At 66.6% G+C, this 447502-nt stretch carries 440 protein-coding genes, 5 tRNA genes, 4 pseudogenes and 1 other annotated feature (2 of these 450 only partly in view); of the genes and pseudogenes, 257 read left to right on the top strand and 192 right to left on the bottom strand.

Annotated elements, in window-relative coordinates; genetic code table 11:
• A protein-coding gene (tldD, locus tag C6Y53_RS03080) for a metalloprotease TldD (protein WP_106471080.1) crosses the window boundary here: on the bottom strand, positions 1-151 show its start. Its footprint begins 1271 nt before the window's first position; only the first 151 of its 1422 coding nucleotides appear in the window; it begins with the start codon at positions 149-151; the stop codon falls past the left edge of the window.
• Between the two features lie 194 nt (positions 152-345).
• Here tldD and coxB point away from each other — a divergent pair, with 194 nt between their 5' ends.
• The 12 genes from coxB to C6Y53_RS03025 all read left to right on the top strand — a co-directional run bounded on the left by coxB (position 346) and on the right by C6Y53_RS03025 (position 11066).
• Positions 346-1197: a cytochrome c oxidase subunit II gene (gene coxB, locus C6Y53_RS03075; protein WP_106471079.1), complete on the top strand. Its 852-nt coding sequence runs from the start codon at positions 346-348 to the stop codon at positions 1195-1197.
• A 102-nt stretch (positions 1198-1299) separates the two neighbouring features.
• Complete coding sequence (gene cyoE / locus C6Y53_RS03070) at positions 1300-2244, top strand: heme o synthase (protein ID WP_106473936.1); 945 nt, start codon at positions 1300-1302, stop codon at positions 2242-2244.
• The gene (locus C6Y53_RS20920) at positions 2241-2405 is read left to right on the top strand and encodes a hypothetical protein (RefSeq protein ID WP_211299447.1); all 165 of its coding nucleotides are present in this window, start codon (positions 2241-2243) and stop codon (positions 2403-2405) included. Before cyoE ends, C6Y53_RS20920 begins: the two co-directional genes overlap by 4 nt.
• Entirely contained in the window at positions 2405-2974 is a 570-nt protein-coding gene (locus tag C6Y53_RS03065; RefSeq protein ID WP_106471078.1) for a cytochrome c oxidase assembly protein, read from the top strand. The genes C6Y53_RS20920 and C6Y53_RS03065 overlap by 1 nt, the downstream gene beginning before the upstream one ends.
• Before the next feature lie 25 nt (positions 2975-2999).
• Entirely contained in the window at positions 3000-3815 is an 816-nt protein-coding gene (locus C6Y53_RS03060; RefSeq protein WP_106471077.1) for a cytochrome c oxidase subunit 3, read from the top strand.
• A 110-nt stretch (positions 3816-3925) separates the two neighbouring features.
• Positions 3926-4600: an SURF1 family protein gene (locus tag C6Y53_RS03055; protein ID WP_106471076.1), complete on the top strand. Its 675-nt coding sequence runs from the start codon at positions 3926-3928 to the stop codon at positions 4598-4600.
• Positions 4597-5985, top strand: a complete 1389-nt coding sequence (gene thrC, locus C6Y53_RS03050; RefSeq protein ID WP_106471075.1) for a threonine synthase — start codon at positions 4597-4599, stop codon at positions 5983-5985. The genes C6Y53_RS03055 and thrC overlap by 4 nt, the downstream gene beginning before the upstream one ends.
• Complete coding sequence (locus C6Y53_RS03045; RefSeq protein ID WP_106471074.1) at positions 5982-7244, top strand: M16 family metallopeptidase; 1263 nt, start codon at positions 5982-5984, stop codon at positions 7242-7244. Before thrC ends, C6Y53_RS03045 begins: the two co-directional genes overlap by 4 nt.
• The gene (locus tag C6Y53_RS03040) at positions 7244-7828 is read left to right on the top strand and encodes a GNAT family N-acetyltransferase (protein ID WP_106471073.1); all 585 of its coding nucleotides are present in this window, start codon (positions 7244-7246) and stop codon (positions 7826-7828) included. The genes C6Y53_RS03045 and C6Y53_RS03040 overlap by 1 nt, the downstream gene beginning before the upstream one ends.
• 94 nt (positions 7829-7922) lie before the next feature.
• The gene (locus tag C6Y53_RS03035; RefSeq protein ID WP_342212772.1) at positions 7923-8744 is read left to right on the top strand and encodes an SDR family oxidoreductase; all 822 of its coding nucleotides are present in this window, start codon (positions 7923-7925) and stop codon (positions 8742-8744) included.
• 49 nt (positions 8745-8793) lie between these two features.
• On the top strand, positions 8794-9609 hold the full coding sequence (locus C6Y53_RS03030) for an MBL fold metallo-hydrolase (RefSeq protein WP_425300355.1): 816 nt from the start codon (positions 8794-8796) through the stop codon (positions 9607-9609).
• 41 nt (positions 9610-9650) lie between these two features.
• On the top strand, positions 9651-11066 hold the full coding sequence (locus tag C6Y53_RS03025; RefSeq protein WP_106473934.1) for an FAD-binding oxidoreductase: 1416 nt from the start codon (positions 9651-9653) through the stop codon (positions 11064-11066).
• 4 nt (positions 11067-11070) lie between these two features.
• On the opposite strand, the gene C6Y53_RS03020 is transcribed toward C6Y53_RS03025, so the two are convergent.
• Positions 11071-11610, bottom strand: a complete 540-nt coding sequence (locus C6Y53_RS03020; RefSeq protein WP_106473933.1) for an adenine phosphoribosyltransferase — start codon at positions 11608-11610, stop codon at positions 11071-11073.
• Positions 11611-12076: 466 nt separating this feature from the next.
• Here C6Y53_RS03020 and C6Y53_RS03015 point away from each other — a divergent pair, with 466 nt between their 5' ends.
• Positions 12077-12835 carry a hypothetical protein gene (locus C6Y53_RS03015; RefSeq protein ID WP_149615448.1) on the top strand — a complete coding sequence of 253 codons (759 nt, stop codon included), beginning with the start codon at positions 12077-12079 and terminating at the stop codon, positions 12833-12835.
• 38 nt (positions 12836-12873) lie between these two features.
• On the opposite strand, the gene C6Y53_RS03010 is transcribed toward C6Y53_RS03015, so the two are convergent.
• Together C6Y53_RS03010 and C6Y53_RS03005 are read right to left on the bottom strand one after the other, a co-directional pair.
• Positions 12874-13746, bottom strand: coding sequence for an S-methyl-5'-thioadenosine phosphorylase (locus C6Y53_RS03010; RefSeq protein ID WP_106471070.1), 873 nt, complete (start codon positions 13744-13746; stop codon positions 12874-12876).
• Between the two features lie 65 nt (positions 13747-13811).
• Positions 13812-14216 (bottom strand): helix-turn-helix domain-containing protein, encoded by a 405-nt coding sequence (locus C6Y53_RS03005; RefSeq protein WP_106471069.1) that lies wholly within the window; start codon positions 14214-14216, stop codon positions 13812-13814.
• Between the two features lie 31 nt (positions 14217-14247).
• Here C6Y53_RS03005 and C6Y53_RS03000 point away from each other — a divergent pair, with 31 nt between their 5' ends.
• Both C6Y53_RS03000 and C6Y53_RS02995 read left to right on the top strand, forming a co-directional pair.
• Positions 14248-14796: a DUF2938 family protein gene (locus C6Y53_RS03000; RefSeq protein ID WP_244614928.1), complete on the top strand. Its 549-nt coding sequence runs from the start codon at positions 14248-14250 to the stop codon at positions 14794-14796.
• 110 nt (positions 14797-14906) lie between these two features.
• Entirely contained in the window at positions 14907-16535 is a 1629-nt protein-coding gene (locus tag C6Y53_RS02995) for a SulP family inorganic anion transporter (RefSeq protein WP_106471068.1), read from the top strand.
• Between the two features lie 103 nt (positions 16536-16638).
• On the opposite strand, the gene C6Y53_RS02990 is transcribed toward C6Y53_RS02995, so the two are convergent.
• Positions 16639-17277 carry a CatB-related O-acetyltransferase gene (locus tag C6Y53_RS02990; RefSeq protein WP_106471067.1) on the bottom strand — a complete coding sequence of 213 codons (639 nt, stop codon included), beginning with the start codon at positions 17275-17277 and terminating at the stop codon, positions 16639-16641.
• Positions 17277-17882, bottom strand: a complete 606-nt coding sequence (locus C6Y53_RS02985; RefSeq protein ID WP_106471066.1) for a flavin reductase family protein — start codon at positions 17880-17882, stop codon at positions 17277-17279. The genes C6Y53_RS02990 and C6Y53_RS02985 overlap by 1 nt, the downstream gene beginning before the upstream one ends.
• 76 nt (positions 17883-17958) lie before the next feature.
• On the opposite strand from C6Y53_RS02985, the gene C6Y53_RS02980 reads away from it, so the two are divergent.
• The 7 genes from C6Y53_RS02980 to ptsP all read left to right on the top strand — a co-directional run bounded on the left by C6Y53_RS02980 (position 17959) and on the right by ptsP (position 24675).
• Entirely contained in the window at positions 17959-18456 is a 498-nt protein-coding gene (locus C6Y53_RS02980; protein ID WP_106473931.1) for a GNAT family N-acetyltransferase, read from the top strand.
• 31 nt (positions 18457-18487) lie between these two features.
• Entirely contained in the window at positions 18488-19246 is a 759-nt protein-coding gene (locus tag C6Y53_RS02975) for an EcsC family protein (RefSeq protein ID WP_106471065.1), read from the top strand.
• A gap of 111 nt (positions 19247-19357) precedes the next feature.
• The gene (locus C6Y53_RS02970; RefSeq protein WP_106471064.1) at positions 19358-19819 is read left to right on the top strand and encodes an NUDIX hydrolase; all 462 of its coding nucleotides are present in this window, start codon (positions 19358-19360) and stop codon (positions 19817-19819) included.
• Between the two features lie 67 nt (positions 19820-19886).
• Positions 19887-20348 carry a DUF1178 family protein gene (locus C6Y53_RS02965; RefSeq protein ID WP_106471063.1) on the top strand — a complete coding sequence of 154 codons (462 nt, stop codon included), beginning with the start codon at positions 19887-19889 and terminating at the stop codon, positions 20346-20348.
• Positions 20345-21004: an SDR family NAD(P)-dependent oxidoreductase gene (locus C6Y53_RS02960; RefSeq protein WP_106471062.1), complete on the top strand. Its 660-nt coding sequence runs from the start codon at positions 20345-20347 to the stop codon at positions 21002-21004. Before C6Y53_RS02965 ends, C6Y53_RS02960 begins: the two co-directional genes overlap by 4 nt.
• 139 nt (positions 21005-21143) lie before the next feature.
• Complete coding sequence (locus C6Y53_RS02955) at positions 21144-22382, top strand: aspartate kinase (RefSeq protein WP_106471061.1); 1239 nt, start codon at positions 21144-21146, stop codon at positions 22380-22382.
• A 49-nt stretch (positions 22383-22431) separates the two neighbouring features.
• Positions 22432-24675 (top strand): phosphoenolpyruvate--protein phosphotransferase, encoded by a 2244-nt coding sequence (ptsP, locus tag C6Y53_RS02950; protein ID WP_106471060.1) that lies wholly within the window; start codon positions 22432-22434, stop codon positions 24673-24675.
• Between the two features lie 26 nt (positions 24676-24701).
• On the opposite strand, the gene C6Y53_RS02945 is transcribed toward ptsP, so the two are convergent.
• Positions 24702-25391: a histidine utilization transcriptional repressor HutC gene (locus C6Y53_RS02945; RefSeq protein WP_106471059.1), complete on the bottom strand. Its 690-nt coding sequence runs from the start codon at positions 25389-25391 to the stop codon at positions 24702-24704.
• Positions 25391-26746, bottom strand: coding sequence for a formimidoylglutamate deiminase (locus tag C6Y53_RS02940; RefSeq protein WP_106471058.1), 1356 nt, complete (start codon positions 26744-26746; stop codon positions 25391-25393). Before C6Y53_RS02940 ends, C6Y53_RS02945 begins: the two co-directional genes overlap by 1 nt.
• Positions 26747-26863: 117 nt before the next feature.
• On the opposite strand from C6Y53_RS02940, the gene hutI reads away from it, so the two are divergent.
• From hutI to C6Y53_RS02880, 11 genes are all read left to right on the top strand, one after another.
• Positions 26864-28021 (top strand): imidazolonepropionase, encoded by a 1158-nt coding sequence (hutI, locus tag C6Y53_RS02935; protein WP_106471057.1) that lies wholly within the window; start codon positions 26864-26866, stop codon positions 28019-28021.
• Positions 28018-29523 carry a histidine ammonia-lyase gene (gene hutH, locus C6Y53_RS02930; protein WP_106471056.1) on the top strand — a complete coding sequence of 502 codons (1506 nt, stop codon included), beginning with the start codon at positions 28018-28020 and terminating at the stop codon, positions 29521-29523. The genes hutI and hutH overlap by 4 nt, the downstream gene beginning before the upstream one ends.
• Positions 29520-30323, top strand: coding sequence for an N-formylglutamate deformylase (hutG, locus tag C6Y53_RS02925; protein WP_106471055.1), 804 nt, complete (start codon positions 29520-29522; stop codon positions 30321-30323). Before hutH ends, hutG begins: the two co-directional genes overlap by 4 nt.
• Positions 30320-31999 (top strand): urocanate hydratase, encoded by a 1680-nt coding sequence (gene hutU / locus C6Y53_RS02920; protein ID WP_106471054.1) that lies wholly within the window; start codon positions 30320-30322, stop codon positions 31997-31999. The genes hutG and hutU overlap by 4 nt, the downstream gene beginning before the upstream one ends.
• Before the next feature lie 167 nt (positions 32000-32166).
• Positions 32167-35094 (top strand): NAD(P)-binding protein, encoded by a 2928-nt coding sequence (locus C6Y53_RS02915; RefSeq protein WP_106471053.1) that lies wholly within the window; start codon positions 32167-32169, stop codon positions 35092-35094.
• Positions 35095-35128: 34 nt separating this feature from the next.
• On the top strand, positions 35129-38173 hold the full coding sequence (locus tag C6Y53_RS02910) for an ATP-binding protein (RefSeq protein ID WP_106471052.1): 3045 nt from the start codon (positions 35129-35131) through the stop codon (positions 38171-38173).
• 123 nt (positions 38174-38296) lie between these two features.
• Complete coding sequence (locus tag C6Y53_RS02905; protein ID WP_106471051.1) at positions 38297-39442, top strand: DUF819 family protein; 1146 nt, start codon at positions 38297-38299, stop codon at positions 39440-39442.
• A gap of 3 nt (positions 39443-39445) precedes the next feature.
• A complete protein-coding gene (locus C6Y53_RS02900) occupies positions 39446-40870 on the top strand; it encodes a pyridoxal phosphate-dependent decarboxylase family protein (protein WP_106471050.1) in 1425 nt (474 codons plus the stop codon).
• 145 nt (positions 40871-41015) lie between these two features.
• Entirely contained in the window at positions 41016-41831 is an 816-nt protein-coding gene (locus C6Y53_RS02895; RefSeq protein WP_106471049.1) for an alpha/beta fold hydrolase, read from the top strand.
• Between the two features lie 349 nt (positions 41832-42180).
• Positions 42181-43257 carry a ribosome small subunit-dependent GTPase A gene (gene rsgA / locus C6Y53_RS02890; RefSeq protein WP_106471048.1) on the top strand — a complete coding sequence of 359 codons (1077 nt, stop codon included), beginning with the start codon at positions 42181-42183 and terminating at the stop codon, positions 43255-43257.
• Positions 43258-44087: 830 nt separating this feature from the next.
• On the top strand, positions 44088-44573 hold the full coding sequence (locus tag C6Y53_RS02880) for a hypothetical protein (protein WP_149615447.1): 486 nt from the start codon (positions 44088-44090) through the stop codon (positions 44571-44573).
• A gap of 469 nt (positions 44574-45042) precedes the next feature.
• Here C6Y53_RS02880 and C6Y53_RS02875 read toward each other — a convergent pair whose 3' ends face one another.
• The 7 genes from C6Y53_RS02875 to C6Y53_RS02845 all read right to left on the bottom strand — a co-directional run bounded on the left by C6Y53_RS02875 (position 45043) and on the right by C6Y53_RS02845 (position 53601).
• The gene (locus tag C6Y53_RS02875) at positions 45043-45903 is read right to left on the bottom strand and encodes an ABC transporter permease (RefSeq protein WP_106471046.1); all 861 of its coding nucleotides are present in this window, start codon (positions 45901-45903) and stop codon (positions 45043-45045) included.
• A gap of 4 nt (positions 45904-45907) precedes the next feature.
• Positions 45908-46774 (bottom strand): ABC transporter permease, encoded by an 867-nt coding sequence (locus C6Y53_RS02870; RefSeq protein WP_106473930.1) that lies wholly within the window; start codon positions 46772-46774, stop codon positions 45908-45910.
• A complete protein-coding gene (locus C6Y53_RS02865; RefSeq protein WP_106471045.1) occupies positions 46774-47847 on the bottom strand; it encodes an ABC transporter ATP-binding protein in 1074 nt (357 codons plus the stop codon). The genes C6Y53_RS02870 and C6Y53_RS02865 overlap by 1 nt, the downstream gene beginning before the upstream one ends.
• A 69-nt stretch (positions 47848-47916) precedes the next feature.
• A complete protein-coding gene (locus C6Y53_RS02860; RefSeq protein ID WP_106471044.1) occupies positions 47917-48984 on the bottom strand; it encodes an extracellular solute-binding protein in 1068 nt (355 codons plus the stop codon).
• 172 nt (positions 48985-49156) lie between these two features.
• Entirely contained in the window at positions 49157-50452 is a 1296-nt protein-coding gene (locus C6Y53_RS02855) for an NAD(P)/FAD-dependent oxidoreductase (RefSeq protein ID WP_106471043.1), read from the bottom strand.
• Positions 50453-50456: 4 nt separating this feature from the next.
• A complete protein-coding gene (locus tag C6Y53_RS02850) occupies positions 50457-51584 on the bottom strand; it encodes a mandelate racemase/muconate lactonizing enzyme family protein (protein ID WP_106471042.1) in 1128 nt (375 codons plus the stop codon).
• A gap of 391 nt (positions 51585-51975) precedes the next feature.
• Positions 51976-53601, bottom strand: coding sequence for a GMC family oxidoreductase (locus C6Y53_RS02845; RefSeq protein WP_106473929.1), 1626 nt, complete (start codon positions 53599-53601; stop codon positions 51976-51978).
• A gap of 152 nt (positions 53602-53753) precedes the next feature.
• Here C6Y53_RS02845 and C6Y53_RS02840 point away from each other — a divergent pair, with 152 nt between their 5' ends.
• A complete protein-coding gene (locus C6Y53_RS02840; RefSeq protein ID WP_106473928.1) occupies positions 53754-56165 on the top strand; it encodes an ATP-dependent helicase in 2412 nt (803 codons plus the stop codon).
• 282 nt (positions 56166-56447) lie between these two features.
• On the opposite strand, the gene C6Y53_RS02835 is transcribed toward C6Y53_RS02840, so the two are convergent.
• Complete coding sequence (locus C6Y53_RS02835; protein ID WP_106471041.1) at positions 56448-56666, bottom strand: DUF1127 domain-containing protein; 219 nt, start codon at positions 56664-56666, stop codon at positions 56448-56450.
• Between the two features lie 794 nt (positions 56667-57460).
• Here C6Y53_RS02835 and mraZ point away from each other — a divergent pair.
• From mraZ to murD, 8 genes are all read left to right on the top strand, one after another.
• Positions 57461-57964, top strand: coding sequence for a division/cell wall cluster transcriptional repressor MraZ (gene mraZ / locus C6Y53_RS02830; RefSeq protein WP_106471040.1), 504 nt, complete (start codon positions 57461-57463; stop codon positions 57962-57964).
• A gap of 4 nt (positions 57965-57968) precedes the next feature.
• Positions 57969-58964 (top strand): 16S rRNA (cytosine(1402)-N(4))-methyltransferase RsmH, encoded by a 996-nt coding sequence (rsmH, locus tag C6Y53_RS02825; RefSeq protein WP_106471039.1) that lies wholly within the window; start codon positions 57969-57971, stop codon positions 58962-58964.
• Positions 58961-59359, top strand: a complete 399-nt coding sequence (gene ftsL, locus C6Y53_RS02820) for a cell division protein FtsL (RefSeq protein WP_106471038.1) — start codon at positions 58961-58963, stop codon at positions 59357-59359. The genes rsmH and ftsL overlap by 4 nt, the downstream gene beginning before the upstream one ends.
• Positions 59356-61143: a peptidoglycan D,D-transpeptidase FtsI family protein gene (locus tag C6Y53_RS02815; RefSeq protein WP_106471037.1), complete on the top strand. Its 1788-nt coding sequence runs from the start codon at positions 59356-59358 to the stop codon at positions 61141-61143. The genes ftsL and C6Y53_RS02815 overlap by 4 nt, the downstream gene beginning before the upstream one ends.
• Before the next feature lie 30 nt (positions 61144-61173).
• Positions 61174-62667 carry a UDP-N-acetylmuramoyl-L-alanyl-D-glutamate--2,6-diaminopimelate ligase gene (locus C6Y53_RS02810; protein ID WP_425300346.1) on the top strand — a complete coding sequence of 498 codons (1494 nt, stop codon included), beginning with the start codon at positions 61174-61176 and terminating at the stop codon, positions 62665-62667.
• The gene (locus tag C6Y53_RS02805; protein ID WP_106471035.1) at positions 62664-64088 is read left to right on the top strand and encodes a UDP-N-acetylmuramoyl-tripeptide--D-alanyl-D-alanine ligase; all 1425 of its coding nucleotides are present in this window, start codon (positions 62664-62666) and stop codon (positions 64086-64088) included. Before C6Y53_RS02810 ends, C6Y53_RS02805 begins: the two co-directional genes overlap by 4 nt.
• A gap of 15 nt (positions 64089-64103) precedes the next feature.
• Positions 64104-65186: a phospho-N-acetylmuramoyl-pentapeptide-transferase gene (gene mraY / locus C6Y53_RS02800; protein ID WP_106471034.1), complete on the top strand. Its 1083-nt coding sequence runs from the start codon at positions 64104-64106 to the stop codon at positions 65184-65186.
• A gap of 90 nt (positions 65187-65276) precedes the next feature.
• A complete protein-coding gene (murD, locus tag C6Y53_RS02795; protein WP_106471033.1) occupies positions 65277-66677 on the top strand; it encodes a UDP-N-acetylmuramoyl-L-alanine--D-glutamate ligase in 1401 nt (466 codons plus the stop codon).
• Positions 66678-66745: 68 nt separating this feature from the next.
• Here the strand turns inward: murD and C6Y53_RS02790 are convergent, their stop codons facing one another.
• On the bottom strand, positions 66746-67927 hold the full coding sequence (locus C6Y53_RS02790) for a BaiN/RdsA family NAD(P)/FAD-dependent oxidoreductase (protein WP_106473927.1): 1182 nt from the start codon (positions 67925-67927) through the stop codon (positions 66746-66748).
• Between the two features lie 155 nt (positions 67928-68082).
• Between C6Y53_RS02790 and ftsW the strand changes: the two genes are divergently transcribed.
• The 13 genes from ftsW (at position 68083) to C6Y53_RS02725 (ending at position 83795) form a co-directional block, all read left to right on the top strand.
• Entirely contained in the window at positions 68083-69249 is a 1167-nt protein-coding gene (gene ftsW / locus C6Y53_RS02785) for a putative lipid II flippase FtsW (protein ID WP_106471032.1), read from the top strand.
• Positions 69246-70340, top strand: coding sequence for a UDP-N-acetylglucosamine--N-acetylmuramyl-(pentapeptide) pyrophosphoryl-undecaprenol N-acetylglucosamine transferase (locus C6Y53_RS02780; protein WP_106471031.1), 1095 nt, complete (start codon positions 69246-69248; stop codon positions 70338-70340). The genes ftsW and C6Y53_RS02780 overlap by 4 nt, the downstream gene beginning before the upstream one ends.
• A 22-nt stretch (positions 70341-70362) precedes the next feature.
• Positions 70363-71766: a UDP-N-acetylmuramate--L-alanine ligase gene (gene murC / locus C6Y53_RS02775; protein WP_106473926.1), complete on the top strand. Its 1404-nt coding sequence runs from the start codon at positions 70363-70365 to the stop codon at positions 71764-71766.
• A gap of 97 nt (positions 71767-71863) precedes the next feature.
• Positions 71864-72160, top strand: coding sequence for a hypothetical protein (locus tag C6Y53_RS02770; RefSeq protein WP_106471030.1), 297 nt, complete (start codon positions 71864-71866; stop codon positions 72158-72160).
• Positions 72157-73083, top strand: coding sequence for a UDP-N-acetylmuramate dehydrogenase (gene murB / locus C6Y53_RS02765; protein ID WP_106471029.1), 927 nt, complete (start codon positions 72157-72159; stop codon positions 73081-73083). Before C6Y53_RS02770 ends, murB begins: the two co-directional genes overlap by 4 nt.
• 140 nt (positions 73084-73223) lie before the next feature.
• Positions 73224-74102 carry a D-alanine--D-alanine ligase gene (locus C6Y53_RS02760; protein ID WP_425300345.1) on the top strand — a complete coding sequence of 293 codons (879 nt, stop codon included), beginning with the start codon at positions 73224-73226 and terminating at the stop codon, positions 74100-74102.
• Entirely contained in the window at positions 74090-74971 is an 882-nt protein-coding gene (locus C6Y53_RS02755; RefSeq protein WP_106471027.1) for a cell division protein FtsQ/DivIB, read from the top strand. Before C6Y53_RS02760 ends, C6Y53_RS02755 begins: the two co-directional genes overlap by 13 nt.
• Before the next feature lie 9 nt (positions 74972-74980).
• The gene (gene ftsA, locus C6Y53_RS02750) at positions 74981-76315 is read left to right on the top strand and encodes a cell division protein FtsA (protein WP_106471026.1); all 1335 of its coding nucleotides are present in this window, start codon (positions 74981-74983) and stop codon (positions 76313-76315) included.
• A 185-nt stretch (positions 76316-76500) separates the two neighbouring features.
• Positions 76501-78144, top strand: coding sequence for a cell division protein FtsZ (gene ftsZ, locus C6Y53_RS02745; protein ID WP_106471025.1), 1644 nt, complete (start codon positions 76501-76503; stop codon positions 78142-78144).
• Positions 78145-78352: 208 nt separating this feature from the next.
• On the top strand, positions 78353-79273 hold the full coding sequence (gene lpxC / locus C6Y53_RS02740) for a UDP-3-O-acyl-N-acetylglucosamine deacetylase (protein ID WP_106471024.1): 921 nt from the start codon (positions 78353-78355) through the stop codon (positions 79271-79273).
• Between the two features lie 182 nt (positions 79274-79455).
• Positions 79456-80319, top strand: coding sequence for an outer membrane protein assembly factor BamD (locus tag C6Y53_RS02735; RefSeq protein ID WP_106471023.1), 864 nt, complete (start codon positions 79456-79458; stop codon positions 80317-80319).
• Between the two features lie 39 nt (positions 80320-80358).
• Positions 80359-82008, top strand: coding sequence for a DNA repair protein RecN (gene recN / locus C6Y53_RS02730; protein WP_106471022.1), 1650 nt, complete (start codon positions 80359-80361; stop codon positions 82006-82008).
• Positions 82009-82109: 101 nt separating this feature from the next.
• A complete protein-coding gene (locus C6Y53_RS02725) occupies positions 82110-83795 on the top strand; it encodes a chloride channel protein (RefSeq protein WP_106471021.1) in 1686 nt (561 codons plus the stop codon).
• Between the two features lie 12 nt (positions 83796-83807).
• Here C6Y53_RS02725 and C6Y53_RS02720 read toward each other — a convergent pair whose 3' ends face one another.
• The 8 genes from C6Y53_RS02720 to lgt form a co-directional block, all read right to left on the bottom strand.
• On the bottom strand, positions 83808-84155 hold the full coding sequence (locus tag C6Y53_RS02720; RefSeq protein ID WP_106473925.1) for a DUF427 domain-containing protein: 348 nt from the start codon (positions 84153-84155) through the stop codon (positions 83808-83810).
• A 43-nt stretch (positions 84156-84198) separates the two neighbouring features.
• Positions 84199-85989, bottom strand: a complete 1791-nt coding sequence (locus C6Y53_RS02715) for an aminopeptidase P family protein (protein ID WP_106473924.1) — start codon at positions 85987-85989, stop codon at positions 84199-84201.
• Positions 85990-86039: 50 nt separating this feature from the next.
• Entirely contained in the window at positions 86040-87908 is a 1869-nt protein-coding gene (gene cobT, locus C6Y53_RS02710) for a cobaltochelatase subunit CobT (RefSeq protein WP_106471020.1), read from the bottom strand.
• Positions 87905-88411: a hypothetical protein gene (locus C6Y53_RS02705; RefSeq protein WP_149615446.1), complete on the bottom strand. Its 507-nt coding sequence runs from the start codon at positions 88409-88411 to the stop codon at positions 87905-87907. The genes cobT (C6Y53_RS02710) and C6Y53_RS02705 overlap by 4 nt, the downstream gene beginning before the upstream one ends.
• Positions 88411-89397: a cobaltochelatase subunit CobS gene (gene cobS, locus C6Y53_RS02700; protein WP_106471019.1), complete on the bottom strand. Its 987-nt coding sequence runs from the start codon at positions 89395-89397 to the stop codon at positions 88411-88413. Before cobS ends, C6Y53_RS02705 begins: the two co-directional genes overlap by 1 nt.
• Before the next feature lie 109 nt (positions 89398-89506).
• Positions 89507-90262, bottom strand: a complete 756-nt coding sequence (gene pgeF, locus C6Y53_RS02695) for a peptidoglycan editing factor PgeF (RefSeq protein WP_106471018.1) — start codon at positions 90260-90262, stop codon at positions 89507-89509.
• Complete coding sequence (locus C6Y53_RS02690) at positions 90259-91338, bottom strand: class I SAM-dependent methyltransferase (protein WP_106471017.1); 1080 nt, start codon at positions 91336-91338, stop codon at positions 90259-90261. Before C6Y53_RS02690 ends, pgeF begins: the two co-directional genes overlap by 4 nt.
• The gene (lgt, locus tag C6Y53_RS02685) at positions 91335-92237 is read right to left on the bottom strand and encodes a prolipoprotein diacylglyceryl transferase (protein WP_106471016.1); all 903 of its coding nucleotides are present in this window, start codon (positions 92235-92237) and stop codon (positions 91335-91337) included. The genes C6Y53_RS02690 and lgt overlap by 4 nt, the downstream gene beginning before the upstream one ends.
• A gap of 122 nt (positions 92238-92359) precedes the next feature.
• On the opposite strand from lgt, the gene C6Y53_RS02680 reads away from it, so the two are divergent.
• From C6Y53_RS02680 to C6Y53_RS02660, 5 genes are all read left to right on the top strand, one after another.
• Positions 92360-92614: an accessory factor UbiK family protein gene (locus C6Y53_RS02680; RefSeq protein WP_106471015.1), complete on the top strand. Its 255-nt coding sequence runs from the start codon at positions 92360-92362 to the stop codon at positions 92612-92614.
• A 258-nt stretch (positions 92615-92872) separates the two neighbouring features.
• On the top strand, positions 92873-93373 hold the full coding sequence (locus C6Y53_RS02675) for a type III secretion system chaperone family protein (RefSeq protein ID WP_106471014.1): 501 nt from the start codon (positions 92873-92875) through the stop codon (positions 93371-93373).
• Between the two features lie 35 nt (positions 93374-93408).
• On the top strand, positions 93409-94224 hold the full coding sequence (gene proC, locus C6Y53_RS02670; RefSeq protein ID WP_106471013.1) for a pyrroline-5-carboxylate reductase: 816 nt from the start codon (positions 93409-93411) through the stop codon (positions 94222-94224).
• Entirely contained in the window at positions 94217-94567 is a 351-nt protein-coding gene (locus C6Y53_RS02665; RefSeq protein ID WP_106471012.1) for a tRNA-binding protein, read from the top strand. Before proC ends, C6Y53_RS02665 begins: the two co-directional genes overlap by 8 nt.
• Positions 94568-94590: 23 nt before the next feature.
• Positions 94591-95517, top strand: a complete 927-nt coding sequence (locus tag C6Y53_RS02660) for a 2-hydroxyacid dehydrogenase (RefSeq protein WP_106471011.1) — start codon at positions 94591-94593, stop codon at positions 95515-95517.
• 9 nt (positions 95518-95526) lie between these two features.
• Here C6Y53_RS02660 and C6Y53_RS02655 read toward each other — a convergent pair whose 3' ends face one another.
• A complete protein-coding gene (locus C6Y53_RS02655; protein ID WP_106471010.1) occupies positions 95527-96123 on the bottom strand; it encodes a thymidine kinase in 597 nt (198 codons plus the stop codon).
• A 327-nt stretch (positions 96124-96450) separates the two neighbouring features.
• On the opposite strand from C6Y53_RS02655, the gene C6Y53_RS02650 reads away from it, so the two are divergent.
• A complete protein-coding gene (locus C6Y53_RS02650) occupies positions 96451-96909 on the top strand; it encodes a hypothetical protein (RefSeq protein ID WP_106471009.1) in 459 nt (152 codons plus the stop codon).
• Between the two features lie 25 nt (positions 96910-96934).
• Here the strand turns inward: C6Y53_RS02650 and C6Y53_RS02645 are convergent, their stop codons facing one another.
• Positions 96935-98062: a beta-ketoacyl-ACP synthase III gene (locus C6Y53_RS02645; RefSeq protein WP_106471008.1), complete on the bottom strand. Its 1128-nt coding sequence runs from the start codon at positions 98060-98062 to the stop codon at positions 96935-96937.
• Positions 98063-98184: 122 nt separating this feature from the next.
• Between C6Y53_RS02645 and C6Y53_RS02640 the strand changes: the two genes are divergently transcribed.
• Positions 98185-98427, top strand: a complete 243-nt coding sequence (locus C6Y53_RS02640; RefSeq protein WP_106471007.1) for a CDGSH iron-sulfur domain-containing protein — start codon at positions 98185-98187, stop codon at positions 98425-98427.
• Here the strand turns inward: C6Y53_RS02640 and C6Y53_RS02635 are convergent.
• The 6 genes from C6Y53_RS02635 to C6Y53_RS02610 form a co-directional block, all read right to left on the bottom strand.
• Complete coding sequence (locus C6Y53_RS02635) at positions 98424-98774, bottom strand: YigZ family protein (protein WP_106471006.1); 351 nt, start codon at positions 98772-98774, stop codon at positions 98424-98426. The two genes, C6Y53_RS02640 and C6Y53_RS02635, sit on opposite strands and share 4 nt — an antisense overlap.
• 42 nt (positions 98775-98816) lie before the next feature.
• Positions 98817-99080, bottom strand: coding sequence for a DUF6455 family protein (locus C6Y53_RS02630; RefSeq protein WP_106471005.1), 264 nt, complete (start codon positions 99078-99080; stop codon positions 98817-98819).
• Positions 99081-99090: 10 nt separating this feature from the next.
• On the bottom strand, positions 99091-99357 hold the full coding sequence (locus tag C6Y53_RS02625; RefSeq protein WP_106471004.1) for a DUF6455 family protein: 267 nt from the start codon (positions 99355-99357) through the stop codon (positions 99091-99093).
• 61 nt (positions 99358-99418) lie between these two features.
• A complete protein-coding gene (locus tag C6Y53_RS02620) occupies positions 99419-101173 on the bottom strand; it encodes a Mur ligase family protein (protein ID WP_106471003.1) in 1755 nt (584 codons plus the stop codon).
• Positions 101174-101188: 15 nt separating this feature from the next.
• Positions 101189-103987 (bottom strand): cyanophycin synthetase, encoded by a 2799-nt coding sequence (gene cphA, locus C6Y53_RS02615; protein ID WP_106471002.1) that lies wholly within the window; start codon positions 103985-103987, stop codon positions 101189-101191.
• Between the two features lie 31 nt (positions 103988-104018).
• Positions 104019-104825 carry a cyanophycinase gene (locus C6Y53_RS02610; RefSeq protein WP_244614926.1) on the bottom strand — a complete coding sequence of 269 codons (807 nt, stop codon included), beginning with the start codon at positions 104823-104825 and terminating at the stop codon, positions 104019-104021.
• Between the two features lie 226 nt (positions 104826-105051).
• Here C6Y53_RS02610 and C6Y53_RS02605 point away from each other — a divergent pair, with 226 nt between their 5' ends.
• Positions 105052-105333, top strand: coding sequence for a hypothetical protein (locus C6Y53_RS02605; RefSeq protein ID WP_106471000.1), 282 nt, complete (start codon positions 105052-105054; stop codon positions 105331-105333).
• Here C6Y53_RS02605 and C6Y53_RS02600 read toward each other — a convergent pair.
• Positions 105309-105596 carry a DUF167 domain-containing protein gene (locus tag C6Y53_RS02600; RefSeq protein ID WP_106470999.1) on the bottom strand — a complete coding sequence of 96 codons (288 nt, stop codon included), beginning with the start codon at positions 105594-105596 and terminating at the stop codon, positions 105309-105311. The two genes, C6Y53_RS02605 and C6Y53_RS02600, sit on opposite strands and share 25 nt — an antisense overlap.
• 90 nt (positions 105597-105686) lie before the next feature.
• On the opposite strand from C6Y53_RS02600, the gene C6Y53_RS02595 reads away from it, so the two are divergent.
• A complete protein-coding gene (locus tag C6Y53_RS02595) occupies positions 105687-106790 on the top strand; it encodes a class II histone deacetylase (RefSeq protein ID WP_106473923.1) in 1104 nt (367 codons plus the stop codon).
• 54 nt (positions 106791-106844) lie between these two features.
• Here the strand turns inward: C6Y53_RS02595 and C6Y53_RS02590 are convergent, their stop codons facing one another.
• Positions 106845-107075, bottom strand: a complete 231-nt coding sequence (locus C6Y53_RS02590; RefSeq protein ID WP_106470998.1) for a hypothetical protein — start codon at positions 107073-107075, stop codon at positions 106845-106847.
• 148 nt (positions 107076-107223) lie between these two features.
• On the opposite strand from C6Y53_RS02590, the gene C6Y53_RS02585 reads away from it, so the two are divergent.
• Complete coding sequence (locus C6Y53_RS02585; RefSeq protein WP_106470997.1) at positions 107224-107802, top strand: nitroreductase family protein; 579 nt, start codon at positions 107224-107226, stop codon at positions 107800-107802.
• Entirely contained in the window at positions 107799-108500 is a 702-nt protein-coding gene (locus tag C6Y53_RS02580) for an EI24 domain-containing protein (protein ID WP_106470996.1), read from the top strand. Before C6Y53_RS02585 ends, C6Y53_RS02580 begins: the two co-directional genes overlap by 4 nt.
• A 61-nt stretch (positions 108501-108561) precedes the next feature.
• On the opposite strand, the gene C6Y53_RS02575 is transcribed toward C6Y53_RS02580, so the two are convergent.
• Together C6Y53_RS02575 and mce are read right to left on the bottom strand one after the other, a co-directional pair.
• Complete coding sequence (locus C6Y53_RS02575) at positions 108562-108843, bottom strand: DUF1467 family protein (protein ID WP_106470995.1); 282 nt, start codon at positions 108841-108843, stop codon at positions 108562-108564.
• 10 nt (positions 108844-108853) lie between these two features.
• Positions 108854-109258, bottom strand: coding sequence for a methylmalonyl-CoA epimerase (gene mce, locus C6Y53_RS02570; RefSeq protein ID WP_106470994.1), 405 nt, complete (start codon positions 109256-109258; stop codon positions 108854-108856).
• 173 nt (positions 109259-109431) lie between these two features.
• Here mce and C6Y53_RS02565 point away from each other — a divergent pair, with 173 nt between their 5' ends.
• Positions 109432-110151 (top strand): response regulator, encoded by a 720-nt coding sequence (locus C6Y53_RS02565; RefSeq protein WP_106470993.1) that lies wholly within the window; start codon positions 109432-109434, stop codon positions 110149-110151.
• A gap of 248 nt (positions 110152-110399) precedes the next feature.
• Here the strand turns inward: C6Y53_RS02565 and C6Y53_RS02560 are convergent, their stop codons facing one another.
• Both C6Y53_RS02560 and aspS read right to left on the bottom strand, forming a co-directional pair.
• Positions 110400-111119 carry a GNAT family N-acetyltransferase gene (locus C6Y53_RS02560; RefSeq protein WP_106470992.1) on the bottom strand — a complete coding sequence of 240 codons (720 nt, stop codon included), beginning with the start codon at positions 111117-111119 and terminating at the stop codon, positions 110400-110402.
• A 202-nt stretch (positions 111120-111321) separates the two neighbouring features.
• A complete protein-coding gene (gene aspS, locus C6Y53_RS02550) occupies positions 111322-113097 on the bottom strand; it encodes an aspartate--tRNA ligase (protein WP_106473922.1) in 1776 nt (591 codons plus the stop codon).
• Positions 113098-113297: 200 nt separating this feature from the next.
• Here aspS and carB point away from each other — a divergent pair, with 200 nt between their 5' ends.
• From carB to lon, 3 genes are all read left to right on the top strand, one after another.
• Positions 113298-116639: a carbamoyl-phosphate synthase large subunit gene (carB, locus tag C6Y53_RS02545; RefSeq protein ID WP_106470991.1), complete on the top strand. Its 3342-nt coding sequence runs from the start codon at positions 113298-113300 to the stop codon at positions 116637-116639.
• 89 nt (positions 116640-116728) lie between these two features.
• Complete coding sequence (gene tgt, locus C6Y53_RS02540; RefSeq protein WP_106470990.1) at positions 116729-117859, top strand: tRNA guanosine(34) transglycosylase Tgt; 1131 nt, start codon at positions 116729-116731, stop codon at positions 117857-117859.
• Between the two features lie 267 nt (positions 117860-118126).
• Complete coding sequence (lon, locus tag C6Y53_RS02535; RefSeq protein ID WP_106470989.1) at positions 118127-120541, top strand: endopeptidase La; 2415 nt, start codon at positions 118127-118129, stop codon at positions 120539-120541.
• An 85-nt stretch (positions 120542-120626) separates the two neighbouring features.
• Here lon and C6Y53_RS02530 read toward each other — a convergent pair whose 3' ends face one another.
• Entirely contained in the window at positions 120627-121391 is a 765-nt protein-coding gene (locus C6Y53_RS02530) for a hypothetical protein (RefSeq protein ID WP_106470988.1), read from the bottom strand.
• 105 nt (positions 121392-121496) lie between these two features.
• Between C6Y53_RS02530 and C6Y53_RS02525 the strand changes: the two genes are divergently transcribed.
• A tRNA-Val gene (locus C6Y53_RS02525) sits at positions 121497-121571 on the top strand.
• A 46-nt stretch (positions 121572-121617) separates the two neighbouring features.
• On the opposite strand, the gene cueR is transcribed toward C6Y53_RS02525, so the two are convergent.
• From cueR to C6Y53_RS02500, 5 genes are all read right to left on the bottom strand, one after another.
• Positions 121618-122025: a Cu(I)-responsive transcriptional regulator gene (gene cueR, locus C6Y53_RS02520; RefSeq protein WP_106470987.1), complete on the bottom strand. Its 408-nt coding sequence runs from the start codon at positions 122023-122025 to the stop codon at positions 121618-121620.
• A 10-nt stretch (positions 122026-122035) separates the two neighbouring features.
• Positions 122036-124561 (bottom strand): heavy metal translocating P-type ATPase, encoded by a 2526-nt coding sequence (locus C6Y53_RS02515; protein WP_106473921.1) that lies wholly within the window; start codon positions 124559-124561, stop codon positions 122036-122038.
• A 133-nt stretch (positions 124562-124694) separates the two neighbouring features.
• On the bottom strand, positions 124695-127664 hold the full coding sequence (locus tag C6Y53_RS02510) for a hypothetical protein (protein ID WP_106470986.1): 2970 nt from the start codon (positions 127662-127664) through the stop codon (positions 124695-124697).
• A 23-nt stretch (positions 127665-127687) separates the two neighbouring features.
• Positions 127688-130180, bottom strand: a complete 2493-nt coding sequence (locus tag C6Y53_RS02505) for a hypothetical protein (protein ID WP_106470985.1) — start codon at positions 130178-130180, stop codon at positions 127688-127690.
• 36 nt (positions 130181-130216) lie between these two features.
• Positions 130217-131518, bottom strand: a complete 1302-nt coding sequence (locus tag C6Y53_RS02500) for a hypothetical protein (RefSeq protein WP_106470984.1) — start codon at positions 131516-131518, stop codon at positions 130217-130219.
• Positions 131519-131782: 264 nt separating this feature from the next.
• Here C6Y53_RS02500 and C6Y53_RS02495 point away from each other — a divergent pair, with 264 nt between their 5' ends.
• Both C6Y53_RS02495 and C6Y53_RS02490 read left to right on the top strand, forming a co-directional pair.
• Positions 131783-132436 (top strand): protein-L-isoaspartate O-methyltransferase family protein, encoded by a 654-nt coding sequence (locus C6Y53_RS02495; RefSeq protein WP_106470983.1) that lies wholly within the window; start codon positions 131783-131785, stop codon positions 132434-132436.
• A gap of 86 nt (positions 132437-132522) precedes the next feature.
• Positions 132523-133938 carry a TolC family outer membrane protein gene (locus C6Y53_RS02490; protein WP_106470982.1) on the top strand — a complete coding sequence of 472 codons (1416 nt, stop codon included), beginning with the start codon at positions 132523-132525 and terminating at the stop codon, positions 133936-133938.
• A gap of 4 nt (positions 133939-133942) precedes the next feature.
• Here C6Y53_RS02490 and C6Y53_RS02485 read toward each other — a convergent pair whose 3' ends face one another.
• Positions 133943-135400 (bottom strand): cobyric acid synthase, encoded by a 1458-nt coding sequence (locus tag C6Y53_RS02485; protein WP_106470981.1) that lies wholly within the window; start codon positions 135398-135400, stop codon positions 133943-133945.
• 75 nt (positions 135401-135475) lie between these two features.
• The gene (locus C6Y53_RS02480; RefSeq protein WP_106470980.1) at positions 135476-135805 is read right to left on the bottom strand and encodes a DUF6280 family protein; all 330 of its coding nucleotides are present in this window, start codon (positions 135803-135805) and stop codon (positions 135476-135478) included.
• Positions 135806-136024: 219 nt separating this feature from the next.
• Between C6Y53_RS02480 and efp the strand changes: the two genes are divergently transcribed.
• Positions 136025-136588, top strand: a complete 564-nt coding sequence (gene efp, locus C6Y53_RS02475; protein ID WP_106470979.1) for an elongation factor P — start codon at positions 136025-136027, stop codon at positions 136586-136588.
• A gap of 79 nt (positions 136589-136667) precedes the next feature.
• Positions 136668-138605, top strand: a complete 1938-nt coding sequence (locus tag C6Y53_RS02470; RefSeq protein ID WP_106470978.1) for an acyl CoA:acetate/3-ketoacid CoA transferase — start codon at positions 136668-136670, stop codon at positions 138603-138605.
• An 8-nt stretch (positions 138606-138613) separates the two neighbouring features.
• On the opposite strand, the gene C6Y53_RS02465 is transcribed toward C6Y53_RS02470, so the two are convergent.
• Both C6Y53_RS02465 and ygfZ read right to left on the bottom strand, forming a co-directional pair.
• Positions 138614-139549: an ABC transporter transmembrane domain-containing protein gene (locus C6Y53_RS02465; protein ID WP_106470977.1), complete on the bottom strand. Its 936-nt coding sequence runs from the start codon at positions 139547-139549 to the stop codon at positions 138614-138616.
• Between the two features lie 7 nt (positions 139550-139556).
• Positions 139557-140309, bottom strand: coding sequence for a CAF17-like 4Fe-4S cluster assembly/insertion protein YgfZ (gene ygfZ / locus C6Y53_RS02460; protein ID WP_106470976.1), 753 nt, complete (start codon positions 140307-140309; stop codon positions 139557-139559).
• 93 nt (positions 140310-140402) lie between these two features.
• On the opposite strand from ygfZ, the gene C6Y53_RS02455 reads away from it, so the two are divergent.
• On the top strand, positions 140403-141065 hold the full coding sequence (locus C6Y53_RS02455; RefSeq protein WP_342212771.1) for a glycosyltransferase: 663 nt from the start codon (positions 140403-140405) through the stop codon (positions 141063-141065).
• Between the two features lie 2 nt (positions 141066-141067).
• Here C6Y53_RS02455 and C6Y53_RS02450 read toward each other — a convergent pair whose 3' ends face one another.
• Positions 141068-142924: an ABC transporter ATP-binding protein gene (locus tag C6Y53_RS02450; RefSeq protein WP_106470974.1), complete on the bottom strand. Its 1857-nt coding sequence runs from the start codon at positions 142922-142924 to the stop codon at positions 141068-141070.
• A gap of 245 nt (positions 142925-143169) precedes the next feature.
• Here C6Y53_RS02450 and C6Y53_RS02445 point away from each other — a divergent pair, with 245 nt between their 5' ends.
• Complete coding sequence (locus C6Y53_RS02445) at positions 143170-144378, top strand: pyridoxal-phosphate-dependent aminotransferase family protein (protein WP_106473920.1); 1209 nt, start codon at positions 143170-143172, stop codon at positions 144376-144378.
• A 6-nt stretch (positions 144379-144384) separates the two neighbouring features.
• Here the strand turns inward: C6Y53_RS02445 and C6Y53_RS02440 are convergent, their stop codons facing one another.
• Positions 144385-145503 (bottom strand): pyridoxal phosphate-dependent aminotransferase, encoded by a 1119-nt coding sequence (locus tag C6Y53_RS02440; RefSeq protein WP_106470973.1) that lies wholly within the window; start codon positions 145501-145503, stop codon positions 144385-144387.
• A gap of 44 nt (positions 145504-145547) precedes the next feature.
• Complete coding sequence (locus C6Y53_RS02435) at positions 145548-145943, bottom strand: YbaN family protein (RefSeq protein WP_106470972.1); 396 nt, start codon at positions 145941-145943, stop codon at positions 145548-145550.
• Positions 145944-146112: 169 nt separating this feature from the next.
• Between C6Y53_RS02435 and C6Y53_RS02430 the strand changes: the two genes are divergently transcribed.
• A complete protein-coding gene (locus tag C6Y53_RS02430; protein WP_106470971.1) occupies positions 146113-146895 on the top strand; it encodes a crotonase/enoyl-CoA hydratase family protein in 783 nt (260 codons plus the stop codon).
• Between the two features lie 3 nt (positions 146896-146898).
• On the opposite strand, the gene C6Y53_RS02425 is transcribed toward C6Y53_RS02430, so the two are convergent.
• Both C6Y53_RS02425 and C6Y53_RS02420 read right to left on the bottom strand, forming a co-directional pair.
• Positions 146899-147231: a DnaJ family domain-containing protein gene (locus C6Y53_RS02425; protein WP_106470970.1), complete on the bottom strand. Its 333-nt coding sequence runs from the start codon at positions 147229-147231 to the stop codon at positions 146899-146901.
• 60 nt (positions 147232-147291) lie between these two features.
• Positions 147292-150390, bottom strand: coding sequence for a valine--tRNA ligase (locus C6Y53_RS02420; protein WP_106470969.1), 3099 nt, complete (start codon positions 150388-150390; stop codon positions 147292-147294).
• Positions 150391-150586: 196 nt separating this feature from the next.
• On the opposite strand from C6Y53_RS02420, the gene C6Y53_RS02415 reads away from it, so the two are divergent.
• Together C6Y53_RS02415 and C6Y53_RS02410 are read left to right on the top strand one after the other, a co-directional pair.
• Complete coding sequence (locus C6Y53_RS02415) at positions 150587-152887, top strand: xanthine dehydrogenase family protein molybdopterin-binding subunit (protein WP_106470968.1); 2301 nt, start codon at positions 150587-150589, stop codon at positions 152885-152887.
• On the top strand, positions 152862-153959 hold the full coding sequence (locus C6Y53_RS02410; protein ID WP_106470967.1) for a DUF2235 domain-containing protein: 1098 nt from the start codon (positions 152862-152864) through the stop codon (positions 153957-153959). The genes C6Y53_RS02415 and C6Y53_RS02410 overlap by 26 nt, the downstream gene beginning before the upstream one ends.
• Here the strand turns inward: C6Y53_RS02410 and C6Y53_RS02405 are convergent.
• Together C6Y53_RS02405 and metF are read right to left on the bottom strand one after the other, a co-directional pair.
• On the bottom strand, positions 153937-154434 hold the full coding sequence (locus C6Y53_RS02405) for a PaaI family thioesterase (RefSeq protein ID WP_425300344.1): 498 nt from the start codon (positions 154432-154434) through the stop codon (positions 153937-153939). The genes C6Y53_RS02410 and C6Y53_RS02405 overlap by 23 nt on opposite strands.
• Before the next feature lie 56 nt (positions 154435-154490).
• Positions 154491-155360: a methylenetetrahydrofolate reductase [NAD(P)H] gene (metF, locus tag C6Y53_RS02400; RefSeq protein WP_106470966.1), complete on the bottom strand. Its 870-nt coding sequence runs from the start codon at positions 155358-155360 to the stop codon at positions 154491-154493.
• A gap of 92 nt (positions 155361-155452) precedes the next feature.
• On the opposite strand from metF, the gene C6Y53_RS02395 reads away from it, so the two are divergent.
• Positions 155453-156358, top strand: coding sequence for a LysR family transcriptional regulator (locus tag C6Y53_RS02395; RefSeq protein WP_106470965.1), 906 nt, complete (start codon positions 155453-155455; stop codon positions 156356-156358).
• 17 nt (positions 156359-156375) lie between these two features.
• On the opposite strand, the gene C6Y53_RS02390 is transcribed toward C6Y53_RS02395, so the two are convergent.
• A complete protein-coding gene (locus tag C6Y53_RS02390; protein WP_106470964.1) occupies positions 156376-157026 on the bottom strand; it encodes a GntR family transcriptional regulator in 651 nt (216 codons plus the stop codon).
• 43 nt (positions 157027-157069) lie between these two features.
• Positions 157070-157750 (bottom strand): M48 family metallopeptidase, encoded by a 681-nt coding sequence (locus C6Y53_RS02385; RefSeq protein WP_106473918.1) that lies wholly within the window; start codon positions 157748-157750, stop codon positions 157070-157072.
• A 98-nt stretch (positions 157751-157848) separates the two neighbouring features.
• Between C6Y53_RS02385 and C6Y53_RS02380 the strand changes: the two genes are divergently transcribed.
• The gene (locus tag C6Y53_RS02380; RefSeq protein WP_106470963.1) at positions 157849-158172 is read left to right on the top strand and encodes a TIGR02300 family protein; all 324 of its coding nucleotides are present in this window, start codon (positions 157849-157851) and stop codon (positions 158170-158172) included.
• 73 nt (positions 158173-158245) lie between these two features.
• Positions 158246-158321 (top strand) — tRNA-Ala (locus C6Y53_RS02375).
• A gap of 526 nt (positions 158322-158847) precedes the next feature.
• Here C6Y53_RS02375 and C6Y53_RS02370 read toward each other — a convergent pair.
• The 3 genes from C6Y53_RS02370 to C6Y53_RS02360 are packed head-to-tail and all read right to left on the bottom strand — an operon-like array spanning position 158848 to position 160801.
• Positions 158848-160161 (bottom strand): hypothetical protein, encoded by a 1314-nt coding sequence (locus C6Y53_RS02370; protein ID WP_106470962.1) that lies wholly within the window; start codon positions 160159-160161, stop codon positions 158848-158850.
• Entirely contained in the window at positions 160128-160397 is a 270-nt protein-coding gene (locus tag C6Y53_RS02365) for a hypothetical protein (RefSeq protein WP_149615445.1), read from the bottom strand. The genes C6Y53_RS02370 and C6Y53_RS02365 overlap by 34 nt, the downstream gene beginning before the upstream one ends.
• Entirely contained in the window at positions 160394-160801 is a 408-nt protein-coding gene (locus C6Y53_RS02360; RefSeq protein WP_106470960.1) for a site-specific DNA-methyltransferase, read from the bottom strand. Before C6Y53_RS02360 ends, C6Y53_RS02365 begins: the two co-directional genes overlap by 4 nt.
• A 477-nt stretch (positions 160802-161278) precedes the next feature.
• Here C6Y53_RS02360 and C6Y53_RS21140 point away from each other — a divergent pair.
• Positions 161279-161734: pseudogene (locus C6Y53_RS21140) on the top strand (IS3 family transposase); the annotation flags it as partial.
• Between the two features lie 269 nt (positions 161735-162003).
• Positions 162004-162492, top strand: coding sequence for a YdeI/OmpD-associated family protein (locus tag C6Y53_RS02350; protein WP_342212770.1), 489 nt, complete (start codon positions 162004-162006; stop codon positions 162490-162492).
• 41 nt (positions 162493-162533) lie between these two features.
• On the opposite strand, the gene C6Y53_RS02345 is transcribed toward C6Y53_RS02350, so the two are convergent.
• Genes C6Y53_RS02345 through C6Y53_RS02330 form a run of 4 tightly spaced genes read right to left on the bottom strand, consistent with a single transcriptional unit; the run spans position 162534 to position 164555 of the window.
• On the bottom strand, positions 162534-162899 hold the full coding sequence (locus tag C6Y53_RS02345; RefSeq protein WP_106470958.1) for a DUF1428 domain-containing protein: 366 nt from the start codon (positions 162897-162899) through the stop codon (positions 162534-162536).
• Between the two features lie 50 nt (positions 162900-162949).
• A complete protein-coding gene (locus C6Y53_RS02340; RefSeq protein WP_106470957.1) occupies positions 162950-163372 on the bottom strand; it encodes a VOC family protein in 423 nt (140 codons plus the stop codon).
• An 18-nt stretch (positions 163373-163390) separates the two neighbouring features.
• A complete protein-coding gene (locus C6Y53_RS02335) occupies positions 163391-163879 on the bottom strand; it encodes an SRPBCC family protein (RefSeq protein WP_106470956.1) in 489 nt (162 codons plus the stop codon).
• On the bottom strand, positions 163872-164555 hold the full coding sequence (locus C6Y53_RS02330; protein WP_106470955.1) for a TetR/AcrR family transcriptional regulator: 684 nt from the start codon (positions 164553-164555) through the stop codon (positions 163872-163874). The genes C6Y53_RS02335 and C6Y53_RS02330 overlap by 8 nt, the downstream gene beginning before the upstream one ends.
• A gap of 466 nt (positions 164556-165021) precedes the next feature.
• On the opposite strand from C6Y53_RS02330, the gene C6Y53_RS02325 reads away from it, so the two are divergent.
• The gene (locus tag C6Y53_RS02325) at positions 165022-166557 is read left to right on the top strand and encodes an arylsulfatase (protein ID WP_244614989.1); all 1536 of its coding nucleotides are present in this window, start codon (positions 165022-165024) and stop codon (positions 166555-166557) included.
• Between the two features lie 143 nt (positions 166558-166700).
• Here C6Y53_RS02325 and C6Y53_RS02320 read toward each other — a convergent pair whose 3' ends face one another.
• The 7 genes from C6Y53_RS02320 to C6Y53_RS02290 all read right to left on the bottom strand — a co-directional run bounded on the left by C6Y53_RS02320 (position 166701) and on the right by C6Y53_RS02290 (position 174404).
• Entirely contained in the window at positions 166701-167876 is a 1176-nt protein-coding gene (locus C6Y53_RS02320) for a glycoside hydrolase family protein (protein WP_211299445.1), read from the bottom strand.
• Positions 167873-169006, bottom strand: a complete 1134-nt coding sequence (locus C6Y53_RS02315; protein WP_106470953.1) for an amidohydrolase/deacetylase family metallohydrolase — start codon at positions 169004-169006, stop codon at positions 167873-167875. Before C6Y53_RS02315 ends, C6Y53_RS02320 begins: the two co-directional genes overlap by 4 nt.
• Before the next feature lie 13 nt (positions 169007-169019).
• Positions 169020-170450, bottom strand: coding sequence for an amidase (locus C6Y53_RS02310; RefSeq protein ID WP_106470952.1), 1431 nt, complete (start codon positions 170448-170450; stop codon positions 169020-169022).
• A 4-nt stretch (positions 170451-170454) separates the two neighbouring features.
• Entirely contained in the window at positions 170455-171537 is a 1083-nt protein-coding gene (locus C6Y53_RS02305; RefSeq protein WP_106470951.1) for a Gfo/Idh/MocA family protein, read from the bottom strand.
• A 62-nt stretch (positions 171538-171599) separates the two neighbouring features.
• Positions 171600-172745 (bottom strand): ABC transporter substrate-binding protein, encoded by a 1146-nt coding sequence (locus C6Y53_RS02300; RefSeq protein ID WP_106470950.1) that lies wholly within the window; start codon positions 172743-172745, stop codon positions 171600-171602.
• Between the two features lie 47 nt (positions 172746-172792).
• The gene (locus C6Y53_RS02295) at positions 172793-173614 is read right to left on the bottom strand and encodes an ABC transporter permease (RefSeq protein ID WP_106470949.1); all 822 of its coding nucleotides are present in this window, start codon (positions 173612-173614) and stop codon (positions 172793-172795) included.
• A gap of 4 nt (positions 173615-173618) precedes the next feature.
• Complete coding sequence (locus tag C6Y53_RS02290) at positions 173619-174404, bottom strand: ABC transporter ATP-binding protein (protein ID WP_106470948.1); 786 nt, start codon at positions 174402-174404, stop codon at positions 173619-173621.
• Positions 174405-174607: 203 nt separating this feature from the next.
• Between C6Y53_RS02290 and C6Y53_RS02285 the strand changes: the two genes are divergently transcribed.
• The gene (locus C6Y53_RS02285; RefSeq protein ID WP_106470947.1) at positions 174608-175531 is read left to right on the top strand and encodes a MurR/RpiR family transcriptional regulator; all 924 of its coding nucleotides are present in this window, start codon (positions 174608-174610) and stop codon (positions 175529-175531) included.
• A gap of 4 nt (positions 175532-175535) precedes the next feature.
• Positions 175536-177323 (top strand): NAD(P)-binding domain-containing protein, encoded by a 1788-nt coding sequence (locus C6Y53_RS02280; RefSeq protein WP_106470946.1) that lies wholly within the window; start codon positions 175536-175538, stop codon positions 177321-177323.
• On the opposite strand, the gene C6Y53_RS02275 is transcribed toward C6Y53_RS02280, so the two are convergent.
• A complete protein-coding gene (locus C6Y53_RS02275) occupies positions 177308-177673 on the bottom strand; it encodes a RidA family protein (RefSeq protein WP_106473916.1) in 366 nt (121 codons plus the stop codon). The two genes, C6Y53_RS02280 and C6Y53_RS02275, sit on opposite strands and share 16 nt — an antisense overlap.
• Positions 177674-177733: 60 nt before the next feature.
• Here C6Y53_RS02275 and C6Y53_RS02270 point away from each other — a divergent pair, with 60 nt between their 5' ends.
• The 7 genes from C6Y53_RS02270 to C6Y53_RS02240 all read left to right on the top strand — a co-directional run bounded on the left by C6Y53_RS02270 (position 177734) and on the right by C6Y53_RS02240 (position 186219).
• Positions 177734-178498 carry an SDR family NAD(P)-dependent oxidoreductase gene (locus tag C6Y53_RS02270; protein WP_106470945.1) on the top strand — a complete coding sequence of 255 codons (765 nt, stop codon included), beginning with the start codon at positions 177734-177736 and terminating at the stop codon, positions 178496-178498.
• 3 nt (positions 178499-178501) lie between these two features.
• Complete coding sequence (locus C6Y53_RS02265) at positions 178502-179563, top strand: D-TA family PLP-dependent enzyme (protein ID WP_106470944.1); 1062 nt, start codon at positions 178502-178504, stop codon at positions 179561-179563.
• A 240-nt stretch (positions 179564-179803) separates the two neighbouring features.
• Positions 179804-181954 (top strand): FAD-dependent oxidoreductase, encoded by a 2151-nt coding sequence (locus C6Y53_RS02260; protein ID WP_106473914.1) that lies wholly within the window; start codon positions 179804-179806, stop codon positions 181952-181954.
• Complete coding sequence (locus tag C6Y53_RS02255; RefSeq protein ID WP_106473915.1) at positions 181951-182598, top strand: CDP-alcohol phosphatidyltransferase family protein; 648 nt, start codon at positions 181951-181953, stop codon at positions 182596-182598. The genes C6Y53_RS02260 and C6Y53_RS02255 overlap by 4 nt, the downstream gene beginning before the upstream one ends.
• Positions 182599-182656: 58 nt before the next feature.
• Positions 182657-183847 carry an ABC transporter substrate-binding protein gene (locus tag C6Y53_RS02250; protein ID WP_106470943.1) on the top strand — a complete coding sequence of 397 codons (1191 nt, stop codon included), beginning with the start codon at positions 182657-182659 and terminating at the stop codon, positions 183845-183847.
• 6 nt (positions 183848-183853) lie between these two features.
• Positions 183854-185554, top strand: coding sequence for an ABC transporter permease (locus tag C6Y53_RS02245; RefSeq protein WP_149615443.1), 1701 nt, complete (start codon positions 183854-183856; stop codon positions 185552-185554).
• On the top strand, positions 185551-186219 hold the full coding sequence (locus C6Y53_RS02240) for an ATP-binding cassette domain-containing protein (protein WP_106470941.1): 669 nt from the start codon (positions 185551-185553) through the stop codon (positions 186217-186219). The genes C6Y53_RS02245 and C6Y53_RS02240 overlap by 4 nt, the downstream gene beginning before the upstream one ends.
• A 99-nt stretch (positions 186220-186318) precedes the next feature.
• Here C6Y53_RS02240 and C6Y53_RS02235 read toward each other — a convergent pair whose 3' ends face one another.
• From C6Y53_RS02235 to C6Y53_RS02170, 14 genes are all read right to left on the bottom strand, one after another.
• A complete protein-coding gene (locus C6Y53_RS02235; RefSeq protein ID WP_106470940.1) occupies positions 186319-187416 on the bottom strand; it encodes a tyrosine-type recombinase/integrase in 1098 nt (365 codons plus the stop codon).
• A 2-nt stretch (positions 187417-187418) separates the two neighbouring features.
• Positions 187419-187625 (bottom strand): helix-turn-helix transcriptional regulator, encoded by a 207-nt coding sequence (locus C6Y53_RS02230; RefSeq protein WP_211299443.1) that lies wholly within the window; start codon positions 187623-187625, stop codon positions 187419-187421.
• Between the two features lie 32 nt (positions 187626-187657).
• Positions 187658-187897 (bottom strand): hypothetical protein, encoded by a 240-nt coding sequence (locus tag C6Y53_RS02225; RefSeq protein WP_106470939.1) that lies wholly within the window; start codon positions 187895-187897, stop codon positions 187658-187660.
• The gene (locus tag C6Y53_RS02220; RefSeq protein ID WP_106470938.1) at positions 187894-188130 is read right to left on the bottom strand and encodes a hypothetical protein; all 237 of its coding nucleotides are present in this window, start codon (positions 188128-188130) and stop codon (positions 187894-187896) included. Before C6Y53_RS02220 ends, C6Y53_RS02225 begins: the two co-directional genes overlap by 4 nt.
• A gap of 318 nt (positions 188131-188448) precedes the next feature.
• The gene (locus tag C6Y53_RS20910; protein WP_211299442.1) at positions 188449-188793 is read right to left on the bottom strand and encodes a hypothetical protein; all 345 of its coding nucleotides are present in this window, start codon (positions 188791-188793) and stop codon (positions 188449-188451) included.
• Positions 188793-190847 carry a DNA cytosine methyltransferase gene (locus tag C6Y53_RS02210; protein ID WP_106470937.1) on the bottom strand — a complete coding sequence of 685 codons (2055 nt, stop codon included), beginning with the start codon at positions 190845-190847 and terminating at the stop codon, positions 188793-188795. Before C6Y53_RS02210 ends, C6Y53_RS20910 begins: the two co-directional genes overlap by 1 nt.
• Entirely contained in the window at positions 190840-191109 is a 270-nt protein-coding gene (locus C6Y53_RS02205; protein WP_106470936.1) for a hypothetical protein, read from the bottom strand. Before C6Y53_RS02205 ends, C6Y53_RS02210 begins: the two co-directional genes overlap by 8 nt.
• Complete coding sequence (locus C6Y53_RS02200) at positions 191106-191402, bottom strand: hypothetical protein (RefSeq protein ID WP_106470935.1); 297 nt, start codon at positions 191400-191402, stop codon at positions 191106-191108. Before C6Y53_RS02200 ends, C6Y53_RS02205 begins: the two co-directional genes overlap by 4 nt.
• An 81-nt stretch (positions 191403-191483) precedes the next feature.
• Positions 191484-191750 carry a hypothetical protein gene (locus C6Y53_RS02195; RefSeq protein ID WP_106470934.1) on the bottom strand — a complete coding sequence of 89 codons (267 nt, stop codon included), beginning with the start codon at positions 191748-191750 and terminating at the stop codon, positions 191484-191486.
• Positions 191747-192040, bottom strand: coding sequence for a hypothetical protein (locus tag C6Y53_RS02190; RefSeq protein WP_106470933.1), 294 nt, complete (start codon positions 192038-192040; stop codon positions 191747-191749). Before C6Y53_RS02190 ends, C6Y53_RS02195 begins: the two co-directional genes overlap by 4 nt.
• A complete protein-coding gene (locus C6Y53_RS02185) occupies positions 192037-192252 on the bottom strand; it encodes a hypothetical protein (protein WP_106470932.1) in 216 nt (71 codons plus the stop codon). Before C6Y53_RS02185 ends, C6Y53_RS02190 begins: the two co-directional genes overlap by 4 nt.
• On the bottom strand, positions 192252-192623 hold the full coding sequence (locus C6Y53_RS02180; RefSeq protein WP_149615442.1) for a hypothetical protein: 372 nt from the start codon (positions 192621-192623) through the stop codon (positions 192252-192254). Before C6Y53_RS02180 ends, C6Y53_RS02185 begins: the two co-directional genes overlap by 1 nt.
• Positions 192624-192749: 126 nt before the next feature.
• Entirely contained in the window at positions 192750-193196 is a 447-nt protein-coding gene (locus tag C6Y53_RS02175; RefSeq protein ID WP_106470930.1) for a hypothetical protein, read from the bottom strand.
• 451 nt (positions 193197-193647) lie between these two features.
• Positions 193648-194535 (bottom strand): tellurite resistance TerB family protein, encoded by an 888-nt coding sequence (locus C6Y53_RS02170; protein ID WP_149615441.1) that lies wholly within the window; start codon positions 194533-194535, stop codon positions 193648-193650.
• A 154-nt stretch (positions 194536-194689) separates the two neighbouring features.
• Between C6Y53_RS02170 and C6Y53_RS02165 the strand changes: the two genes are divergently transcribed.
• From C6Y53_RS02165 to C6Y53_RS02070, 20 genes are all read left to right on the top strand, one after another.
• A complete protein-coding gene (locus C6Y53_RS02165) occupies positions 194690-195139 on the top strand; it encodes a hypothetical protein (protein WP_106470928.1) in 450 nt (149 codons plus the stop codon).
• Positions 195136-195489 carry a hypothetical protein gene (locus tag C6Y53_RS02160; RefSeq protein ID WP_106470927.1) on the top strand — a complete coding sequence of 118 codons (354 nt, stop codon included), beginning with the start codon at positions 195136-195138 and terminating at the stop codon, positions 195487-195489. The genes C6Y53_RS02165 and C6Y53_RS02160 overlap by 4 nt, the downstream gene beginning before the upstream one ends.
• Before the next feature lie 129 nt (positions 195490-195618).
• A complete protein-coding gene (locus C6Y53_RS02155; RefSeq protein ID WP_106470926.1) occupies positions 195619-195840 on the top strand; it encodes a hypothetical protein in 222 nt (73 codons plus the stop codon).
• On the top strand, positions 195833-196069 hold the full coding sequence (locus C6Y53_RS02150; RefSeq protein WP_106470925.1) for a hypothetical protein: 237 nt from the start codon (positions 195833-195835) through the stop codon (positions 196067-196069). Before C6Y53_RS02155 ends, C6Y53_RS02150 begins: the two co-directional genes overlap by 8 nt.
• Before the next feature lie 252 nt (positions 196070-196321).
• Positions 196322-197404, top strand: coding sequence for a ParB/Srx family N-terminal domain-containing protein (locus C6Y53_RS02145; protein WP_106470924.1), 1083 nt, complete (start codon positions 196322-196324; stop codon positions 197402-197404).
• Positions 197401-197616, top strand: coding sequence for a hypothetical protein (locus C6Y53_RS02140; RefSeq protein ID WP_149615440.1), 216 nt, complete (start codon positions 197401-197403; stop codon positions 197614-197616). The genes C6Y53_RS02145 and C6Y53_RS02140 overlap by 4 nt, the downstream gene beginning before the upstream one ends.
• Positions 197616-198023, top strand: a complete 408-nt coding sequence (locus tag C6Y53_RS02135) for a hypothetical protein (RefSeq protein ID WP_106470923.1) — start codon at positions 197616-197618, stop codon at positions 198021-198023. The genes C6Y53_RS02140 and C6Y53_RS02135 overlap by 1 nt, the downstream gene beginning before the upstream one ends.
• Positions 198020-199738: a DNA primase family protein gene (locus tag C6Y53_RS02130; RefSeq protein ID WP_106470922.1), complete on the top strand. Its 1719-nt coding sequence runs from the start codon at positions 198020-198022 to the stop codon at positions 199736-199738. Before C6Y53_RS02135 ends, C6Y53_RS02130 begins: the two co-directional genes overlap by 4 nt.
• A gap of 427 nt (positions 199739-200165) precedes the next feature.
• On the top strand, positions 200166-200969 hold the full coding sequence (locus tag C6Y53_RS02125) for a hypothetical protein (RefSeq protein WP_106470921.1): 804 nt from the start codon (positions 200166-200168) through the stop codon (positions 200967-200969).
• Between the two features lie 115 nt (positions 200970-201084).
• Positions 201085-201930, top strand: a complete 846-nt coding sequence (locus tag C6Y53_RS20905) for an ATP-binding protein (RefSeq protein WP_211299441.1) — start codon at positions 201085-201087, stop codon at positions 201928-201930.
• Between the two features lie 77 nt (positions 201931-202007).
• The gene (locus C6Y53_RS02115; protein WP_244614925.1) at positions 202008-202490 is read left to right on the top strand and encodes a hypothetical protein; all 483 of its coding nucleotides are present in this window, start codon (positions 202008-202010) and stop codon (positions 202488-202490) included.
• A gap of 40 nt (positions 202491-202530) precedes the next feature.
• Positions 202531-204198 carry a terminase large subunit gene (locus tag C6Y53_RS02110; protein WP_342212769.1) on the top strand — a complete coding sequence of 556 codons (1668 nt, stop codon included), beginning with the start codon at positions 202531-202533 and terminating at the stop codon, positions 204196-204198.
• Positions 204195-205406: a phage portal protein gene (locus C6Y53_RS02105; protein WP_244614924.1), complete on the top strand. Its 1212-nt coding sequence runs from the start codon at positions 204195-204197 to the stop codon at positions 205404-205406. The genes C6Y53_RS02110 and C6Y53_RS02105 overlap by 4 nt, the downstream gene beginning before the upstream one ends.
• Positions 205390-206064 (top strand): HK97 family phage prohead protease, encoded by a 675-nt coding sequence (locus tag C6Y53_RS02100; RefSeq protein WP_106470919.1) that lies wholly within the window; start codon positions 205390-205392, stop codon positions 206062-206064. Before C6Y53_RS02105 ends, C6Y53_RS02100 begins: the two co-directional genes overlap by 17 nt.
• Before the next feature lie 33 nt (positions 206065-206097).
• The gene (locus tag C6Y53_RS02095; protein ID WP_106470918.1) at positions 206098-207297 is read left to right on the top strand and encodes a phage major capsid protein; all 1200 of its coding nucleotides are present in this window, start codon (positions 206098-206100) and stop codon (positions 207295-207297) included.
• A gap of 59 nt (positions 207298-207356) precedes the next feature.
• Positions 207357-207539 carry a hypothetical protein gene (locus tag C6Y53_RS02090; protein ID WP_106473909.1) on the top strand — a complete coding sequence of 61 codons (183 nt, stop codon included), beginning with the start codon at positions 207357-207359 and terminating at the stop codon, positions 207537-207539.
• Between the two features lie 4 nt (positions 207540-207543).
• A complete protein-coding gene (locus C6Y53_RS02085; RefSeq protein WP_106470917.1) occupies positions 207544-208119 on the top strand; it encodes a head-tail connector protein in 576 nt (191 codons plus the stop codon).
• On the top strand, positions 208116-208451 hold the full coding sequence (locus C6Y53_RS02080) for a phage head completion protein (RefSeq protein WP_106470916.1): 336 nt from the start codon (positions 208116-208118) through the stop codon (positions 208449-208451). The genes C6Y53_RS02085 and C6Y53_RS02080 overlap by 4 nt, the downstream gene beginning before the upstream one ends.
• On the top strand, positions 208448-208852 hold the full coding sequence (locus C6Y53_RS02075) for a DUF3168 domain-containing protein (RefSeq protein ID WP_106470915.1): 405 nt from the start codon (positions 208448-208450) through the stop codon (positions 208850-208852). Before C6Y53_RS02080 ends, C6Y53_RS02075 begins: the two co-directional genes overlap by 4 nt.
• Complete coding sequence (locus C6Y53_RS02070; RefSeq protein WP_106470914.1) at positions 208852-209256, top strand: HK97-gp10 family putative phage morphogenesis protein; 405 nt, start codon at positions 208852-208854, stop codon at positions 209254-209256. Before C6Y53_RS02075 ends, C6Y53_RS02070 begins: the two co-directional genes overlap by 1 nt.
• On the opposite strand, the gene C6Y53_RS02065 is transcribed toward C6Y53_RS02070, so the two are convergent.
• On the bottom strand, positions 209253-209591 hold the full coding sequence (locus tag C6Y53_RS02065) for a hypothetical protein (RefSeq protein WP_106470913.1): 339 nt from the start codon (positions 209589-209591) through the stop codon (positions 209253-209255). The genes C6Y53_RS02070 and C6Y53_RS02065 overlap by 4 nt on opposite strands.
• Positions 209592-209602: 11 nt before the next feature.
• Here C6Y53_RS02065 and C6Y53_RS02060 point away from each other — a divergent pair, with 11 nt between their 5' ends.
• From C6Y53_RS02060 to C6Y53_RS01965, 19 genes are all read left to right on the top strand, one after another.
• A complete protein-coding gene (locus C6Y53_RS02060) occupies positions 209603-209767 on the top strand; it encodes a M55 family metallopeptidase (RefSeq protein WP_149615439.1) in 165 nt (54 codons plus the stop codon).
• Between the two features lie 2 nt (positions 209768-209769).
• Positions 209770-210216, top strand: coding sequence for a hypothetical protein (locus C6Y53_RS02055; RefSeq protein WP_106470912.1), 447 nt, complete (start codon positions 209770-209772; stop codon positions 210214-210216).
• Positions 210216-210746: a gene transfer agent family protein gene (locus C6Y53_RS02050; RefSeq protein WP_106470911.1), complete on the top strand. Its 531-nt coding sequence runs from the start codon at positions 210216-210218 to the stop codon at positions 210744-210746. The genes C6Y53_RS02055 and C6Y53_RS02050 overlap by 1 nt, the downstream gene beginning before the upstream one ends.
• The gene (locus C6Y53_RS21380; RefSeq protein WP_211299440.1) at positions 210746-212617 is read left to right on the top strand and encodes a phage tail tape measure protein; all 1872 of its coding nucleotides are present in this window, start codon (positions 210746-210748) and stop codon (positions 212615-212617) included. Before C6Y53_RS02050 ends, C6Y53_RS21380 begins: the two co-directional genes overlap by 1 nt.
• 35 nt (positions 212618-212652) lie before the next feature.
• The gene (locus C6Y53_RS02040; RefSeq protein ID WP_149615438.1) at positions 212653-213249 is read left to right on the top strand and encodes a hypothetical protein; all 597 of its coding nucleotides are present in this window, start codon (positions 212653-212655) and stop codon (positions 213247-213249) included.
• Between the two features lies 1 nt (position 213250).
• The gene (locus tag C6Y53_RS02035) at positions 213251-213925 is read left to right on the top strand and encodes a hypothetical protein (RefSeq protein ID WP_106470909.1); all 675 of its coding nucleotides are present in this window, start codon (positions 213251-213253) and stop codon (positions 213923-213925) included.
• A 4-nt stretch (positions 213926-213929) separates the two neighbouring features.
• Entirely contained in the window at positions 213930-214346 is a 417-nt protein-coding gene (locus tag C6Y53_RS02030; RefSeq protein ID WP_106470908.1) for a DUF6950 family protein, read from the top strand.
• Positions 214347-214693: 347 nt separating this feature from the next.
• Entirely contained in the window at positions 214694-217528 is a 2835-nt protein-coding gene (locus C6Y53_RS02025) for a phage tail protein (RefSeq protein WP_211299439.1), read from the top strand.
• A 62-nt stretch (positions 217529-217590) separates the two neighbouring features.
• Complete coding sequence (locus tag C6Y53_RS02020; RefSeq protein ID WP_149615437.1) at positions 217591-218262, top strand: hypothetical protein; 672 nt, start codon at positions 217591-217593, stop codon at positions 218260-218262.
• Positions 218263-218380: 118 nt separating this feature from the next.
• A complete protein-coding gene (locus tag C6Y53_RS02015; protein WP_106470905.1) occupies positions 218381-218770 on the top strand; it encodes a hypothetical protein in 390 nt (129 codons plus the stop codon).
• A complete protein-coding gene (locus C6Y53_RS02010) occupies positions 218767-219255 on the top strand; it encodes a hypothetical protein (protein WP_106470904.1) in 489 nt (162 codons plus the stop codon). Before C6Y53_RS02015 ends, C6Y53_RS02010 begins: the two co-directional genes overlap by 4 nt.
• Before the next feature lie 208 nt (positions 219256-219463).
• Positions 219464-221059, top strand: a complete 1596-nt coding sequence (locus C6Y53_RS02005) for a hypothetical protein (protein ID WP_149615436.1) — start codon at positions 219464-219466, stop codon at positions 221057-221059.
• Positions 221060-221090: 31 nt separating this feature from the next.
• Positions 221091-221411 carry a hypothetical protein gene (locus C6Y53_RS02000; protein WP_106470902.1) on the top strand — a complete coding sequence of 107 codons (321 nt, stop codon included), beginning with the start codon at positions 221091-221093 and terminating at the stop codon, positions 221409-221411.
• 80 nt (positions 221412-221491) lie between these two features.
• A complete protein-coding gene (locus C6Y53_RS01995; protein WP_149615435.1) occupies positions 221492-222103 on the top strand; it encodes a hypothetical protein in 612 nt (203 codons plus the stop codon).
• Positions 222100-222729 (top strand): lysozyme family protein, encoded by a 630-nt coding sequence (locus C6Y53_RS01990; RefSeq protein WP_211299438.1) that lies wholly within the window; start codon positions 222100-222102, stop codon positions 222727-222729. The genes C6Y53_RS01995 and C6Y53_RS01990 overlap by 4 nt, the downstream gene beginning before the upstream one ends.
• Positions 222730-222806: 77 nt before the next feature.
• Positions 222807-223055, top strand: coding sequence for a hypothetical protein (locus tag C6Y53_RS01985; protein ID WP_106470900.1), 249 nt, complete (start codon positions 222807-222809; stop codon positions 223053-223055).
• Positions 223052-223330, top strand: coding sequence for a DUF5658 family protein (locus C6Y53_RS01980; protein WP_106470899.1), 279 nt, complete (start codon positions 223052-223054; stop codon positions 223328-223330). The genes C6Y53_RS01985 and C6Y53_RS01980 overlap by 4 nt, the downstream gene beginning before the upstream one ends.
• Positions 223327-223542: a hypothetical protein gene (locus C6Y53_RS01975; RefSeq protein ID WP_149615434.1), complete on the top strand. Its 216-nt coding sequence runs from the start codon at positions 223327-223329 to the stop codon at positions 223540-223542. The genes C6Y53_RS01980 and C6Y53_RS01975 overlap by 4 nt, the downstream gene beginning before the upstream one ends.
• Positions 223543-223677: 135 nt before the next feature.
• A complete protein-coding gene (locus C6Y53_RS01965) occupies positions 223678-223986 on the top strand; it encodes a hypothetical protein (protein ID WP_106470897.1) in 309 nt (102 codons plus the stop codon).
• Positions 223987-224606: 620 nt separating this feature from the next.
• On the opposite strand, the gene C6Y53_RS01960 is transcribed toward C6Y53_RS01965, so the two are convergent.
• The 5 genes from C6Y53_RS01960 to C6Y53_RS01940 form a co-directional block, all read right to left on the bottom strand.
• On the bottom strand, positions 224607-224957 hold the full coding sequence (locus C6Y53_RS01960; RefSeq protein ID WP_149615433.1) for a hypothetical protein: 351 nt from the start codon (positions 224955-224957) through the stop codon (positions 224607-224609).
• 305 nt (positions 224958-225262) lie between these two features.
• Positions 225263-225514, bottom strand: coding sequence for a hypothetical protein (locus tag C6Y53_RS01955; RefSeq protein ID WP_106470896.1), 252 nt, complete (start codon positions 225512-225514; stop codon positions 225263-225265).
• 32 nt (positions 225515-225546) lie between these two features.
• Entirely contained in the window at positions 225547-226218 is a 672-nt protein-coding gene (locus tag C6Y53_RS01950) for an SOS response-associated peptidase (protein WP_106470895.1), read from the bottom strand.
• A 1-nt stretch (position 226219) separates the two neighbouring features.
• Positions 226220-226486, bottom strand: a complete 267-nt coding sequence (locus C6Y53_RS01945; RefSeq protein ID WP_106470894.1) for a hypothetical protein — start codon at positions 226484-226486, stop codon at positions 226220-226222.
• 264 nt (positions 226487-226750) lie between these two features.
• Positions 226751-226827: transfer RNA gene (locus C6Y53_RS01940), tRNA-Ile, on the bottom strand.
• Between the two features lie 105 nt (positions 226828-226932).
• On the opposite strand from C6Y53_RS01940, the gene purM reads away from it, so the two are divergent.
• The 3 genes from purM to rnd all read left to right on the top strand — a co-directional run bounded on the left by purM (position 226933) and on the right by rnd (position 229864).
• On the top strand, positions 226933-227979 hold the full coding sequence (purM, locus tag C6Y53_RS01935) for a phosphoribosylformylglycinamidine cyclo-ligase (RefSeq protein WP_106470893.1): 1047 nt from the start codon (positions 226933-226935) through the stop codon (positions 227977-227979).
• Entirely contained in the window at positions 227976-228572 is a 597-nt protein-coding gene (gene purN / locus C6Y53_RS01930) for a phosphoribosylglycinamide formyltransferase (protein WP_106470892.1), read from the top strand. Before purM ends, purN begins: the two co-directional genes overlap by 4 nt.
• Before the next feature lie 134 nt (positions 228573-228706).
• Positions 228707-229864 (top strand): ribonuclease D, encoded by a 1158-nt coding sequence (gene rnd / locus C6Y53_RS01925; protein ID WP_106470891.1) that lies wholly within the window; start codon positions 228707-228709, stop codon positions 229862-229864.
• 38 nt (positions 229865-229902) lie between these two features.
• On the opposite strand, the gene C6Y53_RS01920 is transcribed toward rnd, so the two are convergent.
• Entirely contained in the window at positions 229903-230421 is a 519-nt protein-coding gene (locus tag C6Y53_RS01920) for a hypothetical protein (RefSeq protein WP_106470890.1), read from the bottom strand.
• Between the two features lie 130 nt (positions 230422-230551).
• Here C6Y53_RS01920 and C6Y53_RS01915 point away from each other — a divergent pair, with 130 nt between their 5' ends.
• Positions 230552-230962, top strand: a complete 411-nt coding sequence (locus tag C6Y53_RS01915; protein ID WP_106470889.1) for a SufE family protein — start codon at positions 230552-230554, stop codon at positions 230960-230962.
• Between the two features lie 39 nt (positions 230963-231001).
• Here the strand turns inward: C6Y53_RS01915 and C6Y53_RS01910 are convergent, their stop codons facing one another.
• Both C6Y53_RS01910 and C6Y53_RS01905 read right to left on the bottom strand, forming a co-directional pair.
• The gene (locus C6Y53_RS01910; protein WP_106470888.1) at positions 231002-231649 is read right to left on the bottom strand and encodes a DUF1638 domain-containing protein; all 648 of its coding nucleotides are present in this window, start codon (positions 231647-231649) and stop codon (positions 231002-231004) included.
• A 79-nt stretch (positions 231650-231728) separates the two neighbouring features.
• Positions 231729-232427, bottom strand: a complete 699-nt coding sequence (locus C6Y53_RS01905) for a corrinoid protein (RefSeq protein ID WP_106470887.1) — start codon at positions 232425-232427, stop codon at positions 231729-231731.
• Positions 232428-232621: 194 nt separating this feature from the next.
• Between C6Y53_RS01905 and C6Y53_RS01900 the strand changes: the two genes are divergently transcribed.
• Positions 232622-233719 (top strand): PA0069 family radical SAM protein, encoded by a 1098-nt coding sequence (locus C6Y53_RS01900; protein ID WP_244614923.1) that lies wholly within the window; start codon positions 232622-232624, stop codon positions 233717-233719.
• 19 nt (positions 233720-233738) lie between these two features.
• Positions 233739-234338, top strand: coding sequence for an SAM-dependent methyltransferase (locus C6Y53_RS01895; protein WP_106470886.1), 600 nt, complete (start codon positions 233739-233741; stop codon positions 234336-234338).
• Between the two features lie 13 nt (positions 234339-234351).
• Here C6Y53_RS01895 and bmt read toward each other — a convergent pair whose 3' ends face one another.
• Positions 234352-235365 (bottom strand): betaine--homocysteine S-methyltransferase, encoded by a 1014-nt coding sequence (bmt, locus tag C6Y53_RS01890; protein ID WP_106470885.1) that lies wholly within the window; start codon positions 235363-235365, stop codon positions 234352-234354.
• Positions 235366-235499: 134 nt separating this feature from the next.
• Positions 235500-235817 (bottom strand): DUF1476 domain-containing protein, encoded by a 318-nt coding sequence (locus C6Y53_RS01885; protein WP_106470884.1) that lies wholly within the window; start codon positions 235815-235817, stop codon positions 235500-235502.
• A gap of 157 nt (positions 235818-235974) precedes the next feature.
• On the opposite strand from C6Y53_RS01885, the gene purC reads away from it, so the two are divergent.
• The 6 genes from purC to C6Y53_RS01855 all read left to right on the top strand — a co-directional run bounded on the left by purC (position 235975) and on the right by C6Y53_RS01855 (position 244475).
• On the top strand, positions 235975-236733 hold the full coding sequence (purC, locus tag C6Y53_RS01880) for a phosphoribosylaminoimidazolesuccinocarboxamide synthase (RefSeq protein WP_106470883.1): 759 nt from the start codon (positions 235975-235977) through the stop codon (positions 236731-236733).
• 78 nt (positions 236734-236811) lie between these two features.
• Positions 236812-237042 carry a phosphoribosylformylglycinamidine synthase subunit PurS gene (purS, locus tag C6Y53_RS01875; RefSeq protein ID WP_106470882.1) on the top strand — a complete coding sequence of 77 codons (231 nt, stop codon included), beginning with the start codon at positions 236812-236814 and terminating at the stop codon, positions 237040-237042.
• 151 nt (positions 237043-237193) lie between these two features.
• Positions 237194-237862: a phosphoribosylformylglycinamidine synthase subunit PurQ gene (gene purQ / locus C6Y53_RS01870; RefSeq protein ID WP_106470881.1), complete on the top strand. Its 669-nt coding sequence runs from the start codon at positions 237194-237196 to the stop codon at positions 237860-237862.
• 93 nt (positions 237863-237955) lie between these two features.
• Complete coding sequence (locus C6Y53_RS01865; RefSeq protein ID WP_425300354.1) at positions 237956-239671, top strand: sensor histidine kinase; 1716 nt, start codon at positions 237956-237958, stop codon at positions 239669-239671.
• 72 nt (positions 239672-239743) lie between these two features.
• Positions 239744-241081 carry a sigma-54-dependent transcriptional regulator gene (locus C6Y53_RS01860; protein WP_106473907.1) on the top strand — a complete coding sequence of 446 codons (1338 nt, stop codon included), beginning with the start codon at positions 239744-239746 and terminating at the stop codon, positions 241079-241081.
• Between the two features lie 511 nt (positions 241082-241592).
• The gene (locus tag C6Y53_RS01855) at positions 241593-244475 is read left to right on the top strand and encodes an Rne/Rng family ribonuclease (RefSeq protein WP_106470879.1); all 2883 of its coding nucleotides are present in this window, start codon (positions 241593-241595) and stop codon (positions 244473-244475) included.
• A 52-nt stretch (positions 244476-244527) separates the two neighbouring features.
• Here the strand turns inward: C6Y53_RS01855 and C6Y53_RS01850 are convergent, their stop codons facing one another.
• Entirely contained in the window at positions 244528-244761 is a 234-nt protein-coding gene (locus C6Y53_RS01850; RefSeq protein WP_106473906.1) for a sulfurtransferase TusA family protein, read from the bottom strand.
• Positions 244762-244853: 92 nt separating this feature from the next.
• Between C6Y53_RS01850 and C6Y53_RS01845 the strand changes: the two genes are divergently transcribed.
• From C6Y53_RS01845 to trpB, 10 genes are all read left to right on the top strand, one after another.
• The gene (locus C6Y53_RS01845) at positions 244854-245606 is read left to right on the top strand and encodes a cytochrome c biogenesis CcdA family protein (RefSeq protein ID WP_106473905.1); all 753 of its coding nucleotides are present in this window, start codon (positions 244854-244856) and stop codon (positions 245604-245606) included.
• A gap of 56 nt (positions 245607-245662) precedes the next feature.
• Positions 245663-246937 (top strand): hypothetical protein, encoded by a 1275-nt coding sequence (locus C6Y53_RS01840; protein WP_106470878.1) that lies wholly within the window; start codon positions 245663-245665, stop codon positions 246935-246937.
• Positions 246934-248289, top strand: coding sequence for a cytochrome P450 (locus C6Y53_RS01835; RefSeq protein ID WP_106470877.1), 1356 nt, complete (start codon positions 246934-246936; stop codon positions 248287-248289). Before C6Y53_RS01840 ends, C6Y53_RS01835 begins: the two co-directional genes overlap by 4 nt.
• 69 nt (positions 248290-248358) lie before the next feature.
• Complete coding sequence (locus C6Y53_RS01830; RefSeq protein WP_106470876.1) at positions 248359-249249, top strand: fructose bisphosphate aldolase; 891 nt, start codon at positions 248359-248361, stop codon at positions 249247-249249.
• A gap of 220 nt (positions 249250-249469) precedes the next feature.
• Entirely contained in the window at positions 249470-249694 is a 225-nt protein-coding gene (locus C6Y53_RS01825) for a hypothetical protein (RefSeq protein WP_106470875.1), read from the top strand.
• Positions 249695-249929: 235 nt separating this feature from the next.
• The gene (gene rpsA / locus C6Y53_RS01820; protein WP_106470874.1) at positions 249930-251609 is read left to right on the top strand and encodes a 30S ribosomal protein S1; all 1680 of its coding nucleotides are present in this window, start codon (positions 249930-249932) and stop codon (positions 251607-251609) included.
• Positions 251610-251880: 271 nt separating this feature from the next.
• The gene (gene ihfB, locus C6Y53_RS01815; protein WP_106470873.1) at positions 251881-252162 is read left to right on the top strand and encodes an integration host factor subunit beta; all 282 of its coding nucleotides are present in this window, start codon (positions 251881-251883) and stop codon (positions 252160-252162) included.
• A 4-nt stretch (positions 252163-252166) separates the two neighbouring features.
• Positions 252167-252517 (top strand): lipopolysaccharide assembly protein LapA domain-containing protein, encoded by a 351-nt coding sequence (locus tag C6Y53_RS01810; protein WP_106470872.1) that lies wholly within the window; start codon positions 252167-252169, stop codon positions 252515-252517.
• A 4-nt stretch (positions 252518-252521) separates the two neighbouring features.
• Positions 252522-253166, top strand: coding sequence for a phosphoribosylanthranilate isomerase (locus C6Y53_RS01805; RefSeq protein WP_106470871.1), 645 nt, complete (start codon positions 252522-252524; stop codon positions 253164-253166).
• Between the two features lie 105 nt (positions 253167-253271).
• Positions 253272-254504 carry a tryptophan synthase subunit beta gene (gene trpB / locus C6Y53_RS01800; RefSeq protein ID WP_106470870.1) on the top strand — a complete coding sequence of 411 codons (1233 nt, stop codon included), beginning with the start codon at positions 253272-253274 and terminating at the stop codon, positions 254502-254504.
• 167 nt (positions 254505-254671) lie between these two features.
• On the opposite strand, the gene C6Y53_RS01795 is transcribed toward trpB, so the two are convergent.
• The 8 genes from C6Y53_RS01795 to C6Y53_RS01760 form a co-directional block, all read right to left on the bottom strand.
• Positions 254672-255046 carry a DUF2237 family protein gene (locus tag C6Y53_RS01795; protein WP_106470869.1) on the bottom strand — a complete coding sequence of 125 codons (375 nt, stop codon included), beginning with the start codon at positions 255044-255046 and terminating at the stop codon, positions 254672-254674.
• A complete protein-coding gene (locus tag C6Y53_RS01790; protein ID WP_106470868.1) occupies positions 255033-256094 on the bottom strand; it encodes a DUF2332 domain-containing protein in 1062 nt (353 codons plus the stop codon). Before C6Y53_RS01790 ends, C6Y53_RS01795 begins: the two co-directional genes overlap by 14 nt.
• Before the next feature lie 35 nt (positions 256095-256129).
• Complete coding sequence (locus tag C6Y53_RS01785) at positions 256130-257293, bottom strand: serine hydrolase domain-containing protein (RefSeq protein ID WP_106470867.1); 1164 nt, start codon at positions 257291-257293, stop codon at positions 256130-256132.
• A gap of 88 nt (positions 257294-257381) precedes the next feature.
• Positions 257382-258092, bottom strand: coding sequence for an aminoacyl-tRNA hydrolase (pth, locus tag C6Y53_RS01780; protein ID WP_106473904.1), 711 nt, complete (start codon positions 258090-258092; stop codon positions 257382-257384).
• Positions 258093-258214: 122 nt separating this feature from the next.
• The gene (locus tag C6Y53_RS01775; protein WP_106470866.1) at positions 258215-258862 is read right to left on the bottom strand and encodes a 50S ribosomal protein L25/general stress protein Ctc; all 648 of its coding nucleotides are present in this window, start codon (positions 258860-258862) and stop codon (positions 258215-258217) included.
• A gap of 97 nt (positions 258863-258959) precedes the next feature.
• Positions 258960-259589 (bottom strand): hypothetical protein, encoded by a 630-nt coding sequence (locus tag C6Y53_RS01770; protein ID WP_106470865.1) that lies wholly within the window; start codon positions 259587-259589, stop codon positions 258960-258962.
• A gap of 23 nt (positions 259590-259612) precedes the next feature.
• A complete protein-coding gene (locus C6Y53_RS01765; RefSeq protein WP_106470864.1) occupies positions 259613-260779 on the bottom strand; it encodes an alpha-hydroxy acid oxidase in 1167 nt (388 codons plus the stop codon).
• Between the two features lie 131 nt (positions 260780-260910).
• Positions 260911-262230, bottom strand: a complete 1320-nt coding sequence (locus C6Y53_RS01760; RefSeq protein WP_106470863.1) for an ATP-binding protein — start codon at positions 262228-262230, stop codon at positions 260911-260913.
• 40 nt (positions 262231-262270) lie between these two features.
• Between C6Y53_RS01760 and C6Y53_RS01755 the strand changes: the two genes are divergently transcribed.
• Both C6Y53_RS01755 and C6Y53_RS01750 read left to right on the top strand, forming a co-directional pair.
• On the top strand, positions 262271-263188 hold the full coding sequence (locus C6Y53_RS01755; RefSeq protein WP_106470862.1) for an MBL fold metallo-hydrolase: 918 nt from the start codon (positions 262271-262273) through the stop codon (positions 263186-263188).
• Between the two features lie 76 nt (positions 263189-263264).
• Positions 263265-263339, top strand: a tRNA-Asn gene (locus tag C6Y53_RS01750).
• Between the two features lie 187 nt (positions 263340-263526).
• On the opposite strand, the gene C6Y53_RS01745 is transcribed toward C6Y53_RS01750, so the two are convergent.
• Positions 263527-264225, bottom strand: a complete 699-nt coding sequence (locus C6Y53_RS01745; protein WP_149615432.1) for a hypothetical protein — start codon at positions 264223-264225, stop codon at positions 263527-263529.
• A gap of 88 nt (positions 264226-264313) precedes the next feature.
• On the opposite strand from C6Y53_RS01745, the gene C6Y53_RS01740 reads away from it, so the two are divergent.
• The gene (locus tag C6Y53_RS01740) at positions 264314-264535 is read left to right on the top strand and encodes a helix-turn-helix domain-containing protein (protein WP_211299509.1); all 222 of its coding nucleotides are present in this window, start codon (positions 264314-264316) and stop codon (positions 264533-264535) included.
• 105 nt (positions 264536-264640) lie between these two features.
• Here C6Y53_RS01740 and C6Y53_RS01735 read toward each other — a convergent pair whose 3' ends face one another.
• The 6 genes from C6Y53_RS01735 to C6Y53_RS01710 all read right to left on the bottom strand — a co-directional run bounded on the left by C6Y53_RS01735 (position 264641) and on the right by C6Y53_RS01710 (position 269972).
• Entirely contained in the window at positions 264641-264862 is a 222-nt protein-coding gene (locus tag C6Y53_RS01735) for a hypothetical protein (protein WP_149615431.1), read from the bottom strand.
• The gene (locus C6Y53_RS01730) at positions 264855-265712 is read right to left on the bottom strand and encodes a hypothetical protein (protein ID WP_149615430.1); all 858 of its coding nucleotides are present in this window, start codon (positions 265710-265712) and stop codon (positions 264855-264857) included. The genes C6Y53_RS01735 and C6Y53_RS01730 overlap by 8 nt, the downstream gene beginning before the upstream one ends.
• Before the next feature lie 155 nt (positions 265713-265867).
• Positions 265868-266230: a hypothetical protein gene (locus C6Y53_RS01725; RefSeq protein ID WP_211299437.1), complete on the bottom strand. Its 363-nt coding sequence runs from the start codon at positions 266228-266230 to the stop codon at positions 265868-265870.
• A gap of 255 nt (positions 266231-266485) precedes the next feature.
• The gene (locus C6Y53_RS01720; RefSeq protein ID WP_211299436.1) at positions 266486-267730 is read right to left on the bottom strand and encodes a phage major capsid protein; all 1245 of its coding nucleotides are present in this window, start codon (positions 267728-267730) and stop codon (positions 266486-266488) included.
• Positions 267731-267992: 262 nt separating this feature from the next.
• Positions 267993-268499 (bottom strand): hypothetical protein, encoded by a 507-nt coding sequence (locus tag C6Y53_RS01715; RefSeq protein WP_106470856.1) that lies wholly within the window; start codon positions 268497-268499, stop codon positions 267993-267995.
• Positions 268500-268740: 241 nt separating this feature from the next.
• Positions 268741-269972 (bottom strand): IS3 family transposase gene (locus tag C6Y53_RS01710; protein WP_106470855.1). Its coding sequence is split into 2 segments (ribosomal slippage): positions 268741-269675 and positions 269675-269972, totalling 1233 coding nucleotides; the frame shifts between segments, so codons are not numbered across the junction.
• Positions 269566-269682: a sequence feature (AL1L pseudoknot), on the bottom strand. It overlaps the preceding gene by 117 nt.
• Positions 269973-270325: 353 nt before the next feature.
• On the opposite strand from C6Y53_RS01710, the gene C6Y53_RS01705 reads away from it, so the two are divergent.
• The 3 genes and pseudogenes from C6Y53_RS01705 to C6Y53_RS01695 form a co-directional block, all read left to right on the top strand.
• Positions 270326-270472: a transposase gene (locus tag C6Y53_RS01705; RefSeq protein ID WP_149615428.1), complete on the top strand. Its 147-nt coding sequence runs from the start codon at positions 270326-270328 to the stop codon at positions 270470-270472.
• 280 nt (positions 270473-270752) lie between these two features.
• Positions 270753-271511: pseudogene (locus C6Y53_RS01700) on the top strand (helix-turn-helix domain-containing protein); the annotation flags it as partial.
• Positions 271512-271699: 188 nt separating this feature from the next.
• Positions 271700-272182 (top strand): annotated as a pseudogene (locus C6Y53_RS01695) (integrase core domain-containing protein); the annotation flags it as partial.
• 367 nt (positions 272183-272549) lie between these two features.
• Here C6Y53_RS01695 and parE read toward each other — a convergent pair.
• From parE to C6Y53_RS01680, 3 genes are all read right to left on the bottom strand, one after another.
• On the bottom strand, positions 272550-274505 hold the full coding sequence (gene parE / locus C6Y53_RS01690; protein WP_106470854.1) for a DNA topoisomerase IV subunit B: 1956 nt from the start codon (positions 274503-274505) through the stop codon (positions 272550-272552).
• A gap of 166 nt (positions 274506-274671) precedes the next feature.
• A complete protein-coding gene (locus tag C6Y53_RS01685) occupies positions 274672-275283 on the bottom strand; it encodes a glutathione S-transferase family protein (RefSeq protein WP_106470853.1) in 612 nt (203 codons plus the stop codon).
• On the bottom strand, positions 275280-276173 hold the full coding sequence (locus C6Y53_RS01680) for an alpha/beta fold hydrolase (RefSeq protein ID WP_106470852.1): 894 nt from the start codon (positions 276171-276173) through the stop codon (positions 275280-275282). Before C6Y53_RS01680 ends, C6Y53_RS01685 begins: the two co-directional genes overlap by 4 nt.
• Before the next feature lie 131 nt (positions 276174-276304).
• Between C6Y53_RS01680 and ppk2 the strand changes: the two genes are divergently transcribed.
• Together ppk2 and C6Y53_RS01670 are read left to right on the top strand one after the other, a co-directional pair.
• Positions 276305-277234 carry a polyphosphate kinase 2 gene (ppk2, locus tag C6Y53_RS01675; protein WP_106470851.1) on the top strand — a complete coding sequence of 310 codons (930 nt, stop codon included), beginning with the start codon at positions 276305-276307 and terminating at the stop codon, positions 277232-277234.
• A 167-nt stretch (positions 277235-277401) separates the two neighbouring features.
• A complete protein-coding gene (locus C6Y53_RS01670; protein WP_244614922.1) occupies positions 277402-278784 on the top strand; it encodes an MATE family efflux transporter in 1383 nt (460 codons plus the stop codon).
• A 26-nt stretch (positions 278785-278810) separates the two neighbouring features.
• Here the strand turns inward: C6Y53_RS01670 and C6Y53_RS01665 are convergent, their stop codons facing one another.
• Positions 278811-279221, bottom strand: coding sequence for a hypothetical protein (locus C6Y53_RS01665; protein ID WP_106470849.1), 411 nt, complete (start codon positions 279219-279221; stop codon positions 278811-278813).
• Between the two features lie 7 nt (positions 279222-279228).
• The gene (locus tag C6Y53_RS01660; RefSeq protein ID WP_106470848.1) at positions 279229-280431 is read right to left on the bottom strand and encodes a pyridoxal phosphate-dependent aminotransferase; all 1203 of its coding nucleotides are present in this window, start codon (positions 280429-280431) and stop codon (positions 279229-279231) included.
• Between the two features lie 106 nt (positions 280432-280537).
• On the opposite strand from C6Y53_RS01660, the gene C6Y53_RS01655 reads away from it, so the two are divergent.
• From C6Y53_RS01655 to C6Y53_RS01645, 3 genes are all read left to right on the top strand, one after another.
• The gene (locus C6Y53_RS01655) at positions 280538-280939 is read left to right on the top strand and encodes a helix-turn-helix domain-containing protein (protein WP_106470847.1); all 402 of its coding nucleotides are present in this window, start codon (positions 280538-280540) and stop codon (positions 280937-280939) included.
• Entirely contained in the window at positions 280936-281202 is a 267-nt protein-coding gene (locus C6Y53_RS01650) for a succinate dehydrogenase assembly factor 2 (RefSeq protein ID WP_244614921.1), read from the top strand. Before C6Y53_RS01655 ends, C6Y53_RS01650 begins: the two co-directional genes overlap by 4 nt.
• Positions 281203-281265: 63 nt before the next feature.
• Positions 281266-281757 carry a MarR family winged helix-turn-helix transcriptional regulator gene (locus tag C6Y53_RS01645; RefSeq protein ID WP_106473902.1) on the top strand — a complete coding sequence of 164 codons (492 nt, stop codon included), beginning with the start codon at positions 281266-281268 and terminating at the stop codon, positions 281755-281757.
• Here C6Y53_RS01645 and C6Y53_RS01640 read toward each other — a convergent pair.
• Positions 281754-282461: a DUF1194 domain-containing protein gene (locus C6Y53_RS01640; protein WP_425300353.1), complete on the bottom strand. Its 708-nt coding sequence runs from the start codon at positions 282459-282461 to the stop codon at positions 281754-281756. The two genes, C6Y53_RS01645 and C6Y53_RS01640, sit on opposite strands and share 4 nt — an antisense overlap.
• 14 nt (positions 282462-282475) lie before the next feature.
• Positions 282476-282904, bottom strand: coding sequence for a VOC family protein (locus C6Y53_RS01635; RefSeq protein WP_106473900.1), 429 nt, complete (start codon positions 282902-282904; stop codon positions 282476-282478).
• A 175-nt stretch (positions 282905-283079) separates the two neighbouring features.
• Here C6Y53_RS01635 and thyX point away from each other — a divergent pair, with 175 nt between their 5' ends.
• Positions 283080-283988 carry an FAD-dependent thymidylate synthase gene (gene thyX, locus C6Y53_RS01630; protein WP_106473899.1) on the top strand — a complete coding sequence of 303 codons (909 nt, stop codon included), beginning with the start codon at positions 283080-283082 and terminating at the stop codon, positions 283986-283988.
• Between the two features lie 63 nt (positions 283989-284051).
• Here thyX and C6Y53_RS01625 read toward each other — a convergent pair whose 3' ends face one another.
• Complete coding sequence (locus C6Y53_RS01625) at positions 284052-284258, bottom strand: cold-shock protein (RefSeq protein WP_106470846.1); 207 nt, start codon at positions 284256-284258, stop codon at positions 284052-284054.
• A gap of 239 nt (positions 284259-284497) precedes the next feature.
• Between C6Y53_RS01625 and C6Y53_RS01620 the strand changes: the two genes are divergently transcribed.
• Positions 284498-284815 (top strand): ArsC/Spx/MgsR family protein, encoded by a 318-nt coding sequence (locus tag C6Y53_RS01620; protein ID WP_106470845.1) that lies wholly within the window; start codon positions 284498-284500, stop codon positions 284813-284815.
• A gap of 9 nt (positions 284816-284824) precedes the next feature.
• Here C6Y53_RS01620 and guaD read toward each other — a convergent pair whose 3' ends face one another.
• Positions 284825-286138 carry a guanine deaminase gene (guaD, locus tag C6Y53_RS01615; RefSeq protein ID WP_106470844.1) on the bottom strand — a complete coding sequence of 438 codons (1314 nt, stop codon included), beginning with the start codon at positions 286136-286138 and terminating at the stop codon, positions 284825-284827.
• 130 nt (positions 286139-286268) lie between these two features.
• On the opposite strand from guaD, the gene mgtE reads away from it, so the two are divergent.
• Together mgtE and C6Y53_RS01605 are read left to right on the top strand one after the other, a co-directional pair.
• The gene (gene mgtE, locus C6Y53_RS01610; protein WP_106470843.1) at positions 286269-287663 is read left to right on the top strand and encodes a magnesium transporter; all 1395 of its coding nucleotides are present in this window, start codon (positions 286269-286271) and stop codon (positions 287661-287663) included.
• Entirely contained in the window at positions 287660-288214 is a 555-nt protein-coding gene (locus tag C6Y53_RS01605; RefSeq protein WP_106470842.1) for a 5-formyltetrahydrofolate cyclo-ligase, read from the top strand. Before mgtE ends, C6Y53_RS01605 begins: the two co-directional genes overlap by 4 nt.
• Positions 288215-288245: 31 nt before the next feature.
• On the opposite strand, the gene C6Y53_RS01600 is transcribed toward C6Y53_RS01605, so the two are convergent.
• On the bottom strand, positions 288246-288470 hold the full coding sequence (locus tag C6Y53_RS01600; protein WP_106470841.1) for a putative hemolysin: 225 nt from the start codon (positions 288468-288470) through the stop codon (positions 288246-288248).
• Positions 288471-288580: 110 nt separating this feature from the next.
• On the opposite strand from C6Y53_RS01600, the gene C6Y53_RS01595 reads away from it, so the two are divergent.
• From C6Y53_RS01595 to C6Y53_RS01580, 4 genes are all read left to right on the top strand, one after another.
• Entirely contained in the window at positions 288581-289393 is an 813-nt protein-coding gene (locus C6Y53_RS01595; RefSeq protein WP_106470840.1) for a TIGR00282 family metallophosphoesterase, read from the top strand.
• Positions 289390-290313 carry a DMT family transporter gene (locus tag C6Y53_RS01590; RefSeq protein WP_106470839.1) on the top strand — a complete coding sequence of 308 codons (924 nt, stop codon included), beginning with the start codon at positions 289390-289392 and terminating at the stop codon, positions 290311-290313. Before C6Y53_RS01595 ends, C6Y53_RS01590 begins: the two co-directional genes overlap by 4 nt.
• Before the next feature lie 43 nt (positions 290314-290356).
• Positions 290357-292135 carry an SLC13 family permease gene (locus tag C6Y53_RS01585; protein ID WP_106470838.1) on the top strand — a complete coding sequence of 593 codons (1779 nt, stop codon included), beginning with the start codon at positions 290357-290359 and terminating at the stop codon, positions 292133-292135.
• A 64-nt stretch (positions 292136-292199) separates the two neighbouring features.
• On the top strand, positions 292200-292979 hold the full coding sequence (locus C6Y53_RS01580; protein WP_106470837.1) for a YbaY family lipoprotein: 780 nt from the start codon (positions 292200-292202) through the stop codon (positions 292977-292979).
• Between the two features lie 7 nt (positions 292980-292986).
• Here C6Y53_RS01580 and C6Y53_RS01575 read toward each other — a convergent pair whose 3' ends face one another.
• The 3 genes from C6Y53_RS01575 to C6Y53_RS01565 all read right to left on the bottom strand — a co-directional run bounded on the left by C6Y53_RS01575 (position 292987) and on the right by C6Y53_RS01565 (position 297314).
• Positions 292987-294645: an FAD-binding dehydrogenase gene (locus C6Y53_RS01575; protein WP_106470836.1), complete on the bottom strand. Its 1659-nt coding sequence runs from the start codon at positions 294643-294645 to the stop codon at positions 292987-292989.
• A gap of 101 nt (positions 294646-294746) precedes the next feature.
• Positions 294747-295481: a glutamine amidotransferase gene (locus C6Y53_RS01570; protein WP_106470835.1), complete on the bottom strand. Its 735-nt coding sequence runs from the start codon at positions 295479-295481 to the stop codon at positions 294747-294749.
• A gap of 60 nt (positions 295482-295541) precedes the next feature.
• On the bottom strand, positions 295542-297314 hold the full coding sequence (locus C6Y53_RS01565; protein WP_106470834.1) for an SLC13 family permease: 1773 nt from the start codon (positions 297312-297314) through the stop codon (positions 295542-295544).
• 89 nt (positions 297315-297403) lie between these two features.
• On the opposite strand from C6Y53_RS01565, the gene C6Y53_RS01560 reads away from it, so the two are divergent.
• Positions 297404-298144: a YebC/PmpR family DNA-binding transcriptional regulator gene (locus C6Y53_RS01560; RefSeq protein WP_106470833.1), complete on the top strand. Its 741-nt coding sequence runs from the start codon at positions 297404-297406 to the stop codon at positions 298142-298144.
• 54 nt (positions 298145-298198) lie between these two features.
• On the opposite strand, the gene C6Y53_RS01555 is transcribed toward C6Y53_RS01560, so the two are convergent.
• Entirely contained in the window at positions 298199-298891 is a 693-nt protein-coding gene (locus C6Y53_RS01555; protein ID WP_106470832.1) for a nitroreductase family protein, read from the bottom strand.
• Between the two features lie 98 nt (positions 298892-298989).
• Complete coding sequence (locus tag C6Y53_RS01550; RefSeq protein WP_106470831.1) at positions 298990-299868, bottom strand: LysR family transcriptional regulator ArgP; 879 nt, start codon at positions 299866-299868, stop codon at positions 298990-298992.
• 88 nt (positions 299869-299956) lie between these two features.
• Here C6Y53_RS01550 and C6Y53_RS01545 point away from each other — a divergent pair, with 88 nt between their 5' ends.
• The 9 genes from C6Y53_RS01545 (at position 299957) to C6Y53_RS01505 (ending at position 308596) form a co-directional block, all read left to right on the top strand.
• Positions 299957-300556 carry a LysE/ArgO family amino acid transporter gene (locus C6Y53_RS01545; RefSeq protein ID WP_106470830.1) on the top strand — a complete coding sequence of 200 codons (600 nt, stop codon included), beginning with the start codon at positions 299957-299959 and terminating at the stop codon, positions 300554-300556.
• Between the two features lie 39 nt (positions 300557-300595).
• Entirely contained in the window at positions 300596-301510 is a 915-nt protein-coding gene (locus C6Y53_RS01540) for a DMT family transporter (RefSeq protein WP_244614919.1), read from the top strand.
• Between the two features lie 104 nt (positions 301511-301614).
• Positions 301615-302184, top strand: a complete 570-nt coding sequence (gene betI / locus C6Y53_RS01535; protein ID WP_106473897.1) for a choline-binding transcriptional repressor BetI — start codon at positions 301615-301617, stop codon at positions 302182-302184.
• A 26-nt stretch (positions 302185-302210) separates the two neighbouring features.
• A complete protein-coding gene (betC, locus tag C6Y53_RS01530) occupies positions 302211-303743 on the top strand; it encodes a choline-sulfatase (protein ID WP_244614988.1) in 1533 nt (510 codons plus the stop codon).
• Complete coding sequence (gene betB / locus C6Y53_RS01525) at positions 303740-305197, top strand: betaine-aldehyde dehydrogenase (protein WP_106470828.1); 1458 nt, start codon at positions 303740-303742, stop codon at positions 305195-305197. The genes betC and betB overlap by 4 nt, the downstream gene beginning before the upstream one ends.
• Positions 305197-305856: a glutathione S-transferase family protein gene (locus tag C6Y53_RS01520; protein ID WP_106470827.1), complete on the top strand. Its 660-nt coding sequence runs from the start codon at positions 305197-305199 to the stop codon at positions 305854-305856. Before betB ends, C6Y53_RS01520 begins: the two co-directional genes overlap by 1 nt.
• The gene (gene betA, locus C6Y53_RS01515; RefSeq protein ID WP_106470826.1) at positions 305856-307514 is read left to right on the top strand and encodes a choline dehydrogenase; all 1659 of its coding nucleotides are present in this window, start codon (positions 305856-305858) and stop codon (positions 307512-307514) included. The genes C6Y53_RS01520 and betA overlap by 1 nt, the downstream gene beginning before the upstream one ends.
• 66 nt (positions 307515-307580) lie before the next feature.
• Entirely contained in the window at positions 307581-308264 is a 684-nt protein-coding gene (locus C6Y53_RS01510; protein WP_106470825.1) for a thermonuclease family protein, read from the top strand.
• Between the two features lie 92 nt (positions 308265-308356).
• On the top strand, positions 308357-308596 hold the full coding sequence (locus C6Y53_RS01505; protein ID WP_106470824.1) for an HP1242/YdcH family protein: 240 nt from the start codon (positions 308357-308359) through the stop codon (positions 308594-308596).
• 102 nt (positions 308597-308698) lie between these two features.
• Here the strand turns inward: C6Y53_RS01505 and C6Y53_RS01500 are convergent, their stop codons facing one another.
• Complete coding sequence (locus tag C6Y53_RS01500; protein WP_106470823.1) at positions 308699-310102, bottom strand: helix-turn-helix domain-containing protein; 1404 nt, start codon at positions 310100-310102, stop codon at positions 308699-308701.
• Positions 310103-310201: 99 nt separating this feature from the next.
• On the bottom strand, positions 310202-311416 hold the full coding sequence (locus C6Y53_RS01495; RefSeq protein ID WP_106470822.1) for a multidrug effflux MFS transporter: 1215 nt from the start codon (positions 311414-311416) through the stop codon (positions 310202-310204).
• A 183-nt stretch (positions 311417-311599) separates the two neighbouring features.
• Between C6Y53_RS01495 and C6Y53_RS01490 the strand changes: the two genes are divergently transcribed.
• The 6 genes from C6Y53_RS01490 to C6Y53_RS20895 all read left to right on the top strand — a co-directional run bounded on the left by C6Y53_RS01490 (position 311600) and on the right by C6Y53_RS20895 (position 317651).
• On the top strand, positions 311600-313132 hold the full coding sequence (locus tag C6Y53_RS01490) for an acyl-CoA carboxylase subunit beta (protein ID WP_106470821.1): 1533 nt from the start codon (positions 311600-311602) through the stop codon (positions 313130-313132).
• 72 nt (positions 313133-313204) lie between these two features.
• On the top strand, positions 313205-313639 hold the full coding sequence (locus C6Y53_RS01485) for a DUF6497 family protein (RefSeq protein ID WP_244614917.1): 435 nt from the start codon (positions 313205-313207) through the stop codon (positions 313637-313639).
• A gap of 20 nt (positions 313640-313659) precedes the next feature.
• Positions 313660-314028 (top strand): hypothetical protein, encoded by a 369-nt coding sequence (locus C6Y53_RS01480; protein WP_106473895.1) that lies wholly within the window; start codon positions 313660-313662, stop codon positions 314026-314028.
• 343 nt (positions 314029-314371) lie between these two features.
• Positions 314372-314593: a hypothetical protein gene (locus tag C6Y53_RS01475; protein WP_106473894.1), complete on the top strand. Its 222-nt coding sequence runs from the start codon at positions 314372-314374 to the stop codon at positions 314591-314593.
• A gap of 120 nt (positions 314594-314713) precedes the next feature.
• A complete protein-coding gene (locus C6Y53_RS01470) occupies positions 314714-316759 on the top strand; it encodes an acetyl-CoA carboxylase biotin carboxylase subunit (protein ID WP_106470820.1) in 2046 nt (681 codons plus the stop codon).
• Between the two features lie 10 nt (positions 316760-316769).
• On the top strand, positions 316770-317651 hold the full coding sequence (locus tag C6Y53_RS20895; RefSeq protein ID WP_106470819.1) for a hypothetical protein: 882 nt from the start codon (positions 316770-316772) through the stop codon (positions 317649-317651).
• 189 nt (positions 317652-317840) lie between these two features.
• Here the strand turns inward: C6Y53_RS20895 and C6Y53_RS01460 are convergent, their stop codons facing one another.
• Complete coding sequence (locus C6Y53_RS01460; RefSeq protein ID WP_106470818.1) at positions 317841-318284, bottom strand: DUF4174 domain-containing protein; 444 nt, start codon at positions 318282-318284, stop codon at positions 317841-317843.
• 113 nt (positions 318285-318397) lie between these two features.
• On the opposite strand from C6Y53_RS01460, the gene scpA reads away from it, so the two are divergent.
• The 6 genes from scpA to C6Y53_RS01430 all read left to right on the top strand — a co-directional run bounded on the left by scpA (position 318398) and on the right by C6Y53_RS01430 (position 323884).
• Positions 318398-320524 (top strand): methylmalonyl-CoA mutase, encoded by a 2127-nt coding sequence (gene scpA, locus C6Y53_RS01455; RefSeq protein WP_106470817.1) that lies wholly within the window; start codon positions 318398-318400, stop codon positions 320522-320524.
• Positions 320525-320610: 86 nt separating this feature from the next.
• Positions 320611-321219 (top strand): VOC family protein, encoded by a 609-nt coding sequence (locus tag C6Y53_RS01450; RefSeq protein WP_106470816.1) that lies wholly within the window; start codon positions 320611-320613, stop codon positions 321217-321219.
• Complete coding sequence (locus C6Y53_RS01445; protein ID WP_106470815.1) at positions 321216-321740, top strand: GNAT family N-acetyltransferase; 525 nt, start codon at positions 321216-321218, stop codon at positions 321738-321740. Before C6Y53_RS01450 ends, C6Y53_RS01445 begins: the two co-directional genes overlap by 4 nt.
• 9 nt (positions 321741-321749) lie before the next feature.
• Positions 321750-322430 (top strand): molecular chaperone DjiA, encoded by a 681-nt coding sequence (locus C6Y53_RS01440; RefSeq protein WP_106470814.1) that lies wholly within the window; start codon positions 321750-321752, stop codon positions 322428-322430.
• Positions 322431-323447 (top strand): endonuclease/exonuclease/phosphatase family protein, encoded by a 1017-nt coding sequence (locus tag C6Y53_RS01435; protein ID WP_106470813.1) that lies wholly within the window; start codon positions 322431-322433, stop codon positions 323445-323447.
• A gap of 38 nt (positions 323448-323485) precedes the next feature.
• The gene (locus C6Y53_RS01430; protein WP_106473893.1) at positions 323486-323884 is read left to right on the top strand and encodes a hypothetical protein; all 399 of its coding nucleotides are present in this window, start codon (positions 323486-323488) and stop codon (positions 323882-323884) included.
• A 15-nt stretch (positions 323885-323899) separates the two neighbouring features.
• On the opposite strand, the gene C6Y53_RS01425 is transcribed toward C6Y53_RS01430, so the two are convergent.
• From C6Y53_RS01425 to C6Y53_RS01405, 5 genes are all read right to left on the bottom strand, one after another.
• Entirely contained in the window at positions 323900-325444 is a 1545-nt protein-coding gene (locus C6Y53_RS01425; protein WP_106470812.1) for a Ppx/GppA family phosphatase, read from the bottom strand.
• A 50-nt stretch (positions 325445-325494) separates the two neighbouring features.
• Entirely contained in the window at positions 325495-327681 is a 2187-nt protein-coding gene (locus C6Y53_RS01420; protein ID WP_106470811.1) for an RNA degradosome polyphosphate kinase, read from the bottom strand.
• A gap of 41 nt (positions 327682-327722) precedes the next feature.
• On the bottom strand, positions 327723-328397 hold the full coding sequence (locus C6Y53_RS01415) for a P-loop NTPase family protein (RefSeq protein ID WP_106473892.1): 675 nt from the start codon (positions 328395-328397) through the stop codon (positions 327723-327725).
• A gap of 10 nt (positions 328398-328407) precedes the next feature.
• A complete protein-coding gene (locus tag C6Y53_RS01410; protein ID WP_106470810.1) occupies positions 328408-329484 on the bottom strand; it encodes an AI-2E family transporter in 1077 nt (358 codons plus the stop codon).
• Between the two features lie 81 nt (positions 329485-329565).
• Positions 329566-331449: an SLC13 family permease gene (locus C6Y53_RS01405; protein ID WP_106470809.1), complete on the bottom strand. Its 1884-nt coding sequence runs from the start codon at positions 331447-331449 to the stop codon at positions 329566-329568.
• A gap of 191 nt (positions 331450-331640) precedes the next feature.
• On the opposite strand from C6Y53_RS01405, the gene proS reads away from it, so the two are divergent.
• The 3 genes from proS (at position 331641) to C6Y53_RS01390 (ending at position 335086) form a co-directional block, all read left to right on the top strand.
• Positions 331641-332990, top strand: coding sequence for a proline--tRNA ligase (gene proS / locus C6Y53_RS01400; RefSeq protein WP_106470808.1), 1350 nt, complete (start codon positions 331641-331643; stop codon positions 332988-332990).
• 133 nt (positions 332991-333123) lie between these two features.
• Positions 333124-334410 (top strand): lipoprotein-releasing ABC transporter permease subunit, encoded by a 1287-nt coding sequence (locus C6Y53_RS01395; protein WP_106470807.1) that lies wholly within the window; start codon positions 333124-333126, stop codon positions 334408-334410.
• Positions 334403-335086, top strand: a complete 684-nt coding sequence (locus C6Y53_RS01390; protein WP_106470806.1) for an ABC transporter ATP-binding protein — start codon at positions 334403-334405, stop codon at positions 335084-335086. Before C6Y53_RS01395 ends, C6Y53_RS01390 begins: the two co-directional genes overlap by 8 nt.
• 25 nt (positions 335087-335111) lie before the next feature.
• Here the strand turns inward: C6Y53_RS01390 and C6Y53_RS01385 are convergent, their stop codons facing one another.
• Both C6Y53_RS01385 and secG read right to left on the bottom strand, forming a co-directional pair.
• A complete protein-coding gene (locus C6Y53_RS01385) occupies positions 335112-336755 on the bottom strand; it encodes a CTP synthase (protein ID WP_106470805.1) in 1644 nt (547 codons plus the stop codon).
• Positions 336756-336917: 162 nt separating this feature from the next.
• Positions 336918-337286 (bottom strand): preprotein translocase subunit SecG, encoded by a 369-nt coding sequence (gene secG, locus C6Y53_RS01380; RefSeq protein ID WP_106470804.1) that lies wholly within the window; start codon positions 337284-337286, stop codon positions 336918-336920.
• A gap of 113 nt (positions 337287-337399) precedes the next feature.
• Between secG and nthA the strand changes: the two genes are divergently transcribed.
• From nthA to C6Y53_RS01335, 9 genes and pseudogenes are all read left to right on the top strand, one after another.
• Positions 337400-338020, top strand: coding sequence for a nitrile hydratase subunit alpha (gene nthA, locus C6Y53_RS01375; protein ID WP_106470803.1), 621 nt, complete (start codon positions 337400-337402; stop codon positions 338018-338020).
• Complete coding sequence (gene nthB, locus C6Y53_RS01370; RefSeq protein WP_106470802.1) at positions 338017-338694, top strand: nitrile hydratase subunit beta; 678 nt, start codon at positions 338017-338019, stop codon at positions 338692-338694. The genes nthA and nthB overlap by 4 nt, the downstream gene beginning before the upstream one ends.
• Positions 338691-339038, top strand: a complete 348-nt coding sequence (locus C6Y53_RS01365; protein WP_106470801.1) for a nitrile hydratase accessory protein — start codon at positions 338691-338693, stop codon at positions 339036-339038. The genes nthB and C6Y53_RS01365 overlap by 4 nt, the downstream gene beginning before the upstream one ends.
• A 134-nt stretch (positions 339039-339172) precedes the next feature.
• Positions 339173-340345, top strand: coding sequence for a substrate-binding domain-containing protein (locus C6Y53_RS01360; protein ID WP_106470800.1), 1173 nt, complete (start codon positions 339173-339175; stop codon positions 340343-340345).
• Positions 340346-340415: 70 nt separating this feature from the next.
• Positions 340416-341179, top strand: a pseudogene (locus tag C6Y53_RS01355) (ABC transporter ATP-binding protein).
• Positions 341172-341894, top strand: coding sequence for an ABC transporter ATP-binding protein (locus tag C6Y53_RS01350; protein WP_106470799.1), 723 nt, complete (start codon positions 341172-341174; stop codon positions 341892-341894). The pseudogene C6Y53_RS01355 and the gene C6Y53_RS01350 overlap by 8 nt, the downstream one beginning before the upstream one ends.
• A gap of 1 nt (position 341895) precedes the next feature.
• Positions 341896-342927, top strand: a complete 1032-nt coding sequence (locus C6Y53_RS01345) for a branched-chain amino acid ABC transporter permease (RefSeq protein WP_106470798.1) — start codon at positions 341896-341898, stop codon at positions 342925-342927.
• Position 342928: 1 nt separating this feature from the next.
• Positions 342929-343981 (top strand): branched-chain amino acid ABC transporter permease, encoded by a 1053-nt coding sequence (locus tag C6Y53_RS01340; protein ID WP_106470797.1) that lies wholly within the window; start codon positions 342929-342931, stop codon positions 343979-343981.
• A 24-nt stretch (positions 343982-344005) separates the two neighbouring features.
• Entirely contained in the window at positions 344006-344779 is a 774-nt protein-coding gene (locus C6Y53_RS01335; RefSeq protein ID WP_244614916.1) for an alpha/beta fold hydrolase, read from the top strand.
• Positions 344780-344801: 22 nt separating this feature from the next.
• On the opposite strand, the gene C6Y53_RS01330 is transcribed toward C6Y53_RS01335, so the two are convergent.
• From C6Y53_RS01330 to C6Y53_RS01300, 7 genes are all read right to left on the bottom strand, one after another.
• Positions 344802-345158 (bottom strand): hotdog family protein, encoded by a 357-nt coding sequence (locus C6Y53_RS01330; RefSeq protein WP_244614915.1) that lies wholly within the window; start codon positions 345156-345158, stop codon positions 344802-344804.
• Complete coding sequence (locus C6Y53_RS01325; protein WP_106470795.1) at positions 345158-345517, bottom strand: MaoC/PaaZ C-terminal domain-containing protein; 360 nt, start codon at positions 345515-345517, stop codon at positions 345158-345160. The genes C6Y53_RS01330 and C6Y53_RS01325 overlap by 1 nt, the downstream gene beginning before the upstream one ends.
• On the bottom strand, positions 345504-346994 hold the full coding sequence (locus C6Y53_RS01320) for an AMP-binding protein (protein WP_106470794.1): 1491 nt from the start codon (positions 346992-346994) through the stop codon (positions 345504-345506). Before C6Y53_RS01320 ends, C6Y53_RS01325 begins: the two co-directional genes overlap by 14 nt.
• A complete protein-coding gene (locus C6Y53_RS01315; RefSeq protein ID WP_106470793.1) occupies positions 346987-347769 on the bottom strand; it encodes an enoyl-CoA hydratase/isomerase family protein in 783 nt (260 codons plus the stop codon). The genes C6Y53_RS01320 and C6Y53_RS01315 overlap by 8 nt, the downstream gene beginning before the upstream one ends.
• Positions 347766-348356 carry a TetR/AcrR family transcriptional regulator gene (locus tag C6Y53_RS01310; protein WP_106470792.1) on the bottom strand — a complete coding sequence of 197 codons (591 nt, stop codon included), beginning with the start codon at positions 348354-348356 and terminating at the stop codon, positions 347766-347768. The genes C6Y53_RS01315 and C6Y53_RS01310 overlap by 4 nt, the downstream gene beginning before the upstream one ends.
• 101 nt (positions 348357-348457) lie before the next feature.
• Positions 348458-350122, bottom strand: a complete 1665-nt coding sequence (locus C6Y53_RS01305; protein WP_106470791.1) for a tetratricopeptide repeat protein — start codon at positions 350120-350122, stop codon at positions 348458-348460.
• Between the two features lie 60 nt (positions 350123-350182).
• On the bottom strand, positions 350183-351391 hold the full coding sequence (locus tag C6Y53_RS01300) for an MFS transporter (protein ID WP_106470790.1): 1209 nt from the start codon (positions 351389-351391) through the stop codon (positions 350183-350185).
• A gap of 137 nt (positions 351392-351528) precedes the next feature.
• On the opposite strand from C6Y53_RS01300, the gene C6Y53_RS01295 reads away from it, so the two are divergent.
• A complete protein-coding gene (locus C6Y53_RS01295) occupies positions 351529-351837 on the top strand; it encodes a hypothetical protein (RefSeq protein ID WP_106470789.1) in 309 nt (102 codons plus the stop codon).
• A 27-nt stretch (positions 351838-351864) separates the two neighbouring features.
• Here the strand turns inward: C6Y53_RS01295 and C6Y53_RS01290 are convergent, their stop codons facing one another.
• The 3 genes from C6Y53_RS01290 to C6Y53_RS01280 are packed head-to-tail and all read right to left on the bottom strand — an operon-like array spanning position 351865 to position 354381.
• Positions 351865-352221 (bottom strand): potassium channel family protein, encoded by a 357-nt coding sequence (locus C6Y53_RS01290; RefSeq protein WP_106470788.1) that lies wholly within the window; start codon positions 352219-352221, stop codon positions 351865-351867.
• On the bottom strand, positions 352221-352865 hold the full coding sequence (locus C6Y53_RS01285) for a DsbA family oxidoreductase (RefSeq protein WP_106470787.1): 645 nt from the start codon (positions 352863-352865) through the stop codon (positions 352221-352223). Before C6Y53_RS01285 ends, C6Y53_RS01290 begins: the two co-directional genes overlap by 1 nt.
• Positions 352858-354381, bottom strand: a complete 1524-nt coding sequence (locus C6Y53_RS01280) for a class I adenylate-forming enzyme family protein (protein WP_106470786.1) — start codon at positions 354379-354381, stop codon at positions 352858-352860. Before C6Y53_RS01280 ends, C6Y53_RS01285 begins: the two co-directional genes overlap by 8 nt.
• 64 nt (positions 354382-354445) lie before the next feature.
• On the opposite strand from C6Y53_RS01280, the gene C6Y53_RS01275 reads away from it, so the two are divergent.
• Positions 354446-355069, top strand: coding sequence for a helix-turn-helix domain-containing protein (locus C6Y53_RS01275; protein ID WP_106470785.1), 624 nt, complete (start codon positions 354446-354448; stop codon positions 355067-355069).
• Between the two features lie 103 nt (positions 355070-355172).
• Here C6Y53_RS01275 and C6Y53_RS01270 read toward each other — a convergent pair whose 3' ends face one another.
• Positions 355173-356888, bottom strand: a complete 1716-nt coding sequence (locus C6Y53_RS01270; protein WP_106470784.1) for an extracellular solute-binding protein — start codon at positions 356886-356888, stop codon at positions 355173-355175.
• Between the two features lie 438 nt (positions 356889-357326).
• Between C6Y53_RS01270 and C6Y53_RS01265 the strand changes: the two genes are divergently transcribed.
• Positions 357327-358100, top strand: coding sequence for a 3-hydroxybutyrate dehydrogenase (locus C6Y53_RS01265; RefSeq protein ID WP_106470783.1), 774 nt, complete (start codon positions 357327-357329; stop codon positions 358098-358100).
• A 108-nt stretch (positions 358101-358208) separates the two neighbouring features.
• The gene (locus tag C6Y53_RS01260) at positions 358209-359234 is read left to right on the top strand and encodes a patatin-like phospholipase family protein (protein ID WP_106473890.1); all 1026 of its coding nucleotides are present in this window, start codon (positions 358209-358211) and stop codon (positions 359232-359234) included.
• Between the two features lie 29 nt (positions 359235-359263).
• Here the strand turns inward: C6Y53_RS01260 and C6Y53_RS01255 are convergent, their stop codons facing one another.
• The 4 genes from C6Y53_RS01255 to C6Y53_RS01240 form a co-directional block, all read right to left on the bottom strand.
• Positions 359264-359944, bottom strand: a complete 681-nt coding sequence (locus tag C6Y53_RS01255; protein ID WP_106470782.1) for a DUF502 domain-containing protein — start codon at positions 359942-359944, stop codon at positions 359264-359266.
• 90 nt (positions 359945-360034) lie between these two features.
• On the bottom strand, positions 360035-360946 hold the full coding sequence (locus C6Y53_RS01250; RefSeq protein ID WP_106470781.1) for a pseudouridine-5'-phosphate glycosidase: 912 nt from the start codon (positions 360944-360946) through the stop codon (positions 360035-360037).
• Entirely contained in the window at positions 360943-361839 is an 897-nt protein-coding gene (locus C6Y53_RS01245) for a PfkB family carbohydrate kinase (protein ID WP_106470780.1), read from the bottom strand. Before C6Y53_RS01245 ends, C6Y53_RS01250 begins: the two co-directional genes overlap by 4 nt.
• A gap of 100 nt (positions 361840-361939) precedes the next feature.
• Positions 361940-362560: a thiamine phosphate synthase gene (locus tag C6Y53_RS01240; RefSeq protein ID WP_106470779.1), complete on the bottom strand. Its 621-nt coding sequence runs from the start codon at positions 362558-362560 to the stop codon at positions 361940-361942.
• Positions 362561-362685: 125 nt separating this feature from the next.
• On the opposite strand from C6Y53_RS01240, the gene C6Y53_RS01235 reads away from it, so the two are divergent.
• From C6Y53_RS01235 to C6Y53_RS01225, 3 genes are read left to right on the top strand one after another with little or no spacing between them, the layout of a single operon-like run.
• Entirely contained in the window at positions 362686-363429 is a 744-nt protein-coding gene (locus tag C6Y53_RS01235) for an RNA methyltransferase (protein WP_106473889.1), read from the top strand.
• A 51-nt stretch (positions 363430-363480) separates the two neighbouring features.
• The gene (gene ctaA / locus C6Y53_RS01230; RefSeq protein ID WP_106470778.1) at positions 363481-364629 is read left to right on the top strand and encodes a heme A synthase; all 1149 of its coding nucleotides are present in this window, start codon (positions 363481-363483) and stop codon (positions 364627-364629) included.
• Between the two features lie 6 nt (positions 364630-364635).
• Positions 364636-366108 (top strand): carboxypeptidase M32, encoded by a 1473-nt coding sequence (locus C6Y53_RS01225; RefSeq protein ID WP_106470777.1) that lies wholly within the window; start codon positions 364636-364638, stop codon positions 366106-366108.
• 84 nt (positions 366109-366192) lie between these two features.
• Here C6Y53_RS01225 and gyrA read toward each other — a convergent pair whose 3' ends face one another.
• Positions 366193-368958: a DNA gyrase subunit A gene (gene gyrA, locus C6Y53_RS01220; protein ID WP_106470776.1), complete on the bottom strand. Its 2766-nt coding sequence runs from the start codon at positions 368956-368958 to the stop codon at positions 366193-366195.
• A 198-nt stretch (positions 368959-369156) separates the two neighbouring features.
• Between gyrA and C6Y53_RS01215 the strand changes: the two genes are divergently transcribed.
• From C6Y53_RS01215 to C6Y53_RS01190, 6 genes are all read left to right on the top strand, one after another.
• Positions 369157-369426, top strand: coding sequence for an usg protein (locus C6Y53_RS01215; RefSeq protein ID WP_106473888.1), 270 nt, complete (start codon positions 369157-369159; stop codon positions 369424-369426).
• Between the two features lie 137 nt (positions 369427-369563).
• Positions 369564-369854 carry a hypothetical protein gene (locus C6Y53_RS01210; protein ID WP_106470775.1) on the top strand — a complete coding sequence of 97 codons (291 nt, stop codon included), beginning with the start codon at positions 369564-369566 and terminating at the stop codon, positions 369852-369854.
• 143 nt (positions 369855-369997) lie between these two features.
• Positions 369998-371449 (top strand): glucose-6-phosphate dehydrogenase, encoded by a 1452-nt coding sequence (gene zwf, locus C6Y53_RS01205; protein WP_106470774.1) that lies wholly within the window; start codon positions 369998-370000, stop codon positions 371447-371449.
• Positions 371446-372117: a 6-phosphogluconolactonase gene (pgl, locus tag C6Y53_RS01200; protein ID WP_106470773.1), complete on the top strand. Its 672-nt coding sequence runs from the start codon at positions 371446-371448 to the stop codon at positions 372115-372117. The genes zwf and pgl overlap by 4 nt, the downstream gene beginning before the upstream one ends.
• A gap of 14 nt (positions 372118-372131) precedes the next feature.
• Positions 372132-373751, top strand: coding sequence for a glucose-6-phosphate isomerase (pgi, locus tag C6Y53_RS01195; protein WP_106470772.1), 1620 nt, complete (start codon positions 372132-372134; stop codon positions 373749-373751).
• 113 nt (positions 373752-373864) lie between these two features.
• On the top strand, positions 373865-375484 hold the full coding sequence (locus C6Y53_RS01190; protein ID WP_106470771.1) for a long-chain-fatty-acid--CoA ligase: 1620 nt from the start codon (positions 373865-373867) through the stop codon (positions 375482-375484).
• Positions 375485-375517: 33 nt separating this feature from the next.
• Here C6Y53_RS01190 and typA read toward each other — a convergent pair whose 3' ends face one another.
• Both typA and mepK read right to left on the bottom strand, forming a co-directional pair.
• Positions 375518-377341, bottom strand: a complete 1824-nt coding sequence (gene typA, locus C6Y53_RS01185) for a translational GTPase TypA (protein WP_106470770.1) — start codon at positions 377339-377341, stop codon at positions 375518-375520.
• Positions 377342-377481: 140 nt separating this feature from the next.
• Positions 377482-378051: a peptidoglycan L,D-endopeptidase MepK gene (gene mepK, locus C6Y53_RS01180; protein ID WP_106470769.1), complete on the bottom strand. Its 570-nt coding sequence runs from the start codon at positions 378049-378051 to the stop codon at positions 377482-377484.
• A 96-nt stretch (positions 378052-378147) separates the two neighbouring features.
• Between mepK and C6Y53_RS20890 the strand changes: the two genes are divergently transcribed.
• The 5 genes from C6Y53_RS20890 to C6Y53_RS01160 all read left to right on the top strand — a co-directional run bounded on the left by C6Y53_RS20890 (position 378148) and on the right by C6Y53_RS01160 (position 382676).
• Positions 378148-378297 carry a hypothetical protein gene (locus C6Y53_RS20890; protein WP_211299435.1) on the top strand — a complete coding sequence of 50 codons (150 nt, stop codon included), beginning with the start codon at positions 378148-378150 and terminating at the stop codon, positions 378295-378297.
• Between the two features lie 144 nt (positions 378298-378441).
• Complete coding sequence (locus C6Y53_RS01175) at positions 378442-380025, top strand: L,D-transpeptidase family protein (protein ID WP_342212768.1); 1584 nt, start codon at positions 378442-378444, stop codon at positions 380023-380025.
• Between the two features lie 38 nt (positions 380026-380063).
• A complete protein-coding gene (gene lpxD, locus C6Y53_RS01170; protein ID WP_106470768.1) occupies positions 380064-381161 on the top strand; it encodes a UDP-3-O-(3-hydroxymyristoyl)glucosamine N-acyltransferase in 1098 nt (365 codons plus the stop codon).
• 33 nt (positions 381162-381194) lie between these two features.
• Positions 381195-381452 carry an acyl carrier protein gene (locus C6Y53_RS01165; RefSeq protein WP_106470767.1) on the top strand — a complete coding sequence of 86 codons (258 nt, stop codon included), beginning with the start codon at positions 381195-381197 and terminating at the stop codon, positions 381450-381452.
• 15 nt (positions 381453-381467) lie between these two features.
• Positions 381468-382676 carry a beta-ketoacyl-[acyl-carrier-protein] synthase family protein gene (locus C6Y53_RS01160; protein ID WP_106470766.1) on the top strand — a complete coding sequence of 403 codons (1209 nt, stop codon included), beginning with the start codon at positions 381468-381470 and terminating at the stop codon, positions 382674-382676.
• Positions 382677-382745: 69 nt separating this feature from the next.
• Here C6Y53_RS01160 and C6Y53_RS01155 read toward each other — a convergent pair whose 3' ends face one another.
• Positions 382746-383420, bottom strand: coding sequence for an invasion associated locus B family protein (locus C6Y53_RS01155; RefSeq protein WP_106470765.1), 675 nt, complete (start codon positions 383418-383420; stop codon positions 382746-382748).
• Positions 383421-383884: 464 nt separating this feature from the next.
• Between C6Y53_RS01155 and C6Y53_RS01150 the strand changes: the two genes are divergently transcribed.
• Positions 383885-385426, top strand: coding sequence for a helicase HerA-like domain-containing protein (locus C6Y53_RS01150; RefSeq protein WP_106470764.1), 1542 nt, complete (start codon positions 383885-383887; stop codon positions 385424-385426).
• A gap of 184 nt (positions 385427-385610) precedes the next feature.
• Positions 385611-385946, top strand: coding sequence for a GYD domain-containing protein (locus C6Y53_RS01145; RefSeq protein WP_106470763.1), 336 nt, complete (start codon positions 385611-385613; stop codon positions 385944-385946).
• 49 nt (positions 385947-385995) lie between these two features.
• Here the strand turns inward: C6Y53_RS01145 and C6Y53_RS01140 are convergent, their stop codons facing one another.
• The 5 genes from C6Y53_RS01140 to C6Y53_RS01120 form a co-directional block, all read right to left on the bottom strand.
• The gene (locus C6Y53_RS01140) at positions 385996-387297 is read right to left on the bottom strand and encodes a branched-chain amino acid ABC transporter permease (protein ID WP_106470762.1); all 1302 of its coding nucleotides are present in this window, start codon (positions 387295-387297) and stop codon (positions 385996-385998) included.
• Positions 387294-388304 (bottom strand): branched-chain amino acid ABC transporter permease, encoded by a 1011-nt coding sequence (locus tag C6Y53_RS01135; protein ID WP_106470761.1) that lies wholly within the window; start codon positions 388302-388304, stop codon positions 387294-387296. The genes C6Y53_RS01140 and C6Y53_RS01135 overlap by 4 nt, the downstream gene beginning before the upstream one ends.
• Before the next feature lie 3 nt (positions 388305-388307).
• A complete protein-coding gene (locus tag C6Y53_RS01130; RefSeq protein WP_106470760.1) occupies positions 388308-389135 on the bottom strand; it encodes an ABC transporter ATP-binding protein in 828 nt (275 codons plus the stop codon).
• Between the two features lie 96 nt (positions 389136-389231).
• Positions 389232-390014 (bottom strand): ABC transporter ATP-binding protein, encoded by a 783-nt coding sequence (locus tag C6Y53_RS01125; RefSeq protein ID WP_106470759.1) that lies wholly within the window; start codon positions 390012-390014, stop codon positions 389232-389234.
• A 114-nt stretch (positions 390015-390128) separates the two neighbouring features.
• Complete coding sequence (locus tag C6Y53_RS01120; RefSeq protein ID WP_106470758.1) at positions 390129-391316, bottom strand: ABC transporter substrate-binding protein; 1188 nt, start codon at positions 391314-391316, stop codon at positions 390129-390131.
• Positions 391317-391527: 211 nt separating this feature from the next.
• Between C6Y53_RS01120 and C6Y53_RS01115 the strand changes: the two genes are divergently transcribed.
• Positions 391528-392619 carry a PQQ-dependent sugar dehydrogenase gene (locus C6Y53_RS01115; protein WP_106473886.1) on the top strand — a complete coding sequence of 364 codons (1092 nt, stop codon included), beginning with the start codon at positions 391528-391530 and terminating at the stop codon, positions 392617-392619.
• A 6-nt stretch (positions 392620-392625) separates the two neighbouring features.
• On the opposite strand, the gene C6Y53_RS01110 is transcribed toward C6Y53_RS01115, so the two are convergent.
• Positions 392626-393630 carry a GlxA family transcriptional regulator gene (locus C6Y53_RS01110; RefSeq protein WP_106470757.1) on the bottom strand — a complete coding sequence of 335 codons (1005 nt, stop codon included), beginning with the start codon at positions 393628-393630 and terminating at the stop codon, positions 392626-392628.
• Positions 393631-393796: 166 nt separating this feature from the next.
• Between C6Y53_RS01110 and C6Y53_RS01105 the strand changes: the two genes are divergently transcribed.
• The gene (locus C6Y53_RS01105) at positions 393797-395173 is read left to right on the top strand and encodes a class II 3-deoxy-7-phosphoheptulonate synthase (protein WP_106470756.1); all 1377 of its coding nucleotides are present in this window, start codon (positions 393797-393799) and stop codon (positions 395171-395173) included.
• Positions 395174-395216: 43 nt separating this feature from the next.
• On the opposite strand, the gene C6Y53_RS01100 is transcribed toward C6Y53_RS01105, so the two are convergent.
• The gene (locus C6Y53_RS01100; RefSeq protein ID WP_106470755.1) at positions 395217-395897 is read right to left on the bottom strand and encodes a PAS domain-containing protein; all 681 of its coding nucleotides are present in this window, start codon (positions 395895-395897) and stop codon (positions 395217-395219) included.
• 247 nt (positions 395898-396144) lie between these two features.
• Here C6Y53_RS01100 and C6Y53_RS01095 point away from each other — a divergent pair, with 247 nt between their 5' ends.
• From C6Y53_RS01095 to C6Y53_RS01075, 5 genes are read left to right on the top strand one after another with little or no spacing between them, the layout of a single operon-like run.
• On the top strand, positions 396145-397023 hold the full coding sequence (locus C6Y53_RS01095; RefSeq protein WP_244614914.1) for a YicC/YloC family endoribonuclease: 879 nt from the start codon (positions 396145-396147) through the stop codon (positions 397021-397023).
• Between the two features lie 9 nt (positions 397024-397032).
• Positions 397033-397674 carry a guanylate kinase gene (gene gmk, locus C6Y53_RS01090; protein ID WP_106470753.1) on the top strand — a complete coding sequence of 214 codons (642 nt, stop codon included), beginning with the start codon at positions 397033-397035 and terminating at the stop codon, positions 397672-397674.
• A complete protein-coding gene (locus C6Y53_RS01085; RefSeq protein ID WP_106470752.1) occupies positions 397671-398192 on the top strand; it encodes a gamma carbonic anhydrase family protein in 522 nt (173 codons plus the stop codon). The genes gmk and C6Y53_RS01085 overlap by 4 nt, the downstream gene beginning before the upstream one ends.
• Positions 398192-399373, top strand: coding sequence for a trans-sulfuration enzyme family protein (locus tag C6Y53_RS01080; protein ID WP_106470751.1), 1182 nt, complete (start codon positions 398192-398194; stop codon positions 399371-399373). Before C6Y53_RS01085 ends, C6Y53_RS01080 begins: the two co-directional genes overlap by 1 nt.
• On the top strand, positions 399370-400395 hold the full coding sequence (locus C6Y53_RS01075; RefSeq protein ID WP_106470750.1) for a sensor histidine kinase: 1026 nt from the start codon (positions 399370-399372) through the stop codon (positions 400393-400395). The genes C6Y53_RS01080 and C6Y53_RS01075 overlap by 4 nt, the downstream gene beginning before the upstream one ends.
• On the opposite strand, the gene C6Y53_RS01070 is transcribed toward C6Y53_RS01075, so the two are convergent.
• Complete coding sequence (locus C6Y53_RS01070; RefSeq protein WP_106470749.1) at positions 400392-401306, bottom strand: LysR family transcriptional regulator; 915 nt, start codon at positions 401304-401306, stop codon at positions 400392-400394. The two genes, C6Y53_RS01075 and C6Y53_RS01070, sit on opposite strands and share 4 nt — an antisense overlap.
• Before the next feature lie 108 nt (positions 401307-401414).
• On the opposite strand from C6Y53_RS01070, the gene C6Y53_RS01065 reads away from it, so the two are divergent.
• Both C6Y53_RS01065 and C6Y53_RS01060 read left to right on the top strand, forming a co-directional pair.
• Positions 401415-402650 (top strand): acyl-CoA dehydrogenase, encoded by a 1236-nt coding sequence (locus C6Y53_RS01065; RefSeq protein ID WP_106470748.1) that lies wholly within the window; start codon positions 401415-401417, stop codon positions 402648-402650.
• A gap of 166 nt (positions 402651-402816) precedes the next feature.
• Positions 402817-402893, top strand: a tRNA-His gene (locus C6Y53_RS01060).
• 215 nt (positions 402894-403108) lie between these two features.
• Here C6Y53_RS01060 and C6Y53_RS01055 read toward each other — a convergent pair.
• Positions 403109-403423: a DUF6476 family protein gene (locus C6Y53_RS01055; protein WP_106470747.1), complete on the bottom strand. Its 315-nt coding sequence runs from the start codon at positions 403421-403423 to the stop codon at positions 403109-403111.
• Between C6Y53_RS01055 and C6Y53_RS01050 the strand changes: the two genes are divergently transcribed.
• From C6Y53_RS01050 to C6Y53_RS01040, 3 genes are all read left to right on the top strand, one after another.
• Positions 403422-404456 (top strand): pseudouridine synthase, encoded by a 1035-nt coding sequence (locus C6Y53_RS01050; protein WP_106470746.1) that lies wholly within the window; start codon positions 403422-403424, stop codon positions 404454-404456. The two genes, C6Y53_RS01055 and C6Y53_RS01050, sit on opposite strands and share 2 nt — an antisense overlap.
• A 151-nt stretch (positions 404457-404607) precedes the next feature.
• Entirely contained in the window at positions 404608-405504 is an 897-nt protein-coding gene (gene rpoH, locus C6Y53_RS01045) for an RNA polymerase sigma factor RpoH (protein ID WP_106470745.1), read from the top strand.
• Positions 405505-405518: 14 nt separating this feature from the next.
• Positions 405519-406454 (top strand): capsular polysaccharide export protein, LipB/KpsS family, encoded by a 936-nt coding sequence (locus C6Y53_RS01040; RefSeq protein ID WP_106470744.1) that lies wholly within the window; start codon positions 405519-405521, stop codon positions 406452-406454.
• Here the strand turns inward: C6Y53_RS01040 and C6Y53_RS01035 are convergent.
• Together C6Y53_RS01035 and C6Y53_RS01030 are read right to left on the bottom strand one after the other, a co-directional pair.
• The gene (locus tag C6Y53_RS01035; protein WP_106470743.1) at positions 406430-407542 is read right to left on the bottom strand and encodes a THUMP domain-containing class I SAM-dependent RNA methyltransferase; all 1113 of its coding nucleotides are present in this window, start codon (positions 407540-407542) and stop codon (positions 406430-406432) included. The two genes, C6Y53_RS01040 and C6Y53_RS01035, sit on opposite strands and share 25 nt — an antisense overlap.
• A gap of 41 nt (positions 407543-407583) precedes the next feature.
• Positions 407584-408762: a dipeptidase gene (locus C6Y53_RS01030; protein WP_106470742.1), complete on the bottom strand. Its 1179-nt coding sequence runs from the start codon at positions 408760-408762 to the stop codon at positions 407584-407586.
• 126 nt (positions 408763-408888) lie between these two features.
• On the opposite strand from C6Y53_RS01030, the gene C6Y53_RS01025 reads away from it, so the two are divergent.
• Positions 408889-409158, top strand: coding sequence for a DksA/TraR family C4-type zinc finger protein (locus C6Y53_RS01025; RefSeq protein ID WP_106473885.1), 270 nt, complete (start codon positions 408889-408891; stop codon positions 409156-409158).
• A gap of 7 nt (positions 409159-409165) precedes the next feature.
• Here C6Y53_RS01025 and C6Y53_RS01020 read toward each other — a convergent pair whose 3' ends face one another.
• The 6 genes from C6Y53_RS01020 to C6Y53_RS00995 all read right to left on the bottom strand — a co-directional run bounded on the left by C6Y53_RS01020 (position 409166) and on the right by C6Y53_RS00995 (position 413976).
• Positions 409166-409987 (bottom strand): class I SAM-dependent methyltransferase, encoded by an 822-nt coding sequence (locus tag C6Y53_RS01020; protein ID WP_106470741.1) that lies wholly within the window; start codon positions 409985-409987, stop codon positions 409166-409168.
• Positions 409988-410103: 116 nt separating this feature from the next.
• Positions 410104-410355, bottom strand: a complete 252-nt coding sequence (locus C6Y53_RS01015; RefSeq protein ID WP_244614913.1) for a hypothetical protein — start codon at positions 410353-410355, stop codon at positions 410104-410106.
• Positions 410348-410827 (bottom strand): GNAT family N-acetyltransferase, encoded by a 480-nt coding sequence (locus C6Y53_RS01010; protein ID WP_106470739.1) that lies wholly within the window; start codon positions 410825-410827, stop codon positions 410348-410350. Before C6Y53_RS01010 ends, C6Y53_RS01015 begins: the two co-directional genes overlap by 8 nt.
• Positions 410824-412644: a M3 family oligoendopeptidase gene (locus C6Y53_RS01005; protein ID WP_106473884.1), complete on the bottom strand. Its 1821-nt coding sequence runs from the start codon at positions 412642-412644 to the stop codon at positions 410824-410826. Before C6Y53_RS01005 ends, C6Y53_RS01010 begins: the two co-directional genes overlap by 4 nt.
• A gap of 67 nt (positions 412645-412711) precedes the next feature.
• Positions 412712-413683 carry an alpha/beta fold hydrolase gene (locus C6Y53_RS01000; protein ID WP_106470738.1) on the bottom strand — a complete coding sequence of 324 codons (972 nt, stop codon included), beginning with the start codon at positions 413681-413683 and terminating at the stop codon, positions 412712-412714.
• Between the two features lie 2 nt (positions 413684-413685).
• On the bottom strand, positions 413686-413976 hold the full coding sequence (locus tag C6Y53_RS00995; RefSeq protein WP_106473883.1) for an SCP2 sterol-binding domain-containing protein: 291 nt from the start codon (positions 413974-413976) through the stop codon (positions 413686-413688).
• A gap of 70 nt (positions 413977-414046) precedes the next feature.
• Here C6Y53_RS00995 and C6Y53_RS00990 point away from each other — a divergent pair, with 70 nt between their 5' ends.
• From C6Y53_RS00990 to C6Y53_RS00970, 5 genes are all read left to right on the top strand, one after another.
• Complete coding sequence (locus C6Y53_RS00990) at positions 414047-414628, top strand: hypothetical protein (RefSeq protein ID WP_106470737.1); 582 nt, start codon at positions 414047-414049, stop codon at positions 414626-414628.
• Positions 414629-414661: 33 nt separating this feature from the next.
• A complete protein-coding gene (locus C6Y53_RS00985) occupies positions 414662-417511 on the top strand; it encodes a helicase-related protein (RefSeq protein ID WP_425300343.1) in 2850 nt (949 codons plus the stop codon).
• Between the two features lie 4 nt (positions 417512-417515).
• Positions 417516-417893 (top strand): RNA-binding S4 domain-containing protein, encoded by a 378-nt coding sequence (locus C6Y53_RS00980; RefSeq protein WP_106470736.1) that lies wholly within the window; start codon positions 417516-417518, stop codon positions 417891-417893.
• A gap of 71 nt (positions 417894-417964) precedes the next feature.
• Positions 417965-418303, top strand: coding sequence for a ferredoxin FdxA (gene fdxA, locus C6Y53_RS00975; protein ID WP_106470735.1), 339 nt, complete (start codon positions 417965-417967; stop codon positions 418301-418303).
• A gap of 266 nt (positions 418304-418569) precedes the next feature.
• Complete coding sequence (locus C6Y53_RS00970) at positions 418570-419079, top strand: CarD family transcriptional regulator (RefSeq protein WP_106470734.1); 510 nt, start codon at positions 418570-418572, stop codon at positions 419077-419079.
• Positions 419080-419150: 71 nt separating this feature from the next.
• Here the strand turns inward: C6Y53_RS00970 and C6Y53_RS00965 are convergent, their stop codons facing one another.
• Positions 419151-419918, bottom strand: a complete 768-nt coding sequence (locus C6Y53_RS00965; protein ID WP_106470733.1) for an adenosylcobinamide-GDP ribazoletransferase — start codon at positions 419916-419918, stop codon at positions 419151-419153.
• Positions 419919-419997: 79 nt separating this feature from the next.
• Between C6Y53_RS00965 and cobT (C6Y53_RS00960) the strand changes: the two genes are divergently transcribed.
• Positions 419998-421014, top strand: a complete 1017-nt coding sequence (gene cobT / locus C6Y53_RS00960; protein ID WP_106470732.1) for a nicotinate-nucleotide--dimethylbenzimidazole phosphoribosyltransferase — start codon at positions 419998-420000, stop codon at positions 421012-421014.
• A 61-nt stretch (positions 421015-421075) separates the two neighbouring features.
• On the opposite strand, the gene C6Y53_RS00955 is transcribed toward cobT (C6Y53_RS00960), so the two are convergent.
• A complete protein-coding gene (locus tag C6Y53_RS00955; protein ID WP_106470731.1) occupies positions 421076-422950 on the bottom strand; it encodes a monovalent cation:proton antiporter-2 (CPA2) family protein in 1875 nt (624 codons plus the stop codon).
• Positions 422951-422968: 18 nt separating this feature from the next.
• Positions 422969-423424, bottom strand: a complete 456-nt coding sequence (locus tag C6Y53_RS00950) for an Lrp/AsnC family transcriptional regulator (protein ID WP_106470730.1) — start codon at positions 423422-423424, stop codon at positions 422969-422971.
• Positions 423425-423570: 146 nt separating this feature from the next.
• On the opposite strand from C6Y53_RS00950, the gene hppD reads away from it, so the two are divergent.
• Positions 423571-424668, top strand: a complete 1098-nt coding sequence (gene hppD / locus C6Y53_RS00945; protein ID WP_106470729.1) for a 4-hydroxyphenylpyruvate dioxygenase — start codon at positions 423571-423573, stop codon at positions 424666-424668.
• 118 nt (positions 424669-424786) lie between these two features.
• Here hppD and C6Y53_RS00940 read toward each other — a convergent pair whose 3' ends face one another.
• On the bottom strand, positions 424787-427078 hold the full coding sequence (locus C6Y53_RS00940) for a hypothetical protein (protein ID WP_106470728.1): 2292 nt from the start codon (positions 427076-427078) through the stop codon (positions 424787-424789).
• Positions 427079-427249: 171 nt separating this feature from the next.
• Between C6Y53_RS00940 and C6Y53_RS00935 the strand changes: the two genes are divergently transcribed.
• Positions 427250-427963 carry an SIMPL domain-containing protein gene (locus C6Y53_RS00935; protein ID WP_244614912.1) on the top strand — a complete coding sequence of 238 codons (714 nt, stop codon included), beginning with the start codon at positions 427250-427252 and terminating at the stop codon, positions 427961-427963.
• 59 nt (positions 427964-428022) lie between these two features.
• On the opposite strand, the gene C6Y53_RS00930 is transcribed toward C6Y53_RS00935, so the two are convergent.
• The 3 genes from C6Y53_RS00930 to C6Y53_RS00920 form a co-directional block, all read right to left on the bottom strand.
• Complete coding sequence (locus C6Y53_RS00930) at positions 428023-429315, bottom strand: O-acetylhomoserine aminocarboxypropyltransferase/cysteine synthase family protein (RefSeq protein WP_106470727.1); 1293 nt, start codon at positions 429313-429315, stop codon at positions 428023-428025.
• Between the two features lie 89 nt (positions 429316-429404).
• On the bottom strand, positions 429405-430409 hold the full coding sequence (locus C6Y53_RS00925; protein ID WP_106470726.1) for a hypothetical protein: 1005 nt from the start codon (positions 430407-430409) through the stop codon (positions 429405-429407).
• Between the two features lie 141 nt (positions 430410-430550).
• Positions 430551-431165: a TetR family transcriptional regulator C-terminal domain-containing protein gene (locus C6Y53_RS00920; protein ID WP_106470725.1), complete on the bottom strand. Its 615-nt coding sequence runs from the start codon at positions 431163-431165 to the stop codon at positions 430551-430553.
• A gap of 177 nt (positions 431166-431342) precedes the next feature.
• Here C6Y53_RS00920 and C6Y53_RS00915 point away from each other — a divergent pair, with 177 nt between their 5' ends.
• The 6 genes from C6Y53_RS00915 to C6Y53_RS00890 all read left to right on the top strand — a co-directional run bounded on the left by C6Y53_RS00915 (position 431343) and on the right by C6Y53_RS00890 (position 437929).
• On the top strand, positions 431343-432593 hold the full coding sequence (locus C6Y53_RS00915; RefSeq protein ID WP_106470724.1) for a Zn-dependent hydrolase: 1251 nt from the start codon (positions 431343-431345) through the stop codon (positions 432591-432593).
• Positions 432594-432691: 98 nt separating this feature from the next.
• Complete coding sequence (gene hydA / locus C6Y53_RS00910; protein WP_106470723.1) at positions 432692-434146, top strand: dihydropyrimidinase; 1455 nt, start codon at positions 432692-432694, stop codon at positions 434144-434146.
• Between the two features lie 80 nt (positions 434147-434226).
• Positions 434227-435009 carry an ABC transporter ATP-binding protein gene (locus C6Y53_RS00905; RefSeq protein WP_106470722.1) on the top strand — a complete coding sequence of 261 codons (783 nt, stop codon included), beginning with the start codon at positions 434227-434229 and terminating at the stop codon, positions 435007-435009.
• 27 nt (positions 435010-435036) lie between these two features.
• The gene (locus C6Y53_RS00900; RefSeq protein WP_106470721.1) at positions 435037-435954 is read left to right on the top strand and encodes an ABC transporter permease; all 918 of its coding nucleotides are present in this window, start codon (positions 435037-435039) and stop codon (positions 435952-435954) included.
• 91 nt (positions 435955-436045) lie between these two features.
• The gene (locus C6Y53_RS00895; protein WP_106470720.1) at positions 436046-436891 is read left to right on the top strand and encodes an ABC transporter permease; all 846 of its coding nucleotides are present in this window, start codon (positions 436046-436048) and stop codon (positions 436889-436891) included.
• Positions 436892-436942: 51 nt separating this feature from the next.
• Entirely contained in the window at positions 436943-437929 is a 987-nt protein-coding gene (locus tag C6Y53_RS00890; protein WP_106470719.1) for an ABC transporter substrate-binding protein, read from the top strand.
• Between the two features lie 69 nt (positions 437930-437998).
• On the opposite strand, the gene C6Y53_RS21345 is transcribed toward C6Y53_RS00890, so the two are convergent.
• The 10 genes from C6Y53_RS21345 to C6Y53_RS00850 all read right to left on the bottom strand — a co-directional run bounded on the left by C6Y53_RS21345 (position 437999) and on the right by C6Y53_RS00850 (position 446526).
• Positions 437999-438124, bottom strand: a complete 126-nt coding sequence (locus C6Y53_RS21345) for a hypothetical protein (RefSeq protein ID WP_280178364.1) — start codon at positions 438122-438124, stop codon at positions 437999-438001.
• A 3-nt stretch (positions 438125-438127) separates the two neighbouring features.
• Positions 438128-439405, bottom strand: a complete 1278-nt coding sequence (locus C6Y53_RS00885) for a c-type cytochrome (protein ID WP_106470718.1) — start codon at positions 439403-439405, stop codon at positions 438128-438130.
• Positions 439406-439407: 2 nt separating this feature from the next.
• A complete protein-coding gene (locus tag C6Y53_RS00880; protein WP_211299433.1) occupies positions 439408-440610 on the bottom strand; it encodes a formate dehydrogenase subunit gamma in 1203 nt (400 codons plus the stop codon).
• Complete coding sequence (locus tag C6Y53_RS20885; RefSeq protein WP_211299432.1) at positions 440610-440780, bottom strand: hypothetical protein; 171 nt, start codon at positions 440778-440780, stop codon at positions 440610-440612. Before C6Y53_RS20885 ends, C6Y53_RS00880 begins: the two co-directional genes overlap by 1 nt.
• Positions 440781-440845: 65 nt before the next feature.
• Positions 440846-441439 carry a formate dehydrogenase FDH3 subunit beta gene (gene fdh3B / locus C6Y53_RS00875; protein WP_106470716.1) on the bottom strand — a complete coding sequence of 198 codons (594 nt, stop codon included), beginning with the start codon at positions 441437-441439 and terminating at the stop codon, positions 440846-440848.
• A 12-nt stretch (positions 441440-441451) separates the two neighbouring features.
• Complete coding sequence (locus C6Y53_RS00870) at positions 441452-444346, bottom strand: formate dehydrogenase subunit alpha (protein ID WP_106470715.1); 2895 nt, start codon at positions 444344-444346, stop codon at positions 441452-441454.
• Positions 444347-444484: 138 nt separating this feature from the next.
• Positions 444485-444673, bottom strand: coding sequence for a ubiquinol-cytochrome c reductase iron-sulfur subunit N-terminal domain-containing protein (locus C6Y53_RS00865; protein WP_106473880.1), 189 nt, complete (start codon positions 444671-444673; stop codon positions 444485-444487).
• Positions 444674-444756: 83 nt separating this feature from the next.
• Positions 444757-445368, bottom strand: a complete 612-nt coding sequence (locus C6Y53_RS00860) for a TorD/DmsD family molecular chaperone (RefSeq protein WP_106470714.1) — start codon at positions 445366-445368, stop codon at positions 444757-444759.
• Between the two features lies 1 nt (position 445369).
• Positions 445370-445996: a DUF3306 domain-containing protein gene (locus C6Y53_RS00855; protein ID WP_106470713.1), complete on the bottom strand. Its 627-nt coding sequence runs from the start codon at positions 445994-445996 to the stop codon at positions 445370-445372.
• Positions 445993-446526: a DUF3305 domain-containing protein gene (locus C6Y53_RS00850; protein ID WP_106470712.1), complete on the bottom strand. Its 534-nt coding sequence runs from the start codon at positions 446524-446526 to the stop codon at positions 445993-445995. Before C6Y53_RS00850 ends, C6Y53_RS00855 begins: the two co-directional genes overlap by 4 nt.
• A gap of 229 nt (positions 446527-446755) precedes the next feature.
• Here C6Y53_RS00850 and C6Y53_RS00845 point away from each other — a divergent pair, with 229 nt between their 5' ends.
• Positions 446756-447502 carry the 5' end (the start) of a 4Fe-4S binding protein gene (locus C6Y53_RS00845; RefSeq protein WP_106470711.1) on the top strand. 1221 nt of this gene lie beyond the right edge of the window, so the window shows 747 of its 1968 coding nt (coding positions 1-747); the start codon lies at positions 446756-446758; the stop codon falls past the right edge of the window.

Here is a 447502-nt window from a genome sequence, read left to right as displayed (position 1 = left end):
GTCGCCCGTCATCGAAGACCAGCGCCTCGGACCGGCTGCGCTCGGCAAAGATCTCGCCATCGTCGGCGCCGTCGGTGGCCGTGCGCAGAACCGACAGCGCCTCGTCCATCGGAAGCGCTGTTTCAAAAGGCCGAAAGGGTGTTTCCTGCATGCCGGGAGCCTCCGAAAAGTTGATCTAAATCAAAAAAAGCGGCGATGTGACGCTATCATGTCTCTTTATCTGCCGGTCGGAATATGATTTCTAGCGGCGACGATGACAACCGGGGGGCCAGTGTGATTGTTTGCGCCCGCGCCCTGAGAGTCGGGAACCAGACAGCACACGCGATCTAACGATCAGGATACGACATGAAGAATGCACTGACCCTTTCCGGGCTTCTTGCCGCCCTTTCCGCTCTGCCGGCAGCGGCGCAGGAAGGTCTTGAATCCATTGGCAAACCCGTGGATGGCGCGATGGGGTTCCAGCCCGCCGCCACCGAACTTGCCCGTGATCTGCACTTTCTCGACAACCTGATCCTGATCATCATCACCGCGATCTGCGTTTTCGTGACCGCGCTGCTGCTGTTCGTGATCATGCGCTTCAACCGGCGCACCAACCCGAATCCCGCATCCTTCACTCATAATTCGCCGCTCGAGGTGGCGTGGACGGTGATTCCGATCGTGATCCTGGTGTTCATCGGGGCGTTCTCGCTGCCGGTGCTGTTCAAGCAGCAGGAAATCCCCGAGGGCGACATCACCATCAAGGTGACCGGCTACCAGTGGTACTGGGGCTATGAATATGTGGACGAAGGGTTCGGGTTCGAGAGCTTCAAGCTCGAAAAGGAAGAACTGGCCGAGCACGGGTATTCCGAGGATGAATACCTGCTGGCGACCGATACCGCCGTGGTGATCCCGGTGGGCAAGACCGTCGTGATGCAGGTCACCGGGGCCGACGTGATCCATTCGTGGACCATCCCCGCCTTCGGCGTGAAACAGGACGCGGTTCCGGGCCGGCTGGCCGAACTGTGGTTCGCCGCCGAAAAGGAAGGCACCTATTTCGGCCAGTGTTCGGAACTCTGCGGCAAGGATCACGCCTATATGCCGATCACCGTCAAGGTGGTGAGCGAAGAGGCCTATGCCGAATGGCTCGCGCAGGCGAAGGAAGAATATGCCGGCCTCTCCGGCGACCGGACCGCGCCGTTCCGCGTGGCGATGAACTGAGCCGGGGCTGACCCGGACCGGGGCGGCGGGACCTGATCCCCGCCGGCCTCAGCAAGAACCATGTGGCGCGCCCGGCGCGTCCGACGCAGTGACAGAACGACCATGACCGACGCCAGCATCAACGCAAGCACCGCACGCCAGGGCGAGGCCGAATTCGGCGACTTCTTTGCCCTGCTCAAACCGCGGGTGATGTCGCTGGTGGTGTTCACCGCGCTGGTCGGGCTGCTGGCCGCGCCGGTGCCGGTGCATCCGCTGATCGGGTTCAGCGCGATCCTGTTTATCGCGCTGGGCGGCGGCGCCTCGGGCGCGCTGAACATGTGGTGGGACGCAGATATCGACCGGGTGATGAAACGCACCCGCAACCGCCCGATCCCGGCCGGCCGGGTCGAACCGGGCGAGGCGCTGGGCTTCGGACTGGCGCTGGCGGTGCTGGCGGTCACGATGCTGGCGCTGGCGACCAATATCGCCGCCGGGGCGATGCTGGGCTTCACCATCTTCTTCTATGTGGTCATCTACTCGATGTGGCTGAAGCGCACGACGCCGCAGAACATCGTCATCGGCGGTGCCGCCGGAGCCTTTCCGCCGGTGGTCGGCTGGCTGGCCGCGACCGGCAGCATGGCGGTCGAGCCGTGGCTGATGTTCGCGCTGGTGTTCATGTGGACCCCGCCGCATTTCTGGGCGCTGGCGCTGTTCATGCGCTCGGACTATGACGATGCGGGCGTGCCGATGCTCACCGTCACTCATGGCCGCCGCGCCACCCGCACCCATATCCTGGTCTACACGGTGCTGCTGGCGGTGCTGTCGCTGGCCACCGCGTTCACCGCGATCGGCGGGCCGGTCTACCTGGCGGTGTCGCTGGTGATGAACGCGCTGTTCCTGCGCGGCGCGCTGCGCATCCGCGGCCGCGACGAAACCATGGCCGAGGCGGACAGCTTTGCGGTGGAACGCCGGTTCTTCCGCCTGTCGCTGCTCTATCTGTTCCTGCATTTCGGCGCGATCCTGGCCGAAACGCTGTTGGCGCCCTGGGGGCTGGGAGGCTGGGGATGAGCTTTGATCGCACCACCCACGAACTTCATCACCGCCGCCGCAGCCGCAATATCGGGCTGGGGCTGGCGCTGGCCGCCTTCATCGCGCTGGTGTTCGGGCTGACCGTGGTCAAGGTGACCTCGGGCGATTTCGAACTGCCCAAGGCCGAGGAGCTGAACTGATGCAGGCGCAGCAGAAAACCGCGATCCGGCTGGTGGGCGTCGTGCTGGTCATGGGCGCGCTGGCCTGGGCATCGGTGCCGTTCTACGACTGGTTCTGCCGCGTCACCGGCTTTGGCGGCACCCCCGGCACCGCCGAGGCCGGCTCGGACGAGGTGCTCGACCGCATCGTCAAGATCCGCTTCGACGCGAGCAAGGAACGCGATTTCCCCTGGGAATTCAAACCGGTCGAGCGCGAGATGGAACTGCGGATCGGCGAAACCGGCCTGGCCTTCTACGAGGCGCACAACCCGACCGACCGGCCCATCGCCGGGGCGGCCAGCTACAATGTCTTTCCCTACGAGGCCGGCGGCTATTTCACCAAGATCGCCTGTTTCTGTTTCGAACAGCAGATCCTGCAGCCGGGCGAGACGGTGCAGATGCCGGTCACCTTCTATGTCGATCCCGAGATTGTGGACGACATCGACGCCAAGCATGTAAAGCGCATCACGCTTTCCTACACGTTTCACGAAATCGACCTGCCCGAAGGCGACGACGCCCTTGACAGCGCGGCAGGCACCAACATGAACTGATGCCCGAGAGGTGAGGGACACTTAAATGGCACATGTAAAGAACCACGATTACCACATTCTGCACCCCTCGGTCTGGCCGCTGCTCGGAGCCGTGGCCGGGTTCACCATGCTGGTGGGTGCGGTGCTGTGGATGCACGGGATCACCGCCTATGTCTTCGGCGCCGGGCTGCTGGCCGTGCTCTACACGATGTTCGGCTGGTGGTCGGACGTGATCAAGGAAAGTCACGAAGGCGACCACACCCCGGTGGTGCGGATCGGCCTGCGCTACGGCTTCATCCTGTTCATCATGTCCGAGGTGATGTTCTTCTTCGCGTGGTTCTGGTCCTTCTTCAAACATGCCATCTATCCGATGGAAACCTATGTGGGCAGCACCTATGTGCCGCCGAATATCCATGCCATCGACGCGTTCCACCTGCCGCTGATCAACACGCTGGTCCTGCTGCTGTCGGGCTGCGCCGTCACCTGGGCGCACCATGCGCTGGTGCATGAAAACAACCGCCGGGACCTGATCACCGGGCTGGCCGTCGGCATCGTGCTGGGGATCGCGTTCACCGTGCTCCAGGCCTATGAATACGGCGAATTGCTGCTGCACGAGGGCTGGGAATTCGGCGGCGACCGGTTCTTCTCGAACTTCTTCATGGCAACCGGGTTCCACGGGTTCCACGTCATCATCGGGACCATCTTCCTGATCGTCTGCCTGCTGCGCGCGATCAAGGGCGATTTCACCCCCGAGAAACATATCGGTTTCGAGGCCGCCGCCTGGTACTGGCACTTTGTCGACGTGGTGTGGCTGTTCCTGTTCTTCGCCGTCTATATCTGGGGCAGCGCGGTCCTGCTCTGACCCGCTTTCCCGCGTCCTTCGCGGTTGCATTTCCGCGCCGGGACGGGCAACAAGCCGGGCGCGTGGGGGAGACCCCGCGCGCCCCTGTCTTTCCAAGGGACATCACCGCGATGCGCCGGGTTGCCTTTCTGCTGATCTTCGGGCTTGCCGGCACCGCGCTGCTGGTGGGGCTGGGTGTCTGGCAGGTGCAGCGGCTGAACTGGAAGGCCGCGATCCTGGCCGAGATCGACAGCCGCATCTCTGGCCCCGCCATTGCGCTGCCCGCCGATCCCGACCCCGCGCGCGACCGGTATCTCGGCGTCGAGGTGACCGGTGAGATCCTTCCGGGCGAGGTGCTGGTGCTGGTGTCGCGCAAGCAGATCGGCGCCGGCTATCGCGTGATCGCGCCGTTCCTGACCGGCGATGGCCGGCGGATCCTGCTGGATCGCGGGTTCATCCGGGCGGCCGATCGCGATGCGCCGCGCGATACCGGGCCGGTCACCGTGACCGGCAATCTCGACTGGCCGCGGGAAATCGACCGGTTCACCCCCGCGCCCGATCTCGACGGGGGCGTCTGGTTCGCCCGCGACGTGCCCGCGATGGCGCAGGCCCTGGGCACCGACCCGGTTCTGCTGGTGGCGCGGACCGGCACCGGGCCGGACCCGATGCCGGTGGACAGCAGCGGCATTCCCAACGATCACCTGAACTACGCGATCACATGGTTTTCGCTGGCCGCGATCTGGGCGGCGATGACCGGCTATTTCCTGTGGCGCAACCGCGCCCGAACCGAAGGCGACCGCACATGAAATACATATCCACCCGTGGCAACGCGCCCGAACTGGGTTTCGAAGACACGATGCTGACCGGGCTGGCACGCGATGGCGGGCTCTATGTCCCGGCCGGGATCCCGCAGATGGGTCGGGACGACATCGCGGCGCTGGCGGGGCTGAGCTACGAGGACACAGCGTTCCGGGTGATGCGGCCGTTCGTGGGCGACAGCTTCTCCGACGCGGAGTTCCGCGACCTGATCGAACGCGCCTATGCCGGGTTCGACCATGCCGCCCGCGCCCCGCTGAAACAGCTGGCGCCGGGGCATTTCCTGCTCGAACTGTTCCACGGGCCGACGCTGGCGTTCAAGGATTTCGCCATGCAGCTGATCGGCCAGCTGTTCCAGCACGCGCTGGCGCGGCGCGGCGAACGGGTCACCATCGTCGGCGCCACCTCGGGCGATACCGGCTCGGCCGCGATCGAGGCGTTCCGCGGCCTGCCCAACGTGGATGTGTTCATCCTGTTCCCCCATGGCCGGGTGTCCGAGGTGCAGCGCCGGCAGATGACCACGCCCGCCGATGCCAATGTGCATGCGCTGGCGCTCGACGGCGATTTCGACGATTGCCAGGCGCGGCTCAAGGACATGTTCAACGATTTTGCCTTTCGCGACGCGGTGAAACTGGCCGGGGTGAACTCGATCAACTGGGCGCGGGTGCTGGCGCAGGTGGTCTATTACTTCTCGTCCGCGGTATCGCTCGGTGCGCCGGACCGGCCGGTCGGCTTCACCGTGCCCACCGGGAATTTCGGCGACGTCTTCGCGGGCTACATCGCCCGGCGCATGGGCCTGCCGGTCGACCGGCTGGTGGTGGCCACGAATCAGAACGATATCCTGCACCGCTGCCTGAACGGGCAGGGCTATTTCAAGGGCGAGACCCGGCCGTCGATCAGCCCGTCGATGGACATCCAGGTCAGTTCGAATTTCGAACGCGCGCTGTTTTACGCCCATGACGGCGACGGGCGCGCGGTGGCCGCACTGATGGACGAACTGGCATCGGGCGGTTTCACCGTCAGCCAGGGCGCGCTGGAAACCCTGCGCGAGCAGTTCGGCTCGGGCCGCGCGTCCGAGGCGGAAACCCTGGCGACCATCGCCGCCACGCTGGAGAACAGCGGCGAACTGATCTGCCCGCATACCGCCGTCGGCGTGAAGGTGGCCGAGGAAATGCGCGATCCGCCGGTGCCGATGATCACCCTGGCCACCGCGCATCCGGCCAAGTTCCCGGCCGCGGTCGAAGAGGCCAGCGGCGTGTTTCCGCCTCTTCCCCCGCGTATGTCGGACCTGTATGAGAGGTCGGAACGGGTGACCCGGATCGCCAACGATCTGGGCGACCTGCAGGATTTCATCAGGGGGCATGTAGGCGCGTGAGCGTTCAGCAGAGCGAACTTTCCAACGGTGTGCGCATCGTTTCCGAACACATGCCGGGGCTGCAATCGGCGGCGCTCGGCATCTGGGTGACGGCCGGCGGGCGGCACGAACGGGTCGAACAGAACGGCATCGCCCATTTCCTCGAACACATGGCGTTCAAGGGCACCGCCACCCGCAGCGCGCTGCAGATCGCCGAGGCGATCGAGGATGTGGGCGGCTATATCAACGCCTATACCTCGCGCGAGGTGACCGCCTATTATGCCCGCGTGCTGGCCGGTGACGTGCCGCTGGCGCTGGACGTGATTTCGGATATCGTGCTGAACCCGGTCTTCGATCCGCGCGAGATCGAGGTCGAGCGCGGGGTGATCCTGCAGGAGATCGGCCAGGCCCATGATACGCCCGACGACGTGATCTTTGACTGGTTGCAGGAGGAAAGCTATCGCGACCAGCCGCTGGGGCGCACCATCCTGGGGCCGTCCGAACGGGTCCGCGCCTTTTCGCGCGAGGATCTTTCGGGCTTTGTGGGCGAACATTACGGGCCGGACCAGATGATCCTGTCGGCGGCAGGCGCGGTCGATCACGACGCGCTGGTCGCCATGGCCGAACGGCTGTTCGGGCATCTGCGGCCGCGCCCGGCGCTGGTGCCGGACGTGGCGCAGTTCATCGGCGGCGAGGCGCGGCACGAGAAGGCGCTGGAGCAGGCCCATTTCGCGCTGGCGCTGGAGGGACCGGCCTATCGCGACGACGCGATCTATACCGCCCAGGTCTATTCCGGCGTGCTGGGCGGCGGTATGTCCAGCCGCCTGTTCCAGGAGATCCGGGAAACCCGGGGGCTCTGCTACACGATCTTTGCCCAGACCGGGGCCTATGCCGATACCGGCACGCTGACCATCTATGCGGGCACCTCGGGCGAGCAGGTGGCGGAACTGGCCGCGGTGACCATCGACGAGATGAAGCGCGCCGCCGGCGATCTGACCGGGGCCGAGGTGGCGCGGGCGCGGGCGCAGATGAAGGCGGGGCTGCTGATGGGGCTGGAAAGCCCGTCGAACCGGGCCGAGCGGCTGGCGCGTCTGGTGCAGATCTGGGGCCGGGTGCCGCCGATCGAGGATACGATCGCGCGGATCGACGCGGTCGATATGCGCGCGGTGCGGGCCTTTGCCGAACATGTCGCGGTCTCGGCCCCGGCGGCGCTGGCGCTCTATGGTCCGGTCGCGGCCGCCCCGGCGCTGGCCGATCTGCAAGCCCGCCGCGCCGCCTGATGCTGCTGAACCGGCGCAAGCTGCGGATCGAAACCGAACGGCTGACGCTGCGGCCGCCCAACCATTCGGATTTCCGCGACTGGGCGGCGCTGCGGCTGGAGAGCCGCGATTTCCTGACCCCGTGGGAGCCGAGCTGGGCCGACGATCACCTGAGCCGCAAGAGCTTTACCAACCGGGTCTACTGGGCGCAGAGATCGGTGGCGGGCGGGACCGCGGTGCCGCTGTTCCTGTTTCGCCGCGATGACGGGGTGCTGGTCGGGGCGATCACGCTGGACAATATCCGGCGCGGGCCCGCGCAGGCGGGAACGCTGGGATACTGGACCGGCGCCGCCCATGCCCGGCGCGGATACATGCGCGAGGCGATCGGCGCGGTGGTGCATCATGCCTTTGCACGGCTCGACCTGAGCCGGCTGGAGGCGGCCTGCCTGCCCGAGAATGCCGCCTCGCGCGGGCTGCTGGAGCGGTCCGGGTTCAAATACGAGGGCGTCGCGCAATCCTATCTGCAGATCGACGGGCGCTGGCGGACCCATGTGCTCTATGCCGCGCTGCGCAGCGACCGGCGCGGGCGCACCGAGGCCGGGTAGCCCGCCGGCGCCCGCTCATCCGCCCTGACGGGCGACTTCGCTTTGGATCGGCGCCCATCCGGCCTATGCTGGGGCCGACAGCGGAGGAGTGCAGATGGAACTGGATTTCAGCGACCGCACGGTGATCGTCATTGGCGGCACCAGCGGGATCAATCGCGGCATTGCCGAGACATTCGCCGCCGAGGGGGCCCGCGTGGCGGTGGCCAGCCGCAGCCGCGACAAGGTCGACGATACCGTTGCCGCGCTCGGGCAGGCCGGGGCGTCGCGGGCGCTGGGGGCCGCGTTCGACGTGCGCGATGCCGGTGCGGTGCAGGCCGGGCTGGCGGGGTTCCATGCCGAGCTGGGCGATTTCGATGTGCTGGTATCCGGCGCGGCGGGCAATTTTCCGGCCCTGGCCGCCGAGATGTCGGTGAACGCGTTCCGCACCGTGATCGAGATCGACCTGATGGGCACGGTCCATGTGATGAAGGCGGCCTATCCCTTTCTCGCCCGTCCCGGCGCCAGCGTGGTGAACATCTCGGCGCCGCAGGCGTTTCAGCCCGCCGAAGGCCAGGCCCATGTCTGCGCCGCCAAGGCCGGGATCGACCAGATCACCCGGACGCTGGCGCTGGAATGGGGCCCCGAGGGCATTCGGGTGAACTCGGTCGTGCCGGGGTTCATCGCCGGCACCGAGGGGGCGAAACGGCTGGCGCCCACCGAACGGGCCGAGCGGGATTTCTCCCGTTCGATCCCGCTGGGGCATTTCGGGCAGACGCGCGACATCGGCCATGCCTGCCTGTTCCTGTCCTCGCCGCTGGGCAGCTATGTCACCGGCAACGTGCTGATGGTGGATGGTGGGTTGTGCCAGCGCGGGTCCGGGCAGTTGGGGCTGATGCTGGGCGAGATGCTGCGCGGGGCGGCCCGGGCGACGGGCTGAGCCAGTGCGGCGGATGCGGGGATCGGTGCTGGTCGCAATACAGGTCGCGATCCTGTTCACGGTGCTGACCCTGAGAGCCGCCGTGCCGTCGCAGGCGCAGGACCGGCGGCCGAGCCATTGCATCGCCATCGCGGATGCCATGCCGGGCGGGGCGGTCCTGCATCGCGCGGCATGGAACGATCCGGTGCCGGAGCAGATGGTGCGGCTGCACCACATCGCCCATGCGTCCTTTCTGATCCGCACGCCGGGCGGGTTGAACGTGGTCACCGATTTCACCGGCTTCACCGGGAGCGCGGCGATGATCCCCGACGTGGTGACGATGAACCACGCCCATGAAACCCACTGGACCGCCCATCCCGATCCGGCGATCCCGCATGTGCTGCCCGGCTGGGGCGCGTTCGGCGAGGGCATCGACCATCATCTCGACCTGGGCGAGGTCCTGGTGCGCAACGTGCCCACCGATATCCGGTCGCCCGGTGGCGGGGGCGAAGCCAATGGCAATTCGATCTTCATCTTCGAGGTGGCCGGTCTGTGCATCGGTCATCTGGGCCACCTGCACCACATGCCCAGCGACGCACAGTTCGCGGCGATCGGACGGCTCGACGTGGTGATGGCGCCGGTGGATGGCGGCCTGACCCTGCCGCTGCCGGAGATGATCGCGGTGCTCAGGCGGCTGAGATCCTCGGTCGTCATCCCGATGCACTGGTTTTCCGGCACCGGCCTGCGCGGGTTCCTCGCCGGCATGGCGGATGATTTCGAGATCGACATCCGCGATGCGCCGTCTTTCGAGGTCTCGCTGCGGACCCTGCCATCCCGGCCCACGGTGGTGGTGCTGCGCCCGGCCTTTCTGAACGGCGATGAATGAGCCGCTTGCCCCGGATGCGCCGGCGGGGCAAGAGTGGCGCCATGATGCTGAACCCCGCCGACGACACCTTTGCCGCCACCCTGCGCGATCTGCTGCCGGGCGACCTGTTCCGCGCGCCCGAGCCGCGCCATCTCGAAGAGCCGCGGTCCCGGTTCACCGGCCAATGCGGCGTGCTGGCCTGTCCGCGCGACGCGGGGCAGGTGGCGGCGCTGGTGCGCGCGGCGGCGCAGGCGCGGGTGCCGGTGGTGCCGCTGGGCGGCGGCACCGGGCTGGTGGGCGGGCAGGTGATGCCCGACGGCCCGGCGCCGCTGGTGATCTCGCTGGAGAGGATGACCGCGATCCGCGCCGTCCATCCGCGCGAAAACGTGGCCGTGGTCGAGGCGGGCGCGGTGCTGGCCGACGTGCAGGCGGCGGCGCGCGAGGCCGGCCGGCTGTTCCCGCTGTCGCTGGCCGCCGAAGGGTCGTGCCGGATCGGCGGCAACCTGTCCACCAATGCGGGCGGGGTGAACGTGCTGCGCTATGGCAACGCGCGCGAGCTGTGCCTGGGGATCGAGGCGGTGCTGCCCGATGGCAGCCTGTGGAACGGGCTGACCCGGCTGCGCAAGGACAATACCGGCTATGACCTGCGCGACCTGCTGATCGGCGCCGAGGGCACGCTGGGCGTCATCACCGCCGCGGCGCTGAAACTGGCGCCGCTGCCGGCGGAAACCGGGACCGCGCTGATCGTGGTGCCATCGCCCGAGGCGGCGCTCGACCTGCTGGCGCTGGCCCGCGACCGGCTGGGCGGCGAGATCAGCGCGTTCGAACTGATCTCGGGGGTGGGGCTGGATTTCCTGGCCGAGCACCTGCCGCGGGTGCGCCAGCCGCTCGCCCCGCGACCGGGCTGGTCGGTGCTGATCGAACTGGGCATGGCGGCCGGGCGCGATCCGCAGGCGGCGCTGGAAAACCTGTTCGCGGCGGCGATGGAGGCCGGGCTGGCCAGCGACGGGGTGATTGCCCAGTCGCAGGCGCAGCGCGAGGAGCTGTGGACCCTGCGCGAACACCTGCCCGAAGGCAACCGGCTGGTCGGCGCGGTGTCGAGCCATGACATTTCCCTGCCGCTGGGCGAGATCCCCGGGTTCATCGCCCGCGCCGGCGACGCGGTGGCGGCGCTGGGCGATTTCCGGGTCAACTGCTTTGGCCACCTGGGCGACGGCAACCTGCATTACAACGTGTTCCCGCCGAAAGGCGGCAACCGCGCCGATCATGCCGGACAGGCCGGGGCGGTGCAGCGGGCGGTGCATGACCTCGTGCATGACTGCGGCGGGTCGTTCTCGGCCGAACACGGGGTGGGACGGATCAAGGTCGGCGAACTGGAACGCTACGGCGATCCGGCGCGGCTGGCGGCAATGCGCGCGATCAAGGCCGCGCTCGACCCCGCGGGCATCATGAACCCGGGCGCGGTGCTGCGCGCCTGACGGGCTACATCCCCTCGAAGTCACACAAGGCATGCACGTCCATGCCGAGGTCTTCCAGCACCTTGCGGCCGCCCAGTTCGGGCAGGTCGATGATGAAGGCGCAGGAGACGATCTCGCCGCCCAGCCGTTCGATCAGCCGGATCCCCGCCGCGGCGGTGCCGCCGGTGGCCAGCAGGTCGTCGACCAGCAGGATCTTTTCGCCCGGGGCGATGGCGTCGTCGTGGATCTCGACGATCGCCTCGCCATATTCCAGCTTGTAGTCCTGGCTGATCGTGGTGCCGGGCAGCTTGCCCTTCTTGCGGATCGGGACGAAGCCGACGCTGAGCTGGTGTGCGATGGCCCCGCCGAGGATGAACCCGCGCGCCTCCAGCCCGACCACCTTGTCGATACGCATCCCCGCATAGGGGTGCAGCATCTGGTCGATCGCCATGCGGAACCCGCGCGGATCGGCAAACAGCGTGGTCACGTCGCGGAACATGATCCCCTCATGCGGGAAATCGACGATGGTGCGGATATAGTCCCTGACGGTGGTTCCCTGGCGCATGTCGGTGATTTCCTCGCTGTGGTCAGTTGCGGTTTGGAGCAACCGGAGGCCCACGGCAAGGTGCGATTGCAACTCGCGCCGTCATTCGCGGCCGGCGCGGGTGGCCGGTGACAGGCGCGGTGACAGGCGAGGTGACACGCGAAAGGAGAGGCGGTTCTTGAAAACTCGCGCGAATTGACTAATATTAACGGTATTGAGCAGAAATTTATTTAGTCAGACGCGGCCCGGACGGGTGCCCAGAATTGCATGAGCAACATTCCCGACGCTGGCCGGTCTGTCGTCAGTTATTCTGGTTGGGAGGCTCATCATGCCTGCAAAAACTCTGGTTTTGACATCGTTCCTGTTGATGCTTGCGGGGCAGATCGCCGCGCAGACATTGCAACCTCCACAGCCGTTGCCGCCGATCCAGTGCCCCAGCACGCATTACCCGTGCGGCAACAGCTGCTGTTCGCGCTAGGAGGGGCAGATGAAAAGCAAGCTATTGTATCTGGCCGGCGGCTGCGCGTTCGTGCTGGCATCCGCTTTGGTCTATCGAACCGCCACCGCGATCACCCAGAATGACGTTCTGGCCAATCTCGGCCTGGGCTCGGGGGTGCTGGAACTCGGCGTGCGCGCCGGCGATGTCTACAGCATTTCGCCCGATGGCACCCGCAGCGAACGGATCTGCGGGCTGAAACTGGATGATCGTTTCGTCAACGAGGTGAATGTCGACGCGATCTACGCCAATTCGATGCGCGAACTGATGCCCGATTTCCTCGGCTTCCTGGCCGGTGGGGCATCGCTGCAGGATGCCCGGTCGCTGGTCGAGGTCATGAAGACCGACGAGGGCAAGCAGACCGCCCAGCTGCGGCTGGTGGGGCTGATGACCCAGATCCGCAAGGATACCGAACGGGCCGACACCCCGGAGTTCTGCGAATGCGAGATGGCTCGCCACCTGAACCGGCGGCACCGGGTCTGCTCGGTGCGCAGTTCGCTGATCCCGGAATCCAATCCCGAACTGAGCGCGTTCAATTTCGCGACCTTTTCCAACATGATACCGGAAGCGGTGTTCGAGCGTTGCGGGCTGGAAAAGAGCGAAGCGGCAAGGCAGATCGAGACGCAGACCTGTCCCTCCGATACCGGGGTGCCCTGGGACGTGGCGCTGCGCCGCGCTCTCGGCGTTGTCGAGCCGCGCGACATGGTCGATCAGGCCGGCCAACCGCCGGCGGCGGATGTCGGCAGCTGAGGTTCCGGTCGGAATTGATCCTGTGACCGGGGCGGGTGTTACAGCACCCGCCCCGCCACCGCGTCCAGTCGGGCCATCACCTGCGCGTCGCGGGCGCCGGGCGCGGTGAGGATCGCATGGTCCAGCGCCCGGTCGCAGCCATGCGGGCAGGGCGCGCGGTCGGTGCCCAGCAGCGCGGGCAGCCGCGCCACCAGCCCCCGGCCCTTGTCGGCATTGCCGGTCAGGGTGGCGACGATCTGGGTGATGTCCACCGCGCCGTGATCGGGGTGCCAGCTGTCGTAATCGGTGATCATCGCCACGGTGGCATAGCAGAGCTCGGCCTCGCGGGCGAGCTTGGCCTCGGGCATCGCGGTCATGCCGATCACATCCGCGCCCCAGGCTTCGCGATACATCCGCGATTCCGCCAGGGTCGAGAATTGCGGCCCTTCCATCGCCAAATAGGTGCCGCCGCGATGCACGGGGATGCCGGCGTCGCGCGCGGCGTTCTCGCAGGCATCGCCCAGCCGCGGGCAGGTCGGGTGCGCCATGCTCACATGCGCCACGCAGCCGGGGCCGAAGAAGCTGGCCGCGCGGCCCACGGTGCGGTCGATGAACTGATCCACGATGACGAAATCCCCCGGCGCCATCGCCTCGCGGAACGATCCGCAGGCCGAGACGCTGATCACGTCGGTCACGCCCAGCCGTTTCAGCGCGTCGATATTGGCGCGGTAGGGCACCGAGCCCGGCGCATGAACGTGGCCGCGCCCGTGCCGGGGCAGGAACGCCATCCCGACACCCTCCAGCCTGCCGGTCAGGATATGGTCCGAGGGCGCGCCCCAGGGGGTCTCGACCTGCTGCCACGCCGCGTCTTCCAGCCCGTCGATATCGTAGATGCCCGATCCGCCGATGATGGCGATTCTGGTCTGTGTCATCGCTGCCTCCTTGGTCCGCTTCGCGTGACCGGTTGTGCGGGCGGCGGCGGGATTTGGCAAGGCGGTCAGCGGGATTTGGCGCGGTTCAGCGCCTGGTCCATCATCCGGCGGAAGGTCGGGCATCGGGAATGTTGCGGCGCCGGGCATTCGGCCACATGGCGCAGGGCGCGCGACAGCACCCGCAATTCGCGGATGCGCCGGTCAACCGCGTCGGCCCGGTCGTGCAGCCGCGCGCGGTCGATCTCGAACCCGGCGCCGCGACCGAGGAACTGGCCGATCTCGTCCAGCGAAAACCCGGCCATCCGGCCCATGGCGATCAGCGCCAGCCGGTCCAGCACCGCGGCATCATATTGCCGCCGCAGCCCCTTGCGACCATCGGGGGCGATCAGCCCCAGTGTTTCGTAATAGCGCAGGGTGGCGGGCGTCGTGCCGCTGCGCCGGGCGATCTCGCCGATATCCAGAGATTTCATGTTGACCTCAAGCTGGCTTCAAGTGGCAGACATGACCGCGCAACGGCAATCGGTCAAGAAAGGACAGCATATGGGCTGGAGCGCGGAAGTTGTGGCAAGGACGGTCGCCACCGGGATCGGGGCGACAATGGTGATGGACGTGGCGGGCCTGTTGCGGGCCAGGCTGTTCGGTGTGCCGGGACTGGACTGGGGGCTGGTCGGACGCTGGGCCGCGGGGATCGCCCGCGGGCGGTTCCTGTTGCCGCCGGGGCAGGTGGCGCGGGCCACGACGCCGTCCGAGCGGCTGGCCGGCTGGGGGCTGCATTACTCGGTGGGGATCGTGCTGGCCGCCGGGCTGACCCTGCTATGCGGCCCGGCATGGCTGATCTCTCCGCCCTTGCTTCCGGTGCTGGGCTACGGGACCGCGACCGTGGTGCTGCCGTTTTTCATCCTGCAGCCGGGGTTGGGGCTGGGGGTCGCCGCGCGCAAGGTGCCGACCCCCTGGCTGGCGCGGCGGCGCTCGGTGGTGACACATGCGATCTTCGGCTGCGGGCTGTACCTGTCGGCGCGGGCCGGGGCCCTGTTGCAGCTCCTGCCGTGACGCGGCGGCGAATATCGCCGTCCGGCAGGCCACCCCTTGTTCTTTTGGGCCAGACCGGCTAGGCGCGGCGCAGATCAGCCCGCAGATCAGCCCCAAGCCACAGGTGACCCATGCCCCGAGCCATTCTGGCCTCGTTTGCCAATCGCGTTTCTCCGCCCAATCTGAGCCTCATGCAGGACGAGGAATGGTCGGTCGCGCGCGTCCGCATCGAATTGCTGTCGGGGCTGACCGTGGCGCTGGCGCTGGTGCCCGAGGCGGTGGCCTTTGCCTTCGTCGCCGGGGTGCATCCGCTGGTGGGGCTCTACGCGGCGTTCCTGGTCGGGCTGATCACCGCGCTGATCGGCGGGCGGCCGGGGATGATCTCGGGGGCGACCGGCGCGCTGGCGGTGGTGATGGTGGCGCTGGTGGCGCAGCACGGGGTCGAATACCTGTTCGCCACGGTGGTGCTGATGGGGATCCTGCAGGTCGTTACCGGGGCGCTGCGCTGGGGCAAGTTCATCCGGCTGGTGCCGCATCCGGTGATGCTGGGATTCGTCAACGGGCTGGCCATCGTGATCTTCCTGGCGCAGCTGGGTCAGTTCAAGGTGCCCGGCAGCATGGAAAGCACCGGCCACGGGATGACCGGCGGCGACTGGCTGACCGGCGCGCCGCTGGTGCTGATGCTGGGGCTGGTGGCGCTGACCATGGCGGTGATCTGGCTGATGCCGCGGATCACCCGTGCAATACCCGCGCCGCTGGCCGGGATCGCGGTGGTGGCGGCGCTGGTGCTGGCGCTGGGGCTCGACGTGCCGCGGGTCGGCGACATGGCCTCGATCGAGGGCGGGCTGCCGCCGTTCCACCTGCCTGGGGTGCCGCTGACCTTCGAGACGCTGCGGATCATCCTGCCCTACGCGGTGATCCTGGCCGCGATCGGACTGATCGAGAGCCTGCTGACCCTGAACCTGGTGGGCGAGATCACCGGCAAGCGCGGCGGCGCCAGCCAGGAATGCATCGCCCAGGGCGTGGCCAACACGGTGACCGGGTTCTTTGGCGGCATGGGCGGCTGCGCGATGATCGGCCAGTCGATGATCAACGTGAAATCAGGCGGCCGCACGCGGCTGGCCGGGGTGGCCGCGGCGCTGTTCCTGCTGGCCTTCATCCTGTGGGCGGCGCCGCTGATCGAGCAGATCCCGCTGGCGGCGCTGGTCGGCGTGATGTTCATGGTGGTGATCGGCACCTTTGCCTGGAATTCGCTGACCATCCTGCGCCGGGTGCCGCTGACGGACGCTTTCGTGATCGTGCTGGTCACCGTGGTCACGGTGATGGAGGATCTCGCGGTGGCGGTGGTCGTCGGCGTGATCGTCTCGGCGCTGGCCTATGCCTGGAACAACGCGCGGCGCATCCATGCCGAAACCGGCGTCGACAGCACCGGGGCCCGGGTCTACCGCATTCGCGGGCCGCTCTTCTTCGGCTCGACGGAGGGGTTCGCCGAGCTGTTCGATCCGGCCGGCGATCCGGCCCGCGTGGTGGTGGATTTCGCCGAAAGCCGGGTGGTGGACCAGTCCGCCCTGCAGGCGATCGAGGCGCTGGCGCTGAAATATGAACGCGCGGGCAAGCAGGTGCAGCTGCGCCACCTGTCGCGCGATTGCCATCGCCTGCTGACCCGCGCCGGGCACCTGGTGGTGGATAGCGACGACGATCCGGACTATGCGCTGGCGGTGGATTACTCGGTGCGCACCGGCATCCTCGGCGCGCACTGAAGGCGCCCCGAACTCACCGGGCGAACCGGTCGCGCGGGGGGCGGGCGGCGGACCGGGGCTCTGCCCCGGACCCCGGGATATTTCCGGCAAGAGGAAGCGGCGGTCAGGGTGCCAGGCGGGCCAGCGCCCCGATGTCGCCCGACAGCAGCGCGGGTTCGGCCTCGGCGATGCGGTCGGCGGGCCAGTGCCACCAGCACAGCCGTTGCAGGGTTGCGATCTGCGCCGGGTCGAAACGGTGGCGGATGACACGGGCCGGGTTGCCGGTGGCGATCGCATAGGGCGGGATCGTGCCGCGCACCACGCTGCCGGCGCCGATGATCGCGCCGTCGCCGATCCGGGCGCCGGGCAGGACCAGGGCGCCATGGCCGATCCAGACATCATGGCCGATCACGGTATCGCGGGTGTCGGGCTGATGGCCGCGCATGCCCTCGGGGTCGAAGACCGGGAACGGGAAGCTGCTGATCCCGGCGAAGTCGTGGTTCGCCGAGGCGGTGATGAACCGCACCCCGTGCGCGATCTGGCAGAATCGGCCGAGCCGCAGCGTTTCGCGGGAAAACGGGAACAGGTAGGGGGCCAGCCGGGCGGCCCAGTCCCGCGGCGGGTCGAAATCCGAGGCATAGCTGTAGGCACCGGCGACGAAGCGGGGGTGGTCGATCACCTGCGCGAGGAACACCGTGCCCTCATGGGCGCTGCCGTCGGGCAGGGTGATCGGGTAGCGGCGGTTCGGGTCGGGCAGGGGCATCAGTCGTCCGGGCGGATCAGTTCGAACAGGTCGGTGACGCGGGCATAGTCGCGATAGCCGAGCCGGGCCAGCGGCTGGAAGGCGGTGACATCGAACCGCCCGTCCCGCAGGCAGTCGTCGCGCAGATGGATGCCGGTGACCTGGCCGAACACCGCGTGGTTGGACCGGCCGGGCAGGGTGACGATCCGGGTCAGCCGGCATTCCAGCGCCGCGGGCGCGCCTGCGATACGCGCGCAGTCGATGGTGGTGCAGGGCCGTTTGTCCAGCCCGGCGGCGGCAAATTCGTCCTCGCCGCGGGCCAGGGCGGCCGAGCTGGCATTCATCGCGTCACGGGCGGCGTATTCGACGATGTTGACGCAGAACACGCCGGTCTCGGCGATATTGGCCACGCTGTCCTTGGTGTTGTCGCGGTCGGGCTTGGCGCTGGTCGAGGCGAACATCACCTGCGGCGGGGCATAGGCGACCGCGTTGAAGAAGGAATAGGGCGCCAGGTTGTCGCTGCCATCGCCGTCGCGGCTCGAGATCCAGCCGATCGGGCGCGGCGAGACGATGGCGCCGAACGGGTTGTGGGGCAGGCCGTGGCCGTCTTCGGGGCGGTAGAACATCGGGTACTCCGGTCGTTTGCCGAAGCCATAGCGCCGTGCTAGGGCAGAGGCCAGCAACAAGATGCGGGCAGGGCAGGTGATCGGGCTGAGGCCGGAACGGCAGGCGGATTGGTGGGAGGTCGAGGCGCTGTTCGACCTGTGCTTTGCGCCCGGGCGCGAGGCGCTGTCATCCTACCGGCTGCGCGACGGGATCGCGCCGCTGGCCGCGCTGTCGCGGGTGGCGCGCGACGAACAGGATATCCTCGCCGGGGCGATCCGGTTCTGGCCGGTGCGGGTATCGGGGCGGGCGGCGCTGCTGCTGGGGCCGGTGGCGGTGCATCCGACCCACCAGGGCGAAGGCCTGGGCGGCGCGCTGATCCGTGACGCGCTGGCGGCGGCGGGCGAGGCCGGCTGGGACCGGGTGCTGCTGGTGGGCGACGCGCCCTATTACGGTCGCTTCGGCTTTGCCCGGCTGGACGGGGTCGAGATGCCGCCGCCCACCAACCCCGACCGGGTGCTGGGCCACGCGCTGCGCCCCGGCGCATGGGACGGGCTGCGCGGGCGGGTGATGCGCTGGGACAGTGGCAGGACTTGAAAATCCGACCGGACCCGCCGATCTGAAGGGGATGGAGATCCTGACGGCAGCCCCGCTGACACCGGCCCAGGTCGAGGCCGAACTGGACAAGCTGGCCGCGCGCTATCGCGCTGCGGGCGGGCTGGGTATCCGGTTGCTGAACCTGCTCGGCGGGCAGGCCGAGACCCTGCTGGACAGGCTGCCGGCGCCGGTGCGGGCGGGGCTGGACGGGGCCACCGCGCAGGGGCTGGAGCTGGCGCTGTACGCGGCGGCGCGGTCGCGCACGGCCCTGCCCGACCGGCGGCCCTGGCTGAACACGGCGGCGGCGACCGCGATGGGCGCGGCGGGCGGGTTCGCGGGCTGGTCGAGCACGCTGGTCGAACTGCCCGCCACCATCACCGTGCTGCTGCGCGCGATCCAGGGCGTCGCCGCCGAACACGGGTTCGACCCCGGGGTCGAGAACGTGCGGTTCGACTGCATCCGCGTCTTTTCCGCCGCCGGGCCGCTGCATTCGGATGACGGTGCCGATACCGGGTTCCTGTCGTTGCGGCTGACCCTGTCGGGCGGCGCGATGCACAGGCTGATCGCATCGGTCGCGCCCCGGCTGGCCACGGTGCTGGGGCAGAAGCTGGCGGCACAGACCGTTCCGGTGCTGGGCGCGGTGACCGGCGCGGGCGTCAACTATGTCTATGCGCAATATTACCGCGAGATCGCCCATGTGCATTTCGGCCTGCGCCGGCTGGCGGTCGAGGCCGGAATACCCGAGCCGCTGTTGACGCAGCGGTTGCAGAAGCGCATGCTGCGGCCCTGATGACGAGGAAATATGGTGTTTTGTGCAAGATTTGGTTGAAATTGACGGAATTGCCGCAAAATATAGGCGCATGAGGGAAGGTGTAAGACGATCAGGCGGCAGGTGCGTCGGATGTTGATCAAGCAACTGCCGTTAAAGCTCCGGTCCGGCGGCAAGCGTGACGTGCGCAGCCAGTTTGCCGCGCTGTGCTACAGGATGAAGCGCGGCAAGATCGAGATCCTGCTGATCACGTCGCGCGGCTCGAAACGGTGGATCGTCCCCAAGGGCTGGCCGATGGACGGGCTGACCCCGGCGGATTCGGCGGCCCGCGAGGCCTGGGAGGAAGCGGGCGTGATCGGCAAGCCGAACCACCATTGCATCGGGCTCTATTCCTATGAAAAGCTGTTCGACGACAGCGGTTTTCCCTGCGTCGCGATGATCTACCCGGTCAAGGTCAGGTCCTTGGCCTCGCGGTTTCCCGAACAGGGCCAGCGCCGGCGCAAGTGGTTCTCGCGCAAGAAGGCGGCCGCGCGGGTGAAGGAACCCGAACTGGCGCGGATCATCCGCGACTTTGATCCGCGGTTGCTGAACTGACCGGGTCAACCCTTGATCTCGGGATGTTCCGGCGTATCTATTTGCCAGATGGAATTGCGGGTGTGACATGATCCAGTACACGCTGAAATGCGCCGGCGGGCACGCGTTCGACAGCTGGTTTCAATCGGCGGATGCCTATGAAAAGCTGCATGCCGCGGGCATGGTGGCCTGCGCGGTCTGCGGCGGCGCCGACGTGACCAAGGCGATCATGGCGCCGCGCGTGTCGGCCGCGCGCAGTCGCGCAGACAGCGCGCCCGCGACATCCGCGCCCGCGACATCGGGGCAGGGGGCGCTGACGGCACCGGCCAGCCCGGCCGAGCAGGCCATCCGCCTGCTGCGCGAAAAGATCGAATCCAGTTCCGAATATGTCGGCATGAGCTTTGCCGACGAGGCCCGCGCCATCCATGAAGGCAGCGCGCCCGAACGCGCGATCCACGGCGAGGCCAAGCCCGCCGAGGCGCGCCGGCTGATCGAGGAGGGCGTGCCGGTGGCGCCGCTGCCGTTCCTGCCGCACCGGAAATCCAACTGACACGCGCGGTCGTCACCGGCGCCAATCGCGGCATCGGCCTGGCGCTGGCCGACCATCTGCGGCACGCGGGCCACGCGGTGACCGGGACCGCCCGCGACGGCAGCGCCGACGCGGTGCTCGACGTGACCGATCCGCGATCGGTGGCCGGTTTCGCCGCCGGGCTCGGCGGGTGCGCGGTCGACCTGCTGGTCTGCAATGCCGGGATCTATGCCGACAAGAGGCAGGGGCTGGATGACGGCTATCCGGCGCCGATGTGGGCCGAGGGGTTTGCCGTCAATGTCACCGGCGTGTTCCTGACCATCCAGGCGCTGCTGCCGAACCTGCGAAAGGCGGCCGCGGTGGGGGGCGGCGCGCGGATCGCGGTGATCTCGTCGCAGATGGCGTCGCAGGCCACCGCGCCGGGCGGCAGCTATATCTACCGCGCCTCCAAGGCGGCGGTGCTGAACCTCGGCCGCAATCTCGCCGCCGATCTCGCCCCCGAGGGCATCGCCGTCGGCATCTATCATCCCGGCTGGGTGCGCACCGACATGGGCGGCGGCGGCGCCGACATCGACGCCGATGAGGCCGCGGCGGGGCTGGCGGCGCGTTTCGCGGCCCTGACCGTCGAAACCACCGGCTGCTTTGAAACCTGGGACGGGCGCGCGCACCCGCTCTGAGCCCGGTTCCGCCGGATCCCGGTTTGTCCGCTTGCCGTTGCCCACTTGCCGTTGTCTACTTGCCCTTATGCCCCCCCTCGCCTATGAGGCGTCAACCCTGGGACTGGACCCCGGCAATCGGCGCAGGAGACCGCGGCAGATGCCCATTCTGGTGATGAAATTCGGCGGCACCTCGGTGGCCAATCTCGATCGCATCCGGCGCGTGGCCAAGCGTATCGGGGTCGAGGTGGCCAAGGGCTATGACGTGATCGTCATCGTGTCGGCGATGTCGGGCAAGACCAATGAACTGGTCGGCTGGGTCGATGAAATCTCGCCGCTCTACGATGCCCGCGAATATGACGCGGTGGTGTCGTCGGGCGAAAACGTGACCGCCGGCCTGATGGCGCTGACCCTGCAGGAAATGGACGTGCCGGCGCGGTCCTGGCAGGGCTGGCAGGTGCCCGTGCGCACCACATCGGCCCATTCGGCGGCCCGGATCGAGGAAATCCCGACCGACAACATCCGGGCCAAGTTCGCCGAGGGCATGAAGGTGGCCGTGGTCGCCGGGTTCCAGGGCATCAGCCCCGAGGGCCGGATCACCACGCTGGGGCGCGGCGGATCGGATACCACGGCCGTCGCCTTTGCCGCCGCCTTCGGCGCCGAGCGTTGCGACATCTACACCGATGTGGACGGGGTCTATACCACCGATCCGCGGATTTCGCCCAAGGCCCGGAAACTGGAACGGATCGCGTTCGAGGAAATGCTGGAACTGGCCAGCCTCGGCGCCAAGGTGCTGCAGACCCGCTCGGTCGAGCTGGCGATGCGCAACAAGGTCAAGCTGCGGGTGCTCAGCAGTTTCGAGGAACAATCCGACGAGGCCGGCACGCTGGTCTGCGACGAGGAGGAAATCATGGAAAGCAATATCGTTTCCGGTGTCGCCTACAGCCGCGACGAGGCAAAGATGACGCTGGTGTCGGTCGCCGACCGTCCGGGGATCGCGTCGATCATTTTCGGGGCGCTGTCGGATGCGGGCGTCAATGTCGACATGATCGTGCAGAACATCTCGGAAGAGGGTCGCACCGACATGACCTTCTCGCTGCCCACCGACCAGGTGAAGCGGGCCGAGAAGGCGCTGGCCGAAACCCACGAGGCCGGCAACCTGAACTACCGCGAACTGCTGACCGATCTCGACGTGGCCAAGGTCTCGGTGGTCGGGATCGGCATGCGCAGCCAGTCCGGCGTCGCGGCCCGGATGTTCCGGGTGCTGTGCGACGAGGGCATCAACATCAAGGTCATTACAACTTCCGAGATAAAGATTTCCGTCCTGATCGACCGGAAATACATGGAACTTGCGGTGCAGGCCCTGCATGATGCGTTCGAACTGGACAAACTGACCTGAGCGGAGGGTCCTGCCTGGGGCGGTCCGCGGAGGAAAACGAACGGGGCAGATGGCCGATAGCATCGAAACCGAAAGCCGCAAGCTGCTGGGGCGTCTGCGCGACGCCATGGCCAGCGAGATCGCGGGCCAGGCGCGGCTGGACCTGATCACCCATCTGATCGCCGATTCGATGGGGACCGAGGTGTGCTCGATCTACCTGTTCCGCGATGAGGACACGCTTGAACTCTGCGCCACCCAGGGCCTGAAACCCGAAGCCGTGCACCAAACCCGGATGCGCATGGGCGAGGGGCTGGTGGGCCGCGTCGCCCGCAGCGGGTCGGTGGTGAACACGCCCAACGCGCCGGCGGAAAAGGGGTTCAGCTACAAGGCCGAAACCGGCGAGGAACGGTATTCCTCGTTCCTCGGCGTGCCGGTGCAGCGGCTGGGCGAAAAGCTGGGCGTGCTGGTGGTGCAGTCCCGCGCTGCGCGCGAATTTTCCGCCGACGAGGTCTATGCGCTGGAAGTGGTAGCGATGGTGCTGGCCGAAATGACCGAACTGGGCGCCTTTGTCGGTGAAGGCGCGGCGCTGTCGCCGCTGCACCAGCAATCGGTGATGATACGCGGCGGCACCGCCCAGGAGGGCGCGGCGGACGGCCATGTCTGGCTGCATGAACCGCGGGTCGTGGTCACCAATCCGATCGCCGACGACCCGCACCGCGAACAGGAACGGCTGCATGAGGCGGTCGAGGAACTGCGCGTCGGCGTGGACCGGATGCTGGAAATGTCGCGCACCGGCGACAAGGAACAGCTGCAGGTGCTCGAAGCCTACCGCATGTTCGCCAATTCCCGCGGCTGGATGCGCCGGATGGAAGAGGACATCGCCCGCGGCCTGTCCGCCGAGGCGGCGGTGGAAAAGGAACAGTCGCAGGCGCGGGCGCGGATGGCGCAGGTGCAGGATGCCTATCTGCGCGAACGGCTGGCCGATCTCGACGACCTGTCCAACCGGCTGCTGCGCATCCTGACCGGGCAGGGCGGCAACTCGGCCGCGGAACTGCCCGCCGACCCGATCCTGGTGGCGCGCAATATCGGCCCCGGCGACCTGCTGGAATACGGCCGGTCGCTGCGCGGGATCGTGCTCGAGGAAGGCTCCGTCGGCAGCCACGCGACGATCGTGGCCCGTGCGCTGGCGATCCCGCTGGTGATCCATGCCCAGCGGATCACCAACGAGGCGCTGAACGGCGACCACATCATGGTCGACGGCGACCAGGGCATCGTGCATCTGCGCCCCGACGATACCGTCGTGACCGCCTTCCGCGACAAGATCGCGATGCAGGCACAGGCGCAGGAACGCTATGCCTCGATCCGGGACAAGCCCGCGATCACCCGCGATGGGGTGCGGATCGGGATGCATATGAACGCGGGGCTGATGGCGGACCTGCCGTCGCTGCGCAGCTCGGGCGCCGAGGGCGTCGGGCTGTTCCGCACCGAACTGCAGTTCCTGGTCCGCAACCAGATGCCCAAGCGCACCGAGCTGGCCGACATCTACGCGCGGGTGCTGGACGCGGCGGGCTCCAAACGCGTGGTGTTCCGCACCCTCGATATCGGCTCCGACAAGGTGCTGCCCTACATGAAGCCGACGGACGAGCCGAACCCGGCGCTGGGCTGGCGGGCGATCCGGGTCGGGCTGGACAAGCCCGGCGTGATGCGGATGCAGCTTCAGGCGATGATCCGCGCCGCGGCGGGCCGGCCGCTGACCATCATGTTCCCCTTCGTCGCCCAGTTCGAGGAATACCGCGCCGCCCGCGCCGAGGTGGACAAGACCATCGCCCGCGAGGAACGGCTGGGCCACAAGCTGCCCGAGACGCTGGAAATCGGCGCGATGCTGGAAACCCCGTCGCTGGCCTTTGCCCCCCGGCGGTTCTTTGAAGAGGTCGGGTTCCTGTCCATCGGCGGCAACGATCTGAAACAGTTCTTCTTTGCCGCCGACCGCGAAAACGAACGGGTCCGGCGGCGCTATGACACGCTCAATGTCAGCTTTCTGAACCTGATCGAACGGATCGTCGACCGCTGCGCCGAAACCGGCACGCCGCTGTCCTTCTGCGGCGAAGACGCGGGCCGCCCGATCGAGGCGCTCTGCCTCGCGGCGATCGGGCTGCGCTCGCTGTCGATGCGCCCGGCCTCGATCGGCCCGGTCAAGAGCCTGCTGATGCGGTCGGACCTGGCGGCCCTGCGCGCGGTGATCGACGAGGCCCGCGAACGCGGCGACCAGTCGGTGCGCCCGGCGGTGATGGAGCATTTGCGCGCACAGGGCTGACAGGGCCGACGGGACTGACGGGGGGCTCAGATCTCCAGTTTCAGGCTATGGCCGGGCGCGTGGCTGAGCCGCATAAACGTGACCGGCGCCGATGGCCCGAACGTGTGCCGTTCCAGCACCAGCACCGGCGCGCCGGGGGCGCAGCCGAGCAGGTCCGCCAGCTCGGGTTCCGCAGTCTCTGCCGCGTATTCCAGCGTGCCATGCGAAAACGGCGCGTGGCGCACCAGCCATTCATTGGCGCTGATCCGGTCGAGCGGCGCGCTGTCGAACCCCGGCGCACCGGACAGGTTCACCCAGCGGTCTTCGACCGCGAACGGCCGCTCATCGGCGCGCCAGAGCGTGCGCACCTGTATCATCTCGGCATCGGCGGCCAGCCCCAGCGCGGCGGTGACCGCGGCCGGGGCCGGGCCGGGCGCGGTGCCGAGCAGCCGGTGCGCGGCGGCGTGGCCGCCGGCTTCGATCTCCTGCCGGATCAGCGGGATCGCCAGGCGGGCCCGGCGCTGCGGAGCCGCCGCGACGCGGGTGCCGGCGCGACGGCGGCGTTCCAGCCAGCCATCCTCGGCCAGCGCCTGCAGGGCCCGGTTCACGGTGGCCCGGGCAACGCCGAATTCCCCGGCCAGTTCGGCTTCGTTCGGGATCTGCGACCCGGGCGGCCAGCGGCGGGTCTGGATCCGCCGCAGCACCTCGTCGCGGATGTCCTGCCAGCCGCCCGCCATCACAGCACCTGCGCCAGCCGGGCCATGCAGGCGGCGTAATCGGCGCGGATGCGATCCCGGTGCAGATGCCGCCCGTCGCGGACCATGTGCCGCCCCGCCGCCCAGACATCGCGCACCAGCCGGTCTCCGGCGGCAAAGATCCAGGTATCCAGCGCCGCGTCCCCGCCGCGGCCGATCAGGTCGGCATCGCCGCCGTCGATCGCCAGCAGGTCGGCCCATTGCCCGACCGCGATCCCGCCGCGCCCGCGCCCCGCCGCCCGGGCGCCTCCGGCCACGATCCCGTCGAACAGCCGCCGCCCGGTCGACCCGCCGGGAGGCGCCAGCACCGCACGGGCGCGGTCGCGCAGGCGCTGGGAATATTCCAGCAGCCGCAACTCCCCGGTCAGCGATATGCGGATGTTGCTGTCCGACCCGACCGAGATCGCGCCATCCGCGCCCAGCCAGCCCGCGCCGTCGAAAATGCCGTCGCCCAGATTGGCCTCGGTGATCGGGCACAGCCCCGCCACCGCGCCGGTCGCCGCCAGCGCGCCGGTTTCCGCCGCGGTCATCTGGGTGCAGTGGATCAGGCACCAGCGCGGATCGGGCGGACAGTTGTCCAGCAGCCATGTCACCGGGCGGGCGCCATGGGCGGCCTCGATTTCCTCGACCTCGGCGACCTGTTCCGCGATATGCATATGCACCGGGCCGCCGGCCCCCGCCACGAGCTCCGACAGCGCCGCCGGGGTCACCGCCCGCAGCGAATGCGGCGCCACCCCGATCACGGCGTCGCCCGGCAGCCGGTCCAGCGCCCGTCCCGCGCCCGCCATCAGCGCGGCGAACCCGTCGCGGTCGCAGCCGAACCGCCGTTGTCCCGGCCCCAGCGCGCGCCCGTCGACGCCGCCCTGTTCGTAGAATACCGGCAGCAGCGTCAGCCCGATCCCGGTGGTTTCCGCCGCCGCGCAGATCCGCGCCGCCATCTCGGCGGGATCGTCATAGGCGCCACCGTCAGGCCGGTGGTGCAGGTAGTGGAATTCGCCGACCGTGGCAAAGCCGGCCTCCAGCATCTCCATCTGCACCAGCGCGGCGATGCTCTGGGCGTCATCCGGGGTCAGCTGGTCAAGGAACCGGTACATCCATTTCCGCCAGGTCCAGAAACTGTCCTGCCCGGAGCCGCCGCGCCGTTCGGTCAGCCCCGCCATCGCCCGCTGGAACGCGTGCGAATGCACGTTGGCCGGGGCGGGCAGCAACATGTCCACGCCGATATCGGCCCGCGCCGGGTCCAGCCCGGCGATCCGCCCGTCGGCGCCGATGGTGACGGTCACGTCGCGCGCCCAACCCTCCGGCAGCAGCGCCTGTTTCGCATAAAGAACGGTCATGCCCGAACGGCCCCCTTGACGACTCAAATATGTCTAGACATAACCACATTAACGCTGGGGCAAGAGGGGTCAACAGCAGTGACGAACCGGGTGTTCACCAATTCCAGGATTGCGACCATGCCGCCCGGCGGCGGCATCGGGCTGATCGACGGCGCGCTGGCGCTGTCGGGCGACCGCATCGCCTGGGTTGGCACGGGGGATCTGCCGCGCGACTACGCGAACTGGCCCGCCGAGGACCTGGGCGGCCGGCTGGTGACACCCGCGCCGATCGACTGCCACACCCATCTCGTGTTCGGCGGCAACCGCGCGCGCGAATTCGAGATGCGGCTCGAAGGCGCCAGCTACGAGGACATCGCCCGCGCCGGTGGCGGCATCCTGTCCACGGTTTCGGCCACCCGCGCGCTGACGGCCGAGGCGCTGGCGCAGGCGGCGCTGCCCCGGCTGGATGCGCTGATCGCCGAAGGGGTGGCGACCGTCGAGATCAAATCCGGCTACGGGCTGGACCGTGACACCGAACTGAACATGCTGCGCGCCGCCCGGGCGCTGGGCCGGATGCGCCCGGTGCGCGTGGTCACGTCCTTCCTGGGCGCCCACGCGGTGCCGCCCGACTATGCCGGCCGCGCCGCTGACTACCTGTCCGAAATCTGTTTCCCGACCCTGCGGGCCGCCCATGACGAGGGGCTGGTGGACGCGGTGGACGGGTTCTGCGAGGGCATCGCCTTCAGCCCCGACCAGATCGCGCGGGTGTTCGCGGTGGCCGCCGAGCTCGGCCTGCCGGTAAAGCTCCATGCCGAACAGCTGTCCAATACCGGCGGCACGGCGCTGGCGGCGCGGGCCGGGGCCCTGTCGGCGGATCACCTGGAACACGCCACGGCCGCCGACGCCGCCGCGCTGGCCGCGGCGGGCACCGTCGCGGTACTGCTGCCCGGGGCGTTCTACACGCTGCGCGAAACCCGGCTGCCGCCGGTCGCCGCCTTTCGCGAGGCCGGCGTGGCGATAGCGCTGGCGACCGACTGCAATCCGGGTTCGTCGCCGCTGGCATCGATCCTGCTGGTGATGAACATGGGCTGCACGCTGTTCCGCCTGACCCCGGCCGAGGCGCTGGCGGGCGTCACGCGCCACGCCGCCGCCGCGCTGGGGCTGACCGATTGCGGCGCCATCGCGCCGGGGCTGCGGGCCGATCTCGCGGTGTGGGATGTCGGAGAGCCGGCGGAACTGGCCTACCGGGTGGGCTTCAACCCGCTGCATCGGCGGATATTCGGAGGACGGGGATGATCGTGATACCGGGACAGGTCACGCTGGCGCAGCTCGCGGAAATCTGGCGCGACGGGGTGCCGGTGCGGCTGGACGACAGCGCGCGCGACCCGATCGAGGCGGCGGCGGCGCTGGTGGCGCGCGCCGCCGGGGGCAACGAGGCCGTCTATGGCGTCAATACCGGGTTCGGCAAGCTCGCCAGCCGCAAGATCGCCGCGCAAGACACGGAAAAGCTGCAGGAAAACCTGATCCTGTCCCATTGCTGCGGGGTCGGTGACCCGCTGTCCGAACCGCTGACCCGGTTGATGATGGCGCTCAAGCTGCTGTCGCTGGGGCGCGGGGCGTCGGGGGTGCGCTGGGCGGTCTGCGAGCTGATCGCCGACATGCTGGATCGCTGCGTGGTGCCGGTGGTGCCGCATCAGGGATCGGTCGGTGCCTCGGGCGACCTGGCGCCGCTGGCGCATATGGCGGCGGTGTTGATCGGCGCGGGCGAGGCGCTGCATGACGGCCAGCGGCTGCCCGGCACCGAGGCGCTGGCACGGGCCGGGCTGGCCCCGCTGGTGCTGGGCCCGAAAGAGGGGCTGGCGCTGATCAACGGCACCCAGTTTTCCACCGCCTGTGCGCTGGCCGGGCTGTTCGGCGCCCTGCGCGCGGTCGACAATTCCATCGTCATCGCGGCGATGTCGACCGATGCGATCATGGGCTCGACCGCGCCGCTGCTGGCCGGCATCCACGAATTGCGCGGCCACGCGGGCCAGATCGAGGTGGCGGCGCGGATGCGCGATCTGATCGAGGGCAGCGAGATCCGCGAAAGCCATCGCGACGGCGACAGCCGGGTGCAGGACCCGTATTGCATCCGCTGCCAGCCGCAGGTGGCGGGGGCGGCGCTGGACATCCTGCGCATGGCCGGGCGCACGCTGGAAACCGAGGCCAACGCGGTGACCGACAACCCGCTGGTGCTGGTGGGCGAGGGCCGGATCGTCTCGGGCGGCAATTTCCACGCCGAGCCGGTGGGCTTTGCCGCCGATCAGATCGCGCTGGCGCTGGCCGAGATCGGGGCGATTTCCCAGCGCCGGGTGGCGCTGATGGTGGACCCGACCCTGAGCCACGACCTGCCGCCCTTCCTGACCCCGGACCCGGGGCTGAACTCGGGCTACATGATTGCCGAGGTGACCACCGCCGCGCTGATGAGCGAGAACAAGCATCTCGCCAATCCCTGCGTGACCGACAGCACCCCCACCAGCGCCAACCAGGAGGATCATGTGAGCATGGCCGCCCATGGTGCGTTCCGGCTGGCGCGGATGGTCGGCAATCTCGCGGTGATCCAGGGCGTCGAGGCCATGTGCGCCGCGCAGGGGATCGAGGCGCGGGCGCCGCTGGCCACCTCGCCGGCGCTGGCCCGCGCCATCGCGCGGCTGCGCGCCGACGTGCCGCCGCTGGGCGCCGACCGCTATCTCGCGCCCGACCTGGAGGCCGCCGCGTCGCTGGTGCGCGGTGGCGCGCTGGTGGAGGCCGCCGCATGATCGAGGTGACCGAAGGCACCGGGCCGCTGATCCTGGGGCTGCCCCATACCGGCACCGACCTGCCGGACGGGATCGCCGGGGATCTGAACGACACCGGCCGGGCGCTGGCCGATACCGACTGGCATATCCACCGGCTCTATGCCGGGCTGCGCGGTGACGTGACCTCGGTGCGCACCCGCGTGCATCGCTATGTCATCGACGTGAACCGGGCGCCTGACGGCGCCAGCCTCTATCCGGGGCAGAACACCACCGGCCTGTGCCCGCTGACCGATTTCGACGGGCAGGCGATCTACCGGCCCGGCCGCGAACCGGGCGCCGATGACATCGCCCGCCGCGCCGCCGCCTATCACGCGCCCTATCACGCGGCGCTGGCCGGCCAGATCGCGCGGGTGCAAGCGGCCCACGGCTTCGCGATCCTCTATGACTGCCATTCGATCCGGTCGCATATCCCGTTCCTGTTCGACGGCATCCTGCCCGATTTCAACATCGGCACCGATGGCGGGCGCAGTTGCGCCGCCGCCGTGGCGCGAACCGTCGAGGACATCTGCGCCGCGGCCACGGGCTACAGCCATGTGCTGAACGGCCGGTTCCGGGGCGGCTGGACCACGCGCCATTACGGCGATCCTTCCGCCGGCGTTCACGCGATCCAGATGGAACTGGCGCAATCCACCTACATGACCGAGGCCCCGCCCTGGGGCTGGAACGCGGCGCGGGCCGACCGCCTGCGCGACCAGCTTGGCCGCATCCTCGACGCCCTTGCCGAACTGCCTGACCTGGCCCGAACCGGAGGACCGACATGACCGACCCCCGTCACAACCTGCGCGACATCTACCCGCCCACCGGCCCCGAGATCATCGCCAAAAGCTGGCAGACCGAGGCCGCGATGCGGATGCTGATGAACAACCTGCATCCCGACGTGGCCGAGAACCCCCATGAACTGGTGGTCTATGGCGGTATCGGCCGCGCCGCGCGGACCTGGCAGGATTTCGACCGCATCGTCGCCGCGCTGCGCGATCTCGACGGCGACGAAACCCTGCTGGTGCAATCGGGCAAGCCGGTCGGCATCTTCCGCACCCATGCCGACGCGCCGCGCGTGCTGATCGCCAACTCGAACCTGGTGCCGCACTGGGCAACCTGGGACCATTTCAACGAACTCGACCGCAAGGGGCTGGCCATGTATGGCCAGATGACCGCCGGATCGTGGATCTATATCGGCACCCAGGGCATCGTGCAGGGGACCTATGAAACCTTCGCCGAGGCCGGGCGCCAGCATTACGGCGGCGACCTGACCGGCAAATGGATCCTGACCGGGGGGCTGGGCGGCATGGGCGGGGCGCAGCCGCTGGCGGCGGTGTTCGCCGGGGCCTGCTGCCTCGCGGTCGAATGCAACCCCGACAGCATCGATTTCCGCCTGCGCACGAAATACCTGGACGAAAAGACCGACAGCCTCGACGAGGCGCTGGCGATGATCGACCGCTGGACCGCCGCCGGCGAGGCGAAATCGGTCGGCCTGCTGGGCAACGCCGCCGACGTGTTCCCCGAACTGGTGCGGCGCATGAACGCGGGCGGCCCGCGCCCCGATATCGTGACCGACCAGACCAGCGCCCATGACCCGGTCAACGGCTACCTGCCGCAGGGCTGGAGCATCGCGCAATGGAAGGCCGGGCGCGAAAGCGACCCCAAGGCGGTCGAAAAGGCCGCCCGCGCCAGCATGAAGACCCATGTGGCGGCGATGGTCGATTTCTGGAACGCGGGCGTGCCGACGCTGGACTATGGCAACAACATCCGCCAGGTCGCGCTCGAGGAAGGGTTCGAAAACGCCTTCGCCTTCCCCGGTTTCGTGCCCGCCTATATCCGCCCGCTGTTCTGCCGCGGCGTGGGGCCGTTCCGCTGGTGCGCGCTGTCGGGCGATCCCGAGGACATCTATCGCACCGACGCGAAGATGAAGGAACTGTTCCCCGACGACGCGCATCTGCACCAATGGCTGGACATGGCCCGCGACCGCATCGCGTTCCAGGGCCTGCCGGCGCGGATCTGCTGGATCGGGCTGGGCGACCGGCACAAGGCCGGGCTGGCCTTCAACGACATGGTGCGCAGCGGCGAACTCAAGGCCCCGGTGGTGATCGGGCGCGACCATCTCGACAGCGGGTCGGTCGCCTCGCCCAACCGCGAAACCGAGGCGATGAAGGACGGCAGCGACGCGGTCAGCGACTGGCCGCTCCTGAACGCGCTGCTGAACACCGCCTCGGGCGCCACATGGGTCAGCCTGCATCACGGCGGCGGCGTCGGCATGGGGTTCTCGCAGCATTCCGGCATGGTGATCTGCTGCGACGGCACCGCCGAGGCGGACGCGCGGCTGGCGCGGGTGCTGTGGAACGACCCCGCCACCGGGGTGATGCGCCACGCCGACGCGGGCTATGAGATCGCCCGCGACTGCGCCCGCGAACATGGGCTGCGGCTGCCCGGGATCCTGTAGCCGCGCGGCCGCCAGACCCGGTTTCCAGACCCCGTTGCCAGATGGCGCGGATAAACCTAAAGTGGAAATCGCGCCGGGAATTCGGGGGGATTCCGGCCGTTTCACATGGTGTTGGGTAACGTTGATTTATCCCCTTTTTTCAAAGGCGATTTTCCGGGACCTGACATATGACCAAGACAAAGGTGGCGATCATCGGCGGAGGTGTCGGCGCAATTACGGCCGCCTATGCCATCGCCAGCGACGAGGCCCTCCGCGACAGGTATGACCTGACCGTCTATCAGCTCGGATGGCGGCTGGGGGGCAAGGGGGCGAGCGGCCGGCAGGCGGACCAAGGCGAACGTATCCTCGAACACGGGCTGCATGTCTGGGCGGGGTTCTACGAAAACGCCTTTCGGCTGCTGACCGACTGCTACGACCGCCTGAACCGGATGGGGCTGCGCGACAGGGACGCGCCGCTGGGCACCATCGGCGCCGCGTTCAAACCGCTGTCGCATGTCCTGCTGGCCGAACATGTGGAACTGGACGGCAAGCCGGCGGAATGGCGTCCCTGGCTGGTCGACCTGCCCTCGAACGACATGGTGCCGGGCACGGCGACCTCGGCGCCCGGTCCGTTCGCGATGTTCCTGCGGATGCTGTCGATCCTCAAGACCTTCTACGAGGACGGGGAATTCGGGCGGCTGGCGCGGGCGCATATGGGGGGCGATTTCGACCGGCTGCACGCCGCGCATGGCCGGCTGCACGACCATGCCCACGGGATGCCGCTGCTGCCGTCGAACCATAGCGCCCACGCGTCGAGCCTGCTGGTCGACCTGATCGAGGAGGCGCAGAAGGCCGTGGCCGGGTTGCAGACCCCCCGGCACCTGGAAAACGACGCCGCGCGGCGGACGCTCTACCTGGCCGACCTGTCGCTGGCCTATGCGCGCGGCATGGCCGCGACCGAGGTCTTCGCGCGCGGCTATGACGTGCTGGACCAGTGGGAGTTTACCGAGTTCCTGCGCCGCCACGGCGCCGGCGAACGGGCGCTGAACTCGGTGCTGCTGCGCGGCTGCTATGATTTCATCTTCGGCTACAGCGCCGGGCTGGGCCTGCATGGCGATTGCGGCGCCGGCACCGCGATCCGCGCGATGTCGCGGCTGATCCTCAGCTATCGCGGCGCCATCTTCCATGAAATGCAGGCCGGGATGGGCGACACCATATTTGCCCCCTATTACCAGGCGCTCAGGGCGCTGGGGGTCCGGTTCCGGTTCTTCAACGCCGCGCGCAGGCTGCGGCTGGACGACAGCGGCACCCGGATCGCGGCCATCGACATGGTCGAACAGGCCGAACTGGCCGGCGACGACTATGACCCGCTGCACGAGGTGCGCGGGCTGCCCTGCTGGCCGTCCGAACCCCGTTGGGACCAGTTGAAGCACGGCGCGAAGTTGCGCCGGGATGGCATTGATTTCGAATACGAAAAAAATCCCCCGACCGGTCGCGGATACACGCTGCGGGCGGGCAAGGATTTCGACCAGGTGATCCTCGGCGCGTCGCTGGGGTCGCTGCCCTACATGACCGGCGAACTGGCAAAGGCGTCGCAGCGCTGGTCCCGGATGCTGTCGGGTGTGCGCACCGTGGGCACCTGTGCCGCGCAGTTCTGGCTGCGCGAGGCCGAGGACCCGCTGGGCTGGCGGGCGCTGGTCGAGAAATGCAACGCGGGTGTCACCGAACCGGACGGGCCGCTGCGCACCATCATCACCGGTTTCGGCGAACCGCTCGATACCTGGGCCGACATGTCCCACCTGCTGGCCCGCGAAGACTGGGGCGACAAGGGGCCAAAGGCCATCGCCTATTTCTGTTCGCCCGCGCCCGATGGGCTCGATCTCGACAGCTTCAGGGCGCGGGTGCGGAAATGGGCCAATGACGATCTGACCCAGCTCTGGACCGGGGCCGAGGAAACCGGGCATCGCGGGTTCGACGACGCCCTGCTCTACAAGAAACCGCGGGCAAAGGGCAGCAGCTTCGACAACCAGTATTTCCGGGTCAATCTCTACGGGTCGGAACGCTATGTGCTGTCGGTGACGGGCAGCCTCTATCACCGGCTCGCCCCGGCCGAGAGCGGGTTCGACCGGCTCACGCTGGCCGGTGACTGGACCCGCTGCGGGCTGAATGCCGGCTGCGTCGAGGCGGCGACCATGTCGGGGATCGCCGCCGCGCAGGCGGTGACAGGCAAGCCGATGGTGAATATCGGCGCCGACGATATCGACATCGACGACAGCCTGCAGGAACAGGCCATGTATGACGCGGCCAACGTGTCGAACGCATCCTGGCCGCTGTCGGGGTTCTACGCGCGCGGGCAGATGAACGGCTGGTTCTTCTTCTACCAGATGCCGCGCGCCGAGGTGCAGGCGCTGCTGCCCGCGGGCGTGCACCTGGCGCAGACCGACCTGGCCGCGCCGGGGATGCACCCGGTGGGCATCTCGCTGTGCCGCTACCACGCGGTGCGCGGCAGTTTCGTGCCCGATTTCATGGCCATGCCGCCCTATGGCGAAGCCAGCTTTGCGATCCCCTTCGTCCGCCATGACGCCACCGGTCGGGCCAAGCTGCTCTATCCGCGCCGGCTCTATGTGGACAGCCGCCCCGCGATCGCCGCGGGCAGGGTATTCTATGCAATGGACAAGGTGTTCGCCGGGACGCAGGTGGACGACCGGTCGTTCCGGACCACCGATGGCGCCGGCCGGACCTTCATCGACGCGCAGTTCACCCAGCACGAGGACCCGCAGCCGCTGTCGCATCACCCGGCCTTCGGCACGGTCAGCGACCTGCTGGACCTGCCCTTCGTGACCACGGGCAAGCGCGGCAGCCTGTTCAACGTGTTCGACATGCAGTTGGACCACGCCTGGGCGGCGCCGGTTTCGGGCCGGGTCACCGTGACCGACACCCGGCCGGGCGGGTTCCCGATGGCCGAGCTCGACCTGGTGCCGTTGCGGCCACAGCACCCGCACGGGCTTCCCGGCGCGGTGCGGATATGGTGTAACTGGTCGATGACCAACCCGCTGGACAGCGCCCGCGTGCGCAGGGCGGCAATGGCGCAGAGCTGGCTGCGGCGCACATATTGACCGGGATGAAACCGGCGAGGAAACGGGGAACGGAATGAGCACCTGCCCGGCCTGTGGGGCCGAAGCCACCGAGGGAGCGCGGTTCTGCAGCGCCTGCGGCCTCGCGCTGGGGAAACGGGAAGAACCGGTTCCCGGCGCCGGGGTGGCGTTCAAGCGCATCCTGACGCTGATCTTCGTCGACCTGGTTGGTTCGACCGAACTGGCCGCCGCCGATGCGCTCGAGGATTACGACGCCACGCTGACCCGCTATCACGCGATCTGTTCGGACACGATCCGCAGCCATGGCGGATCGACGCTGGCGTTGCAGGGCGATGGCGTCCTGGCCTGTTTCGGCCTCTCCGACGATGGTGAAAACGCGGCACTCTCCGCCGTGGCCGCGGCCCGTGCGATGGTGGTGGCGATCCCCGCCGCGCTGCCGGGCGTAAACGCGCGGGTCGGTATCCATTCCGGCACCGTGCTGTGCCGGATGCAGGCGGATGGCGGGCTGTTGCCGAACATCTCGGGGCTCGATGTCAACATCACCTCGCGGATCCAGAACCAGGCCAGCCCGGGCGGGGTGGTGCTCAGCCGCGAGACGCTGGATTTCGTGTCGCGCATCGCGACGGTTCCGGCCTCCGATATCGGCGAGGTGCGGCTCAAGGGCGTGCCGGTGCCGATGCGGCTCTACGAGCTGGAGGAGGGCGAGCTGCAAGCGCCCGAAGACGCGGTGCAGACGCTATACGAGCGGGCGGAAACCGTGGCCCTGCTGACCGGCGCAACGCCGGTGCCCGACGGCTTGTCGCCGAACGTGACGATGATGATCGGCCCGGCGGGCATCGGCAAATCGGCGGTGCTGGGTGAAATCTCGCGCCGGCTGGGCAACACCCACCGGCTGATCGACCTGTCGTCGCGGCTGAACCTGCGGCACACGCCGCTCTACCCGGTGGCGGAATGGCTGGCGCGGGCGCTGGGCTATGCGCGGTTCCCGCTGGACCCGGATGCCGACCGGGCCGAGTTCGCCGCCCGGCTGCGCACGCTGGTGCCCGGACTGGGCGACATGCAGGAAGAGATCGCCGCCGACCTGATGGGGCTGGCTGCCGCGCAGGCGGTGCAGCTGCGCTATGCCGCGCCGCAGCTACGGGCGCTGCGGATCGGCACGATGGCCGACCTGGTGGCGCATCTGATGGCGGCAGAGCCGGTGCTGCTGAGTTTCGACGACTACCACTGGGTCGACGAGGACAGCCATGCCTTTGTCGGCAAGCTGCTGGAACGCGGCGTTCCCGAACGCGCGCGGGTGGTGCTGACCGCGCGCCCCGGTAGCGACCTCGGCGCCTTCGCCACCACCCACGGGCTTCATGTCATCCGGCTCGAGGCGCTGAGCGTGGACGCGGTGCGCGAGATGCTGGCGGGGCTGGGCAGCGACGGGATGGACGCGGCCGAGGCGGACCGTGTCACCGTCATGGCCGAGGGCAACCCGCTGTTCCTGCGCACGCTGCTGAACCTCTATCGCCGCAGGGGCGAGGACACGGCCGGCCGCGCCCTGCCGCCGACGATCGAGGCCACCTTCCAGGGCTTCGTCAATTCCTTCGGGCCGCTGCGCGACCTGGTGCTGCGCGCCGCCGTGATCGGGCGCGGGTTCACCGCCGAGGAACTGTCGTGGATCGCCGGGCGCGGGGACGGCCTGGATCATGACCAGACGCATGACCTGGCCCATGATTTGGGCGAGCTGGCGGGCGCCGGGGTGATCGAACCGACCGCGGGCGGGGGTTGGCAGTTCAGCCATATCCTGTTGCAGGAAGCCGCCTATAACATGATCCCCGGCAGCCAACGGCGCGGGCTGCATGGGCAGGTGGCCGCGGCGCTGACCGAAAACGACCCGCAGCGGGTGGCCGCGGTGCCCGAGATCGTGGCCGATCACGCGATTGCCTCGGAAGATCCCGGGATCATCGCCGGCAGCTGCGTGCAGGCCGGGGCGAGCTTCCTGCAGCGCGCCGGGTTCGACCGGTCGATCCACTATCTCGACGCGGCGCTGGCGGCGCTGGGACAGCTCGGCCCGGCGGCCGAGGGCGCGCGGCTGACCGCGCTCAGCCTGCTGGCGGCGGCGCGGGTGCAGCGGCTGGGCTTTGCCCATCCCGACACGGTCGAAAGCTACCGGCTGCTCGAGGCGGAGGCGGGCGAACGCGGCGCCGGCGGGCCCGAGCATATCATGGCGCTCTACGGGCTGTTCGCGCACCGGATGATGTCCGGCGACGTGCGCCGCTCGGCCGAGATCGTCGACGAAATGCTGCGGGTCGCCGATCCCGCGGACCCGCAGCAGCAGGTGCTTTGCCTCGTCAACGTGAGCGCGCAGGCGCTCTATTCCGGGCGGCTGGACGACAAGCTGGCCGCGACCGCCGAGCTCGAGAAGATCTATGACACGGCGCAGCACGGCACCTTGTTCCTGTCGGTCGGGGCCGATCCGCTGGTCGCGGTCAAGACCGGCGATGCCAATGTCCACGGGCTGCGCGGCGATGTCGAAACGGTGCGGCGCCTGACCCGCGAATCGCTGGCCCATGTGGACCGCATCGGCGCGATCCTGCAACGGCCCTGGGTCAAGATCTTCAACGGATCGGCGATGGCCGCAGCCGGACAGATGGACGAGGCGCTGGACATGGTCGTCGAGGGCACCGAGATCGCCGACCAGCAGGGCGCGGCCTTCTGGTCGCTGAACGGGCGGATCTGGCAGGAGGTGCTGGGATTCTACGCCCGCCGCCCCGATGCCGGCGGCGAACCGCTGGCGGCGCTGGTCGAACAATGCAGCGCCATCGGCATCGGGCTGAACCGGCCGTTCTTCAGATGTATCGACGCGGCGTCGCGGTTCCGTCGCGGCGGCGGCGAAGAGGCCCTGGCGATGATGCAGGACGCCACCCGCGAACTGGCCCGGTCGGGCCAGCGCCAATGGGCGCCCGAGGCGTGGCGGCTGCGGGCCTGGGTCCATTGGAAGATGGGCGATCCGGTGCGCGCGCGCCGCTGCCTGGGGCTGGCGCTGGACCTGGCCCGGTTCTCGGGCGCGACCATGTTCGAACGGCGTATCCTGGCCCAGATCGACGCCACCGGCTGAGCCCGGCCCGGCGCGGGGCCACCTCTCATGTTGATTGTTTTCCGCGAAACCTCTTTTCTGCCAGAATGAAGGATCAGCGCCGCCGGCCCGGTCACGGGGTCGCGGCGCGGGGCAGGGGGAAGAATGCAGGATATCGGTCTAGCGGCGCTTTTCGTGGTCGCCCCGGCGGGGCTGTTGTGGCTGTGCCGGCATTCGGCGCTGGCCCGCAGGGCGGGGCCGATCGTGCTGTGCTATGCGGCGGGGCTGGTGCTGGGCCTTTCCGGGCTGTTGCCCGAGACGGCGGCGGGCCTCCGCACCACCGTGACCGAGGCGGCGCTGGGGCTGGCCTTGCCGCTGCTGCTGTTCTCGGTCGATCTGCGCGCCTGGGGGCAGGTGGCCGGGCGGGCGATGGTGTCGATGGCGCTGGCGGTGGCGGCGGTGGTCTGCGTGTCCTGCCTGCTGTTTGCCGCATTTGCCGCGCGCGGGGTTGCGCGGCCCGAACAGCTCTCGGCGATGGCGATCGGCATGTATACCGGCGGCATCGCCAATCTGGGCGCGATCAAGCTGGCGCTGGGCATCCCGGATGCGCGCTACCTGCTGTTTGCCACCGTGGACACCGCGGTGGGGGCGGTCTACCTGATGTTCGTGCTGACCGTCGGCCCGCGCCTCTTTGCCCGGCTGCTGCCCGCGTTCGAGGCGGACCGGGGCGCCGGAACGGTCGGGGTGCAGCCCGGAGACACCTATGCCGATCTGCTGACCCGCGCGGCATTGCCCGGCGTCGGGCTGGCGCTGGGCGCGGCCGCGCTCTGCGTCGCGCTGGCCGTGGCGCTGGCGCCGCTCGTCCGCCTCGCCGGGGCGCAGATCATGGTGATCGTGCTGCTGACCAGCCTGGGCCTGGCCGGGTCGCTCTGGCGGAGGCTGCGCGACAACCGCGCCGCGCCACGGCTGGGCATGTATCTGATCTATGTCTTTACCTTCGCGGTGGCGGCCTCGCTCGACCCGGCGGCGCTGGCGGGCATGGACCTGTCGGTGCTGGTCTTCGTGCTGGTCGCCACCTTCGGCAGCCTCGCCCTGCATGCCGTGCTGTGCCGCGTGGTCAGAGTTGACCGCGACACGTTCCTGATTACATCGGTTGCCGCGATCATGTCGCCCGCTTTCGTGCCGATGGCGGCGCGCGCGCTGGGCAATCCCGGCGTGCTGATGTCGGGAATGGCCACGGGGATCCTGGGCTTTGCGCTGGGCAATTACCTGGCGATCACGGTCGCGCTGATCCTGGGTTCGGGAGGTTAGGACATGACCCATGCAAGACTGCCCGATCAGGGCCGCGACGCCGCCGCGATCCTGGACGAGCTGGACGGGTTCGCGGCGGAGGATCCCGCCTATCGCGACGGGCGGATCTGGAGCCTTGTCTATCACCTCGACGACGCCCATGACGATTTCGCCCATGCGGCCTATCGCCGGTATTCCTCGGCCAACGGGTTGAACCCGGCGGCCTTTCGCAGCCTCAAGCGAATGGAAACCGATATCGTGTCGATGGCCGCCGGGATCCTGCGCGGCGGGCCGGACACCTGCGGCGTGTTGACCGCGGGCGGCACCGAAAGCTGCCTGCTGGCGGTCAAGACCTATCGCGACATGGCCCGCAAGACCCGCCGGGTCAGCCGGCCCAACATGGTGATCCCCGCCACCGCGCATGTGGCCTGGTTCAAGGCCGCCGAGTATTTCGGGGTGAAGCCCCGGCTGCTGCCGATGACCGCCGGTCACGCCACCGACATCGTGAAACTGGCGCGCCGGATCGACCGCAACACGGTGATGGTGCTGGGCTCGGCACCCGAGTATCCCCATGGCACCATCGACCCGATCGCGGAGATGGCCGGGATCGCCGCGGCCAAGGGCGTGCCGGTGCATGTGGATGCCTGCGTGGGCGGGTTCATCCTGCCCTTCATGGAGATGAACGGCGCCGATCTGCCCGACTGGGATTTCCGGGTGCCCGGCGTGACCTCGATCTCGGCGGACCTGCACAAATACGGCTACGCCGCCAAGGGGGCGTCGCTGATCCTCTATCGCGACCTCGATCTGCTGAAACACCAGATGTTCGTCCACCAGGACTGGCCCGGCGGCGTGTTCGCGTCGCCGGCGCTGCTGGGCACCCGGCCCGGCGGGGCCTATGCCGCCGCTTGGGCGGTGATGCAGAAGATGGGGACCGATGGCTATCGCGACCTGGCGCGGCGCACCTCCGAGGCGGTCGAGGCGCTGAAGGCGGGCATCGCGGCGACCGGCGGGCTGGCGGTGATCGGCAACCCGCAGGGGCCGCTGCTGGCCTACCGCTCGACCGATCCCGACCTGAACATCTTTGCCGTCGCCGACCGGCTCGAGGCGCGGGGCTGGAGCGTGAACCGGGTGCAGAACCCGGACGGCATCCACGCGATGGTGACGGCACGGCACCGCGAGGTGACCGGCGCCTATCTGGCCGACCTGGCGCAGGCGGTGGCCGAGGTCCGCGCCGACCCGGCGCTGGCCGACAGCGGCAGCGCCGCCGCCTACGGGATGATGGCGCATGTGCCGCTGCGCGGGATGGTCAAATCGCGGGTGCTCGACATCTTTGCCGAGATGTATCGCGCGGGCGGCGGCGGCGGGGTCGACCTGCACGCGGGCGGCGAACCGGGGCTGATCGACCGCATCGCCACGCGTTATGTCCGCTGGAAATCGCGACGCGGCTGACGGCCGCGAGGTTCCGCCGGGGCCAACCCGGCCCGCTGCGGCCACCCGGCGGAGGTTTCGCGCCCCGGCGCGCGCTTTGCGACGAAACCGTGCGCCCCGGCGGTGTTCGTGCTATCATCGTTTTCGCCTGGCGAGCGGGGACCACATGCCCAGCCTCAACATCAACGGTGCGCGCATCCATTACGAAGACACGGGCGGCGACGGCGACCCTGTCGTCTTCTCGCATGGTCTCCTGTTCAGCGGGGCCATGTTCGAGGCGCAGGTCGCCCATTTCCAGGACCGTTTTCGGTGCATCACGTTCGATCACAGGGGGCAGGGCCAGAGCGGCGTCACCGAGGCAGGGTATGACATCGAGACCCTGACCGAGGATGCCGCCGCCCTGATCGCGGCGCTCGACGCCGCGCCCTGCCATTTTGTCGGCCTCAGCATGGGCGGTTTTGTCGGCATGAGGCTGGCGGCGCTCAGGCCGGACCTGCTGAAGTCCCTGACATTGCTCGAAACCAGCGCCGAACCGGAAGATCCCCAGAATGCGCCGAAATACCGGGTTCTCAACATCGTGGCGCGCTGGGTCGGATTGTGGGCCGTAACCGGCCGGGTGATGCCGATCATGTTCGGGCGCACGTTTCTCGCCGATCCCGACCGCGCCGGGGAACGACGGCGGTGGAGCGCGGCCATCGCGGGCAATGACCGGATCGGGATCACGCGCGCGGTCAGCGGGGTGATCGGGCGACCGGGCTGCGTCGATCTGCTCGGCAGGATACGGCTGCCCGTGGGCATAGGCGTCGGCGATGAGGATGTTGCAACCGTTCCCGAGAAATCCGAACGCCTGCATCGCGACATCGACGCGTCCGAACTGGTCCTGTTCAGCGGGGCCGGTCATTCCGCGTCGATAGAGACGCCCGACCAGGTGAACGAATTGATCGAACGCACCATCCGGCGCGCCGGAACGCCGACGGGGTGAACCGGGACGCCGACGGCTGGCCCGCCGAAAGGCCCTGCGAGGGTCCCCACCCGGATCGGTGTTGCGCCGTGATTGCCGGGCTTCAGCCGGGGGCCTCGACGGATGCACGATCCGCGCCTGACGGCCCGCAGCCGCAAAATCTTGTAAAGGTCCGGTCGGGTTGCTATCTGCGGATCACGGCAATGGAGATTTCATGTCCCGGTAATGTGGGGAGGCAGAGCGCCCTCCCGGAGCAAGACTGAACAGACCCGAACATCCGTCACGAACGGGTGAGCGATGTCTTGCAATCAAATTCTGCACAAAATTGCCCGGGCACATGCCCGCGGCCGGACCATGAAAGTTCACGACAATGACACGGGACTATTCCCAATTCTTCCCGCCCGCGGGCGGTGGCAAGACGGCTGAACGCACCCGATCCAAACTGGACACGCTCGGGTGGCAGCCATATTTCGCGCAACAGGTCGACATGGACGACCTGATCGCGACCCCGCCTGCGCGCGTCGTCGAAGTCCATCGCAACGGATTGCACGTTGTCGGCGATGGCATCGACAGGCTGATCCCGCCGGGACCGGAGGCCACGGTCGGCGATTGGCTGCTGCTCGATCCGGACCAGCCCGCCGCCAGCCGAACCCTTCATCGCAAGAGCCTGTTCAAACGGCGCGCGCCCGGAACCGACCGCAGGCTGCAACTGATCGCCGCCAATGTGGATACGGTCTTCATCGTCACCTCCTGCAACCGGGATTTCAACGTGGCGAGGCTCGAACGCTATGTGGCGCTGGCCTTTGACGCAGAGGTCACGCCGGTGGTCCTGCTGACCAAGGCGGATCTCTGCGACGACACCGACCCCTACCTGCAGGCGGCGTCGGCCATCTCGCGGCGGCTGGTTGCGCTTGCGCTTAACGCGCTCGGCCCGGAACCGCGGGTGAAACTGAAACCCTGGTGCGGGCCGGGCCAGACGATTGCGTTCCTGGGGTCATCGGGCGTCGGCAAGTCGTCGCTGGTGAACGCGTTGATGGATGACCAGGCGGTGGGAACCGGCGCGATCCGAGAAGATGACGCAAAGGGGCGGCACACCACCACGCGGCGGCAGCTGCATTTTCTGCCGAACGGCTGTGCGGTCCTCGACACCCCCGGCATGCGGGAGCTTCAACTCGCCGATGCGCAGGACGGCATCGCCGACCTGTTCGACGATATCTCGGCATTGGCCGGGCAATGCCGGTTCGGCGATTGCGCCCATGACACCGAACCCGGCTGCGCGATCAAGGGCGCGCTGGAACGGGGGGCGATCACGCCCGAGCGCCTGGCCCGGTGGAACAAGCTGGTGGCGGAAGAACGCTTCAACTCGGCCTCGCTGACCGAGCGGAAATCGGGTGAGAAAGCCCTGCAGAGAACGATCCGGGCGATCCAGAAGACCAACAGGAAGTAGCGCGATGATCCGGAAATACAGTGCAAAGCACACCGCCGCGCCGCCTGTTTCGAGCCCGACCAGGACATTCGGGTTCCGGCCGCCTGGACGCTTCACGCTTCACCCGGCGTCGATCATGGCATGATCGGGCCAGCAGATGACGCGCATACGGCTCGGGGAGCGGCATGTATCTTCGAACGCAACGAATTCAGGGACGTGAGGCCGGACAGCTCAGTGCGCCTGAAGGGGGGTCAACTTGATGCGACAACCTCGCCCGGGTCGATAACCCGGGTGGGTTCGATTGGCGAGGAGACCGGAAAGGCGCTTCCGGCAATCTTCGCGCTGACAGGTGACAGTTTTCGGTTCGACGCGGCAGATGAAGGTCAGCCGCGACCGGCACGGTTCAAGACCGTCGCCGGGCTTACCATGCGAGCGTTCAGGCGCGTCAACTGAGCGATGGTCGCCCGGTCCGCCGAGCCGCCGCGTCCATGCCGGGCAGCGCACCGGGGCTGATCGACCGGATCGCCAAGCGCTATGCGCGCTGGAAGTCACGGCGGGGGTGGCGAATAGAACTTTCTATCGAGGCCAAATCAGACCCATGCCGGCCGCGCGGCGGCCCCCTGTTTCGAGCCCTTTGGGACCGATGCTGCGCAGGCAACAAATGTCGGCTGTCCATGCCCCAAAGCCGAACCTGAATCCTGCGTCCGAGCAAATAAAGGTTGTCACCATCCGCAACATAGCGCAATCGGACAAGAGCCGCGCCTCTCAGTCATGCCGCGCTAGCCATAGCTTCTGGTTGAAGTTTTGGGCAAAGTGCTGTCTGATAGGTTCAACACAAAGAGAGTTGCCAGATGTCTGTAATCAAAGCATCTTTTCGCGGCCTTGTGGGTGTATTGTTCGGTGTAGGATCGGCAATTGCGCTGACACCTGCTTTCGCAGCCTTCACTACTGATCAGGACACCATTACACCAGTTATCATGATGTCCCTTGTTCTACTCTGCGGCGTTCTTTGTTTCTTTGCGCCAACTATTCGCAGAGCGTTTGGCCGTGGTTTTCTCATGTTAGGAGCTTCAGTTTTTGCGCTTCCAATTTCTGCCTTCCTACTGTCTGGTCGCGCTGCTTCTGAAGTAGTCAGCACCGCTGAAGAAGGATCAGAAGCCTTTGCTGCGGTGGGTGCAGGGCTTGCAGGTGTTGCAGTCACGGGGTTGGCAACATTCGTCGGTGTCATAATCGGCGCAATCCTTCTACTCATTGGTCTGATACTCAGCCTTGGCGGGCGTCGGGAAGTAATAATCGTAGAGAGGGACAATCGTCGTGAACCAACAATTCAAAAGTAACTTTCTGATACGCTTGATCAGGTCATCGCCCGCGAGAATTGCTTTCCCGATCTGTGTTCTTTTCGGGTCGCCAGTGCTTGCCGACCCTGTATCAATCCACGATTACCTTGAGTCTATGGATCGAACAGAAGTGAGTTTTTCGGGGCGAATTAAATACGATAGCAGCGAAGATAACTTCACGTTCTATGACGAAAATCGCGACCCGTTTGGTGTCACCGTCGATGCTGGTAGAGACGCTCGTGAACAGATTGAGACTAGGTGCGACAACCCCAGCTTCATGGTGTCTTACTCTGATCTTTGCACGATATCTGGAAGTGGTTCAGTCGAAATCAGGGGATCGCAAATTTACATCAGCATAGAAGCTGTCAATCAACTCAGCAAATAATCGAGGCTAGCCTGCGCCAAAGACAGCTTTGTCCGCCGATCTGCCGCGTCCATGCCGCGCGGCGAATGGCGGCTTCGGGCCGGGTCAGGTTTCGCCCTTGTCGCGTTGCACCAGAACGCTGGCCAGCGCCAGCAGTCCCGAAGCGATCATCAGGAACACCGACACCGCGTTCAGCACCGGGGTCGAGCCGACCTTGACCATGCGGTCATACATGGTGATCGTCAGCGGCGCATCCGATCCCACCAGCATCAGCGTGGTGTTGAAATTCTCGAACGACACCAGGAACGCGACCACGAAGGCGGAAAACAGTGCCGGGAAAAGGAAGGGCAGGGTGACCGTGGCCAGCACGCGCAGCCGGCTCGCGCCCAGGTTCAGCGCCGCCTCTTCAAGGGCGACGTCGAATTTCTGCAGCCGCGCCGCGATCACCAGCGAGGTGATGGTGGTCAGGAACGAAAACTGCCCCAGCACGATCAGCGGGATGCCGGGCCGCAGCGCCTTGATGTTGATGCCGGTGGCCGTGTCGATGCCGTTGGCGATCATGCTGGCGAAAACGAGGATCGAGATGCCGAGGATCACGCCGGGGATCACCAGCGGGATCACCATCAGGATGTAGAGCACGTTCTTGAACGGGAACTCGCGCCGCTCGAACAGGAACGCGTTGCAGGTGCCCGCCGCCACCGCCAGCGCCGACACGATCAGCCCGATATAGAGCGAATTGCCCAGCCCCCGCAGCAGCCGGTCGTCATGGAACATGCCCAGTTTCGGTTCGGTGTCGTTGAAGAACCAGTCCAGCGTGAACCCCTGCCAGGGCAGCGCCGGAAACAGGCTGTCGTTGAAGGCGAAGATGCCGGCCGCCAGCAGCGGCGCCACGAGGTAGAGAAAGAAGATCACCACATAGGCGCGGTAGGCAAAGCTGAGGAACGGCGTGCGGGTGGCGCGGGTCATCGGCTCACTCCTTGGCAACCGTCGTGGCCAGGCTCTGCCCGGTCAGTTTCAGCCCCAGCCACACCACCAGCGAGGTAAAGCCCAGCAGAAGCACCCCGAAGGTGGCCCCGGCCTCCCAGTTGTAGCGGGTGATGAACTGGCTGTAGATCTGTTCGGTGAACCAGCTGGAATTCTTGCCGCCCAGCAGGATCGGGGTCAGGTAGCTGCCGGCCGCCAGCATGAAGGTGATGATGCAGCCGGCGACGATCCCCGGCATCGCGTAGGGCAGGATGATGCGGCGGAACACGGTGAACCGGCTGCCGCCGAGATTGTAGCCGGCCTCGAGCATCGCGTCGTCCATGCCGTCGAGCGTCGACACCAGCGGCACGATCATGAACAGGACGACGGTATAGACCAGCCCGATCACCACGGTGACATCGTTGTAGAGCAGTTCGACCGGTTCGCCGATCAGGCCCGTCCCTTGCAGCAGTCCCGAAACCAGCCCGGTTTCGCGCAGCAGCACGATCCAGCCGAAGGCGCGCACCAGGTCACTGACCCAGAGCGGCACGAGGCAGAGCAGGAACAGCGCCGCCTTCGACCGCGCCCGGGCGATCTTGGCGATGTAATAGGCGATCGGAAACCCGATCAGCAGCGCCAGGATGGTGACGAGGATCGACATCCACGCGGTGCGCAAGAGCGTGTTCCAATAGATCGGTTCGCCGAGGAAATCGAGATAGTTGCCCAGCCCGAACGTGTATTCCCCCGGCCCGACCTTCTCGCGCAGCGAGACATAGCCGATGCCGATCTGCGGCAGCACGATCAGCAGGCCGATCCACAGCGCAAAGGGTGCCATCAGCAGAAAGAGCGACAGCCTGGCCGCGTCCGACCGCATCACGCCGCCCGCCCGGCGAAACACAGGGCCCGGTCGCGCTGCCAGTTGATCTGGACGGCGTCGCCCTGGGTCACGCCGCTCATCCCGGCCTGGTCCGCGACCTCGACCAGGTCGCCGGCCTGGCTGCGCACCAGCACCCGGCTGTTGGCGCCGTTGAACAGCAGGCTGTCCACCTTGCCGGCCATGGTGCAGCCCGGTTCGCCGGCGCCGATGGCGATGGCCTCGGGGCGCACGAACACCTCGACCGCCGCGCCTTCGGACAGCCCCGCCGCCCCGGCCCGCGCCAGCACGCCGCCGCCCTGGTCGAGCGCCACCTTGACCTCGTCGCCCGCCACCCGGACCACCGTGCCCTGCCAGCGGTTGGTGTCGCCCACGAACCCGGCGACAAAGCCCGAGACCGGGGTTTCGTAGAGGTCGCGGGGCGGGCCGATCTGTTCGAACCGCCCGGCATTCATCACCGCCACGTTGTCGGACATCACCAGCGCCTCGGACTGGTCATGGGTGATATAGAGGAACGTGGTCTCGAACTGGTGCTGCAGCAGTTTCAGTTCGATCTTCATGTGTTCGCGCAGTTTCAGGTCGAGCGCGCCCAGCGGTTCGTCGAGCAGCAGCACATCCGGTTCCAGCACCATGCAGCGCGCGATCGCGATGCGCTGTTTCTGCCCGCCCGACAGCTGGCTGACCTGTTTCTCCTCGACACCGGGCAGGCCGACCCGGTCCAGCACCGCGCGCACGCGCTCGGTGATCTCGGAGCGGCCGTCACCCCGGCAGCGCAGCCCATAGGCGATGTTCTCGCCCACGTTCATCATCGGGAACAGGGCCAGGTGCTGGAACACCATCTTCACGTTGCGCCGGTTCGGCGCGAGGTTCAGCACGGACTGGCCCTTGATGCTGATATCGCCCGCGTCCGGGTCCTCGAACCCGGCGATCATGCGCATCAGCGTGGTCTTGCCGCAGCCCGAGGGGCCGAGGATCGAAAAGAAGGAGCCCGAGGGAACGTCGAAGCTGACATCGTTGACGGCGGTGAAGCTGCCGAACCGCTTGGTCACGGCGCTGCATTCGAGATCGAACATGGGGACGGCCTTTGAAATTCGTGGTGGACCGGGGCGGTGGCGCCCCGGTCCGGGTCGTGGAACGCGGGGTTACTGCGCGGCCTTGATCCGCTCCAGCGCGAGGCCTTCCATGTCCTCCAGCCCGGCGGGGATGTTGGCAAAGAATTTCAGGTTGGCCAGGTCGTCCTCGTCGAAGGCGGCCGCGACGGCGGCGCGCTTGTCGTCGGGCAGCAGCTCGATCCCGTTGGGCACCGCGGCGATGGCGCCGGTCGAGTTCGACATCAGGGTGACGATCTCGGGCCGCAGCACGAAGTTGATCCACTTGTAGGCCGCGTCGTCATTTTCGCCGCCGCGCGGGATCGCGAAGGTGTCGATCCAGGCCAGCGCGCCGGTTTCAGGCGGCACGAACACGATGTCGGGGTTCTCGTTGTAGATCTTGAACGCGGTCGAATCCCAGGTTTCCGACACCACCACCTCGCCCGACATCATCAGCCCCTGCAGGTCGTCGCCGCCGGTCCAGTAGGTCTTGATGTTGGCCTTGCAGGCGATCAGCTTTTCGGTCACCTGGTCCAGCATGTCCTGGTAGGCGTCCTTGTCGCCATAGAGTTCGAACGGGTTCATGCCCATGCCGAAGGCGGTGCCCAGCAGGATCGTGCGGCGCAGGCGCATCGAGGTGCGGCCCTGGTATTTCGGGTCGCACAGGTCGTTCCAGCCGGTGACATCGGGGGCCTCCTTCATGTTGGCCATGATGCCCGAGGTGCCCCATTGGTGCGGCACGGCATAGACCTCGCCGTCGATGGTGGTGTTCGCCTTGACCCCGTCGAGCAGGTTGCCGGCCATCACCGAGGTGTCGATCTGCGACAGGTCGAGCGGCTTGTAGATGTTGTATTCCTGCTGCGCCGAGAAGATGCGGTCATGGCTGGGCTGGGCCAGGTCATAGCCGGACCCGCCGGTGGCGCGCAGCTTGGCGATCATTTCCTCGTTGTTGGAAAAGGTCACCTCGACATCGATATCGGGGTTTTCGGCCTCGAACATCTCGATCACCTTGTCGGGCGCGTAGCTGCCCCAGGTCAGCAGGCGCAGCGTGTCGGCGGAGGCCGCCGATGCCACCAGCCCGAGCGCGGTGCCCGCCAGCAGCGTGGTGAAGGTCCGTGTCATGTGGTTCTCCCTTGGTTCTGACAGCACAGGCCTAGTGCCCGTTTGTGTCATTTCAAATACATACGGAAACCGCCCGCCGCACAAGCGTCAATCCGGGCCAGCCGGGGGCGGCCGCATCGAGCGGCATCGGATGGCATCGGGCCCAGTGGGGCAGGGTAGGGTCAGAGTAGAGTCAGAGTCCGAGCCGGTCGAGCAAGCGGTGCCATTCGACCGCCGCGGGCAGGAACCATGGCCGCCCGCGATAGAGCGGCCGGGTGGGAAACGGGCGCGCGCCCAGCCCGGTGCCCGCGTCCTGGCGCCCCAGCACGGCCAGCCCCGCCTTCATGCCCAGGTAGGACGCCATGCCCACGCCCGAGCCGCAATAGCCCATCGCGTGATGCACCCGGTCCCGGCTGCCCGTATGCGCCAGCGTGTCGAACGTATAGCCGACAAAGCCCATCCAGCCATGGCTGATCGGCGTCGGTTCCAGCTGCGGGAAGATCCGCAGCATCTCGGCACGCAGGCGCCGGGCGGCGCGGCGCGGGTCGGTTTCGCCCGCGCTGACCCGGCCGCCGAACAGGATCCGGCGGCGATCGGGCGAGGCGCGCCAGTAATAGACCACGCGGCGGCTGTCGGACTGGATCCGGTTGTTCGGGATCAGCTCGTCCATCAGCGAGACCGGCACCGGGTCGGTGGCGATGATGTAGCTGCCGATCGGGATCACCCGGCGCTGGTGCCAGCGCGACAGCGCGCCGGAATAGCCGTTGGTGGCCAGCACCGCGTCCCGGGCAGATATCCTGCCGCGCGTGGTGGTGACCGTGACGCCGGTTTCGTCCTCGTCCAGCGCGGTGGCGGCGGTCTGCGGCACGATGCGCACGCCCGCGGCGGTGGCGAGATCGAGCAGCCCGGCGTGATACCGGCCCGGGTCCAGCGCCGCGTGGTCGCCGAACACGACCCCGCCGCAATAGCGGTCGCTGCCGATCTCGGCGCGCTGGCCGGCGCGGTTCACCACCCGGGCGGGCTGTTCGAACCCTTCGGGCTGGGCGCGTGCCGCCGCCGCCATCGCCTCAAAGGCACGCGGGGAATGGGCGGCGTGGAACCGGCCCACTGTGGCAAAGCCGCAATCGATGCCCTCGGCGCGGATGAAGTCCTCGACATAGGCCCGCGAGGCGAACCCGTCGGCCAGGATCGCCCGCGCGGTCTGAATGCCATAGCGGCGGGCCAGCGCGGCGAGCCCCGGTTTGATCGACTGGCTGACCTGGCCGCCATTGCGGGTCGAACAGCCCTGTCCCGGCACGCCCGCGTCCAGCACCGTGACGCTGCGCCCGCCGCGTGCCGCCGTGATCGCCGCGTGCAGGCCGGTATAGCCGGACCCGATCACCACCACGTCACAGGTTTCGGGCGGGGGGCCGGGCGCGATGTCGCGCGGCGGGGTGATGTCCCACCAATAGGGGCGGTCGCTGAACCCGTCTGCGAAGATGCCCGTCATCGGCCTATCCGATCTCGCTGCACCGGTAGGACGACCGCGCCAGCCAGTCCGGGTTGACCTCGATCCCCCAGCCGGGGGCATCGGTCACCTCGGCCATGCCGTCGGTGATCGCATAGGGATCGGAGACGAACAGGTCCTGCTGCCACGGGTAGTAATCGGCGCCCTCGATGGAAAACTCGAGATACTTGCCCGCATTGGGGATCGCGCGCAGCAGGTGCATGGTGAACAGGGTGACCAGCGACAGGTTGGCGCAATGCGGCGTCACGGCCATGCCCGCCGCCTGGGCCATGCGGGCCACCTGCAGCGTGCGCGCCATGCCGCCCAGATACATCACGTCGGGCTGCACGATATCGACCGCGCGCATGTCGATCATCCATTGCCAGACCGGCAGCCAGCAATCCTGTTCGCCCCCGGTCACGTCGATGGGCAGGCCAGCCAGCGCCTCGGTCACCGCGCGGGTCTGGTCGAGCTCCCAATAGGGGCAGGGCTCTTCGAAATGGCTGATGCCGTGATCGGCCAGCATCCGGCCATAACCGATCGCCTGCTCGGGTGAATAGCAGGAATTGGCATCCGCCAGCAGCGCCACGTCGTCGCCGGCAAAAGCCCCGGCGATGGCGGGGATGATCTCTTCGGTGCGGCCGTCCCATTCGTCGCGGCCCCGGCCCACCTCGGCGCCGATGCGGAACTTGAAGGCGTCGAACCCGTGGCGGTCGCGCAGGCGGCGGAACCGGTCGGCCTCGTCCGCCGGGGTGATGTCGCGTTTCATCGACGAGGCATAGGCGCGCAGCGGCCCCGGCGTGCCGCCGAGCAGCGCGGTGACCGGCTTGCCCGCCTGTTTGCCGCGCAGGTCCCAGATCGCGGTGTCCAGCCCGCCCATCGCCCGGCAGATATACGACCCCGGGAACTTGTGCTCGCGCTCCTGGATCAGGTTCAGGTGATCGTCCAGGTCGGTGATCGCGACCCCCAGCGTCCACGGCGCGACCTGGCGGTGCAGCACCCGGGCGGTGATGTCTGAATGATAGGTGGACATCTGCCCCCACCCCTGCGCGCCGGTTTCGTCGGTGATGCGGGTGAAGCCCACGAATTCATCGGCGAAGGTCTCGATGCGGATGATCTTGAGCGGGGCGAACATGGGCGGCTCCTCGCGGTTGGTCCGGGGGCAACCTGCGATCAAAGCCGCGGGCGGGCAAGCGGAATCGTCGCCGCGCCGCGCACGGGGGGGATGAGCCGGGATCAGGGGCCGGGATCAGGGGCCGGGACATGCACGGGCGGCCGCCACCGCGCCGGGGCGCGGGACGGGCTGTCCTGCCGGGTCTCGGGGGCTGTGGGGGGCTGTCCGGGTCCGCGATCGTGATGCGGAGAAATGGCGGCGCCGCCGGGTCGGTCCCCGCCCGCCACGGCGGGGGCCAGGATGAGGATACGACGGCGCCCGGCGTCACCCGGGCCGACCGAAGGTTGCAACGCGGGCGGTTCTAGCCGCGGCGCCTCACCACCGGGTTAAGCCGCCGTGCGTTGCGCGTGGTTCAGCCGCCGGCCCGGTCCGCCAGCACCAGCGCGGCACCCTTTTCGCCGGTCATGATCGCCGGGGCGTTCAGGTTGCCCGCGGTGATGCGCGGAAACACCGAGGCGTCGATCACCCGCAGCCCGGTGACGCCGCGCAGCCGCAGCCGCGCATCGACCACCGCGCCCGGATCATCGTCGGGGCCCATCGCGCAGGTGCCGCAGGGATGGAACACCGATCCGGCGCGGGCGCGGATATCCTCGGCCAGCGCCGCGTCGCCGGTGCAGTCCGGCCCCGGCGCGATCTCGTGCAGGGTCTTGCCCGCCAGCGGTTCCGCCCGCGCGATCCGGCGCAGCATCTTCACGCCGTCGACCAGTTCGTCCAGGTCCGATTGCGCGGACAGGTAGCCCGGATGGATCACCGGCGCCGCCGCCGGGTCGGAACCGCGCAAGAGCAGGCGCCCGCGGCTGGCCGGGTGGCAATTGGACAGGCCCAGCAGGTAGCCCGGAAAGGCGTCGGGCAGGGTCAGGCGGCGCTTGCCTGGATCGGCGCGGGTATAGCTGACCGGCGAGAAATAGAGCTGCATGTTGGGGCGGTCGCGGTTCGGCGACGAGCGGAAGAACCCGCCGCCCTGGTTGACCGACAGCGACAGCGGCCCGCCGCGGGTCAGCAGGTATTGCAGCGCCAGCCGCGCCCGGCCCGCCCACGGGCGCAGCTGCCCGTTCAGCGTCGGCACGGCGGAGCGGTAGATGTAATCCATGCCCAGATGGTCCTGCAGGTTGCCGCCGACGCCGGGCAGGTCGCGCAGAACCGGGATGCCGTGATCGCGCAGATGCGCCGCCGGCCCGATGCCCGACAGCATCAGCAGCTTGGGCGAGTTCACCGCGCCCGCCGACAGGATCACCTCGCGCCGGGCCATGATCCGCAGGGTCCGGCCGCCGCGCCGGTATTCGACGCCCGCCGCGCGGGTGCCGTCGAACAGGATCCGGGTCGCCTCGGCGCCGGTGGTCACCGACAGGTTCGCCCGCCGCCGCGCCGGATGCAGATAGGCGGTGGCCGCCGAACAGCGCAGCCCGCCGCGGGTGGTGATCTGGTAGAGCCCCACGCCCTCCTGCGTCGCGCCGTTGAAATCGGGGTTGGCCGGCAGCCCCGCCGCAAGCGCCGCCGCGACGTAGTCATGGCTGAGCGGGTGCACCTTGTCGGCGATCCCCGTCACCGTGACCGGCCCGCCGGTGCCGCGCCAGCGGTCCGCGCCGGCGAGGTTGTCCTCCATCGCGCGGAAATGGGGCAGCAGGTCGTCATGGCCCCAGCCGGGATTGCCCAGGTCGCGCCAGCCGTCGAAATCCGCGGCCTGGCCGCGAATGAACACCATCGCGTTGATCGAGCTCGACCCGCCCAGGACCTTGCCGCGCGGCCAGTAACTGACCCGGCCCTGCGTGCCCGGATCCGGTTCGGTCCGGTAGCGCCAGTTGAGGCGGGGGTGGTGGAAGGCCCCGCCATAGCCGATCGGCAGCCGCACCCAGAGGCTCAGGTCGCCCGGCCCGGCCTCGAGCAGCGCCACGGTTGACCGGCCATCGGCGCTGAGCCGGTTGGCGAGCACGCAGCCCGCCGACCCGGCGCCGACGATCACATAATCGGCCTGTTGCATCGCGTCATGGCCCATGGCGGCGACTCCTCTGGCAAACCCCGCCAACCTGCGGAGCACGGGCGGCGGCCCGGCGCAAGGGGCCGCGTTTCGGGATGTGTGAACAATATGCGAACAAACTTTTCAATCCGATGCGGCGGTCCTATTGTCGCGCCATGAGCAGTTTCGACGATTCTGATGCTTTCGAGCAGGCTTCGCTGTCGGCCCGCGCCATGGCCGCGCGCGGGGTGGATTATCTGGACGATCTGAACCCGGCGCAACGGGCGGCGGTCGAGCAGCTGGACGGCCCGGTGCTGATGCTGGCGGGGGCGGGCACCGGCAAGACCAAGGCGCTGACCGTGCGCATCGTGCACCTGCTGAAGACCGGCACCGCGCGTCCCGACGAGATCCTCGCCGTCACCTTTACCAACAAGGCCGCCCGCGAGATGAAGGACCGGGTGGGCGGGATGCTGGGCCAGCCCGCCGAGGGGATGCCCTGGCTCGGCACCTTTCACGCGATCTGCGTCAAGCTGCTGCGCCGCCATGCCGAGCTGATCGGTTTCGACCGCGACGACGTGGTGATCGAGAGCGCCGATGACCGGGTTCACCTGAAATCGAACTTCACCATTCTGGACACCGACGACCAGTTGCGACTGCTGAAGCAGCTGGTGCAGGCGGCGGGGATCGACGACAAGCGCTGGCCCGCGCGGATGCTGGCCGGGATCATCGACGACTGGAAGAACCGCGCCCTGACGCCGGACAAGGTGCCGGCGGGCGACGCGGGGGCGTTCAACCACAAGGGCGTGGAGCTCTACGCGCAATACCAGCGCCGCCTGGTCGAGCTGAACGCGGTGGATTTCGGCGACCTGCTGCTGCACATGGTCTGCATCTTCCAGGCCAGTCCCGACATTCTGGAGCAATACCGGCGCTGGTTCCGCTACATCCTCGTCGATGAATACCAGGATACCAACGTGGCCCAGTATCTGTGGCTGCGGCTGCTGGCGGGCGGGCATCGCAACATCTGCTGCGTCGGCGACGACGACCAGTCGATCTATGGCTGGCGCGGGGCCGAGGTGGGCAACATCCTGCGTTTCGAAAAGGATTTCCCCGGCGCCAAGGTGGTGCGGCTGGAGCAGAATTACCGCTCGACCCCGCATATCCTCGCCGCCGCGTCGAACGTCATTCGCGGCAACGAAAACCGGCTCGGCAAGGAATTGTGGACCGAGGCGCAGGACGGCGAGAAGGTCCGCCTGATCGGGCATTGGGACGGCGAGGAGGAAGCCCGCTGGATCGGCGAGGAAATCGAGGCGATGCAGGGCGGCACGCGCCGGGCGCGGCCCTTCGGGCTGGATGAAATGGCCGTTCTCGTGCGCGCCAGCCACCAGATGCGGGCCTTCGAGGACCGGTTCCTGACCATCGGGCTGCCCTATCGCGTGATCGGCGGGCCGCGATTCTACGAGCGCATGGAGATCCGCGACGCGATGGCCTATTTCCGGGTGGTGGTGTCGCCCGAGGACGACCTGGCCTTTGAACGCATCGTCAACACGCCGAAACGCGGGCTGGGCGACAAGGCGCGGCAGACCATCCAGGCCACGGCGCGGGCGCAGGGCGTGCCGCTGCTGCGCGGCGCGGCGATCGCAGTCGAAAACGGGCTGATCAAGGGCAAGGGCGGCGCGGCGCTGCGCGATCTGGTCACGGGGCTGGCGCGCTGGGGCCGGATGGTGGGTGATGCGGGCGTCACCCATATCGAGCTGGCCGAGATCATCCTCGACGAATCCGGCTATACCGCGATGTGGCAGAACGACAAGACGCCCGAGGCGCCGGGGCGGCTGGAAAACCTCAAGGAACTGGTCAAGGCGCTGGAGGGGTTCGAGAACCTGCAGGGGTTCCTCGAGCATGTCAGCCTGATCATGGAAAACGATGCGGGCGATGCCGGTGCCAAGGTCAGCATCATGACCCTGCACGCGGCCAAGGGGCTGGAGTTTCCCGCCGTGTTCCTGCCGGGCTGGGAGGACGGGCTGTTCCCGTCCCAGCGCAGCATGGATGAAACCGGGCTGAAGGGGCTCGAGGAGGAACGGCGGCTGGCCTATGTGGGCATCACCCGCGCCGAGGAGGTCTGCACGATCTCGTTTGCCGGCAACCGCCGCGTCTATGGCCAGTGGCAATCGGCGATGCCGTCGCGGTTCATCGACGAATTGCCCGAAGACCATGTCGAGGTGCTGACGCCGCCGGGGCTTTATGGAAGCACTGGAGGGAGCATGGGCGGCAGCACGCCGGCACCGACGGTCGACAGCCGCGCGGCGCGGGCGGATGTCTACAATTCGCCGGGATGGAAGCGGATGCAGGCGCGGGCGGCCCGGCCTGGCCAGTCAACGGGACTTTCGCAGCCCCGCGAAAGCCGAACCGTCGTCATCGATGCCGAGGCGGTGTCGAGCTTTGCCCGCGGGGAGCGCGTGTTCCACCAGAAATTCGGCTATGGCGAAATCACCGGGATCGAGGGCGACAAGGTCGAGGTCGCGTTCGAGAAGGCGGGCACCAAGAAGGTTGTCGCCCGGTTCCTGTCGGCCAGCGACGATATCCCGTTCTGAACGCGGCCGGCACCGGCGGGGGCCGGGCAGGACGCAAAAATAAACGGCGGCGCCAAGGGAGGAGGGCGCCGCCGTTCGTGTTTCACCGGGGAAGGGAGGGAGGAGAATACCCCGGTGAAATATGGGGTGAAATCCGGGGTTGGACCTGTCCGCCCCGGTCCGTGGACCGGGGCGGTATCAGTGCGGCGGCATAAGGGAGGAGGAGAATCTGCCGCCGCTGTTCCGGGCTCTTCAAGGAGGGAGGAGGAGGAGGAGCCCGAAAAACCTGTTCAGTAAACCTGTTCAGTGACGCCCGTAGGTGGCCTCGAACGCGATGCTTTGCACCATCGAGCGGTTCAGGCCGAGGTCGTCGAGTTCACGCGCCGACAAGGCCGACAGTTCGGTCAGCGTGCGGCGGTACATGCGGTAGTTCTGCGCCCGGGAAACCAGCGAATGGCCGAACGCCGAGATGCGGGCCAGAACGGTGGGGCGGTGGGCGGCGAATTCTGTGGTCGATGCCATTGTCTTCATCCTTCGGATTACGTCTGCGGCCGGGTGCCGCTGTTTGCTGAGGCCTAGATAGGCCTTTGCTGCACGCGCACAACAGATGCTTGATCAATGCCGCTATGCAGCATTTGCATGGGATGACACCCGCGGTTGCACCCGGCCCGGGAACCCACGGAACCGGGCGATCCGGCGGTATGGGAATGTATGGGGGAGGACGTGGGGGAATACATGGGGGAATTCATGGGCGCGACCCGAATCCACTGTGAATCACCTCAGAAAACGCGCCAGGTTCACGGGCGTCCCGGCTCATTTGTCGGGAACTAAACGCGAACAAATGATTGGAATGCCTGGGTGTCTCTAATTTTTTGGGAATTCAGGGGAAATTTTCCAGAGATCGCGCGATCTATATATGGGCCAGATTCGCCGGGATTGGGCTGGAATGGCTACCATATGTAGGAAACAGGGGCGTTGGAATCGCGAATATGGTGGTGCGGGGCGGGGTGTCGGCCCAAGAATTCCCTTGATTTCCATGATCTCCCATGGCATCCCATATACATCCGATGAGGACGGCAGCTGGGGCAGCAAACGACCCCGACCAAAAACAAGCAGGTTTCATACAGGCTTCGGCTTCATCAGACCAAAGATCCGGCGCGCGAGCGAGCAGACATCCCCCCAGGTGGCGCGTGCGATCGGAAACCCCCGCAAGACGGGACCGGGACGGCGGGTTGATCAATGGCAGCAGATCAACCCGTCGTTTCACGTTTGAACGCAAGGCACGCGGGGGCGAGGGACGTAAAGAGGGCGCAGGGTTGGGCCGCAGGTTCAGAGGCGAAAGCCACCACAAGGTGGACAGCAAGGGCCGGGTGTCGATCCCGGCCTCGTTTCGCCGTGTGCTCGAGGCCGGCGACCCGAACTGGCAACCCGACCGCAACCCCGAACTGGTCATCGTCTACGGCGACAGCCGCCGCCAATACCTGGAATGCTACACGATGGAGGCGATCGACGAGGTCGACGACAAGATCGCCAGGATGCGCCGCGGTACGCAGCCGCGCAAGATACTGGAACGGATGTTCCATGGTCAGAGCTTTCCCACCAGCGTGGACGAAACCGGGCGGCTGGTGCTGCCGGCCAAGCTGCGCGCCAAGATCGGGCTGGAAAGCGAGGCCTTTTTCATCGCCGCCGGCGACACGTTCCAGATCTGGAAGCCGGAAACCTACGAGACCGAGGAGCTGGCCCGCACCGAGGAGTGGCTGGACAAGCTGCCCGACGGGTTCGACCCGCTGGAATTCCTCGACGCGCCGGACGAGGGCTGAGCGCATGTCCGCCGCGGCCCGATCCGACCCGCCCGCGCCGCATGTCCCCGTATTGCTGCGCCCGCTGATCGAGGCGGTGACGCCGGTGCGGGGCACCTGGCTGGATGGCACGTTCGGCGCCGGCGGCTACACGCGCGCGCTGCTGGACGCGGGGGCGGACCGGGTGATCGCGGTGGACCGCGACCCGCTGGCCTTTGAACTGGCGGCGGGCTGGGCCGATGCCCATGGCGACCGGCTGGTGATGCAGCCGGGCGTGTTTTCGCGGATGGACGATTACGGCGCCGATCTCGATGGCGTGGTGCTGGATCTCGGCGTGTCCTCGATGCAGCTGGACCGGGCCGAGCGCGGGTTTTCCTTTCTCAGGGACGGGCCGCTGGACATGCGCATGTCGGCCGAGGGGCCGACCGCGGCGGATATCGTCAACGGCGCGTCCGAATCCGATCTTGCCGATATCCTGTTCCAGTATGGCGAGGAACGCGCCAGCCGCCGGATCGCGCGGGCCATCATCCGCGCCCGTGCAGAGGCGCCGGTCGAGACCACGTTGCAGCTGGCCGCGATCGTCGAGGGCTGCCTGCCGCGGGCGAAGCCGGGGCAGTCGCATCCGGCGACCCGCAGTTTCCAGGCGCTGCGCATCGCGGTGAATGACGAATACGGCGAATTGCTGGGCGGGCTGGTGGCGGCGGAACGGGCGCTGAAACCCGGCGGGCTGCTGGCGGTGGTCAGTTTCCATTCGATCGAGGACCGGATGGTGAAACGGTTCCTCGCGGCGCGGTCGGGGCGCGGCGGCGGCACCAGCCGCCATGCGCCCGAAGCGGTGGCCGAGGCGCCGCGTTTCGAACTGGTGACGCGCCGGGGCATCGGCCCGGACGACACCGAACTGGCGGACAACCCGCGCGCGCGCTCGGCGCGGCTGCGGGTGGCGCGGCGCACCGGTGCCCCGGCGGGGCCGGTCGATCCCGGACTGCTGGGCATGCCGCGGCTGAAGGAGGAACGGCGATGAGAAACCTGGCGTTCGTGCTGGCCGCGCTGGCGGTCGTCGGGCTGGCCTTCTGGGCCTATCGCGAAAACTACGCGACGCAGAAGGTGCTGCGGGAAACCCGCGCCCTGCAGCGCGAGATCGGCATCGCGCAGGAACGGCTGGGCGTGCTGCGCGCGGAATGGGCCTATCTGAACCGCCCGGACCGGCTGCTGGCGCTGGCCGAGATCAACTTTGACCGGCTTGGCCTGCTGCCGCTGCGCCCCGACCAGTTCGGGCGCGTGGACGAGGTGCGCTATCCCCCGCCCGAGCTCGAGATCGAGAACCTCATCGACGTATCGACCATGGCCGATCCGTCCGCCGCCGGCGGGCCCGGTGAAACCGGCGAAACCCTTGTCATGGCGGAGGGCAACCCGTGATCCGAACCCCGCTGCGTCCGCTGGCGCGTATCCTGCGCGCGCGCGACCGGGGCGAAAACCCCGACGCGATCATGCGCGAGAACCTGCGCCGCCGCCATGTCGACCTGGCCGACCGTGCCCGCCGCCGCGCCGAGGGGCGGCTGCTGGTGCTGGGGATGTTCTTTTTCTGCGCCTTTGCCGCCGTGGGCGTGCGCATGGGCCATGTCGCCACCTCTGACCCGGTCGAGCCGACCACCGCCGCGTCGGGGGCGCATATCACCGCGCAGCGCAGCGATATCGTCGACCGCAAGGGCCGCGTCCTGGCCACCAATTTCGAGACCCATTCGCTCTATGCCCAGCCGCCGCAGCTGGTGGATCCGGTCGCGGCCGTCGACGGGCTGGCGGCGATCTTTCCCGATCTCGACGCCGAACGGCTGCTGCAGGATTTCACCGGCAAGCGCAAATTCGTGTGGATCAAGAAGAAGATCAGCCCGGAGCAGAAACAGGCGGTTCACGAACTGGGCGAACCGGGGCTGCTGTTCGGCCCGCGCGAGATGCGGCTCTATCCCAACGGTCACCTCGCCGCGCATGTGCTGGGCGGGGCCGGGTTCGGCAAGGAAGGCGTAAACGCCGCCGAGGTGATCGGCGTGGCCGGGGTCGAAAAGCGGTTCGACGACTACCTGCGCGACCCGGTCAACGCGAACCGTCCGTTGCAGCTGTCGATCGACCTGACCGTGCAGGCGGCGGCCGAACGGGTGCTCTATGGCGGCATGAAGCTGATGAACGCCAAGGGCGCGACCTCGATCCTGATGGATGTGCAGACCGGCGAGGTGATCTCGGTGGTGTCGCTACCCGATTTCGACCCCAACGACCGTCCGCGCCCGCCGGTGTCGGGCGATCCCTCGGACAGCCCGCTGTTCAACCGCGCAGTGCAGGGGGTCTATGAGCTCGGCTCGACCTTCAAGATCTTCACCGCCGCGCAGGCGATGGAGCTGGGGCTGGTGGGCGAACACAGCATGGTCAACACCCGCCGCCCGCTGCGCCAGTCCGGGTTCGAGATCGGCGAGTTCCGCAACAAGAGCTATGGCCCCGAACTGTCGGTGTCCAAGGTGATCGAGAAGAGCTCGAACGTGGGCACGGCGCGGATGGCGCAGATGATCGGCATCCAGCGCCAGCAGCAGTTCCTGCGCGCGCTGGGGCTGATGGAGCCGACCCCGTTCGAGATCGTCGAGGCCAGCGGCGGCCAGCCGCTGATCCCGCGCAACTGGGGGCAGCTGGAGATGATGACCATTTCCTACGGCCACGGCATGTCGGCCACGCCGATGCACCTGGCCGCGGGCTATGCAGTTATCGCCAATGGCGGGCGCTATGTGCGGCCGACCCTGCTGAAACAGGCGGGGCCGCAGAACGGCCCGCGGGTGCTGTCGCCCGAAACCGCGGCGGCGGCGCGGCGGATGCTGCGCCGGGTGGTCACGGGCGGGACCGCGAGCTTTGGCGAGGTGCCGGGCTATGACGTTGCCGGCAAGACCGGGACCGCCGACAAGCCCAAGCCGCGCGGCGGCTATTACAAGGACAAGGTGATTGCCACATTCGCCAGCATGTTCCCCGCCGAGAACCCGAAATACGTTCTCGTGGTGACGCTGGACGAGCCTTCGGAAAACTCGGGATCGCGGCCGCGCCGCACCGCCGGCTGGACCGCCGTCCCGGTGGCGGCCGAGATGATCGGACGGGTGGCGCCGCTGCTGGGCATGCGGCCGCGCATTGAACCTGTCGACCCCGAGAGTATAACCCTGAGCTCGAACTGAGCAGTGAATCGGGCAGGCGGACAGATGGACATGGCGGCACGAACCCTGGGCCAGCTGGGCCTGACCGCCCGTGGCGGGCGCGATCCGCAGATCACCGGGCTGGCGGTCGACAGCCGGCAGGTCCGCGACGGGTTCCTGTTCGCGGCGATGCCCGGCACCCGTGTCCATGGCGGCGAGTTCATCCAGTATGCCCTGCGCATGGGCGCGGCGGCGGTGCTGACCGATGCGCAGGGCGCGCGGATTGCCGCCGATGAGCTGGCGGCCTCCGGGGCGGCGCTGGTGGTGGCCGACGACCCGCGCCAGACGCTGGCCCATACCGCCGCGCTGTGGTTCGGGCGCCAGCCCGACACGGTGGTCGCGGTCACCGGCACCAACGGCAAGACCTCGGTCGCCAGTTTCCTGCGCCAGATCTGGGCCGCGCTGGGCCGCGAGGCGGTCAACCTGGGCACCACCGGGGTCGAAGGCGCCTGGAGCGCGCCGCTGGCCCATACCACGCCCGAGCCGATCACCCTGCACCGGGTGCTGGCCGAGGCGGCGCGGCATGGCATCACCCATGCGGCGATGGAGGCCTCGAGCCACGGGCTGGAACAGCGGCGGCTGGACGGGGTCCGGCTGGCGGCGGCGGGGTTCACCAATTTCACCCAGGATCACCTGGACTACCACGAGAGCTTCGACGCCTATTTCGCGGCCAAGGCCGGGCTGTTCCGCCGGGTGTTGTCCGAGGACGGCACCGCGGTGATCAATCTCGACGACGACCGCGGCGCCGAGATGCACGCCATCGCCGCCGCGCGCGGCCAGCGGGTGATCACGACCGGGCGCGGGCTGGGCGACCTGAACCTGTTGGCGCAGCGGTTCGACGGCACCGGGCAGGACCTGCGGTTTTCCTGGCAGGGCGAGCCGCGCATGGTGCGGCTGGACCTGATCGGCGGGTTTCAGGCCGCCAATGTGCTGGTGGCCTGCGGGCTGGCGATCGGCGCCGGCGAGGATCCCGAGTCGGTGTTCGCCGCCTTGCCCGAACTGACCACGGTGCGCGGCCGGATGCAGCTGGCCGCGCGGCGCGACAACGGCGCGTCGGTCTTTGTCGACTACGCCCATACGCCCGACGCGGTCCGCACCGCGCTCGGGGCGCTGCGGCCGCATGTGCTGGGCCGGCTGGTGGCGATCGTCGGCGCCGGCGGCGACCGGGACGCGGGCAAGCGCCCGCTGATGGGGCAGGCGGCGGCCGAGGCGGCCGATATCGTTTTCGTCACCGATGACAACCCGCGCAGCGAGGACCCGGCCGCGATCCGCGCGGCGGTGATGGCCGGGGCGCGGGCGGCGGCGGGCACCGACAGCATCGCCGAGGTGGGCGACCGGGCCGAGGCGATCCTGCGCGGCGTCGATGCGTTGCAGGCCGGCGATGCGCTGCTGATCTGCGGCAAGGGCCATGAAACCGGGCAGGTCGTGGGCGACGACGTGCTGCCGTTCGACGATGCCGAACAGGCCAGCGTCGCGGTGGCCGCGCTCGACGGGGGGATCGCATGAGCCTGTGGACCGCCGCCGAGGCCGCCGCCGCGACCGGCGGCCAGGCGCGGGGCGACTGGATCGCCACCGGCGTGTCCATCGACAGCCGCACATTGGCGCCGGGCGATCTGTTCGTGGCGCTGACGGCGGCGCGCGACGGGCATGATTTCGTGGCGCAGGCGCTGGAAAATGGCGCCGCCGCCGCGCTGGTCAGCCGCATCCCCGAGGATGTGCCGCCGGAGGCGCCGCTGCTGCTGGTCGGGGACGTGCAGGCCGGGCTCGAGGCGCTGGGCCGGGCCGGGCGCGACCGGAGCGGCGCCCGCGTGGTGGCGGTCACCGGCAGCGTCGGCAAGACCTCGACCAAGGAGATGCTGGCGCGGATGCTGGGTGACCAGGGCCGAACCCATGCCAGTGTGGCCAGCTACAACAACCATTGGGGCGTGCCGCTGACGCTGGCGCGGATGCCGCGCGACACCGGGTTCGCGGTGATCGAGATCGGCATGAACCACCCCGGCGAGATCGCGCCGCTGGCGCGGCAGGCGCGTCCGCATGTGGCGCTGGTCACCACGGTGGCCCCGGCCCATCTCGAGGCGTTCGCGTCGATCGAGGCGATCGCGGCGGAAAAGGCGTCCGTGTTCGAGGGGCTGGAGCCCGGCGGCGTGGCCATCGTCAATGCCGACCTGGAGACCACGCCGATCCTGCGCCGCGCCGCCGGGGCAGACGGCGCGCGGATCGAGGATTTCGGGCGGCAGGCGGCGGGGTTCCGGCTGCTCGATGTGTCGGTTCAGGGCGACGTGACCGTGGCCCGCGCCGACGCGGATGGCAATCCGCTGCTGTTCCGTATCCGCAGCCCCGGCGCGCATTTCGCGATGAACGGGCTGGGGGCGCTGGCGGCCTGCCGGGCGCTGGGCGCCGACCTGGCGCTGGCGGCGCAGAGCCTTGGCCGCTGGACCCCCTACAAGGGGCGCGGCGCGCGCGAGGTGATCGTGCTGGACGCCGCCGAGCGGACCAACCGGCTGGTGCTGATCGACGACAGCTACAATGCCAACCCGGCCTCGATGGCCGCCGCGCTCGAGGTGCTGGCGGCGGTCGAACCCGAAGGCGCCGGGCGGCGCATCGCGATCCTGGGCGACATGAAGGAGCTGGGCCCGCAGGAACTGGACCAGCACGCGGCGCTGGCCGCTCTGCCGGCGATGCAGGCGGTGGACCGGGTCGAATGCGCCGGACCGCTGATGCGGGCGCTGCATGCCGCCCTGCCGGCGGACCGGCGCGGCGACTGGGCCGCCGATGCCGCCGGGTTGCTCGAGGGGCTGGGCCGCCGGATCGGCCCCGGTGACGTGGTGCTGGTCAAGGCGTCGCTCAGCATGGGGCTGGGCGGGATCGTTGACGCGATCCGCAAAATGGGTCATGGCGGCGCATCTTTCGGGGATGGTGCGACATGAACGGGAATTGCTGACATGCTCTACTGGCTCACCGCGCTGTCCGATGGCGGCGACGTGTTCAACCTGTTCCGCTACATCACCTTCCGCGCCGGCGGGGCGTTCCTGACCGCGCTGCTGTTCGGCTTCGTCTTTGGCCGGCCGCTGATCGACGTGCTGCGCCGGACCCAGGGCAAGGGCCAGCCGATCCGCGACGATGGTCCCGAGGGGCACCTGGCCAAGGCCGGGACTCCGACCATGGGCGGGCTGCTGATCGTGGGGGCGCTGCTGACGGCGACGCTGCTCTGGGCGCGGCTCGACAACGGGTTCGTCTGGCTGGTGCTGTTCGTGACCATGAGCTTTGCGCTGATCGGTTTCGTCGACGATTACGCCAAGGTGTCGAAACAGAATACCGCCGGGGTGCCGGGCAAGCTGCGGCTGGGGCTGGGGATCCTGATCGCGCTGATCGCGGCCTGCTGGGCGGCGTATCATCATCCGGCCGACCTGCAGAACCAGCTGGCGCTGCCGGTGTTCAAGGATGCGCTGATCAACCTTGGATATTTCTACATCCCCTTCGCGATCTGCGTGATCGTGGGTGCGGCCAACGCGGTGAACCTGACCGACGGGCTCGACGGGCTGGCGATCATGCCGGTGATGATCGCGGCCGGCACGCTGGGGGTGATCGCCTATGCGGTCGGGCGGGTCGATTTCAGCCAGTATCTCGAGGTGCATTATGTGCCCGGCACCGGCGAGATCCTGATCTTTGCCGCCGCGCTGTTCGGCGGCGGGCTGGGGTTCCTGTGGTACAACGCGCCGCCGGCGGCGGTATTCATGGGCGATACCGGGTCGCTGGCGCTGGGCGGCGCGCTGGGCGCGATCGCGGTGGTGACCAAGCACGAGCTGGTGCTGGCCATCGTCGGCGGAATCTTTGTCGTCGAGGCGCTGAGCGTCATCATCCAGGTGCTGTATTTCAAGCGCACCGGGCGGCGCGTGTTCCTGATGGCGCCGATCCATCACCATTACGAGAAAAAGGGCTGGGCCGAACCGACCATCGTGATCCGGTTCTGGATCATCTCGCTGATCCTCGCCATGATCGGGCTGGCGACGCTGAAGGTGCGCTAGCACCGGGCGATGAACCGTCTTGCAACCGGCGGCCCGGCGGGGGCAGGTTGGCATGAACTGTAGATCGGGCATGAACTGAAGGACGGGCAGATGATTCCGGTGACGGGGTTCGACGGGGCGCGTGTTGGGGTGCTCGGGCTGGGACGGTCGGGGCTGACCGCGGCGCGGGCGTTGCAGGCGGGCGGGGCGGTGCCGGTGTGCTGGGATGACAACCCGGCGGCGCGCGCGGCGGCCGAGGCCGAGGGTTTCACCTGCGCCGATCCCGGTCGGGCGGGCGCCATCGACGGGCTGGCCGCGCTGATCGTGAGCCCCGGCATCCCGCATCTCTACCCCGCGCCGAACCCGGTGGTGGCGGCGGCGCTGGCGGCGGGGGTTCCGGTGGACAACGATATCGGGCTGTTTTTCCGGTCGCTGGCGACGCGGGACTGGGACCGCTACGACACCGCGCCGCGGGTGGTGGCCGTGACCGGGTCGAACGGCAAGTCGACCACCGCGGCGCTGATCCATCACCTGCTGGCCGCGGCCGGGCGCCCGGCGCAGCTGGCGGGCAATATCGGGCGCGGGGTGCTGGATATCGATCCGCCGGGCGACGGGGCGGTGGTGGTGCTGGAGCTGTCCTCGTACCAGACCGAGCTGGCCCGCGCCCTGACCCCGGATGTGGGCGTGTTCACCAACCTGTCGCCCGACCACCTGGACCGGCATGGCGGCATCGGCGGTTATTTCGCGGCCAAGCGCCGGCTGTTCGCCGAAGGCGGGCCGGACCGGGCGGTGATCGGGGTCGACGAGGATGCGGGCCGGTTCCTGGCCGGGCAGCTGGCCGAGGCGCCGTCCGACGACCGGGTGATCCGGGTGTCGTCGGGGCAGAAGCTGGGCGGGCCGGGCTGGTCGGTCTTTGCCCGCAAGGGGTTTTTGTCGGAATACCGCAAGGGCCGGCAGGTCGGTTCGATCGACCTGCGCGACATCACCGGCCTGCCGGGGGCGCATAACCACCAGAACGCCTGCGCGGCCTATGCGGCGGTGCGTGCCCTGGGGCTGGCGCCCCGGGCGATCGAGGCCGGGCTGCGCAGCTTTGGCGGCCTGCCGCATCGCAGCCAGGTCTTCGCCACCGCGGGCGGGGTCACCTATGTCAACGATTCCAAGGCCACCAACGTGGACAGCGCCGCCCGCGCGCTGGCATCCTTTCCGCGCATCCGCTGGATCTGCGGCGGGCTGGAAAAGGAGGGCGGACTGGCCGCGCTGGCAGGGGCGACGGGCGCGGTGGTCCGCGCCTATGTGATCGGCCGCGAGGCGGCGGCGTTCGCGATGCAGCTCGATGTCGAGAGCGAGGTCTGCACCACCATGGCCGCCGCCGTTGCCCGCGCCATCGAGGATGCCGGGCCGGGCGAGACGGTGCTGCTGGCCCCCGCCGCCGCGAGTTTCGACCAGTATGACAGTTTCGAGAAGCGCGGCGAGGATTTCATGGCCGAAGTGCGCCGGCGGCTGGCCGGGTAGGGGGCGCTGCCCCCGCCCGCCTGCGGCGGCCTCCCCCGGAGTTTTCCGGGCAAGATGAAGCTTGCGGGTCAGGTGCGCGCGGCGATGGCGGTGCCGGCGGCATGGGCCGATGACCAGGCCCATTGGAAATTGTAGCCGCCGAGCCAGCCGGTCACGTCCACCGCCTCGCCGATGACGAAGAGGCCGGGCATGGCGGTCGCCTCCATCGTGCGCGAGGACAGGCCGGCGGTGTCGATCCCGCCCAGCGTGACTTCGGCGGTGCGGTAGCCTTCGCTGCCCGCGGGCGTCAGCCGCCAGTTTGCGAGCCGGTCGGTCAGATCGCGCAGCGCCGCGTCGGACTGGTCGGCGAGCCGGCCCGACAGGCCCCATTCGGCGGCGAGGTGGTCGGCCAGCCGCGCCGGCAGGTGGCGGGCCAGTTCGGTGCGCAGGTCGCGGCCGCCCGCGCGCTGGCGCTGCTCGCGCAGCCGGTCGCGGACCGGCTGGCCCGCGGTCAGGTCGACGGTCACGGTCTCGCCGTCGCGCCAGTAGGATGACAGTTGCAGCACGGCGGGGCCCGACAGGCCGCGATGGGTGAACAGAAGCGCCTCGTCGAAGGCGGCGCGCGCGTTCGAGAGGCGCACCGGCAGCGAGACACCGGCCAGGGGGCGGAACCGGCCATCGGGAAAGGTGAACGGCACCAGGGCGGGCCGGGTTTCGGTCACCGCCAGCCCAAACTGCCGCGCGATGTCATGGGCCAGCCCGGTCGCGCCCATTTTCGGGATCGACTTGCCGCCCGTGGCGAGCACCAGGTCGCGGCAGGTCACGGTATGCCGGGCGCCGTCGCGGTCGAGCTCGAGCGCGAAGCCGGGTCCGGTATGGCGCAGCCCGGCGAGACGGGTCTGCAGCCAGAGTTCGGCCCCGGCGCGGGCCATCCCGGCGCGCAGCATGTCGACGATCTGGGTCGATTTGCCGTCGCAGAACAGCTGTCCCAGCGTCTTTTCGTGCCAGGCGATGCGGTGGCGGTCGACCAGCGCAATGAAATCCCACTGGGTGTAGCGGGCCAGCGCGGATTTGGCGAAATGGGGATTGGCGGAGATGAAGTTGTCGGGGCCTGCGTGGAGATTGGTGAAATTGCAGCGCCCGCCGCCGGAGATGCGGATCTTTTCGCCCGGCGCCCGCGCGTGGTCGATCACCAGGCAGCGCCCGCCCGCATGGGCCGCGCAGAACATGCCCGCCGCCCCCGCGCCCAGGATCACCGTGTCGAATGCCATGCCCGTCTCAAAGCCCATCGCAGCCGCGTGGCCCGGATTGCGCCGCGATGCAAGGGGATGTGGGACAAGAGGCTGGTGCGAAACGCCGCTTCGCGTTACTGTGGCCCCACAGACCCCGAAAACGGGGCGGGCAGAGGCAGAAACGGCGGCAGACCATGACAGAAATGGTGTATGGCGCGGTCCCTGAACGGGGCGGCGAACCGGTGATTCCCAAATGGTGGCGGACGGTCGACAAGTGGCTGATCGCCTGTGTCCTGATCCTGTTCGGGATCGGATTGCTGCTGGGGCTGGCCGCGTCGCCGCCGCTGGCCGCGCGCAACGGGTTCGCGCCGTTCCACTATGTCGAGCGGCAGGTGATTTTCGGGCTGACCGCGCTGGTCGCGATGGCGGTGACGTCGATGATGTCGCCGACGCTGGTGCGCCGGCTCGGCATCCTGGGGTTCCTGGCGGCTTTCGTCGCGCTGCTGCTGCTGCCGGTGCTGGGCACCGATTTCGGCAAGGGCGCGGTGCGCTGGTATTCGCTGGGTTTCGCCAGCGTGCAGCCGTCTGAGTTTCTCAAGCCCGGCTTCGTCGTTCTGGCCGCCTGGCTGATGTCGGCGAGCCAGCAGGTGGGCGGGCCGCCGGGGACCAGCTGGTCCTTCGTGCTGTGCGCGGCGATCGTCGGCCTGCTGGTGCTGCAGCCCGATTTCGGGCAGGCCTGCCTGGTGCTGTTCGGCTGGGGCGTGATGTATTTCGTCGCCGGGGCGCCGATCTTCCTGCTGGTGGGGATGGCGGGGATGGTGGTGATGGGCGGTGCGCTGGCCTATGCCAATTCCGAACATTTCGCCCGGCGCATCGACGGGTTCCTCAGCGCCGAGGTCGATCCGACCACGCAGTTGGGCTATGCCACCAACGCGATCCGCGAAGGCGGGCTGTTCGGTGTCGGCGTCGGCGAGGGGCAGGTGAAATGGTCGCTGCCCGATGCCCATACCGATTTCATCGTCGCCGTGGCGGCGGAGGAATACGGGCTGGTGCTGGTGCTGATCATCATCGCGCTCTATGCGCTGATCGTGGTGCGGTCGCTGCTGCGGCTGATGCGCGAGCGCGACACGTTCATCCGTCTCGCCGGCACCGGCATGGCGGCGATGTTCGGCGTGCAGGCGATGATCAACATGGGCGTTGCGGTGCGGCTGCTGCCGGCCAAGGGGATGACGCTGCCCTTTGTCAGCTATGGCGGTTCGTCGCTGATCGCCGGGGGGATCGCGCTGGGGATGCTGCTGGCCTTTACCCGCACCCGCCCGCAGGGCGATTTTGACGCGCTGCTGAACAGGCACGCGCGATGACGCAACGGCTGCTGATGCTGGCGGCGGGCGGAACCGGCGGTCACATGTTTCCGGCCCAGGCGCTGGCCGAGGCGATGCTGCGCCGGGGCTGGCGGGTGAAACTGTCGACCGATGCGCGCGGTGCGCGCTATACCGGCGGGTTCCCGCACACGACCGAGATCACCGAGATCTCCAGCGCCACCTTTGCCCGCGGCGGGCTGGTGGAAAAGGCGCTGGTCGCGCCGAGGATCGCCGCGGGCGTGCTGGGCGCGGTGACCGCGATGCGCCGCGACCGGCCCGATGCGGTGGTGGGGTTCGGCGGCTATCCGTCGATCCCGGCGCTGGCGGCGGCGACGCTGCTGGGCCTGCCCCGGATGATCCATGAACAGAACGGCGTGCTGGGCAAGGTGAACAGCCTGTTCGCGCCACGCGTGGCCCGTGTCGCCTGCGGGGTCTGGCCCACGGTGCTGCCCGAGGGCGCCGAGGGCGTGCATGTGGGCAACCCGGTGCGCAACGCGGTGCGCGACCGCGCGGGCGCCCCCTATATCCCGCCCGGCGACTATCCGATGTCGGTGCTGGTGATCGGCGGCAGCCAGGGCGCGCGGCTGCTGTCGGATATCGCGCCGGACGGGCTGGGCGCGTTGCCCGAGGCCCTGCGCGACCGGCTGCGCGTCAGCCACCAGGCCCGGCCCGAGGATATCGAAAGGGTCGAGGCGCGCTATGCCGAACTGGGGCTGGCCGCGGATGTGCAGCCGTTTTTCCAGGACGTGCCGCGGCGGATGACCGAGGCGCAGCTGGTGATCGCGCGGGCCGGTGCCTCGACCGTTGCCGAACTGACGGTGATCGGCCGGCCGTCGATCCTGGTGCCCTATGCCGCCGCCGCCGGCGACCACCAGACCGCCAATGCGCGCGGGCTGGTCGAGGCGGGCGCGGCGATCATGGTGCCGGAATCCAAGGCCGATGCCGCCACCATCACCGAACAGGCCGCGCTGGTTCTGGGACACCCCGACGGCGCGCGGCAGATGGCCCATGCGGCGCTGGCCGCCGGGCAGCCCGATGCGACCGAACATCTGGTTGCACTTGTCGAAGAACTGGCGGACAGGAGCCGCTGAACATATGGATGGAAGCCCGGTCATGAACGCAGCAACGAAACTCCCCCTCGATGTCGGCCCGATCCACTTTGTCGGGATCGGCGGGATCGGCATGTCGGGCATCGCCGAGGTGTTGTTGAACCATGGCTACGAGGTGCAGGGCTCGGACCTGAAATCCAGCAAGATCACCGAACGGCTGGCGGCGCTGGGCGCGCGTATCTTCGAGGGCCAGAGCCGCAGGAACCTGGACGGGGCAGAGGTGGTGGTGATCTCGTCGGCGATCAAGCCGGGCAACCCGGAACTGGACGGGGCGCGCGCGCGCGGCCTGCCGGTGGTGCGCCGGGCCGAGATGCTGGCCGAACTGATGCGGCTGAAATCCAACATCGCCGTGGCCGGAACCCATGGCAAGACCACCACGACGACGATGATGGCCGAACTGATGGTCGCGGGCGGGTTCGATCCCACCGTGATCAATGGCGGGATCATCCATGCCTATGGCAGCAACGCGCGGATGGGGCAGGGCGAATGGATGGTGGTCGAGGCCGATGAAAGCGACGGCACCTTCAACCGGCTGCCCGCCACGATCGCCATCGTCACCAATATCGACCCCGAGCACATGGAGCACTGGGGCGATTTCGACCGGCTGCGCAACGGGTTCTTCGATTTCGTGTCGAATATCCCGTTCTACGGGGTCGCGGTCTGCTGCACCGATCACGAAGAGGTGCAGCGGCTGGTGGGCCGGATCAGCGACCGGCGTATCGTCACCTATGGTTTCAACGCCCAGGCCGATGTGCGGGCGGTCAACCTGCGCTACGAGGGCGGCGTCGCGCATTTCGATATCGCCCTGCAGGGCGAAGGGTCGGTGATCGAGGAATGCAGCCTGCCGATGCCGGGCGACCACAACGTGTCGAACGCGCTGTCGGCGGTGGCGGTGGCGCGGCACCTCGGCATGAAACGCGCGCAGATCCGCGCGGCGCTGGCCGCCTTTGGCGGCGTCAACCGCCGCTTTACCCGCGTCGGCGAGGTCGGCGGCGTGTCGATCATCGACGATTACGCCCACCATCCGGTGGAAATCGCGGCGGTGATGAAGGCGGCGCGGCAGGCGGCGACCGGCCGGGTGATCGCGGTGCACCAGCCGCATCGCTATACCCGCCTGCACGATCTGTTCGACGATTTCTGCGCCTGTTTCAACGAGGCCGACGTGGTGGCGATCGCCGATGTCTTTGCCGCCGGCGAAGCCCCGATCGAGGGCGCCAGCCGTGACGATCTCGTTGCCGGGCTGGTCCGCCACGGCCATCGCGATGCGCGGGCGCTGTTGTCCGAGGCGGATCTCGAGGCGCTGGTGCGCGACGAGGCCCGGCCCGGCGACATGGTGGTCTGCCTCGGCGCGGGCACGATCAGCGCCTGGGCCAACGCCCTGCCGGAACGGCTGGCGCGGGCGGGCTGACCGGCCCCGGCTGCGACGATTGGCCGAAGGCGCGGGGCTGGACAGGACCGCGCGCAGGCGGCAAGACGGCGCGGATCGTCAAGAAAGGACTGCCGCAATGGAACTCGCGTCGACCCTCGCCTATCTGCCCCTTGCCGCGACCCTCGCCGGGATACTGGCCGGCCTGGCCGCGGGGCGGCTGTTCGTGCTGCGCCGGGCGCTGTGGCTGATCGCCGGCCTGTCGCTGGTGGCGCTGGTGCTGATCGTGCAGCTGGCCACGGTGACCGAAGGCCACGAGGCCGAGGCGTTCCAGCCCTTCGTGGTGCTGACCGGGGCCCTGTTTCCGGCGCTTTTCGGGGCCATTGTCGGGCTGGTCGGCGGCAATGCGCTGCGCCGCCGTGCCCTGCCCGAATGACAGCCGGGCCGGATCTGCCGCGGCCGCGCGGGCGGCTGACGCCTGACCGCGTGCTGGCCGATCTGATTTGGCTGCGCGTCGGCGGGCCGGCGGACTGGCTGTTCCAGCCCGCCGATATCGACGATCTCGCCGCGTTCCTGCGCGATCTCGACCCGGCGGTCCCGGTATTCCCGATCGGGGTCGGGTCGAACCTGATCGTGCGGGACGGTGGGTTGCGGGCGGTGGTCATCCGGCTCGGGCGCGGGTTCAATGGCATCGCGGTGGATGGCGCGCGCGTGACCGCCGGGGCGGCGGCGCTGGATGCGCATGTGGCCCGGCGCGCCGCCGATGCCGGGCGCGACCTGACCTATCTGCGCACCATTCCGGGCAGCATCGGCGGCGCGGTGCGCATGAACGCGGGCTGCTATGGCACCTATACGGCGGACGTGCTGCGCTCGGTCCGCGCGGTGACTCGGGCGGGCGAGGTGGTCACGCTGAGCGCCGCCGACCTGAACCTCCGCTACCGGCAGAGCGATATTCCCGATGGCGCGGTGATCGTCGAGGCGACCTTCGACGCGCCTGCGGGCGATCCCGGCGCGCTGCATGAGCGGATGCAGGACCAGCTGGCCCGGCGCGACGCCACCCAGCCGACCCGGGACCGCTCGGCGGGCTCGACCTTCCGCAACCCGGCGGGGTTCTCGTCGACCGGGCGGGCCGATGACGTGCATGATCTCAAGGCCTGGAAGGTGATCGACGACGCGGGGCTGCGCGGCGCGCGGCGCGGTGGCGCGCAGATGAGCGAGAAACATCCGAATTTCCTGATCAACGCCGACGGCGCGACCGCCGCCGATCTCGAAGGGCTGGGCGAGGAGGTGCGAAAAAAGGTTTACGATTCAAGCGGTATCACGTTAGAGTGGGAAATCATGCGGGTCGGCGATCCGTAGGTAATTCTCCACCGCTGAACGCACCGACAGGCAACATAACGGGCGCGGCGGTAAAACCGGACCGGGTGGCAAGCCCGGCCTAATTCGAGGCGCTTGTTGTGGGTCAGTCGGGCAGGACGATCCCCAAGGTGGCGGTGTTGATGGGCGGACCCTCGGCCGAGCGCGAGGTGTCGCTGTCGAGCGGGCGCGAATGCGCCACCGCATTGAGGGGCGAGGGATACGAGGTCGTGGAACTGGACGCCGGGGCGGACCTGGCGGAACGTCTGCGCGCCGTTGCGCCCGACGTGGTGTTCAACGCCCTGCATGGACGCTGGGGCGAAGACGGCTGCGTGCAGGGGCTGCTGGAATGGCTGCGCATCCCCTATACCCATTCCGGCGTGCTGGCCTCGGCGCTGGCGATGGACAAGGAACGGTCCAAATCCGCCTTCCGCGCCGCCGGGCTGCCCGTGGTCGACAGCCTGATCGCGTCCCGCGAGGACGTGCGCGCCCGGCATGTGATGGCGCCGCCCTATGTGGTCAAGCCGAACAACGAAGGCTCGTCGGTCGGGGTCTACCTGGTCAACGAGGCCGCCAACGGCCCGCCGCAGCTGTCGGATGCGATGCCCGACAGGGTGATGGTGGAACGGTTCGTGCCGGGGCGCGAGATGACCACCACGGTGATGGGGGGGCGGGCGCTGGCGGTGACCGACATCTATGCCGATGGCTGGTACGATTACGACGCCAAGTACAAACCCGGCGGGTCGCGCCATGTGGTGCCCGCCGAGATCCCCGCCGAGATCACCGCGCTGTGTCTCGACTATGCGCAGCGGGCGCATGAGGCGCTGGGGTGCCGGGGTGTCAGCCGGACCGATTTCCGCTGGGACGAAAGCCTTGGCGCCGACGGGCTGATCCTGCTCGAGACCAACACCCAGCCGGGCATGACGCCCACCTCGCTGGCGCCGGAACAGGCGGCGGTGACGGGCACCGGTTTCGGCGCGCTGTGCCGCTGGCTGGTGGAGGATGCCTCATGCGACCGCTAGGCCAGCCAGCGCCGCGCGATCCGGCGCCGTCCCGGCTGCATTACCGGATGCAGCGATGGATGCTGACGCCGGGTATCCGGCTGACGCTGAAACTGGGGTTGCCGCTGGCGGTGGTGGCCGGCCTGACGGTGGCGGTTCTCGCCGACAGCCAGCGCCGCGACCAGATCGTGGCCTGGTCGGATGCCAAGTGGCAGGAGTTTCGCCAGCGTCCCGAATTCATGGTCGAGTTGATGGCCATCGACGGGGCCAACCCGGCGCTGGCCGACCATATCCGCGCCAGGGTGCCGGTCAGCCTGCCGGCGTCGTCCTTCGATATCGACCTGGCGGTGATCCGGGAACTGGTGTCGGGCATGGCCCCGGTGGACAGCGCCGCCGCGCGGATCCGCCCCGGCGGCGTGTTGCAGATCGACGTGACCGAACGGGTGCCCGCGGCGGTCTGGCGCGGCCCGCAGGGGCTGGCGCTGGTCGATGCGACCGGCGTGCGTATCGCCACCATCGCCAGCCGGGCCGACCACCCCGACCTGCCGCTGATCGCGGGCCGGGGCGCGCAGGACAACGTGGCCGAGGCGCTGCGCCTGACCGATGCGGCGGCGCCGCTGGCGCACCGGCTGCGCGGGCTGGTCCGGGTCGGGCAGCGGCGCTGGGACGTGGTGCTGGACCGGGGACAGCGCATCATGCTGCCCTCCGAGCGGCCGCAGCGGGCGCTGGAACGGGTGATCGCCCTGTCCGAGGCGCAGGACATGCTGGACCGCGACGTGGCGGTGGTGGATGTGCGGCTGGCCGAACGGCCCACCCTGCGGATGAGCGAGGGTGCCGTCACGGACTGGTGGCGCATTCGCGGTGTCGAGATCGAGAAAACGGATGGGTAACGACGTAACATGACCGAGCTTTACCAGACCCAGCGGGCGATGCGGCAGATGCGCCGGGCCGCGATGCAGCGGGGCGTCATCGCCATTCTCGATATCGGCACAACCAAGATTTCCTGCCTCGTGCTGCGCTTTGACGGCGCCCGCCCGCAAAGCGACGACAACTCGATCGGGGCGCTGGCCGGGCAATCCGGGTTCCGGGTCATCGGGGCCAAGACCACCCGGTCGCGCGGCGTGCGCTTTGGCGAAATCGAGGCGATGGCCGAAACCGAAAGCGCCATCCGCACCGCGTTGCAGGGCGCCCAGAAGATGGCCGAGCAGCGGGTCGATCATGTCATCGCCTGTTTCTCGGGGGGCGAACCGCGGTCCTACGGGCTGGACGCGTCGATCGATCTCGACGGGCAGGTGATCCGCGAAGCCGAGGTGGCGCAGGTGCTGGCCTCGTGCGACGTGCCCGATTATGGCCACGGGCGCGAGGTCCTGCATGCCCAGCCGGTGAATTTCGCGCTCGACAACCGGTCGGGGCTGGGCGACCCGCGCGGCCAGCTGGGTCAGAGCCTGTCGGTCGACATGCACATGCTGACCGTGGACGCGGGCGTGGTGCAGACGCTGGCGCGCTGCATCCGCCGCTGCGACCTCGAACTGGCGGGCATCGCCTCGTCGGCCTATGTCTCGGGGATCGCGGCGCTGGTCGAGGACGAACAGGAACTGGGGGCGGCCTGCATCGACATGGGCGGCGGATCGACGGGCGTGTCGATCTTCATGAAGAAGCACATGATCTTTTCCGATTGCGTCCGCATGGGCGGCGATCATGTCACCGGCGACATTTCGATGGGCCTGAGCATTCCGCTGGTCAAGGCCGAAGAGATCAAGACCCGCCATGGCGGCGTGCACGCGACGGGCATGGACGACCGCGACCGCATCGACCTGGGCGGCGACACCGGCGACTGGGAACATGATCGCCGCTCGATCAGCCGGGCCGAGCTGATCGGCATCATGCGCCCGCGCGTCGAGGAGATCCTCGAAGAGGTGCGCGCGCGGCTGGATGCGGCCGGGTTCGAGGCCCTGCCCAGCCAGCAGATCGTTTTGACCGGTGGCGGCAGCCAGATCCCCGGCCTGGACGGGCTGGCGGCGCGGATTCTCGGGCAACGGGTGCGGCTGGGGCGTCCTCTGCGCGTGCACGGGCTGCCGCAGGCGGCGACGGGGCCGGGATTCTCGGGCGCGGTCGGCCTGGCGCTGTTTGCCGCCTATCCGCAGGACGAATGGTGGGATTTCGAGATCCCGGTGGACAGATACCCGGCGCGATCCTTCTGGCGGGCGGTGCGATGGATCCAGAACAACTGGTGACCGCAACATGTCGTTGCCGGGTCGAAATCACGCGGGTTCCGGCAGAAAGTTGCCCATATTTTGCGGTGTTTTTGCGTTTTTTTGGTGACGTTGCTGCAATGTAACAGTAGGATTGGAGCAATGGACAAGAATTCAGCCCGCCGAACGGGTGGGCCGGCAGCACATAAAACAGGCGGACCAGACAGATGACACTCAACCTCTCCATACCGGGACAGCAGGACCTCAAGCCGCGGATCACCGTGTTCGGTGTCGGCGGGGCAGGGGGCAACGCCGTCAATAACATGATCGAGAAGCAACTCGACGGGGTCGAGTTCGTGGTGGCCAATACCGACGCGCAGGCGCTGGCGCAGAGCGCGGCCGAGAGCCGGGTGCAGCTGGGCGTGAAGGTGACCGAGGGCCTGGGCGCCGGGGCCCGCGCCAGTGTCGGTGCCGCCGCCGCCGAGGAAAGCATCGAACAGATCATCGACCACCTGGCCGGGGCGCATATGTGCTTCATCACCGCCGGCATGGGCGGCGGCACCGGCACCGGCGCCGCGCCGATCATCGCGCAGGCCGCGCGCGAACTGGGCGTGCTGACCGTGGGTGTCGTCACCAAGCCGTTCCAGTTCGAGGGCGCCAAGCGGATGCGCCAGGCCGAGGACGGGGTCGACAGCCTGCAAAAGGTGGTCGATACGCTGATCATCATTCCGAACCAGAACCTGTTCCGCCTGGCGAATGAAAAGACCACCTTTACCGAAGCCTTCTCGATGGCCGATGACGTTCTCTACCAGGGCGTCAAGGGCGTGACCGACCTGATGGTGCGGCCGGGCCTGATCAACCTCGACTTTGCCGACGTGCGCGCGGTGATGGACGAGATGGGCAAGGCGATGATGGGCACCGGCGAATCCAACGGCGAAGACCGCGCCAAGGAAGCCGCCGAAAAGGCGATCGCCAACCCGCTGCTGGACGAAATCAGCCTCAAGGGCGCCAAGGGTGTTCTCATCAACATCACCGGCGGTCACGACCTGACCCTGTTCGAACTGGACGAGGCCGCGAACTGCATTCGCGAACAGGTGGACCCGGATGCCAACATCATCGTCGGCAGCACCCTGGACACCGCGATGGAAGGCGCGATGCGCGTCAGCGTCGTCGCCACCGGCATCGACGCCAGCGAGGAATTGCTGAACACCCCGGTGCCGCGCCGCCCGCTCCGGGCACCCCTGGCGACCGAAACCGCGGCATCGGAGCCGGAACAGCAGCCGGCGGCCGCAGCCCCGGCCCCCGCGCAACCCGCGGCCCATGCTGCTTCCGTCGCTCCTGCCGCACATGAAGCGGTTGCCGAGGTCGCGGCAGAGCCCGCCCCAGCGACCACCCCAGCGCCCGCCGCCAGCGAACCGGGCCTGTTCGACAAGGTGGCCGATGCCCCGGCCCCGGACGTGTTCGATCCGATGACCGCGGGCCGCGACGATGTGGTGCGCACGGCGCGCCCCGAACCGGTTCCGCAACCGGCGGCCATCGCCGATGGCGGCCATTCGGGGGTTTCCCCGGCCGTTCGGGAGCGGCTGCTTCGGGCCGTCAACAAGGTGCCGCCGGGCTATGAACCGCAGCAGGCCGCCACCGCCGGCGCGGGTCAGGCCGATGCCGTCGATGCGGCCCAGCACGGGGATCGCCAGCGGTTCGGGATCAATTCGCTGATCAACCGGATGACGGGTCACGCCGCCGATACCCCGGCCGAACGGGCACAGCCGCCCATGCGCGGCGGTGACGCTACGGCACCCGATCAGGTCCGTGGCGACGCGGATCAGGACCGTATCGAGATCCCGGCTTTCCTGCGCCGCCAGGCCAACTGAGCCAGTCACAATTGCTGTTCCAGACGGCCGCATTCTGCGGCCGTTTGTTGTTTTGGGTCAGTGTGTTACGGGGTTGTGCGCGATGTCTTGCCCGATTGTTACGGGGATGTTTCAATTGGTTGCAAAGATTGAGTTGAGCGGGGGCGATACCTCGACTACCTCGTTGGCGAGCCGGTAGCAGACCGGTCCCGTCATGCGAGGTTGCCCCGTGCAGAACACGCTCAAAGCCCCGGTTGTCTTCGAAGGTGTCGGCCTGCATGGCGGCGCGCCTGCCAGGCTGGTGCTGCGTCCGGCCGCCGCCGGTCACGGGATCTGGTTTCGCCGCACCGATATCCGCATCGGCAACGCGATGATCCCCGCGCAGTGGGATTTCGTCGAACGCTCGCCGCTCTGCACGCGGCTGATCAACGAGGCGGGCGTATCCGTGTCCACGGTCGAGCATCTCATGGCGGCGCTGGCCGGGTGCGGCGTTCACAACGCGCTGGTCGAAATCGACGGACCCGAGGTGCCGATCCTCGATGGCTCGTCGGCGCCCTTCGTGCGCGGCATCATGGAACGGGGATTGCGGCGTCTGGATGCGCCTGTCGTCGCGGTCGAGATCCTCAAGCCGGTCACGGTCGAAAAGGACGGCGCCCGGGCGACGCTGCTGCCGTCGCAGGATTTCGTGATCGAGTTCCATATCGATTTTCACGACGCGGCGATCGGCCGGCAGTCGAAATCGCTGAACATGTGCAACGGCACCTTTGCGCGCGAGCTGTGCGACAGCCGCACCTTCTGCCGCAAGGCCGATGTGGACGCGATGCATGACCAGGGGCTGGCACTGGGCGGCTCTCTGGACAACGCTGTGGTGGTCGATGGCGACGACGTGCTGTCGCCGGGCGGGTTCCGTCACGCGGATGAAGCGGTGCGCCACAAGATGCTGGATGCGCTGGGCGACCTGGCCATGGCCGGCGGGCCGATCCTGGGCCGCTATGTGGGCGAACGCGCCGGTCATTCGCTGACCAACACACTGCTGCGGGCCCTGTTCGACACGCCGGGCGCGGCGCGGCTGGTCGTGTGCGACGCGGCCACCGCCGCCCGCCTGCCCGGTGCCGGCCTGGCCTGGGCCGAGATCCCGCAGGTTGCCTGACCGGCGGTGACGATGATACCCAAGCCGAACGGCGCGGAGGCACTCCGCGCCGTTCGCGTGTCGCGGCCTTTGCGACAACGGCGCACATCACGGTCGTTAAAGCGTTTTGCACCGGAAACGAATGTGCTAGACCGGGCCGCAAACCGGGTGCAGACCCGGCGCATCTACGGGGTAAGTCGAGTATGAAGGGCGGTATAATCAACCGGTTCGGCCGCATCGCCGCGGCGCTGCTGGTCGCGAGTCTGCCGGTGTTTCTTGCCGCCTGTTCCGGCAAGAACGCCAATGTCACGCGGGAACTGAATCTCGAAACCTTCACCCCCGACCAGATCTATGAGCGCGGCGAATACGAACTGGCCCGCGGCAAGAGCGACGAGGCGGCCTATTACTTCTCGGAGGTCGAGCGGCTCTATCCCTATTCGGACTGGGCCAAGCAGTCGCTGATCATGCAGGCCTTTGCCTATCACCAGGCCACCGACTATGAAAACAGCCGCGCCGCCGCGCAGCGGTATATCGATTTCTACCCCACCGACGAAGACGCCGCCTATGCGCAATATCTGCTGGCGCTGAGCTATTACGACCAGATCGACGAGGTCGGCCGCGACCAGGGGCTGACCTTCCAGGCGCTGCAGGCGCTGCGCACGGTGATCGAGGTCTATCCCGACAGCGAATACGCCAATTCGGCGATCCTGAAATTCGATCTCGCCTATGACCATCTTGCGGGCAAGGAAATGGAGATCGGGCGCTATTACCTGCGGCGCGGCCATTTCACCGCCGCCATCAACCGGTTCCGCGTCGTGGTCGAGGATTTCCAGACCACCACCCACACCGCCGAGGCGCTGCACCGGCTGGTCGAGGCCTACATGTCGCTCGGGCTCTATGACGAAGCGCAGACGGCGGGCGCCATTCTCGGCTATAACTACCAGTCCACGGACTGGTATCAGGACAGCTACAAGCTGCTGACCTCGCGCGGGCTGAAACTGAAGGCGCGCGGCAACAACTGGCTGAGCCAGATCTACCGCCAGTCGCTCAAGGGGGAATGGCTCTAGGAGGCGGTGGGGTGAAACCCCACCCTACGGGGCAGGCGGATGCTGCGCAGGCTTGAAATTCGCGACATGCTACTGATCGACCGGCTGGACCTCGAGTTCCGGCCGGGGCTGAACGTGCTGACCGGCGAGACCGGCGCCGGCAAGTCGATCCTGCTCGATTCGCTGGGCTTCGTCCTGGGCTGGAAGGGGCGCGCCGATATCGTGCGGCGCGGCGCCGGGCGCGGCGAGGTGGTCGCGCTGTTCGAGCTGGCGCCGGATCATCCGGTGCGGGCGATACTGGACGAGGCCGGGTTGCCCGGCGGGGATGAGCTGATCCTGCGCTGCGTGAAACCGGCCGATGGGCGGCGGTCGTCCTTTGTCAATGACCGCCGCGTGTCGGGGGATGTGCTGCGGGCGCTGTCGGAGACGCTGGTGGAACTGCACGGGCAGCAGGACGATCGCGGCCTGTTGAACCCGCGCGGCCATCGGGCGCTGCTGGATGCCTTTGGCGGGCTCGACCCCGCGCGTGCGCAAACCCGCGCGGCCTGGACGGCGCAGCGCGAGGCGGCCCGCGCACGCGAAGCGGCGCAGTCCCGGCTCGACGCGCTGCGGGCCGAGGAGGAGTATCTGCGTCATGCGGTCGATGAGCTAGACCGGCTCGACCCGCAACCGGGCGAGGATGCCGGGCTGGACGGCCGCCGCCGCGCCATGCAGGCGGCCGAACGGATCCGTGACGATGTCGCCCGCGCCGCCGCGCTGCTGGGCGGCGATGGGGCCGAGGGCGCGATGAGCGAGGCGATGCGCTGGCTCGACGGGGTGACCGCCGATGCGGACGAGGCGCTGGAGGCCCCGCTGGCGGCGCTGAACCGGGCGATGATCGAACTGGGCGAGGCGCAGTCCGGGGTGGACCGGGCGCTGGACGCGATGCGGTTCGATCCCGGCGAACTGGAGACCGCCGAGGAACGGCTGTTCGCGATCCGGGCGCTGGCGCGCAAGCATGATGTCGCCCCCGACGAGCTGGGCGGGTTCGCCGATACCCTGCGCGACCGGCTGTCGGCGCTCGATGCCGGGGTGACCGGGCTGGCCGACCTGGCCGCCGCCGAGGACGCGGCGCAAGCCGCCTATGACGCGGCCGCCGGTTCGCTGAGCGCGGCACGGGCCACCGCGGCCGGCGGGCTGGATACGGCGGTCGCGGCAGAACTGGCGCCGCTGAAGCTGGACCGGGCGCAGTTCAGCACCCTGATCGCGCCGGCCGAGCCGGGGCCGGACGGGCGCGACGCGGTTGCCTTTACCGTGGCCACCAACCCCGGTGCGCCCGCCGGGCCGCTGGACCGGATCGCCTCGGGCGGCGAACTCAGCCGGTTCCTGCTGGCGCTGAAGGTCTGCCTGGCCGGGCAGGGCGGGTCGGTGACGATGATCTTTGACGAGATCGACCGCGGCGTCGGCGGGGCCACGGCGGATGCGGTCGGCCGCCGTCTGGCGGCGCTGGCGGCGGACGGGCAGGTCCTGGTGGTCACCCATTCGCCGCAGGTCGCGGCCCGCGCGGCGCATCACTGGCGCGTGGCCAAACAGGTCGAGAACGGCGACACGGTGTCGACGGTGGCCGCGCTGGGCGATGCCGGACGGGTCGACGAAATCGCCCGCATGCTGGCCGGTGACAGCATCACCGACGAGGCCCGCGCCGCCGCCCGCGCCCTGCTGGAGGGCTGACACGGCCCGTAGGCCACACCCGTGCACCCATCGCCCCGCGATCCCTTTTCCCGCCGGGGGGCAGCGCGTATGCAGGGCGGGTCATCCAGTAAGAGAGCGAGATGGCCGACCCGCTGCGCACATTCTTCGGCAACCAGATGCGGCAAGCCTCCGAGGCCTGCGGCCACGGCTGGCGGGTGCTGCGGCATCGCGGGCCGGGCAAGGTGCAGTTCTGGTTCATCGCGCTGATCATCGGCATCGCGGCGGGGTTCGCGGCGCTGGGGTTCCGGGTCGGGATCGACTGGCTGGAATCGACGCTCTACGGCACCCCCGACACCTACCGGCTGCATTCCCATGTCGAGAACCAGCCCTGGTTCCTGATCCTGACCCTGCCCATCCTCGGCGGGCTGGCGGTGGGGCTGATCCTGCACCGGTTCACGCCTGACGGGCGGGTGCGGGCGGTCGCCGACGTGATCGAGGGCGCGGCGATGAACAACGGGCGGGTGGAAACCCGCGCCGGGCTGGCCTCGGCGCTGGCATCGCTGATCACGCTGAGCTCGGGCGGGTCCTCGGGGCGCGAAGGGCCGGTGGTGCACCTGGCCGGTGTCGTTTCGACCTGGGTCTGCCGCCGGATCAATGCCGATGGCGTGACCGGGCGCGACCTGCTGGGCTGTGCCGTCGCCGCCGCCGTGTCGGCCAGTTTCAACGCGCCCATCGCCGGGGCGTTGTTCGCGCTCGAGGTGGTGCTGCGCCATTTCGCGGTGCATGCCTTTGCGCCGATCGTCATCGCCGCCGTGGCCGGGACCGTGATCACCCGGATGACCTTCGGGTCGTTGCCCGAGTTCCTGCTGACATCGCCCGGCGCCCTGCAATTCTATGTCGAACTGCCCGCCTTCCTGATCCTCGGCCTGATCTGCGGCGTGGTCGCGGCGATCCTGATGCGAGCGATTTTCCTGGCCGAGGACGTGGGCAATTACGTGCAGGACTGGATCGGCCTGCCGGGCTGGCTGCGTCCGGCCCTGGCCGGGGCGCTGCTGGGAGGGCTGGCGATCTGGTATCCGCATATCATCGGCGTCGGCTATGAAACCACCTATCTCGCGCTGGCCGGGCAGCTGCTGCTGGGGCAGGCCGTGCTGTTCGCGGTGTTCAAGACCGTGGCGGTGGCGATCACCTTCGGGGGCCGGATGGGCGGGGGCGTGTTTTCACCGTCGCTGATGGTCGGCGCGCTGACCGGGCTGGCCTTTGGCTGGATCGCCACGGGGCTGGTGCCCGACATGTCGGGATCGCAGACGCTCTATGCCTTTGCGGGCATGGGCGCGGTGGCGGCGGCGGTGCTGGGGGCGCCGATATCGACCACGCTGATCGTCTTTGAACTGACCGGGGACTGGCAGACCGGCCTGGCGGTGATGGTGGCGGTGTCGCTGTCGACCGCGCTGGCCTCGCGGCTGGTGGACCGGTCGTTCTTCCTGACCCAGCTCGAACGCAAGGGGGCCCATGTGGCGGCCGGGCCGCAGGCCTATCTGCTGGCCCTGTTCCGCGCCTCGTCGGTGATGCGGCCGCTGGACGATCCCCGGTCGCCCGACCCCGAGACCTGCGCCGCGATGATCGCCGCCGGAACCTGCGTGTCATCGGGCGCGACGCTCGAGGCGGCGCTGCCGATGTTCGAGCGCGAGGATATCGCCTTTCTGCCGGTCATACGCGAAGACACCGAAGGCGGTCCGGTCTGGTGCGGCACGCTCTTTCATGTGGATGTGCTGAAGGCGTATAACCGCGCGCTGGCCGAAACCGCGGCCGAGGAACATTCCTGACGCGCGGCGCCGTCAGAGCCGTTCGACCGTGACCGCGTCGCCGGTGCGAAACGCCAGGTGCCCGGCGATGCGGTCCACCGCCTCGTGCGGGGTGTCATAGCTCCAGGCCGCGTCCTCGATGCGGCCCGATCGCGTGACGATGGTGAAAAAACCTGCATCGCCCTTCTGCGGGCAATGGGTGGTCGTGTCGGACCGGTCGAGAAACGCCATCGCGATGTCGCCGCGCGGGAAATAGATCACCGGGGGGCGGTCGCCTTCGCTCAGTTCCAGCGCCGCGTCGCTTTCGCCCAGTACCGCGCCGCCCGTGCGCACCACCCATTTCCCGGGCGCGCGCCTGATCCTGATGTGATTGCCGGCCATCATCCGCTTCTCTCCCCCCTCAAACCGTCAGCCCCCCGGATGCTCAGATTGGCATCGTGGCGGCATCCAACCAGATTTGCGCGGGTTTGCCCACCCGCGGGCCGATCAGGTCGGCGACGTCGCGGTGATAGGCGTTCAGCCAGTCGCGTTCGGCCGCCGTCAGCAGGTCGGCGACGATCAGGCGGCGGTCGATCGGGACGAAGGTCAGCGTGCGCCAGTCCATCATCGCGCGCTCGGCATCGCCGCCGGGCAGGGGCCGGGCCTCCTGCGCCACCAGCAGGTTCTCGATGCGGATGCCAAAGGCGCCTTCGCGATAATACCCGGGCTCGTTCGACAGGATCATGCCGGGCTCCAGCGGCACATGGCTCAGGCGGCTCAGCCGCTGCGGACCCTCGTGCACGCTCAGATAGGCGCCGACGCCGTGACCCAGCCCGTGGTTGAAATCCTGACCGGCCAGCCACAGCGGCACCCGGCCCACCGCTTCGATGTCGCGCCCGGCCAGCCCGTTGGGCCAGCGCAGCCGGGACATCGCGATCATGCCCTGCAACACGCGGGTAAAGGCGGCGCGTTCCTCATCGCCCGGCGTGCCGATGGCGATGGTGCGGGTGATGTCGGTGGTCCCGTCCAGATACTGCCCGCCGCTGTCCAGCACCAGCAGATGGCCGTCTTCCAGCACGCTGTCGGTGGTCTCGGTCACGCGGTAATGGATCACCGCGCCGTTCGGCCCGGTGCCCGCGATGGTTTCAAAACTGATATCGCGCAGCGCGTTGTCGCGGCGGCGTTCGGCCTCCAGCCGCGTGACCACCTGCGTTTCGCTCACGCTGCCCGGCGGCTGCGCGTCGAGCCAGGCGAGCAGTTCGACCATCGCCGCCCCGTCGCGCAGATGCGCCGCCGCCGCCCCGGCGATCTCGGCACCGTTCTTGCGCGCCTTGGGCAGGGCGCAGGGATCGTCGCCGAAGGCGGCGCTTTCGCCCAGCCGGTCTGCGACGATCTGCGGCACCGATTGCCGGTCGATCCGCACCGGCCCCGGCAGCGTCCCGAGAAATGCGAGAAAGGCGGACGGGTCGTGGCGGGTTACCGCCGCGCCGAGATGGCCGTCCAGCCCGTCGAGCTTGGCCGCCTCCATGAACAGCGCCACCGTGCCGTCGTCATGCAGCACGGCAAAGCCGTGGGCCACCGGGTTATGCGCGATGTCCGATCCGCGCAGGTTCAGCAACCACATGATCGAATCCGGCTGGCTCAGAACGGCGGCGCGATGCCCCGCCCCGCGCAGGTCGGCGGCAAGCCGGGCGCATTTCTCCGCCGCCGCCTCGCCGGCAAACTCCAGCGGATGCGCCCGCGCCGGTGCCAATGGCGGCGCCGGCTGATCGGGCCAGATCCGGTCCACCAGGTTGGCGCAGCGCACCAGTTCGATGCCGGTGCCCGCGAGCCCGGCCGCGGCCTTGTCGATCTGCGCCACCGTATGCAGCCAGGGATCGAACCCGACCCTGCCGCCATCCGGCAACTGCCCGGCCAGCCATTCGGCGAGATCCGTTTCCGGCCAGTTCACCGGGGTGAAATCCCGCGCCACCTGGGCCTTGACCTGGGTGCGATAGCGCCCGTCCACGAACACGCCCGCCATATGGCGCAGCGCGGCACAGAACCCGGCGGACCCGGTGAACCCGGTCAGCCAGGCCAGCCGCGCATCGCGTGGCGCGACATATTCGCCCTGATGCGCATCCGCACGCGGCACCAGGAAACCGTCCAGCCCCTCCGACCCCAGCTCGGCACGCAGCGCCGCCAGCCGTGGCGGGCCCTGTTCCGGCAGGGCGGTCACTTCGAATGTCTGGAACACCGGCCCGTCCTTCATCTTGCCAAATAAACTCTCGCCGAAGGCAGGCCGGCCTAGCCGGCCTTCCTGATCCCCATCACCCGCGCCCGCGCGCGCGGATCGGAATCGAACAGCGCGGCCAACTGTTCGGTCATCGCGCCGGCCAGCTGTTCCACATCGGTGATGGTCACCGCCCGATCGTAATACCGGGTCACGTCATGGCCGATGCCGATCGCCAGCAGTTCCACCAGCTTGCGTTTCTCGACCATGGCGATCACGTCGCGCAGGTGTTTCTCGAGATAGTTCGCCGGGTTCACGCTGAGCGTGGAATCGTCGACCGGCGCGCCGTCGGAAATCACCATCAGGATCTTGCGTTGTTCGCGCCGCATCAGCATCCGCCGATGGGCCCATTCCAGCGCCTCGCCGTCGATGTTTTCCTTGAGCAGACCTTCCTTCATCATCAGGCCGAGATTGTCCCGCGACCGCCGCCAGGGCGCATCCGCCCCCTTGTAGACGATGTGGCGCAGGTCGTTGAGCCGCCCCGGCTGCTGCGGGCGGCCTTCGTTCAGCCAGGCCTCGCGCGCCTGCCCGCCCTTCCAGGCGCGGGTGGTGAACCCGAGGATCTCGACCTTGACCGAGCACCGTTCCAGCGTGCGGGCCAAAACGTCGGCGCAGATCGCGGCGATCGAGATCGGACGCCCGCGCATCGAGCCGGAATTGTCCAGCAGCAGCGTGACCACCGTGTCGCGGAACTCGGTGTCCTTCTCGACCTTGAAGCTCAGCGGCGTGGTCGGGTTGGCCACCACACGGGCCAGCCGCCCGGCATCGAGGATGCCTTCCTCGCGGTCAAACTCCCATGACCGGTTCTGCTGGGCCTGCAAACGCCGTTGCAGCTTGTTGGCCAGCCGCGACACCGCCCCCTTCAACGGCTCCAGCTGCTGGTCGAGATAGGCGCGCAGCCGTTCCAGCTCGGCCGGTTCGGCGAGATCCTCGGCGGCGACCTCTTCGTCGTGATCGGTCAGGAACACCTTGTAGTCGGGATCGGCCTCCGAGACCGGCGGCGGCGGCGGAGGCTCGAGCGGTGCCTCGCCATCGGGCATCTCGGTATCCTCGACCATGTCCTGGTCGGCCTGGTCCTCCATCGAGACCTGGGCCTGCGCCTGGTCCTGGCTGTCGTCCTGGCTCTGCTCAGGCTCGGCGTCGGCATCCTCGGGATCTTCCTGCCCGGTGCTGTCGGGATCGGGCTGTTCCTCGGCGTCGTCCTCGCCCTGGTCCTCGGCGTCGTCGTCCTGGTCGGGATCGTCGCCCAGCTGGTCGCCATAGCCCAGATCGGTGATCACCTGCCGGGCAAAGCGGGCGAAGGCGGCCTGGTCCGAGAGGTTCTCGGCGACCTGTTCCAGCGTGCCGCCGGCCTGTTCCTCAATGAAGCCGCGCCACAGCTCCAGCACGTTGCCGGCGCCGCCGGGCATGGCGCGGCCGGTGGCGAGGTGGCGGATCATGTAGCCGGCGGCCACGGGCAGCGGCGCGTCGCCCGCCCGCGTGATCCGGTCATAGCCGCGCCGGGTGGCGTCGGCGGCGATCTTGGCGTCGATGTTCCCGGCGGTGCCGGGCATGTCGCGCGCGCCCATCGCCTCGCAGCGGGCGGTTTCCATCGCCTCGTAGAGGTCGCGCGCCATGTCGCCCGGCGGGGCATAGCGGGCGTGGACGGCATCGTCGTGATACTTGTGCCGCAGCGCCAGCGCATCGGCGGTGCCACGGGCCAGCAGCACCTCTTCGCGGGTCATCCGGCGGCTGACCTGCGGCAGCCGCATCGCCTCGCCCGAGAGCCCCGACGGATCGACCGAATAGCTGACACTCAGATCGGGATCGTCGGCCATCACCTTGGTGGCCTCGGCCAGCGCCTTCTTGAACGGGTCGGCGGGGTTGTCGTTCGGCTTCTTCATTGCTTCAACCGGTAGTATTTGCGGAAAGGTGTCATCTTTTGTTTGGGCACATAGTGAGTGCGCCCAAATCCATCCTTAGCCGCAAATCGAGTAACGGACCTAAAGTCCTCGGGAGATTCTACCAAGTAAAGGTTTTTCGCCGAACCAGCCTCCAGCAACATAGGCCCCCCCGTTCCGATTGCCATGCCAACACTGTCTATAGGCCAATTGGTATAGAAACGAGGTATGCATATTTGCTTCTTGCCGTTCCGGTCTCGTTGTTCGATTTCGCCGAACACTTGGGTGATCCTGACTGGCACAAAGCCAAGATTTTGAATTTCAAGGTGATTAACGGTCTTTCCTTGGCCGCCTAATGCCATGCTCGTGCCAATGCTCATTCGCACCGGAGGTTTAGGATAGATGAATTTCGACCAGACGTTCCAGCCAAGCGAAAATAGTGAAATCGTAGCAGACCCAAGACTGACTATCAGAGCGTAGTCAGCAGTTGACCACGTCTCACTCATCACCCCAGGCTCGCGCTGGCCGCGCTTTCCGGCAGTTCCTCGTCGAAACAGCGCTGATAGAACTCGGCCACGGTCTGGCGCTCCAGCTCGTCGCATTTGTTCAGGAACGACAGCCGGAACGCGTAGCCCAGGTTGCGGAAGATCTCGGCATTCTGCGCCCAGTTGATCACCGTGCGCGGGCTCATCACCGTGGACAGGTCGCCATTCATGAAGGCGGTGCGGGTCAGGTCCGCCACGGTCACCATCTGGGCCACGGTCTTGCGGCCCTTCTCGGTGTTGTAATGCGGCGCCTTGGACAGAACGATCATCGTTTCCGCGTCATGGGACAGATAGTTCAGCGTCGCCACCAGCGACCAGCGGTCCATCTGGGCCTGGTTGATCTGCTGGGTGCCGTGATACAGCCCGGTGGTATCGCCCAGGCCAACCGTGTTGGCGGTGGCGAACAGGCGGAAATAGGGATGCGGCGTGATGATCTCGTTCTGGTCCATCAGCGTCAGCTTGCCGTCATGTTCCAGCACCCGCTGGATCACGAACATCACGTCGGCGCGGCCGGCATCGTATTCGTCGAACACGATCGCGGTCGGGTTGCGCAGCGCCCAGGGCAGGATGCCTTCGTGAAACTCGGTCACCTGCTTGCCGTCGCGCAGCTTGATCGCATCCTTGCCGATCAGGTCGATGCGGCTGATATGGCTGTCGAGGTTGACGCGCACGGTGGGCCAGTTCAGCCGCGCGGCGACCTGTTCGATATGGGTCGACTTGCCGGTGCCGTGGTAGCCCTGGATCATCACCCGGCGGTTGTGGGTGAAACCGGCCAGGATCGCCAGCGTGGTGTCGGGGTCGAACTTGTAGGTCGGGTCGAGATCGGGAACCCGCTCCGAGCGGTCGGCAAAGCCACGCACCACCATATCGCTGTCGATGCCGAACACGTCGCGGACGTGGATATCTTCGGTGGGTTTCGCGTTGATGTCCATTGCGCCGTCGGCCATGCCTGTCATCCTTCATCCGAGCCAGCCCGGCCCGCTGGCCGAAGCCCGCTCGTGATGCACCAGACGGAAACCGAGGGCAAGGGGAATGGGCGGGGCCGCGGCGATCCGCTCAGAGCCGTATGACCGAGATCAACCGCCCGTAATCGGCCTCGCCCGCATGGGTGGTGCGGCGGTAGGAATAGAACCGGTCCGCGTCGCCATAGGTGCAGTGCCGCGTCCATTCGGCCCGCCCGATCCCGGCGCGGCGCAGGCGGTGCAGGCCATAGCCGGGCAGGTCGAACAGCAGCCGGTCGCCAGTGCCGTTGGCAAAGAACCGGCTGTTATCCGCATCCTCGGCCAAGAAGTCGTCGAGAAACTCGGGGCCGACCTCGTAGGCGCGCTGGCTGATCGCGGGACCGATCACCGCCGTGGTCGTGGTGCGGCTGGCGCCGAGGGCCTCCATCGCGTCCAGCGTGGCGTCGAGCACCCCGTCCAGCGCGCCGCGCCACCCGGCATGGGCGGAGCCGACGACACCGGCCTGCGCGTCGGCGAACAGGACCGGCTGGCAATCGGCGGTCAGCACGGCCAGCGCCAGCCCCGGCCGGTCGGTCACCAGCGCATCGGCGCGGGGGGGATCGGCCAGCGGCCCGGTCACGGTCACCACATCGGCGGAATGGACCTGATGGACCGAGACCAGCGCGTCGGGCGCGACCTCCATCGCGTCGGCAACGCGGCTGCGGTTCAACGCGACCGCCTCGCGCTGGTCCGACGATCCGGGGCCACAGTTCAACCCGGCAAAGACGCCGGACGAGGCGCCGCCGCGCCGGGTGAAGAACCCGTGGCGGATCGGCGCGAGACTTTCGGAGGTGAGGATCTCAAGCGTCATGGTGCGGGCATCGGTTCCAATCCGGGCAGCGGCGCGGCCCCGTTCGGATAGAGGCCCAGCACCTTGAACAGGTTTCCCATTTCGTCGGGATGCGTCAACCGCCGATGCGCGGCGACGAGATCGTCCAGCGCCGCGCCGGCAAGCCCCTCTGCCAGCGCCTGCGCACGCGCGGTGATGCCGAGCCGTTCGAGGAAAACACCCTGCGATATCAGCGGGCTGGCGGCGCAGGCTGATGCGATTGCCGCCGCGGCCAGCGGTTCGAAATCGACATGCGCGGTCAGATCGGCGCTGCCCGGCGCATCCAGCGGATCGGTGAACCGGTGCGCACAAAGCGCCTGCAACGTGTCGCCGCGCGAGCGCCAGCCGCCGTAATCGACGATCAGAGCCGCGCCGCCATGCCCGGCGATTCGTGCGGCGATCTCGCCGGCCATGGGGGCGGCCGCGGGGCAGATCTCGACCATGTCGCCGTCGCCGGTATCGGCCAGCCGGTGCGCCAGGCCGGGCTGCGGCGCCGGGTCGGTGAGGCCGAAGACCAGCCGCCCGCCATCCAGCGCGATCCGTTTTTCACGCCAGCCGCCGCCATCGCGCAGGAACTGGCGAATCGGCAGCGCATCGAAGAATTCGTTGGCAACGAGGAACAGGGGCAGGTCGGGCAGCTGGTCCAGCCGGTCGAGCCAGCGCGGGGTGTGGTTTGACAGCCGCTCGGCCTGAATTTTGCGCAGGGTCGGCGAGGCCTCGATCAGCGTCACCTGTGCCGCCTCGGCAAAGCCCGGAACCGCGCGGGTGGCCCGCAGGATGTCGGCCATCAGCGTGCCGCGCCCCGGGCCGGGTTCGGCCAGCACGAACGGCGCCGGGCGGCCCTGGTCCAGCCATGCCTGCGCCAGCGCCAGCCCCAGCAGCTCGCCGAAGATCTGGCTGATCTCGGGCGCGGTGGTGAAATCGCCCGCCGCCCCCAGCGGGTCGCGGGTGGCGTAATAGCCGTGTTCGGGATGCAGCAGGCAGTCGGCCATGTAGTCGGCAACGGTGATCGGACCGGTTTCGCTGATCCGCGCGGCGATCAGGTCGCGCAGCGTCATGTCCGGGTCCCGCGCGCCCGCAGGATCAGCCACAGGCCCAGGGCGATCATCGGCAGGGACAGGCACTGGCCCATGGTCAGACCCCATCCATTCACATGAAAAGCGAGCCCTAACGGGTTGTCAGGCGTAACGAATTGCGCGTCCGGCTGGCGCGCGAACTCGACCATGAACCGGGCCAGCCCGTAGCCGGCGAAGAAGGTGCCGCTGACGAGGCCGGGCCGTTTCAGCGCCCCGCGCCGCCAGACCATGACCAGCAGGACGATGCCCAGCAGCAGGCCTTCGAGCGCCGCCTCGTAGAGCTGCGAGGGATGCCGGGCGCACAGGCCGGCGGTCATCTCGGCGGCCATGTTGCCGCAGGCCTGCGCCTCGGGGCCGGGAAAGATCACCCCCCAGGGCAGGGTCGTCGGGCGGCCCCAGAGCTCGGCATTGACGAAATTGGCCAGCCGCCCCAGCAGCAGGCCGGGCGGCACCGCATGGGTGACCAGATCGGCCAGGGTCAGGGCGGCGATGCCGTGCCGCCGCGCATGGATCCAGGCCGCCAGGACCACGCCCAGCAGCCCGCCGTGAAAGCTCATGCCGCCCTGCCAGACCATCAGGATCTCGGCCGGGTGCGCCAGGTAGTAGGCGGGTTGATAGAACAGCACGAAACCCAGCCGCCCGCCGAGGATCACGCCGAGGATGATCCAGGTCAGCAGGTCCTCGATCTGCGCCGCCGTCATCGGCGGGGTATCGGCCGGCCACAGGGACGGGCGCCGCAGCGCCGCCACCGCCAGCCGCCAGCCGATCAGGATGCCGACGATATAGGCCAGCGCATACCAGCGCAGCGCGAAGTCCATCCCGAACAGGCTGATCGAGAACAGTTCGGGCGACAGATCGGGGAAACGGATGGCAGCCTGCATGCGCGGCTCTTGCCCTTGCGGGCCATTCAAAGTCAACCGGCCAAAACCGACCGGCCAAAACCCACCTTGCCGACCGCGCCGCCGCCGCCCATATAGAGAACGACGCGACACGGGAGAAACACATGCAGACCCGCAACAAGATCTTCGACGACATCTCGCAGCTGATGACCAACGCGATGGGCGTGGCGCAGGGCGCGCGGGACGAGGCGGAAACCGCGATGAAATCGATGATCGACCGCTGGCTGGCCGATCGCGATCTCGTCACCCGCGATGAATTCGACGCCGTGCGGGCCATGGCGGTCAAGGCGCGCGAGGAAAACGACGCGCTGGCAGCCCGTGTCGCCGCGCTGGAAGAGGCGTTGAAAAAGTCAGGTTGAACGCCGGACGGCACCTGCCCGTATTCAGGGCAAAAACTCCGCGATTTTCCCGAACCGCGCCGATATTTCGGCGCGGTTTTCTACTTATACACAATTTATTGAGGCTCCCCCCAAAATAGGGGGTTGCCAGACATAAGCCTCGCGGCGCACCATATCTGGTATGGGACCGGGGGATCGCCCCGGCCTGTTGAGCAGGCAGCTAGCGCTTGGGGAGCTGCCATCCCGATGCGCTAAAGCTGAAACAAGCGAGGTGGCATCATGGCACTTTCCGAGCAGTACCTGGAAGACGACATTCACCCCATCGACATCGTCGAACATCTGGCCGAGAACCACGACTGGGATTTCGACCGGCTGGGCGAGGACCAGATCGCGATGGCGGTCGAAGGCCAGTGGCGGACCTATTCCCTGACGCTGGCATGGTCGGGCTATGACGAAACCCTGCGCCTTGTCTGCACGTTCGAACTGGACCCGCCGGAGGATCAGCTCCCGCGGGTCTATGAACTGATCAACCTGATCAACGACCAGTGCTGGACCGGTGCCTTCACCTATTGGAAGGACCAGAAGCTGATGGTCTGGCGCTACGGGCTCGCGCTGTCGGGCGGGCAGGTGGCCGGTCCCGATCAGATCGACCGGATGATCGCCGCCGCCGTGGGCGGGGCGGAACGCTACTACCCGGCGATCCAGCTGATGGTGTGGGGCGGCCGGAGCCCGAAAGAGGCGATGCAGGTCGCCATTGCAGAGGCTTACGGGCGCGCGTAAACCCTTGCCCTGAACCGACAGGGGGAGGGGCAATCATGGACATGTCGCGGGTCGCCGATCGCGGGCTGGTGCTGTTGGGATGCGGCAAGATGGGCTCGGCGATGCTGGCCGGCTGGCTGGAGGGCGGGTTGCCCGCCGCGTCGGTCTGGGTGATCGACCCGGCGCCGTCGGACTGGCTGCGCGCGCAGGGCGTGCACCTGAATGCGGACCTGCCTGCCCGGCCCGCCATCGTCCTGGTGGCGGTGAAGCCGCAGATGATGGGGGCGGCGTTGCCCGCGATCCGGGCGCTGGGGTCAGGCGACACGCTGTTCGTTTCGGTCGCGGCGGGCACCACCATCGCCACGTTCGAACAGGTGCTGGGCGCTGACACCCCGGTGATTCGCGCCATGCCCAACACGCCGGCCGCCATCGGGCGCGGCATCACCGCGCTGATCGGCAATGCGTGCGCGGATGCCGCCGACATGGACCTGGCCGAGACGTTGCTGTCGGCGGTCGGGCAAACCGTGCGGCTGGACAGCGAAAGCCAGATGGATGCGGTCACCGGCGTCAGCGGGTCCGGCCCGGCCTATGTGTTCCACCTGATCGAAACGCTGGCGGCGGCGGGCGCGGCGCAGGGGCTGGACCCGGACCTGGCGATGCGGCTAGCCAAGGCGACCGTGGCCGGGGCCGGGGCGCTGGCCGAGGCGGCGGACGAGGATCCCGCGCGGCTGCGGGTCAATGTCACCAGCCCCAACGGCACCACGCAGGCCGCGCTCGAGGTGCTGATGGACGACAAAACCGGGTTCCCGTCCCTGCTGAACCGCGCGGTGGCGGCGGCGACGCGGCGCAGCGAGGAACTGTCCCGTGGCTGAGATCGGGTTCGATGATTTTCTCAAGGTCGATATCCGGGTGGGCGAGGTGGTCCGCGCCGAGCCCTATCCCGAGGCGCGCAAGCCCGCGATCAAGCTGTGGATAGATTTCGGCGCGGAACTGGGCAAAAAGAAATCCTCGGCCCAGATCACGGCGCATTACGCGCCTGACGACCTGATCGGCAAACAGGTGCTGGCGGTGGTGAATTTCCCGCCGCGCCAGATCGGGCGGTTCATGTCCGAGGTGCTGGTGCTGGGGCTTCCCGACGACGGCGGCGAGATCGTGCTGATCGGCCCGGATGGCGCGGTGCCGGCGAACGTGCCGCTGGGCGGGAGGCTGCATTGACGCGGATCTGGATCACCCGGCCGATGACGGCGGCGGTCGCGGCGCGGGCGCGGGCGGAATTCGATGTCGAGATCCGCGCCGAAACCTCACCGCTGGGCCCGGACGAGCTGCGCCGCGCGTTGCGGGATTTCGACGCGGTGATGCCGACGCTGGGGGACGGGTTCACGGCCGCGGTGTTCGCCGACGTGCCGCAACCCCGCTGCGGGCTGCTCGCGAATTTCGGGGTCGGCTACAACCATATCGACGTGGCCGCGGCGCGGGCGGCCGGGGTGGCGGTGACCAACACGCCCGGCGCGGTGACCGATGCCACCGCCGATATCGCCATGACCCTGATGCTGATGACCGCCCGGCGCGCGGGCGAGGGCGAACGGCTGGTGCGCGCGGGCCGCTGGGCGGGCTGGCACCCGACGCAGATGCTGGGCTTGCACCTGACCGGCAAGACGGTGGGCATTCTCGGCATGGGGCGGATCGGCCGGGCGATCGCGCGGCGCTGCCATTTCGGGTTCGGCATGGCGGTGCGGTATGTCGCCCGCAGCGACAAGGATCTGGATTTTCCGGCCATCCGTGCCGCGGACGCCGAAGCGCTGGCCGCCGCTGTCGACGTGCTGGTGGTGGCGGTGCCGGGCGGGGCCGAGACCCACCACCTGGTGGATCGTGCCGTGCTCGCGGCCATGCGCCCCGCTGCCATTCTGGTGAATATCTCGCGCGGTGACGTGGTGGACGAGGCCGCGCTGATCGCGGCGTTGCAGACCGGCGGGATCGCCGGGGCGGGGCTCGATGTCTACGAATTCGAACCGCGGGTTCCGGCGGCGCTGATCGCGATGGAAAACGCAACCCTGCTGCCGCATCTGGGCACCGCGGCCGAAGAGGTGCGCACCGGGATGGGCATGATGGCGCTGGACAATCTGGCGGCCTTTGCGGCGGGGGGGCCGCTGCCGAACCCGGTCTAGCGGGGGCTGTCAGGCGCTGGCGGCGGGCCGGTCGCCGGTTGCTTCGCGCCAGTGCCGGCGGCAGAGCGAAACATAGGTTTCGTTGCCGCCGATCTGCACCTGGGCGCCCGAGGTGATGATGTTGCCGGCCTCGTCCTGTCGAATCACCATCGTGGCCTTGCGTCCGCATTTGCAGATCGTGCGCACCTCGCGCATCTCGTCCGCCAGCGCCAGCAGCGCGGCAGAGCCCGGAAACAGCTCGCCGCGGAAATCGACCCGCAGCCCGTAGGCCAGTACCGGCAGGTTCAGATCGTCCACCACCCGCGCCAGTTGCCAGACCTGGCCGGGTTCGAGAAACTGCGCTTCGTCCACGAACACGCAGGCGACCGGCCCCTGATCCAGCCGCCGGGAGATGCGCGCGAACAGGTCGTCGCCGGGCGCGAAGATGTCCGCCTCGGCGTCGATGCCGATGCGCGACGCGATCCGGCCCCGGCCGGCCCGCCCGTCGATGGCGGCGGTCAGCAGGTAGGTCTGCATCCCGTTTTCGCGGTAATTGTGCGATGCCTGCAACAGAACGGTCGTCTTGCCGGCATTCATCGTGGAGTAGTTGAAGAACAGCTTGGCCATGGCCCGGGTCTAGGGTCTGGCGCCGCGATGGGCAAGCTGATGCGCCAATAACGCCACCGCCGCGGATGCCACAGTCCGGAGCGAATGGCTCCTGGGGGTTGGACGGTCGTGACACCGCGGCGATGACGCCGGAGGGCCGGTTTGTGGCCGTGCGGCCACGGCTGGCCCTATTCCGTACCGGGAGAAAACAATCCGGCCACTCGTTACCGAACCTCGGTCGATTAATCGATATCATTGATATGGGCGCAAAACTGGTTAAAATCAGCGGGAAAAGAGCCGTGACTTTCCCCGAAACCGGGGCGCGGGCAGTAGAACAGGACAAGTATCATGGCCGATGTCGGGACCTACCTGAAGAAACACACGGAGGCATTGGTCAAGGACGTCGGGATCGAAGCTGCCTGCCAGATCACCGGCAAATCCAAGGCGACGCTGGGGCGGTATTACTCGGACAATGACGAACATGCCGACCGGTTCATGCCCATCGACGCCGCGGCGCGGCTCGAGGCGGTGGCGACATTCCCGCATGTGACCAGCGCGCTGGCGGACCTGAAGAACATCACGTTGTCATGGGATGACCGGTCCCCCAATGCCGAACGCGACGGCGGGGTGAACGCGGATGTGATCGCGCTCAGCCAGCGGTTCGCGATGCTGATGACCGAATATCAGCAGGCGATCGAGGACGGGATCATCACCATCAACGAGGCCAAGCGGCTGCTCAAGGAAACCGTGCTGCTGCAACAGGTGCTGATCGACATGAAACTGCACCTCGAAGAGGAATGCGTCTGACCCGGCCCGCCATCGCCGCCCGGTCTCAGTTCCGGCGGCGCACCAGCACCGAACCGACCGAGTAGCCGGCGCCGAAGGAGCAGATCAGGCCCAGGTCGCCGTCTTCGAGATCGTCGGAATGTTTCGAAAACGCGATGATCGACCCGGCGGACGAGGTGTTGGCATAATCCTGCAGGATATTGGGTTGCTCGCCCGGTTCGGGATCGCGCCCCAGCACCTTGCGGCCGATGAAATCGTTCATCGTCTTGTTGGCTTGGTGCAGCCACAGCCGTTTCAGATCGGTGTCGGCCACGCCTTCGCCGGTCATGTGATCGGCAATGTGGCGGCTGACCATCGGCAGCACTTCCTTGAACACCTTGCGGCCGTTCTGCATGAACTGCATGTCGCGGCGATCCGTCATCCCGTCGGGGCGGGACCGGCGCAGAAAGCCGTTGTTGTTGCGGATATTGTTCGAGAACTGCGTGGCGCAGCGGGTCGACAGCACTTCGAAATATGGCCCGCTGGCATCCTCGGCGCGTTCGAGCAGCACCGCCGTGGCCACGTCGCCGAAGATGAAATGGCAGTCGCGGTCGCGCCATTCCAGGTGACCCGAGCAGATCTCGGGATTGACCACCAGCGCCGACCGGATCGACCCGGCCCGGATCATGTCCACGGCGGCCTGGATGCCGAAAGTGGCCGAGGAACAGGCCACGTTCATGTCAAAGGCGAAGCCGCCCGCGCCAAGCGCGGCCTGGATCTCGATCGCGACCGCCGGATAGGCGCGTTCGAGGTTCGACGCGGCACAGATCACGGCGTCCACGTCTGCGGGGTCGCGGTCCGCCTGCGCCAGCGCCTTGCGGCAGGCATCCAGCGCCATTTCGGTCATGATGCCCGGTTCGTCATCGTCGCGCTGGCGCAGCTGGGGATACATCACCTGCGGATCCAGAACGCCGGACTTGTCCATCACATAGCGGTTCCTGATCCCGCTCGCCTTGACGATGAATTCCTCGGAGGAATAGACCATCGGTTCCATCTCGCCGGCGGCGATGGCCTCGGCGTTCTCGGCGTTCATCCGGTCGACATAGGCGTTGAAGGCCTCGACCAGTTCGGCATTGGTGACGACATGCTCAGGGGTGAAGACACCGGTGCCGGTGATCGCGACGGGATGGCTCAAGGTATGGTCCTCGGATTGTGGTGGCGGCCAAACTATCGCTGCGCCCTGTCCCCCGCAAGGCTTGCCTGCACCGGTTCGGGCGGCCACGATGGACAGGACGGCACCAGCAGGGAGGTATCCAGATGTCCGACGCACCGCAAATCGCGCAGAAGGCCCCGTATCCGGTCGAGGTTTCGGCGGGCAAGAGTTATTTCTGGTGTGCCTGCGGCCGGTCGTCCCGGCAGCCATTCTGCGACGGCAGCCACAAGGAGACGGGATTCGAACCGGTGAAATATGTGGCCGAGAAGGATGGCCGGGTGTTCTTTTGCGGTTGCAAGCAGACCGGCAACGCACCGCTCTGCGACGGCACCCACAAGGATCTCTAGCCCCGGTTGTCCAGGTAGTGGCGCACCGCGTCCTGCACGCGGCGGAACCGGTCGCCGCCCAGCTTGCGGCCGCCGAACCAGCGGGTGACCACGACGATCTCGCCCTCGAGCCCCTCGCGTTCGAGCATCCGCAGGATCACCATGCCCGCGCCGGATTCGCCGTCGTCATTCTTGAGCGGGCCCTCGGGCAGCAACACGCCCCAGCTGTTATGGGTGGCGCGGGCGAATTTTCGGGTCCGGCACAGCGTCTTGACGAACTCCACCGCCTCGTCCCGGCTGCCGACCTTGCCGCCGGAGACGGCGTATTTCGACCCGCGGTCGGTGAAAATCGCGTCAAAGACCTGCATGATCGCGGTCCTAGCACCGGCGCGGAGGGCGCGCCAGCGTGATCAGCGCAGCCGTTCCAGCGCCTCGGCGATGGCGCATCCCTGCGGCGCGCGGTTGCGGTCGCTGGCCGGATCGCCCAGCCACCGCAGGCAGATGGCGGCGCAATCGCCATCCCGGCAGGTCTTGATCATTTCGGCGTAGCTGTCGCTGTCGACGCGCCCCTGCGCCATCGCGCGGGTCGGATCGACGCCGATGATACGCGCCACCGACCGGGCAAGCCAATAGTGCCGGTCGAGCGGCTCGACCGCCGAAAACGGAATGTTCATGTCGTCCCCGTCAGATCGACAGCTTGTCCTGCAACTGCCCGAGCAGCGCGGAATTGCGGCAGAAGCCGGGGGTGGCCCCGGCGCCGTCGGCGGCGGCATCCAGCCAGTGGCGGCAGGCGGTGGGATCGGCGCAGGCGGTGCAGGACAGCACCGCGTCGGTCAGCTCCGAGACCCGCAATTCGCCGCGCATGGTCGCCTCTTCCAGATCGACACCCAGCCGGTCGGCCATGTGGTCCAGAAGCGCCGCGTGTTTCCTGAGTACAGATGGGTTTTGCATTGAGGCCTCCCTTCCATCGCCACCAGTCTATGCGGCGGGCGGGGAGGGGCCTTGATGCAGGTCAAACGGCGATTCCGCGCTGCTCCAGCAACTCGAACACGCGGGCGCGGTCGGACAGCACCAGCAGCAGCGCCAGGTCGCCGGGCCCGACCATGTCGAGGATGCGTTCGGCGCCATCGCGCGGCGATCCGGCGGTCAGCACCGCATCGGCGGCCATGCCCGCATCGAGACAGGTCCGGCGGATCAGCGCCGGCAGCTCGCCGGGGCTGCGCCCGCGCAGGTAATCCTCGATCTCGGCGGCCACCACCATATCGGGGTCCAGCGCCAGCACCCCCATGGTCAGGTCGCGGATATCGCCGTCCGAGCGGTCGCCGGCATGGCTGAGCATGGCGAAGCGGCGCTTGGCGGGGATCGCCGCCATCGTGTCGGCCATCGCCGCGATGGAATGGGGATTATGGGCGAAATCCACGAAGACCCGGGCGCCGTTCACCGCGAACTCGTTACACCGGCCCGGATTGTCGCTGGCATCGGGGCGAAAACGGGCCATGCCGGCGCGGATCGCCTCATCGCCGATCCCCAGCGCGCGCGACAGGCACAGCGCGCCGAGCGCATTGGCGATGTTGTGCCGCGCCGCGCCGCCCATCGCGATCGGGATATCGGCGACGGGCATGATGTCATGTGCGGTGGTGCCGTCAAAGAACCACAGGTTGCCGGTGTCGGCCCAGGCACAGGGCGTGCCGGCGGCGCGGGCCGCGCCGATTTTCGCCGCATCGGGCGACAGGGCGAACCACCAGGTCGTGGCGCGGGTGCGCGCGGCCTCGTCGACCACATGCGGGTCGTCGGCGTTCAGCACCAGCACCCCACCGGGGGCCAGCGCCCGGTGCACCGCGAACTTGGCCTGTGCCAGTTCGGGCACCGTGTTGACGCCATACTGGCCGAGATGGTCGGCGGCGACATTGGTGACCAGCGCCGCGCGGACATGGCGGGTGGGCAGGCCGCGCCGCAGGATGCCGCCGCGGGCCACTTCGAGAAACCCGGTTTCCAGCCGCCGGTCGCGCAGCAGCAGCCGTGCGCCGCCGGGACCGGAGTAATCGCCCCGGTCGAGAATGTCGCCGCCGACCATCACGAACTCGGTCGAGGTGAGCCCCGCCACCCGGCCCGCCGCCGTGGCAATCGCCGCGCAGAGCCGGGTGGTCGTGGTCTTGCCGTTGGTGCCGGTGATCATCGCCACCGGCACGTCATGCAGCGCCGCCCAGTCCACGTCGCCCGGCGCCGGCAGGTCGTGGACGGGCCACGTCCGCGACCCGGTGCCCTGGCCGATCGAGATGTCGTCATCGTCGCACAGGATGTCGATGCCGTGGTCCGCCGCCGCCGCGATCAGGGCGGGCAGGGGCGGGTTGGCCTCGCGCGCCATCACCCCCCGGACATCGTCCACCATCGCGGCGAAATCGCCCGGTTCCCGGTCCAGCAGGTCGGCGGCGCAGAAATGCCACGCGGTTTGCGCCGCGAAAATCGCCGAATAGAGCTGGTCCATCGGGGCCGAGAGGGCGAGGCTGACCCCGCCGTCATAACGGCGGTGGGTCAGGGTCTCGTCCTGCCATCCCAGCGCATCCAGGACCCGGCGGGCCTGTTTGTCCCACAGCGCCACGATCCGGTCTGGGTCGATGCTGCCATCATGCAGCACGTCCAGCACCGCGCCGGCCCGCGACCACAGCAGCCCCGGTCCGGTCAGCCGCCGCGCATCGTCGAGCCGCAGCGCGGGCGCATCGGGGATCGGCACGTCCAGCGCCTCTTCGATGATCTCGACAGGCTCCATCCCGGTGCCCCCGCCTCAGTCCGAGTCTTCGTCGTCGCGGGCCAGCCGCACCCCGCGATCATCGCGGATCAGCACCGGTTCGCCGCCGAACAGTTCTTCGAGATCCGGTGACGCCGGTTCCGCCGCCGGGGCGGGCGTGTCGCCCTCCGGGGCGGTTTCCTGGTGGAAATAGATGATCTGTTTCCAGCAACGCGCGCTGTTGTCGCCGAAGATCACCAGCAGATCGCCGGGCTGCGCCATTTCCAGCCCGTGATCGATGGCCTGCGGTTCGTCGGGAATGAGGGTGATCGCGTCCTCGGCCACGCCATTGGCGATCAGGTCGCGTTTCAGCATCTGCGGGATCTCGTCCTCGCCCCGGCCGCGCCGGTTGTCGTCGGCCTTGCAGATGTAATGGTCGAAATGGCCCGCCAGCGTCGCGGCGGCATCGGCCACGTCCTCGTCCCGGCGGTCGCCGGGCACCGCGACGACCACGATCCGCCGGCCCTTGACGTCGAGCCGGTCGGACAGGTCCGCCATCACCCCGAAGGCGGCGGGGTTGTGGGCATAGTCCAGGATCACCTTGAACGGGTGTTCGTCGAACACGTTCATCCGCCCCGGCGCCTGGAAGAAACTGGTGTCGAAGGTGCGCAGCCCGTGGCGGATATTGTCCAGGTCCACGCCGAAGGAATAGGCCATCGCGGCGGCGAACATGGCGTTCTGCACGTTGTGCATCGCCTTGCCCTCGAGCGCGGCGGGGATCACATGCGACCACAGCACCGGCATGTGCAGCCCGTTGTCGTAGATCGCCAGCATCTCGCCATTCATGCCCTGTTCCAGCACGATGGCCTTGCCGCCCGACTGGATATGTTCCTTGACCAGCGCGTGGCCGGGGTTGGTCGTGACATAGAAGATATGCTCGGCATCGGTGAAATCGGCCATGCGCAGGCAGTTGATGTCATCGGCATTCAGCACCGCCGTGTCGGTGGCGCTCTCGACCACGACGCGCTTGACCTCGGCCAGTTCCTCGACCGTGTCGATCCCGCGCAGGCCGAGATGGTCGGCCGAGACGTTCAGGCAGGCGGCCACGTTGGACCGGCGATAGCCCAGTCCCGACCGCACCAGCCCGCCGCGCGCGGTTTCCATCACCGCGAAATCGACCATCGGGTCGCGCAGCACGATCTGGGCCGATTTCGGCCCGGTCATGTCGCCCTTCACGCTCAGCTTGCCATCGACATAGACCCCGTCGGTCGAGGTCATGCCGACGGTCTTGCCGCTGGCCTTCATGATATGGGCCAGCATCCGCGAGGTGGTGGTCTTGCCGTTGGTTCCGGTGATCGCTGCGATCGGGATGCGGGTTTCCGACCCGACCGGGAACAGCATGTCGATCACCGCGCCGGCCACGTCGCGCGGTTCGCCCTCGGAAGGGGCGACATGCATCCTGAAGCCCGGCGCCGCGTTCACCTCGACGATGGCGCCGCCGATATCCTTGTAGGATTTCGTGATGTCGTCGATCAGGAAATCGACCCCGCCCACGTCGAGCCCGACCGCCATGATCGCGCGTTCGGCCATGTCGCGGTTGTCGGGATGCACCACGTCAGTCATGTCGATGGCGGTGCCACCGGTGGACAGGTTGGCGGTCGAGCGCAGGTAGAACACCTCGCCCTCGGGCAGCACCGTGTCCTCGGTCACGCCCGCATCCGCCATCAGCCGCTGGGCCTGGTTGTCCAGTTCCAGCTTGGTCAGCACCTTTTCATGGCCGATGCCCCGGCGGGGATCCTCGTTCACCTGGTCGATCAGCGCGGCGATCGTGCTGAGGCCGTCGCCGACCACATGGCCCGGCACCCGCTTGGCCACCGCGACCAGCTTGTTGTCGACCACCAGCATCCGGTGGTCGAACCCGGTGATGAAGCTCTCGACCAGGATCGCGCGGCTCTTGGAATGCTGTTTCGCCTCGGCGAACCCGGCCTCGACCTCGTCGTCGGAATTGAGGTTGATCGACACGCCGCGGCCATGATTGGCGTCGAGCGGCTTGACCACCACCGGGTGCCCGATGCGCTGGGCGGCGCGCACCGCCTCGCGGGCGGAATAGACCATGCGCTGCTGCGGCACCGGCAGGCCGAGATCGTTGAGCAGGTTGTGGGTGTCTTCCTTGTCGCAGGATATCTCGACCGCGATATGCTTGGTCTCGCTTGTGATCGTGGCCTGGATCCGTTTCTGGAACTTGCCGTGACCGAACTGGACCAGCGAATAGTCGTTGAGGCGAATCCAGGGGATGTCGCGATCGTCGGCCGCCTTGACCAGCGACCCGGTCGACGGGCCGAATTCCTTTTTCTGGGCGCGCAGGACAAAGCTGCGCAGCTCGTCCTCCCAGTCGAAACCGGGGTCAATCTCGTGATCGACCTGCGCCTGCAGCTCGGCGGGCAGCAGGTGCATCAGCAGGCGCAGCGCCAGCTTGCCCGCGGCCAGCCCGACGTCGCGCTGCCGGTATTCGTAGACCAGGTTGTACTGGCCCGGCTCGCCGGTGCCGCGGGTCCTTCCAAAGGTCACGTCCGACCCGGCGACATCCTGGATCTCGATCGCCACATGTTCCATCACATGGCCCAGCCAGGTGCCGTCATCCTCGCGCAACCGGCGGACGAAGCCGCCGGGTTCGCGATAGGAGCAGCCATGTTCCCGCAGGCCGGGCAGGGCGCTCAGCAGCCCGTCGATGAAGGGTTCCCCGATCTTTGCGGATGGCCAGGTCTCGAGCGGGCCGAGATCGACGACATGGCGGATCACCGGAAACCGGGCCCAGACATTCGGACCGACAAAGACATTGGTGGAAACGATCTTCATGCGGGCATACCTCCCTCCCGGGCGTTGACGATCAGCCCTCCGCTTCTGGTGGCGGATCGCCGGAGGATACCGGCAGGCTGCAGAAGGCCAGATGCTCATCGGGCGGATAGGCAACACGGGCCGTCAGGTCATAACGGCAGCCTTCGCCGAGAACGTCAAGCCGCAAGCCGAGCAGGCTGAGCGCTTCGCCGGGGCGGGCGTCCCACATCGAGGAATGGGTCAGCTGGCCCGCGTCGACGACGGTGACGCTGCCCGAGCCCACGACCTCGAACACGTTGTCGGGGCCGATGAAGGCGGCGGTGTCCTCGTCGATGCCGATGCCGATCAGGAAGGGATTGTAGGAGGTGGCCGTGAGCAGCCGGCCCAGCCGGTTGCGCTGGGTGAAATGCTGGTCGATGATCACCGCGTTGGTCAGGCCCATCCCCGGCGCGAGGGTGATGTTGCCCTCGGCGGGCGCGGCATTGGAACTGCCGCCCGCGACCATGTGTTCGGACATGATCGAGGCGCCGGCCGAGGTGCCGGCCACCGGCACGCCCGCGGCGTTGCGGCGGCGGATCTTCTGCGCCAGCAGCGTGCCGCCCAGGATCGCGGACAGCCGCAGCTGGTTGCCGCCGGTCATGAAGATGCCGCTCGCGCGGTCGATCAGATCGGCAAACTCGGGGTTGTCGCAATCGGCCCGGCGCGAGATCGGCAGGAACTCGACCTGGCCGGCGCCCAGTTCCGAGAAGATGCGGTGATAGTCGGGGCCGGTTTCCTCGAGCATCGAGGCGGTCGGGATCACGACGATGGCCGCGTCCGCGCCGCCGGACAGCTCGACGAAGCGGCGGTGGATCTGCATATCCCTTTCCCGGTCCTCACCACCGCCGATGGGGATGATGTAGCCGCGAGGTATGTCCTCGTTGCTGGTCGCTGGGCACATATGGTCACCTGGGGTCAGCTGCCGCCGAAGGCGCGGCGCGCCTCTAATGGGCAAAGATGCCCGAAAAGGCAAGGAAATGACGCGCGGGCCGGTGAGGTCTTCTGCGCCTCTTGCGTCCCCGCCGCGGCGGCGGCAGGGTGTGGGCATGTTTACCATCGAGCATGAATTCGACGCCACCGTGATCACCCTGGTGGACGAGGGCGCGGCCCCGCTGCAGGAGGACGTGGTGATCAACGGCTTTGCCGAATGTGTCACCGTCGAACAATGGGACCCGCGCACCGACCGGGTGCAGAAAGTGACGTTTTCGCCGGAGATGCTGCGCGATCTCGCGGCCGCGCTGGACCTGCCGGAAGGGGTCTACCGGTTGCGCGAGGTTGCCGACGATCAGGACGAGCGGGGCGATCAGGACGATTTGGGCGGATCGTAGCGGAAGGTCTTGGTGCGGGCGGTCTGGCCGCGGATCAGCACCAGGTGGCTGGGGGCGACGCCCATCGCGGCAGCCAGCAGCGCCGCGACCGCCGCGTTCGCCCTGCCGTTCTCGGGCGCGACGGTCACGGTCGCGCGCAGGGTCTCCGCGTCGCCGACGAGCGAGTTGCGCGCGGCTCTGGGCGTGGCGCGCAGCGTAATTTCCGCCCCCGGTATCGCGCGTCCGGTCAGGTCGGGCAGGTCTCGGGTTTTCGGTTTCGCCATCGCCGGCCATGTTGCATGGTGCGGTGGCCGGGTGCCATGGGTTTTCATGCCTCCGGCGGGGATATTTCGGGCAAGAGGAAGGGAAACGGCATGACGACCGGGTTTTTCTGGGATGAGCGGTGTTTCTGGCATGGGGGTGGCAGCTATGCCTTTACCCTGCCGGTGGGGGGGCTGGTTCAGCCGCTGGCCGCCGGCGGGCTGCCGGAAAATCCCGAGACCAAGCGGCGGCTGAAGAACCTGATGGATGTCACCGGCCTGATCGCCGAGCTGGACGCGCGCGGGGCGCCCGCGGCGGCCTGGGAGGACATGGCGCGGGTGCATCCCGAAAGCTACCTGGCCGAATTCCGGCGGTTGTCGGATGCGGGCGGCGGCGAACTGGGGCTGCGCACGCCCTTCGCGCAGGGCGGGTTCGAGATCGCCGCGCTGTCGGCGGGGCTGGCGGTCGGGGCGCTGCGGTCCGTGCTGGCGGGAGAGGTCGACACCGCCTATGCCCTGTCGCGCCCGCCGGGGCATCACTGCCTGCCGGATTTTCCCAACGGCTTCTGCCTGTTGGCCAATATCGCCATCGCCATCGAAACGGCGAAGGCGCGGGACGGCCTGGGCCGGGTCGCGGTGGTGGACTGGGACGTGCATCACGGCAATGGCACCGAGGCGATCTATTATGAGCGTGACGACGTGCTGACCGTATCGGTACACCAGGAGGGGAACTATCCGCTCGATACCGGTGGTATCGGCGACCGCGGTCGGGGTGCCGGCGCGGGGTTCAACCTCAATGTGCCGCTGCTCGCCGGGGCGGGGCATACCGCCTATCTCGCGGTGATCGACGAGATCGTGGTGCCGGCGCTGGAACGGTTCAGGCCGGAGGCGATCGTCGTGGCCTGCGGCTTTGACGCCTCGGCCATCGACCCGATGGCGCGGATGCTGGCCACCGCCGACACCTTCCGGCAGATGACGCTCCGGCTGAAGGAAGCGGCGGCGGCGCTGTGCGGCGGGCGCCTGGTTCTGGTGCATGAGGGCGGCTATTCCGAGGTCTATGTCCCGTTCTGCGGTCACGCGGCCATCGCGGCGCTGGCCGGGTCCGGGATCGAGGCGCCGGACCCGCTGGCCGAGACATTGGCGGTGCGCCAGCCCACGGCGCGATTCGATGCGTTCCTGCGGGAAGAGGTGGCGCGCATGGCCCGGGACCTGCGATGATAAGGCCGGTCGGCAGCGGCGATCTGCGTGCGGGTTTGCCGGTCGGGTAGCGGCCTAGAATTCGTCCCCGCGCGGCCCCCGGTAATAGGCCCGCCGTTCGGCGCGTTCCTGCGCGGTGCGGCCGGGTGGCGGCGCAAGGCCGGCAGGACGGCCGCCGTAATTGCCGGCAGGCGAGGCATAGAGGCCAGAATCAGAACCAGAATCCAGCCCAGATGCGGTGGGATCACAGCCGGCAAGCGCCATGAGCGCGGCCGACAGGGCGGCGGGTATCGTCAGGCGGGTCATCTCGGCTCCTTCGGCGGTGCCGGCATCATACCATGTTCGCGCGCCGCCTCGACGGCCAACAACCGGGGTCACGCATCTTTTACCCCTTGAATATTTGCGCGCCTGCGCCGAGATAGGGCAGGACTGGGATGTAAAGAGGATTAACTTCATGCCCGATCGAAACCAGGCCGCGCTCGATTTCCTGTTGTCGCGGCGGTCGCGCCCGGCCAAGACGCTGGGCCTGCCGGTCCCGGATCGGGCGGCGCTGATGCCCATCCTGACCGCCGCCGCCCGCAGCCCCGATCACGGCAAGCTGGAGCCGTGGCGGTTCATCGTGCTGAACGCGGCGGCCCTGGACCGGCTGGCCGGCGTGGTGGAGGCGCGCGGCGCGGCATTGGGAAAACCGCCCGAGGATATCGCCAAGGGGCGTCAGCAGTTCGACCTGGGCAACCTTGCCGTGGCGGTGATCGAGGTGCGGCGCGACAGCGACAAGATCCCGGCCTATGAACAGACCCTGTCGGCGGGGGCGGTCTGCTGCGCGTTGCTGAACGCCGCCCTGGCCTCGGGATGGGGGGCGAACTGGCTGTCCGGGTGGCCGGCCCATGACCGGGGGTTCTGCGCCGACGGGCTGGGGCTTGCCGCGCATGAACAGGTGGCCGGGTTCATCCATATCGGCACCGAAACCGGAGCCCCGCCCGAACGGCCGCGGCCCGATCTCGACGCGATAACCGACTGGGCCGAGGCATGATCCTGCGGGCCTTTCTCCTGGCGCTGGGGCAGTTGGGCGACCCGCGTTTTCGCAAGGTGCTGGGCCTGGGCGTGGCGCTGACGCTGGCGCTGCTGATCGCGGCCAGTGCCGGGGTAATGTATCTGATCGGCTGGCTGACCGGAGACAGCACGACGCTGCCGATCGTTGGCGAGGTGACCTGGCTGGGCGACCTGCTGAGCTGGTCCTCGCTGGTCGTGATGATGATCCTGTCGGTGTTCCTGATGGTGCCGGTCGCCTCGGCGATCACCTCGATGTTCCTCGACGAGGTGGCGCAGGCGGTCGAGGACCGGCATTACCGCGGCCTGCCGCCGGTCGATCCGGTGCCGTTCGGCGATGCTTTGCGGGATACGGTGAATTTCCTCGGCGTGCTGATCGCGGCGAACCTCGTGGCGATCCTGCTCTATGTCGTCTTTACGCCCTTCGCGATGTTCATCTTCTGGGGGCTGAACGGATTCCTGCTGGGCCGTGAATATATCATGCTGGCCGCCATGCGCCGGATCGGCCGTGACGGCGCGAAGCGGCTGCGCAGGCAATATGCGGGCAGGGTCTGGCTGGCGGGCACGCTGATGGCGATCCCGTTATCGGTGCCGCTGGTGAACCTGCTGGTTCCGATCGTCGGGGCGGCCACCTTTACCCATCTGTTCCACATGCTCAACGGGCGGTTGCGACAGTATTGAGCGCAACCGTCGGTGCGCCCGGTCCGGGTGACCCGAATTGGCGGCGGGCGCTGTCTGGCGGTCAGCTTTCGACGGTCGGGTCCATCCGGTGGAACCAGTCGATATCGCCCACGCCGAGCACGCCCGACAGGATGATCGCCACGACGATGACCCAGATCACGAACGCCACCACGGTGACGATCCTGAACTTGGCCTTCAGGTGGTGCTGCGCCGGCGCGCCCGCATGGGTGCCGGGGACGACTTCGCCCACGTCGCCCTGGGTCTTGAGCCGGATCGGCAGGGCGATGAAGAATGCCATGAACCAGATCACGACATAGAGCACGATTGCCGATACGATGGCCATGTCGGTGTCCTCAGACCTGTTCCAGTTCGACCAGGCAGCCGTTGAAATCCTTGGGATGCAGGAACAGCACCGGTTTGCCATGGGCGCCGATCCGGGGTTCGCCGCTGCCCAGCACGCGTGCCCCCGTCGCCTGCAGGTGGTCGCGCGCGGCCAGGATATCCTCGACCTCGTAGCAGACATGGTGGATGCCGCCCGCGGGGTTCTTGTCGAGAAAGCCCTGGATCGGGCTGTTCTCGCCCAGCGGGTAGAGCAGTTCGATCTTGGTGTTGGGCAGGTCGATGAAGACCACGGTGACGCCGTGATCGGGTTCGTCCTGCGGTGCGCCGACGCTGGCGCCCAGGGCATCGCGATACTGCGCCGAGGCCGCTTCGAGATCGGGGACGGCGATGGCGACGTGGTTCAGGCGGCCGATCATGGGATGCTCCTTGTGGTCGAATGGGGTGGTCGAATGGGGTTGTCGAACGGGCTGGCCGAACGGGGGGCGTCGGGCCGGGTTATGCCGCCGGGTGGGGCGGGGGGCAAGGGTGTTAACGTATCGTTAGGCATCCCCGCCTAGCCTTGGCGCGCCTGCCGAGGAGAAATTGCAAGATGGATGATTCGGACCTGTTTGCCGCGACTCACCGTCAACCGACCGCCAACCGGCCCTTGCTGGGGCTGACCGTTCTGGTGGTCGAGGACAGCCGCTACGCCTGCGAGGCGATGCGTCTTCTGTGCCTGCGATCGGGCGCGCGCATCCGCCGCGCCGATTGTCTGAAATCGGCGCGGCGGCATTTGCAGATCTACCGCCCCTCGGTGATCTTCGTCGACCTGGGCTTGCCCGACGGGTCCGGCGTGTCGCTGATCGAGGAACTGGCCTCGGCCACCCCGCGCGTGCCGGTGATCCTGGGCATGTCGGGCGACGATTTCGCGGAATCGGCGGCAATCGCGGCGGGAGCCGACGGGTTCCTAGCCAAGCCGGTGACATCGCTGGCCGTGTTCCAGAACGCGGTGCTGTCGCGCCTGCCCGAGGATCGCCGCGCCTTTGGTCCGCGTGCGGTCGAGGACGAGGTGATCTGCCCCGATCCGATTGCCTATCGGGACGACATGGCCCATGCGGCCGACGTGCTGGACGATGGGGCCGAGGGCTCGATGCTCGACTATGTCGCCCAGTTCCTGGGCGGGGTGGCGCGCAGTGCCGATGACAACGTGCTGGCCCAGGCCGCGGCCGCGCTGGCCCGCGGCCGTGCCCGCGGCGGACCCGTTGCCGACGAGGCGGCCCATATCTCCGGGCTGATCCGGGATCGGCTGCAGCAGCGACGGGCGATCTGAGATGGTGGCGACATTTCTCGCCGCGCTGGTGTCGCTGGGCGCCGTCCTGTTCGTGCAGTCGCGTCTGATCGGCCGCCCGCGGAAACAGGCGTTGCGCGACAGGCCTCGGTCCTGATCCGGGGATCGCGCGCGCGGTTGCAACACATGGGCGGCCACGGGGCGGTGGCGGGCCGGTTTTGCGGAAGGCTCGGCGGCGCCGGGATGGGCCGTGTCGCGGGACCGGGCCGTCAGCCGTTCAGGGGGTCGGGTCAGAGGGTTGGATCGGAGGCGACCCGGATCGGGGTGGTAAACGCGCCGAGGGCGCGTTTTTGCCGTCCGTCTGCGTCGAAATTCGACGGCGCCAGCCAGGCGTCATATGCGTCGCGCAACGCGGGCCATTCCTTGTCGATGGCGGCGAACCAGGCGGTGTCGCGGTTGCGCCCCTTGACCACGACCGCCTGCCGGAAGATGCCTTCATAGCTCAGGCCCAGCCGCTGGGCGGCGCGACGCGATGGCCGGTTCAGCGCGTCGCATTTCCATTCGAACCGGCGATACCCGGCCTCGAAGGCCCAGCCCATCATCAGGACGATCGCTTCGGTGGCCGCCGCCGTCTGTGCCAGCCCCGGCGCCAGGTTGATATGGCCGACCTCGATGGACCCGGCCTCGGGGGCGATGCGCAGATACGAGGCCACGCCGCCCCAGGCCCCGGTGTCGCGGTTGAAGATCGCGTAGAAGGACAGGGCGGAATCCGCCGTGACGCCGTCCACCCAGTCGCAATAGGCCTGTTCGGTCTCGAACGGGCCGTAGGGCATGTAGGTCCAGAGGCGGTCATGCCCGTCGACCGCACGAAAGAGAGCGGCGCCATGGCTGGCCGAGTTCAGCGGTTCGAGCCGCGCGTGGCGGCCTTCCAGGATATCGCCACCGGGAACCGGCGGCGGGCTCCAGCCGGGAACCGGGGCGCCAACGGGAGTGTCGGTCGGGTCCGTCATGGCGTGATCCTTTCTCATCGCAGTAATCCCGGATCGGCGCCCATGTTCAACCCCGGAAAGACCGAAGTTTCCAGCCCGGTCGCCGCGCGCATGACCCATGCGGCCCGGCCACGTACGTCGCCGGTCGGCATCAGGCCGCGGCGCTGACAGAGCGCGGCTTCGTCCAGCCCCGGTCAGCTGCCATAGACGCGCCCGCCGCGGATCACTCCTGCGGGATCACGCGCAGGCCCAGTTCCATCAACTGATCCGAGGTCGGTTCGGACGGGGCCGACATCATCAGGTCCTCGGCGCGCTGGTTCATCGGGAACATGATGACCTCGCGGATGTTGACCGTATCCGCCAGCAGCATCACGATCCGGTCGATCCCGGCGGCGCAGCCTCCGTGCGGCGGCGCGCCATACTGGAACGCATTGACCAGCCCGCCGAACCGGCGCCGCACCTCGGCCTCGTCATAGCCGGCGATCTCGAAGGCGCGGAACATGATTTCGGGAATATGGTTGCGGATCGCGCCCGACAGGATCTCGTAGCCGTTGCAGGCCAGGTCATACTGATAGCCCAGAACGTCGAGCGGATCGCCCTGCAGCGCTTCCATGCCGCCCTGCGGCATCGAGAACGGGTTGTGTTCGAAATCCACCTTGCCGGTTTCTGCGTCGCGTTCGTAGATCGGGAAATCGACGATCCAGGCAAAGGCGAAACGGTCGGTTTCGGTCAGCCCCAGTTCGTCGCCGATCACCACGCGGGCCTTGCCGGCCACGGTTTCGAAATCCGACGGCTTGCCGCCGAGGAAAAACGCCGCGTCACCGACGCCGAGACCCAGCTGCTGCCGGATTGCCTCGGTCCGTTCGGGGCCGATATTCTTGGCCAGCGGGCCGGCCGCTTCCATACCGTCCGCGCCCTCGCGCCAGAAGATATAGCCCATCCCCGGCAGGCCTTCGCCCTGGGCGAACTTGTTCATCCGGTCGCAGAACTTGCGCGAACCACCGCCGGGGGCGGGGATGGCGCGGATCTCGGTGCCGTCCTGTTCCAGAAGCTTGGCAAAAATCGCAAAGCCGCCGCCCGCGAAATGCTCGGATACGCGCTGCATCCTGATCGGGTTGCGCAGGTCGGGCTTGTCGGTGCCATACCACAGCGCCGCGTCGCGATAGCTGATCTGCGGCCAGTCGGCATCGACGGTCGCACCATCGGCGAATTCCTCGAACACGCCGCGCAACACCGGCTGGATGGTGTCGAACACATCCTGCTGGGTGACGAAGGACATTTCCATGTCGAGCTGGTAGAAATCGGTGGGCGAGCGGTCGGCGCGCGGGTCCTCGTCGCGGAAACAGGGCGCGATCTGGAAATACCTGTCGAACCCCGACACCATGATCAGCTGCTTGAACTGCTGCGGCGCCTGCGGAAGCGCGTAGAACCGGCCCGGATGCAGGCGCGACGGCACCAGGAAATCGCGCGCGCCCTCGGGCGAGGATGCGGTGATCACCGGGGTCTGGTATTCCCGGAACCCTTGGTCCCACATGCGGCGGCGCATGCTGGCGACAACGTCCGAGCGCAGGGTCATGTTGGACTGCATCGCCTCGCGGCGCAGGTCGAGGAACCGGTACCGCAGGCGGGTTTCCTCGGGGTATTCCTGGTCGCCGAACACCATCAGCGGCAGTTCGGACGCGGCACCCAGCACTTCCAGATCGCGGACATAGACCTCGATCTCGCCGGTGGGCAGCTTGGGATTGACCAGGTCGGGGTCACGCGCCTTGACTGTGCCGTCGATGCGGATGCACCATTCGGACCGGACCTTTTCGAGTTCATCAAAGGCGGCACTGTCTCCGTCGCACAGGATCTGGGTGACGCCGTAATGGTCGCGCAGGTCGATGAACAGCACACCGCCGTGGTCGCGGACCCGGTGAACCCAGCCCGACAGGCGGACGGTGGTTCCGGTATCGGCGGCGGTAAGATCGGCGCAGGTGTGGCTGCGATAGGCGTGCATCGGATCGGTCCCTTCGGGCGCGGAAAATATCGCGCCGATACACATGGACTTGGCCGGGAAGTCAAGTCTGAGCGCCGGGACGGCGCGGAACGGGGCGGGATGCCGGCGCGCACCCCCTTGCACCTTTTCCCGCCTTGCCTATAACGCGCAACAATTTGGGCGCCGGGTGGCGCCCCGCGTCCCGGATCAGGAATCAGCCCATGCCCAAAAGAACCGATATCGAATCGATCATGATCATCGGCGCGGGGCCGATCGTCATCGGGCAGGCCTGCGAGTTCGACTATTCCGGCGCCCAGGCCTGCAAGGCGCTGCGCGAAGAGGGGTACCGGGTCATCCTGGTCAACTCGAACCCGGCCACGATCATGACCGACCCCGAACTGGCCGATGCCACCTATATCGAGCCGATCACCCCCGAGGTGGTCGCCAAGATCATCGAGAAGGAACGCCCCGACGCGCTGCTGCCCACGATGGGCGGGCAGACCGGGTTGAACACGTCGCTCGCGCTCGAGGAAATGGGCGTGCTGGACAGGTTCGGCGTCGAGATGATCGGCGCCAAGCGTGATGCCATCGAGATGGCCGAGGACCGCAAGCTGTTCCGCGAGGCGATGGACCGGCTGGGGCTGGAAAACCCCCGCGCGACCATCGTGACCGCGCCGAAGGGCGACGCGGGCGAACCCGACCTGGATGCGGGGGTGCAGATCGCGCTCGACGCGCTCGAGGATATCGGCCTGCCGGCGATCATCCGCCCGGCCTTTACCCTGGGCGGCACCGGGGGCGGCGTGGCCTATAACCGCGAAGATTACATCCATTATTGCCGCACCGGCATGGATGCCAGCCCGGTCAGCCAGATCCTGGTCGACGAAAGCCTGCTGGGCTGGAAGGAATACGAGATGGAGGTCGTCCGCGACAAGGCGGACAACGCGATCATCGTCTGTTCGATCGAGAATGTCGATCCGATGGGGGTGCATACCGGCGATTCGATCACCGTCGCGCCGGCGCTGACGCTGACCGACAAGGAATACCAGATGATGCGCAACGGCTCGATCGCCGTGCTGCGCGAAATCGGGGTCGAGACCGGCGGATCGAACGTGCAATGGGCGATCAACCCCGAGGACGGGCGCATGGTGGTGATCGAGATGAACCCGCGGGTGTCCCGGTCCTCGGCGCTGGCCTCCAAGGCGACCGGTTTCCCGATTGCCAAGATCGCCGCCAAGCTGGCCGTCGGCTATACGCTGGATGAGCTGGACAACGACATCACCAAGGTCACCCCGGCCAGTTTCGAGCCTTCGATCGACTATGTCGTGACCAAGATCCCGCGCTTTGCCTTCGAGAAGTTCCCGGGCGCCGAACCGGTGCTGACCACGGCGATGAAATCGGTGGGCGAGGCGATGGCCATCGGCCGGACCATCCACGAATCGCTGCAAAAGGCGCTGGCGAGCATGGAAACCGGGCTGACCGGGTTCGACGAGATCGCGATCCCCGGTGCCGATGACCCGTCGTCGGGTCATGCCGCCATCGTCAAGGCCCTGTCGCGCCAGACCCCGGACCGGCTGCGGGTGATCGCGCAGGCGATGCGCGAGGGGCTGGCCGATGACGAGATCGGTGCCATCACCCGGTTCGACCCGTGGTTCCTGGCCCGCATCCGCGAAATCGTCGAGGCGGAACAGGATGTCGAGGCGGGCGGCCTGCCCACCGACGCCGACGGCCTGCGCATGCTCAAGATGATGGGGTTCACCGATGCGCGGCTGGCGGCGCTGACCGGGCAGGACGAGGCCGAGGTGCGCCGGGCGCGCCATGCCGCCGGTGTCACCGCCGTGTTCAAGCGGATCGACACCTGCGCGGCCGAATTCGAGGCGCAGACGCCGTATATGTATTCCACCTACGAAGTGCCGATGATGGGCGAGGTGGAATGCGAGGCGCGGCCCAGCGACCGCAGGAAGGTCGTGATCCTCGGCGGCGGTCCGAACCGGATCGGGCAGGGGATCGAATTCGACTATTGCTGCTGCCACGCCTGTTTCGCGCTGACCGACGCGGGCTATGAAACCATCATGGTCAACTGCAACCCGGAAACGGTGTCGACAGACTATGACACTTCGGACCGGCTGTATTTCGAACCGCTGACCTTTGAACATGTGATGGAAATCCTGCGCGTCGAACAGGACAACGGCACCCTGCACGGGGTGATCGTGCAGTTCGGCGGCCAGACGCCGCTGAAACTGGCCCGCGCGCTCGAGGCCGAGGGTATCCCGATCCTGGGCACCACGCCGGACGCCATCGACCTCGCCGAGGATCGCGAGCGGTTCCAGAAACTGGTCAACGACCTGGGGCTGAAACAGCCCGAAAACGCCATCGCCGCGACCGATGACGAGGCCCGCGCCCGCGCCGCCGAGCTCGGTTTCCCGCTGGTGATCCGCCCGTCCTATGTGCTGGGCGGCCGCGCCATGGAGATCGTGCGCGACATGGCCCAGCTCGAGCGCTACATCGCCGAGGCGGTGGTGGTGTCGGGTGACAGCCCGGTGCTGCTCGACCGCTATCTCGACGGCGCGGTGGAACTGGATGTGGATGCGCTCTGCGACGGGACCGACGTGCATGTGGCGGGCATCATGCAGCATATCGAGGAGGCCGGCGTGCATTCCGGCGACAGCGCCTGTTCGCTGCCGCCCTATTCGCTGTCGCGCGCGCTGATCGACGAGGTCAAGACCCAGACCAACGCGCTGGCGCGGGCGCTCAACGTGGTCGGGCTGATGAACGTGCAATTCGCGATCAAGGGCGATGATATCTACCTGATCGAGGTGAACCCGCGCGCGTCGCGCACGGTGCCGTTCGTGGCCAAGGCGACCGATTCCGCCATCGCCTCGATCGCCGCGCGGATCATGGCCGGCGAGAAACTGGCCACGTTCCCGCAGCGCGCGCCCTATGCGGACGCGGATTACGACACCACCCTGCCGCTGGCCGATCCGATGACGCTGGCCGACCCGGACATGCCGTGGTTCTCGGTCAAGGAGGCGGTGATGCCCTTTGCCCGCTTCCCCGGCGTCGACACCATCCTCGGCCCCGAAATGCGGTCGACCGGCGAGGTGATGGGCTGGGACCGGGATTTCCCGCGCGCCTTTCTCAAAGCGCAGATGGGCGCCGGCATGGTGCTGCCGTCGGCGGGGCGTGCCTTTGTCTCGATCCGCGATGCCGACAAGGGCGTGGCGATGCTCGAGGCGGCGCAGACGCTGGTCGACCTGGGCTTCGGCCTGGTCGCGACCCGTGGCACCCAGGCCTGGCTGGCCGAAAACGGCGTCGATTGCGACCGGGTCAACAAGGTCTACGAGGGCCGGCCCGACGTGGTGGACATGCTCAAGGACGGGCAGGTGCAGCTGCTGATGAACACCACCGAAGGCGCGCAGGCGGTCGAGGATTCGCGGTCGATCCGGTCGATTGCGCTGTTCGACCGCATCCCCTATTTCACCACGGCGGCCGGGGCCCATGCGGCGGTGCGCGCGATCAAGGCGCAGGCCGAGGGCGATATCGGTGTGAAGGCGCTGCAGGGCTGACCGGCCCGCAGATCGCCGGCCGGGTGTGAACGGGCGGGCGCGGGCGCCGGGGCAGGGGACAACCAGGGGACAACCAGGGGACGGGCGGCATGGCCGGGAAATTTTCGTTTCAGCTCGATGCCACCGATGGCGCCGCCCGCGCCGGCGTGATTGAAACGCCGCGCGGCCAGATCCGCACGCCGGCCTTCATGCCGGTGGGGACGGCGGCCACGGTCAAGGCGATGATGCCGGAAAGCGTGGCGCAGACCGGCGCCGACATCCTGCTGGGCAACACCTATCACCTGATGCTGCGCCCCGGCGCCGAACGGATCGACCGGCTGGGCGGGCTGCACCGGTTCATGAACTGGGACCGGCCCATCCTGACGGATTCCGGCGGTTTTCAGGTCATGTCGCTGGCCGGGCTGCGCAAGCTGACCGAGCAGGGCGTGACCTTCAAGAGCCATATCGACGGGTCCAGCCACGAGCTGACCCCGGAACGCAGCATGGAGATCCAGCGGCTGCTGGGGTCCGATATCGTGATGTGTTTCGACGAATGCCCGGCGCTGCCCGCCGACCGCGACCGCATCGCCGCCAGCATGCGCCTGTCGATGCGCTGGGCGCAGCGGTCGCGCGATGCCTTCGGGGACCGTCCGGGACATGCGCTGTTCGGCATCCAGCAGGGCGGGCTGGAGCGCGAGCTGCGCGAGGAAAGCGCCGAGGCGCTGACGCGTATCGGGTTCGACGGCTACGCGGTTGGTGGGCTCGCCGTCGGCGAGGGGCAGGAGGCCATGTTCGGCTGTCTCGATCATGCGCCGGCCATGCTGCCCGTTGACCGGCCGCGTTACCTGATGGGCGTCGGCAAGCCCGACGACATCGTCGGCGCGGTCGAACGCGGCATCGACATGATGGATTGCGTCCTGCCGTCGCGGTCGGGCCGCACCGGGCAGGTGTTCACCCGTCATGGCGTGCTGAACATCAAGAACGCGCGCCACCAGGACGATCCGCGCCCGCTGGACGAGGCCTGTGCCTGCCCGGCCTGCCGGAACTACAGCCGCGCCTATCTGCACCATGTGTTCCGCAGCCAGGAAATCATCAGCTCGATGCTGCTGACCTGGCACAACCTGCACTATTACCAGGACATCATGGCCGGCATGCGGGACGCGATCGCCGCGGGCTCGTTTGCGCAGTGGCGTGCGGCGTTCGATGCCGGGCGCGCGCAGGGGGATATCGAACCGTTATAGGTGACGCCGGGCGCCGCTCCCGCGCCTTTGGCACGGATCGCCCCGCCCGCCGTCCCGCAGGCTGTTCCGCAAGCCGTGCGCATTGCCGGAAACCGGGCAAATTGTGTGCTTGCAGCGGCGATGGGCAGCGGTCATTCTGGGCCCTGCCAATTCGATTGGTTGAATCGGGGCCGCCGACGCCCCACCTATTCCTTCTGAGAAGGGGATGACCGATGGTTGCCCGGGAAACGGGGGCCGGTGTCATTCTGCCAACAACAAGGACCGGACATGCAAGACCAACTCAACGCCTCCTACCCGGTGCTGCCGCTGCGAGATATCGTGGTGTTTCCGCACATGATCGTGCCGCTGTTCGTCGGGCGCGAGAAATCGGTGCGCGCGCTGGAAGAGGTCATGGCCGACGACAAGCAGATCCTGCTGGCCAGCCAGATCGACGCGGCCGAGGACGAACCCGAAACCGACGGCATCTACAAGGCCGGTGTCCTGGCCAACGTGCTGCAATTGCTGAAGCTTCCCGACGGCACCGTGAAAGTGCTGGTCGAGGGGCAGGCGCGCGTTCGCATCGACACGTTTCTCGACAATGACGCGTTTTTCGAGGCCCGCGCCGAGTATCTGACCGAGATGCCCGGCGACCCGGCCACGATCGAGGCGCTGCAGCGCACGGTGGCCAACGAATTCGAGCGTTACGCCAAGGTGCGCAAGAACATTCCCGACGAGGCGCTGGCCGCGGTCGGCGATGCCGACGATCCGGCGCGGCTGGCCGATCTCGTGGCCGGTCACCTGGGCATCGAAGTGGAGCAGAAACAGGACCTGCTCGAGACGCTGTCGATCAGCGAGCGGCTGGAGAAGGTCTATGGGCTGATGCAGGGCGAGATGTCGGTCCTGCAGGTCGAGAAGAAGATCAAGACCCGCGTCAAGTCGCAGATGGAGAAGACCCAGCGCGAATATTACCTGAATGAGCAGATGAAGGCCATTCAGAAGGAGCTGGGCGACGGCGAGGACGGTTCGGGCGAGATCGCCGAACTGGAAGAGAAGATCGCCGCCACCAAGCTGTCGAAGGAGGCGCTGGAAAAGGCCGAGGCCGAGCTGAAGAAGCTCAGGAACATGTCGCCGATGTCGGCCGAGGCCACGGTGGTGCGCAACTATCTGGACTGGATGCTGTCGATCCCCTGGGGCGTGAAGAGCCGGGTCAAGAAGGACCTGAACCGCGCGCAGGAGGTGCTGGACGCCGATCACTATGGCCTGGAGAAGGTCAAGGAACGGATCGTCGAATACCTGGCCGTGCAGCAGCGCAGCAAGAAGATGAAGGGGCCGATCATGTGCCTCGTCGGCCCGCCGGGCGTCGGCAAGACCTCTCTGGGCAAATCGGTGGCCAGGGCGACCGGGCGCGAATTCATCCGCATCAGCCTGGGCGGCGTGCGCGACGAATCCGAGATCCGCGGCCACCGGCGCACCTATATCGGCTCGATGCCCGGCAAGATCATCCAGGCGCTGAAGAAGGCCAAGACCACCAATCCGCTGATCCTGCTCGACGAGATCGACAAGATGGGCCAGGATTTCCGCGGCGACCCGGCGAGCGCGATGCTCGAGGTGCTGGACCCGGAACAGAACAACACGTTTGTCGACCACTATCTCGAGGTGGAATACGACCTGTCGAACGTGATGTTCCTGACCACGTCCAACAGCTACAACATGCCGGGGCCGCTGATCGACCGGATGGAGATCATCCCGCTGTCGGGCTATACCGAGGACGAAAAGCGCGAGATCGCCCGGAGCCACCTGTTGCCCAAGCAGGTGAAGAACCACGGGCTGAAGAAGGACGAGTTTTCGCTCGCCGACGATGCGCTGACCGCGATCATCCGCACCTATACCCGCGAGGCGGGGGTCCGGAACCTCGAACGCGAGATCGCCAAGATCGCGCGCAAGGCGCTGACGCGGATCGTCCGGAAGGAAGCCGGCGGCGTGTCGGTGACGGCCGAGAACCTCGACGATTTCCTCGGCGTGCCCAAGTTCCGCTATGGCCTGGCCGAGAAGGAGGACCAGATCGGCGTCGTCACCGGGCTGGCCTATACCAGCGTCGGTGGCGAATTGCTGAGCATCGAGGCGCTGCGCCTGCCGGGCAAGGGCCGGATGAAGACCACCGGCAAGCTGGGCGAGGTGATGAAGGAATCGATCGAGGCGGCGTCTTCCTATGTCCGCTCGGTCGGCCCGAAACTGGGGATCAAGCCGCCGCGCTTCGATTCCTGGGACATCCATGTGCATGTGCCCGAGGGCGCTACGCCCAAGGATGGCCCCAGCGCCGGTCTGGCGATGGTGACCTCGATCGTCTCGGTCCTGACCCAGATCCCGGTGCGCAAGGACATCGCCATGACCGGCGAGGTCACCCTGCGGGGCAACGCGCTGGCGATCGGGGGGCTGAAGGAGAAACTGCTCGCGGCGCTGCGCGGCGGCATCACCACGGTGCTGATCCCGCAGGAAAACGAAAAGGACCTTCCCGAGATCCCCGACAACGTGAAGGAAGGTCTCACGATCATTCCGGTCAGCCATGTCTCGGAAGTTCTGGAACACGCGCTGGTGCGCCAGCCCGAACCGGTGGAATGGGACGAGGCCGCCGAGGAAGAGGCCGCCGCCGCCCGCGCCGCGCTGAAGGATGGCGATGAAGGCAAGTCAGCCACAGCGCACTGATGGCACCATGCCAGAATAGAGGGGGCCGGCATCCGACGGGTGCCGGCCCCTTGCCGTTGGCGTCAGGCCCGGGTTCCGTGCATCATCAGCACATGACGATGCCGCCGTCCCAGTCCGGATAGCGGATGATGGATCCTGTCGAATAGTCAAAGGTATAGGCCTTGCTGCTGGCCTCACCCGACATGCGGAACGGGGCGCCGTCATTGTCGATCGTCGTCACCTGCGGCCCGGCCGGCGTGGTATAGTGGATGTCATAGACCCATTCGACATAATGCGACGTGGTCATCGCGTGAAACTCGACGATCTCCACCTCGTTCCGGGACACATAGAACACCTCTGTATCGGGATCGTCGAAGCCCGAGAGCATCGCCTTCGGGGCCTCGGCGTCGAAATCGACGAATGCCGTGCGCAGCGCCATTCCGCCGCAGCCGCCATCGGCGATGAACCAGCCCGCGAGCGGGTCGGCGCGTTTCAGGATCCGGGGTTCGATACGCCGGATCACCACCGGCTCGGCAAGCGAGGTGCGGAACTCGACCCGGATTGCGTGGGTGCGGGTGGCTATGTCGCTCCAGTCCCGGCTGCGGTTGCGCCAGCCGAAATTTTCCGTCTCGGCCGCGGTGATGTCCTCGGGGCGGTGTTCGGTTCCGGTGACGAGGGCCGAGGTGACCAGACCGGGGTTCATCGGCTCGCCGGTGTCGTGTTCGACATGCAGCACCAGCGGCGCGCCCTCGAACGAGGCCTGCACCCTGTCGCGCGTCTGGGTGAATATCCAGCCGCCCAGCCCGGCCAGGAAGGCGGCGGCAATGACCCAGCCCGCCCGTGCCCAAAGTGGTTTCGCATCCTCCGACATGTGATCGTGCCCCTGCTGATACCGGCCTCAGGATACCACAGCGCCCGCAAAGGGGAAAACTACCCCTTGAAGTGTTTCCCGACTGACGGTATCAGCCCGTGCGACGGGTGATTAGCTCAGTGGTAGAGCGCTTCGTTCACATCGAAGATGTCAGCAGTTCGAATCTGTTATCACCCACCATTCCTTCCCGCGTCCCGCCAATCGCCCGCGCAACATGGTTGCCGCGCTATTCGGGTTTCGGCTGCCCGGTTTCGGCGGCGAGATCGGCGAGGATCGGGCAGTCGGGCCGGTGGTCGCCTGCGCATTTGTCGACCAGATCGGTCAGGGTGCGGCGCATTTCGCGCAGCTCGTTCAGCCGGGTTTCGATATGTCCCAGATGAGTGCGGGCGATCGCCTTGACCTCGGCGCTGCTGCGGTCGCGATCTTCGTAGAGCGCCAGCAGGTTGCGGCAATCCTCGAGCGAAAACCCCAGCCGGCGTGCGCGGCCGAGAAAGGCCAGCTTGTGCATGTCGCGCGGCGCGAACACGCGATACCCGTTTTCGCCGCGCCGGGGGCTGATCAGCCCCATGTCTTCATAGTAGCGGATGGTCTTTGTGGGCAGGCCGGACAGGCGGGACACGTCACCGATATTCAATGCAATCTCCTCATGTGCCGGTGGCCGCCGCGATACCGCCCGGCGCAGGCGCGCGCGGGCCGGGATCGTCGGCCAGCGCCGGTTCGATGAACCGAAGCCGCAGGGCGTTGGTCAGCACGAACACGCTGGACAGCGCCATCGCCGCCGCGGCCAGCGGCGGTGACAGCATCAGGCCAAAGGCCGGATACAGCGCCCCGGCCGCCACCGGGACCAGCGCGATGTTGTATGCGAAGGCCCAGAACAGGTTCTGACGGATGTTCCGCATCGTGCGCTGCGACAGAAGCATGGCGTTGACCACGCCGCGCGGATCGCCGGACATCAGCACGACATCCGCCGCTTCGATGGCGATATCGGTGCCGGTTCCGATGGCGATGCCGGTATCGGCGCGGGCCAGGGCAGGGGCATCGTTGATGCCGTCGCCGACAAAGGCCACGCTGCCGAACTTGTCCCGCAACTCGGCCACCGCCGCCGCCTTGTCGCCGGGCAGAACCTCGGACAGCACGCGGTCGATCCCGGCCGATCGGGCGACCGCCCGGGCGGTGGCGTGATTGTCGCCGGTGATCATCGCCACCTGCAGCCCCATGGCGTGCAGGGCGTCGATGGCGGTCCGGGCCGCCGGTTTCAGCGGGTCGGCCACGGCGAGGATCGCCGCGAGTTGCCCGTCGACGGCGACAAAGAGGGGCGTCTTGCCCGCGCGCCCGAGGTCGTCGGCGGTTGCATCGGCCCCCCCGGCATCCACGCCTTCGCGTTTCAGGAACCGGGCCGAGCCGATCAGGACATCGTGGTTTTCCACCCGCGCGGCGGCCCCGTGGCCGGTGACCGACCGGAACCCCGTCGCCATCGGGATCGGTGCCGCATCGCGCCGTGCGGCCCGGGTGATCGCATCGGCGACAGGATGCTCGGAGCCGGCCTCGACCGCGGCGGCGAGCTGCAGGATCCGGGTTTCGTCCATGCCCCCCTGCACGATCAGGTCGGTCAGTTCGGGGCGGCCCTCGGTCAGGGTGCCGGTCTTGTCGAAGGCGACGACAGCGGTGTCGTGCAGGGTCTGCAGCGCATCGCCCTTGCGGAACAGCACCCCCAGCGATGCCGCGCGGCCGGTGCCGACCATGATCGAGGTCGGTGTCGCCAGCCCCATCGCGCAGGGACAGGCGATGATCAGCACCGCGACGCCGGCGACGAGCGCATGGGGCAGAGCCGGGGCCGGCCCGACCAGCAGCCAGATCGCCACCGTCAGCGCAGCGACTGCCAGCACCGCGGGCACGAACCACAGCGTCACCCGGTCCACCAGGTTCTGTATCGGCAGTTTCGCCCCCTGCGCCTGTTCGACCATGCGCACGATCTGCGACAGGGTGGTGTCGGTGCCGACACGGGTGGCGCGGAACCGCAGGCCGCCCGCCCCGGCCACGGTGCCGCCGGTCACCGGGTCGCCCGGTTGCTTAGCGACGGGCAGGGATTCGCCGGTGATCATGCTTTCGTCGACATGGCAGCGCCCTTCGACGACCACTCCATCGGTCGCGATGCGGTCTCCGGGGCGCGCCAGCACGATGTCCCCGACCCGGATCGCGGTGGCGTCGATCTGTTCGACCTGCCCGTCGCGCAGCACATGCGCATTTGTCGGGCGCAGCCGGATCAGGGCGCGGATCGCATCGCCGGTGCGCCCCTTGGCCCGCGCCTCGAGCCAGCGTCCCAGCAGCACCAGGACCACGATGACCGCCGCGGCCTCGAAATAGACCGCGCCTGAACTGTCGGGCAGCAGGGCCGGGGCGAACAGCACGACGGTCGAGAACAGGTAGGCCGCCGAGGTGCCGAGCGCCACCAGGCTGTTCATGTCCGCCGCGCCCCGGAACAACGCCGGAAAGCCCTTGCGGTAGAAGGCGCGGCCCGGCCCGATCAGGACCAGCGTGGTCAGCACGAACTGGATCAGCCAGCTGGTCTGGTGGCCGATGGTCCGCCCGATCCAGTGATGCAGGGCCGGGACTGCGTGGCCGCCCATTTCCAGCAGAAAGACCGGCAGCGCCAGCGCCGCCGCGATCAGGGCGCGGCGGGCGAGGTCACGGGCCTCGGCATCCCGGCGCGTGCCCGCGCCGGTGGCACCCTGCGCCGCCCCGGCCGGTTGGCGCGGCCGGAGGGGATAGCCCGCGGCCGCAGCCGCCTCGACCAGGTCCGTAACCCGCGCCTGACCTTCGGCGGTGGTCACGCGGGCGGTTTCCGTGGCCAGGTTCACCTCGGCAGACAGCACGCCGGATACCCCCGTCAGCGCCCGTTCGGCGCGGGCCACGCAAGAGGCGCAACTCAGGTTTCCGATGTCGAACTCATGCGTTTCGGTTCGGGCCGGATACCCGGCCTGCGCCATTGCCGCCGCCAGCGCGGCGCCATCGGCCGGTGACTGGAAATCGACCGATACGGTCTCGGCGGCGAGGTTGACACCCGCATGGCGCACCCCCGGCACCGCGGCCAGGGCGCGTTCCAGCCGCGCGGCGCAAGAGGCACAGGACATGCCCGAAACGGGCAGGGTAAGGGTGTGTTCGGTATTCATGGCGACCGCCCGGTTCATACGTTCGCACCCCAGATAGGGCTTCCATCTACTGGAAGGTCAAGGGGCAGTCGCATATTTTCCGGCAGGCGACGACACGCGGGACCGGCAATCGCGGTCTTCCCGGCCCGGCGGTCTATTTTTTCTTCTTCTTCTTCTCTTTCTCGTCTTTCTGTTTGGCCTGCTGCTTTTCCTGCTCGATGCGGATACGGAACCCGGCGCGGCGCACGGCATAGCCTTCGTGGGCCTCGTTCACATCGCGCCATTGCAGGATCACCTGCGCCTCGAGCGCATCCTTGTAGAGATCCATCTGCTTGTGCAGCCCGCCCTCTTCGGCCAGCGGCGTGAAGCCCTGCAGCGCCTTGCGCACCAGCGCGCCATAGGCCTTGTCGTAGTCTTCGAACCGGGTCGCCACCTGTTCGCAGGCGGCCAGCTGGTCGGCGGGCTTGGCGTCCTCCCCGGTCTTGGCGATCTCCTTGTCGGCGGCCTTGCAGGCGTCGCGGAACTTCTTTTCGCAGGTGATCAGCCGCGCCAGCGCCGCCGTCACGCCGCTGACATCGGTCTTTTGCAGCGGCGGTTCGGCGTCGGTGGTGGCGGCGAGGTAGAAACCCTGCCAGCTCTTGACCGTGACCTGCACCGGGCCGGGATGCCATTTTTCGCCATTGGGAACGGCGCGCAGCAGCACCGGGTCGTCCTTGTAGACGGTTTCGAGATACTCGACCACGAGATCGCATTTGGCACCGGCATTGGCCAGCGACTTGGCGTCGATCCCACACCGTTTCATGCCCTTCATCGCGGTGGGGTTCTTTTCGATGCAGGCGCCATAGGCCATCGCGTATTTCGACAGTGTCGGGTTGGCCCGCAGCGCGTCGCGCATGTTCTTGCGGTCCTCGGGGTCGGCCAACATCTTCTTGTATTTCGACCAGGCGCTGGCCATCGCCTTTTCTTCCATCACCGTCGAGGCGGCGCTCATGCAGGCCTCGGCCCCGTCGGCGGCGGCAGAGATCGCGACGCCCGCGGGCGCGGCCTGGCCCGCGACCTTGACGATTTCGCCGGCCAGCTTGATCGCCTTGAGCGCGACCACGATATCGGCCTCGAGATTCTGTTTCTGCTCGAGCCCGTAACGGTTGAGCATCGCGTCATACTGGGCCGACTTGGTTTTCTTGGCGTCGTCCACATTGGCCATCCAGATCAGCAGCCGGCGGGTGTGCTTGACGGCCTCGGCCAGCGCATAGATCAGCTGCACCGCGGCCACGCCGATGCCCGCGCCGGGGACGAACCCGGCCACCACGCCCATTGCGCCATTGGTGATCTGGTAGGCCATCTGGAACGCCATGTCGTGTTTCTTCTGGCGGATGATCAGCGTCTCGATCGTGTGCATTTCCTTCATGTGGTCCTGCGCGCCGATCTCGCCGTCGTCGCCCGGTTCGGCGAAACCATAGGCCAGTTCCGCCTCCAGCGCCTCGTCCGGTTCCTGCATGAAGGCCGCCAGCTGCCGGTCCTGTTCCTCGGCGGCGTCCTCTTCGAGCTTTTCCAGAGCGTCGAGGTTGAACTTGTCCTTCAGCTCCTGCTTCAGCTTGTTGGCGTCGAGAATGTCCGCGCCGAGACCCGAGGCGGTGGACAGGCCCTCGGCCCCGGTGTCGATGCCTTCGGACCGTTCGTCGTATTTCTCGTCGATCTCGTCCTGCGCTTTCTTGAGCGCGTCGCCCTTCAGCCCCTTCTCCTTGAGCGCCTTGAGCTCCTGGTCCTTCATTTCGTCGAGAATGTCCTCGCTGACGGTTTTGACATTCCCGATCAGATCCTTGGTGATGGTGTCCAGCGCTTCGTAGTAGCGGCCTTCCTTGATCGCCTTCACGACGGCAGGGGCCTGGGCGGCCTTGGCGATCACCGCGTTGATCGCCTGGCCGGTCACCTTGATCGCGGTGCCGGCGGAACCGCCCTTGGAGCCGACCGCGCCCAGCCCGCTTTCGATCGCCAGCCCGACCTCCTGGAACGCCTCGTCGACCTTGCCGTCCTTGAGCTTGTCGGCAAAACCGGCGCTGCGGCAGGCGGCGTTGATGGTCAGGTAGACCAGGTTCGCGGTGTCCTTGTCGCCGGTGGCCGTGGTCAGCACCGCCTTGAGCGCGACGTTGAAACTGTCCATCGACCCGATGAAATCGCGGTTCTGGACGATCTTGGTGCCGATCTCGCGGGTGGATTGCAGGCAGACGCGGGTGGTCTCGACGATCTTGGCCACGGCGACCAGGTCGGTTCCCAGCGCGCTGTCCTTGACATCCTTGACGCCCTCGCTGGCGGCCACCGCGTTGCCGGCCATCGAGGTGAAGGAGCTTCCGGCCTTGAGCAGATCGCCCGCGACGTTGAACCCGGCATCGACATGCAGCTTTTCCATCAGCTTGTCGGCCTTGCTCATGTTTTCCGTGTGTTCCTTCAGGCGCTTGTCATAGAATTCGTTTGCGCCCATGACCGTGCGCGCCAGTTCGGAATATTTCTGCGGGATCGCGTTTTCCGGGATGATCCCTTCGCGGTAGAGCGGTTGCCACAGGTCGTCCGACAGGCGTTTTTCGCCCATCTTCTTCTGCTCCATGAATTTCTCGTAGGTGCCCTTTTCCCGCATCTCGCGGATCTCGGTCTCGGACGGTTCCGGCCCGCCATAGATATAGACGCCATCCACCTTGGTTTCGCGCATCTTCTTGGACAGGTCCGCAACCTTCCTGATCGATTCCATCACCTTCTTGACCACCTCGGGGGGCAGCGCCTTCATGTTCGGCATGTCGTGATGGGTGTCGATTTCCTTCATCGCATCTTCGCTGGAGGACATCGACGACATCGTCAGCAGGCCCATCTTGTCCTTAGCCCATTGCCAGACATTCTGCGGCACCATGTCCACGTCATAGGACTGGCCGTCCTTGATGTCGCCGCGCAGCCCGTTGAGTTCGCTGTCGATTTCCTTTTTCAGGTCCCGCCGCATTTCCGAGGCGCGGTTCTGCGTCGCCTCGTCCTGCAGGGTCTGCCCCAGAACTTCGCCGATCCATTCGCGCTGGCGCGGCCAGTCCTTGGTCACCGGGCCGGTGAACGCTTCGTCGGGATTGGTCGTCACGTCGGTCATCTCATCTCTCCGGGGGCAGGGGGTCAGTCGACCGCGTGAATGATGTCGGTTTCAATCCGGCGCAGGGTGCGGTGCGCGCCCGACAGCAACGCCGCCTTGCCGAACGGGTTTCGCATCGCCTTCAGCAGCAGCGGGCTGGTGGTCAGGTGATCCATGTAGAGCGTCGTGACCTTCAGCACGTCCTCGCGGGCGCGGCGCAGGTCTTCGCGGCTGGCATCCTTGTTCCGGAAAACCTTGGCCGGTTTCTTGAATGCCGTGGCCTTGAAGAACTTGCCGGCCCCCAGCACCGCGTCGGCGGCCTTCTTTGCCTGCTTCTTGTCGGCGTCGCTGCCATTGGCCTCGGCCGCGTCCCGGATGCGTTTGGCCAGGTCCCCCAGCGCCACGTTCAGGCCCGCCGCCGCGCTGGACCAGTCTTCGTCGATGCGCCCGTAGTCACCGAGACCCGGCGGCACCCGCATATTGGCCAGGCTGTCCTTGCCTTCCTTGGCCATGGTCCACATGCTGGTCGCGCTGTCATAGTCCTTCTTGGCCAGGCTGCGCGCGTCCTTGGCCTGTTTGATCAGGTCCTGGTACTGGTCCTTGTAGGTCTCGCGCTGAGCCTTCGGCACTTCCTTGTCCCAGGCCTTGAGCGCGGTCTTGATCGTGTCGCGCAACTTGCCGATATCCTCTTCGCGCTGGTCGATCGCCTGCTGCCCGGTGCGGGCGTCTTGCAGCAGCTTGTCGACCATCGGTTTCTGGCGGCTGGCATGTTTGACATCGATCGCCAGGTAGGACCGGATCGTGTTCTGCAATTCCCGCATCAGCGCATCGACCTTGGCCACCGTGGTGGCCGGTTCGTCACGATAGATGTTGCGGATCTTGTCGATATCCTTGCGCAGCGATCCCTGGTAATTGCTCAGCTGGGTCGGCAGCTTGTCCTTTTCGGTGCCTTTCTTCTTTTCGTCCTTTACCTGCTGCTTGGTCAGGCTCTTCACGATGCTGCCGATCTTGGACATGTCGCTGTCGGCCTGTTTGAGGTCCTTGTCGATCTTGTCGCACCAGGTCTTCCGGGTCTCCCAGCGTTTCTTGAGACTGTCGGAATTGGTGACCAGCCGGTTCTGCAGATCGAAGAAAGCCGCCTCGGCATCGCGCGGCAGCATGTCCTCGGTGTCCCGGGTCAGGTCGTCCAGCTCGTGCTGGAACGTGTCGCATTCCTCGTCGTTCAGGCCGCCTTTCTTGACCTTGTCCAGGTTGGTCTGAAGCGCGGTGATGAACTTGGCGAACTGGTGGCCCTTCTTGTCCTTGCCGACCAGGAACTTGTCGTCCAGATACTTGCTCAGGTCCGGGTGCTTGAGGTCGGCGAGCAGTTTCAGCCCGTATTCGATTTCCGGTTCGGCGGCCTTGCACGCGTCGATGTTCTTGCCGTTGCCGACAAGGTTCTGCGCGATCTTGACCTGCCGTTCCAGGTTCTGCCGCAGTTTGTCGTTGAGCTTGGAATAGGGGCCTTTCTTGTCGGTCTGGAACTCATGCACGCCCTGTTCGAGCTGGCGCAGCTTTTCCATCACCGGCTCGGCCACCTGCCAATAGGCCTTGACGTGGCTCTTGTGTTCCCGTTCGGCGGTTTCGATGATGTCGGTCATCTCGGCCAGCGCCGTTTCGTAATTGTCGGCGGCATCGCGGTCGCATTTGGCGCGCTTGTTTTCCAGCTCAGGCGCGTCGGGATGGTCCCAGCGGGCCAGTTCGGCAATCAGCGCCAGCGCCTTGGTGTTGGTCTTCTTGTATGGGCCTTCCTGATCCCTGGCGTGCTGGTCCGCCTTTGCATATTGCAGCGCCAGCGCCATGGATTTTGATTTCGGGTTCTTCAGCAGGTTGTCCGCGCCGGTTTCCACCTTTGCCGCGGCCTGCGCGAAACTGTCGACGATCTTGTCGAGCGTCTGTTCCAGCGTCTTCGAGGCGGATTTCTCGGCCTTGGTCTTCTCTGCCAGCCCGCTCTTGTCGTCCGACGCCTCGGCCGCGGCCACCGCGCCATGGGCCTTGTCCAGCGCATCGGCCTGTCCCGCCGCCACCCCGTCGAGCGCCTTCAGGCAGGTGCCGAAGGCGGTCTTCAGAGAAGCGTGCAGGGGCGTCACCGGGTCCGGCAGGTCGATGGGTTCCTTCAGCCCCTTGGCGATCTGTTGCAGCGTGATCTTGACCGGTTTCAGCACCGCGCCGGTTTCGGTCATCTTGGCGGTGATGGCCGCGCGGGCCTCCTCCAGCCGCTGCTGGCCCGGCTGGTCATGCTCTTTGGCGCGTTTCAGCTGGGTGAGCTTTTCCGATGCTTCCAGGATCTCTTTGGCGCGTTCGACCGTCTTTTCGTCGGTCTGCTTCATGCCGGTCCGTTCCTCGACGGCCTTCATGTCGACGCCGCGGTTGGAGCCGGTGAATTCGACCTTGCTCCTGAGCCCCAGCGCCTTGGAGAATTTCCCGCTGCCGATTTCGCTTTCGCGCGACACCTTGGTCACGGATTTCTTGTCCTCGGTCTTGAGGTCGTCAGGCATCGCCGCCTCCGTTCAGAAAATGACTTGTGCCGCGGCTCAGATACCGAGCGCGCGGCCTATTTCATCGAGCTTGGCCTTGATCGGGCCGATCACCTGGGTGCTGGCGTCAAATTCGTTACCGTCAATGGCACTCAGAATGGGGTCGCTGTCGCAGAGTGATTTGAACGCGCCGACGGTTTTCGAGACCGTGGCCGCATGTTTGCGCCGGTCCTCGTCGGTTCCGGCATTCAGCAGGTCGTCCAGCTGGTCTTCCAGCGTGGCGTTGAGCCTGTTGATGGCGCTGTCGACCTTGCCGAAGGCGCTGGCCACCATGTCGCCCGTTCCGGGCGTGTCCGCATAGTAGCTGCGGATGGTCTTTTGCAGCGCGGCCACCTGCGCCGCGCTGCCCCGGCGCAGGTCGATCCATTCCAGCCGCGCCTTGCCCAGTTTCATCACCGATATGCCGCCGATATCCTGGCCGCCGGATGTCGGTTCCGGCTGTTCCTGCGGCGGCTCCGGCGGCGGGTCCTGCGTGGCGCCGCCCGACTTGATCAGCGCGGCGAGTTCCTTGGCCGCGCCGGTCGCGGCCGCGTCGTCGCCCTGGCGGATGGTCTGCAGCAATTCCGTCACCGTGTCGCGCTGGTCCGGGGCCTGGGCGAGAATGGACTTGGCCGCGGGCATCAGCGTCTTGAGCAGCCTGGCCGCCTGCGGAGAGATCCCGGCCGGTGCCGCATCCGCCGGTTTGGCCGTGCCCGCCTTGAGCGCCGGGGCCAGTTTCGCCGCCACTTTCAGCGCGGCGGCATAGTCGCCTGACCCGGCGCGGTCCAGCGCCATGGTCCAGGCCGCGCCCAGCTTGTCGGCCCCGGTGACGCCGCCGTCGACCGCCTGGGCGACCGCCGGACCCAGCTTGGCCTCGACCGCCTCCCATTTGGCTGCCAGCGGGTCGTCGGGGGTCTCGTCATCGGTCTCCGGGGGGGTGTCGTCCACATCGCTGACATCCTCGGCAGAGCCGTCATCCTCGATGAGATTGCCCTCGGCATCCAGCAGCTTGATCTTCATCGCGATCCCGGCGGAGGACAGGAACGCCTTCATCTTGCGGGCGATGCCGCTGGGGGGATCCTCGAAACAGTTGAGCGACAGGACCGTGGACTTGCACGCCATGGTGCCAAAGACCATTTTCGCGGTTTCGCCCTCACGCTTGGCCTGCTTGCCCAGCATGGCGGCGCCCTTGGTCCGGTGGGTGATCAGAACCGAGTTCTCGGGTTTCTTGCCGAGGCAGAAACCGAAGTTCAGGTCCTGCTTGCGCGCCAGCTTGAGACTCTTCTGGATCTCTGCCGCGCGTTCCTTGTCCGTGGCCACTGTGTCGCTCCTCCCCAGGTCAACGAAAGCAGTATCCCGAATCTGCAGAAAGAACTCAACTATTTGCAGAACAATTGATCGAACGCCTTTCCGGGCGCGCGAGCGGGGCGTCGGCGGGCGGTATTTGCACCCCGTGCGTCCCGGTGCCCGGCGGGAACCGGGATTCAAACGCCACAGCTGGCGATTTCGCGTGGCCGGGCCGTTGCCGGAAAGCGGGGAATGTGGCAGAACCCAACCAACAGACATGAGCAGATGAGTTGACCCATGACAGACTTCGCCATTCGCCGACGGATGATGGTCGATAACCAGATCCGGCCATCGGACGTGACCAAGTTTCCGGTGATCGAGGCGATGCTGGAGGTGCCGCGCGAACTGTTCGCACCCGATGCGATGCGCGAATCCGCCTATGCCGGGGAAAACCTGCCGCTGGATGGCGGCCGGGTGATGCTCGATCCGCGCACCCTGGCCAAGATGCTGGACGCGATCCTCCCGGACAGCGGCGAGATGGTCCTGGATGTGGGCGCGGGCTATGGCTATTCGTCGGCGGTGATCGCGCGCATGGCGCAGGTCGTCGTTGCGGTGGAACCGGATGAAACCATGGCCAGCGAGGCGCAGGAACGCCTGTCCGAGGCCGGGGCCGACAACGTGATCGTGCATCAGGGCCCATTGGCCGAGGGCGCGGCCGAACACGGCCCCTTTGACGTGATCATCGTGCAGGGCGGCATCGACCGTCTGCCCGATGCGATCGCGGCGCAGCTCAAGGATGGCGGGCGCATCGCCTGCATCTTCATGGACGGCGCGCTGGGAACGGTGCGCATCGGGCACAAGTCCGGCGGCACCCTGAACTGGCGGTTTGCATTCAACGCGGGCGCCCCGGTGCTGCCGGGGTTCGAAAAAGAAGAAGCCTTCGCCCTCTGACGGGGCGCAGGACGTTTGGGCAGAGCAGACAGGCGTGCGTACCGGAACCGATAATCCGGGCGCGGGTCAGCGATTGGAGGCAGGAAATGCGCAGGGACGAACTGGGACGACGGATCAGGGGCGCCGCCCTGGTGCTGGGCCTCGCGGTCGGCACGATACCGGCCACCGTATCGGCCGAGAATGTCGCCGACGCGATGGTGGGGGCCTACAACACCAGCGGCTTGCTGGAACAGAACCGGGCGCTGCTGCGTGCCGCGGACGAAGATGTCGCGCTGGCCGTGTCCACGCTGAGGCCGGTGATCGACTGGACCATCCGCGTGACCCGCGACCTGCGCAACGCGCGGGTCGGGCTGGCCGCGTCGAACACGCGCGACACCGATGCCTTTGCCGGGCTGACCGCCACCTGGCTGATCTACGACAACGGCGCGCGGAACATGAACATCCGGTCGGCCAAGGAAACCGTCCTGGCGACGCGGCAGACGCTGTTGTCGGTCGAACAGGCGATCCTGTTCCGCGCCGCCTCGGCCTATGTCAACGTTCTGCTGGGCGCGGAAAACGTGCGGCTGCGGGAAAACAACGTGCGGGTGCTCGAAGAGGAACGCCGCGCCGCGCAGGACCGGTTCGAGGTCGGCGAGGTGACGCGCACCGACGTGGCGCTGGCCGAATCCCGTCTCGCCGCCGCGCAGAGCAACCTCGCCGCCGCGCGGGGCCTGCTCGACAATGCGCGGGCGGAATATGAAAACGCGGTTGGCCGCAAGCCGGGCAATCTCGCCGGGCAGCCCCGGATCCCGACCATCCCGGCGACCGTCGACGCGGCGGTTGCAACCGCCGTGCGCAACCATCCCGACATCCTGTCCGCGACCCATCGGGTCGCCGCGGCGGAACTGGCGATCGAAAGCACGCGCCGCGCGCTTGGTCCGCAGGGCATTCTGAGCGCCGATGTGGGCGCCACCGAGGGCTGGGATTCGGACGACTACAACCGCAACGCGTCGGTGTCGCTGACGATGAAACAGACCATCTATCAGGGCGGCAGCAAACTGGCGACGATCCGGCGGGCGATGGCGACCCGCGATTCTGCTCGCGGCAACCTGCTGACGGTGCAGCGCGACGTGGTCCAGGGGGTGAACGACGCCTATTCGCGGTTCGAAGTGTCCCGCGCACGCCTTGCCGCCACCGCCGAACAGGTGCGGGCAGCGCAGGTCGCCTTTGACGGTATCCGCGAGGAAGCCACGCTGGGCGCCCGGACCACGCTGGATGTGCTGACCGCCGAACAGGACCTGCTGGACGCGCTGACCGCGCAGATTTCGGCCCGGTCCGAGGAATCCATCGCGAGCTACCAGTTGTTGCAGGCGCAGGGGTTGCTGACCGCGGAGCGGCTGGGGCTGGGTGTGCAGCTGTATGATCCGGTGATCTATTATCAGATCGTCAAGGACGCGCCGTCGGCCTATTCCAAGCAGGGCAAGGATCTGAACCGGGTGCTCGAGGCGCTGGGCCGGCGCTGACCGCTCAGGTCAGGGTCGGGGGCGCGGCCAGCGCCAGCAGCCGGTCCAGGTCCATGTGGGTTTCCAGATGCGCCGCCAGCGCGTCGAGGGTGGTGTCGACGCCGGCCTCATAGGCCAGGTCCGACCGCTGCCCGAGTTCGCGCAGGAGTGCCGCGCGAAACCCGTCCCGCGCGAACATCCCGTGCAGATAGCTGCCGCGCACCCGCCCGCAGGCCGATTGCGCCCCTTCCGGGCGTCCGTCGATGGTGAACCACGGCCGGTCCCGGTCCGGGCCATCGGTGCGGCCCATATGGATCTCGTAGCCTTCGACCGCCTCGCCGCCGGGCAGGGCGGAGGCTCGGACCCGAGACAGGGTCTTTTCGCCGGTCATCGCCGTCGCCACGTCGAGCAGCCCCAGCCCGTCCACGATGCCGGGGGCGCCGTCCACGCCGTCGGGGTCGGCAATCGTCCGGCCCAGCATCTGGTAGCCGCCGCAGAGCCCGATCACATGGCCGCCACGGCGCAGATGCGCCAGCAGGTCGATGTCCCACCCCTGCGCGCGGAAAAAGGCCAGGTCGGCCAGCGTGGATTTGCTGCCGGGGATCAGGACCAGATCGGCATCGCCGGGCAGGGCGCGGCCCGGCGGCACGATGTCCAGGCTGACAGCGGGTTCCGCCGCCAGCGGGTCGAGATCGTCGAAATTGGCCATGCGCGGCAACTGCGGCACCGCGATCCGGCAGGCTCCGCCCGGACGCGACGCAAGGTCCATCATGTCCTCGGCGGGCAGCCGCCAGGCACCGTCGAACCAGGGCACCACCCCCAGGCAGGGCCAGCCGGTGCGCTGGATAATGTCGTCGCGGCCCGCGTCGAACAGCGACAGGTCGCCCCGGAACCGATTTACGGCAAAGCCTACGATGCGGGCGCGGTCGGCTCTGTCCAGAACCGCCCGGGTGCCGACGATCTGCGCGATCACGCCGCCACGGTCGATATCGCCCACCAGCACAACCGGCACCTGCGCCGCGCAGGCAAAGCCCATATTGGCGATGTCGCCGGCACGCAGGTTGGTTTCCGCCGGGCTGCCCGCGCCTTCGACCAGCACCAGGTCGGCGTCGGCGCACAGCCGGGTGAAGCTCTCTGTCACCGCGCGCATCAGGCGGGGCCGGTCGCGCTGATACGCGCGGGCCTGCGCGTGGCCCAGCCGCTGGCCCTGCACCACCACCTGGGCGCCGGTTTCGGTTTCCGGTTTCAGCAGCACCGGGTTCATGTCGGAGCGCGGGTCCAGCCCGGCGGCGCGGGCCTGCAGCGCCTGGGCGCGGCCGATCTCGCCGCCATCGGCCGTCACAGCGGCGTTGTTGGACATGTTCTGCGGCTTGAACGGGACCACCCGCAGGCCGCGTTGCGCATAGGCACGCGCCAGCCCCGCGACCAGCAGCGACTTGCCGACATTGCTGCCGGTGCCCTGAACCATCAGCGCCCGCGCCATGCCGTTCTCCGTGGTGATGCGGCGAAGAAAAACGCGCCCGGACCAGGCGCGCTCATCTTCACCGGATAGGCGGGATCAGGCCGCTTCGGCCTGTTGCGCAGCCGCGGCCGCGTTGCGGCGTTCGCTTTCCTCGCGCGACAGCGCAACCGAGGTGCGCACGCCGCGCCCGACGAATTCCATCAGGCCGGTGACCACCCGTTCGTTCGGGTCGATGCCGGCACAGGTCAGGACCTCGCGGCCGTCGCGCGACCGGGCCCAGCGGGCGATCTGTTCGGGGCCGTTGCCGTATTTCTTGTCGTCGGCGATGGCGTCGTCCAGTGCGGCCAGCACGACGGCCGCGAAAAGTTTGCGGGCCCGGTTGCCTTGCTCGTTGTTGAAGGCGGTCCCGTCGATGAAGTCGTTCATATCGCTTCCTCGTTTATTCTTGCTCTTGTAATTTTCAGCGCGCCGCTCCTTATGACGGAAAGATATCGATTCGGATACAGCGCAGGCGCATAGCACCTATGCGTCCGGCGCATATCTTTCTGCGTACGCAGCACGAGATTTGGTTGTCTTGCCATGGTGGGGCGGGCCATATATAGGGCTGCGAAACTCTCCATCAAGGTCCAGAACAGGTTTGCTTTCATGCCCAAGATCAACGGTAACGAAATCCGTCCCGGCAATGTCCTGGAGCATAATGACGGCCTGTGGGCGGCGGTGAAGGTGGACCATGTGAAACCGGGCAAGGGCGGTGCCTTTGCCCAGGTCGAACTGCGCAACCTGCGCAACGGGTCAAAGCTGAACGAACGGTTCCGCAGCGCCGACAAGGTCGAACGGGTCCGGCTGGAGCAGAAGGATCAGCAATTCCTCTACGAAAGCGACGGAATGCTGGTGTTCATGGATGCGGAAACCTATGAACAGGTTGAATTGCCTGTCGAAATCCTGGGCGACCGGCGCCCGTTCCTGCAGGACGGCATGACCATCGTGGTGGAATTCTACGAAACCGAGGCGCTGAACGCGACGCTGCCGCAGAAGGTCACCTGCAAGGTGGTCGAGACCGAGCCGGTGGTCAAAGGCCAGACCGCGGCCAATTCCTTCAAGCCCGCGATCCTCGACAATGGCGTCAAGGTGATGGTGCCGCCCTTCGTCGGGCAGGACGAGATGATCGTCGTCAACACCGAAACCATGGAATATTCCGAACGCGCCTGATCCGCGCCCGCCGGGGGCTTGGCGAAACGCGGCATCGTCCCATAGGCTGGCGATGTCGACGCCGGGCCGGGGAGAAGCGATGCGCAACAAGATCATTTCGACCCGGGATGCGGTGCGGCTGATCGCGCCGGGCAATGTCATCACCACATCCGGTTTCGTCGGCATCGGCGTGCCCGACGCGCTGCTCGCGGCGCTCGAGGCCCGTTTCCTGGAAACCGGCGATCCCGGTGACCTGACTTTGCTGTTCGCGGCCGGGCAGGGCGACGGGGCGGACCGGGGGCTGAACCGGCTGGGCCACGAGGGGCTGCTGAAACGGGTCGTCGGCGGGCATTGGGGCCTGATCCCGAAGGTGGCGCAGCTGGCGACCTCCGGGCTGATCGAGGCCTACAACCTGCCGCAGGGCGTGATCAGCCATCTGTTCCGCGACATTGCCGCGGGGCGGCCGGGCACGCTCAGCCATGTGGGGCTGGGCACCTTCGTGGACCCGCGCCAGGACGGCGGCCGGATCAACGATGTCACTACCGAGGCGCTGGTGGAACTGGTCGAGATTGCCGGGCGCGAGCTGCTGTTCTATCACGGGTTTCCCATCGACGTGGCCCTGCTGCGCGGCACCACGGCCGATCCGTCGGGCAATGTCACGATGGAGCGCGAGGCGCTGCTGATCGACAACCTGGCCCAGGCGATGGCGGTGCGCAACTCGGGTGGCGTCGTGATCGTGCAGGTCGAACGGATCGCGGCAAAGGGATCGCTGAACCCCCGCGACGTGGGCCTGCCCGGCCCACTGGTCGACGCGGTGGTGGTGGCGGATCCCGACCACCACATGCAGACCTACGCGACACGGTATTCGCACCTGTTCGCGGGCCGGTTCCGCGCGCCCGAAGGCCCGGCCGACCCGCTGCCGCTGGATGCGCGCAAGATCATCGCCCGGCGGGCGGCGTTCGAACTTCCGGTGAACGGCGTGGTCAATCTCGGCATCGGGATGCCCGAGGGCGTCGCCGCCGTCGCCGCCGAGGAGGGGCTGCTGGATCACGTCACCCTGACCGCCGAACCGGGGGTGATCGGCGGTCAGCCCGCGTCGGGGCTGGATTTCGGCGCCGCGATCAACACCGATGCGATCATTCCGCAGAACGCGCAGTTCGATTTCTACGATGGCGGCGGGCTCGATCTCGCCGTGCTGGGCATGGCCGAGACCGACATGACCGGCAACGTGAACGTGTCGCGGTTCGGCACCCGGCTGGCCGGGGCCGGGGGGTTCATCAACATCAGCCAGAACGCGCGCAAGGTGGTGTTCGCCGGCACGTTCTCGGCGGGCGGGCTGAAGCTCGGACTGGACAATGGCACGCTGCGGATCGCGTCGGAGGGCCGGGCGCGGAAGTTCTGCAAACGGGTGTCACAGATCACCTTTGCCGGGGCGCGGGCCGCCGATGAGGGGCGCACGGTGCTCTATGTGACCGAACGCTGCGTGTTCGAACTGACCCCGGACGGGTTGCGGCTGGCCGAGGTCGCGCCGGGGGTCGATATCGACCGCGACATTCTCGGGCAGATGGATTTCGCGCCGATCGTCGATGCGCCCGAACCGATGGATGGCCGGCTCTTTCGCGACGAACCGATGGGGCTGGCCGGCGACCTGCTGCATCTCGATCTGGACCACCGGTTCGCGCTGGACGAAAACGGCGACCGGCTGTTCATCAATTTCGAGAAACTGCGCATCCGCAGCCGGGACGACCTGGATCGGATCGCGGCGCGGGTGGAACGGATCTGCCAGCCCCTGCAGCGCCGGGTGGACGTGATCGTCAACTATGACGGGGCGCGGGTCGAGGATGACATCGCCGACGATTACGCGGCCATGGTCAGGTCGCTCGAGGACCGGTTCTATGGCGTGGTCTCGCGCTATTCGTCCTCGGCCTTCATGCGGATGAAGCTGGGGCAGGCGCTGGAGCGGCAGACCGCCCCGCATATCTTCGAGACCGGTGAAGAGGCGCGGCAGTATCTGGAACGGCGGTCGCGCCGCGACTGAGAGTGCGTTCAGCGCGGTCCCGCCGGCGTCCCGGTGCCATGGGTGACGATCAGTTCGCGCAGCAGGTCGAACTTGACCCGCGTGGCGCTGACCTGCCGGTAGAACGCGATCAGGAAACTCGTGGGCGCCTGCAGCCGGCCCAGACCCAGCGTGGCGGCCACGACCGTGCCCACATCGGTATCGCCCTGGGTCACCAGCCAGCCGCCCAGCATCAGCACGCTGACGGTGCCGAAGCCGTTGATGGCGCTGACCACGAACTTGGTCGACAGTTTCCACATGAAGATGCGGCGGCGGGTTTCATAGATCTCGTCGAACCGGTCGAGCACATCGCGTTCGGCCTGCTCCAGCTCCGACCTGAGGATCCGGTCGGTGGCGCCGCGCAGCAGCCGGACCCGTTCCGCGATGTATCGGTTCACCTGCCGCTGGGTCATCAGCACGATCAGCACCTGCGGGACGATCATCGCCAGCGCGATCGCGCCCAGCCCCGGCTGGGTGGCGCCGATATAGCTGATCACGCTGAACAGCGTGCCGACCTGCACCACCGGGTCGGCAAAGGCGCCGCCGGTGAACTTGCCCAGCTCTTCCGCCTCGGCCGAGATCGCGGTGGTCAGCGTGCCCGCGGGCGGGCCGCTGCCGGCCGGGCGACCGATCATGTCGGTGTACAGCCGGACGCGCAGCAGGCGGATGATGTCCTCGCCCAGCTTGCCCGAGCGGTATCCCAGCTGCCATTTCAGCGTCAGCGACAACAGGATCACGCCCAGCATGCCCGCCCCCAGCAGCAGCAGCTGATCGAGCGCGAGATGGCCGTCGGTCAGTTCGTTGATGATGTTCTTCTGGAACTCCAGGGGGGCCGCCGCCAGCGCGGCAATCGCCAGGGCCAGCGCGATGAGCACCAGTTGCCGCCGCCAGCTGACCCGCCAGATGATCCGGTACATTTCGATCATGGGTCAATCATGAGCGGTCCGGGTCAAGGCGGCGCAGGGTGGCGTCGCCCGCCTTCAGGTCGCCCCGTGCCCGGTCGAATCGCAGATAGGCGATCGCCCGGCCGCCCGACCGGGTGAACAGCGTGCCGGCGGGTTTGCCGTCGGCGGTGATCGCCGTGCCCGGCGGCGCCGCGCCGTCGATGGCGACGGTGCACAATCCCTTGCGCAGCTCGGTCTTGTGCTTCATTCGCGCGGTGACCTCCTGGCCCACATAGCAGCCCTTGCGGAAATCGACACCGTTCAGCCGCTCGAACCCGGATTCGAGGATGTAGCTGTCAGGCGTCAGTTCGATCCCGGTCTCGGGGATGCAGTGGGCAACCCGGATCGCATCCCAGTCGGTGCCATCGTCGCCGGCCGGGGCGTCCGAATAGCGCCGCCAGCCCAGCGCCGGGTGGCGCGGGTCCGCCAGCGCGCCGTCAGGGGCGGGGCCGGTGCCCCGCTGCAGGTTCAGATCCGTCGGCGCGATGGTCACGTCGGCGCGCAACCGGTACATGTTCAGCCGCTTCAGCAGGTCGTCGGCCAGCGTGTCGGCCACGTCCAGCAGCACCGCCCCGTCCGCGGCGCGGCAGAGAAAGAAATCGGCGATGTATTTCCCCTGCGGCGTCAGCAGCGCCGCGTGCAGCAGCCCGTCCTTCAGCTTGCCGATATCGTTGGTGACCAGCCCTTGCAGGAAGGGATCGGTGTCGTTGCCGGTCAGTCGGAAGATGCGGCGAGAGGTCATGGGGTCGGCTCCTTGAACATGCCCTTCCGTCATATAAGCTGGCCGGTAGTCTTGAACAGAGAAAGAACCGTCCCGTTGCCTGCCGAGATTTCCGTGATCATCCCCACGCTCGATGACGAGCGTGACTTGCCGACCTGCCTGGAGGCGCTGATGGAGGGTCTGCCGGTCGGTCTGATCCGCGAACTGATCGTCACCGATGGCGGGTCGTCGGACGCGACGCGGCAGATGGCGGACGAGGCCGGCGCGCGTGTCTTGGTCGGCACGCCGTCGCGCGGCGGCCAGCTGCGCCGCGCGGGGCAGGTTGCGCGCGGGCGCTGGCTGCTGGTGCTGGATGCCACCACGGCGCCCGATCCCGGCTGGTCCGAAGCGGTGGCCGCGCATGTCGCCAACAGCCAGTCCCCCGCCTGTTTCCGGCTCGGGTTCCAGGGCCGCGGCGCCGCCGCCGCCCTGGTCGCGGGCTGGGCCAATCTGCGGACCCGCCTGTTCGGGTTGCCACTCGGCCAGCAGGGGCTGCTGGTCCGCCGGTCCGACTATGACGCGGCGGGCGGTTTCCCGGACCAGCCGCGGCTCGAGGATGTGGCGCTGGTGCAGGCGCTGAAGCGTCACGGGGCCGGGCGCCCGGTGTTGCTGGCGGTCGCGGCGCGCGCGGCGGTGCCGCCCCGCCTGCGCAAGGGCGGGCTGCGCAATCTGTGGATCCAGGCGCGATGTATGTTCGGGGCCGACCCGGAACGGCTGGCCGCGGCGGCCCGGCGCTAGGTTCAGCCGAACAGCCGCAGCCCCACCCGGCGCAGCCAGGACCCGCCCGAGGCGCTCGCATGATGCGATTGCGACCCGACCGCGGCCGCGCCCTGGGGGTCGACCAGTGTCATGCCGTCCTGGAACTGCAGCCGGTAGAGATCGGCATAGACCCCGCCACGGGCGAGCAGTTCGTCATGGGTGCCTTCATCCACGACCCGGCCGCGATCCATGACCACGATCTTGTCGGCGTTGCGGATGGTCGACAGCCGGTGCGCGATCACCAGCGTGGTGCGCCCGCCCGCCAGCGCGTCGATCGCCTGTTGCACCACCTTTTCCGATTGCGCGTCCAGCGCGCTGGTGGCTTCGTCCAGCAGCAGCACCGGGGTGTCCCGAAGCAACGCGCGCGCGATCACCACGCGCTGGCGCTGTCCGCCCGACAGGGCCGAGCCGCGCGGCCCGACCTGGGTGTCCAGCCCATCAGCCAGCTTGGGCAGGAAATCGGTGATATGGGCCGCGTCGAGAACCTCCTGCAACTGGTCGTCGCTGACATCGGCGCGGCCCAGCAGGATGTTTTCGCGCAGCGTGTCGTCGAACAGCAGCGCCTCCTGGCTGACCACCGAATAGAGGTTACGCAGCTCCGGCAGCGCCATGTCGCGCACGTCCACGCCGCCGACGCGGACCGTGCCTTCCTGCGGGTCCACCAGCCGGGTGAGCAGGTTGAAGATGGTCGATTTGCCCGCGCCCGACGCGCCCACCAGCGCCGTGGTCCGGCCGGCATCTGCATGCAGCGACAGCGCGCGCAGAACCTTTGCGTCGCCATAGCTGAGCGACACGTTGTCCAGGTCGATCGCGGGCAGCCCATTGGGGGGTGATACCGGAGTGTCGGGCGAGGTGAGCAGGATCGGGGCGTCGAACAGTTCCTTGATCCGTTCGAGCGCGGCCGCGGCCGCCTGCCAGGTGCCGCTGATCGAGGCCAGCCGCCGCATCGGGTCGAAGGCCAGGCCGATGGCGGTGAAAAACGACATGAACTGCCCGACCGTCTTTTCGCCGCCGATGATCTCGGACCCGCCGACCAGCAGCACCCCCATGAACCCGATCCCGGCCATGACGTCGATCATGCCGGTGATCGACGCGGTGCCGAACGAGGCGCGGATCTCGGAATGGACGAAGCCGTCCATGCGATCCTGGAACCGCTTGGCCTGGTATCGTTCGAGGTTGTTCAGCTTGATCGGCACGATGCCGTGAAAGATCTCGTCGAGCCGGGTCGCCAGCGCGGCGCCCAGGTCGCGGGCCGCTGCGGCCTTCTTGCGCACATATCGCTGCGCCATGCCGATGGGCAGGAACATCAGCGGCACGCCGACCAGCATCACCAGCGTCCAGCGCCAGTCCACGTTGACCGCGACGCCCAGCAGCACGACCAGCGAAATCAGGTCGCGCCCGGCCCCGGTGATCACCGCGCGCCACACGTCGTTGACCGCGTTCACATCCGACTGGGTGCGCTGGATCAGGAACCCTGGCGGGTGGACCTGGTGAAAGGCCGTGTCCTGCCGGATCAGCCGCGCCAGCAGGTCGCGGCGCAGGTCCGCGGCGGTCAGTTGCGAAATCCGCGTCAGCAGCACCTTCTGCGCCACGCCCGCGCCGCCGCGGACACAGAACAAGACCAGGAACGTCACCGCCACCCAGCCCAGCGCCTCGGCATTGCCGGCCACAAAGACCTGGTCGAACATCGGCTGCATCATGTAGCTGACCGCGCCCACCATGCTGCCTTCGAGCAGCATGAACATCAGGGCGACGCCCAGAGTGCCCATGTGACGGCGCAGATAGCCGCGCCACAGCCAGCCCAGCAGCTCGGTCGAGGATTTCGGCGGTTGGCTCATCTGGCGGAAGGCAGGGCTGTCGCGTGTGGCATGGCCGGTCCGGTGTCGCTTTTCCTTGTCGCGTCCGCGGTCGGTGGCAGGACGGTCGTTGGTTCGTGGCTGGCACAGAGCCGGGATTCGCTTCGCGCCAGTTTAGCGCCGAAAACGCCGGTGTGAAGATGCGGGCGGTGCGTCCTGCCCGCAGGGAATTGACGCCGGGTCGCGCGGCGATACTGTGGCGCCGGACAGCGAAGGAGGCCGGGCTGATGACCGTGCAGGCAATTCGGGCGAAGGGGCGCGACTATCTGGCGATCCCGGGCCCGTCGGTGATACCCGACGCGGTGTTGCAGGCCATGCATCGCCCCGCGCCCAACATCTATTCCGGCGAACTGGTCGAGATGACGCATGGGATGATACCCGACCTGAAACGGGTGGCGGGCACCCGCCACAAGGCCGCGATCTATATCAGCAACGGCCACGGCGCCTGGGAGGCCGCGCTGGCCAACACCATCGCGCCCGGTGATGCGGTGCTGGCGCCGGTGACCGGCAGTTTCGGGCATGGCTGGGCCGATGTGGCGCGGGGGCTGGGCGCCCGGGTCGAACTGCTCGATTTCGGCAAGAGCTCGGCCATCGACCCCGCGCGCGTCGAGGCGGCGCTGCGCGAGGACCGCGCCCACCGGATCAAGGCCGTGCTGGCGGTACATGTGGACACTTCCAGTTCGGTGCGCAACGACATTGCCGCCCTGCGGCGGGCGCTGGACGCCGCCGGTCACCCGGCGCTGCTGATGGCCGATTGCATCGCGTCGATGGGCTGCGACCGGTTCGAGATGGATGCCTGGGGCGTGGATGTCAGCGTCACCGCCTGCCAGAAGGGGCTGATGGTGCCGCCGGGCATCGCCTTCGTGTTTTTCAACGACCGCGCGGCGGCGGTGCGGGCGTCGCTCGACCGCGTCAGCCCCTACTGGGACTGGACGCTGCGGGCCGACCCCGAGATCTTCTACCAGCATTTCGGCGGCACCGCGCCGACCCATCACCTCTACGGGCTGCGCGTGGCGCTGGACATGATCCTCGGCGAGGGGCTGGATGCGGTCTGGGCCCGCCATGAACGGCTCGCCCGCGCGATCTGGGCCGCGTGCGAGGCCTGGGGGCGTGACGGGCCGTTGCGGCTGAACGTGGCCGACGCGGCGCAGCGGTCGCACGCGGTCACGTCGCTGCACCTGCCCTCGCCGCATGGCACGGCGCTGCGCGACTGGTGCGACGCCAACCTGGGCCTGACGCTGGGGATCGGGCTGGGCATGGCCGCCCCCGGCGATCCCGCCTGGCACGGGTTCTTCCGGTTGGGTCACATGGGGCATGTGAACGGGCAGATGATCCTCGGGCTGCTCGGCGGGGTCGAGACCGGGATGCTGGCGCTGGACATTCCCCATGGGACCGGCGCGATCGCGGCGGCGGCCGGGGTGATCGCTCGCGGCTGAGCCGGCTCAGCCCTGCGCCTGGTTGTGTGCCTGCTCCAGCGCATCGGGCAGCGCGGCGGCAAAGGCGTCGAGATCGCCGCTCCGCCCGCAGCTGATGCGGATGCAGCGATCCTGCGGTTGGGCAAAGGGCATCCGGGCAAAGATCCCGCGGTCGGCCAGCCCGGCCAGGACCGCGCGCGCGAACGCCCCGTCGCGCCCGCAGTCGATGGTCACGAAATTGGTGGCCGAGGGCAGCGCCACCAGCCCGTTGTCCCGCGCAATCGCTCCGATGCGGTCGCGGGCGGCGGCGATCTCGCCCCGCACATGGCTCAGCCAGCCGTCATCGGCCAGCGCCGCCAGCGCCCCGGCCTGGGCCACGCGGTTCACGCCGAAATGGTTGCGCACCTTGTTGAAGGCCGTCACCAGCCCCGGCGCCGCGATGCCATAGCCGACGCGTGCGCCCGCCATGCCATATGCCTTGGAGAAAGTGCGGAACCGGATCAGGCGCGGATCGTCGGCGGGCAGGTCGACGGCGGTGCCATCGGGCGCGCATTCGACATAGGCCTCGTCGAGCACCAGCAGGCAGCCGTCGGGCAGCGCCGCCATCGCCGCCACGATCTCGGCCCCGGTCCACCAGCTGCCCATCGGATTGTCCGGATTGGCGAGATAGACGAGCCGCGCATCGGTTTCCGCCGCCTTTGCAAACAGGGCCGCCGGGTTCTCGCGGTCCTCCCTGTAGGGGACCTTGTGCAGGCTGCCCCCGAAACCGGCCACATGGTAGTTGAAGGTCGGATAGGCCCCGTCCGAGGTCACCACCGCGTCGCCCGGCCCGACCGTCAGCCGCACCAGGTATCCCAGCAGGCCGTCGATGCCTTCGCCGATCACGATATTGCCGGCATCGACCCGGTGACGGGCGGCCAGCGCGTGGCGCAGGTCGTGGTTTTCCGGGTCGCCATACATCCAGCAATCGCCCGTGGCTTCCTGCATCGCGGCAATCGCGTCGGGCGACGGGCCAAAGACGTTTTCATTGGCGCCGAGACGCGCGGCAAAGGGCGCGCCGCGCCCGCGTTCCTGGGTTTCCGGCCCGACGAAGGGCACGGTGGCGGGCAGCGAGGCGGCAAGCGGGGTGTAGCGCGGCGTGGTCATGGCGGCAGATAAGCCAAAGCGCCGGTGCCCGGCAAGGCCCCGGATCAGCCGCGCGGCGTGCTGGGCCGGGACAGCACATACCATGCCGCGCCGGTCAGGCATGCCGCCTGGAATGCCAGCACCGGCCATGGCAGGCGGGCCCAGAGGGCGATGCCGGCGGCCAGCCCCATCATCGTGCAGGCGAGCCATTTGACCGGAACCGGAATGACGCCGTTGGCCTCCCAGTCGGCGATGATCGGGCCGAACACGCGATGGCGCAGCAGCCAGCCCCGCAACCGGGGCGATCCCTTGCCGAACAGGAACGCGGCCAGCAGCACGAACGGGGTGGTCGGCAGCACCGGCATCAGGATGCCGATCGCGCCCAGCAGCAGCGCCAGCCAGCCCGCGGCCACCCAGAGCGGCGCGGTGGCGCTTTGCGGTCGTGGTGTCGGATCGGTCACTGGCGGCCTGCCTTTCTGCCTGCATTCCCTAGGCTGACGCAGGGACGAAGTAAATCCCGCGCCGTAGCGCCGTGGCGCGGCTCGCGATGGTGCTTGCCCTCACGTTGCGCTGGCGCGCGGCGCCGCTTCGGGGCAGGTTATGCCCCAACGCTAGATTGGGAGATCGGACATGGCGCGCGTATCCGTCGAATACAAGGATCATATCGCGAGGGTCACCCTGACCCGGGGCGACAAGATGAACGCGCTCGACGACGCGATGGTCAAGGCGATCATCGCCGCCGGGCAGGAGGTCGCGGCTTCGGATGCCCGCGCGGTGGTGCTGTCGGGCGAGGGGCCGAGCTTCTGCGCCGGGCTCGACCTGTCGAGCTTTGCCAGTATGGGGCAGGTCGATCCGCGCGACTGGCTGATGTCGCGGTCTCATGGCGACACCAACGAGATGCAGGAACTGGTGATGGTCTGGCGCCGGGTGCCGGTGCCGGTGATCGCCGCCGTGCAGGGCGTGGCCTATGGCGGCGGGCTGCAACTGGCGCTGGGCGCCGATATCCGCATCGCGTCGCCCGATTCGAAATGGTCGGTGATGGAGATGCGATGGGGTATCGTTCCCGATCTGGGTGGCATGGTGCTGCTGCCGAAACTGGTGCGTTCGGATGTGCTGCGGATGCTGACCTATACGGCGCGGCCGATCGCGGCGGAACAGGCCGAACGCTGGGGGCTGGTCACGCAACTGGCCGATGACCCGCTGGCCGAGGCACTGGCGCTGGCCGGGGAAATCGCGGGCAAGAGCCCGTCGGCGATCCGCGCGGCCAAGCGGCTGATCGAGGTGGCCGAAACGGCGGGCCGGGCCGAGGTGCTGCAGACCGAAAGCGCCGAGCAGGTGGACCTGATCGGCAAGCCCGACCAGATGGAAGTGATCGCCGCCCAGATGCAGGGTCGCAAACCGGTTTTCAAATAGGCGTCAGCGCAGAAAGGCCCGCCGCGCATCGCGAGCCATGTTGTAACGCATTTCCAGATCGGCGATGCGCGCCATCGCCGTCTTTCGTTCGGCCGGGGCCGTGAGCGAGGCAAGCTCGTTGCGGGCGGCCTGCAACTGTTCCTTCAACGCGAATTCCTCGGGTTTTACCCCGGCCTCGGCCATGATCCGCATCCCCGCTGCCAGCCCCGGATCGACCAGCGCCGTTTCGGGGCGGTCGGGCAGGGGCGCGCCTTCGCCCTGAAGCCCCGATAGCTTGCCTTCGGCGCGGGCCTTCAGGATCTGGCGTTCGATCAGGTTGCGAAATGACCGTAGCATGATTTCAAGATAGGCCCCGCCCCTGACGAATGCCAGGGCCGGGGCGCGGGTTCGGGCAGGTCAGGCCAGTTCGGACAGCCGGGCCAGCGCTTCTTTCAGCTTGCCTTCTTCCTCTTCGCGCGCAGCGAGGTTGGCGCGGGTTTCCTCGACCACCTCGGCCGGCGCGGAGGCGGCGAATTTCGGATTGTTCAGCCGCCCGCGCAGCCCGCCCAGTTCTTTGGCCAGCTTGCCCAGCGACTTTTCCAGCCGCGCCTTTTCGGCGTCGATGTCGATGATGTCGGCCAGCGGCAACCCAAAGGTCGCGCCCTCGACAGCGACGGTGATGGTGCCCTTGGGCATAGCCGTGGCCTCGGTCAGGCTCTCGATCCGGGCCAGCCGCTGGATCAGCGCGGCGTTGCGGTCCCAGGCGGCGCGCGCGCGGTCGTCGATCCGGGTCACCAGCATCGGGATCTTCAGCCCCACCGGCACATGCATCTGCGCCCGCGCCGAGCGCACCGCCTCGATCAGCCCGATCACCCAGTTCATCTCGTGATCCGCCTCGGCGTTCAGCAGATCGGCCGGTGCATAGGCCGGCCAGTCGGCATGGACCAGCATCTTGTCGCGCTGGCCCGACAGGCCCCAGAGTTCTTCGGTGATGAAGGGCATGATCGGGTGCAGCAGGACCAGGCACTGGTCCAGGACCCATTTCATCGTCACCCGCGTTTCGGCCTGCGCCGCCGCGTCGTCGCCCTGCAGCAGTGGCTTGGCGAACTCCACATACCAGTCGCAGACCTTGCCCCAGACAAAGGCATAGAGCGCGTTGGCCGCGTCGTTGAACCGGAAGTTCTCGAGCGCCTCGTCGACATCGGCCCGCACGCGGGCGGTTTCGCCGATGATCCAGCGGTTGACCGTCTGCGACGGGTCAGGGATACCGGCGGCTTCGGCCTCGAACACGCCGTTCATCTCGGCAAAGCGCATGGCGTTCCACAGCTTGGTGCCGAAGTTGCGATACCCGGCGATACGCTGCGTGGACAGCTTGAGGTCACGGCCCATCGCCGCCATCGCGGTCAGCGTGAATCGCACCGCATCGGCGCCGAACTCGTCGATCAGGTCCAGCGGGTCCAGCACGTTGCCCAGCGACTTGGACATCTTCTTGCCCTTTTCGTCGCGCACCAGCGCATGCACATAGACGGTGTCAAAGGGCTTCTGACCGACCACCGCGTATTGCATCATCATCATCCGGGCGACCCAGAAGAAGATGATGTCGAACCCGGTGACCAGCGTATTGGTGGGGAAATATTTCCGCAGCGCCTCGGTATCCTCGGGCCAGCCCAGCGTGCCGATCGGCCACAGGCCGGACGAGAACCAGGTATCCAGCACGTCGGGGTCGCGCCAGACCGGGTAGACCAGTTTTGTCGGGTCCTGATCGAGCGCGTATTGTGCCAGGCTCTCGGCCAGCATGTGGATGGCGGCGTGCTTGTCCTCGACCTCGACGATGGCGGCGTGGTTTATCGGCACCGGCGTGTCCGCGATCTCGTCTTGGAATGCGGAACGCACGGCGTCGAAATCATGGGCGCAATGGGCCACTTCGCCGGCATGGACCATGCCGCCCGCGATCAGCAGGCGGTGCAGTTCGACCAGGTCGAGCGACCCGTCGCCCTCGTCGTCGCTGAAATCGGGGGCGGACAGATCCAGCCCGTACCAGACCGGGATCTGGTGGCCCCACCAGAGCTGGCGCGAAATGCACCAGGGCTCGATATTCTCGAGCCAGTGGAAATAGACCTTCTCGTCGCGCTCGGGCAGGATGCGGGTGTCGCCATTGCGCACCGCGTCGATGGCGGGCTGCACGATCCGCGAGGTTTCGACGAACCACTGGTCGGTCAGCATCGGTTCGATCACCACTTTCGAGCGGTCGCCGAAAGGCTGCATGATCGGCTTGTTCTCGACCAGCGGCACCGGCACGCCCTCGTCGCCCAGGACAGTGACGGCCAGCCCCTCGGCGGTGATCTGCTCGACCACGCGCTTGCGCGCCTCGAACCGGTCCAGCCCGCGCAGGTCGTCGGGAACCAGGTTGATCGCGTCGATTTCCTCGACCGACATCTCGCGCCCGGCAATGATCTCCTGCGCCAGCGCGGCGCCCTGGGCATAGGGCGCGCCATCGGTCCGCATCGCCCCGCGCGTGTCCATCAGGCGATACATCGGGATGCCGCCGCGTTTCGCCACCGCGTAGTCGTTGAAATCATGCGCGCCGGTGATCTTCACCGCGCCCGAGCCGAAATCCGGGTCGGGATACTCATCGGTGATGATCGGGATCAGGCGGCGATGCTCCTTGGGTCCGACAGGAATTTCGCAGAGTTTCCCGACAATTGGCGCGTAACGTTCATCTGACGGGTGAACCGCGACTGCGCCGTCGCCCAGCATGGTTTCGGGCCGGGTCGTGGCGATCGAGATATAGTCGCGTTCTTCCTCGAGCACGACGGTCCCGTTCTCGTCCTTTTCCACATAGGTATAGGTCTGCCCGTCGGCCAGCGGGTATTTGAAATGCCACATATGGCCCGCGACCTCGATGTTCTCGACCTCGAGATCGGAAATCGCGGTTTCGAAATGCGGGTCCCAGTTGACCAGCCGCTTGCCGCGATAGATCAGCCCCTTCTGGTGCATGTCGACAAAGACGCGGATCACCGCGTCGTGAAAATTCTGCCCGCCGGGCGTGCCTTCGGGATCGCCCGGCGCCCCGGCCATGGTAAAGGCCTCGCGGCTCCAGTCGCAGGACGCGCCCAGCCGTTCGAGTTGGCCACGGATGTTGCCGCGCGATTTCTGTTTCTGCTTCCACACCAGGTCGATGAAATCGTCGCGGCTGAAATCGGTGCGGCGCTGGTTGGTCTTCTGCAACTCGCGCTCGACGACCATCTGGGTGGCGATGCCCGCATGGTCGGTGCCCGGCTGCCAGAGGGTATCGAACCCCCGCATCCGGTGCCAGCGGATCAGGATGTCCTGAAGCGTGTTGTTGAACGCGTGGCCCATGTGCAGGTTGCCGGTCACGTTCGGCGGCGGGATCATGATGCTGTAGGTTTCGCTGCGCGAGGCATTGGCCCCGGCGGTGAAACAGCCGGCGTCTTCCCAGGCGGCATAGAGCCGGCTTTCGGCCTCGGCCGCGTCAAAGGTCTTGTCCATCGCCATTGTCGTCATGTCCCGTGAACTTGTTGCGGTCCTGCCTTAGCCAATGACGCGGGAAAGGAAAAGGCGGCGCGGCGTGGAAACAGGTCACCATCCGCCGACAGGCGGGGTTCGGGGCGGGGCGCGGGGCAACCCGGCGAAGGCTGGACATTGATCCCGTTCCGGCTAGGCTCGCCGCACATGCCATGCGGGGGATCAGATGGAGAAGTTCGGCCAGAGCCAGCCGGTACGCCGGGTCGAGGACGCGCGGTTCCTGACCGGGCAGGGGCGCTATGTGGACGATATCGCGCCCGAAGGGGCGCTCCATGCCGTGTTCCTGCGCAGTCCCGTGGCCCATGGCGAAATTGCCGGGATCGATCTTGACGATGCCCGCGCCGCCGAGGGGGTGCATCTGGTGGCGACGGTCGCGGACATGGAGGCCGCGGGCATCGACATCTCGCTCGATGCGGTGCTGGTCGACAATCGCGACGGCACCCGCGCCGCCGCGCCGCTGCGGCCGATGCTGGCCCGTGGTCGGGTGCGCTATGTCGGCGAGGCGGTGGCGGTGATCGTGGCGGATACGCTGCACCAGGCCCGTGATGCGGCCGAACTGATCGGGCTGGAGATCGATGAACTGCCCGCGCAGATGGCGCTGGAACCCGGCGAACTGCCGATCCATCCCGACCTGCAGGACAACCGGGCCTTTGACTGGGGCATGGGCGACGAGGCCGCGACCGCGGCGGCCTTTGATGCCGCGGCCCATCGGGTGGCCCTGCGGGTCGATGACAACCGCATCCATGTCTGTTCGATGGAGCCGCGCGGCTGCTATGCCGAATGGGAAAACGACCGGCTGCATGTTGCGTTCAACGGGCAGGGGGTCTGGGGCATGAAGGACCTGCTGATCCGGAAGTTCGGGCTGGCGGCCGGGCAGGTGCGCGTGACCAACCCGGATGTGGGGGGCGGATTCGGCATGAAGGGCGCGCCCTACCCCGAATATTTCGCCGTGGCCCATGCCGCGCGGGTGCTGGGACGCCCGGTGCGCTGGATGTCGGACCGGACCGAGGCGATGCTGACCGATCATGGCGGGCGCGACCTGACCACGCTGGCCGAACTGGCCTTTGACGGTGATCTGCGCATCACCGCCTACCGGGTGCGGACCCATTGCAATCTCGGCGCCTATAACAGCCCGTTCGGACAGATCATCCAGACGCTGCTGTTTTCCCGCGTGCTGACCGGGGTCTACGACGTGCAGACGTTCTGGATGCGGGCCGAGGGCTTTTACACCAACACCACGCAGGTGGATGCCTATCGCGGCGCCGGGCGGCCCGAGGCGATCTATGTGCTCGAACGGATCATGGACCGCGCCGCGCGGGACCTGGGCGTGGACCCGTGGGACCTGCGGCGGCGGAACTTCATTCCGTCCGACCGTTTTCCCTACAAGAGCGCGACCGGCGAGACCTATGACGTGGGCGATTTCGACCGTGTGCTGAGCCGCGTCGCCGACACCGCCGATGCCGCCGGTTTTGCCGCCCGGCGCGAGGCCGACGCCGCCCGCGGCCTGCTGCGCGGGCAGGGGCTGTGCTATTATATCGAGAGCATCCTGGGCGATCCGTCCGAAGGCGCGAGGGTCGAGTTTCACGAGGACGGCACGGTCAGCATCTATGTCGGCACCCAGTCGAACGGGCAGGGGCACGAAACCGTGTTCGCGCAGTTCCTGTCGGACCAGACCGGGATCCCGGCGGACCGGATCAGGGTGGTGCAGGGCGATTCGGACCTGATCGAACAGGGGGGCGGCACCGGTGGATCGCGGTCGGTCACCACCCAGACCAACGCGACGCTGGCAACAGTCGAGGTGATGGTGGCGGCGCTGGCGCCGTTTCTGGCCGACAAGATGGGGGTCGCGGCCGACGCGGTCACCTTCGACGATCAGACCTTCCGCGCGCCGGGGTCGAACCTGACGCCCACCATGCTGGAAGCCGCCGACATGGCCCGCGCCGACGGGCGCACGGATCTGCTCAGCCACCAGGCGCGGGCCACGCTGCCCGGGCGCAGCTATCCCAACGGTGCCCATCTGGCCGAGGTGGTCGTCGATCCCGAAACCGGCGCGGTCCGGGTGGACCGCTATGCGGTGGTCGACGATTTCGGCAATCTTATCAATCCGCTGCTGGCCGAAGGCCAGGTGCATGGCGGGGTGGTGCAGGGGCTGGGGCAGGCGCTCTGCGAACGGGTCGTGCATGACGGCGATGGCCAGATGCTCACGGCATCGTTCATGGACTACGCCTTGCCGCGCGCGGCCGACGTGCCCATGATCGGGTTTGCCTCTGAACCGACGCCGTCGACCGCCAACCCGATGGGAATGAAGGGCTGCGGCGAGGCCGGCACCGTGGGGTCGATGGCGGCGGTGGCGAATGCGGTGCAGGACGCGCTGTGGGATCGCGGCGTGCGGCAGGCGGACATGCCGTTCACGCCGCAACGTGTTTGGGACATGCTGAAGGATGAACCTGTCACGGCTGAAATCTAGGCTGCTCGGATGGCTCGCGCGGCCGCTGCGGTCCGAACATTCGGCCGCAACCGCGACGCGCGGGCCACGCGCCCATGTGATCATCCTCGACGGGACCATGTCGTCGCTCGAGCCGGGATATGAGACCAATGCCGGGATCACGTTCCGCCTGTGCTGCGAGGCCGGCGGCCCGGTGTCGGTGTTCTATGAGGCCGGCGTGCAGCTGACGCATTGGCGCGTCGCGCCGGATGTGTTGATGGGGCGCGGCATCAACCGTCAGATCCGCCGGGCCTACGGGTATCTCGCCTCGCGCTATCGGCCCGGCGACCGGATCTACCTGATGGGTTATTCCCGCGGCGCCTATGCGGTGCGGTCGCTGGCGGGCGTCATCGACCGGGTCGGGCTGCTGCGCGCCGAACACGCGACCGAACGCAACATCCGCACCGCCTACAGGTATTATCGCGATGCCGGGGACAATCCGCATGCCGCGACCTTTTCGCTGGCCTTCTGCCACGACGACGTGCCGATCGAGATGGTCGGCGTGTGGGATACGGTAAAGGCGCTGGGGATGCGGTTGCCGTTCCTCTGGAAACGGGCCGAGCGGGATCACGGGTTCCACAACCACGAGCTGGGCGCCGGCATCCGCAACGGGTTTCACGCGCTGGGGCTGGATGAAACCCGGCAGGTCTTTACCCCGGTGCTGTGGACCTGCCCGCCGGGCTGGCGCGGCCATATCGAACAGGTCTGGTTCCGGGGCACCCATGGCGATGTCGGCGGGCAGCTTGCGGGCTACGAATCCGCGCGGCCGCTCGCCAACATTCCGCTGGTCTGGATGCTGGAGCGCGCCGAGGACTGCGGTCTGCCACTGCCCCGGGGCTGGCGGGCGCGGTTTCATCAGGATGTCAACGCGCCCTCGGTCGGAACCTGGGGCGGATGGGGCAAGATTTTCCTGCTGCGTTCGCCGCGCCTGGTCGGTCGCGACAGCAGCGAGCGGCTGCATGAAAGCGTGTCCCCCGATCATGCGCCCGCCATTGCCGCGCCGTTGCTGAACCGGTCGCGAACGGCAGGCGTCAGCGGCGCGACATCGGCATGACGATGCAGGTGGTCGAACCGGTGGCATAGAGCCGGCCGTCATCCAGCCCCCGGATCTCGCCATGGGCGATGCCGGTGGACCGGCCGACATGATCGGTCACCCCGATTGCCGCGACATGGGTGCCGAGCGGCACGGGCCGAATGATATTCACCTTGTATTCCAGCGTCGTATAGGTCGTTCCCGCGGGGATCTTCGTCATCACCGCACAGGCCATCGCGCTGTCCAGCATGGCGCCGTACCAGCCGCCATGCACGGTGCCCGCCGGGTTTGTCACGCTGTCATCGGGTATGCCGCGGAACTCGGCGCGACCGTCCTCGACCTTGTGAATGTGAAACCCCATGAGCCGCCCGATGGCCGGGCCGGGCAATCCGCCGTCGATCATCGCCTGCAACGCCTGCAGCCCCGACAGCGACGGCGCGTCTTTCATCGCCTCATCGCCGGGGCCTTCGCCGGGTATAGTGCCGGGAACATTCATGTCGACCTCCCTGCCGTCTGCGAGAACGCTAGCGGCAGGGCGGGGTCTGGCAAGGGTTACGCTACGTTGCGCAGCTCGGCGTTCGGCGTGACGCCCAATGCGTGACACACATCGCGGGTCAGGTCGGGGCGGTTGAGCGTGTAGAAATGCAGCGTGTCCACGCCGCCGTCGATCAGGTCGCTGCACAGCTCGGTGCACACCGCCACCGACAGCAGGTCCTCGCGGTTGTCGCGCTGGGCGGTTTCGAACGCGGCCTCGAGCCAGGTCGGGATATGCGTGCCGCACCGGCGGGCAAAGTTGCGCGCGCCTTTCCAGTTCTCGATCGGCAGGATGCCCGGCGTGATCCTGGAGGCGTCGATCCCGGCCTTGTCGCAGGCATCGCGGAACCGGAAAAAGGTTTCCGCCTCGAAGAAGAACTGGGTCAGCGCCTCGGTCGCGCCGGCATCGAGCTTGGCCTTGAGCCACTCCACGTCCGCACCGGCACTGGAAGCTTCGGGATGAATGTCGGGATAGGCGCCGACGCGAATGTCGAACCGGCCCATCGCCGCCAGCGCGCCGATCAGCTCGACCGAACTGCCGAAGCCTTCGGGATGGGGGACGAACTGGCCGCTGCCCTTGGGCGGGTCACCGCGCAGGGCGACGATCTCGGTGACGCCCGCCTCGGCATAGTCGCGGGCGATGGCCAGCGTTTCCTCGCGCGAGGCGTTCACGCAGGTCAGGTGCGCGGCCACGTTCAGCCCGGACGATTTGTGCAGCGTCGCGACCGCGTCGCGGGTCAGGTCGCGGGTGGTGCCGCCAGCGCCGTAAGTGACTGAAACAAAACGGGGTCCCAGCGGTGCCAGAACCTGAACCGTATCCCAGAGGCGGAACGATGCTTCCAGCGACTGGGGGGGGAAAAACTCGAACGAAATCTTCGGCGGGGTCATATGCGGGTCCTCATCTGCACGCCACTTGTCGCATGATCGGAAACGTGAGACAATTTCATATATCTCAACAACAACATGAGCAGGGCAACAGGTTGCATATCGAGTTTCGTCATCTGCGCACGATCAAGGCCATTCACGAATGCGGCGGGCTGGCCCGCGCCGCCGAGCAGCTGCACATCACCCAGAGCGCGCTGAGCCACCAGATCAAGGGGCTCGAGGACCAGGCCGGGGTCGAGTTGTTCGTGCGCCGGTCCAAGCCGATGAAACTGTCGGCGGCGGGGCTGCGGCTGCTGCGCCTGGCCGATCAGATCCTGCCCCAGGTCGAGGCGATGCAGGCCGAGTTCTCGTCGCTGCGCGACGGGCGCACCGGGCGGATGCATATCGCGATCGAATGCCACGCCTGTTTCGAATGGCTGTTCCCGGTGCTCGAAGCGTTCCGCAAGACCTGGCCGGATGTCGATGTGGACATCCGCCCCGGCCTGGCCTTTGACGCGCTGCCGGCGCTGCAGAAGGAAGAGGTGGATCTGGTCGTTTCGTCGGACCCCGAGGATATTCCGGGCGTCGAGTTCGTCGAACTGTTTGACTATGCGCCGGTCTTCGTCGCGGCCTCGACCCATCCGCTGGCGGCGAAACCCTTTGTCGAGGCCGAGGATTTCCGGGGCGAAACCCTGATCACCTACCCGGTGGAACGGTCGCGGCTGGACGTGTTCAGCCAGCTCCTGACCCCGGCCAAGGTCGAACCCGAGGCGATCCGGCAGGTCGAACTGACCGCGGTGATCCTGCTGCTTGTCGCTTCGAACCGGGGGGTTGCCGTGCTGCCCGACTGGGTGGTGCGCGAGGTCAAGTATTCCTCGGACTATGTAACGCGCCCGCTGACCGGCAAGGGGCTGACCCGTCGGCTCTATGCGGCGGTGCGCGGCGAGGACCGCGACAAGCCCTTTGTCGCGGATCTGATCCGGCTGGCCCGGTCCGAGGCCCGGCGGCTGCAGGCGGCATAGGCCCGCCAACCGGGGCGTCAGGTTGTCAGCATCCGCAGGCCCTGGGTCACGTCCGAGCGCACCGCGATCCGCAGCCCCGGCTCGTCTCCGGCCTTGAGTGCGGCGATGATCAGGCGGTGATGCTGCGGCGGCTCGGTGCGCCGCAGCCGCCCATAAAGCGCCCGCATCGTCGGCCCCAGTTGCAGCCACACCGTTTCGGCCATCGCCAGCATCGCCGGTGCCTGCGCCCGCAGGTAGAGGGTGCGGTGAAATTCGAGATTGATGCGGATATAGGCCACCGCGTCGCGGCTGCGAATCGCCTCGGCAATCGGCGCGTTGATCGCCTGCAGCCGGTCGATCAGCGCGATATGCGCGCGGGGCAGGGCGCGGCTGGCCAGTTCGACCTCGAGCAGGGCCCGCAGCGCCGCCAGTTCCTCGATGCGCTCGTTGCTGAGCTCGGGCGTGGACACCCGGCCCGAGGAGGACAGGAACAGCGCGCCTTCGGCCACCAGCCGGCGCACCGCTTCGCGGGCGGGGGTCATGGACACGCCGTGGTCGCGCCCGATCCCGCGCAGCGTCAACGCCTGGCCCGGCGCGATCTCGCCATGCATGATGCGGGACCGCAGGGTGCGGTAAACGCGGTCATGGGCGGCGGCGGGGGTGGCTTCGGTCAGGCGCTGCGGGGTCATGCTGCGTTTGTGATCACGAATGTCCAAGTGGGTCAACCTGTCCTCAGAAACGATAGCGGTGCAGATCGTGACCATTGTCGCGCAGCCAGCGGCGCTCGGCCTCGTAAGGTCCGTAGAGCCGTGCGACCGTGGCCCAGAAGGCGGGCGAGTGGTTCATCTCGGCCAGATGCGCCACTTCATGCGCGGCCACATAGGCCAGAACCGGCGGTGGCGCCAGCGCCAGCCGCCAAGAATAGCTGAGCGCGCCAGCGGAGGAACAGGACCCCCAGCGGGACCGCGTGTCGCGCAGGGTGAGCCGCGCATAGGGCCGGCCCAGCGCGGCGGCGTAGCGGTCCGACGCCGCCACCAGCCGGTCGCGGGCCAGCTGCTTCAGGAACGCCTGAAGCCGCGCGCCGGGCCGGTCCGCCGGCACCCCGATCTGACCGGAGGCCCGCTGAACGCGGCGCCCGGTCGCCGTCACGACAAGGTGCGGCTCACCCTCGATGGGGATCACCGCGCCGGGCGCCACCTGCACCGCGTCGGGCCGGTCGGCGAGATGGCCGCGGATCCAGGCTTCCCGCGCACGGGCGAAATCCATCGCCTCTGATTCGGGCACGCCCGCCGGCAGGGTCAGCGTCACCCGCCCGTCCAGCCGCGATACCCGCAGGCTGATCCGCCGCGCGCGGCCCGACCGGCGCAGAACCAGCGGCACCGGGGGCGGGCCGGGCAGGATGTGATCGGCCATCTCGGGCTCCATTCGCCAAAGGCTTTGACAGTCCCGGCGTCCTATGGCAGTTGGCCGGAATCGTCGATTAGACTCAGCAGATATTCGAGGGGATAGCCATGCCCAAGGAAGAATGGGGCGTGAAACGTGTCTGCCCGACCACCGGCAAACGTTTCTACGACCTGAACAGGAACCCGATCGTCAGCCCCTATACGGGCGAGGCGGTCGAGATCGATACCGGCAAGAGCCGGATGATTGCCGCCGATTCCGAGGACGCGGCGACGCTCAAGGCAAAACAGGCCCAGGGCGGCGATGACGTGCTGGACGACGATGATGACAACATCGACGTCGATCTGGGCGATGACGTGCTGGATGACGATGACGACAACGACGATGTGTCGCTGGACGAGATCGCCGATGTTTCGTCCGAGGACGACGAATAAGATCATTCCCGCCGGGCCGGATTTTTTCGCTTGATCCCGCCCGGCGATGCGCCTATTCAGCGGCGCACGGTTCGGGGCCTTAGCTCAGTTGGGAGAGCGCTTGCATGGCATGCAAGAGGTCAGGGGTTCGACTCCCCTAGGCTCCACCAAAATACCTTGAAAACATTGGGTAATTTAGAGGGCGTGTGTTTCTGCCCCTAATGTGCCCCTAATATTGCGCCGATAGGGTGGGGCATTGATGAGTCCCGGGTATTCCAACCATGTGCCGGAATGTCGCACCCCTTGCCGCCACGCCCCCCCGGCCTATCCCAACGCCGGGCCGGAAATTCTTACATACCCCGCACACAAAGCGCGGCATTTCTGGACTTTCTGACACAGCAGTCAAACCAACGCGCGGCGAGGAAACTGAATGTAACGTTGCGCAGACGATATGAGGGGGCGCAGCGGATCAATCGGCGCGTAGGGGCTGGTATGTTGCTGCTATGGGTGATTCTTGCCGCGCCCCTCTGCCACTACGGTTGAGGCTTGCCCTTGAACACCTATGCGCCGGTCCCATCATCCGGTGACAGGCAAAACATTCCATATCGTGAATACGTAGTATTCCGGCGATGCCGGGGCGGCGGTGGGCAATCGGGCCTGCCGCCAACTCTCGGGCATCGTCAAAGGATGTGCCCCTTACAGCAACCCGTCGAAACTCAGTTTGAAATCCGCGTTGGTCTGCCCTGTCTCGTTGAAGAACGGCAGGCCAAGAACGGTGTAATCGCGGCCTTGGAAAATGGTTTCAAGTCTGGCTTCGGTCTTCACCTGTGCCAGGAAGTCCTGTTTCCAGTCGTCTTGAGGGCGCAGGTGATCGCCTTTGGGTTCGATGAATAGCTGCAAGATCGTGTTGGCGCTTTGGTTTTTCTTGCGCAAAAACAGAACGAAGTCGGGTTCAAAGGCGCGTCCGGTGTCGAAGTCATACAACTTTACCGCCTTCTCGTTCCGCAGCAGGTAAAAGTCGTCATACACGCTCCGCAACCGGGCTTCTTGATCGTGCAGATACTTGATGAAGTGCTTTTCCTGGTCGGTGCCAAAGCTGTCGTCATAGACGTGCCAGTCCTTGCCGCTCAGGTTAATTTGGTCCAGTCCGGGCACGTTGCTTTCGCCCCAGCTTCGCCCGGTTTCGCCTTCGATGCGAAGTTTCAGCACCTTGTCGGTGAAGCGGTCCTTGATTGGATAGGGCTTGAAATCCCTGGTGCCGACATACTCGACGCTTTCCCGTTTCACGCCGCTTTCGATCTGGTGCAGAACGTATTGCGCGATGTCCAGTTTCTGCCGCGCGGTCAGGTTGTCCAGGTCGTCGGACAAACCGCGCACGCTCACAGTGACGCCACCCAGATAGGTATCTGCGCAGACAAACTGTGCGGCGCTGCCGAGTTGCGGGAAGTAGGCACGCAGGTTGCCGAAATGGAAGAATTCGTTGGCGTCCATTGCAAAGCCCAGAATGGCCTTGCCGAATTCAGACAGCTTGAAGTCGCGGGCCACGGGGTCCGTTGCGTTTGGCGTCAATGTCAACTGGCCACCGCCAAAGGCAGAGGCTTCCGTCACCCGGCCGGTCATCAGGTTGGGATAGGCGAAGGATCCTTCGATCCTGTAGGCGTCCAGCCCTGCCACACCGTTGCGCGGGTTCTTCACCCGGTCGTTCACCCAGACATGATCCCGCTCATATAGGTCGGTTTTCTTGAAGCTGTCCTTGAGCCGCAGCCGCACCGTCCGTGCGGTTTCGTCCAGCATCCCGGTTTGGCGGAGCGCGTTGCGGATGTCCTGGACATACTTGGGGTTGTGGGAACAGTGATAATGCAGTTCTTCCAATATGCGCAGGGGCGTGTCCACGGCACTGTCATACTTGCGCTTTTCCCGCGCCGCCTCGGGCTGGTCCGGGGCCATGAACGGGAAATACCGCGCCCCGCGCCCGATCAACTGCGCTTCTGCCATCGTGGTCTTGCCCACCTTGCTGGCCTTGCCGCGCGGGTGTCATAGAGGCGCACAATGTCGAACAAGTTGAGCACGTCCCAGCCTTCGTTCAGCTTATCGACGGCAAAGATCACCCGTATCTCGTTGTCGCGGTCTTCAAGCGCGTTCAACTCGATCTGCCGGTTTTCCAAATCCTTGGGGTTGTTGACGTTCACCACCTTCTCGGCGGCAAAATCGCCCTGTAGCTCACGGGCGAAATCCGCACCGGTCATGGCGCGTTCGTCCATGATGAAGGCGAAGGCCCGCGAAAGCGTCGCATCGCCCTCAGAGGCCGCCCTGAGCGCGTCCAGGCCAGCACCACGCCCTGCGACTGGCTCAGGTAATCGCCGCGCCCATCGGTCAGGCCGATGCGGTTCTTGAAGGCTGTGTAGCTGTCGGGCAGGAAGGCCTTGTTGGACACGAAGTCCTGAAACTTCACCTTGTCGAAGACCAGCGCGCCCGCCACCTCGGTGAAGAAATGCGCCTTGATCGTGTCGGACTGCATCAGCAGTTCCAGCAGCCGCGCATCCATGTTCAACGCCGCCTCGATCACCGCATTCTTGAGGATCGCCCCATCCGAGATGAACGCCTGTTCGGCCTGCAAGAGCGCAGTCAGGTCTTCGAGTAGGTTTTGCATGTTACGGTCCCCGGAGTGTTCTTTCCTTTCGATCTCAGGGAATTCAGGGGCGTTGTCAAACCAATGGCGCTTGGGGGGCTGCGGCGGTGCTGGCGAGACAGCATCATTGATCGCGTCATTGGGCCGAGATGGTGCAGTCGCTCCGCCTGGGGCACGGTGCAGCCCGGACAGGTGTTGTCCGGGCTGCGGGTGCGCCGCGCGGCTGGGCCTGTGGGGGCCGGCCGGCGCCCGTGCGCTCTACTTGCGGGGTTTCGGGGGCTTGGGCATCCGTTGCAACGCCGCCTGAAACGCGGCGTCGCCCCGGACGGTCCGCCAGACGGCGCACAGGCTGTGGGTATCGTCCTGCGCGGGTTGGGAATAGGGGGCACATGGTGTTCGTCGTCACGCACGGGCACCAGCCACCTGCGGCCCGTGTGCATGGCTTCCCATGCCTGCCAGCCTTCGGGCAGCATGTCCGAATATCCGTGCGCCATCGCGCGCAATCCCCAGCTTGCCTCGGACCGCACCAGGCAGGATGCTGTGGATATTGAGAAAATCAAGGCAGTCCACGGCAAGAGCCGGGGCCGTTATGGTGCCCGCAAGATCTGGCACCAGCTTCGGCGCGATGAGCACGACATCGCGCGTTGCACCGTGGAAAGGCTCATGCATCTTCATGGATTGCAAGGGGTTGTGCGGGGCCAGAAGAAGACAACCATCCCCGATCCAGCGCAGCCTTGCCCTGATGACAAGGTCAACCGGCAGTTCGTGGCTGCCATGCCCGATCAGCTCTGGGTGTCGGACTTCACCTATGTGTCGACATGGGCGGGGATGGTCTATGTGGCCTTCATCATCGATGTCTTCGCCCGCAAGATCGTGGGCTGGCGCGTCTCGACCTCGATGACGACAGGCTTCGTGCTGGATGCCCTGAACCAGGCCATCTGCCAGCGATGCCCAACAGGCGGCGGGTTCCAACTCAGCCGGGCCTTGCGTCCTTTGGACTGCCGTGCGTCAGCGGTTTATACCTTTTCACACATTCTATCTTGGGTGGATGCGGCGGGAAGGATGGCGGACATCAGAGATGATCACCGACGCCAGTGAGTTCTTCACCAAGGGATGTGGCCGGTGCGACCGCTTTGCCACGCCCGACTGTTCGACCCGGCAGTGGATCGACGGCCTCGACCACCTGCGCCGCATATGTCTCGACATGGGGTTGGACGAGAGGGTTGGACGAGACGGTGAAATGGGCGCATCCCACCTACATGCATGCGGGACGCAATATCGCGCTCCTCGCGGCGTTCCGGTGCGACTTCCGGCTGAGCTTCATGAACCCGGGGCTGTTGAGTGACACCGAAGGCGTGCTGGAACCGCAAGGGCCGAACAGCCGGACGCCGGGGATGATCCGTTTTACGGAAGCGGGCCAAACGCGTGAGATGGAACCGGTTATCCGGGCCTATCTGGGACAGTTGATGGCTCATGCCGAGGCGGGTACGAAGCCACCAAAGACCCGGAGCGAAATCGAAATGCCCGACGAGCTGCGCGATGCTCTGGATGTCGATCCGGAACTGGCCGAGGCATTTCACGCGCTGACCCCGGGCCGGCAGAGAAGCTACATGTTCAACATCGGTCAGGCCAGGCGATCTGCGACCCGCCTGGCCCGTATCGAGAAGTTCCGCGAAAAGATCTTCGCGGGCAAGGGTGCGATGGAGCACTAGGCGCATACGTGTTTTCGCAGGTGCGGGCGCCGGATATCCTGCTACATGTCCACGACGGGGGAGAACCCGCCATAGATCAGCCGCTTGCCGTCGAACGGCATCGGGTTCTTTTCCGGGTTGAACCGGTCATCGGTGGCCATCAGTTCCTCCATGCGGCCCATGGCGGCGTCGCGCGTGGCCTTGTCGGGCCATTCGACCCATGAAAACACCACCGTCTCGTCAGCCTTGGCCTGAACCGCCCTGCGGAAATCGGTGTATTCACCATCGGGCACGTCATCGCCCCAGCATTCGACGACGCGCAGCGCGCCGAGTTCGCGGAACACCGTGTCGGCTTGTTCGGCATGTTCGACGAACTTCTGCTTGTTGCCGGCCGGGACCGCCATGACAAAACCATCGACATAGGACATCGTGTTTCTCCTGGTTGAAATCGGTTGCGTGGAGTGCGGGTCGGCGCGGTTCAGTTGGCGCCCTTGCCGCCCTCATAGTTCAGCATCCACGGCGTGCCGTACCGGTCTGTAAACATGGCGAATCTCTCGGCCCAGAACGTTTCGGCGGGCGGCATCTCGACCGATTGCGCACCGTTCGACAGGGCATCGTGGATGCGGTCGAACTCGGCCAGCGAACCGGGCGCGACCGACACCCTGAACCCCTGCGGCTTACTGTACATCGCGTCGGGGCTGTCGGAAGCCATCAGTGTCGCCCGTCCCAGGGTCATGCTCATGTTCATGACCATGTCATCGCCGCCCGGCATCCGGCTGTCGGGATCGGGCGCATCGGCATTGCGGAAAACGGCGCCGATCTCGCCTCCCAGCACGTCGGCATAATGGGTCATCGCCTCGAGGCAGTTCCCGTTGAAAAAGAGATAGATCATCGGTTCCATGGTGCATCGTCCTTTGGATCAGAGTGATTTTGCCAGGTCTTCGAGCTGCTCGGCGGCCCTGCCCCAACCGTCGTGAAACCCCATTTTCTCGTGCTCTTCGCGTGCGTCCGCAGTCCAGTGCATCGCGCGGGCGACATAGCGGGTGCGGCCGTCATTGGTGGCGTCGAGTGTCATTTCGGCCACCATGAAAGCGCGGTCGCCGGGACGCCAGCCGGGGCGGAACGCGTCCGTCGTGACCAGCCTTGATCGGGGCTCGATCTCCAGAAAGACACCCATCGTGTCGAAGCTCTCGCCATTGGGGCCCGTCATGGTCGACGAGAACTCGCCGCCGGGGCGAAGGTCGATCCTGACGTTGCTGGCCTGCCATGGCCGCGGGCAGAACCAGCGCTGCACGAGCTCCGGTTCGGTCCAGCAGCGCCAGACCTTGTCCACCGGCGCGTCGAGAACACGTTCGAGCGTCAGGACATGCCCGGGCTCCGTCGGATTGGTGTCGTCCTGTTTATGCATCGGAAAGCCTTCGGTTCGTGGTGCCGGGGCCGGGGCCGGGGTCGCCGGCGCGGGGGGCTGCATCGAACAGCAGCAGCACATACCGTTTCAGATGATCGACGCTGTCGCGCGCGATGGCGCGATCGCCGGTCGCCTTGGCGAGGATGAAGGCCCCCTGCAGCACCGCCTGCGTGTGGGCGGCGAGGCTGGCGGGGGTCCAGTCCGCGTCGCCGATCCCGCGCGCGGCCATGGCGGCGGCGATATCCGGTTCCAGCGTCGTGGCGTGACCGAAAATGCTGGCGGCGCAGGCATCGCGGATCGCCGGATGTGTGTCATACACCTCCTGGGTCAGGGTGCCGGCGAGGCAGGTGAACCCGGCGGGTTCCCCGTCGATGATGGATTTGCGAAACTCGATATACCCGACCAGCCGGTCGAGCGGGTCGTCATGATCGTGATAGGGCGCGTTCGCGAAGAGGGCGGATGTCGTCTCGGTCCAATGGGCGGCGGCGGCAACGCCGAGGGCCTCCTTGTTCTCGAAATGGTGGAAGAACGCGCCCTTGGTCACGCCGGCCGCACGACAGAGACCGTCGAGCGTCGTGGCCGCAAACCCCTGTGCCCTGATCACATCGCGCGCCGCCTCGAGAAGCCGCGTGCGGGCGTCGCCCCGTTCAGGATCAAGCTTGGTCGGTCTGGGCATGTATCCATAATACCAACCGGTTGGTATTTTTCAAGATGATTGTAATCCAGCACCTGCACGGGCGATTTCGCCTGAATATTATAAGTTCCAATTCAGGTGGTTATATGGAAAACCGTAACCATCGCAGACACAAGGCCAAGCGATTCTTCGCGGTCCGTTTGCTGTCGGCGATTGATTGCTGGATCGGTGTCTCAACCTATGGGGAGGTGTTAACGGTTGAAACGACTCGCCTGACTTGCGAAGTTGGCGCTACCTGAACTGACGAGGGTCAAGGCGTCGAGGCTGGAACTTATCGACAAGCAGACGGCCATCGGGCTGCCGACAATGACGTACCGATCGCCGGACATGATCGAACCGAAGTAACTCCAATAGGGGGCATTCCATGTTGAACTTCACACATTCATTGCGCCGCTCGCTGCCGGGATTGAGAAGTCTCGTCGCGGCATCGGCCGCGGTATTTCTCGCCATGCCGGCCCTGGCCCAGGACCAGGAGAAACCGAACATTCTGGTGATCTGGGGGGATGATGTCGGCCAGTCCAACATCTCTGCCTATACGATGGGCCTGATGGGGTATCGCACCCCCAATATCGACCGGATCGCCGATGAAGGCATGATCTTCACCGACTATTACGGCGAACAATCCTGCACCGCGGGACGTTCCTCCTTCATCATGGGGCAGTCGGTGTTCCGGACCGGCCTGTCCAAGGTCGGCCTGCCGGGTGCCAAGGAAGGCATGCAGGTCGAGGATCCGACCATCGCCGGGTTGCTCAAGGCCGAAGGCTACGCCACCGGCCAGTTCGGCAAGAACCATCTTGGCGACCGGGACGAACACCTGCCGACGAACCACGGTTTCGACGAGTTCTTTGGCAATCTCTATCACCTGAACGCCGAGGAAGAGCCGGAAAACGAAGACTATCCGGGCGACCTGGTCATGGAAGACGGCAAGACGTTCCGCGAGAAGTTCGGCCCCCGCGGGGTCCTGAAGACCTCGGTGGACGGCAATATCGAGGATACCGGACCGCTGACGCGCAAGCGGATGGAAACGGTCGATGACGAAACCGTTGCCGCCGCCCTTGATTTCATCGAGCGTCAGGAAGGCGAGGACAAGCCCTGGTTCGTCTGGTGGAACGGCACCCACATGCATTATCGCACCCATGTGAGCGACGAGATGCGCGCACGGGCCGACGAGATCGCCGGGCATCATGTGGACGAATACCAGGCCGGCATGATCCTGCATGACTCCCATATCGGCCAGATCCTCGACAAGATCGACGAACTGGGGATCGCCGACAACACCATCGTGTTCTATTCGACCGACAACGGCCCGCATATGAACTCGTGGCCGGATGCGGCGATGACCCCGTTCTGGGGGGAAAAAAACACCATGTGGGAAGGCGGCTGGCGAGTTCCGGCCATGGTCCGCTGGCCCGGCAACATCGAAGCGGGTTCGGTCAGCAACGAGATCGTCCATCACATGGACTGGCTGCCGACCTTCCTTGCCGCCGCGGGTAACGAGACCGTCAAGGAGGACCTTCTGGAAGGCATCACCGTGGCCGAAGTGGGCGGCGGGCGCGACTACAAGGTGCATCTCGACGGCTACAACATCCTGCCGATGCTGACCGGCGAGACCGACAAGAGCCCGCGCAAGGAGATCTTCTATTTCACCGATGACGGTGACCTGGCGGCCCTGCGCTATGACGAATGGAAGATGGTCTTCATGGAGCAGAAGGCATGGGGCACGCTGCGCGCCTGGATCGAGCCGTTCACGGTGCTTCGCGTGCCGCTGATCTTCAACCTGCGTCGCGACCCCTACGAACGCAGCTACCGGACGTCCAACACCTATTACGACTGGATGATGGACCGCGCCTACCTGCTGGTGCCGGCGCAGGCCTATGTGGCCAAGTTCCTCGAAACCTTCCGCGAGTATCCGCCACGTCAGGAGGCTGCCTCGTTCAGCCTCGACCATGTGATGGAAAAGATGACCTCGCCGATTGGCGACTGACGGCGATCTGACATCGACCTGACGCCGGTCTGACGGCAAACCAAGGTGATGCGCCCGGTCCGGACATGGACCGGGCGCATTGCATTTGGGGCCGTGCGATTGATCGCCCCGCCCGTATCCGCCCCGGCGGTGCGGTCGAACTGTCAGCCGTGCAGGGCCTGCGCGATCCAGTCGAGCCGTGACGGCGGGACGAGGCCGAGATTGTAGAAATTGATGCCATCGGCACACGGAAACGCCGCCTGCACCCGTTGCTTCAGGTCGTCGCGGCCCGATACCTCGGGATGGAACAACTGGAACCCGGCGACGATCGTCCTGTCGGGGCCGAGCGTGTCGCGCGCCGATTTCAGGGCCGGGCCGATCCGGTCGACCGCCGTGGCATAGGCGCAATGAACGACGCCATCGCAATGCGGCGCGATGGCGGGCAGGTCGATGCCGCCCCACCAGCTGCCCTCGAAATCGATCAGCAGGACCCGCGTATCCGCATGGGCCGCCTGCCGGATCTCGCCAATGAGCGATGTGACCGGTTCGGACCGCCACCCGAGATAGGCCGCGAGATCCGGCTGGTTGGCAAAGGCCCGCAGGCCGGTGCCGGGAAAGCCGGGAAAGGCCGCCTTTGGCAATTCGCGGGCAAAGGCCGCATCGAGCAGACGCCGAACCGTATCGCGTGCCGCATCGGCGGGAACACCGGCCCGCCGCGCCCGGTTCATGCAGTGGTCGCAGAAACAGACGCCCAGCAGGAACCTGTCTTCGTCCAGCAGCCCCAGCCCGTCCTTTTCGTGGTGAAACCCGTGGTCGAACCCCATGAAATCGGGGCTTTCCAGTTCGATCCGGTCCGGGCGGTAGCGGTGGCTGATCTCGGCAACGAGGCCGGTCACATAGGCCCGCGCGGCGGGGCTGGACGGGCACAGCCCGTAATATTGCGGGTCGCCATGGGCGGTGCGAACCACATGATCGGGATGCGCCATGCCCAGCCGCGTATTGTGCAGGCACACGGTCCAGCAGGACACCGCTGGCCCGCCCCGGGCCCGCCGGTCGATCAGTTGCGCCAGGTAGTCGCCCTCGGTCGAAACGATCTCGGCCTGCAGGGGCGCGATCTCGGCGTCGGTCCAGCGCGCCGGGTCGATCTCGTAATAGACGGTGCCGTCCTGCGGATACCAGATGCGGCGGCGCGGGTTGCCCGGCTGCAGGAACCGGCCGGCGTGATAGGAACTCGCCAGGCTGATCGTGTTCACGCCCTGCGCCGCGAGACGGTCCAGCGCGGCCTCCAGCCCGATATCGTGCAGATCCCACGGATAGGCCCAGACCGAGATGTCCCTCACGGCGACAGGTCCTCGTAGCGGCCGCCCAGAACCCGGCCCTCGGCAACCACCCGCCGGTTGAATGTCAGCGTTTGTCCCCTGACATCCTCGAGCTCGACCGGCTCGTCGAGGATGCGGAAGACCGACGCCTCTGCCGGGCCGCCGGGCGCCAGCATACCCAGGTCGCCGCGCCGGATCGCGCGGGCCGGCGTCAGGGTCGAGGCGCGGATCACGTCGGTCAGGGGCATGCCCAGCGCCAGCAGCTTGTTCATCGTCCGCAACAGGTGCCAGGCCGGGCCGTCGATGCACAGCACATGCACGTCCGAGGAAATCGTGTCGGGTGGGAACCCGGCCTTCATCGCGGCGCGCGCCGCATCCCAGCAGAACGCGCCCATCCCGTGGCCGATATCGAACAGGACACCCCGGTCCCGCGCCTTCAGCAGCGCGGGTTTGACCCGGCCGGCATCGTCGACCGGCGCGTTGGGTGCCGGCCGGAAACAATGGGTGAGAACATCGCCCGGACGCAGCAGGTCCACCACGTCCTCGTAGAGTGGATCCGGTTCGTCGATATGCGCCATGATCGGCAGGCCGGACTCCCCGGCAATCTCGAGCGCGAGTTGCAGCGGCCTGATGCCGTTGGCGCCGCTGGTATGGCGGCCGACACGCACCTTCAGCCCGACGATCCGGTCGGCATTCGCGGCGGCGACCTCGGCCGCTTCGCGGGTCGCCATCAGCCGCATGTCCTGGCTTTCGCCGACCATGACGGTGGGCGAAAAGGCAAAGATCCCGGCAAAGGAGATGTGGATATACCCAAGGATACGCACCTCGGCAGGTTCGATCACATGGCGCCGGAAACCCGCGAAATTGCCCGGCCCGGCGCTGCCGGCATCGACCAGCGTCGTCGCGGCGCAGCGACGGGCATAGCTGTCCGCCTCGACGCTCAGCGAGGTGCCGCCCCAATAGACATGGGTGTGCAGGTCGATCAGCCCCGGCGTGACGATGGCGCCTGATACATCGCGCGTTTCGGTTCCGGTCAGCCCGTCGCCGATGGCCGCCACGCGGTTCCCGTCGAACCCGACATCGGTGACACGGTCGAGCCCGGAGGCCGGGTCGATGACCCGTCCTCCGCTCAGAACCAGCGCGTGGGTCATGGCGCGGGCCTCCTCAGGTTGCCGACGGCGGGCGCCGGTCCGACCACGGCATCGCCTGTTCAAGCGCCGCCGACAGCGCGAGCAGCCGGGCCTCGTCGCCCATCCGGGCCACGAACTGGACCCCGGCGGGCAGGCCAGCGGCCATGCCGAGTGGCAGCGAGATCGCCGGCTGGCCCGACATGTTGAACGGCGACATGAACACGCTGTCGCTCCAGAGCGCGTTGTAGGTGTCGAGATCGGACAGGCTCATGTCGTAATAGCCGACCGGGCGCGGCGGCTGGGTCAGAACCGGCGTGATCGTTATGTCGAACCGGTCCAGATCCTGGGCCACGCCGCGACCGATCTGGCGCACCGCCTCGATCCGCCCGGCATGGTCGATCGCGGATGTATTGCGGCCCCGTTCGATGATCGCCCATGTGACCGGCTCGACCTCCTCCGGCGTGACCGGGTGCCCGACGACGGTTTCGAGAAACGCGAACATGGCCGCGGTTTCGACACAGGTCATGTCGGTATAGGTTTTCCACGCCGCCGCCGCGTCATGGCCCATCTCGTGTTCGATCACCGTGTGGCCCATCGCGCCGAGAACAGCGGCGACCTGTTCGATCAGCGCCACGATCTCGGGGTGAACCGGGTTTCCATCGGGCGACGCGGTGACGACACCGACGGTCAGCGCCGAGGGTGGCCGTGCGATGGTGTCGAGATAGGGCTGGCCCGGCATCGCGATCGCGTAGGGGTCGCCCGCCATCGCGCCGCCGATCACGTCGAGATAGGCGGCGGTGTCGCGCACGGTGCGCGAGTTGCAGAGGAAATAGGCGCCGCCGGCCCAGTAATCGGCAAAGGGGGCGAGCGTCACCCGCCCGCGCGATGGTTTCAGGCCGACCACGCCGCAGCAGGACGCGGGCACACGGATCGACCCGGCCCCGTCGCTGGCCTCGGCGATGGGGATCATGCCGGTCGCCACTGCGACGGCGGTGCCGCCGCTCGACCCGCCCGCGGTCCGCGCCGGGTCCCAGGGGTTGACGGTCGGGCCGTAGAGCACCGGCTCGGTGGTGATGCTCCAGCCGTTTTCGGGCGCGTTGGATTTGCCCAGCAGCAACAGGCCCGCCGCGCGCAGCCGGGCGCTGATGACGCTGTCCTCCTGCGCCACCTGGCCTTGCAGGAAGCGCGAGGAATTGGTCAGCGGCGCGCCTTTCCAGGACGATGCCAGTTCCTTCAGCAGGAACGGCACGCCCGCCAGCGGGCTGGCGCCGGGCGCAACCGACCCGGCCGCGTTCCGGGCGTCGACATAGAGCTTGTGGACGATGGCGTTGAGGGCCGGGTTCATGGCCTCGACCGCGCGGATGCCCGCTTCGACCAGCTCGGCCGGCGAGACCTGCCCGGCCTGCACGAGCTGCGCCAGTCCGACCGCGTCGGTGCTGCGATAGAGTTTGTCAAGGTCGGTCATCGGATCACTCGAGCTCGATGGCCCGCTCCTCTTGGATGCTCTGTTCCGCGGCGAGCACGATGCGCAGCGAATTGACGGCGGCATCCATCGACTCGTCCAGGTCCAGATCCTCGCGGATCGCACGCAGGAAAAACGCCTGTTCGCGGTCGCACAGGTCCTGGTGGTCGGGTTCGTCCTCCATCGACATCAGATCATCGGGTTTGACGAAATTCTTGTCCGGCCCGACCTCGGCATGGTGATAGCGGATCGCGTCGGTTTTCGTGTGCTTGTCGATATCGGCGCTGTCGGACAGTTCCTCGGCATCGTGGCGGGCCTCGTCATTCGGCACCAGCGATACCGACCCTTTGGGCCCGACGATATCCTTCACGAAAAAGGCGGTTTCCGACATCATCGGGCCCCAGCCCGCCTCGTACCAGCCCACCGATCCGTCATCGAAGGTGACATGCAGGTGCCCGTAATTCTGCTTGTCCGCCTCGGCCCAGAGCGCCGCGCCGATGCCATGCACCCTTACCGGTCTGGCCTCGGTCAGCTGGCACATCACGTCGACATAATGCACGCCGCAATCGACGATCGGGATCAGGCTGTCGATCAGGTTCTTGTGCCACATCCAGGCATCGCCGGACGATTGCTGGTTCAGGTTCAGCCGCATCACCAGCGGCTTGCCCAGCGTCTTGCCCAGCTCGACGAATTTAATCCAGGACGGATGCACCCGAAGGATATAGCCCAGCACCAGCTTGCGATTCTTCTCGCGGGCCTTGGCGACGACGGCCTCGGCTTCCTGGTTGGAGGTGCCGATGGGTTTTTCCATGAACACATGCGCGCCGGCGTCCATCGCCTTGATGGCATAGTCGGCATGGGTGTTCGGCCAGGTGTTGATCGAAACCGCATCGGGTTTCAGCTCGGCCAGCGCCGCCTCGTAATCCTCGAACAACGGATAGCCGGAGAGGTCCTCCGGGATCTCCCTGGACTTGATGGTGCGCGAACACAGGCCGACGATTTCGAACCCGTCCATCCGGTGATAGGCGCTGGCGTGGGATGCGCCCATGTTGCCCAGCCCGACGACGAGAATGCGTATTGGGTCGCTCATTTCCGGTTCTCCCCCCTGTGGTTGCCGGTCCGGGCGGCTCGCGGGCCGCCCGGGCGCAAGGTTCAGATCGCCTGATCGAACATCGAATTGCGGATGGCCTCGACATCCACGGCGGCGAGATCCTCGCTGACCTCGGCCCCGGCCGCATCGGCCTTGACCGCGTCAATGTCGAAATCGTTCGCCGCGGCGATCAGGTCGTTCGAGCAGACATCGGCGGCCTGGATCGGGTTCGAATTCTGGCCGATCTCGGCGGAGAGGTCGAAGAACTTCTGCCAGCTCGCCATGTCATGCCAGCCCCAGCCTTCGCGTTTGGACATGTCGCCCCGGAACACGTTCATCTGCTGGATGATCGACATCAGGCCCAGCTGCGGCCCGAGATTCGAGGCGAGGGTCGGGAACTGTTCGAACACCGCCTGCACGGCGGCGGCAGGATTGTGTTCCGCGAATTCCAGCCCCTTGGCCCAGCCGCGCAGATACTGCTCGAGAAACGCCTTGCGGTCGGGATCGTCGAGATCCCCGGCACGGACCACGAAGGTGTTGGCCGGCAGCGGCGAATTCTGGACCCCGAGCCAGTATTCGAACTCGAGCCCGGTCGAGATCCATTCGGCCCGCAGCCCTTCCCAGGACAGGGCCGCGTCGCCCTGTCCCGCGGCCAGCGCCGTCCCCCATGTCGGCCAGCCGGCCTCGACATAGTTGATGGTCGAGATGTCGACGCCCTGAGCGGCGAGCAACGGATCGACGATCGGTTGCCATGCCGCCGAGCCGAGCAGGATCGTCTTGCCCTCGATTCCCTTCAGGTCGGACGGCCCTTCGCCCTTGCGGAAGGCGAGGCTGAACGTGTCGAGCGCGCCCATGTGAAAGGCCGATTTCAGGTTCATTCCGTTTTCGATGGCAAACGAGAACACGCCGGGGCTCGGGAACCCCATGTCGGCCTGTCCGACATCGACGAATTTCACCGTCGCGGTGCCGTCCGAGGGGCCGGGCTGCATCTCGACATCGAGCCCGTCGAAATAGCCCATCTTCTTGCCGATCCAGAAAGGATAGTCGTCCAGCACTTCGAGCGTGCCGCGTGGCGAAATCCAGGTGAAGGCGCCGTCATAGGGCTCGGCCAGCCCGCGCGTCGCCCCGAGCCCCGACACGATCACACCGCCCGCGGTCACCTGAAGAAGCTGGCGCCGGGTCAGTCCCGTCTTGATCTTCCATTCCATGTTTCAGTCTCCCTGATGGTTATGCGTCTGCTGCCGGTTCGGGCGCCTCATGCCTCCCAGCTTGCCCATCTCTTGCCGATAAGAAAAAAGATGACGTAGATCAGGATGCCCAGCAGCGACAGGATCAGCACGACCCCGAAGAACTGCGGCATCTGGATCATCGACGAATAGGTCGTCAGCCGGTTGCCCAGCCCGAACCCGCCGCCGACCATTTCGGCGCCAACCGCCGTCAGCAGCCCGAAGATCGCGCCGATCATCAGGCCGACCAGGATCATCGGCAGCGCCATCGGCGCGCGCACCTTCCAGAATATCTGCAGCGTGCTGGCCCCGTAGGACCGGGCCAGGGCGATCTTCTGCGAATCGACGCGCCGGAACCCGGTGGCGGAATTGATCATGACCATGGGACCGGACGCGAGCGCGACGGCGATGATCCGCGGTTCATAGCCAAAGCCGAACCTGAGGATCAGCAACGGCACCAGCGCCAGCATCGGCGTGGTGACGAGGATCAGGATGTAGGGGGCGATGATCTTTTCGGCAAAGGGGAACTGGGTGATGACGGCGGCAAGGATCATGCCGATCCCCGCGCCGATGGCAAAGCCCGACAGCAACACCACGATCGTATGCCCCAGATGCGGCAGGATCAGCGGGAAATCGGTGACCAACGCGGTCACGATCGCCGATGGCGGCGGCAGGATGTAATGCGGCACCTCGAACACCCGCAGCGCCAGTTCCATGCCGCCGATCACGAGGAAGGCCGTGGCGATGATGGCGGCGATTTCCAGCCGCGTCTGGCCGGACCCGCCAAAGGATGACAGCGACTGGAGCCCCTTGCCCACATTCGATCCGACCACACCGGTTTCGTCGCTCATGTTCCTACTCCGCCGCCGCCGTTAGGCGGTCATCGTGCTGGCCGTAGATGTCGGCCTTGATCCTGTAGGTCAGGTCATAGACATCCTTGCCGGCCATGATTTCCATCGTGCGCGGGCGCGGGAAGGGGACCGGATAGTCATTCTTCACCCGCCCGGGCCGGGGCGTCAGGACGATCACGCGGTCCGACAGGAACAGCGCCTCTTCGATGGAATGGGTGATGAAGACGATGGTGGTGTGCGTCTCCAGCCATATCTCCTCCACCAGCCGGTTCATCTCTTCGCGCGTGAAGGCATCGAGCGCCCCGAAGGGTTCGTCCATCAGCAGCACCGAGGGGCGCAGCGACAGCGCGCGCACGATCGAGGCGCGCTGCTGCATCCCGCCGGACAATTCGCGCGGAAAGTTCTTTTCGAACCCCTTCAGCTTGACCCGTTCCAGCAGGTGGTTGATCCAGTCGCGGTCGGGTTTGAGCCCCTTGATTTCGAACGGGAACAGGATGTTGTCGATCAGGTTGCGCCAGGGCAGCAGGTTGGCATCCTGAAATACCAGGCCGATATCGGGATGCGGTTGCGTGATCGGGGAGCCGTCGAGCAGGATCTCGCCCTCGCTGAGATGATGCAGCCCGGACATCGACCACAGAAGCGTGGTCTTGCCGCAGCCTGACGGGCCGACGATGGAAACGATGGTGTTGGGCGCGATATCGAATGAGCAGCCCTGCAATGCCGCTACCGCGCCATAGTGTTTGCCGGCCGACCTGATCGAGAGTTTCGCCTGCATGGTCGCATCGCCCATGAAAGATGCCGCCCCTTTCCAACCTGTCGCGCGGATTCGCACGACTCGACTCGTTGCTGAAAAATGTGAAACTTACTTACAAACCTGTCAATAGTTTTGATCTTCACGTCGACGGGTCAATAATAGTTGGACTTTGTTGGCGCAAAGTGTGTAATAAACTTACAGAATGAACCGATACCCATACGAAAACGGGATGACGGCACATGATTGTGACGGAAGAGGCTGACGATCCCGGGGGGCGGCGTGACCGGCTTCCCGACATCATCGGCAGGATCAGGGACAGCTATGCCGATCTGCGCCCGGCCGAACAGTCGGTGGCCGATGCGGTGCTCGCCGATGTGCGCGAGGCGGTGCGCGCCAGCAATGCCGAGATCGCGTTGCGGGCGGGTGTCAGCCAGCCCACCGTGACCCGGTTCTGCCGCTCGATCGGCTGCGAGGGCGTGCGGGATTTCAAACTCCAGCTCGCCCAGTCGCTCGCGGTGGGCGAAACCTTCCTGACCTCCGAGACGCTCGAGACGCCGCCCGGGGAACTGCCGCCCTTCTGGATGTCGGTTCTGGGCGAGGCCCGCGCCGCGATCCGCGAGGTCGAGCGCCAGGTGCCGCCCGAGGACGTGCTGACCGCCGCCGGGGTCCTGGCCGCGGCCGAGCGCATCGCCACCTTCGGGGTCGGCGGGTCGTCCGCCTCGCTCGCGCTCGAGGCGCAGGTGCGGCTGTTCCGCTATGGCCTGGCGGTCGAGGTCTGCCGCGAACCCTACATGGCGCGGATGACCGCCGCGACACTGAAACCGCAGGACGTGTTCCTCGCCATTTCCGCCACCGGGCGGACGCCGGAGGTGGTCGAGGCGGTGGAAACCGCCAACCGCTATGGCGTGCGCACGATCGCCATAACCCGTCCGGGGTCTCCGCTGGCCGTGGCGGCCTCGCTCGCGCTGACGGTGCGGATCGGTGAATATCCCGACGCGCTGACGCCATCGGCGTCGCGCTTCGCCTTTCTCGCCATCCTCGACGTGATCGCCGCCGGCGCCGGCTATCAGCTCGGGCCTCGCGCGCGCGAGAACCTGAGACGCATCAAGTTCAACATCATCGATACACGGCCCGGCGAAGGGCTGGAGCCGCTGGGAGACTGACACGATGACAATGGAAGACGCGATCGACGCCTGGATCGGTCGTTTCAACGCGGCGCTGCAAGGCGGCGATGCGCAGGCCGCAGCGGGCCTGTTCGAGGAAACCGGATACTGGCGCGACCTGCTGGCATTCACCTGGAATATCAAGACGATGGAGGGGCGCGGCGACATTGCTGAGATGCTTGAGGCCTGCCTGGGCAGCGCCCGGCCACAGGGCTGGCGGCGCGACGGCCCGGCCGGGATGACCGAGGACGGGACCGCCGCCTGGATCGTGTTCGAAACCGCCGTGGCATGGGGCAGGGGGCGGGTCACCATCCGCGACGGGCTCTGCCATGTTCTGTTCACCGCTATGACCGACCTGAAGGGGCATGAGGAGCCGCTGGGCCGCAACCGCCCGATGGGGCTGGTGCACCGCGCCGGGCGCAACCGGATCACCTGGTCCGAACGCCGCGCGGAAACCGCGCGGCGGCTTGGCCACGAGGACCAGCCCGAAGTACTCATTGTCGGGGGTGGACAGGGGGGTGTCGCCCTGGCGGCGCGGCTGAAGAGCCTCGGCGTGTCCGCCCTGATCGTCGAGAAGAATCCGAGGATCGGCGACAGCTGGCGCAACCGCTATCGCAGCCTCGTGCTGCATGACCCGGTCTGGTACGACCATCTGCCCTACCTGCCGTTTCCCGAGGGCTGGCCGGTCTTCTGTCCCAAGGACAAGATCGGCGACTGGCTCGAAGCCTATGCGCTGATCTTCGAACTGGATGCCTGGACATCGTCGAGCTGCGAGGCGGCGAGCTGGGATCCCGAAACCGGGCGCTGGACCGCGCGGGTGCGGCGCGAGGGCGAGGACCTGACGCTCACCCCCCGCCAGATCGTGTTCTGCACCGGCGCCTACGGTCCGCCGCGCGAGCCGGATTTCCCGGGCCAGTCCGCGTTCCGGGGCACGGTCCTGCATTCGGCGCATTACCGGTCGGGCGCCGATCACAGCGGCAAGCGCGTGCTCGTGATCGGGGCCGGCAGCTCGGCCCATGACGTTGCGGTCGATCTGTGGGAGGCAGGGGCGGAGGTGACGATGTTCCAGCGCCGCCCGTCGATCGTCGTCCGGTCCGAGACGCTGATGAAATACGGGTTCGACATCTATTCCGAGGACGCGGTCGAGGCCGGGCTGACCACCGACCGGGCCGACATGCTGGCCGCGGCGACGCCCTATGGGCTGTTTGCCGAAAAACAGAAACGTCTCTACGACACCATCCGGCACGAGGATGCCGGATTCTATGACCGGTTGAGCGATGCGGGCTTCGCCCATGATTTCGGCGAGGACGATACCGGTCTCATGATGCGGGCCCTGCGGACCGCGTCGGGTTACTATATCGATGTCGGCGCATCGGACCTGATCGCCAACGGCGATGTCGGCGTGGTGTCGGGCGACGAAATCGAATGTCTGACGCCCGAAGGCGTGCGGTTCGTCTCGGGCCGCGAGATCGGGGTCGACCTGATCGTCGCCTGTATCGGCTACCAGTCGATGAACGAGTCCGTCGCCGGCATTGTCGACCGCGAAACCGCCGACAGGGTCGGCCCGTGCTGGGGGCTGGGGTCCGGTATCCGGGGCGATCCGGGGCCGTGGCTGGGCGAGCTGCGCAACATGTGGAAACCGACGGCGCATGAGGCGCTCTGGTTCCACGGCGGCAACCTGGCGATGTCGCGCTTCTATTCCCGCTTTGTCGCGCTCCAGCTCAAGGCCCGGCAGGAAGGTATCGAGACGCCGGTCTACGGTCGCCCCGATCCGGTTCAGACCGGTTTGTAGGCGATGGCTTCGATTTCCACCGCGATATCGATCATCAGGCGCGATTCGGCGGTCGAACGCGCGGGCGGGTTTTCGGGAAAGAACGCGGCATATGCCGTGTTGAACGCGGCAAAATCATCGCGGTCGCGCAGCCAGACCGTCGTCTTGACGACATCGGAGAGCCCGCAACCCGCCAGTTCGAGACAGGCGCGGAGATTGTCCAGAACCTGCCGGGTTTCGGCTGCAACGCCGCCGCCGACGACCTGTCCGTCGGCACCGACCGGGACCTGCCCCGAGACATATACGAAATCGCCGGCCCTGACCGCGGGCGTGAGGGGAACCTGCGAAGACCCGAAATACTGCTTGGTCATGGTCATCTCCTGTCTGGCTATGGGTGGTTATCGCGCGGCGACACATGAAAGGCCACAGATATGATCGACATGAACGGCAGCCGGGTGGTGATCACCGGCGCGGGCGGCGGCGTTGGCCGGGCGCTCTGCACGGCGTTCGGGTCCGCGGGGGCGGCGCTGGCCGGCTGCGATCTCGACCGCGACCAGGTGCCGGATGGCTGCGACGAGAGGCACGGGTTCGACCTGCGCGACGATGCGGCGGTGGCGCGGGCCGCCGGGCAGATCCTCGCGGGCGGGGTGCCCGACGTGGTGATCTCGAATGCGGGCTGGACGCGGGCCGAACTGATCGACCAGCTCGACCCCGGAGGCTATGACGATGAAATGGCCCGCAACCTCGGCGGCGCGGCCAAGCTGTGCCTCGCGCTGCTGCCCGCGATGCGGCGGGACAGGGGCGCACGCAGTTTCGTTTTCATTGCTTCGGTCAACGCGCAGGCGCATTTCGGCAATCCCGCCTATGCGGCGGCCAAGGCGGGGATGCTGGCCTGGATGCGGGCGATCGCCGCCGAGGCCGGGGCCGATGGCGTGCGGGCGAACGCGGTCGTGCCCGCCTCGATCCGGACCGCCGCCTGGGATCATCGGCTCGAGGCCGATCCGGGCATCCTGGACCGCGTCTCGCGCCTCTACCCGCTGGGCCGGTTGGTCACGCCCGAGGAGGTTGCGAATGCGGCGCTGTTTCTGGCCTCGCCGCTGGCCAGCGGCATCACCGGCGCGGCGCTGAACGTGGATGCGGGGCTGATGGCGGGCAATCTGCCTTTCGTCGACGCCCTGTCGAACCTGGAGCCCTGAGCGATGCATATCAACGAGATCGAAACCCCTGCGGTGCTGATCGACATGGACAGGGTCGAGGCGAACCTCACGCGCGCGCAGGCCTATGCCGACCGGCACGGATTGCGGCTGAGACCCCATGTCAAGACCCACAAGCTGCCCGAACTGGCGCGGCGGCAGGTGGCGCTGGGGGCCATTGGCGTCACCTGCCAGAAGCTGGGCGAGGCCGAGGCGATGGCCGATGGCGGTCTGGCCGACATCTTCCTGCCCTACAACATCCTCGGCCCGGCCAAGCTGGACCGGCTTGCGGCGCTGCATGACCGAGTCACCCTGTCCGTCACCGCCGACAACGCCGAAACCGTGGATGGCTATGCCGGGCGGTTTTCGCCGGAACATCCGCTGACGGTCCTTGTCGAATGCGATACCGGGGCGGCGCGCTGCGGTGTCCAGTCGCCGCAGGATGCCGTCGCGCTGGCCCGCCGGATCGCCGGGGCACCCGGTCTTCGCTTCGGCGGGCTGATGAGCTATCCGCCGCAGGGCCGGACAGCGGAGGTCAACGATTGGCTGGGGTCCGCGCGATCCGCGCTCGAGGCGGCCGAGTTGCCGCCCGGCACGATCTCGGCCGGCGGGACGCCCGACCTGATGCGCGCCGCCGAAATTCCGGTCGCCACCGAATACCGGCCCGGCACCTATATCTATTCCGACCGGATGCAGGTGGCCTGGGGGCATGGCGACCTGGGCGACTGCGCGTTGACGGTCAAGGCGACCGTGGTCAGCCGGCCCACCGCAGCGCGCGCGGTTCTGGATGCGGGGTCCAAGGCGCTCGCCGCCGACCCGGTGCCGCCGCCATTCGAGGGGCACGGCCATATCACCGACTATCCCGACGCGACGATCACCGCGCTGTCGGAAGAGCACGGGGTTGTCGACCTGTCGCGCTGTGACCGCCGGCCCGGCATCGGCGAAACCGTGCGCATCATCCCCAATCATGCCTGCGTGGTAACGAACCTCTTTGATACCGTCCACCTGGTCAAAGGCGACGAGGTGGTCGGCCGCCCCCGCATCACCTCGCGCGGAAAGCTGTGGTAGGGGTGGCGGCCGCATTGCGGGGACCGGAGCCCTGACAGCAGGGGCGGTTCGGGGCGGGACCGCGTCCGGATGGCCCTCGCACGGCAACGGGGCCGGGGGTGGCGGCATGGTCACGCGTGTTTGAAGACCAAAACCGGGAATTGGCGGCAAGGGATCGTGACAGGGCTGTAAATCGTTGGTTTGTTCAGGCACCGGTCGCTTGCCGACCAGCCGGTTGCGGATCGACATGAAGGACAGACCGTGAAGAAGCCCGTTCTCTTTCTGGTGCTCTCTCTGGCCGTGATCGCCGCGATCGTCGTCCTGCAGCGCCAGCCCGTCGGGGTGGAAACCGCGCGCGCCTTGGTCGCCGATCTTCAGGTCTGGCGGCAATCGCATGGCGTGCTGGTTTTTGCCGCGTTTCTCGGGGTCTATGTCGCAGTGACCGCCCTGTCCCTGCCGCTGGCGGTGTGGATGACGCTGGCCGCGGGCGCGCTGTTCGGATTCTGGCAGGGCCTGCTGCTGGTGTCGTTTGCCTCGACCATCGGCGCGACCGGAGCGTTTCTGGCCGCGCGCTACCTGTTGCGCGACTGGGTTCGCGCCCGACTGGGCGCGCGGGCGCAGGCGATCGAGGCGGGGCTGGACCGCGACGGGGCGTTCTATCTGTTCACCCTGCGGCTGATCCCGGTGGTGCCGTTCTTTGCCGTCAACCTGCTGATGGGGCTGACCCCGATCCGCACGCTGACCTTCTATCTCGTCAGCCAGGCGGGGATGCTGGCGGGGACCGCCGTCTACGTCAATGCGGGCACGCAGCTTGCGCAGATCGACAGCCTGTCGGGCATCCTGTCGCCGGTGCTGATCCTGTCCTTTGCGCTGCTGGGCCTGTTTCCGTGGATCGCCCGCAAGGTCGTGGGCGCGATCAGGCGCCGCAGGGTCTATGCCGGTCATACCCGTCCGGCCCGTTTCGACCGCAACCTGGTCGTCATCGGGGCCGGTGCCGCCGGGTTGGTGTCGGCCTATATCGCGGCGGCGGCACGGGCAAAGGTAACGCTGGTCGAGGCGCACAGGATGGGGGGCGACTGCCTGAACCATGGCTGCGTGCCGTCAAAGGCGCTGATCAAAAGCGCCGGGATCGCCCACCGGATGCGCCATGCCGACCGCTACGGGCTGGAGCCGGTGCAGCCGCGCATCCCCTTTGCACGGGTGATGGCGCGGGTGCATCGCGTGATCGCCGAGATCGAGCCGCATGACAGCGTCGAGCGCTATACCGCGCTCGGGGTCGAGGTGCTGGACGGGCACGCAACGCTGATCGATCCCTGGACCGTCGAGATCGCGATGAATGACGGGTCAACGCAGCGCCTGACCAGCCGGGCGATCGTCATCGCCGCCGGCGCCCGGCCAGTGGTGCCGCCGCTGCCGGGTCTCGACACGGTCGGCTATCTGACCTCGGACACGATGTGGGACGCGCTGCGCGACCGCGACGCGGCGCCCGGACGGCTGGTGGTGCTGGGCGGGGGGCCGGTCGGCTCGGAACTGGCGCAGAGCTTTGCGCGGCTCGGCTCGGACGTGACGCAGGTCGAGATGGCCCCGCGCCTGATGCTGCGCGAGGACGAGGAGGTCTCAGCCGTCGTTCGCGCGGCGCTCGAGGCCGACGGGGTGCGGGTGCTCACCGATCACAAGGCAGTGGCCTGCGGTGTCACGGAGGGCGAAAAATGGATCGAGCTGCATCATGACGGCGGAACCCGCCGGATCGCCTTTGACGACCTGATCGTCGCCGTCGGGCGCCGTCCGCGGCTCACCGGGTATGGGCTCGAAGACCTGGGCATCGCGACCGATCGCGTGGTCGAGACGAACGACTATCTCGAAACGCTCTATCCCAACATCCTTGCCGCCGGCGATGTCACCGGCCGCTACCAGTTCACCCACACCGCGGCGCACCAGGCGTGGTTTGCCACGGTCAATGCGCTGTTCGGCGATTTCCGGCGGTTCAGGGCGGATTACCGGGTGATCCCCTGGGCGACCTTCACCGATCCCGAAGTGGCCCGGGTCGGGTTGTCCGAAGCCGAGGCGCGCGACCAAGGCATCGCGTTCGAGGTGACGCGCTATGACATCGGCGATCTGGACCGGGCCATCACCGACGGCAGCGCCGGGGGCGTGGTCAAGGTGCTGACCGTGCCGGGCCGGGATCGCATCTTGGGCGTGACCATCGTGGGCGCCCATGCGGGCGAGCTGATCGCCGAATTCGTGCTGGCGATAAAACACGGGCTGGGGCTGAACCGGATCCTGGGCACCATCCACATCTATCCGACCCTCGCCGAGGCCAACAAGTTTGCCGCCGGGGCATGGAGGCACGCGCATGTGAACCCGCGCCTGCTTGCCTTTGCCGAGCGGTTCCATGCATGGAGGCGTGGATGATCGACGCGGCACTAATCCCCCTGCAACACCGCCTGCTTGACCCGCCTGCGCGCTGGCTCGCCGCGCGGGGCGTTTCGGCCGACCGGGTGACGGTCGTGGGGTTTCTCATCGGGGCGATGGCGCTGCCGGCGCTGGCCCTTGGGCAGTTCGCGCTGGCGCTGGTGCTGATCGGGCTCAACCGGGTGTTCGACGGGCTGGACGGGGCCGTGGCTCGGCAGACCATGCCGACCGATCGCGGGGCCTTTCTCGATGTCGCGTTCGATTTCATGTTCTACGCGCTGGTGCCGCTGGGCTTTGCGCTGGCCGATCCGACCGCCAACGCGCTGGCCGCGGCGGTGCTGATCGCGGCCTTTGTCGGCACCGGGTCGTCATTCCTGGCCTTTGCCGTGATCGCGGCGCAGCGCGGCCTGCGGCCGGAGGCCAGCCGGGCCAAGGGCATCCATTACCTCGGCGGGCTGACCGAGGGGTTCGAAACCATCGTGGCCTTTGTGCTCATGTGCCTGTTTCCCGGCAGTTTCGCGCTGCTGGCCTGTGTTTTCGCGGCGGCCTGCGCGGTCACCACGCTCGGCCGCTGGGCGTCGGGGTGGCAGGCCTTTTCGCCGGACCGGGACCGGGACCGGGACTGGCCGGGGCAGGGCCGCTGATGCCCTGCGCCGGACGATGCCAGATTTTTTCGCAATCCGATCTGCCCGGGGACGTGCCATGCGCCTTGCCTTGACCGTGGCGCTGGCCGCCACCCTGTTTTCGCCCCCCGCGCTGGCCGATGACTGGCAGGCGGTGCTGCAGGCCGCGCGCGGCCAGACCGTCTACTGGAATGCCTGGGGCGGGGATGACCGCACCAACGCCTTCATCGCCTGGGTGGGCGAACAGACCGAGCGGCGCTATGGCGTGTCCGTGCGCCAGGTCAAGCTGACCGATACCGCCGAGGCGGTCACCCGCGTGCTGTCGGAAAAGGCGGCGGGGCAGGATCGGGATGGTTCGGTCGATCTGGTCTGGATCAACGGGCCGAATTTCCTTTCGATGAAGGAACAGGGGCTGCTGGAGGGGCCGTTCGTCGCCGACCTGCCCAATGCGCGCTATCTCGACCTGGCGCCGGGATCGCCCGCTGCGGTGGATTTCACGGTGCCCGTCGACGGGATGGAGAGCCCGTGGCGACTGGCCAGGTTCGTCTTTGCCTATGACAGCGCCAGGATCGACGCGCCGCCCGCGACGATGGCCGATTTCGTCGGCTGGGCCGCCGCCTATCCGGGCCGGATCACCCATCCCGACCCGTCGAATTTCATGGGGGCGACGTTTCTGAAACAGGCGCTGGTCGAACTGGCGCCGGACCCCGCCGCGCTGCAGGTCCCGCCCACCGATGACAGCTTTGCCATCGCCACCGCGCCGCTCTGGGACTGGTACGACGCGCTGCGCCCGAACCTCTGGCGCGGCGGCACCGCCTTTCCCGAAAACCAGTCGGTGCAGCAGCAACTGATGAATGACGGCGAGATCGACATGACCCTGTCCTTCGATCCGGCCTCGACCGCGGCGGCGATCGGGCAGGGGTTGCTGCCCGACAGTGCGCGCGTATTCGTGCCCGAGGGCGGGTCCATCGGCAATGTCAGCTTCGTCGCCATCCCCTACAACGCCGCCAATCGCGACGGGGCAAAGGTGGTGGCGAATTTCCTGATCGATCCCGCCACGCAGGCCCATATGCAGAATATCGAGGTGCTGGGATCGTTCTCGGTTCTCGATCCGGCGCGGCTCGATGCCGGGGCGCGGGCGGCCTTCGGGGCGCTGCCCACCGCCCCGGCGTTGCCGACACTCGAGGATCTCGGGCCGACGTTGCCCGAACCGCATGCCGGCTGGATGACCCGCCTCGTCGAGGACTGGGCGAAACGGTACACGCGCTGAGCCGTGGTGCGTGACGGCAAAGCCCTGCGTGCCGCCGTTCTCGCGGTCCTGCTGCTGGGTCTGATCGGACCCATCGCGGCGGGGCTGGCGCAGACCGGGCGCGCCGCCTTTGGCACGATGCCGGTGCTGGGGCTGGAGCAGGTGGGGCTGGGGCCGTGGCGCGATCTCGCCGCCATTCCGGGTATCCGGACCTCGATCGGGCTGACCCTGTTCACTGGCGGGACCGCGACCCTGCTGTCGCTGCTGCTGGCGACCGGGGTCTGCGCGATGGTCCATGACCGCCTGTCGCGAAGCGCCGCGGCCCGGTGGCTGGCACCGTTTCTGGCGGCGCCCCATGCGGCGGTTGCGATCGGGCTGGCATTCGTGCTGGCCCCTTCGGGGTGGATCGCGCGGCTGGTCGCGCCGCTGCTGGGGCTCGATCGCCCGCCCGGCCTGGCCATCGTCAACGATCCCTGGGGGATCGGCCTCATCCTCGGCCTGATGATCAAGGAGGTGCCGTTCCTGTTGCTGGTGATGCTGGCGGCGCTGACGCAGGTCCCGGTGCGCCGGCACATGGTGGCGGGCCGGTCGCTGGGCTATGCGCGCGGGCCGGTCTGGATCAGGATCATCGCCCCGCAGGTCTGGCCGCTGATTCGCCTGCCGGTGATGGTGGTGCTGGCCTATGCGCTGTCGACGGTGGACATGGCGCTGATCCTGGGGCCGTCGAACCCGCCGGTGCTGGCGGTGCTGCTGACGCGCCAGTTCACCGCCGCCGACCTGGCGCAGATCCTGCCGGCATCGGCCGGGGCGCTGGTGCAGGTGGGGCTGGTCGGGGTCGCCTTTGCTGCGCTCTGGCTGTGCGAAGCGCTGGCTGGCCGGGCCGGGCTGTGGTGGCTGCGCCGGGGCGGGCGCGGCAGTGCGGCGGCCCCTCTGATGCAGGCGGCGAATGCCACCGTGCTGGTGTTGCTGGTCCTTGGCGTGCTGGCCATGATCGCGCTGGCGCTCTGGTCGGTCGCCTGGCGCTGGCCGTGGCCCGCGCCGCTGCCCGAAAGCTGGTCGGCGCGGGCCTGGACGGGCTCCGTCCGGGGCTGGAGCGCCGCGCTGCTGAACACGGCCATGCTTGCCGGGGTCACTACCGTGCTGTCGCTGATCCTGGCGATTGCCTGGCTCGAAGGCGAGGACCGCGCCGGCCTGGCGCGTGCCAGATGGGCCGAGATGCTGATCTATCTGCCGCTGCTGGTGCCGCAGATCGCCTTTCTGTTCGGGCTGAACATCCTGTTCCTGCGGCTGGGGATCAGCGGCGGGTTTTTCGCCGTGGCCTGGGCGCAATCGCTGTTCGTGTTTCCCTATGTGATGATCGCCCTGTCCGATCCGTGGCGCGCCCTCGACCCCCGCCTTGTCCGCGCGGCGGCGTCGCTGGGCGCGGGGCCCTGGCGCCGGCTGTTTGCGGTCAAGATCCCGGTGCTGATCGTGCCGGTCCTGACCGCCGCGGCGATCGGCGTGGCGGTGTCGGTGGCGCAATACCTGCCGACGCTGTTCATGGGGGCAGGCCGGGTGGCGACGCTCACCACCGAGGCGGTGACGTTGTCTTCGGGGTCCGACCGGCGGGTGACCGGCGTCTATGCGATCCTGCAGGCCGGGCTGCCCTTTGCCGCCTATGTCGCCGCCTTCGTGATCCCGGCGCTGCTGTTCAGGAACCGCGCGGCAATGAAGGGGGGCGGGGCATGAGCCTGGACCTGGTCGATGTGACGGTGCGGCCCGGCGCCGCGCCACCGCTGTTTCCCCCGCTTTGCCTTCGGATCGGGCGTGGCGAGGTGACCACCGTCATGGGGCCGTCGGGTATCGGCAAATCCACCCTGCTGGACGCGGTGGCGGGGCACCTGGCGCCGCCGTTCCGGCTGGATGGCACGTTGACGCTGAACGGAACCGACCTGCGCCGGCTCAAACCCGAGGCGCGCCGGATCGGCCTGATGTTCCAGGACGCGGTGCTGTTTCCCCATCTCTCGGTGGGCGACAACCTGGCCTTTGGGCTGGCGCGTTCGGTCCGGGGGCGCGGCGCGCGCCGGGATGCGGTCGAGGCCGTGCTCGAGCAGGCCGGGCTGGCGGGGTTCCGCGACCGCGACCCCGCCAGCCTGTCCGGCGGACAGCGGTCCCGCGCGGCGCTGATGCGCACCCTGCTGGCCGATCCCGCCGCGCTGCTTCTGGACGAGCCGTTCTCCGGCCTCGATGCCGGGCGCCGCGACGACATCAGGCGGTTCACCTTCGACCATATCCGCAGGCGCAATATCCCCGCATTGCTGGTCACCCACGATCCGCAGGATGCCGAGGCCGCGGGCGGCGCGGTGATCGCGCTGGGCGGGGCCGGCAGAACAGGCGTGGGCGGGGCGGCGTGACGGTGGTAGGCCCGGAGGGAATGGCGCCCAGGGATACGGTCGTTGATTTTACATGATTTTTGGGGGTTTCTGTCACACGCGGACTCGGCGTGTGACAGTTTACCAATCCAGATTGGCCAGTTTCGAGGCGGCTGACGCAGCCAATCTTTGCCGCTCGACACCCCGGGTGTAGATCTCTGATGTGCTGGCGTTGGCGTGCCCGTGGATCGCCATGATCTCGTACTGCGTGGCGCCGTGCAGGCTCAGCAGGTGACCCGCCGATTTGCGAATCCCATGGCTGGATCGATCGGGTAGTCCGGCTGCGATGCACCATTTCTTGAACCGGTTCCGCAGACCTTCGGCGCTTCTGTAGGGCTGGCCGTGTGCGGTCAGCAGATAGGTTGGGCCGATGACCGATTGGGACCTGATGGCTGCCAGCAGCGGCGGCAGTATCGGGATCTCGACCGGGCGCGATCCTCGTTTTGCCGGCTGCCATGACAGCCATGGTGCGCCCTCGTGGCGGATCTCGTGCCCTCTCCCGAGCTGGAACGCGTCGCCAATCCGGCAGGCTGTGAACATGAACAGGGTCAGTGTCAGATGGGCCTGCGTTCCCCGTGCATGGGTGTTGCGGTACTTCTCCAGGTCGGCCAGCGTCCACGGCGTCGCGCCGCCCATGTTGCGATAGGCGACGGACAGCCCGGCGGCGGGGTTTATGGTCACATGGCCGCGACCCTTGGCCCATAGATACATGGCCCGCAGGAATTTGAGCATGTTCCGTGCCTTGCCCGGGGTTGCAGCAAACGTATCGAGAAACCGGGCCAGCTCTGGTTGCGGAATGTTCATCGGAAGTTCGGCGTAGCTGCGGCCGTGGCTATTGACGGCGCTGCTCTTGTGGGCGACCAGCTCGGCCGCAAACGATTTGCGCTGCTTGACCGTCAATGGCGAGGCCTCGCCGCCTTCGACGAGCGATTCCAGATGTGCGATGTATGACCAGGCCAGCCATGATACTGTGCCGCGCCTGGCTGCTTCCAGCGGCGTCGGCGGCCGGGTGAACGATACGCCCTGTCGCGCGGCGTGGTAGGCTTCATGAAAATCGGGGTCGTCAGGTGTGCATGACAGGGTCAGACGCTTGCTGGCATTCCCCTTGACCCGCACGAGATAGCGAACGTTGCCAGACGGCATCACGTCCCGGATCAGGCCGGGATATTTCAGGCGCATATCTACCACTCCGGCAATTCCTCGACGGCGCCATCATAAGGCAGGGCATCGGCATATGCGTCAAGGTCGGCGCGGTCGTAGACCCGCTTGGCGCCCAGCTTGCGGCGGGGCAGGTTCAGCGTGCGCAGGGTGCTTTCCGACACGCCGATGTAATGCGCCGCCGCAGGGGCGGGCATCAGGCGTGGGGGAAAGTCGCGATGCACGGCCATGGGGCCTCCGGGTTAGGTGGGTTCAGGCAACTTCACTGCTTGGTTTCCGTTGCTTCGAGCAGCGCGGCCTCTGCGAGATCCATCACCTTGTCCAGGACCTCGTGCATCTCTTTCGGATCGCGCTGGATGATGTGACCGGCAACTGCCGCAGCCGTCATGAGTGCGACGAAGGGTTTGCGGGGGTCTGACTTGTCGAGCAGCTCGTTGGCTTGATGCGCCAGGAACAGCGCGACATCCTTGATGCCGACTTCTGCTGAACCGGTGTGCTTCATGGGGCCTCCGACATCAGCGGATCCGCGAGGGCTGCACGAATTGCCCGGAGCCTCATCTCGGTTTCTGCTGCGTGTCGCCTGTACTCGGCGAAGGCGGCGATATCTGCTTGTTTGCCCGCCATCTCGTGAAGCTGTTCATCCGAGAGCATGGCAAATTCCTCGACAAACTCGGCTGTGTCGTCTCGCATCATTTCAATCTGCCGCGCGATCTTACTGATATCGTCGTCGTTCATGGGGCACCCCGTTTCAGAGCACGATCAGGACGGCCGCGCAGGCCCAGAGCAGGGCGACCGCGACGATCAGCACCGCCCAGATGGCGGAGATATTGGGTTTTCCTCGCATGGCATCCTCCGAAATGGCGGCGGGCGGCACTGGTGACATCGAACTGGTGAAAACCCACCCGCCGGAGTTGGGCGCCTGGTTGGAGTCTTCCCGGCGCCAGGGAACAGGGTGGGCGGGCCGGGCAGAGTTCCCGGCAAATGGAGCTACAGTCAGCCCGCCCATTGCGCGGACCACCCGCGCAACTCGATGCTGATGAAGCCGGTTCGACATCATGCCCGCCCTCCCGGCGCGGCCATATCCAGATCGACGGCAGCCAGCAGCCGATTGACCGCTGACCGGCGATTCTTCTCGGCCCGCAGTTTTCCGGCGTCATTCAATGCAGGGTCGTAGATGTCCGCGACCGCGCGCAGCAACTGCGCTGTCGCCCGGGCATCCAGGTCGGCCAGCTCGCTGCACCAGATGCCGATGCCCATGGTTACAAACGACGCGCCGGTGCAGCCGAGGGACCGCGCACCGCTCTCTGTTGCCGCGTGCAGATGTGCGAGGACGATTTGTCGGATCGCCTCCTGACTGGCGGCGTCATGGCGCATGATCGGTTTTCTGGGGTCGGTCATCACGCCACCTCCCGACGTTGAAGTGCCATCGGCAGGTTCGCGGCGACGAGGGCGGCGGCGATCGGTGGGCAAACCGAGTTGCCGCAGCAGCTGACCTGCACGTTTTTCGTGAAGGGCTGGAACGACCAATCGCCGTCCCTCTCGGTCCAGACGCCTTCGATCACGTAGTCGGGCGGAAACCCCTGCGCGGTGAACAGCTCGCGCGGTGTCAGCATCCGCAGTCCGATATCGACCACCACGAAGGTCTGGCCCCCGATGGTGAGCGTCACGTAGTCGCCTCCGTCCCATGCCCCATGGGCGCGCAGGAATTCGGCCACCTGCCGCGCTCGGGCATCGTGCTCCGGGCCGAAGGGCGGGGCGGATAGGTCCGCCTGCGTATGTGCGAACCTATCCTTGACCGTGACCGTGTGCATCGGCTCGTCGGGGCGGGCCCCGTCGCCGGTGCCATAGTATTTTGCGAAGAAGGCGGCGACGGGTGTCTGGTGGCTGCCGCTGGCGGCAACGGTGCTGAGCGGGTCGCGCGGGTCGTGACCGGAATGCGCAGCCATGCGCGGCCCGCCGTTCTGCTGGGCGAGAAACGCGGCACAGGGTGCGTGCTTGGCCCCGCCGGCAACCACGGTGCCCAGAGGTGCGGCCACGTCCAGCGCGCGGGGCTGCTGGCCCTGCCGCTCGCCATAGCCGGTCTGCACCATCGTGGCGGCGATCAGGCTGTTCTGGTCTTTTTGGTTGGCGCAGATGGTGTGATGCGGGGCGGTGACCGCGCGGGTTGCGCCGCCGTGCTGGGCATAGGTCAGGACCGGGGCAATGACTGCGTGCTGCACGCCGCGCCCGGTGACCGTGCCCAACGGATCGGGCAGCGGGTATTCGCGGCGACCGCCGCTGTCGCCGTGGGCGATACTGGCAAGGTAGGGTGCGACGATGCCGAGCGGTGCGCATCCGCCGGGTTTCTTGATCCAGCTGTTCGCGGTTATCGTGGCCAGAGGGTCGCGGGCATCCTGTCCGGTCGCGCCGCCGTTGAAGCGGGTCAGGCTGGGGGCGATCAGAGACGCCGTTTGGCTGCGTGCTCGATTGCGTCCCGACGGTTCTTCAGTTGTCGCCGGACCTTCCGTTCCTCGCCGCCTTCCAACGTGTCGAACATGTCCAAGACGAGATCCTTGTAGGCATCGTTGATTTCGTTCGGATTCGCTCTCATCGGGTCCAGTGGTGCGATCTTCTCGGGCATTGGCTTCTTCTTCTCCAATCGAAACTATGAACGGGCGGTCGGCCTCGATGACATAGCGTTTCATGCCACGGGCCACGCGGGCCAGCGTGTTCGTTGCCAGCGGCCGGATCGCGCGCAGGCCGTGTTTGGCCTTGATCTCGTCGGATGTGTCAAAGATCGACGGGCAGGGGATCGACCAGTCGATGCACTCGGCGTCGGTGCGCCATGGCTTCAGTTTGCCCTTCTGCACCGCCCTGGATTTCGGGTCGCCATGCGTCGGCTTTGGCCATGTGATCGGCTGGCCGTCGCGACGGGCGATCAGGAACCAGCGCTTGCGGATCGTCGGGGCGCCATAGTCGCAGGCGCGCAGCTCGCGCGACTGGACCTTATAGCCTGCGCGGCGCAGGCGTTTCAGCCATGCCTCGTAGGTGATGCCAGAGAATTCCTTGATCGGCTTACCACCCTCGCAGATCGGACCCCAGGTCACGAATTCCTCGACATTTTCCATGTAGATCACGTCGGGTTTCACGTCCTCGGCCCATTTCACGACGACCCATGCCAGATCGCGAATATTCCGGTCCCGCACCGCGCCGCCCTTGGCCTTGGAGAAGTGCTTGCAGTCCGGGCTAGCCCACAGCAGGGCAACAGGTTTGCCACCGGTCACGCTGAGCGGGTCCACATCCCAGATGTTGCTGTCCAGATGCAGCGTATCGGGGTGGTTTGCCGTGTGCAGCGCCAGCGCCGGGGCCGAGTGATTGATGGCGATGTCCGGGCTGCGGCCCGTCGCCATCTCGATCCCGGTCGACGCACCGCCGCCACCTGCAAAGCTGTCGATGATCAGGGCATCAGTCATTTTCAGCCACCATGGTCTGCTGTGCCGTAGTTGCGATGGCGCCGAGGTGTTTCCACCAGCGCGGCGGCAGCGTGCCATTGCCGATCTTGTCCGGATCGCTGGCATCGGTTTCCCGGTCGACGCGGAAGAGTCGGCCCAGGACGGAGGATTTCGACCTGCCGAGGCGCGCGCCGATCTTTGATGCGGACAGACCCTCGTGATCACGAAGATAGAGCGCGGTCAGGATCTCGGTGTCGGACCATGGCGCCGTGTTCGGTCTCATCGGGGGGCTCCGTCGGTTGCGCTCTGCAGGTGGTCGATCGCCGTCACATCGTCGGTCAACAGGTGGCGATGCACGAGATCGAAGGGCCAGCTCTCGCCCCGGGCAGCGGCGCGGATGCGCAGGTTTTCGGCCTGATAGGCAAAGCCGAGCCATGAATAATTGATGTCGTGGGTCACGCCCTGGCCGGACAGGTGCAGGAATTCTCCGGTCACCGGGTTGCGCAACCGCAGCTTGTTGGCGGCGAGCCGGGTCTCGAAGGCGTGTTTGCGTTGGTCGACATGCTGTTGGAGCATCTGATGTCCTCGCGTTTCGTCGTCAGTGCCGCCCGCGCCGGGCAGGGGTCCGTGAGCGTGCTTTGGCGGCGCGGGCGGCTGTCAGCGCTGCCGGGCGATGCGCCCGGCCCACGCGTCGAATTCGGTACGCAGCCGGTCGAACCGGTCACGCGCGGCGGCGGTGGTGTCGAGTTCGCGGCGGCTGTCGATGCCGCAGCAGCTGCGCAGGTATTCCGCTGCCGCGCTGGCGCTGAACGCGCCAGCAGGATACCCGTTGCGCCTGGCGGCGAATGTCTGGAACTGCGGGTCGTTGCACAGGATGCCCGCCTGCTGCGCGACGGGCCTGTCGGTGAGGCGGGTGCCGGTCATGGTGCGACCCCCTGGCCATTGTAGGGGCAGTCGCGCCGGTGGTCGGTCGCGCGCATGTGCTGGCGGGCCAGCCGTTTCCAGTTGGCAATCGCCTCTTCCTCGGACGCGCCGCTGGCGGCGATGCCGTGCAGGTCCAGTTCCCATTGGTGGGTGCAGTCGCCCGCAGGCGGGGTCATCCACCCAAAGGTCTCCAGCACCTCGTTGACGACGGCATCGCGCTGGCCGGATGCGTCGAGCCGGTCGAGATTGCGCAGAAAGGCCGGCAGGCGGTCATGGATGAGGCGGTTCATGTGATCCGCCCCAGCTTCTTCCAACCACGCGTCGCATGTAGCTGGTAGCGAATGCCGTTCACCGTCTTGAACCGGGCGAGGCGTCGGTATCCCCAGCCCCGCGCACCTTTGTGGGATGCCGGGACCGCGTCGTTCGTGATCGGGTCAGATCCAAAATTGAAGACCGGATATTCGAAGCGGTCGGGCAACGGGATGAGTTTCATCAGGTCCATCACGCTGCCACCTTCATCTGTGCCAGCACATCGGCGGCGGCGGTGCGTTCGTCGGCATGGGGCGAATGGCGCAGCAGGGTCTCGCAGGCCTCGGCCAGATCGTGGGCGGAAACCGGCTCGGGTGCGCGGATGGTGCGGCGGGCGCGGTCCAGCCGCGCGGCGATGGCCTCGGACCGCAGCGCCAGCGACAGGGCAGAGGGCCGGCTGCGCGCCGTCTGCCGCCATTGCAGCAGCTCGGCGCAGATCGCCGGCAGCAATGCGGGCATGCCGTCCGCCAGTTCAACATGCGCCCCTCCGCCGGCCAGCCGGGCCAGCAGGTCGTCGCTGACGGGTGTGGGGTCGGATCGTGTATCGGGGTCGGTGCGTGTCATCGCGGCCTCCATCTGTTCGATGGAGTGGATAATGAGCATAGATGCTCAATAATAGTCAAGCAGAATTTGCAGCAATGCTCAGAATGGGGCGATCAATCCCTACGCCGTTGATTCGATAGGATTGAGCTAGTCTTCCAGGAGGTCTGCGAGTAGCTCCAGTTTCGCGCGCAGCTTGGCAAGCCCGGCCTTGTCAACCGTCGCCACGATCTGCGCCCGCGATCCCACAATGGCGATCTTGATTTCGTTGCCCCGGTCGCGGTCCGGAGTGCTCTCTTTGTCGTCGAGGAGCCGTCTTAGGGTGCGTCCGGAGTATGTGTCTGCAGCGCGCCACATGGCGGTGGGTTCATCAAAGCCTGTTGGCATGAAGTCTGCTGGGTCAATTCCCGTCGCGGCGTGGATTTTCTGGACGGTTTTCGACGACAGCCCAAACTTCCAGTCGTCTTCACGCATGGGGCGATTGATCGTGGATGCCGCGAGGCCGGTTTCGGTGGCCAGGCGGTTCATGCTCCAGTCCATCGCTTCCAGAACGTGCGAGAGATACGCCACCGTCCAATGCTTCTCGTTGTCTGTCATGGGGCGGAGCTTCGCATAAATGCGCAATCGGTAGTATGAGCATGAATGCTCTTGCTTTGTATTGAGCATTCATGCTTTAACACTCGATAAGCTATCGTTGGCGGGAAAATCCCATGAAGTTCTGTCACCAAGTCGAGCAAGTCGAAGAGCAGTTGAGAGAGGCCGGGACGAATGTGGCCGCTCTTTGCGTCGAGGCGGGTATCGCCCGATCGACGTGGCAAAGGTGGAAATCTGGCCAGACGGTGCCGAATTTCAGAACGTGGGAAGACGTAACAACGGCTTGCGCAGTTCTTTGCGCGTCCTCCGCTGGTGACGCAGGGGCGAAAGGCGAGGCCGCCGCATGATGTTTCCTCGGAGCTTACTGATACATGAGCGCCGGGGTGCCACATGTCACCATTCTGCGCGTCAGCGCCGGTCCAGCCCAGGAAGTACGGTTTCCCGTGGTGTGGCATCAGTAATTGATCTGGCGCCAGCCATTGTCGCGTTCGGCTTCGATGGCGGTCTTCAGGTCCAGAACGTCCGCCATGAGGTCTTCTTCCTCGTCGGCAAGCCGTCCGTCGGCGGCAATCACGGCGCTCAGGGCTCTTACGAACCGCGCGTAGCGATCCGGAGCGAATTTGAGCACTTGTTCGAGGTAGCCGGGCAGCGAAGATCGGGCAGGGCGCATTCTGCGGATAAGCTGCAGCAATTCGTCGAGGGTATCGATCGTCACGTCTCCGTGGTAGATCGGCGCACGCCCGCCGCGGACGAGTTCGGTCTCTGCATATTGGCAGATCACGTCCAGTTCTTCGGGGTGGAAATCTTCGTCACAGCGGGCGGCGGTCACGAGGATCGAAAGCGCCGGGCGCAGCTGGTCACGGATTTCCCGCGCGGTGACCTGGTGCCGATCCGCAGTGGACTCGGTGCTGGCTGCCGTCGGCGGTTTGGCGGGGGTCAGGTCGTCGAGGTCGACCAGCAGAACCTGCCGGAAGAACTCGTGGCACGGTGTGACCACCCCATCTTCATCGATGAAGCACTCGATGCGATCGCAGCGGAAGGTTCGCGAGGCGCGGCGTTCGTGGCAGGTCGCGGTGAGAAGCGGTGCTTTCGGCCCGCGACCAACCCTGATCATCGTGATGCGGCGGCGTGTCTGAGTGCCGGTGGCGTCTGTGTAGTCGATGACAGTGTAGATCGGCTCGAGGTCGATCACGCCGTGTTCGTTCGGGTGTTCAAGATCGTCCGAGTCGGGCGTGTCCGGCGAGGGCAGGGCGCGCGGCGGCCGGGCTGTTGTGACAGGGACTGGCGGCGCCGGCGTATGATCGTCCGGCGCTCGTTCGGCCAGCCAAGCGACTATCTTCATGATGATCTGCCTTTCTTGTCTGTTCAGCCCGCTGCAGCTGACCTGATGGGGGCGATTCCCGCAAGAGGCGAGTCCGCCGAATGCCGCCACTCTGCCGGTCTGGACCGGTCCCGCACAGGAAAAACGGTTTCCGGTCCTGATCTCGAGGCCTGCCATGCTTGATTTTCGCAAGATCGTTCGAGCGAACATGCGGTCGCTGGTCGACTGGATGGGTTGCTATGATGCCGTCGCCGAGACGTTCAATGCCCGCTGGGGCGGGGGCGCGTCCAAGGGAACGGTCAGCAAGAAGATGGCCGGGCAGCTGGACTGGACCGTGGCCGATGTGATCGCGCTGGAGGACGCCGCAGGCCGCTATCCGATCACGCGGATGCTGGCCCGGCGGTTGGAGACCCGGCCGAACGCCGGTGAGGGCAGTCTGCTGCAAGACGGGTCCAGCATCGCCAAGGAAAGCGGCGAGGCGATATCGGCGATCCTGAACGCGGAACAATCGAGCTGCGCTGACGATCTGGCGCAGGCCATCGGCGAAATCGACGAGGCGATGTTTGCCCTGAGGCAGGCCAGGGCGCGGATCGAGGATCGGATGAACAGTGAGGGTGCGGCATGACGTTGCCGCGTCGCCCGTCCCGCCGCAACCCGGCCGTGCTGAAGTATCGCGATCACCGGCGGCTGTGGCGGCTGGTCGAGGGGGGCGTGGTCGATGCGTTCCGGTGTCACCCGGATTACCTGACGCGCGCCGGGTCGCATTCGGCGGTGCAGTCGATAACCAAACGCGTGGTGGGCCAGATCGTCGGCCACGCCATTCAGGCGCGCGAGCGCGGTCGCCCGAAGGTGAGCAGGGGCGGCTCTGGCGGCCGGGCCGAGATTTCCGGCGCGGCCGATGGTGCGGGGCGCTGCACATCGCCCCGCACCCGCTTGCCCGATCTTCACGCGCTGCTGTGCGGGGTCATGTCATGACGGCGCGCGCGAACCCGGACTACTCCCGCCCCGGCATCCGCCTCCGCTCTCCCTGTGCGGTGCTGCCGGCCGGGGCCACCTGGGGCGGCGGGATCTCCTCCCCCGCCGCCCCGTCTTTGGGGGTGCGCCGTGTCTGACCACCGGGAGCCATACTGGTTCGGCCATGTCCTGTTCGAACTGACAGTTGCGCCGGAAACCGGGGCGCAGTTCGCGCTGGTTGCGGGCGAGGCCGATGAGGCCCGGCACCGCCGACCGCTGTTCACGGGGTTCATTCATGCCGGTATGGCCGCGCAGCTGCGCGCATTGGCGGACCGGGTGGAAGAGATCGAGGGGTGTGGGCGTGATGGATGATTACGAGGACCGTCCGACGATCTGTTTGGTGACAGGTACTTACTGCGTCCGGGCGTTCTGCGATGACTACGGATGCGCCAACCAAGCCGGTGTTCCGGTCGATGAGAACGACATCGCTTGCGGGTCCGAGGATATCGACGAGACGATGCCAATGCTTCCGCCGATCAAGCGAAAGCGGCGCGGAACCAAAGGGCGCCAGATGTCGCTGTCGCTGTCAGAACGGGAGTAAGGCGGTGATGGACAGCGTGGGAGAGTCGAGGTCGACAGGGATGGGTGGGTTCCGAAATCCCGGCGCAGCAACGGGCCATCAGAATCGGCAGCGCGTTCGGGCGTGGTTTCAGGCCCATCTCTGCGGCACGCAACGCGAATGCGCAGAGGCACTCGACCTGTCTGTGATGGCGGTCAATCGCCATGTCGCGGCGATCCGCGGCGAATGGCGTGAACCCGTTCGGGCTGTTGAGACATCTGAGGAGCGCATGCCATGACCCTTCGCGCCATCGACATTTCCGAACAGGACCCGGTGCAGCGGGTCGATCCCGGGCCGGCGCCGCGCATGGACTGGTTGCCGGTGGTCGAGCTGGTGGTCGATGACACCTATCAGCGGGCGCTGGCCAAATCGAACTGGCGGGTGATCCGCGAGATCGCCGCTGCCTTCAGCTGGTCGAAATTCACGCCGGTCATCGTGTCGGGACTGCCGGACGGGCGGTGGTCGGTGATCGACGGGCAGCACCGGGTTCATGCCGCCGCGCTGGCCGGGCATGACCGGGTGCCGGCGATGATCTCGCCCGCCTCGCCGGCCGAACAGGCGGCGGCCTTTGCCGCGATCAACTCGCAGCGCGTGAACATCACCATATTTCACCTGTTCAAGGCCGGGCTTGCCTCGGGCGAGGCCTGGGCGATCGATGGCGACGCGGCGGTGTCGGCGGCGGGCTGCACGCTGATGCGCTATCCGGTATCGGCCGCGACCCGCAAGGCGCGGCAGGTCTTCGTTCTGGGCGCGGTGCGCGATCACGTCCGGGCCGGCCGCCGCCGTCTGATCACGGCGGCCTTGGCGGCGATCACCTCGTCGCGGGCGGCGGATGAGGTCGATTGCTACCGGTCGAACGTGCTGGCGCCGTGGCTGGCCGAGCTGGCGGATCTGAGCGCAGTTCGCCGCCTGCCGGATGCGGACTGGTTGCGCGGGTTCGTCGAGGATGTCGGCCTGGTCGAGACCTGCAGCAATGTCGAGGCGCTGCGCGCCCGTCCCGGGCTGATGCGGGCGTCTGGCTACAAACTGGCGAGGCTGGCGTTGCGGGAAAAGCTGAAAGGGTATCCCGGGCCCCGTCCAGCGGCGCGGGTGAATGCGCCGCGCTGCGCTGCGCCGGCGGATCAAGCGGGGCGCACCACGATCAAGCGGCCCGCGCCGCCGATGGCCCCGACCCGGCATGGCGACTGGACCGAAGATCGCGACGAGCTGATCATGGCCAGCGGCGGGCGCTATTCAGAATTGGCCCGTCTGGCCGAGACCTGGGGCGTCACGCTGCAGGCAGTCCAGTCACGCTGGCACCGGGTGCGGGCGACATGAGTTTCGAGCCTGTTGGACGGATTGCCGGGCGGCTGGTCGCGCGGATGGCAGAGGGCACTGAGCGTGAGCGCAAGCTGGCGATGATCGCACGGCTGACGGCAGACGAGTTGCGCGGCTGGCTCTGGGCGCGGCGCTATGACGGCCGCGCGTGGCATGAGGGTGAGCTCGAGGCGCTGCAGCGCCGGGCGTGGGAACTGGGGGTCAAGCTGTGATGGGCCAGGCGTTGGACGATCATGTGGCCAGTGTCGAGGCGCGCGCGCATCTCGATCATGTGCTTTTGCATCTGGCCGCGGGGCTGAAAGTCGTCAGGGATGACGAAGTCGGGCCGGTTTGCGAGCTGCTCTGTGGCTGGCTGGCCGAGATCGAGGCCGGGCCGCCCGTGCTGGCGCCGTTGGAGCAGCTGCGCCAGGAGGCCGCGTTCTGGGCCGATGTGGCAACGCCGGCCGAGATCGAGACCTACGTTGCCGCCGGGCTGCGCCGCGCGACGCGGACGCAGTTTGCCGAGGCTGCGCGCAAGCGGCTGCTCGTTGCCCTGTGGGGTGCGATGTCACCGGCGGACCAGCGACGGTTCATGTTGCGCGTGGACCCTGATGGCGCGTTCCGGAGGGGGGCAGCATGAGCGGCGGCGATGATCCATTCAGCGCCCTGGGGCCTGTTCCCGACGAAGATCCGGGTGCGCCGGCTGACGATCAGGACGCATCGGCGCCGATCGCGGCCGACGAGGATGTGCGGGAACTGTTGGGGCGCGCGGCCGCGCTGCCGCTGAACGATTTCGGCAACGGGCGGCGGTTCGTGCTGCATTTCGGTCGCGACTGCATGTTCGTGCCGCGCGTCGGCTGGTTTACCTGGTCGGGACAGGTCTGGGAAAAGGACGATGACAGGCTGCGGGTTCGCCGCCAGGCGCAGCGGCTGAGCGACTTGATCCTGCGCGAAATCCCTTATCTCACGCATCGGGGCAGCAACCTGGTGACCCGGCGCAACGAATTGTCGGAGATCGCGAGATCGGACCGGACGGCGGAACAGGCCAACGAGCTGGATGCGCTGCGCAAGACAGCGGCGCGGCATCGAAGTTTTGCGAACACCACCGGAAACTCGGCCCGGATCAAGAGCGGCTATGAAGAGGCCGAGGTCGACCTGGCCGTCGCGTTCGACGATCTCGATGTCGAACCGCTCGAGGTGGCGGTGGAATCCGGCGTTCTGCGGTTCTCGGTCGAAGACATGACCGATGACGGGGCCGGCAAGGTGGCCGATATGACGCTGGTCCCCCATCATCGCGATCAGCGGATCACCAAGATGATGCCCGTGGCATATGACCCCGGTGCCCCGCATCCCCGGTTCGATGCGTTCCTCGAGCGGATCCAGCCGGACCGGGAAACACGCGAGTTCATCAAACGGTGGTTGGGTCTGTCGATGACGGGCCAGAAGAAACAGAACATCGCGTTTTTCTACGGGGGCGGGGCGAACGGCAAGTCGGTCCTGGTCGACCTGATGGCGCGGATCATGGGAAACTATGCCGCCACCGCCCGGATCGAGTCACTGACCGGGACGGCCCGGCGCGGGGGCGGCGATGCCACGCCCGACCTGATCCCGCTGATGGGCGCGCGCATGGTCCGGGCGGCCGAGCCTGACGAAGGCCAGCGCCTGCAGGAGGGGCTGGTCAAGGATCTCACCGGCGGCGAGCCCATCATGGTGCGCGCGCTGCATTCCGATTTCGTCGAGGTCCGCCCGCATTTCAAGCTGACGATCAGCGGCAACCACCGGCCCGAGATCCGGGGCACCGATGACGGTATCTGGCGCCGCGTGATGCTGGTGCCCTTCGACGTGCAGATCCCGGAATCCGAACGTGATCCGAACCTGATCGACAAGCTCTGGGAAGAGCGGTCGGGGATCCTGAACTGGCTCATCGAGGGTGCGATCGACTATCTCGAGGGCGGGTTGCAACCGCCGTCGGCGGTGACAGAGGCCACGCGTGATTATCGCGAAGAGAGCGACCCGATCGGCCAGTTCCTGATCACCTGTTGTGTGATCACCGGGGACGCGGCCGACACCATCACGTCAAAGGATCTGGGCAACGGTTTCCATCTGCACCTGATCGAGCGCGGCATGTCACCGTGGAAGCCCACCACGGTCAGCAAGCAACTGGCCTCCAAGGCGCGGCAGTGGCGCCATCCCGAGACCGGGCGCCAGTTCACCAAGAGCAAGTCCAGCATCACGCAATATGTGGGCCTGCGGTTCACCGATGCGTTCCGACGACGGTTCGAGGATGCGCCGAAGGACCATCAGGGCCGGCCGCTTGGCGGGGTTTCGGCCTCTGCTGCCCCGGACCCCGATTAGATTTTGCGGGAAGGTAGGGAAGGTGGGCGGTGATCGTGGGAGGGTAGCGGCTCGGGGGTTCGGGGGTGAAAATGACGGGGTTTCAGATGGTTATGCGGGTTCGTGGGAAGGTAGGGAAGGTAGGGAGGGTAAATCGGACCTACGCGTATGCGCGCGCGCGAGTTGTGGCTGTCGCCGTTACGGCACCTCAACGATTTCTCAAAAGATACCGAAATCACCCTCCCTACCTTCCCTACCTTCCCACAAGGCAAAGAAACCGAAATGAATACAGGGTGTTGCGAAGTGTTCGAGTTTGGGAAGGTAGCGAATTTGAAAACCGCTACCCTCCCTACCTTCCCAAAGGGAATCAACATCTAGAGCGCTGCGCCAAAGCACCGCAAAATATTGATGGCAGGTATCGGGCGATGACCGATCACAGGGGGCAGAAATGGGCAGTGAATTCAAAGGCCGCGATTTGAAGGTCGCGATCCGGGCGGCGATCGCCGGTCGGGGTCGAAACGGCGATCTGGTTGATCCGATCAGCCGGAAGTCGGTTTCGATGACCGAGGCACAGCGTGTCGGGTTTGCATTGGGTGCGATCCGGGATCGGTCGGCGGTTCCGGGCGAATGTGGTGACGCGATACCGGCGGCGCCTGCTCGGGGGCCGATGCGCCGGTTCGTTCCCCGTGAAATGGTGCCGGATGGCGAGGGTGGACATCGATCGGAGCACATGGGCTATCGTGGCCGGGATGGTGCGCGTTGCGCAGATGTGTTCGACGTGATGACCCTGCAAGCCCGCCGGGCGCAGAAGGGTGGTTCGTTCGAGCCGCCATTCACGTTCGGTCAGGTCCAGGCGGGTCGCGGATACGCGGCATTGTTCGAACGCTGCGCGGCGGCCGGTGTCGGGTGCAGTTCATTGGAAACCCTGCGGCGGGCCGCGGCGGTCGGCGGTGATCGCGAGGCGGCGATATTCGCGGATTTCGCCCGCCTGCGGGTGTTGCAGCGGCGGATAGGCGACGGGCTGGTCAAGGAGGTTCGGCGGATTCGCCCGGGTGGCCAGCCCCGGCGCGCGATCTACGCCCGTCGATTGGTTGACCTGGTCTGTGTCGCGGACATGCCGCTGGGTGCCGTTCTGCGCGAGCATGGCTGGGCCGACAAGGGGGCGGCGCGGGACGGTCTGAGGGCGGCTCTCTGCGCGGCGCTGGACAGGATGCAGGGGTATGATCTGGCGCGCCCGCAAGATGTGGGTTGACAGCTAGGTCCGCCGGATCGTAGGAATATGACATCATCGAGAAATGCGCCCGCCGGGGAAAACCCGGGTGGGCGTTTTACGTTTTCGCATGGTCAACCAGACATCCGGAGAATGAATGGCGCGGCTGAAGATCGCCCGCCCGCGCCTTGCGCCGGGTCGGGCGAGAGGGAACATGGGTGGTGCCGAGGGACGCCGGGTCTATGACCGACAGCGTGAGAGGGCAAACCCCTGGCGCGCATGGTATCGCACGAAGCAATGGAAGGCCTTGCGTCGCGAGATCCTCGATCGCGATCTGTGGACCTGCCAGCAGACGCGGGTGATGCTGTCAGGGAAACACCCGGCGCCGAACAGCCCGGTGGTCGATCACATCCTGCCTCACCGGGGCAATCCGGAACTGTTCTGGGACAGGGCGAACCTGCAGGCGGTCAGCAAGGTCTGGCATGACAGCATCAAGCAGGCGGAAGAGAAGTCGGGCCGCAAGGTGGCATCGACACATCCCGAGTGGTTGCGGCCGTCGCTGGTGCCCTTGACGATCGTGTGCGGGCCACCCGCCTCGGGCAAGTCCGGGTTGGTGCGGGCGCGGGCCGGTGTGGGTGAACTGGTCATCGACCTAGACGAGATAGCGGCGCGTCTGTCGGCGCAGGGCTTGCGGCGTTGGTCGCGGGACAAGTGGTTAGGACCGGCGCTGCGTGTCCGCAACAATCTGCTCGGGCAGTTGTCGCGGGATCCAGGCTGGCCAGCTGCGTGGCTGATCGTATCGGAGCCGAGCTCGATCAAGCGGGACTGGTGGCAAGCGAAGCTGGAGCCGGTCGAGATGCTGGTGCTGGCGGTGGCGTCTGAGGAATGCCGACGGCGCGCGAAGATCGACGGGGATCGGGATCAGGCGGTAACGTCGCAGGCCATAGCGGACTGGTGGCGGCGATACACGCCGCGACCGGGCGAAACGACCCTGAAAACATGAGCGCGAGGGGGGGTGGTCGAAACTTCAGGCCCTCCCGGCTGGAGACCGGCGCCCCCAATCATTCGGAGATTTTATTCTTGGCTGACGAAAATTCAGACGATCTGGACCTGTTTGGCGACCCTGTGCGGTTGCCGTCTGGGCGACGTGGTCGTCCTGCACATCGGTATAGCCAGAAAAACGCAAACAAAATCATGATGTTGCTTGCTCTTGGGTGGTCGGTTGAGCGGGTTGCCGCCGGGTGCCACATCAGCGTGCCGACCCTGAAGAAGTATTATTTTTCGGTACTGAAGACCCGGGCAATCCAGCGGGACAGGCTCGTGGCCTGGCAGTTCGAAAGGCTGATGGAACTGGCGGCTGCCGGGAATGTATCAGCCCTGAAGGAATTGCAGCAGATGATCGAGCGGAACGACCGGATGGCCGCGTCGGCCAGTCTGCGAGATGAGGCCGATGCGCCGCAGCCAGAGAAGCTGGGCAAGAAGGAGCAGGCGCGCCGGGCCGCCATGGAAGCAACGGAACACGGCGAGTGGGGTTCTTTGTTGTCGGGTGGTTACGATGCCTGACGGAGCCGCCGGGCATCTCGATGATGCCTGGAACACCGCGGTGCCGGATTGGGCGGATCGTATTACCAGCGGGCGATCACTGATTCCGGAATTGCCGCTGATCGCCAAGTCGGCAGACCGGGCGGTGAGCATCTTCAAGCGTCTCCGGGTGCCGGACCTGATCGGAACACCGACATATGGCGAGGTCTGCGAACCATGGGTGATTGACCTGGTCCGCGTGATCTTTGGCAGCTACGATCCGGACACGCGGCGCCGGATGATCCGGGAGTTCTTCTTGCTGGTTCCGAAGAAGAACGGAAAGTCGGCAATCGCCGCCGGGATCATCGTAACTGCCGCGATCCTGAACGAGCGCCCCATGGCCGAGCTGGTCCTGATCGCACCGACGCAGAAGATTTCGGGTATCGCGTTCAACCAGGCGCGCGGGATCATTGCCAACGATCCGACCCTGTCGGATCTGTTCCACGTCCAGGGGCACATGAAGCAGATTACGCATCGGGTGACGGGCGCCTCGATCATGATCCTGTCGGCGGACGGGGATGTGGTTACCGGTTCGAAAGCGACGTTCATCCTGATCGACGAGACGCATGTGCTGGCCTCCAAGGCCAAGGCGCCGGAGATATTCCTTGAGTTGCGTGGTGGGCTGGCATCTCGGCCGGAGGGTTTTCTGCTGCAGATCACGACGCAGTCGAAGGTCGAACCCGTCGGCCAGTTCAAGAAAGAGCTGATGAAGGCCCGGCAGGTGCGTGACGGTGCGATACGGTTGCCGGTATTGCCGATCCTCTATGAGTTCCCGCGAGAAATCGCGACCTCGGAGCGGTGGCGGGACGAGGCCACATGGGGGCTGGTCAATCCGAACCTCGAGGTCTCGGTCAGCCTCGACTATCTGCGAGACGAGATGCTGACGGCCGAACAAGACGGCCAGGAGGCTCTGGCGCTCTTTGCGTCACAACACCTGAATGTCGAAATCGGCATCGGCTTGCATTCTGCGCGCTGGATCGGGGCCGATTACTGGCCATCCTGCGCCGACCCGACGCTTGAGCTCGACGAACTGCTGGACAGGTGCGACGTTGCCGTTGTGGGGGGTGATATGGGGGGGGCCGACGACCTTGCATCCCTTGCTGTCCTCGGCAGGTGCAGGGAGACCAAGCATCGTCTTGCATGGGTGCGCGCATGGTGTGCCCGGGGTGTTCTGGAGCGGCACAAGGAAATCGCTCCGAAACTGCTCGATCTCGAGAACGCAGGCGATCTGGTGATAGATGACGATCCGGTTCAGCATGTTCGGGACATGGCGGATATCTGCGAACGGGTCCGGGATTGTGGCCTGTTCCCGGAGACTGAGGGGATCGGGCTGGACCCCTGGGGCGTGGCTGCGCTGCTCGATGAGTTACAGGCACGGGGGTTTGACCTGACGCAGATCTACGGCGTCGGGCAGGGCTACAAGCTGAACGGGGCAATCAAAGGTCTCGAGCGGCGTCTTATGGATGGCACCCAGCGTCATGGCGGTCAGCCGATCATGACGTGGTGCGTGGGCAATGCGAAGGCCGAGGCGCGCGGCAACAACGTGCTGATCACCAAGGCGCGGGCAGGGGTTTCGAAGATCGATCCGCTGATCGCGCTGTTCAATGCGACGATCCTGATGGACATGAACCCGGAGCCGCCGGGTGGGGGGATCGCATCTTATTTCGAGCACCTTGAGGCGATGGCGTGAAAATCCTGCAACGGATCAAATCGGCGCTCCTGCGTCCGCTGTCGTTGGTTGCACCCACGGGGTGGGCGCAACAGGGCGGCCCGACGGACAGTGGCGAGATGGTCAGCGAAAGTTCGGCCCTGGCGCTGTCGGCGGTCTGGGGCTGCACCAACCTGCTGGCCGGCACAATCGGGTCACTGCCGCTGTCCGTCTATCGCGAGAAGAATGGAGCCCGGTACGAAGATCGCGAACACCCGTTGTTCCGCGTCCTGCATGATCGCCCGAACTATGATCAGACGGCGGTCGATTTCCTGGAGTTCATGGCGGCATCGGTCGAGCTCTGGGGGAACTTCTACGCCGAGATCGATCGAGGATCGGCCGGCCGCGTTTCGGCGCTGACACCCGTTCGCCCCGAACAGATGGTGACCCGGCGTCTCGATACGGGGGAAATCGAGTATCGCTGGACGTACAACGGGCGACAGAAGGTGAAGCGGGACCGTGAGATCCTGCATGTGCGTGGGTTCGGAGGGTGTCCACTCGGCGGCTTGTCGACGTTGCAGGTCGGACGCAACGTGTTCGGATCGGCCCAGGCGGTCGACAGGGCCGCGGCATCGATGTTCCGGAATGGCATGCGCCCGGCTGGCGCGATGATCTTCGAATCGTACCTGACTCCGGAACAGCGCGAGATCGCGGAGACCCGATTGGTCGAAAAATACGCGGGGGCGATGAACTCGGGGCGACCGATGGTCCTGGAGGGCGGCACGAAGTGGCAGCAGTTCGCGCTGAACCCGGAAGATGCGCAGATGCTGGAGAGCCGCCGGTTCACGGTCGAGGAAATATGCCGGATGTTCGGAGTTCCGCCGCACATGGTGGGGCATACCGAAAACAGCACCAGCTGGGGGACCGGGCTGGAACAGCAGACACTGGGGTTCCAGAAGTTCACGCTGCGCCGCCGGCTACGGCGGATCGAACAGGCACTGGAGCAACAGTTGCTGGAGCCGGCCGATCGGGCTGCGGGTGTTTCGATCTCGTTCAATGTCGAGGGGCTGTTGCGCGGAGACAGCGCCGGTCGGGCGGCATTTTACCAGACGATGGTCAGCCTGGGCTTGATGACGATCAACGAGGGGCGGGCGCGTGAAAACCTGCCGCCGGTCGCTGGCGGCGACGTGCCACGGATCCAGATGCAGAACCAGCCAATCACGGAGGCAGGCAATGACAATGCAAGTTAAGAGGGCCGCTCCGGTTCTGAAGATCAAGGCGCTTGAGGAAACAGGCGATTTCGAGGGCTATGGATCGACATTCGGGGGGGAGCCGGACAGCTACGGCGACGTGATCGCGGCCGGGGCATTCACCGAAAGCCTGGCGGCGCACAAAGCGCGGGGCTCGATGCCAAAAATGTTCTGGCAGCATGACAGCGACAAGCCGATCGGCCGGTGGCTGGAGGCGGTCGAGGATGAAACCGGATTGCTGATGCGGGGGCGCCTGAACATGGGTGTGCAGCGGGGCAAGGAGGCTTATGCGCTCCTGAAAGAGGGCGACATTGACGGGCTGTCGATCGGTTACCGGATCAAGGAATATTCGGTCGACACGGAAGACGAGATCTGGACGCTGGAGAAGCTGGACCTGATCGAGGTTTCTGTCGTGTCGATCGGCGCCAACCAGAATGCCACGGTCGCGAGCGTCAAGGCGGCGCGCGCGCATCATGAACTTTCGGAAATGCTCATGGCCGGGGACCGGCTGACAGAGCGGCAATTCGAGACCTGGCTCAAGGGATTGGGCTTCTCGAATGCACAGGCGGAGCGTGCCGCGCGTCTCCACCTGAAAGGGCAGGGGGATCCTGCTGATGCGGACAAGCGTGACGCACTCATGCGGGCGCTGATGGCCTGACGGCCGGACCAATCATCAACGCAGGAGGCTCCGATGTCGGAGACGAAAACGGCCGAGCAGCTGGCCGAGGAAATCAAGGCTGCGCACAAGGAAACGATCGACAAGGTGAAAGAGATCGCCGAGGAGGCGCTGGGAAAGGCGTCTTCGAACGAGACCCTTTCCGCCGATCTCAAGGGCAAGGCCGACGAGGCGCTGATCAAGATGAACGAGCTCACCGAACAGGTGGCCAACATCGAGCAGCGGCTGTCGCGTGAACCCGGTGCGGGTGACGGCGGTGCGAAGTCGCTGGGCGAGCAGTTCACCGAGAGCGAGAGTGTCAAGGCCTGGCTGGGTGAGCAACCCACCAAGGGCAAGGTGGACATGCAGGTCAAGGCGACGTTGACCACGGTGACGACCGACACCGACGGGGCGGTGGGCGATGGTGTCGCTCCGACGCGGCTGCCGGGCATTCAGTCGATGCCACAGCGCCGCATGACGGTGCGCGATCTGCTGACGCAGGGCCGGATGGACGGCAATACGCTCGAGTATGTCAAGGAAACCGGGTTCAACAACAACGCGGCACCGGTGGCCGAGGGTGCCAAGAAACCGGAAACCGACATCAAGCTGGACCTGGTGACCACTACCGCGAAGGTCATCGCACACTGGACCAAGGTGTCGCGGCAGGCGCTCGATGACGTTTCGCAGCTGCGCAGCATGATCGATCAGCGTCTGATCTACGGGCTGGCCTATGCCGAGGAACAGCAGTTGCTGAATGGTGACGGCACCGGACAGAACCTGTCGGGTCTGATCACCAACGCCACGGCATATTCGGAGGCGTTCACCCCGACTTCGGGGACGGCGATCGACACGATGCGCCTGGCGATGCTGCAGGCAACGCTGGCGGAGTATCCGGCCACCGGCCATGTCATGAACCCGATCGACTGGGCGCGGGTCGAACTGACCAAGGACGGCGACACCCGTTACCTGATCGGGCAACCGCAGGGTATGGCGTCACCGACGCTGTGGGGGCTGCCGGTGGTGGAAACCCAGGCGATTGCCCAGGACAAGTTCCTGACCGGGGCGTTCAAGCTGGGTGCGCAGGTCTTTGACCGGTGGCAGTCGCGGGTCGAGGTCGGTTATGAGAATGACGACTTCACCAAGAACCTCGTGACGATCCTGGCTGAAGAACGGCTGGCGCTGGCGGTCTATCGGCCCGAGGCGTTCATCTACGGCGATCTCGGCTTCGTCGTCTGATCGAGAGCAGAAAATCGAGAGGGCGAGTGTTCGCCCTCTCGGTGCGAATGGAGATCATGATGATCAGGTTCAAGGTGATGCGCCGTCATATCGGTGACCGGATGTATGACGAGGGTGACGAACGCGTCGCGTCGGAGACCGAGGTCCGGCACCTGGTCGAACGGGGCGTGCTGATGAAGATGGAGCCGAAGCCGAAGAACAAGGCGGTCAGGGCAGCACCCCGCAACAAGAGGGCGGGTTGAGGGAATGCGCGCCGTACGAGTGTCGCCGCCGGCGGAGAGCCCGGTTTCGATTGGCGACTGCAAGGCACAAGGTGTGCTCGACTTCTCGGATGACGACTTTCTGGTCATGACCTATATCGAGGCCGCGACAGGGTATCTGGATGGATACACGGGCATCCTGGGCCGGTGCTTGGTTTCTCAGGACTGGCGCGTGGACTTTCCCGCTTGGGATCGTGGGTTGGTGGTCCCGTTTCACGATGCGACCGCCGTTGAGATCAGCTATGTCGATGAGAGCGGAGACACGCAGGTTCTGCCGGGCAATGAATACGAGCTCGTTCCCGGATATGGCGGTGCCATGGTTCTATGGAAGGCGGCGTTCTCAGCCCCGGCGCTGGCCGATGACACAGCATTGCCCGTCAGCGTGGTTGCGACCTGCGGCTATGGCGCCGCAGCGGCGGTGCCGCAGGCCTTGAAGCTGGCCATCATGCAACTTGCCGCGCATTGGTACGGGACACGTTCCGCGGTCACCGAGGCGTCCATGGAGAGCGTCCCAATGTCATGTGCCAGCCTGATCGCGGCACATAGGGTCACGCTGGCATGAAATCAGTTAGCCTGATCGAGGCGGTGGCCTTCGATCTTCCGACCCGAAATCCGGACGGATATGGCGGTTCCGAAAGCGGCTGGGGAGAAATCCACGCCTGCCGCGCCGAGTTCCTGTATTCACGCGGGTCCGAGGCCGTCGATGCCGCGCGGCTGCAGGGTCGGTCGATCTACAAGGTGAGGATCCGCCAGTGCGCGGATGCGCGGCAGGTGACGACGGGTTGCCGCATGCGAGACGTGAGGCGCGGTGAGGAATACCAGGTGCGCGAGGTGGACAACATTTCCGACCGATTGTTCATCTATGTGGTCGTGGAACGTGGTGTGGCAGTATGAGCGTGTCGGCGGAGCTACAGAAGGCGATCTATGACACGCTGGTCGCGGACGCTGGTGTTGCCGCTCTGATTGGCGATCGCATCTATGATGGTCGTCCCGAAACATCCGCGTTCCCGTGCATCACGTTCGGTCCGAGCGACAGCGACCCGGAGGATATGGAATGCGTCAACGCCCGCACGGAAACCGTGCAGCTTGACGTGTGGGCGCGGGACCAGGGGCGAATGCGGCCCGGCAAGGAAATCATGGACGCGGTGCGGGACGCCCTGCATCTCGCCGACCTGTCCCTGACGGTAAATGCGCTGGTCCTGATCCGTGTCGAGGGGATGCGGCTGTTCATGGATACCGATGGCGTGACTGCGCATGGTGTCATTACGGTTCAGGCGGATGTCGAGCAGGCCTGATGGTTCAGGGTCTGGACAAGCTGAACCGACGTTGGAAGGCGATCCCGAAGAACGCCCGGATCAACGTGCGCTACGCGATGGAGGAGGCGGCGAACGATATCGTCGAGGAAATGTGGTCTCGCGCACCCTATCGAACGGGCGAGGTTGCTGAATCCATCGGCTGGACCTGGGGTGACGCGCCAGCGGGGACAATGACAATCGGCAAGGTGCGCGGGCGGGAATACGGCACCATGCGCATAACGATCTACGCGGGCGGGGGAAATGCCTTTTACGCGAAGTTCCACGAGTTCGGCACGGTCAACATGCCCGCGCACCCGTTCTTCTTTCCGGTCTGGCGGGCGCGGTCGAAGCGCGTGAAGGGTCGGGTTTCGCGGGCGATCAGTCAGGCGATCAAGAAGGGTTAGGAGGCAACCCTTGCCACGTTGGCGACAAGATCTTCGCAGGCATCATCCTTCCCGACCCAAAATTCTGCGCCCGCTGCTGCATTTTTCACGATTTGCCTTTGTTCTGCGATTTGCTGTTCGGTTGCCCCCAGCGCCCTGGCTTTCGCGTATCTCGCCGTTGCCTCTTTTTGGATCGCTATGGAATCCGAGAAGCCGCCCGCCTGCTGAACGCACCTGTTTGCGGTGTATTCGAATGCGGCGGCGCGTCTGGCTTCCGACTCTGCCGGTGTTGACGGGGGCTGCGGGGCGCAGGCGGCTACCATGAGGGCCGGAACGGCAAGGAACACAAATTTCATTGGGGAACTCCATGAAAATCAAAATACTGGCTGACACTTCATATCGTGTGTCGTCGGCTATTTCACAACATTTCTCGGCAGAAAGCACGGTGAATATCCCGCGTGAAGCCGCAGAAAAGCTGATCGCCCAAGGCGTTGCCGAAGCGGTCGAGAAACCGTCTGAACAAGGAGCATAGGCATGGCGACGGGCAATCAGACCACACGGCTGGTCATCCAACTTGGGGACGGTGGAACACCGACCGAGAACTTTACCTTCACTTGCGGCGCCAGCAGTTTCGGCGTCACCCTGACCAACAACCTGGGCGAAGATGCGGCGCTGGACTGCGCGAACCCACTGGATGTTCCGGCGGCAATCGTCCGACATCTTGAAACGCAGGACACCAGCGCGACGATCAGCGGCAAGGTCACGACCGAGGCGTGGCCGACATGGCGGGAGTGGGCGGACAGCGCGACCGAGAAAAACGTCAAGATCTTTCTCGATGAGAGCGCCGCCAACAACGGCGGCCACTGGATTTTGCCCGCCTATCTGCAGCAACTGGAATTCGGCAAGGAAGCGGGCGGCAAAGTCACGTTCACCGCAACCATTTCGGGGTCCGGGCAGCGCACATGGACTGACGCCAGCTAATGGCGGAAATCGTCGAAGAATGGGCCGGGAAAGAGCGTCTTTTCCGGCTCAACTTTGGTCTGGTTCTGGACCTTGAAGAAGCGACCGGCGAGGCTATCGGTCGTATCTTCATGCGTGTTGCCGGGGGCAGCTATCGCGCGGCTGATATCTACCACACGATCCGGCTGGCCCTGATCGGCGGCGGGGCATCCATAATCGACGCAAAGCGCCTGTTGGAGGCGCATTTCGATACTCGTCCCTATGTCGAAAACGCCAGCCTGGCGGGGGCGATACTGGCCTCGCTCATGGTCGGGGTCGAGGGCAATGAGAGTGACGAACCCGCCGAGCCTGAAAAGATCAGGTTTTCCGAGGTCAGCCAGATATGCCGTGAGTTCAATCTGTCGCCGCAGGAACTGCGGGACATGCGCTACCCCGACTTCGTGAACATGGTTCGCGGCTTCAACGCGGGATCGAAGCGGCAGGCGGAACACATCACTGACGACGAGTTCATGGATATTCTGAACCGATATGAACCGGAGGCCCTGCAGTAATGGCCAGCACTGTCGAAAATGCCCTCGTCGTCCGCATGGAGGCGAGCCTCCGCAAGTTCGAACGGCAGATGGAAGCCGGACTTCGGGCGGCGGAAAGGTCTGCGAAGGGGTCGGAACGGGCATGGCAGCGAGGCGGTGAGAGAATCGCCGATAACGCCAATCAGGCGGCGACCGGGATGCAGCGCCTTGCCAATGTTTCCGGTCGCGGTCGGTTCGTGCTGCAAAACACCGCGAACCAGATCGGGGACATGGCCGTCCAGATCGGCGGCGGCACGTCCGCGATGAAGGCGATGGGCCAGCAGATGCCGCAACTGCTGGGCGGGTTCGGGGCACTTGGCGGGTCAATCGGCCTGCTGGCACCGCTGCTCGGCACGGTCGCAGCGTTGGGGTTGCCTATCGCCGCGGCGTTCCTGGCGGCTTCTGACGAGGCGACATCACTCGAAGAAACCATGTCGGATCTGAACAAGGCGATGGGCGAACTCGAAAGCATATCGCGTATTGGCTTGATGAGCATTGATGACCTGACGGAGCGATACGGGCGAAACGCCGCGGCGGTGCGGCAGCTCTACCTTGAGCTTGTGGCGGTGAATCAGCAGCAGGCGTTGAACGCGGTCCAGGCGTCCATCCTGGCGGCGGGTGAACAGCTAACTGGGTTAGAAACAGCGCTGCAGAATTTCGCGGATGCGCGGCGTGAACTTATGCAGGCGCAAGATTCCAACGCGGACGGATTCGCGGAGTTTCTGCCATCCGAAATCGCGACAATGGAGGATGCTGTTACACAGAGCCTCGGACATTTGCAGGACGAGTTCGGGCTGACATCGGCACAGGCATACGCCGTCATCGATGCGCTGAAACGGTTGCAGCAGGCGAAAGGACCGGATGAAGCAGCAGAGGCTGTTCGGAGTATATCTGCGGCCCTGTCGTCTGCGGCAGCAGAGGGGGCGCAACTGGACGGCGTATTGGCCGGGATCGCCCAGACGGCTGCGACGGCATACGCTGCATTTTCTGAAGCTATGGCGGCTGGGCGAGAAGCCGCTGCCGCCCTGTCGAACCAGAACACAGGCACCCCGCTATATGAACAGGGTGACATAAATCTTCTGCCTCCCTCTCCCACGCCTAAAGCGCCCCCAGGCCGAAAGCCTGGCCGCCGCCGTGGCGGTGGAGGCTCGAAGATCGACCCGCGAACCCGCGAGGCGCAGCGGATTTATGAGCAGACCCGCACGGCAGCGGAGAAGTATGCCGCTGAACTGGAAAATCTGAACCAGCTGCGCGAGGCCGGGTATCTGTCCGAGGACACCCACATGCGGGCGGTCCAGAAACTGGGCGACCAACTCAATGAAACCGGCAAGCTGGGCGAACAGATGGGCAAGACCATCAGCGATGCCCTGGCGGATATGGTGGTGAATTTCGACAACGCCCGCGATGCGGCGGCCAGCCTGCTGGAATCGCTGGCGCGAATGGCGCTGAACGCCGCGTTCGCGCCGGTCGGCAACTGGTTCGGCAGTCTCATTCCGAGCGCAAACGGCAACGTGATCCAGGGCGGTCGCGTGACCGCGTTCGCCAGTGGCGGGGTCGTGAACAGCCCGACGCTGTTTCCGATGCGGGGCGGCACCGGGTTGATGGGCGAGGCGGGGCCTGAGGCAATCATGCCGCTGACCCGCACGGCCAACGGCAAGCTGGGGGTGCAGGCGCAGGGCGGCGGGCATGTCATGGTCAGTCTGGCCCTGTCGGACGACCTGAACGCCCGGATCGAGAACACATCGCAGAACGTGGCCGTGAGGGTCACGCAACAGGGGATCGCGTCCTATGACCGCAACCGCCTGCCGCATTCGGTGCGGCGTATAAGCCGCGATCCGCGCAAGGTGTCCTGATGGCTCTTTCGTTCCCGATCTTGCGCTCGGCGTTCATGGACACGCTGAAGGTCACGCGCATGACGTTTGAATTGCCGGTGCCGGTTTCCATGACGCGGACGCGCGGCGGGCAGATCAATACGGCGGAAGTTGGGGCATCGCTGTGGAGCGGGTCGATCAGCCTGCTTGCGAGGGATAGGGCCGAGGCGCAGAGGCTGCGCACAATACTGACAGCCCTGCAGGTTCCGGGCAGGGCGTTCCATGTCTATGACCCCTTTTGCCGCCGCCCTCTGAACGACCCCACACCGTCCGTTCTGGGCAGCGAAACCATCACGGCCCATTCGGCCAGCTCGTTGACAGTTGGCGGTCTGCCGAACGGGTTCAAGATCGCGGCAGGGGACTATATCGCGGTTTATGACGACACGCCTGCCCATGTTAACCTCTATCAGTTCACCAGCGATGCTACGGTATCCGGCGGATCGTCCGGAGCGGTTGGGGTGCAGCCCTTCGTGCGCGGAACGCCGACCGGGAATTGCACGATGGAAAGACCGTATTGCGAAGCGGTCGTCGTGCCGGGGGAGGTCAATTTCGGGGAACACCGGCCCGGAATTACCGAAGGCATCTCGTTCCGGTTCCAGCAGACATTGAGATGATATGCGCAGTTTCTCGACGGCGATAACCAACTACCTCGCAACGGGGCAGGTGGTGGTGCGGCAGCTCATCTATTTCTGGGCGCGTGACCATGACACCAACGCGGCCGAAACCATCGGGTTCTGGAATGACGCGATTGACGGGACGGTGACAATCGACGGTTCGCCGCGCACCTATATCGGGCGCGGGGCGTTCCAGGGGACCGAGCCGATCATCGCATCACCGGGACTGGATGTTCGGACGCTACAGGCGGCGGTCGCGGTGCCATCATCTGCCGTCGAGGACATGGTGAAAGGCTATAACACCCGGTTCGCGCCGGTCGAGGTTCACCGGGTATTCCTGAACCCGGAAACCCGCGCCGCGGTAGGAAGCCCGATCCGTGATTTCAGGGGCTTTGTCGAGGGCATCGACTGGCCGGATGGGTCCGAGACGAGCGCGGCATGGGCGACGATCAGGATGGTGAGCGAGACGCGCATCCTGACCCGCAAACTGGCGGGGCGGAAATCGCACCAGACGTTCAGGGAATGGGGCGGCGATTTCTTCCGGCGCTACGGGGACGTTTCGGGATCGGTGCCGGTCTACTGGGGCGAGCAGAGGATGGATTCGCCATCCGATCCGAAGCCGAAGGGGCCGAAGAAGGTGACGCAAGAAGAGTCGCCGATGTTCAACAGCAGGTAAATGAATGACGATTGCGCCAGAGCGCCGTCCCGATTGGCGGGAGCGGCTGAGAACCTATGTCCTGTCGAACCTGTCGGTTCCGTTTCGGCCCGGCCAGCATGACTGCGCCCTGTTTGTCGCGGGTGCGGTCAGGGAAATGACCGGGCATGATTTCGGCAAAGGCTGGCGTGGCAAATATCGCAGCATCAAGGCGGGTGAGGCGCTGGCGCAAGAGCGGGGCTACGACGATCACGAGGCGATATTCTCGCGGCACCTGGACCCGGTAGAGCCATCGTTCGCGCGGGTTGGTGACGTGGCTGCTGTCGAAACCGAGGCCGGGACGGCTTTGGGCATCGTGCAGGGCGAGGCGGTCTATGTCCTGCATGTCGGCGGCATGGCCATCGTCCCGCGCGAACAGATGACGAGGGCCTATCGCGTATGAGGTTCCTGGGGTTCTTGATCGCGTTCCTGCTGGTTGCCGATGCGGCCAGCGCGGCACCGGTCGTTGCGTTCTTTTCGGCCATCGGGTCGGCCATCGGCGGGGCGCTGGCGGCCGGCACCTTCCTTGGGTTTGCGACCCGCGTTGTCCTGGGGTTTGCGATCTCGGCGCTGGCATCGGCAATCCGGGGAAAGCCGGACGCGCCCCGGCAGGCGGGGATCAAGACGGACAGCACCACGACCGGCGGCGACAATTCCGAGACGTTCATCCTCGGCAAATATGCGACCAGCGGCAACATGGTTTGCCCGCCCATGTCGCACCCGAATACGGGCGACACGCCAAACGAGTTCATGACCTATGTGGTCGATGTATCGGACGTGGCGGGGTGCGATTTTTCACGGCTGATCGTGGCCGGGGACTACATCACCGACTTTCAGGCCAGCAGCGGTGACCACGACCTGGAGGGGCTGATTGACGGCGATCCGCACGTCTATCTGACGTGGCACGATGGATCGCAGACCACGGCGGATGCCTACCTGCTGGCGAACTATGCCAGCTACCCGGAGCGCCCCTGGGCGGCGAACATGACCGGCGAGGGCATCTGCTACGCGGTCATCACGTTCAGATACAACAGGGAGATATTCAACAGCCTTCCCGGTGTTCGGCTGGAGGTCAAGGGCATCCCGCTCTATGACCCGCGCAAGGACAGCACCGCAGGCGGCAGCGGGTCGCACCGCTGGAGCAACAGGTCAACATGGGAGTTCACCGAGAACCCCGTCGTGATGGTCTACAACATTCTGCGCGGGATCGCCCTGCCGGGTGGACGGACCTGGGGCGGGCAGGTTGCGGCGGCGGATTTGCCGCTGTCCAACTGGTTCGCGGCCATGAACGAGTGCGACGAGAGCGTGAACCTGAACGGGGGCGGCTCGGAGCTGCGCTATCGGGCGGGCTATGAGGTCCACACCGCAGACGACACCCCGGCTGACGTGATCGCGGAGCTGCTGAAATCCTGTTCGGCGGATATTGTCGAGATCGGCGGCGTCTACAAGGTGCGTGTCGGTCCCCCGGCGATGCCGGTTTTTGCGTTCAGCGATGACGATGTTCTGATCGAGCAACCGGAGATGCTGAACCCGTATCCGGGTCTCGAGGAGGTCTATAACGCGATCCACGCCAGCCACCCTGACCCGCAGGCGCTGTGGGAAACACGGGATGCGCCGCCGCGATACAATTCGACGTGGGAGGAGGAGGACGGCGACCGGCAACTGGTGGCTGCGGTTGATCTGCCCACGGTGGCAAGCCGGACGCAGGTTCAGCGTCTGATGCGGGCATGGATCAAGGACGAGCGCCGGTTCCGGCGTCATGGCCTGATGCTCGGCCCGTCGGCGCTGGCCGTGGAGCCTTTGGACGTGGTTGCGTTCACCAGCCCGCGCAACGGTTACACGGGCAAGGCGTTCGAGGTTGGCGAGGCTCATTCCGACCCGCTGCAACTGACCTGCACCCTGTCCATGCGGGAGCGCGACGACACCGATTTCGATTGGACGACCGGCGATGAGCTGGCTGTCGAAACGCCGTCCGTTATCTATGTCCCGCCGGCGACACGAACGGTTCCGGGCTGGAATGTCGAGGCGGTCGCGGTCGAGGACACCAACGGCGATAACCGCCGCCCCGGTATCAAGATCAGCTGGACCGCCAGCAAGACCGGCGATGCAACCGGGATCGAATATGAAGTCAGGCCGGATGGGCGCACCACGCTGGTCTCGATGGGCATGTTCAGTGACCTGACCAAAGGGTGGGGGGTGATAACGGCGGGCATCCTGCCGAACGAGAATGTCGAGGTTCGGGGGCGTCTGGTGATGCGCAACCGGGCGCGGGACTGGACGGCGTGGACGGACGTGACCACGCTGGACATCAAGCTGAAGACCGGCACCGATTTCACGATCCTGAACGAAGACCTGCAGAACCTGGTTGACCAGACCAGTTTCGCGCAGGGGCTGACCGGCGTCGAGATAGTGAACAGCCTGCCGACGACCGGCAACTATCCGGGCCGGGTGGTATTCCTGACGACCGACAACAAACTGTATCGGCGCATATTTGCCGCGTGGACGGTCGAGGTCGATGGCGGCGACATAAAGGCCAACAGCATCCTGTCGGGGGCGATTGCCGCTGGTGCGGTCAAGACAGAGCAACTGGATTTTGGCGCGGGAACCGGGGCGAAGCTGGCGGTCGGGGACTTCCAGAATTACCTATCCGGCTCGACCGGAAACTGGGGTAACCATCCGTGGAACATGGGAGCGGGTACCGCGATCAGCACCAGCAGCCCCCACAGCCCAGGGGCTGCGCTGGCCCTGTATAACAGTCACGATACGACGACCCTGATACCGCCCATCGACGCGCTGGGGGGAGAAAAATACTATCTCGATTTTTGGGCGGTGCTGACCCAGAACCTTTCGGGAGCGACCAGCAATACGCGGGTCAGGTTGATCTGGAAGGATGATGCGGACCAGTGGACTGGTGTGCATAACATCCCCTTGAACGGACTTGTGAAAGGGACGTGGACCCGCCTTGCGGACACCTACGTTGCCCCTGCGGGGTCGGTATCGGCGACAGTTCATATCCAGAGCGACCATAACGCTGGCACAGTTTATCTGGATGACATGAGCCTGCGTCGGGTCACCGAGGGCGTCTGGATCGCTGATGGGGCCGTGAATGCGGCAAAGCTGCACAGTGGCGAGTTGATTACGAAAACCGCGCAGATCAAGAACGCGCTCGTCGATACGCTGCATATTGCGGGGCAGGCGGTCACTGTCCCGGTCTATACCAAGACATCTAGCACGGTGGATGTGACCAGCCACACGGCGTGGACCACTTGTTTGTTGCTCAATATGACGAGGGCCGGATATGCCACGGCGTTGCAGTTCACGGCGCAGGCATCCGGGCTTGGGGACACTGTTCTGGAATACCGGTTCCAGCGTGACAGCACGGTTATCGACAGCGGGTATCACGTCACCATCGGTCATACCGGCAGGCAGACCAGCGTGGCGATTTCTACGGTGGATACAAACACCGGAACCGGCGGCACGAATTACATTGTTCGGGTGAAGAAGCTGTATGGCTCGGGCAACCCGTTTGGGGCCGATGGCAGGGTCAAGCAAATGTTCCTGTCCGCGCACCAGTTCAAGAGGTGAGGGCGATGGAGATGGAGCCTTTTGCTGTCTATGACGCAACCGGGCGCATCGTGCGAACCGGCATGGCGCTTGCCGGGGATGTCGAGGCGCAGGCGCAGGCGGGCGAGGTATCTGTCGTAGGCGAGTATGACGGCGAGGAAACCTATTTCGCCGATGGTGTGGCAACAGCCCGACCGGCCTTGCCTGAAATCACAGCGACCGGGCAGGGGTGGAGTTTCGCAAGCCAGCCACCGGCAGGCATCATGGCCCGAACGGATTCCCGGCTCTATGCCGAGCCTGTCGAGATCACCGCGCAGGAAGTTCATCTGGGCGAGGCGGTCGCGCTGCGTGTGTATCTGGATGCCCCCTGGCCGTATCTCGACGCAGAGTTTGATCTGACCGGAGACGCGACATCGGAGCCGCCGGGGGCGCAGGTTATCGCGCCGACGCTGACCGCGCAGGATGCGGCCCGCAGCGACATGATACTGACGCCGCAGCAGTTGCTGACGGGTCTCGTGGCTGACGGCTGGATTACTGCGGCGGAAGGCTTGGCATGGGCCGAAGGCAATGGCTTACCCGCTGCCGCGACGACACTGATCGCGTCGATGCCGGCAAGCGAGCAATTCGCGGCGCAAGTCAGGTTGCTGCGGATGGAGACGATCCGCCGAACTGATCCGCTGGTTATTGCCCTGGCCTATGCCGAGGGCAAGACGGACACGGATATCGACACATTTTTCACGACCCATGCGGCGTGATGCAATCCCGGCCCGGTGAGACGCTGACCGCGCTTGCCGCGCTCCGCGCCGTAATCGCCGCGCTCTAATCCAAATCCAACCACCTGCGGGCGTGACCCGCTCAACATGAGGACCAATCATGGCCTATTATCACGACGACGTTTATGATCATGGGTTGCAGGCATTGCGGGATGCCACCACGCCCATCCTGCATATCTGCGACCCTGAGCCGACGACATTTGCCGAGGCGACGGCAACCTACACGCTGGGCAACAAGACCGCACCCGCGCTCACCGCGCTGGCGCCTCGCACCGGTGGCGGTCGGAAGGTGGACATCTCGACGTTCACCGATGGTTCCGTGACCGCGAACGGCACCGGGAAATTCTGGGCGCTGGTCGATGCCAACGACAACCGCCTGCTGGCTGTCGCGGATATTGCGGAACTGGAACAACAGGTTCTGACGAGCGGCAACGCGCTGGCACTGTCGAGCGTGGTCGAGCTGGGCTTTGGTCCCGCCGGGTCGCCATGACCACCCTGAGCCAGTTCCCGCGGGTCATGGATCGCTGTGTGCGGGCCGTGATCGTTGCAGCGGAGGCGCTGCGCAGGGTGCGCGATGGCACGGGCGATCTGTCCATCCGCGACCTGCACGCCATCCAGCAGGGGCTGCGGTCGTCCAAGTATCAGACCTACCAGGTGCTGACCGAGGCGGCGAAGGCGGTTCCGGCGGCCGAGGCCTACATGGCGTCCGTCAACGGTCCCGCCACGATCGCCGCGTTCCAGGCGCAGGCGGTCGTGCTGGAAACGGCGGCAGCGGCGTGGAACGCGCGGCTCGATGCGATGATTGCCACCCTGACCGGCCCGGAGGTGATCGGGCTGGTGGTGCGCAATTTCGACGGCGTCCAGACCAAGGATCTGACGTTCGCGAGCGTGATCCCTGAAACCAAGGCAGCGCCGCTGCGGGCCAGCACGGAACTGGCGGCGCTGATTGCCGAGTTCGAGGTTGTAGGCGCGTAACATGTCCGCTTCTGGTCGCAGTCTCTATTCCGCATCCGCCTCGGCCAACACCGGGCTGCGGTCGGCGTCTGCCGTTCCGGGGCTGGGGTCGGGTGCGGAATTTACCGTCTTTTTCGCGATCTACAATTCGGGGTCCAACTCGTGGCGCACAGTCTGGGCCAACCAGGACGGCGACTGCCAGATATTCCTTGTCGGCAGCGAGCTGCGGGTGCGCTACGGCAACTCGTCCAGCAGCAACGGCGCGGGGGTCACGCTCCCGGCCAATGAGTGGTGCTTTGTTGCCTGCAAAATGGGGCTCAATTTCGACGGCACCACGGATGCCGCCATCGAGATTTACCGGACGGGCGACGACTCGACCGATTCCGCGACCCGCGACACATCGTCGGTGGCGTCGTCCATCGAGAGCAACGAAATCCACTATGTGCTGGGCGACGATCCCGGCGGTTCCGGCGGACCTTCGGACGATGGTTTCGAGGCCTATCTCTACGGCTTCGCGCTGGTCGATGGGCTGTGGAGCCTGAACCAGCTTGGCTGCAACACCAGCATTGGCGAGGCCAAGAATTTCGACGCTGGGCCGGAAGCAAACCTGATCTATGCCCTGCGCGGGCAGGACGACACCAACGCGGGCAAAGACAACAGCGGCAACGGCAACGACTTTACGATTGAGAACGGCGGCGTTGTGCTGTCGGAGGTCATGTTGCCGCCGGGGGCATCGGTTCCGAGCAGCGGCGACACCGTGGCTGGCGCGTCCGTTTCTGCCGCACCGTCCATTTCCGGTGGCGCCGTAGGCCAGACCCACCGTGTTCCGGGCGCGGGTGTTTCGGCAGCCCCGGCTATCTCTGGCGGCGGACTGGCGCAGACGCACCGTGTCGGTGGGGGCGAGGCATCGGCCAGCCCGGCGCTGACCGGCGGCGCAGTCGGGCAGGTTCACAGCATCGGCGGGGCCGCTGTTGCCGCGCAGCCGGTAGTCACGGGTGGCGGTGTAGGGCAGACGCACCGCGTTGCCGGTGGCGCTACTGCCGCACAGCCTGTGGTCTCTGGCGGGGACGTTGGGCAGACGCACCGCGTTGACGGTGGCGCTGTCACGGCGCAACCCACTGCCTCTGGCGGGGCAATAGGCCAAACCCATCGGGTTGCTGGTGGCGAGGTATCCGCAGCCCCGGCTATCTCCGGTGGGGCGCTGGCCGCGACAAACTCCGTTCCCGGCGCGTCGGTATCCGCGCAGCCCGTTGCGACCGGCGGCGCGATTGGTCAGACGCACAGGGTTCCCGGTGGTGCTGTCACAGCCGCACCAGCCATATCCGGCGGGGCGCTGTCGCCAACCAATGCCGTTCCCGGTGCCGAGGTGTCGGCGCAGCCAGCCACATCCGGCGGGGCGGTCGGTCAGACGCACCGCGTTGCCGGTCGGGAAATCATCGTATCGCCAGCCATCACGGGCGGCGCGATAGGCCAGACGCATCGCGTTCCGGGCGGTTCGGTTTCCGCGCAGCCCGTGACTACGGGTGGCAGTCTCACCCCCACCATCGCGGTCGCGGGTGGTTCGGTATCGGCCCGGCCAGCGGTGTCGGGCGGGGCCGTGGGGCAGGTTCACCGGATCGGCGGCACGGATATTCTCGCCATCCCGTTCATCAGCGGCGGCGCGATTGCGCAGGTTCACCGCGTGGCGGGCGGATCGGCTACGGCAATGCCGGCCATATCCGGCGGGGCGCTCCCGTCACCGGTCCCGGCGCGGGCAGAGTTTATCGGCGGTGCCACGCAGCAGGTGTGGCTCTATCCGCACCAGAACGATGTCATCCTGTTCTAACGCGAAACATTCGGATTTCGGAAGGTAAGGTATGGTTGATTTCACGCTCAAGCGCGCCAGCACGCGGCCCATACTCATGGCAAGGCTGATGACGGGCAGCGGCGAGCCCATCGACCTGACCGGCGCGACAGTCGAGCTGCTCATGTCGCGAAACGGTGTGCTTGCGGTTGATGCGGCGTGCGTAATCGAGGACGCGCCGGCCGGTATCGTCAGCTACGAATGGACCGCCGGAAACACCATCACCCGCGGGTTCTACCTGGCCGAAATCAAGGTCACCTATTCTGATGGCGGGGTCGAGAAATTCCCGAACAACAGACATTTGAAAGTCCACATCCACGAGGATCTGGGGTGACTACGGGGCCATAGGGTTGAGGGGGGCAGGAACGATGAACCCGCGAGGCAAACATGAGATGCAGAGAGAGGTCGTATCCAATGGGTGACGCCCCATTGACCATGACCAGGCTGGCCGGTCTGGTCCGCGACGGGCTGGTGATCGGGGGTGCCGTGTCCACCATCCTGTCGGCCATCGCCATCGTGTTGTGGTCGGGGTTCTCGCCACGCCTGTGGGCGATGGTCGGCCGTGAGCTCGGCCTCGCCAACCTGGCCACGGTCGAAAACGTGACCCGGGTTCAGGACGGCCTGCAACAGCTGCGCGCGGATGTGCAGCGCATCGCGGGCGAAGATCGGGTGCTGCAGATCCTGCCCGGCCGCAGTTTCGTCCGCGAACCAGTCTATGTCGGCGACACGGCCACCGGCGTGTTCTTCATGCGGCGGACCGAGGCGGGCGCATCCTGCATCTACATTCAGGGTATCGCGGTGTTCGAGGACGAAACAGGCGCCCGGCTGTCGGGCTCGATGCTGCCGCCGCAACGCCAACTGACGACCGAAACGTCGCGCATGATCATCGAATTTGACCTGCCCGCCGCGCTGCAACCGGGCAGGATCGTGATGCACATGGAGCTGCAATACCGCTGCGCGGGCGCGGTGCGGTTCGAGCGCACCGACCCGCTGATATTCAGGCTGTTGGAGAGGGAAGAGCAATGAGCCGACAACCGTTCTATGATCACGTCGCCGGGGCGCTGTTCTACGGCAGCCTGCCGGACTGGCAGCGCAAACCTCTGGACCGGCTGCTGGACGAGGCCCTGCGCCGCGAGCGCGGCATCGAGGACACCGCCTATGCCATGGCGACCGCCTACCACGAAACGGCGCGGTTCAAATACGACCACGAGATCGGCGAGGGATCGGAGCACGATTATGGCCGACCGATCTGGCTGATCCGGGGCGTGCCGGTCGCCTATTACGGGCGCGGCATGGTGCAGCTGACCTGGCTGGCCAACTACGCCCGCATGTCGGTCCTGCTGTCGCTGGAACACGGCCGCGAGATCGACCTGGTGAACAAACCCGATCTGGCCACCGAACCGGAATACTCGGCCCTGATCATCTGGGAGGGCATGATCCGCGGCACCTTCACCGGCAAGAACCTCGCCGACTACATCAACAGCGCCGGCACCGACTATGTGAACGCCCGGCGGATCGTGAACGGCACCGACAAGGCCGAGCAAATCGCCGGATACGCCCGCGAATTTGAGGCCGGGCTGCGCCTGATCGAGGGCGGGGAGGAAAACTGCCCGTGCCCTTTGGGCAATCCGACCTGCCCGCTGGTGGCCTGACGCCGGATCCGGCGGACGGCGGCACCAATGCGGAAACCGAGGCCCCTCCGGGGTCTTTTTCTTTGGGAGACTGCACTATGAACGCACCGATTTTCTTTGCCTGGACCCGGTCCTTCTGGGCCGGCCTGATCGCGATCCTGTCGTCGCTGTCCACCATCGATCCGACCGCGCTGCGCACGGTTGTCAGCGCGCTGGCCGGCGACGAATGGGCGCATGTGGCGGTCGAGGCCGCGCCGCTGGTTGCCGCCGCCTGCACGGCACTGGTGATGCAGCAGAGGGGCGGCGCGTCCCGGCCCTACACCGTGGACCCGAGGGCACGGCGATGAACCGGGGGCTGCTGGTTGCCGTCATCGCCTTCGCCCTGGCGCAGCTCGCGGACGTGCTGACCACGATCGAGGCGCTGAAACATGCCGGAACGCGCGAGGCGAACCCGATCCTCGACTGGGCAATGAGCCTGGGCGATCTGTGGATCCTGCTGAAGCTCGCTGTCGCGGGTGGCGCCGCCTGTCTGATCCTGAACAGCCGCACCCCGCAATGGATCTGGGCTATCACGGCCGCAACCACGTTCATCGCCTGGCAGAACATGCAGGTGATCGGATGACCGGCCTGACCACCACCATCGCCGCTATCGTCGTCACGGCGCTGGTGGCGTTCATTGCCGGGTCGGTCTGGCGCAGCGGCCGCGAGGCACGAAAGCGGGCCAGACGGACGGGCAGGGCGATCCGAAATCGTGAGCAGATCAGAAGGGAGATCTCTGATGAAAACGACGAAGATCTTGTGCGCCGCCTCACTGGTCGCGATCGCAGGCTGTAGCCGCCCCGGCGATTTCTGCGAGGTGTATCTGCCGGTGCAGTTGACAGAGTCCGCGGCGCGGGAACTGGTGGCGACCGATCGTGATGCGGCCGAAATCATCGCCACGAACAATGGCGCCTACGCGGCGTGTGGATCATGAGCCGGCGCAGGTTGGTATTGCTGTCCGCCGCCACCTTGGCAGCGTCAACGGCCATGCCTGCGGCTGCGCAGAGCACGTCCTGCGAGATCCGTGAGCGCATGTTGATGAACCTGGCTCGGAACTACGGCGAGACCCGGCAAAGCATCGGCCTGGACGGTTCCGGGTCTCTGATGGAACTGTTTGCCTCGCGCGAGACCGGAACGTGGACGATCATCAAGACCCTGCCGAATGGGCTGACCTGCATGATTGGTTCCGGGGAGAGCTTCGAGACCATCGCGGAGGAGCCGGATAGCGATCCGGCGTGAGCAGGTTGTAGCGTTGCCAGATGGTCTGCTAATCATAATCGTTCCGATCACCGTGGCAGGGTGGTTCCTGCGATTCTTGCGAGGTATGTCTGTTGGTGCAACCGTTCGATTGTGCGTTTCAGGGATGTCGTTGCTCGAACGACCGTTCTAGCGCAAGGCGTGTTCATCAATCGTAAGGGTAAGTGGCGTTTGTTGTAGGTTGATAAAAAAGGGCCGATGGAATGGAACTGAAAATAGAGAACTCCGAGGGTCTCGTTCTATGGACCGGGGTCGACGACCTTGTTCAAGTTCCCTTGGATGAAGCTGAACGCGCCCAGTGCAGAGAGATCCTACTGGACGCGCTCGATCTATTGAATCAAACCATCATCAAACATTGTACTTTTTCCACGGGAGTCGAGCGGGATCGATGCGAGATACAAAGTCCACAACATCTTTCCGATTGCCTCGCAGTTTGCGATTTCTCTCGCCCATCAAGACCACCAGAGGGCACCCAAGTGCCACGGCTACGGCTCGTATCTGCTGATCAGCAGTAGAAGGGCTGTTAAGAACATGGTCCTTCATAATCGCCACCGCGAAAGTGACATTTTGCTCTCTAACGAGAGCGGCATGGAGCTGGGCCATTAGCGAAACCCTCCCAGTGCATTCTGGGCATTTGCAGAAGGATTCAGCCCGTGCCGAAGATCAGTTTCAATGCGCAAGCGCTCGGCGTGGCCAGTTACGATAAGCGCAGCGATATGGGTCATGCCAAGATGACGGGCCCGCGCATAGCCATCGTGAGATCCTATCCCAGTATTCAGTCTTTGTTCGAGGGAATGGGTTTCACCAACGTAGAGAGCTTCCCAGTTCCCCGAAGCAACTTGCCTACAGAAGATGTAGACCCCTGATACTGGGTTGAACTGCGTCCCGATGGGGTGGGTTTCGAAGGTATACGATTGCCCGCTCGTACCGCGCCAGGTGATATTCAAAGCCATGTTTGGCTCCTTCTTGATAGGAGCCGTTGACTGACTTGACTTGGCGATTCACATAGCGCTAAAAGGGCCATACGAATTCGTAAAATCACCGCCAGCCAACGGCGGGTTGCTTTAACCGTGCAGGTCTTCACCACCTGCACGGTTTTTCCTTAGCTGAGTTTCCAATCAAAGTCTAGGCGTTCACTTTTTGATCACTACCAGATCGTGTGCGGCCCCATATTTCACACTTGCCGCTGCTGCTTGATCTGCGCATCTGCCCAACGTCGTTGCACAACCATCGTTTCTCAACAGGAACCGACCGTCGCTCATTTGTTCAGCGCCGACTGCGCTCGAACCGCCTTCGCGATCTCGACCAGAACACCTAGTACCACAGCAATGAAGATCATCAGCGCCCCCTTGTCTATTGCCTCGCCTGGGTTCTGGGTGGCGAGGTAGCTACGCGCCGCCGCGCTACTGTCAGCGGCCGTTGTGGCAAGGAAGATGCCGAGTCCAAGTCTGAGGATGCCAAGCACCAGGAGCGCGTAACTGATCCATTCGCCTAATCTCACGAACATCATGTATTTCCTCTTCTCCGAAATTCTCAGTTGATTCACGACGGATCTGACTTCGCATCCTCACCCCGCTGCACGATCCGCATCTCGTCGGCCGGATAAGGGCGCAGCAGATCCAGCGCGTCGCCGGGCGAACCGTCCAGCCAGCGGTCGTAGTCGTCGGGGCGCAGGATCACCGGCATGCGGGTCGGGTGGATCGGCCGCACCAGGTCGTTGGCCGTCGTGGTGATCATCGTGTAGGTCGCGCATTCGTCCGGTCCGTCCGGTGCTTCGAATCGGGACAACTGCCACATGCCGGCGAAAGCGAACGGCGGCCGGGCCTCATCGCCCTTTAGGGCGAACCAGAAATAGGTCGCAGGTGACCGGCCCTTCGCTTCGCAGAACGATGTGGCCGGGATCAGGCAGCGCCGGTGCTGAAAGCTGTGCTTCCACAGGCCCGACGATGCCACCTTGTCGTCTCGGGCGTTGTTCCAGGCCGCCGGCTGCAGGATCTTGCCGGTCTTCTTGCTCTTGTTCGTGGTCCGAAAGCCCCATGACAGCGTCGTCAGCTCGCGCTCGCCGTCCTCAGTCAGGCGGACAACATGGCCCGGATACTTTGGCCAGATCGCCGGCAGAGGTTCGGCATTGCCGAGCTGATCGAGTTCCGGGCGCACGGCGAACATCTGCCGCATCGCCTCGCTGGCGGTGGTCGAGCTGTAGAGGTTGCACATATCAGCCGCTGTCCTTCTGCCAGAGTTCAAGACGCTCGTCGCGCCAGATCCATTTCACAACCTGCCGAACCGGGCGCCGAACCGTCAATCCCTGCAGATCCCGCGGTGACGGGATCGACCAGCTGACATCGACCTCACGCGTCCTGCATCGCGAACAGGGAAACGGCGGCTCATGCAGCTGGTGTTCCGGCCCCAGCACCTGGACGAGATCCGCGGCCCAATAGTTTACCCGTCGCCGGCAGCCGGGGCATTTGACGGTGATCAACATGCCGAGCGCAGCAGCGTCCCGAAGGAGCTGGTTGCGGTATTTGTTTCCTGATGGTCGTCCGGCGGGCATAGCGAAGAACGTAGCGAGAACGTTTGAGTCTGGAAAGACGGATCGAACTTCTTGCTGCAAGTCGATCCAAAAGCCACGTCAGCCTGCACTCGATAATCGTGTGACAGTTTGCCTGTAACCCATTGAATTCCCATAGCCGAAAATCCGGCTTCGTGTGGCGGTTTGTGTTTGATTTCATTGATGTTTTTGAAGTTATGGTAGGCCCGGAGGGACTCGAACCCCCAACCAAAGCGTTATGAGCGCTCTGCTCTAACCAATTGAGCTACAGGCCCGCCACCGGCCTTGGGTATCACGGTGCCCGTCCGCGTCAAGCCTGCCCGTTGCATGCGCGGGCGCAATCGACTAACCCGCGCCCAACCAGCGGAAAGGATCGGCCGATGACGACAGGCAGGAACGGCATCACCTATGCCGAAGCGGGCGTTGATATCGACGCGGGCAATGAACTGGTGGACCGGATCAAACCGGCCGCCAAACGCACCGGCCGTCCCGGCGTGGTGAGCGGGCTGGGCGGCTTCGGCGCGCTCTTTGACCTGAAGGCCGCCGGATATACCGACCCGGTTCTGGTCGCGGCCACCGACGGGGTCGGAACCAAGCTGCGGATCGCCATCGACACCGGCAACGTGGACGGGGTCGGCATCGACCTGGTCGCCATGTGCGTCAACGATCTCGTGTGCCAGGGTGCCGAACCGCTGTTCTTTCTCGACTATTTTGCTACCGGCAAGCTCGAAACCGAGGCGGCGGCGCGGATCATCGAGGGGATCGCCGCAGGGTGCGAGGGATCGGGATGCGCGCTGATCGGCGGCGAGACGGCCGAGATGCCGGGCATGTATCCGCCGGGCGATTTCGACCTGGCCGGGTTCGCAGTGGGCGCGATGGAGCGCGGCACGGCGCTGCCTGCCGGTGTCGCCGAGGGCGACGTGCTGCTGGGACTGGCCAGCAGCGGCGTGCATTCCAACGGCTATTCGCTGGTGCGCCGGCTGGTCGAGATGGCCGGGCTGGGCTGGGATGCGGCCAGCCCGTTCGGCGACGGCACCCTGGGCGAGGCGCTGCTGGCGCCGACACGGCTCTATGTGAAACCGGTGCTCGAGGCGATCCGGGCGGGCGGGGTTCATGCGCTGGCCCATATCACCGGGGGCGGGCTGACCGAGAACCTGCCGCGGGTGCTGCCCGAGGGGCTGGGCGCGCAGATCGATCTCGATGCCTGGGCGCTGCCGCCGGTCTTTGGCTGGATGGCCGATACCGGCGCGATTGCGCAGGGCGAGATGCTCAAGACCTTCAACTGCGGCATCGGCATGGTGCTGGCGGTCGATCCGGCCCGTGCCGACGATCTGGCGGGGCTGCTCGGCGCGACGGGTGAAACCGTGTCGCGTATCGGAACGGTGGTGCCGGGCGCGGGCGTTGCCTATGCGGGAACGCTGCGGTGAGCCACAAGCGGGTCGCGATCCTGATTTCGGGCGGCGGGTCGAACATGGTGGCGCTGGCCGACAGCATGGCTGGCGATCACCCGGCACGTCCCTGCCTGGTGCTGGCCAATGACCCCGACGCCGGCGGGCTGGACAAGGCCCGCGCCCGCGGCATCGCGGTGGCCTCGGTCGATCACCGGCCCCATGCGGGCGATCGCGCCGCGTTCGAGGCGGCGCTGATGGAACCGCTCGAGGCGGCGGCCCCCGACATCATCTGCCTGGCCGGGTTCATGCGGGTGCTGACGCCGGATTTCGTCAACCGCTGGCAGGGCCGGATGCTGAACATCCACCCGTCGCTGCTGCCGAAATACCGCGGCCTGAACACCCATGCCCGCGCGCTCGAGGCCGGGGACGGCGAACATGGCTGCACCGTTCACGAGGTCACCGCCGCGCTGGATGACGGCCCCGTCCTAGGCCAGGCGCGGGTGCCGGTCCTGCCCGGAGACAACCCGGCGGCGCTGGCCGCGCGGGTGCTGGAACAGGAACACCGCCTCTACCCGGCGGTGCTGCGGCGCTTTGCGGCAGGCGACCGCCGCCCGGTCTGGCTGCCCTGACCGGCGGATTTGCAATGGACGTGCGATGCCTGTAACCCTGTGCGGGCTGGCCCGAACCGGGAATGCCGGGGCGGGCGGTCGCCGCAGATATACGTCGCAGAAGAACGCCAAAGAACAAGGGCAAGACCACGTCGATGAAAACCCTGACGACCACACGGGAGCTGCGCGCGTTTTGCGATGCCGCGCGGGCCCATGATTACGTTACCGTCGACACCGAGTTTCTTCGCGAACGCAGCTATTATTCGAAACTCTGCCTGGTGCAGCTGGCCATGCCCGGCGAAGGCAACGACAACGCGGTGCTTGTCGATCCGCTGGCGGATGGCATCTCGCTGGACCCGTTGCACGAGCTGTTCCGCGACGAAACGGTGGTCAAGGTGTTCCACGCCGCGCGGCAGGATCTCGAGATCTTCTGGGTCGATGCGCAGGTGTTCCCGCAGCCGCTGTTCGACACCCAGGTGGCGGCGATGGTCTGCGGTTTCGGCGACCAGGTGGGGTATGAAACCCTCGTGCGCAAGATCGCGCGGCAGGGGCTGGACAAGACATCCCGGTTCACCGACTGGTCGCGCCGCCCGCTGAGCAAGGCGCAGCAGACCTATGCGCTGGCCGACGTGACCCATCTGCGCAAGATCTACGAATATCTCAGCGCCGAGCTGGACCGGACCGGCCGCGCCCATTGGGTGGCCGAGGAATTGCAGGTGCTGACCGATCCGGCGACCTATGACATCCATCCCGAGGATGCCTGGAAACGGGTCAAGACACGCAGCAACTCGCCGAAATTCCTCGCCGTCGTGCGCGAACTGGCCGGGTTCCGCGAAGCCTATGCGCAGGACCGCAACGTGCCGCGCAACCGGGTGTTCAAGGATGACGCGCTGATCGAACTGGCATCGACCAAGCCGCAATCGCCGCAGGATCTGGGTGCGTCGCGGCTGTTGCTGCGCGAGGCGCGCAAGGGCGCGATCGCCGAGGGCATCCTGGACGCGGTCCGCCGCGGGATCGACTGCCCGTCCGACCGGTTGCCCAGGCCCGACCGGTCACGGGACAAGCTGCAGGTCAACCCGGCGCTGGCCGACCTGCTGCGGGTGCTGCTGAAGGCCAAGACCGAATCCACCGGCGTGGCCCCGCGGCTGATTGCATCATCGGCCGATCTGGACGCGATCGCCGCCGGTCAGCGGGATGTGGATGCGCTCAGCGGCTGGCGGCACGAACTGTTCGGCGCTGATGCGCTGCGGCTGTGCGAGGGCCGGCTGGCGCTGGCCGCCAAGGGCGAAACCGTGCAGGTGGTCGAACTGTGATCCGGTGACAGGCGGCTGGCACGCGGCCCCGGCCGCGATCAGCGCCGCCGCGATTCCAGCGCGTTCTGCGCCGCGATGACGCGGATCGCCTTGACCCCCTGCAATTCCTGCGTGCTCAGCGAATGCGCCTCGACGATGGTGCGGGTGCGTTCGGTGCCGGTCGGCGTCGGGTCGCTGGGATAGGTCACGCGGAAGGTGAATGTGATCACCCCGTCCTCGGGCGGCAGGTCTTCGGTTTCCAGCCGCAGCCGCGCCGCATAGGCGCCGTTGCGGGAGGCGAGGCCGGTGGCATAGACGATCGCGCCGTTCGGGTCGCGTTCGATCCGCAATTCCCTGACCGCCGCGATCAACTCGGACCGGTCTTCCTTTTCGGGGCGCTGGAATATCCCCCGCCGGCCCTCGGGGATCAGCGGGTTCACGGCCTCGGGCGGGGCATCGACCGAAACCGAACGGCCCCGGCCAAACCAGTTGGACGGGTTCCATCCCGAATCGCGCCAGCCGCCACAGCCGGACAACAGGGTGCTTGCCACCAGAAGGAAGGTCAGAGGTTTCCGCATCGTGTTTCGTGCCTGCAACTTGCCTGTCCTTGGCGTAACCGATCGCGACGCGGATGAAAACCCGCAAGCCGGGTCTGGACAGCCCCGCGCGCGGGACCTAGGTGAAGGGCACCGGACGGAGTATGCAGATATGGCCAGCGCCGCCTTCGAAGCGATTGTCGAGGATTTCGAGTTTCTCGAGGACTGGGAAGACCGGTATCGCTATGTGATCGAACAGGGCCGGGCGATGGCGCCGCTCGACGATGCGCTGAAAGTGCCCGCGACCAAGGTCGATGGCTGCGCCAGCCAGGTCTGGCTGCATCCCCGGATCGAAAGCGGTGTGTTCAGTTTCGAGGGTGACAGCGATGCGATGATCGTGCGCGGGTTGATCGCGGTGCTGCGCGCGCTGTTCAACGGCCTGCCGGTCGCAGAGGTGGCGCGCGTGGATGCCCGTTCCGAAATGGCGCGGCTGGGCCTGAACGACCACCTGTCGTCGCAACGCTCCAATGGTCTGCGCGCGATGATCGAACGTATCGGCTCGGTCGCCGCCGAACAGGCCTGAGCCGGCCCGTCAGCCGCCAGCCCGTCAGCCGCCAGCCCGTCAGCCGCCAGACCGCCCCGCCCAGCCCCGCAGCGTCGTTTCCAGATCGCCATAGCCGGTCAGCCGCCGTTCGAAGGCCAGCCCGAGCCGTTCGGCGCAGATGCGTGCCTTTTCGGTCAGCGCCGGGTCGTCGGTTTGCGCCTGATAGACCAGGCGGTCGTAATTGCCGAACAGCATGTCGCGCAGCTCGGGGTGCCGGTCCAGCCCCATCGGCTTCCAGATGAAGGCGTCGAACTGGCGCACCAGGAAATCGGTCAGGTAGAGCGCGGTGAATTCGTCACGCGCGGCAAAGATGTCGTTGCCCTCGAAAAAGCTGTAGCAATGCGGCCCCGCGACCATCTCGACGCCCATCTCGTCGCAGGCGGCCTGCAGCAATCCGCCGGTGCCGCAATCGGCATAGACCACGAAAATGCGCTCATAGCGGTCGCGATGCCGGGCGACCGCCTTGCGCACCTCCTCGGTGATCCGGTCGGGATAGAGGTGAAGCTTGGCAGGCAGGCAGGTCAGATCGATATGGGTCCAGCCATTGGCCGCCTTGAGGTCGAGGATCTCGCGGGCCAGCGCCCCGCAGGCGATCAGCAGGATGCGGCCGGCCCCGGTCGGGGACAGGCCGGTTTCGGTCAGGGTGCGATCGTCGGGCGTGGTCATGGCTGCACCGGTGTTGGTCCGGACCGAGGGGGCGACCGCGGTCCGTGACGGGCGACAGCGCGCTTGGGTGAGCCGGGCCTCAGGCGCTGAGCTGGTTGTGTTTGCGGCCCACGAATTCCTTGGCGGTTTCCACCGCCACGGCGGCGTCGCGGCAATAGGCATCGGCCCCGATCGCCTTGCCGAACTCCTCGTTCAGCGGCGCGCCGCCCACCAGCACGATGTAATCCTCGCGCAGCCCCTGTTCCACCAGCGTGTCGATCACCACCTTCATGTAGGGCATGGTGGTGGTCAGCAGCGCCGACATGCCCAGGATATCGGCCTGTTCGCGTTCGAGTGCCTCGAGATAGTTTTCGACCGGGTTGTTGATGCCCAGGTCGACCACCTCGAAACCGGCGCCTTCCATCATCATCGACACGAGGTTCTTGCCGATGTCGTGGATGTCGCCCTTGACGGTGCCGATCACCATCTTGCCCACGCGCGGCGCGCCGGTTTCCGCCAGCAGCGGTTTCAGGATCGCCATGCCGCCCTTCATCGCGTTGGCGGCCAGCAGCACCTCGGGGACGAACAGGATGCCGTCGCGGAAGTCATTGCCGACGATGGTCATGCCGCCGACCAGCGCCTCGGTCAGGACCTTGTAGGGCGCCCATTTGCGGTCGAGCAGGATCTGCACTCCTTCCTCGATCTCGTCCTTGAGCCCGTCATACAGGTCGTCGAACATCTGTTCGACCAGTTCCTCGTCGTTCAGTTCCGACAGGATGATGTCATCAACTTCGGACATGGGCACTCATTCCTCACATGGCAGGGGCGGATGCCCCGGTGGCGCTCTGCTTTTCTTTCTTGCCGGAAGGTCGCCGTCGGACTGCGGTAAATGCGACATTGGCAATGCAACAACCGACCTATAGGCGACCTGCGGCGGGAATAGTAATGAGAAATTTGCAGGAAGATCATGGGCGAATTGCAAATGTTCCCCAAATGTTCCATTCTGACCCCATGCAGACACGCAAGGGGATCGAAGAATCGCGGCGCCGCGGGCGCGGGGCGACGAGCAACGCCGCCGGGCGCTACGATCTCGGCCGGGAAGAGGTCGCGGACGGCTGGGACATCCCCGAAGACAGGCCGGCCTTTCCCACCCGGGTGAGCTATGAAACCCCGCGCAGCGTGATCAGTTGGAACCGGTCGCCGGACCTGCCGTTCGACCGGTCGATCAGTCCCTATCGCGGCTGCGAACATGGCTGCATCTACTGTTTCGTGCGCCCGACACATGCGTATCTGGGGCTTTCACCGGGGCTGGATTTCGAAACCCGGCTGGTGGCGCGACCACGGGCGCCCGAGGTGTTGGAGCGCGAGCTGCGGGCCAAGACCTACCGCGTCGCGCCGATTGCGATGGGCACCAACACCGACCCCTACCAGCCGATCGACCGCGACCTGAAGATCACGCGCCGGTGCCTGCGGGTTCTGGCGGATTTCAGCCATCCGGTGGCCATCGTGACCAAGGGTGTGCTGGTCGAGCGCGACCTCGACATCCTCTCCGGCATGGCCGGGCGCGGGCTGGCGCGGGTGGGGATCTCGGTCACCACCCTGGACGCGGCGCTGGCGCGCCGTATGGAACCGCGCGCACCGTCGCCCGCCCGCAGGCTGGCGGCGATCCGGGCGCTGACACGGGCGGGCGTGCCGGTCCGGCTGATGGTGTCGCCGGTGGTGCCGGGGCTGACCGATCACGAGCTTGAGGCGATCATCGAGGCCGGCGCCCGCGCCGGGGCCGACGCGGCAAGCTGGATCATGCTGCGCCTGCCGCGCGAGGTGTCGCCGCTGTGGCAGGACTGGCTGGCCGAGCACGAACCGGGCCGCGCCGCCAAGGTGATGGCACGGCTTCGCGAGATGCATGGCGGCAAGGATTACGATGCCCGCTGGGGTCACCGGATGCGCGGGCAGGGGCCGTATGCGGACATGGTGGCGCGACGTTTCCGGGCGGCGGTGCGGCGGTTCGGGCTGGATGCGCCGACGCTGCCCCTGCGCGATGACCTGTTCAGGCCGCCCGCCCGTGCCGGCGATCAGTTGACGCTGTTCTGATCGCGGATAATCTGGGCGCATGGTCGACTGGGATGCACGATACCGCGCCGAGGGCTACCTGTTCGGCACCGAACCGGCGGTCTTTCTGCAACGCCAATCCCGGTGGCTGGCGCCGGGGTCGCGGGTGCTGTGCGTGGCAGATGGCGAAGGGCGCAATTCGGTTTTCCTCGCCGGGCAGGGCCACCGGGTGACCGCCTTCGACGCGTCGTCCGTGGCGCTGGACAAGGCGCGGATGCTCGCTCAGGCCCGTGGCGTTTCGGTGGAGTTCCGCGAGGCCGGGATCGAGGACTGGGACTGGTCGACGGGCTTCGACGCGGTGGTTGGCGTGTTCATCCAGTTTGCCGGTCCGGACCTGCGCGCGCGGCTGTTCGGCTGGATCGGGCAGGCGGTCCGGCCCGGTGGCCTGTTGCTCCTGCACGGCTACGCGCCGCGCCAGGTGGAGTATGGCACCGGCGGGCCGCCCTGCGCCGAACAGATGTATACCGGCGACCTGCTGCGCGCCGCGTTCCCGGACTGGGAGATCCTGCGGCTGGCGGATTACGATACCGAGGTATCGGAAGGGTCGGGTCACAAGGGGCGCTCGGCCCTGATCGACCTGGTGGCGCGGAAACCGGGCTGACGGCTTTCCCGGATTAGCCCCGGCGCCGCCCGCGGCGGGCGCGGGGCTGTGCGGCCTCGTCTCCGGTGCCGTCATTGATCGAGGAAAACGCACCGAGGGCGGCGGTGATCTGGTCCAGCGTGGGCCGGTCGCCGCGCGGGCGCGTGTCGAGCGCTTCGCGCATCATCGCGAGATGGTCCGGCATCGTGCCGCAGCAGCCGCCGATGATCCGGGCGCCGCAATCGCGGGCCATGGCCGCGTAATCGGCCATCAGCGCGGGCGTGCCATCGTAATGGATGTGCCCGTCCACATATTTCGGGATGCCCGCGTTGCCCTTGGCGATGATCGGCCGTTCGGTTCCCTGCGCGGCAAACCCCAGCACCGTGCGCAGCAGGTCGGCCGCGCCCGTGCCGCAATTGGCGCCGAACCCGACCGGCGGGGTGGGCAGGTCCTCGACCATCTCGGCGAGGGCGGCCGAGGTGACGCCCATCATCGTGCGTCCCGCGGTGTCAAAGCTCATCGTGCCGCACCAAGGCATGCCGGCCAGGGCAAAGGCTTCGGCGGCGGCGCGGTATTCTTCCGGTGCGCTGATGGTTTCCAGCCACAACACATCCGCGCCGCCCTCTTTCAGGGCCTCGGCCTGTTCATGGAACATCTCGACCGCCAGCGAATGGGACAGGGTGCCGACCGGCTCCATGATGTCGCCCGTGGGGCCGACCGATCCGGCAACGATGATGGTCCGGTCGGTGGTGTCGGCCACCTCGCGGCCAAGCTCGGCCCCGACGCGGTTCAGTTCGCCGACCCGGCGCTGCGCGTCATGCAGTTTCAGCCGCGACGCGTTGCCGCCGAAGGTGTTGGTCAGGAACAGGTCGCTGCCCGCATCGACCGCGCCACGGTAGAGCGCGGTGATCTTGGCCGGTTCGTCGGTGTTCCACAACTCCGGCGCATCGCCCGATTGCAGCCCCATGTTGAACAGGTTCGTCCCGGTCGCGCCATCGGCGAGCAGCACGTCATGGGTTTCGAGAAAGGCGGTAACGGCATCGGTCATGAAACGGTCCTGTCGGCAACGGCAAATGGCGCAAAGGTCAACGCCCCCGTCTGTCATGGACCGGGCGCCGAGACAATTGCGAATTTTTCAAGACGATGATGAGCCGCGGAGCAGTCCGCCGCTCAATCGGCCGCTCAGTCCGCCTCGGCCATGATCTGCGCCTTGGCTTCGGGCAGCAGCTCGACCATCTTGGCGCGGATCGCGTCCGAGGTCACATGGCCTTCGAGATCGGCGGTGATCCGGCGGACCAGTTCGTCATGCTTGACGTCGTTGACCTCGGCCACGGCCAGCGATTTCGCATAGGCCTGGGCCTCGTCGCCGTTCTTGCCCATCAGGCCGGCGGCCCACAGACCGACCAGCTTGTTCCGGCGCACGAGCGCCTTGAACTGCATTTCCTCGTCATGGGCGAACTTGGACTCGAATGCGTGTTCGCGGTCGTCGAAAGTGGTCATGGGTCATGCTCCATCGGGCAATGCTGGTGTTGACAGAGATATGCCGCCACCGGCGCGACTTCGCAAGGGGGAGCGCTTGCGACATCGTGGTCCTTGCACTAAGAGGGCGCCAACGAGACGGGACCGTTGCCCCGTCCGCTTTCCCGAAAGGCCCGACATGGCGCGTCGCAAGAAAATCTACGAAGGCAAGGCGAAGATACTCTATGAAGGTCCCGAGCCGGGCACCATCGTGCAGTATTTCAAGGACGACGCCACCGCCTTCAACGCCGAGAAGAAGGACGTGATCGACGGCAAGGGGGTCCTGAACAACCGCCTGTCCGAATATTTCATGTCCGGGCTCAACGCCGTGGGCGTGCCGACCCATTTCCTGAAACGGCTGAACATGCGCGAACAGCTGGTGCGCGCCTGCGAGATCATCCCGCTGGAGGTGATCGTGCGCAACTATGCCGCCGGGTCGCTGTCCAAGCGACTGGGGATCGAGGAAGGCACGCAACTGCCGCGCCCGATCGTCGAATATTGCTACAAGGACGATGCGCTGGGCGACCCGCTGGTGACCGAGGAACATATCGCCGCATTCGGATGGGCCAGCCAGCAGGACATGGACGACATTCTTTCGCTGGCGCTGCGGGTCAACGATTTCATGTCCGGCCTGATGCTGGGTGTCGGTATCCGGCTGGTCGATTTCAAGATCGAGGTCGGCCGTGTCTATGAGGGCGATTTCCAGCGGCTGGTCGTGGCCGATGAAATCAGCCCCGACAGCTGCCGGCTGTGGGATATCGAAACCGGCCGCAAGCTGGACAAGGACGTGTTCCGCCGCGATCTGGGCAACCTGTCCGATGCCTATTCCGAGGTTGCCCGGCGGCTGGGCGTGATGCCGAAATCGGCACCGGTGACCAAGCCGACGCTGATCAACTGACACGCGCCGACGGGTCGCGGGGATATTCGAGACAACGCGGAGCCGGGTGCGGTTCCGCCACATAGCCGGGGACGGACGATGAAGGCACGGGTGCATGTGATGCTGAAGAACGGGGTGCTCGACCCGCAGGGCGCGGCGGTGCGCCATGCGCTGGGCGCGCTGGGGTTCGACGGTGTCGAACGGGTGCGGCAGGGCAAGGTGATCGACCTCGACCTCGCCGAGGGCACGACCGAGGCGCAGGTGCGGGACATGTGCGAAAAGCTGCTCGCCAACACGGTGATCGAATCCTATTCGATCGAACTCGGCTGAGACCGCCGGCGGATCGGTCCGGGATAGTGCCCGATTTTCCGCCCGAAGTGCCGCCTGAAGTGCCAGGCGCGCGTTTTCCGGGATTGATCAGGGCCGGTTCCATGGCTATGTCGGCCGCGACCACGCAGAGCACCCGCCAGGGAGAGCGACCATGAAAGCCGCTGTCATCGTCTTTCCGGGATCCAATTGCGACCGCGACCTCGCGGTGGCATTTCGCGAGGCCGGGTTCGATGTGTCGATGGTCTGGCACAAGGACACCGCGCTGCCGCAAGGGGTGGATATCGTCGGTATTCCGGGCGGGTTTTCCTATGGCGACTACCTGCGCTGCGGCGCCATCGCGGCGCAATCGCCGATCTGCCGCGCGGTGGCGGACCATGCCGGGCGTGGCGGCTATGCCGTCGGCATCTGCAACGGGTTCCAGGTGCTGACCGAGACCGGGCTGCTGCCGGGGGCGCTGCTGCGCAATGCGGGGCTGAAATACATCTGCCGCACCGTGGGGCTCCGGGTGGAAACTGCCGCCAGCGTCTATACCGAGGGCTACACCGCCGGGCAGGTGATCGACATTCCCATCGCCCACCATGACGGCAATTATTTCGCGGATGATGAAACGGTCGCCGCCCTGCGGGGCGAGGACCGGATCGCGTTCAGCTATGCGGACAATCCCAACGGCTCGGTCGGCGACATCGCCGGCATCCTGTCGGCCAACCGGCGCGTGCTGGGGATGATGCCGCATCCCGAACGCGCCTCTGACGCGCGCCATGGCGGCACCGACGGGACGGCCATGTTCCGCGCATTGGGGACGGCGCTGGCACCGGCGTGACTTGAGCCGGGGCGAGGACGGGCATAGCCTGTAGCCATGTCAACCAAAGACAAGACCTCGCCGCTGGGCCGGATCTGGCCCCGCAACCGCCCGATGCGCTGGTCGATCCGACTGGCCGTCGGGGCGGTGCTGTCGATGGCGATCGTCACGGTCTGGGTGACCAATGATCTGCTGACCGACCGGTTCACCGCGTCGACGCGCAGCCGGGCCGAACTGCGCCTTGCGCTCTATGGCGGCAACCTCCTGAGCGAATTGCGCCGCAACGCGATCGTGCCGCAGCTGCTGGCCCGCGACCCGACGCTGATCGGGGCGCTGGATTCTTCGGATTTCAGCCGCTCGACCCAGCGCCTGATTTCCTTTGTCGAGGAAATCGGCGCGGAATCGCTGATGCTGCTGGACCTGGACGGGCGCACGGTGGCGGCGACCGACCGCAACCGGCTGGGCGCGCAGCACCGGTCCGAGCCGTATTTCGTCGATGCCCTGCGTTCGAATGCGACCATCTTTTCGGTGATCCCGCGCGAAGCGGGCGGTTACCGGTTCACCTATTCGCGACGGATCGAAAACGGGTCCAATGTGCTGGGCGTGATCGTGGTCGAGGTCGATCTGCAGAAATTCGAACGCGCCTGGGCGGGGGTGTCCGACGCGGTTCTCGTGACCGACAGCCAGGGCACGATCATCCTGGCGACGGAATCGCGCTGGCGCGGGCTGGCTGAGGCCGAGGCGATCAGGCGCGAACCCCCGCAAGGCGCCATCGACCGGGCCATCCGCGCCACCGCCGACTGGGCGACGCTGCCGGCCGAGGCCTATCTGCGCGGCGAGGCGGTGATGCGCCTGGAAAGCCGAATTCCCTTTCACGGCTGGCGGATGACTTCCTTCACCACCTACAGTTCCGTGCGCGAAAAGGTGAACGCGGTGCTGGCGATGGAAATCATGGGGTTCGCCATCCTCGCGGCGCTGGCCTTTTACGCGCTGGGCCGCAAGACCGCGTTGCGGATGGCGCTGTTCCAGCGCGAATCCGCCGAACTGCGCGAACTGAACGCGCGGCTCAAGCGCGAGATCTCGGAACGCGAACGGGTGCAGGAAACGCTGGCGGTGACCGAACAGTCGCTGGCGCAATCGTCGAAACTGGCGGCGCTGGGCGAAATGTCGGCCGCGGTCAGCCACGAACTGAACCAGCCGCTGGCGGCGATGAAGACCTATCTGGCCGGGGCCCGCCTGTTGCTGCGCCGGAACCGTCCCGACGAGGCGCTGTCGAGCTTCGGGCGCATCGACGACCTGATCGAGCGGATGGGCGCGATCACCCGGCAGCTCAAATCCTATGCCCGCAAGGGCAGCGAATCGCTGTCGGCGGTGGACATGGGCGAAGCCCTGGCGTCGTCGCTGACGATGATGGAGCCGCAGCTGCGTCACCGCCAGGTGCAGATCACCCGCATCCTGCCCGATGACCCGGTGCTGGTGATGGGCGACCGGCTGCGCATCGAACAGGTGATGGTGAACCTGCTGCGCAACGCGCTGGACGCCACCAAGACCGTGGACGATCCCGAGGTTCAGATCATCCTTGCGGCGGGCGAAACCGCGACATTGACCGTGCGCGACAACGGCGATGGCGTCGAGGATTTTGAATCTCTGTTCGAACCGTTCTACACTACCAAGCAACCCGGCGACGGCGTGGGGCTGGGTCTGGCGATCTCGTCGGGGATCGTCAGCGATCTGGGCGGGCGGCTCACCGCCCGCAACGGGGCAAATGGCGGCGCTGTCTTCGAAATGCAATTGCCGATCCTGGAAACGGGCAGCGAAGCGGCCGAATAGGCAAGGCCCGGCTCCGATGGGCCGGCAATGAAAGACCGGCGGCACGACCGGGACATGGAAAAGGAGTTGGGTATGGCTCAGGCGATGAAGATCGCGATCGTCGATGACGAACAGGACATGCGCCAGTCGATCAGCCAGTGGCTGGCCCTGTCGGGATATGACACGGAAACCTTTGCCAGCGCCGAGGAGGCGCTGAAGGTGCTCGGGCCGGATTATCCGGGCATCGTGATTTCCGACATCAAGATGCCGGGCATGGACGGGATGCAGTTTCTCAAGAAGCTGATGGGCAGCGATTCGGCGCTGCCGGTGATCATGATCACCGGCCACGGCGATGTGCCGATGGCGGTCGAGGCGATGCGCGTCGGCGCGTTCGATTTCCTCGAGAAACCGTTCAACCCCGAACGCATGTCCGAACTGGCCAAACGGGCCGCCAACGCGCGCCGGCTGGTGATGGACAACCGCGCCCTGCGCCGCGAACTCAGCGATGGCAACCAGCTGATGAAGAAGCTGATCGGCCAGAGCCCGGTGATGGAGCGGCTGCGCGAGGACATTCTCGATCTGGGTCAGGCCGACGGGCATGTGCTGATCGACGGGGAAACCGGCACCGGCAAGACGCTGGTGGCCCATGCCCTGCACGCGGTCGGCAGCCGCGCGGGCAAGAAATTCGTGCTGGTCGCCTGCGCGGCGCTCGAAGAGGACGCGCTCTCCAAGCGCCTGTTCGGCCCCATGCTGCCCGACGACAGCCGCCTTCCCGCGCTGGAAGAGGCCCGCGGCGGCACGCTGGTGCTCGAGGATGTCGAGGCGTTGTCGGACACGTTGCAGGCCCGGCTGCTGCACGAGATCAACGAACAGGGCACGCCGGCAGAGACCCGGATCATCGCCATCTCGAACCTGCAGGAGGCCGGGCGCACCTGCGAGGATGCGCTGCGCCCCGACCTGTTCTACCGGCTCGCGGCGCTGCGGATCACCGTGCCGCCGCTGCGCCAGCGCGGCGAGGACATCCTGACCCTGTTCACGCGCTTCAGCGAACAGTTCTCGGACGAATACGGCTGCGAGACGCCGCAGGTCACCGCGCAGGAGGCCGCGCAGCTGCTGCAGGCGCCCTGGCCGGGCAATGTGCGCCAGCTGATCAACATCGCCGAACGCGCGGTGCTGCAGTCGCGCCGGGGGTCGGGGTCGATCGCATCGCTGCTGATGTCGGATCACGAGGAAATGCAGCCGGTGATGACCACCGAGGGCAAGCCGCTGAAGGAATATGTCGAGGCTTTCGAACGCATGTTGATCGACAACACCATGCGCCGCCACAAGGGGTCGATTTCCAGCGTGATGGAAGAGCTCTGCCTGCCACGGCGGACCCTGAACGAAAAGATGGCCAAATACGGCCTGCAACGCTCGGACTACCTGAGCTGAGCCGGTCCCGGACCGTTCCCGGCCCGTTCACGATCCCGGAAAATCCCGGCATCGTGAACGGTTTGACCGTCCCGGATGGCGGAATGTGGCATCCGCGATGACGAATTGCCATTGTCAATGCCGCGCCGGTCACCTTATGTTGGCCGGACGGGCGGTCCGGATTTCACGCGCTGCCCGGTTTTGAGTTTCGCTGTTTCAGAACCTTGCCGGCCGGTCCTGTGCCGGAACTGAACAGACCGATTGGGTCCCGCACGGGGCCAGTGTAGCGTCCGACCCCATCCGGGGCGGGCAATGAGACGGGCAGGTGATCGCATCGGCAAATGCCGGTCCGCGCCTGTCGGAGAAGAACCGCGATGACGCGCGCGCCAGGATTGACAACCGAGCCAGGGGGCCGAAGGGCCACACCCTGCCGCGCGGCGTCCCCCATCGCCCTGACAAGACGCAACCCCAACCGCCAACGCCCGCCCGGTTCGGCCGGGCCCGCGCGATTGCGGTTGTGCACCAAGGATATATGGCAAAGAAAATGCTCATTGACGCCACTCACGCGGAAGAAACCCGCGTCGTGGTGGTGGACGGAAACAAGGTCGAGGAGTTCGATTTTGAATCCGAGAACAAGCGCCAGCTCGCTGGCAACATCTATCTCGCCAAGGTAACGCGGGTCGAACCGTCGCTGCAGGCGGCGTTCGTCGACTACGGCGGCAACCGGCACGGGTTTCTGGCATTCTCGGAAATCCACCCGGATTACTACCAGATCCCCGTCGCCGACCGCGAGGCGCTGATGGAGGAAGAGCGCGCCTATGCCGAGGCTATGAAGGCGCGCGACGAAGAAGACGCGGTCAAGCCGAAATCGTCCCGGTCGCGCCGGTCGCGGAGCAAGGCGGCGGCGATCAAATCCGATGACGCGGTGGAAACCCGCGAGATCACCGGCATGGAAACCATCGACCTGTCCGACGAGGACGGCGCCGAGGAAACCGGTGTCGCCGGGTTCGGCCAGGGCGCCGACGCGACGGTTGAAGGCTCGGATGAAGGAACGATTGCGGCCGAGGCCGGACAGTCCGATGAGGCGGCGGAGACCGCCTCCGCAGAGGATGGCGCCGACGCCACCGATGACACCGCCGAGGCGAAAGCCGGGGATGCCCCGGCTGATGATGCCCAATCCGACGATGTCCAGCCCGATGAGGCCGCGGACACGGAACAGCCGGGCGCGGGCGACGTTGTCGATGCCGCGGAAGGGGCCGAAAACGGTGCCGGCGACGGCAAGGATACCGGGCATCCGGACGCCGCCGAAAAGGACGCGAACATCGAATCCATCGCGCGGGACGACGATGCCGAGGATCTGCGCCCGCCGCGCAAGCCGCGGTCGCGCCGCTACAAGATCCAGGAGGTCATCAAGGTCCGCCAGATCCTGCTGGTGCAGGTCGTCAAGGAAGAACGCGGCAACAAGGGCGCCGCGCTGACCACCTATCTCAGCCTCGCGGGCCGCTATTGCGTTCTGATGCCCAACACCGCGCGTGGCGGCGGCATCAGCCGCAAGATCACCAACGCCGCCGACCGCAAGAAACTCAAGGAAATCGCGGGTGGTATCGACGTGCCGCAGGGCGCGGGCCTGATCATTCGCACCGCCGGGGCCAAGCGGACGAAATCCGAGATCAAGCGGGATTATGAATATCTGCAGCGGCTGTGGGAACAGATCCGCGAACTGACGCTGAAATCCATCGCGCCGGCCAAGATCTACGAAGAGGGCGACCTGATCAAACGGTCGATCCGCGATCTCTACAGCCGCGACATCGACGAGGTATTGGTCGAGGGCGAACGCGGCTATCGGTCGGCCAAGGACTTCATGAAGATGATCATGCCGTCTCACGCCAAGAACGTGAAACGCTATGAGGATGCGCTGCCGCTCTTTGCGCGGTTCCAGGTGGAAAGCTACCTGAACGCGATGTTCAACCCGACGGTGCAGCTGAAATCCGGCGGCTATATCGTGATCGGCGTGACCGAGGCGCTGGTGGCGATCGACGTGAACTCGGGGCGGGCCACCAAGGAAGGCTCGATCGAGGAAACCGCGCTCAAGACCAACCTGGAAGCCGCCGAAGAGGTCGCGCGCCAGCTGCGCCTGCGCGACCTGGCCGGTCTGATCGTGATCGACTTCATCGACATGGACGAGCGCAAGAACAACGCCGCCGTCGAGAAGCGCATGAAGGAGCGGCTGAAATCCGACCGTGCTCGCATCCAGGTCGGACGGATCTCGGGCTTTGGCCTGATGGAGATGAGCCGCCAGCGGCTGCGCCCCGGCATGCTCGAGGCGACGACGCAGGCCTGCCCGTCCTGCCACGGCACCGGGCTGATCCGGTCCGACGATTCGATGGCGCTGTCGATCCTGCGCCAGATCGAGGAAGAGGGCACCCGGCGACGGTCGCGCGAAGTGCTGGTGAAATGCCCCGTCGCCATCGCCAATTACCTGATGAACCAGAAACGCGAACATATCGCGCAGATCGAATCGCGCTATGGCCTGTCGGTGCGGATCGAAGGCGACGTGCATCTGGTCAGCCCCGAATTTTCTCTGGAGAAGTTCAAGACCGCGACCCGCGCGGTCCCGGTGGCCACCGCGCCGGTGGTGTCGGTGGATGCCACGCTGATGAGCAACGTCGATGCCGAGGCCGATGCCGAGGTTGACGAGGTGGAGGCGCCCGAAGAAACCGCCGATGGCGAAGCCAGGCCGAAACGCCGCCGCCGCCGTCGTCGTCGCCGGAAATCCGGCAATGGCGAGACCCGCGAGGACGCGGATACGGCCGACGACAACCAGGATGCGGCGGGCGAGGCGGTCGATTCGGACGATGCCGAGGCTCCCGCCGAGGCGCAGGACACGCCCGAGGCCGAAGACGCGCCCAAGCCCAAGCGCAGCCGGTCGCGGTCGCGCAGCCGCAAATCGGCCGCCGCAGATGCCGAGGTCGCCGAAGGGGATGCGGCCGCTGCGGACCCGGCAGAGGCCCCGGCCGACCCCGCGCCCGAGGCAGAGGTGGCAGCCGAGCCGGAAGCGGAGGAAAAACCGAAGCCCAAACGCCGGACCCGCAGCCGCAAGAAGAAGAGCGATGCCGGGGAAGCCGCCGGGGAACCCGAGGCCGAGGTCCAGCCGGACCCCGCGCCCGAGACGGTCGCGGATGCGCCCGAACCGGACGGGACCGACAGCGGGGCGGCGGCCGAGGTCGAAACGGCCGACACGGCTCCCGAGCCGGTCAGCGAACCCGAACCCGAGGTCGCGGCGGCCACGCCCCCCGCAGAGCCGACGGTGACCGAGGCCGAGCCCGAGGTTGAAGCGGCGGTTGCCGTGGCCGAACCCGAGCCGGAGGAAACCGCCAGGCCCAAGCGGCGCGGCTGGTGGTCGCTGGGCCGCTGACGCGGGAAAATACCGTATCGAACGGGGCGGCGCGCAGGTGCCGCCCCTTTTGTTACCCGCCCTTGCGGATCAGGTAGCTGCAAACCCCGTCACGGTCGGTCTGGCCGATCAGCACATGACCGGATTCGACGCAGAAATGCGGCACGTCGATGACCGCGGCCGGGTCGTCGGCCAGCAGCTCCAGCACCGCACCGTCGGGCAGCGCCATGAGCCGCTTGCGGGCCTTGAGAACGGGCAGGGGGCATAGCAGCCCGATGGCGTCGAGCGTGTCGGAAATCTCGGTCATGGTCATGCGATAGGCCGCTTGTTTCAGCCTGTCCACAGTGTTGTGACCTTTGGTCCCGTGACCTTGGCCGCGCGATGGCCTATGTGCGAACCATGTTCGGAATAGATATCATCGACGCGGCGCTGCTACCCGCGATGACGGTGGCGCTGGCCGCCGGGATCATCAGTTTCCTGTCACCCTGCGTGCTGCCCATCGTGCCGCCCTACCTGGCCTATATGAGCGGCGTGTCGGTGCAGGACCTGTCCGAAGGCCGGGCGGCGTCGAACCGCGCGGTCCTGCCGGCGCTGTTCTTCGTGCTGGGGCTGTCGACGGTGTTCCTGTTTCTGGGCTTCACCGCCTCGGCCATCGGCACCGTGTTCCTGCACTACCAGGGCTGGTTCAACACGGTCGCGGGGCTGCTGGTGATGGGCTTTGGCGCCCATTTCCTGGGCATCTACCGGATCGGCATCCTGGATCGCGAGGCGCGGCTGGATGCGGGCGACCGGGGCGGATCGGCGCTGGGCGCCTATGTCCTGGGGCTCGCCTTTGCCTTTGGCTGGACGCCCTGTATCGGCCCGCAACTGGGCGCGATCCTGTCGCTGGCCGCGTCCGAGGCCTCGGTGGCGCGCGGCACGATGCTGCTGGCGGTCTATGCGGCGGGCCTGGGCGTGCCGTTCCTGCTGGTCGCGGCGTTCCTGCCGCGCCTGGGCGGCGTCATGGCCTGGATGAAACGACACATGGAGCGTATCGAACGCATCATGGGGCTGCTGCTGTGGACCATCGGGCTGCTGATGCTGACCGGCGGCTTTTCCGCCTTTTCCTACTGGTTGCTCGAGAGCTTTCCGGCGCTGGCGACATTGGGCTGACCCTGCCGTTCATTTCGCTTTGCCCCGGCGGCCCGGCGTGACTAGGCTGGCCCGGCATGAGCGAGGCAACGACGCATACGGGCGGGCCGGAACGGCGAACGCGAACGGTTCGGGGGCGGCGGGTGTTCTACATTCCCGGCTACGACCCCTTTCCGCCCCGGCGTTATCGTGAACTCTACCGCAAGGAAGCCGCGGCGCAGGCGGCAATCTCGGGATACGAGATCGCGCTGAAACCGGGTATCGGCGCGGCTGACGGGTTCGGCTGGCGGGTCGCCGCCCAGATCGAGGACATGCCGGTCGAGGCCGAGGTCGAAGTCCTGGTCTGGTCCGATCTGGTTCGCGGCAGCATGTCCGCCGGTATCGCGGCGACCTTCGGGATGCTGGCGCGCACGGCATGGATCTACATCTCGACCGGCACGCTATGGCGACTGATGGGGATGCGCAAGGGGCCGGTGATCGCGGCGCTCTACCCGGTGGGCATGTTGCTGGTGCAACTGGCGGTGGCGGTGCTGGCCGGGTGGATCGCCACGCGGGCGGTGATCGGGGCGGCGGCATGGTTCGGCGGCACGCATCCGGCGACCACCGTGGCGGGGCTGGCGGCGGGGCTGGCCGTGCTGGCGGCATTGATGCGCTGGTTCAAGGCGCGCGACAACCGGCTGTTCGCCTATTACCTGATGCATGACTACGCCTATTCGGCCCGGCTGCGCGGCGCCAACCCGCCCGAGTTGGAAACCCGGCTGGCCGAGTTCGGGGACCGGATCGCCGCGGCGCTGGCCAGCGGGGCGGACGAGGTTCTGGTGGTCGGCCATTCGTCCGGGGCGCATCTGGCGGTGTCGGTGCTCGCCGATCTGATCCGCGCGGGACGGGTTCCCGCGAACGGCCCCGCGCTGGGGTTGCTCACGCTGGGTCAGGTGGTGCCGATGGTGTCGTTCCTGCCCGATGCCCACCGGCTGCGGGCCGATCTGGCCCACCTGTCCTCCAGCGACGCGCTGGCCTGGGTCGATGTGTCGGCGCCGGGCGATGGCTGTGCCTTTGCCCTGTGCGACCCGGTCGCGGTCAGCGGCGTGGAACCCGCGGGCCGGAAATGGCCGCTGGTCTTTTCGGCGGCCTTTACCCAGACCCTGTCGGACCAACGCTGGGCCGAGCTGCGCTGGCGGTTCTTCCGCCTGCATTTCCAGTATCTCTGCGCCTTCGACCGGCCGGGTGACTACGACTATTTCCGCATCACCGCCGGGCCGCTCACGCTGGGCGACCGCTATGCGGGCCGCCAGCCGTCGAAATCGCGCATCGACACCGCGATGTCGAAATACACCTCGACCAGCGCCGCATGACGATCCCGCCGAAACCGCCCGCCCGCCCGGACAAGGTGTCGCTCTGGCGCTATGTGCGGCTCTTTCGCGACGATATCCTGTCGGCGCAGCCGGCGCGGCTCTACCGCGCGTGGATGGCCGAGTTCCGCACGCCGTTCTTCCGGTCCTTCCTGCTGAACCAGCCCGATCTGGTCAGGACGGTGCTGAAGGACCGGCCCGATGACTTTCCGAAATCGGGCCGCATCGGCGAAGGGCTGCGGCCGTTGCTGGGGAACTCGGTGTTCCTGACCAATGGCGAGACCTGGAAACGCCAGCGGCGGATCATCGACCCGGCTTTCGAAGGCGGGCGGCTGCGCGAAACCTATCCGGCGATGCGGGCGGCGGCCGCGGCGGCGGTGACGCGGCTGCAGGCGCAGGCGGGCGGGGCGGTCGAGATCGAGGAGATCACCAGCCACGCGGCGGCGGATGTGATCTTTCGCACGATGTTCTCGATCCCGATCGAACACGAGGTCGCGGCGCAGGTCTTTGCCCGGTTCCGCGACTACCAGCGCAACCAGCCGATCCTGAACCTGGCCGCGTTCCTGCCGCTGCCGGCCTGGGCGCCCCGTTTCCACCGGCGCGGCACGAAACGGGCCGCGCGCGACATCCGGGCGCTGATCGAGACCCTGACCGCCGAACGCGGGGCCGCGATCCGGGCCGGGACCGCACCCGACGACCTGGTCACCAAGATCATGACCACCGCCGATCCGCAGACCGGCGAAACCTTCGACACCGCCGAGATGGTCGACCAGGTGGCGATCTTCTTTCTCGCCGGGCATGAAACCTCTGCCTCCGCCCTGGCCTGGACGCTCTACCTGATGGCGCTCTATCCCGACTGGCAGGACCGGGTGGCCGACGAGGCGGCGGCGCTGGAGGAGGAGGACGGCTTTGCCGTGATGTCCCGGCTGAAACTGTCGCGCGACGTGTTCCGCGAGGCGCTGCGGCTCTATCCGCCGGTGCCGATGATGGTGCGCACCGCCACCTGTCCCGAACGGTTCCGCGACCGCGACGTGCCGGTGGGCGCGCAGCTGGTGCTCAGCCCGTGGCATCTGCACCGGCATGAACGGCTGTGGGACAATCCCGACGGGTTCGATCCGGCGCGCTGGCAGACCGAAAACGGCAAACGCTGCATGCGCGACGCGTTCATTCCGTTTTCCGCCGGGCCGCGCGTCTGCACCGGGGCCGGGTTCGCCATGGTCGAGGGACCGCTGCTGCTGTCGAGCTTCCTGCGCCGGTTCCGGTTCGAACGGGTCGAGGGCCGCGATCCGGTGCCGGTGGCGCATCTGACCGTCCGCGCCCGCGACGGGATCTGGCTGCGGATTGTCAGTCGCTAACACGCTATCATCGCGCCGGGGCATGTTCTATTCAGGCGCCGACAGTGAATCATGAAACGAGGGTTAGGTATGGCACAGGCAGACCAGCGGGAACGGATGCGCAGCGGGACGGGTTTCATCGCGGCGCTCGACCAGTCGGGCGGCTCGACCCCCAAGGCGCTCGCGCTCTACGGGGTGGACGCGTCCGATTACGGGTCCGAGGAGGAGATGTTTGCCGAGATCCAGCGGATGCGCGCCCGGATCATAAAGTCGCCCGATTTCACGGCGGCCAAGGTGATCGGCGCGATCCTGTTCGAACGCACGCTGGGCGAGGATATCGACGGCCGCAAGGTGCCCGATTACGTCTGGAGCGAACGCGGCGTCGTGCCGTTCCTCAAGATCGACAAGGGTCTCGAGGACCAGGCCAACGGCGTTCAGCTGATGAAGCCGATGCCGGGTCTCGCCGACACGCTGGCCAGGGCCGCGGGGCAGGGCATCTTCGGCACCAAGGAACGCTCGGTCATCCACGAGGCCAATGCCGAGGGCATCGCCGCGGTCGTGGCGCAGCAATTCGACGTGGCGCGCGAGGTGCTGGCCGCCGGCCTGGTGCCGATCATCGAACCCGAGGTCAACATCCATTCCGCGACCAAGGCCGAGGCCGAAGTGATGATGAAGGCCGAGATCCTGAAACATCTCGATGCGCTGGACGATGCTGTCGAGGTGATGCTGAAACTGACCCTGCCGAGCGTGGCCAACCTGTTCGACGATCTCGCCGACCACCCCAAGGTGATGCGCGTCGTGGCCCTGTCGGGCGGGTATTCCACGCAGGAAGCCTGCGACCTGCTGGCCCGGAACGGCAAGATGATCGCGTCGTTTTCGCGGGCCTTGACCGAAGGGCTGAGCAGGCAGATGTCGGATCCCGATTTCGATGCCGCGCTGGGCCGCAACATCGACCAGATCCACCAGGCGTCGATCACATAGGGCGATCTGCCTGTCCGCACCGCTCCGGGGCCGGCATCCTTGCCGGCCCTTTTTTGATGTGCGGCACCCGAAACGCCCCGGAACTGACGGAAATCCCGGAATTTTCCCCGTATAGAATACCTGACTGCCCGGCCCGCCGCGTGGCCGCTAGCGTGGTCCCATCGGATCGGCGCGGTGCCGGGCCGGAACGATCAGGACGCAGCAGACAGGGAACGATTTCATGGACCGCTTTGTTTTCAGAACCATCGACACCGATCAGGATATGTTGAAGATCCCCGATATCGACGGCGAGAGCCAGATGGGAACCGGCGAATTCTGGATCGGTGATGGCGCGATGCCTCGGGGCATGCATGTCGATCCGGTGATCCCCGGCGGGACCGGGTTCGAGGATCCGAGTTTCGGTTTCACCGTGCCGCTCGGTTTCGACGATCCGGGGTTCGGCTGAGGCGTCAATCCGCCCGCACGGAACCGGATCGGTGCGTGCGGGCTTGCCAAATACCCTCATTCCGCCTATACGCAGCGCGTCGATGCGGGGGCTACACCCGCAACAGGGGCGCAAGGGGCAGGGTCGGTTGCAACCGACCCTTCGTTTTTTGCGTCTTTGCGGCACAACAGAAACAGAGACCCGCGGAGACAACCGCGCGGCCAGCAACATGATGTAAAAGGAAACCCTAGGCCACATGGCTCACAACGCATCCATGGAGGAATTCGAAGCCCTCCTCAATGAAAGCTTCGAAATGGACACCCCCACCGAAGGCTCCGTCGTCAAGGGCAAGGTCATCGCCATCGAGGCGGGCCAGGCCATCATCGACGTGGGCTACAAGATGGAAGGCCGTGTCGAACTCAAGGAATTCGCCAACCCCGGTGAAGCGCCGGAAATCGCGCCCGGCGACGAGGTCGAGGTCTATCTGCGCGCCGCCGAGAACGCCCGTGGCGAAGCAGTCATCAGCCGTGAAATGGCCCGCCGCGAAGAGGCATGGGACCGGCTCGAGAAGGCCTATGCCGACGACCAGCGTGTCGAAGGCGCGATCTTCGGCCGCGTCAAGGGTGGCTTCACCGTCGATCTGGGCGGCGCCGTGGCGTTCCTGCCCGGCTCTCAGGTCGATGTGCGCCCCGTGCGCGATGCCGGCCCGCTGATGGGTCTGAAACAGCCGTTCCAGATCCTCAAGATGGACCGCCGTCGTGGCAACATCGTGGTGTCGCGCCGCGCCATCCTCGAAGAATCGCGTGCCGAGCAGCGCGCCGAGGTCATCGCCCGCCTGAGCGAAGGCGACGCGGTCGACGGCGTGGTCAAGAACATCACCGAATACGGCGCCTTCGTCGATCTGGGTGGTGTGGACGGCCTGCTGCACGTCACCGACATGGCCTGGCGCCGTGTCAACCACCCCTCCGAGATCCTGTCGATCGGCGAGACCGTCAAGGTTCAGGTCATCAAGATCAACAAGGAAACCCACCGTATCAGCCTGGGCATGAAGCAGCTGCAGGAAGATCCGTGGGACCTGGTTGGCGCCAAGTATCCGCTGGCCTCGGTGCACAAGGGTCGCGTGACCAACATCACCGATTACGGTGCGTTCGTCGAACTGGAACCCGGTGTCGAAGGCCTGGTCCATGTCAGCGAAATGAGTTGGACCAAGAAGAACGTGCATCCGGGCAAGATCGTGTCGACCTCGCAGGAGGTGGACGTGATGGTGCTGGAAATCGACGGTGCCAAGCGCCGGGTCTCGCTGGGTCTGAAACAGACCATGCGCAACCCGTGGGAAGTGTTCGCCGAAACCCACCCCTCGGGGACCGTGGTCGAAGGCGAGGTCAAGAACATCACCGAGTTCGGCCTGTTCGTGGGCCTGCCGGGCGATATCGACGGCATGGTGCACCTGTCGGACCTCAGCTGGGACGAGCGCGGCGAGGATGCGATCCAGAACTACCGCAAGGGCGACATGGTCCAGGCGGTGGTGTCCGAGGTGGACACCGACAAGGAACGCATTTCGCTGTCGATCAAGGCTGTGGGCGGCGACAAGTTCGCCGAAGCCGTGGGCGGCGTGAAGCGCGGTTCGATCATCACCGTGAACGTGACCGCGATCGAAGATGGCGGCATCGAGGTGGAATACGAGGGCATGAAGTCCTTCATCCGCCGCTCGGACCTGTCGCGCGACCGTTCCGAACAGCGCCCCGAGCGGTTCTCGGTCGGTGACAAGGTCGATGTGCGCGTGACCAATGTCGACAGCAAGACCCGCCGTCTGGGCCTGTCGATCAAGGCCCGCGAGATTGCCGAGGAAAAAGAAGCCGTCGAGCAGTATGGTTCGTCGGATTCGGGTGCGTCGCTGGGTGATATCCTGGGCGCCGCCCTGAAATCGGGCGACTGATCCTCTTCCCCCTCGGGGGAGAAACCTGCGGCCCCGCGCATCTGCGCGGGGCCGTTTTTCGTTCCGAATCGGGGCAGGGCGCCGTCTCCCGCCGGCCCGTCCTGCGCGCGGTGACAGCGGCCTTGATGCCCGGGGCACGCGCCAAGGTCCGGCGAAGGGCGGATTTTCTGCGCGCTGCCGCATGGTTGCTGTTCCAGATCGTTTCGATTCTATCTATAGTTAACCGAAACCGCCAAGCCGGAGCCGCGAGCGCCTTGGGAGGGGCCAGACCATGATCCGATCGGAATTGATCCAGATTATCGCCGACGAAAACCCGCATCTCTATCAACGCGATGTGGAGCGGATTGTGAACACCGTTTTCGAGGAAATGGTGCGCGCGATGGAACGCGGGGAAAGGGTCGAACTGCGCGGATTCGGCGCGTTTTCGGTAAAGAAGCGCGACGCGCGGGTGGGACGGAACCCGCGCACCGGCGAAACCGTGCAGGTCGAGGAAAAGCATGTGCCGTTCTTCAAGTCCGGCAAGCTGCTGCGGGATCGTTTGAACGGAAGGTAACCCGATGCGATATGTTCGCTATGCCATTCTTGGGGGGCTGGGGCTGGTCCTGATCTCGGTGTCACTCGCCAATCGCGGCGCGGTGACGCTGAACCTCGTTCCCGAGGCGCTGTCCGGGCTGCTGGGCGGCAGCCATGCCATCACCCTGCCGCTCTTTGTGGTGGTGCTGGGTGGCATCGCGACCGGCGTCATCCTGGGGTTCGTCTGGGAATGGCTGCGTGAGCACAAGCATCGCCGCGAGATCGGCGCGAAGGGCCGCGAGGTTCGCCGGCTGGAGCGTGAAGTGGGGCGGCTGAAGGACGAACGGCACGGCGACAAGGACGAGGTGCTGGCAATCCTCGATTCGACCGGCTGATCCCATGCCATCCGGTATCCGGGTCAAGATCTGCGGGCTGACGCGGCCCGAGGATGTGACGGCGACGGCCGCCGCCGGGGCCGCCTATTGCGGCCTGAACTTCTTTCCCAAAAGCCCGCGCTATGTCAGCCCGGCGGTGGCCCGCGATCTCGCGCTGGCGGCCCCGGCGGGGCTGGCAAAGGTGGCGCTGGTGGTCGATGCCTCCGATGCCCAGCTCGACGAGATCGTCGACGCGGTGCCGCTCGACATGGTGCAGCTTCACGGGCAGGAAACCCCGGAGCGCGTGCGCGAGGTCCGGGCGCGATACGGATTGCCGGTGATGAAGGTGGTCGGGGTGGCGGATGCGGCGGACCTGCCGGCGCTCGACACCTATGCCAGGGTGGCCGACCAGATCCTCGTCGATACCAAGCCGCCGAAGGGCGCGGATCTTCCGGGCGGGAACGGGCTGGCCTTTGACTGGCGGCTGATCGCGGGCCGGCGCTGGCCGGTGCCCTGGATGCTCGCCGGCGGGCTGACGCCCGACAATGTCGCCGAGGCGGTGCGGCTGACGGGTGCGCGCCAGGTCGATGTGTCCTCGGGGGTGGAAGCGGCCCGCGGCGTGAAGGATGCCGGGTTGATCCGGTCCTTCGTGCAGGCCGCGCTGGCCTGAATTCCGGTGCGACCGGCGCGGCGGGCGTGCCGCCGGGTTCCCGGTGGCTTGCCCTTCCGCCGCCCGCGTCTTAGGACGATGAAACCGCAACGGGAGGCACCGACAATGGCCGACGATCTTCTCAACTCCTTCATGTCCGGCCCGGACGAAAACGGCCGGTTCGGCATCTTCGGGGGCCGTTTTGTCAGCGAAACGCTGATGCCGCTGATCCTGTCGCTGGAAGAAGAATACGAGAAGGCAAAGACCGACCCGGCCTTCTGGGCCGAGATGAACGACCTGTGGACCCATTATGTGGGCCGGCCCAGTCCGCTCTATTTCGCCGAGCGCCTGACCGAACACCTGGGCGGGGCGAAAATCTATCTGAAGCGCGACGAGTTGAACCATACCGGCGCGCACAAGATCAACAACGTGCTGGGCCAGATCATCCTGGCGCGGCGCATGGGCAAGACCCGGATCATCGCCGAAACCGGCGCCGGCCAGCACGGGGTCGCGACCGCGACCGTCTGTGCCAAGTTCGGCCTGAAATGCGTCGTCTACATGGGGGCCCATGACGTTGAACGCCAGGCGCCCAACGTGTTCCGGATGCGGCTGCTGGGGGCCGAGGTGATCCCGGTGACGAGCGGCAGAGGCACGCTCAAGGACGCGATGAACGACGCCCTGCGCGACTGGGTGACCCATGTGCGCGACACGTTCTACTGCATCGGCACGGTGGCCGGGCCGCATCCCTATCCGGCGATGGTGCGCGATTTCCAGTCGATCATCGGCAAGGAAGCCAAAGAGCAGATGCAAAAGGCCGAGGGCCGGCTGCCCGACACGATCATCGCCGCGATCGGTGGCGGGTCGAACGCGATGGGGCTGTTCTATCCCTTCCTCGACGACGACAGCGTGCGGATCATCGGTGTCGAGGCCGGGGGCAAGGGCGTGAATGACGACATGCAGCATTGCGCGTCTCTCACCGGCGGGCGACCCGGTGTGCTGCACGGCAACCGGACATATCTGCTGCAGGACGATGACGGGCAGATTCTGGAAGGCTTCTCGATCTCCGCCGGGCTGGACTATCCGGGGATCGGGCCCGAACATTCCTGGCTGCACGATGTGGGCCGCGCTGAATATGTGGCGATCACCGATGCCGAGGCACTGGAAGCCTTCCAGCTCAGCTGCACGCTCGAAGGGATCATTCCGGCGCTGGAGCCGTCGCACGCGCTCGCGCATGTGATGAAGATCGCACCGGACCTGCCGGCCGATCACCTGATCTGCATGAACATGTGCGGACGCGGCGACAAGGATATCTTCACCGTCGCCCGGGCGCTCGGTTTCGACATGGGCGACAGCGACTGACAACGCGGGTAGCAAAGGCTCCCGCCCGCCGTCCGGCATCTGAGATGCCGTTCCGCCGGTTGGGCCGGGCCGCGCGCCCTGCGGGCGCGCGGCCCGGCCCAACGCCGTAGACCGTCTTGCGACAGCAAGGCGGTTTCGGGGGCGGGAGCCCCACGCGAGATGGACGCTCAGGCGTCGATCGCGTGGCGGCGCAGCACGTCGAGGGGGACGATTTCGAGGGCGCGGATATGGGTGGCAGCGACATTCACCTTTGGCGCACAGCCTTCGTCATGGGCCTGCAGGAACCGCGCCGCGCACAGGCACCAGTGGTCCCCGGGCTTCAGCCCGGTGAAATGGAACTCGGGCCGCGCCGTGCTGAGATCGTTTCCGACATATTTCGAATAGGCGAGAAACTCGGCCGTCATCACCGCACAGACCGTGTGGCTGCCCTGGTCGGCGGCACAGGTGTTGCAATACCCGTCGCGGAAGAACCCCGTCACAGGCGTCATCGAACAGGGTTCGAGCGCACCGCCAAACACGTTCAGGCTTTCATCCGGTTCCATCGCGCCTCTCCTCCCGGTGCTCCCACCGGACCCATTCGCCGTGATATCCCGCCCGGCCGAGGTCGAGCCTCTCGTTCCCCGGCCACAATCTGAGCGTCAGCGCCGCGCCATCGTCGGTGCCGTCGCTTTCCATGGCAAACCAGGCCAGCGGTCTCCGATCATCGGCCCGTGCGCCGGTCGCTTCGATCATGGCCTGCCCGCGCGCCCGGGCATCGGCGGGGAAATACTGCCACGCGATGGTGGTATAGACCAGATGGCAGGTGCCGGACCCCGCCGCGCGCAGGCGCCGGTCCAGCCAGCCGATCGCGTCGCCCGCATCGACCGGGGCATCATGGGCCGCGATCACCGCGCGGGTGCGTGCGATCCGCGCGGGCTGGTCCGGCCAGAGATAGGCCAACAACCTCAGGGCATCGCGCGGGTTTCGCGGATCGAGCGGGCGCAGATCGACGCCGCGCCGGTCGGCGATCACCGGCTGTGCGGGAGCGGGGGCTTCCCCCGTCCAGTCCGGGCTCAGGGTGATCACGGGGTCGGCTGGCCCCAGGGTGCGGGTCCCTGCAGTCAGCGCAAACCGGTCGAAATTCAGGTTGAGCCCGCCGCTGGCCCCCAGTTCGCTGACGGTCAGCGGCAGCCCGAAACGGCGGGCCAGCAGGTGGGCGGTCGGGATCAGAACCGCGCTGCGGCCGGTTTCGTTGGTCTGCGGCGGCGATGTGATCCAGTCGATCAGGAAATCGCGATGCCGGTCGAGCGCCCCCAGGATGGCCGATACCAGCGCGTCTTCCTCGGGGTCATGCGGCGGGTAGGCGGCGGTCAGCTCCGGGTCGCGGCCCTGCAAGACCAGCGCATGCAGCCCGCCCGCGATCCGCAACGGCAACGAAGCGCCGCTGGGGCCGGGATCGCCCGGCCAGTCCGCGCAGGTCTCGTTCAACGGGCCGGTTTCCGGCCAATGCTCTGCAAGCAATGTCATCAGCCGCGCCATGAATGGCGAACCGAGCACGGCGCAGGCCCGGGCCTGCCGGTCGAAGGCCGAGATCAGCCTGTCCTGTGGCATGGTCCGGTCACCACCCATGTTGCAATCCGTTCCGATCAAAGACCGTCCGCGATCCGGCGGAACATCTCGATATTGGCGCGCGACACGCCGGGGTCGCGGAACTTGCGGTCCGCCGCGGTCGCCACGATCAGCACCCCCTGGGTTCGGTCAATATAAAGATACTGGCCATAGACGCCACGGCCAAGGACTTCCCCGGGACGCGCATCCCGCGGTATCCACCATTGATAGCCATAGCGGATCTTGCCCTCGGCGGTGGGGGCAGAGGGGGCCGTCGAGGCCGCGACCCAGCCCGCCGGCACCACCTGCCGCCCGCCATATTCGCCGTCCTGCAGGATCATCTGGCCGAACCGAGCATAGTCGCGGGTGGTGAAGTTGAGCCCGCCGAGCACGAAGGCCACGCCTTCGCCATCGGTGAGGTAATAGCCATCCTGCTCCATGCCGAGCGGCTTCAGGATCCTGTCGTCCAGCAGGTCGGTCACGCTCTGGCCGGTCGCGCCCCGGATCACCATGCCGATCACATGGGTGTCGATCGAGACATATTGCCAGGCTTCGCCCGGCGCGGCGAAACTGTCGGCAAAGCTGGCGGTGAACGCATCCAGCGTGCCGCCCAGGGCCACCTCCCGCCCCATCCGGTTGATGTCCGAACCGGCGTCCATGTAGTCCTCGTCGAACACGACACCGCTGGCCATGTTCAGGACGTTGCGGATGCTCGCGGTCTCATAGGCGCTGCCGATGAGGGCCGGCGCATAAGTCACCACCGGCTCGTCGATCGAGTCAATGGCCCCGTCCTCGAGCAGGACGCCCAGCAGGGCGGACAGGTAGCTCTTGGCGATCGACCAGGAAATCCGGCGATCCTCGGGGCCGGTGCCGAGATGGTAGGATTCGTGACGGATCGCGCCGTCCTGCAGCACCAGCAGGGATGTCACCGCGCGGTCCTCGATCCAGGCGGCGGCTTCGGCGGGCAGGGGGGCCGGGTCGCCCTGCGGCAATTCGCTGACCGGCCCGTCGCCGCGCGGCAGGGGCGCGGTCAGGAACAGTTGATCCATATGCGAGAAATTCCACACGATCTTGTCCGCGGCAAAGAGCGAGTTGACCGCCAGCAGGCGTTTGACCTCGTCACCTTTCCAAAACCAGCCCGCCGCACCGGCGAGAATCAGGACCAGCAGCAGCCGCCCCAGCCATTTTCCGAATGTTCGCATGGATTTGTCCCCTGTCCCGTTGCCGCACAATGCCCCGGTCGCGGCCGGGGCGCAAAGGCAACGTGACGGCAGGGGCTGGGGGCGGGGGTCAGCGGAAGCGGTCGGCCAGCTTCTGCAGCGGTGACCGCTCGTCAGGTTCGGGTGCGGGTTCGGGGGCGGGCGCAGGTTGCGTGGTGGTTCCGCCCGCGGCCCTGGGCGCGGTATTCCCGGCGGTGCCTGCCGAGGATCGGGGCGGCGCGGTGCGCAATGCAACGGCGTTCATGAACTTGCCGCCATCGCCCCGGGCCAGATGCGGCGCCCCGTCCGAGATGCCACGCAGCAGATCGTCGAGCCAGGTCTCGTCGGCGCGGGCAAAGTCATGCAGCACATACCCCGCCACCAGTTCCTTGCGGCCGGGATGGCCGATGCCCAGCCGCACGCGGCCATAGGCGTCGCCGATATGGGCATGCAGCGACCGCAGCCCGTTATGGCCCGCATGACCGCCGCCCTGTTTCACCCGCGCCTTGCCGGGGGCCAGATCCAATTCGTCATGCAGGACGATGACATCGTCGGGATCGAGCCTGAAGAACCGCATCGCTTCGCCGACGGACTGCCCGGACCGGTTCATGAAGGTGCCCGGTTTCAGCAGCAGCACCTTTTCCGAGCCGAGCCGGCCTTCGGACAGCTGGCCCTGGAACCGGGGCCGCCACGGGCCGAACCCGTGGTCCGCCGCGATGCGATCCACGGCCATGAAGCCGATATTGTGCCGGTTGCGCGCGTATTTCGAACCGGGATTGCCAAGGCCGACGATGAGTTTCACGGCGTTCCCCATTTGCCTGCGATTGCGCCCTTGATGCCGGAAATCGGTGCGCGATTCCAGTTGCCGGAACGAAAACGGGGCCCGCATCGGGGCCCCGCGATCCTGCAGTCAATGCCGCATGATCAGTCTTCGGTGGCTTCCACCTCGGTTTCGACCTCGGCGGCGGCATCGCCGTCATCTTCGTTGTCGGCCGAACGCAGGCCCGATGGTGCCGAGATGTTCGCGATCACGAAATCACGGTCGATGGTCGGCTTGGCGCCCGCGGGCAGATCGACCGCGGAAATGGTGACGACGTCGCCGATATCCAGCCCGGTCAGATCGACGGTGATCTTTTCCGGGATGTCGGCGGCGGTGACGACCAGTTCGACCTCGGGGCGAACGACGGTCAGAACGCCGCCACGCTTGAGACCGGGGGCCTGTTCGTCATTGATGAATTCGACCGGGATGAACAGGTTGATCTTGGTGGTCCGGCGCAGGCGCATGAAATCGACATGCGTCGGCAGGTCCTTGACCACGTCGCGCTGCACGTCGCGGCAGATCACCCGCACGTCGTCGTGACCGTCGACCTTCAGGTTGAACAGCGTGGACTTGAACCGGCCCTTCCTGAGGCGGGTCAGCAAGTCGTTGAACGGAATGGTGATCGGGAGCGGGTCGTTCTCGCCGCCGAACACGATGCCCGGAACCAGACCGGCGCGGCGCGCCTGACGAGCGGCGCCCTTGCCTGTCCCCGTCCGTTCCTGGGCGATGAGATCAGGGATCTCTCCTGCCATGGGTATTCTCCAAGATTGGGGCGGGGTTCCTCCAAGGCTGTAACCCCGCGGTGAAGGCTGCGCATATAGACCAGCTTGGCCGCGATGAAAAGGGGGATCAGGACGCCTCGCCGACAGCGGTGCGCAGATGTCCGCCAGCGTCCCGCAACCGGTCGTAGAGCGCGAATTCCCGTGCGCGCGATGCGCGCAGCCGGTCCCGTATCTCGGGCGACAGCGGCGCATCGGCGGGTGGCGATACGTTCTTGCGTTTCGGCACGATGACCTCGCCGAACCGGTCGCGCAGGAATTCCAGCAGCAGCGGCTGCGATTCATAGGCGAACAGATGCGTGACCAGCACCGCGTCGCGCGGCCCGGTGAGCATGTTCCACTGGCTGCCGATGCCTGCATGCGGGGGCGGGTCGTCGGCGATCACGTCCAGCACGAACCGGTCGAAACAGATCGCATCGGTGCTGTGGTCGTCCCGGGTCAGGCCGTCGCGGCGGCGGTAGCGATACCAGCTGCGGATCTGTTCCTCGGGGTCGCGCATCACGGCAAAGACCTCGGGGCGCAGATCGAACACATCGGCCAGAAACGGCGCGATTCGGCTGTGGAACCGGCGCGCGGTCATATGCTTGCGGTGCTTGCCAAAGATGATGTCGGCGCGTGGCCGCAGCGCCATCTCGATTGCGGTCGTGCCCGTCTTGGGCACGGCGATGAACGCGAGTTTCTGTGCCGAGAATACCAGCATGGCCCCGATCTAGCGCAACCGGGTCAGTTCTGCCAGCGGCCCTCGAAATCCTCGGGCACCAGCAGGTTGTGCCGCCCCAGCGCCTGCACCGACTGTTCGCCGCACAGCGCCATGGTCAGGTCCAGTTCGCGCTCGATCACCTCCAGCGCGGTGCGCACGCCCCGTTGCCCCATCGCGCCCAGCCCATAGACGAAGGCGCGGCCGATATAGGTGCCGGTCGCCCCCAGCGCCAGCGCCTTGAGAACGTCCTGCCCCGACCGGATGCCGCTGTCGAGATGGACCTCGATGTCGCCGCCGACCGCGTCCATGATCGACGGCAGCATCCGGATCGAGCTCAGCGCGCCATCCAGTTGCCGCCCGCCATGGTTGGACACGATGATGGCATCGGCGCCAAGTTTCGCGGCCATCTTCGCGTCTTCGGCATCAAGGATGCCCTTGAGGATCACCTTGCCGCCCCATTGTTCCATCAGCGTGCCGATCTTGCCCCAGTCCAGCGTCGGGTCGAATTGCTCGGCAGTCCATGCGCCGAGACTGGAGGCGTCCGAGATGCCTTCGACATGACCGACGATGTTTCCAAATTCCCGCCGGCTGGCGCCCAGCATCCCGATCCCCCAGGACCATTTGGTCATCAGGTTGGCAATCGTCCGGGGGGTGAGTTTCGGCGGCGCGGACAGGCCGTTCTTGAGATCCTTGTGCCGCTGGCCGAGGATCTGCAGGTCGAGCGTGATCACCAGCGCGGAACATTTCGCATCCTTGGCCCGCTGGATCAGCCGGCCCACATAATCCTCGTCCTTCATCGTGTAGAGTTGGAACCAGAAGGGTTTGCCGGTCGCCTCGGCCACGTCTTCGATCGAATTGATCGACATGGTGGACAGGGTAAAGGGCACGCCGAATTCCTCGGCGGCCCTGGCGGCCTTGATCTCGCCATCGGCGTGCTGCATCCCCGTCAGCCCCACCGGCGCCAGCGCGACCGGCATGGCCACGTCCTGTCCGATCATCCGCGACGCGGTCGTCCGCCCCGACATGTCCACCGCAACCCGCTGACGCAGCCGGATCTTGTCGAAATCTGAGCTGTTCTCGCGAAAGGTCTGTTCGGTCCAGCTGCCCGATTCCGCATAGTCGTAGAACATCCGCGGCACCCGGCGTTCATAGATGCGGCGCAGGTCCTCGATACAGGTGATCACGGGCATGGGGAGGTTCTCCGAATTTGGTAAGAATTTGTTACCAATTGTTGTGGCCCGGATCAATGCGCGTTTGTGCTGCGGGCAGAGGTCTGCCGGGCTGGGCAAGAAGGGGCGGGCTGGGCGGGAAGGGACGACGGTCAGCGGCCGATCACGATATCCGCCATCAGGCCGCCCAGCCGGTCGCTCGTGCCCAGCCGCAGCACGCCGCCATGGGCGCGCGCGATGTCCGACACGATCGCCAGACCCAGACCCACGCCGCTGCCCTTGTCCTGGTTGCGCGCGGGATCGAGGCGCGAAAACGGCCGGACCGCCTCGGCCCGGTCCTCGGCCGCGATGCCCGGCCCGTCATCCTCGACCCGGAACCGCAGGGATTTTTCGGTCAGCGTCACCGAAACCTCGGCCCGCGTGCCATAGCGCACCGCGTTGCCGATCAGGTTCTCGAGCGCCCGGCGCAGCGCCACCGGGCGCAGGTTCACGGTGCCGGTCCCCTCGACGGTCGCCAGGCTTACCGGCCGGCCCAGCCGTTGCGCGTCCTCGACCACGGACCGCGCCAGCGAGATCGGGTCGATCCGCTCGGGATCGCCTTCGGCGGCGCCACGGGCAAAATCGAGAAAGGCATCGAGCAGCGCCTGCATCTCGTCCACGTCCCTGAGCATCGGGCCGGCGTCGTCCTCGTCGATCAGCGACAGGCCGAGCCGCAGCCGGGTGAGCGGCGTGCGCAGGTCATGGCTGACCCCGGACAGCATCATGGTCCGCTGTTCGATCTGCCGTTCGATCCGGTTGCGCATGTCGAGAAAGGCGTTGCCCGCGGTGCGCACCTCGAGCGCCCCGCGCGCCGCGTAGGGGACGGAACGCCCCCGCCCGAACGCTTCCGCCGCTTCGGCCAGTTTCTTGATCGGCCGCAGCTGATTGCGCATGTAGACATAGGCGATCAGCGTCATCACCCCGCCAAAGAACAGCATGGTCACGAACAGCTGATGCGGGGCGGCGGCGGAAACCCTGCGGCGGTTGAAGCTGATCTGCACCGGTCCCAGGTCGCTGTCCACGAACAGATGCACCACCCGGTCATCGGGCTGGATCACCGCCAGAACGTCCGGCAGGTCGTTGCGCAGGGTGGCCCGGACGACCCGGCCCGAATAGTCGTACCAGCGGATCCGGTCCCGCGAAGGGATGTCGGCTCGCCGCACGAACCGCGCGTTGATATGGAGCGTGACCAGGATCGGCTGCATCGCGTCCATCGCTTCGTCGCGCGAATCCGCGGCCGCGGCGAACCCGGCGATCACGTCGAGTTCGCGCACCAGGGTGCTGGTCATCTGCGAGGTGACGTCTTCGAGGTGGCGGCGGATGAAAACCACCGAAACCGCCAGTTGCACCACAACGACCGGCAGCACGATGATCAGCGCCGCGCGGGCATAGATCCCGCGCGGCACATACTGTTTGAACCATCCGAATTGCATGGGCTAAATCTAGCTGGCCACAGGTAGGAGAAAAAGAGCGATGACCCAGCCGCCGGACGATTTCGACCCGCCTGTGGGGCAACCGGTAACACTGTCGCCGGGGCTGCGGCGGATCGTGGCGCCGAACCCGTCTCCGATGACCTATCGCGGCACCAACACCTACCTTGTCGGCGATAGGGACCTGGCGGTGATCGATCCGGGGCCGATGGCCGGGGCGCATCTCGAAGCGATCCTCTCGGCGGTGACGCCGGGGCAGCGGATCAGCCATGTCATCGTGACCCATACCCATACCGATCACTCGCCGCTGGCCCGTCCGCTGGCGGAGCGGTCCGGCACGCCGGTGCTGGCCTTTGGCGATGCCGTTGCCGGTCGCAGCGCCGTGATGGCCGATCTGGCGGCCGGTGGCATGACCGGAGGAGGCGAGGGGATCGACACGGGATTTCTGCCCGACCGGAGGCTTGCCGACGGGGACCGGATCGAAACCGGGGACTGGGCGCTGGAGGTGATCCATACCCCCGGCCATATCGGCAACCATATCGCCCTGGCCTGGGGCGAGATCTGTTTCGTGGGCGATCACGTCATGGGATGGGCCAGTTCACTGGTATCGCCCCCCGATGGCGACCTGACGGATTTCATGGCGTCCTGCCGCCGGCTGCGCGGGCGTGACTGGTCGGTGTTTCATGCGGGCCACGGCGCACCGATCACGGACCCGGCCGGCCGGCTCGACTGGCTGATCGGGCATCGCCTGTCGCGCGAAAGGTCGATCCTGAACGGGCTCGGCGAGGGGCCGGCCACGACCGGGCAACTGACCCGGCGCATCTATACCGACACACCGGAACCGCTGTTGCCGGCCGCGTCGCGCAACGTCTTTGCCCACCTGGTCGATCTCACCGTGCGCGAACGGGTCGAACCGCTCGGAGCGCTGTCACCCGAGGTCCGTTTCGGGCTCCGGCGCTGAGCTGCGAAAAGCGCGAAAATTTTGCTCCGACCCCTCTGGACGCGGCAATTCGGGGTTGCTATACGGCGCGAACCGTTCCGGCGTAGCTCAGCGGTAGAGCAGTTGACTGTTAATCAATTGGTCGTAGGTTCGATCCCTACCGCCGGAGCCAAAAGTTTCATAAAAGACAAGGGGTTGCGGCTTCCGCCGCAACCCCTTGTTTCTTTCCAAACCGGCTTGTCACCGGATTTGTCACCGCCTTTCACCCTTCACAAATTTTCGGATTTCAACCCCTACCCCTGTTTCAGTTTTGGTGTCTGTGAAAATGAAGCTGGGGCGTGGGTGTGGGCGGGAAAGGGTCATCTAGTTTTGATCACCCCCCGGCAAACCTGCTCGATTCCGGCGACCCGGTAGGCCATGTTTGCCAGCTCGACCTGGCAGTCGGTGACGTTCATGTCGCCATCGCAGTCGGCAATGATGATCTTGAACGCGAAGTCCTCGACTGACTGCGGTTCGTAGTCCGCCGCCTGCTGCTCAAGCTCCAAAATCCGGTCGAACAAGGCGGCACCCTCCGGTGTGCCATCGAGTGCGGCTGACTCGTTGTAGGTGTCCCTTGCAATCCGCCACTGATGATGCAGTTCCCGAAGTCCGAGTGATTTGGCCTCAATGGAGTCAAGTACCTGCTGCTTCTGGGCATCATCTAATTTGCGAATGATTTCGTAGAGTTTTCTTTTGGGCCCGCCAAAAGAGTGCCCTTTTCGGAACTCAGCCAGTACGCCGGAAACCATACCGCAGACCAGCCAATCCAAGCTTACGCCTTCATACAAGGCCCACCGCATTAGATCATCCGTCAACAGGATCGCATCGGGCTCATCTTCGTCATATTCTAGGTTTGGCGGCGAAACCTCGAAATTGGCGCAAAACCACTCAAGCCTGCCCTCCATTGTTGTAAGATCCGCGTCACTCTCCCGATAAAATGAATAGGTTAGTCCGGGGGCATCGACGGTGACGGGGGTCAAGCCGGTATTGTTCGCGGAATCCGCGTTGCAGTTGGTCATCTTGTCCATCCTTGATTGGGGTTCAGAACACCGTTACGATAGATGTGCGCGCCATCAATGTCAAAAAAGATCAGAACACGGTTACGATATGAACGCAACGCAATCAAAAATGGCCAGAGCAGCAACGGGGCTAGGTGTTCGCGACCTGGCGAAGCTGGCAGGGGTCTCGCCTGATACGGTTGCCCGACTCGAGAGAGGTGAGGAACTTAGACCAAGAACAGTCTTAAATATTCGCGCCGCCCTCGAAGCCGCTGGCGTTGAGTTCGTCGAGGAAAATGGCGGGGGGGCCGGGGTGCGGCTCAGAAAATGAAACCGATCCTCTACCTAGCCGCGTGCGACGTGCCGCTCAGAGCAGGGGCGAAAAATAAAACCCCGCGGAAGCGGGGTTTTACGTTGATCCTATCGATGCCCCGCATTACGCGGCTTGAACCTCGTCAAGAGAATCGATTTCACTCTCGCCCTCATCAGACCCGGCATTGATGTTCCATCCGTCCGGATCATTGGAAAGCCAGTCTTCGTCATCGATTTTGTCAATCAGCGTGTCGATGGCAGGGACAGATTCGGCGCGCTTGATGGCAGCCAGAAGCCCAGCCATCATGTCATCGCTAACGACAGGTTTGGCAGCATTATCAGCCATATGTCATGTCCTTCCCATAATAGTTGCCCCCAAGCCTAACGCCTGGATGAGCAAATTGTTCATACCCGTATCGCTCGTACTTGCTTGGGTCAACGGGGTCTTTGATCAGCACCTTTTCGCTTCCGAGAAGCCTTGCATACTCTTCCGCACAAGTCAAAATCGGCCACAGCGCTCTACCGGCTAAGTAGCTATGCCCGAAGTACCTTTCAATCCACTTAATAGTAAGATACTTTCGGCGGTTTGATGGCGCTCCCAGAGCAAGAGCAACAAGCACCTGTTTTTCATCAACTTTTTGCCAAACCGCCAAGTTGAAGTGGTCGGTGTCGTTAAGACTTTTGTAGGTCAATTGCTCCCATGTTCGTGAGAAGCCGTTGTGAGTGGCAGGGCCATAGTGCTTCCGCCACTCTTCCTCCGCGAACTTCAGTGCATCACCGGGATCAGAACCAATGATTGAACAAAGGGTCAATTTGTCCCACCTTTGGATCCCTCCGGATTTTAGTAGACGCCGATTTAGACTAGCTGCTGTTCGTTCTCGAGCTACGTTTTGTAGCGCATAGTAGTACGCCTTGCTCTCATCAGACACTGCACCGTCACCCTCACTAATGTCAGTGGTGTAATACAGAACACGGCGGCCAAAGTTTAGCAACGCCGCCCAGGAGCGGGGGGACGTGGCGAAAGCAACAGGAGCAAGAATCTCGTCCCGGCGGATGCCAAGGTCTTGGGGTGACAGCTTGTTGTCGCTCACAACATGCTGGTTGTCCGCTTGCGTCCGAACCTCACCCCGCTCTTGCGCGGCGTCGTATTCCTCGGCCAGTCGCATTTCAGCGCGGGCGCGGATTGCCACCCGCATAATGCAGGGTCGGAAAATTTGCCACCCCTTTCTCAGCGCGGAGCTCTATTCACCCGGCGCACTTTCGGCGGCCTGACGCCCTTTCGCCATTTGCCGCGCGAACTTCCGCAGACTGGCCTCCATCCGAACGACGAGTGCGCCTTTCGCCGATTGTGTCATTGGTTGCCCTCCATGAACGTCGCCCAGGGATCATCGTCGTCCGGGTCATTCGGTGCCGGTGCCACATTGGAACGCGTGACGGGTGTTGCTCCAAGACTGGATAGCTGTTGCCGATGTTCGCGCATCAGCGCCGTAGTGACGGCCTCGCCACCGACCTCGATCTGCGCCCGCGTGATGCAAGCCAACTCGATCAATGCCCGGTCAGCTTTCGCCAGCCATGGCAGCTCTTCCATGAACGTGACCCAAATCCTGCGATGGGTCGCGTCGAAGTACTCGGGCGGATTGCCCAGAGGGCCACCGCCATCGGGTTCGCTGCGGTCCCTGAACCGCTCGGGGTGTTTCCTGTCTGCCCCGGTCAACCTCGCCTTTGCCAAGGGTGTTCTGTTCCGTCCCATCTGCCTGCCTCTCAGGTTTCTAAATCGGGGATGCGTGAAGATGACCTGGGCGTCGGTCTGGGGACGGATAGGTCACAGAGATTTGACCACCCCCCCCCCGTGGGCCGGAGCCGTGACGGTATTCGCCACGCTCCGGCTGCGGGTGTTTGTGTCCACTCCACCGCCCGCTGGAAGTGGTGCGCGCAAAGAACTGCGAGCAGACGCGCACCCCATTGACCATTAGCCCTGCACCCCGGTGATGGTATGGAAGGCCGCTTCATGCTGTGCGGCGATATCGGCGCGCATGTGCGCCAACAGGCCGTACTGATAGTTGTCGGCGTAGCGTTCCTTCAGAACCTCAACGCGGATCTCGGAACGAATGCCAACCATCAGGTGAGCGAAGTTACCGAGAAAGATGGTCGATTCATCCGAGCCCGCACCGCCATCGGCCGGGATTGCCGTGGTCGTCAGCAGGGGAATATCCGCGACGGCCTTGGGTGCCATCAGGGGTTGCCCGGTGCTGTCGGTCAGGCCGGTCAGGGTGCCTTCGTCGCGCGGGTGCATGATGATTGCCGAGATCGGGCCGGCATTGGCGCTGAGAATGCCAGTGCGCGCCGCCACAAAAGGCGCATACGTGGTCAGTGCCGCATCATGCGCCGTGGTACCGATGCCGGTCATGTTCGCGATGCCTTCCGGTTCAGGAGCGGTGCCGCTGCCCAGCAGGGCAACGCGGTCCAGTTCCTTCGCCAGAGCGGTTGCGAGGATGCGCGGCAATTCGGTGTCCAGGTTAAGAGTGTCCTGGAACAGTTCCCTCGAAACCTTGGTTAACACCGCCAGCGACCTGGGAACGAGCGGCACGTTGGTGAAGGTCGGGTCGGACTCGGCAACCACCGCGTTTTCAACCCGCCATGCCGGAACTGGATCGGACGCCAGCTTGGCGATGTTGTTGTTGTCGCTGCCGAGCGGTACCGTGCGAGCACCTGCTGTGATAGCAACCGAGCTGGCGCGCAACAGGTCGATCAATTGCGCCGAGAGCATGGTCGGCACGGTATAGCCGCCCGCGCTGTCGGTGCCTTCCGCCAGGGCGCGTTTCTCGGCTTCGGACTTCGCGCCGCGCACCATCGCGCCCAGATACTGCCCAAGGGTCAGGTTGTGCTTGTCCGGCTGTTTCGCCTGCGCCCAGGTCGTCACGCGGTCTTCGGGCTTCAAGCCAAAGGCCGCATCGCGCGCATCGCCTTCGTTGCCGCTGCCGTCAACGGTTTTGTCATCGCCACGGGGGCGGCGGTGGTCGCCATCGTCAGAGCGGGCCTCTTTGGCCTCCTCGATTTGATCGTGAATGTCATCTGCCTCGGACAACGTGGCGTAGAAATCGCGCTCGATTTTCCGCGCCTCTTTCTCGGGCGTGTCATCGGTGATTTTCCGGTACAGGCCACGGGCTTCCTTCAGCTTTGCCCGATGCTGTACCCTCAATTCCTGGATATTCATTTCTTGTATCCTTCGCATTTGGGGCGCGCGTCTGAAAGCCGCCCCGCTTGATGGGGTTGTGCTTTCTCCTGCGCGTGGGGCGAAGGGTGGCCAGCCGGTGTTTCGGCGGCGTGCTCCGAACAATGTTCGGGCAAATCACACTGCACATAGGATACATGTTCTCCCAACGTTCTGTCAATTGCCGCCCGACGCAAACGCAGCTTTCTGCGCAGACGCGCGGCGCGAAAGTTCCGCCGCCGGGTGGTTTTGTTGGCTCGTGCCATCAGGCTCTTCCGCACGGCTGGCGGCGCTTCTGTTCTTCGTGCAACAGGTACTGAATCGCCTTGTCCAGTTCCGGGACCCGCTGATTTTCGTCCTTGATGACCGTGGTGGCTGTCGTCGCGACATTGCCGCGCCCGCGACGGTGGGTGTCTTCGGGTTTGTCGGGATCGAGGATTTCCAACGTCGCACCGATCTTCGCCGCCGCTTCCTTCGCCGCACGATACTTCGCAGGGTCGCGTGCCTCGGCCCTTGACAGCGTGTGGGCGGGCTTTGTCCCTTTGGGGTAATAGTTGCCGTCAGACGCACGCTCATAGCCCATGTCGGCCAGTTGCTTGTCGGTCTCGGTCTGCTGTTCGAGACGGCGTTGCAGGTCTTTCTTTTCGTCCAAGACGCGGGCATTGAAGTCGTGCAGCCCGTCGAGTTTCTTCTGCTGCGCACCCACGGTTTCGGTCAGCGACGAAACCTGCTGAATGAGAGCTTTGAGGGCGGCGGATGTATCGTCGGCCATTGCGGTGTCCTTTCATGTCACAACCAAAAACGGACACAGGCGGAGGCCCATGTCCGTTCTCTGATTGGACATGACGAGACCACCGATCCGTCACCGACAATGTATCAAGCGGCTCTTGCTGCCCCGACCGCAGAAGCAGGTGGAGCGCGTTTTGAAGGGGTGTTTTTCAGGTGGAGCCAACGCGCCCGAATTTGCTGCACTGAACCGCCCCGGGTTTCCGAGAGGCTTTTTTGTTCAAGACCTACGCGGCTTTTTCAAGGGTGTTCATCTGTTCGTAGAATGTATCCTCCACTTCCTGTGGCGGCCGGTGCCCGATGGCGCTGTGTAGCCGCTCGTTGTTATACCGGCTGACCCATTGCAGGGTCTCCCATTCGACCTGGGCCATGGATTTCCAGGGGCCGAGGAAGTTGATCACCTCGGTCTTGAACAGGCCGATGACGCTCTCGGCCAGCGCGTTGTCATAGCTGTCGCCCACGCTGCCCACCGAAGTGTCGATACCGGCATCGGCCAGGCGCTCGGTGTAGCGGATGGACAGATACTGGCTGCCGCGATCGGAGTGATGGATCAACCCGCCGCCTGTTGGGCATCGCTGGCAGATGGCCTGGTTCAGGGCATCCAGCACGAAGCCTGTCGTCATCGAGGTCGAGACGCGCCAGCCCACGATCTTGCGGGCGAAGACATCGATGATGAAGGCCACATAGACCATCCCCGCCCATGTCGACACATAGGTGAAGTCCGACACCCAGAGCTGATCGGGCATGGCAGCCACGAACTGCCGGTTGACCTTGTCATCAGGGCAAGGCTGCGCTGGATCGGGGATGGTTGTCTTCTTCTGGCCCCGCACAACCCCTTGCAATCCATGAAGATGCATGAGCCTTTCCACGGTGCAACGCGCGATGTCGTGCTCATCGCGCCGAAGCTGGTGCCAGATCTTGCGGGCACCATAACGGCCCCGGCTCTTGCCGTGGACTGCCTTGATTTTCTCAATATCCACAGCATCCTGCCTGGTGCGGTCCGAGGCAAGCTGGGGATTGCGCGCGATGGCGGCATGGCGATGGAAGGTTGCTGGGGCAATCTGCAGGACACGGCAGATCGGCTCGACCCCAAAGACCCCGCGATGCTTCTCGATGAAGGCGATCATTTGCGGAACAGGCGGTCGAGCTCCGCCTGGGCAAAATAAGCCGACGCCTTCTTCAGGATCTCGTTGGCCGTGCGCAGTTCCTTCACCTCGCGCTCCAGCGCCTTGAGGCGGGCCTTCTGCTCGCTGGTCAGCCCGTCGCGCTCGCCTGCATCGCGTGCCGCCTGGATGCACCAGGCGCGCAGTGTGTCGTGCGAGCAGCCAAGCTTCGGGGCGATCGCCCGATACGCCGCGTTGTCACTGGTGTAATCGGGCCGCCGTTCGCGGAATAGCCGGACGCCGCGCTCGCGGAACTCGGCCGTATATGCCGGCGTGCGCTTCTTCTTCGATTCCATAAGGATCATCCTCTGAGAGTTCTACTCTCTCGGAAACCCGGGGCGGTTCATCGCGCCCGCCTCGTGCTCGGTCAGAATGCCGATGATCTGTTCGTCCGTAAATCTTGTTCGCTTCATTGTCCGTCCCTTCATTGGGCCGGACTCTAATCAACGGTGGAGAAAAAATCCCGTGGCAGGTCAATGAACGGATTGGGTCCAGATCAAAATTGCGAACTCATAGCTCGTTGGACGCCCCTGGTATTCCCGATCCGGATCTTGCGGATCATTTGCCCATGCAGGTCGTTTTCAGAGGTGATTGCGAAAAATCGGACCAGTACTTAAGGTGGATCGACTGACAAGACGGACGACCCGAAATGACGAAAAGAAACCGGTATTCAGCCGAATTCAAAGCCAAGGTTGCGCTTGAGGGGATTCGTGAAGAGCTGACGCTGGCGGAGTTGTCGAGGAAGTACAGTGTTCACCCGAACATGATCGGCAACAGGAAACGGACCGCCATCTAGGACATGGCGTCTGGCTTTGAACTCGGGAAGCCGGATGATGCCCGTCAGTCAGAAGCCGAGATCGAGAAGTTGCATTCGAAGATCGGGCATCTGGTCGTGGAACGGGATTTTTTGGCCAGTACCTCGTATCAGTTGCTCGGGACGCGAGGCAAGAAATGGCGAGCGCCGCACATGCGCTGAGCGTGCGGCGACAGTGCAAGCTGCTGCGGCTGACGTGTTGAGCACACGACTTGATCTGACATTTCTGCTCTTTTAGAGCGCGATTAAGGAGTGTCGATCAATGACAGGCATTCAGGAAAAGATCATCAAGCCGAAGCTGGGGCTATTGGAATTGGCCAAGCAGCTCGGCAGCGTTTCGCAGGCCTGCAAAATGATGGGCTATTCGCGGGACAGCTTCTGCCGGTTCAGGGAATTGTATGAACAGGGAGGTGAACAGGCCCTGATGGATCTCAGCCGCCGCAAGCCGATCCTGAAGAACCGGGTGCCGGAGCATGTCGAAGAAGCGGTCATTGAACTGGCCATCGAAAACCCGGTCTTGGGCCAGAAACGGGCCTCGTGGGCGCTTCAGCAGAAGGGTATCATGGTGTCCTCGTCCGGCGTGCGGTCGATCTGGTTGCGCAACGACCTGGAAACCTTGAAGAAGCGGTTGAAGGCGCTGGAAGCCCGCGCTGCCCAAGACGGCATCCTGCTGACCGAAGACCAGATGGCGGCGCTGGAAAAAGCCAAGGCCAGAAAAGAGGCCCATGGTGAGATCGAAAGCCACCATCCCGGCTATCTCGGCTCTCAGGACACCTATTATGTTGGCACGATGAAGGGCGTTGGGCGCATTTACCAGCAGACCTTCGTTGATATCTTTGCCCGCGTGGCGATCTGCAAACTCAACACCGAGAAGACGGCGATCACGGCTGCCGATCTGCTCAACGACCGGGTGATCCCGTTCTTTGCCGAGCACAACATTGGCCTGCTGCGCATCCTGACAGATCGGGGCACCGAGCATTTCGGCAAGGTCGAGAACCATGCCTATCAGCTCTATCTGGCTGGACAAATACAACGAGCAGCGGCCGCAATCAGGAAGATACTGCTATGGCAAAACACCTAAGCAGACCTTCCGTGAAACGCTACACATCGCGGTGGAAAAGACGATCAGGGCTTCCGAGCCATCGGACAGACAGCAACCCATTCTCTGCACCGTTCGCTGAGGCGTCCGTCAGATCAAGTCTGAAGTCTTACGTATCAGATTCCTTGTCTGACGGCCGCAGGTTCCGCATCCTGTGCGTCATCGACGTCTTCAGCCGGGAATGCCTGGCCACCGTGGTCGATACATCGCTGTCCGGCCATCGCGTTGCCCGTGAACTGGACCGGATTGCCGAGATGCGTGGCGCTCCCTGCCTTGCGGTCAGCGACAACGGCACCGAGCTGACATCGAACGCAATGCTGAAATGGCAGGAGGAACACCAGGTTGAATGGCATTACATCGCGCCGGGCAAGCCGATGCAGAACGGCTTGGTCGAAAGCTTCAATGGCAGCCTGCGGGACGAATGCCACAACGAGCACCAATTCCCAACTCTGCGCCATGCCCGCCATTTGATTGCGGCATGGCGCGACGACTACAACCACCAACGCCCGCATTCGAGCCTCGACGTGCTCACACCGCGGGAGTATCACCAACGGTCAGAAGAGGACCAAACCCTGAACAGAGCTAACTTTTGACAGCGGACTCTCAGGGGAGCAGGTCAGGGCGTTCGTCAGCGACATGTGCCCACCGTGAAGCTCAAGGGGCTTTCTTGCCGTGGCACTCAGATACGCCGATGGCCGTTCCCACAGGTCCGGTTTCCAACTGAGGATCATCGTCAGATGCACCGTGATCCGGCCCGAATGTTCGGCCACCACCTGTTCGCCCTTCAGTTTTGCAGACGTCACATGCGTCTGGAACCCGGGCACATTTTGGTTGATTTCGACCTCCTCGATCCCCCCCTACGCCGAAGATTTGCAGGTACGGATCGTGGCCTATGTCAGTGTCCGACCAAAAAATGGCAGCTCAGGTCGGGTTGGCCCTCGCTCGCCCGGGGGGTGGACATCAAACATCCAATTCTTCCACGAAGCGCGCGTTTTCCTGGATGTACTGGAACCGCAATTCGGGTTTCTTGCCCATCAGGCGTTCGACCAGGTCTCCGGTTTCGCCGGGTTCGTCCTCGTCGATGGTCACCCGGATCAGTTTGCGGCTGGCCGGGTCCATGGTGGTTTCCTTCAGGTCCTTGGCGTCCATCTCGCCCAGGCCCTTGAACCGGGACACGTCGATCTTGCCCTTGCCGCCCAGTCCCTTGTCCATCCACATGTCGCGTTCGGCCTCGTCCAGCGCATAGACGCGGCGGGCGCCCTGGGTCAGGCGAAACAGCGGCGGGCAGGCCAGGTAGAGATGGCCCGCGTCGATCATCGGGCGCATCTGGGTAAAGAAGAACGTCATCAGCAGCGATGCGATATGCGCCCCGTCCACGTCGGCGTCGGTCATGATGATGACCTTGTCATAGCGCAGGTCGTCGAGGTTGAACCGCGTGCCCAGCCCGACGCCGAGCGCCTGGGACAGGTCCGAGATCTCGGCGTTCGATCCCAGTTTCGAACTGGCCGCGCCCAGCACGTTCAGGATCTTGCCGCGCAGGGGCAGCAGCGCCTGGGTCTTGCGGTCGCGGGCCATCTTGGCCGACCCTCCGGCGCTGTCGCCTTCGACGATGAACAGTTCGGTGCCTTCGCGCGCGTTCGACGAGCAATCCACCAGCTTGCCCGGCAGGCGCAGTTTCTTGGTCGCCGATTTGCGGGCGGTTTCCTTTTCCTGCCGGCGGCGCAGCCGTTCCTCGGCCCGCAGCACTAGGAAATCGAGAATGGCGCCCGCCGATTTCGTGTCGGCCGCCAGCCAGTTGTCGAAATGGTCGCGCACCGAGTTCTCCACCAGCCGCTGTGCTTCGGTGGTGGCCAGCCGGTCCTTGGTCTGGCCGACGAATTCCGGCTCGCGGATAAAGCAGGATACCAGCGCGCAGCCGCCCGTGAGCAGGTCGTCGCGGGTGATCTGGGCGGCCTTGCGGTTGTTCACCAGCTCGCCATAGGCGCGGATGCCCTTGAGGATCGCGGACCAGAACCCGGCGACATGGGTGCCGCCTTCGGGGGTGGGCACGGTGTTGCAATAGGACTGGATGAATCCGTCGCGCGACGGCGTCCAGTTGATCGCCCATTCCACCTTGCCCGAGGCGCCGAATTTCTCGCGGAAATCGACGGTTCCGGCAAACGGGGCATCGGCATAGGTGGTGGCGCCGTTCATCGTTTCGTTCAGGTAATCCGACAGCCCGCCGGGAAAGTGGAACGTGGCCTCACGCGGGGTTTCCCCGTCGTCGATGGCCGATTTCCAGCGGATCTCGACGCCCGAGAACAGGTAGGCCTTGGACCGGATCGACTTGAACAGGCGGGCGGGTTTGAACCGGTGGTGGCCGAATATCTCGGCATCGGCGTGAAAGGTCACGGTGGTGCCGCGCCGGTTGGGGGCGGCGCCGATCTGTTCCACCGGTCCCAGCGGCAGGCCACGCGAAAACCGCTGCTCATAGAGCTGCCGGTCGCGGGCGACCTGCACCACCATCGAATCCGACAGTGCGTTGACGACGCTCGCGCCGACGCCATGCAGACCGCCCGAGGTCTCATAGGCCTTGCCCGAGAACTTGCCGCCCGCATGCAGGGTGCACAGGATCACCTCGAGCGCGGATTTGCCCGGGAACTTGGGGTGCGGGTCGATCGGGATGCCGCGCCCGTTGTCGCGCACGGTCAGCGAATGGTCGTCATGCAGTTCCACCTCGATCCGGTTGGCGTGACCGGCGACCGCCTCGTCCATCGAGTTGTCGAGGATCTCGGCCACCATATGGTGCAGCGCGCGTTCATCGGTGCCGCCGATATACATGCCGGGGCGTTTGCGGACCGGTTCCAGTCCTTCGAGCACCTCGATCGACGAGGCATCGTAATCGGTCGGGGCGGTCTCTGTCAGGAGATCGTTCATGGCATCTGCTCTTGTTCTTGTGCTTTGCCCGATTATGGCAGATGCGGCCCGCCGGGGAAAGCTCCGGCCCGGTCACAGGCGCGGGATGCGTCCCGGACGGTCGGTGGGCCCACGATCGCGCCGGGGCCGCCCCCGCAATGTCACCCCCCCGTGACCGGATCTGCGCCTAGTCGCCGCCGCCACGGGTCAGGGCGCGCTGATAGGCGGGGCGGGCGCGCACCCACTCCACGAAACCGGCGAGTTTCGGGAACGCCTCGGCGCGTCCCATGCGCATCGCGATCTCGGCGGGAAAGCTGAGCATGATATCGGCGGCCGACAGGTCATCCAGAACGAAATGTCCGGATGGCCGCAGCACCGTTTCCATATAGCCGAAGTGATTGGCCAGTTCCGCCTGGATGCGCGGTTGCAGCGGTTCGCCCGCCTCGCCCAGCCGGCTGACATAGAGGTTCAGCAGGATCGGCGTCATTGCTGACCCTTCGGCGTAATGCATCAGTTCGAGATGCTGGAGATAGGCATCCGTGCCGGGGTCGGGGACCAGCTGCGCCCCGTGGCGGGCGCAGACCGCCTCGACGATGGCGCCGGATTCCGCGATCAGCTTGCCGCTCATCTCGATCAGCGGCGATTTCCCCAGCGGGTGCAGCGCGCACAGGTCGGGCGGGGCGAGCCCGGTTTCCGCGTCGCGTTCATAGCGCATGACCTCGTAGGGCAGGTCGAGTTCTTCCAGCAGCCAGAGGATGCGCAGCGACCGCGACCGGTTGAGATGGTGAACCCGGATCATTGGTCATCCTCCGCCGCGTCGATCCAGCCGAGGATCGCGTCCGCGACCGCCCGCGGATCCCGGTGGCACAGCCAGTGATCCAGCCCGGGCAGGGTGACGCGGGTGAGATCGGCGGCAAATTCCTCCAGCCCCTTGGTCGACACCGGCAGCAGCGCGGTGTCCGCATCGCCCCAGATCAGCAGGTGCGGGCAATGCACGATCAGCCGGTCGACCGGCAGATCGGGCAGCCCGGTGGCGGGTTCTCCGGGGGTGGCGACCACCAGCGGTGACGCGCGATACCAGTCGATCATCGCCCGCAGGCGCCCCGGCCGCGCCCATTCGGTCTTGTATTCGACCTGCCTGTCATCGCCGAGCCATCCCATGTCCATGCTGGCCGAGAACATCTTCCACATCTTCTCGAAATCATTTGCGGCCAGTTTGTCCTCGGACCCAGGTTCGCGCAGGGCGTGGATATATTGCGAGGCTGCGGTCTGTGCGCCGCCGGCGGCCACCGCGCGCTGGAACGGCACCGGGTGCACGCCGTTGGCGATGATCAGCCGCTCGACCAGGTCGGGACGGAACATGGCCAGCCCGTAGGCGACCGATGCCCCCCAGTCATGGCCCAGCACCGTGATCGGGCCGCCGCCCATCTGCGCAATCAGCGCCACCATGTCCCCGACCAGCGCCGAGGTGACATAGTTGCCCACGCCCTCCGGCGCCCAGCTCTGGCCATAGCCGCGCTGATCGGGCGCGATGCAATGGAAGCGTTCGGCGAGCAGCGGCGCCAGGTCGCTCCAGGCGCCGGAATATTCGGGAAAGCCGTGCAGCATCAGCAGCACCGGCAGGTCGGGCGCGCCCCAGCGCCGGATATGAAAGGGCCGGCCGTCCAGTTCGATCATCTCGCTGCGCATGGTGCCTCTCTGTCCGGAACCGCAAAACCTGAGCCTATTAGTTGCTTTTTGTTGATGCCAATCAAGTCGCGATCCCGCAAAACCTGCTAAATGCGTCCGATCACCACAGCCAGGAGCGAGGAGGGACCACCATGACCAGCGATGCGCAGCCCGTGCCGACGAACTCAGCCGAACACCCGGCCGCCGAAGCCTCGCGGACCCCCGGCGGGCCCAGCCCCGACGAGGTGCGCCGGGCCTTCGAGAGCGGGCGTTATCCATATTCGCGCAAGCTGGGGCGGCGGGCCTACGAGGCTGACAAGGCGGTGTTGCAGGCCGAGCTGCTGAAGGTGCAGCACTGGGCGCAGGAGACGGGCGAGAAATTCGTGCTGCTGTTCGAAGGCCGCGACGCGGCGGGCAAGGGCGGCACGATCAAGCGGTTCATGGAGCATCTCAATCCGCGGTCCGCGCGCGTCGTGGCGCTGAACAAGCCGACCGAAGAGGAACGCGGCCAGTGGTATTTCCAGCGCTATGTCGAGCATCTGCCGACAAATGGCGAAATGGTGTTCTATGACCGGTCCTGGTACAACCGCGCCGGTGTCGAACGGGTGATGGAGTTCTGCGCGCCGCAGGATTATCTCGAATTCATGCGCCAGACGCCCGATCTCGAACGGATGCTGGTCCGGTCGGGCATCCGCCTCTACAAATACTGGTTCTCGGTCACCCAGCGCGAACAGGTGCGCCGGTTCGACAGCCGTGCGACGGATCCGCTGAAACGGTGGAAACTGTCCCCGATCGACAAGGCCAGCCTCGACAAGTGGGACGACTACACCGAAGCCAAGGAGGCGATGTTCTTCTATACGGATACGGCGGATGCGCCGTGGACGGTGGTGAAGTCCAACGACAAGAAACGCGCCCGGCTGAACTGCATGCGGCATTTCCTGGCCTCGCTGGACTATCCCGACAAGGACCGCGGCATCGTGGGCGGACCCGATCCGCTGATCGTCGGGCAGGCCCATCATGTGATCCACAAATCGGATCATATCCTGGGCACCGCGCTGCATCCCGGCGTGCGGGTGCGCTAGCCGCGCGCGGCGCTGCCCGGCACGCCGGACATCCGCCGATCCGGGCCGGGCAGGCCGGGTCAGGGTCGCGGTTCGCTGTGCGGGGTATCCCGGTGCGGGGCTGTCGGGCGCGGGCGCGTCCGAAACGGGGTCTTGAACCGGCCGGTCGGGCCTCCTAATGCTGGCTGATGAACACAGCCGTTCCGATGACCATCCCCGGCCATGCCCGGGCGATCCTGCTGCTGGGCCTGCCGTTGATCGGCGGGCATCTGGCGCAGTTTGCCATCGGGCTGACCGACACGGTGATGCTGGGCTGGTATGGCATCGCCGAACTGGCGGCGGTCACGCTGGGGGCCAGCTATTTCTTCGTCTTCTTCATCCTGGGCTCGGGTTTCGCGCTCGCCGTGATGCCCATCGCCGCGGCGGCGGCCGCCGAAGGCGATGAACAGCGCATTCGCCGCAGCACCCGGATGGGGATGTGGCTGTCGATGATCTATGCGATGGCGGCGATGCCGGCGATGCTGTGGTCCGAGCAGATCCTGCGGATGCTGGGGCAGGATCCCGAGGTGGCCGCGCTGGCCGGTCAATACCTGCGAATCGCCGGCTGGGGGCTGTTCCCGGCGCTGCTGGTGATGGTGCTGAAGAACTACCTCGCCGGGCTCGAACGCACCCAGGCGGTGTTCTGGATCACGGTCACCGCGGCGGCGACCAACGCGTTGGCCAATTACATGCTGATCTTCGGGCATTGGGGCGCGCCCGAACTGGGCATCGTCGGGGCGGCCTGTGCCTCCATCGCCTCGCAGGCGGTGTCGCTGATCGCGGTGGTGATCTACCAGCGCCGCGCCCTGCCGCATTACAACCTGTTCCAGCGGCTCTGGCGGGTCGACCCCGAGATATTGTGGCAGGTGTTCCGGATGGGCGTGCCGATCGGGCTGACCACGGTGGCCGAGGTCAGCCTGTTTTCCGCTTCGGCGGTGCTGATGGGCTGGCTGGGCAAGGTGCCGCTCGCGGCCCACGGCATCGTCATCACCATCTCGAGCGGCACGTTCATGGTGCAGCTCGGGCTCAGCAACGTGGCGACGATCCGCGCGGGCAACGCCTATGGCCGGCGCGATCCGTTCCACATGGCCCGTGGCGGCAAGGTGGTGATCGCGCTGTCGCAGGCCTTTGCCGTGCTGACACTGGCCGCGTTCCTGATCTTTCCGGAACCGCTGATGTCGCTGTTCATGGAAACGGACAACCCGGTGCGCGACCAGATCCTCGTCATCGGGGTGCCGCTGCTGGTGGTGTCGGCGCTGTTCCAGTTCGTGGATGGCGCGCAGGCGATCGGGCTCGGCCTGCTGCGCGGGGTGCAGGATACCCGCGTGCCGATGATGATCGCGGTGCTGTCCTACTGGGGGATCGGGCTGCCCACCTCCTACATGCTGGGATTCGTGTTCGGGCTGGAGGGGATCGGTGTCTGGCTGGGCCTCTGCGCCGGGCTGGCCTGTGCGGCGGCGATGCTGATGTGGCGGTTCTGGCGCCGGGCGCTGGGGCAGGTCGAGGGCAGGGTGGCCGCGCAGCAGCCGTGACCGGTGGCGTCCCCGGGCCGGGCGGGTTATCCGCCGGCCTTCTTCGTCAGCCGGTCGGCCTTCTTGCGGACCAGCACCGTCCGCAGGTCATGCATCGCCAGCAACAGCCGGTCGGTCACCTCGTCGAGCTGGTCGTCGGTCGCCTTCGATTGCGCCCATTGGGCGGTCAGGTTCAGGTGATCCACGCTGCGGTGGATATCGTCGATGTCCCGCCGCGCCAGCAGCGCGCGGCGCTCCTCCATCCACTGGCGGATCTGGGCGAGATCGGTGTCCGACAGGGTGCGGCCGCCATGGGGCTTGATGTCGCCATTGCGGATGTTGATCACGGCGATCTGGTCCATCTCGATCCGGCGCTGCCGGTTTTCGGTATCGACACGGTAGACGAAGGCACCGTTGTCGCGCACGCGAAAGAAATAGTCGGGCAGTTCGGTGCTCATCCGGTCCTCAGGTCAGTGTGGCGCAGAAATCGGCGATCCGGGTGCAGGCCTCGCGCAGCGCGTCATCCGATGTGGCATAGCTGATCCGGAAACAGGGTGACAGGCCAAAGGCGGCGCCAAAGACCACCGCGACACCGGCCTCCTCCAGCAGCGCCGTGGCAAAGGCCTCGTCAGTGTCGATCCGGGTGCCGGCGGCGCTGCGGCGGCCGATCAGCCCGGCGATCGACGGATAGACGTAGAACGCGCCCTGCGGCACCGGGCAGGTGATCCCGTCGATGGCCGACAGCAGTTTCACGACCATGTCGCGGCGGCGGGCAAAGACCGCGTTGTTGGCGGCGATGAAATCCTGCGGGCCGGTCAGCGCCTCGAGGGCCGCCCACTGGCTGATGGTGCAGGGGTTGGACGTGCTTTGCGACTGGATCTTGCGCATCGCGGCGATCAGGTCGCGCGGCCCGCCCGCATAGCCGATCCGCCAGCCGGTCATGGCATAGGCCTTGGACACGCCGTTGCAGGTCAGTGTCCGGTCGTAAAGCCCCGGTTCCACCTGCGCGGGCGTGCAGAATTCGAACCCGTCATAGACCAGGTGTTCATACATGTCGTCGGTCATCACCCGCACCTGCGGATGGCGCATCAGCACATCGGTCAGCGCCTTCAGCTGCGCCCGGTCATAGCCTGCCCCGGTGGGGTTGCTGGGCGAATTGAAGATGAACCACTTGGTTCGGGGCGTGATCGCCGCGTCCAGTGCCTGCGCCGTCAGGCGAAACCCGGTTTCGAGCGTGGTCTCGACCGTGACCGGGGTGCCGCCCGCCAGCAGCACCATGTCCGGGTAGCTGACCCAGTAGGGGGCGGGGATGATCACCTCGTCGCCCGGATTGAGCGTTGCCATCAGCGCGTTGTAGAGGTTCTGCTTGCCGCCGGTGCCGACACTGATCTGGTCGGGGGCGTAGGCCAACCCGTTTTCGCGCGCGAACTTGGCGCAGATCGCCTGTTTCAGATCGGGCATCCCGTCAGGCGCGGTATAGCGGGTATGACCGGCCTCGATCGCGGCGATCCCGGCGCGGCGGATATTGTCCGGCGTGTCGAAATCGGGCTCGCCCGCGCTCAGCCCGATCACGTCGCGGCCGGCGGCTTTCAGCTCGGCGGCGCGGGTCGTCATCGCGATGGTCGGCGACGGTTTGACGCGCGAGAGTGTCGCGGAAAGGAAATTCATGGCCGCCCCGGTCTGTCATCTTGCCTCCACCCGTCATAGGGTGCGACCCGAAACCGATCAAGCGGCGATGCCGCCCGATGGATCCGGGAACACAGGAGAGCAGCGAATGACCCTCGAAGCGAATGACTGGTTTGGACCCGAGGCGGCCACCTTCGGCGACCGTATCGCCGGGGCCCGTGACGCCACGGGCATGACGCAGGGCCAGCTTGCGCGCCGCCTCGGGGTCAAGAAGGAAACGCTGGTCGCTTGGGAAAACGATGTCTCGGAACCGCGCGCGAACAAGCTGCAGATGCTGTCGGGGCTTCTCAACGTGTCGATCGGCTGGTTGCTGACCGGCGAGGGCGAGGGGGCGGCCGAGCCGGGCGACCAGGTGCAGGGCGCGACCGATTTCACCGGCGTGCTCGCCGAACTGCGCGAGATCCGCGCCGAGATGCGCGCCAATGCCGAACACGCGGCGCGGGTGGAAAAGAAGCTGCGCCAGTTGCTGCGCCAGCGTGAACTGACGTGACCGAGACCCGCGCCATTCGCGAGAAACGGCTGCGGATGCGGTCGATGCGCCGGGGCATCCGCGAGATGGACATGATCCTGACCGCCTTTGCCGGGGCCAACCTGCCGGATATGGACGAGGCCGCGCTCGACCTCTATGACGCGCTGCTGGGCGAGAACGATCAGGACCTGTACCAGTGGGTTACCGGGCAGGTCGCGCCGCCGGCGCGTTTCGCGCCGCTCGTGACCCGGATCGCCGGGACGTACGGGCCCGACCGGGCTTAACCACTTCTTCGGGATTTGTCGTCAATCTGCGTCATCAAGGATGACTCGGAGAGTGGCATGAAGATGGATTTGCAACTGGACCCGGCCCACCGCCGCGGGTTCATGGCCGGATATCTCGAGGCACTGGCATTGGTGGAACGGCTTCACCGGCTGTTGCTCGACGTGATCAAGGACGAATTCGAACGCGTCGGGATGCTCGAAATCAACGCGGTGCAGGCGCTGTTGCTGTTCAATATCGGCGACAACGAGGTGACGGCGGGCGAATTGAAAAGCCGCGGCTACTACCAGGGCAGCAATGTCAGCTACAACCTGAAGAAATTGGTGGAAATGGGCTACATGCACCACCAGCGCTGCGAAATCGACCGTCGGTCGGTCCGGGTCCGGCTGACGGCAAAGGGGCGCGAGGTTCGCGATGTGGTGGCCGAGCTGTTTTCGCGCCACGCGCAGGGGCTCGAGGAAAAGGGCGTGATCGGGATGGAAGGGATCGAGGACATCACCACCGCGCTGAAACGGGTCGAACGGTACTGGACCGATCAGATCCGGTATATCTACTAGGGGCGGGCGGGCAGGGCCGACAGCTGTGGCCCGCTCAGTTCGCGCAGCAGTTTGCGGCGCATGGCACGTTCGAAATCCTCGAAACCCTGCGCCACTTCGAGAAAGGCGCCGGGGCCGTGCAGGACCTCGTCGCGGTAGTAGTCGACGAGGCTCACCTCGCCCTCGAAATCGCCGGCATTGATCACCAGCCCGTTCACCGTGATCTCCTCGAAATCGAAGGCGCGGTAGGCAGAGGCGGGCGGGTAGCCGTGATTGTTGATGCCGTCCCCCGACACGTCCAGCGTCCGCAGCAGGCAGTCGGGCCCCGAGCGCAGGAGCGTGTTGCCGAAGCCAAGCGCCTCGCCGATCGCGGTGGGCAGATCGTCGCGGCTGCGGGTCGATCCGGCGATGGTTTCGGCCGCGGCGACCAGATCGGCCTCGTGGCGGATCATGCGCCAGTCCAGCAGCATCACCGGGGAACGCTTGCCGCTCCATTCATAGGCCGCCAGCGCCACCGGGCGGCCGGGTGACAGGAACGCGTGCCGGATCTCCGGGGCGATCAGCGCCGCCGCCAGCCCGCCCCGTTGCAACGCGTCCTCGCGGGCATCGACCGAGGCAGAGATATCGGTGGCCAGCACCAGCGCCAGACGGCATCCCGGCTGTTGGGCCGATGCCGGCGGCGCGGCCGCCGCCAGCCAGGCCGCGGCCAGAACCGCGCCCGGTATCGTCCGCGGGCGGTTTACCAGTGGCCGGTGTTTTCCATGCTGGCCCAGGGTTCCATCGGCGCCAGCGCGTCGCCGGCCTGCAGCAGTTCGACCGAAACATTGTCGGGCGACCGCACAAAGGCCATGTGCCCGTCGCGCGGCGGGCGGTTGATGGTCACGCCGTTGTCCATCAGGTGCTGGCATACCCCGTATATATCATCAACGCGGTAGGCGAGGTGACCGAAATGTCGGCTGTCCGAGGGCAGCCCGTCATCGCCGTCCCAGTTCCAGGTCAGTTCGACCGGGCAGTCTTCCTGTCCCGGCGGGGCCATGAACACCAGCGTGAACCGGCCGCCTTCGTGGTCGATGCGCCGGGTCTCTTCCAGCCCGAGCAGGCGAAAGAACGCCATTGTCTTGTCCAGATCGGCGACGCGCACCATGGTGTGCAGATATCTGATGGTCATGGAAACCTCCTTGTGCTGCCGCGAATTTAGCGGATGCAGCCGCCAGTTCCAGTGTTGATTGACCCGTGGCGGGCTTGCCGCGCGGCCGGGTGAAGTCAAGCGGATATAGTGGTTCACCACTGGGCGATGCCAATATATGGTTGCCGCAGATCATGTGCAGACAGAGGATTCGCCCATGCCCCTGACCCCGGAACAGCAGGCCGAGATCGAACGGCAGCGCGCCGAGCCGCAACCGACCCTGCGGGTGGTCTCCGCGGGCATGGAGCAGCATCTCTATTCCGCGCACCCGGTTCTGGATCATGGGTTTGTCCGCGTGATCGACTATATGGGCGACGACGCCGCGATCACGCAGGCGGCGCGGGTCAGCTATGGCAAGGGCACGCGGTCGGTGCAGAATGACGAAGGCCTGATCCGTTACCTGATGCGGCACTGGCATTCGACCCCGTTCGAGATGTGCGAGATCAAGCTGCATGTGAAGCTGCCGGTCTTTGTCGCGCGGCAGTGGATTCGCCATCGCACGGCCAATGTGAACGAATATTCCGCCCGGTATTCGATCCTCGACCGCGAATTCTACATCCCGACGCCCGATCATGTGGCGGCGCAATCGGCGGTGAACAACCAGGGGCGGGGCGAGGCGCTGGAGGGCGAGGAAGCGGCGCGGGTGCTCGATATCCTCAAGACCGATTCGATGCGCTGCTATGACAATTACGAGGCGATGATCTCGCAGGACGGCCAGCAGGGGCTGGCGCGTGAACTGGCGCGGATGAACCTGCCGGCGAATGTCTACACGCAATGGTACTGGAAGGTTGATCTGCACAACCTGTTCCATTTCCTGCGCCTGCGCGCGGATGCCCATGCCCAGTACGAGATTCGCGCCTACGCCGACGCGCTGTGCAGCCTCGTCGCCGACTGGGTGCCATTCGCCTACCGCGCCTTCGAGGATTATCGCCTGGGGGCTGCAACCCTGTCGGCGCAGATGGTCGATTGCCTGCGCAGAATGCTGGATGGCGAGGCCGTGACCCAGGAAAACTCGGGCATGGCGGCGCGCGAATGGCGTGAATTCGAATCGGTGCTGGGGCGCTGATCTGACGGTCCGGGAGGAACCCGCGCCAGCCGGGTGCAGGCGGGCGCGGGTGGCGTCAGGGTGTCAGAGCGCCTTGAGGTCTGATGCCATCTGGCGGCCGTCGCGACCGTCCTGCAGCTCGTAGGCCACTTTCTGGTTGTCCGCGAGCCCGGTCAGCCCCGACCGCTCGACTGCTGAAATATGCACGAACACATCCTTGCCGCCTTCGTCGGGGGCGATGAATCCATAGCCTTTGGTGGTATTGAACCATTTCACGGTGCCGGTTGGCATGTCCCGTGTCTCCTTCTGATCGCAATTCTCCCTGCCGGGGCAGGGTCTTTGAAGGACGCAGCCGCGCGACGAGACCGCCCCCTGCAATGCCAGCGGAAATCAGGCCGGTGGATACGCCCGCGGGCAGGATTGCATGGGGATGTGAAATTTCAAAGAAAGAAAAATGGGGCTGTGCCAGCGGCGACAGGCGGGTATCTGTTGGGGAAAGCCATGACACGGGACAGGACCGGGGGAGCGCTATGGAACTCTACGGGTTGATGAATTGCGATACCTGCCGCAAGGCGCTGAAGGCGTTGCCACGGGCGCGGCTGGTGGATGTCCGCGCCGAAGGCGTGCCCGAGGCGGTGATGCAGGCCGCGCGGGACCGGTTCGGGGACAGGCTGGTGAACCGGGCCTCGACGACATGGCGCAATCTCGACGATACCCAGCGTGCACGCCCGGCAGGGGAATTGCTGGCCGAACACCCGGCGCTGATGAAGCGGCCGCTGATCGTGGATGGCGACGCGATGTGGCTGGGCTGGACGGCGGAAACCAGGTCCGGCCTTGGATTGGAATAATATGACAGATCAGTGCGATATCAAGTTATGTTGATGTTTAAAGTGAGCTTTCTTCCCGCCGATCCAGACCTCGGTCACCGCGCGGTCATCGCCCATCATGATGGTGGGAAACAGCGCCTCCCAGAGATCGGCCGCGCGCTCTGAGCGTTGCGCGATGGCAGGCGTCGATGCCAGGTCGAGCACGACGAGGTCGGCTTCCATTCCCGGTGCGATGCTGCCGATCCGGTCGTCCATCCGCAAGGCCCGCGCCGAGCCGGCGGTGGCGAGCCAGATGAGCTGAGACGGGTGCAGCGGCGTTCCCCGCAGCTGTCCGATCTCATAGGCCGCGGCCATCGTCCTGAGCATCGAAAACGACGACCCGCCGCCGGTATCGGTGGCCAGCCCGATGCGCTGGCCCTCGGCGATCAGCCCCGCCATATCGAACAGGCCCGAGCCGATGAACGTGTTCGAGGTGGGGCAATGCACCAGCGCGGCGCCGGTTTCGCGCAGCCGGTCGCGCTCGCGCGGCTCCAGATGGATCGCGTGACCATAGAGCCCGTTCGCCCCCAGCAGGCCGTGGGATTCATAGGTGTCCAGATAGTCCCGCGCCGATGGATAGAGCGACTTCACCCAGGCGATTTCGTCGGTCTGTTCGCTCAGATGGGTCTGCATGAGGCATTCCGGATGCTCGGACCAGAGCGCGCCGAGCGCGGCCAGCTGATCCGGCGTCGAGGTGGGCGAGAACCGGGGTGTGATGGCATAGGATATCCGGCCTCGCCCGTGCCATGTCTCCAGCAGCGCCTTGCTGTCGTCATAGGCCGATTGGGCGCTGTCGCGCAGACCCTCGGGCGCGTTACGGTCCATGCAGGTCTTGCCGCCGACCACCCGCTGCCCGCGCCGGTGCGCCTCGGCGAAGAACGCCTCGACGCTGGCCGGGTGAATGGTGCAGAAACTGCACATGGTCGTGGTGCCGTTCGCTGTGGTCAGGTCGAGATACCGCGCGGTGATCCGCGCGGCATAGGCGGGATCGGCGAATTTCGTTTCCTCGGGAAAGGTGTAGCTGTTCAGCCAGTCGATCAGCCGTTTGCCCCAGGAGGCGATGATCGCGGTCTGCGGGTAATGCACATGGGCATCGACGAAGCCCGCGCAGATCAGCTGTTGGCCGTGGTCATGCAGGGCCGCGTCCGGATGGGCCCTGCGCAGATCCGCGCGCGATCCGACGGCCGCGATACGGCCGCCCGACAGCGCCACCGCCTCGTGCACGACGGCGGCCCCGGGGCCGGCCTGAAACGGATCGGCATCGAATGACAGGACCTGTCCGGTCAGGATTGCATCGCCTTGCATCGCTGCTCCTTATCGTTTTCGCGCGCGGGTCAGCCTGGTCGCCGCGGGCGGTTCGGTAAATTCCGGCATTCTCATTGTTTTCCTGCAACGGCTTCCTTTATCCTGCGGTCAATCGCGAAAGGGACGTCGCATGACCGAAGAAGCCGAGCAGGCCAGGGATGAAAGCCGGCACGACGACGAAGCGTATCAGTTGCCGCCGCGCACCGTAACCGCGATTCTCTATGCGGTCGATACCGGTGACCGCGACCGGCTCGAAGAACTGATGGCACCGCTGCACGCGGCCGACATCGCCGACCTGCTCGAGCAGATGAACACCCATGACCGGGCCGAACTGATCCGGCTCCATGACCGCGATTTCGACGGTGAAATCCTGTCCGAACTGGACGAGACGCTGCGCGAAGAGGTCATCGCCATGCTGCACCCGGCGGTGCTGGCCGAGGCGGTGCGCGACCTGGAAAGCGACGATGTCGTGGATCTGGTCGAGGATCTCGAGGAACCGCAGCAGGAGGCGATTCTCGACGCGCTGGAAGATGCCGACCGGGTCGCGGTGGAACGCGCACTGGCCTATCCGGAGAACTCGGCCGGCCGCCTGATGCAGCGCGAGGTGGTGATGGCCCCCGAGGACTGGACCGTGGGCCAGGCCATCGATTTCCTGCGCGCCGCGGATGATCTGCCCGAACAGTTCTATCACGTCGTTCTGGTCGACCCGCGGATGCATCCCGTCGGCAACGTGACGCTGGGCAGATTGATGAGCCACCGGCGCGAGGTGCCGTTGTCCGAACTGACCGAAGACGTGTTCGAGGTGATCCCGGTCACGCGGGACGAAGAGGACGTGGCCTATGCCTTCAACCAGTATCACCTGATCTCGGCCCCGGTGGTCGATGACGACGGGCGGCTGGTCGGCGTGATCACCATCGACGACGCCATGGCCGTTCTCGACGACGAACACGAAGAAGACATCCTGCGCATGGCCGGGGTGAGCGACGAATCGAGCCTGTCGGACACCATTTTCGCCGCCGCGCGGGGGCGTGCGACATGGTTGTCCGTGAACCTGCTGACGGCAATTCTGGCCGCGTTCGTGATCAACCTGTTCTCTGAGGAGATCGAAGCGATGGTGGCGCTGGCGGTGCTGATGCCGATCGTCGCGTCGATGGGCGGCAATGCGGGCACCCAGACCATGACCGTCACGGTGCGGGCGCTGGCCACGCGCGACCTGACCGCGCAGAACGCGCTGCGCGTGATGCGGCGCGAGATCTCGGTGGGGGCGGTGAACGGGGTGTTGTTCGGCGTTCTGATCGCGCTGGTGGCCGGGTTCTGGTTCGGCGTGCCGATGCTGGCGGCGGTGATCTGCGTGGCGATGATGTTGACCCAGGTTACCGCGGCGCTGGGCGGCTTCGCGATCCCGATGCTGCTGGACCGGGCCGGGATCGACCCCGCCCTGGCCTCAGGACCATTCGTGACCTCGGTGACGGACGTGGTCGGGTTTTTCACCTTTCTCGGGCTTGCCGGCTGGGTTCTGCTGTGACCCTGGCCGAGGACAAGGCGGCGGCGCGCAGGGCCGGGCTGGCCCGTCGCGAGGCCGCCCACGCGGCCGCAGTGCCGGGGGCGGCCGTGCGGCTGTCCGACGTGCTGGCGGGCTATCGCGGGGTGCCGCTGGCCGGATACATGCCGATCCGCACCGAGATCGACCCGCTGGCCGCCATGGCCGAGGCGGCGGCCCACGGGCCGGTCGGCGTTCCGGTGATCGCGGGCAGGGACCAGCCACTGAGGTTTTCGCGCTGGGAACCGGACGCGCCGCTGCGCGACGGGCCGTTCGGGGCGCGGGTGCCGCTGGTCGACGATTTCCTCGATCCCGAGATCCTGATCGTGCCGCTGGTGGCCTTCGATGCCGTCGGTGGCCGGCTGGGCTATGGCGGCGGGTTCTATGACCGCACGCTCGAGCGGTTGCGGCGCCGGCGCCCGACGCTGGCCATCGGCTTTGCCTATGATGCCCAACAGGCCGACGCCTTGCCGCTGGAGCCGACCGACCAGCCGCTCGACATGATCGTCACCGAAAGCCGGGTGATCGGCCGGTGACAAGTGACAGATGACAGCGGGGCCGCGCCGGTCAGCCGCCGGTCTGTTCCCGGAAATACGCCCAGGCATCCACCTCGCGACCATCGGGCAGGATGCAGATACCGGTCTGCCCATCGGTTGTGTCCCTGATCTCGTGCCGGCCCCCCTGTTCGACGCAGAAACTCGCGGCGGGGTTGGCCAGACCGGTCTGCGGGGGGTCTTCGGCGCAGGCCGCCAGGGCGACGCAACACAGGGCGGGGGCAAGGATATGGCGCATCGTGGAACTCTCCTTTTGCGGGGCCAGGGGCAGGGTTGACGGGTTGCCGGCGGTTTGCAACCGGCAATCGCGGGCTTGCCCCCGCCGGTGCCGGGGCCTACCACAGCACCATGAGATTGCTTTTTCTTGGTGACGTGATGGGGCGCGCGGGCCGCGCCGCCATCAGGGACCGGCTGCCCGGTCTGCGCGACGCGTGGCGGCTGGATTTCGTCGTGGTGAACGGCGAGAACGCGACCAGCGGCATGGGGCTGAACGTCGCCCATGCCAAGGGGCTGCTGGATGCCGGGGCCGATTGCCTGACGCTGGGCGATCATGCCTTTGACCAGCGCGACATGCTGCAGTTCATCGAAACCGAACCGCGCATCATCCGGCCGGTCAACTATGCCAAGCAGGCGCCGGGCAAGGGGTTCCGGCTGTTCGAGGCGCGCGGCGGGCGCAAGGTGCTGGTGGCGCAGGTGCTCGGCAACGTGTTCATGCGCCGGGCCTTCGACGATCCGTTTTCGGCGATCGAACCGGTGCTCAAGGCGCATCCGCTGGGCGGGATGGCCAGCGCGGCGATCGTCGATATGCATTGCGAGGCCACGTCCGAAAAGATGGCGATGGGACATTTCTGCAATGGCCGCGCCAGCCTGGTGGTCGGCACGCATACGCATGTGCCCACCGCGGATGCGCAGATCCTGTCGGGCGGCACGGCCTATCTGACCGATGCCGGCATGTGCGGATCCTACGATTCGGTGATCGGGATGGACAAGGCCGAGCCGCTGCGCCGGTTTGTCACCGGCATGGCAAGGGACCGGTTCACGCCGGCCATGGGCGAGGCGACGCTGTCGGGCATCCTCGTGGAAACCGACGACCGCAGCGGCAAGGCGCTGTCGGTGCGGATGGTGCGCGAGGGCGGATCGCTGGAACAGGCGGGGCCGTGACGCTCCGGCAGGTCGCGCTCTATTCCCTGATCCTGGTCATTGCCGGGGCAGGGTGGGGGATGACCCAGCCGTTGACCAAGATCGCGGTCAGCACCGGGCACGGGCCGTTCGGGCTGATCTTCTGGCAGATGCTGATCGGCGCGGTCGCGATGGCCGCGTTGCTGGCGTTGCGTGGCCGGCCCCTGCCGCTGCACCGGGCGGCGTTGCGGGTCTACCTGGTGATCGCGTTGATCGGCACGCTGCTGCCCAATTCCGCCGGCTACACCGCAATCGCCCATCTGCCCAGCGGGTTCATGTCGGTGCTGCTGTCGCTGGTGCCGCTCTATGCCTTTCCGATCGCGCTGCTGCTGGGGCTCGAGCGATTTGCGCCGCGTCGTCTGGCCGGGCTGCTGATCGGGCTGGCGGGCGTCGCGCTGCTGGTTCTGCCCGAGGCCAGCCTGCCCGACCGCGCCGCGCTGATCTGGGTGCCGGTCGCGCTGGTCTCGGGGCTCTGCTATGCCTGCGAGGGCAATATCGTCGCCCGCTGGGGCACCGCCGGGCTGGGACCGTCGCAGGTGTTGTGCGGCGCATCGGCGCTGGGCGCGGTGCTGATCCTGCCGGTGGCGCTGGCAACCGGGCAGTTCATTTCGCCCCTGGCCGGGTTCGGGGTGCCGGAACGCGCGCTGGTGGTTGCCGCGCTGATCCATGTGGCGGTCTATGCCGCCTATGTCTGGCTGGTGGCACATGCGGGGCCGGTCTTTGCGGTTCAGGTCAGTTACCTCGTCACCGGGTTCGGCGTGCTCTGGGCGATGCTGATGCTGGGCGAAACCTATGCGCCTTATTTCTGGGCAGCGATGGCGCTGGTGCTGGCGGGCGTGTTCCTCGTTCAGCCCCGGCGGCAGCGCGTGCTTGCCCCCGATCCCGCAATCAAACAAACTTGACCGCGCGGGTTCGCCCGTCACCGCAGAAACAACACGGGCGCATATGGACCTGATTCAGCTTTCCGACACCGCGGGCGCGATAACGGCACTGGCCATCGTGGGCGCGATGTTCGCGATGTTCGTCCGCGAACGGTACCCGGCCGAGGTCGTGGCGATCGCGGGCGTGGCGGCGATGCTGGTGCTGGGCATCCTGTCCTATGACGACGCGCTGCGGGTGTTGTCGAACCCGGCCCCCTGGACCATTGCCGCGATGTTCATCGTGATGGGCGCGCTGGTGCGGACCGGTGCGCTGGAATGGTTCACCCACCTGGCCGAAGCCCAGGCCGACACCAGCCCGGCCCGCGCCATCGGCGCGCTGATGCTGTTCGTGGTGGTGGCCTCGGCCTTTGTCAACAACACCCCGGTGGTGGTGGTGATGATCCCGGTTTTCGTCCAGCTGTCGCGCAAGCTGGGCATGTCGGCCAGCAAGTTCCTGATCCCGCTGTCCTATGCCGCGATCCTGGGCGGCTGTCTGACGCTGATCGGCACCTCGACCAACCTGCTGGTGGACGGGGTGGCGCGGTCGCGCGGGCTGGACCCGTTCACCATATTCGAGGTCACGCCGCTGGCGGTGCTGCTGGTGATCTGGGGCGGGGTCTATCTGCGCTTTGTCGCGCCCCGGCTGCTGCCCGAGCGTGACAGCATGGCGTCGCTGCTGTCGGACAAGCGGTCGATGAAGTTCTTTACCGAGGCGGTGATCCCGCCCGACAGCAACCTGATCGGGCGCGACGTGACCGGGGTGCAGCTGTTCAAGCGACCGGGAGTGCGGCTGATCGACGTGGTGCGGGGCGATGCCTCGCTGCGGCGCGATCTGGCCGGGGTGACGCTGCAGGTGGGCGACCGGGTGGTGCTGCGCACGCGGATGACCGAGCTTCTGAGCCTGCAGAACAACAAGGAACTGAAGCGGGTGGACCAGGTGTCGGCGGTCGAGACCACCACCGTCGAGGTGCTGATCACGCCGGGCTGCAAGATGGTCGGCCGGCGGATGGGCGACATCCGGCTGCGGCGGCGCTATGGGGTCTATCCGCTGGCCGTGCATCGCCGGAACCAGAATATCGGGCGGATGCTGGACGACCTGGTGGTGCGGGTGGGCGACACGCTGCTGCTCGAAGGCGCGCCGGCCGATATCCGGCGGTTGTCGGTGGATATGGACATGGTCGATGTCGGCCAGCCGTCGGACCGGGGGTTCCGCCGCAGCCACGCGCCGCTGGCGATCGCGGCGCTGGCGGGGATCGTGGTGCTGGCCGCTCTCGGCGTGGCGCCGATCCTGCTGCTGGCGGTGCTGGCAATGGCGATGATCTTCCTGACCCGCTGCATCGACGCGGACGAGGCGTTTTCCTTTGTCGATGGCCGGTTGCTGGCGCTGATCTTCGCCATGCTCGCGGTCGGGGCGGCGCTGGAAAGCTCGGGCGCGGTGGCACTGATCGTGGACACGATCGCCCCGGCGCTCAAGATGCTGCCGCCGTTCCTGATCGTCTGGGTGATCTATCTGCTGACCTCGATCCTGACCGAACTGGTGTCCAACAACGCGGTGGCGGTCGTGGTCACGCCGATCGCGATCGGGCTGGCGCAGGCGATGGGGATCGATCCGCGCCCGCTGGTCGTCGCGGTGATGGTGGCGGCCTCGGCCTCGTTCGCGACGCCGATCGGGTATCAGACCAACATGATGGTCTATGGGCCGGGCGGCTACCGGTTCACCGATTTCCTGCGCGTGGGCATCCCGCTGAGCCTGAGTGTCGGTATCCTCGCCTCGGCCTTGATCCCTTTCATATGGCCTTTGTGAAGGTGGCCTTGACGACCGTGTCCGGGTGCCCCATCTCGAACCGCAACAACGAAAGGATATCGTGATGAATCGCCGCCGGTTTTCCTCTGCCATGGCTGTCGCCGCGCTGGCGGCCGCAACGACATCGTTCGCGGGCCTGCGCCCCGCCGCGGCATCCGACGCGGCATCCGCGGACAGCGCAAAGGTGACCGGCAGCGTCACCTGGCGCGAACGGATCGCGGTGAAACCAGGCATGGTGCTGGATGTCGAACTGCTCGACACGTCGCGGGCGGATGCACCGGCGATCCGGATGGCGCAGCGGCGCTATGCGCTGGACAAGGTGCCGTTCGGGTTTTCGCTGGAAACCGACGCCGCACTGATCGAGGACAACCACCGCTATACCGTGGCCGCGCGCGTTTTCGACGGCGGACGGGTGGCGTGGCGGTCCACCTCGGCCCATGCGGTGCTGACCGGCGGCGCGCCGAACGAGGTCGAGATCCTGGTCGAGCGCATGGCCGCGCCGGCATCGGTTCTCGACGAATCGCACTGGCAGGTGGTTCAGCTGAACGGGGCGGCGGTCGAAAGCCCGAAACCGCCAACGGTGTCCTTTCTCGCCGATGGCGGGCTGGCGGTGTTCAGCGGCTGCAACCGCCATCACGGCTCTGTCGTGATCGATGGTGACGGGCTGACCGTCAACCGCAACATGGCCGGGACAAAGATGGCCTGCCTGCCGCCGCTGGACGTGCTCGAACGCGATCTGGTCGCGGCCTTGTTCGACACGGTGCGGTTCTCGCTCCGGGGCGACCGGCTGATCCTGCTGAATGCCGAGGGCGCGCCGGTTCTGGTGCTCGAACGCGCGGGGTAGGCCGGACCTAGGCCACCGCCTGCGACCGCCCGGCGTTGCGTCCCGAAAAGATGCAGCCGCCCAGGAAGGTGCCTTCCAGCGCGTTGTAGCCATGATAGCCGCCGCCGCCGAACCCGGCGGCTTCGCCGGCGGCGAACAGCCCCGGCACGACCCGGCCATCCGCGCCGATCATCCGGCTGTCGAGATCGGTCTGCAACCCGCCAAGGGTCTTGCGGGTCAGGATATGCAGCTTGACCGCGATCAGGGGCCCGTTGGCGGGGTCGAGAAACCGGTGCGGTTTGGCGGTGCGGATCAGCCTGTCGCCGCGATAGTTGCGGGCGGCGAGAATGGCCATCATCTGCGCGTCCTTGGTGAACGGGTTGTCGACCTGCGCGTCGCGCGCCTCGATCTGGGCGCGCAGCCCGGCACCGTCGAGCGGGACCTCTCCCAGCCGGTTCATGCCCTCGACCAGCTGTTCCAGCGTGTCGGCCACGACGAAATCGGCGCCATGTGTCTTGAAGGCTTCGACCGGCCCGGTCGCGTTCCGGCCCGACAGGATGCGCTGGCGGATCACCTCGCGCCAGCTGCCCGAGGTGAAATCGGGGTTCTGTTCGCTGCCCGAGAGGGCAAATTCCTTCTTGATGACCGTCTGGGTCAGCACGAACCAGCTGTAGTCATGCCCCGTGGCCATGATTTCGCGCAGCGTGCCCAGCGTGTCGAAACCGGGCAGGCAGGGCGGCGGCAGGCGCCGGCCGGTGGCATCGAACCACAGCGACGACGGCCCCGGCAGGATGCGGATACCGTGATCGGGCCAGATCGGATCCCAGTTGCGCACGCCTTCGGTGTAATGCCACATCCGGTCGCGATTGATCACATGGCCGCCGGCGGCTTCGGATATGGCGATCATGCGGCCATCGACATGGGCGGGAACACCGGCGATCATGGTTGCGGGCGGCTCGCCCAGGCGGTCGCGGGGCCAGGCCTTGCGCACGAGGTCGAAATTGCCGCCGATCCCGCCCGAGGTAACGATGACCGAAGCGGCGCGGCAGGTGAAATCGTCGGCCTTGCGGCGATTGGTTTTCTGACCGCGCGAGGCGTCATCCGCGGCAAGAACGGTGCCGGAAACGCCGGTTGCACACCCGTTTTCCATCAGGATGTCATCGACCTGGTGGCGGAACCTCATGTCGATCAGCCCGGCGGCGACATGGGCCAGCACCCGGTCGGCAAAGACCCGGACCACGCCGGGCCCGGTGCCCCAGCTGATGTGGAAGCGCGGCACCGAATTGCCATGCCCGTCGGCCCAGCCGCCGCCGCGCTCGGCCCAGCCGACCACCGGAAACCAGCGCAGCCCCATCCGGTGCAGCCAGGGGCGCATCTCGCCTGCGGCAAAGGCCACATAGGCCTCGGCCCATCTGCGCGGCCAGCCGTCTTCGGCGCGGTCGAACCCGGCGCTGCCCATCCAGTCGCGCAGGGCCAGTTCGGCGCTGTCGCGGATACCCATGCGGCGTTGCTCGGGGGTGTCGACCATGAACAGCCCGCCCAGGCTCCAGAACGCCTGGCCACCCAGAAAATGTTCGGGTTCCTGGTCCAGCAGAATCACCCGCTTGCCCCGGTCGGCCAGTTCGGCCGCCGCCGCCAGCCCGGCCAGCCCCGCGCCAACGATGATCGCATCCGCCCGATCGGTCATGTCCTGCCCTCCGCGTGACACGCTGTCGGACCAACATGACCATGTTCCGCGCCGTGCCGCAAACAGCCTGTGCCCGTTTCGTCCGGCGCGGCCGTCCGGGGTCAGCCGTAGCGGGCGGCGAACCGGCGCAGGATTTCACCCGGCACGGTGACATCGGCGGCATGGCAGATGTCGATCAGCGCCTCGGCCATCTCGGGCGGAAAATAGCCGTGGTTTTTGTAGATGCGGATACGGTTCTCGAAATCCCGCGCATCCGCCTCGGGATGGAACTGGGTGGCATAGACGTTCCGGCCATGGCGGATCATCTGGAACGGGCAGGGGGCCGAACTGACCAGATGCACGCAACCCGGCGGCAGCGCCTGCACCGCTTCCTTGTGCCCGACAAAGGCGGCCCAGCGGCCCGGAAGCCCCCGCATCAGCGGATCATCGGCCGCCGCCGTGGTGGGTATGCATTCCGATGGTCCGACCGGTTCGGAATACCGGGCCCTGGAGACATCGCCGCCCAGATGCGCGGCAAGGATGCCCAGCCCGTAGCAGCAGCCCATGAACGGATGGTCGGTCGCGGTGATCCGGGGCATCAGCCCCATGATCTGCGCCTCGATCCGCGCGTCCAGCGGTGATTTCTCCTCGGGCGGGTCGCTGACGCAGCCGGGGCCGCCACCGACGATCACGCCGGCATAATCGTCCAGCTCCAGGTCGTCGGGCAGGCATTCCTGGTCGAGCCGGATCCGCCGGGCGCGATGCTCGGGCAGGTGGGCGCGGGCCAGGATCGACGCAAACTCGCCATCGGCGGCGTCGGTTTCGGGGCGCAGCTGTAGGATCAGGAACGGTTTCATCCGGCGCGGGATAGCAAGCGCGGGGGGCCGCTGGCAAGCGGCGTCGCACCCGGCGGGGTGTCAGAGCGGCCAGAACAGCAGGATCGCCGGGATCGACACCGCAACGATCAGCGCCTCCAGCGGCAGCCCCATCCGCCAGTAATCGCCGAACCGATAGCCGCCCGGCCCCAGGATCAGGGTGTTGTTCTTGTGCCCGATGGGGGTCAGGAAGGCCGACGACGCCGCCACCGCGACCGCCATCAGGAACGGGTCGGGCGACACCCCCAGCGTCTGGGCCATCTGGATGCCCACCGGGGCGGCGACGATGGTCGTCGCGGTGTTGTTCAGCACGTCCGACAGGGTCATCGTCACCAGCATCAGCACCGTGAGCACGACCCAGGCGGGCAGGCCTGCGGTCAGCGTCACCAGCGCGCCCGCGATCAGTTCGGTGCCGCCCGAGGTCTCGAGCGCCGCGCCCAGCGGGATCATCGAGCCCAGCAGCACCACCACCGGCCATTCGACGTGATTGTAGATGTCCGCGATCGGCAGGATGCGGGCCAGCACATAGGCGATCACCACCAGCCCCAGCGCCACCGGCAGGTAGATCAGGCCAAGGCTGGCCGCCGCCACCGCGGCGGCGAACAGGCTGATGGCGGTCCAGGTCTTGTCGTCGGCGGTCACGCTCAGCCCGCGCTGGGCCAGCGGCAGGCCGCCGATCCAGTCGGTCACGTCGGCGGTGCGCCCGGTCGGGCACAGCAGCAGCAGGATATCGCCGGGATGCACCTCGGTCTTGCGCACCTGGTCGCGGATCGGGCGGCCTTCGCGGGAGATCCCCATCAGAATCGCGTTCTGCCGCCAGGCCAGCCCCAGCCCCTGCGCGGTGCGCCCGGCGATGCGCGCGCCTTCGGGCACCACGAGCTCGATCACCTCCAGCCCTTCGCCCGCCGCGGTCAGCTGCTCCTGCCGTTCGGCGTCGGAAAAGGCGAGCCCGAGCGCCGAGCGGAACTCGTCCAGGGCCGCCGGCGCGGCCTCGAGCACCAGCGTGTCGCCGGCCCGCAGCACCGCGTTGGCGGCGCGGCCGTAGCGGCGTTTGCCGTTGCGGACCAGGCCGAGGATCGCGACATCGGCGCGTTCGGCTTCGGTATCGAGCTCGGCCAGGCGCTTGCCTTCATGCGGCGTATCTTCGGGCAGGGTCAGTTCGGCGATATAGGGGGCAAAGGTAGCCTCGGGTTCCTGTGCGCCGCCCCGGTCGGGGATCAGCCGCCAGCCGATCAGCGCCACAAAGACCAGCCCGGCCAGTGCCGCGGTCGCGCCCACCGGCGCGAAATCGAACATGTGGAAGGGTTCGCCCAGCGTGTCGTGGCGGATGCTGGCGATGATGATGTTGGGGGGCGTGCCGATCAGCGTCGCCATGCCGCCCAGGATGGTGGCGAAACTCAGCGGCATCAGCGACAGGCCCGGTGCCCGGCCCGCCTTGCGCGCGGTCTGGATGTCGACCGGCATCAGCAGCGCCAGCGCGGCGACGTTGTTCATGAAAGCCGACAGCAGCGCCCCCACCGCGCCCATCAGCGCGATGTGGCGGCCCAGGCCGCGGGCGCTGTCGACCAGCGTGCGGGTGATCAGGAACACTGCGCCCGAGCGGACCAACCCCGCCGAGACGATCAGCACCAGCGCCACCACCAGGGTGGCGGGGTGGCCGAACCCCGAAAAGGCGCTCTCGGTGGGGACCACGCCGGACACGACACCCAGCATCAGCGCCGAGAATGCGACGAGGTCGTATCGAAACCGGCCCCAGAGCAGCAACGCGAACACGGCGCCGAACAAGGCGAACAGGATGATCTGGTCGGATGTCATGGCGCTACTCTAGCGTCGTGCGCCGCCTTGAACACCCCGGCTGGCCGGGTCTATATGAACGCCGTTCGAAATCAGCACGAGGAACCAACATGGCCGGCCATTCCAAATGGGCAAACATCCAGCATCGCAAGGGCCGCCAGGACGCGGCGCGGTCGAAGCTGTTTTCCAAGCTCAGCAAGGAAATCACCGTCGCGGCCAAGATGGGCGATCCCGACCCGGACAAGAACCCGCGCCTGCGGCTGGCGGTCAAGGAGGCCAAGTCGAACTCGGTCCCCAAGGACGTGATCGACCGCGCGATCAAGAAATCGCAGGCCGGTGAGGGCGACGATTACGAGGAAATCCGCTATGAGGGCTATGGCCCGAACGGGGTGGCGGTGATCGTCGAGGCGATGACCGACAACCGCAACCGCACCGCCTCGACCGTGCGGTCGACCTTTTCCAAGAACGGCGGCAACCTCGGCGAAACCGGCAGTGTCGGGTTCATGTTCGAACGCAAGGGCGAAGTGGTCTATCCGGCCGATGCGGGCGACGCGGATACCGTGTTCGAGGCGGCCATCGAAGCCGGCGCCGAGGATGTGGAAAGCGGCGAGGACGGCCACATCATCTGGTGCGGGGACACCGATCTGAACGACGTGTCGAACGCGCTGGAAACCGCGCTGGGCGAATCCGAGGCCACGCGGCTGGTGTGGAAACCCACCACCACCACCGAACTGGACCTCGATGGGATGCAGAAGCTGATGAAGCTAGTCGATGCGCTGGAAGACGATGACGACGTGCAGCGCGTCACCACCAATTTCGAAGCCTCCGACGAGGTGATGGCCCAGCTCTGACCGGGCGGGCCGCGCGGTATCCCGGATCCCGTTCAGGGGGTCCGGGTCGCGGCATCATTCCAGGAAGGTCGAAATCTCGTCCAGGGGTTTCTTGATCTTGGCCGCTGCCGGCACCTGTGCATCGTCGGCGGGATGACCCACCGCGATGATCATCGTGGGTTTCTCCGACGCGGGGCGGCCGAGCGCGGGGCCGAGGAACTTCATCGGATTGGGCGTGTGCGTCAGGGTGTTCAGCCCGGCGTGATGCAGCGCCGCCAGCAGGAACCCGGTGGCGATGCCGACGCTTTCGGGCACATAGTAGTTCTTGTAGCGGGTGCCGTCGTCGAATTCACCCCAGCGCTGCGCGAAAACGACGATCAGCCAGGGGGCGATGGTCAGGTGCGGCTTCTCGGCGGTGGTGCCGATCGGCTCCAGCGCCTTGATCCATTCGTCGCTGGCGCCGCCGGAATAGAACCGCTGTTCCTCGATCTCGGCCTCTGACCGGATCCGCGCCTTGAGCGCGGGGTCGGAAACGGCGACGAAATGCCAGGGCTGGTGATTGGCGCCCGACGGCGCCGAGCCCGCGGTGCGGATGCAATCAGCGATCACGTCGCGCGGGACCGGCCGGTCGGCATAGTCGCGGGTGGTGTGGCGGCGGCGCATCTTGTCATAGAACCCGGCGGCGGCGATGCGCATGTCGCCATCGCTCATGTTGGCGCGGTCGGGCAGCGGGATGCCCGCGTAGGACAGGTTTTCCCTGGTGAACATGAGATCCTCCTTTACAGCCGTTTACGCATCGGCAGGTGCCGCCGCAAGCGGTGGCGGGCGGGCAGGGCGATGGTGAACCGGCAGGGCCAAGGGCCGGGTCAGGGGGCGATCAGCGCCGCGCGCGCGGCGCGGCGGACGGCGCGGGTGACCCCGGTCAGCGCCGGGGCCATGATCCGGCTGACCTGCCATGTCAGCCCCACATCCAGCGGAGCATCCGGCACCAGTTCCCGCAGGGCGCCGGCATCGATATGCGGGCGGCAGAGCGGTTCGGGGTTCATGCCCCAGCCCAGCCCGGCCCGCGCGGCATCGACGAACGCATGGGTCGAGGGCAGGGAATGGCTGGGCGGTGACAGGGCCTTGCCGGTCTGCGCCTGCATCCATGTGCGCTGCAACGCGTCCTTGGCGTTGAAGGTCAGGCAGGGCGCGGCGGCAAGGCTCCGGGCATCGACGCAATCGGCGAACCAGCGCCCCGCGAAACCCGGGCTGGCGGTGGCGAGATAACGCAGCGCGCCGAGCGGGAACGCATCGCAGCCCGCGACCGGCCGCCCCGATGCGGTCACGGCGGCGCTGACCTCTCCGCGTTTCAGCCAGTCCGCGGAGTGATCCTGATCGTCGATCACCAGGTCGAACAGCATCCCCTCCGCCGCGGCCATCGCCGGGACGAACCAAGTGGCCAGGCTGTCGGCATTGACGGCGACACGCAGCCGGCCCGGTCCGCCGCCCCGGCCCAGGTCGCGAGCGAGCTGGGTTTCGAGCAGCGCGAGATCCGCCGCGTGTTTGGCCAGCCGCGCGCCTGCGGATGTCGCGATGCAGGGCGTGGTGCGCCGCACCAGCACGGTGCCGACCCGTTCTTCCAGCGCGCGGATGCGCTGGGAAATCGCGGGCGGTGTAACGGCAAGCTCGGTTGCCGCCGCATCGAAGCTGCCAAGCCTCAGAATCGCCTCCAGCGCGGCAAGCTGATGAGGGTCGAGTGACATAAGTATAGCTTAACATAGCTTAGAAACATTCAGTAGACTGAATTCGTGACATACACTAGGCAAACCGGAACGCCACACAGAGGCCATCATGAACTCTGCCTTTCTGCCCGGTTTCGCCCTCGGTTTCAGCCTGATCCTCGCCATCGGGGCGCAGAACGCCTTTGTTCTGCGCCAGGGGCTGCGCCGCGATCACGTTTTCGCGGTCTGCCTGACCTGTGCCCTGTCGGATGCGGTGCTGATCGTCGGCGGCGTGGCGGGGTTTGGCGCTCTGGCCGAGGCGGTGCCCTGGCTCGAAACGACGATGCGGTTCGGCGGTGCCGCGTTCCTGCTGGTCTATGGCGCTTTGAACCTGCGCAGCGGGTGGCGCGGCGGTGCCTCGCTGCTGGCATCGGACGATCTGCGGTCGGCGCTGGGGCCGGTGCTGCTGACGGCGCTGGCGCTGACCTGGCTCAACCCGCATGTCTATCTCGATACGCTGGTGCTGATCGGGTCGGTCTCGGCACAGTACGCCGACCGCCTGTCATTCGGGCTGGGGGCGGTGACGGCCAGCTTCACCTTTTTCTTCGGCCTGGGCTATGGCGCGCGGCTGCTGGCGCCGCTATTCGCGCATCCGCGTGCCTGGCAGGTGCTGGATACCGGCGTCGGCCTGACCATGTGGGCGATTGCCGGCAAACTACTTGTCATGTGAAGGGTTGCCTGCCTGCCCGTTTGGGTGTTGAACCGGATCATGGCCGATCTGAACGCCACCATCGCGCACCGCCCGCTCGCCGGTATCCTGTGGATGTTGGCCGCCGGGTTCTGCTTTGTGGTCATGACGGCAATCGTCAAGGCGCTGGGCACCGAGGTCCATCCGGTGCAGGCGGCCTATCTGCGCTATCTGCTGGGCCTGGTGTTCCTGCTGCCCGCGATCCCGGCGCTGAGGGGGGCGCGGCTGTCCGCGCAGCAATGGGGCTTTTTCGGCCTGCGCGGGGTGATGCATGCCGCCGGGGTGATGCTGTGGTTCTTTGCCATGACCCAGATCCCGCTCGCCGAGGTCACCGCGATGGGCTATCTCACGCCGGTCTATGTCACCATCGGCGCGGCGTTTTTCCTGGGCGAAAAGCTGGCGCTGCGCCGGATCCTGGCCATTGCCGCGGCGCTGCTGGGTGTCGTGATCATCCTGAGACCGGGCTTCCGCGAGGTCGATCCCGGCCACCTGGCGATGCTGATCACGTCTTTCGTGTTCGCCGGGTCCTATCTGCTGGTCAAGGTCGCCGCCGATGATGTGAACCCGGCGGTGGTGGTCGCAATGCTGTCGATCTGGGTGACCGTCGCGATGACGCCCTTTGCCATCGCGGTGTGGGAACCGGTGAGCCTGCATGCGCTGGGCGGTCTGGCCGTCGTGGCCTGTTTCGCCACCGCCGGCCACTACCTGATGACCCGCGCCATTCAGGCCGCGCCGCTGACCGTGACCCAGCCGGTCACCTTTCTCCAGCTGGTCTGGGCGGTGAGCCTCGGCGCGCTGGCCTTCAGCGAACCGGTGGATGGCTGGGTGATCGCCGGGGGCACGCTGATCATGGCCGCGGTCAGTTTCATCACATGGCGCGAGGCGGTGCTGAAACGCCGCGCGGTAACGCCGCCCAACATCGCGCCGAAACTCTGACCCGGGCAGAATTGCGCCGAGGGACGGGGGCGGATGCGTGTCCGGTTTTAAATTGATTGACCGATCAATAAACGACCGCTATGCCGCTGACCGGAGGTGCGCCGATGCCGAAACTGGGAATGGAACCGATCCGGCGCGAAGCGTTGGTCCAGGCCACGATCGCCGAGATCGGGGCGGCCGGGTCGCTGGATGTCACCGTCAGCCAGATCGCCCGGCGCGCCGGCATGTCGAGCGCGCTGGCCCATCACTATTTCGGCGGCAAGGACCAGATCTTTCTCGCCGCGATGCGCCGGATCCTGCTCGATTTCGGGGCCGAGGTGCGTTCGGAACTGGCCACCGCCGCCCCGCGCGGCCGGGCGGCGGCGATCATCCGGGCCTGTTTCGCGCCCTCCTGTTTCGATCCCGCCACGATCAGCGCCTGGATGAGCTTCTACGTCATGGCCCAGGCCAACGCGGAGGCGCTGCGGCTGTGGCGCATCTACCAGCGGCGGCTGCATTCGAACCTGGCCCATGCCCTGCGGCCGGGCTGCGCCGATCCGCGTGATGCGGCCCGCACGCTGGTCGCCTTGATCGATGGCCTCTATATCCGCGCCGCGCTGCACCCCTCCGAATCGCCCGATGCCGCCACCGCCCGCGCCCTGCGGGTGCTGGCCATGCTGGAAAACCGCCCGTGACCTCCGCCCCGAACATCCTGATCGTGATGGTGGACCAGCTGAACGGCACGCTGTTCCCCGACGGCCCCGCCGACTGGCTGCACACGCCCAACCTGAAACGGCTGGCGGACCGGTCGGTGCGGTTTGCCAACAGCTATACCGCCAGCCCGCTCTGCGCGCCGGGGCGGGCCGCGTTCATGTCGGGGCAATTGCCGTCCCGCAACGGCGTCTATGACAACGCGGCCGAATTCCGCAGCGACATCCCCACCTATGCCCACCACCTGCGCCGCGCCGGCTACGCCACCTGCCTGTCCGGCAAGATGCACTTTGTCGGCCCCGACCAGCTGCACGGGTTCGAACAGCGCCTGACGACCGATATCTACCCGGCCGATTTCGGCTGGACGCCGGACTACCGCAAGCCCGGCGAACGGATCGACTGGTGGTATCACAACCTGGGGTCGGTCACCGGGGCGGGCGTGGCCGAGATCACCAACCAGCTGGAATATGACGACGATGTGGCCCATCACGCGCGGGCCTGGCTCCATGACCGGGCGCGCGGCAATGACGACCGGCCCTGGTGCCTCACGGTCAGCTTCACCCACCCCCACGACCCCTATGTGGCCCGGCGCGACTACTGGGATCTCTACGCGGGGTGCGAACACCTGCTGCCAGAGGTTCCCGCCATCGCGTATGAGGATCACGACCCCCACGCGCAGCGCATCTTCGACGCCAATGACTGGCGCGGCTACGCCATATCGGACGAGGATATCGCCCGGTCCCGGCGGGCCTATTTCGCCAATATCTCCTATCTCGACACGCAGATCGGGTCGCTGCTGTCGCTGCTCGACCGGACCGGGCAGGAGGCTATCGTGCTGTTCCTGTCCGATCACGGCGACATGCTGGGCGAGCGCGGCCTGTGGTTCAAGATGAGCTTCCGCGAAGGCTCGGCGCGGGTGCCGCTGATGATCGCGGCGCCGGGCGTGGAACCGGGCCGGATCGACACCCCGGTCTCGACGCTGGACGTGGTGCCGACACTGGCGGAACTCGCGGGCCTGCACTTGGGCGATATTGCCGGTTGGGTCGATGGCCAAAGCCTGCTGCCGCTGATGCAGGGGCAGGGGCGCGACGCGCCGGTGGCGATGGAATATGCCGCCGAAGCCTCGGTCGCGCCGCTGGTCGGCCTGTGCCGCGGGCGCTGGAAATACACCGCCTGCGCTGCCGATCCCGAACAGCTGTTCGACCTGGACCGCGACCCGCGGGAACTGCACAACTGCGCGGCCGACCCGGCCCATGCCGAAACGCTCGCCGCCTTTCGCGCCGAGGCAGGCGCGCGCTGGGATCTCGACCGGTTCGATGCGCAGGTGCGGGCAAGCCAGGCCCGCCGCCTGCTGGTCTATGATGCGCTGCGCCGGGGTGGCCACTACCCGTGGGACTACCAGCCGCTGCAACGCGCCAGCGAACGCTACATGCGCAACCATCTCGACCTGAACGACCTCGAGGACAGGCAGCGGGCGCCGCGCGCTGTCCAGCCCCGTCCTCTTGCCAGAAATATCCCCGCCGGAGGCAAAAAATCCCGATGACCTACCCGACCCAGCCCAAAGCCAGCCATTTCATCGACGGCGCCTATGTCGAGGACGACACCGGCACGCCGATCGAGGTGATCTGTCCCGCCACCGGCGCGGTGATCGCCACCGTGCACGAGGCCACCCCGGCCATCGTCGACCGCGCGATCGCGTCTGCCCGCGCGGCACAGGCGGCCTGGGCGGCGATGACCGGCACCGAACGCGGGCGGATCCTGCGCCGCGCCGCCGCGATCATGCGCGACCGCAATCACGACCTGTCGGTACTGGAAACGCGCGATACCGGCAAACCCTACCAGGAAACCTCGGTGGCCGACGCCACCAGCGGCGCCGATGCGCTGGAGTATTTTGGTGGCATGGCGGCGACCCTGACCGGGCAGCATATCCCGCTGGGCGAAAACTGGGCCTATACGAGGCGCGAGCCGCTGGGGCTGTGCGTGGGGATCGGGGCCTGGAACTACCCGACCCAGATCGCCTGCTGGAAGGGCGCGCCGGCGCTGGCCTGTGGCAACGCGATGATCTTCAAACCGTCTGAAACCACGCCGCTCTGCGCCTTGAAGGTGGCCGAGATCCTGCACGAGGCCGGGCTTCCCGCCGGGCTCTACAACGTGATCCAGGGGCGCGGCGCGGTGGGGGCGTCGCTGGTCGGGGACGCGCGGGTGGACAAGGTGTCGCTGACCGGGTCGGTGCCCACCGGGCGCAAGGTCTATGCCGCCGCCGCCGCCGGCATCAAGCATGTCACCATGGAACTGGGCGGCAAGTCGCCGTTGCTGGTCTTTGACGATGCCGATCTCGACAGCGCGGTGTCCGGCGCGATCCTGGGCAATTTCTATTCCTCCGGCCAGGTCTGTTCCAACGGCACGCGGGTTTTCGTGCAGAACGGCATGCGCGAGGCGTTCCTGGCCCGGCTGGCCGAACGGCTGCGCGGCGTGGTGATCGGCGACCCGCTGGACCCGGCGGTGAATTTCGGCCCGATGGTCAGCGAGGCACAGATGAACATCGTGCTGGGCTATGTCGAACAGGGCCGGGCCGAAGGCGCGCGGCTGGTCTGCGGCGGCGGGCGCATCGACCGCCCCGGGTTCTACCTGGAACCCACGGTGTTCGCGGACGTGACCGACGACATGGTGATCGCCCGCGAGGAAATCTTCGGCCCGGTCATGGCGGTGCTGGGGTTCGACACCGAGGACGAGGCGATCGCGCGCGCCAATGCGACCGAGTTCGGCCTCGCCGCCGGGGTGTTCACCTCTGATCTGGCCCGGGCGCACCGGGTCGCGGCGGCGTTCGAGGCGGGCACCTGTTTCATCAACTCCTACAATGACGCCCCGGTCGAGGTGCCGTTCGGCGGTGCCAAGCTGTCGGGCGTGGGGCGCGAAAACGCCGCTGCCGCGATCGAGCATTATTCGCAGCTCAAATCGGTTTTCGTGCGCATGGGTGCGCTGGAGGCACCGTTCTGATGGCGGGCGGGATCACGGTTTACGGGCGCGCGACCTCGTCCAACGTGCAGGCGGTGATGTGGGGCCTGGCCGAACTGGGCCTGACGGCGGAACGGCTCGATTACGGCCATGTGCATGGCGGGCTGGACACGCCCGAGTTCCGCGCCCTGAACCCGCACGGGCTGGTGCCGGTGCTGTGCGACGGTGACCTGACGGTCTGGGAAAGCTGCGCGATCCTGCGCTATCTCGCCGCGCGCTACGGTGATGGCGGTGCCGTCTGGCCGGCGGACCCGGTTGCGTGTGCGCAGGTGGACATGTGGGCCGAATGGGCCAAGCTGTCGCTTGCCACGGCCTTTACCGGGCCGATTTTCTGGGCGCGTGTGCGCACCGCCGCGAAGGGCCGAGACGAGGCCGCGCTGCTGGCCGCGGTGGCGGCGTTCGAAGGCGAACTGGCCAGGCTGGATGCGGCGCTGACCGGCCGCGATTTCGTGGCGGGACCGGCATTCAGCCTCGCCGATATCGTTGCCGGTCACATCATGTATCGCTATTATGATATTGATATACCTAGGCAACGCCTCGAAAACGTGGCCCGCTGGTATGACCGGATTTCGGCCCGGCCCGGCTTTCGCGATCACGTCATGGTCGATTATGCCATTCTGGCCCACCCGGACGCCCGATGATGGAGGCCGATTTCGTCATCGTCGGAGCCGGGTCCGCCGGCTGTGCGCTCGCGTATCGCCTGAGCGAGGCTGGTGCCTCGGTGCTGGTGATCGAACATGGCGGCACCGATGCCGGCCCGTTCATCCAGATGCCCGCCGCGCTGAGCTATCCGATGAACATGGCACGCTACGACTGGGGGTATCGCTCGGAACCCGAACCGCACCTGAACAACCGCCGGCTGGTCTGCCCGCGCGGCAAGGTCATCGGCGGTTCGTCCTCGATCAACGGCATGGTCTATGTCCGTGGCCACGCGATGGATTTCGACCACTGGGCCGAAAGCGGGGCCGAGGGCTGGGCCTATGCCGACGTGCTGCCCTATTTCAGGCGGATGGAGCATTGGCATGACGGCGGCCATGGCGGCGATCCGCGCTGGCGCGGCACCGACGGGCCGCTGCATGTGACCCGCGGGCCGCGGGCGAACCCGCTGTTTCATGCCTTTGTCGAGGCGGGGCAACAGGCGGGATACCAGGTCACCGGCGACTATAACGGCGAGAAACAGGAAGGCTTCGGCCCGATGGAACAGACCGTCTGGAAGGGGCGGCGCTGGTCGGCGGCCAATGCCTATCTGCGCCCGGCGCTGTCCCGGCCCAACTGCGATCTGCTGCGCGGCCTGGCCACGCGCGTGGTGATCGAGGACGGGCGCGCGACCGGGGTCGAGATCACCCGCGCGGGCAGGCCCGAAATCGTGCGCGCGCGCCGCGAGGTGATCCTCGCCGCCAGTTCGATCAACTCGCCCAAGCTGCTGATGCTGTCGGGCATCGGCCCCGCCGCGCATCTGGCCGGGCACGGTATCGAGGTGCTGGCCGACAGGCCCGGCGTCGGCGGCAACCTGCAGGATCATTTGGAACTCTATATCCAGATGGCCGCCAGCCAGCCGGTCACGCTCTACAAGCACTGGAACCTCGCCAGCAAGGCGCTGATCGGGGCGCAGTGGCTGTTCACCGGCACCGGGCTGGGCGCGTCCAACCAGTTCGAAAGCGCGGCCTTCATCCGGTCGCGGGCGGGGATCGCCTATCCGGATATCCAGTATCATTTCCTGCCCATCGCGGTGCGATATGACGGCAAGGCCGCCGCCGAGGGCCACGGGTTCCAGGCCCATGTCGGGCCGATGCGATCGAAAAGCCGGGGCCGGGTGTCGCTGCGGTCCGGCCGGGCCGGGGATGCGCCGGTGATCCGCTTCAACTACATGTCCCATGACAGCGACTGGGACGAGTTCCGCACCTGTATCCGGCTGACCCGCGAGATCTTTGCCCAGCCGGCATTTGCACCCTTCGCGGGGCACGAGATCCAGCCGGGCGCGGAATTGCAGAGCGACGATGACCTCGACGGGTTCATCGCCGATCATGCCGAGAGCGCCTTTCATCCCTGCGGAACCTGCCGGATGGGCCGGGCCGACGACCCGGAGGCGGTGGTGGACCGGGCCGGCCGGGTGATCGGCATCGAGGCGTTGCGGGTGGCGGACAGTTCGATATTTCCGCGCATCACCAATGGCAACCTGAACGCGCCGTCGATCATGGTGGGTGAAAAGATCTCGGATCATGTCCTGGGCCGCGCCCCGCTGCCACGCGCGAATGACAGCCCGTGGATACATCCCCGATGGGAGACCGCCCAGCGGTAGGACCTGACCGGATTTTTCTGCACGCGTCCGATTGCGCGGGCGGCACGCGCTGCCCATATTAACCGGATGTTAAGAGTTTGTACCGCCTTCGTTCTGGCAACGATGCCCGTCGCGCACCTCGTCGCCGCTCCGGCGGTCACCGGGGTGATCGAGGTCGTCGATGCCGATACCTGGGATGTGGGCGGCGCGCGGGTGCGCCTGCACGGGATCGACGCGCCCGAGGCGGCGCAGACCTGCAGACGCGCCGACGGTTCGTCCTGGCGCTGCGGCGACTGGGCTACCCGGCAGACGCGGCTGCGGTTCCAGGGCCGCCACGCGGTGTGCACGCCGGTGGATACCGACCGCTATGGCCGGATCGTGGCGCGCTGCATGGTCGGCGGCCGGGATGCCGGGCGCGAACTGGTGGCCGAGGGCGTGGCCTTTGCCTTTCGCCGGTACTCGATGGATTACGATCTGGACGAAAAGGGCGCGGCGGTGAATGCGCGCGGGTTGCACGCCGGGCAGGTGCAGCGCCCGTCCGATTACCGCGCGGCCCGGCGCGATGCGGGGGCGGCGGCCGCGCAGCAGGTCGCGGCCGCGAATGCGGGCTGTCCGATCAAGGGCAACGTCTCGTCCAAGGGCGCGCGCATCTATCACATGCCGGGGCAACAGCATTACGACCGGACGCGCATCAACCCGGCAAAGGGGGAACGCTGGTTCTGTTCCGAAGCCGAGGCACGGGCCGCGGGCTGGCGGCGGGCGCGCCGATAAAGTTGTGGATCCGGCTCCGGTTTGACCGGAGTCAAGGAACCGGATCGCGCGGCGTGGAAATCTCGGACGAAACCGCGACATAGGAGAATCGCATGTCCCACACTCCGCACGAACTGGCCGAGGAATTCCCCGACAAGATCGACCTGATGAGCCGCCTGAAACGGGAAGACGCGCATTTCGCCCGGCTGGCCGACGAATATCATGAGATCAACCGCACGGTGCATCGCGCCGAGACGAATGTCGAGCCGATCGAGGATCTGGCCGAGGTGGAACTGCGCAAGAAACGGGCGCTGCTGAAGGACCAGATCTGGACCATGCTGTCGGACGGCTGACCCGGAACATGGCGGCATTGCGCGAGACACCGCCCGGCAAGCAGGCTGTTTGCCGGGCGGTTGCACGGTCGTGACCCGCTGGCCGTCATCGGCGCGGATGGCTCAGCCGACCCGATAGGGCAGGATGCCGCGTTCATTGGCCTCGACGGTCAGCCTGCGTTCCAGCGGCGGCACCGATCTCTGGTGACAGTCGCGCCGTTCGCAGATGCGGCAGGAAATGCCGATCGGCTCATAGGCATTGGCGTTGTCGATATCGAGATTGTCCGCATAGACCAGCGATCCGGCGTGGCGGACCTCGCAACCCAGCGCGATGGCATAGCGGCGGACGGGCGCACCCCATGATCCGCCCGGTTTCGATACGTCCCGGGCGAGGTTGACATAGCGCACGCCGTCCGGGGTTTCGGCCAGCTGGCGCAGGAACCGGCCCGGCGTCTCGAAGGCCCGATGCACGTTCCACAGCGGGCAGGCACCGCCGAACCGGGCGAATTGCAGCCGCGTGGCGGAATGGCGCTTGGTGATCGTCCCGGCCTGGTCCACGCGGGCAAAGAAGAACGGCACCCCCTTGGCGCCTGGCCGCTGCAAGGTCGACAGTCGATGGGCCACCTGTTCGATCGAGGCGCCGAATTCCAGGCTCAGCCGTTCGAGGTCGTGTCGGTGGTCCTGAGCCGCGGCGAGAAAGGCGCCGTAGGGCATCATCGCCGCGCCGGCATAATAATTCGCCAGGCCGATCTTGGCGATTGCACGGGCCTCCTCGCTCTGGAACCGGGCGAAGTCGAGCGTGGCTTCGAGCAGCGCATCCTGTCGCAGCAGCGCCACTTGCAGCAGCATCTGGAACAGCTGGGTTTCGGGCGGCACGCGGGCGGACAGCCGCAGCACCCGGCTGTCCGGATCGTAGAGCCGCAGCGGCGCCATGTCGGCGGTCTGCACCTCGATGCCGCGATCCGAGAGCTGGGCCAGCGCCGCCTGCCGCACCGGCTCGACGCCGGTCGCGGGACCACCGGCAAAACGTTCGGCGGCGCGATCCACCGCGTCGATGTAATTGTCGCAATAGTGGAAGAAATCGCGCACCTCGTCCCAGGGGCTGGCCTGGATGCGGGCATCCTCGCGCCCCAGCGCCTCGTCCAGCGATGCCAGCCGTTCATGGCTCTGCCGGTAGGACCGGTGCAGTTCGAGAAAGGCCCGCGCCAGCGCCGGGGCGTTCGAGGCGGCCAGCCGCAGATCCGCCAGCGGCGGCATCGCGTCGGCAAAGACGGGATCGGCCAGCGCCTCGCGCATGTCCGACACCATCCGTTCGCTGTCGCCGCTGGACAGTTCGGTCACGTCCATGCCGAATTCCTGCGCCAGCGCCAGCACCACGGTCGTGCTGACCGGGCGGTTGTTGTTCTCCATCTGGTTCAGGTATGGCAGGGAAACGCCCAGTTTCGCGGCGAAATCCTTCTGGGTCAGTGCCAGCCGCGTGCGCATCTCGCGCAGCTTGGCCCCGGCATAGAGCTTGCGGTTTCGCATGGCGGCCCCATCCTGTGTTTGCGGGTTTGCAACGCGGGCAGCCTAGATTTGCAAAGCGCCGCGCGCAAGATGTGCTGCGGGATGGAACTGCGGGAAGGATCAGAGGCCCAGCCTGCGCTCGCGCCGGATCACCACGATGATGGCCCAGACGCCGGCGATCCCGGTCAGCCCCATCAGAACCAGCAGTGGCAGCGCCCCGGTGGCGGGTGTCAGCAGGGCGCCCGCCAGCGCGCTGAGCGCGGCGCCGCCGCCCAGCATGATCGCCCCCGACAGCCCCGATGCGGTTCCGGCCAGATGCGGGCGCACCGACAGCGCGCCGGCGGTGGCATTGGGGATCGACATCCCGTTGCCCAAGCCCACGAGCGTCATCAGGCCGAAGAACGTATAGGGCGACCCCAGCCCGGCCAGCAGGATGGACAGGTTCAGTCCGACGCCCACGCAGTTGATCAGGCAGCCCCACAGCACCATGCGGTTGACCCCGATCCGGACCGAGAACCGTCCCGAGATCCCGTTGCCGAGGAAATACCCCACCGCGGGCGCACCGAAGAACAGGCCGAGCGTCCCGGGGTCCATGCCGAACACGGTCATGCCGACGAAAGGCGCGCCGCCGAGATAGGCAAAGAAGGTGCCCGACGACAGCGCGGAGGCCAGCGAATAGCCCCAGAACCGCGTCGACAGCAGCAGTTCCGGGTATTCGCGGAACTGCTGGCCAAGGGTCAGCCCGCTGCGATGCGCGGTTTCGCCGAAATCCGACCAGGCCAGCGCCAGCGTGGCCAGCCCAAGCAGCACCAGCAGCCAGAAATTGGCCTGCCAGCCAAAGGCCTCATCCAGCACGCCGCCGATGGCCGGGCCGATCATCGGCACCACCGCCATGCCCATGGTCACATAGCCGATCATGCTCGCGGCTTCGTTTTCCGAATACATGTCCCGGACCGCGGCGCGGCTTAGAACCATGCCCACGGCGACGGTGGTCTGCGCCATCCGGAACGCCAGGAATATGCCGGGCGTGGGGGCAAAGATGCAGCCCAGCGTCGCCAGCAGGAACAACCCGACCCCCCACAGGATCACCGGCCGCCGGCCGAGCTGGTCGGCAATCGGGCCGATCGCGACCTGCAGGATCGCATTGCTGCCCAGGTAGAGCGCGACCGACAGCTGCATGACGCGATAGTCGGTGCCGAAATACTCGGCCATGCGGGGCAGGCTGGGCAGGAACACGTTCATCGCCAGCGCCGACAGCCCCGATAGCAGGATCAGCGTGGCGACATGCGGCGGGCTGCGCCGATTGAGGAATCTTTTTTCTACAGGGCTGGGCATGGCGGGTGACTGCAATCAAGAACAACTTGGCGCCGGTGTCCACGGGTTGAGATGTTAATTAGCTAATTAGCATATTTGCTGGGCATGATTTGCAGGTATTTGCAAATATGCCAATTCCGGCTTTGGGTCGGCCGGTTCAGCCTGTATTGTCTCGCGAAACCGAACCAACGGGGATCTTCCGCCATGAAGGACATACTTGCCGAACTCGAAACCCGCCGCGAGGATGCACGGCTCGGTGGGGGTCAGCGCCGCATCGATGCCCAGCACGGCCGTGGAAAGCTCACCGCGCGGGAACGAATCGAACTGCTCCTGGACGAGGACAGTTTCGAAGAATTCGACATGTTCGTGGCCCATCGCTGCACCGATTTCGGGATGCAGGACCAGAAACCCGCCGGTGACGGCGTGGTCACGGGCTGGGGGACCATCAACGGGCGCATGGTCTATGTGTTCAGCCAGGATTTCACCGTTTTCGGCGGGTCGCTGTCCGAAACCCATGCCCAGAAGATCTGCAAGATCATGGATATGGCGGTGCAGAACGGGGCTCCGGTCATCGGCATCAACGATTCCGGCGGCGCCCGCATCCAGGAAGGCGTGGCCAGCCTCGCGGGCTATGCCGAGGTGTTCCAGCGCAACATCATGGCCTCGGGCGTGGTGCCGCAGATCTCGGTGATCATGGGCCCCTGCGCGGGCGGAGCGGTCTATTCGCCGGCGATGACCGATTTCATCTTCATGGTGAAGGACACGTCCTACATGTTCGTGACCGGCCCGGACGTGGTGAAGACGGTCACCAACGAGGTGGTCACCGCCGAGGAACTGGGCGGCGCATCGACGCATACCCGCAAGTCCAGCGTTGCCGACGGCGCGTTCGAGAACGATGTCGAGGCGCTGGCCGAAGTGCGTCGCCTGGTCGATTTCCTGCCGCTCAACAACCGCGAAAAGCCCCCGGTGCGGCCGTTCTTCGACGATCCGGACCGGCTCGAATCGAGCCTCGACACGCTGGTGCCGGAGAACCCGAACACGCCCTACGACATGAAGGAACTGATCCTGAAACTGGCGGACGAGGGCGATTTCTACGAGATCCAGGAAGACTACGCCAAGAACATCGTCACCGGGTTCATCCGGCTCGAAGGGCAGACCGTCGGTGTCGTGGCCAACCAGCCGATGGTGCTGGCCGGGTGCCTGGATATCGACAGCAGCCGCAAGGCGGCCCGGTTCGTCCGGTTCTGCGACTGTTTCGAGATCCCGATCCTCACCTTCGTCGACGTGCCCGGGTTCCTGCCCGGCACCAGCCAGGAATATGGCGGGGTGATCAAACACGGCGCCAAGCTGCTCTTTGCCTATGGCGAGGCGACGGTGCCCAAGGTCACGGTCATCACCCGCAAGGCCTATGGCGGCGCCTATGACGTGATGGCCTCGAAACACCTGCGCGGCGATTTCAACTATGCCTGGCCCACCGCCGAGATCGCGGTGATGGGGGCCAAGGGCGCGACCGAGATCATCCATCGCGCCGACCTGGGCGATGCCGACAAGATCGCGGCCCATGCGAAGGATTACGAGGATCGATTCGCGAACCCGTTCGTCGCCGCCGAGCGCGGTTTCATCGACGAGGTGATCATGCCCCATTCCACGCGCCGGCGGGTTGCGCGGGCATTTGCGTCGCTGCGCGGGAAACAGGTGACGAACCCCTGGAAGAAGCATGACAACATCCCGCTCTAGGCGGGATCCCGGCGGGCCTGTCATGCCGTGCGGCGGGTGCCGTGCGGCAACGGGAGCAGAGGAACCAAGTCGATGACACAGCGCAGGATCGCAACGCAGCTGTTGGGCGCGGCCCTGGGTCTGCTGCCGGGCATGGCCGTGGCGCAGTCCGAGGCTCAGTCTGCGGCGCAGCCCGTCGCCGTGCCGTCGGGGCAGCAGGTGACGCTGACGCAGGTTCTGATCGAGGAACAGAGCACCGGTGGGCCGCTGGCCCGGTTCCGGTTCCTCGCGCCCCGGATCGCCGAGAGCGGGGGCGACATCGCCCCAGACCAGGCTGCCGCCGACATGGATCACCTGTGCAAGGCGCTGGTGTTGCCCTATCTGGCCCAATACGCGCTGGAGCCGGACCGGGTGGTAATCTCGCTGTCGGACCGTGAGGTGCCGTTTGGCAAATCGGTGCCCGAGGCGACCCAGTTCTTCGAGGCCTACAGGCCCGGGCCGCAGGGCTGCGTGTGGGAGGAATTCTGATGGCCGGCAAACGCGCGGACATGGTCAAGCATCGCGGGTTTCCGGGCCGGCTGCCCGGCACCGATTACCAATTCACCATCCGCCGCGCCAATCCGCGCGGGGTGACGCCGCTGGTGCGCCGTGAACGCCATGCCGACCGCAAGCCGGCGGACCGCCGGGCCGATGCCGCCTTTCTGGCCGCGCTCTGGGAACATTTCGGTGCGGACCCCTTCGTGCGCGGGAACCTGGACGCCGGCCGGCTGAGCTGGCTGTTCGGCCGCGAGGTGGTTCCGGCCGAGGACCACTTTGATTCGGCCAGCTATGATTCGCTGCTCGTGATCGATTCGGCGGTGGCCCGGGTCAGCTTCCCCGAGGTGGTTGCGATCAATTATGGCGGGGAATCGGCATGATTGCGCAACCTATGGGCGAATATAGGCGGAAAGCCGCCGATGTAATAACGATTCTAAATACACGCTTGGCGCGAAACTTACCTTACGTCAACGTGGTGGGTGCGTGGGATGCGGCCATTTCCGTGTCTCCCGCAGACCACCTATTCCGTACCCTTATCCTTGTCGGGTCGGTTCGAAACTCAAGCTTCGAACCGCCCGACCTTTTTTTTCGCCGACGCATCGGACCGGATCGGCGGGCTGCCGCGCAGATTGCCGCGCCCCTGCTGTCTGGCTTTGACGCCGCCGGTGCAATGGGCAATGCCGTGGATGCAAACGTAAAAGCACCACGAAAAGGATGGGCAGGATGCAGGCAGATCGAAAATTCGCGCGGCGGCTTCTGGCCGGGCTGGCGCTGTGCGGCACACTCGCCGCCTGCGGCGAAACGGTCGGGGAACGCGCGCTCTATGGCGGCACGGCAGGCGCGGTGGGGGCGGCCGTGCTCAATGGCAACCTCGCGCTCGGCGCGGTGGGCGGCGCGGCCGCAAACATGCTCTATTGCGATCTCTATCCCGGCCGCTGTCGGTAGGATTGCCGCGCAGGGTCCCGCCTGCGCCGACATCACGATGACTTCACGCAGCGCCGCTGCGGGCCGGCCGGCCCGCAGCGGCGCCATGCGTTTGACACATATTCAGACAAAGGACGCCACATGTTCGACAAGATCCTGATCGCCAACCGGGGTGAAATCGCCTGCCGTGTCATCAAGACCGCCCGCAAGATGGGTATCGGGACGGTCGCGGTCTATTCGGACGCGGACAAGAATGCCCTGCATGTCGAGATGGCCGACGAAGCGGTACGGATCGGCCCGCCACCGGCGAACCAGTCCTATATCGTCATCGACAACGTGATGGCCGCGATCCGCGAAACCGGCGCCCAGGCGGTGCATCCCGGTTACGGGTTCCTGTCCGAGAATGCCCGCTTTGCCGAGGCGCTCGAGGCCGAAGGCGTTGCCTTTGTCGGCCCCCCCAAGGGCGCGATCGAGGCGATGGGCGACAAGATCACCTCGAAGAAGATCGCGCAGGAGGCGGGGGTCTCCACGGTGCCGGGCTATATGGGCCTGATCGAGGATGCCGACGAGGCGGTGAAGATCTCGAACGACATCGGCTATCCGGTCATGATCAAGGCCAGCGCCGGCGGCGGCGGCAAGGGCATGCGGATCGCCTGGAACGATCAGGAGGCGCGCGAGGGCTTCCAGAGCTCCAGGAACGAAGCGGCCAACAGTTTCGGCGACGACCGCATCTTCATCGAGAAATTCGTCACCCAGCCGCGCCATATCGAGATCCAGGTGCTGTGCGACAGCCACGGCAACGGCGTCTATCTGGGCGAACGCGAATGCTCGATCCAGCGCCGCAACCAGAAGGTGGTCGAAGAGGCGCCCAGCCCGTTCCTCGACCCCGAAACCCGCAGGGCGATGGGCGAACAGGCGGTCGCGCTGGCCAAGGCGGTCGGCTATGCCAGCGCCGGCACGGTCGAATTCATCGTCGACGGGAACAAGAATTTCTATTTCCTCGAAATGAACACCCGCCTGCAGGTGGAACACCCGGTGACCGAACTGATCACCGGCGTGGACCTGGTGGAACAGATGATCCGCGTGGCCGCGGGCGAGAAATTGTCGATCACGCAGGACGATGTGCAGCTGAACGGCTGGGCGATCGAGAACCGGCTCTATGCCGAGGACCCCTATCGCAACTTCCTGCCGTCGATCGGTCGGCTGAGCCGCTATCGTCCGCCGTCGGAAACCGCCGCGGGGCCGTTGCTGGACAATGGCAAATGGCAGGGCGATGCGCCCGAGGGACCGACCGCCGTGCGCAACGACACCGGCGTGTTCGAGGGCGGCGAGATCTCGATGTATTACGACCCGATGATCGCCAAGCTCTGCACCTGGGCGCCGGACCGCGCGCAGGCGATCGAGGCGATGCGGGTGGCGCTGGACGGTTTCGAACTGGAAGGGATCGGTCACAACCTGCCGTTCCTGTCGGCGGTGATGGATCATCCGAAATTCATCTCGGGCGACATGACCACGGCCTTCATCGCCGAGGAATATCCCGACGGGTTCGAAGGGGTCGAACTGGACGGGGATACCCTGCGCCGCATCGCGGCGTCGGCGGCGGCCATGTATCGCGTCGCCGAGATCCGCCGCACCCGCGTCTCGGGACGGATGGACAACCATGAACGCAAGGTCGGCAAGCACTGGGTGGTGACGCTGCAGGGCCAGGACTTTGCCGTGAAGGTCAAGGCCGACAAGAAGGGATCGACGATCCGGTTCGAGGATGGAACCCGGCTGCGCGTGACCTCGGACTGGACGCCGGGCGACAGCCTGGCCCGGCTCGACGTGGATGGCGCGCCCCTGGTGCTGAAGGTGGACAAGATCACCAGCGGCTATCGGGTGCGGTCGCGGGGGGCCGATCTCAAGGTGCATGTGCGCAGCCCGCGCCAGGCGGAACTGGCCCGGCTGATGCCCGAAAAACTGCCGCCGGACACGTCGCGGATGCTGCTCTGCCCGATGCCCGGCCTGATCGTGAAGGTCGATGTCGAGGTCGGCGACGAGGTGCAGGAAGGGCAGGCGCTCTGCACCGTCGAGGCGATGAAGATGGAAAACATCCTGCGCGCCGAGAAGAAAGGCGTGGTGGCCCGGATCAACGCGGGGGCCGGCGACAGCCTGGCGGTGGACGACGTGATCATGGAGTTCGAATAGCGGCCCGCGCATGGATCAGCGCAGCAGGATAATCGCGACGCTGGTGCTGGCGGTGCTTCTGGTGCCGCTGGCGCAGCGGCTCGCGCCCGCGGGCGGCGGCGGGATCGCCGAGGGCATGGCGGCGGTGGTGCTGGCGCTGGCGATCCATTTCATCTGGGCGGGCTCGTTGCTGGCGCGGGTGTTCGGGCGGGTGCTGATGGCCCTGGTCCCGCTGGTGGCGCTGGCGGGGCTCACCGTCTACTGGATCGCGCGGCGGGTGCCGGACGATCTGGCGTTCAAGGCCGCGCTGATCACCGGCACGGTGATCGCCACCGGCTGGGTGGCGACATGGGTGGCGACCGAATACCAGCGCGACCGGGAACGCGCCCGCACCCGGCGCGAAGTGCTCTATGCGCTGCGGTCCGAGATCTTCACCGCGTTCCAGACCCTCGATTCGATCGACTGGCTGGACAACGCGCGGCATGTTCAGGGGGCGATTGCCGATGGGGGCGACGACGAGAACACGCGCTATCACCCGTTTGTCGGCACCGAAAGCCCGCCGATTGTGTTCAAGACGGTGTCGGGGTCGATCAACCTGCTGCCCGAACCCGCGCTCGAACCGGTGCTGCGGTTCTATTCTGCGCTCAACGACCTGGCCACGCTGGGGTCGGACATGCGCAGCGACCGGTTCATCGAACTGGATACCGGGCGGCGAATCGCCGGGCATGCCCGCCTGACCGATACGCGGATCGCCACCCTGAAATGGGCGATCCAGTCGCTGATCGCCATCAACACCGCGCTGGGCATCGAACATCCCGAGCGGATCAAGCGCGACGGCAACAACGCGCAGCTGGTCATCAGGCAACGCAACGGGCGCTACGTCGTCGAAGTCGTCGCTGACGTCAGAGAGTGAAAAGGGGTCGGGATGTCAGAAATCGCCGCCAGATCCCGGATTGCCGGGGGATTTTTCGGACTGTTTCGGTTGATACGTCATATCTCGGTCCTCCCACAATCGTCGGCCGGGTGGCGGGATGCCCCCGTGCCTGATCCAAATGTAGGCGCGCAGGGCAAAGAAATCAATAACGACCCGTGGCGGCCGCGATCAGCCGTCGCCGCGCCGTTCCTCGACCTCGCGCTGGCGTTCCGGCAGCTTGTCGATGGTCCGGCTGAGTTCGCGCACCGTCCAGGGCAGCGGTTTGCGCAGCAGCACCTTGCCGTCCTTGCCGACCAGCACCAGCATGAACCCGCGCGGGCGCAGCCTGGACCGCAGCGGCGATTTCTGCGCCGGATCGGTATCGGACAGCACCACCACGTCGCGATCGAGCAGCATCGCCATGCCGTCGCGCAGATACTCGATCTGTTCGCCATAGCGCGGATCGGCGGGGCTGTCGGCAAAGACGATCACCGGCCGGTTGGTCCACAGGAAATCCGACAGCTCGGTGTCTCCCGCCGGGCGGATCATCGCCGCCGCGTCCTGCGCCTCTTCGGCGGCAAGGGTGGCAGCGGGCAGCAGGCAGGCGAGAACAAGGGCACAGAACCGTTTCATAGCATTGAATATAGACGCGCGGACAGTGATTGCGACCGCTCATTTCAACCCGCGCGACCGACCGCATGCAGGGGCCTGTTGCCCCGCGACCCCATGACCGAGAGGAACAGACCATGACGAATACCGACGATTGGCGCGCGCTGGCCGAAAAGGAACTGCGTGGCCGCCCGCTGGACGACCTGACCCACGAAACGCTGGAAGGCATCGCGGTCAAGCCGCTCTATACCGGAGCGGACACCGCCGAACTGCCGCATATGGGCAGCCTGCCGGGGATCGGCCCGTTCACGCGCGGGGTCAAGGCGACCATGTATGCGGGCCGGCCCTGGACGATCCGGCAATATGCGGGCTTTTCGACCGCCGAGGAATCCAACGCGTTCTACCGCCGCAACCTGGCCGCCGGGCAGCAGGGGGTGTCGGTGGCCTTCGACCTGGCCACGCACCGGGGCTATGACAGCGACCACCCGCGCGTGGTGGGCGATGTGGGCAAGGCCGGCGTCGCCATCGACAGCGTCGAGGACATGAAGATCCTGTTCGACGGCATTCCGCTGGACAAGGTGTCGGTGTCGATGACCATGAACGGCGCGGTGATCCCGGTCCTGGCCAGCTTCATCGTCGCGGGCGAGGAACAGGGCCATGACAAGTCGCTGCTCGCCGGCACGATCCAGAACGACATCCTCAAGGAGTTCATGGTCCGCAACACCTATATCTACCCGCCCGGGCCGAGCATGCGGATCATTTCCGACATCATCGGCTACACCTCGGAAAACATGCCGAAATTCAACTCGATCTCGATCTCGGGCTATCACATGCAGGAGGCCGGCGCGAACCTCGTGCAGGAACTGGCCTACACGCTGGCGGACGGCCGCGAATATGTGCGCGCGGCGATGAACGCGGGCATGGATGTGGACCAGTTCGCGGGCCGGCTGAGTTTCTTCTTCGCCATCGGCATGAATTTCTTCATGGAGGCCGCCAAGCTGCGCGCGGCGCGGCTGCTCTGGCACCGGATCATGACCGGTTTCGGGGCGAAATCGGAACGGTCCAAGATGCTGCGCACCCATTGCCAGACCTCCGGGGTCAGCCTGCAGGAGCAGGACCCCTACAACAACGTCGTGCGCACCGCCTATGAGGCGATGGCCGCGGCACTGGGGGGAACGCAGTCGCTGCACACGAACGCGCTGGACGAGGCGATTGCGCTGCCGACCGATTTCAGCGCCCGCATCGCGCGCAACACGCAGCTGATCCTGCAGGAGGAAACCGGCATCACCAACGTGGTCGATCCGCTGGCCGGCTCCTACTATGTCGAAAGCCTGACCCATGAACTGGCCGAGAAGGCCTGGGCGCTGATCGTGGAGGTCGAGGAGATGGGCGGCATGACCAAGGCGGTCGAAAGCGGCATGCCCAAGCTGCGCATCGAGGAAACCGCGGCGCGGCGGCAGGCGATGATCGACCGTGGCGAGGAGGTGATCGTCGGGGTCAACAAGTACCGGCTGGAAAAGGAAGACCCGATCGACATTCTCGACGTGGACAACGTGGCGGTGCGCGAGGCGCAGGTGGCCCGGCTGGAAAAGATCCGCGCCACCCGGGACGAAAGCGCCTGCGCCGCGGCGCTGGACGAACTCACGCGCCGCGCGGGCGAAGGCGGCAACATACTGGAAGCGGCGGTCGAAGCCGCGCGGGCACGGGCAACGGTCGGGGAGATCAGCATGGCAATGGAAAAGCAGTTCGGCCGGCATCGTGCCGAGGTCAAGACGCTGGCCGGTGTCTACGGCGCGGCCTATGAGGGCGACGAGGGCTTTGCCGAGATCCAGGCCGCGGTCGAGGGCTTTGCCGCCGATGAAGGCCGCCGCCCGCGGATGCTGGTGGTCAAGATGGGCCAGGACGGTCACGACCGGGGCGCCAAGGTGATCGCGACCGCCTTTGCCGATATCGGGTTCGACGTCGATGTGGGGCCGCTGTTCCAGACCCCGGAGGAGGCCGCGCAGGATGCCGTCGACAATGACGTGCATGTGGTCGGGATCTCGTCGCAGGCGGCGGGCCACAAGACGCTGGCGCCGCAGCTGGTCGAGGCGCTGAAGGCGGCCGGCGCGGAGGATATCATCGTGATCTGCGGCGGGGTGATCCCGCAGCAGGACTACGCGTTCCTGCGCGAGCACGGGGTCAAGGCAATTTTCGGGCCGGGGACCAATATCCCGCAGGCGGCGCTGGATATCCTGAAGCTGATCCGCGCGGCGCGGGCCTAGGGCGGGGGAGGGGGCTGTCTGCCCCCTCTGTCCCTGCGGGGCATTCACCCCCGAGGATATTTCCGGCAAGAGGAAGGGAACGCGCGATGCACCTGGATCATCTGGCGGTGGCCGGCGAGACGTTGGAGGCGGCGGCGGCCCATGTGGAGGCGGCGCTGGGCGTGGCGATGCAGCCGGGCGGCCGCCACGCGCGGTTCGGCACGCATAACCGGTTGCTCGGGCTGGAGGGCGGTCTCTATCTCGAGGCGATCGCGGTCGATCCCGATGCCCCGGCGCCCGGCCGGCCGCGCTGGTTCGGGCTGGACGGGTTCGCGGGGGGGCCGCGGCTGGGCAACTGGATCTGCCGGGTGGACGATCTGGAGGCGGCGCTGGCGGCGTTGCCCCTGGCCGGTGAACCGGTCGAGCTTGAGCGCGGCGATCTGCGCTGGTGCATGGCGGTGCCGCGGGGTGGTGCCCTGCCGTTCGACAACCTGTTCCCGGCGCTGATCCGGTGGCGCGGCGAACTGCACCCGGCGTCGATGCTGGCCGGGTCGGGCTGCGCCCTGAAACGGCTGGTCGTGATCCATCCCGAGGCAGGCGCGCTGCGCGATCTGCTGGAAGTGTTGGACGATCCGCGTATCGTGTTCGAGCCGGGCGATGTCCCGACCCTGGCGGCGGAGGTCGATACGCCGCACGGGGCGCGGGTGTTGCGGTGAGGGTCCGGCCGGCCCGGCGCGGCGATGCGGGGGCGGTCTGCGCGCTCTGGAACGCGGTGATCCGGGACACCATGATCACCTTTACCACGGCGGAGAAAACCGAAGCGGCCCTGGCCGGTCTGATCGCGGAACGGGCTGGCGCGTTCCTCGTGGCGGAAACCGGCGGGCGGGTCGGAGGTTTTGCCAGTTTCGGTGCGTTCCGCGCCGGGCCGGGATATGCGCGGACCGCCGAGCATACGATCATGCTGGCCCCGGAGATGCGGCGGCTGGGGATGGGGCGGGCCCTGATGGAGGCGCTGGAGCAGCGCGCGCGCCGCGCCGGGATACATGTGCTGGTCGGCGCCATCAGCAGTGAAAACGCGGGCGGCATCGCCTTTCACCGCGCGCTGGGGTTCGCGCAGGTGGGCGTGATGCCGCAGGTGGGGCGCAAGGGGGGGCGGTGGCTCGACCTTGTGCTGATGCAGAAAATTCTGCCGGTTTCGCGGGAAGATGGCGCTGACAGGGTGCATGGCGCGGGGTAGGGTGCCCCCATGTCGATCTGGACCCGGATAAGCGATGCGCTGGAGGCGCTGAGGCGTGGCGACAGCCTGACGCAGGTGTTCGAGCGCCTGCGCACGCCGCCCGAACGGTCGGTCGCCTTTGCCATCGCGGTGATCGCGCTGGGGGCCAAGATGGCCAAGGCCGACGGCCAGGTCACGCGGGACGAGGTGACGGCCTTTCGCGAGGTGTTCCATATCGCGCAGGAGGACGAGGACGGGGCCGCCAGGGTGTTCAACATGGCGCGCACGGATATCGCCGGATACGAGGATTATGCCCGGTCGATCGGGCGCATGTTCGCCGACGATCCCGACACGCTGAAGGACCTGATGGAAGGCCTGTTCCACATCGCGATGGCGGATGGGTTCTACCACCCGAACGAAAACGAGTTTCTCGCGGAGGTGGCCGAGATCTTCGGGATGCCCGGGCCGGACTTCGTGGCGCTGCGGGCGCGGTTCGTGCCCGATGCCAGCCCCGATCCCTACATGGTGCTGGGGGTGAACCCCGACACCCCGATGGACGAGATCCGGCAGGCGTGGCGGCGGCTGGTGCGCGAAACCCATCCCGACGCGATGATCGCGCGCGGGGTGCCCGAGGAGGCGGTGCGCCTGGCCGAGAAGCGGATGATCGACATCAACCGCGCTTGGGATGAAATCAGCGCCGGGACCGGATAGATGCGGCTGGCGACCTACAATGTCGAATGGTTCACCAACCTGTTCGACGACAATGACAAGCTGCTGCTGGATGACGGGTGGTCGGGGCGGCGGGACGTGACGCGGGCGGCGCAGATCGAGGCGCTGGCCAAGGTGTTCACGGCGCTCGATGCGGATGCGGTGATGGTGATCGAGGCGCCGAATACCGGCCGGCGGCGCGACACGGTCCGCGCGCTGGAAGGGTTCGCCGCCGCTTTCGATCTGCGCGTCCGGCGCACGGTGATGGGTTTTGCCAACACCACGCACCAGGAAATCGCGCTGATGTACGACCCCGATGCCCTGAGCGCATGTCACGATCCCCGCGGCGACGAGGTCGGCCGCAAGGGGAGCCGGGACGCGCCGCGATTCGACGGCACCTTTCGCATCGACCTGGATATCGACGCGCAGGAGGACCTGGTGCAGTTCTCGAAACCGCCGCTGGAGCTTGCCGTCGAGACCGCCGGCGGGTTCGGGTTCCGGTTGATCGGGGCGCATCTGAAATCCAAGGCGCCGCACGGCGCGGAGAGCCCGCAGGCGGTGATGCGCCTGTCGATCGCCAACCGGCGCAAGCAACTGGCACAGGCGATCTGGCTGCGTGGGCGGATCGACATGCACCTGGCCGAGACCACGCCGGTGATGCTGATGGGCGATCTCAATGACGGGCCAGGGCTGGACGAATACGAACACCTGTTCGGACGGTCCTCGGTCGAGATCCTGCTGGGCGGCGACATGTTCGACCCGCATGCAAAACAAGCCACCCGGCGGCGGCCGGGCGCCGCGGTTCCCTCGACCGCGCGGTTCCACCTGCGCGACCAGGGGCGATACCTGTCGGCGCTGCTCGATTACATCATGGTGTCACCCGAACTGATGGCGCGGCGACCGGCCTGGCGCATCTGGCACCCGTTCGAGGATGCCCGCTGCTGGCAGATGCCGGACCTGTGCGACGCGCTGCTGACCGCGTCGGATCATTTCCCGGTCACGCTCGATATCGATATCTGAGCTTGGTTCCGGCCCGGTCCTGCGGCTATGATCGGGCCATGAAACAGAGACTCGCCACCGCCATCGCCGTCACGCTTGCCCTGAGCGTGCCCGCTGTTGCCCAGGACCAGAGCCAGGATGACGGCGGGGGCGGGCTGATGGGCGAGGGGCTGAACATGCTCCTGGAGGGGCTGAGGAAGGAAGTCTCGCCTAAGCTGGACGCGCTGCGCAGCCTGGTCGACGATTACGGCCCGGCGATGGAGAGCTTTCTCCAGGAAATGGGGCCGGCCTTCGCGTCGATGCTGGAGGAGGTGAAGGACTGGTCGCGGTATCATCCGCCCGAGATCCTCGACAATGGCGATATCATCATCCGCCGCAAGGCGGACGCGCCGCCAGAGACCGATGAGAAACCGGGGACCCTGAGCGAAACGCCCCCGTCGGGCCAGCAGGACATCTGAGAGCGGCGGGCGCAGTCAGCGCGCAGGTTTGATCCGGACCTCCGAACCGAGCGCCGTGGCCAGCGACAGCAGCCGGGCCTGCGCCACCTCGCCGAACAGCGGCTCGGCCTCGCGTGACAGCCGCAGTTCCAGTTCCTTCTTCTTGGGGCGGAACCGCAGGGCCGCCATGTCGCCATCCGGGCGCATCCACAACATGGCGCCGAACCGCATCGCCTTGCCCAGCACCTCGGCCTGGTGGCTGTCCTTGTCCGGCAGCAGGCCGATCAGCGGGTCGAGCCGGGTGCCCTCGCGCTTGTTGCGATAGCGGTGCAGCAGCGCCAGCCCCAGGTAGACACGTTCGGAATGGCTCAGCCCGCCCAGGTTGGCCCGCGTGACATTGTCGAAACAGACCTCGGCCCGATAGTCGGGATGGGCGCGCCAGCTGACATCGTGCAGCAGGCAGGCGGCCTTGATCAGGCGCTGGCGTTCGGGCGGCGCGGACCTGAACAATGGCGTGACGAAGTGGAACAGCGTCTTGCCAAAGCCGCGCATCCGGGCGTCCTTGGCCTCGGCGAACCGGCAGGCCTCGATCAGCGGATCGCGGTCGCGCAGCCGTTGCGGCATCTGTTCGAACAGCAGGCCTTCGCGGATGCCGTAGGATGAGATCGCGATGTCGCGGGGCCGGAACTCCTGCATCAGCCGGGACAGCACCTCGCAGGCGATCGGGACAAGGTCCATCCGCGCCGGGCTGATGCCGCAGGCCTGCCGCAGCTCGTCGAGATCGCTGTCTTCGACATAGCGGATGGTCCTGCGCACCGAGCGGATCGTCATCCGGTATTCGTGCAGCACCCGCAGCGGATAGCCGCGGCGTTCCATGTCGATCCGGGCGATGGCCCGCCAGCTGCCGCCGACCAGAAACAGCCGGTCGCGCTGCGGTCCCATGGTTTCGGACAGGTCGCCGATCACCGACCTGATCCGCGCCTTGCGGCCCCGGCGCCCGCCCTTGAGCCCGCTCAGCTTCAGCGGGCCGAGATCCGAGGTGACGCGCCGGCCCACGGTGCCACCGCCGATCTCGGCCAGTTCCATCGACGCACCGCCGATGTCGCAGACCAGCCCGTAGGCCCCCGGCCAGCCGAGCAGAACGCCCTGGGCCGACAGCCGCGCCTCTTCGCCGCCGTCGATGACGTGCAGCACCAGGCCGGTTTCGGCCAGGACCTGTTCGCAGAATTCGGGCCCGTCCTCGGCATCCCGGACCGCCGCCGTCGCCACCGCCGATAGCGGCGGCATCCCCAGTTCGCGCACAATGGCCTGGAAACGCCGGATCGCCGCCAACGCGCGCGCGCGGCCCTCCGGGTTCAGCCTGCCGGTTTCCGCCAGGCCCGATCCCAGCCCGCACATGATCTTTTCGTTGTAGAAATAGGCCGGGCTGCGGGCAGCGCCGTCGAACACCACCATCCTGACCGAGTTCGAGCCGACATCGAGGACGCCGACGCGCGACAGCGCGCGCGCATCCGCGCTGTCGAACAGGGGCCGCCCGAACGGATCCCAATGGCCGTGCTGCGGTTCGTTTCGCTGGTTCATGTTTCCCCCGGCAGCGGTCGGACGCAGGATGCGCGAAGCACCTTGGCGGGTCAATTGCCCGGGCCGTCGGCGGTGTGCGTCAGCTTGGGCACATCCTTGGCGCCGGCCGATCCGCGCCCGGACAGGGACGGGTTTTCCATGAAGAACCTGTGGCAGCTGAACGTGAATTCGCCCTCGGGCAACGGGTCGCGGGCAAAGCTGCCATCGGGCGCCATCACCCAGCTCTGTGCGACATCGGCGAGGTTGGCGGCCATGATCTGGCTGACGATCTGGGCCTTTACGGTGCCGTTGGTGATCTCGACCAGCGTTTCGACCCGGCGGTTCAGGTTGCGGCCCATCCAGTCCGCCGACGAGATGAACACGCGGGCGGTCTTGGACGGCAGCCCGGCGCCGTTGCCGAAACAGACGATGCGCGAATGTTCGAGGAACCGGCCGACCACCGATTTCACCCGGATGTTGTCGGAAAGCCCCTTGATACCCGGACGCAGCCCGCAGATGCCGCGGATCACCAGCGATATCTTCACCCCGCCCTGACTGGCGCGATAGAGAGCGTCGATCACTTCGCTGTCGATCAGCGAATTCATCTTGGCCCAGATCTCGGCCGGCCGGCCGGCCTTGGCGTGGTCGATTTCGGCCTCGATCATCTGGATCAGCCGGGGCTTCAGCGTCAGCGGCGAGATGGCGAGGTTTTCGAGCTGCGCGGGCTGGGCATAGCCCGAGAGATAGTTGAACACCTTGGTGGCATCGCGCCCCAGCGCCGCATCGCAGGTAAAGAACGACAGGTCGGTATAGATGCGGGCGGTGATCGGGTGGTAGTTGCCGGTGCCGTAATGGGTATAGGTCACGAGCTGGTCGCCCTCGCGGCGCACCACGGTGGAAATCTTGGCATGGGTCTTGAGGTCGAGAAAGCCATAGACCACATGCGCCCCGGCCCGTTCCAGCCGCCGCGACTGGCGGATGTTGGCGGCCTCGTCGAACCGTGCCTTCAACTCGACCAGCGCGGTGACGGACTTGCCGTCCTCGGCGGCTTCGCACAGGGCCTCGACGATGGGGGAGCGTTTCGAGGTGCGGTAGAGCGTCTGCTTGATCGCCACCACGTCCGGGTCGCGCGCGGCCTGGGCAAGGAACCGCACCACCATGTCGAAGGTTTCATAGGGGTGGTGCAGCAGCATGTCCTTCTTGCGGATCGCGGCAAACATGTCGCCGTCATGGTCCTGCACCCGTTCCGGCACCCGTGGCGTGAAGGGCTGCCACAGCAGGTCTGGGCGCTTGTCGGTGACCAGTTCGGACAGGTCGGCCATGCCCATCATGCCGTCAAGCTCGACCACCTCGGTATCGACCACGCCCAGTTCGTGTTTCACCGTGTTCAGCAGCGCGCCCGAGGCCGAGGCCGAATGGGTCATGCGCACCACCTCGCCGCGGCGGCGGCGTTTCAGCGCCACCTCGAATTCGCGCACCAGGTCTTCGGCCTCTTCCTCGACTTCGAGATCGGAATCGCGCAGCACCCGGAACTCGAAATGCGATTTCAGCCGGTAGCCGGGAAACAGGCTCTCGATCTCTTCCAGCAGCAGCTCTTCCAGCGGCAGGAACCGCTGCTGCGCGTCGGTGCCGGGCAGGGGCATGAACCGTTCGATCTGCTGCGGAATGGGCAGCAGCGCCTGGAGCGAGCGTTTGTCCTTTTCGCGTTCGAGCTGCAACGCCAGCGAATAGCCGGTGTTGGGGATGAAGGGGAAGGGATGGGCCGGGTCGATGGCCAGCGGCGACAGCACCGGGAACACCTGTTGCAGGAACACGTCGGCCAGGTAATCCCGGTCCGCATCGTTCAGTGCCGCGCGGTTCAGCACCGAGATGCCGGTATCCTCCATCTCGGCCAGCAGGCCGGTCAGAACCCGCTGCTGCGCCTGCATCAGCCGGCCCGCGTCCTCGTGGATCAGGACCAGCTGCTCTGCCGGGGTCAGCCCGTCGGCCGCGGGCGTGATGTTGCCGGCATTGGCCAGTTCACGCAGGCCGGCGACGCGCACGGTATAGAACTCGTCGAGATTGTTGGCCGAGATCGACAGGAAACGCAGCCGCTCCAGCAGCGGCACGCGGCAGTTCTCGGCCTCTTCCAGCACGCGCCAGTTGAAGCCCAGCCAGCTGAGTTCGCGGTTGTAGAACCGCTGCGGGCCGCTGGGATCGAAATCGGGCAGTTCGGTGGCGGGGGCAAACGGGGCCTTGAGGAAATCTGATCTGGTCATGAGGGGCTTGTCGTCGATTTGTGCAACGGAATTGTCACGGTTCACGCCGCGTCGGCGTCGAGCAGCCGAACGGCCAGCGGACGCGACAGGGCTCGGGATTCGGCCAGCGCGACGCGGTCCAGCCGGTCGACGATCTCGGCGGCGGCGGCAAAGGACCGGTCCATGCGCGTGATGACATAGGGGATTACATCGGGCCTCGGCGTCACCTGCCGGTCGGCGAACAGCTTGGCCAGCACCGCCGCCAGCAGCGAATCGTCGGGCGGCTCGAGCGCGCAGTGATGGGCGGCGGACACCCGGCTCTGCAGGTCGGGCAGGCCCAGCCCCCAATGCGCGGGGGCGCCGCGGCCGGTCAGCAGCAGGGGCCGGGACGCCGCCCGCAGCAGGTTGTGCAGGTGAAACAGGGCGGTCTGGACCGCGCCGTCATCCGCGATGTCGGGCACGTCCTCGACGGCGACCGGCCCCGCGGCCAGCGCGGCGAGATCGCGGCCGGGCAGGGCGGCGGCCGGTAGGATGGTGGCGCCGCTCATCGCCGCCCAGACATGGGTCAGGTGGGTCTTGCCCGAGCCGGCGGGGCCGGACAGCGCCAGCTTGCCCTCGGGCCAGGAATTCCACAGGTCGATCATCGCGACCGCCAGCGCATTGGCCGGCGAAACGAAGAAATCGCCGCGCCCCAGCGCCGGTTTCACCGGCAGCTCAAAGCTCAGCTGTTGCGGTATCTCGCGCATTTCAGGCATCGCCGGGGCCGCCCTGGTCCGACAGGCCGCGATAGAGCCGCCCGGCAAGATACTGGTTGATGGCGAACCGGGCGATCACGCCAATCGCGGCGGCCACGGGCACCGCCACCAGCATGCCGACGAACCCGAACAGCATCCCGAAAACCGACAGCGCCAGCAGCAGCCAGACCGGGTGCAGCCCGACCGAACTGCCGACCAGCTTGGGGGTCAGGATGTTGCCCTCGACCACCTGCCCGACCATGAAGATCGCGGCCACCAGCCCGATCGACACCCAGTCGCCCCAGAACTGGAACAGGGCCAGCCCGATGGCCAGCGCGCCGCCGATCAGGGCGCCGAGATAGGGGATGAAGGTCACCAGCCCGGCAATCGCGCCGACCACGAGCCCGAAATTCAGGCCGACCAGCATCAGCGCGATGGCGTAATAGGTGCCGAGAATCAGGCAAACCGTTCCCATCCCGCGCACGAAAGCCGACAGGGTGCCGTCGATCTCGCGCGCCAGCTGCCGGATCACCGGGGCGTGGTCGCGCGGCAGCAGGTCGTCGATCCGGGCGATCATGCGATCCCAGTCGAGCAGCATGTAGACCGACACCACCGGCACGACCAGCAGCAGCACCACCACGTTGACCAGCGACAGCGCCGAGCCGAGCGCCGTCTGCAGCAGTTGCGGGCCGCGTTCGCGCACCGCGTCGCCGATACTGGCCAGGGTGGTATGGATCGTCGAATCCTCGATCAGGATGGACGGGAACCGGGCCACCAGCAGATCGCGCAGCTTGCTGGTCAGCTGCGGCAGCGTCCGGATCAGGTCGATGCCCTGCGCGATCAGCGCCGGCAGAACCAGCAGCAGCAGCAGCGCGAAGATCACCAGTGCCGACGCGGTGATCAGTGCCGTGGCGGCAGATCGCGACAGGCCCATCCGTTCCAGCCGGTCGGCGATCGGGTCGAGGAAATAGGCCATCGCGCTGCCCAGGACAAAGGGCAGCAGCACATCGCCCAGCAGCCACAGCACCAGCACGAAGGTGACGGCGGCGACGCTCCAGTATTTCAGCTGAGTTTCCACCGGCAGGGCCATGATGTTCCTCTCGTGATCCGTTCGTTCCCGTCATCGCGCATGGGCGCGCGGCTGGCAAGGGCGGGCAGCGGCGCGTGCCGGTCAGAAGACCAGATTGAGCATCGTCAGCGATACCACGAGGAACAGGATCGTCATGATCCCGCCCGAGCGCACGAAATCCATCACCTTGTAACCGGCCGGGCCCATGATCAGCGCGTTGACCTGGTGGGTCGGAATGATGAAGCTGTTCGAGGTCGAGATCGCCACCGTCAGCGCAAAGACCGCCGGGCTGGCACCCGCGGCGACGGCGATCGACACCGCCAGCGGCACCAGCAGCACCGTGGCGCCCACGTTTGACATCACCAGCGAAAACGCGGTGGCCAGAATGGCGACCCCGGCCTGCAGCGCCCAGATCGGCCAGCCGTCGAGGATCACCATGATCTGCTGCGCGATCCAGGCCGCGGCTCCGGTGTTTTGCACCGCCCTGCCCAGCGGGATCAGGCTCGCCAGCAGGAACACCGTGTTCCAGCCCACCGCCCGATACGCCTCGTCGATGGACAGCACGCGGGTCAGCAGCATCCCCACCGCGCCGGTCAGCAGGCTCAGCGACAGGCGCACGTCGGTGAACAGGATCATCGACAGCGAGATGACAAAGAACAGAAGCGCCCAGCCGACCTTTTGCGGGCGCAGCTCCTCCTGCGGGAAATCCGAGGTGACGATGACGAAATCGGGGTCGCGTTTCAGCCGGGTCAGGTTGTCCCAGCGGGTATGGGCGACCAGCATGTCACCGGCGCGGAACGGCACCAGCCCGATGGCGGTCGGCTGGTGATTCTCGGATTCGACATGGCTCAGCGTGTCCTCGCCGCGATGGATCGCCAGCAGCGACAGGCCATAGGTCTTGCGCAGCAGCAGGTCGCGGGGCGACTTGCCGATCAGCTTGCTGTCGGGGGGGATCACCACCTCGGCGATACCCGCGTTCGTGGGCGCGAATTCCTCGGCGAAAACGTCTAGCCGGGGCCGCATCTCCAGCCCGTAGCGGTCGGCGAACCGTTTCACCGCCTTGCGCCGGCCGATGATCGCCAGCCGGCAGGGGGCGGCGATCTCGGCGGTGAGGATCTGCACCATCGACACCTTGCCGCGGTAGAAGGTCGAGATGATGTAGAGGTTGTTCTCGAGGTTGATGTCGGCCAGCATCTGCCCGACCAGCGGGTTGTCGGCGGGCACTTCCACCTCGAACACTTCCGCGCTCAGCCCGTAGACCCGTTTCAGATAGGCGCGGGTGCCCTGCGCCGTGGTGCCATCGACGCGCGCCGGCGCGGCGGGCAGGACCCAGCGGCCCAGGACCAGGAAATAGACGATCCCGGTCAGGATCAGCACCGCGCCGACGGGGGTCACCGCGAAAAGCCCGAAAGGTTCGATCTTCTGTTCGTCGGGCAGGCCCTGGTTGGCCGTCATCACCAGGTCGTTGAGCAGGATCAGCGGCGACGAGCCGACCATGGTCATGGTGCCGCCCAGGATGGCGCAGAACCCCATCGGCATCAGCAGGCGCGACAACGGGATGCCCGAGCGCGACGAGATCCGACTGACTACCGGCAGGAACAGCGCCGCGGCCCCGACATTCTGCATGAAGGACGAGATCACGCCCACGGTGCCCGAGATGATCGGCACGATCCGGGTCTCGGTCGTCCCGCCATAGCGCAGGATCACCGCCGCGACCTTGTTCATGATGCCGGTCTTGTCCAGCCCGGCGCCGACGATCATCACAGCGATGATCGAGATCACGGCATTCGAGGCGAAACCGTCGAACAGGTGGGTCACGTCGGCGATGTTCTCCAGCCCCGGCAGGTAGGACAGGATGCCCACCAGCACCAGCACCAGGATTGCGGTCAGGTCGATGCGCAACAGTTCGGAAACGAACAGGAACACCGTCAGGCCAAGGAGCGCCATGACAACGCCCATTTCGTAGGTAAAGGCGATCGGCTCCATCCGCGTGTGTCCCTCCCGGCATTACGTTGGGTCAGTTAAGCCCATCCGCACCGGGTTTGTCATGGGTTTTGAAATCGCGGCGCCGCCTGCGGCCGCGGCGAACCCGCGATCCGGGTCCGCAATGCCGGATTGCCCGCGCCGGTGCTTTGCCTTAGATCAGGCCAGACCCGGAACGCCAGATAGGTAAACCCATGCGCCTGAGCCGCTATTTCCTGCCCGTCCTGAAAGAAAATCCCGCCGAGGCGCAGATCGTCAGCCACCGGCTGATGCTGCGCGCGGGCATGATCAAGCAAGCCAGCGCGGGCATCTATTCCTGGCTGCCGCTGGGCTACAAGGTGCTGCGGAACATCGAGCGCATCGTGCATGAGGAACAGATCCGCGCGGGCCATGTCCCGATGCTGATGCCGACCGTGCAATCGGCCGAGTTGTGGCGCGAGAGCGGGCGCTATGACGCCTATGGCCCCGAGATGCTGCGCATCCGCGACCGCCACGACCGCGACATGCTCTTTGGTCCAACCAACGAGGAACTGATCACCGACATATTCCGCGCCCATGTGAGCAGCTACAAGGACCTGCCGCTGACGCTCTACCACATCCAGTGGAAATTCCGCGACGAGATCCGCCCCCGGTTCGGGGTGATGCGCGGGCGCGAATTCTTCATGAAGGACGGCTACAATTTCGACCTGACCAAAGAGGATGCGCTGCACGCCTACAACCGCCACCTGGTCAGCTATATCCGCACCTATGAACGGATGGGGCTGCAGGCGATCCCGATGCGCGCCGACAGCGGGCCGATCGGGGGCGACGACACCCATGAATTCCTGGTGCTGGCCGATACCGGCGAATCCGAGGTGTTCTATGACAGCGCGGTGACCGACATCCGGCTGGGCAACCGCGAGATCAATTATGACGATGTCGGACAGTGCCGCGCGGTGATGGAGGAATTCACCGCCCTCTATGCGCGCACCGACGAAACCCATGACGAGGCGCGGTTCGTCGAACAGGTCCCGGCCGAGCGCCAGCGCCGCGCGCGCGGGATCGAGGTGGGGCAGATCTTCTATTTCGGCACCAAGTATTCCGAACCGATGGGCGCCACCGTGCAGGGCCCCGACGGCAAATCGGTGCCGGTGCATATGGGCAGCCACGGGATCGGCGTCAGCCGGCTGGTGGGCGCGATCATCGAGGCCAGCCATGACGACAATGGCATCATCTGGCCCGAGGGCGTCACGCCGTTCCATTGCGGCATCGTCAACCTCAAGCAGGGCGACGAGGCGGCGGACGCCGCCTGTGACGGGATCTATGCGGCGCTGACCGCGCTGGGGCTCGATCCGCTCTATGACGACCGCAAGGAACGCGCGGGCGGCAAGTTCGCGACCATGGACCTGATCGGCCTTCCCTGGCGGATCACGGTCGGCCCGCGCGGCCTTAAGAACGGCGTCGTCGAACTGACCAGCCGCCGCAGCGGAGAAAGCGAGGAACTGCCGCCCGAGGCCGCGGTGCAGAAGATCGCGGCCATCTACGCACCGGATACCGGGGTCTGATGCAGGGGGCTGATGCCGGAGCGGGGCGTGCATCGGGTGAAACCCGCCGGTCACGGGCGCCGATCCGGGCCGCGGGTTGACCCCGGCGCCGCTTGGCCACACCTTCCGCACCGAACCCGGAGCAGGACATCAGATGGCACGGAACACCGTCCCCTTCGCCCCCTTCGAATGGATGATCGCCTGGCGCTACCTGCGGGCGCGCCGCGCCGAGGGCGGGGTCAGCGTGATGACCTGGATCAGCCTGATCGGCATCACGCTGGCGGTCTTTGCGCTGATCGCGACATTGGCGGTGCGCTCGGGGTTCAGGGCGCAGTTCGTCGACACGATCCTGGGCGCGAACGCGCATGTGACGCTGTATCAGGCGCCGCAGGAGACCGAGACCGGCGGCATCGACCGGACGATCGCGGATTATGACGGCATGGCCGCGCGGGTGGCCGGGGTACCGGGCGTTACCCGCGCCGCGCCGCTGGTGCGGGGGCAGGTGATGATATCGGCGGGCGGGCGCAATGCCGGTGTCGAGGTGCTGGGCATCGCGCAGGCGGATATCGAAACCTTGCCCGGCATCGCCGACAGCGATGAGGCTTATGGCGATCTGTCCCGGTTCGGCGCCGGCATCGCCATCGGCGCCGGTGTGGCGCGCGAGATCGGCGTTGCGGTGGGCGACCGGGTCAAGCTGATTTCGCCCGAGGGCGTGCGCACCGCCTTTGGCACCAGCCCGCGCGTGAACGCCTACGAGGTGGTCTATGTCTTTTCCGCCGGGCGCTATGACATCGACCGCACGCGGGTCTACATGCCCTTTGCCGAGGCGCAGGGCTATTTCAACCGCGAGGGACGCGCCGACGAGATCGAGGTGATGGTGAGCGACCCGGACGCGGTGGGGGCGCTGGTGCCCGCGCTGCTGGAGGCGGCGGGGGAGCGGGCGCTGGCCTGGACCTGGCGGGATGCCTCGGGCGGGTTCCTGCGCGCGCTCGAGGTCGAGGACAACGTGATGTTCGTGATCCTGTCGATCCTGGTGCTGATCGCGACGATGAACATCGTCTCGGGCCTGATCATGCTGGTCAAGAACAAGGGCCGGGACATCGGCATCCTGCGCACCATCGGGCTGAGCGAGGGCTCGGTCATGCGGGTGTTCTTCATCTGCGGCGCCTTTACCGGGCTGGTCGGGACCGCCCTGGGCGTGGTGCTGGGCTGCCTGTTCGCGATCTATATCGACCCGATCTTTTCCTTCGTGAACTATGTCATGGGCGGCGGGGTCTGGGACCCGGCGATCCGGGGCATCTATGCGCTGCCGGCCGAGCTGCACCTGAACGACGTGCTCAAGGCGGTGGCGCTGTCGCTGGGGCTGTCCTTCGTCGTGACCATTTTCCCGGCGCGCCGGGCCGCCCGGCTGAACCCGGTGGAGGCGCTGCGCTATGAGTGAACCGGTGCTGACCCTGACCGGGATCGAAAAGAGCTATCTGCGCGGCACGCCCGGCGAGGTCCGGGTGCTGCGCGGCGCCGATCTGGTGCTGAACGCGGGCGAGGCGGTGGCGCTGGTGGCGCCGTCGGGCGCGGGGAAATCGACCTTGCTGCATATCGCCGGGCTGCTGGACATGGCCGATGCGGGGCAGGTGATGATCGCAGGGGACGACATGACCCGGCGCGGCGATCGCGGGCGCACGGCCACGCGGCGGCGCGATGTCGGGTTCATCTACCAGTTCCACCACCTGCTGCCCGAGTTTACCGCCGCCGAGAACATCGTCCTGCCACAGCTTGCCGACGGTGCATCGCGGGCGGCGGCGCAGGACCGGGCGATGGACCTGCTGGCGCGGGTCGGGGTCGCGGGACGGGCAGGTCACCGGCCTGCCGCGCTGTCGGGGGGCGAACAGCAGCGCGTCGCCTTCTGCCGCGCCCTTGCCAACCGGCCCCGGTTGCTGCTGGCCGACGAACCGACCGGCAATCTCGATCCGGCCACCTCGGACCAGGTGTTCGACGCACTGATGGAACTGGTGCGCGGCGAAGGGCTGGCGGCGCTGATCGCGACCCACAACATGGACCTGGCCGCGCGCATGGACCGTGTGCTGCGGCTGGAGGAGGGGCGGCTGGTGGCCGCGTGAGAGCGCCGCCGCGGTTGTCGCCCGGTCAGAACAGGCGCGAGCTTGCCGTGGCGGCGCGGATGAACTCGGCGAACAGCGGATGCGGGGCAAAGGGCTTGGATTTCAGTTCCGGGTGGAACTGCACGCCGATGAACCACGGGTGATCGGTCCATTCCACGATCTCGGGCAGGCGCCCGTCCGGTGACATGCCCGAGAACCGCAATCCGGCCTTTTCCAGCTTGTCGCGGTATTTCACGTCCACCTCGTAGCGGTGACGGTGGCGTTCCTCGATCGCGGTGGTGCCATAGACCCCGGCGACCTTCGACCCCTCCGCCAGCACCGCGTCATAGGCGCCCAGGCGCATGGTGCCGCCCTTGTCGTCGCCAAGGTCGCGCTTGACCGTGTAATTCCCCTGCACCCATTCCTTGAGGTGATAGACCACCGGTTCAAAGCGTTTGCGCCCGGCCTCGTGGTCGAACTCCTCCGATCCGGCATCCTTCACCCCGGCCACGTTGCGCGCCGCCTCGATCACCGCCATCTGCATGCCCAGGCAGATGCCCAGATAGGGCACGTTGCGGGTGCGGGCGAATTGCGCGGCCTTGATCTTGCCCTCGGTGCCGCGTTCGCCAAAGCCGCCGGGCACGAGGATGCCGTGGAATTTCTCCAGATGCGGGGCCGGGTCCTCGTCGTCGAAGATCTCGGCATCGACCCACTCCACCTTGACCCGGACCCGGTTGGCCATGCCGCCATGGGTCAGCGCCTCCTTGATGGATTTGTAGGCGTCTTCGAGCTGGGTGTATTTGCCGACGATGGCGACATTGACCTCGCCATCGGTGTTGTGGATGCGGTCCTTGACATCGCGCCAGACCGACAGGTCGGGTTTCGGCGCCGGCGAGATGTCAAAGGCATCCAGCACCGCCTGGTCGAGCCCCTGTTCGTGATAGGCCAGCGGCGCCTCGTAGATCGAATTCAGGTCATAGGCCGCGATCACGTTTTCCGGGCGCACGTTGCAGAACAGCCCGATCTTGGCGCGTTCCTTGTCCGGGATCGGCTGTTCGGACCGGCAGACCAGCACATCCGGCTGCAACCCGATCGACCGCAATTCCTTGACGCTGTGCTGGGTCGGCTTGGTCTTGAGCTCGCCCGAGGCGGCCAGCCAGGGCAGCAGGGTCAGGTGCATGAAGATGCACTGCCCGCGCGGGCGGTCCTGGGAGAATTGCCGGATCGCCTCGAAGAAGGGCAGGCCCTCGATATCGCCGACCGTGCCGCCGATCTCGCAGAGCATGAAATCCACCTCATCGTCGCCGATCTCGATGAAATCCTTGATTTCGTTGGTGACGTGCGGGATCACCTGGATCGTCTTGCCGAGGTAGTCGCCACGGCGTTCCTTTTCCAGCACGTTGGAATAGATGCGCCCAGAACTGACGCTGTCGGTCTTGCGGGCGGCGACGCCGGTGAACCGTTCGTAATGGCCCAGGTCCAGATCGGTTTCCGCGCCGTCATCGGTCACGAACACCTCGCCGTGTTCATAGGGCGACATGGTGCCCGGATCGACGTTCAGATAGGGGTCGAGCTTGCGCAGCCGGACCGAGAACCCGCGCGCCTGCAGCAGCGCCCCGAGCGCGGCCGAGGCCAGCCCTTTGCCCAGAGATGAAACAACCCCGCCGGTGATGAATACATATCGCGCCATTTTGTCGGCTGCCCCCGTGAGAATTCAGCGATTCAGGTGTCCGGCGGTTCGTCGAAAAACCGCAGCATCACGGGACTCCACTCTTATGGGATTCGCGTAGGCGACGCAAGACAACCGCAAGATGCTGTTGCGGTTATCCGCCCTTCTTCAAGGTGTTGATGATCAGTCGGCGCGCGGGGCGAGCGGTGCGTTGTCGCCCTGGGCCGGCGGCAGCAGGTCGTCGCCGGCCGGCAGCGCCGGTGCGCCGTTACCGTCCTCGGTCGGGGCCGACGGGGTGCCCAGGCGGTCCACCACCGAGGTTCCGCGCGCATCCTGCGCCGCCAGGATGGTCAGCGTCAGCGAGGTGATGATGAAGGCGATCGCCAGTCCCCAGGTCACCTTGCCCAGCGCGGTCGCGGCCGCGCGGCCGGACATCACGCCGCCGCCGCCGCCGCCCATGCCGAGGCCCCCGCCTTCGGACCGCTGCATCAGCACAACGGCGATCAGGCCCAGGGCCAGCAGAAGGTGGATGATGAGAACGACGTTTTCCATGATGACCCGCGGCGGTTGGCTTCAACGGGCGCTATGTATGCAAAAGCTGACAGCGGGGCAAGGGACGAAACGCGGGCTGGACAAGCGGCCGCGCCGGGACGCACACTGGGACCATGCCGCATGACCATCCGGACCACGATCATCCGCACGCGCTGCTTCCGCCCGAACCGGCGCTGCGGGTCAAGGCGCTCGAGACGATCCTGGCGGACAAGGGGCTGATCGACCCCGCGGCGCTGGACCGGATCATCGACACCTATGAAAACCGGATCGGGCCGCGCAACGGGGCGCAGGTGGTGGCCCGCGCCTGGATCGATGACGGGTTCCGCGCGGCTTTGCGCGAGGATGCCACCGCCGTGGTGGCAGAACTGGGGTTCTTCGGGCGCCAGGGTGAACATATGGTGGTGGTGGAAAACACGCCATCGACCCATAACATGGTCGTGTGCACCTTGTGTTCCTGCTACCCGTGGCCGCTGCTGGGTATCCCGCCGGCCTGGTACAAATCGGACGCCTACCGCGCCCGTGCGGTGCGTGAGCCGCGCAGGGTTCTGGCCGATTTCGGCGTGACCCTGCCCGCGGACACCGCCATCCGGGTCTGGGACAGCACCGCCGAGGTCCGCTATCTCGTCCTGCCGATGCGCCCCGAGGGCACCGGCGACTGGGACGAGGCGGCGCTGGCCGGGCTCGTCACGCGGGATTCGATGATCGGCACCGGCCTGCCAAGGGCGCCGTCGTGACCCGGGTGCATGACATGGGCGGCCGGTTCGGTGACGGCCCGGTGCGGCCCGATCCCGAGCAGGCGCCGGTCTTTGCCGCCGACTGGCACGCCCGTGCGCTGGCGGTGACGCTGGCGGCCGGGGCGCTGGGGCGCTGGACCCTCGACGAATCGCGCCATGCCCGCGAATGCCTGTCGCCCGCGGATTACACGCGGTTTTCCTATTACGAGAAATGGATCGCGGCGCTGGCCGACCTGTTGGTGGCCAAGGGGGTGCTGAGCCGCGATGACCTGACCGGCCATGGGGGTGGCGGGGCGCACCCGCTGGCCGGGCGCAGGCTGGCGGCGGAGAATGTGGCACGGACGCTCGCGCGGGGCGGTCCGGCGGACCGGGACGCGGGGCCGGGGCCGGTATTCGAGGCCGGGCAGGCGGTGCGGGCGCTGCGCCCGGCGGCGAACCGGCTGGTCGAAGGCGGGCATACGCGGCTGCCCGCCTACGCGGCCGGGGCGCAGGGATATGTGCTGCGCTGCCATGGCAATCATGTGCTGCCCGACAGCAACGCGCACGGGCTGGGCGAGGCGCCCGAGCCGCTCTATTCGGTGCGGTTCAAGGCGGCGCAGCTCTGGGCCGCGCCGGAACATCCCGATGACGAGGTGATTCTCGACCTCTGGCAAAGCTATCTGGAACCCGCATGACCGATGGCGCGCCGCCCGACCCGGTCTTTGCCGCGCCCTGGCACGCGCAGCTTTTCGCGCTGACGGTTCATCTGAATGAAACCGGCCTGTTCGCGTGGACCGACTGGGCCGCGCGGTTCGGCGCGACGCTGGCGCGGCACGGGCTGGACCGCGAACTGGATGGCGGCGACGACTATTTCAACGCCTGGCTGGAGACGCTCGAGACCCTTCTCGACGACCGGGGCGCGGCGGGGCAGGCCGAGGCCCGCACCATGCGGGCGGCGTGGGAACGCGCCTACCTGACCACGCCCCATGGCGATCCCGTGCGGCTCGGCGCCACCGCGCCCGGTGACGGGACGGCCTGACCCGGCAACCGGCACATCCTTCCTGTTCAGCCTTCCTGTCGGCGCTGCCTGTCCGGGCGCGATCACCGTGCTTGACATGAATAATGGTTCATGTTTCATGTTTGGGTGAGAGGTAAACCGGGAGGATCACTCTGATGAAACGCACTTTGTCCGTTGCCCTGACGGCGTCGCTGCTGGCGACGCCGCTTTTCGCGGAGATCAGGATCGCGCATGTCTACGGCAAGACCGGCGCGCTCGAAGCCTATGCCAAGCAATCGCATGTCGGGCTGATGCTGGGGCTGGAATATGCGACCGAAGGGACGATGGAGATCGATGGCGAACCGATCGTCGTGATCGAGAAGGATACCCAGCTGAAACCGGATATCGGCAAGGCGCTGCTGGCCGAGGCCTATGGCGACGACGATGCGCAGATCGCGGTCGGGCCGGTGTCGTCTGGCGTGGCGCTGGCGATGCTGCCGGTGGCCGAGGAATACGAACGCATTCTCGTGGTGGAGCCGGCGGTGGCCGATTCGATCACCGGCGAGAACTGGAACCGCTACATCTTCCGCACCGGCCGGAACTCGTCGCAGGATGCGATCTCGAACGCCATCGCCCTGGGGGGCGAGGGTGTCACGGTGGCCACGCTGGCGCAGGACTACGCGTTCGGGCGTGACGGCGTCGCCGCGTTCAAGGAGGCGCTGGAAGGCACCGGCGCCACCGTCGCGCATGAGGAATACGTCCCCACCGACACCACCGATTTCACCGCCGCCGCCGAGCGTATCTTCCAGGCGATGGGCGATATCGAGGGTGAAAAGAAACTGTTCATCATCTGGGCCGGTGGCGGCAGCCCGATGGGCAAGATCAACGCGATGGACCCGTCCCGGTTCGGGATCGAGATCGCGACCGGCGGCAACATCCTCGCGGCGCTGACCGCCTACAAGGAGCTGCCGGGCATGGAGGGGGCGACCTACTACTATTACGAGATCCCCAAGAACCCGGTGAATGACTGGCTGGTCGAACAGCATCTCGACCGCTTCGGCACGCCGCCCGATTTCTTCACCGCGGGAGGGATGTCGGCCGGGCTGGCCGTGGTCGAGGCCATCCGCAAGGCCGGTGGCGCCGACGATACCGACGCGCTGATCGAGGCGATGGAAGGCATGGAATGGGAAACGCCGAAAGGCACCATGCAGTTCCGCGCCGAAGACCACCAGGCGCTGCAGCCGATGTATCATTTCCGCACCGAGGTGCAGGACGGCAAGGATTACGGTGTCCCGGTTCTCGTGCGTGAACTCGCGATCGGGGACATGGACCTTCCAATCCGCAACTGAGGCGGCACAGAGGGGGCGTCCGCGCCCCCTCTCACCCGTGTCCGAATTCACGCCCAGCAGGGAGAACCCGATGACCCAGAAGCTTCTGGAAACGGATGGGCTCACGGTGCGCTTTGGCGGCCATGTGGCCGTCGATGCGGTCAGCTGCGCCTTCAGGGCCGGGGAGCTGACGGCCATCGTCGGCCCAAACGGCGCGGGCAAGACGACTTATTTCAACCTGATTTCCGGCCAGATCCCGGCCTCGACGGGGCGGGTGTCGCTGATGGGCGAGGACATCACCGGGCTGGGTGTCGCCGAACGCTGCCGCAAGGGGCTGGGCCGCGCGTTTCAGCTGACCAACCTGTTTCCGAACCTGTCGGTGCTGGAAAACGTGCGGCTGGTCATCCAGGCCCACCAGCACAAGCGGGTCAGCCTGTTCTCGATGGCCGACAGCCACGAGGAACTGACCGTGGCGGCGATGGCGGTCCTCGAACGGGTGCGGCTGGACAGGCTCAAGTACCAGACAGTCGCCGAACTCAGCCACGGCAACCAGCGCAAGCTCGAGGTGGCGCTGCTGATCGCGCTCGACCCGATGGTCTACATGTTCGACGAACCGACCGCGGGGATGAGCGTGGACGAGGCGCCGGTGGTGCTCGATCTCATTGCCGAGCTGAAGGCCGACCGGGAACGCACGATCCTGCTGGTCGAACACAAGATGGACGTGATCCGCACGCTCGCAGACCGGATCATCGTTCTGCATAACGGGGCGCTGGCCGCCGATGGCCCCCGGCCGAGGTGATGGCCTCGGACATCGTGCAGGAGGCCTATATGGGCAAGGAGCTGGAAAATGTCTGAGCCGGTTCTCAGCCTGCGCGACGTTCACACCGATATCGCGCAGTATCACATCCTGCAGGGCGTCGATCTCGATGTGCCGCGCGGGGGGGTCACCATGCTGCTGGGGCGTAACGGTGTCGGCAAGACGACGACGTTGCGCACCATCATCGGCCACTGGCAGGCCCGGGCCGGGTCGATCGCCTATGACGGGCAGGACATCACCACATGGCCGGCGGCGGCGCGCGCGCGGGCAGGGATCGGGTTCGTGCCCGAGGACATGGGCATCTTTGCCGACCTGACCGTGCAGGAAAACATGACCCTGGCCGCCGTCTCTGGACCGCTGGCCCCGGACCGGCGCGACTGGCTGTTCTCGGTCTTTCCGCCGCTGAAGACCTTCTGGAACTCCGAGGCGGGAAACCTGTCGGGGGGGCAGAAACAGATGTTGTCGATCGCACGGGCGATGGCCGAGGACCGGACGCTCTACCTGATCGACGAGCCGACCAAGGGGCTCGCGCCCGCGATCATCTCGACCATGGCCGGGGCGTTGCGCGAACTGAAGGAACAGGGCGCGTCGATCCTGCTGGTGGAACAGAATTTCTCGGTCGCAAGGGCACTGGGCGATACCGCCGCAGTGATGGAGGACGGCCGGATCGTCTGGACCGGCCCGATGCGCGAGCTGGCCGAAGACGCCGCCCTTCAGGAACGCCTGATGGGCCTGAGCATGGAGGCGCACTGACATGACCGCAGCCCCCGATCATACCCCCACCTTCGCCGAAACCACGCTGGCCGAACGGATCGGCAAGGCGGCACCGGTGCTGCTGGTTCCGGTCCTGGTGGTGCTGGGTTTCATTGCCATCGGCGCGCCGTCGTCATGGCTGACACTCACCGTCTCCGGGCTGGCGATGGGGATGATGATCTTCATCATGGCCTCCGGACTCACGCTCGTGTTCGGGCTGATGGACGTGATCAATTTCGGCCATGGCGCCTTTATCTCGGTCGGTGCGTTCGTCGGCGTCTCGGTGCTGCTGGCGCTGGGAACCTGGACCGGCGCGCCGTCGCTGCTGCTGAACGTGGCGGCGGTGCTGCTGGCGGTGATCGCCGCCATGATCGTCACCGGCGCGCTGGGATGGGGGTTCGAACGGGTCATCGTGCGGCCCGTCTACGGGGCCCATCTCAAGCAGATCCTGGTGACCGTGGGCGGGCTGATCGTCATCGAACAGCTCATCCATGTCATCTGGGGGCCGGACGAGATCTTCATCAACCGTCCCGTGATGCTGAAGGGCGCCGTCACCTTTGCCGGTGCGGCGGTCGAGAAATACCGGCTGCTGGCGGTGGTCATCGGGCTGGCCCTGTTCGTGGCCATGCGCATGGTGCTGCGGCGGACCAAGATCGGCCTGATCGTGCGGGCCGGCGTCGAGAACGGCGAGATGGTCCAGGCGCTCGGCTACCGGCTGCGGCTGGTCTTCATCGGCGTGTTCATCGCCGGTTCGGCGCTGGCCGGGCTGGGCGGCGTGATGTGGGGGCTCTACCAGGAGGTGATCACCGCCGGGATGGGCGAGGAAATGATGATCCTCGTCTTCATCGTGGTGATCATCGGCGGGCTCGGCTCGGTCGAAGGCGCGTTCATCGGCGCGCTGCTGGTGGGACTGCTGCAGAACTATGTGGCCTTTCTGGAACCGAAACTGGCGCTGGTGTCGAACATCGCGCTGATGACCGCCATCCTGCTGTGGCGGCCCCAGGGCATGATGCCCGTGGTGAAGGCGAAATAAGATGCTCGTGAACCTTCTTTCCGGCGACAAGCCGCGTTCGACCGTCCTGACCGTCCTGCTGCTGGTCATTCTCGTGGGCCTCGCGCTGGCGCCGTTCCTGTTTCCCGGCGTGCGGTCGCTCGAGACCGCGGCGCGGATCTGCATCTTCATCGTGCTGGTGGCCAGCTACGATCTGCTGCTGGGCTATGCCGGCATCGTCAGCTTTGCCCACACGATGTTCTTCGGGCTCGGGGCCTATGGCGTGGCGCTGGCCTCGACCCATATGGGGCGCGGCTATGACGCGCTGATCGCGGGCGCGGGGCTGGGCGCGGTCGCGGCGGCGGCGCTGGCGCTCCTGATCGGGCTGTTCTCGTTGCGGGTGCGGGCGATCTTCTTTGCCATGATCACGCTGGCGGTGGCCTCGGCGGTCGCGGTGCTGGTCTCGCAGTTTTCCGGCCTGACCGGCGGCGAGGACGGGCTGAACTACAAGATCCCGCGCGAACTGACCCCGGCCTTTCGGCTGGGCGAGGTCATGGGCGTCCGGATCAACGGCAAGGTGCTGAACTACTACCTGATCTTCGCCGGGTCGCTGGCGTTGTTCCTGCTGATGCTGCGGATCGTCAATTCGCCCTTTGGCCGGGTGTTGCAGGCCATCCGCGAAAACGATTTCCGGGCCGAGGCGATCGGCTACAAGGTGGTCTGGTACCGCACGCTCGCCACCTGCATCTCGGCGGCGACGGCGGCGCTGGCGGGGTCGCTGTTCGCGATCTGGCTGCGCTATGTCGGGCCGGACACGACGCTGTCCTTCGAGATCATGCTCGACATCCTGCTGATGGTCGTGATCGGCGGCATGGGCACCATGTATGGCGCGGTGATCGGGGCGACGATCTTCGTGCTGGCGCAGAACTACCTGCAGACGCTGATGGGGTCGGCCTCCGAGGCGACCTCGGCCCTGCCGCTGGTGCCGCACCTGCTCGACCCGGACCGCTGGCTGATGTGGCTGGGCATCCTGTTCATCCTGAGCGTCTATTTCTTTCCGACCGGGATCGTCGGCCGCCTGCGGGCCGGACGTTGACCGGGCGCTGACCGGACGCTGAACGTGGCATCCCCGATCCTGTTCCTGCACGGCTGGACCATGCGCGGCGCGGTCTTTGACGACCTCGCCGCCCGCATGGGGCCGGATTTCGACTGCCTCGCCCCGGACCTGCCCGGCCACGGGGCGGCGGCAGGGGCGGCGGCGGGGCGGCCCGCGACGATCGAGGCCTGTGCCGAGATGGTGGCGGCTATGCTGGACGGCTACCCGGAGAACGCGGTCACCGTCGTCGGCTGGTCGATGGGCGCGGCCGTGGCCTGGCGCTATGTCGCCGGGTTCGGCACGGCGCGCCTCCGCGGTCTCGTCACCGTGGACATGAGCCCGAAGCTCATGCCATCGCGGGACTGGCAGCACGGGTTGAAATGCCAGACCGCCGAAACCGTCGCCGCCTCGACGCGCCGGTTCGCCGAGGATTGGACGGGTGCGGCACCGGGCATTGCCCGCACCATGTTCGCGACACCCGCCGGCGCCCCCGGTTTTTCCTGCATCGATGCGCTGCGCGTCATCCTGGCGCAGGATGCGGACGACATGCGCGCCTTGTGGGGCGATCTCGTGGCGCTCGATCAGCGTGACGTGATCGCGGAGATCGACGTGCCTTACCTGGTCTGTTCCGGCGCGCAGAGCCGGGTCTATCCGGCCGCTGTCTCGGACTGGATCGCCGCGACCGCCCCACAGGCGCGGCGGCGGGTCTTTCGGCGATCCGGCCATTCGCCGCACCTGGAGGAAGCCGGGGCGTTTGCCGGCATGCTGTCGCGGTTCGTGGCGTCGCTGGACGGCTGAGGCGCCCTCAGGCGCCCTCGGCTCAGGCGCCGATATCCCGGGCCTTGACCAGCGACCGGCCCTCGCAGATCAGCGTGCCATCGGGGGCCACGCAGCGCGCCCACAGATCGACCAGGTGCTTTTCCGGGCGCAGCCGCGTGATCTCGACCGTCGCGGTGAGTTCGGCTTCGGTCGGGGCAGGGGCGTGAAACCGCAGTTCCTGCTTGAGATAGTTGGTGCCCGAGCCGGGCAGCCTGACCCCCAGCAGATAGGAAAACAGCGCCGCGATCAGCGGTTCGGGGACGTGGTCGCCGGGGGTCGCACCCGACAGGTCCGCAAAGCCCGCCAGGTCGTCGGCGGTATAGCTGCGCGATATTGTTGCTGTCTGTCCAACCTCCATCACGCGATCTCCGCTTCGCCGACCAGGACCTCAGCCCGGTCCGCCACCCGTGCCGCCCGCATCGTCACGCGCCCCGGCGCGGTTTCGGTGACCGAGAGCGCGATTTCCTCACCGGCGAAGGCCGGGTTCGGAAACATCATGGTCTGGCTGACCTGGCGGGTTCCGGGGCGGTGTTGCAGCAACAGCCCCCACAGCCTGGAATAGATCAGCATGCCGTGGCTGACCGTGCGGCCGAACGCGGTGCGCGCCGAAAACGCCGGGTCGACATGGATGGCGTTGTCGTCGCCGGATACCTCGGCAAAGGTATCGAAATCGGCCTGTGTCGGCATCCAGCGGGCGGACAGGTCAAGCATCGTCATAGGTCTTTCTGAGGTCGGGTTTGCGGATCTTTCCGGCCGCTGTGCGCGGGAAATCGTCGACCACCCGAACGGTGGCGGGCACCTTGTAGGCGGCCAGCCGCTCGCGGCACCAGCGCCGGATCGCGTCGGGGTCGGGGGCCTCGCCCGGCCGCGCGATCAGGAACGCCGCGCCGACCTCGCCCCACCTGTCGTCGGAGACGCCGATCACCGCGACCTCGAGCACGGCGGGATGCGCGTTCAGGACCCGTTCGACCTCGGCCGGATAGACGTTTTCGCCACCCGAGATATACATGTCCTTGATCCGGTCCACGACAAAGTAATACCCGTCCGCGTCCCGGCGTCCGATATCGCCGGTGGCCAGCCAGCCATCGGGGGTGAAACTCGCGGCGGTGGCCGCCGGGTTTTCATGGTATCCCGGCGTGATGCCGGGGCCGCGCAGCTGGATTTCGCCTTCGCCCGCCGCGCCGGCAGGCACGCCGCCCAGCCGGACCTCGGTCAGCATCTGCGCCTTGCCCACCGAACCGATCTTGGCGGTTGCGTGGGCGGGGTCCATCAGGAACACGGTCGGCCCGGTTTCGGTCATGCCATAGCCGTTCAGGACATGGGCGCCGCGATCGGCAAAGAACCGGATCAGCGGCTCGGGCAGGGGGGCGCCGCCGCAGCCGCAGCGGATGCCGGACCAGTCGATGCGGTCGATGTCGGGCAGGAGCGAGAACGCCTGGTAGATGGCCGGCACGCCGAAGAACTGGGTCACGGCCCCGTCGCGGATCAGCGCCAGCAGGTCATCGGCCTCGAATTTCGGCAGGATGGTCGAGGACCCGCCATTCAGGAACACCGGCAGCGTGTAGAGATTGATCCCGGCGGTATGGAACAGGGGCAGGAAGTTCACCGACCGGTCGGCGCTGGTCAGCCCGATGGCCTGGCCGATATTGACCGCGTTGACCCAGGCCATGCGCGCGGTCTGGGTGACCGCCTTGGGCAGCCCGGTGGTGCCCGAGGTGAACAGCAGGTACCAGGGCCGGTTGGCCGGGACCGCATCGTTGCGCGGCGGCCCGCCTGCCGCGATCCAGCCGCCCAGGGTGCCCTCGATGTCATGCAGCGCGGCACCGGTTTCGGAACCGACCGCCGCGGCCAGGTCGGCATGGGCCGCATCATGCAGGATCGCATGCGCCCTTACGGGGGTCAGCGTGTCGACCAGTTCCCGCGCCGTCTGCCGCCAGTTCAGCGGGCACAGGATGATACCGGTTTTCTGACAGGCCAGCAGCGTCAGGAAGAACTCGGCCCGGTTCAGGCAGAGGATCGCCAGCCGGTCGCCCTCGGTCAGGCCGGCGGCGGTCAGACCCTCGGCGATCCCGTTGGCGGCGTCGTTCACGGCGGCAAAACTCCAGTCCAGACCGGTCGACGTATCGCGGAAGGCCAGCGCACCGGGTGAGATTTCGGCCCGTTTGAAGGCCATGTCCGGAATGAGGTCAAACATGCGGGGTCTCTTGCTCTCTTCCCAGGAACCGGGCCATGCCCGCCTGGGTGGTCTCCAGCGCGATCCGCGCCCGGAAGGCCGTCGTTTCCGCCGCCAGGCGGTCGCGCAGCGCGGCACGGCGCGCGGCATCCCAGATCAGCCCCTTGGTGGTGATCGCGGCATCGAGGTTCAGTGTGTTCAGAAGGTCCAGCGCCCGTGTCTCCGGCGCGGTGTCGATTGCGGTGGCCAGCCCCATCCGATGCAGGTCATCGGCGCCGTGACGGCCATCCAGCATCAGCCATTGCTGCGCTGCCGCCGCTCCGATCCGCTCTGGCAACAGCGCGGTCCAGCCGCCATCGGGGGCAAAGCCGACCGTTGCATAATAGGGCTGGACGAAGGCATCGGGCGCCAGCACGGTGAGATCGGAGGCAAACAGCAGCCCCGCCGATCCGCCGGTGATGGCGCCGCGCGCGGCGGTGGCAAACAGCACCGGCATCGCGACCATGCGAGACACGCAGTCCTGGAGCCGGGGCACGACCTCGTCGGCATAGGCCGCGGCGGTGCCGGTCCGGGCCGCGTCGTGAAACCGCGCCACATCGCCACCGGTCGAGAAATTGCGCCCACCGGTCAGCAGCGCGACCCGTGCGCCGGAGGCCTCGAGCGCATCGAGCGCGGCATGAAGGCCCGCGAGCAGCCCCGGTTCCAGCGCGTTCGAACGCGGGGCGTCCAGCGCGATGTGAAAACACGGCGCGCCGCTGGCGAGCGGGCGGATGGCGGTGGTGACCGGCCCGGTCATGGGGCCAGCCCGTGGCAGATCATCGCATGGGCTTCGTCCACCACCCGGTCGAAATCGGGCGTGTCTTCCCACAGGACGTAGCGGTCGCCCAAAGCCTTGGCCATGCCCATCAGCGCCCAGGCCCGGACATCGGCATCGCCCTGGGCGATCTCGCCATTGGCGGCGGCCTCGCGCAGCCCGGCGGCATAGGCGTCGCCGAAATCGGAAAAATAGGCGCGATAGGCGTCGGGATCGACGAACCGGGCCTCCTCGACGATGCGATAGAGCGACGGGCGCGCCGATACGAACCGCAGGAACGCCTCGAGCCCGGCGCGTTCCGCCGACAGCCGGTCGGGCGCGCCCGCGATGGCGGCAGAGACCATGGTGCGGGTGATCCGCCCCATCTCGAGCACCAGTTCGTGGAAGATCTCTTCCTTGCTGGAGAAGTAGATGTAGAAGGTTCCCATCGCCGTTTCGGCGACGCGGGTGATCTCGGCGATGGAGGCGGTGGAAAAACCCTGTTCGCCCATGACCGCCTCGGCCGCGCTCAGGATCTTTGCGCGCCGTGCCAGTCCGCGTTTGGTTTTGGGTGCCGTGGCTTTGGTCATGCTGACATGAATAATGATTCATGTTTCAATATCAAGCAAATTCCATCGCCACCGCTGCTCGGTGAACGGGGCGGTTGCGCCGGCCCGGAGCCTGTGGCCGGTCAGGACGCTGCGCGCATCGCGGCCTGGGCGCAGCCGCAGGACGCCGCAACCGTGTCGGATCGCGCGAGGGCCAGGTCCAGGCTCTGGCGGACATGGACGATTTCGACGGTTTCCCCGCGCGCCTGCAGGCAATCATGCAGCCCCTTGAGCGACCAGACATTGCCCGGATGCACCGTGGCGCGGCTCAGCTGTCCGGCGAGGCCCAGATCGGCGCGATAGACCTCTTCAGCCTCGGCCGCGCGTCCCTGTTCCAGCAGCAGCGCCCCGAGCGCGTGGCGTGTCGGCTGCATCCATCCCCAGGGTTCGTCATAGGGCAGCGCGTCGTCGAGCTCGACCGCGCGGCGCAGATGGGCAAAGGCCAGATCGAAGTTCCGTTTCCGGTATTCGATCTCTCCCCGCAGCATTTCCGTCGCGATTTCAAGAAGGTCGCGGACGGTGTTGTTGTGAAGAAGCCGGGTTTCCGGCACCAGGTCGCGGGCCTCGTGGAACCGGATTTCCTCGGCCTCGGCCTCTTCGACCCGGCCCAGCGCCGCAAAGGCCAGCGCCCGCGCGTAATGGACGGTCGCCGTGAGCGTGCAGTATAGTTCGCGATCCTCCGGCAGTTCGAACCGGGTCAGGTCGTCCCAGCGGCCAAAGCGGATCAGGACATGCGGCTCCATCGCCATGTAGCTTTCGAAGAAATCCGCCATCGGCGGGCTTTCGATGCGCAGCATCTCGTCGGGAACGGTGTCCCTCATGCCGCGCACCGCCTCCAGCGCCGGTTCGATCTGCCCGAGAAACAGCGCCCCGTAGATGACGAAATGATAATTGTGCTGGCGATAGCCGGTGTAGATGTTGAACGCGCCTTCGCGGCGATAGTATTTCAGGTCGGCCTCGACCGCCTTGCGGTTCCAGTGCACGACGCTGTGATAATCGCCGCACTGCACGTCGATATGGGTGGGCATATGCACCAGGTGGCCGGCATCGGGCACCAGCGTCCGCAGCACATCCGCCGCCTTCAGCGCCGCCTCGGGCGTGGGCGACATTTCCATCAGGTGGACATAGAGATGCAGCAGGCCGGGATGGGACATCGCCGCCGGATCGTCGCGAAATGCGGTTTCGAGCGCCGCCCGCGCCTCCTGCGTGGCCGCGCCTTCGGCTTCGCGGCCGGTTTTCAGGTCCCACATCTGCCAGGGGGTCAGGTCCATCAGGGATTCGACATGGACCGACCTGAGGTCGAGGTGATCCGGATGGGCGGCATGGACCTCGCGCATCGCATCGGCGAAATCGCGATCCCAGGCCTCCATGTCGTCGGCCACATCGCGCTGGGGATAGCGGGCGGGCAGGGCACGGATCAGCGCCGCCTCGGCCGCCGTGCAGCCGTCGATACGCGCCAGCGCCGCCTGCGTGGCCTCATGGGCGGTGGCCAGCGCGGCGGCGCGGCCCTGATCGTCATAGAGCCGCCACGGCATGTTGTAGTTCGGCCCGGTCGCATAGGCGATGCCCCAATGGGCCATCGCGAGATCGGGATCATGTTCGAGCGCGCGCTTGAAACAGGCGATTGCCTCGTCGTGGTTGAAGCCGTAGGTCCAGATCAGCCCGCGGTCGAACCAGCGCTGCGCCTGTTCCGAGCCGGTGCTGACCGGGCAATGATGGCTGCCCAGATCATAGCCGTAGCTGTCCATGTCTCCCCCCATCCGCTGTTGCCGAACAGGGTATCCGGTTTCGCGTGCCGCGAACAGGGTTCAGGCGGTCAGCCGGGCCTCCAGCCGGCCCATGCGCAGCATCAGCACGAATGCGATGCTGCACATTGTCAGCAGCCCCAGCGCGAGCGGCAGCAGCGAGCCGTCGAACAGCAGGCCCACGGGCGCGGCGATGGCGGCCGCGCCGACGGTGGCAAACGCGCCGATCACCGAGGCTGCCATGCCGGCGATATGCCCCATCGGCTCCATCGCGATCGCGTTGAGATTGCCCAGCGTCGTCCCGGCCATGAAGAACACGGTGGCCTGCCAGCACACGAACAGCCCGAAGGCGAGCGTCTCCGGCAGGGGCAGGGCCGTCAGCACCAGCATCGCCGCCGTCAGCACGATCTGGGCCGCCAGCGACCAGGTGACCATGTGGCGCATCCCCACCCGCACCACGATGGCGGCGTTCAGGATCGAGGCGCTGCCCGAAACCAGCGCCACCGCGCCGAACCAGAAGGGAAAGCTCTCGGCGCGGTCGAAGATCACGTCATAGACGGGCTGGACCATGGTCAGCATCGTGAACAGCGTGCCCATGCACAGCATCTGCACGATGATCGACAGGCGCACGGTCGGGTGGGTGAACATCTGCCGCGCGGCATCCATCAGCAGCGGCACCCGGAACGGGCGCCGGGCGGAAACCGGCAGCGGTTCCGGCAGGCGGATCAGCATCCACGAAATCGAGATCACCGAGAACAGGACGAAGGCCAGGAAGATGCCGCGCCAGCCGGTCAGCGCGATGATGCCCGCGCCCATCATCGGCGCGAAGGCGGGGAAGATGGTAAAGATCATCATCGCGATCGACATCATCCGCGCCATGATCCGGCCGGTATAGAGGTCGCGCATGATCGCCAGCGCGACCACGCGCGGCGCGGCGGCGCCGAGGCCCTGCACCACGCGGGCGGCCAGCACCACCTCGAGCGTCGAGGACCGCCAGGCCGCCAGCGCGGCGAGAATGTAGATGACGGACCCGGCGACGATCACCGGTTTGCGCCCGAACGCGTCGGAAAGCGGGCCGGTCACGAAGGTGCCGATCCCCATGCCCAGCACGAACGAGGTCAGGATCAGCTGCGCCCGGTTCACGTCATCGGGGCTCAGCTCGGCGCCGATCTCGGGCAGCGCCGGCAGCATCGCGTCGATGGAAAAGGCGATCGTGGCGAACATCATCGCGATCAGCGCGATGAATTCGGCCCGGCCCATTGGGTTTCTCATGTCTGTCCCCGATCCGTTGCCGTGGGCGGTAACACAGTCGCTGGCAAGGTGCCAGACGCCTGTTCCGGAGAGGGGTTGATAAAGCCGACAAAAACGCTAGGGATTGCGTGGCAACCCCTGATCAAAGGAATCGGAAGATGAAGAAGATCGCAGTTCTGCTGACCCTCGGCCTGACCGCCGGCGCGGTGCAGGTATCGGCTCATGGTGACACCCATTCCGGCGGCGTGACCTACCTGGAAAACGCGCCGATGACCTATGAGCTGTTCGAAACCGCGATCGAGCATGTGGATCTTGACACCTGCCCCGGGGAGTTCGACGGCGACGCCAGTTTCTGCCGCATGACGCTGGCCAGCGACATGGCGCATATCTTCGTTTTCTCCCATGACGGCGACCAGCCGCTGCTGGCGGTAAAGACCGTGCCGGTGAATGAGGTGCTGGGCTTCTGACCCCCTCGCGCGCGGTAACGGGCCCGGCTACCCGCCGGGTGCGTCATCTTCGTTGGCGGCGCGATGACTGCGCCGTTGCTGGTTGGTCAGCCGCCGGATCAGCCACGCGGTCCGCAATTCGCGCTGCCGGATCTGGTGCTGCGCATAGTACTGGATCGCGGCGGCAAAGGTGCCCAGCCCCAGGAAGATGAAGGCGGTGGTCCCGATCTTTCCCAGCGTGGTCGCCGGGACCAGCTTGCCATAGCCCACGGTCGAGATCGTCACCACGGTGAAGAAATAGCTGTCGATCCAGCTCCAGCCCTCGACGACATGAAAGAACACCGTGCCGCCGGCAACCACGGCCAGGAGGCTGCCGAGGATGATCGCGGCACGCAGGCTGATCATCAGGAGGTTTCCCTCAGGTCCGCGATCACCTGCCGCCACAGCTCGGGCGGTTGCGCGCCGGGGACCGCGTGGCGGCCCGCGACGATGAAGGTCGGCACCGAGGTGACGCCCATCTTGCGGCTATGCGCGTCGCGGTCGCGGATGTCATCCGCATCCGCGTCGGTGGCCAGCAGCCGGACGACCGCGTCGCCATCCATGCCGATGCCGGCGGCGATACGGGCGAGCACCGCCGCGTCGCCGATATCCTGCCCGCGGGTGAAATAGGCGGCGAACAGCGCGTCCACCGCGGCGGTCTGTTTCATTTCGATCCCGGCCCAGTGGATCAGCCGATGCGCGTCGAGCGTGTTCGGCGTGCGCTGCATCGCCTCGAAATCGATCGTGAGCCCGGCCTTTTCGGCATGTTCGACCACCGGCGCATAGGCGCGCACGGCACCGTCCTTGCCGCCGAACTTGGCCTCCAGGTAGCTGCGCCGGTCCATGCCGCCAGCGGGCATGTCGGGATTGAGCTGGAACGGGTGCCACTGGATCGCAAAGGGATGATCCGGCGTGTCCGCCAGCGCCCGGTCCAGATGCGCCTTGCCGATATAGCACCAGGGGCAGATCGGGTCCGACAGGATGTCGAGGGTCACGGGGCGGTCAGTCATCGGTGTCGGGCTCGTAACAGGCGCGCAGGGACCGGCGCAGCAGCTTGCCATTGGCGCCGGTGGGCAGGGTGGGCAGATGCACATAGGCGCGCGGCTGCTTGTAGCGCGCCAGCCGCTCGGCGGCAAATTCCCGCAGCCGGGCCTCGTCGATCGGCGCGGGGCCGGTATAGAAGGCGGCGATGATGCGGGTATCCGCCTTGACCTCGATATCGGTCACGCCGGCCAGGGTGATGCCCGGATGGGTGTTCAGCACCGCCTCGACCTCGAGCGGCGACACCCGGTAGCCGCCGGCATTCATCATGTCGTCGGCCCGGCCGAGATAGCTGACCAGCCCGTCCGCCGCCATCGCCCCCTGATCGCCGGTCAGGAACCAGTCGCCCGAGAATCGCGCGGCGGTATCCCCGGGCGCACCATGATAGCCCAGCATCAGGCCGGGGTCGCTGCGGTGGACGGCGATGGTGCCCTCGGACCCCTGCGGGACAGGTTGCCCGTCTGGTCCGAGGATCGCCACGCGCCGCCCCTTTTGCGGGTATCCCAGCGCGTCGCCGCGCGACGGCCGGGCCGGGTTCGACGAGATGAAGGTCGAGCATTCCGACATGCCATAGGCCTCGAACAGCTCGCGGCCGGTGGCGTCCTGCCAGCGGTCATGCAGCGCGCGTGACAGCTTTTCGCCCGCGCAGAGGCCGTGGCGCAACTCGGGCAGGGCCGGTAATGCGACGCCGTGCAGCATCCTGCGATAGACGCCGGGGGCGGCGGCAAAGATGGTGGCGCGGTGATCGGCCAGCAGGCGCGGCAGGGCGTCGATATCGGTACCCGGTTCGGGGATCAGCGCGGTTGCGCCGATCGTCCACGGATCCATCAGGCCGGTGCCCAGCGTATAGGTCCAGTTGAATGCGCCGGCATGGCACAGCCGGTCGTCCGGGCGCAGCCCGTACCAGCCCTCGACCATCATCTGCCGGGCCCAGATCGCGCGATGGGCATGCCGCACCGCGCGCGGGCGTCCCGAGGTGCCCGAGGTATAGACCAGGTAGGCCAGCCGGTCCGGGTCGCCCATTGCCCAGTCGCAGGCGGGCAGGTCATACATCTCGCGCAGGGTTTCCTGGTCGATCACGCGCGGGTGCGGGGCGCAGGCGACCTGCCGGTCATGCAGCACCGCCGCCGGGTTCAGGTCGCGGATCATCGCGGCGCATTCGGTTTCGGTCAGTTGCGACGAGGTCGGCACCGGGACCAGCCCGGCGGCGATGGCGCCCAGATAGGCGATCGGAAACACCACCGTGTTGCCCAGCCGCAGCAGCACGATGTCGCCGGGGCGCAGCCCCGCGCGCAACAGCCCCGCGCCGGTTCCGCGCACGGCCTGTTCCAGCGCGCCATAGCTCCAGCGGTCGGTGCCGCCGGGGCCGATCACCTCGAGCGCGGTCTTGTCCGGGTCGGGCTGTCCATGACGCAGCACATGGCAGGCCAGGTTGAATGGGGCGGGGCAGGGCGGCGGCGGGCCCTGATCGAACAGGCTCAGCATGGGGGTTCGCTACCCTGCCGGGGCGGGCGTTGCAAGCGGGCCGGGGGCCGCCTATACGGTGCGCATGACCACGCGCGACCCGAAATCCCTGATCCGGCTGGCCCGCGACAATGGCGACCGCGAGGCCGCCGAGCCGCTCGACCTGGGCGCGCGCGTGCGCGAATTGCGCAAGGCACGGGACTGGACGCTGGAACAGGCCGCCAACCAGGCCGGGCTGGCGCGATCCACCTTGTCGAAGATCGAGAACGGGCAGATGTCGCCCACCTACGAGGCGCTCAAGAAGCTCGCCGTCGGCCTGCAGATCTCGGTGCCGCAACTGTTCACCCCGGCGCGGCGCGAACAGGTGAACGGGCGCATGGCGGTCACCCGGTCCGGGCAGGGCGCGGCCCATGCCACGGCGACCTATGAACATGAATTGCTGGGCGAAAGCCTGACCCGCAAGCAGATGCTGCCCTATCGCGCCCGCGTGCGCGCCCGGTCGATGGAGGAGTTCGACGGCTGGGTCCGCCATGACGGCGAAGAGTTCCTCTATGTGCTGACCGGGGTGGTCCGGCTCTATACCGAGTTCTACGAACCGGTCGAGATGCGCCGGGGCGACAGCGCCTATTATGACGCCTCGATGGGGCATAACGTGGTGTCGGTCAGCCCCGAGGACGCGACCATCCTCTGGGTCACGTCGCTGGTCTGAGGGAAATCATGCCTGCGGCACGATGCCTCCGGCGGGGATATTTATGGCAAGAGGAAGGGGCGGTGGCGCCCCTGTCGCGGGCGCAGCGACATGGGTGCGGCGGTCAGTCCTCGGACCACCACCACACATCGGGCATGTAGTCGGTGCGATCGCCGTAGATGGGCAGGCGGTCGGGATGGTGCAGCTGCCGCACATGGGCGATGCGCCCGACATCATATTGCCAGATCGGGATCACATAGCGCCCGGCCATCAGCACGCGATCGAGCGCGCGCACCGCGGCGCGGAAGGTCTCCGGGTCGTCGGTGCGCAACATCGTGTCGATCATCGCGTCCGCCGCGGGCGAGACCATGCCCATCAGGTTGCGCGAGCCGGGCTGGGTGGCGCCCTCGGCGCCCCAGTAGAGCCGCTGTTCGTTTCCCGGCGACAGCGACAGGTCCCTGCGGAACCCGGTCACATCGAAGTCATGCGCGGCCACGCGGCCGGCATATTGCGCGTTGTCGACCTTTTCGGTCGTGACCTCGATGCCCAGCCGCTCCAGCGCGCGGGCGAACAGTTCGATTACGGTCTGGTAGTCGCTTTCGCCCTGGCGCAGCAGCACGGTGAAGGTGAGCGGGGTGCCATGTTCGTTGCGGCGAATGCCGTCCGTGACCCTCCAGCCGGCCTCGTCGAGCAATGCGGCCGCGCGGCGCAGGTTGACCCTGTTGCGCGCGGTGCCGTCGCCCCGGGGCAGCGCGTATCCGGCCAGCGCGCCGGGGGGCAGGGTATCGGCGAAGGGCGCCAGCAGGTCGCGCACGCGGCCCTCGGCGGGGCCGGGGCGCATCCCCAGTTCGGAGTTCGAGAAATAGGACGCGATCCGCGGCTGGGCGCCGCCGGTCATGGTGTCGTTGATGAATTCGAAATTGAACGCCAGCAGCAGTGCCTCGCGCACGCGCCAGTCGCCGAACGGGGCGCGGCGGGTGTTCATCACGAACCCGGTCATGCCCGACGGGCGGCCATGGGGGATCTCGGTTTTCACCACGTCGCCGCGTTGAACCGCCGGAAAATCATATTGCCGCGCCCAGCGTTCGGCGTTGAACTCGCGAATGGCGGTCAGCTCGCCGGCCTTGAATGCCTCGAAGAGAACCGTGGCATCGCCGTAGAATTCGATCCGCATCTCGTCGAGGTTGTTGGTCCCGCGCCGGAACGGCAGATCCCGCCCCCAGTAGTTCGGGTTCCGACGGAAGGTGACATGGCGGCCGGCCTCGAAATCCTCGACGACATAGGGGCCGGAGCCGATCGGGATGTCATCGAGACCGGAGGCCGAGAAACGCCTGCCTTCCCATTGCTTTTTCTTGAGGATCGGGCGCATGCCCGCGATCAGCGCCAGTTCCCGGTCCGGCGTGTTGAAACTGATCCGCAAGCTGCGCGGCCCGGTCGGCTCGATCGCCGCGATCTTGGGCCATAATCCACGGTAGCGCAGGTGGCCTTCGGTCCCGAGCGTCTCGTAGGACCAGATCACGTCCTCGACCGTGACCTCGCTGCCATCGGAGAATCGGGCGCCGTCGCGCAGGGTGAACTCGACCCAGGACCGGTCGGGGGCGGTGCGAACCGATTCGGCCAGCAATCCGTAGAGGGTAAAGGGCTCGTCCCAGGACCGGCCCATCAGGCTTTCGTAGCTCCAGAACCGCATCTGCCACGGTGTGGTGCCTTTCTGCACGAAAGGGTTCAGGGAATCGAAACCGCCGGTATTGCCAAACACGACCCGGCCGCCGGTGGGGGCGTCGGGATTGGCATAGGGGAGGGACACAAAATCCGGTGGTAGTGCCGGAGACCCATACATAGCTATGCCATGCGTGGCCGAATCGGGTGAGTCCGCGGAGGCGATCCCGCCATGCACGGCCAGGACCGCGCAGGCGATCAGCGCGCGCGCGCCTGTGGAAAACGTGTGTCGCACTTCGGCAACAGTCCTGCTCTGCTCATGTTTGGTTAACCGCCAAGGTAACGGGGGATTCACGTCTTTTCAAACTTTTAGCTTGGCCCATGAAGGGAAAGAGCCTATATAGGTATCACTGCTCGATAGGTTTCTTGCCTGTATGAAACCTGCCTCAATAACTCAACGCCCGCCTCGTGCGGGCGTTTTTTTCTGCGCGTCCCGGTTGTGCGCGTCCTGGGTCTGCACCTGGCAAACACCGCAGATTCGCCCGTTTCCTTTGCAGATGCAGCATGGCAGTCTGTTTGCGGACCGATCAGCAGGTCGCAGGATACAGGAGAATCGCGCATGTCGCTTTCGGGAAAAACAGCCGTCGTCACCGGGTCGAATTCGGGTATCGGGCTTGGCATCGCCTGGGAAATGGCGCGGGCCGGGGCGAACGTGATTCTCAATTCGTTCACCGACCGGGACGAGGACCATGCGCTGGCCAGGGAGATCGCTGATCAAACCGGGGTCGAGGCGCGGTATATCCGTGCCGACATGTCCCGCGGCGACGATTGCCGCGCGCTGATCGAGCAGGCCGGGTCCTGCGACATCCTGGTGAACAATGCCGGCATCCAGCATGTCGCCCCGATCGACCAGTTCCCGGTCGAGAAATGGGATGCGATCATCGCGATCAACCTCACTTCGGCCTTTCACACCACCGCCGCCGCGCTGCCGAAGATGCGCGCGGCCGGTTGGGGTCGGGTGGTCAACATCGCCAGCGCCCACGGGCTCACGGCGTCGCCCTACAAATCGGCCTATATCGCGGCGAAACACGGCATCGTCGGCATGACCAAGACCGTCGCGCTGGAAACCGCCGAAGAGCCGATCACCGCCAATGCGATCTGCCCCGGCTATGTGCTGACCCCGCTGGTCGAGGCGCAGATCCCGGACACGATGAAGGAATACGACATGAGCCGCGATGACGTCGTGCGCAATGTCATGCTGGCCCGGCAACCGTCCAAGGAGTTCGCCACGGTCGAACAGCTTGGCGGCACCGCCGTGTTCCTGTGTTCCGATGCCGCCGCCCAGATCACAGGGACGACCATTTCGGTCGATGGCGGCTGGACCGCCCTGTGAGACCGGGAGGCCTGTCAGCCCGGATAAACAGGTGCGGGCGGGAATCAGCCCGCCCGACGGGCCGCGACCGGGCATGGCGGGAGAACAAGGGGGCGTGGTGTGACTGACATCAGGCGGATCAACCTCGCCCTTCAGGGCGGCGGCGCGCATGGCGCCTTTACCTGGGGGGTGCTCGATTACCTGCTGGAACGGGACGATATCGAGATTGCCGGTATCTCGGGCACATCGGCGGGGGCATTGAACGGCGCGGCGCTGAAGGCCGGGCTGCTGAGGGGCGGGCGCGAAGGCGCGCGCGACGAACTGGACCGGCTGTGGACGCGGATGGGGGCCGTCGAGAACCCGGTTTTCGCGGACTGGCTGCAGTTTTTCGACCTCGGGCAGATCTCGCGCGGGATGGCGCATTCGCCGGTCTTTGCGGCCGCGGATATCTGGACGCGGGTGCTGTCGCCCTACGCATCGGGGTCGCTTTATGCGCATCCGTTGCGCTCGGTCGTGGACGCGTTCGATTTCGACCGGGTCTGCGCCGATGACGGGCCGGCGCTGTTCATCTGCGCCACCCGTGTCAGGTCGGGAAAGGTGAGGATCTTCAAGGGGCGGGAGATCAGCACCGATGCGATCCTCGCCTCGGCCTGCCTGCCGACCCTGTTTCGCGCCATCGAGATCGACGATCCCGAAACCGGGCAGACCGAAGCCTATTGGGATGGCGGCTATACCGGCAATCCGGCGCTGTTCCCGCTCTTTGACAGCGCCCTTCCCGAGGATATCGTCATCGTCAACATCAACCCGCTCGAACGCGACGCCGTGCCGGTGACCGCGCAGGATATCCAGAACCGGATCAACGAGATCAGCTTCAATTCCTCGCTCCTGCGCGAACTGCGCGCGATCGCCTTTGTCCAGCGCCTGCTCGAGGACGGCACGCTGAAACGCGGCCGGATGGCGCGGGTTCTGCTGCATATGATCGCCGATGACGCGCTGATGAACGACTTGTCGGTGGCGACCAAGACGGTGCCGCATCCGGTCGTGCTCACCCGGCTGAAACGGGCCGGGCGCGCGGCGGCGGCGCGGTTTCTGGACGCGCATCGCGACGATATCGGGGCGCGCTCCAGCATCGATCTCGCCGAGATGTTCGGCTGACGCGGGTCCGGCCCGCTATCGCGGCCGGGTCATGATTTCGGCGGCTGGGTGGGATCCTTCCCGTTGGGATAGACCAGCCCCGCCGAAATCACCAGCTTGGCGGCGTCCTCGACCGTCATGTCCAGTTCGATCACGTCCTCTTCGGGAAAGAACAGCAGGAACCCCGAGGTCGGGTTGGGCGTGGTGGGCACGAAGATGCTGAGCAACCGGCCCCCGGTTTCGGCGCGGTCGGACACCTCGCCCTTGGCCGTGGTCGACACGAAACCGATCGCCCAGATCCCCCGGCGCGGATATTGCACGAGACAGGCCTTCTCGAAGCTGCGCTCAGACTGTGCGAACACGGTTTCGGCGATCTGCTTGACGCCGGAATAGACCGAGCGGACCACCGGCATCCGGTTCACCAGGCTCTCGGCAAAGGCGATCATCGACCGGCCGATCAGCCCCTTGGCGATCCAGCCGATGATCACAGTGAACAGCAGGAAGATGATGACGCCGACGCCGCGCAGGTTGATGCCGATATATTGCTCGGGGCGGATCGTTGTGGGGACCAGCGGCAGGACGAACCCGTCGATCCAGCCGGTGACGGTCCAGATCAGCCAGATCGTCAGCCCGACGGGCGCGATCACGACCAGCCCGGTCAGGAACGAGGCGCGCAGCCCGCCGAACAGGCCGGGCTTCTTGTGTGGTTGTTCGTCGAACGGGGTCGTCATCGCGGTGCTTCCCTTTGCCACCCGCTACCTAAGCACATTGGCGTGCCGCCACAATGGGGCCCGTGGAAGCGCGCGGCGATGCGGGCCCCGTCAGTGCAGGGCGGCCAGTTCGTTGGCGATCCGCGCGGCCAGGTGCGCATTGTTGCGCACAAGGGCGATATTGGCATCGAGCGACGCGCCACGGGTGCTTTCAAAGATCCGCTGCAGCAGGAAGGGCGTCACCGCCTTGCCGCGAATACCCAGCCGGTCGGCCTCGGTCTGCGCCGCCGTGATGATCGGGGCGAGGTTGGCGGCGGGGATCTCGTCGGCGGCCGGGATCGGGTTGGCGACCAGCTGCCCGCCGGGCAGGCCAAGCGCGCCGCGAACGGCGTGTGCGCGCGCGATGCTGGCCGCGTCATCCATGCGCAGCGGCGCGGCATGCACGGACTGGGCCGACCAGAAGGCGGGAAAATTGTCCTGGCCATGGGCGATTACCGGAACGCCAAGGGTTTCAAGCACTTCCAGGGTCTTTTCGATGTCGAGAATGGCCTTGGCCCCGGCCGCCACGACGGTGACGGGGGTTTGCGCCAGTTCCTGCAGGTCGGCGGAGATGTCAAAGCTCTGCTCGGCGCCGCGATGTACGCCGCCGATGCCGCCGGTGGCAAAGACGGCGATCCCGGCATGGTGCGCGGCGATCATCGTCGCGGCAACGGTGGTTGCCCCGGTCCGGCCCGTGGCCATCGCGGCGGCGAGATCGGCGCGCGACAGTTTCGCCACGCCCTTGAGCGCGCCGAGCGCGGTGAGCTCATCCGCCTCCAGCCCGATATGCAACCGACCGTCGATCACCGCGATGGTGGCGGGAACCGCCCCGGCATCGCGGACATCCTGTTCGACCCGTTCGGCGGTCTCGACATTGCGCGGATGCGGCATGCCATGGGTGATGATGGTGCTTTCCAGCGCCACGATGGGGCGGGAATTCTCTTTGGCGGCAAGAACTTCCCGCGAATATTTCATGTCGATCATGTCGGGTCTTTCCCTGATACATAGGCGGCGGCGGCCTGAACCGCGCGATCCAGCGCGGTCTGCGGGTCGGCCTGGGCGGTTTCGGCGCTGATATGTGCGGCCATGAAGGTGTCGCCGGCACCGGTGATGCGGGCGGCGCGCACCGGCGGCGGGGCGGCGGTCAGGACCTGCCCGCCGCAGGCCTTGGCGGCGGCGCGGCTGCCATCGGTGACCAGCACCCGCCTGGCGCCGTGGTCCGACAGCGCCCGCGCGGCCTCGGCGGCGGTGTCGAACGCGGTGCCGTGCAACAGGCCGGCCTCTTCGAGATTGACGTAGAGCGTGGCGCCGGGATGCGACAGCAGCGGGCGCAGCCGTTCGGCCTTGCCCGGTGACGCCGGCGCGACCCGCAGGTCGGCGGCGGCAAAGGCGGGATCCGCAGCGATGTCCTCCAGCAGCGCGACCGTCAGGTTGCCATCGAGCGCGACCAGCCCGCGATAGGGGGCCTGCGCCGTGCCCAGGCTGCCATCTGTCAGCGGCGCGAGGATCCGCCCGCCCGCCGCTTCGAGCGAATGGGCATCGGCAATGGCGGCGATCAGCCCGTTGGCGCCTTCGACGGCCATGTAGCGGTCGGTCGGCAGGCCGTGATCGCGATAGACATGATCGGTGATCATGCCCATGGCGGCACAGGCGGCCATCAGTTCGTCGCCTTCGGCATCGCGGCCGATCGCCGTCAGCAGCGCGGGGGTGAAGCCGAAGCGAACCATGGTGATCGCGATGTTCATCGCCACGCCGCCGGGCAGGCGGGTGATGCGGCCGGGCTTGTCCGCGCCGTGCTGCATGGCATCGTCGCAACGTCCGATCAGATCCCAGAGAACGGAGCCGATACACAGGATATGCGGGGCGGGCGCTGTCATATCCCGTCTTCTGCCGCCAAACCCGGACGGGTGCAAGCGGTGGCGCGGTCCGCAGCCGCCGCCGCGCCCGGCCGGTCTGCCTGTCGCGGGGGCCGCCGGATCAGCCCATTGCGGCGATCAGCAGGCCCAGAGCGGCGACGGGATCGTCCTGCGACCAGATTTCTTCGCCGACGCCGAAGAAATCGGTGAACGGCGCCAGTTCGGCCACGGTTTCGGGGCTGAGGCCGCCGGATGCGACCACGGGCAGTTCGATCATCTCGGACCACCAGCGGAACAGCTCGGGCGGCGCGGTTTCGCCCCCGTCCAGCGCCGAGGCCGCGACCGGGCCAAAGCTGACATAATCGGCCCCGGCTTCGCCGGCGGTCATGCCGTCATGCCGCGACGTGCCGCAGGCGCTGCCGACGATCGCGTCCGGTCCCAGCGTCTTGCGCGCGCCGCGCACCGACCGGGCGGCGTCGGACAGATGCACGCCATCCAGCCCCAGCCGCTCGGCCAGCAGGACGTGATCGGTGATCACCAGCGCGATGTCCCGTGCATGGGCGATTTCGCGCAGCAGATCGGCGGCCCGGGAAATGGCGTCTTCGTCACGGCTGGCGAGATCGAGCCGCAGGCACGCGACGGGATGCGCGTCGAGGACCGCGGCCAGCCGGTCGGGAAAGCCGGACAGCTCGAACACCGGGGGGGTGGAGAGATAGATCTGGGGCTGCTCGGAACTGTCCATGGGCGTGCGATCCTTTCATGGTTTCGGCGCTGTCTATCCGATTGCCCCGGCCATGCAAACCGGCGGCGGCTTGCTCATCGGCGCGGGCTTGGCTAGAGGCGGGGGTGCGGTTTTCGGAGGATGCGATGGGCGACCCCTCGTCCCAGCCGGTCTTTGTGCTGGTGCGCCCGCAGATGGGCGAGAATATCGGCGCGGCGGCGCGCGCGATGTGGAATTTCGGTCTGGACGCGATGAGCATCACCGCCCCGCGTGACGGCTGGCCGAACCCCAAAGCCGTGGCCATGGCCAGCGGCGCGGGCCGGTTGCTGGACAATGCGCGGCTGCATGACGACGTGGCCGGGGCCGTGGCGGGGTGCAGCTATGTGTTCGCCACCACCGCACGCGGCCGCGACCTGACCAAACCGGTGTTCAGCCCCGAGGCGGCGATGGCCCGGGCCGCCGGGATGATCGCGGCGGGCGAAAAGGTGGCGGTCCTGTTCGGGCCCGAACGCACCGGGCTGGAAAACGATGACGTGGCGCGCGCCAATGCCATCGTCTCGGTGCCGGTGAACCCGGATTTCGCCTCGCTCAACCTGGCGCAATGCGTGCTGCTGATGGCCTATGAATGGCGGCGCCAGGCGGTCGAGGTGACCCATGAAACCGTGCCGCTGGGCAAGGGCGACTGGGCCAGCCGGATCGAGGTGGACAAGCTGGCCGAACATTATGAGGACCGGCTCGGGCAGGCGGGGTTCTTCTTTCCGCCGGAAAAGGCCGAGGGCATGAAGCTGAACCTGCGCAACCTCTGGAGCCGGATGCGGCTGACGCGGGCGGATGTGCAGATGCTGCACGGGGTGATGCGGCAGATGGTGCGCTGGAAGGAACGGGGCTGAGACCGGCCGCGGCGGCGCGATGTGGCGGCGGGGACGGCAAGCGAGGGCAGGATGAGCAAGCGGAACATCTTTGAAGAGGTCGGCGCCGAGGCCGACACGCGACCCGCCGCGCAGCCGGGCATGATCGACCGCAAGCCGGGCGGGGGCGGCGCGCGGCGCGCGATCCGGGCCTGGCTGGTGGTGATCTTTGCGCTGGTGGTGGCGATGATCGTGGTCGGCGGGCTGACGCGGCTGACCGAGTCCGGGCTGTCGATCACCGAATGGCGCCCGGTCACCGGGGCGATCCCGCCGATGACCGAATCCGACTGGCAGGCGGAGTTCGAGAAATACCGCCAGATCGACCAGTGGCGGATCATGAACCAGTGGATGGCGCTGGACGATTTCAAGGAAATCTACTGGTGGGAATGGGGCCACCGGCAGCTGGGCCGCGCCATCGGGCTGGTCTGGGCGGCCGGTTTCCTGGTCTTTCTCGCCGCCCGCAAAATTCCGCCCGGCTGGACCGGGCGCCTGCTGCTGCCGGGTGTCCTTGGCGGGCTTCAGGGCGCGGTCGGCTGGTGGATGGTGGCCTCGGGCGTGACCGCGGGCGAAGGGACGGTGGCGGTCGCGTCATACCGGCTGGCGGTGCATCTCGGGCTGGCCTTCGTCATTCTCGGCGTGCTCGGCTGGTATGTCCTGTCGCTGGGGCGTCCCGAGCGCGACCTGATGCAGGCGCGCCGCGCGAAGGAGACGAAGCTCCATGGAATCGCGACCGGCTGGCTGCACCTGGCGTTCCTGCAGATCCTGCTGGGTGCGTTGGTCGCGGGGATCGATGCGGGGCGCGGATTTACCGACTGGCCGCTGATGGGCGGGCAGTTCCTGCCGCCCGATGCCGCGGTCCTGGACCCGTGGTGGCGGAACCTGTTTGAAAGCCCCGGTCTCGTGCAGTGGATCCACCGCATGACCGGGTATGCGCTGCTGGCCTATGGCATCCTTGCCTGGCGGCGCGGGCAGGGCAGCGCCCATCCCGCCACCCGCTCTACGTTCAGCGCCGCGATGGCGGCCTTGGCCCTGCAGGTGGTGCTGGGCGTGATCACCGTGCTCTATGCCGCGCCATGGCAGATCGCGATCCTGCACCAGGTGCTGGCGATGGGGCTGTTCATGCTGATTCTGCGGGCGCGGTTCCTGTGCGCCTATCCTGTAGCAACGTCGATCCGGGGATGACCGAACATGACCGCCTATGACGAACTGATGGCCTTTCAACATGACACCGAGGCGCTGGCCCAGATATCCGGGCGGCTCGGCTGGGACCAGGAAACGGTGATGCCGCGCGGGGCCGTGGCACAGCGGGGGCTGGAGATGGCGGCGATCGAGGCGGTGCTGCACGCGCGCCGGTCGGACCCGCGCGTGGGCGACTGGCTGGAGCGGGCGACCCCCGCCGACGCGGCGGCCGCGGCACAGCTGCGCGAGATCAGGCGCGGCTATGACCGCGCGCGGAAAGTGCCGGGCGAACTGGCCAAACGGCTGGCGCAGGTTACCTCGGAGGCTCAGGGCAAATGGGCCGCGGCCCGCGCCGCCGGCGACGTCGCGGCGTTCCTGCCGGTTCTGGACGAGGTGGTGCGCCTGAAGCGCGAGGAAGGGCAGGCGCTGGCCGCAGGCACCGGCGATGTCTATGACGCGATGCTGGAGGATTACGAGCCGGGAACCACCGGGGCGCAGATCGCGGCGATCTTCGATGCGATGCGGCCCCGGCTGGTGGCCCTGCGGGCGGCGATTCGGGACCGCCCGGCGCCGAAGGACCTGATGGGCCGTTTTGACGAGGCGGCGCAGCTGCGCCTGTCCCACGACCTGGCCCGGACATTTGGATACGACCTGTACCGGGGCCGGATCGACAAGGCGGTGCATCCGTTCAGTTCCGGCAGCGGTGCCGATGTCCGCATCACCACCCGCACCGCCGAGGACGACCCGTTCAACTGCCTCTATTCGACCATCCACGAGGTCGGCCATGCCGCATATGAACAGGGGATCGATGCCGGTTACGCGCTGACCCCGCTGGGGCGCGGCGTGTCGATGGGGGTGCATGAAAGCCAGAGCCGGATCTATGAAAACCAGATCGGGCGGGGCCGGGCCTTTACCGGGTGGCTGTTCGGGCGGATGCGCGAGGCGTTCGGCGATTTCGGCATCGATGATGCGGAGGCGTTCCATGCCGCGGTGAACAAGGTGCGTGACGGCTTCATCCGGACCGAGGCGGACGAGGTGCAGTACAACCTGCATATCATGCTGCGGTTCGACCTGGAGCGCGCGCTGATGTCGGGCGATCTGCAGGTCGGCGATCTCGAAACGGCGTGGAACGACCGTTTTGCCGCGGATTTCGGCTATGCGGTGGACCGGCCCGCCAATGGCTGCCTGCAGGATGTCCACTGGTCGGTGGGGCTGTTCGGGTATTTCCCGACCTATGCGCTGGGCAATGTCTATGCCGGTTGCCTGTGGGAGGCGATGAACGGCGCGGTGCCGGATCTGGGCGAGGGGCTGGCGCGTGGCGACGTGTCTGCGGCCACGGGCTGGCTGCGCGAGAACCTGCAGCGCCATGGCGGGCTCTACCCGCCGCGCGAGGTGATCGGGCGGGCCAGCGGGCGGGCGCCCGACGAGGCGCCCCTGCTGGCCTATCTGGAGGCGAAGTTCGGGGAAATCTACGGGCTCTGAGCGCCGCTCCTCCGCCCTTCGGGCGACGTCGCTGGTGTGGCGCGATCCCGATCGGGCGGAGGCGGGCCCGTATCAGCCCCCGTGTCAGCCCACGATCGCGGTGTCGCCTGTGTCGTCGCCAGTATCATCGGCGTCGTCCTGATCCCCCTGGTCGGCGATACGGGCGACGCTGACCACCTCGTTCCCGTCGGCGGTGTTCAGCACCCGCACTCCCCCGGCGCTGCGCGACCGGAAGGAGATGCCATCGACAGGCACGCGGATCGACTGGCCCGCCGCGGTCGCCAGCATGATCTGGTCGCCGAATTCGACCGGGAAGGAGGCGACCAGCGCGCCGCCGCGCATGGCCTTGTCCATCGCCGCCACGCCCATGCCGCCGCGTCCGCGCACCGGGTAGTCATGCGATGATGACAGCTTGCCCTGGCCGCCCGCCGTGATGGTGAGGATCAGGTTCTCGGCGGCCGACATTTCCGCGTAGCGATCCTGGTTCAGTTCGCCCGGCGGGGTGATGTCCTCGTCTTCGTTCTCGGCGTCATCCGCGAGCCCGGCCACGGCACGGCGCATCTTGAGATAGGCGGCGCGGTCTTCCGGGCTGGCTTCGAAATGCCGGATCACCGACATCGAGACGACCCGGTCGCCCCCGCTGAGCCGGATGCCGCGCACGCCGGTCGATTTCCGGCCCTTGAACACGCGCACGTCGGTGGTGGGGAAACGGATCGCGCGGCCGGAATCGGTGACCAGCATCACGTCGTCCTCCTCGGAGGCGATGCGGGCATTGACCAGTTCCACGCCCTCGGGCAGGTCCATCGCGATCTTGCCGTTGCGTTTCACGTTGGTGAAATCGCTCAGCGCGTTGCGCCGCACGTCACCGGCCGAGGTGGCGAACACGATCTGCAATTCGTCCCAGTGATCCTCGTCGCGGTCGATCGGCATGATCGCGGCGATGGAAACGCCGGTCGGGATCGGCAGGATGTTGACGATGGCCTTGCCCTTGGATGTGCGCCCCCCCTGTGGCAGGCGCCAGCATTTCAGCTTGTAGGCCATGCCGTCGGTGGTGAAGAACAGCAGCTGCGTGTGGGTGTTGGCGACGAACAGGCTGGTCACCACGTCGTCATCCTTGAGCGACCCGCCGATCATCCCCTTGCCGCCGCGTTTCTGGGCGCGGAACTCGACCAGCGCGGTGCGCTTGATATAGCCGCCGGCGGTCACCGTCACCACCATGTCCTCGCGCTCGATCAGGTCCTCGTCGTCCAGGTCCCCGGCCCAGTCGGTGATCTCGGTGCGGCGTTTTTCGGCGAACTGGTCGCGCACCTCGCGCAGCTCGTCCGCGATCAGCGCCATGATCCGGTCGCGCGAGGACAGGATGTCGAGATATTCCTTGATCCGGCCTGCCAGTTCCTCGAGCTCGTCGGTGACCTCCTTGACGCCGATCTGGGTCAGGCGCTGCAGGCGCAGTTCGAGAATGGCGCGAGCCTGAGCCTCGGACAGGTTGTAGGTCCCGTCGTCGTTCATGGTGTGGGTGGGGTCGTCGATGAGGCGGATGTAGCCGGCGATATCCGCCGCCGGCCAGCGCCGGGTCATCAGTTTCTCGCGCGCCTCGGCGGCGTCGGCCGAACTGCGGATCGTGGCCACGACCTCGTCCACGTTGGACACCGCCACGGCCAGGCCGCACAGGATATGGCTGCGTTCGCGCGCCTTGCGCAGGTCAAACGCGGTGCGCCGGGCGACCACCTCTTCGCGGAAGGTGATGAAGGCGGTGAGAAAGCCGCGCAGGGTCAGCTGCTCGGGGCGCCCGCCGTTGAGGGCCAGCATGTTGCAGCCGAACGACGTCTGCATCGGGGTGAACCGCCAGAGCTGGTTCAGCACCACGTCGGGCGTCGCGTCGCGTTTCAGTTCGATCACCACCCGCACGCCGTTGCGGTCGGATTCGTCCTGGACATGGGCCACGCCTTCGATCCGCTTCTCGCGCACCGCCTCGGCGATCTTTTCGATCATCGCGGCCTTGTTCACCTGATAGGGGATCTGGTCCACGATGATGGCATGGCGGTCCTTGCGGATCTCCTCGGTCCGGGTTTTGGCCCGGATGACGACGCTGCCGCGGCCTTCGAGATAGGCCTTGCGCGCGCCCGACCGGCCCAGCATCACGCCGCCGGTGGGGAAATCGGGGCCTTTCACATGCACCATCAGCTGTTCGCTGGTCAGGTCGGGGTCGTCGATCAGCGCCAGCGTGGCGTCGCAGACCTCGCCCAGGTTGTGGGGCGGGATGTTGGTCGCCATGCCGACGGCGATGCCGCCCGCGCCGTTGACCAGCATGTTGGGAAACCGCGCCGGCAGGACCGTGGGCTCGCGGTCCTTGCCGTCATAGTTGTCCTGGAAATCGACGGTGTCCTTTTCGATATCGGCCAGCAGCGCCGCGGCGGGTTTGTCCATCCGCACCTCGGTATAGCGCATGGCCGCCGCGTTATCGCCATCCATCGAGCCGAAATTGCCCTGGCCGTCCAGCAGCGGCAGCGACATCGAGAAATCCTGCGCCATCCGCACCAGCGCGTCGTAGATCGCGCTGTCGCCATGCGGGTGGTATTTCCCCATCACGTCGCCGACGGGGCGGGCGGATTTGCGATAGGGCTTGTCGTGGCTGTTGCCGGTTTCGTGCATGGCGTAGAGAATGCGCCGGTGCACGGGCTTCAGGCCGTCGCGCAGATCTGGGATCGCGCGCGAGACGATCACCGACATCGCATAGTCGAGATACGAGGTCCGCATCTCGGATTCGATGGACACGGTCGGACCGTCGTGATGCATCCGCACCGGCGTAGGATCTTCCGTGTTTTCAGGGGGTTCCGGCGTGTCGCTCACTTATTTTGCCCGATCTGTATGCGCCAACTATATCTTGTGGGGGCACTCTATCAGACCCGGCATATAAGGTGCAATGGCAGGCGGGCGGATCAGTTGGCAGCACGCGGGGCATTCTGCTAACATGCTGTTTTCATTGAAATGCAGGAATTTCCGGTGATCATGAGTGCCCATGAGGCAAGTATCGGTGAAAGGTGCGACATGGAAACCAGAGAAACGGAACTGCTGCTGAAGGGGTATGGGCTGACCACGGCGGAGTTCTTCTATCACATGCCCGACTATTGCCATGTGCTGAACAGCTTTGTCTGGCAGGACTATGACCTGGCGCCGGATCATCAGCGCCTGTTCGATTTCGTGGCCTTCTGGCAGCGCGAGATCGAGGGGGCGCTTCATTCCGTCCGCTTCACCCATCGCAGGCTGCTGGCCAGTGGCGAATGGCACAACCAGGTGGGCGAATTCCGCGTGCATTGACCTGAAAACACGCGGGCATCCGTCCGCGAACCCCGGATTTTGACTTGCAGTGGCAGGAGGCGTGCAGCCATGATGAAGGGTGCCGATCACGGGCCCGGTCCTGCGGCCGGCGCCGGTGAATTCTGGGGGGGAAAGAAATGATACCGAAAACCGTTATTGCGATTGCCGCGATCTGCGTTCTGACAGGCTGCGAAACCGATGCCCCGGCCACGGGTGGAACGGCCGCCGCCGGTGACATCCGTCAATTCGAGGGGGCCAAGGCCGGTCAGGCCGAGATGGCCATTCAGAACATGGGGTACCGGCTGGTTCGGAGCCAGGGGCTGACATCGTTTTGGTACAATGACGCGATTGCCGATTGCGCGCAGATCGTGACATCCGAGGGGCGCTATGCCTCGATCACTTCGGTTGATCCGGGCGTCTGCGCCTGATCTTGCCCGGCGGTTGTCCCGCCTGAGATGAACGTCAGGGACGGGCCGTGCCGGGGTGTCGAAACTGTTGTGATGTGCGGCGACCTTGGTGTATGTGAGCGCTAACATTTTCTGAATTCCCAGCAGGCAAGGGGCAGCTCAGCATGGTTTCACGCGTCATTCCGGTCGATCCGTTCGATCTCGTGATATTCGGCGGCACCGGCGATCTGGCCCGGCGCAAGATCCTGCCGGCGCTGTATCAGCGGTTCCGGGTCGGCCAGATGCCCCCGGATGCGCGACTGATCGGCGCGGCGCGATCATCCCATGATGCCGCCGACTACCGGGCCTTTGCCGAGGCCGCGATCCGCGAATTCAGCGACGCGGACCGGGGGTCTCTCGCCGCCTTTCTCGACACGCTCGATTATGTGACCGTCGATGCTTCGGGGGAAACGGGCTGGGCCGGCCTGGCCGAGCGGTTGCAGCCGGGGCGGGTGCGGGCCTTCTATTTCTCGGTCGCGCCGGGTCTGTTCGGCGATCTCGCCGAACGGGTCCGGCTGCATGGCCTGGCGGATGCCGACACCAGGATCGTGGTCGAAAAGCCCTTTGGCCGCGACCTCGGCAGCGCCCGGGCGCTGAACAAGGCGCTGGCGGCGCATTTCGACGAAAGCCAGATCTATCGCATCGACCATTACCTGGGCAAGGAAACGGTGCAGAACCTGATGGCGATCCGGTTCGGCAACATGCTGTTCGAACCGCTGTGGAACAGCCAGTATGTGGATCATATCCAGATCACCGTGGCCGAAACCGTGGGTGTGGGCGGTCGCGGCGAGTATTATGATCGCGCGGGCGCGATGCGGGACATGATGCAGAACCACCTGATGCAACTGCTGTGCCTGATCGCGATGGAACCGCCCGCCAAGTTCGATCCCGATGCGGTGCGCGACGAAAAGCTGAAGGTGATCCGCGCGCTGGATCCCGTCCCGCCGCACCATATCGTGCGCGGCCAATACGGCGCCGGCGACAGCGACAACCAGCCCTCCTATCGCGAGGCGGTGGACGATCCGCGATCCACCACCGAGAGCTATATCGCGCTCAAGGCCCATATCAGCAACTGGCGCTGGGCCGGCACCCCGTTCTATCTGCGCACCGGCAAGCGGCTGGTGGCGCGGTCGTCGGTGATCAACGTGGCGTTCAAGGATGCGCCGCATTCGATCTTTGGCGAGGAAGCCGGGCGGCATGCCAACCTGCTGACGATCCGGTTGCAGCCGAACGAGGGCATCACGCTGCGGGTCACGATCAAGGAACCGGGGCCGGGGGGGATGCGGCTGGTGGACGTGCCGCTGGACATGACCTTTGCCGAGGCGCTGGGCCCCGAGGGCGGCGACCCGCCGGATGCCTATGAACGGTTGATCATGGACGTGATCCGGGGCAATCAGACGTTGTTCATGCGCGGTGACGAAGTCGAGGCCGCCTGGGCCTGGACCGACCCGATCATCGCCGGGTGGGAGGCGCGCGGCGATGTGCCCAAGCCCTACGATTCAGGCAGCGTCGGGCCGGCCGAGGCCGATCAGCTGCTCAAACGCGACCAGAGGCAATGGCGGGGGATCAACCCATGAAGCTGATCGACTATCCCGACCGCGAGATGCTGGCCATCGACCTGGCCAACCGGCTGGCGGGCGATCTGGAAAACCACCTGCTGACGCATGAAACGGCGACGCTGGCGGTGCCGGGCGGCACCACGCCGGGGCCGGTTTTCGACGCGCTTTGCGCCGCCAGCCTCGACTGGCACCGTGTGCGGGTGCTGCCCACGGATGAACGCTGGGTGCCGCAGGACCATCCCCGTTCGAACGCCGGGCTGATCGCGTCGCGCCTGATGTGCAACCGCGCGGCCGCGGCAACCCTGCTGCCGCTTCATGCCCCGGCGGAGGACCCGGCCGATGTCCTGGCCGAGCTTGAAGCGCCGCTGATCCCGCTGCTGCCGCTGTCGGTCCTGTTGCTGGGGATGGGCACGGACATGCATACGGCCTCGCTGTTTCCGGGGGCTGACGGGCTCGACGCGGCGCTGGCCCCCGAGGCGCCCGCGCTGGCGGTGCTGAAACCCTGCGGACAGCCGGAAACGCGGGTCAGCCTGACCGCGCAGGTGCTGGACGGGGCGTTGTCGAAACACCTCGTGATCTATGGCGCCGGGAAACGCGAGGCGCTGGAACGGGCGATGAAACTGCCACCCGAAGAGGCGCCGGTGCAGGCGGTGCTGTCCGCGATCACCGTGCATTGGGCCGCATAGGGACAGGCAGGGTCATGTCCGATACCATCTGGGACACCCTCCGGGGCCAGCACGATGCGCTGAACGGGCGGCGTATCCTCGAGATGTTCGCGGCGGATCCGCGCCGGGCCGCCCGGTTCAGCGCGACCGCGGACGACATGCGGCTCGACTATTCCAAGACGCTGATCGGCGATGCCGAGCGCGCGGCGCTGGTGGCGCTTTGCGATGCCGTCGGGCTGGCGGATCGCCGCGCCGCGATGTTCGCCGGCGACCGGATCAACGAAACCGAACACCGCGCGGTGCTGCATACCGCGCTGCGCAATCCCGAAGGCGGGCCGGTGATGCTGGACGGCGCCGATGTGATGCCGGGTGTGTGTGACACGCTGGCGCGCATGGGCGCGTTCTGCGACGCGGTTCGCAACGGCACCCGCACCGGGGCGGGCGGCGCGATCACCGATGTGGTCAATATCGGTATCGGCGGGTCCGATCTCGGCCCGGCGATGGCGGTGCAGGCGCTGGCCCCCTGCCATGACGGTCCGCGCTGCCACTTCGTGTCCAATGTGGACGGCGCGCAGATCCATGACGTGCTGGACGGGCTGGATGCGACCCGCACACTGGTGATCGTGGCCTCCAAGACCTTTACCACCATCGAAACGATGACCAACGCGCGAACCGCGCGCGACTGGATGGAGGCGGGCGGCGGCGACCCGGCGCAGCAGATGGCGGCGCTGTCCTCGGCCACGGATCGCACCGCCGATTTCGGCATCGACCCGCAGGCGGTGTTCGGGTTCGAGGACTGGGTCGGCGGGCGCTATTCGGTCTGGGGGCCGATCGGGCTGAGCCTGATGCTGGCGATCGGACCCGGCGGCTTTGCCGAATTCCTGCGCGGCGGGCGGGCAATGGACACCCATTTCTGCCAGGCGCCCTGGGCCGGGAACCTGCCCGTTCTGCTGGCGCTGGTGGGGATCTGGCACCACCAGGTCTGCGGCTACCCGACCCGCGCGGTGCTGCCCTATGACCAGCGGCTTGCGCGGTTGCCGGCCTACCTGCAACAGCTCGAAATGGAATCGAACGGCAAATCGGTCGCGATGGATGGCAGCAGGCTGGCGGTGCCGTCAGGGCCGGTCGTATGGGGCGAACCGGGCACCAACGGGCAGCACGCGTTCTACCAGTTGCTCCACCAGGGAACCGGCGTCGTCCCCTGCGAATTCATGATCGCCGCGCGCGGGCACGAACCGGCGCTGGATCACCACCACCGGCTGCTGATCGCGAATTGCCTGGCCCAGTCCGAGGCATTGATGCGCGGCCGGTCGCTGGACGAGGCGCGGGACCGGATGGCGGCGGCGGGGCTGGAGGGCGCCGAACTGGAACGGCAGGCCCGGCATCGGGTGTTCGAGGGCAACCGGCCTTCGGTCACCATCGCCTATCCGCGGCTGACGCCGTTCGTGCTGGGGCAGCTCATCGTGCTCTACGAACACCGGGTGTTCGTCGAAGGCGTGATTCTGGGCATCAATTCCTTCGACCAGTGGGGCGTCGAACTGGGCAAGGAACTGGCCACATCGCTGGGTCCGGTGGTCGATGGCACCCAAAGCGCCGGGACGCGTGACGCCTCGACCGCGGCGCTGGTCGATTTCCTGCGCGCCCATCGCGGCTGACCCGCCGCGACAGCGCTTGCGCGGCCCCGGTTTCATTGGCAGTCTGCAGCCGGGAGAAACCGGGACAGAACCGGGACGCCGCCGGCGTCGACATAGAGGGGAGGACAAGTGCCATGCTGGGCCAGATGATGAGTGCGCCGCTGCTGATTTCGTCGCAGATCGAACATGCCGAAGCCTATCACGGATCGACACCGATCATATCGGTCAACACCGAAGGCGGTATCGAGCAGACCACCTGGGGGCAGGTGGCCGCAAACGCCCGCCGACTGGGCTCGGCGCTGAGCCGGCTGGGGCTGGAGCCGAACGCGCGCTGCGGCACGATCGCGTGGAACAACCGGCGGCACCTCGAGATCTATTTCGGCGTCTCGGGCGCCGGGTTTGTCTGCCACACGATCAACCCGCGCCTGTTCCCCGAACAGCTGGTCTATATCATCAACCACGCGCAGGACCGGGTGTTGTTCGTCGATGCCACCTTCCTGCCGATCGCTGTGAAGCTGCGCGAACATCTGCCCGAGCTGCGCCATGTCGTGCTGATGGGGCCGCGCAACGAAGAGGCGGCGGCGCAGTTCGACGGGCTGCTGTTCTATGACGAGCTGCTGGAAACCGGCGACCCGGCCTTCGAATGGCCGCAATTCGACGAAAACACCGCGTCGAGCCTGTGCTACACCTCCGGCACCACCGGGAACCCCAAGGGTGTGCTCTATTCGCACCGCTCCACCTTGCTGCACAGTTTCGCGGCCAACACGCCCGACTGTATCGGATTCTCGGCGTCAGACGTGGTGCTGCCGGTGGTGCCGATGTTCCACGTCAACGCCTGGGGCGCACCCTATGCCTGCGCGATGTCCGGCACGCCGCTGGTGCTGCCGGGGCCGGACCTGCATGGCGAGGCGCTGGTCAGGCTGATCGACGATTACGGGGTGACGCTGGCGATGGGCGTGCCGACGATCTGGCTGGGGCTGCTGGGCCATGCCCGCGCAGTGGGCAGCAAGCTCGAGAGCCTGAAGCGGACGGTGGTTGGCGGGTCGGCCTGTCCGCCCTCGATGATTGCCGAGTTCCGCGACAGCTACGGCGTCGAGACCCTGCATGCCTGGGGCATGACCGAGATGAGCCCGCTCGGCACCGTCAACCACCCGTTGGCCAAACATGCCAGCCTGCCGGAGGCCGACCAGCAGGCGATCCGCGAAAGCCAGGGCCGACCGCCCTTTGGCGTGGCGCTGAAGATCGTCGATGACGCGGGCAACGACCTGCCGCGCGACGGCACGTCCCAGGGCGACCTGCTGGTCAAGGGGCCGTGGGTTCTGGACAGCTATTTCCGCACCGAACAGGGAGAGGCGCTGGTCGATGGCTGGTTCCCGACCGGCGATGTGGCGACGCTCGACGAGGACGGGTTCATGACCATCCGCGACCGGTCCAAGGACATCATCAAGTCGGGCGGCGAATGGATCAGCTCGGTCGAGCTGGAAAACATCGCCATCGCCCATCCCGGGCTGGCCGATGCCGCCGTGATCGGGGTGGCGCATCCGAAATGGGACGAACGTCCGCTGCTGGTCGCGGTGGCGATGTCCGGGGAGGCCCCCGACGAGGCCGAACTGCTGGCCTATTACGACGGCAAGATCGCGTCCTGGCAGGTGCCGGACAAGGTGGTGTTCATCGACGAATTGCCGCGCAACGCGACGGGCAAGGTGCTCAAGCGCAACCTGCGGGAACAATTCGCGGATGCCCTGACCGGCTGAATTGCGGGGCGCGGGCGATGACCCGCGCCCGGCTCAGGCCGACCTGGCCTTGGCGTGACGCTTGCGTTCGTGCGGATCGAGATGGCGCTTGCGCAGCCGGATGGCGCCGGGCGTCACCTCGACCAGTTCGTCATCGTCGATATAGGCGATTGCTTCTTCGAGGCTGAACTGGATATGCGGTGTCAGGCGCACGGCATCGTCCGATCCCGAGGCGCGCACATTGGTCAGTTTCTTGCCCTTGAGCGGGTTCACCTCGAGATCGTTGTCGCGGGAATGTTCGCCGATGATCATGCCCTGGTAGACATCCGCCTGCGGGCCGATGAACATGCGCCCGCGCTCTTCGAGGTTCCACAGCGCATAGGCGACCGACTGGCCTTTTTCCATCGAGATCAGAACGCCCGCGCGGCGGCCGGGAATCGCGCCCTTGTGCGGTGCCCAGCCGTGAAACACCCGGTTCAGCACCCCGGTGCCGCGGGTATCGGTGAGAAATTCGCCGTGATAGCCGATCAGCCCGCGCGAAGGCACATGCGCGATGATCCGGGTCTTGCCCACGCCGGCGGGTTTCATCTCGACCAGTTCGCCCTTGCGGGGACCGGTGATCTTTTCGATCACCGAGCCGGTGAATTCGTCATCGACATCGATGGTGACTTCCTCGACCGGTTCGAGCGTCTGCCCGTCCTCGTCGCGCAGCAGCACCTGCGGGCGGGAAATCGACAGTTCGAAACCCTCACGGCGCATGTTCTCGATCAGCACGCCCATCTGCAATTCGCCCCGGCCCGCCACCTCGAAGGCCTCGCCGCCGGGCGTGTCGGTGACACGGATGGCGACATTCTGTTCGGCCTCTTTCAGCAGGCGGTCGCGGATCACGCGGGACTGGACCTTCTTGCCGTCGCGACCCGCCAGCGGGCTGTCATTGATGCCGAAGGTGACCGAGATGGTCGGCGGGTCGATGGGCTGGGCGGGCAGAGCCTCGGTCACCTGCGGGGCGACCAGCGAATCCGCCACCGTGGCCTTGCTCATGCCGGCCAGGGTGACGATGTCGCCGGCCTCGGCCAGGTCGATGGGTTGCTGCGACAGGCCGCGAAAGGCGAGGATCTTGGAGGCGCGGAAGGATTCGATCTGGGTGCCGTCCCGGCTCAGCGCCTTGACGGTGTCGCCGGTTTTCAGCGTGCCGCTTTCCACCCGCCCGGTCAGGATGCGGCCGATGAACGGATCGCTGCCCAGCGTGGTGGCCAGCATCCGGAACGGTTCGTCCGCATGGGCGATCTGCGCGGGGGCCGGGACATGGTCGACGATCAGGTCGAACAGGGCGGCGAGATCCTTGCGCGGGCCGTCCAGATCGGCATCGGCCCAGCCGCTGCGGCCGGAGGCGTAGAGATGCGGAAAATCGAGCTGGCCGTCATCGGCGCCGAGATTGGCGAACAGGTCGAAACATTCATCCAGCGCGCGGTCGGGTTCGGCATCGGGCTTGTCGACCTTGTTGAGCACCACGATGGGTCGCAACCCCAGCGCCAGCGCCTTGGAGGTGACGAATTTGGTTTGCGGCATCGGACCCTCGGCGGCATCCACCAGCAGGACCACGCCGTCGACCATGCTCAGGATGCGTTCGACCTCGCCGCCGAAATCGGCGTGGCCGGGCGTGTCGACGATGTTGATCCGGGTGCCGTTCCATTCGACGCTGGTCGCCTTGGCCAGAATGGTGATCCCGCGTTCGCGTTCCAGGTCGTTGCTGTCCATGGCGCGTTCGGCCACCGACTGGTTTTCGCGGAACGCACCGGACTGTTTCAGCAACTCGTCCACCAGGGTGGTCTTGCCGTGGTCGACATGGGCGATGATCGCGATGTTGCGAAGTTGCATGAATGGGTCCTTCTGCGGGCGGGATGCGGCGGCGCATAGCGCGGCGCGGCGGTCAACGCCAGCGAAAATCGAAAAAAGAAAAGGCGAGGGCGGATGACGCGCCTCGCCTCGTTTCCTGTTTGGGTGTCGGTGCTGGCCGGTCAGCCGCCCCAGGTGCGGACGGCACCGCAATCCATATGCACGAAATTCGACCGGGAATAGCGGCCGACGCCGCCCGCGCGGCAGGTGCTCGCGGCGCGCGCCATCTGGCTGACGGACCGCGAGGACAGGCGCAGATCCGCGGCCTGGCCCTTCATGTGCAGCGAGTTTTTCGCCACCCCCCGCGACCGGCGGCGCAGCATCGCGTTGGTCTGCGGGCTGCGATACCCCGACAGGAGCATATAGGGTTCATTGACATCGAGAAGATTGTGAGCGGCGGCCATGATGTCGATGGTGCGCAGATCTATCGTTTTGACCTGATCGGTGCGCCAGTCGCGCATGAACTGGTTGATTTCCTTGACGGAATCCTTGAGATACTTGCCGTCGATCCAATAGATCATGTCCAGCCGTTCGCCGGTGCGTCCGGAATACATCCGGATGCGGCGGATATCGCCGCCGCCGCGCAGATAGCCTGCCGCATTGGAGAAGGTTGGAGCTGCCGTGAGAGTTGTCGCCGCGAACGCACCCAACAGGGCGCGTCGGGTCAGACCCGAAGAGCTGTTTTCTGCCATTACACTGCGCCGTCCTGTACGCTGCTAATCCTGCCAATCACGCATTTACTGCGTTTCGTTTTAGTTGTTCCTGATGTGTAACTCGTATGCCACAGGATGATTCCTCATCCAAGTGAAGATTCGGTTTACGGCGAGGAAAGGGGAATTTTCGGCAAGATTTTGCGCAGTTCCGCCGCCCTGGTCAGTTTTCCCGCCGGCGGTGCATTCCTGCATCATTTCAGCCCGGGCTTCACCGCCTATCAATGAATTGAATGGACATTGACCCCGGTGAACAACAGGCTCGTTGGGCCGTACGCGGCCTGTTCGCCCGAATGGAAAGAAAATCAGGGACCGGTCCAGATGATATCATGTGTTCGTTTTCGTTTTGCTCTTGTTATGCATATCGCCTTGATGGCAGGTGTCGCGGCCCTGTGGGCCAATGCGGTGTCGGCATTGGATACGGCGGGTTTCGTGGCCTTCCGGCAGGCCGTCGCCGAGGCGGCCTCGACCGATGCGGATATCGCGGCATTCTATCGCGAAACCGGCTATCAGCCGGTCTGGACAGCCGGGGACGAGGCCGCCCGTGACCGGCGTGCGGCGCTGATCCAGGCCCTCGAGGGCGCGGAACATCACGGGCTGGCCCCCGCGCGCTATCGCGTGGACGCGCTGATGCAGCAGATGCGGGATGCCCGTTCGGTGCGCGATCTCGGCCTTGTCGAGGTCGCGCTGAGCACGGCCTTCCTGACCTATGCGCGTGACGTGCAGACCGGCATGCTGGTCCCGTCGCGCGTGGACAGCGGGATCGTGCGCGAGGTGCCCTATCGCGACCGCCGCGAACACCTGCAGCGCCTTGCCGCGTCGGCTGCGCCGCAGGCCTATCTGCGGGCCTTGCCGCCGGACACGCGGGAATACCGCGCGTTGCAGAAGGAAAAGCTGCGGCTGGAACGGTTGCTGGGGCAGGGCGGCTGGGGGCCTGCGGTTCCGGGGGTTCCGGGCGAGGGCGCCAAGCCCGGCTCGGACGGCCCGCAGGTGGTCGCGCTGCGCAACCGGCTGATCGCGATGGGCTATCTCCCCCGCACCTTGTCGGCCAGCTACGACGCGGCGATGCAGGCCGCGATCCGGGACTTTCAGGACGCCCACGGCCTGACCCCCGATGGCGTGGCCGGAAAGGGGACGATGTCCGAGATCAACAGGCCGATCGAGGCCCGGCTGAAATCGGTGATCGTGGCGATGGAGCGCGAGCGCTGGACCAACATGGAACGGGGCAGCCGGCATATCCTCGTCAACCAGACCGACTTTACCGCCAGGATCGTCGATGACGGGCGGGTCACCTTCGAAACCCGTTCGGTCATCGGCAAGAACACCAGCGACCGGCGCAGCCCCGAGTTTTCCGACCGGATGGAGCACATGATCATCAACCCCAGCTGGTATGTGCCCCGGTCGATCATCACCAAGGAATACCTGCCCAAGCTGCGCGCCAATCCCAACGCGCTCGCGCATATGGAGATCACCGACCGGCGCGGCCGCCGGGTGAACCGGGCCAGCGCCAATTTCGCGCAGTATTCGGCAGGATCGTTCCCCTTTGCCATGCGCCAGCCGCCGGGCAGCAGGAACGCGCTGGGCAAGGTCAAGTTCATGTTCCCGAACAAATACAACATCTACCTGCACGACACGCCGCAGAAACACCTGTTCGACCGCGAGGTGCGCGCCTTTTCCCATGGCTGTATCCGCCTGTCCGACCCGTTCGATTTTGCCTATGCGCTGCTGGCGCGGCAGAGCGACGATCCCAAGGGCGACTTCCAGCGCATCCTCAGGACCGGGCGCGAAACCAAGGTGACGCTGAAGGAACCGGTTCCGATCCATCTCATCTATCGCACCGCGGTGAGCGGTGAACGGGGCCGGATGGAGTATCGGCGGGATGTCTACGGGCGCGATGCCAGGATCTGGAAGGCGCTGAATGACGCGGGGGTGGCCCTGCGGTCGGTTCAGGGGTAAGCATCGGGCCGCAGCCACCAACGCAAAGGACCGGCCCCATGTCCCGCAGTTACCGGATCGACGAGATCGCCGCCGCCCTCGGCGCCGAAGCGGCGGGTGCGCTGGATCTCGAGGTGACCGCCGCCGCCGAACCGGGCGATGCCGGCCTGGGCGACCTGGCGCTGGCGATGTCTCCGAACTACGCCGATGCGCTTGGCGCGGGCCGGGCGCGGGCCGCGATCCTGTGGCCGGGGGCCGACTGGGAGGCGCTGGGGCTCGAGGCCGCGATCTTTGCGCCGCGTCCGCGCATGGCGATGTCCGGGCTGACGCGGATGCTGGACCCCGGCCAGGGATTTGCGCCCGGCATCCATCCCTCGGCGGTGATCGACCCGTCCGCCATTCTGGGCGGTGACGTGAGCATCGGGCCGCTGACCGTTGTCGGTGCAGGCGCGCGGATCGGCGACGGTTCGGTGATCGGGCCCCATTGCCATGTCGGCTGCGACGCGGTGCTGGGCGACGGCGCCTATCTGCGCGAGATGGTCAGCATCGGCGCCCGCGCCGAGATCGGCGCGCGGTTCATCGCGTTGCCCGGGGCCCGCGTGGGCAGCGACGGGTTTTCCTTTGTCACCCCCGAAGTGTCGGGCGCCGAAAACGCGCGCAAGTCGCTGGGCGACCAGGGCGATGCCAAGGCGCAGGCCTGGGTGCGGATCCATTCGCTGGGCAATGTGTGCATCGGCGACGATGTCGAGATCGGGGCCAACAGCACCATCGACAACGGGACCATCCGCGCCACCCGGATCGGGTCCGGCTCCAAACTCGACAATCTGGTGCATGTGGGTCACAACACTCGCGTGGGTCGCGATTGCCTGCTCTGCGGACAGGTGGGCGTGTCCGGGTCGGTCGAGATCGGCAACAGCGTGGTGCTGGGCGGGCAGACCGGCGTGGTCGACAACATCTTCATCGGTGACGGGGTGATCGCCGGCGGCGGCACCAAGATCCTGTCGAATGTGCCCGCGGGCCGCGTGGTGATGGGCTACCCGGCGGTGAAGATGGAGACCCATACCGAAATCTACAAGGCGCAGCGGCGCCTGCCGCGCCTGCTGCGTTCGGTTGCCGCGCTGCAAAAGGCTGTTTCCAAAACGGGCGCGAGCGATTAAATCAGCGCCAGTGCAGCAGACCGGGAAACCGCGATGAACATTCGAGACAAGGTGATCGCAATCATTGCCGAGCAAGCGGTCCTGACACCGTCCGACGTGAGCCTCGACAACACGCTGGAGGATCTGGGCATCGACAGTCTCGGCCTGGTCGAGAGCATCTTTGCCATCGAAGAGTCGTTCGACATCTCCATCCCGTTCAATGCCAACGAACCCGAGGCCAGCGATTTCGACATCTCGAACGTCGCCGCGATCGTCGCGGGTATCGAAAAACTCGTTTCGGAACAGGCCTGACAGGTCGGCGGGCGGATGAGGCGCGTCGTCATCACCGGGGCCGGCACGATCAACGCGCTCGGTCACTCGGTTCCCGAAACGCTCGAGGCCATGCGCCAAGGCCGCTGCGGGATCGGGCCGCTCGAGTTTCGCGACGTGGATCGGCTGGCGATCCAGATCGGCGGGCAGGTGCGGGGGTTCGAGGCCGAGGGCCGGTTCAATCGCCAGCAGATGAGCCTTTATGACCGGTTCACCCAGTTCACCCTCACCGCGGCCCGCGAGGCGATCGCGCAGGCCGGGATCGAGTTCTCGGGCGAGTTGTCGGCGCGCTCTGGCGTGGTGCTGGGCACTGCCGGCGGCGGGGTCAGCACCTGGGACGACAATTACCGGTCCGTCTATGAGGACGGCAAGAACCGCGTGCATCCCTTTGTCGTGCCCAAACTGATGAACAACGCCGCCGCGTCCCATGTGTCGATGGAATACAACCTGAAGGGTCCGGGCTTTACCGTTTCGACCGCCTGCGCGTCGTCGAACCATGCGATGGGGCAGGCCTTTCACATGGTGCGCGGCGGGCTCGCCCCGGTGATGATCACCGGCGGATCTGAATCGATGCTGTGTTTCGGCGGGGTGAAGGCGTGGGAGGGCCTGCGGGTCATGTCCCGCGATGCGTGCCGGCCGTTCTCGGCCAACCGCAACGGCATGGTGCAGGGCGAAGGGGCCGGCGTGTTCGTGTTCGAGGAGTATGAACATGCGCGCGCGCGCGGCGCCGAGATACTGTGCGAGGTGATCGGGTTCGCCATGTCATCGGATGCCGCCGATATCGTGATGCCGTCGAAACAGGGCGCAGCGCGGGCGATGTCGGGCGCGCTGGCCGATGCGCGTGTCGATGCGGCCGAGGTCGGCTATATCAATGCCCATGGCACCGGCACCGCCGCCAATGACAAGACCGAATGCGCGGCCGTGGCCGACGTGTTCGGGCCACATGCGGACAGCCTGATGATTTCCTCGACCAAGTCGATGCATGGCCATCTGATCGGAGGCACCGGCGCAGTCGAATTGCTGGCCTGCATCATGGCGCTGCGCGACGGGGTGATCGCCCCCACGATCGGTTTCGACGAACCTGACCCGGAATGCGCGCTGGACGTGGTGCCGAACGAAGCCCGCGATGCGCAGGTGGATGTGGTGCTGTCGAACGCCTTTGCCTTTGGCGGGCTGAACGCGGTGCTGGCGCTGCGAAAGGTCTGACCCGGCCCGGAACGGAAAAACCGCCGGGCAGATACCCGGCGGTTCGATCCTGTCGCGTTGGAACCGGCGTTACTGTTCGACCACGTCGACCACGTCATACCCGGCGGTAAAGCCCGACAGCGACATTTTCAGGTCGACCACCTGATCCGGGGCCTGTGCGGGCACCAGCGACACGGTGGCGGTGTTGCCCTTCTTGAAGGAATCGATGTCCTCTTGGGTCAGTCCGATCTGCGCGACGCAGCCGACCTTGTTGCAGAAGGAATAGTTGTAGCGCTTGGCAGGGTTGCTATCGACGGCAATGGTCAGCTGTGCGGGTAGCAGCGTTTCCAGCGGCACCACCACGGTCGCGGCGGCCACGGCGGGTCCGCCATTGGCGATCCGGAAGACCGACACCTCGGCGACCGCATTGTCGGTGTCATCGACCAGCAGCTGCATCAGCGAACAGGGGTCGTTTTCCTGCCCGGTGAACATGCAGGCCAGATCCCAGTCGCCGTGTTTTTCCTTGGAATAGCGGTCGCCGACCTGCGGTCCGGCGGGCTGGCCTAGGTCGAGCCCGGTCGTAGCGCCGGTTCCGTCTTGCGCGGCGCCGTTCTCGGCGGGGGCGTCCGTCGCTGCGGGGGTCTCGGTCGCCTCGGTTGCCTCGGTGGCCGCCTCGGGTTCCTCGGTCGCGGTATCCTGTGCCAGCGCCGGAACGGTCATGGCGATCAGCGCGGCGGCGGTCAGGGTCAGGGGAAGTCTCGACATGAATCTCTCTGTATCGTTGGAACTGCCTGCGCCGATCTACCACGCATCGCGGGTGCTGTCAGGACGAAATCGGCGCAGGCGGGCGCATCGGCAATGTCCGCATAGAATGTGGGCGGTGCCGAGAAAAAGGGGACCATGCGGCCCCCTTTTTGCAGTATGGTCTCTCCCCGTCGGACTGGCCGACTTAGTTATGTCGGCGACGTTACGAAAGCCGGTTGCGCCGGTCAACAGCGAAGTCGGAACGTTATGGTGAATTCACCGCGCGCCCCGACGCCGAGTGCCTGATAATGAATCATTTGCAAACCGGATGCCCAAAAAAGAGACCGTGCCACAAGGGCACGGCCAGTCCAACAGGGAGGAAGCGCCCGGGTCTGCAAGCTGCGCCGCCGGGCGGAATTATCTATGGCAGGCAAAGGTTAACTTTGTATGGTCGGCAGGGAACGATGGGTCGAAAGGGGCGTGGCATGGACGGCAAGGTGTTTCTCGGCGGGGGCGGCGAAAACTACGCGGTCGCGCAGGAGCTTGCGTTGAAATACGCGAACCGGCACGGGCTGATCGCGGGCGCTACCGGGACCGGCAAGACGATCACGCTGCAGATCCTGGCCGAGGGGCTGTCCGAGGCCGGCGTGCCGGTGTTCCTGTCCGACGTGAAGGGCGATCTGTCCGGGCTGGCCCGTCCCGGCTCTGCGACCAGAAAGCTGCATCGCCCCTTCACCGAGCGGGCCGCCAAGATCGGGCTGGACGATTTCGGCTACCGCGCCTGCCCGGTCACGTTCTGGGATCTGCTGGGGGAACAGGGGCACCCGGTCCGCACCACCGTGGCCGAGATGGGGCCGTTGCTGCTGTCGCGGCTGCTGGAGTTGACCGAGGCGCAGGAGGGAATCCTCAACATCGCTTTCCGACTGTCCGACGAAGAGGGGCTGGCATTGCTGGACCTCAAGGACCTGCAGTCGCTGCTGGTCTGGATCGGCGAGAATCGCGGCGATCTCTCGTTGCGCTACGGCAATATCTCTCCGGCCTCGATCGGCGCGATCCAGCGCCGGCTGGTGGTGCTGGAGAACCAGGGCGGGACCAGGTTGTTCGGGGAACCGGCGCTGGACCTGTCCGACCTGATGCGCCGCGATGCGGACGGGCGCGGCGTGGTCAACATCCTCGCGGCGGACCGGTTGATGGGATCGCCGGGACTCTATGCCACGTTCCTGCTGTGGCTGCTGAGCGAACTGTTCGAAACCCTGCCCGAGGTGGGCGATCCGGACAAACCCGGGCTGGTCTTCTTCTTCGACGAGGCGCATCTGCTGTTCGACGACGCCCCCAAGGCGCTGGTGGACAAGGTCGAACAGGTGGCCCGACTGATCCGGTCCAAGGGGGTCGGGGTCTGGTTCATCACCCAGAACCCCGCCGACGTGCCCGAGGACATTCTCGGCCAGCTCGGCAACCGCGTCCAGCACGCGCTGCGGGCCTTCACCGCCAGGGACCGCAAGAACCTGCGCGCGGCCGCCGAAACCTATCGCGACAACCCCGCCTTTTCCACCGAACAGGCGATCCGCGAGGTCGGCGTGGGCGAGGCGGTCACCTCGATGCTGCAGGACAAGGGCGTTCCGGGCATGGTCGAGCGCACCCTGATCCGGCCGCCATCGTCACAGGTGGGGCCGGTTACCGCCGCCGAACGCGCCGCGATCGTCGCGGCATCGGAGATGGCCGGGAAATACGATGTGGCGGTGGATCGCGAGTCGGCCCATGAGATTCTCGCCCGCCGCGCCGCCGCGGCGGCGCAGGAGGCCGCCACATCCGAGGAAAAGGCCGAGGATCTCGAACCGGTGTTTCGCGAATTCAACGCGGCGCGGCGCTATTCGGCGTCACGGGTGGGGCGGTCGACCGCCCGCTCTGTCCGTCCCCGCGATACCTTCGGTTCGGCCATGACCGAGGCGGTGATCAAGGAACTGAAGGGCACCACCGGCCGGCGCATCGTGCGCGGCATTCTGGGCGGCTTGTTCAAGGGGCGCTGATTTCGTGCTATGATGCGGCGTCCCGGTGCAATGGGGGACGCCGGGACAGGAAGGGCGGTGCCGCCGTCGCCTTGCCCGCATATCCGGGCAGATCACGCGCATGACCCATAAGGTTCAGACCTTTGCCGCTGATGGCGGCGGCGGGCCGCATGTCTTCCCCTGCATAGCAAAGGAAGTTTGAATCATGCCGTTCTACATGTTCCAGGCGCGTTACGCGCCCCATGCCCTGAAAACCATGATCGAGAACCCGCAGGACCGCGAAGCGGCGGCGCGGCCCATGATCGAGGCGGTGGGAGGCAAGCTGCATTCGCTGTTCTTCTGCATGGGCAGCGACGATGTGGTCGCCATCATCGAGGCGCCGAATGACGCGGCCATGACCGCCGGGTCGCTGGTCGTCGGCGCATCGGGGGCGTTCTCCGGTGGCTCGACGACCAAGCTCATGACGGCGGGCGAGGCGATGGAGGCGATGAAGACGGCGCAGACCGCCGCGTCCAAATACACGCCGCCGACCGGAGGCTGACCGGTCCGCCGCAAGGGACGGGCGCCGCCCTGACCGGGCGGCGCCGCGGTCATTTCTCGGGGATCAGCCCGCGCGGGCTGAACCGCAGCACCAGCAGCAGGATCAACCCCATCGTGAACAGGCGCATATGGGCCGCCGATTCGACGAGATGCTGTTTCAGCGCACCCTCGGGCAGGCCCGAGGTGATCAGCTGCATCAGCAGCAGCCCGATCGGTTCCACCTGAACCCAGAGGAACCAGATCAGCATCGCGCCCAGAACGGCGCCGAAATTGTTGCCCGATCCGCCGACGATCACCATCACCCAGATCAGGAAGGTGAACCGCAGCGGCTGGTAGGTGCCCGGCGTCAGCTGCCCGTCCAGCGTGGTCATCATCGCGCCGGCCACGCCGCAGATGGCTGAGCCCAGCACGAAGATCTGCAGGTGCCGCGCGGTCACGTCCTTGCCCATCGCCTCCGAGGCAACCTCGTTGTCGCGGATCGCGCGCATCATCCGGCCCCAGGGGCTCTTGAGCGCCATCTGCGCGCCCCAGAGCACCACCAGCAGGACCGCGAGAAACAGCAGCGAATAGCCGAGCTTTACATAAAGCGTCGAGGCGGTGACCGGATCCAGCCCGAATCCGGCGGCGCGGTCGACGAACCCTGGATCCGATTGCAGGTCTATCTCATAGGGCAGGGGGCGCGGGATGCCGACCACGTTCTTGACCCCGCGGGCGAGCCAGTCCTCGTTCTTGAGCACGGCGATGATGATCTCGGCGATGCCCAGCGTGGCGATGGCGAGGTAATCCGACCGCAACCCCAGCGCGGTCTTGCCGATCAGCCACGCGGCGCCCGCGGCCAGCAATCCGCCGACCGGCCAGGCGATCAGGACCGGCAGGCCGAGCCCGCCCAGATACCCGGTGCCGGCCGGGTTGACCTTTTCGACCGCGGCCACGGCCGGGTCGAACACGGCGCGATAGAGGAAGAACCCCGCCACCAGCACCGCGATCAGGACCACGACCCGGAGCGGACCCGGCGGCATCCGCCTGACGACGAGAACCGCGGCCACGACCGTCGCGGCGCCCAGCAGCAGCCCGACGATCACGCCGAGACCGCCCGCGGCCCAGGCTTCGGTCGTGGGCGGCATGGCCACCAGCACCGCCGCCAGCCCGCCAAGGGCGACAAACCCCATCACCCCGATGTTGAACAGCCCCGCAAAGCCCCATTGCAGGTTGACCCCGATCGCCATGATCGCCGAGATCAGCCCCATGTTCAGGATCAGCAGCGCGGTGTTCCAGCTCTGCAGGAACCCGGTGGCGAGGATCAGCGCGCCGACGAGGGCGAACAGCCCGGTATTCTTCATCATCTCGCTCATAGCGCCTTTCCCCTGAAGATGCCGGTGGGGCGGAACAGCAGGACGATCAGCAGGATCACGAAACTGACCGCGAATTTGTAATCGGTGGACAGAAGCTGCACGAGCCCGGTGGGCTCCAGCCCCGCGGGGGCAAGGTAGCCGAGCACCTTTTTCCAGGCATAGGTGATCGTCACCTCGGAAAAGGCGATGATGAACCCGCCCGCGATCGCGCCCAGCGGATTGCCCAGGCCACCGACGATGGCGCTGGCGAAGATGGGCAGCAGAAGCTGGAAATAGACAAAGGGCTTGAAGCTCTTGTCGAGGCCGTAAAGCACCCCGGCCACGGTCGCCAGCGCGGCCACGATCAGCCAGGTGATGGTGACGACCCGCTCCGGGTTGATGCCCGACAGCAGCGCCAGGTCCTCGTTGTCGGAATAGGCGCGCATCGATTTCCCGGTGCGGGTCCGGTTGAGGAACCAGAACAGCAGCGCCACGCAGACGATGGCCACGATGACGGTGATGCCCTGCGTGGTCTTCAGCGCCAGCCCTTCCTGCAGGCCGGTGATGTCCTTGAATTCGCGCGCCGAGATGATGAACCGCTCACCGTCGGCGAACCGCTGGTCGTCGGGGCCGATGATGAACCGCACCAGCCCGTTCATGATGAACATCACCCCCATCGACACGATCACGAGGATGACCGGCTTGGCCTTCTGTTCGCGGTAGAACCGGTAGACCAGCCGGTCCGTCACCAGGATCAGCGCGGCGCAGCCCAGGATGCCGAACGGCAGCGCCAGCAGCGCCGTGGGCAGCGGCCCGAAACTGACGCCGGCGGCCTGCAGCGCCCAGGTCACGAGCACCGTGACCATGGCCCCGAACGCCATCGTGTCGCCATGGGCAAAGTTGGAAAACCGCAGGATGCCATAGATCAGCGTCACTCCCAGCGCCCCCAGCGCCAGCTGGCTGCCATAGGCGATGCCCGGGATCAGCACGAAATTGGTGAGAGCGACGAGCGCATTGAGAAAATCCATGTCTCAGCCCCCCAGGAACGATTTGCGGACGTCCGGGTCGGCGAGCAGATCCTTGCCGGTGCCGCTATAGGCGTTGCGCCCCTGCACCAGCACATATCCCTTGTCGGCGATCTCGAGCGCCTGGCGGGCGTTCTGCTCCACCATCAGTATCGGGATCCCGGTCTGCGCCACTTCGATGATGCGGTCGAACAGCTCGTCCATCACGATCGGGCTGACGCCGGCGGTGGGCTCGTCCAGCATCAGCACCTTGGGTCGGGTCATCAGCGCCCGCCCCACCGCCACCTGCTGGCGTTGCCCGCCCGACAGCTCGCCCGCCGGCTGGCGGCGCTTTTCCTTCAGGATGGGAAACAGGTCATAGACCTGTGTCATGGTGTCCGAGAAATCGTCGGTGCGGATGAAGGCCCCCATCTCCAGGTTCTCCTCCACCGTCATCGAGGTGAAGATGTTCGAGGTCTGCGGCACGAACCCCATGCCCTTGACCACGCGCGCCTGCGGCGACAGCGCGGTGATGTCCTCGCCATCCAGCCGGACATGGCCGCCGCGCAGGTTCAGCATCCCGAACACGGCCTTCATCGCCGTCGACTTGCCGGCGCCGTTGGGGCCGACGATCACCGCGATTTCGCCGCGCTCGACCGCCACCGTGCAATCATGCAGGATATCGGGCCCCTTGCCATATCCGCCGGTCATGCCCTGGCCGACCAGGAACGGACCTCCGGGGGCGGGGTGGGCGTCGCCGTGATCGCGGCGCAGCGGGATCGATCCGGCGCCATGCGGGTTGACGATCGAGGCATCCTTGTTGCCGCGATCGTCCTGATAGGGGTTACCGGTCATCGCCGCCCCCCTTCCTCTTGCCGAAAATATCCCGGGGGAGCCGCACGGAACGGGCGGCGGGGGCAGAGCCCCCGAAAGCTCCAGGCCGCTGGTTTCTCATGCGCCCACCTTGTCCTTGTTCTTCAACCCGGTGCCGAGATAGGCCTCGATCACCTGTTCGTTGGCCTTGATCTCGTCCAGCGTCCCCTCGGCGAGCACCTTGCCCTCGGCCATGCAGATCACCGGGTCGCAGAGACGGCCGATGAAATCCATGTCATGCTCGATCACCACGAAGGTATAGCCGCGCTCCTGGTTCAGCCGGATGATCGCGTCGCCGATGGTGTTCAGCAGCGTCCGGTTCACACCGGCGCCCACCTCGTCGAGAAACACGATCCGGGCGTCCACCATCATCGTGCGGCCCAGTTCCAGCAGCTTCTTCTGGCCGCCGGAAATCTGCCCCGCCTTGTGATCGGCCAGATGCGCGATGGTCAGGAATTCCAGCACCTCGTCGGCCTTGGCCCGCAGCGCGCGTTCCTCGTCGGCGATGCGCTTGCGCCCGAACCAGGTGTTCCACAGCGTCTCGCCCGATTGACCGCCGGGCACCATCATCAGGTTTTCGCGGCAGGTCATCGACGCAAACTCATGCGCGATCTGGAAGGTCCGCAGCAGCCCCTTGTGGAACAGCGTATGCGGCGGCAGGCCGGTGATGTCCTGGCCGGCCATGGTCACGCGCCCGGACGTTGGTTCGAGAACGCCCGCCACGACATTGAAAAGAGTGGTCTTTCCCGCTCCGTTCGGACCGATCAGCCCGGTGATCGAGCCTTCTGCGATCGACAGCGAAGCGCCGTCCACGGCATGGAAGCCGCCAAAATGCTTGTGCAGATCCTCAACGACGATCATCGCACCTCCCCAGGGCCTGGTTGCCATTGTTGTTGTTTTGCTGGCGCGGCCTAATGTCAGAAGAACAGCCCGGACACAAGGGGCCGGGCTGTTCCGGTTTCTGGATGGGCCGGGTCAGTGATATCCGACCGTGGTCATCTTGCCGTCCTTGAACTCGATCTCGCGATAGTTCCCGGCGCTTTCACCCGGTCCGATCAGTTCCACCGCCGAGGCGCCGACGAAATCGACATCGCCCCCGTCCTTGATGATCTGCAGCGCCTTGGCCAGGTCACCCGGCAGGATCTGTTCGCCAGGTGCGTTGGCGACCTCCATGACCTTGTCCTTGTAGACCTGCGGATCGGTCGACCCGGCCGCCTGCATCGCCAGCAGGATCAGCGCCGCCGCGTCATAGCTTTCCGGCGAGAAGGCGTTGGTCGGAACAAAGCCCGCTGCCTCGCCGGCCGCGTTGAACTTGGCGCCGCCGTCGCTGTCATTGCCGGGATGCTGGCCGAACGACCCTTCGACCATGTCGCCGAAATTCTTCTCGAGGGTCTCGGACACCATGCCGTCGGGGAACACGAACGTGTCGAACGCGCCGGAATCCAGCGATCCGTTGATGATGCCAGCGCCGCCCTGGTCGACATAGCCGGCAACGACCAGCACCTCGCCGCCGGCCGAAGCCAGCGCGCCGACCTCGGCGGAATAGTCGGCCTTGCCGTCCTCATGGGCGGCGTTGATGGTCACGGTGCCGCCGGAAGCTTCGAACGCCGCCTGGAAGCTGTCGGCCAGACCCTTGCCATAGTCGTTGTTGGTGTAGGTCACCGCGACTTCCTTGATGCCGCGATTGTTCAGGATGTCCGACATCACCTGGCCCTGGCGGGCATCCGAAGGCGAGGTGCGGAAGAACAGGCCGTTATCCTCGATCGTGGTCAGCGCAGGCGAGGTCGCCGACGGGCTGATCATCACCATGCCGTTGGGCAGGGCGACGTTCTGCAGCGACGCGGTGGTTTCACCCGAACACATGCCGCCCACGATGCCGTTGACCTTGTCCGATGTGACCAGGCGTTCGGCCGAGGCCACCGCCAGGCCGGCATCGACACAGCCGGTATCGCCATTGACCGCGGTGACGGTGGATGCCCCGTCGAGGAACAGGCCCGAGGCGTTGACCTCGTCGATGGCCAGATTGGCGCCCGCGGCCATGTCGGGGGCCAGCGATTCCAGCGGCCCGGTAAAGCCCAGCAGGATGCCGATCTTGACATCTTCCGCCTGTGCGGCCCCGGCGAGCAGTGCGGTTGCGGCGGTTGCCGCCAACAGCTTTTTCATTTCATTATTCTCCCTAGCTTATAGCGTTGAACTTTTACGTTCAGGTGATGAGCCTAGGCAGCGGCGCAGGAAAAGAAAAGGGGCCGCGCGCGGCGATCTCGCGGGTTACCATGGGTTATGATCCGGTATGCCGGTTCCGTCCCGCAGCGGGCGCACGTCAGGGTTGTCGGGGTCAGGGTCAGGGGGGATGCGGGTCAGGGAGGATTATGTCATGCGGATATGGTTGCTGCTGCTGTTGTTCTGTCTGGGCGCCCCGGCGATGGCGCAACAGGTCGCCACATCGACCGGGCCGGTCAGGATCGAGCAGATGCTGGACGGGCTCGATACGCCCTGGGCGATCGCGTTTCTGCCGGGTGGCGGCTACCTGGTGACCGAACGCGGCGGCACGCTGCGCAGCGTCGTCAACGGGAAGGTCCGCAAGGTCAGGGGCGTGCCCGGTGTCCACCGGAAAGGGCAGGGCGGGTTGCTCGACGTCATGGTGCCCCGCGATTTCGCGGCCAGCCGCGAGCTGTTCCTGACCTATTCCAAACGGCAACGGGGTGGTGCGGGAACCGCGCTGGCGGTGGGACGGCTCAGCGCCGACGCGGCGCGGCTGACCGATCTGCGGGTGCTGTTCGAGGCCGCGGGCGGGTTTTCCGGTGGCCGTCATTTCGGCAGCCGGGTGATCGAGGCACCCGATGGCCGGTTGTTCCTCACGCTCGGCGAACGCGGCACGCCGACCTCGGCGCAGGATCGGGCCAATCACAACGGCAGCGTGATCCGGCTGAACCGGGACGGGTCGGTGCCGGCGGGCAACCCGTTTGTCGGACAGGCCAATATCAGGCCTGAAATCTGGTCCTGGGGCCATCGCAACCCCCAGGGCGCCGCGCTCGATGGCGCGGGGCGGCTGTGGGTGGCCGAACATGGCGCGCAGGGCGGGGACGAGATCAATCGCATCCGCCGGGGGGCCAATTACGGCTGGCCGGTCATCTCCTACGGGCGGCACTATTCCGGGGCCAGGATCGGCGAAGGCACGTCAAAACCGGGACTGGAACAGCCCGCGTTCTACTGGGACCCGTCAATCGCAGCATCGAACATGATGATCTATTCCGGCAGGCTGTGGCCCCAATGGCGCGGCGACATGTTCGTGGGGTCGCTGAAGTTTGACATGATCGCCCGCCTCGGCGGCCGGCCCCTGCGTGAAGCCGAGCGGATCGCGGCGCCCGAAACCGAACGGGTGCGCGACGTGGCCGAGGCCCCGGACGGCACGATCTGGTTCCTGTCCGAAGGCCGGGGCGCGGTCTATCGCCTCAGCCCGCGCTGAGGAGGATCATACCGACAGCCGCGCCGCGTGGCTGCCGCGTTCGCGATAGGGCGTGGTGTCGTAATGGGCCCGGTAGCATTTCGAGAAATGCGACGGTGAGGCAAAGCCGCAGGCCAGCGCCACGTTGATCACGCTCATGTCGGTCTGCATCAGCAGGTTGCGCGCCTTCTGCAGCCGCAATTCCATGTAATAGCGTTTCGGGCTGCGGTTCAGGTAGCGGCGGAACAGCCGTTCCAGCTGGCGGGTGGACATGCCGACCTCCTTGGCCAGGATCGACGGGCTGATCGGCTCTTCGATATTGGCCTCCATCATCTGGATCACCTGGCTGAGCTTCGGGTGCCGCACGCCGATCCGGGTCGGCACCGACAGCCGCTGGGTGTCCTGATCGGTGCGGATCGAGGAATAGATCAGCTGGTCGGCCACCGCGTTGGCCAGTTCCTCGCCGTGATCGTTCGCGATCAGCTTCAGCATCAGGTCGATTGACGAGGTCCCGCCCGCGGTGGTCATCCGGTTGCCGTCGATGACAAAGACCGACTTGGTCAGGTGGATGTCGTCGAACTCCTCGGCAAAGCTGTCGGCATTTTCCCAGTGGATGGTGGCGCGCTTGCCGTCGAGCAGCCCGGCCCGGGCCAGCGAATAGGCCGCGGTGCACAGCCCGCCGACCACCAGCCCCTTGCGCGATTCGCGCCGGATCCAGCCCAGCAGTTTCCGGGTCGTGGCGCGCTGCACGTCGATGCCGCCGCAGATCAGGATGGTGTCATCGCGGGAAAGCTCGTCCAGCCCCATGTCGACGCGAAAGGTCGTCCCGGCCGAACAGGACACCTCGCTGCCGTTTTCCCCGACCAGCGTCCAGATGTAGAGTTGCGTGTTGGACATGCGGTTGGCGATCCGCAGGCATTCCAGCGCGGCGGCAAAGCACAGCAGCGTGAAATCCTCGAGCAGAACGAAAACGAAGCGGCGCGGACGGTCGCCGGCGGTTTCCACCTCGATGATCTGACGTGGATCGGACATCGTCGTGTAATCCCTCACCCGAATCTGTTCCCGCGCGACGCGTATCGCAGGGTTACACACCTTGGGCAAAGCCCGTCTGCGGCGTCAAGTGTCGCAATTCCGATATGGTCATGGTGGCGGGGCTTTTGTATAGAAGCCTTTCATTCCACCCGGCGGAGGACATGCGATGAGCAAGTGGCTGAAATCCGACTGGCGCGCCCTGCCGCGCGTCCAGATGCCCGACTATTCCGATCAGGACGCGTTGCACGCGGTCGAGGCACAGCTCGCCAAGTATCCGCCGCTGGTGTTTGCCGGAGAGGCCCGCCGCCTCAAGGAACACCTGGGTGCGGCGTCGCGCGGCGAGGCGTTCCTGCTGCAGGGCGGGGACTGCGCCGAGAGCTTCGAGCAGTTCAGCGCCGATGCGATCCGCGACACTTTCAAGGTGATGCTGCAGATGGCGATGGTGCTGACCCATGGCGCCAAGGTGCCGGTGATCAAGGTGGGACGCATGGCCGGCCAGTTCGCCAAGCCGCGCAGCGCGCCGACCGAAACCGTGGATGGGGTGGAACTGCCGTCCTATCGCGGCGACATCATCAACGAACTGGCCTTCACCTCCGAGGCGCGGGTGCCCGATCCGCGCAAGATGCTGCAGGCCTATACCCAGGCGGCGGCGACCCTGAACCTGCTGCGGGCCTTTTCCACCGGCGGCTACGCGGATGTGCACCAGGTTCATGCCTGGACGCTCGGCTTTACCGAAAGCGAAAAGGCCGAAGCCTATCGCGAAGTGGCCAACCGGATCAGCGACACGCTCGATTTCATGAAGGCGGCCGGCGTCAGCAGCGACACCGCCCATTCGCTGCAATCGGTCGAATTCTACACCAGCCATGAAAGCCTGCTGCTGGAATACGAAGAGGCGCTGACGCGGCTCGATTCCACCTCGGGCAACTGGCTGGCCGGCTCCGGTCACATGATCTGGATCGGCGACCGGACACGGCAGCCGGACGGGGCGCACGTCGAATTTGCCCGCGGGGTGCTGAACCCGATCGGCCTGAAATGCGGACCGACCACCACGCCGGAGGATCTCAAGGTGCTGATGGCGCGGCTGAACCCGGACAACGAACCGGGCCGCCTGACCCTGATCGCGCGGTTCGGGGCCGGAAAGGTCGGCGAATACCTGCCGCGCCTGATCCGCACCGTCGAGGCCGAAGGCGCCAATGTCGTGTGGTCCTGCGATGCGATGCACGGCAACACGACCAAGTCCTCGACCGGATACAAGACCCGGCCGTTCGATTCGGTGCTGCGCGAGGTGCGCGAGTTCTTCGCCATCCACGCCGCCGAAGGCACGATCCCCGGCGGGGTTCATTTCGAGATGACCGGCCAGGATGTCACGGAATGCACCGGCGGTGTCCGCGCGGTGAGCGAAGAGGACCTGTCGGACCGTTACCACACCGCCTGCGATCCGCGCCTGAATGCCAGCCAGTCGCTCGAACTGGCGTTCCTCGTGGCCGAGGAATTGTCCGAGTTCCGCAAGAACCGCGAGAATGGCAGCCGCGCCGCGGGCTGAGCACCGGACCGCGCCGCCCGCACCGGGCGGCGCCGCTTCTTCGCTACTTGACGAGCCGCAGATGCGGTCCGCTGTCGCCGGGTGCGGCGGCGTCGAACTGCCGTTCCTCCTCGGCGAACCCGTGCAGCGGGGGGGCGACCGGGGTTGCGCGCCGGGTCATTGCCGCCTCGGGGCCGACCGTGCGCAGCGAACAGGCCACGATATCGAACCGCTGCGGGCTGCGGGCCTCGTCGCCCTCGGCCACCAGCACGCCAAGCGCGCGGTTGATCTGGCCCACATCGTTGCGCAGCGGCAGGATCAGCAGCCGCGCTTCGACCGCCGGGCCGTGTTCCCCGGTCAGCGTCACCTCGGCAATCGACGGACCGTCGAACACCTGTTCCAGGACCGCACCGATCTGGCCCCGGGATTTCGGCGTGAAAAAGGCGGTCAGCGGCATGCCGCGAACTTCCATGCCGGCCAGCCCGGTCAGGTGCTGCCCGGCGAGCCGGAACCGCGCGATCCCCGGCGCGATCCGTTCGAGGATGCAGGCATATTCCAGCAGCCCGTCCAGCCCGCGCGGATCGATGCGTGACCTCAGCGGGATCTCGTCGGCCTCGCGCAAGGCGGCCCAATAGGCTTCGGCCTGACGGATCGGCGTCAGCCCGCGCCCGCTGCGAAAACGGTTGAGCGAAACGACCTCGCCATCCGAGGCGTGGTTCAATGCGTCGCGATCGAGAATGCTCATCTCGGGTGCCCCTTTCGGTTACTCGTAAAAATACACACAGCTCTGAAGCTGCCCGGGAACCAGGACTTAGGACTAGCTTCAGATTGATTACCCAAGCGTTAACATGACACGATTCCCGGCCAAATTGGACCATTTCCGCAAGCATTGGTTAATCATCGGCGGGCCGGATCGCTGCGGGCTTGCCTTCGGGGGGCTTGGCATTAGGTGGCGGCAGCCGGGGAAGGATCACAAACGCATGATCAGATCGATGACAGGGTTTGCGTCGGCCAAGGGGGAACGCGGCGTTCACCGCTGGGTCTGGGAACTGCGCAGCGTCAACGGCAAGGGGCTGGATATCCGCCTGCGTGTCCCCGACTGGCTGGAGGGGCTCGAACCGGCGCTGCGGGCGGAGCTGACGAAATCCGTCGCTCGCGGCAATGTCGGCCTGACGCTGAAACTGACCCGCGAAGACGAAGCCGCATCGGTCGCGCTGAACGAACCGGCGATGGCGGTGGCGCTCGATGCGCTGGCGCGGTGCGAGGCGGAAGCAAAGGCCCGCGGGCTGGACCTGGCGCCGACCAGCGCGGGGCAGGTGCTGGCGCTGCGCGGGATGCTGGACGGCGATGGCGGCGGGGACGATCCCGCGCCGCTGGTTGCGCAGATGAAGGATGAATTCGCGCCGCTGGTTGCCGCCTTCGTCGACATGCGCGAAACCGAAGGCGCGGCGCTGGCGGGCGTTCTGACCGGGCAGCTGGACCAGATCTCTGATCTGGCCGAGACCGCGGCGGCGCTGGCCGAAGCCCGCAAGGACGCGATGGCCGGCACCCTGCGCGGCAACCTGGCGCGGGTGCTGGAAAATGCCGACGGGGTCGACGAGGCCCGCGTCGCTCAGGAACTGGCGCTGATCGCGGTCAAGGCCGACGTGACCGAGGAAATAGACCGCCTGCGCGCCCATGTGGCCGCCGCCCGCGACCTGATCGCCAAGGGCAGCCCGGTCGGTCGCAAGCTGGATTTCCTGATGCAGGAGTTCAATCGCGAAGCCAACACGCTGTGTTCGAAATCGCAGTCGACGGAACTCACCGCCGCGGGGCTGGAACTCAAGACGGTGATCGACCAGATGCGTGAACAGGTTCAGAACGTCGAGTAGGGGGCAGACATGGGCGACAGGCGCGGGCTTCTCATCATCCTTTCGTCACCGTCGGGCGCGGGCAAATCCACCCTGGCGCGGCGTCTGCGCGACTGGGATGACAGTATCGCCTTCTCGGTCAGCGCCACCACCCGCGCGCCCCGTCCGGGCGAGGTGGACGGGCGCGAATATCATTTCCTGTCCGAACCCGCGTTCAAGGCACAGGTCGCCGCCGGCGACATGCTGGAACATGCCCATGTGTTCGGCAATTTCTACGGCTCGCCGCGCGGGCCGGTGCAACAGGCGATCGAGACCGGGCGCGACGTGCTGTTCGATATCGACTGGCAGGGCGCGCAGCAGATCTCGAATTCGATCCTGGCCCCGCATGTGCTGTCGATCTTCCTGCTGCCCCCCTCGATCGGCGAACTGCGCCGGCGGCTCGAGAGCCGGGGCCAGGACGATGCCGCGACCATCGCCCGGCGGATGCAGAAAAGCTGGGACGAGATCAGCCATTGGGATGCCTATGATTACGTTCTGGTCAATGACGATCTCGACGCCACCGAGGACCGACTGAAGACCATCGTTACCGCCACCCGCCTGCGCCGCATCCAGCAACCGGACCTGACCGATCATGTGCGCGCGTTGCAGGCCGAATTCGAGGACCGGACATGACCCTTTACGCACTTGATGACATCCGCCCGCAACTGGATCCCGACACCTGGGCGGCTCCCGACGCCAACGTGATCGGGAAGGTGGTGCTCGAGGCCGGTGCCAGCGTCTGGTTTGGCAGCACGCTGCGCGGCGACACCGAAGAAATCCGCATCGGCGAAGGCTCGAACGTGCAGGAAAACTGCGTGATGCACACCGATATGGGGTTTCCGCTGACCGTCGGGCGAAACTGCACCATCGGGCACAAGGTGATGCTGCATGGCTGCACCATCGGGGACAATTCGCTGATCGGCATGGGGGCCACGGTTCTGAACGGGGCGCGGATCGGGAACAACTGCCTGATCGGCGCGGGCGCGCTGATCACCGAGGGCAAGGAGATCCCGGACGGGTCGTTGGTCATGGGCGCGCCGGGCAAGGTGGTGCGCCAGTTGGACGAGGCCGCGATCAGGATGCTCGAACTGAGCGCCCTCCATTACCAGGACAACATGCGCAGGTTCCGCGACGGACTGAAGGCGCTGTGATGCGGAACGCGCGCGGCACGATCATCCGCCCCGACCCGCTGCCCGACAGCGCCAGCCGCCCTGTCGTCACGCCGCTGAGCCCGTCGGTCGTCTATGCCAGCGACACGCCGGACATGCTGGATGCGCAATATGAAGGCCGGCTGCAGGGCTATACCTATGCCCGCGAAGGGCACCCGAATGCCGATGTGGTCGCAGCGCGGCTCGACGCCATGGAGGGCGCCACGGGCGGGGTGGTGACCGGGTCGGGCATGGCCGCGGTCGCGGCGGTGTTGATGGGATTGCCCAAGGCGGGCGATCATGTGATCGGCGGCAACCAGCTCTACGGCCGGTCGATGCGGCTGATGGCCGAAGACCTGCCCCGGTTCGGCGTCGCCACCACGCTGGCCGACCCCGGCGACGTGGCGGCGGTTCGCGCGGCCCTGCGCCCGGAAACGCGGCTGCTGCTGGTCGAGGTGGTGTCGAACCCGTCCCTGCGCGTCGCCGATATCGACGGGCTGGCCGCGCTCTGCCGCGAGGCCGGGGTGCTGCTGGCGGTCGACAACACCTTTACCACGCCGCGCGGGATCCGGCCGTTCGATCACGGGGCCGATATCGTGATCCATTCGCTGACCAAGCTGCTGGCCGGGCATTCCGATGCCACCCTGGGCTATGCGGTCGCGCGCGAACCGGCGCTGACCGAACGGATCCGCGCATTCGCGGTCACCGCCGGGCTGACGCCCAGCCCGTTCGATTGCTGGCTGGCGGAACGGGGCATGCTCAGTTTCGAGTTGCGCCATGACCGGGCGCAGGCCACCGCGGCCGTGCTGGCCGACCATCTGGCCGGGGTGGCGGGGGTGAAACGGGTGCTCTATCCGATGCGCGCCGATCATCCCGACCATGCCCGCGCCGCCGCATTGCTGGCCGGGCGGGGCGGCAACATGGTGAGTTTCGAACTGGATAGCGGGCGGGCGGCGGCCAACGCCTTTGCCCGCGCCGCCGAAGGCCTGAGCTTTGCGCCGACGCTGGGCGATGTGGGGACAACGATTTCGCATCCCGCGTCCTCGTCCCACCGGGCGCTGAGTGACGCCGACCGCGTAACGCTGGGCCTGTCCGAGGGGTTCTTTCGCATCTCGGTCGGGCTGGAGGATCCCGATGCGCTCTGCGGGGTCTTTTCGCGGGCGATCGAGACCGCGACGGCATGACGAACCCGCCCGGACTGGTCAGTATCTCGGCAATTCCGTTCCCGGCGGTCCTGATCGGTCCCGAGGCCAAGATCGCCGCCGCCAACCCCGAGGCGATCAATCTCCTGGGGGCCGGGCTCGTCGGGCGCCATTTCGCCCTGGTGATGCGGCAGCCGGATATCGGGGCCGGGATCGAAAACGCGCTGCGCCACAACCGGCGCCAGCGGATCCGCCAACGGATCGGCGCCCCCGACAGTTCGCTGCTCTACGATGTCGAGATCCGCCCGGATGGCGACGGCGTGCTGGTCTGTTTCCAGGATATGACCGCGCCGGAACAGGCCGAGCGGATGCGCCGCGATTTTGTCGCCAATGTCAGCCATGAACTGCGTTCGCCGCTGACGGCGCTGACCGGGTTCATCGACACCCTGCGCGGCCCGGCGCGCGACGATGTCGCCGCGCGCGAACGGTTTCTGGGGATCATGGCGGACGAGGCGGCGCGGATGAACCGGCTGGTCGGCGACCTGCTGTCGCTCAGCCGGGTCGAGGAACATGAGCGCGTGCGCCCGCGTGGCCGGGTGGATCTGACGGGCCTGCTGACGACGACGCTGAACGCCCTGCGCCCGACGGCGGAAAAGAACGGGGTCACGCTGTCGCTGCAGGCGCCCGACGATCCTGTCGACGCGCCCGGAGACGCGGATCAACTGCGCCAGGTGTTCAACAACCTGGTGGAAAACGCGGTGAAATACGGCGGCGCGGGCGGCACGGTCGACCTCCGCCTGTCGGTGTCGGACCATGACGGGGCGGTGCAGGGGCCGGCGGTCAGGGTGCAGGTCGTCGATCACGGCGCCGGCATCCCGGCGCATCACCTGCCGCGGCTGACCGAACGGTTCTATCGCGCCGACAGCCATCGTTCGCGTGAACTGGGCGGCACCGGGCTGGGGCTGGCCATCGTCAAGCATATCATCAACCGCCATCGCGGCCGCCTGCGGATCGAGAGCGAGGTCGGGCGCGGGTCGGTGTTCACGGTGATTTTACCGCGTTAGCGCGGCAGCGGGTCTTCGGGTTCGGTCCGCGTCGCCAGCCAGTCGCGAAACCGGGCCAGCGCCGGATCGGCGGACCGGGTGGCGGGCCAGACGAGGTAATAGGCGCCGCGCGCTTCGGTCGCGACCGGATGCAGCGCGACCAGCCGGCCGGTGGCCAGTTCGCGTTCGACCAGGAAATCGGGCATCAGCGCCACCCCGAGCCCATGCAGCGCCGCCTGGGTGATGGTTGCGAATTGGTCATACATCGTTCCGGGCAGGGGGGTGGGGTGGTCCACCTCCTGTTCGGCAAACCACTCGGCCCAGGCGCCGGGGCGGGTCTGGATGTGCAAGAGCGGCAGGTCCAGCAGGTCGCCGGGGGCGGGCGGTGCGGCATCTCCGGCAATCAGACCGGGCGCGCAGACCGGGATCAGGCGTTCGCGCCGCAGCAGCAAATGTCCGGTGCCGGGCCAGTCCGGCTCACCGAAATGTATAGCTGCATCAAAAGGTTCCGCGTCGAAGTTGAACGGGCGCAGCCGGGTGGACATGTTGATCGTCACCTGCGGGTGGCGGCGCGCGAAATCGGGCAGGCGCGGCACCAGCCAATGCATGCCGAAGGTGGGCAGGATGGCCAGCTGCAGCGTGCCGCCCGCCGGATCCACCTGCAACCGCAGCGACGCCTGCGCGATCCGGTTCAGGGCGTGGCGGATCTCGGCGGCATAGGCCTGTGCCGCGGGGGTCAGCGACAGCCGTTTGTGGTCGCGGCGGATCAGGCCCGACCCCAACTGCTTTTCCAAGGCCTGCAACTGGCGGCTGATCGCGCTCTGGGTCAGCGACAGTTCGTTGGCGACGGCCGATGCGCTGCCGAGCCGGTCGAGCGCTTCGAGTGCGCGCAACGAGGCAATGGAGGGGAGCAGGCGGCGGGGCGTGTTCATGTATGAGTTTTCATCATGTTTTGCTGCAAATGTCTCGCTGTTTCTTGCGGCGGGATGGGATTACCCTGCCGCCGGAGTGACAAACCGCCAATTCCGAGGAGCCCCGCCATGAATGTTGCCGCCGCCGCATCGAAACCCGCGCTGAAAGCCAAGGACGCGCCCGATCTGGGAGCCTTCGACTGGGCCGACCCGCTGCGCCTCGATGATCAGCTGACCGAGGACGAACGCATGATCGCCGCCAGCGCCCGCGCCTATGCGCAGGAAAAGCTGCAGCCGCGCGTGACCGCCGCCTTTGCGGACGAACATACCGACCCCGAGATCTTTCGCGAGATGGGCGAGATGGGGTTGCTCGGCATCACCGTGCCCGAGGAATATGGCGGCCTGGGGGCCGGCTATGTGTCCTACGGGCTGGTGGCACGCGAGGTCGAACGGGTCGATTCCGGCTACCGGTCGATGATGTCGGTGCAGAGTTCGCTGGTGATGTATCCGATCTATGCCTATGGCTCGGAAGAGCAGCGGAAGAAATACCTGCCCAAGCTGGCCAGCGGCGAATGGATCGGGTGTTTCGGCCTGACCGAACCGGATGCGGGCAGCGATCCCGCCGGCATGAAGACCCGCGCCGAAAAGACCGATGGCGGCTATCGGATCACCGGGACCAAGATGTGGATCTCGAACGCGCCGATCGCCGACGTGTTCGTGGTCTGGGCCAAGTCCGACGCCCATGACGGGCGGATCCGGGGCTTTGTGCTCGACAAGGGGCTGAAGGGCCTGAGCGCGCCCAAGATCGAGAACAAGGCGTCGCTGCGCGCCTCGATCACCGGTGAAATCGTGCTGGACGGTGTCGAGGTCGGCGAGGACGCCCTGCTGCCCCATGTGCAGGGGCTGAAAGGTCCGTTCGGGTGCCTGAACCGGGCCCGCTATGGCATCAGCTGGGGCGTGATCGGCGCCGCGGAATGCTGCTGGCACGCGGCGCGGCAATACGGGCTGGACCGGCAGCAGTTCAACCGGCCGCTGGCGCAGACCCAGCTGTTCCAGAAGAAACTGGCGGACATGCAGACCGAGATCGCGCTGGGGCTACAGGCATCGCTGCGGGTGGGACGCCTGATGGACGAAGCCGCCGCCGCGCCCGAGATGATCTCGATCATCAAGCGCAACAATTGCGGCAAGGCGCTGGATATCGCGCGGATGGCGCGTGACATGCATGGCGGCAACGGCATCAGCCTCGAATTCCAGGTGATCCGTCACATGGTGAACCTGGAAACCGTGAATACCTATGAAGGTACCCACGACGTGCACGCGCTGATTCTGGGGCGGGCGCAGACCGGGTTGCAGGCGTTTTTCTGAACCCACTGGCGGGGCGCCGGGTCATCGGCCCGGCGCCCCCAACCCCGTGCCGGCCGCCGTCGATCAGCCGTGGCCGCGTATCAGGAAAATCAGCGCGTGGCACCGGCTCCAAATTCGCGCAAGCCACTTGCATCCGGTGACCGGGTTGGCTACATCGCCCCTCAGTGCCGCCTTAGCTCAGTTGGTTAGAGCGCTGGATTGTGGATCCAGAGGTCCCCTGTTCAAGCCAGGGAGGCGGTACCATCCCGATCAGGCACGATGCAGGCCGGTTCTGGCGGAACGCGCCAAGCGTACTGCGCGTGGTGTCATGGCTGAAACCGTTGCCAGCAGCGTGACCCGGTCGGTCATCGCGGTGGCGGCCTTGTCACAAGAAGAATTGCCTGGATCTGCTCCACCGTGACCTCCGGGCCGTGTCCCGGGTTTGCCGCACCCCGGCGGTTTCCGCGGAGCCGCGCCGGTCAGTCCCCGGTCACGATGCGGATTTCCTGTCTTTGGCTGCCGCTCGCGCGGTCGAAGATCAGGATCCGGTCATCTGCGGTCACCACCGCGTACCAGTCGCCGCCGGTGGTAAAGGCGGTGGCCCGGGTGCCGTCGGGCAGGGCGATATGGTCGGGCAGGGGCAGGGCCGGGTTGTTCTCGCCCGAGAAACGGATGACAAGCAGGCCGATTATCACTAGAAGCCCGCCAATCATCACGGCAGTCAGCACCGTGACCAGCCGGCGCAGAAAACGCAGGTTGGCCGGTTCCTGCATCGGTTCCGAAGGATCGTCCATGGCCACCCGCCAGATCACATTCCAGATCGCGGCCAATCCGCCGCCCCGGCTTGATAAGGCGCTTTCGCGCGATGTGCCAGAGGCCGCGGCCCTGTCGCGCACCCGTCTGGCACGGCTGATCGCCGCCGGCGCGGTCACGGTGGATGGTGCGGTGGCGGGTGACGCCAAGGCCCGCGTTGCCGAGGGCGCGCAAGTGTCGATCACGGTCGAAGCCGCCGAAGACAGCCATATCGGCGCCGAGGCCATACCGCTCGATATCCTCCATGAGGATGACGACCTGATCGTGGTGGACAAGCCCGCCGGCATGGTGGTGCATCCGGCGCCGGGCACGCCCTCGGGCACGCTGGTCAACGCGCTGCTGCATCATTGCGGCGATGCGCTGTCGGGGGTGGGCGGGGTCAAGCGGCCCGGCATCGTGCACCGGATCGACAAGGATACATCGGGCCTGCTGGTGGTGGCAAAATCCGATGCCGCCCATCACGGGCTGGCCGCCCAGTTCGAGGCGCACAGCGCCGAGCGGCGTTACCTGGCGGTCTGCCACGGGGTGCCCGACGCGGGCGATCCGCGCCTGCGCGGCGTGCGCGGGGCCGGTTTCGAGCCCGGCAACGTGCTCAAACTCACCACCCGGCTGGCCCGGCACCGCACCGACCGGCAGAAGCAGCAGGTGGTGTTTGCCGGCGGCCGCCACGCGGTGACCCGCGTGCGCGTGCTGGAACGGTTCGGCCTGCCCGCGGTGGCCGCGCTGGTCGAATGCCGGCTGGAAACCGGGCGCACCCACCAGATCCGGGTGCATATGGCCCATGCGGGTCACGGCCTGGTGGGCGACCCGGTCTATGGCGGGCGGCGCAAACCGGCGGCGCGCGCGCTGTCACCGGTGGCGATGGAGGCACTGCTCGGCTTTCCGCGCCAAGCCCTGCACGCCGCCGTTCTGGGGTTCTCCCATCCGGTCACCGGGGCGCCGCTGCGGTTCGAAACACCGCCGCCCGGCGACATGGCCGCGTTAATCACGACCCTGCGCCCTGCGGGATCTTAACCGGGCGGTTACATCCGTCGCACATAGACGTGAGCAGGGGTTACAGGGCGCGGTCCGCGCTCTATAGTTGATCTCCGCCCTTGAAAGGGGCGAAAGACTGACCCATATTGTATGTTAAAGATATTAACTTCGAACAAGGGACGGACGCAGGATGTCGAGCTACGCAAATCTTCCGGCCCCCACACCACAGGGTGGGCTGAACCGCTACATGCAGGAAATCCGCAAGTTTCCGCTTCTGGAACCGGAAGAGGAATACATGCTGGCCAAGCGCTGGGTCGAGGAACAGGATACCGAGGCCGCGCACAAGATGGTCACCAGCCACCTGCGGCTCGCCGCTAAGATCGCGATGGGCTATCGCGGCTACGGGCTGCCGCAGGCCGAGGTGATCTCGGAGGCGAATGTGGGCCTGATGCAGGCGGTCAAGCGTTTCGATCCCGAAAAGGGGTTCCGCCTGGCGACCTATGCCATGTGGTGGATCCGCGCGTCGATCCAGGAATACATCCTGCGGTCGTGGTCGCTGGTGAAACTGGGGACGACCAGCGCACAGAAGAAACTGTTTTTCAACCTGCGCAAGGCCAAGGCCCGTATCGGGGCGCTCGAAGAGGGCGACCTGCGGCCCGAAAACGTCAAGCGGATCGCCAATGACCTGGGCGTGTCCGAGGACGAGGTCGTCAACATGAACCGCCGCCTGTCGGGGGGCGACGCGTCGCTGAACGCGACGGTCGGGACCGATGGCGACAGCACCATGCAGTGGCAGGACTGGCTCGAAGACGAGGATGCCGACCAGGCCGGCGACTACGAAGAGCGCGACGAGCTCGAGGCGCGGCGGGAATTGCTGGGCCTGTCGCTCGAGGTTCTGAACGACCGGGAAAAGGAAATCCTGACCCAGCGGCGGTTGTCGGAAACGCCGGTGACGCTCGAGGAACTGTCGGGACAGTTCGGCGTCAGCCGCGAACGGATTCGCCAGATCGAGGTGCGCGCCTTCGAGAAGCTGCAAAAGAAGATGCGCGATCTCGCCCGCGAACGCGGCATGTTGAACAACCGCTGACGGCCAGCGCCGCCATGCAGCGCGTCGTTCTGCATCTGCCCCGGTCATGGCTGGGGCCGTTCGGCAGCGGGGTGCTGCCGTTCTATGAACGGCTGGAACAGGGGCTGCGGCGGCTCGGCCACCCGGTCGAGCGGCTGGCGCTGAACCGGGACCGGGTGCTGGAGACGGTCGCGGCCGATGACGCGCTGCATATCGTCAACCACGGGCGGTTCCGGCATCCACGCCTGCTGAATGCCGGGATCGCCTATGTCTATCCGTTCTGGAACCTCGATCCGCAGGGCATCCGGGCATTTTCCTCGATTGCCGGGCAGCGGTTCGATCCGTCCTCTGTCGATGCGCAGGCGGCGCGGCCGTTCTTTCGCCGCCTGAAACAGCGTCTCGTGGGCGGGCGCGGCTCGCGCTACGAACAGCCTCGGCACCACGAGGACCTGCCGCCGGCCGCCGCCGCGGTGTTCCTGCAATCCGAAGCGCACCGGGTGGTGGGCGAAACCTGCTATCTGGATCGCTGGCAGATGCTGGAAACGGTTCTGGCCAGTTGCGACGCCCCGGTGATCGTGAAGCCGCATCCCCGCGACGGGTCTCAGGAAACCCGCGCCGGGCTGCGCGATCTTGCCACCCGGTTTCCGCATCTCCGCCTGTCCGGGGGAAACATCCACGACATCATCGCCGCCGCCGACCGGGTGGTGACGATCAACTCGGCCGTCGGGATCGAGGCCTGTCTGCACCGGAAACCGGTGATCCTGTGCGGCCAGGCCGATTTCCACCATGTCGCCCAGACCGCGCGCACGCCGGACGACCTGGCCGGGTTTCTCACCCGGCCGCCGCGCAAACGGGCCTATGACAAGTTCATCTACTGGTATTTCGGTCTGAACTGCCTCAGCACCACGCAGGAGGATCTTGCCGAGCGGGCGCTGGACCGGTTCGCTCAGGCCAGCGGATCGGTGCGGTAGAGCCGGACCTTCAGCCCGCCATGCGGAACCGGTGGACCGGGTGGCAGAAAGGGCAGGCCGGTCGCCTTGGCCAGCCCGCCCTCGTTGGTGACGATGCCGACGCGCCAGCCGCCGAACCGGTCCCGCAGCACCTTGCCCAGACTGCCATGCAGCGCAAAGAGCAGCTTGCGGTTGCCGATCCGCCCGCCATAGGGCGGGTTGACGATCACCAGTCCCGGCGGACCCTCGGGCGGTGACAGGTCGCTGACCGGCTGCACCGCGAAACGGGTGATTTCGGACACGCCGGCCCGGTCGGCATTGGCGCGGCTGTTGGTGATCGCGCCGGCATCGCGGTCATAGCCGTGAAACCGCAGCGCTGTCGCAGCCGACGGGGCGGCGGCGCGCATCGCCTGCCATGCCCGGTCATCGAAGCTCGCCAGGTGTTCAAAGGCAAAGCTGCGCGTCCGGCCCGGCGCCAGACCGGCGGCGATCTCGGCGGCCTCGATCGTGAAGGTGCCCGAGCCGCACATCGGGTCCAGCACCGGGAACCGGCCGTCATAGCCGCATTGCCGCAGGAACAGCGCGGCGAGGGTTTCGCGCATCGGCGCCTTGCCGACGGCGACCTTGTGGCCACGTTTGTGCAGGGATGCGCCGGTGCTGTCGATGGAGAAGGTGCAGAGGTCGTCCTCGATCCGCACCTTGAGGCACAGCGCCGCCTGGCTGTCGACCGGCGCGCCCAGTTCTTCGGCGATCGCCCGTTCGACCCGCTGGGCCGCCGCGCCGGCGTGATAGATGCGCGACTTGCGGCAGGTGGCTTCGACCCGCAGCGGCACATCCGGGCGCAGCACCGCGCCCCAGTCGAACTTCCGCGCCCTCTTGTCCAGTTGCGCCAGGTGCATCGCGCGGAACCCGCCCAGCCGCACCAGCACGCGGGTGGCGCCGCGCAGCATCAGGTTGGCACGCCAGACCGCGGCCCAGTCGCCACGGATGGAAACCCCGCCCGGCAGCGCCCGCGCATCGGCAAAGCCGAGGCTGCGCGCCTCGTCGCACAGCACCGGTTCGAGGCCCGGCTGCACCACCAGGAAGATGTCGAGATCGCGATCGGTCATGCGCGGTGCTTACCGGCAAAGCGCGGCGGATGCGACCCGGATCAGCCCAGCCGCTCGCGCAGGACGCGGATCATGTTCTCGCCCATGACCTTGCGGATCTGTGCCTCGGTCAGCCCCGCATCCATCAGCGCCTGCGTCAGCGCCGCCAGTTCGGAGGTGTCGAACGCGGTTTCGACCGAGCCGTCGTAATCCGAGCCGAGCGATACATGGTCTTCGCCCACCGCTTCGATGGCCGCGACGATCATGAGGGCCACGTTGGCGGGCGTGGGGATGTCGCAGACCACGTCGGCCCAGTATCCCATGCCGATCACGCCGCCGGTGGCCGCGATCTGCCGCATCAGATCGTCGGGATAGTTGCGTTTGACAGGGCAGTGGCCATGCAGGCCGGAATGGCTGACGATCAGCGGAATGTCGGTCATCTCGAGGACCTCGCGCGCCACCTGCGGGCTGGAATGCGCCAGGTCGATCACCACCGGCCGGCTGGCCAGTTCCGCCACCACCTCGCGGCCGAAATCGGTCAGGCCCTTGTCGCCGATCCCGTGCAGCGACCCGCCCAGTTCGTTGTCAAAGAAATGCTGAAGCCCGAACACGCGATGCCCGGCATCGAAGATCGGGTCGAGATTGGCGATGTCGCCCTCGAGCGGATGCGCGCCCTCGATACCGAGTATGCCGCCGGTGATCGCCTTGCCCTCGGCCCGGGCGGCCAGCACCGCGTCCAGATCGGCGCGGTCGCGGATGATCTTCAGCTGTCCGTCAGACCGGGCCTCGACCTCGTGCAGCTTTTCCGCCTGATAGATCGCGCGTTCGCGCAGGCTGGTCCAGCTGCGCAATGGCCAGCGCTGAGAGACGGCGAGAAGCGTAATGTTGTCAAAGGCATCCGAGGTGTTGCTGTCATAGTTCTGCCCGGCGGGAGACTTGGTGACGGCGGTAAAGACCTGGACCGCGACATTGCCCTCGATCAGCCGGGGCACGTCGACCTGGCCGCGCGTGCCGCGCTTTGACAGATCGCGGCTCCACAGCAGCGGGTCGGCATGCCAGTCGCCGACGATCAGCGTTTCGTGCAGCGCGGCGGCCTGGTCCGAAACCGGCCAGGGATCATGTTCGATCACGGTGTTGGAGGTATCCTCGACATAAGGCGGCAACACGATGAAAAACACCACCGCGCCCGCGATCAGGGCCAGCAGCAGGATCCGTCCCAGCCATTTTCCGAATTTTCGCATCGCGTGTCTCCTCCCGACATTCCTGTCCAAACGCATAACCCGGTGTTTCAATTGTTCAAAGGCTGACGTGGCGGCTCTTGGCGCGGCGGCGCACCATGACTATGTTTGTCGCGAGGAGACATGCGGATGGCCAGCGGATGGGCGCGCGATGGCGCGGTAAGTGAACAGATCGAGGCGTCGATCAGCGACGAACTCGCGCGGATGAAGGCCCGGCGCATGCCGGTCGGCGACAGCCTGACCCATTGCGCCGATTGCGAGGAACCGATCCCCGAGGCGCGGCGCCGGGCGATCCCGGGCGTGAAGCTCTGCATCGATTGTCAGCAGGACCGCGACAGGGTCCGCACGATGCGCGGCGGCATCAACCGGCGCGGCAGCAAGGACAGCCAGCTGAAATGAACGCCGCCTAATCGGGTTTTCGCGCAACTGCCATCAGGGCAGGAACCGGGATTTTCAGCCCGTCGCCGGTATCGAAGGCCTGAACCCTCTCCACGATCGCCGCCCGGATCGCATCGCGCGCGGCATCTTCCTGATGCGCCATCATCATCGTGGTGCGCACCATGCCGTGTTCGATCATGTCCAGCACCGCTTCGGGTCGGTCGGGTCGCCAGGTAATCGGCAGCACCTGCGTCTCGATATCCATGAACCCCTGTGCTGCAAGGCTACGGTGGGTTTCGTCGGGTTTGCCGAACCGGGGCAGGGGCGGGGCAGGCGGCAGCGGCAGATCCAGCGTGCCGAAATCCTGTATCGCCTCCATCATCACCGATACCAGCCCTGCGGCTTCCTCGGGACCCTGCCAGGCGGTGACGATGTAGCGCCCGCCGTGGCGCAGTACCCGAAATGCCTCGGCGATGGCGTTGTCGGGATCGTGAAAATGCAGCAGCCCGAAACAACAGCTCACGAGATCGAAACGCGCGTTTTCATAGGGCAGATCCTCGGCATCGCCCTGATCGAAATCCTGTTCCGGGTGCTGCGCGAGGGCAACGCGGATCATTTCGCCCGCGAAATCGAGCCCGGAGGCGTGCGCCCCGCGCTCGGCCAGAAGAGCAACCAGATGACCCGGACCGCAGCAGATATCGAGCGTATCCAGCCCCGACAGATCGGACCCGGCGGCGTCTAGCACGAACGGAAAGGCCTGCGACGATATCTGGCCGAACCAGTCGTCGTAATGGGCGGCGCGATTCTGCCAGCCCTCGTGTTCCAGATCCTTGAATGTCGGTCCGGCCATTCCGGCCCCCTTTCCGATCTGGCGATCTTAGCACGAACGACGTCGTGACGCGATCTGCATCGCCAAAGCCATATGTTCGGGGATCTGCGTGGCAGAGGCCAGCGACAGGCGGGCGGCTATTTCTGATCAGGCTTGCCCGGTGGCTGCGCGCGCCGGCGCCACCAGCGGCGGAACAGTTGCACATCCATCGCCGCGACCATCACCCCCAGCGGGATCATCCAGAACCCGAGGATCGGCAGGAACCCCAGGACCCCGCCGGCGATCAGCAGCAGGCCCACGAAAATACGCAATCCCCTGGGCACGTTGCGGCGGATGCGGGCGCGCAGCGGGCGCAGCTTGTCGCGGGCCTTGGTCCAGAGTTCATTCACCGGCCCGCAGCCCCAGTCGCATGACATGTTGCGGACCCGCATCCCCGTGTGGCCAGATTTCGCCGGTATCTTCGAAACCCGTGGCGCGGTAGACCGAGAGCGCGGCCGGGTTGGCCATGTTCACGGTCAGCATCACCGACGCGAAATCGGGATAGCGGTCGGCGAGGTAGTGGCGCAGTGCGGACATGGCGGCCTTGCCGACGCCCTTTCCCTGCATCGCCGCGTCGATGATCACGGCACGCAGGCCCAGATCGCGAGGTCCTGCAAACGGGTATGAACTGCCATAGGCGCGGTCGATCTTGAAGATGCCGACCGGGGTTTCATCCTTGCGGATCTCGTGCAGGTCGAACCGTTCCGGCGGTTCGGCCAGCGCCTCTGCCACGGTTCCCGCGAAACGCAACTGGTCGGGCCGGGCCGCGATACGGGCGACCCGGTCGGTATCCTTGCGGTCCAGCGGCGCGAGGGTGATCACCCCTCCATCGCCTCCAGTTCGTCGATCAGCCCGGAAATCATCGACAGCCCCTTGTCCCAGAAGGCCGGGTCGCTGGCATCGAGCCCGAAGGGCGCCAGCAGCTCCTTGTGGTGTTTCGACCCGCCCGCCCTGAGCATGTCGAAATACTTGTCCTCGAACCCCGCGCCGCCTTCGGCATAGACGGCGTAGAGCGCATTCACCAGCCCGTCGCCAAAGGCATAGGCATAGACGTAGAACGGGGAATGGATGAAATGCGGGATGTAGGACCAGAAGGTTTCATACCCGTCCATGAAATCGAAGGCGGGGCCAAGGCTCTCGGCCTGCACGCTCATCCACAGCGCGTTGAGGTCGTCGGGGGTCAGTTCGCCGCCCCGGCGCGCCTCGTGCAGCTTGCATTCGAAATCGTAGAACGCGATCTGGCGCACCACGGTGTTGATCATGTCCTCGACCTTGCCGGCCAGCAGCACCTTGCGGCTCTCGGCAGTGGTGGCCCCGTCGAGCATCTTGCGGAAGGTCAGCATCTCGCCAAAGACCGAGGCGGTTTCGGCCAGGGTCAGCGGTGTCGATGACAGCAATTCGCCCTGGTCGGCGGCCAGCACCTGATGCACGCCATGGCCCAGCTCATGGGCCAGCGTCATCACGTCGCGCGGCTTGCCCAGGTAGTTGAGCATCACATAGGGGTGGACATCGGTCACGGTGGGGTGGGCGAACGCACCGGGTGCCTTGCCGGGCTTGACGCCCGCGTCGATCCAGCCGCGCGCAAAGAACGGGGCGGCCAGTTCGCCCATGCGCGGGTCAAAGGCGTCATAGGCCTCCATCACCATGCGCTGCGCGTCGTCCCAGCCAATCACGCGGCTGTCTTCCATCGGCAGCGGTGCGTTGCGGTCCCAGACCTGCATCCGGTCCAGCCCCAGCCATTTCCGCTTGAGCTCGTAATAGCGGTGCGACAGGCGGGGATAGGCGGCGACGACCGCCTCGCGCAGCGCCTCGACCACTTCGGGTTCGACGTCGTTGGACAGGTGCCGGCCGGTCTGCGCGGTCGGCATCCCGCGCCAGCGGTCGATGATTTCCTTTTCCTTGGCCTGCGTGTTGTGGACGCGGGCAAAGGTCTTGATGTTGGCCTGGAACACGCGGGCCAGTTCGCGGGCGGCAGCCTCGCGCGTGTCGCGGTCCTGCTCGGTCAGCAGGTTCAGCGTGCCCTCGATGTTGCGGGTTTCGCCGCCGACCTCGAATTCCAGCCCGGCGATGGTCTCGTCAAAGAGCTTTTCCCACGCGTCGCCGACGATGCCGAGATCGTGCAGGAATTTTTCCAGCTCGTCCGACAGCTGGTAGGGTTTCATCGCGCGGATCCGCCGGAACACGGGGGCATAGCGGGCCAGGTCCGCATCCGCCGCCAGCAGCGCGTCGAGCCGATCGTCGTCGATGCGGTTCAGTTCGAGCGTGAAGAACACCAGCGGCGTGGTGAAATTGGTCACCTTTTCCTGGCAGTCGGACAGGAACTTGGCCCGCGCCGCGTCGGTGGTCTGCTGGTAGTAGCGCAGCCCGGCAAAGGACATGATCCGCCCGGCCACCGCGCTGATCCTTTCGTTGCGGTGCACGCAGTCCAGCAGGGCCGCGGCGTCGAGCCCGTCGAGCCGGCCTTCGTAATCGGCCGCAAAGGCGGCGCATTCGGTTTCAAGCCATTCGAGATCGCGTGCCAGTTCGGGCGCGTCCTCGGCGGAGTAGAGATCGCTCAGGTCCCATTCGGGCAGGTTGCCCAGCCCTTCGGTTCCGGGGGTGGCATTGGCGTCACGAAGGGGGAAGGGTCGGGGGATCATGCTGGCCTCGCTCGTTGCTTCGGCCCACATCTATGGGTGCCGGAGAGCGGGCGCAAGCGACAGCGGCTCAGGCGCTGCGGGCGGTATCGACCGGGTGTTCGCTGTTCAGGAAATGGGCGGTCAGCCGCGCGAAGACCCCGGCCCGGATTGCCGGCGCCTCCATCATCACCTCGTGTTGGGAACCGGGGACGATCACCAGTTCGGCGCCGGGCCAGGACGCGACCCGTGCCCGCACGCGGTCGCAGTCGATGATGCGTTCGTTTTCGCCCAGAAATGTCAGGCTGGGCAGGTTCGGAGCCGGGCGGCGATGCAGGTCGCGGATTTCCGCCAGCGCCTCGCGCAGCCAGATCAGGCTGGGCCCGCCCAGTGCCAGGTCGGGATGCGCGTCCAGCTGGCGCTGCATCATCGCGAACATGTCGCGATCCGTAGTCAGGGTATTGTCGTGGAAGGGCCGGGCCTGGACATAGGAATCGGGCAGCGTGCCCGGCGGTAGGCGCAGGCCCTGGCCGAACCGGGGCGCAAGGCTCGCCAGTGCACGGCCCAGCGGGCGCACCAGCGGCGACATGTAGATGCCCCACATCGGGCCCGTGAAGGCGCAGGACCGGAACGGGGCGCCGTCCATCGCCGCCCGCAGCCCGATCGCACCGCCCATGGAATGGCCCAGCAGGTGCCAGGGCCGGGGCAGGTCGAGCCTCCGCGCCAGATCCAGCGCCACCTCGACGTCTTTCTGGTAATCGGTGAAGCGGTCCACATGGCCCAGGCGCCGGTCGTCGGCCAGCCGGTCGGCGATGCCCTGGCCGCGCCAGTCGATCGCCATCGTCGCCAGCCCGGCGGCGGCGAATTCACCCGCCGCCTGGCCGTATTTCTCGATATACTCGGTGCGGCCCGGAAACAGCAGGACGGTGCCGCGATCGGCACCTTCGGGGCGCCAGTGACCGGCCCGGATCCGAACGCCGTCGGATGTCGTCAGCCAATGGGCCGAACCGCCGGCCGGCCCGCCATCGACGTCATCGAAGAAGGGGGCCGCAACCGGCGTCATGGTCAGGCCAGAACCGAAGCCAGTTTCATCGCCAGCCCCATGTCGCCGTCGATGGTCAGCTTGCCCGACATGAAGGCGCCGGTCGGGTTCAGGTCCCCGGTAAAGATCGAATGGAAGGTGTCGGCATCCGCGGTCATGGTCACGTCGGCCTCTTCGTCGCCGATCCGCGCGCCGTTGTCGTCGAGCATGATCGCGCCGACCCCGTCGATGGCGAATTTGGCGCTGCCGCCGAGATCCGCGCCCGCTGCCTTGCTGCCGAGTTCGGCAACCGCCTGTTCCAGTATGTCGCTCATGTCCATCCTCGCTGATACGTGACGCACGCCCTCTGGTATCGGGGCGGCGCCTTGCTACAATGATTGCGTTATGAGCGTTGCACACTCCGATCTCAAACCTATCGTTGCGGCAATCGTCGCCATAGTCATGTTTTCCATACCCTTGCAGGGCGGCCTGTCGGCGCAGCAGGGCCCGTCCGGCGATCAGGCCGCATTGCTGGCTGAACTGGCCGGCGCGGATGCGGCCGCGGCGGCGCGGATCGAACGGCAGTTGCAGGCCTTGTGGGACCAGAGCGGCTCGGCCGCGATGGACCTGCTGCTGAAACGCGGCCGCGACGCGCTGGAAGCCGATGACACCGCCAGCGCGATCGAGCACCTGACCGCGCTGACCGACCACGCGCCCGGATTTGCCGAGGGCTGGCATACCCGTGCCTCGGCCTATTTCGAAGCCGGCCTGATCGGCCCCGCGCTGGCCGACCTGGAACGCGCGCTGGCGCTGAACCCGTCCAACTACGACGCCATCTATGGTCTTGGCGCGGTGTTCGAGTATCTGGGCGACACGGAGAGCGCCTGGGAGGCCTATTCGCGCGCGCGGGCTATACATCCCCATCACGAAGACGTAGCAGAGGCACTTGAACGGCTGCGGCCGCAGGTGAAGGGCAAGACGCTCTAGGCGGCGTCTTGCAGCACAGGGCAGGAGGCGGAATTGGCTGCTTCGCGCATCGTGGCCGTGCTGGGTCCGACCAATACCGGCAAGACGCATTATGCGATCGAACGGATGCTGGGTCATCGCACCGGGATGATCGGGCTGCCGCTGCGCCTGCTGGCGCGCGAGGTCTATGACCGGATCGTGGGCGCGCGCGGACCATCGGTGGTCGCGCTGGTCACCGGCGAGGAACGGATCGTGCCGCCGCGGGCGCAATACTGGGTCTGCACGGTCGAGGCGATGCCCGAGGGCATGGGGTGCGATTTCCTCGCGGTCGATGAAATCCAGCTCTGCGCCGATCCCGAACGCGGCCATGTCTTTACCGACCGGCTGTTGCGGGCGCGCGGCACCCACGAAACCCTGTTCATGGGGTCGGACACGATGCGCGGGCCGATCGCGGCCCTCGTGCCCGAGGCCCGGTTCATGCGCCGGGAACGGATGTCGCAGCTGGTCTATACCGGCGCGAGGAAGATCAGCCGGATGCCCGCCCGGTCGGCCATCGTCGGGTTCTCGGTGGAAAACGTCTATGCCATCGCGGAACTGATCCGCCGCCAGAAGGGCGGCGCGGCCGTGGTCATGGGCGCGCTGAGCCCGCGCACCCGCAACGCGCAGGTGGCGATGTATCAGGCGGGCGAGGTGGATCACCTCGTCGCGACCGATGCCATCGGCATGGGGCTCAACCTCGATATCGACCATGTGGCCTTTTCCGGCCTGTCGAAATTCGACGGGCGCCGGATGCGGCCGCTGATGCCGAACGAACTGGCGCAGATCGCCGGGCGGGCCGGGCGCGGCATGTCGAACGGCACCTTCGGCGTGACCGGCGAGGCGCGGCCGCTGGATGACGGCGTGGCGCAGGCGATCATGGAACACCGGTTTACGCCGCTGCAGCGCCTCAACTGGCGCAACGCGGCCCTGCGGTTCGGGTCGGTCGATGCGTTGATCGCCTCGCTCGAAACCGCGCCCGGCGAGGAAACGCTCATCCGCGCCCGCGAGGCCGACGACCTGAGGGCGCTCAAGACGCTGGTGCAGCAGGACAGGGTGCGTGACCGGGCCATCGACGGGCCGTCGGTGCGGCTGTTGTGGGATGTGTGCAGGGTGCCCGATTTCCGCGGGCTGGGGGCGGGCGACCACGCGGCGCTGCTGGAGCGGCTCTACGATCACCTGCACGACCGCGGCGAGGTGCCGGATGACTGGCTGGCGCGCCAGATCCGCCGTATCGACCGCACCGATGGCGACATCGACGCGCTCAGCCGGCGGCTCGCGTTCATCCGGACCTGGACCTATGTGGCACAACGGCGCGGCTGGACAAGGGACGAAACCCATTGGCGCGGCGAAACCCGCGCTGTAGAAGACAGGCTGTCGGATGCGCTGCACGCGGCGCTGACGCAGAGATTCGTGGACCGGCGCACATCCGTGCTGTTGCGCCGGCTCAAACAGAAGGAGGCCCTCTTGGCCGAAGTGAACGATCAGGGTGACGTGACCGTCGAAGGACAATTCGTCGGGCGTCTCGAAGGCTTCCGGTTCAGTGCGGACAAATCCGCCGATGGGGCCGAGGCCAAGGCGGTCAAATCCGCCGCGCTCCAGGCGCTGGCGCCGCAGTTCCATCTGCGTGCCGACCGGTTCTACAACGCGCCCGATACCGAGATCGACTTTACCGATCAGGGCGGGTTGATGTGGGGCGAACATGCGGTGGGAAAGCTGTCGCCCGGCCAGGAGCCGCTGAAACCCCGGATCGAGGTCTTCGTCGACGACGTGGCCGGTGCCGAGGTGGCGCAGAAGGTCGAGCGGAGGTTGCAGCATTTCATCGACCGCAAGGTCGCCGCGCTGTTCGAGCCGCTGCTGAACCTGCAACGGGACGAAACGCTGCAGGGGGCGGTGCGGGGCTTTGCCTACCGCATGGTCGAGGGTTTCGGCATCCTGCCCCGGTCGCAGGTGGCCGACGAGGTCAAGGCGCTCGACCAGGAGGCACGCGGGGCATTGCGCAAGCACGGGCTGCGGTTCGGACAGTTCACCGTCTTCATGCCGGCGCTGCTGAAACCGGCGCCGACCCGGTTGCGGCTGCTGCTGTGGTCGCTGGCCGAGGGGTTGCAGGATTTCCCCGAATCGCCACCGCCGGGCCTGGTTACGGTGCCGGCGATCAAGGATGCGCCCGCCGGATATTTTGCCATGAGCGGCTATCGCGCGGCGGGCGAACGGGCGATCCGCATCGACATGCTGGAACGGCTCGCCGATCTGCTGCGGGCCGAGGACAGCCGCGCCGGGTTTGAGGCCAACCCCGACATGCTGTCGATCACCGGCATGACGCTGGACCAGTTCGCCGACCTGATGCAGGGGCTGGGCTACAAGGCCGAACGGGGCGAGCGCGACAAGGTCAAAGCGCCGCAACCGGCCGCCGACCCCGCGCCGGAGACGCCCGCCGAAGCCGAAACACCCGCCGAGACTGTAGCCTCGCCCGAAATGGCCGCTGATGCTCCGGTTGTCGCGCCCGGGGACCCGGTGGCGGAACCCGAAGCCGCGCCTGACGAGCCTGCCGGGGCCGCCGCAGATGCACCGACTGAGGCGACCGAACCGACGGAGCCGGAACGCGAGGTCTTTTATGCCTTCACCTGGGGCCGCGCTCGGCAGCAGGGCCGTGGCCCGCGCCGGGACCAGCGGCAGGTGGACAAGGGAAAACCCCGCGATGGCAAACCCCGCGATGGCAAACGCGGCAAACCGGGCGGGCGCAAACCCGACCGGCCCCAGCCCAAGGGGGGCAAGACCTATTCCGCGAAACCACCGAGGAAACAGGATGTGATCGATCCCGACAACCCCTTTGCCGCTGCGCTGATGGGGTTGAAGGACGGCAAGTAACCCGTTGGAAGGCAGCGCACAAAAACGGCTGCGCATCGACAAGTGGCTGTGGCAGGCGCGGTTCTTCAAGACCCGCAGCCTGGCCGCGAAACAGGTCGGAGCGGGCCATGTGCGCGTGAATGGCAACCGGGTGTCGAAACCGGCCCATGCGGTCGGGCCCGGTGACGTTCTCACCTTTGCCCAGGCGCGGCGCGTGCGTGTCGTGCGCATCGAGGCGCTGGGTGACAGGCGCGGTCCGGCCCCGGAGGCGCAAACGCTGTACACGGATCTCGCCGGGGACCGGGACGATCCTCCTGCCAACCCGTCCTACGAGGGAAAGGGGCGTCCCACCGGTCGCGAGCGCAGGAAGTTCGATCTTTCCCGCAGGACGATGCCGGATTGACGGGTTGACGGGTTGAAGTAGCGCCCTGCCTGAATTAGCTAGGCGCCAAGAGGTGAAAGGGACAACAGCCCATGACCTATATCGTCAACGACAACTGCATCGCCTGCAAATATACCGACTGTGTCGAGGTGTGCCCCGTGGATTGTTTCTACGAGGGCGAGAACATGCTGGTGATTCACCCGGATGAATGCATCGATTGCGGTGTGTGCGAACCGGAATGCCCCGCCGATGCGATCCGCCCGGACACCGAGCCGGACATGGAGCAGTGGGTCGAGTTCAACCGCAAATATGCGGAACAATGGCCGGTCATCGTCACCAAGAAGGACCCGCTGCCCGAGGCCGAGGAACGCGACGGCGAGGCCGGCAAGCTCGACAAGTATTTCTCGGAGGCACCGGGCGAGGGCGGCTAGGCGATTCGCTGCGCCGCCGCATCCGCGTGCCCGGCCAAGTGGCCGACATGACACGGAATTCGCCGATCTGACCTTGCGTCATCTTTCGGGAGGCGTGATTTTGTGCTATATTCACAAATCGAGAAGTGTCACGACCGGACCTGTCCCCAGCGGGCATTCGCATGGGGCGGGGTCTATTTGCGTCTGTAGCCGGTGGCCGGGTCGAAACCCGCCGCCGCGCCAAGTGGACTGACGCCCAGACCCGCCGGCCAAAGAGGAAGACCTGAATGACGAAGACGAAGAAACCCGAGTTCCGTCCGAATGACTATGTCGTCTATCCCGCGCACGGTGTCGGGCAGATCATATCCATCGAGGAGCAGGAAGTCGCCGGGTTCACGCTCGAGCTGTTCGTGATTTCCTTTGAAAAGGACAAGATGACGCTGCGGGTGCCGACCAACAAGGCAACCGAGATCGGGATGCGGTCGCTCAGTTCGCCGGATGTGATCAACCAGGCCATGACCACCCTGAAGGGCAAGGCCCGGGTCAAGCGGGCGATGTGGTCGCGCCGGGCGCAGGAATACGAACAGAAGATCAACTCGGGCGATCTGATCTCGATCGCCGAGGTGGTCCGCGACCTGCACCGCACCGACGATCAGCGCGAACAGAGCTATTCCGAACGCCAGCTCTACGAGGCGGCGCTGGAGCGGCTGACCCGGGAGGTCGCGGCCGTGTCCGGCGGTGATGAAATCGCCGCCGCGCGGCAGGTGGACGAAGTGCTGATGTCGCGCGCCGCCTGACCGGTTTCAGGTTCAGGTATCGGGCCACGCCGTTCCGGCGTGGCCTTTTTCTTGCCCGGTTCGGACAAGGCTCATGCAAGAACCGATAATGTCAGCAGCGCGGCGATTTCCGACATCTGCTGCGCCGCGCCCAGGACATCCCCGGTCTGGCCGCCGATCTTGATCCGGGCGAGCCAGCCGGTCGCGCCGATGGCCATTGCGGCGGACAGGGCTACGGCAAGCGCATCCGGTCCCGATGCGGCACTGGCCAGCCCCAGCCCCAGCGCCACGGCCAGCGCCGCCACCGGCCAGCGGGGCGTGCCGAACCCACGGGACAGGCCGCCGGGACGGGCGGGCGGCAGGGCGATCATCAGGATCGGCAGCCCGGCGCGGGACAAGACGGCGGCCGCGATGACCGCTCCGATCCCGGCCAGCGGCAACAGCGCCGCCAGCGCCGCCCAACGCAATCCGAGCGACAGGATCAGGGCCAGCGTTCCGAATGTGCCGATCCGGCTGTCGGCCATGATCTCGAGCCGCCGCGCGATGCTCCAGCCCCCCCAGAACCCGTCCGCGCAATCAGCCAGGCCGTCTTCGTGCATGGCGCCGGTCAACAGGATCTGCGCCGCCAGCAGCAGCCCGGCGGCCACCATCGCGGACAGGCCGGCCGACAATGCGCCCCAGCCCAGCACCCCGGCCGGGAGCGCTACCGCCAGCCCCGCCACGGGAAAGGCCCAGGCCGCGCGCGCCTGGGCCTGAAAGGCCGCGTCGGGCAGCCCTGGCAGCGGCAGCCGGGTCAGCAACACCAGCGCCAGCGCCAGGTCGCGCGCCGCATCCCGCACATGAACGGTGGTTTTTCCCATGGCCCCTTTTCCCTGCGGGCTTGTCGCTGCGGTTGATGTGGTTAAACACCTCGCAGCGCCAATTCGCAACGAGGCTCCGATGCTGCCTGATTTCACCACGCCCGATGATTTTCGCGCCCTGCTGGCCGCAGCCCCGTCACCCGATGGGGCGGCAACCGAGGCGGCGCGCAGCCGCAATGGCCAACTGACCAAACCCCCGGGCGCATTGGGGCGGCTGGAGGATCTGGCGATCTGGTATGCGGGCTGGCGCGACGACCCGCGCCCGTCGATTATGGCGCCGCAGGTGATCGTTTTCGCGGGCAATCATGGTGTCGCGGCGCGGGGTGTTTCGGCCTTTCCGGCAGAGGTCACCGTGCAGATGGTCGCGAATTTCCGGGCCGGTGGCGCGGCGATCAACCAGCTTGCCGGGGCTGCGGGCGCGCGCATGGATGTTCATGCGCTCGATCTGGACCGGCCCACGGCGGATTTCACCCGCGGTCCGGCGATGGATGAGCGCGACCTGATGGTGGCCTTGCGGACCGGGTGGAAGGCGGTCGATTCGCAGGCGGATCTGCTGGTCGTGGGCGAAATGGGCATCGCCAACACCACCGCGGCGGCGGCGATCTGTCTTGCGCTGTTTGGCGGCGAGGCGGCGGACTGGACCGGGCGCGGCACCGGCGTCGATGATGACGGGTTGCTGCAAAAGCGCAGCGTCGTGGCGGACGCCGTCGAACGGCACGGGGCACACACGGACGGTCTGGCGGTGCTGGCCCGGCTGGGCGGCCGCGAGATCGCGGCCATGGCGGGGGCCATCGCCGCGGCCCGGCAGTTGCGCATCCCGGTTCTGCTCGACGGGTTCATATGCTGCGCGGCGGCGGCTTGCCTGCAGGCGCTCGATGCCCGCGCGCTCGATCATTGTCTGGCCGGCCACCAGAGCGCCGAATCGGCCCATGCGGAGCTGCTGCGCCACCTGGGCAAGGAGCCGTTGTTGTCGCTGGGATTGCGGCTGGGCGAGGGGTCGGGCGGTGCGCTGGCGATCAACATCCTCAAAGCCGCGGTTGCCTGCCATTCCGGCATGGCCACCTTTGCCGAGGCCGGGGTCGCCGGAGACGACTAGAACACCCGCGTGCCCGTGATGCCGGTCAGGCCGGATTTAGGGCCGGTTTTAGGGCCCGATTTCAGGCCCGCTTGCGGCTTTCTTCCTCGACCCGACTGAGCATCTGGGCCTCGAGTTCCTTCTGCAACTCGCGCGACCGTTCGACATAGGCGGCGTTCTGTTCGGTGGGGATTGCGGGGTCCCATAGTTCGGCCAGCTGTTTCAGGGCATCGCGGTCATGGGCATAGAAGGTCTGTTCGGCAACTGCGGCCTCGTATTCGGACAATCCCATGTTTTCCAGCACATAGCGGCCGGCGCGCAGCGAGCTGTCGAACATCTCGCGCACGATGTCATCGGCGCCCGCGCGGTACAGCTCGAACACATGGTGGCGGTCGGTCGCGCGGGCGATGATATGCAGGTCGGGGCGCTGCCGGCGGGCATAGGCCACCAGCCGGGTGACCGAGGCGGGGTCGTCCATCGCCGCCACCAGCACCCGCGCCTTGCCCAGCCCGGCCGCCCTGAGCAGTTCCGGGCGGGTGGGGTCGCCGAGGAAGCCCTTGTACCCGAACCGCCGCATCAGCTGGATCATCTTCATGTCGGTGTCCAGCACGATGGTCTTGATCCCGCTGGCCTGTGCCAGACGGTTCACGATCTGCCCGAACCGGCCGATGCCTGCGATGATCACCGGCCCCTGGTCGTCGATCTCGTCGGGCGTGTGCGCGGAGCTGCGATCGTGCATCCGCCGCGAGATCTGGTCGTAGAGGATGAACAGCAGCGGCGTGATGAGCATCGACAGCGCGATGATCTGGACCAGCTTTTCCGACACGTCGGGCGGCACGACGTTCTGCTGCACCGAAAAGGTCAGCAGCACAAAGCCGAATTCGCCCGACTGCGCGAGGCTGAGCGCGAACAGCCAGCGGTCGCGCCCCTTGAGCCCGAAGGCCCGGCCGAGCAGGTAGAGGATCGTGCCCTTGGCCACGATGATCAGCAGCGCCAGCCCGATCAGGTCGGCCCAATCGGCGAGGAACCCGGCCAGGTCGATACCGGCGCCCACGGTGATGAAGAACAACCCCAGCAGCAGCCCCTTGAACGGGTTCAGGTCGCTCTCAAGTTCGTGGCGGAATTCGCTGTTGGCCAGCACGACACCGGCGAGAAAGGCGCCGAGCGCGGGCGAAAGGCCGACGAGCGTCATCAGAAAGGAGATCCCGACCACGATCACCAGCGCCAGCGCGGTATACATCTCGCGCAGGCCGGTGGCGTGAATGAACCGGAACAGCGGCCGGGCCAGGTAGACCCCCGCCAGCACCACCGAGGCCACGGCCCCCAGCGTGACCAGCGTCACCGCCCAGCCCGGCAGCCCAGCGATCAGCGAATAGGACGCATGGGCCGCCGTTTCGTGATCCAGGTTGCGGCTGATCGATCCGTCGTCGACGATCCGCGCCACCGGCAGGGCCAGCAAGGGCAGGAAGGCCAGGATCGGGATCACCGCGATGTCCTGCGTCAACAGCACCGAGAACGCGGATCGCCCGCCGCCGGTTCGCATCAGCCCCTTTTCCGACAGCGTCTGCAGCACGATGGCGGTCGATGACAGCGACAGCGCCAGCCCGATGGCGAGCGCCACCGTCCAGGGCTGGCCGGTGGCCATCGCCGCGCCCATCAGCGCAAGGGTGCTGACGATGATCTGCAACCCGCCCAGGCCGACCAGCCGGTGCCGCATGTCCCACAAGGCGCGCGGGTCCAGTTCCAGGCCGATCAGGAACAGCATCATGACCACGCCGAACTCGGCAATGTGCTGCAGCCCCTCGACATCGCCGACAAGCCCCAGCACGCCCGGCCCGATCAGCAGCCCCGCCGCGAGATAGCCCAGCACCGACCCAAGCCCGAGCCGCGCCGCGAGCGGAACCGCGATCACGGTCGCCCCCAGGTAGATCGTGGCCTGGTAGAGGAAACTTTCCATCCAACGTCCCTTTTCGTTTCAGGTCGGCAGCGGTGCGTCGCGCTTGAGCTGGTCCATCACGATCTGGCTTTGTACGCGGGCCACCGCCGGATGCGGCAGCAGGACCTCGTGCAACAGGCGGTTCAATGCCGGCAGGTCGGTGCAATAGATCCGCAGCAGGTAATCGGCCTCTCCGGTCATGGTCCAGGCACTGGTGATCTCGGGGCGGGTGCGCACCAGCCGGGCAAAGCTGGCCGAGTGATCCGGGCCATGCGTGGCCAGCGCCACCTGCACGAAACCCTGCACCTGCAGGCCCAGCCGCACCGGGTCGAGCCGCGCGGCATAGCCTTCGATATAGCCTTCGGCCTCGAGCCGTTGCCGCCGCCGCCCGGCCTGGCTGGGCGACAGGTTCAGCATCTCGCCCAACTGCTGCGAGGTCAGATGCGCGTCCTTTTGCAGGGCGGCGAGGAGGCGGGTGTCGGTATGGTCGAGCATGTGCGGGGATTCTTCGCTTTCCCCCAGGATAGTGCATGAACCGCGCATACCCAACATGGCTCATGCGTAAATTTGCGCAGATTCCGCGTAGGAAATTGCCTATTTTGCGCTCAACATTAGATCGATCAACCCGAGGAGAAGCCACAATGGGTCCGTTTCCGCATAACGCGCCTAAATCCGTCATCAGCGATGACAACCCCGCCGGGACCGATGGCTTCGAATTCGTCGAGTTCGCCCATCCCGAGCCGCAGGAACTGCGCGAGCTGTTCGCGCGCATGGGCTATGACCTGGTGGGCCGCCACAAGGACAAGCCGCTGGTCGAGCTGTGGCAGCAGGGCGACATCACCTACATCCTGAACGCCGACCCCGAGAGCTTTGCCGCGAGATTCGTGGATGAACACGGGCCCTGCGCCCCGTCGATGGGCTGGCGCGTGGTGAATGCACAGCACGCGTTCGACCATGCGGTCAAGCTCGGCGCCGAACCCTATGAGGGCGCCGACAAGACCATGGATGTGCCCGCGATCAAGGGCATCGGCGGCAGCCTGATCTATTTCATCGACCAGTATTACGAAACCTCGCCCTATAACGGGGAATTCGAGTGGCTGAAACAGTCCAAGCCGCGCGGCGACGGGTTCTATTACCTCGACCACCTGACCCATAACGTGTTCCAGGGCAATATGGACAAATGGTTCCGCTTCTACGGCGACCTGTTCAATTTCCGCGAAATCCGGTTCTTCGACATCCAGGGCAAATATACCGGGCTGTTCAGCCGGGCGCTGACCTCGCCCTGTGGCCGGATCCGGATCCCGATCAACGAAGATCGCGGTGAGACCGGGCAGATCGTGTCCTATCTGAAGAAATACAAGGGCGAGGGCATCCAGCATATCGCGGTGGGCACCGAGGATATCTATGGGTCGACCGATGCGATTGCCGACAAGGGTCTGAAATTCATGCCCGGACCGAACGACGCCTATTATGACATGTCGTTCGACCGCGTCAAAGGTCACGACGAACCGGTGGACCGGATGAAGAAACACGGCATCCTGATCGACGGCGAAGGCGTGGTCGATGGCGGCGAGACCCGGATCCTGTTGCAGATATTCTCGAAAACCGTGATCGGCCCGATCTTCTTTGAATTCATCCAGCGCAAGGGCGATGACGGTTTCGGCGAAGGCAATTTCAAGGCGCTGTTCGAATCGATCGAACGCGAACAGATCGAAACCGGCGAAATCACCGCCGCCTGATCACCGGTTCGAAACAGGGGGAGGGGGCCTTTGTGGCCCCAAAGGGAAAAGCGCCGTGGCCATCCGGGCCGTGGCGCTTTTTCTGTTCCGCCGGGCGATGGCCATGTGATGGGCCGGGTCAGCTGCGCGGCATCTTCAGCGTCAGCGTGCGGTTGCCTTTCTGGTAACGCAATTCGCTGTTGCCGATGGCGACCACCTTGCCACCGTCTATCCGGTCGCCAACCTTGACCTTGGAATAGCGGCCCGATGGCAGGCGGATCAGTGCCCGCCGTTTCGACGGCGTTCCATAGACGCCGATCAGGTTCACCCGCTTGAGATTGATGGCGTTGTTCAGGGTCGCCTGGCGCGCCACCGATGCGGGTGAGGGGGCGCTGGGTTTCACCGTGCGCGGGGCAAAGGTGGCCACGTTGTCGCCGTCCCGGCCGCCGGAGGGCGGTGACGATGCGCCCGAGGCACCAGAATTCTGCGCCGGTTTCGCGGCCGCCGTCGACGCCGGGCTGGCGGCCGATGCCGACACTGACGGCGAGGCCCGGCGCACGAGGGCTTCGAAGTTGCGCGGCCGCGCATCGGGCCGCAGGGACGCGACCACCGCCTGCGCGGTCGGCGTTTCGTCCTTTTCCTCGACGACCTGCTTTTCGGTGATCGGGCGTGCCCTTGGGCGAAGGCCCGCGAGTTCCTCGACCGAATGCCCGCCGAGCCGGCCGCGCTCGTTCAGCTCTGCCAGGTTGGATGGCCGGTTCCTGGGGCGCAGCCCGGCCAGTCGTTCCTGGCGTAGTTCCTCTTCGGTCTTGGGCGGCTCGGCGTCGTCGGTCTCGTCGCCGGGGGCCCGTTGCGGTGCGCTAGGCGGCACCACGGGCGGCTTGCCCAGATAGACCGTCACCCCATCGGGCGTCAGCGTGCCGTCGGCGGTCGGCGTGACCAGTCCGCGGTCGTCGAACTCGACGACGAGACCGGGTATGGCCGGGGTCCCGGCCGCGTCCGGCGCGGTATCCGCGTTTTCGGCCGGCTGGGCGGCCAGCGCCACCGCATCCTGCGACAGGTCCGCGGGATCTATGGACACCACATAGATGTCCTCATCCGGGCCCTGTGGCGCCGAGGGGGCCGCCGGGGTGACAGCATGGATACCGGCCGCTTCCAGCGTCGCGGTATCAAGCTCGGCTATGTCGGGCTGTTGCGCGTCGGTCTCGAGCGTCTCGGGCAGGGACGCCGCGACATCAAACGGCTCCTGCTCGAGGATCTCCGGGGCGGGCATGGCGGCGATCTGATCGGGGGTGACCCCGCCGCTGCCGGCGGTTGGCGGATCGGGTTCGGCGGCCAGTTCGGTTTCGTCCGGCGCCGCGTTGAACAGGCCCGACAGCGGGCTGGACGGGCTGACCGCCGCCCAGGCGGCAACCGCAACCAGGAAAATCAGCAGCAGCACGGTCAGGGCGATGCCGAGGTAGCGGGGCTTGCCGCCGATCCGTTGTTCGGCGCGTTCGCCGAACAGGGTCATCCGCTCGGTTTCGTCCTCGGGCGGGGTCACCGGCAGCGGTGGCGCGGCCACGACCTTGGGAGCAGGCGGCGGGGCGACCGGCTCGGGAGCCACGGTGTCAATGTCCTGCGAATGGTCCCAAGCGGTTTCGTCAGCGGGTTCGGGGCGCGGTTCGGTCTGCGGCTCGGGTTCGGACCGGATCGCGGGGGCCGGGGTGGTTTCCGGATCGGGGTCCGGGGGCGGCTCGGTCCCGCCGGCATGCGCTGGCGGGTCATGCGGGGCCGGCCCGTCGGGACCGGCGGTCAGCGTAAGGCGCGGCCCGTCCGTTGCGGGGGGCTCCTCGGGTGCAAAGCGGTGTTGGGGCGTCCTGCGGCTGACGAACTGCGCCACCTCGTCGGTGTCGTGTTCATCGCGATGCGACGCGTCATCCCGGCCCGTGCCGGTCCCGTCAACCGGCGCCGGGGCGGCGTTCAGGTCAAACACCACCTCACCCGGATAATCGTCCGGATCGGGGATCGCCAGATAGTCGCGGGGGTTGAAGCCGTGCTGGTCGGCAAAGATCCGGGCCTCTTCCAGCGTTTCGCGCGCCACCGCCGCGATATGGGTGACGCCGTCCCGGGATGCGGTGTCTATCACCAGTTCCTCGACCGCGTAGGGTGTCGCCCCGTCCAGCGCCTTTCGCGCGAATTGCTGCCGCGCGTCATCGTCCAGCGGCCCGGAATCGAGCGCCATGTAGCGGATCTGGGAATTGGGGATCAGCACTCTCGTTGCGATCCCGCCCGGCGAAATCCCGCAGGCGCGTTCGCGCAGGCGGGCCAGCGCGTCGATCAGGTCGGGCGCATCCGGCGCAACACTGCCAAGAGATTCCCGGCCCTCCGCCGAGTCATGCAGCAGTTCTATGCCCCCGATGGACAGAGAAAGCGTGAATCCCGGTTTCATTCCGTGGTTTACCAGCGTTTCCTAAACAACACCCAAAGCGCAGCCGCGCCGTCGCCATGGGCAATCCTAGTGCAGGAGCCCGCCGAGGAAAAGCCATACACGGCCTTGTGGGTTGTGGCCCGGGATCGTCTGCGGTCATTGTGCGGAAAAGCAGGTCAGGAGAGACGAGCGATGACGAATTTCATGCGGGTTGCCATGCTGACGGCGGTCCTGGCGGTTCCGGCGCTGCCCTCGGTGGCGGACGATGCGGCAGCGGGTCGCGAACCGGGACGGATCAGCGTGACCGGCGAGGGTCTGGTCGCGGCCGAACCGGACATGGCGACGATCACGCTGGGGGTCACGAACGAACATCGCGAGGCGCAAAAGGCGATGGCCGCGACCTCCGAGGCGGTGCAGCGCATTCTCGACCGGATGGCGGCGATGGGCATCGAACCGCGCGACATGCAGACCCGGAACCTGTCGCTGTTGCCGCGCTGGTCAGACCGCAGCAGCGGCGGACGGTCCCAGATCACCGGGTTCGAGGCGTCGAACATGGTCATGGTCCGCGTGCGCGATCTGTCCGCGCTGGGTGGCATACTCGACGCGGTGATCACCGATGGCGCCAACAATTTCGACGGGTTGCAGTTTTCCGTGCAGGATCCCGCGCCGCTGGTGAGCGAAGCCCGCAAACAGGCGGTCGCCGACGCGATGGCACGGGCCGGAGAACTGGCCGAGGCCGCCGGGGTGGAACTGGGGCCGCTGATCGAGATGTCGGAACACGGTGTCGCGCGGCCGCGGGGCATGGCGATGGAGATGGCCGCCGCGCGGGCCGATTCCGTGCCGGTTGCCGCGGGCGAGGTGTCGCTTCAGGCCAATGTGTCGATGGTGTTCGCGATCGCGGACTAGCCGCGCGCCCGCTCATGCAATGCGGACGGGGCCGGCGTCCGGCCCCGCCGCTGCCCGGATCAGGCGGTGGCGGCCGCCAGGGCCTGGTCCAGATCGGCGATCAGGTCGTCGGCATCCTCGATCCCGACCGACACCCGCACCACGTTGGGACCGGCGCCCGCGGCCTCCTGCTGTTCGGCGCTCAGCTGCCGATGGGTGGTCGAGGCAGAGTGGATGACCAGCGACCGGGTGTCGCCCAGATTGGCCACATGGCTGAAAATCTCCAGCGCGTTCACGAGCTTGACGCAGGCGTCGTAGCCGCCCTTGACCGCGAAGGTGAACAGCGCGCCCGCGCCCCGGGGATATTGCGTCCTGACGCGGTCGGCATAGGGCGACGAGGCAAGCCCGGCATAGGTGACATAATCCACCCGGTCGTCGGCTTCGAGCCAGTTGGCCACCTTGATCGCGTTCTCGACATGGCGCTGCATCCGAAGCGACAGCGTCTCGATCCCCATCAGCGTGTAATGGGCCGCCTGCGGGTTCATGGTCATGCCCAGATCGCGCAGACCGATGGCGATGCCGTGGAAGGTATAGGCCAGCGGGCCGAAGGTTTCGTGGAATTTCAACCCGTGATAGGCGGGTTCGGGGTCGCTGAGCGAGGGGAACTTGCCCTGTGCGGACCAGTCGAACCGGCCCGAATCGACGATGGCGCCGCCGGTAACGGTGCCGTTGCCGGTGAGATACTTGGTGGTCGAATGGACCACCAGCGTGGCGCCCAGTTCGATCGGCCGGCACAGGTAGGGCGTGGCGCTGGTATTGTCGACGATCAACGGGATGCCGGCGGCATCGGTCAGGTCGGCCAGCGCGCGAATATCGGTCACATAGCCGCCCGGGTTGGCGATGGATTCGCAGAACACCGCGCGGGTGTTGTCGTCGATGGCATCGCGAACCGCGTCCAGATCGTCGGTATCGACGAATTTCGCGCTCCAGCCGAACCGTTTGATTGTCTGGCTGAACTGGGTGACGGTCCCGCCATAGAGCCGGGTCGACGCAACCACGTTGCAGCCGGGGCCCATCAGCGGGAACAGCGCCATGATCTGCGCCGCATGGCCCGAGGAACAGCAGACGGCGCCCGCGCCGCCTTCGAGCGTGGCGATGCGTTCCTGCAGAACCGCGACGGTCGGGTTGGTCAGGCGGGAATAGATATAGCCCACCTCCTGCAGGTTGAAGAGCGCCGCGGCGTGGTCGGCATCGCGAAAGACATAGGCCGTGGTCTGGTAGATCGGCGTCTGCCGCGCGCCGGTCGCGGGGTCGGGGCGGCTGCCGGCGTGGATCTGCAGCGTATCGAAGCCGTAGCTGGGGCTGTCGGTCATGTTCAGAAGTCCCTTTCTGTGGGTTCCGGTCCTGATTTGCCGGCACTCTAGGGGAAGCACGCGGCGAAGAACAACCGCCAAAGACGCGCTCAGCGCATCCAGAACCCGGCGGCCCTGATCCGGTTGCGGATCACCCGTTCCTGCGGTGGCAGATGGTCACGGTCGAACAGCGCCCGCACCTTGTGGCCGCGCCGCTGGTACACCATGCGTTTGATCGGGTCGTGGCGTTTGAGCTGTTTTTTCAGCCAGTTCGGCGCGGTGACGGTTTCCAGCACCTCCACGACCTTGTCCGATTCCCGCGCATAGAGCAGCGGGAAATGCCGGTAGTGGCAGCTCACCTCGCCGTCCAGCAGCCCCGCGGGCAGGGCGTCGCGCCTGCCTCCGAGCGCATGGATCACCAGCGGCAGCGCCACCTGGTCGAGCCACGGGTCGAGCGACTGCCCGGTCAGTTCCACCGGCGGGTCGTCGCGGATGGCGCGCGCATAGTCCAGGAACCGTTCCCCGAACAGGCGCGGGCAGCGATGAAAGAACCAGCCGGCGTTGAAATAGAGATACCGCTGCCAGCGGGTCGCGGGCAGGCCGGGCGCGAGGCTGCTGTCGAAATCGAGCCCGAATCGGTCGTAGAGCGATTTCCAGATCGCCGCATATCCCGGACCATAGAGTGTCGGTTGCGGCCAGGTGCCGCTGCGCCGAAGCGAGGCGCCGGGGCGGTCGAAATCGAACGGCACCCCGCCCAGGTCGCCGCAGATCAGCGTGTCGCTGTCGAAGAACACGAAGGGTTCGCCGGCGGGCATGGCCAGCAGGGCCTCGATCTTGTTGCCCTGCGGATAGCTCTGTCCGAACACGGTGTTGTCGAATGGCAGGATCTCGGCCCGCAGCCGGTCGAGGGCGGCCAGGATCTCGCCGTCGCGCAGCGTGGGGTTGTTGTCCCACAAGGGGCCGGGATTGGGCGTTGCCACGAACAGCCGCCCGTCAAAGCCCGGCGCGCTATGGCGCAGCGACGCGGCGAACAGCAGCGCCTCGAATTGCAGCCGGCCGGGCTGGGCGACGATCAGGATGTTGAACGACGGGCGGGGCGCCTGGTTGCTTGCCATACTCGATCATGCCGGTGATTTGGGAACGCCGTGGCGCACCGGGAAACTGCCTCTGACGCCGGACTATAGGACCTGCGCGGCGATCCGGAAACCCCGTCCGAATCCAGCATTGCGGCGGTGTCCAGGAGCCGGGCAGGGCGATCACCCCGGCGGCTGCAGCAGGCGGCGGTAAAGTGTTTCCAGAAACTCCGGCGCGGCGGCGAACGGGTCTTCGCGGTCGAGAACCGCCCGCACCTGCACGTCGAAATCCGCGTAATGCTGGGTCAGTGACCAGATCGAGAAGATCAGGTGATGGGGATGCACCCGGGCGATCCGGCCCTGATCCATCCAGGTCTGGATCAGGGCGGCCTTGTCGGCCACCAGCAGGCGCAGATCGGTGGACAGCGCCTCCAGGATGCGCGGGGCGCCCTGGACGATCTCATGGGCGAACAGGCGGCTTTCGCGCGGCAGATCCCGGCTCATCTGCAGCTTGCGATGCATATAGGCGAGAATCTCGTCCAGCGGTTCGCCCGTCGGATCCAGCGCCCGCAGCGGATCGAGCCAGGTATCCAGCAGGCCCGAGAGCAGCGCCGTGTGGATCGCTTCCTTGGAGCCGAAATAGTAGAGCAGGTTGGGCTTGGACAGCCCGGCGGCGCGGGCGATCTGATCCACCGTTGCGCCGCTGTAGCCATGGGCCGCGAACACGTCCAGCGCGGCATCGAGTATGGTCGCGCGATTGCGGGCCTGGATGCGCGTGGCGGGGCGGTACTGGGTCATCGGGCCGGTGTCCTTCTCCGATTTCCTGACCGGTTTCCTGACCTGGCGGGACGAATCGCCGCATTGCGGTTCTTGACTGGTCTCATTCCCGTGATAGCGTTGCTTTGACCTTTTGGTCAAATCAGACGGGACCGGCGAGGAAACGGCCCGCAGCCACGACAGCGGAGAGAGGGCGACATGGCGGCACCGGCACAGAACCTGAGGGTCAACGGAGACAGGCTCTGGGACAGCCTGATGGAAATGGCCAGGATCGGCCCCGGCGTGGCGGGCGGCAACAACCGCCAGACCGTCACCGACGAGGACGCCGCGGGCCGCGCGTTGTTCCAGAGCTGGTGCGAGGCCGCGGGCTGCACGATGGGGCTCGACCAGATGGGCAACATGTTCGCGCGGCGCGAAGGCAGCGACCCCGACGCCCTGCCGGTCTATGTCGGCTCGCATCTGGATACGCAGCCGACGGGCGGCAAGTATGACGGGGTGCTGGGCGTTCTGGGCGGGCTGGAGATCATCCGCACGCTGAACGATCTGGGCATCAGGACCAGGCATCCGATCGTGGTGACCAACTGGACCAACGAGGAAGGCACGCGGTTCGCGCCCGCGATGCTGGCCTCGGGCGTGTTCGCGGGGGTGCATACGCAGGACTGGGCCTATGACCGCGAAGATGCCGAGGGCCTGAAATTCGGCGACGAGCTCGCCCGGATCGGCTGGCGCGGCGACGAGGAGGTCGGCGCACGCCGGATGCGCGCCTTTTTCGAACTGCATATCGAACAGGGCCCGATTCTCGAGGCCGAGGGCAAGGATATCGGCGTGGTCACCCACGGGCAGGGGCTGAGCTGGACCCAGGTGACCATCACCGGCAAGGACAGCCACACCGGCTCGACCCCGATGCCGATGCGCCGCAACGCGGGCCTGGGCATGGCCCGGGTGCTGGAGAAGGTGGACGAGATCGCGCTGTCCCACGCGCCGCATGCGGTCGGGGCGGCGGGGCATGTCGATGTTTATCCCAATTCGCGCAACGTGATCCCGGGCCGGGTCGTGTTCACCGTCGATTTCCGGTCGCCGGATCTGGCGGTGATCGAGGACATGGAGGCGCGCCTGCGCAGCGAGGGCCAGAAGATCGCCGGTGACATGGGGTTGACCATCGCCTTCGAGAAGGTCGGCGGTTTCGACCCGGTGCAGTTCGATGACGGATGCGTGGCCGCCGTGCGCGGCGCGGCGGAACGGCTGGGCTATTCGCATCGCGACATCATCTCGGGTGCCGGCCACGATGCCTGCTGGATCAACCGCGTGGCGCCCACCGCGATGGTGATGTGCCCCTGCGTGGACGGTCTGAGCCACAACGAGGCCGAGGAGATCAGCAAGGACTGGGCCGCCGCAGGGGCGGACGTGTTGTTTCACGCGGTCGTGGAGACGGCGGAGATCGTGGAGTAGGGGGCGCTGCCCCCGTCGCCCGTGCGGGCGACTCCCCCGGGATATTTTCAGCAAGAGAAAGAGGGCGCGAAGCCACGCCATCGACAGGGAGAAGAGACATGAGCACAGTCATCAGGAATGGAACCATCGTCACCGCCGATCTGAGCTACAAGGCGGATGTGCTGGTCGAGAACGGCGTGATTGCCGAGATCGGCAAGGGGCCGGCGGGCGATACCGAACTGGACGCGACCGGGTGTTTCGTGATGCCGGGCGGGATCGACCCGCATACGCATCTGGAGATGCCCTTCATGGGCACCTATTCGACCGACGATTTCGAATCCGGCACCCGCGCGGCGCTGGCCGGCGGCACCACCATGGTCGTGGATTTCGCGCTGCCGAGCCCCGACCAGGGGCTGCTGGACGCGTTGCAGATGTGGGACAACAAGTCCACCCGCGCCAATTGCGACTATTCCTTTCACATGGCGATCACCTGGTGGGGCGAACGGGTGTTCAACGAGATGGAAACCGTGGTGCGCGAGCGCGGCATCAACACCTTCAAGCATTTCATGGCCTACAAGGGCGCGCTGATGGTGAATGACGACGAGATGTATGCCAGTTTCCAGCGCCTGGCCGAACTGGGCGGGATCGCGCTGGTTCATGCCGAAAACGGCGATGTGGTGGCCGAGCTGTCGGCAAAGCTGCTGGCCGAGGGCAATACCGGCCCAGAGGCCCATGCCTATTCGCGCCCGCCGCAGGTCGAGGGCGAGGCCACCAACCGCGCGATCATGATCGCCGACATGGCGGGGGTGCCGCTCTATGTCGTGCACACCTCCTGCGAAGAGAGCCACGAGGCGATCCGGCGCGCGCGGATGCAGGGCAAGCGGGTCTGGGGCGAGCCGCTGATCCAGCACCTGACGCTGGATGAGAGCGAGTATCTCAACCCCGACTGGGACCATGCCGCGCGGCGGGTGATGAGCCCGCCCTTCCGCAACAAGAAGCACCAGGACAGCCTGTGGGCCGGGTTGCAATCCGGGTCGCTGTCGGTGGTCGCCACCGATCATTGCGCGTTTACGACCGACCAGAAACGCTATGGCGTGGGCGATTTCACCAAGATCCCCAATGGCACCGGCGGGCTGGAGGACCGGATGCCGATGCTCTGGTCGCAAGGGGTGAATACCGGCCGCCTGACGCCGAACGAATTCGTTGCCGTAACTTCAACGAACATCGCCAAGATATTGAATTGTTACCCGAAAAAGGGTGCGGTTCTGGTCGGTGCGGATGCCGATCTGGTGGTCTGGGACCCGGAGAAGGAAAAGACCATCTCTGCCGCGACGCAGCAGAGCGCGATCGACTACAACGTGTTCGAGGGCCAGAAAGTGAAGGGCCTGCCGCGCTTTACCCTGACCCGTGGCCATGTCGCGGTGCATGATGGCGAGATGCGCACGCAGGAAGGTCATGGCAAGTTCGTGGCCCGCGATGCCAACGGGCCGGTCAACCGGGCGCTGTCGAGCTGGAAGGAACTGACCGCGCCGCGCCCGGTGCAGCGCAGCGGCATTCCGGCGACGGGTGTCTGAGGGGTGGCCGGGAACGCAGCGGCAACGGTTCGGCCGGGTGGCCAGACGCGGCGGCCAGTATCGGGAAACGGGCCTGGGACATGAGTGAGCAAATCGTGATCGAGGCGTCGGATCTCGACCTGACATTCCAGACGGCGGACGGGCCGGTTCATGCGCTCAAGGGGGTGAACCTGACCATCGACCGGGGCGATTTCGTCAGCTTCATCGGCCCGTCGGGATGTGGCAAGACCACCTTTCTGCGCTGCATCGCCGCGCTGGAGGCGCCGACGGGTGGCGATCTGCGGGTCAACGGCATGACGCCGGACGAGGCGCGCCGGGCACGCGCCTATGGCTATGTGTTCCAGGCCGCGGGTCTTTATCCGTGGCGGACCATCGCGCGCAACATCAAGCTGCCGCTGGAGATCATGGGGTATTCCAGGGCCGACCAGGAAGAGCGCGTCCGAAACGTGCTGCAGCTGGTCGATCTGGAAGGGTTCGGCGGGAAATACCCCTGGCAGTTGTCGGGCGGCATGCAGCAGCGCGCCAGTATCGCGCGGGCGCTGGCCTTTGACGCGGATATCCTGCTGATGGACGAACCGTTCGGCGCGCTGGACGAGATCGTGCGCGACCATCTGAACGAACAGCTGTTGCAGCTTTGGGCGCGGACGAACAAGACCATCGGGTTCGTCACCCATTCGATCCCGGAGGCGGTCTATCTCAGCACCCGGATCGTGGTGATGAGCCCGCGCCCGGGCCGGATCACCGACGTGATCGAAAGCCCGCTGCCCCGGGAACGGCCGCTGGATATTCGCGACACGCCGGAATTCATCGAGGTGGCGCACCGGGTGCGCGAGGGGTTGAGGGCCGGCCATGATGACGGCTGACGCCATTCCCGCTGCCGCGAGGCGGCCATGAAGTCGTTTCTGGCCGTTCTCACCGTCGTCGCCGCGATCATGGCGGTCTGGTATGTCGCCTGCGTTCCGATGAACATTCACGGCGTGCTGGTCGAGGCCGAACGCGGCGGGGCGGACGTGGTCCCAGCCACGGCCAGGGAGCGCCGGGACATCGGCGCCGTGGCCCTGGTGACGCGCAACGGGTTCGCGATCCCGGCCACATGGGCGCAGGACCGGCCGCGCCTGCCCGCCCCGCATCAGGTCGCGATCGAGCTCTGGGATACGACGCTGAACAAGAAGATCACCTCGAAGCGCAGCCTGGTCTATCACGGCTGGGTGACGTTGAGCGCCACCATGCTGGGGTTCGTCATCGGCACGGTGCTGGGTATCCTGCTGGCGGTGGGCATCGTGCACAGCCGGGTGATGGACATGTCGGTGATGCCCTGGGCGATCGTCAGCCAGACCATCCCGATCATCGCGCTGGCACCGATGATCATCGTGGTGCTGTATTCGGTGGGCGTCCAGGGCATTCTGCCCAAGGCGGTGATCTCGGCCTACCTGTCCTTTTTCCCGGTCGTGGTGGGGATGGTGAAAGGGCTGCGCAGCCCGGACGGGATGCAGTTGGACCTGCTGCGCACCTACAATGCGAGCCGGACGCAAGGGTTCTGGAAGCTGCGGCTGCCGTCCTCGATCCCCTACCTGTTCGCCTCGCTCAAGATCGGCATCGCCGCGTCACTGGTGGGCGCCATCGTGGGGGAACTGCCCACCGGCGCCGTGGCCGGGCTGGGCGCACGGTTGCTGGCCGGCAGCTATTACGGGCAGACGGTCCAGATCTGGGCGGCATTGTTCGCCGCCGCGATCCTGGCCGCGCTGCTGGTCGGGCTGCTGGGGCTGATGGAGCGGGTGGTCCTGCGGCGGATGGGGGTGGCGTCATGAGGCGGGGCGCGGACCGGGGGCTCTGCCCCCGCCGCCCGTGCGGGCGGCTCCCCCGGAGTTTTTCGGGCAAGATGAAGAGGGGGGACGGGGCATGATGCTGGTTCTCTTCGCGATCCTGCTCTGGCTGTCGGGGTGGTGGATCAACACCCGGCTGGCCGAAGGGCCGCAGGCGAATTCGCGGGCGGTCCGGCTCGCGGTGCCGCTGATCTTCGGGCTGACCGTGCTGGCGGTCTGGGAATTGCTGGTGCGCGGGCTGAACGTGCCGCTGGTGATCCTGCCCGCGCCCTCGCTGATCGCGGTGCGGTTCGCCCAGTCCACCGGGCTCTTGTGGCAGGATTTCATGCAGACCTTCGTCAAGGGGGCGCTGTCGGGTTATGTGCTGGGCTGCGGCGCGGCCTTCCTGACCGCGATCCTGGTCGATCGCAGCGATTTCCTGCGCCGGGGGCTGTTGCCGGTGGGCAATTTCGTCGCCGCGCTGCCGATCGTCGGCACCGCGCCCATCCTGGTGATGTGGTTCGGGTTCGACTGGGAAAGCAAGGCGGCGGTGGTGGTGGTTATGGTGTTCTTTCCGATGCTGGTGAACACGGTGGCCGGCCTGTCCGAGACGACGCAGATGCAGCGCGACCTGATGGAGACCTATGCCGCGTCCTACTGGCAGGGGTTCTTCAAGCTGCGGCTGCCGGCCGCGATGCCGTTCATCTTCAACGGGCTGAAGATCTCGACCACCCTGGCGCTGATCGGGGCCATCGTCGCGGAATTTTTCGGCTCGCCGACCATGGGCATGGGGTTTCGCATCTCCACCTCGGTCGGCCAGCTTGCGCTCGACATGGTTTGGGCCGAGATTGTGGTGGCGGCGCTGGCCGGGACGCTGTTCTACGGCGCCGTTGCCCTGCTGGAGCGCGTGGCGACCTTCTGGCACCCGTCGCAGAGAGGATAATCCGAGAACCCGGGCCGACCGGGCGAAACCTACCATCAAGGAGTTGAACAGATGAACAAGACGATATGCGGTACGGCACTGGCGCTGGTGATGGCGGCCATGCCCGCCTGGGCGGCCGACGAGGTCAAGCTGCAGCTGAAATGGGTCACCCAGGCCCAGTTCGGCGGCTATTATGTGGCCCTGGACCAGGGGTTCTACGAGGAAGAGGGGCTGGACGTGACCATCCTGCCCGGCGGGCCCGATATCGCGCCCCCGCAGGTGATCGCCGGTGGCGGCGCCGACGTGGTGGTCGAATGGATGCCCGCCGCGCTGGCCGCGCGCGAGAAGGGGCTGCCGCTGGTCAACATCGCGCAGCCGTTCAAGAGCTCGGGCATGATGCTGACCTGTTGGGCGGATGTCGGGATCGAAGCGCCCGAGGATTTCCCGGGCCATACGCTGGGGGTCTGGTTCTCGGGCAACGAGTTCCCGTTCCTGAGCTGGATGAACACGCTGGGCATTCCGACCGAGGGCGGCGAGGACGGTGTGACGGTGCTCAAGCAGGGCTTCAACGTCGACCCGCTGCTGCAGCGCCAGGCCGACTGCATATCCACGATGACCTATAACGAGTTCGGCCAGGTGCTGGATTCGGGCGTGACCGAGGACGAGCTGATCACCTTCAAATACGAGGATCAGGGTGTGGCGACGCTGGAAGACGGGCTTTATGTGCTCGAAAGCAATCTCGAGGACAAGGCGTTCCGGGACAGGATGGTCCGGTTCGTGCGCGCCTCGATGAAGGGCTGGAAATGGGCCGAGGAGAACCCCGCGGACGCCGCGGGCATCGTGCTGGACAATGACGCGACAGGGGCCCAGACCGAGGCGCACCAGGTGCGGATGATGGGCGAGATCGCCAAGTTGACGGCCGGTTCCAACGGGGCGCTCGATCCGGCGGATTACGAACGCACGGTGCAGACATTGCTGGCCGGCGGTTCCGATCCGGTCATCACCAAGGCACCGGAAGGCGCCTGGACCCATGTGATTTCGGATGCGGCCCTGAACTGACCTCGGGTTCCGGTTCGATCACGGCGCGGCCCCTGCGGGGCCGCGTTTTTCGTGGCGCGGGTTGCGCGATCAGTCCAGGCGCACCGCGTCGCCGCTGCCGCGTTCGGCGGCCGAAAACCCGGCCTGGTCCAGGGCATGGGGCGCGGCGATCGTGATCAGGATCATCGTGGCCAGGGCGATCAACATGGCTTTCATGGCTCAGTCTCCTGTCGCGGTGGCGCGGCGCAGATAGGCGATCAGGTCGGCCCGGTCGGCCGGGTCGGTGATGCGCTGCATCGGCATCTTGGTGCCGGGAATATAGTGGTCGGGGCCGAGGTCGAACAGGGCGTCTATGCTCTCGGCGTCCCAGACGATCTGCGAGCCGTCGAGCGCCTCGGAATAGGCATAATCGCCGACGGTTCCCGCCGGCCGCCCGAACAGCCCGGCCAGCGTCGGCCCGGCCCGGCGCGCGCTGTCGCCGCTCAGGGTATGGCAGATCGAGCATTTGCGCGCGAATTGCCGTTCGCCGTTGTCCATCTCTTCGGACGGTTTGAGGAAGCTGTGGTCCTGCCGCCCCATCGGGTCGTGATCGGCCAGCGTCGCCACCGGCCAGCTATACATGGCGCTGTCGAGCCCGCCGGCGTGGATGTTTTCGCCATCGGCGGAAAAGGCCAGTGCCCAGACCGGGCCGCGCAGGGTCGCGCGGACATCCTTTTCGATCTGCCAGGCGATGGTGTCGATCACCATGATGTAGCCCTGGCCATCGCCCACCGCCAGCCGCGTGCCGTCCGGGCTGCGGGCCAGCGCCAGGATCGGCCGCCGGTCGAGGGTGAAATCGGCGATGGCCGCGCCCGTTCGCGGTTCGATCACGCGGGTGACACCGTCCACGGCGCCATAGGCGAGCCATCCGGCGGCTTCGTCCAGCACGATTTTATTGATGCCGAACCCGTGCCGCAGGACCGTCTGGATTTCCTCGCCGCGCCCGGTGTCCCACAGGCGCAGGGTACCGTCCGCGCCCGCCGACCACAGGTGTTTGCCATCCCCGGAAAACGCGACCGCGTTCACGCCGGCGTCATGGCCCTGCAACAGCCTGCCTTCGCCGCCATCCATCGGCCAGATCCCGATGCTGCCGTCCCAGCTGGCGGACGCGACCAGTCCCGATGCCGCCGCCAGCCCCGCCACCTTGCCCTTGTGCCGGCCGATCACCCGGCCGGGCGAGGTCCACATGCGGACGGTGAAATCGTCCCCGCCCGAGATCACCGCGTCCCCGGCGAAGATGACCGTGTTCACCGCCGCCTCGTGACCGTCGAGCCAATGCGGGACGGTTTCGTCCCACAGCGCCACGGCATTGTCGAAACTGGCGGTGGCGATCCGGTCCTGCGGCGATACCGCGATGGCCATCACCGGGCCGCCATGGCCCTTGAGCGAAAAGAAATCCCCCGCGCAGAGCGGCACGGGCGCCATGATGGACAGGATCAGGGTCAGCGCCGCGCGCATCGTCACTCGGCCGGCGTGGCGGTTGTCCGCCCGGCCTCCTTCGCCCTGACCTCGTCGACCCAGAGGCTGTGATGTTCGCGGGCCCATTGCTCGTCGACCTCGCCGGTGCCTATCGCATCGAAGGCGCCCTCCATCCCGATCGACCCGAGGTAGATATGGGCGAAGATCATCGCCATGAACACGAAGGCGACGATGGTGTGCCAGAGCTGCGCGAACTGCATTTCCTCATGCGGGGCGAGCTGTCGGGGCAGGGGATCGGCACCCACCAGCCCCGGCAGGCCGAGGTCGTTGATCACCGCAAAGGTCTTGGCGAACATCGGCAGCTGGAACGGGAACAGCAGCGAAAGGCCGGACAGGCTGATCGAGATGCCGAGGACGACACAGCCCCAGAAGATCAGCTTCTGACCCGCGTTGAACTTGCGCGCCGGGGGGTGAACGCCACTGGAAAACAACCCGCCGCCCCTGGCCAGCCACACCAGATCGTGGCGGTTGGGAAGGTTGTGCAATGTCCAGTTCACGATCACGATCACGAGCCCCAGCATGAAGGCCCAGGCGATGTTGTTGTGAACCCATTTGCCGGCCAGCGCGATGGAGGCATAGGCGTCCTTGCCGATCAGCGGGATCAGCGCCATCCGCCCGAACAGGGTGATCAGGCCGGTCAGGCCGAGGATCAGGAAACTGCCCGCGAACAGCCAGTGGCCGAACCGTTCGAACCCGGAAAACCGCAGGATCGTTTGCCCGGTCCTGGGGCCGTCGATCCTGATCTTGCCGCGCAGCAGGTAGAACAAGGCCAGCGCGACCAGCGTGCCGCCCAGCAGCCAGGCGCCGTAGGTGGCGAGCGGCCCGCGTCGGAACTGCAGCCACCACATGCCGCCGTCCTGGATGATCACGCCCGCCGCCGGGCTGCGCGACGAGACGGTGACATCGGCGCTGCCATAGCGCAGGGCGCGATACATGTCCGCATCCGAGGCGCCGCCGAGCGTGCCCAGCTGCGACCGGATATCGGCCCCGTGATCGGCGCCGGTATTGGTGCGGCGATAGCTGTCATCCACCTTTTCACCGCGCTGTCGGGCCATGATGTCCTCGAGCGTGGTGGCACCGCCGGTGGCGGCGCGATCAGCGGCCCCGGCCGTGGCGGGCTGATCCTGTGCGATGGCCGTTCCGGCCCAGACGGTGACGATCAGAAGCGCAATCAGGTGACGCATCACTGTTCCTTTCGCGGTGCTCGGCGGTCGAAGCCGCCAATCCCGCCATGAATTTTCGCGCCCCGCTCCTCCAGCGCCGCCGCGATCGTTTCCGGCATCGAAGCGTCGAAGGCGGCGGTCCGTGCGTCCCGGGTCTGCAGTCGCAGCATCCAGCAGATGTCATCCGCCATCGCGTCGCTCCGATGAAGGCACCGTTCCGGCCCGAAGGCCGGAACGGGGTCAGGCAATGGCGGGCTCAGCCGCCTTTCTGGTCATAGGCGGTGCCCCAGCCCCAGGCGCCCGAGCCGAACCCGCGCGCCACGACGCGTTCGCGGTAGATCGCCGACACCACGTCGCCGTCACCGGCCAGCAGCGCCTTGGTCGAACACATCTCGGCGCAGATGGGCAGCTTGCCCTCGGCGATCCGGTTGCGCCCGTATTTGGCAAATTCGGCGGTCGAGTTGTTTTCTTCGGGTCCGCCCGCGCAGAAGGTGCATTTGTCCATCTTGCCGCGCGATCCGAAATTGCCGGCCTGCGGATATTGCGGCGCGCCGAACGGGCACGCGTAGAAGCAATAGCCGCAGCCGATGCAGAGATCCTTGGAATGCAACACCACGCCGTCCTCGGTCTGGTAGAAGCAATCCACCGGGCAGACCGCCATGCAGGGCGCGTCGGAACAATGCATGCAGGCCACCGAGATCGAGCGTTCGCCCGGTTTGCCGTCATTGATCGTCACCACCCGTCGTCGGTTGATGCCCCAGGGAACCTCGTGCTCGTTCTTGCACGCGGTGACGCAGGCGTTGCATTCGATGCAGCGTTCGGCGTCGCAGAGAAATTTTGCTCTGGCCATGTCTGATCCTCCTTACGCTGCCGTGATCTTGCACAGGGTACACTTGGTTTCCTGCATCTGCGTCACGGAATCATAACCATAGGTCTGCGCGGTGTTCGAGCTTTCGCCCAGCACATAGGGGTCGGCCCCGGCGGGGTATTTCTCCCGCAGGTCCTTGCCCTCGAAATGGCCGCCGAAATGGAACGGCATGAAGGCCACGCCGGCACCCACCCGTTCGGTCACCATCGCCATCACCTTGACCTTGGCGCCCTCGGCACCCTCGACCCAGACCTGCGCCCCGTCGCGCACGCCCAGATCGTTGGCGTCACGCGGGTTGATCTCGACGAACATGTCCTGCTGCAACTCGGCCAGCCAGGGGTTCGACCGGGTCTCCTCGCCGCCGCCCTCGTATTCGACCAGGCGCCCCGATGTCAGGATGATCGGGTAATCCTTGGAGAAATCGTTCTTCTGGATCGAGGCATACATGGTCGGCAGGCGATAGAACTTGCGGTCCTCGTAGGTCGGATAATCCGCCACAAGGTCGCGCCGCGGCGTATAGAGCGGTTCGCGATGCAGCGGCACCGGGTCCGGGAAGGTCCACACCACCGTGCGCGCCTTGGCATTGCCGAACGGCGCGCAGCCATGCGCGATGGCGACCCGCTGGATCCCGCCCGAAAGGTCGGTCTTCCAGTTGGTCTTGGGGCCGGCCACGGCGTCGATCGTGGCGCGTTCCTCGTCGGTCAGGTCGCCGTCCCAGCCCAGGTCCATCAACATCTGCATGGTGAACTCTGGATATCCGTCCTGGATCTCGGAGCCGGGGTTGTAGACCCCTTCGGCCAGCAGGTTGTCACCATCGCGTTCGACGCCGAACCGGGCGCGGAAGCACAGCCCGCCCTCGGCCACCGGCAGCGACATGTCATAGAGCCGATGGGTGCCGGGATGGCCCATCTCCGCCGTTCCCCAGCAGGGCCAGGGCAACCCGTAGGTATCGCCATCGGCCGGTCCCCCCACCGCGCGCAGCGTGGTGCGGTCAAAGGTGTGCTGGTTGGCCATGTGCAGTTTCAGCCGTTCCGGGCTCTGCCCGGTATAGCCGACGGTCCACATGCCGCGGTTGAATTCGCGGGTGATGTCCTCGACGTTGGGTTCGGTTTCGCTGTCCATGGCGATGTTGCGGAACAGGCGCTCCTCGAAACCGAATTTCTTCGAGAACAGATAGATGATCTCGTGATCGGGTTTCGATTCGAACAGCGGCGCCACCACCCGGTCGCGCCATTGCAGCGACCGGTTGGACGCGGTGACCGAGCCGCGGGTTTCGAACTGGGTGCAGGCCGGCAGCAGGTAGACGCCGTCGGTGCGGTCATGCAGGACCGCCGACACGGTGGGGTAGGGGTCCACCACCACCAGCATGTCCAGCTTTTCCATCGCGGCCTTCATTTCCTTGCCGCGTGTCTGGCTGTTGGGCGCATGTCCCCACAGCACCATCGCCCGGACCTTGTTGGGCTGGTCCATGTTCTCGGCGTCTTCCAGCACGCCATCGATCCAGCGCGACACCGGGATGCCGGTCAGGGTCTGCAGGGATTTTTCCTTGCCGTCCTTGTCGGTGATGCTGTCGAACTGGCCGGCCAGCCATTCCGGGTCTTCTTCCCAGACCCGCGCCCAGTGGTCCCAGGCGCCCTGGGTCAGGCCGTAATAGCCCGGCAGGGTATGCGACAGGACCCCGAGATCGGTGGCGCCCTGCACGTTGTCATGGCCGCGGAAGATGTTGGCGCCGCCGCCGGCGACACCGATGTTCCCCAGCGCCAGCTGCAGCACGCAATAGGCGCGGGTGTTGTTGTTGCCGTTCGTGTGCTGGGTGCCGCCCATGCACCAGATCAGCGTGCCGGGGCGGTTGTTGGCCAGGGTCCGCGCCACCCGGCGCAGCTGCGAGCCGGGCACGCCGGTCACGCGTTCGACCTCGTCGGGGTTCCACCTGGCGACCTCGGTGCGGATCTGGTCCATGCCCCAGACCCGGGTGCGGATGAACTCCTTGTCCTCCCAGCTGTTTTCAAAGATGTGCCACAGGATTCCCCAGATCAGCGCCACGTCGGTGCCGGGCCGGAACCGCACATATTCGTCCGCATGGGCCGCGGTTCGGGTGAACCGGGGGTCGCAGACGATCAGCGGCGCGTTGTTCTGTTCCTTGGCGCGCAGCAGGTGCAGCAGCGATACCGGGTGTGCCTCGGCCGGGTTCGACCCGATCAGGAACATCGCCCGGCTGTTGTGGATGTCGTTGTAGGAATTGGTCATGGCGCCGTAGCCCCATGTATTCGCAACCCCGGCAACGGTGGTGGAATGGCAGATCCGCGCCTGGTGGTCCACGTTGTTGCTGCCCCAGTAGGCGGCGAACTTGCGGAACAGGTAGGATTGTTCGTTGTTATGCTTGGCGCTGCCCAGCCAATAGACGCTGTCGGGGCCGCTTTCCTCGCGGATCGACAGCATCTGGTCGCCGATCTCGGCAATCGCCTCGTCCCAGCTGATCCGTTTCCATTCGCCGCCTTCCTTTTTCATCGGATACTTGAGGCGGCGTTCGCCATGGGCATGTTCGCGCACCGATGCGCCCTTGGCGCAATGGGCCCCGAGGTTGAACGGGCTGTCCCAGCCGGGTTCCTGGCCCGTCCAGACCCCGTTCTGCACCTCGGCGATCACGGTGCAGCCCACCGAGCAATGGGTGCAGACGGATTTGACGGTGTTCACGGCCGTGTCGGCGGCGTTCTGGGCGTTGGCCTTCGTTACCGTGCCGCCGGTGGCGGCAATGGCGGTCAGCCCGCCGATGGCAAGTCCCGAGCCGCGCAGGAAGGCGCGGCGATCGACGGATTTCTCGGCGATCTCTGACAGGATCGAAGTCCGCTGGGGGCGTCGCGCAACCCCGTTGGTCTTTTTCCTAAGCATTTTCAGTTTCTCCTTGCTGCCGCGATAGCGGCTGGCTGGGTCTCGAACACGAACCGGCATCAGGGCGTCACGCAACCGTCTGCCGGGTCTTGACCTCGTCCGGGCGGGCCGGGCGCTGTCGCGTCTCGGGGCGGGCGATCAGAATCGCGCGCTGTCCAGATAGGCGCGGTTATGCGCCGTATCCTGGATGCGGGTTTCGTCCACCGGGGCCTCAGCGGCGCCGGCGTCGGTTGCCAATGCCGCGGCCGCGGCGGCCGCGGGGGCGGCGCTGCCCGCCAGTTTCAGGAAATCGCGCCGCGTGGCGCCGTCTTCCCCTGTCTTCGTCATCGGTTCGTCTCCTTTCGCCAGTGTCGTCGTTTTCATCGTCTTCGTCGTTTTCGCCTTCGTCGTGCCGTTCCGGTCAGGGCGGATCATTCCGCCAGCATGGCAAAGCCGTTTTTCTCGATCTCCATGAACACCCGCCCGGCAGTGCCGACCGAGGCATAGAGCACCGAGTTTTCCGCCGCTTCGAGATCGGCAAAGAAATGCCCCGCCCAGGGCGCGATGTGGCGGTTCCAGAACATCCGCTGATCGGCGAGCGGGGCAGGGGCGCCGAACCGGCCGACGATCATGCCCGCCATCATCTCCATCAGCGACGCGATGTTGTCCTCGGGCTCATAGACATTGGGCGCGCGCGTGATGCCGCGCGCGGCCATGTCGCTGCGCAGCTGCGCCAGCGGCTTTTCGTTCAGGAAACCGGTCAGGTAATAGCTCGCATAGGGCAGCAATTCACCCCGGCCCAGCCCGATGAACAGCGCGTTGAATTCCCGTTCCGCCGCCGGTGGCGTCGTTACCCGTGCCACCCGGGCCAGCGCCTGCATCGCCCGGCCCAGGTCGCTGTCGTCGCCCGCCAGCCCGGCGGTCATGTCGAGCGTGCCCCGGTCGGGCGGCGCGGCCAGCAGCAGGCCGAGGAAGTTGTAGAAATCCGCGCGCAGCCGATCCTCGTCGGCAATCTCGATGTCGCGCTGGCGGGCTTCGGTCATGTCAGGCCTCGTCGTGGAAGGTGAACCGCATCCGGCGCGGGGCCGTCAGCGGGAACTCGTCGGTCTCGGCGGGCGCGTCGGCTCGTGCTGTTTCAGGCAGGGGGGGCGGCAGGGGTTCTGTCGCGGGGGCCGCCGCCGCCGGGTCGGCCGGTGCGTCCGGCATTTCCCCGTCGGCGATCGGCGCGGCGTCAGCTGGATCGGGCGGCGGGGTGTCGTCCTGCCGGTCCATGTCCTGCAACCGGGCCAGCATCCCCTTGCCGACCTGATAGGCGCTTTGCAGGTCGTCGATCACGGTGGCGGCGTCGGTGTAATCCTCGCCATAATCCACCAGCCCGTCGACATTCGCCAGCACCGGGTTCAGCCGCCACAACCGGCGCAGCGCACGGCGGCGCAGCCGGTGGGGCACGGCGCGGGCCATGAATCCCGACACGTCGTCGCCGGGCTGCAACGTATCGGGGTCGGGCAGGTCGAGCTCGGCGAGGAGTTCATCGTCGCTGCGCGCAGCCTGCCGTGCCTGTTCAGCGTCCAGCGCGTGTTGCTCTTGCGCATGGGCCTCCGCCGCCGTCTCGGCCGCGACCGCCGCCCGCCGCCGGGTCCAGAAATCGGTTTCTTCCCTGCGCCCGGTCATTGCGTCTGCCGCCTTTGTGCCGGGCGCGGGGCGCGATAGACATCCGCGGCCTGCCGGATGCGCGCGTCGCCGATCCCGTCCTCGTGCAGGTCCACGCGGGCGCGGTCGCGGCGGCGCTTGATGAATTTCTCGTCCTGGTGATGGGCGTGCGCATAATCCCGCACCCAGGCGATCAGCCCGGCGGGCATCGGAACCTTTTCGACCACGTCCTCGCCGTTGTCGTCGTAATCCTGGGCCTCGTAGGGTGAGGCGGTCGCCAGCAGCACCCCGGGCGCCTCATTGCCCTCGTTGCGCAGCACCACATAGATCGACGGATCCCGGTCGGACAGGTTGACGAGATACGCCTCGGCATCCGCCGCCCAGAGCGTCAGCGTCACCGTGGCGGCATGGTGTTCGATGGTGTCGCCCTCGCGGCGCAGTTCGGTGCCCGTGGCGGGGCCGGCGCCGGGCAGCACCGCGACAGGCCGCCAGATCCAGCGCACCCAACGGGTCACGCCCGGCGATCTGCGGACGACGATGCCCAGCGGCATGTCGACATGTTCGGATGCAGTCCCCGCCAATTTTCCTCCCCTTGCGGGTGGTTTAGCCGCCTCCCGCGCCCGCAGTATGGGACAGATCCGTGTTTCCGCCAAGCCCTACGTCGGTATCGGCAGGATCAGGCCGGGGCGCGGGCCTGCGGGTGGCGGCGCCGCGCGGGCTTTACCTGCCGTGACACACTGCATAGGCTGGCCGCTGGAATGACGCTTCGGGGAGGAGGCGATGACCGGAACGGCACCCGGAACACTGATTCTGTGCAACTGCCTGGGCAGCCAGGCCCCCGATGCCGAGGCCATCGCGCGGGGTGCCGGTGTCTCGTGTTCGCGGATGCACAGGTCGCTCTGCACGGATCAGGCAGGGCTTGCCGCCGAGGCGATCCGCGCCGGCGGCGCCATGATCGCCTGCGGCCAGGAAACGGCCTTTTTCGAGGCGCTGGCAGAGGAAACCGGGGGCGAGCCGCCGGTGTTCGTGGATCTGCGCGACCGCGCGGGCTGGTCCGACGAGGGCGGGCAGGCGGGGCCGAAAATGGCCGCGCTGGTTGCCGACGCGATGCTGCCCGCGCCGCCGACCCGGTTGATGGATGTCACCTCCGAGGGCACCTGCCTGATCGCCGGGCCCGGTGACGTGGTGCTGCCGCTGGCCGAACAGCTGGCACCGCTGCTGGCGGTGACGGCGCTGGTTACCGATGGCGCGGACCTGCCCGACAGCCGCGCGTTCGACGCGCTGCGGGGGCGGCTGCGGCGCGTGACCGGCGCTTTGGGCGGGTTCGACATCATCCTCGATGGGCTGCAGCAGGTCATTCCCGGCGGGCGCGGCGCGTTTTCGCTGACCGATCCGAAGGATGGCGGCCACAGCGCCTGCGACATCGTGATCGACCTGACCGGCGGGGTGTCCATGGTGCCGGCGCCGGACAAGCGCGAAGGCTACCTGCGGGGCGACCCGCGCGATCCGCTGGCGGCGGCGCGGCTG

The organism is Pukyongiella litopenaei (assembly GCF_003008555.2).
GTDB lineage: Bacteria > Pseudomonadota > Alphaproteobacteria > Rhodobacterales > Rhodobacteraceae > Pukyongiella > Pukyongiella litopenaei.
The sequence above is the reverse complement of the archived record's forward strand: the minus strand, read 5'-3'. Positions and strand labels throughout refer to the sequence as shown.

Excerpts from the sequence above, each read along its gene's own strand:
- ftsW (WP_106471032.1), top strand. The coding sequence starts at position 68,083 with ATGACAGAAATGGTGTATGGCGCGGTCCCTGAACGGGGCGGCGAACCG.
- C6Y53_RS02515 (WP_106473921.1), bottom strand. The coding sequence starts at position 124,561 with ATGAATACCGAACACACCCTTACCCTGCCCGTTTCGGGCATGTCCTGT.
- C6Y53_RS00925 (WP_106470726.1), bottom strand. The coding sequence starts at position 430,409 with ATGGCAAGCAACCAGGCGCCCCGCCCGTCGTTCAACATCCTGATCGTC.
- C6Y53_RS02250 (WP_106470943.1), top strand. The coding sequence starts at position 182,657 with ATGCGCCTTGCCTTGACCGTGGCGCTGGCCGCCACCCTGTTTTCGCCC.
- C6Y53_RS02840 (WP_106473928.1), top strand. The coding sequence starts at position 53,754 with ATGAGCAGTTTCGACGATTCTGATGCTTTCGAGCAGGCTTCGCTGTCG.
- C6Y53_RS01155 (WP_106470765.1), bottom strand. The coding sequence starts at position 383,420 with ATGTCGAGACTTCCCCTGACCCTGACCGCCGCCGCGCTGATCGCCATG.
- metF (WP_106470966.1), bottom strand. The coding sequence starts at position 155,360 with ATGACCCCGCCGAAGATTTCGTTCGAGTTTTTCCCCCCCCAGTCGCTG.
- C6Y53_RS01730 (WP_149615430.1), bottom strand. The coding sequence starts at position 265,712 with ATGCGGGTGGCAATCCGCGCCCGCGCTGAAATGCGACTGGCCGAGGAA.
- C6Y53_RS01430 (WP_106473893.1), top strand. The coding sequence starts at position 323,486 with ATGAAACAGAGACTCGCCACCGCCATCGCCGTCACGCTTGCCCTGAGC.
- C6Y53_RS01235 (WP_106473889.1), top strand. The coding sequence starts at position 362,686 with ATGGGCGACCCCTCGTCCCAGCCGGTCTTTGTGCTGGTGCGCCCGCAG.
- C6Y53_RS02450 (WP_106470974.1), bottom strand. The coding sequence starts at position 142,924 with ATGAGCCAACCGCCGAAATCCTCGACCGAGCTGCTGGGCTGGCTGTGG.
- C6Y53_RS01625 (WP_106470846.1), bottom strand. The coding sequence starts at position 284,258 with ATGCCAACCGGCACCGTGAAATGGTTCAATACCACCAAAGGCTATGGA.
- ftsZ (WP_106471025.1), top strand. The coding sequence starts at position 76,501 with ATGACACTCAACCTCTCCATACCGGGACAGCAGGACCTCAAGCCGCGG.
- ftsA (WP_106471026.1), top strand. The coding sequence starts at position 74,981 with ATGACCGAGCTTTACCAGACCCAGCGGGCGATGCGGCAGATGCGCCGG.
- C6Y53_RS01500 (WP_106470823.1), bottom strand. The coding sequence starts at position 310,102 with ATGCGAAACCGCAAGCTCTATGCCGGGGCCAAGCTGCGCGAGATGCGC.
- tgt (WP_106470990.1), top strand. The coding sequence starts at position 116,729 with ATGGCCGGGAAATTTTCGTTTCAGCTCGATGCCACCGATGGCGCCGCC.
- C6Y53_RS00895 (WP_106470720.1), top strand. The coding sequence starts at position 436,046 with ATGATGCTGGTTCTCTTCGCGATCCTGCTCTGGCTGTCGGGGTGGTGG.
- lgt (WP_106471016.1), bottom strand. The coding sequence starts at position 92,237 with ATGCAGGCTGCCATCCGTTTCCCCGATCTGTCGCCCGAACTGTTCTCG.
- C6Y53_RS00935 (WP_244614912.1), top strand. The coding sequence starts at position 427,250 with ATGACGAATTTCATGCGGGTTGCCATGCTGACGGCGGTCCTGGCGGTT.
- C6Y53_RS01405 (WP_106470809.1), bottom strand. The coding sequence starts at position 331,449 with ATGGAGCCGATCGCCTTTACCTACGAAATGGGCGTTGTCATGGCGCTC.
- C6Y53_RS01945 (WP_106470894.1), bottom strand. The coding sequence starts at position 226,486 with ATGTTGATCACCGTCAAATGCCCCGGCTGCCGGCGACGGGTAAACTAT.
- C6Y53_RS02180 (WP_149615442.1), bottom strand. The coding sequence starts at position 192,623 with ATGACACGCACCGACCCCGATACACGATCCGACCCCACACCCGTCAGC.
- C6Y53_RS01475 (WP_106473894.1), top strand. The coding sequence starts at position 314,372 with ATGCAGGCAGATCGAAAATTCGCGCGGCGGCTTCTGGCCGGGCTGGCG.
- C6Y53_RS02255 (WP_106473915.1), top strand. The coding sequence starts at position 181,951 with ATGATCGACGCGGCACTAATCCCCCTGCAACACCGCCTGCTTGACCCG.
- C6Y53_RS02805 (WP_106471035.1), top strand. The coding sequence starts at position 62,664 with ATGAGCCTGTGGACCGCCGCCGAGGCCGCCGCCGCGACCGGCGGCCAG.
- C6Y53_RS02035 (WP_106470909.1), top strand. The coding sequence starts at position 213,251 with ATGCGCAGTTTCTCGACGGCGATAACCAACTACCTCGCAACGGGGCAG.
- cobT (WP_106470732.1), top strand. The coding sequence starts at position 419,998 with ATGCTGCCTGATTTCACCACGCCCGATGATTTTCGCGCCCTGCTGGCC.
- proS (WP_106470808.1), top strand. The coding sequence starts at position 331,641 with ATGCGCCTGAGCCGCTATTTCCTGCCCGTCCTGAAAGAAAATCCCGCC.
- C6Y53_RS01295 (WP_106470789.1), top strand. The coding sequence starts at position 351,529 with ATGAAGAAGATCGCAGTTCTGCTGACCCTCGGCCTGACCGCCGGCGCG.
- C6Y53_RS02025 (WP_211299439.1), top strand. The coding sequence starts at position 214,694 with ATGACCTATGTGGTCGATGTATCGGACGTGGCGGGGTGCGATTTTTCA.
- proC (WP_106471013.1), top strand. The coding sequence starts at position 93,409 with ATGGACATGTCGCGGGTCGCCGATCGCGGGCTGGTGCTGTTGGGATGC.
- C6Y53_RS02265 (WP_106470944.1), top strand. The coding sequence starts at position 178,502 with ATGCATATCAACGAGATCGAAACCCCTGCGGTGCTGATCGACATGGAC.
- C6Y53_RS01485 (WP_244614917.1), top strand. The coding sequence starts at position 313,205 with ATGACACAGCGCAGGATCGCAACGCAGCTGTTGGGCGCGGCCCTGGGT.
- C6Y53_RS02310 (WP_106470952.1), bottom strand. The coding sequence starts at position 170,450 with ATGACCGACCTTGACAAACTCTATCGCAGCACCGACGCGGTCGGACTG.
- C6Y53_RS03010 (WP_106471070.1), bottom strand. The coding sequence starts at position 13,746 with ATGACACAGACCAGAATCGCCATCATCGGCGGATCGGGCATCTACGAT.
- C6Y53_RS02050 (WP_106470911.1), top strand. The coding sequence starts at position 210,216 with ATGGCGGAAATCGTCGAAGAATGGGCCGGGAAAGAGCGTCTTTTCCGG.
- C6Y53_RS03000 (WP_244614928.1), top strand. The coding sequence starts at position 14,248 with ATGACCGCGCAACGGCAATCGGTCAAGAAAGGACAGCATATGGGCTGG.
- C6Y53_RS01125 (WP_106470759.1), bottom strand. The coding sequence starts at position 390,014 with ATGATCGTCGTTGAGGATCTGCACAAGCATTTTGGCGGCTTCCATGCC.
- C6Y53_RS02220 (WP_106470938.1), bottom strand. The coding sequence starts at position 188,130 with ATGAACGACGACGATATCAGTAAGATCGCGCGGCAGATTGAAATGATG.
- typA (WP_106470770.1), bottom strand. The coding sequence starts at position 377,341 with ATGCAACTTCGCAACATCGCGATCATCGCCCATGTCGACCACGGCAAG.
- C6Y53_RS01360 (WP_106470800.1), top strand. The coding sequence starts at position 339,173 with ATGAAACGCACTTTGTCCGTTGCCCTGACGGCGTCGCTGCTGGCGACG.
- C6Y53_RS01595 (WP_106470840.1), top strand. The coding sequence starts at position 288,581 with ATGAGATTGCTTTTTCTTGGTGACGTGATGGGGCGCGCGGGCCGCGCC.
- C6Y53_RS01540 (WP_244614919.1), top strand. The coding sequence starts at position 300,596 with ATGGCCGATCTGAACGCCACCATCGCGCACCGCCCGCTCGCCGGTATC.
- C6Y53_RS02975 (WP_106471065.1), top strand. The coding sequence starts at position 18,488 with ATGGAGATCCTGACGGCAGCCCCGCTGACACCGGCCCAGGTCGAGGCC.
- C6Y53_RS02335 (WP_106470956.1), bottom strand. The coding sequence starts at position 163,879 with ATGCATAAACAGGACGACACCAATCCGACGGAGCCCGGGCATGTCCTG.
- C6Y53_RS02995 (WP_106471068.1), top strand. The coding sequence starts at position 14,907 with ATGCCCCGAGCCATTCTGGCCTCGTTTGCCAATCGCGTTTCTCCGCCC.
- C6Y53_RS02770 (WP_106471030.1), top strand. The coding sequence starts at position 71,864 with ATGGAACTCGCGTCGACCCTCGCCTATCTGCCCCTTGCCGCGACCCTC.
- C6Y53_RS02510 (WP_106470986.1), bottom strand. The coding sequence starts at position 127,664 with ATGACCGACGTGACGACCAATCCCGACGAAGCGTTCACCGGCCCGGTG.
- betB (WP_106470828.1), top strand. The coding sequence starts at position 303,740 with ATGACCTACCCGACCCAGCCCAAAGCCAGCCATTTCATCGACGGCGCC.
- C6Y53_RS01660 (WP_106470848.1), bottom strand. The coding sequence starts at position 280,431 with ATGAATTTCCTTTCCGCGACACTCTCGCGCGTCAAACCGTCGCCGACC.
- C6Y53_RS00930 (WP_106470727.1), bottom strand. The coding sequence starts at position 429,315 with ATGACCGACAGCCCCAGCTACGGCTTCGATACGCTGCAGATCCACGCC.
- pgeF (WP_106471018.1), bottom strand. The coding sequence starts at position 90,262 with ATGACGCTTGAGATCCTCACCTCCGAAAGTCTCGCGCCGATCCGCCAC.
- thyX (WP_106473899.1), top strand. The coding sequence starts at position 283,080 with ATGCCCCTGACCCCGGAACAGCAGGCCGAGATCGAACGGCAGCGCGCC.
- parE (WP_106470854.1), bottom strand. The coding sequence starts at position 274,505 with ATGAACGATCTCCTGACAGAGACCGCCCCGACCGATTACGATGCCTCG.
- C6Y53_RS02690 (WP_106471017.1), bottom strand. The coding sequence starts at position 91,338 with ATGACGCTGCGCGACCTGATCGCCGCGCGGATCAGCGAAACCGGTCCG.
- C6Y53_RS21380 (WP_211299440.1), top strand. The coding sequence starts at position 210,746 with ATGGCCAGCACTGTCGAAAATGCCCTCGTCGTCCGCATGGAGGCGAGC.
- C6Y53_RS02365 (WP_149615445.1), bottom strand. The coding sequence starts at position 160,397 with ATGACCGGTGCGGATTTCGCCCGTGAGCTACAGGGCGATTTTGCCGCC.
- C6Y53_RS01410 (WP_106470810.1), bottom strand. The coding sequence starts at position 329,484 with ATGGCCCTGCCGGTGGAAACTCAGCTGAAATACTGGAGCGTCGCCGCC.
- C6Y53_RS02055 (WP_106470912.1), top strand. The coding sequence starts at position 209,770 with ATGGCGACGGGCAATCAGACCACACGGCTGGTCATCCAACTTGGGGAC.
- C6Y53_RS01055 (WP_106470747.1), bottom strand. The coding sequence starts at position 403,423 with ATGGACGATCCTTCGGAACCGATGCAGGAACCGGCCAACCTGCGTTTT.
- C6Y53_RS01215 (WP_106473888.1), top strand. The coding sequence starts at position 369,157 with ATGGAAACCAGAGAAACGGAACTGCTGCTGAAGGGGTATGGGCTGACC.
- C6Y53_RS01040 (WP_106470744.1), top strand. The coding sequence starts at position 405,519 with ATGCAGCGCGTCGTTCTGCATCTGCCCCGGTCATGGCTGGGGCCGTTC.
- C6Y53_RS02160 (WP_106470927.1), top strand. The coding sequence starts at position 195,136 with ATGACGTTGCCGCGTCGCCCGTCCCGCCGCAACCCGGCCGTGCTGAAG.
- C6Y53_RS02655 (WP_106471010.1), bottom strand. The coding sequence starts at position 96,123 with ATGGCCAAGCTGTTCTTCAACTACTCCACGATGAATGCCGGCAAGACG.
- C6Y53_RS01325 (WP_106470795.1), bottom strand. The coding sequence starts at position 345,517 with ATGACGATGCTTGACCTGTCCGCCCGCTGGATGCCGACACAGGCCGAT.
- C6Y53_RS02530 (WP_106470988.1), bottom strand. The coding sequence starts at position 121,391 with ATGTCGGAGGATGCGAAACCACTTTGGGCACGGGCGGGCTGGGTCATT.
- C6Y53_RS02295 (WP_106470949.1), bottom strand. The coding sequence starts at position 173,614 with ATGAGCGACGAAACCGGTGTGGTCGGATCGAATGTGGGCAAGGGGCTC.
- C6Y53_RS02485 (WP_106470981.1), bottom strand. The coding sequence starts at position 135,400 with ATGGCGCGGGCGCTGATGGTTCAGGGCACCGGCAGCAATGTCGGCAAG.
- ihfB (WP_106470873.1), top strand. The coding sequence starts at position 251,881 with ATGATCCGATCGGAATTGATCCAGATTATCGCCGACGAAAACCCGCAT.
- C6Y53_RS02680 (WP_106471015.1), top strand. The coding sequence starts at position 92,360 with ATGCAGACCCGCAACAAGATCTTCGACGACATCTCGCAGCTGATGACC.
- C6Y53_RS01705 (WP_149615428.1), top strand. The coding sequence starts at position 270,326 with ATGACGAAAAGAAACCGGTATTCAGCCGAATTCAAAGCCAAGGTTGCG.
- C6Y53_RS02385 (WP_106473918.1), bottom strand. The coding sequence starts at position 157,750 with ATGGCCGATCACATCCTGCCCGGCCCGCCCCCGGTGCCGCTGGTTCTG.
- C6Y53_RS01105 (WP_106470756.1), top strand. The coding sequence starts at position 393,797 with ATGAGCAAGTGGCTGAAATCCGACTGGCGCGCCCTGCCGCGCGTCCAG.
- C6Y53_RS02345 (WP_106470958.1), bottom strand. The coding sequence starts at position 162,899 with ATGTCCTATGTCGATGGTTTTGTCATGGCGGTCCCGGCCGGCAACAAG.
- C6Y53_RS03060 (WP_106471077.1), top strand. The coding sequence starts at position 3,000 with ATGGCACATGTAAAGAACCACGATTACCACATTCTGCACCCCTCGGTC.
- hutG (WP_106471055.1), top strand. The coding sequence starts at position 29,520 with ATGATCGAGGTGACCGAAGGCACCGGGCCGCTGATCCTGGGGCTGCCC.
- C6Y53_RS01480 (WP_106473895.1), top strand. The coding sequence starts at position 313,660 with ATGGTCAAGCATCGCGGGTTTCCGGGCCGGCTGCCCGGCACCGATTAC.
- C6Y53_RS01810 (WP_106470872.1), top strand. The coding sequence starts at position 252,167 with ATGCGATATGTTCGCTATGCCATTCTTGGGGGGCTGGGGCTGGTCCTG.
- C6Y53_RS01715 (WP_106470856.1), bottom strand. The coding sequence starts at position 268,499 with ATGGCCGACGATACATCCGCCGCCCTCAAAGCTCTCATTCAGCAGGTT.
- C6Y53_RS01190 (WP_106470771.1), top strand. The coding sequence starts at position 373,865 with ATGCTGGGCCAGATGATGAGTGCGCCGCTGCTGATTTCGTCGCAGATC.
- C6Y53_RS00885 (WP_106470718.1), bottom strand. The coding sequence starts at position 439,405 with ATGCGCGCGGCGCTGACCCTGATCCTGTCCATCATGGCGCCCGTGCCG.
- C6Y53_RS02650 (WP_106471009.1), top strand. The coding sequence starts at position 96,451 with ATGGCCGATGTCGGGACCTACCTGAAGAAACACACGGAGGCATTGGTC.
- C6Y53_RS02755 (WP_106471027.1), top strand. The coding sequence starts at position 74,090 with ATGCGACCGCTAGGCCAGCCAGCGCCGCGCGATCCGGCGCCGTCCCGG.
- C6Y53_RS01000 (WP_106470738.1), bottom strand. The coding sequence starts at position 413,683 with ATGACGCCGGTTGCGGCCCCCTTCTTCGATGACGTCGATGGCGGGCCG.
- C6Y53_RS02870 (WP_106473930.1), bottom strand. The coding sequence starts at position 46,774 with ATGCGGTCGGACGCGGCCAGGCTGTCGCTCTTTCTGCTGATGGCACCC.
- recN (WP_106471022.1), top strand. The coding sequence starts at position 80,359 with ATGCTGCGCAGGCTTGAAATTCGCGACATGCTACTGATCGACCGGCTG.
- ptsP (WP_106471060.1), top strand. The coding sequence starts at position 22,432 with ATGGCCGATAGCATCGAAACCGAAAGCCGCAAGCTGCTGGGGCGTCTG.
- C6Y53_RS01120 (WP_106470758.1), bottom strand. The coding sequence starts at position 391,316 with ATGAAAAAGCTGTTGGCGGCAACCGCCGCAACCGCACTGCTCGCCGGG.
- C6Y53_RS01895 (WP_106470886.1), top strand. The coding sequence starts at position 233,739 with ATGGTCGACTGGGATGCACGATACCGCGCCGAGGGCTACCTGTTCGGC.
- C6Y53_RS03025 (WP_106473934.1), top strand. The coding sequence starts at position 9,651 with ATGATGCTGAACCCCGCCGACGACACCTTTGCCGCCACCCTGCGCGAT.
- C6Y53_RS20890 (WP_211299435.1), top strand. The coding sequence starts at position 378,148 with ATGATTCCTCATCCAAGTGAAGATTCGGTTTACGGCGAGGAAAGGGGA.
- C6Y53_RS00850 (WP_106470712.1), bottom strand. The coding sequence starts at position 446,526 with ATGCCGCTGGGCATCGTCGTCCGCAGATCGCCGGGCGTGACCCGTTGG.
- C6Y53_RS02495 (WP_106470983.1), top strand. The coding sequence starts at position 131,783 with ATGACAGACTTCGCCATTCGCCGACGGATGATGGTCGATAACCAGATC.
- lpxD (WP_106470768.1), top strand. The coding sequence starts at position 380,064 with ATGTCCCGCAGTTACCGGATCGACGAGATCGCCGCCGCCCTCGGCGCC.
- C6Y53_RS01505 (WP_106470824.1), top strand. The coding sequence starts at position 308,357 with ATGTCCCACACTCCGCACGAACTGGCCGAGGAATTCCCCGACAAGATC.
- C6Y53_RS01790 (WP_106470868.1), bottom strand. The coding sequence starts at position 256,094 with ATGCCACAGGACAGGCTGATCTCGGCCTTCGACCGGCAGGCCCGGGCC.
- C6Y53_RS01990 (WP_211299438.1), top strand. The coding sequence starts at position 222,100 with ATGAGCCGACAACCGTTCTATGATCACGTCGCCGGGGCGCTGTTCTAC.
- C6Y53_RS00870 (WP_106470715.1), bottom strand. The coding sequence starts at position 444,346 with ATGCTTAGGAAAAAGACCAACGGGGTTGCGCGACGCCCCCAGCGGACT.
- C6Y53_RS01135 (WP_106470761.1), bottom strand. The coding sequence starts at position 388,304 with ATGGATTTTCTCAATGCGCTCGTCGCTCTCACCAATTTCGTGCTGATC.
- C6Y53_RS02165 (WP_106470928.1), top strand. The coding sequence starts at position 194,690 with ATGCTTGATTTTCGCAAGATCGTTCGAGCGAACATGCGGTCGCTGGTC.
- guaD (WP_106470844.1), bottom strand. The coding sequence starts at position 286,138 with ATGCAAGGCGATGCAATCCTGACCGGACAGGTCCTGTCATTCGATGCC.
- C6Y53_RS02855 (WP_106471043.1), bottom strand. The coding sequence starts at position 50,452 with ATGACGGGCATCTTCGCAGACGGGTTCAGCGACCGCCCCTATTGGTGG.
- cphA (WP_106471002.1), bottom strand. The coding sequence starts at position 103,987 with ATGAAGATCGTTTCCACCAATGTCTTTGTCGGTCCGAATGTCTGGGCC.
- lon (WP_106470989.1), top strand. The coding sequence starts at position 118,127 with ATGCAAGACCAACTCAACGCCTCCTACCCGGTGCTGCCGCTGCGAGAT.
- C6Y53_RS02305 (WP_106470951.1), bottom strand. The coding sequence starts at position 171,537 with ATGAGCGACCCAATACGCATTCTCGTCGTCGGGCTGGGCAACATGGGC.
- C6Y53_RS00900 (WP_106470721.1), top strand. The coding sequence starts at position 435,037 with ATGAAGTCGTTTCTGGCCGTTCTCACCGTCGTCGCCGCGATCATGGCG.
- C6Y53_RS01900 (WP_244614923.1), top strand. The coding sequence starts at position 232,622 with ATGTTCCATTCTGACCCCATGCAGACACGCAAGGGGATCGAAGAATCG.
- C6Y53_RS01095 (WP_244614914.1), top strand. The coding sequence starts at position 396,145 with ATGACAGGGTTTGCGTCGGCCAAGGGGGAACGCGGCGTTCACCGCTGG.
- murC (WP_106473926.1), top strand. The coding sequence starts at position 70,363 with ATGAACGCAGCAACGAAACTCCCCCTCGATGTCGGCCCGATCCACTTT.
- pgl (WP_106470773.1), top strand. The coding sequence starts at position 371,446 with ATGAAGCTGATCGACTATCCCGACCGCGAGATGCTGGCCATCGACCTG.
- C6Y53_RS02095 (WP_106470918.1), top strand. The coding sequence starts at position 206,098 with ATGTCGGAGACGAAAACGGCCGAGCAGCTGGCCGAGGAAATCAAGGCT.
- C6Y53_RS02080 (WP_106470916.1), top strand. The coding sequence starts at position 208,116 with ATGAAATCAGTTAGCCTGATCGAGGCGGTGGCCTTCGATCTTCCGACC.
- C6Y53_RS02205 (WP_106470936.1), bottom strand. The coding sequence starts at position 191,109 with ATGAGACCGAACACGGCGCCATGGTCCGACACCGAGATCCTGACCGCG.
- C6Y53_RS02065 (WP_106470913.1), bottom strand. The coding sequence starts at position 209,591 with ATGAAATTTGTGTTCCTTGCCGTTCCGGCCCTCATGGTAGCCGCCTGC.
- C6Y53_RS02895 (WP_106471049.1), top strand. The coding sequence starts at position 41,016 with ATGCCCAGCCTCAACATCAACGGTGCGCGCATCCATTACGAAGACACG.
- C6Y53_RS01390 (WP_106470806.1), top strand. The coding sequence starts at position 334,403 with ATGAGTGAACCGGTGCTGACCCTGACCGGGATCGAAAAGAGCTATCTG.
- C6Y53_RS01285 (WP_106470787.1), bottom strand. The coding sequence starts at position 352,865 with ATGACTGACCGCCCCGTGACCCTCGACATCCTGTCGGACCCGATCTGC.
- C6Y53_RS01075 (WP_106470750.1), top strand. The coding sequence starts at position 399,370 with ATGACGAACCCGCCCGGACTGGTCAGTATCTCGGCAATTCCGTTCCCG.
- C6Y53_RS02275 (WP_106473916.1), bottom strand. The coding sequence starts at position 177,673 with ATGACCAAGCAGTATTTCGGGTCTTCGCAGGTTCCCCTCACGCCCGCG.
- C6Y53_RS00995 (WP_106473883.1), bottom strand. The coding sequence starts at position 413,976 with ATGAGCGACATACTGGAACAGGCGGTTGCCGAACTCGGCAGCAAGGCA.
- ctaA (WP_106470778.1), top strand. The coding sequence starts at position 363,481 with ATGAGCAAGCGGAACATCTTTGAAGAGGTCGGCGCCGAGGCCGACACG.
- C6Y53_RS02780 (WP_106471031.1), top strand. The coding sequence starts at position 69,246 with ATGACGCAACGGCTGCTGATGCTGGCGGCGGGCGGAACCGGCGGTCAC.
- C6Y53_RS01315 (WP_106470793.1), bottom strand. The coding sequence starts at position 347,769 with ATGACCGGGCCGGTCACCACCGCCATCCGCCCGCTCGCCAGCGGCGCG.
- C6Y53_RS01830 (WP_106470876.1), top strand. The coding sequence starts at position 248,359 with ATGGCACAGGCAGACCAGCGGGAACGGATGCGCAGCGGGACGGGTTTC.
- C6Y53_RS02225 (WP_106470939.1), bottom strand. The coding sequence starts at position 187,897 with ATGAAGCACACCGGTTCAGCAGAAGTCGGCATCAAGGATGTCGCGCTG.
- C6Y53_RS01670 (WP_244614922.1), top strand. The coding sequence starts at position 277,402 with ATGAACACAGCCGTTCCGATGACCATCCCCGGCCATGCCCGGGCGATC.
- C6Y53_RS02150 (WP_106470925.1), top strand. The coding sequence starts at position 195,833 with ATGGATGATTACGAGGACCGTCCGACGATCTGTTTGGTGACAGGTACT.
- C6Y53_RS01085 (WP_106470752.1), top strand. The coding sequence starts at position 397,671 with ATGACCCTTTACGCACTTGATGACATCCGCCCGCAACTGGATCCCGAC.
- C6Y53_RS02075 (WP_106470915.1), top strand. The coding sequence starts at position 208,448 with ATGAGCGTGTCGGCGGAGCTACAGAAGGCGATCTATGACACGCTGGTC.
- C6Y53_RS01080 (WP_106470751.1), top strand. The coding sequence starts at position 398,192 with ATGCGGAACGCGCGCGGCACGATCATCCGCCCCGACCCGCTGCCCGAC.
- C6Y53_RS01290 (WP_106470788.1), bottom strand. The coding sequence starts at position 352,221 with ATGATCAGCCTGCGTGCCGCGATCATCCTCGGCAGCCTCCTGGCCGTG.
- C6Y53_RS02135 (WP_106470923.1), top strand. The coding sequence starts at position 197,616 with ATGGGCCAGGCGTTGGACGATCATGTGGCCAGTGTCGAGGCGCGCGCG.
- C6Y53_RS02170 (WP_149615441.1), bottom strand. The coding sequence starts at position 194,535 with ATGAAGATAGTCGCTTGGCTGGCCGAACGAGCGCCGGACGATCATACG.
- aspS (WP_106473922.1), bottom strand. The coding sequence starts at position 113,097 with ATGCACGCCTATCGCAGCCACACCTGCGCCGATCTTACCGCCGCCGAT.
- C6Y53_RS01805 (WP_106470871.1), top strand. The coding sequence starts at position 252,522 with ATGCCATCCGGTATCCGGGTCAAGATCTGCGGGCTGACGCGGCCCGAG.
- C6Y53_RS01980 (WP_106470899.1), top strand. The coding sequence starts at position 223,052 with ATGAACCGGGGGCTGCTGGTTGCCGTCATCGCCTTCGCCCTGGCGCAG.
- C6Y53_RS02290 (WP_106470948.1), bottom strand. The coding sequence starts at position 174,404 with ATGGGCGATGCGACCATGCAGGCGAAACTCTCGATCAGGTCGGCCGGC.
- C6Y53_RS00940 (WP_106470728.1), bottom strand. The coding sequence starts at position 427,078 with ATGAAACCGGGATTCACGCTTTCTCTGTCCATCGGGGGCATAGAACTG.
- C6Y53_RS02340 (WP_106470957.1), bottom strand. The coding sequence starts at position 163,372 with ATGGAACCGATGATCTATCTCTTTTTCAACGGGAACTGCCTCGAGGCG.
- C6Y53_RS01395 (WP_106470807.1), top strand. The coding sequence starts at position 333,124 with ATGGCACGGAACACCGTCCCCTTCGCCCCCTTCGAATGGATGATCGCC.
- trpB (WP_106470870.1), top strand. The coding sequence starts at position 253,272 with ATGGCCGACGATCTTCTCAACTCCTTCATGTCCGGCCCGGACGAAAAC.
- fdxA (WP_106470735.1), top strand. The coding sequence starts at position 417,965 with ATGACCTATATCGTCAACGACAACTGCATCGCCTGCAAATATACCGAC.
- C6Y53_RS01020 (WP_106470741.1), bottom strand. The coding sequence starts at position 409,987 with ATGGCCGGACCGACATTCAAGGATCTGGAACACGAGGGCTGGCAGAAT.
- C6Y53_RS01440 (WP_106470814.1), top strand. The coding sequence starts at position 321,750 with ATGTCGATCTGGACCCGGATAAGCGATGCGCTGGAGGCGCTGAGGCGT.
- C6Y53_RS02900 (WP_106471050.1), top strand. The coding sequence starts at position 39,446 with ATGACCCATGCAAGACTGCCCGATCAGGGCCGCGACGCCGCCGCGATC.
- C6Y53_RS01845 (WP_106473905.1), top strand. The coding sequence starts at position 244,854 with ATGTTCGGAATAGATATCATCGACGCGGCGCTGCTACCCGCGATGACG.
- C6Y53_RS02835 (WP_106471041.1), bottom strand. The coding sequence starts at position 56,666 with ATGGCATCGACCACAGAATTCGCCGCCCACCGCCCCACCGTTCTGGCC.
- C6Y53_RS02610 (WP_244614926.1), bottom strand. The coding sequence starts at position 104,825 with ATGCAGATCCACCGCCGCTTCGTCGAGCTGTCCGGCGGCGCGGACGCG.
- C6Y53_RS01435 (WP_106470813.1), top strand. The coding sequence starts at position 322,431 with ATGCGGCTGGCGACCTACAATGTCGAATGGTTCACCAACCTGTTCGAC.
- C6Y53_RS00860 (WP_106470714.1), bottom strand. The coding sequence starts at position 445,368 with ATGACCGAAGCCCGCCAGCGCGACATCGAGATTGCCGACGAGGATCGG.
- C6Y53_RS02605 (WP_106471000.1), top strand. The coding sequence starts at position 105,052 with ATGTTTACCATCGAGCATGAATTCGACGCCACCGTGATCACCCTGGTG.
- C6Y53_RS01655 (WP_106470847.1), top strand. The coding sequence starts at position 280,538 with ATGACCCTCGAAGCGAATGACTGGTTTGGACCCGAGGCGGCCACCTTC.
- C6Y53_RS03055 (WP_106471076.1), top strand. The coding sequence starts at position 3,926 with ATGCGCCGGGTTGCCTTTCTGCTGATCTTCGGGCTTGCCGGCACCGCG.
- C6Y53_RS01065 (WP_106470748.1), top strand. The coding sequence starts at position 401,415 with ATGAATGTTGCCGCCGCCGCATCGAAACCCGCGCTGAAAGCCAAGGAC.
- purS (WP_106470882.1), top strand. The coding sequence starts at position 236,812 with ATGAAGGCACGGGTGCATGTGATGCTGAAGAACGGGGTGCTCGACCCG.
- C6Y53_RS01865 (WP_425300354.1), top strand. The coding sequence starts at position 237,956 with ATGCGCTGGTCGATCCGACTGGCCGTCGGGGCGGTGCTGTCGATGGCG.
- C6Y53_RS02725 (WP_106471021.1), top strand. The coding sequence starts at position 82,110 with ATGGCCGACCCGCTGCGCACATTCTTCGGCAACCAGATGCGGCAAGCC.
- C6Y53_RS01785 (WP_106470867.1), bottom strand. The coding sequence starts at position 257,293 with ATGCGAACATTCGGAAAATGGCTGGGGCGGCTGCTGCTGGTCCTGATT.
- C6Y53_RS01885 (WP_106470884.1), bottom strand. The coding sequence starts at position 235,817 with ATGACCACTTTCGACGACCGCGAACACGCATTCGAGTCCAAGTTCGCC.
- C6Y53_RS02940 (WP_106471058.1), bottom strand. The coding sequence starts at position 26,746 with ATGACCGTTCTTTATGCGAAACAGGCGCTGCTGCCGGAGGGTTGGGCG.
- C6Y53_RS01510 (WP_106470825.1), top strand. The coding sequence starts at position 307,581 with ATGTTAAGAGTTTGTACCGCCTTCGTTCTGGCAACGATGCCCGTCGCG.
- hutU (WP_106471054.1), top strand. The coding sequence starts at position 30,320 with ATGACCGACCCCCGTCACAACCTGCGCGACATCTACCCGCCCACCGGC.
- C6Y53_RS01850 (WP_106473906.1), bottom strand. The coding sequence starts at position 244,761 with ATGACCGAGATTTCCGACACGCTCGACGCCATCGGGCTGCTATGCCCC.
- C6Y53_RS02675 (WP_106471014.1), top strand. The coding sequence starts at position 92,873 with ATGGCACTTTCCGAGCAGTACCTGGAAGACGACATTCACCCCATCGAC.
- C6Y53_RS01255 (WP_106470782.1), bottom strand. The coding sequence starts at position 359,944 with ATGACGACCCCGTTCGACGAACAACCACACAAGAAGCCCGGCCTGTTC.
- C6Y53_RS02945 (WP_106471059.1), bottom strand. The coding sequence starts at position 25,391 with ATGGCGGGCGGCTGGCAGGACATCCGCGACGAGGTGCTGCGGCGGATC.
- C6Y53_RS02860 (WP_106471044.1), bottom strand. The coding sequence starts at position 48,984 with ATGACACGGACCTTCACCACGCTGCTGGCGGGCACCGCGCTCGGGCTG.
- murB (WP_106471029.1), top strand. The coding sequence starts at position 72,157 with ATGACAGCCGGGCCGGATCTGCCGCGGCCGCGCGGGCGGCTGACGCCT.
- C6Y53_RS02285 (WP_106470947.1), top strand. The coding sequence starts at position 174,608 with ATGATTGTGACGGAAGAGGCTGACGATCCCGGGGGGCGGCGTGACCGG.
- C6Y53_RS00920 (WP_106470725.1), bottom strand. The coding sequence starts at position 431,165 with ATGACCCAGTACCGCCCCGCCACGCGCATCCAGGCCCGCAATCGCGCG.
- C6Y53_RS01005 (WP_106473884.1), bottom strand. The coding sequence starts at position 412,644 with ATGATCCCCCGACCCTTCCCCCTTCGTGACGCCAATGCCACCCCCGGA.
- C6Y53_RS02185 (WP_106470932.1), bottom strand. The coding sequence starts at position 192,252 with ATGGACCTGATGAAACTCATCCCGTTGCCCGACCGCTTCGAATATCCG.
- C6Y53_RS02735 (WP_106471023.1), top strand. The coding sequence starts at position 79,456 with ATGAAGGGCGGTATAATCAACCGGTTCGGCCGCATCGCCGCGGCGCTG.
- C6Y53_RS00905 (WP_106470722.1), top strand. The coding sequence starts at position 434,227 with ATGAGTGAGCAAATCGTGATCGAGGCGTCGGATCTCGACCTGACATTC.
- betI (WP_106473897.1), top strand. The coding sequence starts at position 301,615 with ATGCCGAAACTGGGAATGGAACCGATCCGGCGCGAAGCGTTGGTCCAG.
- C6Y53_RS03015 (WP_149615448.1), top strand. The coding sequence starts at position 12,077 with ATGAAAAGCAAGCTATTGTATCTGGCCGGCGGCTGCGCGTTCGTGCTG.
- C6Y53_RS02145 (WP_106470924.1), top strand. The coding sequence starts at position 196,322 with ATGACCCTTCGCGCCATCGACATTTCCGAACAGGACCCGGTGCAGCGG.
- C6Y53_RS01300 (WP_106470790.1), bottom strand. The coding sequence starts at position 351,391 with ATGAGAAACCCAATGGGCCGGGCCGAATTCATCGCGCTGATCGCGATG.
- C6Y53_RS01025 (WP_106473885.1), top strand. The coding sequence starts at position 408,889 with ATGGCCAGCGGATGGGCGCGCGATGGCGCGGTAAGTGAACAGATCGAG.
- C6Y53_RS01965 (WP_106470897.1), top strand. The coding sequence starts at position 223,678 with ATGAGCCGGCGCAGGTTGGTATTGCTGTCCGCCGCCACCTTGGCAGCG.
- C6Y53_RS02600 (WP_106470999.1), bottom strand. The coding sequence starts at position 105,596 with ATGGCGAAACCGAAAACCCGAGACCTGCCCGACCTGACCGGACGCGCG.
- C6Y53_RS01755 (WP_106470862.1), top strand. The coding sequence starts at position 262,271 with ATGACCCAGCCGCCGGACGATTTCGACCCGCCTGTGGGGCAACCGGTA.
- C6Y53_RS01365 (WP_106470801.1), top strand. The coding sequence starts at position 338,691 with ATGACCGATGGCGCGCCGCCCGACCCGGTCTTTGCCGCGCCCTGGCAC.
- C6Y53_RS01760 (WP_106470863.1), bottom strand. The coding sequence starts at position 262,230 with ATGCAATTCGGATGGTTCAAACAGTATGTGCCGCGCGGGATCTATGCC.
- C6Y53_RS02720 (WP_106473925.1), bottom strand. The coding sequence starts at position 84,155 with ATGGCCGGCAATCACATCAGGATCAGGCGCGCGCCCGGGAAATGGGTG.
- C6Y53_RS02660 (WP_106471011.1), top strand. The coding sequence starts at position 94,591 with ATGACGGCGGCGGTCGCGGCGCGGGCGCGGGCGGAATTCGATGTCGAG.
- C6Y53_RS01145 (WP_106470763.1), top strand. The coding sequence starts at position 385,611 with ATGCCGTTCTACATGTTCCAGGCGCGTTACGCGCCCCATGCCCTGAAA.
- C6Y53_RS01340 (WP_106470797.1), top strand. The coding sequence starts at position 342,929 with ATGCTCGTGAACCTTCTTTCCGGCGACAAGCCGCGTTCGACCGTCCTG.
- C6Y53_RS01140 (WP_106470762.1), bottom strand. The coding sequence starts at position 387,297 with ATGAGCGAGATGATGAAGAATACCGGGCTGTTCGCCCTCGTCGGCGCG.
- C6Y53_RS02100 (WP_106470919.1), top strand. The coding sequence starts at position 205,390 with ATGACAATGCAAGTTAAGAGGGCCGCTCCGGTTCTGAAGATCAAGGCG.
- C6Y53_RS01770 (WP_106470865.1), bottom strand. The coding sequence starts at position 259,589 with ATGCTGGTATTCTCGGCACAGAAACTCGCGTTCATCGCCGTGCCCAAG.
- C6Y53_RS02965 (WP_106471063.1), top strand. The coding sequence starts at position 19,887 with ATGATCCAGTACACGCTGAAATGCGCCGGCGGGCACGCGTTCGACAGC.
- C6Y53_RS03005 (WP_106471069.1), bottom strand. The coding sequence starts at position 14,216 with ATGAAATCTCTGGATATCGGCGAGATCGCCCGGCGCAGCGGCACGACG.
- fdh3B (WP_106470716.1), bottom strand. The coding sequence starts at position 441,439 with ATGGCCAGAGCAAAATTTCTCTGCGACGCCGAACGCTGCATCGAATGC.
- C6Y53_RS02430 (WP_106470971.1), top strand. The coding sequence starts at position 146,113 with ATGGCGCGCGTATCCGTCGAATACAAGGATCATATCGCGAGGGTCACC.
- C6Y53_RS01160 (WP_106470766.1), top strand. The coding sequence starts at position 381,468 with ATGAGGCGCGTCGTCATCACCGGGGCCGGCACGATCAACGCGCTCGGT.
- C6Y53_RS02210 (WP_106470937.1), bottom strand. The coding sequence starts at position 190,847 with ATGACTGATGCCCTGATCATCGACAGCTTTGCAGGTGGCGGCGGTGCG.
- C6Y53_RS01265 (WP_106470783.1), top strand. The coding sequence starts at position 357,327 with ATGTCGCTTTCGGGAAAAACAGCCGTCGTCACCGGGTCGAATTCGGGT.
- C6Y53_RS21345 (WP_280178364.1), bottom strand. The coding sequence starts at position 438,124 with ATGAAAGCCATGTTGATCGCCCTGGCCACGATGATCCTGATCACGATC.
- C6Y53_RS02585 (WP_106470997.1), top strand. The coding sequence starts at position 107,224 with ATGCCCGATCGAAACCAGGCCGCGCTCGATTTCCTGTTGTCGCGGCGG.
- C6Y53_RS01250 (WP_106470781.1), bottom strand. The coding sequence starts at position 360,946 with ATGATCGACATGAAATATTCGCGGGAAGTTCTTGCCGCCAAAGAGAAT.
- C6Y53_RS01385 (WP_106470805.1), bottom strand. The coding sequence starts at position 336,755 with ATGGCGCGATATGTATTCATCACCGGCGGGGTTGTTTCATCTCTGGGC.
- C6Y53_RS02790 (WP_106473927.1), bottom strand. The coding sequence starts at position 67,927 with ATGGCATTCGACACGGTGATCCTGGGCGCGGGGGCGGCGGGCATGTTC.
- C6Y53_RS01995 (WP_149615435.1), top strand. The coding sequence starts at position 221,492 with ATGGGTGACGCCCCATTGACCATGACCAGGCTGGCCGGTCTGGTCCGC.
- C6Y53_RS01570 (WP_106470835.1), bottom strand. The coding sequence starts at position 295,481 with ATGAAACCGTTCCTGATCCTACAGCTGCGCCCCGAAACCGACGCCGCC.
- C6Y53_RS02280 (WP_106470946.1), top strand. The coding sequence starts at position 175,536 with ATGACAATGGAAGACGCGATCGACGCCTGGATCGGTCGTTTCAACGCG.
- purC (WP_106470883.1), top strand. The coding sequence starts at position 235,975 with ATGGCGCGTCGCAAGAAAATCTACGAAGGCAAGGCGAAGATACTCTAT.
- C6Y53_RS01860 (WP_106473907.1), top strand. The coding sequence starts at position 239,744 with ATGGCTCAGGCGATGAAGATCGCGATCGTCGATGACGAACAGGACATG.
- C6Y53_RS02125 (WP_106470921.1), top strand. The coding sequence starts at position 200,166 with ATGGGCAGTGAATTCAAAGGCCGCGATTTGAAGGTCGCGATCCGGGCG.
- C6Y53_RS02240 (WP_106470941.1), top strand. The coding sequence starts at position 185,551 with ATGAGCCTGGACCTGGTCGATGTGACGGTGCGGCCCGGCGCCGCGCCA.
- C6Y53_RS02030 (WP_106470908.1), top strand. The coding sequence starts at position 213,930 with ATGACGATTGCGCCAGAGCGCCGTCCCGATTGGCGGGAGCGGCTGAGA.
- C6Y53_RS01110 (WP_106470757.1), bottom strand. The coding sequence starts at position 393,630 with ATGTCCGATCCACGTCAGATCATCGAGGTGGAAACCGCCGGCGACCGT.
- C6Y53_RS01115 (WP_106473886.1), top strand. The coding sequence starts at position 391,528 with ATGCGGATATGGTTGCTGCTGCTGTTGTTCTGTCTGGGCGCCCCGGCG.
- C6Y53_RS02300 (WP_106470950.1), bottom strand. The coding sequence starts at position 172,745 with ATGGAATGGAAGATCAAGACGGGACTGACCCGGCGCCAGCTTCTTCAG.
- betC (WP_244614988.1), top strand. The coding sequence starts at position 302,211 with ATGGTGGACCAGCTGAACGGCACGCTGTTCCCCGACGGCCCCGCCGAC.
- C6Y53_RS01460 (WP_106470818.1), bottom strand. The coding sequence starts at position 318,284 with ATGAAACGGTTCTGTGCCCTTGTTCTCGCCTGCCTGCTGCCCGCTGCC.
- C6Y53_RS02505 (WP_106470985.1), bottom strand. The coding sequence starts at position 130,180 with ATGCCTGACGACCTCAAGACCGAGGACAAGAAATCCGTGACCAAGGTG.
- C6Y53_RS01985 (WP_106470900.1), top strand. The coding sequence starts at position 222,807 with ATGAACGCACCGATTTTCTTTGCCTGGACCCGGTCCTTCTGGGCCGGC.
- C6Y53_RS01600 (WP_106470841.1), bottom strand. The coding sequence starts at position 288,470 with ATGCGCCATATCCTTGCCCCCGCCCTGTGTTGCGTCGCCCTGGCGGCC.
- mraY (WP_106471034.1), top strand. The coding sequence starts at position 64,104 with ATGCTCTACTGGCTCACCGCGCTGTCCGATGGCGGCGACGTGTTCAAC.
- mepK (WP_106470769.1), bottom strand. The coding sequence starts at position 378,051 with ATGGCAGAAAACAGCTCTTCGGGTCTGACCCGACGCGCCCTGTTGGGT.
- hppD (WP_106470729.1), top strand. The coding sequence starts at position 423,571 with ATGGGTCCGTTTCCGCATAACGCGCCTAAATCCGTCATCAGCGATGAC.
- C6Y53_RS02015 (WP_106470905.1), top strand. The coding sequence starts at position 218,381 with ATGGCCTATTATCACGACGACGTTTATGATCATGGGTTGCAGGCATTG.
- C6Y53_RS01030 (WP_106470742.1), bottom strand. The coding sequence starts at position 408,762 with ATGCGAAAATTCGGAAAATGGCTGGGACGGATCCTGCTGCTGGCCCTG.
- efp (WP_106470979.1), top strand. The coding sequence starts at position 136,025 with ATGCCCAAGATCAACGGTAACGAAATCCGTCCCGGCAATGTCCTGGAG.
- hutH (WP_106471056.1), top strand. The coding sequence starts at position 28,018 with ATGATCGTGATACCGGGACAGGTCACGCTGGCGCAGCTCGCGGAAATC.
- C6Y53_RS01740 (WP_211299509.1), top strand. The coding sequence starts at position 264,314 with ATGAACGCAACGCAATCAAAAATGGCCAGAGCAGCAACGGGGCTAGGT.
- C6Y53_RS02575 (WP_106470995.1), bottom strand. The coding sequence starts at position 108,843 with ATGGCCATCGTATCGGCAATCGTGCTCTATGTCGTGATCTGGTTCATG.
- C6Y53_RS01310 (WP_106470792.1), bottom strand. The coding sequence starts at position 348,356 with ATGACCAAAGCCACGGCACCCAAAACCAAACGCGGACTGGCACGGCGC.
- C6Y53_RS01840 (WP_106470878.1), top strand. The coding sequence starts at position 245,663 with ATGAGCGAGGCAACGACGCATACGGGCGGGCCGGAACGGCGAACGCGA.
- C6Y53_RS01975 (WP_149615434.1), top strand. The coding sequence starts at position 223,327 with ATGACCGGCCTGACCACCACCATCGCCGCTATCGTCGTCACGGCGCTG.
- C6Y53_RS01735 (WP_149615431.1), bottom strand. The coding sequence starts at position 264,862 with ATGGCTGATAATGCTGCCAAACCTGTCGTTAGCGATGACATGATGGCT.
- C6Y53_RS00950 (WP_106470730.1), bottom strand. The coding sequence starts at position 423,424 with ATGCTCGACCATACCGACACCCGCCTCCTCGCCGCCCTGCAAAAGGAC.
- C6Y53_RS01165 (WP_106470767.1), top strand. The coding sequence starts at position 381,195 with ATGAACATTCGAGACAAGGTGATCGCAATCATTGCCGAGCAAGCGGTC.
- C6Y53_RS01825 (WP_106470875.1), top strand. The coding sequence starts at position 249,470 with ATGGACCGCTTTGTTTTCAGAACCATCGACACCGATCAGGATATGTTG.
- C6Y53_RS01305 (WP_106470791.1), bottom strand. The coding sequence starts at position 350,122 with ATGGACAGCTACGGCTATGATCTGGGCAGCCATCATTGCCCGGTCAGC.
- C6Y53_RS02625 (WP_106471004.1), bottom strand. The coding sequence starts at position 99,357 with ATGCAAAACCCATCTGTACTCAGGAAACACGCGGCGCTTCTGGACCAC.
- C6Y53_RS01035 (WP_106470743.1), bottom strand. The coding sequence starts at position 407,542 with ATGACCGATCGCGATCTCGACATCTTCCTGGTGGTGCAGCCGGGCCTC.
- C6Y53_RS02020 (WP_149615437.1), top strand. The coding sequence starts at position 217,591 with ATGGCGCTTGCCGGGGATGTCGAGGCGCAGGCGCAGGCGGGCGAGGTA.
- C6Y53_RS02990 (WP_106471067.1), bottom strand. The coding sequence starts at position 17,277 with ATGCCCCTGCCCGACCCGAACCGCCGCTACCCGATCACCCTGCCCGAC.
- C6Y53_RS02390 (WP_106470964.1), bottom strand. The coding sequence starts at position 157,026 with ATGACCCCGCAGCGCCTGACCGAAGCCACCCCCGCCGCCGCCCATGAC.
- C6Y53_RS02470 (WP_106470978.1), top strand. The coding sequence starts at position 136,668 with ATGCGCAACAAGATCATTTCGACCCGGGATGCGGTGCGGCTGATCGCG.
- C6Y53_RS01130 (WP_106470760.1), bottom strand. The coding sequence starts at position 389,135 with ATGACCGGTAACCCCTATCAGGACGATCGCGGCAACAAGGATGCCTCG.
- C6Y53_RS01175 (WP_342212768.1), top strand. The coding sequence starts at position 378,442 with ATGGCAGGTGTCGCGGCCCTGTGGGCCAATGCGGTGTCGGCATTGGAT.
- C6Y53_RS03035 (WP_342212772.1), top strand. The coding sequence starts at position 7,923 with ATGGAACTGGATTTCAGCGACCGCACGGTGATCGTCATTGGCGGCACC.
- C6Y53_RS01270 (WP_106470784.1), bottom strand. The coding sequence starts at position 356,888 with ATGTATGGGTCTCCGGCACTACCACCGGATTTTGTGTCCCTCCCCTAT.
- C6Y53_RS00915 (WP_106470724.1), top strand. The coding sequence starts at position 431,343 with ATGGCGGCACCGGCACAGAACCTGAGGGTCAACGGAGACAGGCTCTGG.
- ygfZ (WP_106470976.1), bottom strand. The coding sequence starts at position 140,309 with ATGACCTCTCGCCGCATCTTCCGACTGACCGGCAACGACACCGATCCC.
- C6Y53_RS01955 (WP_106470896.1), bottom strand. The coding sequence starts at position 225,514 with ATGATGTTCGTGAGATTAGGCGAATGGATCAGTTACGCGCTCCTGGTG.
- C6Y53_RS02810 (WP_425300346.1), top strand. The coding sequence starts at position 61,174 with ATGGCGGCACGAACCCTGGGCCAGCTGGGCCTGACCGCCCGTGGCGGG.
- C6Y53_RS00880 (WP_211299433.1), bottom strand. The coding sequence starts at position 440,610 with ATGCGTCACCTGATTGCGCTTCTGATCGTCACCGTCTGGGCCGGAACG.
- rpsA (WP_106470874.1), top strand. The coding sequence starts at position 249,930 with ATGGCTCACAACGCATCCATGGAGGAATTCGAAGCCCTCCTCAATGAA.
- C6Y53_RS01580 (WP_106470837.1), top strand. The coding sequence starts at position 292,200 with ATGAATCGCCGCCGGTTTTCCTCTGCCATGGCTGTCGCCGCGCTGGCG.
- C6Y53_RS01100 (WP_106470755.1), bottom strand. The coding sequence starts at position 395,897 with ATGAGCATTCTCGATCGCGACGCATTGAACCACGCCTCGGATGGCGAG.
- C6Y53_RS02405 (WP_425300344.1), bottom strand. The coding sequence starts at position 154,434 with ATGAATGTTCCCGGCACTATACCCGGCGAAGGCCCCGGCGATGAGGCG.
- C6Y53_RS02880 (WP_149615447.1), top strand. The coding sequence starts at position 44,088 with ATGTCTGTAATCAAAGCATCTTTTCGCGGCCTTGTGGGTGTATTGTTC.
- C6Y53_RS02190 (WP_106470933.1), bottom strand. The coding sequence starts at position 192,040 with ATGAACCGCCTCATCCATGACCGCCTGCCGGCCTTTCTGCGCAATCTC.
- C6Y53_RS02465 (WP_106470977.1), bottom strand. The coding sequence starts at position 139,549 with ATGATCGAAATGTACCGGATCATCTGGCGGGTCAGCTGGCGGCGGCAA.
- C6Y53_RS20895 (WP_106470819.1), top strand. The coding sequence starts at position 316,770 with ATGGATCAGCGCAGCAGGATAATCGCGACGCTGGTGCTGGCGGTGCTT.
- C6Y53_RS03065 (WP_106471078.1), top strand. The coding sequence starts at position 2,405 with ATGCAGGCGCAGCAGAAAACCGCGATCCGGCTGGTGGGCGTCGTGCTG.
- C6Y53_RS01520 (WP_106470827.1), top strand. The coding sequence starts at position 305,197 with ATGGCGGGCGGGATCACGGTTTACGGGCGCGCGACCTCGTCCAACGTG.
- rpoH (WP_106470745.1), top strand. The coding sequence starts at position 404,608 with ATGTCGAGCTACGCAAATCTTCCGGCCCCCACACCACAGGGTGGGCTG.
- C6Y53_RS02130 (WP_106470922.1), top strand. The coding sequence starts at position 198,020 with ATGAGCGGCGGCGATGATCCATTCAGCGCCCTGGGGCCTGTTCCCGAC.
- C6Y53_RS01920 (WP_106470890.1), bottom strand. The coding sequence starts at position 230,421 with ATGCGGAAACCTCTGACCTTCCTTCTGGTGGCAAGCACCCTGTTGTCC.
- C6Y53_RS02360 (WP_106470960.1), bottom strand. The coding sequence starts at position 160,801 with ATGCAAAACCTACTCGAAGACCTGACTGCGCTCTTGCAGGCCGAACAG.
- C6Y53_RS02200 (WP_106470935.1), bottom strand. The coding sequence starts at position 191,402 with ATGCTCCAACAGCATGTCGACCAACGCAAACACGCCTTCGAGACCCGG.
- C6Y53_RS20920 (WP_211299447.1), top strand. The coding sequence starts at position 2,241 with ATGAGCTTTGATCGCACCACCCACGAACTTCATCACCGCCGCCGCAGC.
- C6Y53_RS01565 (WP_106470834.1), bottom strand. The coding sequence starts at position 297,314 with ATGACATCCGACCAGATCATCCTGTTCGCCTTGTTCGGCGCCGTGTTC.
- cyoE (WP_106473936.1), top strand. The coding sequence starts at position 1,300 with ATGACCGACGCCAGCATCAACGCAAGCACCGCACGCCAGGGCGAGGCC.
- C6Y53_RS02410 (WP_106470967.1), top strand. The coding sequence starts at position 152,862 with ATGAACCTGTCACGGCTGAAATCTAGGCTGCTCGGATGGCTCGCGCGG.
- C6Y53_RS02640 (WP_106471007.1), top strand. The coding sequence starts at position 98,185 with ATGTCCGACGCACCGCAAATCGCGCAGAAGGCCCCGTATCCGGTCGAG.
- C6Y53_RS02955 (WP_106471061.1), top strand. The coding sequence starts at position 21,144 with ATGCCCATTCTGGTGATGAAATTCGGCGGCACCTCGGTGGCCAATCTC.
- rnd (WP_106470891.1), top strand. The coding sequence starts at position 228,707 with ATGAAAACCCTGACGACCACACGGGAGCTGCGCGCGTTTTGCGATGCC.
- C6Y53_RS02415 (WP_106470968.1), top strand. The coding sequence starts at position 150,587 with ATGGAGAAGTTCGGCCAGAGCCAGCCGGTACGCCGGGTCGAGGACGCG.
- C6Y53_RS01555 (WP_106470832.1), bottom strand. The coding sequence starts at position 298,891 with ATGTTCACCAGGGAAAACCTGTCCTACGCGGGCATCCCGCTGCCCGAC.
- cobT (WP_106471020.1), bottom strand. The coding sequence starts at position 87,908 with ATGAAGAAGCCGAACGACAACCCCGCCGACCCGTTCAAGAAGGCGCTG.
- mce (WP_106470994.1), bottom strand. The coding sequence starts at position 109,258 with ATGATCGGCCGCCTGAACCACGTCGCCATCGCCGTCCCCGATCTCGAA.
- C6Y53_RS01320 (WP_106470794.1), bottom strand. The coding sequence starts at position 346,994 with ATGTTTGACCTCATTCCGGACATGGCCTTCAAACGGGCCGAAATCTCA.
- zwf (WP_106470774.1), top strand. The coding sequence starts at position 369,998 with ATGGTTTCACGCGTCATTCCGGTCGATCCGTTCGATCTCGTGATATTC.
- C6Y53_RS01420 (WP_106470811.1), bottom strand. The coding sequence starts at position 327,681 with ATGACCAGATCAGATTTCCTCAAGGCCCCGTTTGCCCCCGCCACCGAA.
- C6Y53_RS02630 (WP_106471005.1), bottom strand. The coding sequence starts at position 99,080 with ATGAACATTCCGTTTTCGGCGGTCGAGCCGCTCGACCGGCACTATTGG.
- C6Y53_RS02425 (WP_106470970.1), bottom strand. The coding sequence starts at position 147,231 with ATGCTACGGTCATTTCGCAACCTGATCGAACGCCAGATCCTGAAGGCC.
- C6Y53_RS01575 (WP_106470836.1), bottom strand. The coding sequence starts at position 294,645 with ATGACCGATCGGGCGGATGCGATCATCGTTGGCGCGGGGCTGGCCGGG.
- C6Y53_RS02235 (WP_106470940.1), bottom strand. The coding sequence starts at position 187,416 with ATGCGCCTGAAATATCCCGGCCTGATCCGGGACGTGATGCCGTCTGGC.
- C6Y53_RS00990 (WP_106470737.1), top strand. The coding sequence starts at position 414,047 with ATGAGCGTTGCACACTCCGATCTCAAACCTATCGTTGCGGCAATCGTC.
- C6Y53_RS01070 (WP_106470749.1), bottom strand. The coding sequence starts at position 401,306 with ATGAACACGCCCCGCCGCCTGCTCCCCTCCATTGCCTCGTTGCGCGCA.
- C6Y53_RS02620 (WP_106471003.1), bottom strand. The coding sequence starts at position 101,173 with ATGGAGCCTGTCGAGATCATCGAAGAGGCGCTGGACGTGCCGATCCCC.
- C6Y53_RS00955 (WP_106470731.1), bottom strand. The coding sequence starts at position 422,950 with ATGGAAAGTTTCCTCTACCAGGCCACGATCTACCTGGGGGCGACCGTG.
- C6Y53_RS01550 (WP_106470831.1), bottom strand. The coding sequence starts at position 299,868 with ATGTCACTCGACCCTCATCAGCTTGCCGCGCTGGAGGCGATTCTGAGG.
- C6Y53_RS01960 (WP_149615433.1), bottom strand. The coding sequence starts at position 224,957 with ATGGCTTTGAATATCACCTGGCGCGGTACGAGCGGGCAATCGTATACC.
- C6Y53_RS00965 (WP_106470733.1), bottom strand. The coding sequence starts at position 419,918 with ATGGGAAAAACCACCGTTCATGTGCGGGATGCGGCGCGCGACCTGGCG.
- C6Y53_RS01050 (WP_106470746.1), top strand. The coding sequence starts at position 403,422 with ATGGCCACCCGCCAGATCACATTCCAGATCGCGGCCAATCCGCCGCCC.
- C6Y53_RS02140 (WP_149615440.1), top strand. The coding sequence starts at position 197,401 with ATGAGTTTCGAGCCTGTTGGACGGATTGCCGGGCGGCTGGTCGCGCGG.
- C6Y53_RS01425 (WP_106470812.1), bottom strand. The coding sequence starts at position 325,444 with ATGAACCAGCGAAACGAACCGCAGCACGGCCATTGGGATCCGTTCGGG.
- C6Y53_RS02705 (WP_149615446.1), bottom strand. The coding sequence starts at position 88,411 with ATGAGTGAGACGTGGTCAACTGCTGACTACGCTCTGATAGTCAGTCTT.
- C6Y53_RS02915 (WP_106471053.1), top strand. The coding sequence starts at position 32,167 with ATGACCAAGACAAAGGTGGCGATCATCGGCGGAGGTGTCGGCGCAATT.
- C6Y53_RS02060 (WP_149615439.1), top strand. The coding sequence starts at position 209,603 with ATGAAAATCAAAATACTGGCTGACACTTCATATCGTGTGTCGTCGGCT.
- C6Y53_RS02270 (WP_106470945.1), top strand. The coding sequence starts at position 177,734 with ATGATCGACATGAACGGCAGCCGGGTGGTGATCACCGGCGCGGGCGGC.
- C6Y53_RS01495 (WP_106470822.1), bottom strand. The coding sequence starts at position 311,416 with ATGCCCAGCCCTGTAGAAAAAAGATTCCTCAATCGGCGCAGCCCGCCG.
- C6Y53_RS00855 (WP_106470713.1), bottom strand. The coding sequence starts at position 445,996 with ATGACCGGGCGCAGGGAAGAAACCGATTTCTGGACCCGGCGGCGGGCG.
- betA (WP_106470826.1), top strand. The coding sequence starts at position 305,856 with ATGGAGGCCGATTTCGTCATCGTCGGAGCCGGGTCCGCCGGCTGTGCG.
- hydA (WP_106470723.1), top strand. The coding sequence starts at position 432,692 with ATGAGCACAGTCATCAGGAATGGAACCATCGTCACCGCCGATCTGAGC.
- C6Y53_RS02850 (WP_106471042.1), bottom strand. The coding sequence starts at position 51,584 with ATGTTCGCCCCGCTCAAGATCATCCGCATCGAGACCTTCGCCGATGAA.
- C6Y53_RS01150 (WP_106470764.1), top strand. The coding sequence starts at position 383,885 with ATGGACGGCAAGGTGTTTCTCGGCGGGGGCGGCGAAAACTACGCGGTC.
- C6Y53_RS01620 (WP_106470845.1), top strand. The coding sequence starts at position 284,498 with ATGGAACTCTACGGGTTGATGAATTGCGATACCTGCCGCAAGGCGCTG.
- C6Y53_RS01245 (WP_106470780.1), bottom strand. The coding sequence starts at position 361,839 with ATGACAGCGCCCGCCCCGCATATCCTGTGTATCGGCTCCGTTCTCTGG.
- C6Y53_RS02595 (WP_106473923.1), top strand. The coding sequence starts at position 105,687 with ATGACGACCGGGTTTTTCTGGGATGAGCGGTGTTTCTGGCATGGGGGT.
- C6Y53_RS02565 (WP_106470993.1), top strand. The coding sequence starts at position 109,432 with ATGGATGATTCGGACCTGTTTGCCGCGACTCACCGTCAACCGACCGCC.
- C6Y53_RS02845 (WP_106473929.1), bottom strand. The coding sequence starts at position 53,601 with ATGCAACAGGCCGATTATGTGATCGTCGGCGCCGGGTCGGCGGGCTGC.
- C6Y53_RS01680 (WP_106470852.1), bottom strand. The coding sequence starts at position 276,173 with ATGCGCAGCGAGATGATCGAACTGGACGGCCGGCCCTTTCATATCCGG.
- C6Y53_RS02970 (WP_106471064.1), top strand. The coding sequence starts at position 19,358 with ATGTTGATCAAGCAACTGCCGTTAAAGCTCCGGTCCGGCGGCAAGCGT.
- ppk2 (WP_106470851.1), top strand. The coding sequence starts at position 276,305 with ATGACCAGCGATGCGCAGCCCGTGCCGACGAACTCAGCCGAACACCCG.
- mgtE (WP_106470843.1), top strand. The coding sequence starts at position 286,269 with ATGACCGAAGAAGCCGAGCAGGCCAGGGATGAAAGCCGGCACGACGAC.
- C6Y53_RS01685 (WP_106470853.1), bottom strand. The coding sequence starts at position 275,283 with ATGATCCGGGTTCACCATCTCAACCGGTCGCGGTCGCTGCGCATCCTC.
- C6Y53_RS01910 (WP_106470888.1), bottom strand. The coding sequence starts at position 231,649 with ATGACCACGCCCGACGATCGCACCCTGACCGAAACCGGCCTGTCCCCG.
- C6Y53_RS02590 (WP_106470998.1), bottom strand. The coding sequence starts at position 107,075 with ATGACCCGCCTGACGATACCCGCCGCCCTGTCGGCCGCGCTCATGGCG.
- C6Y53_RS01545 (WP_106470830.1), top strand. The coding sequence starts at position 299,957 with ATGAACTCTGCCTTTCTGCCCGGTTTCGCCCTCGGTTTCAGCCTGATC.
- C6Y53_RS02325 (WP_244614989.1), top strand. The coding sequence starts at position 165,022 with ATGCCGGCCCTGGCCCAGGACCAGGAGAAACCGAACATTCTGGTGATC.
- C6Y53_RS02865 (WP_106471045.1), bottom strand. The coding sequence starts at position 47,847 with ATGTTCGATCTCGAATGCAGCGCCGTGACCAAGCGGTTCGGCAGCTTC.
- C6Y53_RS01210 (WP_106470775.1), top strand. The coding sequence starts at position 369,564 with ATGATACCGAAAACCGTTATTGCGATTGCCGCGATCTGCGTTCTGACA.
- C6Y53_RS02910 (WP_106471052.1), top strand. The coding sequence starts at position 35,129 with ATGAGCACCTGCCCGGCCTGTGGGGCCGAAGCCACCGAGGGAGCGCGG.
- C6Y53_RS01665 (WP_106470849.1), bottom strand. The coding sequence starts at position 279,221 with ATGAGCACCGAACTGCCCGACTATTTCTTTCGCGTGCGCGACAACGGT.
- carB (WP_106470991.1), top strand. The coding sequence starts at position 113,298 with ATGCCCAAAAGAACCGATATCGAATCGATCATGATCATCGGCGCGGGG.
- C6Y53_RS02490 (WP_106470982.1), top strand. The coding sequence starts at position 132,523 with ATGCGCAGGGACGAACTGGGACGACGGATCAGGGGCGCCGCCCTGGTG.
- pgi (WP_106470772.1), top strand. The coding sequence starts at position 372,132 with ATGTCCGATACCATCTGGGACACCCTCCGGGGCCAGCACGATGCGCTG.
- C6Y53_RS01240 (WP_106470779.1), bottom strand. The coding sequence starts at position 362,560 with ATGGACAGTTCCGAGCAGCCCCAGATCTATCTCTCCACCCCCCCGGTG.
- C6Y53_RS02380 (WP_106470963.1), top strand. The coding sequence starts at position 157,849 with ATGCCCAAGGAAGAATGGGGCGTGAAACGTGTCTGCCCGACCACCGGC.
- C6Y53_RS01950 (WP_106470895.1), bottom strand. The coding sequence starts at position 226,218 with ATGTGCAACCTCTACAGCTCGACCACCGCCAGCGAGGCGATGCGGCAG.
- C6Y53_RS01765 (WP_106470864.1), bottom strand. The coding sequence starts at position 260,779 with ATGCCCGTGATCACCTGTATCGAGGACCTGCGCCGCATCTATGAACGC.
- ftsL (WP_106471038.1), top strand. The coding sequence starts at position 58,961 with ATGAGAAACCTGGCGTTCGTGCTGGCCGCGCTGGCGGTCGTCGGGCTG.
- C6Y53_RS01795 (WP_106470869.1), bottom strand. The coding sequence starts at position 255,046 with ATGGAACCGGATGAAAGCCTGAACGTGTTTGGCGGTGCGCTCGAACCC.
- C6Y53_RS02420 (WP_106470969.1), bottom strand. The coding sequence starts at position 150,390 with ATGGCGATGGACAAGACCTTTGACGCGGCCGAGGCCGAAAGCCGGCTC.
- C6Y53_RS02070 (WP_106470914.1), top strand. The coding sequence starts at position 208,852 with ATGGTTCAGGGTCTGGACAAGCTGAACCGACGTTGGAAGGCGATCCCG.
- murD (WP_106471033.1), top strand. The coding sequence starts at position 65,277 with ATGATTCCGGTGACGGGGTTCGACGGGGCGCGTGTTGGGGTGCTCGGG.
- coxB (WP_106471079.1), top strand. The coding sequence starts at position 346 with ATGAAGAATGCACTGACCCTTTCCGGGCTTCTTGCCGCCCTTTCCGCT.
- C6Y53_RS01745 (WP_149615432.1), bottom strand. The coding sequence starts at position 264,225 with ATGACCAACTGCAACGCGGATTCCGCGAACAATACCGGCTTGACCCCC.
- C6Y53_RS02560 (WP_106470992.1), bottom strand. The coding sequence starts at position 111,119 with ATGACGGACCCGACCGACACTCCCGTTGGCGCCCCGGTTCCCGGCTGG.
- C6Y53_RS02635 (WP_106471006.1), bottom strand. The coding sequence starts at position 98,774 with ATGCAGGTCTTTGACGCGATTTTCACCGACCGCGGGTCGAAATACGCC.
- C6Y53_RS20885 (WP_211299432.1), bottom strand. The coding sequence starts at position 440,780 with ATGGCGGATGACATCTGCTGGATGCTGCGACTGCAGACCCGGGACGCA.
- C6Y53_RS01905 (WP_106470887.1), bottom strand. The coding sequence starts at position 232,427 with ATGTCCGAAGTTGATGACATCATCCTGTCGGAACTGAACGACGAGGAA.
- C6Y53_RS01915 (WP_106470889.1), top strand. The coding sequence starts at position 230,552 with ATGGCCAGCGCCGCCTTCGAAGCGATTGTCGAGGATTTCGAGTTTCTC.
- C6Y53_RS02580 (WP_106470996.1), top strand. The coding sequence starts at position 107,799 with ATGATCCTGCGGGCCTTTCTCCTGGCGCTGGGGCAGTTGGGCGACCCG.
- hutI (WP_106471057.1), top strand. The coding sequence starts at position 26,864 with ATGCCGCCCGGCGGCGGCATCGGGCTGATCGACGGCGCGCTGGCGCTG.
- C6Y53_RS02195 (WP_106470934.1), bottom strand. The coding sequence starts at position 191,750 with ATGACCGGCACCCGCCTCACCGACAGGCCCGTCGCGCAGCAGGCGGGC.
- C6Y53_RS01345 (WP_106470798.1), top strand. The coding sequence starts at position 341,896 with ATGACCGCAGCCCCCGATCATACCCCCACCTTCGCCGAAACCACGCTG.
- C6Y53_RS01490 (WP_106470821.1), top strand. The coding sequence starts at position 311,600 with ATGAAGGACATACTTGCCGAACTCGAAACCCGCCGCGAGGATGCACGG.
- C6Y53_RS02230 (WP_211299443.1), bottom strand. The coding sequence starts at position 187,625 with ATGGCCGTGCATCGCGACTTTCCCCCACGCCTGATGCCCGCCCCTGCG.
- rsgA (WP_106471048.1), top strand. The coding sequence starts at position 42,181 with ATGACACGGGACTATTCCCAATTCTTCCCGCCCGCGGGCGGTGGCAAG.
- C6Y53_RS02175 (WP_106470930.1), bottom strand. The coding sequence starts at position 193,196 with ATGACAGACAACGAGAAGCATTGGACGGTGGCGTATCTCTCGCACGTT.
- gmk (WP_106470753.1), top strand. The coding sequence starts at position 397,033 with ATGGGCGACAGGCGCGGGCTTCTCATCATCCTTTCGTCACCGTCGGGC.
- C6Y53_RS02480 (WP_106470980.1), bottom strand. The coding sequence starts at position 135,805 with ATGAACGACTTCATCGACGGGACCGCCTTCAACAACGAGCAAGGCAAC.
- cobS (WP_106471019.1), bottom strand. The coding sequence starts at position 89,397 with ATGGCCGACGGCGCAATGGACATCAACGCGAAACCCACCGAAGATATC.
- C6Y53_RS01450 (WP_106470816.1), top strand. The coding sequence starts at position 320,611 with ATGCACCTGGATCATCTGGCGGTGGCCGGCGAGACGTTGGAGGCGGCG.
- C6Y53_RS02010 (WP_106470904.1), top strand. The coding sequence starts at position 218,767 with ATGACCACCCTGAGCCAGTTCCCGCGGGTCATGGATCGCTGTGTGCGG.
- C6Y53_RS01330 (WP_244614915.1), bottom strand. The coding sequence starts at position 345,158 with ATGGAGGTTGGACAGACAGCAACAATATCGCGCAGCTATACCGCCGAC.
- C6Y53_RS01560 (WP_106470833.1), top strand. The coding sequence starts at position 297,404 with ATGGCCGGCCATTCCAAATGGGCAAACATCCAGCATCGCAAGGGCCGC.
- C6Y53_RS02000 (WP_106470902.1), top strand. The coding sequence starts at position 221,091 with ATGGTTGATTTCACGCTCAAGCGCGCCAGCACGCGGCCCATACTCATG.
- C6Y53_RS20905 (WP_211299441.1), top strand. The coding sequence starts at position 201,085 with ATGGCGCGGCTGAAGATCGCCCGCCCGCGCCTTGCGCCGGGTCGGGCG.
- C6Y53_RS02760 (WP_425300345.1), top strand. The coding sequence starts at position 73,224 with ATGGGCGGACCCTCGGCCGAGCGCGAGGTGTCGCTGTCGAGCGGGCGC.
- C6Y53_RS00890 (WP_106470719.1), top strand. The coding sequence starts at position 436,943 with ATGAACAAGACGATATGCGGTACGGCACTGGCGCTGGTGATGGCGGCC.
- C6Y53_RS01720 (WP_211299436.1), bottom strand. The coding sequence starts at position 267,730 with ATGAATATCCAGGAATTGAGGGTACAGCATCGGGCAAAGCTGAAGGAA.
- C6Y53_RS02440 (WP_106470973.1), bottom strand. The coding sequence starts at position 145,503 with ATGACCACGCCGCGCTACACCCCGCTTGCCGCCTCGCTGCCCGCCACC.
- C6Y53_RS01225 (WP_106470777.1), top strand. The coding sequence starts at position 364,636 with ATGACCGCCTATGACGAACTGATGGCCTTTCAACATGACACCGAGGCG.
- C6Y53_RS02905 (WP_106471051.1), top strand. The coding sequence starts at position 38,297 with ATGCAGGATATCGGTCTAGCGGCGCTTTTCGTGGTCGCCCCGGCGGGG.
- C6Y53_RS01635 (WP_106473900.1), bottom strand. The coding sequence starts at position 282,904 with ATGACCATCAGATATCTGCACACCATGGTGCGCGTCGCCGATCTGGAC.
- scpA (WP_106470817.1), top strand. The coding sequence starts at position 318,398 with ATGACGAATACCGACGATTGGCGCGCGCTGGCCGAAAAGGAACTGCGT.
- purQ (WP_106470881.1), top strand. The coding sequence starts at position 237,194 with ATGAAAGCCGCTGTCATCGTCTTTCCGGGATCCAATTGCGACCGCGAC.
- C6Y53_RS01585 (WP_106470838.1), top strand. The coding sequence starts at position 290,357 with ATGGACCTGATTCAGCTTTCCGACACCGCGGGCGCGATAACGGCACTG.
- C6Y53_RS02330 (WP_106470955.1), bottom strand. The coding sequence starts at position 164,555 with ATGCCCAGACCGACCAAGCTTGATCCTGAACGGGGCGACGCCCGCACG.
- C6Y53_RS03040 (WP_106471073.1), top strand. The coding sequence starts at position 7,244 with ATGCTGCTGAACCGGCGCAAGCTGCGGATCGAAACCGAACGGCTGACG.
- C6Y53_RS02040 (WP_149615438.1), top strand. The coding sequence starts at position 212,653 with ATGGACACGCTGAAGGTCACGCGCATGACGTTTGAATTGCCGGTGCCG.
- C6Y53_RS03020 (WP_106473933.1), bottom strand. The coding sequence starts at position 11,610 with ATGCGCCAGGGAACCACCGTCAGGGACTATATCCGCACCATCGTCGAT.
- C6Y53_RS01775 (WP_106470866.1), bottom strand. The coding sequence starts at position 258,862 with ATGGCAGGAGAGATCCCTGATCTCATCGCCCAGGAACGGACGGGGACA.
- C6Y53_RS00865 (WP_106473880.1), bottom strand. The coding sequence starts at position 444,673 with ATGACGAAGACAGGGGAAGACGGCGCCACGCGGCGCGATTTCCTGAAA.
- C6Y53_RS02085 (WP_106470917.1), top strand. The coding sequence starts at position 207,544 with ATGCGCGCCGTACGAGTGTCGCCGCCGGCGGAGAGCCCGGTTTCGATT.
- C6Y53_RS00970 (WP_106470734.1), top strand. The coding sequence starts at position 418,570 with ATGACGAAGACGAAGAAACCCGAGTTCCGTCCGAATGACTATGTCGTC.
- C6Y53_RS01350 (WP_106470799.1), top strand. The coding sequence starts at position 341,172 with ATGTCTGAGCCGGTTCTCAGCCTGCGCGACGTTCACACCGATATCGCG.
- thrC (WP_106471075.1), top strand. The coding sequence starts at position 4,597 with ATGAAATACATATCCACCCGTGGCAACGCGCCCGAACTGGGTTTCGAA.
- rsmH (WP_106471039.1), top strand. The coding sequence starts at position 57,969 with ATGTCCGCCGCGGCCCGATCCGACCCGCCCGCGCCGCATGTCCCCGTA.
- C6Y53_RS01855 (WP_106470879.1), top strand. The coding sequence starts at position 241,593 with ATGGCAAAGAAAATGCTCATTGACGCCACTCACGCGGAAGAAACCCGC.
- nthA (WP_106470803.1), top strand. The coding sequence starts at position 337,400 with ATGCCGCATGACCATCCGGACCACGATCATCCGCACGCGCTGCTTCCG.
- C6Y53_RS01280 (WP_106470786.1), bottom strand. The coding sequence starts at position 354,381 with ATGCTGAGCCTGTTCGATCAGGGCCCGCCGCCGCCCTGCCCCGCCCCA.
- C6Y53_RS01275 (WP_106470785.1), top strand. The coding sequence starts at position 354,446 with ATGACCACGCGCGACCCGAAATCCCTGATCCGGCTGGCCCGCGACAAT.
- C6Y53_RS02985 (WP_106471066.1), bottom strand. The coding sequence starts at position 17,882 with ATGTTCTACCGCCCCGAAGACGGCCACGGCCTGCCCCACAACCCGTTC.
- C6Y53_RS01470 (WP_106470820.1), top strand. The coding sequence starts at position 314,714 with ATGTTCGACAAGATCCTGATCGCCAACCGGGGTGAAATCGCCTGCCGT.
- purM (WP_106470893.1), top strand. The coding sequence starts at position 226,933 with ATGACGACAGGCAGGAACGGCATCACCTATGCCGAAGCGGGCGTTGAT.
- C6Y53_RS02445 (WP_106473920.1), top strand. The coding sequence starts at position 143,170 with ATGACCGTGCAGGCAATTCGGGCGAAGGGGCGCGACTATCTGGCGATC.
- C6Y53_RS01835 (WP_106470877.1), top strand. The coding sequence starts at position 246,934 with ATGACGATCCCGCCGAAACCGCCCGCCCGCCCGGACAAGGTGTCGCTC.
- C6Y53_RS20910 (WP_211299442.1), bottom strand. The coding sequence starts at position 188,793 with ATGACCGACCCCAGAAAACCGATCATGCGCCATGACGCCGCCAGTCAG.
- bmt (WP_106470885.1), bottom strand. The coding sequence starts at position 235,365 with ATGACCGATGCCGTTACCGCCTTTCTCGAAACCCATGACGTGCTGCTC.
- C6Y53_RS02875 (WP_106471046.1), bottom strand. The coding sequence starts at position 45,903 with ATGACCCGCGCCACCCGCACGCCGTTCCTCAGCTTTGCCTACCGCGCC.
- C6Y53_RS01645 (WP_106473902.1), top strand. The coding sequence starts at position 281,266 with ATGGATTTGCAACTGGACCCGGCCCACCGCCGCGGGTTCATGGCCGGA.
- secG (WP_106470804.1), bottom strand. The coding sequence starts at position 337,286 with ATGGAAAACGTCGTTCTCATCATCCACCTTCTGCTGGCCCTGGGCCTG.
- C6Y53_RS02315 (WP_106470953.1), bottom strand. The coding sequence starts at position 169,006 with ATGACCCACGCGCTGGTTCTGAGCGGAGGACGGGTCATCGACCCGGCC.
- C6Y53_RS02090 (WP_106473909.1), top strand. The coding sequence starts at position 207,357 with ATGATCAGGTTCAAGGTGATGCGCCGTCATATCGGTGACCGGATGTAT.